455 protein-coding genes, 9 tRNA genes, 1 other RNA gene and 9 pseudogenes (1 of these 474 running past the window's edge) are annotated in these 441185 nt (G+C 70.5%); 260 read left to right on the top strand and 214 right to left on the bottom strand.

Annotated features, from left to right (window positions below):
* The 13 genes from purE to DVK06_RS02280 form a co-directional block, all read left to right on the top strand.
* Positions 1-274 carry the 3' portion of a 5-(carboxyamino)imidazole ribonucleotide mutase gene (purE, locus tag DVK06_RS02340; protein WP_121599139.1) on the top strand. Its footprint begins 335 nt before the window's first position, so 274 of the gene's 609 nt are visible here — the last part of the coding sequence; its start codon lies beyond the left edge, outside the window; its stop codon occupies positions 272-274.
* 198 nt (positions 275-472) lie between these two features.
* On the top strand, positions 473-889 hold the full coding sequence (locus tag DVK06_RS02335; RefSeq protein ID WP_053771959.1) for an NADH-quinone oxidoreductase subunit A: 417 nt from the start codon (positions 473-475) through the stop codon (positions 887-889).
* A complete protein-coding gene (locus tag DVK06_RS02330; protein WP_053771566.1) occupies positions 889-1587 on the top strand; it encodes an NADH-quinone oxidoreductase subunit B in 699 nt (232 codons plus the stop codon). The genes DVK06_RS02335 and DVK06_RS02330 overlap by 1 nt, the downstream gene beginning before the upstream one ends.
* Positions 1584-3248, top strand: coding sequence for an NADH-quinone oxidoreductase subunit D (locus DVK06_RS02325; protein WP_053771565.1), 1665 nt, complete (start codon positions 1584-1586; stop codon positions 3246-3248). The genes DVK06_RS02330 and DVK06_RS02325 overlap by 4 nt, the downstream gene beginning before the upstream one ends.
* The gene (locus tag DVK06_RS02320; protein WP_053771564.1) at positions 3248-4321 is read left to right on the top strand and encodes a complex I subunit 1 family protein; all 1074 of its coding nucleotides are present in this window, start codon (positions 3248-3250) and stop codon (positions 4319-4321) included. The genes DVK06_RS02325 and DVK06_RS02320 overlap by 1 nt, the downstream gene beginning before the upstream one ends.
* Position 4322: 1 nt before the next feature.
* Positions 4323-4784, top strand: a complete 462-nt coding sequence (locus tag DVK06_RS02315) for an NADH-quinone oxidoreductase subunit I (protein WP_049984193.1) — start codon at positions 4323-4325, stop codon at positions 4782-4784.
* Between the two features lie 49 nt (positions 4785-4833).
* Positions 4834-5100 (top strand): NADH-quinone oxidoreductase subunit J, encoded by a 267-nt coding sequence (locus DVK06_RS02310; protein ID WP_017342604.1) that lies wholly within the window; start codon positions 4834-4836, stop codon positions 5098-5100.
* Entirely contained in the window at positions 5097-5456 is a 360-nt protein-coding gene (locus DVK06_RS02305) for a hypothetical protein (RefSeq protein WP_053771563.1), read from the top strand. The genes DVK06_RS02310 and DVK06_RS02305 overlap by 4 nt, the downstream gene beginning before the upstream one ends.
* Positions 5453-5773 carry an NADH-quinone oxidoreductase subunit NuoK gene (gene nuoK, locus DVK06_RS02300; protein ID WP_053771562.1) on the top strand — a complete coding sequence of 107 codons (321 nt, stop codon included), beginning with the start codon at positions 5453-5455 and terminating at the stop codon, positions 5771-5773. Before DVK06_RS02305 ends, nuoK begins: the two co-directional genes overlap by 4 nt.
* A 1-nt stretch (position 5774) precedes the next feature.
* A complete protein-coding gene (gene nuoL / locus DVK06_RS02295) occupies positions 5775-7823 on the top strand; it encodes an NADH-quinone oxidoreductase subunit L (RefSeq protein ID WP_121599138.1) in 2049 nt (682 codons plus the stop codon).
* 14 nt (positions 7824-7837) lie between these two features.
* Positions 7838-9352: a NuoM family protein gene (locus DVK06_RS02290; RefSeq protein WP_121599304.1), complete on the top strand. Its 1515-nt coding sequence runs from the start codon at positions 7838-7840 to the stop codon at positions 9350-9352.
* Positions 9345-10847 (top strand): NADH-quinone oxidoreductase subunit N, encoded by a 1503-nt coding sequence (locus DVK06_RS02285; protein WP_121599137.1) that lies wholly within the window; start codon positions 9345-9347, stop codon positions 10845-10847. Before DVK06_RS02290 ends, DVK06_RS02285 begins: the two co-directional genes overlap by 8 nt.
* Positions 10848-10999: 152 nt before the next feature.
* Complete coding sequence (locus tag DVK06_RS02280) at positions 11000-11284, top strand: hypothetical protein (protein WP_121599136.1); 285 nt, start codon at positions 11000-11002, stop codon at positions 11282-11284.
* Positions 11285-11298: 14 nt separating this feature from the next.
* On the opposite strand, the gene DVK06_RS02275 is transcribed toward DVK06_RS02280, so the two are convergent.
* Genes DVK06_RS02275 through DVK06_RS02265 form a run of 3 tightly spaced genes read right to left on the bottom strand, consistent with a single transcriptional unit; the run spans position 11299 to position 13792 of the window.
* The gene (locus DVK06_RS02275; RefSeq protein ID WP_121599135.1) at positions 11299-11529 is read right to left on the bottom strand and encodes an H/ACA ribonucleoprotein complex subunit GAR1; all 231 of its coding nucleotides are present in this window, start codon (positions 11527-11529) and stop codon (positions 11299-11301) included.
* 2 nt (positions 11530-11531) lie between these two features.
* Positions 11532-11810, bottom strand: coding sequence for a signal recognition particle subunit SRP19 (gene srp19 / locus DVK06_RS02270; RefSeq protein WP_053771557.1), 279 nt, complete (start codon positions 11808-11810; stop codon positions 11532-11534).
* A 59-nt stretch (positions 11811-11869) separates the two neighbouring features.
* Positions 11870-13792 carry a PAS domain-containing sensor histidine kinase gene (locus DVK06_RS02265; RefSeq protein WP_121599134.1) on the bottom strand — a complete coding sequence of 641 codons (1923 nt, stop codon included), beginning with the start codon at positions 13790-13792 and terminating at the stop codon, positions 11870-11872.
* A 201-nt stretch (positions 13793-13993) separates the two neighbouring features.
* Here DVK06_RS02265 and alaS point away from each other — a divergent pair, with 201 nt between their 5' ends.
* The 5 genes from alaS (at position 13994) to citZ (ending at position 21676) form a co-directional block, all read left to right on the top strand.
* Complete coding sequence (gene alaS / locus DVK06_RS02260) at positions 13994-16774, top strand: alanine--tRNA ligase (protein ID WP_121599133.1); 2781 nt, start codon at positions 13994-13996, stop codon at positions 16772-16774.
* Between the two features lie 21 nt (positions 16775-16795).
* Positions 16796-17599, top strand: a complete 804-nt coding sequence (locus tag DVK06_RS02255; protein WP_121599132.1) for an alpha/beta fold hydrolase — start codon at positions 16796-16798, stop codon at positions 17597-17599.
* A 95-nt stretch (positions 17600-17694) separates the two neighbouring features.
* Entirely contained in the window at positions 17695-18411 is a 717-nt protein-coding gene (locus DVK06_RS02250; RefSeq protein ID WP_053771553.1) for a type 1 glutamine amidotransferase, read from the top strand.
* A gap of 94 nt (positions 18412-18505) precedes the next feature.
* Positions 18506-20386, top strand: coding sequence for a PINc/VapC family ATPase (locus DVK06_RS02245; protein WP_053771552.1), 1881 nt, complete (start codon positions 18506-18508; stop codon positions 20384-20386).
* 147 nt (positions 20387-20533) lie between these two features.
* Positions 20534-21676 carry a citrate synthase gene (citZ, locus tag DVK06_RS02240; RefSeq protein ID WP_121599131.1) on the top strand — a complete coding sequence of 381 codons (1143 nt, stop codon included), beginning with the start codon at positions 20534-20536 and terminating at the stop codon, positions 21674-21676.
* 71 nt (positions 21677-21747) lie between these two features.
* Here the strand turns inward: citZ and DVK06_RS02235 are convergent, their stop codons facing one another.
* The 3 genes from DVK06_RS02235 to DVK06_RS02225 form a co-directional block, all read right to left on the bottom strand.
* Positions 21748-22983, bottom strand: coding sequence for a digeranylgeranylglycerophospholipid reductase (locus tag DVK06_RS02235; RefSeq protein WP_121599130.1), 1236 nt, complete (start codon positions 22981-22983; stop codon positions 21748-21750).
* Positions 22984-23200: 217 nt separating this feature from the next.
* Positions 23201-24064 (bottom strand): 2-oxoacid:ferredoxin oxidoreductase subunit beta, encoded by an 864-nt coding sequence (locus DVK06_RS02230; RefSeq protein ID WP_121599129.1) that lies wholly within the window; start codon positions 24062-24064, stop codon positions 23201-23203.
* Positions 24065-24067: 3 nt separating this feature from the next.
* Entirely contained in the window at positions 24068-25825 is a 1758-nt protein-coding gene (locus DVK06_RS02225) for a 2-oxoacid:acceptor oxidoreductase subunit alpha (protein ID WP_121599128.1), read from the bottom strand.
* Between the two features lie 382 nt (positions 25826-26207).
* Between DVK06_RS02225 and DVK06_RS02220 the strand changes: the two genes are divergently transcribed.
* Positions 26208-26852 carry a ferredoxin--NADP reductase gene (locus DVK06_RS02220; protein ID WP_053771547.1) on the top strand — a complete coding sequence of 215 codons (645 nt, stop codon included), beginning with the start codon at positions 26208-26210 and terminating at the stop codon, positions 26850-26852.
* Positions 26853-26934: 82 nt separating this feature from the next.
* Here the strand turns inward: DVK06_RS02220 and DVK06_RS02215 are convergent, their stop codons facing one another.
* Positions 26935-27393 (bottom strand): hypothetical protein, encoded by a 459-nt coding sequence (locus DVK06_RS02215; RefSeq protein WP_121599127.1) that lies wholly within the window; start codon positions 27391-27393, stop codon positions 26935-26937.
* A gap of 148 nt (positions 27394-27541) precedes the next feature.
* On the opposite strand from DVK06_RS02215, the gene DVK06_RS02210 reads away from it, so the two are divergent.
* Positions 27542-27955 (top strand): hypothetical protein, encoded by a 414-nt coding sequence (locus tag DVK06_RS02210; protein ID WP_053771545.1) that lies wholly within the window; start codon positions 27542-27544, stop codon positions 27953-27955.
* A 100-nt stretch (positions 27956-28055) separates the two neighbouring features.
* An RNA gene (gene ffs / locus DVK06_RS02205) (signal recognition particle sRNA) lies at positions 28056-28367 on the top strand.
* A 406-nt stretch (positions 28368-28773) separates the two neighbouring features.
* Here ffs and DVK06_RS02200 read toward each other — a convergent pair.
* Complete coding sequence (locus DVK06_RS02200) at positions 28774-29358, bottom strand: GNAT family N-acetyltransferase (protein WP_053771544.1); 585 nt, start codon at positions 29356-29358, stop codon at positions 28774-28776.
* A 153-nt stretch (positions 29359-29511) separates the two neighbouring features.
* Here DVK06_RS02200 and ligA point away from each other — a divergent pair, with 153 nt between their 5' ends.
* The 7 genes from ligA to DVK06_RS02165 all read left to right on the top strand — a co-directional run bounded on the left by ligA (position 29512) and on the right by DVK06_RS02165 (position 37404).
* Positions 29512-31380 carry an ATP-dependent DNA ligase LigA gene (gene ligA / locus DVK06_RS02195; RefSeq protein ID WP_121599126.1) on the top strand — a complete coding sequence of 623 codons (1869 nt, stop codon included), beginning with the start codon at positions 29512-29514 and terminating at the stop codon, positions 31378-31380.
* 88 nt (positions 31381-31468) lie between these two features.
* Complete coding sequence (locus tag DVK06_RS02190) at positions 31469-32335, top strand: hypothetical protein (RefSeq protein ID WP_121599125.1); 867 nt, start codon at positions 31469-31471, stop codon at positions 32333-32335.
* Between the two features lie 35 nt (positions 32336-32370).
* Positions 32371-33105, top strand: coding sequence for an MBL fold metallo-hydrolase (locus DVK06_RS02185; RefSeq protein ID WP_053771541.1), 735 nt, complete (start codon positions 32371-32373; stop codon positions 33103-33105).
* 93 nt (positions 33106-33198) lie between these two features.
* Positions 33199-34794 carry a hypothetical protein gene (locus DVK06_RS02180; protein WP_053771540.1) on the top strand — a complete coding sequence of 532 codons (1596 nt, stop codon included), beginning with the start codon at positions 33199-33201 and terminating at the stop codon, positions 34792-34794.
* A 67-nt stretch (positions 34795-34861) separates the two neighbouring features.
* The gene (gene cdd / locus DVK06_RS02175) at positions 34862-35266 is read left to right on the top strand and encodes a cytidine deaminase (RefSeq protein WP_053771539.1); all 405 of its coding nucleotides are present in this window, start codon (positions 34862-34864) and stop codon (positions 35264-35266) included.
* 57 nt (positions 35267-35323) lie between these two features.
* The gene (locus tag DVK06_RS02170) at positions 35324-36142 is read left to right on the top strand and encodes a nucleoside phosphorylase (RefSeq protein WP_121599124.1); all 819 of its coding nucleotides are present in this window, start codon (positions 35324-35326) and stop codon (positions 36140-36142) included.
* An 80-nt stretch (positions 36143-36222) separates the two neighbouring features.
* Positions 36223-37404, top strand: a complete 1182-nt coding sequence (locus DVK06_RS02165) for an NAD(P)/FAD-dependent oxidoreductase (protein WP_053771537.1) — start codon at positions 36223-36225, stop codon at positions 37402-37404.
* A 120-nt stretch (positions 37405-37524) separates the two neighbouring features.
* Here DVK06_RS02165 and DVK06_RS02160 read toward each other — a convergent pair whose 3' ends face one another.
* Together DVK06_RS02160 and DVK06_RS02155 are read right to left on the bottom strand one after the other, a co-directional pair.
* Positions 37525-38058, bottom strand: coding sequence for an Rrf2 family transcriptional regulator (locus tag DVK06_RS02160; protein ID WP_053771536.1), 534 nt, complete (start codon positions 38056-38058; stop codon positions 37525-37527).
* A 108-nt stretch (positions 38059-38166) separates the two neighbouring features.
* Positions 38167-38385 carry a hypothetical protein gene (locus DVK06_RS02155; protein ID WP_053771957.1) on the bottom strand — a complete coding sequence of 73 codons (219 nt, stop codon included), beginning with the start codon at positions 38383-38385 and terminating at the stop codon, positions 38167-38169.
* 133 nt (positions 38386-38518) lie between these two features.
* On the opposite strand from DVK06_RS02155, the gene rocF reads away from it, so the two are divergent.
* Positions 38519-39424, top strand: coding sequence for an arginase (gene rocF, locus DVK06_RS02150; protein WP_121599123.1), 906 nt, complete (start codon positions 38519-38521; stop codon positions 39422-39424).
* Between the two features lie 21 nt (positions 39425-39445).
* On the opposite strand, the gene DVK06_RS02145 is transcribed toward rocF, so the two are convergent.
* Positions 39446-39745, bottom strand: coding sequence for a hypothetical protein (locus tag DVK06_RS02145; protein ID WP_053771534.1), 300 nt, complete (start codon positions 39743-39745; stop codon positions 39446-39448).
* 120 nt (positions 39746-39865) lie between these two features.
* On the opposite strand from DVK06_RS02145, the gene DVK06_RS02140 reads away from it, so the two are divergent.
* The gene (locus DVK06_RS02140; protein WP_053771533.1) at positions 39866-40657 is read left to right on the top strand and encodes a PHP domain-containing protein; all 792 of its coding nucleotides are present in this window, start codon (positions 39866-39868) and stop codon (positions 40655-40657) included.
* A gap of 10 nt (positions 40658-40667) precedes the next feature.
* Here the strand turns inward: DVK06_RS02140 and DVK06_RS02135 are convergent, their stop codons facing one another.
* Positions 40668-41168, bottom strand: a complete 501-nt coding sequence (locus DVK06_RS02135) for a metal-dependent hydrolase (RefSeq protein ID WP_053771532.1) — start codon at positions 41166-41168, stop codon at positions 40668-40670.
* A 131-nt stretch (positions 41169-41299) separates the two neighbouring features.
* Between DVK06_RS02135 and DVK06_RS02130 the strand changes: the two genes are divergently transcribed.
* Positions 41300-42421 (top strand): pyridoxal phosphate-dependent aminotransferase, encoded by a 1122-nt coding sequence (locus DVK06_RS02130; protein WP_121599122.1) that lies wholly within the window; start codon positions 41300-41302, stop codon positions 42419-42421.
* Between the two features lie 63 nt (positions 42422-42484).
* On the opposite strand, the gene DVK06_RS02125 is transcribed toward DVK06_RS02130, so the two are convergent.
* Positions 42485-43744 (bottom strand): carboxypeptidase regulatory-like domain-containing protein, encoded by a 1260-nt coding sequence (locus DVK06_RS02125; RefSeq protein ID WP_121599121.1) that lies wholly within the window; start codon positions 43742-43744, stop codon positions 42485-42487.
* A gap of 115 nt (positions 43745-43859) precedes the next feature.
* Positions 43860-44156, bottom strand: a complete 297-nt coding sequence (locus DVK06_RS02120; protein ID WP_121599120.1) for a hypothetical protein — start codon at positions 44154-44156, stop codon at positions 43860-43862.
* A gap of 107 nt (positions 44157-44263) precedes the next feature.
* Here DVK06_RS02120 and ileS point away from each other — a divergent pair, with 107 nt between their 5' ends.
* Together ileS and DVK06_RS02110 are read left to right on the top strand one after the other, a co-directional pair.
* Complete coding sequence (ileS, locus tag DVK06_RS02115; RefSeq protein WP_121599119.1) at positions 44264-47416, top strand: isoleucine--tRNA ligase; 3153 nt, start codon at positions 44264-44266, stop codon at positions 47414-47416.
* A 186-nt stretch (positions 47417-47602) separates the two neighbouring features.
* Complete coding sequence (locus tag DVK06_RS02110; protein WP_053771527.1) at positions 47603-48076, top strand: N-acetyltransferase; 474 nt, start codon at positions 47603-47605, stop codon at positions 48074-48076.
* Between the two features lie 10 nt (positions 48077-48086).
* Here DVK06_RS02110 and lrpA1 read toward each other — a convergent pair whose 3' ends face one another.
* The 3 genes from lrpA1 to DVK06_RS02095 form a co-directional block, all read right to left on the bottom strand.
* Positions 48087-48515, bottom strand: a complete 429-nt coding sequence (gene lrpA1 / locus DVK06_RS02105) for an HTH-type transcriptional regulator LrpA1 (RefSeq protein ID WP_053771526.1) — start codon at positions 48513-48515, stop codon at positions 48087-48089.
* A gap of 83 nt (positions 48516-48598) precedes the next feature.
* Positions 48599-49537, bottom strand: a complete 939-nt coding sequence (locus DVK06_RS02100) for a thiamine pyrophosphate-dependent enzyme (protein WP_121599118.1) — start codon at positions 49535-49537, stop codon at positions 48599-48601.
* Between the two features lie 3 nt (positions 49538-49540).
* Positions 49541-51436 (bottom strand): 2-oxoacid:acceptor oxidoreductase subunit alpha, encoded by a 1896-nt coding sequence (locus tag DVK06_RS02095; protein WP_053771524.1) that lies wholly within the window; start codon positions 51434-51436, stop codon positions 49541-49543.
* Positions 51437-51651: 215 nt separating this feature from the next.
* Between DVK06_RS02095 and dph5 the strand changes: the two genes are divergently transcribed.
* The 3 genes from dph5 to DVK06_RS02080 all read left to right on the top strand — a co-directional run bounded on the left by dph5 (position 51652) and on the right by DVK06_RS02080 (position 53443).
* Complete coding sequence (gene dph5, locus DVK06_RS02090; protein WP_121599117.1) at positions 51652-52449, top strand: diphthine synthase; 798 nt, start codon at positions 51652-51654, stop codon at positions 52447-52449.
* Positions 52450-52565: 116 nt separating this feature from the next.
* Positions 52566-52952, top strand: coding sequence for a CBS domain-containing protein (locus tag DVK06_RS02085; protein ID WP_053771522.1), 387 nt, complete (start codon positions 52566-52568; stop codon positions 52950-52952).
* Between the two features lie 116 nt (positions 52953-53068).
* Positions 53069-53443, top strand: a complete 375-nt coding sequence (locus DVK06_RS02080) for a cyclic nucleotide-binding/CBS domain-containing protein (protein WP_053771521.1) — start codon at positions 53069-53071, stop codon at positions 53441-53443.
* Positions 53444-53485: 42 nt separating this feature from the next.
* Here DVK06_RS02080 and DVK06_RS02075 read toward each other — a convergent pair.
* From DVK06_RS02075 to DVK06_RS02035, 9 genes and pseudogenes are all read right to left on the bottom strand, one after another.
* Positions 53486-54732 (bottom strand): annotated as a pseudogene (locus tag DVK06_RS02075) (MgtC/SapB family protein).
* Positions 54733-54913: 181 nt separating this feature from the next.
* Positions 54914-55876, bottom strand: coding sequence for an archaeosortase A (gene artA / locus DVK06_RS02070; protein WP_053771519.1), 963 nt, complete (start codon positions 55874-55876; stop codon positions 54914-54916).
* Positions 55877-55997: 121 nt separating this feature from the next.
* Entirely contained in the window at positions 55998-56450 is a 453-nt protein-coding gene (locus tag DVK06_RS02065) for a transcription elongation factor Spt5 (RefSeq protein WP_004598345.1), read from the bottom strand.
* The gene (locus DVK06_RS02060; protein WP_006628863.1) at positions 56450-56626 is read right to left on the bottom strand and encodes a protein translocase SEC61 complex subunit gamma; all 177 of its coding nucleotides are present in this window, start codon (positions 56624-56626) and stop codon (positions 56450-56452) included. Before DVK06_RS02060 ends, DVK06_RS02065 begins: the two co-directional genes overlap by 1 nt.
* Before the next feature lie 107 nt (positions 56627-56733).
* Positions 56734-57891, bottom strand: coding sequence for a cell division protein FtsZ (gene ftsZ, locus DVK06_RS02055; RefSeq protein ID WP_053771518.1), 1158 nt, complete (start codon positions 57889-57891; stop codon positions 56734-56736).
* 146 nt (positions 57892-58037) lie between these two features.
* On the bottom strand, positions 58038-59489 hold the full coding sequence (locus DVK06_RS02050; protein ID WP_121599116.1) for a D-aminoacyl-tRNA deacylase: 1452 nt from the start codon (positions 59487-59489) through the stop codon (positions 58038-58040).
* Positions 59490-59585: 96 nt separating this feature from the next.
* Positions 59586-60536 carry a calcium/sodium antiporter gene (locus DVK06_RS02045; RefSeq protein WP_121599115.1) on the bottom strand — a complete coding sequence of 317 codons (951 nt, stop codon included), beginning with the start codon at positions 60534-60536 and terminating at the stop codon, positions 59586-59588.
* A gap of 96 nt (positions 60537-60632) precedes the next feature.
* Positions 60633-60827, bottom strand: coding sequence for a hypothetical protein (locus tag DVK06_RS02040; protein WP_053771515.1), 195 nt, complete (start codon positions 60825-60827; stop codon positions 60633-60635).
* A gap of 61 nt (positions 60828-60888) precedes the next feature.
* A complete protein-coding gene (locus tag DVK06_RS02035) occupies positions 60889-61797 on the bottom strand; it encodes a PhzF family phenazine biosynthesis protein (RefSeq protein ID WP_121599114.1) in 909 nt (302 codons plus the stop codon).
* A 179-nt stretch (positions 61798-61976) separates the two neighbouring features.
* On the opposite strand from DVK06_RS02035, the gene DVK06_RS02030 reads away from it, so the two are divergent.
* Both DVK06_RS02030 and DVK06_RS02025 read left to right on the top strand, forming a co-directional pair.
* Positions 61977-63323: an alkaline phosphatase family protein gene (locus DVK06_RS02030; RefSeq protein WP_121599113.1), complete on the top strand. Its 1347-nt coding sequence runs from the start codon at positions 61977-61979 to the stop codon at positions 63321-63323.
* A 92-nt stretch (positions 63324-63415) separates the two neighbouring features.
* Positions 63416-63925, top strand: a complete 510-nt coding sequence (locus DVK06_RS02025) for a hypothetical protein (RefSeq protein WP_121599112.1) — start codon at positions 63416-63418, stop codon at positions 63923-63925.
* A gap of 66 nt (positions 63926-63991) precedes the next feature.
* Here the strand turns inward: DVK06_RS02025 and DVK06_RS02020 are convergent, their stop codons facing one another.
* Positions 63992-64732 (bottom strand): hypothetical protein, encoded by a 741-nt coding sequence (locus DVK06_RS02020; protein WP_121599111.1) that lies wholly within the window; start codon positions 64730-64732, stop codon positions 63992-63994.
* Between the two features lie 140 nt (positions 64733-64872).
* On the opposite strand from DVK06_RS02020, the gene DVK06_RS02015 reads away from it, so the two are divergent.
* The 4 genes from DVK06_RS02015 (at position 64873) to gltB (ending at position 74259) form a co-directional block, all read left to right on the top strand.
* The gene (locus DVK06_RS02015) at positions 64873-65556 is read left to right on the top strand and encodes a DUF6517 family protein (protein WP_053771510.1); all 684 of its coding nucleotides are present in this window, start codon (positions 64873-64875) and stop codon (positions 65554-65556) included.
* 1960 nt (positions 65557-67516) lie between these two features.
* Positions 67517-69049: a hypothetical protein gene (locus DVK06_RS02010; protein ID WP_233561591.1), complete on the top strand. Its 1533-nt coding sequence runs from the start codon at positions 67517-67519 to the stop codon at positions 69047-69049.
* Between the two features lie 108 nt (positions 69050-69157).
* Positions 69158-69325, top strand: coding sequence for an HEWD family protein (locus tag DVK06_RS18860; RefSeq protein WP_167551913.1), 168 nt, complete (start codon positions 69158-69160; stop codon positions 69323-69325).
* A 233-nt stretch (positions 69326-69558) separates the two neighbouring features.
* The gene (gene gltB, locus DVK06_RS02005) at positions 69559-74259 is read left to right on the top strand and encodes a glutamate synthase large subunit (protein WP_121599110.1); all 4701 of its coding nucleotides are present in this window, start codon (positions 69559-69561) and stop codon (positions 74257-74259) included.
* Between the two features lie 22 nt (positions 74260-74281).
* On the opposite strand, the gene DVK06_RS02000 is transcribed toward gltB, so the two are convergent.
* Positions 74282-76384 (bottom strand): ABC transporter ATP-binding protein, encoded by a 2103-nt coding sequence (locus DVK06_RS02000; protein WP_121599109.1) that lies wholly within the window; start codon positions 76382-76384, stop codon positions 74282-74284.
* Between the two features lie 533 nt (positions 76385-76917).
* On the opposite strand from DVK06_RS02000, the gene DVK06_RS01995 reads away from it, so the two are divergent.
* Positions 76918-77478, top strand: a complete 561-nt coding sequence (locus tag DVK06_RS01995; protein ID WP_121599108.1) for an SRPBCC family protein — start codon at positions 76918-76920, stop codon at positions 77476-77478.
* An 81-nt stretch (positions 77479-77559) separates the two neighbouring features.
* Positions 77560-77631: transfer RNA gene (locus DVK06_RS01990), tRNA-Ala, on the top strand.
* 410 nt (positions 77632-78041) lie between these two features.
* On the opposite strand, the gene DVK06_RS01985 is transcribed toward DVK06_RS01990, so the two are convergent.
* From DVK06_RS01985 to DVK06_RS01975, 3 genes are all read right to left on the bottom strand, one after another.
* Complete coding sequence (locus DVK06_RS01985; protein ID WP_121599107.1) at positions 78042-78944, bottom strand: hypothetical protein; 903 nt, start codon at positions 78942-78944, stop codon at positions 78042-78044.
* A gap of 114 nt (positions 78945-79058) precedes the next feature.
* Positions 79059-80078 (bottom strand): NADP-dependent oxidoreductase, encoded by a 1020-nt coding sequence (locus DVK06_RS01980; RefSeq protein ID WP_121599106.1) that lies wholly within the window; start codon positions 80076-80078, stop codon positions 79059-79061.
* A 144-nt stretch (positions 80079-80222) separates the two neighbouring features.
* On the bottom strand, positions 80223-80423 hold the full coding sequence (locus DVK06_RS01975) for a hypothetical protein (RefSeq protein WP_053772351.1): 201 nt from the start codon (positions 80421-80423) through the stop codon (positions 80223-80225).
* Between the two features lie 179 nt (positions 80424-80602).
* Here DVK06_RS01975 and DVK06_RS01970 point away from each other — a divergent pair, with 179 nt between their 5' ends.
* Both DVK06_RS01970 and DVK06_RS01965 read left to right on the top strand, forming a co-directional pair.
* Positions 80603-81712: a GTP-binding protein gene (locus DVK06_RS01970; RefSeq protein WP_053772350.1), complete on the top strand. Its 1110-nt coding sequence runs from the start codon at positions 80603-80605 to the stop codon at positions 81710-81712.
* Positions 81713-81772: 60 nt separating this feature from the next.
* Positions 81773-82960: a redox-regulated ATPase YchF gene (locus tag DVK06_RS01965; RefSeq protein WP_121599105.1), complete on the top strand. Its 1188-nt coding sequence runs from the start codon at positions 81773-81775 to the stop codon at positions 82958-82960.
* 50 nt (positions 82961-83010) lie between these two features.
* On the opposite strand, the gene DVK06_RS01960 is transcribed toward DVK06_RS01965, so the two are convergent.
* Entirely contained in the window at positions 83011-83406 is a 396-nt protein-coding gene (locus DVK06_RS01960) for an N-acetyltransferase (protein WP_233561590.1), read from the bottom strand.
* A gap of 211 nt (positions 83407-83617) precedes the next feature.
* Here DVK06_RS01960 and DVK06_RS01955 point away from each other — a divergent pair, with 211 nt between their 5' ends.
* Together DVK06_RS01955 and DVK06_RS01950 are read left to right on the top strand one after the other, a co-directional pair.
* Positions 83618-84448 (top strand): amidohydrolase family protein, encoded by an 831-nt coding sequence (locus DVK06_RS01955; protein WP_053772347.1) that lies wholly within the window; start codon positions 83618-83620, stop codon positions 84446-84448.
* Positions 84449-84530: 82 nt separating this feature from the next.
* Positions 84531-85058 (top strand): DUF371 domain-containing protein, encoded by a 528-nt coding sequence (locus tag DVK06_RS01950; RefSeq protein WP_121599103.1) that lies wholly within the window; start codon positions 84531-84533, stop codon positions 85056-85058.
* Between the two features lie 31 nt (positions 85059-85089).
* On the opposite strand, the gene DVK06_RS01945 is transcribed toward DVK06_RS01950, so the two are convergent.
* The gene (locus DVK06_RS01945; protein ID WP_053772345.1) at positions 85090-85437 is read right to left on the bottom strand and encodes a hypothetical protein; all 348 of its coding nucleotides are present in this window, start codon (positions 85435-85437) and stop codon (positions 85090-85092) included.
* A gap of 54 nt (positions 85438-85491) precedes the next feature.
* The gene (locus tag DVK06_RS01940) at positions 85492-86091 is read right to left on the bottom strand and encodes a CoA pyrophosphatase (RefSeq protein WP_053772344.1); all 600 of its coding nucleotides are present in this window, start codon (positions 86089-86091) and stop codon (positions 85492-85494) included.
* A 369-nt stretch (positions 86092-86460) separates the two neighbouring features.
* Here DVK06_RS01940 and proS point away from each other — a divergent pair, with 369 nt between their 5' ends.
* From proS to DVK06_RS01925, 3 genes are all read left to right on the top strand, one after another.
* The gene (proS, locus tag DVK06_RS01935; protein ID WP_121599102.1) at positions 86461-87936 is read left to right on the top strand and encodes a proline--tRNA ligase; all 1476 of its coding nucleotides are present in this window, start codon (positions 86461-86463) and stop codon (positions 87934-87936) included.
* A gap of 209 nt (positions 87937-88145) precedes the next feature.
* Positions 88146-89219: a hypothetical protein gene (locus DVK06_RS01930; RefSeq protein WP_121599101.1), complete on the top strand. Its 1074-nt coding sequence runs from the start codon at positions 88146-88148 to the stop codon at positions 89217-89219.
* A gap of 96 nt (positions 89220-89315) precedes the next feature.
* The gene (locus DVK06_RS01925; protein ID WP_121599100.1) at positions 89316-90545 is read left to right on the top strand and encodes a hypothetical protein; all 1230 of its coding nucleotides are present in this window, start codon (positions 89316-89318) and stop codon (positions 90543-90545) included.
* 42 nt (positions 90546-90587) lie between these two features.
* Here the strand turns inward: DVK06_RS01925 and DVK06_RS01920 are convergent, their stop codons facing one another.
* The 7 genes from DVK06_RS01920 to btuC form a co-directional block, all read right to left on the bottom strand.
* A complete protein-coding gene (locus DVK06_RS01920) occupies positions 90588-90719 on the bottom strand; it encodes a rubrerythrin-like domain-containing protein (protein ID WP_121599099.1) in 132 nt (43 codons plus the stop codon).
* Between the two features lie 180 nt (positions 90720-90899).
* Positions 90900-90972 (bottom strand) — tRNA-Thr (locus tag DVK06_RS01915).
* Between the two features lie 581 nt (positions 90973-91553).
* On the bottom strand, positions 91554-91943 hold the full coding sequence (locus tag DVK06_RS01910; protein WP_121599098.1) for a peptide ABC transporter ATP-binding protein: 390 nt from the start codon (positions 91941-91943) through the stop codon (positions 91554-91556).
* The gene (locus DVK06_RS01905) at positions 91930-92151 is read right to left on the bottom strand and encodes a hypothetical protein (protein WP_053772339.1); all 222 of its coding nucleotides are present in this window, start codon (positions 92149-92151) and stop codon (positions 91930-91932) included. Before DVK06_RS01905 ends, DVK06_RS01910 begins: the two co-directional genes overlap by 14 nt.
* An 87-nt stretch (positions 92152-92238) precedes the next feature.
* Positions 92239-93234: a class I SAM-dependent methyltransferase family protein gene (locus DVK06_RS01900; RefSeq protein ID WP_121599097.1), complete on the bottom strand. Its 996-nt coding sequence runs from the start codon at positions 93232-93234 to the stop codon at positions 92239-92241.
* Positions 93235-93284: 50 nt separating this feature from the next.
* Positions 93285-94454 carry an ATP-binding cassette domain-containing protein gene (locus DVK06_RS01895; RefSeq protein WP_369333400.1) on the bottom strand — a complete coding sequence of 390 codons (1170 nt, stop codon included), beginning with the start codon at positions 94452-94454 and terminating at the stop codon, positions 93285-93287.
* A gap of 155 nt (positions 94455-94609) precedes the next feature.
* Positions 94610-95776, bottom strand: a complete 1167-nt coding sequence (gene btuC / locus DVK06_RS01890) for a vitamin B12 ABC transporter permease BtuC (protein ID WP_121599095.1) — start codon at positions 95774-95776, stop codon at positions 94610-94612.
* Between the two features lie 62 nt (positions 95777-95838).
* On the opposite strand from btuC, the gene DVK06_RS01885 reads away from it, so the two are divergent.
* Entirely contained in the window at positions 95839-97068 is a 1230-nt protein-coding gene (locus DVK06_RS01885) for a PGF-CTERM-anchored ABC transporter substrate-binding protein (protein ID WP_121599094.1), read from the top strand.
* A gap of 48 nt (positions 97069-97116) precedes the next feature.
* Here DVK06_RS01885 and DVK06_RS01880 read toward each other — a convergent pair whose 3' ends face one another.
* The gene (locus tag DVK06_RS01880) at positions 97117-98364 is read right to left on the bottom strand and encodes a pyridoxal-phosphate dependent enzyme (RefSeq protein WP_121599093.1); all 1248 of its coding nucleotides are present in this window, start codon (positions 98362-98364) and stop codon (positions 97117-97119) included.
* A 312-nt stretch (positions 98365-98676) separates the two neighbouring features.
* Positions 98677-99237, bottom strand: a complete 561-nt coding sequence (locus DVK06_RS01875) for a hypothetical protein (RefSeq protein ID WP_121599092.1) — start codon at positions 99235-99237, stop codon at positions 98677-98679.
* 99 nt (positions 99238-99336) lie between these two features.
* Between DVK06_RS01875 and DVK06_RS01870 the strand changes: the two genes are divergently transcribed.
* Positions 99337-100659, top strand: a complete 1323-nt coding sequence (locus DVK06_RS01870; RefSeq protein ID WP_121599091.1) for an NAD(P)/FAD-dependent oxidoreductase — start codon at positions 99337-99339, stop codon at positions 100657-100659.
* A 22-nt stretch (positions 100660-100681) separates the two neighbouring features.
* On the opposite strand, the gene DVK06_RS01865 is transcribed toward DVK06_RS01870, so the two are convergent.
* From DVK06_RS01865 to DVK06_RS01840, 6 genes are all read right to left on the bottom strand, one after another.
* A complete protein-coding gene (locus DVK06_RS01865; protein WP_121599090.1) occupies positions 100682-100864 on the bottom strand; it encodes a hypothetical protein in 183 nt (60 codons plus the stop codon).
* Between the two features lie 100 nt (positions 100865-100964).
* On the bottom strand, positions 100965-102119 hold the full coding sequence (locus DVK06_RS01860) for a thiamine pyrophosphate-dependent dehydrogenase E1 component subunit alpha (RefSeq protein WP_121599089.1): 1155 nt from the start codon (positions 102117-102119) through the stop codon (positions 100965-100967).
* Positions 102120-102289: 170 nt separating this feature from the next.
* Positions 102290-103330 carry an NAD(P)-dependent alcohol dehydrogenase gene (locus DVK06_RS01855; RefSeq protein WP_121599088.1) on the bottom strand — a complete coding sequence of 347 codons (1041 nt, stop codon included), beginning with the start codon at positions 103328-103330 and terminating at the stop codon, positions 102290-102292.
* Positions 103331-103421: 91 nt separating this feature from the next.
* On the bottom strand, positions 103422-104219 hold the full coding sequence (locus tag DVK06_RS01850; RefSeq protein WP_121599087.1) for a metallophosphoesterase: 798 nt from the start codon (positions 104217-104219) through the stop codon (positions 103422-103424).
* Positions 104216-104947 (bottom strand): J domain-containing protein, encoded by a 732-nt coding sequence (locus tag DVK06_RS01845; protein WP_053772328.1) that lies wholly within the window; start codon positions 104945-104947, stop codon positions 104216-104218. Before DVK06_RS01845 ends, DVK06_RS01850 begins: the two co-directional genes overlap by 4 nt.
* A 101-nt stretch (positions 104948-105048) precedes the next feature.
* Positions 105049-105306 carry an MTH865 family protein gene (locus tag DVK06_RS01840; protein WP_053772327.1) on the bottom strand — a complete coding sequence of 86 codons (258 nt, stop codon included), beginning with the start codon at positions 105304-105306 and terminating at the stop codon, positions 105049-105051.
* Between the two features lie 139 nt (positions 105307-105445).
* Between DVK06_RS01840 and DVK06_RS01835 the strand changes: the two genes are divergently transcribed.
* Positions 105446-106504 carry a M42 family metallopeptidase gene (locus tag DVK06_RS01835; RefSeq protein WP_121599086.1) on the top strand — a complete coding sequence of 353 codons (1059 nt, stop codon included), beginning with the start codon at positions 105446-105448 and terminating at the stop codon, positions 106502-106504.
* A 27-nt stretch (positions 106505-106531) separates the two neighbouring features.
* On the opposite strand, the gene DVK06_RS01830 is transcribed toward DVK06_RS01835, so the two are convergent.
* Complete coding sequence (locus tag DVK06_RS01830) at positions 106532-107833, bottom strand: MFS transporter (protein ID WP_121599302.1); 1302 nt, start codon at positions 107831-107833, stop codon at positions 106532-106534.
* Between the two features lie 185 nt (positions 107834-108018).
* Between DVK06_RS01830 and DVK06_RS01825 the strand changes: the two genes are divergently transcribed.
* Positions 108019-108903, top strand: a complete 885-nt coding sequence (locus tag DVK06_RS01825; protein WP_121599085.1) for a substrate-binding domain-containing protein — start codon at positions 108019-108021, stop codon at positions 108901-108903.
* 102 nt (positions 108904-109005) lie between these two features.
* The gene (locus DVK06_RS01820; RefSeq protein ID WP_121599084.1) at positions 109006-110013 is read left to right on the top strand and encodes a hypothetical protein; all 1008 of its coding nucleotides are present in this window, start codon (positions 109006-109008) and stop codon (positions 110011-110013) included.
* A 22-nt stretch (positions 110014-110035) separates the two neighbouring features.
* On the opposite strand, the gene purN is transcribed toward DVK06_RS01820, so the two are convergent.
* Positions 110036-111640 carry a phosphoribosylglycinamide formyltransferase gene (purN, locus tag DVK06_RS01815; RefSeq protein WP_121599083.1) on the bottom strand — a complete coding sequence of 535 codons (1605 nt, stop codon included), beginning with the start codon at positions 111638-111640 and terminating at the stop codon, positions 110036-110038.
* Between the two features lie 167 nt (positions 111641-111807).
* On the opposite strand from purN, the gene purB reads away from it, so the two are divergent.
* The 6 genes from purB (at position 111808) to DVK06_RS01785 (ending at position 117637) form a co-directional block, all read left to right on the top strand.
* Positions 111808-113280: an adenylosuccinate lyase gene (gene purB / locus DVK06_RS01810; RefSeq protein WP_121599082.1), complete on the top strand. Its 1473-nt coding sequence runs from the start codon at positions 111808-111810 to the stop codon at positions 113278-113280.
* Positions 113281-113324: 44 nt separating this feature from the next.
* The gene (locus DVK06_RS01805; protein ID WP_121599081.1) at positions 113325-113660 is read left to right on the top strand and encodes a zinc ribbon domain-containing protein; all 336 of its coding nucleotides are present in this window, start codon (positions 113325-113327) and stop codon (positions 113658-113660) included.
* Positions 113661-113730: 70 nt separating this feature from the next.
* Entirely contained in the window at positions 113731-114564 is an 834-nt protein-coding gene (locus DVK06_RS01800) for a sensor domain-containing protein (protein ID WP_121599080.1), read from the top strand.
* A gap of 42 nt (positions 114565-114606) precedes the next feature.
* The gene (locus DVK06_RS01795; RefSeq protein WP_121599079.1) at positions 114607-115284 is read left to right on the top strand and encodes a hypothetical protein; all 678 of its coding nucleotides are present in this window, start codon (positions 114607-114609) and stop codon (positions 115282-115284) included.
* Positions 115285-115962, top strand: a complete 678-nt coding sequence (locus DVK06_RS01790) for a metal-dependent hydrolase (RefSeq protein ID WP_121599078.1) — start codon at positions 115285-115287, stop codon at positions 115960-115962.
* 85 nt (positions 115963-116047) lie between these two features.
* Positions 116048-117637 carry an NAD(P)/FAD-dependent oxidoreductase gene (locus tag DVK06_RS01785; RefSeq protein WP_121599077.1) on the top strand — a complete coding sequence of 530 codons (1590 nt, stop codon included), beginning with the start codon at positions 116048-116050 and terminating at the stop codon, positions 117635-117637.
* A 21-nt stretch (positions 117638-117658) separates the two neighbouring features.
* Here DVK06_RS01785 and DVK06_RS01780 read toward each other — a convergent pair whose 3' ends face one another.
* The 3 genes from DVK06_RS01780 to nth (DVK06_RS01765) all read right to left on the bottom strand — a co-directional run bounded on the left by DVK06_RS01780 (position 117659) and on the right by nth (DVK06_RS01765) (position 119822).
* A complete protein-coding gene (locus DVK06_RS01780) occupies positions 117659-118195 on the bottom strand; it encodes a PAS domain-containing protein (protein ID WP_121599076.1) in 537 nt (178 codons plus the stop codon).
* A gap of 569 nt (positions 118196-118764) precedes the next feature.
* Positions 118765-118849: transfer RNA gene (locus DVK06_RS01770), tRNA-Leu, on the bottom strand.
* 274 nt (positions 118850-119123) lie between these two features.
* Positions 119124-119822, bottom strand: a complete 699-nt coding sequence (gene nth, locus DVK06_RS01765; protein ID WP_121599074.1) for an endonuclease III — start codon at positions 119820-119822, stop codon at positions 119124-119126.
* A 123-nt stretch (positions 119823-119945) separates the two neighbouring features.
* Between nth (DVK06_RS01765) and DVK06_RS01760 the strand changes: the two genes are divergently transcribed.
* The 3 genes from DVK06_RS01760 to DVK06_RS01750 all read left to right on the top strand — a co-directional run bounded on the left by DVK06_RS01760 (position 119946) and on the right by DVK06_RS01750 (position 121005).
* Entirely contained in the window at positions 119946-120254 is a 309-nt protein-coding gene (locus tag DVK06_RS01760) for a hypothetical protein (protein WP_053772314.1), read from the top strand.
* Between the two features lie 143 nt (positions 120255-120397).
* Entirely contained in the window at positions 120398-120814 is a 417-nt protein-coding gene (locus DVK06_RS01755; RefSeq protein ID WP_121599073.1) for a DUF2178 domain-containing protein, read from the top strand.
* Positions 120811-121005, top strand: a complete 195-nt coding sequence (locus tag DVK06_RS01750; RefSeq protein WP_053772312.1) for a helix-turn-helix transcriptional regulator — start codon at positions 120811-120813, stop codon at positions 121003-121005. The genes DVK06_RS01755 and DVK06_RS01750 overlap by 4 nt, the downstream gene beginning before the upstream one ends.
* Before the next feature lie 18 nt (positions 121006-121023).
* Here DVK06_RS01750 and DVK06_RS01745 read toward each other — a convergent pair whose 3' ends face one another.
* From DVK06_RS01745 to DVK06_RS01715, 7 genes are all read right to left on the bottom strand, one after another.
* On the bottom strand, positions 121024-121662 hold the full coding sequence (locus DVK06_RS01745) for a fibrillarin-like rRNA/tRNA 2'-O-methyltransferase (RefSeq protein ID WP_121599072.1): 639 nt from the start codon (positions 121660-121662) through the stop codon (positions 121024-121026).
* Positions 121655-122557 carry an NOP5/NOP56 family protein gene (locus DVK06_RS01740; protein WP_121599071.1) on the bottom strand — a complete coding sequence of 301 codons (903 nt, stop codon included), beginning with the start codon at positions 122555-122557 and terminating at the stop codon, positions 121655-121657. Before DVK06_RS01740 ends, DVK06_RS01745 begins: the two co-directional genes overlap by 8 nt.
* Before the next feature lie 73 nt (positions 122558-122630).
* Positions 122631-122873, bottom strand: a complete 243-nt coding sequence (locus DVK06_RS01735) for a hypothetical protein (RefSeq protein WP_053772309.1) — start codon at positions 122871-122873, stop codon at positions 122631-122633.
* Between the two features lie 57 nt (positions 122874-122930).
* A complete protein-coding gene (locus DVK06_RS01730; RefSeq protein WP_121599070.1) occupies positions 122931-123713 on the bottom strand; it encodes a CBS domain-containing protein in 783 nt (260 codons plus the stop codon).
* 70 nt (positions 123714-123783) lie between these two features.
* Entirely contained in the window at positions 123784-124149 is a 366-nt protein-coding gene (locus DVK06_RS01725; RefSeq protein ID WP_053772307.1) for a helix-turn-helix domain-containing protein, read from the bottom strand.
* A 222-nt stretch (positions 124150-124371) separates the two neighbouring features.
* The gene (locus DVK06_RS01720) at positions 124372-125304 is read right to left on the bottom strand and encodes a sulfurtransferase (RefSeq protein WP_121599069.1); all 933 of its coding nucleotides are present in this window, start codon (positions 125302-125304) and stop codon (positions 124372-124374) included.
* The gene (locus DVK06_RS01715; protein ID WP_053772375.1) at positions 125301-126020 is read right to left on the bottom strand and encodes a helix-turn-helix domain-containing protein; all 720 of its coding nucleotides are present in this window, start codon (positions 126018-126020) and stop codon (positions 125301-125303) included. Before DVK06_RS01715 ends, DVK06_RS01720 begins: the two co-directional genes overlap by 4 nt.
* 177 nt (positions 126021-126197) lie before the next feature.
* Here DVK06_RS01715 and DVK06_RS01710 point away from each other — a divergent pair, with 177 nt between their 5' ends.
* Positions 126198-126437 (top strand): hypothetical protein, encoded by a 240-nt coding sequence (locus DVK06_RS01710; RefSeq protein WP_053772305.1) that lies wholly within the window; start codon positions 126198-126200, stop codon positions 126435-126437.
* A gap of 20 nt (positions 126438-126457) precedes the next feature.
* On the opposite strand, the gene DVK06_RS01705 is transcribed toward DVK06_RS01710, so the two are convergent.
* Genes DVK06_RS01705 through DVK06_RS01695 form a run of 3 tightly spaced genes read right to left on the bottom strand, consistent with a single transcriptional unit; the run spans position 126458 to position 129126 of the window.
* Complete coding sequence (locus DVK06_RS01705) at positions 126458-126703, bottom strand: hypothetical protein (protein WP_053772304.1); 246 nt, start codon at positions 126701-126703, stop codon at positions 126458-126460.
* A 1-nt stretch (position 126704) separates the two neighbouring features.
* Positions 126705-127709, bottom strand: a complete 1005-nt coding sequence (gene cydB, locus DVK06_RS01700; protein WP_121599068.1) for a cytochrome d ubiquinol oxidase subunit II — start codon at positions 127707-127709, stop codon at positions 126705-126707.
* Complete coding sequence (locus tag DVK06_RS01695; protein ID WP_121599301.1) at positions 127702-129126, bottom strand: cytochrome ubiquinol oxidase subunit I; 1425 nt, start codon at positions 129124-129126, stop codon at positions 127702-127704. Before DVK06_RS01695 ends, cydB begins: the two co-directional genes overlap by 8 nt.
* A 225-nt stretch (positions 129127-129351) precedes the next feature.
* Between DVK06_RS01695 and DVK06_RS01690 the strand changes: the two genes are divergently transcribed.
* The gene (locus DVK06_RS01690; protein ID WP_053772302.1) at positions 129352-129531 is read left to right on the top strand and encodes a hypothetical protein; all 180 of its coding nucleotides are present in this window, start codon (positions 129352-129354) and stop codon (positions 129529-129531) included.
* Between the two features lie 104 nt (positions 129532-129635).
* On the opposite strand, the gene DVK06_RS01685 is transcribed toward DVK06_RS01690, so the two are convergent.
* The 5 genes from DVK06_RS01685 to lonB all read right to left on the bottom strand — a co-directional run bounded on the left by DVK06_RS01685 (position 129636) and on the right by lonB (position 135639).
* Positions 129636-129854 carry a hypothetical protein gene (locus DVK06_RS01685; protein ID WP_121599067.1) on the bottom strand — a complete coding sequence of 73 codons (219 nt, stop codon included), beginning with the start codon at positions 129852-129854 and terminating at the stop codon, positions 129636-129638.
* Complete coding sequence (gene feoB / locus DVK06_RS01680; RefSeq protein ID WP_121599066.1) at positions 129851-131746, bottom strand: ferrous iron transport protein B; 1896 nt, start codon at positions 131744-131746, stop codon at positions 129851-129853. The genes DVK06_RS01685 and feoB overlap by 4 nt, the downstream gene beginning before the upstream one ends.
* Positions 131743-131985 carry a FeoA domain-containing protein gene (locus tag DVK06_RS01675; RefSeq protein ID WP_053772299.1) on the bottom strand — a complete coding sequence of 81 codons (243 nt, stop codon included), beginning with the start codon at positions 131983-131985 and terminating at the stop codon, positions 131743-131745. The genes feoB and DVK06_RS01675 overlap by 4 nt, the downstream gene beginning before the upstream one ends.
* A gap of 105 nt (positions 131986-132090) precedes the next feature.
* Positions 132091-133011: an NAD(P)/FAD-dependent oxidoreductase gene (locus tag DVK06_RS01670; protein WP_053772298.1), complete on the bottom strand. Its 921-nt coding sequence runs from the start codon at positions 133009-133011 to the stop codon at positions 132091-132093.
* A gap of 351 nt (positions 133012-133362) precedes the next feature.
* The gene (lonB, locus tag DVK06_RS01665; protein ID WP_121599065.1) at positions 133363-135639 is read right to left on the bottom strand and encodes an ATP-dependent protease LonB; all 2277 of its coding nucleotides are present in this window, start codon (positions 135637-135639) and stop codon (positions 133363-133365) included.
* Between the two features lie 170 nt (positions 135640-135809).
* On the opposite strand from lonB, the gene DVK06_RS01660 reads away from it, so the two are divergent.
* Together DVK06_RS01660 and DVK06_RS01655 are read left to right on the top strand one after the other, a co-directional pair.
* A complete protein-coding gene (locus tag DVK06_RS01660) occupies positions 135810-136340 on the top strand; it encodes a nicotinamide-nucleotide adenylyltransferase (RefSeq protein ID WP_053772296.1) in 531 nt (176 codons plus the stop codon).
* Between the two features lie 107 nt (positions 136341-136447).
* The gene (locus DVK06_RS01655; protein WP_053772295.1) at positions 136448-137281 is read left to right on the top strand and encodes an S-adenosyl-l-methionine hydroxide adenosyltransferase family protein; all 834 of its coding nucleotides are present in this window, start codon (positions 136448-136450) and stop codon (positions 137279-137281) included.
* A 39-nt stretch (positions 137282-137320) separates the two neighbouring features.
* On the opposite strand, the gene DVK06_RS01650 is transcribed toward DVK06_RS01655, so the two are convergent.
* Positions 137321-137800 (bottom strand): DUF5793 family protein, encoded by a 480-nt coding sequence (locus tag DVK06_RS01650; protein ID WP_053772294.1) that lies wholly within the window; start codon positions 137798-137800, stop codon positions 137321-137323.
* A 171-nt stretch (positions 137801-137971) separates the two neighbouring features.
* Between DVK06_RS01650 and DVK06_RS01645 the strand changes: the two genes are divergently transcribed.
* From DVK06_RS01645 to DVK06_RS01630, 4 genes are all read left to right on the top strand, one after another.
* Entirely contained in the window at positions 137972-139669 is a 1698-nt protein-coding gene (locus tag DVK06_RS01645; protein ID WP_053772293.1) for a type II/IV secretion system ATPase subunit, read from the top strand.
* The gene (locus tag DVK06_RS01640; RefSeq protein WP_121599064.1) at positions 139666-141867 is read left to right on the top strand and encodes a type II secretion system F family protein; all 2202 of its coding nucleotides are present in this window, start codon (positions 139666-139668) and stop codon (positions 141865-141867) included. Before DVK06_RS01645 ends, DVK06_RS01640 begins: the two co-directional genes overlap by 4 nt.
* A 101-nt stretch (positions 141868-141968) precedes the next feature.
* On the top strand, positions 141969-142670 hold the full coding sequence (locus tag DVK06_RS01635; RefSeq protein ID WP_121599063.1) for a class I SAM-dependent methyltransferase: 702 nt from the start codon (positions 141969-141971) through the stop codon (positions 142668-142670).
* Positions 142671-142697: 27 nt separating this feature from the next.
* The gene (locus DVK06_RS01630) at positions 142698-145148 is read left to right on the top strand and encodes a methyl-accepting chemotaxis protein (protein WP_121599062.1); all 2451 of its coding nucleotides are present in this window, start codon (positions 142698-142700) and stop codon (positions 145146-145148) included.
* 62 nt (positions 145149-145210) lie between these two features.
* Here the strand turns inward: DVK06_RS01630 and DVK06_RS01625 are convergent, their stop codons facing one another.
* Both DVK06_RS01625 and DVK06_RS01620 read right to left on the bottom strand, forming a co-directional pair.
* On the bottom strand, positions 145211-145495 hold the full coding sequence (locus tag DVK06_RS01625) for a hypothetical protein (protein WP_121599061.1): 285 nt from the start codon (positions 145493-145495) through the stop codon (positions 145211-145213).
* Between the two features lie 14 nt (positions 145496-145509).
* Positions 145510-146034 (bottom strand): DoxX family protein, encoded by a 525-nt coding sequence (locus tag DVK06_RS01620; protein ID WP_053772373.1) that lies wholly within the window; start codon positions 146032-146034, stop codon positions 145510-145512.
* 218 nt (positions 146035-146252) lie between these two features.
* On the opposite strand from DVK06_RS01620, the gene DVK06_RS01615 reads away from it, so the two are divergent.
* A tRNA-Gly gene (locus tag DVK06_RS01615) sits at positions 146253-146323 on the top strand.
* Positions 146324-146909: 586 nt separating this feature from the next.
* Here DVK06_RS01615 and DVK06_RS01610 read toward each other — a convergent pair.
* Positions 146910-147983, bottom strand: coding sequence for an NAD(P)/FAD-dependent oxidoreductase (locus DVK06_RS01610; RefSeq protein ID WP_121599060.1), 1074 nt, complete (start codon positions 147981-147983; stop codon positions 146910-146912).
* A gap of 161 nt (positions 147984-148144) precedes the next feature.
* On the opposite strand from DVK06_RS01610, the gene DVK06_RS01605 reads away from it, so the two are divergent.
* Positions 148145-148462 (top strand): hypothetical protein, encoded by a 318-nt coding sequence (locus tag DVK06_RS01605; protein ID WP_053772287.1) that lies wholly within the window; start codon positions 148145-148147, stop codon positions 148460-148462.
* Between the two features lie 118 nt (positions 148463-148580).
* Positions 148581-150731, top strand: coding sequence for a prolyl oligopeptidase family protein (locus DVK06_RS01600; RefSeq protein ID WP_121599059.1), 2151 nt, complete (start codon positions 148581-148583; stop codon positions 150729-150731).
* A gap of 1 nt (position 150732) precedes the next feature.
* Here DVK06_RS01600 and DVK06_RS01595 read toward each other — a convergent pair whose 3' ends face one another.
* A complete protein-coding gene (locus DVK06_RS01595) occupies positions 150733-151413 on the bottom strand; it encodes a metallophosphoesterase (RefSeq protein ID WP_053772285.1) in 681 nt (226 codons plus the stop codon).
* A 390-nt stretch (positions 151414-151803) separates the two neighbouring features.
* Complete coding sequence (gene msrA / locus DVK06_RS01590; RefSeq protein WP_121599058.1) at positions 151804-152343, bottom strand: peptide-methionine (S)-S-oxide reductase MsrA; 540 nt, start codon at positions 152341-152343, stop codon at positions 151804-151806.
* 459 nt (positions 152344-152802) lie between these two features.
* On the opposite strand from msrA, the gene ribH reads away from it, so the two are divergent.
* The 17 genes from ribH to DVK06_RS01510 all read left to right on the top strand — a co-directional run bounded on the left by ribH (position 152803) and on the right by DVK06_RS01510 (position 167349).
* Positions 152803-153207: a 6,7-dimethyl-8-ribityllumazine synthase gene (ribH, locus tag DVK06_RS01585; protein ID WP_053772283.1), complete on the top strand. Its 405-nt coding sequence runs from the start codon at positions 152803-152805 to the stop codon at positions 153205-153207.
* Positions 153208-153232: 25 nt separating this feature from the next.
* Entirely contained in the window at positions 153233-154387 is a 1155-nt protein-coding gene (locus tag DVK06_RS01580) for a pyridoxal phosphate-dependent aminotransferase (protein ID WP_121599057.1), read from the top strand.
* A 130-nt stretch (positions 154388-154517) separates the two neighbouring features.
* Positions 154518-155021, top strand: coding sequence for a universal stress protein (locus tag DVK06_RS01575; RefSeq protein ID WP_121599056.1), 504 nt, complete (start codon positions 154518-154520; stop codon positions 155019-155021).
* 98 nt (positions 155022-155119) lie between these two features.
* Positions 155120-155548: a DUF5788 family protein gene (locus tag DVK06_RS01570; protein ID WP_121599055.1), complete on the top strand. Its 429-nt coding sequence runs from the start codon at positions 155120-155122 to the stop codon at positions 155546-155548.
* A 78-nt stretch (positions 155549-155626) separates the two neighbouring features.
* The gene (gene gatC / locus DVK06_RS01565) at positions 155627-155929 is read left to right on the top strand and encodes an Asp-tRNA(Asn)/Glu-tRNA(Gln) amidotransferase subunit GatC (RefSeq protein ID WP_053772279.1); all 303 of its coding nucleotides are present in this window, start codon (positions 155627-155629) and stop codon (positions 155927-155929) included.
* A complete protein-coding gene (gene gatA, locus DVK06_RS01560) occupies positions 155929-157233 on the top strand; it encodes an Asp-tRNA(Asn)/Glu-tRNA(Gln) amidotransferase subunit GatA (RefSeq protein ID WP_121599054.1) in 1305 nt (434 codons plus the stop codon). The genes gatC and gatA overlap by 1 nt, the downstream gene beginning before the upstream one ends.
* The gene (locus DVK06_RS01555) at positions 157230-157736 is read left to right on the top strand and encodes a DUF5797 family protein (RefSeq protein WP_053772277.1); all 507 of its coding nucleotides are present in this window, start codon (positions 157230-157232) and stop codon (positions 157734-157736) included. Before gatA ends, DVK06_RS01555 begins: the two co-directional genes overlap by 4 nt.
* A 77-nt stretch (positions 157737-157813) precedes the next feature.
* Positions 157814-158260 carry an SHOCT domain-containing protein gene (locus DVK06_RS01550; RefSeq protein ID WP_121599053.1) on the top strand — a complete coding sequence of 149 codons (447 nt, stop codon included), beginning with the start codon at positions 157814-157816 and terminating at the stop codon, positions 158258-158260.
* A 94-nt stretch (positions 158261-158354) separates the two neighbouring features.
* Positions 158355-158600, top strand: a complete 246-nt coding sequence (locus tag DVK06_RS01545; RefSeq protein WP_053772372.1) for a YhbY family RNA-binding protein — start codon at positions 158355-158357, stop codon at positions 158598-158600.
* A gap of 30 nt (positions 158601-158630) precedes the next feature.
* Complete coding sequence (locus tag DVK06_RS19970) at positions 158631-158759, top strand: hypothetical protein (RefSeq protein ID WP_394345479.1); 129 nt, start codon at positions 158631-158633, stop codon at positions 158757-158759.
* A 20-nt stretch (positions 158760-158779) separates the two neighbouring features.
* The gene (locus DVK06_RS01540) at positions 158780-159448 is read left to right on the top strand and encodes a mechanosensitive ion channel family protein (protein WP_394345478.1); all 669 of its coding nucleotides are present in this window, start codon (positions 158780-158782) and stop codon (positions 159446-159448) included.
* 65 nt (positions 159449-159513) lie between these two features.
* Positions 159514-160851 carry a Trk system potassium transporter TrkA gene (gene trkA / locus DVK06_RS01535; protein WP_053772275.1) on the top strand — a complete coding sequence of 446 codons (1338 nt, stop codon included), beginning with the start codon at positions 159514-159516 and terminating at the stop codon, positions 160849-160851.
* 5 nt (positions 160852-160856) lie between these two features.
* Positions 160857-162359 (top strand): TrkH family potassium uptake protein, encoded by a 1503-nt coding sequence (locus DVK06_RS01530; RefSeq protein ID WP_121599052.1) that lies wholly within the window; start codon positions 160857-160859, stop codon positions 162357-162359.
* A 114-nt stretch (positions 162360-162473) separates the two neighbouring features.
* On the top strand, positions 162474-164009 hold the full coding sequence (locus tag DVK06_RS01525) for a TrkH family potassium uptake protein (RefSeq protein WP_121599051.1): 1536 nt from the start codon (positions 162474-162476) through the stop codon (positions 164007-164009).
* Positions 164010-164183: 174 nt separating this feature from the next.
* Entirely contained in the window at positions 164184-164624 is a 441-nt protein-coding gene (locus tag DVK06_RS01520) for a universal stress protein (RefSeq protein ID WP_121599050.1), read from the top strand.
* A gap of 57 nt (positions 164625-164681) precedes the next feature.
* Positions 164682-165554 carry a universal stress protein gene (locus DVK06_RS01515; protein WP_233561589.1) on the top strand — a complete coding sequence of 291 codons (873 nt, stop codon included), beginning with the start codon at positions 164682-164684 and terminating at the stop codon, positions 165552-165554.
* A gap of 94 nt (positions 165555-165648) precedes the next feature.
* On the top strand, positions 165649-167349 hold the full coding sequence (locus DVK06_RS01510) for a methylmalonyl-CoA mutase (protein ID WP_121599049.1): 1701 nt from the start codon (positions 165649-165651) through the stop codon (positions 167347-167349).
* 62 nt (positions 167350-167411) lie between these two features.
* Here DVK06_RS01510 and DVK06_RS01505 read toward each other — a convergent pair whose 3' ends face one another.
* Positions 167412-167648, bottom strand: coding sequence for a hypothetical protein (locus tag DVK06_RS01505; protein WP_053772270.1), 237 nt, complete (start codon positions 167646-167648; stop codon positions 167412-167414).
* 151 nt (positions 167649-167799) lie between these two features.
* Between DVK06_RS01505 and DVK06_RS01500 the strand changes: the two genes are divergently transcribed.
* The 5 genes from DVK06_RS01500 (at position 167800) to DVK06_RS01480 (ending at position 170907) form a co-directional block, all read left to right on the top strand.
* Positions 167800-168564, top strand: a complete 765-nt coding sequence (locus DVK06_RS01500) for a 4-phosphopantoate--beta-alanine ligase (protein ID WP_121599048.1) — start codon at positions 167800-167802, stop codon at positions 168562-168564.
* A 55-nt stretch (positions 168565-168619) separates the two neighbouring features.
* Entirely contained in the window at positions 168620-169069 is a 450-nt protein-coding gene (locus tag DVK06_RS01495; protein ID WP_053772268.1) for an Lrp/AsnC family transcriptional regulator, read from the top strand.
* Between the two features lie 101 nt (positions 169070-169170).
* The gene (locus DVK06_RS01490; protein WP_121599047.1) at positions 169171-170328 is read left to right on the top strand and encodes a DUF63 family protein; all 1158 of its coding nucleotides are present in this window, start codon (positions 169171-169173) and stop codon (positions 170326-170328) included.
* 95 nt (positions 170329-170423) lie between these two features.
* Entirely contained in the window at positions 170424-170612 is a 189-nt protein-coding gene (locus DVK06_RS01485; protein WP_121599046.1) for a hypothetical protein, read from the top strand.
* A 112-nt stretch (positions 170613-170724) separates the two neighbouring features.
* Positions 170725-170907 carry a hypothetical protein gene (locus DVK06_RS01480; protein WP_121599045.1) on the top strand — a complete coding sequence of 61 codons (183 nt, stop codon included), beginning with the start codon at positions 170725-170727 and terminating at the stop codon, positions 170905-170907.
* A 69-nt stretch (positions 170908-170976) separates the two neighbouring features.
* Here the strand turns inward: DVK06_RS01480 and DVK06_RS01475 are convergent, their stop codons facing one another.
* Positions 170977-171195 carry a hypothetical protein gene (locus DVK06_RS01475; protein WP_121599044.1) on the bottom strand — a complete coding sequence of 73 codons (219 nt, stop codon included), beginning with the start codon at positions 171193-171195 and terminating at the stop codon, positions 170977-170979.
* 646 nt (positions 171196-171841) lie between these two features.
* On the opposite strand from DVK06_RS01475, the gene coaBC reads away from it, so the two are divergent.
* The 10 genes from coaBC (at position 171842) to DVK06_RS01425 (ending at position 182465) form a co-directional block, all read left to right on the top strand.
* The gene (gene coaBC / locus DVK06_RS01470; protein WP_121599043.1) at positions 171842-173011 is read left to right on the top strand and encodes a bifunctional phosphopantothenoylcysteine decarboxylase/phosphopantothenate--cysteine ligase CoaBC; all 1170 of its coding nucleotides are present in this window, start codon (positions 171842-171844) and stop codon (positions 173009-173011) included.
* 196 nt (positions 173012-173207) lie between these two features.
* Positions 173208-174452, top strand: coding sequence for a monovalent cation/H+ antiporter subunit E (locus DVK06_RS01465; protein WP_121599042.1), 1245 nt, complete (start codon positions 173208-173210; stop codon positions 174450-174452).
* On the top strand, positions 174449-174754 hold the full coding sequence (locus tag DVK06_RS01460) for a cation:proton antiporter (RefSeq protein ID WP_053772262.1): 306 nt from the start codon (positions 174449-174451) through the stop codon (positions 174752-174754). Before DVK06_RS01465 ends, DVK06_RS01460 begins: the two co-directional genes overlap by 4 nt.
* Positions 174751-175083 (top strand): monovalent cation/H(+) antiporter subunit G, encoded by a 333-nt coding sequence (gene mnhG, locus DVK06_RS01455; RefSeq protein ID WP_053772261.1) that lies wholly within the window; start codon positions 174751-174753, stop codon positions 175081-175083. The genes DVK06_RS01460 and mnhG overlap by 4 nt, the downstream gene beginning before the upstream one ends.
* Complete coding sequence (locus DVK06_RS01450; protein WP_121599041.1) at positions 175080-175670, top strand: DUF4040 domain-containing protein; 591 nt, start codon at positions 175080-175082, stop codon at positions 175668-175670. Before mnhG ends, DVK06_RS01450 begins: the two co-directional genes overlap by 4 nt.
* On the top strand, positions 175667-176377 hold the full coding sequence (locus DVK06_RS01445) for an MnhB domain-containing protein (RefSeq protein ID WP_121599040.1): 711 nt from the start codon (positions 175667-175669) through the stop codon (positions 176375-176377). The genes DVK06_RS01450 and DVK06_RS01445 overlap by 4 nt, the downstream gene beginning before the upstream one ends.
* Complete coding sequence (locus DVK06_RS01440; RefSeq protein ID WP_053772258.1) at positions 176377-176889, top strand: cation:proton antiporter subunit C; 513 nt, start codon at positions 176377-176379, stop codon at positions 176887-176889. Before DVK06_RS01445 ends, DVK06_RS01440 begins: the two co-directional genes overlap by 1 nt.
* Positions 176882-178510, top strand: coding sequence for a proton-conducting transporter membrane subunit (locus DVK06_RS01435; RefSeq protein WP_121599039.1), 1629 nt, complete (start codon positions 176882-176884; stop codon positions 178508-178510). The genes DVK06_RS01440 and DVK06_RS01435 overlap by 8 nt, the downstream gene beginning before the upstream one ends.
* Entirely contained in the window at positions 178507-180669 is a 2163-nt protein-coding gene (locus tag DVK06_RS01430) for a proton-conducting transporter membrane subunit (RefSeq protein WP_121599038.1), read from the top strand. The genes DVK06_RS01435 and DVK06_RS01430 overlap by 4 nt, the downstream gene beginning before the upstream one ends.
* Positions 180666-182465, top strand: a complete 1800-nt coding sequence (locus DVK06_RS01425) for a Na(+)/H(+) antiporter subunit D (protein ID WP_121599037.1) — start codon at positions 180666-180668, stop codon at positions 182463-182465. The genes DVK06_RS01430 and DVK06_RS01425 overlap by 4 nt, the downstream gene beginning before the upstream one ends.
* Positions 182466-182489: 24 nt before the next feature.
* Here the strand turns inward: DVK06_RS01425 and DVK06_RS01420 are convergent, their stop codons facing one another.
* The 3 genes from DVK06_RS01420 to DVK06_RS01410 form a co-directional block, all read right to left on the bottom strand.
* Positions 182490-182849, bottom strand: a complete 360-nt coding sequence (locus DVK06_RS01420; protein WP_053772254.1) for a hypothetical protein — start codon at positions 182847-182849, stop codon at positions 182490-182492.
* 99 nt (positions 182850-182948) lie between these two features.
* The gene (locus DVK06_RS01415; protein ID WP_121599036.1) at positions 182949-183302 is read right to left on the bottom strand and encodes a MarR family transcriptional regulator; all 354 of its coding nucleotides are present in this window, start codon (positions 183300-183302) and stop codon (positions 182949-182951) included.
* 74 nt (positions 183303-183376) lie between these two features.
* On the bottom strand, positions 183377-184210 hold the full coding sequence (locus DVK06_RS01410) for an NRDE family protein (protein ID WP_121599035.1): 834 nt from the start codon (positions 184208-184210) through the stop codon (positions 183377-183379).
* Positions 184211-184317: 107 nt separating this feature from the next.
* Between DVK06_RS01410 and DVK06_RS01405 the strand changes: the two genes are divergently transcribed.
* The 5 genes from DVK06_RS01405 to DVK06_RS01385 all read left to right on the top strand — a co-directional run bounded on the left by DVK06_RS01405 (position 184318) and on the right by DVK06_RS01385 (position 188002).
* A complete protein-coding gene (locus tag DVK06_RS01405; RefSeq protein ID WP_121599034.1) occupies positions 184318-185388 on the top strand; it encodes a glucose 1-dehydrogenase in 1071 nt (356 codons plus the stop codon).
* On the top strand, positions 185375-186007 hold the full coding sequence (gene gfcR, locus DVK06_RS01400; RefSeq protein WP_053772251.1) for a transcriptional regulator GfcR: 633 nt from the start codon (positions 185375-185377) through the stop codon (positions 186005-186007). Before DVK06_RS01405 ends, gfcR begins: the two co-directional genes overlap by 14 nt.
* 73 nt (positions 186008-186080) lie before the next feature.
* Positions 186081-186425 (top strand): glutaredoxin, encoded by a 345-nt coding sequence (locus DVK06_RS01395; RefSeq protein ID WP_053772250.1) that lies wholly within the window; start codon positions 186081-186083, stop codon positions 186423-186425.
* 198 nt (positions 186426-186623) lie between these two features.
* The gene (locus DVK06_RS01390; RefSeq protein ID WP_121599033.1) at positions 186624-187193 is read left to right on the top strand and encodes a hypothetical protein; all 570 of its coding nucleotides are present in this window, start codon (positions 186624-186626) and stop codon (positions 187191-187193) included.
* Between the two features lie 95 nt (positions 187194-187288).
* A complete protein-coding gene (locus tag DVK06_RS01385; RefSeq protein WP_121599032.1) occupies positions 187289-188002 on the top strand; it encodes a diphthine--ammonia ligase in 714 nt (237 codons plus the stop codon).
* Positions 188003-188021: 19 nt separating this feature from the next.
* Here the strand turns inward: DVK06_RS01385 and DVK06_RS01380 are convergent, their stop codons facing one another.
* Positions 188022-189275, bottom strand: coding sequence for a Glu/Leu/Phe/Val dehydrogenase (locus DVK06_RS01380; protein ID WP_121599031.1), 1254 nt, complete (start codon positions 189273-189275; stop codon positions 188022-188024).
* A gap of 70 nt (positions 189276-189345) precedes the next feature.
* Entirely contained in the window at positions 189346-190221 is an 876-nt protein-coding gene (locus DVK06_RS01375; protein WP_121599030.1) for a CoA ester lyase, read from the bottom strand.
* 87 nt (positions 190222-190308) lie between these two features.
* Between DVK06_RS01375 and DVK06_RS01370 the strand changes: the two genes are divergently transcribed.
* Complete coding sequence (locus DVK06_RS01370; protein WP_121599029.1) at positions 190309-190794, top strand: MaoC family dehydratase; 486 nt, start codon at positions 190309-190311, stop codon at positions 190792-190794.
* A 15-nt stretch (positions 190795-190809) separates the two neighbouring features.
* Here DVK06_RS01370 and cyaB read toward each other — a convergent pair whose 3' ends face one another.
* On the bottom strand, positions 190810-191376 hold the full coding sequence (gene cyaB / locus DVK06_RS01365) for a class IV adenylate cyclase (protein WP_053772244.1): 567 nt from the start codon (positions 191374-191376) through the stop codon (positions 190810-190812).
* A gap of 178 nt (positions 191377-191554) precedes the next feature.
* Here cyaB and DVK06_RS01360 point away from each other — a divergent pair, with 178 nt between their 5' ends.
* Together DVK06_RS01360 and DVK06_RS01355 are read left to right on the top strand one after the other, a co-directional pair.
* The gene (locus DVK06_RS01360) at positions 191555-192490 is read left to right on the top strand and encodes a peptidylprolyl isomerase (RefSeq protein WP_121599028.1); all 936 of its coding nucleotides are present in this window, start codon (positions 191555-191557) and stop codon (positions 192488-192490) included.
* Between the two features lie 139 nt (positions 192491-192629).
* Positions 192630-192890 (top strand): hypothetical protein, encoded by a 261-nt coding sequence (locus tag DVK06_RS01355; RefSeq protein WP_053772242.1) that lies wholly within the window; start codon positions 192630-192632, stop codon positions 192888-192890.
* A gap of 24 nt (positions 192891-192914) precedes the next feature.
* Here the strand turns inward: DVK06_RS01355 and DVK06_RS01350 are convergent, their stop codons facing one another.
* The 4 genes from DVK06_RS01350 to DVK06_RS01335 form a co-directional block, all read right to left on the bottom strand.
* Positions 192915-193535 (bottom strand): transcriptional regulator, encoded by a 621-nt coding sequence (locus DVK06_RS01350; RefSeq protein WP_053772241.1) that lies wholly within the window; start codon positions 193533-193535, stop codon positions 192915-192917.
* A gap of 104 nt (positions 193536-193639) precedes the next feature.
* The gene (locus DVK06_RS01345) at positions 193640-194338 is read right to left on the bottom strand and encodes a P-loop NTPase (RefSeq protein WP_121599027.1); all 699 of its coding nucleotides are present in this window, start codon (positions 194336-194338) and stop codon (positions 193640-193642) included.
* 99 nt (positions 194339-194437) lie between these two features.
* A complete protein-coding gene (locus DVK06_RS01340) occupies positions 194438-194812 on the bottom strand; it encodes a YlbF family regulator (protein ID WP_053772239.1) in 375 nt (124 codons plus the stop codon).
* 69 nt (positions 194813-194881) lie between these two features.
* The gene (locus DVK06_RS01335; RefSeq protein WP_121599026.1) at positions 194882-195541 is read right to left on the bottom strand and encodes an alpha/beta hydrolase; all 660 of its coding nucleotides are present in this window, start codon (positions 195539-195541) and stop codon (positions 194882-194884) included.
* A 105-nt stretch (positions 195542-195646) separates the two neighbouring features.
* Between DVK06_RS01335 and DVK06_RS01330 the strand changes: the two genes are divergently transcribed.
* Together DVK06_RS01330 and dph2 are read left to right on the top strand one after the other, a co-directional pair.
* Positions 195647-196348, top strand: coding sequence for a hypothetical protein (locus DVK06_RS01330; RefSeq protein WP_121599025.1), 702 nt, complete (start codon positions 195647-195649; stop codon positions 196346-196348).
* Between the two features lie 93 nt (positions 196349-196441).
* Complete coding sequence (gene dph2 / locus DVK06_RS01325) at positions 196442-197485, top strand: diphthamide biosynthesis enzyme Dph2 (protein WP_121599024.1); 1044 nt, start codon at positions 196442-196444, stop codon at positions 197483-197485.
* A gap of 41 nt (positions 197486-197526) precedes the next feature.
* Here dph2 and DVK06_RS01320 read toward each other — a convergent pair whose 3' ends face one another.
* From DVK06_RS01320 to DVK06_RS01310, 3 genes are all read right to left on the bottom strand, one after another.
* Entirely contained in the window at positions 197527-197742 is a 216-nt protein-coding gene (locus DVK06_RS01320; protein ID WP_121599023.1) for a hypothetical protein, read from the bottom strand.
* Positions 197739-197939 (bottom strand): hypothetical protein, encoded by a 201-nt coding sequence (locus DVK06_RS01315; protein WP_053772234.1) that lies wholly within the window; start codon positions 197937-197939, stop codon positions 197739-197741. Before DVK06_RS01315 ends, DVK06_RS01320 begins: the two co-directional genes overlap by 4 nt.
* Positions 197940-198203: 264 nt before the next feature.
* Positions 198204-198653 (bottom strand): TIGR00725 family protein, encoded by a 450-nt coding sequence (locus DVK06_RS01310; RefSeq protein ID WP_121599022.1) that lies wholly within the window; start codon positions 198651-198653, stop codon positions 198204-198206.
* 138 nt (positions 198654-198791) lie between these two features.
* Between DVK06_RS01310 and DVK06_RS01305 the strand changes: the two genes are divergently transcribed.
* The 3 genes from DVK06_RS01305 (at position 198792) to DVK06_RS18855 (ending at position 202164) form a co-directional block, all read left to right on the top strand.
* Positions 198792-199448, top strand: a complete 657-nt coding sequence (locus tag DVK06_RS01305) for an HAD family hydrolase (RefSeq protein ID WP_053772232.1) — start codon at positions 198792-198794, stop codon at positions 199446-199448.
* Between the two features lie 109 nt (positions 199449-199557).
* On the top strand, positions 199558-201924 hold the full coding sequence (locus DVK06_RS01300) for an ATP-dependent DNA helicase (protein WP_121599021.1): 2367 nt from the start codon (positions 199558-199560) through the stop codon (positions 201922-201924).
* Between the two features lie 87 nt (positions 201925-202011).
* The gene (locus DVK06_RS18855; protein WP_199718548.1) at positions 202012-202164 is read left to right on the top strand and encodes a hypothetical protein; all 153 of its coding nucleotides are present in this window, start codon (positions 202012-202014) and stop codon (positions 202162-202164) included.
* Between the two features lie 10 nt (positions 202165-202174).
* Here DVK06_RS18855 and DVK06_RS01295 read toward each other — a convergent pair whose 3' ends face one another.
* The 4 genes from DVK06_RS01295 to DVK06_RS01280 form a co-directional block, all read right to left on the bottom strand.
* Positions 202175-203350 (bottom strand): Xaa-Pro peptidase family protein, encoded by a 1176-nt coding sequence (locus DVK06_RS01295; RefSeq protein WP_121599020.1) that lies wholly within the window; start codon positions 203348-203350, stop codon positions 202175-202177.
* 92 nt (positions 203351-203442) lie between these two features.
* Positions 203443-204054: a translation initiation factor IF-2 subunit beta gene (locus DVK06_RS01290; RefSeq protein ID WP_053772229.1), complete on the bottom strand. Its 612-nt coding sequence runs from the start codon at positions 204052-204054 to the stop codon at positions 203443-203445.
* Positions 204055-204278: 224 nt separating this feature from the next.
* Positions 204279-204353, bottom strand: a tRNA-Met gene (locus DVK06_RS01285).
* 180 nt (positions 204354-204533) lie between these two features.
* Positions 204534-204770, bottom strand: coding sequence for a hypothetical protein (locus DVK06_RS01280; RefSeq protein ID WP_053772228.1), 237 nt, complete (start codon positions 204768-204770; stop codon positions 204534-204536).
* Between the two features lie 99 nt (positions 204771-204869).
* Here DVK06_RS01280 and DVK06_RS01275 point away from each other — a divergent pair, with 99 nt between their 5' ends.
* On the top strand, positions 204870-206486 hold the full coding sequence (locus DVK06_RS01275) for a long-chain-fatty-acid--CoA ligase (protein ID WP_121599019.1): 1617 nt from the start codon (positions 204870-204872) through the stop codon (positions 206484-206486).
* 38 nt (positions 206487-206524) lie between these two features.
* Here the strand turns inward: DVK06_RS01275 and DVK06_RS01270 are convergent, their stop codons facing one another.
* Positions 206525-206920 (bottom strand): DUF5779 family protein, encoded by a 396-nt coding sequence (locus DVK06_RS01270; RefSeq protein ID WP_053772226.1) that lies wholly within the window; start codon positions 206918-206920, stop codon positions 206525-206527.
* A gap of 114 nt (positions 206921-207034) precedes the next feature.
* Between DVK06_RS01270 and DVK06_RS01265 the strand changes: the two genes are divergently transcribed.
* The 5 genes from DVK06_RS01265 to DVK06_RS01245 all read left to right on the top strand — a co-directional run bounded on the left by DVK06_RS01265 (position 207035) and on the right by DVK06_RS01245 (position 212422).
* Entirely contained in the window at positions 207035-207712 is a 678-nt protein-coding gene (locus tag DVK06_RS01265; protein ID WP_121599018.1) for a thioredoxin domain-containing protein, read from the top strand.
* A 100-nt stretch (positions 207713-207812) separates the two neighbouring features.
* Positions 207813-209132: an MFS transporter gene (locus DVK06_RS01260; protein WP_121599017.1), complete on the top strand. Its 1320-nt coding sequence runs from the start codon at positions 207813-207815 to the stop codon at positions 209130-209132.
* Positions 209133-209211: 79 nt separating this feature from the next.
* Complete coding sequence (locus DVK06_RS01255) at positions 209212-209985, top strand: prephenate dehydrogenase (protein WP_053772223.1); 774 nt, start codon at positions 209212-209214, stop codon at positions 209983-209985.
* A gap of 20 nt (positions 209986-210005) precedes the next feature.
* Positions 210006-211463 (top strand): small ribosomal subunit Rsm22 family protein, encoded by a 1458-nt coding sequence (locus DVK06_RS01250; protein ID WP_121599016.1) that lies wholly within the window; start codon positions 210006-210008, stop codon positions 211461-211463.
* 104 nt (positions 211464-211567) lie between these two features.
* On the top strand, positions 211568-212422 hold the full coding sequence (locus tag DVK06_RS01245; RefSeq protein WP_121599015.1) for a ZIP family metal transporter: 855 nt from the start codon (positions 211568-211570) through the stop codon (positions 212420-212422).
* A gap of 72 nt (positions 212423-212494) precedes the next feature.
* On the opposite strand, the gene DVK06_RS01240 is transcribed toward DVK06_RS01245, so the two are convergent.
* Complete coding sequence (locus tag DVK06_RS01240; protein WP_121599014.1) at positions 212495-213214, bottom strand: SOS response-associated peptidase; 720 nt, start codon at positions 213212-213214, stop codon at positions 212495-212497.
* A gap of 24 nt (positions 213215-213238) precedes the next feature.
* Positions 213239-213952 carry a glycerophosphodiester phosphodiesterase gene (locus DVK06_RS01235; protein ID WP_121599013.1) on the bottom strand — a complete coding sequence of 238 codons (714 nt, stop codon included), beginning with the start codon at positions 213950-213952 and terminating at the stop codon, positions 213239-213241.
* Positions 213953-214098: 146 nt separating this feature from the next.
* On the opposite strand from DVK06_RS01235, the gene DVK06_RS01230 reads away from it, so the two are divergent.
* Positions 214099-214869, top strand: coding sequence for a ribonuclease H-like domain-containing protein (locus DVK06_RS01230; protein WP_121599012.1), 771 nt, complete (start codon positions 214099-214101; stop codon positions 214867-214869).
* Positions 214870-214979: 110 nt separating this feature from the next.
* On the opposite strand, the gene DVK06_RS01225 is transcribed toward DVK06_RS01230, so the two are convergent.
* Together DVK06_RS01225 and DVK06_RS01220 are read right to left on the bottom strand one after the other, a co-directional pair.
* Positions 214980-215861: a hypothetical protein gene (locus DVK06_RS01225; RefSeq protein WP_199718558.1), complete on the bottom strand. Its 882-nt coding sequence runs from the start codon at positions 215859-215861 to the stop codon at positions 214980-214982.
* 288 nt (positions 215862-216149) lie between these two features.
* Positions 216150-217139, bottom strand: a complete 990-nt coding sequence (locus DVK06_RS01220) for a polymer-forming cytoskeletal protein (RefSeq protein ID WP_121599010.1) — start codon at positions 217137-217139, stop codon at positions 216150-216152.
* Positions 217140-217282: 143 nt separating this feature from the next.
* Between DVK06_RS01220 and DVK06_RS01215 the strand changes: the two genes are divergently transcribed.
* The 7 genes from DVK06_RS01215 (at position 217283) to DVK06_RS01180 (ending at position 220002) form a co-directional block, all read left to right on the top strand.
* Positions 217283-217459: a DUF5786 family protein gene (locus DVK06_RS01215; RefSeq protein WP_121599009.1), complete on the top strand. Its 177-nt coding sequence runs from the start codon at positions 217283-217285 to the stop codon at positions 217457-217459.
* Between the two features lie 119 nt (positions 217460-217578).
* Complete coding sequence (locus DVK06_RS01210) at positions 217579-217815, top strand: hypothetical protein (protein ID WP_121599008.1); 237 nt, start codon at positions 217579-217581, stop codon at positions 217813-217815.
* 100 nt (positions 217816-217915) lie between these two features.
* Positions 217916-218113: a DUF5800 family protein gene (locus DVK06_RS01205; protein WP_004598428.1), complete on the top strand. Its 198-nt coding sequence runs from the start codon at positions 217916-217918 to the stop codon at positions 218111-218113.
* A 181-nt stretch (positions 218114-218294) separates the two neighbouring features.
* On the top strand, positions 218295-218720 hold the full coding sequence (locus tag DVK06_RS01200; protein WP_233561587.1) for a hypothetical protein: 426 nt from the start codon (positions 218295-218297) through the stop codon (positions 218718-218720).
* Between the two features lie 2 nt (positions 218721-218722).
* Positions 218723-218935 (top strand): helix-turn-helix transcriptional regulator, encoded by a 213-nt coding sequence (locus DVK06_RS01195; RefSeq protein WP_053772212.1) that lies wholly within the window; start codon positions 218723-218725, stop codon positions 218933-218935.
* A 59-nt stretch (positions 218936-218994) separates the two neighbouring features.
* Positions 218995-219195, top strand: coding sequence for a hypothetical protein (locus tag DVK06_RS01190; protein WP_053772211.1), 201 nt, complete (start codon positions 218995-218997; stop codon positions 219193-219195).
* Between the two features lie 354 nt (positions 219196-219549).
* Complete coding sequence (locus tag DVK06_RS01180) at positions 219550-220002, top strand: DUF6653 family protein (RefSeq protein ID WP_053772210.1); 453 nt, start codon at positions 219550-219552, stop codon at positions 220000-220002.
* A 54-nt stretch (positions 220003-220056) separates the two neighbouring features.
* Here DVK06_RS01180 and DVK06_RS01175 read toward each other — a convergent pair.
* The 4 genes and pseudogenes from DVK06_RS01175 to DVK06_RS01165 all read right to left on the bottom strand — a co-directional run.
* A pseudogene (locus DVK06_RS01175) lies at positions 220057-220308 on the bottom strand (hypothetical protein); the annotation flags it as partial.
* A 43-nt stretch (positions 220309-220351) separates the two neighbouring features.
* Positions 220352-220526: transfer RNA gene (locus tag DVK06_RS18605), tRNA-Trp, on the bottom strand.
* A 139-nt stretch (positions 220527-220665) separates the two neighbouring features.
* Positions 220666-220890, bottom strand: a complete 225-nt coding sequence (locus tag DVK06_RS01170) for a DUF5795 family protein (protein ID WP_053772209.1) — start codon at positions 220888-220890, stop codon at positions 220666-220668.
* Positions 220891-220997: 107 nt separating this feature from the next.
* Positions 220998-222008: a DUF5794 domain-containing protein gene (locus DVK06_RS01165; RefSeq protein WP_053772208.1), complete on the bottom strand. Its 1011-nt coding sequence runs from the start codon at positions 222006-222008 to the stop codon at positions 220998-221000.
* Between the two features lie 523 nt (positions 222009-222531).
* Between DVK06_RS01165 and guaB the strand changes: the two genes are divergently transcribed.
* From guaB to DVK06_RS01145, 3 genes are all read left to right on the top strand, one after another.
* Entirely contained in the window at positions 222532-224019 is a 1488-nt protein-coding gene (guaB, locus tag DVK06_RS01155; protein ID WP_121599007.1) for an IMP dehydrogenase, read from the top strand.
* 160 nt (positions 224020-224179) lie between these two features.
* On the top strand, positions 224180-224767 hold the full coding sequence (locus DVK06_RS01150; RefSeq protein ID WP_053772206.1) for a HalX domain-containing protein: 588 nt from the start codon (positions 224180-224182) through the stop codon (positions 224765-224767).
* A 63-nt stretch (positions 224768-224830) separates the two neighbouring features.
* On the top strand, positions 224831-226825 hold the full coding sequence (locus tag DVK06_RS01145; protein WP_121599006.1) for a DEAD/DEAH box helicase: 1995 nt from the start codon (positions 224831-224833) through the stop codon (positions 226823-226825).
* 52 nt (positions 226826-226877) lie between these two features.
* Here the strand turns inward: DVK06_RS01145 and DVK06_RS01140 are convergent, their stop codons facing one another.
* Positions 226878-227939, bottom strand: coding sequence for a phytoene/squalene synthase family protein (locus DVK06_RS01140; protein WP_053772204.1), 1062 nt, complete (start codon positions 227937-227939; stop codon positions 226878-226880).
* Positions 227940-228116: 177 nt separating this feature from the next.
* Here DVK06_RS01140 and DVK06_RS01135 point away from each other — a divergent pair, with 177 nt between their 5' ends.
* The gene (locus DVK06_RS01135) at positions 228117-229262 is read left to right on the top strand and encodes an acyl-CoA dehydrogenase family protein (protein WP_121599005.1); all 1146 of its coding nucleotides are present in this window, start codon (positions 228117-228119) and stop codon (positions 229260-229262) included.
* Between the two features lie 22 nt (positions 229263-229284).
* Here DVK06_RS01135 and DVK06_RS01130 read toward each other — a convergent pair whose 3' ends face one another.
* A complete protein-coding gene (locus tag DVK06_RS01130; RefSeq protein ID WP_121599004.1) occupies positions 229285-231291 on the bottom strand; it encodes a PH domain-containing protein in 2007 nt (668 codons plus the stop codon).
* Positions 231288-231752 carry a PH domain-containing protein gene (locus tag DVK06_RS01125; protein ID WP_053772201.1) on the bottom strand — a complete coding sequence of 155 codons (465 nt, stop codon included), beginning with the start codon at positions 231750-231752 and terminating at the stop codon, positions 231288-231290. The genes DVK06_RS01130 and DVK06_RS01125 overlap by 4 nt, the downstream gene beginning before the upstream one ends.
* A gap of 172 nt (positions 231753-231924) precedes the next feature.
* Here DVK06_RS01125 and DVK06_RS01120 point away from each other — a divergent pair, with 172 nt between their 5' ends.
* The gene (locus DVK06_RS01120) at positions 231925-233214 is read left to right on the top strand and encodes a Glu/Leu/Phe/Val dehydrogenase (RefSeq protein WP_053772200.1); all 1290 of its coding nucleotides are present in this window, start codon (positions 231925-231927) and stop codon (positions 233212-233214) included.
* A gap of 37 nt (positions 233215-233251) precedes the next feature.
* Here DVK06_RS01120 and DVK06_RS01115 read toward each other — a convergent pair whose 3' ends face one another.
* Both DVK06_RS01115 and DVK06_RS01110 read right to left on the bottom strand, forming a co-directional pair.
* Entirely contained in the window at positions 233252-233980 is a 729-nt protein-coding gene (locus DVK06_RS01115) for a YqjF family protein (protein WP_121599003.1), read from the bottom strand.
* An 84-nt stretch (positions 233981-234064) separates the two neighbouring features.
* Positions 234065-235027, bottom strand: a complete 963-nt coding sequence (locus tag DVK06_RS01110) for a cation diffusion facilitator family transporter (RefSeq protein WP_121599002.1) — start codon at positions 235025-235027, stop codon at positions 234065-234067.
* Positions 235028-235201: 174 nt separating this feature from the next.
* Here DVK06_RS01110 and DVK06_RS01105 point away from each other — a divergent pair, with 174 nt between their 5' ends.
* A complete protein-coding gene (locus DVK06_RS01105; protein WP_053772197.1) occupies positions 235202-235903 on the top strand; it encodes an HD domain-containing protein in 702 nt (233 codons plus the stop codon).
* Positions 235904-235918: 15 nt separating this feature from the next.
* Here DVK06_RS01105 and DVK06_RS01100 read toward each other — a convergent pair whose 3' ends face one another.
* Positions 235919-236668: a TetR family transcriptional regulator gene (locus DVK06_RS01100; RefSeq protein ID WP_121599001.1), complete on the bottom strand. Its 750-nt coding sequence runs from the start codon at positions 236666-236668 to the stop codon at positions 235919-235921.
* Between the two features lie 166 nt (positions 236669-236834).
* Between DVK06_RS01100 and DVK06_RS01095 the strand changes: the two genes are divergently transcribed.
* The gene (locus tag DVK06_RS01095; protein WP_121599000.1) at positions 236835-238529 is read left to right on the top strand and encodes a COG1361 S-layer family protein; all 1695 of its coding nucleotides are present in this window, start codon (positions 236835-236837) and stop codon (positions 238527-238529) included.
* 81 nt (positions 238530-238610) lie between these two features.
* Positions 238611-241103, top strand: a complete 2493-nt coding sequence (locus DVK06_RS01090; RefSeq protein ID WP_053772194.1) for an RND family transporter — start codon at positions 238611-238613, stop codon at positions 241101-241103.
* 52 nt (positions 241104-241155) lie between these two features.
* Here the strand turns inward: DVK06_RS01090 and DVK06_RS01085 are convergent, their stop codons facing one another.
* Positions 241156-241578 carry a hypothetical protein gene (locus DVK06_RS01085; RefSeq protein ID WP_053772193.1) on the bottom strand — a complete coding sequence of 141 codons (423 nt, stop codon included), beginning with the start codon at positions 241576-241578 and terminating at the stop codon, positions 241156-241158.
* A gap of 261 nt (positions 241579-241839) precedes the next feature.
* Between DVK06_RS01085 and coxB the strand changes: the two genes are divergently transcribed.
* Together coxB and DVK06_RS01075 are read left to right on the top strand one after the other, a co-directional pair.
* Positions 241840-242616, top strand: coding sequence for a cytochrome c oxidase subunit II (coxB, locus tag DVK06_RS01080; protein ID WP_053772192.1), 777 nt, complete (start codon positions 241840-241842; stop codon positions 242614-242616).
* Positions 242613-245111, top strand: a complete 2499-nt coding sequence (locus tag DVK06_RS01075) for a cbb3-type cytochrome c oxidase subunit I (RefSeq protein WP_053772191.1) — start codon at positions 242613-242615, stop codon at positions 245109-245111. Before coxB ends, DVK06_RS01075 begins: the two co-directional genes overlap by 4 nt.
* A gap of 28 nt (positions 245112-245139) precedes the next feature.
* On the opposite strand, the gene DVK06_RS01070 is transcribed toward DVK06_RS01075, so the two are convergent.
* Positions 245140-245619, bottom strand: a complete 480-nt coding sequence (locus DVK06_RS01070; RefSeq protein WP_121598999.1) for a zinc ribbon domain-containing protein — start codon at positions 245617-245619, stop codon at positions 245140-245142.
* A 77-nt stretch (positions 245620-245696) separates the two neighbouring features.
* On the opposite strand from DVK06_RS01070, the gene DVK06_RS18850 reads away from it, so the two are divergent.
* Both DVK06_RS18850 and DVK06_RS01065 read left to right on the top strand, forming a co-directional pair.
* Positions 245697-245840, top strand: coding sequence for a hypothetical protein (locus DVK06_RS18850; RefSeq protein WP_199241411.1), 144 nt, complete (start codon positions 245697-245699; stop codon positions 245838-245840).
* 60 nt (positions 245841-245900) lie between these two features.
* Entirely contained in the window at positions 245901-246893 is a 993-nt protein-coding gene (locus tag DVK06_RS01065; RefSeq protein ID WP_121598998.1) for an NAD-dependent epimerase/dehydratase family protein, read from the top strand.
* 33 nt (positions 246894-246926) lie between these two features.
* Here DVK06_RS01065 and DVK06_RS01060 read toward each other — a convergent pair whose 3' ends face one another.
* The 3 genes from DVK06_RS01060 to DVK06_RS01050 form a co-directional block, all read right to left on the bottom strand.
* Positions 246927-247676, bottom strand: a complete 750-nt coding sequence (locus DVK06_RS01060) for a GNAT family N-acetyltransferase (protein WP_121598997.1) — start codon at positions 247674-247676, stop codon at positions 246927-246929.
* A gap of 156 nt (positions 247677-247832) precedes the next feature.
* Complete coding sequence (gene tenA, locus DVK06_RS01055) at positions 247833-248492, bottom strand: thiaminase II (RefSeq protein ID WP_121598996.1); 660 nt, start codon at positions 248490-248492, stop codon at positions 247833-247835.
* Between the two features lie 155 nt (positions 248493-248647).
* Positions 248648-248923: a cytochrome C oxidase subunit IV family protein gene (locus tag DVK06_RS01050; RefSeq protein WP_053772186.1), complete on the bottom strand. Its 276-nt coding sequence runs from the start codon at positions 248921-248923 to the stop codon at positions 248648-248650.
* Between the two features lie 121 nt (positions 248924-249044).
* Here DVK06_RS01050 and DVK06_RS01045 point away from each other — a divergent pair, with 121 nt between their 5' ends.
* The gene (locus tag DVK06_RS01045; RefSeq protein WP_121598995.1) at positions 249045-249563 is read left to right on the top strand and encodes a hypothetical protein; all 519 of its coding nucleotides are present in this window, start codon (positions 249045-249047) and stop codon (positions 249561-249563) included.
* A gap of 53 nt (positions 249564-249616) precedes the next feature.
* Here DVK06_RS01045 and DVK06_RS01040 read toward each other — a convergent pair whose 3' ends face one another.
* Positions 249617-250114 (bottom strand): halocyanin domain-containing protein, encoded by a 498-nt coding sequence (locus DVK06_RS01040; protein WP_121598994.1) that lies wholly within the window; start codon positions 250112-250114, stop codon positions 249617-249619.
* A 145-nt stretch (positions 250115-250259) separates the two neighbouring features.
* Here DVK06_RS01040 and DVK06_RS01035 point away from each other — a divergent pair, with 145 nt between their 5' ends.
* Entirely contained in the window at positions 250260-250850 is a 591-nt protein-coding gene (locus DVK06_RS01035; RefSeq protein ID WP_053772183.1) for a hypothetical protein, read from the top strand.
* 38 nt (positions 250851-250888) lie between these two features.
* Here DVK06_RS01035 and DVK06_RS01030 read toward each other — a convergent pair whose 3' ends face one another.
* Entirely contained in the window at positions 250889-252037 is a 1149-nt protein-coding gene (locus tag DVK06_RS01030) for an acyl-CoA dehydrogenase family protein (protein ID WP_121598993.1), read from the bottom strand.
* Positions 252038-252148: 111 nt separating this feature from the next.
* On the opposite strand from DVK06_RS01030, the gene DVK06_RS01025 reads away from it, so the two are divergent.
* The gene (locus DVK06_RS01025) at positions 252149-252946 is read left to right on the top strand and encodes an RIO1 family regulatory kinase/ATPase (RefSeq protein WP_121598992.1); all 798 of its coding nucleotides are present in this window, start codon (positions 252149-252151) and stop codon (positions 252944-252946) included.
* Here the strand turns inward: DVK06_RS01025 and DVK06_RS01020 are convergent.
* Positions 252934-253248 (bottom strand): annotated as a pseudogene (locus DVK06_RS01020) (transcriptional regulator); the annotation flags it as partial. The gene DVK06_RS01025 and the pseudogene DVK06_RS01020 sit on opposite strands and share 13 nt — an antisense overlap.
* Positions 253249-253336: 88 nt before the next feature.
* Here DVK06_RS01020 and DVK06_RS01015 point away from each other — a divergent pair.
* Entirely contained in the window at positions 253337-254857 is a 1521-nt protein-coding gene (locus tag DVK06_RS01015) for an aldehyde dehydrogenase family protein (RefSeq protein WP_121598991.1), read from the top strand.
* Positions 254858-254899: 42 nt separating this feature from the next.
* Here the strand turns inward: DVK06_RS01015 and DVK06_RS01010 are convergent, their stop codons facing one another.
* Entirely contained in the window at positions 254900-255889 is a 990-nt protein-coding gene (locus DVK06_RS01010) for a DUF5821 family protein (RefSeq protein ID WP_121598990.1), read from the bottom strand.
* A gap of 132 nt (positions 255890-256021) precedes the next feature.
* Between DVK06_RS01010 and DVK06_RS01005 the strand changes: the two genes are divergently transcribed.
* On the top strand, positions 256022-256819 hold the full coding sequence (locus tag DVK06_RS01005; RefSeq protein WP_121598989.1) for an aldo/keto reductase: 798 nt from the start codon (positions 256022-256024) through the stop codon (positions 256817-256819).
* A gap of 26 nt (positions 256820-256845) precedes the next feature.
* On the opposite strand, the gene DVK06_RS01000 is transcribed toward DVK06_RS01005, so the two are convergent.
* Positions 256846-257883, bottom strand: a complete 1038-nt coding sequence (locus DVK06_RS01000) for a phosphotransferase family protein (protein ID WP_121598988.1) — start codon at positions 257881-257883, stop codon at positions 256846-256848.
* Positions 257884-258027: 144 nt separating this feature from the next.
* On the opposite strand from DVK06_RS01000, the gene DVK06_RS00995 reads away from it, so the two are divergent.
* Together DVK06_RS00995 and DVK06_RS18845 are read left to right on the top strand one after the other, a co-directional pair.
* Positions 258028-260148, top strand: a complete 2121-nt coding sequence (locus tag DVK06_RS00995; RefSeq protein ID WP_121598987.1) for a hypothetical protein — start codon at positions 258028-258030, stop codon at positions 260146-260148.
* 107 nt (positions 260149-260255) lie between these two features.
* Complete coding sequence (locus tag DVK06_RS18845; RefSeq protein WP_167551910.1) at positions 260256-260405, top strand: hypothetical protein; 150 nt, start codon at positions 260256-260258, stop codon at positions 260403-260405.
* Between the two features lie 34 nt (positions 260406-260439).
* On the opposite strand, the gene DVK06_RS00990 is transcribed toward DVK06_RS18845, so the two are convergent.
* The 3 genes from DVK06_RS00990 to DVK06_RS00980 all read right to left on the bottom strand — a co-directional run bounded on the left by DVK06_RS00990 (position 260440) and on the right by DVK06_RS00980 (position 263059).
* The gene (locus DVK06_RS00990; RefSeq protein ID WP_121598986.1) at positions 260440-260892 is read right to left on the bottom strand and encodes a DUF5799 family protein; all 453 of its coding nucleotides are present in this window, start codon (positions 260890-260892) and stop codon (positions 260440-260442) included.
* Positions 260893-260963: 71 nt separating this feature from the next.
* On the bottom strand, positions 260964-262133 hold the full coding sequence (locus tag DVK06_RS00985) for a mandelate racemase/muconate lactonizing enzyme family protein (protein WP_121598985.1): 1170 nt from the start codon (positions 262131-262133) through the stop codon (positions 260964-260966).
* Complete coding sequence (locus DVK06_RS00980) at positions 262130-263059, bottom strand: 1,4-dihydroxy-2-naphthoate polyprenyltransferase (RefSeq protein WP_053772174.1); 930 nt, start codon at positions 263057-263059, stop codon at positions 262130-262132. The genes DVK06_RS00985 and DVK06_RS00980 overlap by 4 nt, the downstream gene beginning before the upstream one ends.
* A 127-nt stretch (positions 263060-263186) precedes the next feature.
* Here DVK06_RS00980 and DVK06_RS00975 point away from each other — a divergent pair, with 127 nt between their 5' ends.
* The 14 genes from DVK06_RS00975 (at position 263187) to DVK06_RS00910 (ending at position 276714) form a co-directional block, all read left to right on the top strand.
* Positions 263187-263729 (top strand): carboxymuconolactone decarboxylase family protein, encoded by a 543-nt coding sequence (locus DVK06_RS00975; protein ID WP_121598984.1) that lies wholly within the window; start codon positions 263187-263189, stop codon positions 263727-263729.
* A 40-nt stretch (positions 263730-263769) separates the two neighbouring features.
* Entirely contained in the window at positions 263770-264048 is a 279-nt protein-coding gene (locus tag DVK06_RS00970) for a hypothetical protein (protein WP_121562113.1), read from the top strand.
* 289 nt (positions 264049-264337) lie between these two features.
* Positions 264338-265315 (top strand): aliphatic sulfonate ABC transporter substrate-binding protein, encoded by a 978-nt coding sequence (locus tag DVK06_RS00965; protein WP_121598983.1) that lies wholly within the window; start codon positions 264338-264340, stop codon positions 265313-265315.
* 1 nt (position 265316) lies between these two features.
* Positions 265317-266168 (top strand): ABC transporter permease, encoded by an 852-nt coding sequence (locus DVK06_RS00960; protein WP_121598982.1) that lies wholly within the window; start codon positions 265317-265319, stop codon positions 266166-266168.
* A complete protein-coding gene (locus DVK06_RS00955; protein WP_121598981.1) occupies positions 266152-266952 on the top strand; it encodes an ABC transporter ATP-binding protein in 801 nt (266 codons plus the stop codon). Before DVK06_RS00960 ends, DVK06_RS00955 begins: the two co-directional genes overlap by 17 nt.
* Before the next feature lie 414 nt (positions 266953-267366).
* Positions 267367-268527 (top strand): LeuA family protein, encoded by a 1161-nt coding sequence (locus DVK06_RS00950; protein WP_199241413.1) that lies wholly within the window; start codon positions 267367-267369, stop codon positions 268525-268527.
* 388 nt (positions 268528-268915) lie between these two features.
* Positions 268916-270715, top strand: coding sequence for a biosynthetic-type acetolactate synthase large subunit (ilvB, locus tag DVK06_RS00945; RefSeq protein ID WP_121598980.1), 1800 nt, complete (start codon positions 268916-268918; stop codon positions 270713-270715).
* Positions 270712-271395, top strand: coding sequence for an acetolactate synthase small subunit (ilvN, locus tag DVK06_RS00940; protein WP_053772166.1), 684 nt, complete (start codon positions 270712-270714; stop codon positions 271393-271395). The genes ilvB and ilvN overlap by 4 nt, the downstream gene beginning before the upstream one ends.
* Positions 271396-271428: 33 nt before the next feature.
* Positions 271429-272487, top strand: coding sequence for a ketol-acid reductoisomerase (gene ilvC / locus DVK06_RS00935; RefSeq protein ID WP_121598979.1), 1059 nt, complete (start codon positions 271429-271431; stop codon positions 272485-272487).
* On the top strand, positions 272487-273947 hold the full coding sequence (gene leuC / locus DVK06_RS00930) for a 3-isopropylmalate dehydratase large subunit (protein ID WP_121598978.1): 1461 nt from the start codon (positions 272487-272489) through the stop codon (positions 273945-273947). The genes ilvC and leuC overlap by 1 nt, the downstream gene beginning before the upstream one ends.
* A gap of 88 nt (positions 273948-274035) precedes the next feature.
* Entirely contained in the window at positions 274036-274641 is a 606-nt protein-coding gene (gene leuD / locus DVK06_RS00925; protein WP_121598977.1) for a 3-isopropylmalate dehydratase small subunit, read from the top strand.
* A 4-nt stretch (positions 274642-274645) separates the two neighbouring features.
* Positions 274646-275644 carry an isocitrate/isopropylmalate family dehydrogenase gene (locus tag DVK06_RS00920; RefSeq protein WP_121598976.1) on the top strand — a complete coding sequence of 333 codons (999 nt, stop codon included), beginning with the start codon at positions 274646-274648 and terminating at the stop codon, positions 275642-275644.
* 93 nt (positions 275645-275737) lie between these two features.
* On the top strand, positions 275738-276112 hold the full coding sequence (locus tag DVK06_RS00915) for a DUF555 domain-containing protein (RefSeq protein ID WP_121598975.1): 375 nt from the start codon (positions 275738-275740) through the stop codon (positions 276110-276112).
* Between the two features lie 62 nt (positions 276113-276174).
* Positions 276175-276714, top strand: a complete 540-nt coding sequence (locus DVK06_RS00910; RefSeq protein ID WP_121598974.1) for a CBS domain-containing protein — start codon at positions 276175-276177, stop codon at positions 276712-276714.
* 47 nt (positions 276715-276761) lie between these two features.
* Here the strand turns inward: DVK06_RS00910 and DVK06_RS00905 are convergent, their stop codons facing one another.
* The 4 genes from DVK06_RS00905 to DVK06_RS00890 all read right to left on the bottom strand — a co-directional run bounded on the left by DVK06_RS00905 (position 276762) and on the right by DVK06_RS00890 (position 280611).
* Positions 276762-276941 carry a hypothetical protein gene (locus DVK06_RS00905; protein ID WP_053772160.1) on the bottom strand — a complete coding sequence of 60 codons (180 nt, stop codon included), beginning with the start codon at positions 276939-276941 and terminating at the stop codon, positions 276762-276764.
* Between the two features lie 105 nt (positions 276942-277046).
* Entirely contained in the window at positions 277047-278087 is a 1041-nt protein-coding gene (gene purM / locus DVK06_RS00900) for a phosphoribosylformylglycinamidine cyclo-ligase (RefSeq protein ID WP_121598973.1), read from the bottom strand.
* Between the two features lie 74 nt (positions 278088-278161).
* A complete protein-coding gene (locus DVK06_RS00895; protein WP_121598972.1) occupies positions 278162-278836 on the bottom strand; it encodes a metalloprotease in 675 nt (224 codons plus the stop codon).
* The gene (locus DVK06_RS00890; protein WP_121598971.1) at positions 278833-280611 is read right to left on the bottom strand and encodes a TraB/GumN family protein; all 1779 of its coding nucleotides are present in this window, start codon (positions 280609-280611) and stop codon (positions 278833-278835) included. Before DVK06_RS00890 ends, DVK06_RS00895 begins: the two co-directional genes overlap by 4 nt.
* A 123-nt stretch (positions 280612-280734) precedes the next feature.
* Here DVK06_RS00890 and DVK06_RS00885 point away from each other — a divergent pair, with 123 nt between their 5' ends.
* The 3 genes from DVK06_RS00885 (at position 280735) to DVK06_RS00875 (ending at position 282500) form a co-directional block, all read left to right on the top strand.
* Positions 280735-281436 carry a winged helix-turn-helix domain-containing protein gene (locus tag DVK06_RS00885; RefSeq protein ID WP_121598970.1) on the top strand — a complete coding sequence of 234 codons (702 nt, stop codon included), beginning with the start codon at positions 280735-280737 and terminating at the stop codon, positions 281434-281436.
* Positions 281437-281483: 47 nt separating this feature from the next.
* Positions 281484-281939 (top strand): bifunctional nuclease family protein, encoded by a 456-nt coding sequence (locus DVK06_RS00880; protein ID WP_121598969.1) that lies wholly within the window; start codon positions 281484-281486, stop codon positions 281937-281939.
* A 78-nt stretch (positions 281940-282017) separates the two neighbouring features.
* Positions 282018-282500, top strand: a complete 483-nt coding sequence (locus tag DVK06_RS00875) for an acyl-CoA thioesterase (RefSeq protein WP_121598968.1) — start codon at positions 282018-282020, stop codon at positions 282498-282500.
* 18 nt (positions 282501-282518) lie between these two features.
* Here the strand turns inward: DVK06_RS00875 and DVK06_RS00870 are convergent, their stop codons facing one another.
* From DVK06_RS00870 to glpA, 14 genes are all read right to left on the bottom strand, one after another.
* Positions 282519-282992 (bottom strand): DUF123 domain-containing protein, encoded by a 474-nt coding sequence (locus DVK06_RS00870; protein ID WP_121598967.1) that lies wholly within the window; start codon positions 282990-282992, stop codon positions 282519-282521.
* Between the two features lie 37 nt (positions 282993-283029).
* Positions 283030-283473, bottom strand: a complete 444-nt coding sequence (locus DVK06_RS00865) for a DUF393 domain-containing protein (protein WP_121598966.1) — start codon at positions 283471-283473, stop codon at positions 283030-283032.
* Between the two features lie 78 nt (positions 283474-283551).
* Positions 283552-283836 (bottom strand): hypothetical protein, encoded by a 285-nt coding sequence (locus DVK06_RS00860; RefSeq protein ID WP_121562133.1) that lies wholly within the window; start codon positions 283834-283836, stop codon positions 283552-283554.
* 85 nt (positions 283837-283921) lie between these two features.
* Entirely contained in the window at positions 283922-284995 is a 1074-nt protein-coding gene (locus tag DVK06_RS00855) for a metal ABC transporter permease (protein ID WP_121598965.1), read from the bottom strand.
* Entirely contained in the window at positions 284995-285735 is a 741-nt protein-coding gene (locus tag DVK06_RS00850) for a metal ABC transporter ATP-binding protein (RefSeq protein ID WP_121598964.1), read from the bottom strand. Before DVK06_RS00850 ends, DVK06_RS00855 begins: the two co-directional genes overlap by 1 nt.
* Positions 285736-285835: 100 nt before the next feature.
* A complete protein-coding gene (locus DVK06_RS00845; protein WP_121598963.1) occupies positions 285836-286894 on the bottom strand; it encodes a metal ABC transporter solute-binding protein, Zn/Mn family in 1059 nt (352 codons plus the stop codon).
* A 127-nt stretch (positions 286895-287021) separates the two neighbouring features.
* Positions 287022-287507, bottom strand: coding sequence for a YbaK/EbsC family protein (locus tag DVK06_RS00840; protein WP_121598962.1), 486 nt, complete (start codon positions 287505-287507; stop codon positions 287022-287024).
* Positions 287508-287580: 73 nt separating this feature from the next.
* A complete protein-coding gene (locus tag DVK06_RS00835; protein ID WP_053772146.1) occupies positions 287581-288306 on the bottom strand; it encodes a ribosome assembly factor SBDS in 726 nt (241 codons plus the stop codon).
* Between the two features lie 116 nt (positions 288307-288422).
* Positions 288423-288623, bottom strand: a complete 201-nt coding sequence (locus tag DVK06_RS00830; protein WP_053772145.1) for a hypothetical protein — start codon at positions 288621-288623, stop codon at positions 288423-288425.
* 104 nt (positions 288624-288727) lie between these two features.
* Positions 288728-290134, bottom strand: coding sequence for a CRTAC1 family protein (locus tag DVK06_RS00825; RefSeq protein WP_121598961.1), 1407 nt, complete (start codon positions 290132-290134; stop codon positions 288728-288730).
* An 81-nt stretch (positions 290135-290215) separates the two neighbouring features.
* Positions 290216-291226 (bottom strand): hypothetical protein, encoded by a 1011-nt coding sequence (locus DVK06_RS00820; RefSeq protein ID WP_121598960.1) that lies wholly within the window; start codon positions 291224-291226, stop codon positions 290216-290218.
* Positions 291227-291373: 147 nt separating this feature from the next.
* Positions 291374-292942: an anaerobic glycerol-3-phosphate dehydrogenase subunit C gene (locus DVK06_RS00815; RefSeq protein ID WP_121598959.1), complete on the bottom strand. Its 1569-nt coding sequence runs from the start codon at positions 292940-292942 to the stop codon at positions 291374-291376.
* Positions 292939-294318, bottom strand: coding sequence for a glycerol-3-phosphate dehydrogenase subunit GlpB (gene glpB / locus DVK06_RS00810; protein WP_121598958.1), 1380 nt, complete (start codon positions 294316-294318; stop codon positions 292939-292941). Before glpB ends, DVK06_RS00815 begins: the two co-directional genes overlap by 4 nt.
* Positions 294318-296150 (bottom strand): anaerobic glycerol-3-phosphate dehydrogenase subunit GlpA, encoded by a 1833-nt coding sequence (gene glpA, locus DVK06_RS00805; protein ID WP_121598957.1) that lies wholly within the window; start codon positions 296148-296150, stop codon positions 294318-294320. The genes glpB and glpA overlap by 1 nt, the downstream gene beginning before the upstream one ends.
* A gap of 371 nt (positions 296151-296521) precedes the next feature.
* On the opposite strand from glpA, the gene glpK reads away from it, so the two are divergent.
* Both glpK and DVK06_RS00795 read left to right on the top strand, forming a co-directional pair.
* Entirely contained in the window at positions 296522-298060 is a 1539-nt protein-coding gene (gene glpK / locus DVK06_RS00800) for a glycerol kinase GlpK (protein WP_121598956.1), read from the top strand.
* Positions 298061-299227 carry a hypothetical protein gene (locus DVK06_RS00795; protein ID WP_077152306.1) on the top strand — a complete coding sequence of 389 codons (1167 nt, stop codon included), beginning with the start codon at positions 298061-298063 and terminating at the stop codon, positions 299225-299227.
* A gap of 112 nt (positions 299228-299339) precedes the next feature.
* Here the strand turns inward: DVK06_RS00795 and DVK06_RS00790 are convergent, their stop codons facing one another.
* Positions 299340-299738 carry a hypothetical protein gene (locus DVK06_RS00790; protein WP_121598955.1) on the bottom strand — a complete coding sequence of 133 codons (399 nt, stop codon included), beginning with the start codon at positions 299736-299738 and terminating at the stop codon, positions 299340-299342.
* Between the two features lie 154 nt (positions 299739-299892).
* Here DVK06_RS00790 and DVK06_RS00785 point away from each other — a divergent pair, with 154 nt between their 5' ends.
* From DVK06_RS00785 to DVK06_RS00775, 3 genes are all read left to right on the top strand, one after another.
* Positions 299893-300096 carry a hypothetical protein gene (locus DVK06_RS00785; protein WP_053772137.1) on the top strand — a complete coding sequence of 68 codons (204 nt, stop codon included), beginning with the start codon at positions 299893-299895 and terminating at the stop codon, positions 300094-300096.
* 91 nt (positions 300097-300187) lie between these two features.
* Positions 300188-301360, top strand: coding sequence for a Cdc6/Cdc18 family protein (locus tag DVK06_RS00780; protein WP_053772136.1), 1173 nt, complete (start codon positions 300188-300190; stop codon positions 301358-301360).
* A gap of 131 nt (positions 301361-301491) precedes the next feature.
* On the top strand, positions 301492-302172 hold the full coding sequence (locus tag DVK06_RS00775) for an HAD-IIB family hydrolase (protein WP_121598954.1): 681 nt from the start codon (positions 301492-301494) through the stop codon (positions 302170-302172).
* Positions 302173-302177: 5 nt separating this feature from the next.
* Here the strand turns inward: DVK06_RS00775 and DVK06_RS00770 are convergent, their stop codons facing one another.
* Positions 302178-302888, bottom strand: a complete 711-nt coding sequence (locus DVK06_RS00770) for a hypothetical protein (protein ID WP_121598953.1) — start codon at positions 302886-302888, stop codon at positions 302178-302180.
* Positions 302889-302997: 109 nt separating this feature from the next.
* Positions 302998-303282: a ribonuclease P protein component 4 gene (locus DVK06_RS00765; protein WP_121598952.1), complete on the bottom strand. Its 285-nt coding sequence runs from the start codon at positions 303280-303282 to the stop codon at positions 302998-303000.
* 149 nt (positions 303283-303431) lie between these two features.
* On the opposite strand from DVK06_RS00765, the gene DVK06_RS00760 reads away from it, so the two are divergent.
* The 5 genes from DVK06_RS00760 (at position 303432) to DVK06_RS00740 (ending at position 306602) form a co-directional block, all read left to right on the top strand.
* A complete protein-coding gene (locus DVK06_RS00760) occupies positions 303432-303626 on the top strand; it encodes a methytransferase partner Trm112 (protein ID WP_199236359.1) in 195 nt (64 codons plus the stop codon).
* A gap of 102 nt (positions 303627-303728) precedes the next feature.
* Positions 303729-304310, top strand: coding sequence for a hypothetical protein (locus tag DVK06_RS00755; RefSeq protein WP_173228113.1), 582 nt, complete (start codon positions 303729-303731; stop codon positions 304308-304310).
* A 100-nt stretch (positions 304311-304410) separates the two neighbouring features.
* Positions 304411-304599 carry a hypothetical protein gene (locus DVK06_RS00750; RefSeq protein WP_017342881.1) on the top strand — a complete coding sequence of 63 codons (189 nt, stop codon included), beginning with the start codon at positions 304411-304413 and terminating at the stop codon, positions 304597-304599.
* Positions 304600-304620: 21 nt separating this feature from the next.
* Complete coding sequence (locus DVK06_RS00745) at positions 304621-305064, top strand: RNA-binding protein (RefSeq protein WP_121598950.1); 444 nt, start codon at positions 304621-304623, stop codon at positions 305062-305064.
* Between the two features lie 92 nt (positions 305065-305156).
* Complete coding sequence (locus tag DVK06_RS00740) at positions 305157-306602, top strand: FAD-dependent oxidoreductase (protein ID WP_121598949.1); 1446 nt, start codon at positions 305157-305159, stop codon at positions 306600-306602.
* A gap of 19 nt (positions 306603-306621) precedes the next feature.
* Here the strand turns inward: DVK06_RS00740 and DVK06_RS00735 are convergent, their stop codons facing one another.
* From DVK06_RS00735 to DVK06_RS00720, 4 genes are all read right to left on the bottom strand, one after another.
* Positions 306622-307080: a hypothetical protein gene (locus DVK06_RS00735; protein ID WP_053772130.1), complete on the bottom strand. Its 459-nt coding sequence runs from the start codon at positions 307078-307080 to the stop codon at positions 306622-306624.
* On the bottom strand, positions 307077-307571 hold the full coding sequence (locus DVK06_RS00730) for a phosphopantetheine adenylyltransferase (RefSeq protein WP_053772129.1): 495 nt from the start codon (positions 307569-307571) through the stop codon (positions 307077-307079). The genes DVK06_RS00735 and DVK06_RS00730 overlap by 4 nt, the downstream gene beginning before the upstream one ends.
* Before the next feature lie 53 nt (positions 307572-307624).
* Positions 307625-308194: a winged helix-turn-helix domain-containing protein gene (locus tag DVK06_RS00725; protein WP_121598948.1), complete on the bottom strand. Its 570-nt coding sequence runs from the start codon at positions 308192-308194 to the stop codon at positions 307625-307627.
* Positions 308195-308308: 114 nt separating this feature from the next.
* Positions 308309-309388: a glutamate--cysteine ligase gene (locus tag DVK06_RS00720; protein WP_053772127.1), complete on the bottom strand. Its 1080-nt coding sequence runs from the start codon at positions 309386-309388 to the stop codon at positions 308309-308311.
* 142 nt (positions 309389-309530) lie between these two features.
* Between DVK06_RS00720 and DVK06_RS00715 the strand changes: the two genes are divergently transcribed.
* Entirely contained in the window at positions 309531-309968 is a 438-nt protein-coding gene (locus DVK06_RS00715) for a hypothetical protein (RefSeq protein ID WP_121598947.1), read from the top strand.
* A 192-nt stretch (positions 309969-310160) separates the two neighbouring features.
* On the opposite strand, the gene DVK06_RS00710 is transcribed toward DVK06_RS00715, so the two are convergent.
* A complete protein-coding gene (locus DVK06_RS00710; RefSeq protein ID WP_121598946.1) occupies positions 310161-310715 on the bottom strand; it encodes a DoxX family protein in 555 nt (184 codons plus the stop codon).
* 154 nt (positions 310716-310869) lie between these two features.
* Positions 310870-311553 (bottom strand): endonuclease III, encoded by a 684-nt coding sequence (gene nth / locus DVK06_RS00705; protein WP_121598945.1) that lies wholly within the window; start codon positions 311551-311553, stop codon positions 310870-310872.
* A gap of 130 nt (positions 311554-311683) precedes the next feature.
* Between nth (DVK06_RS00705) and DVK06_RS00700 the strand changes: the two genes are divergently transcribed.
* From DVK06_RS00700 to trpG, 6 genes are all read left to right on the top strand, one after another.
* Complete coding sequence (locus DVK06_RS00700; RefSeq protein WP_121598944.1) at positions 311684-312967, top strand: tRNA pseudouridine(54/55) synthase Pus10; 1284 nt, start codon at positions 311684-311686, stop codon at positions 312965-312967.
* Positions 312968-313081: 114 nt separating this feature from the next.
* Positions 313082-313783 carry a universal stress protein gene (locus tag DVK06_RS00695; RefSeq protein WP_121598943.1) on the top strand — a complete coding sequence of 234 codons (702 nt, stop codon included), beginning with the start codon at positions 313082-313084 and terminating at the stop codon, positions 313781-313783.
* Between the two features lie 163 nt (positions 313784-313946).
* Positions 313947-314996, top strand: coding sequence for an anthranilate phosphoribosyltransferase (gene trpD / locus DVK06_RS00690; RefSeq protein WP_121598942.1), 1050 nt, complete (start codon positions 313947-313949; stop codon positions 314994-314996).
* A complete protein-coding gene (locus tag DVK06_RS00685; RefSeq protein WP_053772120.1) occupies positions 314996-315640 on the top strand; it encodes a phosphoribosylanthranilate isomerase in 645 nt (214 codons plus the stop codon). The genes trpD and DVK06_RS00685 overlap by 1 nt, the downstream gene beginning before the upstream one ends.
* On the top strand, positions 315637-317313 hold the full coding sequence (gene trpE, locus DVK06_RS00680) for an anthranilate synthase component I (RefSeq protein WP_121598941.1): 1677 nt from the start codon (positions 315637-315639) through the stop codon (positions 317311-317313). The genes DVK06_RS00685 and trpE overlap by 4 nt, the downstream gene beginning before the upstream one ends.
* Positions 317310-317903 carry an anthranilate synthase component II gene (gene trpG, locus DVK06_RS00675; protein ID WP_121598940.1) on the top strand — a complete coding sequence of 198 codons (594 nt, stop codon included), beginning with the start codon at positions 317310-317312 and terminating at the stop codon, positions 317901-317903. The genes trpE and trpG overlap by 4 nt, the downstream gene beginning before the upstream one ends.
* A 17-nt stretch (positions 317904-317920) precedes the next feature.
* On the opposite strand, the gene DVK06_RS00670 is transcribed toward trpG, so the two are convergent.
* The 5 genes from DVK06_RS00670 to DVK06_RS00650 form a co-directional block, all read right to left on the bottom strand.
* Positions 317921-318625 carry a molybdenum cofactor biosynthesis protein B gene (locus DVK06_RS00670; protein WP_121598939.1) on the bottom strand — a complete coding sequence of 235 codons (705 nt, stop codon included), beginning with the start codon at positions 318623-318625 and terminating at the stop codon, positions 317921-317923.
* A 43-nt stretch (positions 318626-318668) separates the two neighbouring features.
* Complete coding sequence (locus DVK06_RS00665; protein WP_121598938.1) at positions 318669-319085, bottom strand: hypothetical protein; 417 nt, start codon at positions 319083-319085, stop codon at positions 318669-318671.
* A 79-nt stretch (positions 319086-319164) separates the two neighbouring features.
* Positions 319165-319380, bottom strand: coding sequence for a hypothetical protein (locus DVK06_RS00660; RefSeq protein ID WP_233561585.1), 216 nt, complete (start codon positions 319378-319380; stop codon positions 319165-319167).
* Between the two features lie 126 nt (positions 319381-319506).
* Positions 319507-320745 carry an NAD(P)/FAD-dependent oxidoreductase gene (locus DVK06_RS00655; protein WP_053772115.1) on the bottom strand — a complete coding sequence of 413 codons (1239 nt, stop codon included), beginning with the start codon at positions 320743-320745 and terminating at the stop codon, positions 319507-319509.
* 203 nt (positions 320746-320948) lie between these two features.
* Positions 320949-321524 carry a DUF1684 domain-containing protein gene (locus DVK06_RS00650; RefSeq protein WP_053772114.1) on the bottom strand — a complete coding sequence of 192 codons (576 nt, stop codon included), beginning with the start codon at positions 321522-321524 and terminating at the stop codon, positions 320949-320951.
* A gap of 106 nt (positions 321525-321630) precedes the next feature.
* On the opposite strand from DVK06_RS00650, the gene DVK06_RS00645 reads away from it, so the two are divergent.
* The 4 genes and pseudogenes from DVK06_RS00645 (at position 321631) to DVK06_RS00630 (ending at position 325186) form a co-directional block, all read left to right on the top strand.
* Positions 321631-322854: a PQQ-binding-like beta-propeller repeat protein gene (locus DVK06_RS00645; RefSeq protein WP_121598937.1), complete on the top strand. Its 1224-nt coding sequence runs from the start codon at positions 321631-321633 to the stop codon at positions 322852-322854.
* 72 nt (positions 322855-322926) lie between these two features.
* Positions 322927-323523: a DUF6149 family protein gene (locus tag DVK06_RS00640; RefSeq protein WP_053772112.1), complete on the top strand. Its 597-nt coding sequence runs from the start codon at positions 322927-322929 to the stop codon at positions 323521-323523.
* 100 nt (positions 323524-323623) lie between these two features.
* Positions 323624-324640 carry an AI-2E family transporter gene (locus DVK06_RS00635; RefSeq protein WP_053772111.1) on the top strand — a complete coding sequence of 339 codons (1017 nt, stop codon included), beginning with the start codon at positions 323624-323626 and terminating at the stop codon, positions 324638-324640.
* A 33-nt stretch (positions 324641-324673) separates the two neighbouring features.
* Positions 324674-325186: pseudogene (locus tag DVK06_RS00630) on the top strand (TspO/MBR family protein).
* On the opposite strand, the gene DVK06_RS00625 reads toward DVK06_RS00630, so the two are convergent.
* Complete coding sequence (locus DVK06_RS00625) at positions 325183-325818, bottom strand: GNAT family N-acetyltransferase (RefSeq protein WP_121598936.1); 636 nt, start codon at positions 325816-325818, stop codon at positions 325183-325185. The pseudogene DVK06_RS00630 and the gene DVK06_RS00625 overlap by 4 nt on opposite strands.
* Positions 325819-325889: 71 nt before the next feature.
* On the opposite strand from DVK06_RS00625, the gene DVK06_RS00620 reads away from it, so the two are divergent.
* Positions 325890-326465: a class I SAM-dependent methyltransferase gene (locus DVK06_RS00620; protein ID WP_121598935.1), complete on the top strand. Its 576-nt coding sequence runs from the start codon at positions 325890-325892 to the stop codon at positions 326463-326465.
* A 19-nt stretch (positions 326466-326484) separates the two neighbouring features.
* Here DVK06_RS00620 and DVK06_RS00615 read toward each other — a convergent pair whose 3' ends face one another.
* Positions 326485-326970 carry a hypothetical protein gene (locus DVK06_RS00615; RefSeq protein ID WP_121598934.1) on the bottom strand — a complete coding sequence of 162 codons (486 nt, stop codon included), beginning with the start codon at positions 326968-326970 and terminating at the stop codon, positions 326485-326487.
* Positions 326971-327044: 74 nt separating this feature from the next.
* Positions 327045-328460, bottom strand: coding sequence for an ATP-binding protein (locus tag DVK06_RS00610; RefSeq protein WP_053772106.1), 1416 nt, complete (start codon positions 328458-328460; stop codon positions 327045-327047).
* A 215-nt stretch (positions 328461-328675) separates the two neighbouring features.
* Here DVK06_RS00610 and DVK06_RS00605 point away from each other — a divergent pair, with 215 nt between their 5' ends.
* From DVK06_RS00605 to DVK06_RS00580, 6 genes are all read left to right on the top strand, one after another.
* Positions 328676-329290 carry an NUDIX domain-containing protein gene (locus DVK06_RS00605; protein ID WP_121598933.1) on the top strand — a complete coding sequence of 205 codons (615 nt, stop codon included), beginning with the start codon at positions 328676-328678 and terminating at the stop codon, positions 329288-329290.
* A 102-nt stretch (positions 329291-329392) separates the two neighbouring features.
* A complete protein-coding gene (locus DVK06_RS00600; RefSeq protein ID WP_121598932.1) occupies positions 329393-330148 on the top strand; it encodes a DUF2064 domain-containing protein in 756 nt (251 codons plus the stop codon).
* A 75-nt stretch (positions 330149-330223) separates the two neighbouring features.
* A tRNA-Ser gene (locus DVK06_RS00595) sits at positions 330224-330307 on the top strand.
* Positions 330308-330583: 276 nt separating this feature from the next.
* Positions 330584-331183, top strand: coding sequence for a superoxide dismutase (gene sod, locus DVK06_RS00590; RefSeq protein ID WP_053772103.1), 600 nt, complete (start codon positions 330584-330586; stop codon positions 331181-331183).
* 539 nt (positions 331184-331722) lie between these two features.
* Positions 331723-332052: a DUF5827 family protein gene (locus tag DVK06_RS00585; RefSeq protein WP_053772102.1), complete on the top strand. Its 330-nt coding sequence runs from the start codon at positions 331723-331725 to the stop codon at positions 332050-332052.
* Positions 332049-332963 carry an ATPase gene (locus DVK06_RS00580; protein ID WP_121598931.1) on the top strand — a complete coding sequence of 305 codons (915 nt, stop codon included), beginning with the start codon at positions 332049-332051 and terminating at the stop codon, positions 332961-332963. The genes DVK06_RS00585 and DVK06_RS00580 overlap by 4 nt, the downstream gene beginning before the upstream one ends.
* 23 nt (positions 332964-332986) lie before the next feature.
* Here the strand turns inward: DVK06_RS00580 and DVK06_RS00575 are convergent, their stop codons facing one another.
* The 3 genes from DVK06_RS00575 to DVK06_RS00565 form a co-directional block, all read right to left on the bottom strand.
* Positions 332987-333469: a hypothetical protein gene (locus DVK06_RS00575; RefSeq protein WP_121598930.1), complete on the bottom strand. Its 483-nt coding sequence runs from the start codon at positions 333467-333469 to the stop codon at positions 332987-332989.
* Positions 333470-333520: 51 nt separating this feature from the next.
* Positions 333521-333868, bottom strand: a complete 348-nt coding sequence (locus DVK06_RS00570) for a 4a-hydroxytetrahydrobiopterin dehydratase (protein ID WP_121598929.1) — start codon at positions 333866-333868, stop codon at positions 333521-333523.
* Between the two features lie 82 nt (positions 333869-333950).
* Positions 333951-334415, bottom strand: a complete 465-nt coding sequence (locus DVK06_RS00565) for a hypothetical protein (protein ID WP_053772098.1) — start codon at positions 334413-334415, stop codon at positions 333951-333953.
* Positions 334416-334491: 76 nt separating this feature from the next.
* Here DVK06_RS00565 and DVK06_RS00560 point away from each other — a divergent pair, with 76 nt between their 5' ends.
* Positions 334492-335319: a BtpA/SgcQ family protein gene (locus DVK06_RS00560; RefSeq protein WP_121598928.1), complete on the top strand. Its 828-nt coding sequence runs from the start codon at positions 334492-334494 to the stop codon at positions 335317-335319.
* A 34-nt stretch (positions 335320-335353) separates the two neighbouring features.
* Here DVK06_RS00560 and DVK06_RS00555 read toward each other — a convergent pair whose 3' ends face one another.
* Genes DVK06_RS00555 through DVK06_RS18840 form a run of 5 tightly spaced genes read right to left on the bottom strand, consistent with a single transcriptional unit; the run spans position 335354 to position 338338 of the window.
* Complete coding sequence (locus DVK06_RS00555) at positions 335354-336514, bottom strand: carbohydrate kinase family protein (protein WP_121598927.1); 1161 nt, start codon at positions 336512-336514, stop codon at positions 335354-335356.
* Complete coding sequence (locus DVK06_RS00550; protein WP_121598926.1) at positions 336511-337023, bottom strand: nucleoside deaminase; 513 nt, start codon at positions 337021-337023, stop codon at positions 336511-336513. Before DVK06_RS00550 ends, DVK06_RS00555 begins: the two co-directional genes overlap by 4 nt.
* A gap of 24 nt (positions 337024-337047) precedes the next feature.
* Complete coding sequence (locus tag DVK06_RS00545; RefSeq protein WP_121598925.1) at positions 337048-337365, bottom strand: hypothetical protein; 318 nt, start codon at positions 337363-337365, stop codon at positions 337048-337050.
* A 12-nt stretch (positions 337366-337377) separates the two neighbouring features.
* The gene (locus DVK06_RS00540) at positions 337378-338136 is read right to left on the bottom strand and encodes a Rho termination factor N-terminal domain-containing protein (RefSeq protein ID WP_121598924.1); all 759 of its coding nucleotides are present in this window, start codon (positions 338134-338136) and stop codon (positions 337378-337380) included.
* A 25-nt stretch (positions 338137-338161) separates the two neighbouring features.
* Positions 338162-338338, bottom strand: a complete 177-nt coding sequence (locus DVK06_RS18840; protein WP_199236358.1) for a hypothetical protein — start codon at positions 338336-338338, stop codon at positions 338162-338164.
* A gap of 142 nt (positions 338339-338480) precedes the next feature.
* Between DVK06_RS18840 and DVK06_RS00535 the strand changes: the two genes are divergently transcribed.
* The 4 genes from DVK06_RS00535 (at position 338481) to DVK06_RS00520 (ending at position 343841) form a co-directional block, all read left to right on the top strand.
* Positions 338481-339437 (top strand): permease, encoded by a 957-nt coding sequence (locus DVK06_RS00535; protein ID WP_121598923.1) that lies wholly within the window; start codon positions 338481-338483, stop codon positions 339435-339437.
* Positions 339438-339494: 57 nt separating this feature from the next.
* Complete coding sequence (locus tag DVK06_RS00530) at positions 339495-340439, top strand: PHP domain-containing protein (protein ID WP_121598922.1); 945 nt, start codon at positions 339495-339497, stop codon at positions 340437-340439.
* 124 nt (positions 340440-340563) lie between these two features.
* Positions 340564-341817: a gephyrin-like molybdotransferase Glp gene (glp, locus tag DVK06_RS00525; RefSeq protein WP_121598921.1), complete on the top strand. Its 1254-nt coding sequence runs from the start codon at positions 340564-340566 to the stop codon at positions 341815-341817.
* The gene (locus tag DVK06_RS00520) at positions 341814-343841 is read left to right on the top strand and encodes a molybdopterin biosynthesis protein (RefSeq protein ID WP_121598920.1); all 2028 of its coding nucleotides are present in this window, start codon (positions 341814-341816) and stop codon (positions 343839-343841) included. Before glp ends, DVK06_RS00520 begins: the two co-directional genes overlap by 4 nt.
* Here the strand turns inward: DVK06_RS00520 and DVK06_RS00515 are convergent.
* From DVK06_RS00515 to DVK06_RS00505, 3 genes are all read right to left on the bottom strand, one after another.
* Positions 343811-344308, bottom strand: coding sequence for a PaaI family thioesterase (locus DVK06_RS00515; protein WP_121598919.1), 498 nt, complete (start codon positions 344306-344308; stop codon positions 343811-343813). The genes DVK06_RS00520 and DVK06_RS00515 overlap by 31 nt on opposite strands.
* Positions 344309-344383: 75 nt before the next feature.
* Positions 344384-345367, bottom strand: a complete 984-nt coding sequence (locus DVK06_RS00510; protein WP_121598918.1) for a hypothetical protein — start codon at positions 345365-345367, stop codon at positions 344384-344386.
* Entirely contained in the window at positions 345364-347043 is a 1680-nt protein-coding gene (locus DVK06_RS00505; RefSeq protein WP_053772086.1) for a histidine kinase N-terminal 7TM domain-containing protein, read from the bottom strand. The genes DVK06_RS00510 and DVK06_RS00505 overlap by 4 nt, the downstream gene beginning before the upstream one ends.
* Positions 347044-347178: 135 nt before the next feature.
* Here DVK06_RS00505 and DVK06_RS00500 point away from each other — a divergent pair, with 135 nt between their 5' ends.
* From DVK06_RS00500 to tgtA, 8 genes are all read left to right on the top strand, one after another.
* On the top strand, positions 347179-347907 hold the full coding sequence (locus tag DVK06_RS00500) for a lipoate--protein ligase family protein (RefSeq protein ID WP_121598917.1): 729 nt from the start codon (positions 347179-347181) through the stop codon (positions 347905-347907).
* A 66-nt stretch (positions 347908-347973) separates the two neighbouring features.
* On the top strand, positions 347974-348372 hold the full coding sequence (locus DVK06_RS00495; RefSeq protein ID WP_121598916.1) for a 30S ribosomal protein S6e: 399 nt from the start codon (positions 347974-347976) through the stop codon (positions 348370-348372).
* 9 nt (positions 348373-348381) lie between these two features.
* Entirely contained in the window at positions 348382-348849 is a 468-nt protein-coding gene (locus DVK06_RS00490; protein ID WP_053772083.1) for a hypothetical protein, read from the top strand.
* Between the two features lie 64 nt (positions 348850-348913).
* Positions 348914-349999 (top strand): Lrp/AsnC family transcriptional regulator, encoded by a 1086-nt coding sequence (locus tag DVK06_RS00485; RefSeq protein ID WP_121598915.1) that lies wholly within the window; start codon positions 348914-348916, stop codon positions 349997-349999.
* The gene (locus DVK06_RS00480) at positions 349996-350676 is read left to right on the top strand and encodes a bifunctional precorrin-2 dehydrogenase/sirohydrochlorin ferrochelatase (RefSeq protein WP_121598914.1); all 681 of its coding nucleotides are present in this window, start codon (positions 349996-349998) and stop codon (positions 350674-350676) included. Before DVK06_RS00485 ends, DVK06_RS00480 begins: the two co-directional genes overlap by 4 nt.
* Positions 350673-352013 (top strand): glutamyl-tRNA reductase, encoded by a 1341-nt coding sequence (hemA, locus tag DVK06_RS00475; protein ID WP_121598913.1) that lies wholly within the window; start codon positions 350673-350675, stop codon positions 352011-352013. The genes DVK06_RS00480 and hemA overlap by 4 nt, the downstream gene beginning before the upstream one ends.
* A gap of 100 nt (positions 352014-352113) precedes the next feature.
* Positions 352114-352890, top strand: a complete 777-nt coding sequence (locus tag DVK06_RS00470) for a Nif3-like dinuclear metal center hexameric protein (protein WP_053772079.1) — start codon at positions 352114-352116, stop codon at positions 352888-352890.
* Positions 352891-352968: 78 nt separating this feature from the next.
* Entirely contained in the window at positions 352969-354447 is a 1479-nt protein-coding gene (gene tgtA / locus DVK06_RS00465) for a tRNA guanosine(15) transglycosylase TgtA (protein ID WP_121598912.1), read from the top strand.
* A gap of 86 nt (positions 354448-354533) precedes the next feature.
* On the opposite strand, the gene DVK06_RS00460 is transcribed toward tgtA, so the two are convergent.
* Both DVK06_RS00460 and DVK06_RS00455 read right to left on the bottom strand, forming a co-directional pair.
* Complete coding sequence (locus tag DVK06_RS00460) at positions 354534-354866, bottom strand: uS10/mL48 family ribosomal protein (RefSeq protein ID WP_121598911.1); 333 nt, start codon at positions 354864-354866, stop codon at positions 354534-354536.
* Between the two features lie 162 nt (positions 354867-355028).
* Positions 355029-355367 (bottom strand): hypothetical protein, encoded by a 339-nt coding sequence (locus DVK06_RS00455; RefSeq protein ID WP_121598910.1) that lies wholly within the window; start codon positions 355365-355367, stop codon positions 355029-355031.
* A gap of 201 nt (positions 355368-355568) precedes the next feature.
* On the opposite strand from DVK06_RS00455, the gene DVK06_RS00450 reads away from it, so the two are divergent.
* The 3 genes from DVK06_RS00450 to DVK06_RS00440 all read left to right on the top strand — a co-directional run bounded on the left by DVK06_RS00450 (position 355569) and on the right by DVK06_RS00440 (position 357325).
* Positions 355569-356015, top strand: coding sequence for a bis(5'-nucleosyl)-tetraphosphatase (locus tag DVK06_RS00450; protein WP_053772075.1), 447 nt, complete (start codon positions 355569-355571; stop codon positions 356013-356015).
* Between the two features lie 83 nt (positions 356016-356098).
* Entirely contained in the window at positions 356099-357094 is a 996-nt protein-coding gene (locus tag DVK06_RS00445) for a DUF5787 family protein (RefSeq protein WP_121598909.1), read from the top strand.
* Positions 357095-357115: 21 nt separating this feature from the next.
* Positions 357116-357325 (top strand): hypothetical protein, encoded by a 210-nt coding sequence (locus DVK06_RS00440; protein ID WP_121598908.1) that lies wholly within the window; start codon positions 357116-357118, stop codon positions 357323-357325.
* A gap of 31 nt (positions 357326-357356) precedes the next feature.
* On the opposite strand, the gene DVK06_RS00435 is transcribed toward DVK06_RS00440, so the two are convergent.
* Positions 357357-358295 (bottom strand): carbohydrate kinase family protein, encoded by a 939-nt coding sequence (locus DVK06_RS00435; protein ID WP_121599299.1) that lies wholly within the window; start codon positions 358293-358295, stop codon positions 357357-357359.
* A 155-nt stretch (positions 358296-358450) separates the two neighbouring features.
* Positions 358451-360124, bottom strand: coding sequence for an alpha-glucosidase (locus tag DVK06_RS00430; protein WP_121598907.1), 1674 nt, complete (start codon positions 360122-360124; stop codon positions 358451-358453).
* 220 nt (positions 360125-360344) lie between these two features.
* Here DVK06_RS00430 and DVK06_RS00425 point away from each other — a divergent pair, with 220 nt between their 5' ends.
* Both DVK06_RS00425 and DVK06_RS00420 read left to right on the top strand, forming a co-directional pair.
* Positions 360345-362471 (top strand): glycoside hydrolase family 32 protein, encoded by a 2127-nt coding sequence (locus tag DVK06_RS00425; protein WP_121598906.1) that lies wholly within the window; start codon positions 360345-360347, stop codon positions 362469-362471.
* A gap of 209 nt (positions 362472-362680) precedes the next feature.
* Complete coding sequence (locus DVK06_RS00420) at positions 362681-363160, top strand: universal stress protein (protein WP_053772070.1); 480 nt, start codon at positions 362681-362683, stop codon at positions 363158-363160.
* Positions 363161-363261: 101 nt separating this feature from the next.
* On the opposite strand, the gene DVK06_RS00415 is transcribed toward DVK06_RS00420, so the two are convergent.
* Positions 363262-364626: a glycoside hydrolase family 68 protein gene (locus DVK06_RS00415; protein WP_121598905.1), complete on the bottom strand. Its 1365-nt coding sequence runs from the start codon at positions 364624-364626 to the stop codon at positions 363262-363264.
* Positions 364627-364868: 242 nt separating this feature from the next.
* Between DVK06_RS00415 and DVK06_RS00410 the strand changes: the two genes are divergently transcribed.
* Positions 364869-365948, top strand: coding sequence for a TrmB family transcriptional regulator (locus DVK06_RS00410; protein ID WP_121598904.1), 1080 nt, complete (start codon positions 364869-364871; stop codon positions 365946-365948).
* A gap of 118 nt (positions 365949-366066) precedes the next feature.
* On the opposite strand, the gene DVK06_RS00405 is transcribed toward DVK06_RS00410, so the two are convergent.
* Genes DVK06_RS00405 through DVK06_RS00390 form a run of 4 tightly spaced genes read right to left on the bottom strand, consistent with a single transcriptional unit; the run spans position 366067 to position 370672 of the window.
* Positions 366067-367191, bottom strand: coding sequence for an ABC transporter ATP-binding protein (locus DVK06_RS00405; protein WP_199236357.1), 1125 nt, complete (start codon positions 367189-367191; stop codon positions 366067-366069).
* 2 nt (positions 367192-367193) lie between these two features.
* Positions 367194-368135 carry a carbohydrate ABC transporter permease gene (locus tag DVK06_RS00400; protein ID WP_053772366.1) on the bottom strand — a complete coding sequence of 314 codons (942 nt, stop codon included), beginning with the start codon at positions 368133-368135 and terminating at the stop codon, positions 367194-367196.
* A gap of 44 nt (positions 368136-368179) precedes the next feature.
* Positions 368180-369187 carry a carbohydrate ABC transporter permease gene (locus tag DVK06_RS00395; protein ID WP_053772066.1) on the bottom strand — a complete coding sequence of 336 codons (1008 nt, stop codon included), beginning with the start codon at positions 369185-369187 and terminating at the stop codon, positions 368180-368182.
* A gap of 12 nt (positions 369188-369199) precedes the next feature.
* Entirely contained in the window at positions 369200-370672 is a 1473-nt protein-coding gene (locus DVK06_RS00390; RefSeq protein WP_082356871.1) for an extracellular solute-binding protein, read from the bottom strand.
* 127 nt (positions 370673-370799) lie between these two features.
* Here DVK06_RS00390 and DVK06_RS00385 point away from each other — a divergent pair, with 127 nt between their 5' ends.
* The 3 genes from DVK06_RS00385 to DVK06_RS00375 all read left to right on the top strand — a co-directional run bounded on the left by DVK06_RS00385 (position 370800) and on the right by DVK06_RS00375 (position 372578).
* Positions 370800-371261: a hypothetical protein gene (locus tag DVK06_RS00385; protein ID WP_121598902.1), complete on the top strand. Its 462-nt coding sequence runs from the start codon at positions 370800-370802 to the stop codon at positions 371259-371261.
* Positions 371258-372208, top strand: a complete 951-nt coding sequence (locus DVK06_RS00380) for a hypothetical protein (RefSeq protein WP_121598901.1) — start codon at positions 371258-371260, stop codon at positions 372206-372208. The genes DVK06_RS00385 and DVK06_RS00380 overlap by 4 nt, the downstream gene beginning before the upstream one ends.
* Before the next feature lie 67 nt (positions 372209-372275).
* The gene (locus tag DVK06_RS00375) at positions 372276-372578 is read left to right on the top strand and encodes a hypothetical protein (RefSeq protein WP_053772063.1); all 303 of its coding nucleotides are present in this window, start codon (positions 372276-372278) and stop codon (positions 372576-372578) included.
* A gap of 88 nt (positions 372579-372666) precedes the next feature.
* On the opposite strand, the gene DVK06_RS00370 is transcribed toward DVK06_RS00375, so the two are convergent.
* Positions 372667-375738: an FAD-binding and (Fe-S)-binding domain-containing protein gene (locus tag DVK06_RS00370; protein WP_121598900.1), complete on the bottom strand. Its 3072-nt coding sequence runs from the start codon at positions 375736-375738 to the stop codon at positions 372667-372669.
* A gap of 154 nt (positions 375739-375892) precedes the next feature.
* Here DVK06_RS00370 and DVK06_RS00365 point away from each other — a divergent pair, with 154 nt between their 5' ends.
* The 3 genes from DVK06_RS00365 (at position 375893) to DVK06_RS00355 (ending at position 379130) form a co-directional block, all read left to right on the top strand.
* Positions 375893-376444, top strand: a complete 552-nt coding sequence (locus DVK06_RS00365; RefSeq protein WP_121598899.1) for an LUD domain-containing protein — start codon at positions 375893-375895, stop codon at positions 376442-376444.
* Positions 376441-378732 carry an LUD domain-containing protein gene (locus DVK06_RS00360; RefSeq protein ID WP_121598898.1) on the top strand — a complete coding sequence of 764 codons (2292 nt, stop codon included), beginning with the start codon at positions 376441-376443 and terminating at the stop codon, positions 378730-378732. Before DVK06_RS00365 ends, DVK06_RS00360 begins: the two co-directional genes overlap by 4 nt.
* Positions 378733-378824: 92 nt before the next feature.
* Positions 378825-379130, top strand: a complete 306-nt coding sequence (locus tag DVK06_RS00355) for a PRC-barrel domain-containing protein (RefSeq protein ID WP_053772364.1) — start codon at positions 378825-378827, stop codon at positions 379128-379130.
* 34 nt (positions 379131-379164) lie between these two features.
* On the opposite strand, the gene DVK06_RS00350 is transcribed toward DVK06_RS00355, so the two are convergent.
* From DVK06_RS00350 to DVK06_RS00335, 4 genes are all read right to left on the bottom strand, one after another.
* Positions 379165-379491 (bottom strand): hypothetical protein, encoded by a 327-nt coding sequence (locus DVK06_RS00350; RefSeq protein ID WP_121598897.1) that lies wholly within the window; start codon positions 379489-379491, stop codon positions 379165-379167.
* A gap of 46 nt (positions 379492-379537) precedes the next feature.
* Positions 379538-379954 carry a hypothetical protein gene (locus DVK06_RS00345; RefSeq protein WP_121598896.1) on the bottom strand — a complete coding sequence of 139 codons (417 nt, stop codon included), beginning with the start codon at positions 379952-379954 and terminating at the stop codon, positions 379538-379540.
* Positions 379955-380088: 134 nt separating this feature from the next.
* Positions 380089-380784 carry a hypothetical protein gene (locus DVK06_RS00340; protein WP_053772363.1) on the bottom strand — a complete coding sequence of 232 codons (696 nt, stop codon included), beginning with the start codon at positions 380782-380784 and terminating at the stop codon, positions 380089-380091.
* An 85-nt stretch (positions 380785-380869) separates the two neighbouring features.
* The gene (locus DVK06_RS00335; RefSeq protein WP_121598895.1) at positions 380870-381442 is read right to left on the bottom strand and encodes a thioredoxin family protein; all 573 of its coding nucleotides are present in this window, start codon (positions 381440-381442) and stop codon (positions 380870-380872) included.
* A gap of 179 nt (positions 381443-381621) precedes the next feature.
* On the opposite strand from DVK06_RS00335, the gene DVK06_RS00330 reads away from it, so the two are divergent.
* Complete coding sequence (locus tag DVK06_RS00330; RefSeq protein WP_121598894.1) at positions 381622-381930, top strand: AbrB/MazE/SpoVT family DNA-binding domain-containing protein; 309 nt, start codon at positions 381622-381624, stop codon at positions 381928-381930.
* A complete protein-coding gene (locus DVK06_RS00325) occupies positions 381927-382355 on the top strand; it encodes a PIN domain-containing protein (protein WP_121598893.1) in 429 nt (142 codons plus the stop codon). The genes DVK06_RS00330 and DVK06_RS00325 overlap by 4 nt, the downstream gene beginning before the upstream one ends.
* A 155-nt stretch (positions 382356-382510) precedes the next feature.
* On the opposite strand, the gene DVK06_RS00320 is transcribed toward DVK06_RS00325, so the two are convergent.
* Positions 382511-383455 (bottom strand): DUF368 domain-containing protein, encoded by a 945-nt coding sequence (locus DVK06_RS00320; protein ID WP_121598892.1) that lies wholly within the window; start codon positions 383453-383455, stop codon positions 382511-382513.
* Positions 383456-383546: 91 nt separating this feature from the next.
* Positions 383547-386687: an oligosaccharyl transferase, archaeosortase A system-associated gene (locus DVK06_RS00315; RefSeq protein ID WP_121598891.1), complete on the bottom strand. Its 3141-nt coding sequence runs from the start codon at positions 386685-386687 to the stop codon at positions 383547-383549.
* A gap of 121 nt (positions 386688-386808) precedes the next feature.
* On the opposite strand from DVK06_RS00315, the gene DVK06_RS00310 reads away from it, so the two are divergent.
* The 9 genes from DVK06_RS00310 to DVK06_RS19175 all read left to right on the top strand — a co-directional run bounded on the left by DVK06_RS00310 (position 386809) and on the right by DVK06_RS19175 (position 396081).
* Positions 386809-387951 (top strand): glycosyltransferase, encoded by a 1143-nt coding sequence (locus DVK06_RS00310; RefSeq protein WP_121598890.1) that lies wholly within the window; start codon positions 386809-386811, stop codon positions 387949-387951.
* Complete coding sequence (locus DVK06_RS00305) at positions 387948-389213, top strand: glycosyltransferase (protein ID WP_121598889.1); 1266 nt, start codon at positions 387948-387950, stop codon at positions 389211-389213. The genes DVK06_RS00310 and DVK06_RS00305 overlap by 4 nt, the downstream gene beginning before the upstream one ends.
* On the top strand, positions 389210-390175 hold the full coding sequence (locus DVK06_RS00300; RefSeq protein WP_147438042.1) for a hypothetical protein: 966 nt from the start codon (positions 389210-389212) through the stop codon (positions 390173-390175). Before DVK06_RS00305 ends, DVK06_RS00300 begins: the two co-directional genes overlap by 4 nt.
* A 150-nt stretch (positions 390176-390325) precedes the next feature.
* Positions 390326-391363, top strand: coding sequence for a hypothetical protein (locus DVK06_RS00295; protein WP_121598887.1), 1038 nt, complete (start codon positions 390326-390328; stop codon positions 391361-391363).
* Positions 391360-392316 carry a hypothetical protein gene (locus tag DVK06_RS18165; RefSeq protein WP_147438041.1) on the top strand — a complete coding sequence of 319 codons (957 nt, stop codon included), beginning with the start codon at positions 391360-391362 and terminating at the stop codon, positions 392314-392316. Before DVK06_RS00295 ends, DVK06_RS18165 begins: the two co-directional genes overlap by 4 nt.
* A 44-nt stretch (positions 392317-392360) precedes the next feature.
* Complete coding sequence (locus DVK06_RS00285; protein ID WP_121598885.1) at positions 392361-393497, top strand: sulfatase-like hydrolase/transferase; 1137 nt, start codon at positions 392361-392363, stop codon at positions 393495-393497.
* Positions 393498-393500: 3 nt separating this feature from the next.
* Positions 393501-394970 (top strand): oligosaccharide flippase family protein, encoded by a 1470-nt coding sequence (locus DVK06_RS00280; RefSeq protein WP_121598884.1) that lies wholly within the window; start codon positions 393501-393503, stop codon positions 394968-394970.
* A gap of 326 nt (positions 394971-395296) precedes the next feature.
* Positions 395297-395776, top strand: coding sequence for a hypothetical protein (locus DVK06_RS19180; protein ID WP_233561583.1), 480 nt, complete (start codon positions 395297-395299; stop codon positions 395774-395776).
* Positions 395773-396081 (top strand): hypothetical protein, encoded by a 309-nt coding sequence (locus DVK06_RS19175; protein ID WP_233561582.1) that lies wholly within the window; start codon positions 395773-395775, stop codon positions 396079-396081. Before DVK06_RS19180 ends, DVK06_RS19175 begins: the two co-directional genes overlap by 4 nt.
* A 231-nt stretch (positions 396082-396312) precedes the next feature.
* Here the strand turns inward: DVK06_RS19175 and DVK06_RS00270 are convergent, their stop codons facing one another.
* The 3 genes from DVK06_RS00270 to DVK06_RS00260 are packed head-to-tail and all read right to left on the bottom strand — an operon-like array spanning position 396313 to position 397315.
* Positions 396313-396585, bottom strand: a complete 273-nt coding sequence (locus DVK06_RS00270; RefSeq protein WP_121598883.1) for a hypothetical protein — start codon at positions 396583-396585, stop codon at positions 396313-396315.
* Entirely contained in the window at positions 396582-396962 is a 381-nt protein-coding gene (locus tag DVK06_RS00265) for a hypothetical protein (RefSeq protein ID WP_233561580.1), read from the bottom strand. The genes DVK06_RS00270 and DVK06_RS00265 overlap by 4 nt, the downstream gene beginning before the upstream one ends.
* On the bottom strand, positions 396959-397315 hold the full coding sequence (locus DVK06_RS00260) for a winged helix-turn-helix domain-containing protein (protein ID WP_121598882.1): 357 nt from the start codon (positions 397313-397315) through the stop codon (positions 396959-396961). Before DVK06_RS00260 ends, DVK06_RS00265 begins: the two co-directional genes overlap by 4 nt.
* Before the next feature lie 153 nt (positions 397316-397468).
* Here DVK06_RS00260 and DVK06_RS00255 point away from each other — a divergent pair, with 153 nt between their 5' ends.
* From DVK06_RS00255 to DVK06_RS00245, 3 genes are all read left to right on the top strand, one after another.
* Entirely contained in the window at positions 397469-398227 is a 759-nt protein-coding gene (locus tag DVK06_RS00255) for a sensor domain-containing protein (protein ID WP_121598881.1), read from the top strand.
* Positions 398228-398348: 121 nt separating this feature from the next.
* Positions 398349-399032 (top strand): sensor domain-containing protein, encoded by a 684-nt coding sequence (locus DVK06_RS00250; protein ID WP_233561578.1) that lies wholly within the window; start codon positions 398349-398351, stop codon positions 399030-399032.
* Entirely contained in the window at positions 399025-399921 is an 897-nt protein-coding gene (locus DVK06_RS00245) for a DUF4097 family beta strand repeat-containing protein (protein WP_121598880.1), read from the top strand. Before DVK06_RS00250 ends, DVK06_RS00245 begins: the two co-directional genes overlap by 8 nt.
* 296 nt (positions 399922-400217) lie before the next feature.
* Here the strand turns inward: DVK06_RS00245 and DVK06_RS00240 are convergent, their stop codons facing one another.
* The gene (locus tag DVK06_RS00240; protein ID WP_121599297.1) at positions 400218-400577 is read right to left on the bottom strand and encodes a hypothetical protein; all 360 of its coding nucleotides are present in this window, start codon (positions 400575-400577) and stop codon (positions 400218-400220) included.
* A 132-nt stretch (positions 400578-400709) separates the two neighbouring features.
* On the opposite strand from DVK06_RS00240, the gene DVK06_RS00235 reads away from it, so the two are divergent.
* A complete protein-coding gene (locus tag DVK06_RS00235; protein WP_121598879.1) occupies positions 400710-401621 on the top strand; it encodes an NAD-dependent epimerase/dehydratase family protein in 912 nt (303 codons plus the stop codon).
* A 28-nt stretch (positions 401622-401649) separates the two neighbouring features.
* Here the strand turns inward: DVK06_RS00235 and DVK06_RS00230 are convergent, their stop codons facing one another.
* Together DVK06_RS00230 and DVK06_RS00225 are read right to left on the bottom strand one after the other, a co-directional pair.
* Positions 401650-401859 (bottom strand): hypothetical protein, encoded by a 210-nt coding sequence (locus tag DVK06_RS00230; RefSeq protein ID WP_053772031.1) that lies wholly within the window; start codon positions 401857-401859, stop codon positions 401650-401652.
* Positions 401852-402115 (bottom strand): hypothetical protein, encoded by a 264-nt coding sequence (locus DVK06_RS00225; RefSeq protein WP_053772030.1) that lies wholly within the window; start codon positions 402113-402115, stop codon positions 401852-401854. The genes DVK06_RS00230 and DVK06_RS00225 overlap by 8 nt, the downstream gene beginning before the upstream one ends.
* A gap of 124 nt (positions 402116-402239) precedes the next feature.
* On the opposite strand from DVK06_RS00225, the gene DVK06_RS00220 reads away from it, so the two are divergent.
* Complete coding sequence (locus DVK06_RS00220) at positions 402240-403511, top strand: trans-acting enoyl reductase family protein (RefSeq protein WP_121598878.1); 1272 nt, start codon at positions 402240-402242, stop codon at positions 403509-403511.
* 711 nt (positions 403512-404222) lie between these two features.
* Here DVK06_RS00220 and DVK06_RS00210 read toward each other — a convergent pair.
* From DVK06_RS00210 to DVK06_RS00195, 4 genes are all read right to left on the bottom strand, one after another.
* Entirely contained in the window at positions 404223-405128 is a 906-nt protein-coding gene (locus tag DVK06_RS00210; protein ID WP_121598877.1) for a 4Fe-4S binding protein, read from the bottom strand.
* A gap of 125 nt (positions 405129-405253) precedes the next feature.
* The gene (locus tag DVK06_RS00205; RefSeq protein WP_121598876.1) at positions 405254-405982 is read right to left on the bottom strand and encodes a type 1 glutamine amidotransferase; all 729 of its coding nucleotides are present in this window, start codon (positions 405980-405982) and stop codon (positions 405254-405256) included.
* 132 nt (positions 405983-406114) lie between these two features.
* On the bottom strand, positions 406115-407119 hold the full coding sequence (locus tag DVK06_RS00200) for an arsenic resistance protein (protein ID WP_121598875.1): 1005 nt from the start codon (positions 407117-407119) through the stop codon (positions 406115-406117).
* A 451-nt stretch (positions 407120-407570) separates the two neighbouring features.
* Complete coding sequence (locus tag DVK06_RS00195) at positions 407571-408542, bottom strand: phosphoadenosine phosphosulfate reductase family protein (RefSeq protein ID WP_121598874.1); 972 nt, start codon at positions 408540-408542, stop codon at positions 407571-407573.
* Positions 408543-408678: 136 nt separating this feature from the next.
* Here DVK06_RS00195 and DVK06_RS00190 point away from each other — a divergent pair, with 136 nt between their 5' ends.
* Complete coding sequence (locus DVK06_RS00190) at positions 408679-410022, top strand: alkaline phosphatase family protein (RefSeq protein ID WP_121598873.1); 1344 nt, start codon at positions 408679-408681, stop codon at positions 410020-410022.
* A gap of 19 nt (positions 410023-410041) precedes the next feature.
* On the opposite strand, the gene DVK06_RS00185 is transcribed toward DVK06_RS00190, so the two are convergent.
* Positions 410042-410809, bottom strand: a complete 768-nt coding sequence (locus DVK06_RS00185; protein ID WP_121598872.1) for a hypothetical protein — start codon at positions 410807-410809, stop codon at positions 410042-410044.
* 24 nt (positions 410810-410833) lie between these two features.
* Positions 410834-411688 (bottom strand): hypothetical protein, encoded by an 855-nt coding sequence (locus tag DVK06_RS00180; protein ID WP_121598871.1) that lies wholly within the window; start codon positions 411686-411688, stop codon positions 410834-410836.
* 88 nt (positions 411689-411776) lie between these two features.
* On the opposite strand from DVK06_RS00180, the gene DVK06_RS00175 reads away from it, so the two are divergent.
* Entirely contained in the window at positions 411777-412346 is a 570-nt protein-coding gene (locus DVK06_RS00175; protein ID WP_121598870.1) for a TIGR04206 family protein, read from the top strand.
* Positions 412347-412416: 70 nt separating this feature from the next.
* Positions 412417-412607, top strand: a pseudogene (locus tag DVK06_RS19170) (ZIP family metal transporter); the annotation flags it as partial.
* A gap of 142 nt (positions 412608-412749) precedes the next feature.
* On the opposite strand, the gene aroC reads toward DVK06_RS19170, so the two are convergent.
* Entirely contained in the window at positions 412750-413937 is a 1188-nt protein-coding gene (aroC, locus tag DVK06_RS00165; protein WP_121598869.1) for a chorismate synthase, read from the bottom strand.
* Positions 413938-414044: 107 nt separating this feature from the next.
* Positions 414045-415166 (bottom strand): S1C family serine protease, encoded by a 1122-nt coding sequence (locus DVK06_RS00160; protein ID WP_121598868.1) that lies wholly within the window; start codon positions 415164-415166, stop codon positions 414045-414047.
* Between the two features lie 126 nt (positions 415167-415292).
* Between DVK06_RS00160 and DVK06_RS00155 the strand changes: the two genes are divergently transcribed.
* From DVK06_RS00155 to DVK06_RS00135, 5 genes and pseudogenes are all read left to right on the top strand, one after another.
* Entirely contained in the window at positions 415293-415514 is a 222-nt protein-coding gene (locus tag DVK06_RS00155; protein ID WP_121598867.1) for a hypothetical protein, read from the top strand.
* Between the two features lie 87 nt (positions 415515-415601).
* Positions 415602-416378: an enoyl-CoA hydratase/isomerase family protein gene (locus tag DVK06_RS00150; protein WP_053772015.1), complete on the top strand. Its 777-nt coding sequence runs from the start codon at positions 415602-415604 to the stop codon at positions 416376-416378.
* A gap of 150 nt (positions 416379-416528) precedes the next feature.
* The gene (gene hpt / locus DVK06_RS00145; protein ID WP_121598866.1) at positions 416529-417098 is read left to right on the top strand and encodes a hypoxanthine/guanine phosphoribosyltransferase; all 570 of its coding nucleotides are present in this window, start codon (positions 416529-416531) and stop codon (positions 417096-417098) included.
* Positions 417099-417380: 282 nt separating this feature from the next.
* Positions 417381-417494, top strand: a pseudogene (locus tag DVK06_RS00140) (IS6 family transposase); the annotation flags it as partial.
* A 209-nt stretch (positions 417495-417703) separates the two neighbouring features.
* Positions 417704-418381 carry a DJ-1/PfpI family protein gene (locus DVK06_RS00135; protein WP_121598865.1) on the top strand — a complete coding sequence of 226 codons (678 nt, stop codon included), beginning with the start codon at positions 417704-417706 and terminating at the stop codon, positions 418379-418381.
* Between the two features lie 15 nt (positions 418382-418396).
* Here the strand turns inward: DVK06_RS00135 and DVK06_RS00130 are convergent, their stop codons facing one another.
* The gene (locus tag DVK06_RS00130; protein WP_121598864.1) at positions 418397-418696 is read right to left on the bottom strand and encodes a transcriptional regulator; all 300 of its coding nucleotides are present in this window, start codon (positions 418694-418696) and stop codon (positions 418397-418399) included.
* Positions 418697-418848: 152 nt separating this feature from the next.
* Here DVK06_RS00130 and DVK06_RS00125 point away from each other — a divergent pair, with 152 nt between their 5' ends.
* Positions 418849-419823: a sugar phosphate nucleotidyltransferase gene (locus tag DVK06_RS00125; RefSeq protein WP_053772012.1), complete on the top strand. Its 975-nt coding sequence runs from the start codon at positions 418849-418851 to the stop codon at positions 419821-419823.
* Between the two features lie 111 nt (positions 419824-419934).
* Here the strand turns inward: DVK06_RS00125 and DVK06_RS00120 are convergent, their stop codons facing one another.
* Positions 419935-420144: a hypothetical protein gene (locus DVK06_RS00120; protein WP_053772011.1), complete on the bottom strand. Its 210-nt coding sequence runs from the start codon at positions 420142-420144 to the stop codon at positions 419935-419937.
* 83 nt (positions 420145-420227) lie between these two features.
* Positions 420228-421694, bottom strand: a complete 1467-nt coding sequence (locus DVK06_RS00115) for a DHH family phosphoesterase (RefSeq protein ID WP_121598863.1) — start codon at positions 421692-421694, stop codon at positions 420228-420230.
* Positions 421695-421947: 253 nt separating this feature from the next.
* Between DVK06_RS00115 and DVK06_RS00110 the strand changes: the two genes are divergently transcribed.
* The 3 genes and pseudogenes from DVK06_RS00110 (at position 421948) to DVK06_RS00100 (ending at position 423695) form a co-directional block, all read left to right on the top strand.
* Positions 421948-422021, top strand: a tRNA-Lys gene (locus DVK06_RS00110).
* A gap of 94 nt (positions 422022-422115) precedes the next feature.
* A pseudogene (locus DVK06_RS00105) lies at positions 422116-422331 on the top strand (SDR family NAD(P)-dependent oxidoreductase); the annotation flags it as partial.
* Positions 422332-422396: 65 nt separating this feature from the next.
* On the top strand, positions 422397-423695 hold the full coding sequence (locus DVK06_RS00100; protein WP_121598862.1) for an MFS transporter: 1299 nt from the start codon (positions 422397-422399) through the stop codon (positions 423693-423695).
* 36 nt (positions 423696-423731) lie between these two features.
* Here DVK06_RS00100 and DVK06_RS00095 read toward each other — a convergent pair.
* Both DVK06_RS00095 and DVK06_RS00090 read right to left on the bottom strand, forming a co-directional pair.
* Positions 423732-424450, bottom strand: a pseudogene (locus DVK06_RS00095) (class I SAM-dependent methyltransferase).
* Between the two features lie 156 nt (positions 424451-424606).
* The gene (locus tag DVK06_RS00090) at positions 424607-425779 is read right to left on the bottom strand and encodes an alanine--glyoxylate aminotransferase family protein (RefSeq protein ID WP_121598861.1); all 1173 of its coding nucleotides are present in this window, start codon (positions 425777-425779) and stop codon (positions 424607-424609) included.
* Positions 425780-425953: 174 nt separating this feature from the next.
* Between DVK06_RS00090 and DVK06_RS00085 the strand changes: the two genes are divergently transcribed.
* Entirely contained in the window at positions 425954-427489 is a 1536-nt protein-coding gene (locus tag DVK06_RS00085) for a PAS domain-containing sensor histidine kinase (RefSeq protein WP_121598860.1), read from the top strand.
* Positions 427490-427552: 63 nt separating this feature from the next.
* On the opposite strand, the gene thrS is transcribed toward DVK06_RS00085, so the two are convergent.
* Positions 427553-429502, bottom strand: coding sequence for a threonine--tRNA ligase (gene thrS, locus DVK06_RS00080; RefSeq protein WP_121598859.1), 1950 nt, complete (start codon positions 429500-429502; stop codon positions 427553-427555).
* Positions 429503-429694: 192 nt separating this feature from the next.
* Between thrS and DVK06_RS00075 the strand changes: the two genes are divergently transcribed.
* Positions 429695-430675, top strand: coding sequence for a PLP-dependent cysteine synthase family protein (locus DVK06_RS00075; protein ID WP_121598858.1), 981 nt, complete (start codon positions 429695-429697; stop codon positions 430673-430675).
* A 60-nt stretch (positions 430676-430735) separates the two neighbouring features.
* On the opposite strand, the gene DVK06_RS00070 is transcribed toward DVK06_RS00075, so the two are convergent.
* Positions 430736-431158 (bottom strand): CoA-binding protein, encoded by a 423-nt coding sequence (locus DVK06_RS00070; RefSeq protein ID WP_121598857.1) that lies wholly within the window; start codon positions 431156-431158, stop codon positions 430736-430738.
* Between the two features lie 84 nt (positions 431159-431242).
* Positions 431243-431842 (bottom strand): recombinase RecA, encoded by a 600-nt coding sequence (locus tag DVK06_RS00065; protein ID WP_053772001.1) that lies wholly within the window; start codon positions 431840-431842, stop codon positions 431243-431245.
* Between the two features lie 334 nt (positions 431843-432176).
* On the opposite strand from DVK06_RS00065, the gene DVK06_RS00060 reads away from it, so the two are divergent.
* The 5 genes from DVK06_RS00060 (at position 432177) to DVK06_RS00040 (ending at position 435024) form a co-directional block, all read left to right on the top strand.
* Positions 432177-432251, top strand: a tRNA-Arg gene (locus DVK06_RS00060).
* A gap of 177 nt (positions 432252-432428) precedes the next feature.
* Positions 432429-432674, top strand: coding sequence for a hypothetical protein (locus tag DVK06_RS00055; RefSeq protein WP_394345472.1), 246 nt, complete (start codon positions 432429-432431; stop codon positions 432672-432674).
* A gap of 112 nt (positions 432675-432786) precedes the next feature.
* Positions 432787-433002 carry a hypothetical protein gene (locus DVK06_RS00050; RefSeq protein WP_121598856.1) on the top strand — a complete coding sequence of 72 codons (216 nt, stop codon included), beginning with the start codon at positions 432787-432789 and terminating at the stop codon, positions 433000-433002.
* Positions 432999-433301, top strand: a complete 303-nt coding sequence (locus DVK06_RS00045; protein WP_199718544.1) for a hypothetical protein — start codon at positions 432999-433001, stop codon at positions 433299-433301. The genes DVK06_RS00050 and DVK06_RS00045 overlap by 4 nt, the downstream gene beginning before the upstream one ends.
* A 106-nt stretch (positions 433302-433407) precedes the next feature.
* Positions 433408-435024, top strand: a complete 1617-nt coding sequence (locus DVK06_RS00040) for a hypothetical protein (RefSeq protein ID WP_121598854.1) — start codon at positions 433408-433410, stop codon at positions 435022-435024.
* A gap of 252 nt (positions 435025-435276) precedes the next feature.
* On the opposite strand, the gene DVK06_RS18160 is transcribed toward DVK06_RS00040, so the two are convergent.
* Positions 435277-435588, bottom strand: coding sequence for a hypothetical protein (locus DVK06_RS18160; protein ID WP_137707494.1), 312 nt, complete (start codon positions 435586-435588; stop codon positions 435277-435279).
* A gap of 200 nt (positions 435589-435788) precedes the next feature.
* On the opposite strand from DVK06_RS18160, the gene DVK06_RS18155 reads away from it, so the two are divergent.
* On the top strand, positions 435789-436598 hold the full coding sequence (locus DVK06_RS18155) for a hypothetical protein (RefSeq protein ID WP_147438040.1): 810 nt from the start codon (positions 435789-435791) through the stop codon (positions 436596-436598).
* Positions 436599-436669: 71 nt separating this feature from the next.
* Here the strand turns inward: DVK06_RS18155 and DVK06_RS00035 are convergent, their stop codons facing one another.
* The 7 genes and pseudogenes from DVK06_RS00035 to DVK06_RS00005 form a co-directional block, all read right to left on the bottom strand.
* Positions 436670-437068 carry a hypothetical protein gene (locus DVK06_RS00035; protein WP_121598853.1) on the bottom strand — a complete coding sequence of 133 codons (399 nt, stop codon included), beginning with the start codon at positions 437066-437068 and terminating at the stop codon, positions 436670-436672.
* Between the two features lie 189 nt (positions 437069-437257).
* Complete coding sequence (locus DVK06_RS00030; protein WP_121598852.1) at positions 437258-438349, bottom strand: hypothetical protein; 1092 nt, start codon at positions 438347-438349, stop codon at positions 437258-437260.
* Positions 438339-439109, bottom strand: coding sequence for a hypothetical protein (locus DVK06_RS00025; RefSeq protein ID WP_121598851.1), 771 nt, complete (start codon positions 439107-439109; stop codon positions 438339-438341). The genes DVK06_RS00030 and DVK06_RS00025 overlap by 11 nt, the downstream gene beginning before the upstream one ends.
* Entirely contained in the window at positions 439106-439678 is a 573-nt protein-coding gene (locus tag DVK06_RS00020) for a hypothetical protein (protein WP_121598850.1), read from the bottom strand. The genes DVK06_RS00025 and DVK06_RS00020 overlap by 4 nt, the downstream gene beginning before the upstream one ends.
* Positions 439679-439680: 2 nt before the next feature.
* Positions 439681-439860, bottom strand: coding sequence for a hypothetical protein (locus DVK06_RS00015; RefSeq protein ID WP_121598849.1), 180 nt, complete (start codon positions 439858-439860; stop codon positions 439681-439683).
* Between the two features lies 1 nt (position 439861).
* Positions 439862-441043, bottom strand: a complete 1182-nt coding sequence (locus tag DVK06_RS18150) for a hypothetical protein (RefSeq protein ID WP_147438039.1) — start codon at positions 441041-441043, stop codon at positions 439862-439864.
* A gap of 26 nt (positions 441044-441069) precedes the next feature.
* Positions 441070-441185, bottom strand: a pseudogene (locus DVK06_RS00005) (IS630 family transposase); the annotation flags it as partial.

Genomic DNA, 441185 nt, shown 5'->3' with positions numbered 1-441185 from the left:
CGCGTCGATCGCGTACCCGGTGCCCGTCATCGGCGTGCCGGTTCAGGAGAAGTCGGTCGACTCCGTCATCGGGATGCCGACCGGCGCGCCGATCGTCGCCGTCGACGCCGGGAAGTCGTACAACGCCGCGCTGTCGGCCGCGCAGGTACTCGCGCGCGAACACGAGGTGGTCGAGGAACGACTGGTCGAACTCCACGACGAGCAGCGGGCGGACGTCGCGGACGTCTCCGCGGCCCTCCACGACCTCGGACTCGACGGGTTCCGCGAGCGGTAGCGGGAACGCGTCGCGTTCGGCCGGCTTGCCCCGGACGCGTCGCCCTTTCATTCCGCGACGAACCCGTTCGGCGGCTCTCGGTGACATTTCCGGCGCTTCGACCGCGAACGGCCGGTACCGGCCCGCACGCACGCGGACGCACAAGACTCAACGCTTATGAGGGGGCGGTCCAAACCCCAGCACGTTACGGAGACCTATATGAGCGATTGGATAGCGATTGGCGCCTTGGCGGTCGTCGGCCTGCTCATCCCGGTAGCGATGATGTCAGTGTCGGCGCTGCTCCGCCCGAGCGTGCCTGAGACCGGTAAAAGTACCACCTACGAGTCCGGCGAGACCCCGACGGGCGGGACGCGGATCCGGTTCAACATCCAGTACTACATGGTCGCGTTGTTGTTCGTCGTGTTCGACATCGAGACCGTGTTGCTGTTCCCGTGGGCGGTCATCTACCGTCCGGCCGTCCAGGCCGGCGTGCCGATGGCCGACCTGCTGTGGCCGATGTTGGCGTTCGTCGGGATCCTGGCCGTCGGGCTCGTCTGGGCGTGGCGGTCGGGGGCGATCAGCTGGGCCCGCAGCCCCCGCGCGACCAGCAGAAAGACGACGGAGGACCTCAACTAATGAGCAGCGATCAACCGTTTATCACCGACGATTCGCAAGTCGTAACCGAGACCCGAGACGCCCGGATGACCGGGCAGGGAGACCGGTTCAACTCCCGCCTGCGTGAGGCGTTCGGCTCCTCGCCGTTCATCCTCACCAAGTTCGACAAGTTCCTGAACTGGTGTCGGGGATCCTCGATGTTCATGCTGCAGTTCGGCATCGCCTGCTGCAGCATCGAGATGATGCACACCTACGCGGTGAAACACGACCTCGACCGCTTCGGGTCGGGCGTCCCCCGCGCCTCGCCGCGGCAGGCCGACGTGATGATCGTCCCCGGGACGATCGTCTCCAAGTTCGCCCCGCGGATGAAGCGCGTCTACGACCAGATGCCCGAGCCGAAGTTCGTCGTCGGCATGGGCTCGTGTACCATCTCCGGCGGCCCGTTCCAGGAGGGGTACAACGTGATCAAAGGCGCCGAGGAAGTCATCCCGATCGACATCCACGTCCCCGGCTGCCCGCCTCGCCCCGAGGCGCTCGTGTACGGCGTCGTGAAGCTACAGGAGCGCGTCGCCAACGGCGAGGCCGCGCCCGTCACGGTCAAGCCGTACGAGCTGGAGGAGTTCTCGGACCTCGAACGCGACGAACTCGTCGACAAGCTGGCCGACCAGATCGACGACGACGAGCTCGTCATGCGGTACAACTTCGCTGATTCGCCATGAGCCTCGAACGACCAGACACCGTCGACGACGGCACCGTCGAGCAGACGCCCGACGAGCTTGAGGCGCTGCTCGGTGACCTCGTCGTCGACCGCGACGACCACCTGAACGCGCCCGGCTTCGTCATCCGCCCGGACACCGTTCAGGAGACGCTTCGGACCCTGAAAGAGCAGGCGGGGTACGACCACCTCTCCGTCGTCTCCGCACAGGAGTACGAGAACCGATATGAGTCGATCTACCACCTGAAGAAGTACGACGACCCGACCCAGGAGGTCAGCGTCGTCGTCCCCGCCGACAAGGACGACCCCGTCTCCGAGTCGGGCGAGCCCGTCTTCCGCACCGCCGACTGGCACGAGCGGGAGGCGTACGACCTCATCGGGATCGAGTACGACGACCACCCCGACCTGCGCCGGATCCTCCTGCCGGAGACCTGGCAGGGCCACCCCCTGTCGATGGACTACGACAAGGACCGGCCGCAGATCGCCACGCTCCCGGAGCACGCGAACCCGTTGGAGGACCACCACAAGGACTCCGAGTCCGACACGATGTTCCTCAACATCGGGCCGCACCACCCGGCGACCCACGGGGTGCTCCACCTGAAGACGGTCCTCGACGGCGAGCAGGTCGCCGACGTCGAGCCGGACATCGGCTACCTCCACCGCAGCGAGGAGCAGATGGCGCAGTCCGGGACGTACCGCCACCAGATCATGCCGTACCCGGACCGCTGGGACTACATCTCGGCGGGGCTGCTCAACGAGTGGGCGTACGCCCGCGCGGCCGAGGACCTCGCGGACATCGAGGTGCCCGAGTACGCGCAGGTCATCCGCACGATGGGCGCCGAGATGTGTCGGATCGCCGCGCACATGCTCGCCTTGGCGACGTTCGCGCTCGACATCAACGGCGACTTCACGGCGACGTTCATGTACGCCATCAACGACCGCGAGCGCGTCCAGAACCTCTTGGAGGATCTGACGGGCCAGCGGCTGATGTTCAACTACTTCCGGCTCGGCGGCGTCGTCTGGGACCTGCCGGAGCCGCGCGAGGAGTTCTTCTCGAAGACGCGGGACTTCCTCGACCAGCTCCCCGAGTCCGTCGAGGAGTACCACAACCTCATCACCTCGAACGAGATCTTCCAGATGCGGACGATCGACACGGGGATCCTCCCGCCGGACGTCGCGAAGAACTACGGCGCCACCGGCCCGGTCGCCCGCGGCTCCGGGGTCGACTACGACCTGCGCCGCGACGACCCGTACGGCTACTACGACGAGCTCGACTGGGACGTGGTGACCGAGGACGGCTGCGACAACTTCAGCCGCCTGCTCGTCCGGATGCGCGAGGTCGAGGAGTCCGCGAAGATCATCGAGCAGTGCGTCGACCTGCTCGAAGACTGGCCCGAAGACGAGCGGAACATTCAGGCGAACGTGCCGCGCACGCTGCGCCCGGACGACGACACCGAGATCTACCGCGCCGTCGAGGGCGCCAAGGGCGAGCTCGGCATCTACATCCGGTCGGACGGGACGGACAAGCCCGCCCGGTTCAAGATCCGGTCGCCGTGCTTCTCGAACCTCCAGACGCTGCCGGAAATGGCGAACGGGGAGTACATCCCCGACGTGATCGCCGCGCTCGGTAGCCTCGACGTCGTTCTCGGGGAGGTGGACCGCTGATGGGCACGGCGCCCGCGCAGCTGTTCCCCGAGTTCATCGTCGACACGCTCGGCCTCGACAGCGTCATCGGCGAGGTGGCGGCGTCGCTCGTCGCCGCCTTCGTCGTCGGCAACATCATCCTGGCGTTCACGGGCGTCGCGGGCCCGTGGGCGAAACGGAAGATCACGGCCGCGTTCACCGACCGGATCGCGGTCGACCGGATCGGTCCCTTCGGGCTCCTCATCATCCCGGCGGCGGCGGTCCAGCTCCTCGCGAAGGAGCTCATCATCCCCGAGGGCGTCGACCGCCCCTCGTGGGACATCGCGCCGATCCTGCTGCCCGCGTCGGCGCTCCTCGGCTTCTCCGTCATCCCGATGGGCCACCTCGGCCCGATCAACCTGCATCTCGCGGACCCCGAGGTCGGGTTCGCGCTGGTGTTCGCGTTCGCCTCCATCGCCTCCGTCTCGCTGGTGATGGCCGGCTACGCGTCGAACAACAAGTACTCGCTCCTCGGCGGGCTGCGGGCCGTCGCGCAGAACCTCGCGTACGAGATCCCGCTCATCGTCACCGCGATGTCGGTCGTCATCTTCGCCGGCACGCTCCAGATGAGCGGCGTGGTCGGCGCGCAGACGCAGACGCTCGTGACGATCGGCGGGCTCGCGATCCCGTCGTGGTACGCGTTCGTCAACCCGTTCGCGTTCGTGCTGTTCCTCACCGCGAACATGGCCGAGATCGGTCGGAACCCGTTCGACATCCCCGAGGCGCCGACGGAGATCGTCGCGGGGTACCAGACGGAGTACTCCTCGGCCTACTTCGTCCTGTTCTACCTCGGGGAGTTCGTCCACATCTTCCTGGGCGGCGCGATCCTGGCCGTGACGTTCCTCGGCGGGGCGTCCGGCCCGGGCCCGGAGAGCATCGGCTTCATCTGGTTCGTGGTGAAGATCTGGGGCTTCTTCCTGTTCACGCAGTGGGCCCGCTCGGCGCTGCCGCGCGTCCGCATCGACCAGCTGATCGAGATCGGCTGGAAGGGAATGCTGGTGCTGTCGTTCGCGAACCTAGTTCTCACGGCCGTAATCGTGGGGGTGATCGCTTGATATGATCGGACTGATGAAATCCATGGCGACGACGATGAAACACGCGCTGGACGGGTCGACGTTCACGGTGGAATACCCGGAGGACGCGCCCGAGGTGAGCCCGCGGTTCCGCGGGGTCCACAAGTTCAGCCAGGAGCGGTGCATCTGGTGTCGGCAGTGCGAGAACGTCTGTCCGAACGACACGATCCAGATCGTTCAGGACGACCAGCGCAACGGCGAGCAGTACAACCTCCATATCGGGCAGTGCATCTACTGCCGGCTCTGCGAGGAGGTCTGTCCCGTCGACGCCATCCTGCTGACCCAGAACTTCGAGTTCACCGCGGACACGAAGGACGACTTCGTGTTCAACAAAGAACAGCTCAAGAACGTCCCGTGGTACAAGGGCATCGACCCGCTGGAGTCCCGCAACCCCGATCGCAGCGCGTGGATCGGGGAGGGCGACGGCGAGGTTGACTACCAGTAGCGGGCACGTCTCGAAATCTTCAAAGGGGTTCTCATAGGAGACAAACACAATGGTTTATGCTACCATCGCGTTCGGGCTGTTCGCCGCGGTCACGCTGGCGTTCGCCCTCGGGGTCGTCCTGGCGCGCGACGTGTTCCACGCCGCGCTGCTTCTGGGCGGAGCCCTCACGAGCGTCGCGGTGCACTACGTGATGCTGCGGGCGGAGTTCATCGCCGCCATGCAGATCCTCGTCTACGTCGGCGGGGTCCTCATCTTGGTCACGTTCGCCGTGATGCTCACGCGATCGGATTCGGAAACGGAGGTGAGTAGCGCGTGAGCAGCGACGAGAGCCGCGGCTCCCGGATCGCGCCCGCGATCGCCGTGGGCGGACTGTTCGCGGTGTTGGCCGCGACCGTCAACGGGGCGACGTTCGGCTTCGAGGAGGTCGGCTTCCCGGCCGACGCCTCGGTCGTCCACAACATCGGGTACGCCCTCTTCAACCTCGCCGAGTACGACCTCGGCGCGGTTCCGTCCGAGGGGTTCCTCGCGGCGTTCCTGATCGCCGCGGTCGCGCTCGACGTGGCGGTCGACGGCGCCGTCTACCTGGCCAAACGCGAGGAGGACGGCTCCGTCGTCGCGGCGGTCGGACAGGCGTTCACCGACGGCGGACGCGACGGGGGTGACCGTCGATGACGGCGCTCGCGTCCTCGATCCCGCCGTCGTGGTACCTGCTGTTGGCGTCGGCCATCTTCTGTATCGGCCTGTTCGGCGTGTTGACGCGGCGGAGCGCGCTGTACTTCCTCATGAGCGTCGAGCTCATGATGAACGCGGCCAACATCAACTTCGTCGCGTTCGCGCTGTACTACGGCGACCTCACGGGGCAGGTGTTCGCGCTGTTCGTCATCGCGCTCGCCGCCGCCGAGGTCGCGATCGGTATCGGCATCATACTCGTGTTATACCGCAACTTCGGCACGACCGACGTGACTGTTCCCGCGGAGATGAGGTGGTAAGATGGTGAACGCATTCGCATACGTTCCGGCGATCGTACTCCTCCCGTTCTTCTCGTTCCTGGTCGCGCTCGGCGCGGGCAGGTACCTCCCGAAGGGCGGCGCCTTCGGCGGCATCGCGGCGACGGCCGGCTCGTTCCTGCTGTCGATCTGGGTCGCCGCGACCGTCGCGGGCGGACGGGCGTACAACGAGACGCTGTACCACTGGGCGAGCGAGGGCGGCGCGGGCATCGGTCCGACGGACATCGAACTCACGTTCGGCGTCCTGATCGACCCGCTGTCGGCGCTCATGCTGGTCATCGTGACCCTCGTGGCGCTGCTCGTCCACGTGTTCTCGCTCGGCTACATGAACGACGAGGGCGAGACCGGGCTGCCGCGCTACTACGCCGGGCTCGGCCTCTTCACGGCGTCGATGCTCGGCTTCGTCGTCGCCGACAACCTGCTGATGGCGTTCATGTTCTTCGAGCTGGTCGGGCTCTGCTCGTACCTGCTCATCGGCTTCCACTTCCGGGAGCCGGGTCCGCCGTCGGCCGCGAAGAAGGCGTTCCTCGTCACCCGCTTCGGTGACTACTTCTTCCTCGTCGGCGTCGTCGCGGTGTTCGCCACCTTCGGCACGGCGCAGTTCGCCGGTCCCGACTCGTTCCCGGCGCTGGCCGACGCGGCGCTCAACGGCTCCGGGTCGGTCGCGTGGACTCCCGGCGGCCTCGACCTCGGCACGTGGCTGACCGTCGTCGGCCTGCTCGTCCTGGGCGGCGTCGTCGGCAAGTCCGCGCAGTTCCCGCTCCACACGTGGCTCCCCGACGCGATGGAGGGCCCGACGCCCGTCTCCGCGCTCATCCACGCCGCGACGATGGTCGCGGCCGGCGTCTACCTCGTCGCGCGGATGTACGGGTTCTACGTGCTGACGCCGACGACGATGGCGGTCATCGCCTTCGTCGGCGGCTTCACGGCCCTGTTCGCGGCGACGATGGGGCTCGTGAAAGACGAGCTGAAGCAGGTGCTCGCGTACTCGACCATCTCGCAGTACGGCTACATGATGCTCGCGCTCGGCGCGGGCGGGTACGTGGCCGCCGTCTTCCACCTGACCACCCACGCCTTCTTCAAGGCGCTGCTGTTCCTCGGCGCCGGGTCGGTAATCATCGCGATGCACCACAACGAGGACATGTGGGACATGGGCGGGCTGAAGTCGAAGCTCCCCGTCACCTACTACACGTTCCTCGCCGGCTCGCTGGCGCTAGCGGGAATCTTCCCGTTCGCCGGCTTCTGGTCGAAAGACGAGATCCTCTACGAGGCGCTCGTCCACGGGCTCAACGACCCGCTGCTGCTCGGCGGCTACCTGATGGGGCTGCTCGCGGTGCCGGTCACCGCGTTCTACACCTTCCGGATGGTGTTCCTGACGTTCCACGGCGAGCCCCGCAGCGACACCGCCCGCGACCCCGAGTCCGTCCGCTGGAACGTGAAGGGCCCGCTGACGGTCCTCGGCTCGCTCGCGGTCGTCACCGGCTTCATCAACATGGTCCCCGTGAAGAAGGTGCTCGGAATCAAGGGGATCGACGTGCTTCACCGCTGGCTCGACAACGAGTGGGGCGGCATCGAGGGGCTCTCCTCGCACCACTACGCCGACATCGGTCCGTACAGCAGCGCGTACCTCGTCGGCGGTGAGGCCGGGACCGTCCTCGTCGGCGCGGCCGTCTCGCTCGGCCTCGCGCTGCTCGGACTCGGACTCGCCTGGCGGCTGTACAACGTGCCGTCGCCGACGGAACACACCGCCAAACTCGGCGGGATCAAAGACGTGCTGTACAACAACTACTACCTCGACGAACTGCAGGTCTGGCTCGCGTATCGGACGGAAGATGTCGCGGGCGGCGCGAACACCTTCGACCAGGGAATCATCGACGGCGTCGTGAACGGCGTCTCCTCGGTGAGCCTGACCGGCGGCGGCCGGATCCGCAAGCTCCAGTCGGGGGTCGTCTCGCAGTACGCCGCGCTGCTCACCTTCGGACTCGTCGCGCTGTTGCTCGTGCTCGGCGCGACCGGGGGGTGGTTCCTGTGATACTCGAAGCGCTCATGGCGGCCGCGTTCGTCGGCGCACTGACGGTGTTCCTCGCGCCCGACGAGTGGGCCGGTCGGCTGGCGTTCGCGATCAGCCTGATCCCGTTCGTCGGCAGCCTCTACCTCTGGTCCGGCTTCGAAGCCGGCGGCAACGCGCTGCTCGGCGGCGAGATAGCGTACGCGACCCGGATGGAATGGCTCGAAGTGGGCGGCCGGAGCGTCTCGTGGTTCGTCGGGCTCGACGGGATCAGCCTCCCGCTGTTCGTGCTCACGACGTTCCTCGTGCCGTTAGCGATCCTCAGCGCGTGGACGCCCGTCGACACGCGACAGAGCCAGTTCTACGGGCTCATGTTGTTCATGGAGGCGAACCTGCTCGGCGTGTTCGCCGCGCTCGACTTCTTCCTGTGGTTCGTCTTCTGGGAGGCCGTGCTGGTCCCGATGTACTTCCTCATCGGGATCTGGGGCGGTCCGCGCCGCAAGTACGCCGCGATCAAGTTCTTCGTCTACACGAACGCGGCGTCGCTGCTGATGTTCATCGGCTTCATGAGCCTCGTGTTCGCGCTCGGCGACTCGGTGTCGTCGTTCGCCCTGCCGGAGATCGCGCAGGCGATCGCCGCGGGCGACCTGAGCGCGTGGTTCGGCATCCCGGCGGACCGCATCGCGATGGCCGCGTTCCTCGCGATGTTCCTCGGGTTCGCGGTGAAGGTCCCGATCGTGCCGTTCCACACGTGGCTGCCGGACGCCCACGTTCAGGCGCCGACCCCGGCGTCGGTGCTCCTGGCGGGCGTCCTCCTGAAGATGGGGACGTACGCGCTGCTCCGGTTCAACTTCACGATGCTCCCCGAGCAGGCGTCGATGCTCGCGGTCCCGATCGCGGCCATTGCCGTCATCAGCGTCATCTACGGCGCGATGCTGGCGCTCGCACAGAAGGACCTCAAGCGGATCGTCGCCTACTCGTCCGTCTCGTCGATGGGCTATGTCATCCTCGGGCTCATCGTGTTCACCGAGTACGGGATCGGCGGGGCGACGTTCCAGATGGTCGCGCACGGCCTCATCTCGGGGCTCATGTTCATGGCGGTCGGCGTCATCTACAACGCGACCCACACCCGGATGGTCGGCGACATGGCCGGCATGGCCGACCGGATGCCGGTCACCGTCGGCATCCTCGTCGCCGGCGCCTTCGGCTACATGGGGCTGCCGCTGATGGCCGGCTTCGCCGGCGAGTTCTTCATTTTCGTCGGCTCCCTGTCCGCGCCGGCGCTCCCGTACGCACCGGTGTTCACGGCGCTGGCGATGTTCGGTATCGTCATCGTCGCCGGCTACCTGCTGTCGGCGATGCAGAGCACGCTGTTCGGTCCCTTCGAACTGGAGACCGACTACGACGTCGGGCCCGCGGCGTTCCACGACGTCGCCCCGCTCGCGGTGCTTCTGGTGGCGATCATCGTGCTGGGCGTCGCGCCCGACATCTTCTTCGAGATGATCCGTGACGCTGCCCTGCCGGTCGTCGAGGGGGTGACGATCGATGGTTAACGGACTGCCCGCCGTGACGGCGCTGCTGCCGGCGCTGCTGTTGGCCGTCTCCGGACTCGCGCTGCTGTTGGTCGACACGGTGCGGCCGGACGCGCGCTCGAACACGTCGATGGCGGTCGTCGGTGCGGTCGGGTCGCTCGCCGCGCTGACGGCCACCGTCTGGCTCACCGCCAGCGGCGGCGTGAGCCCCGACGGCGGCGCGGTGCTGCTGTTCGCCGACGCGGTGAAGGTTGACACCCTGGCGCTGTTCTTCACCGCCATCTTCGCGTCGGTGACCGCGCTGGTGTTAGTCGCCGCGCACGACTACTTCCACGACCACGCCAACCCGGCGGCGTTCTACTCGCTCGTGACGTTCGCGGCGACCGGGATGGCGCTGCTCGCGGTCGCGAACTCGCTCGCGGTCGTGTTCGTCGCCCTGGAGATGGTGTCGCTGCCGTCGTACGTGCTCGTCGCGTACCTCAAGGAGGACCGGGGCAGCGTCGAGGCGGGGATGAAGTACTTCCTCGTCGGAGCGCTCTCGTCCGCGGTCTTCCTGTTCGGCATCTCGCTCGTGTACGCCGCGACCGGGTCGCTCATCCTCGCCGACATCGCGTCGGCGTCGATCGAGGGCCTGGCCGGCGTGCTCGGCGTCGGCGTCGTGATGATGATCGGCGGCGTCGCCTTCAAGACCGCCTCCGTCCCGTTCCACTTCTGGGCGCCGGAGGCGTACGAGGGCGCGCCCGCGCCGGTGAGCGCGTTCCTCTCGTCGGCCTCGAAGGCCGCCGGGTTCGTCGTCGCGTTCCGCGTGTTCACCGAGGCGTTCCCGCTGGAAATGGCGGTGTCCGCGAACGTCGACTGGATGCTCGCCTTCGCGGTCCTCGCGGCCGTCACGATGACGCTCGGCAACTTCGCGGCCGCGGTCCAGGAAGAGGTCAAGCGGATGCTCGCGTACTCCTCCATCGGGCACGCCGGGTACGCGCTCATCGGCGTCGCCGCGCTCACGGTCGACGGCCCCGCCAACGGCACGGTCATGGGCGCCGCGATGGCGCACCTGCTCGTCTACGGGTTCATGAACACCGGCGCGTTCCTCTTCGTCGCGATGGCGGAGCGGTGGGGCGTCGGCCGGACCTTCGCTGACTACGCGGGGCTCTGGCGGCGCGCGCCGGTCGCCTCCGTCGCGATGGCCGTGTTCATGTTCTCGCTGGCCGGGCTCCCGCCGTTCGCCGGGTTCTTCTCGAAGTACTTCCTGTTCCAGGCGGCCATCGACAACGGCTTCCTGTGGCTGGCCGGCCTCGGCGCGGTGAACAGCGTCGTGTCGCTGTACTACTACAGCCGGGTCGTGAAGGCGCTGTTCCTCGACGACCCCGAGTCGCCGAGCGCGCTCGACGCGATCGACGTGCGACCGACGGCGCTGTACGCCGCGGTCGTCTTCGCGGCGGTCGCGACGGTGCTGCTCCTGCCCGGCTTCGGCCCCGTCATCGAGACGGCCGAGGCGGCGGCCTCCGCGCTGTTTTAGAGCGGCCGCGGAACCGCTCTTCTTTCCACGCGTCTCACGCCCCCAGCGACGGCGCCGACCGTCGCGGCGTCGGACCGACGCGGCGGCTTTCGGTCGGCGACCCCCGCGCCGGCGCCCACAGATATTCGTCCGTTCGGCCCCTCGGTACGGTCGTGTCCCGGACTCGCACCTACCGGTGTCTGAACTGCCTCGACGAGACCGTCACGCGCTCGTTCGACACCTCTCACCTCTCGATGACCTGTCCGAGCTGCGAGTCGTTCGAGCGGTTCGCGAACGAGGCGGTGATCGAGCAGTTCGAGTCGCTCGAGGCGTCGCCGCCGTCGGAGTTCGACTGGGACCGGCTGGAACGCCGGGAGAAGCTGCTGGTCGCGGAGCGGATCGCTCGCACGGACAAGACGCTCGCGGACTTCGACGTGACCGACGCGACGGAGGCGTAGCGCCGCTCGGGGCGCTACCGCGCGTACAGCTTGCCGCCGAGGAGGTCCGCGAGCCCGACGCCGTCGCCGGGCGTGACGGCCACGTAGGGGCGATCGACCGGCCCGAACACGTCGACGACGCGGCCGACCGTCGAGAGCGACTCGTCGACGACGCTCGCGCCGATCCGCGGGGGCTCGGCGCCCGGATCGCCGCGGGCGATCGCGAGCCCGCCGGCGGTGCGGACGACGGTACCGACGCGCCGCACGGTTACTCCCGGAGCACGCCGAGGTAGGCGGCGATCGCCTGGACGAGGTCGTTCTTCGCGGTGTCGTCGGTGCCCTGGACCGCCACGTACCCGCGGGCCTCGAACTCCCGGGAGTACGTCGCGTCGCGCTCGACGACCGCGTCGTAGCCGACCTGCTGGACGGCCTTCGCTATCTCGTCGACGGTCGGCGCTTCGACCGCCAGATCCGTCGGGACGCGGCGCCCCTCCGAGCGGGACAGCTCGGCGTCGAAGTAGGCGGGGTAGACGACGTTCTCGACCATACCGGATCCCCTCGCGCGCGGCGTAAGGTCGTTTCGGACCGCCGCGCGCTCGGCGCCGCTCAGTCGGTTCGGAACTCGAACCGGGCGCCGCCGTCCTCGCCGGTCGTCGCCTCGACGGTCCAGCCGTGCGCCTCGGCGATGCGCTCGCTGATTGCGAGCCCGAGTCCCGTGCCCGACTCGTCGGTCGTGAACCCGCTCTCGAACACGCGCTCGCGGTCCGCCTCCGGGAGCCCGACGCCGTCGTCCTCGACGTAGAAGCCGCTCGCGGGGCTCCCGTCGTCCCCCTCGAAGGTACCCGCCCCGACCCGGACCGAGAGCGGCTCGTCGGGGGCGTCGCGACCGTGTTCGACGCTGTCGTCGGGCTCTGCCCGACTGCTCGCGGACCCGTGTTCCACACTGTTCCGGAAGACGTTCTCGAACAGTTCGCGCAGCCGCGTGCGGTTCGCCTTCAGGGTCGCGTCGGACCCGACCGTCAGCGTCGCGACGTCCGTGTCGACGCCCTCCCACGCCTCGCGCGCGACCGCGGCCAGCGAGACCGGCTCCGTCTCGCCCACCGACCGCCCCTCCCTGGCCAGCGACAGGAGGTCCTCGACGAGCTCGTCCATGCGTCCGATGGCGTCGGCGACCCTGTCGAGGTGGTCAACGTCGCCCGTCTCGCGGGCGAGGTCGACGTACCCGTCCGCGACCGACAGCGGGTTCCGGAGGTCGTGGGAGACGATGGAGGCGAACTCGTCGAGCCGCTCGTTCTGTCGCCGCAGCGTCTCCTCGCGCTCGCGCCGGTCGGTGACGTCGGTGTAGATGGCGTACCCGGCCGCGTTCGCGGCGTCGAGGTGGATCGGGATGACGTGGAGGATGAAGTGTCGCGGCCCGTCAGCGGTGACCCGCGTGACCTCCCGTCGGACGTTCTCGCCGCGCTGGAGCTGCTCGTTGAGCTCTTCCGCCTCCGCGTCGGCCTCTGGGGGAACGATGTAGTCGTCGATGGACTCGCCCATCACCGTCTCTGGGTCGTACCCGAACGTCGCCTCGAACGCCTCGTTCACCTGTCGGACGACCGGGTCGCCGTCGGTGTAGTCGTAAGCGATGGCGGGGTCAGGTACGTTCGTGAACAGCGCGAGCAGGCGGTCTCGCTCGGCCCTGAGCGTCTCGGTGACGTCGATCCGGTCGAGGGTCTCTTCGAGGTGGGAGCCGAGCAGCTCCGCCAGCCGGCGGTCGGCGTCGTCGAACGCGTCGGCGTCGTCGCTCGCGTCGGCCGCGAGCTGGAAGACCACGTCCTCGCCAACGGGGACGGTGAGCAGCGCGTCGTACCGGCTCTCGGGGGTCGGGTTCGGCGCGACGGAGACGTCGCCGGTCTGGACCGCCTGCCCCGCCACGCCGGTCCCCACCCGGACCCGGTTACAGTCCTCGACGGGCGTCCCGCTGGAGGTGACCACGGGCTCGACCCACTCGCCGTCGCGAACCGCGACCACGGCCCGGTACTCCGGGAACACCAGCTCGGCGACGGCGATGGCGGCCCGGTACGCCTCGTCGACCGACCTGACGGCCGCGAGCTCCGTCATCCCGGCGTTGAGCTGTTCGATCCGTGACGGGGTCCGCGTCGGGTCCGTCCGGACGACGGACCGCCGCTCCCGGGCGAGCAGCCACGATACCGTCTCCGAGAGCGACTCCGGCGTCCGCGCGACCGCGTCCACGAGCGGGTCGGTCGCGACTCGGCCGGCCGGGTCGTCGACGAAGGCGACCACGGAACCGACGCGGTCGGCGGACCGGACCCGTCCGAGCCCCGCCTCGTCGGCGACGACCGTCACGTCGGCCCCGGCGAGGCGCGAACCGTCGGTGGCGGCCGCGTCGGCGGCGTGCGTCTCGACCGCCTCACCGTCCTCGCCGCCGGGGGCGTCGGCGCCGAGGCGGGCCTCGAGGTCGTCGGCGAGTCCAGACGCACCGCCGAGGACGAGAACCGACGCGCGCTCGCCCAGCGCAGAAGTCACAATTGTACGTGATACGCACCGCCGAGAGTATAAATCTTCTTACCGATCGACGAATCCCGACGCGGTCGGCCATTTCCGACCGGTCAGCGGCGTTCCCCCTGAGGACCGTCGGTCGGCGCCGGCTCGCGGCGGCGAACGGCGCGTCGCGGCCGACGAGCGACCCCGGAACCCTTTTGGAGCAACACGGGCCACGTTCGTGTAATGAGCGATCTCGAAGCGGAGTACCGTCTCGATTACTTCGAGGAGGAGGGGTTCGAGCGCAAGGAGTGTCCCTCCTGTGGCGCGCACTTCTGGACCCGCGACGCGGAGCGAGAACTCTGCGGCGAGCCGCCCTGTGAGGACTACAGCTTCATCGACGATCCCGGCTTCCCGGAGGCCCGGTCGCTGTCGGAGATGCGCGAGGCGTTCCTCTCCTTCTTCGAGGAGCACGGCCACGAGCGGATCGACCCGTACCCGGTCGCCGCCAACCGCTGGCGCGACGACGTCCTCCTGACCCAGGCGTCCATCTACGACTTCCAGCCGCTCGTCACCTCCGGGCAGACGCCGCCGCCGGCGAACCCCCTCACCATCTCACAGCCCTGTATCCGGATGCAGGACATCGACAACGTCGGCAAGACGGGCCGGCACACGATGGCGTTCGAGATGATGGCCCACCACGCGTTCAACACGCGCGAGGAGGTCGGAGAGGACGAGTACGCCTACCACGGCGAGGTGTACTGGAAAGACGAGACGGTCCGGTACTGCGACGAGCTGTTCGAGAGCCTCGGGGCGGACCTCTCGGAGATCACCTACATCGAGGACCCGTGGGTCGGCGGCGGCAACGCCGGCCCCGCCATCGAGGTCATCTACAAGGGCGCCGAGCTGGCGACGCTCGTCTTCATGTGTATGGAACAGGACCCCGAGGGCGACTACGAGATGAAAGACGGGAACTCGTACTCGTTCATGGACACCTACATCGTCGACACCGGGTACGGGTTAGAGCGGTGGACCTGGATGAGCCAGGGGACCGCGACGGTGTACGAGGCGGTGTACCCCGACGCCATCGACTTTTTGAAGGACAACGCCGGGATCGAACACACTGAGGCGGAGCGAGAGATCGTCCACCGCGCCGCGAAGCTCGCCGGCCGGCTCGACATCGACGACGTCGACGACGTGGAGGCCGCCCGCGGCGAGATCGCCGACCGGCTCGACGTCGACGTCGACCGGCTGCGCGAGCTGGTGGAGCCGCTCGAATCGATCTACGCCATCGCCGACCACTCGCGGACGCTCGCGTACATGTTCGGCGACGAGATCGTCCCCTCGAACGTCGGCACTGGCTACCTCGCCCGCATGGTGTTGCGGCGGATGAAGCGGCTCGTCGACGAGGTGGGCGTCGACGCGCCCCTCGACGAGCTGGTCGACATGCAGGCCGACCGCCTCGGCTACGAGAACCGCGACACCATCCGCGAGATCGTCCGCAGCGAGGAGCGGAAGTACGAGCGGACCTTGGAGCGCGGCGCCCGGAAGGTCGAGCAGCTCGCCGACGAGTACGCCGGCACCGGCGAGCCGATCCCGACCGAGGAGCTGCTGGAGCTGTACGACTCCCACGGGATCCAGCCCGACATGGTCGCCGACATCGCCGACGAGCGCGGCGCGACCGTCGACGTGCCCGACGACTTCTACGCCCTCGTCGCCGACCGGCACGAGGAGGGCGTCGCCGCGGCGGCGGCCGACGAGCGCGACGAGCGGCTCGCCGACCTCCCCGAGACGGAAAAGCTGTTCTACGACGACCAGGGCCGCACCGAGTTCGAGGCGGTCGTCCTCGACGTGCTCGACGCCGAGGACGGGTACGACGTGGTCTTGGACCAGACGATGTTCTACCCCGAGGGCGGCGGCCAGCCGGCCGACAGGGGCCAGCTGACGGTCGGCGAGACCACCGTCGACGTCACCGACGTCCAGGAGGTCGACGGGGTCGTCCTCCACCGCGCGGACGCGGACCCCGGCAAGGGCGAGTTCGTCACGGGACAGGTCGACGGCGACCGCCGCGAGCGGCTCCGCGCGCACCACACCGCGACGCACCTCATCGGCCACGCCGCCCGGCAGGTGCTCGGCGACCACGTCCGACAGGCGGGCGCCCAGAAGGGCACGGACTCCGCGCGGCTCGACGTGCGCCACTTCGAGCGCGTCACCCGCGAGGACGTGAAGGCGATCGAGCGCGTCGCGAACGAGCTGATCCGGGACGACGTGCCCGTCCGGCAGGAGTGGCCCGACCGCAACGAGGCGGAGGCCGAGCACGGCTTCGACCTGTACCAAGGCGGCGTCCCGCCGGGAACGAACGTCCGCCTGATCCACGTCGGCGACGCGGACGTCCAGGCCTGCGCCGGCACCCACGTCGACCGGACCGGCGAGATCGGCGCCGTGAAGGTGCTGAAGACGGAGCCCGTCCAGGACGGCGTCGAGCGGATCGCCTTCGCGGCCGGCGCCGCGGCGGTCGAGGCGACCCAGCGCACCGAGGACGCGCTGTACGACGCGGCCGAGGTGTTGGACGTCGACCCCCTCGACGTGCCCGACACCGCCGAGCGCTTCTTCGAGGAGTGGAAGGCGCGGGGGAAGGAGATCGAGTCGCTCAAAGAGGAGCTGGCGACCGCGCGCGCGTCGGGCGGCGCCGACGCCGAGGAGGTCGAGGTCGCCGGGACGACGGCGGTGATCCAGCGGCTCGACGGCGACGCCGACGAGCTGCGCGCGACCGCGAACGCCCACGTCGACGGCGGGAAGGTCGCGGTGATCGGCAGCGGCGCCGACGGCTCCGCGAGCTTCGTCGTCGGCGTCCCGGACGGCGTCGACGTGAACGCCGGGCAGGTCGTCTCGGAGCTCGCCGGCCGCGTGGGCGGCGGGGGCGGCGGCCCGCCGGACTTCGCGCAGGGCGGCGGTCCGGACGCGGACGCGCTGGACGACGCGCTCGACGCGGCGCCAGACGTCCTCCGCAGCCTCCAGGAGGCCTGACGGCCCCACACGGACTCCGCCATGCCCCACGCGACCAACGCCGGCGTCGAGATCCGCTACGAGGTCGACGCGCCCGACGCGGGCGACTCCGGCGAGGCGGTCGTGTTCTGCGGCGACGTCGGCCTCGGCGCGTGGCAGTTCGGCTGGCAACACGCCGCGCTGACGGGCCCGCACACGGTCGTCACGCCGGAGACGCGCGGCGTCGGCCGGTCGGACGCCCCGCCCGCCCCCTACGGGGTCGAGGCGCTCGCGGCCGACCTCGACGCGGTCTGTGCGGCCGAGGGGATCCGCAACGCCCACCTCGTCGGTTACGGCCTCGGCGGGATGGTCGCGCTGACGGCGGCGCTGGCCTCCTCGCGGCCGGCGAGCCTCGCCCTGATCGGGACGCCGCCCGCGGGCGACGCGTACAACCCCGCCGGCGTCTGGGCCGACCCGAGCGACCCGGCCGCGGTCGAGGGGTCGCTCTCCGGGCTGCTCTCGCCCGACTTCCGGGAGGCGCACCCGGACGCGCTCTCGCGGATCGCGGAGTGGCGCCTCGCCGAGGACGCCGACCGCGAGACGTACGCGGCGCACCGCGCCGCGGTCGAGGGGTTCGACCTGACCGACGACCTCTTCGAGGTCACGACCCCAGCCTTGGTCGTCCACGGGACCGACGACACCGCCTGCCCGGTCACGGCCGGCGAGACGCTCGCCGAGGGGCTCCCGCGCGGGGAGTTCCACTCGATCGAGGGCGCCCGACACCTCGTCGGCGTCGAGGCGTCGGCCGCGGTCAACGACCTGCTCGTCGGGTGGCTCGCCGAACACGCGGGCGACCCGTTCGCGTAGGGCCGCGCGTCGACGAGCGAGCGCGGCGTCCGCGTCGGCGGCCGGCACGTCCGGCGCCGCAACCGTTTTGTGACTCTCGGATCTCCGTTCGGTCGATGACCCGCCTCCGGTTCGCCCTGTTGAACGCCGCCCACGACGGCGCGAACACCCGTCGGAACTTCCGCCGCGAGATCGACGCCGACCTCGTCGAGTTCGACGCCGTCGACGGCGACCTCCCCGACCACACCGAGTTCGACGGCGTCGTCGTGACCGGATCGCGCTCGTCGGTCTACTGGGACGAGGCGTGGATCCCCCCGCTCGTCGACTACGTCGCCGAGGCGGCCGACGCCGGCGTCCCGGTCCTCGGCGTCTGCTACGGCCATCAGGTGCTCGCGGAGGCGCTCGGCGGCCGCGTCGCCGGGATGGACGGCTTCGAGATCGGCTACAACGAGATCCGGCAGGTGCGCGACGACCCGCTGTTCGAGGGGATCGGCGAGTCGTTCACGGCCTTCACGACCCACGGCGACGCGGTGGTCGAACTGCCGCCGTCCGCCACGCTGCTGGCCGAGAACGACCGCGGCGTCCACGCGTTCCGCGACGGGCACTGCTGGGGCGTCCAGTTCCACCCCGAGTACGACGTCGAGACCGCCCGCGACGTGACGGACGGCAAGCGGGACCAGATCGGCGACGCCCGCGTGGACGCCGTCCTGGAAGCGATCACCCCCGAGGCGTACGACGCCGCCTGCGAGGCGAAGGCGCTGTTCGAGAACTTCACCGCCTCCGCCGAGCGGCTGGCGGCCGAGCGCGCGGACGCCGCCGCCGCGGACGACTGACCGGGACGGGCGGCCGCGGTCGGTCTCTTCCTCCCCGTCGCCGACGCGGCCCCCGGTCGAACACGCTTATACGGTTCCCGTCCCGAACCTCGGTATGAACGTAGTACCGGACACGAGCGCGGTCGTCGACGGCCGCGTGTCCGAACGCGTCGCGGACGGGACCTACGAGTCGGTCGCCGTGTTCGTCCCGGAGGCGGTCGTCGGCGAGCTCGAGTCGCAGGCGAACGACGGGCTCGAATCGGGCTGGGACGGGCTGAGCGAGCTGAAGCGGCTCGCCGACTACGCCGACGACGGGCGGATCGAGCTGCGGTACGTCGGCGAGCGCGCGAGCGGCGACGCCCGCTCGAACGCCCACGAGGGCGACGTGGACGCGCTGATCCGCGACCTGGCCGCCGACCACGACGCGACGCTGCTGTCGAGCGACGTGGTCCAGGCCGAGGTCGCCCGCGCGAAGGGGCTCGACGTCGAGTACGTCGAGCCGGTCGCCCGCGGCGTCGTCGACGAGCTCCCGATACAGGACTTCTTCACCGACGAGACGATGTCGGTACACCTCAAGACGGGGACCGTCCCGAAGGCGAAGCGCGGGAGCCTCGGCGAGATGCGCTACGTCGAGATCGCCGACGAGCCGAGCGAGGAGGCCCAGATGCGCGAGTGGGCCAACTCGATCGTCGACCTGGCCCGCCAGTCGAACGAGGGCTTCATCGAGCTCTCGGACGACGGGATGGACATCGTCCAGTTCCGCAACTACCGGATCGCGGTCGCCCGGCCGCCGTTCGCGGACGGCATCGAGATCACGGCGGTCAGGCCCATCGCGAAGACGAGCCTCGACGACTACGAGTTCGCCGACGAGCTCCGCGAGCGGTTCAAAGAGCGCAAGCGCGGCGTGCTCATCTCCGGGTCGCCCGGGGCCGGGAAGTCGACGTTCGCGCAGGCGGTCGCCGAGTTCCTGAACGACAGCGACTACGCGGTGAAGACGATGGAGAAGCCGCGCGACCTCCAGGTCGGCCCGGAGATCACGCAGTACGGCGCGCTCGGCGGCGCGATGGAGAACACCGCCGACTCGCTCCTCTTGGTCCGCCCCGACTACACCATCTACGACGAGGTCCGGAAGACGAACGACTTCGAGGTGTTCTCGGACATGCGGATGGCCGGCGTCGGGATGGTCGGCGTCGTCCACGCCTCCCGCGCCATCGACGCGCTCCAGCGGCTCGTCGGCCGCGTCGAGCTCGGGATGATACCTCAGATCGTCGACACCGTCGTCTACATCGAGGCCGGCGAGGTCCACACCGTCTACGACGTGACCACCGAGGTGAAGGTGCCGGCCGGACTCACGGCCGAAGACCTCGCCCGCCCGGTCATCCAGGTGTCGAACTTCGAGACGGGCCGGCCCGAGTACGAGATCTACACGTTCAACCGCCAGGTCGTCACGGTGCCGCTGAACGAGGACGGCGGCGAGGCGAACGGCGACTCCGGCGTCGGCCGCATCGCGAAAAAGGAGATCGAACGCGAGATCAAGTCGGTCGCGCACGGCCACGTCGACGTGGAGCTCAACGGTGACGACGAGGCGGTCGTCTACGTCACCGAGGGCGACATCGGCACGGTGATCGGGAAGGGCGGCGGCCGCATCGCCGACATCGAGAACCGCCTCGGGATCGACATCGACGTCCGGACGCACGACGAGAAGCCCGGTGGGTCGGGCCCGGGCGGCGCCGCCGACAACGGCCGCGGCGACGGGCAGGTCGGCGCCGAGCGCGGCACGGTGGTCGCGCCGGAGATCACCTCGCGTCACGTCGTCATCGACGTCGACGACGGCGTCGGCGAGACGGTGGAGGTGCGCGCCGACGGCGAGTACCTCTTCACCGCCACCGTCGGCCGCGGCGGCGAGGTCCAGGTCTCCCGCGGCTCCGCCATCGCCGAGGAACTGGAGGACGCGATCGATCGGAACCGCACGGTGACGGTCGTTCCGGCGCGGTAAGCGAGGCCGTCCCCGGTCGGTCGCGCCGCGAGCCGGACGTTTCCGAACGCTGTCACGTCGTCGGACGACGCGGCGGTGTACCACGATCGTCGTATCGTATCCCTCCTGAAAGATAACGCTTTTTTGACGGCCTTGACAACTCGGGGTATGGCAGATGAGTTAAAACGCGGGCTCGAGGGCGTCCTCGTCGCGGAGTCGGATCTGAGCTACGTCGACGGCGAGGTCGGAAAGCTCGTGTATCGGGGGTACGACATCGAGGACCTCGCGCGCGGCGCGAGCTACGAGGAGGTGCTGTACCTGCTGTGGCACGGTTCGCTCCCCGGCGCCGCTGAGCTCGACTCGTTCGCCGCCGACCTCGCGGCGGAGCGCGAGGTCGACGACGACGTCATCGAGACGGTCCGCGCGCTCGCGGACGCCGGCGAGCGGCCGATGGCCGCGCTCCGGACCGCGACGTCGATGTTGTCGGCGTACGACCCCGACGCCGAGGGCGACGGCGGCGAGGCCACCCTCCGTCAGGGCCGCCGGATCACGGCGAAGATCCCGACGGTCCTCGCCGCGTTCGAGCGCGTCCGTCAGGGCGAGGAGCCGGTCGCCCCCGACCCCGACCTCTCGCACGCCGGGAACTTCCTCTACATGCTTACCGGTACCGAGCCCGACGCGGTGAGCGAGGAGACGTTCGACATGGCGCTCACGCTTCACGCCGACCACGGGCTCAACGCCTCCACGTTCACCGCGATGGTGATCGGCTCGACGATGGCCGACGTCTACTCCGGCGTCACCGGCGGCATCGGCGCGCTCTCCGGCCCCCTCCACGGCGGGGCCAATCAGGACGTGATGGAGGTGCTCCACGAGATCGACGCCTCCGCGAAGGACCCCGTCCAGTGGGTGAGAGACCGGCAGGACGACGGCGGCCGTATCCCCGGGTTCGGGCACCGCGTCTACAAGGTGAAAGACCCCCGCGCGAAGATCCTCGAAGAGAAGCTCCGCGACCTCGCCGAGTCGTCCGGCGACACGAAGTGGCTCGACTACACCACCGCCATCGAGGAGTACCTCACCGACCAGGGGCTCGTCGAGAAGGGGATCGCCCCGAACGTCGACTTCTACTCCGGCTCCGTCTACGACTCGCTCGGCATCCCGCTCGACATGTACACGCCCATCTTCGCGATGAGCCGCGTCGGCGGGTGGGTCGCTCACGTCGCCGAGTACCAGGAGGACAACCGCCTCATTCGCCCGCGCGCGCGGTACACCGGCCCCGAGGACGCCGAGTTCGTCCCCGTCGACGAGCGATAGCGACCGCGCCCGACGCGGTCCGTCGCCCGACGCACTTTTCGCCTTCGGCGTCGCGGACTCTCCGACGCGTCTCAGACGTCGAGTCGCTCGCGGGCGAACTTCGTGAGCAGCGGGATGTCGTCGAGGTGAAGCAGCTTCGCCATCGCGCGCTTGTCGCCCTGGTTCGCCCGTTCGAGGGTGTTCTCCTCCGCCTCCTTGAGGTCGCGCATGAACCGGTCGTAGCGCTCGTTGGGCGCCAGGTACAGCAGCCGCGTGAGCATCAGCCGCGCCTTCATCCGCGGGGCCACGTCGCGGTGCCACAGCCGCTCGTACACCGCGAGGCTCTCGGCGTCGAGGCGACGCTCCGAGTCCGTGAGGCATCGGTCGACGGTGGCCGCCGCGGCGCGGGCGGACTTCATGCCCTTGTGGATCCCCTCGCCCCACAGCGGGTCGATGGTCGGCACGGTGTCGCCGATCGCGAGGAAGCGGTCCGTGTGCATCTCGTCGGGCATCTGGATGTGTGCGGAGCCGCGGTGGACCTTCCCGTCGATGCGCTCGGCGTCGGCGAACCGCGGGTCGCGGCTCACCCAGTCGTCGAGGTAGCCGTCGACGGTCTTGCCCGCCTCGGCGAACTCGCGGTGGCGGTCGTTCTGGATGTAACAGATGCCCACCTTCGCGGTGTCCTCGCCGGTCGCGAAGATCCACGAGTAGCCGCCCGGCGCGATGTCGTGGTCCAGGCGGAGCATCATCGCCCGTCGGAGGTCCGCGTACTCCGGGTGGTTCATCTCGACGCCCTCCATCTCGTACTCGATGCCGATCGCCTGGTTCTCGCGTTCGAGGTCGACGACGTCGAGCGCGCTCGCGAGGGGCGCGGCCGGGCCGGTCGCGTCGATCACCACGTCGGCGTACAGCTCCTCGTCGCCGTTGTACCGCACCCCCTCGATGACGCCGTCGTCGTCGAGGATCGGTCGGGAGACGCGCGCGTCGAATCGGTACTCGGCGCCGTTCTCGCGGCCGTCCTCGACGAGGAACCGCTTGAACTCCGCGAACTCCAACACCGCTCCGGGCTGGTAGCTCTCGTAGTACTCGTTTGGCGACTCCAGCACCACGTCGTCGGTGTAGGACATCACGACGTCGTCGGGGATCCCGAACGAGGACATCATCGACGGGAACGTGCCGGCGGTCGACTTGTTGCTCTGTCGCGGGAACTCGTCTTCCGACTCCGTCTCTAAGACGACGACGTCGTAGTCGCGCGTCGCCAGGTCGCGGGCGCACTGCGCGCCCGCCGGCCCGGCGCCGGCGATAGCGACGTCGTAGCGATCAACCATACACGCCAGTTGCGGACCCTCCTAATTAGGCTTGCTGAAACCCGACGGAAAATACGTGCGAACCCGCTCGTTCGCCCGGTTTTGGCCGTCGAGAGAGGTCGGAATGCGGGCGGGTTCGACGGGCGTTCGAAGTCGGCTCCGACCCTCCGATCGCGGGGGGAGGCGGACCCGTTCGCGAGGGTCGGTCCGTGGCCCGGCGGCGGGCCCGCGACCCGGCTCAGTAGAACTCGCGGACGAGGTCGGTCGCGCCCTCGGGGGCGCCGTCCGGGAGCACGGACATGTCCTCGTCGACGCCGTGCTGCTCGTGGTACGGCACCGACGACTCGTCCCTGTAGATGACGCCCTGGTGTTCCTTCTCGTTGTCGAGGATCACGTCCTTCGCGGCCTCGCGGTCGGTCGGGTCGTGGTCCGCCTCCTTCAGGTCGACCAGCGAGTCGCGGAAGTAGTCGTAGGTATCGACGTCGTTGAACGTGACGCACGGCGAGTAGACGTTCACGAAGCCGAACCCGTCGTGTTCGATCGCCTCCTGGATGATCTCCTGATGGCGGAGCGCGTCGGAGGAGAACGACTGCGCGATGAACGTCGCGCCGGAGGCCAGCGCCAGCGCGTGCGGGTTCACCGGCGGCTGCTTCGGTCCCTCCGGACTCGTCGAGGTCTCGAAGTCCTCGCGGGAGGTGGGCGAGGCCTGCCCCTTCGTCAGCCCGTAGATGCGGTTGTCCATCACGACGTACGTCATGTCGACGTTGCGCCGGACGGCGTGGACGAAGTGGCCCGCGCCGATGGAGTAGCCGTCGCCGTCGCCGCCGGCGACCATCACTTCGATGTCGGGCCGCGCCAGCTTGACGCCGGTCCCGACCGGCAGCGCGCGGCCGTGGACGCCGTGGAGCGCGTAGCTGTGCATGTACGTGCCGATCTTTCCGGAACAGCCGATGCCCGCGACGACGAAGGTGTTGTCCGGGTCGTTCCCGGTCTCCGCCAGCGCCTTCATCATCCCGTTCATCGTGCCGAAGTCGCCGCATCCCGGACACCAGGTCGGCTGCTTGTCCGACTTGAAGTCGGTGAATCGAATGTCTGAGCTCATTGGTTACGCCTCCACCCCCGCTTCGAGGGTCGCTTTGATCTCGGCTGCGAGTTCGTCGGCCTTGAACCGCACGCCGTTGTACTTGTTCACGCGGTCGACCCGTTCGAGCACGTCGTGCTCGACGAGGTCCGCGAACTGTCCCTGCTCGTTACACTCCACGACGATGACGTCGTCCGCCGCCGCCACGTCCTCGGTCAGGTCCGGCCGGGGGAACACGTACGGGACCGAGAGCACCCGCACGTCGAGGCCGTCCTCGTCGAGGAACTCGACGGCCTCGGCGAGCGCGCCCTCGTTCGACCCCCACGTGATCACGAGGGTGTCGGCGTCCGCGTCGCCGAACTCGCGCGGGCTCCAGGCCTCGCGCTCGCGGGCGGTCTCGACCTTCCGGTTGCGCTTGTCGACCTGCGCGACGCGCATCTCCGTGTCTTCGGTCCGCCGGCCCTGCTCGTCGTGTTCGAGGCCCGTCGACATGTGCGCGCCGTCGGCCGTGCCGGGGAACGCCCGCGGGGAGACGCCGTCGTCGGTGATCTCGTGGGGCTGGAAGCCGCCGGACTCGCTCATGTGGTCGTCGATGTCGGCCTCGTCGACCACGAACCCGCGGTCGACCTCGACCGCGTCCATGTCGAAGGTGTCGGGGGTGAACGTCTGCTCCGTGACCGCCATCGAGAGGTCGGCGGTGAGGTAGACGGGGACCTGGTACTTCTCGGCGAGGTTGAACGCCTCGACCGTCTTCCAGAAGCACTCGTCGATGGTCGTCGGCGCCAGGACGAACCGCGGCACCTCGCCGTGGCCGCCGTACAGCATGCTGTTCAAGTCGCCCTGCTCCTGTTTCGTCGGCATCCCCGTCGAGGGGCCCGAGCGCATCACGTTACAGATGACGAGGGGCGTCTCCGAGGTCGCGATGAGCCCGAACGTCTCGGTCATGAGGTCGATCCCCGGCCCGGAGGTCGCCGTCATCGCGCGGGCGCCGCCGCGGGCCGCGCCGAGCGCCATGTTGATCGCCGACAGCTCGTCTTCCGCCTGGACGACGTGGCCGCCGTACCGCTCGATGCGGCCGGTGAGGTACGTCATCACGTCGGTCGCGGGCGTGATCGGGTAGCCGGCGTAGAAGCGGCAGCCGGCCGCGATGGCGCCCATGCCGATCGCCTCGTCGCCGTTGAGGAGGACGTAGTCCTCGTCGGTGGTCTCCAGCGAGTAGTCGAACTCGTGGTCGTACTCCTCGGCGACGTACGACTGCCCCGCGCGGGCGGCCTCCTTGTTGTTGTCGACAAGCTTCTGTCCCTTGTCCTTGAACCGCTTCTCCAGCGCCGAGTCGAGGTTCTCGATGGGGAACTCCGCAACCTCGCAGGCGGCGCCGAGCGCGACGACGTTCCGCATGATCGCCCCGCCGGCCTCCTCGGCCAGGCTCTTGAGCGGCACGTCGAGGCCGATCATCCCCTCGGGAATCTCGACGTCCTGCATCGTCGTCCGCTCGCCGTCGTAGATGATCACCGACCCCTCGTGGAGCTCGTCGAGGTTCTCCTCGATCGTCCGGGGCGTCAACGCGATGAGCACGTCGAGTCGGTCAACGACGCTCTGTACCTTGTCGACGGAGGTCCGCACCTTGTAGGCGGTGTACCCGCCTCGGATCCGCGATGCGAAGTCCTTCGACGTGAACACGTGCCGACCCGCGCGGGAAAGCGCCTGTGCGAAGATCTTCCCCGTCGAGTCGATGCCGTCGCCGGCCTCCCCGCCGACAGCCCAGTTGAAATCCGCAGCCATGTGCTATGGGGAAGGTTCCGGCGGACTCATGAAAAGGCTTCTGGAAGGAGCCACCGAGGCGTTTCTGGACGAACGTGTCCACTCTCGCGAATATTGTCGCCTCTAAGCTGCTATATCGGATTTAACTGGGGTATAATCAAACATACGTTCACCATATTCCTCACGATCGACCCTTCGCGTCGGACCGGTTTTCGACGACCGTCGAATACTCTCGGTCGGGCCGGGCCCCGCGACGCCGCGACGGGCGCGTCGACTCGGACGGACGAGCGCGTCCGCGCTGCCCCGGACGCGTCGGTTGAGGCGCCCCGCCGGAACCGGTTTCGACACGGGCAGGACCGACGCCGACGGGAAGGCGTTTGTGTCTCCCCCGCCGATCCGAAGTATGGACACGACAGCGACGGTCGAGTCGGTCGAGTCGGTCGGGCCCGACACGTACGCCCTCCGCTTCACCGCGCCCGAGGGGTTCGCGGCCGAACCCGGACAGTTCGTGAAGCTCGGCACCGAGATCGACGGCGAGTCGGTCGCCCGCTTCTACACCCTCTCGTCGCCCCGCGTCGGCGAGGCGTTCGAGGTCACGGTCGGGATCGACCCCGACGAGGGCGGCGACTTCTCGGCGTTCCTCTCGGACGCCGAGGCCGGCACCGAGATGACCCTCTCCGGCCCGTTCGGCGACCAGCACTACGACGGCGAGCCCCGCGCCGTCGTGATCGCGGGGGGTCCCGGGGTCGGCCCCGCGGTCGCCATCGCGGAGCGCGCGCTCGACGAGGGCGCCGAGGCCGCGGTCGTCTACCGCGACGACGATGTCGCCCACGCCGACCGGATCGACGCGCTCCGCGAGCGCGGCGCCGCGGTCCGCCTCCTCGACGCGGACGAGCCCCTGACCGACGCCGTCGCCGACGTGCTCACCGGGACGACCGGGGAGACGGTGTTCGTCTACGGGTTTGCCGACCTCGTCGCGGACGCGGAGACCGCGGTCGACGCGGCCGGCGGCGACGCCGACGCCGCGAAGGTCGAGAACTTCGGGTAGTCGCGGCTGCCCGGACGGCGCCCTCCCGCGTACGCTCCCCGCCGGTGCTGCCACGCTTTAGCCACCCCGCGCGAGCCGCCGGCTACGTCTCGAAGTCGGGCAGGTCGTCCGGCGCCTCGAAGTCGGCCTCCCAGTCGATGTACTCCTCTTTGAGCGTCTCGCAGACGATCTGTCCCAGCTCCGTGAGCCCGGCGTTGATTGCGGAGACGGTGCCCCAAGAGTCGAGCTCGGGGTGGAGGTCGCGCTCCTTCCAGTCCTCGGGGAGCCCCGGCGCGTGGTAGCCGACGCGGTCGGCGAAGTCGTCCCAGAAGAAGTCGAACCGGGAGACTAGACCGAGGTCGACGGCGATCCGCCAGTCGTCTTCGTCCATGTCGCTGCCGGCGGCCCACTCCCCGAACGCCTCCTCCCACGCGCCCTCGCGCAGGAACGCCTCGAGCTCGTCGCGGCGGTACTCGCCGCCCGCCACCTCGGCGTCCTCGTACTCGTTCGGGTCGACGGCGGCGAGTTCGGGGGGATCCGGCGGGTCGACGTCGAGTGTCATGCCACACGATGGGCGCCGATGAGGCAAAACCCTACGGGAACGGGGCGCACCGAGCCGCCCTCCTCTATCGCGCGTCGCGTCGGCCCGCCCCGCCGGCCCGCCGCGACCGATCCGGTCCTTTTACCGCGGCGCCGTCCCGAGGGTCGGTATGGACCTCCGCGCCGTCTCGCGTCGCGTCGGGATCGCCGCCGCCGTGGTCACCGTCGTCGCGCTCGTCGCGCCGTACGCGCTCATCACGGGGCCGGAGTACACGTCGCAGCTGGCGACGTACTACGCCTCCGGCGTCGTCGGCTGGGGCGGGATCGCGCTGTTCGCGCTGCTGTCCGCGGTCGTCATCGCCTCCGTCGAACGCGGGAACGTCGACCCCGGAACGCTCGCGGGCGTGGCGGTCGTCCTCGGCGTCGCCACGACCGCGAGCGCCGCGAGCTGGGCGCTGGCCGTCGAGCCGAGCCCGGTGTTCCGCGACCACCTCTGGCTCGTGTGGCACGCGCGCGCCGTCGTCGCGCTCTCCGTCCCCGTCCCGCTCGCCGCCGCGGCGTACGCTCGTGGCCTGCTGACGTAGTCGCGCCCCCGGCTCCGCGACGGCTCGCCCCGCCCCGCCCTGACCCGCCTCGACGGCGCCCGCCGAACGAAAGGCCCTTATGCCGCACCCGAATATCGTCGAACGGACTAGGTCGGGCGGTTAGGCCCCGCTCGTAACCCGTGAGGCAGTCTTCAGCGGGGACCGAACAGCGGGCACGTCCGGTCAGACCGGCACGGGCCCCGAGAGCCAACGTGGAAGCCTCGTCCGCCGGGGACAGCGGTCCGTGGCGCCCGCTCGCAGGAGCGGTCCGTCGCGGTTCGTCGGCGACACCGGGTCAGGCGCGGAAGCGAGCAGCCCACCGCCGGACGCCCGTCGCTCGTCGGGTCGCGGGGTGGAGGAGGCAATCGGGATACCCCGTGACGGAACGTCGGGCTACCCCGCCTGTCCGCCATTCATACTTCGTTTCGTTCGAGGAGTGGCGACGCTGCGGCGTTCCGTTCGTCGGTGTGAGCGCCGATACCACGACCGCGAACACCGCCGAAGCCCCAGTCGCTCGGCGATGCGGACCCGACACTACCGGACCGAACCACTCCGAAGCCCCGGTCGCGAGGCCGGCGCACGCTCGCTGTGCTCCTCAGTCGTTCGCTTCGCTCACTCCTTGCGGTGCTTGCGTCGCGTGCGCCGGCCTCGCGACTGCCCCTTCGAGTCCCGCCCCCGCACCGCACGGCACCTCACGCCTCCCCAGCCTCGCGGCTCCCTACGGTCGCCGCGTCCCTCGCGCGTGCTCCTCGCGGTCGCCGAGGGCGGCCGCTCGCCGGCACGCGCCACCGCGACCTCAAAAGCAGTTGTATCGCGACTCAGCGACCGGTGTCGTACTTGTACGTCGCCGAGTCCGGGTCGATGCCGAAGTCCTCGGCGGACTCCTCGGGCTCGTCGTCGCCGGTCGGCTCGGCGTCTTTGAACGCCTTCCGGAGGGCGCTCGGCATCTCGAAGGCGTCGACGGCCAGTTCGAGGCCGACGACCCCGCCCCCGAGGAACTCCCGCTTCTCCGTCAGGCGGTCCGAGAGCGCGGGCGGGAGGTCGTCGGTGTCGACGCGCTCGAACCCGAACTGCGCGAGGTAGTCGGGCTGGTCGGTGAGGACGTACACCGTCTCGAACCCGTCCGCGGCCGCGGTGTCGACGAGGCGCTCGACGACGTGCGCCCCGACGCCGCGCCGGCGCCACTCCGGGAGGACGCCGATGCCGGTGAGCTCGATCCGGTTGGCCTCGTCCTCGTCGCCGCGGTGGAGGCGGAGGCGGCCGAACCCCGCCCGGTCGCCGGACTCCTCGTCGACCGCGATCACGTAGTCCCGCGACCGGAAGGCGACGTCGTCGAGCCCCAGCTGCTCGATGGCGTCCAACAACCACGCCTCGTCACGGTTTTTGGCGTCGCGGACGTACATGAACGCCTGTACGAGACCGGAGGTGAAAAGCGGTTCCCCGCCGCTCCCGTCCGCCGGCGTCCCCCGCCGCGACGCGGATCCGCTCGCCCACCGCGCCCCGCCGCGCACGGCGCATCGGGCCGCTTTTGCCCCCCGACCACCGACCGGACGCGTATGGAGTTCGCCGCGCTGGCCGAACGGGCGGAACGGGTGGCCGCGAACGACGGCGACATCGAGACCACGCTCGCGGTCGCCGACCTGCTCGCGGACGCCGACGGCGCCGCGGACGACGGCTCGACCGACGACCTCCCGGTCGTCGTCCGCTTCCTCCTCGGTCGCGTCTTCCCCGCCCACGACACGCGGACCCTCGACGTCGGGCCCGCGCTCTGTCGCGAGGCGATCGCCCGCGCCGCGGGGCAGAACGTCTCGGCCGCCGACGTGGAGGGCCGGCTCGCGGAGCGCGGCGAGATCGGCGCCGTCGCGGCCGAGTACGACCTCGGCGACCAGCGGGGGCTCGCCGCGTTCGGGAGCGGCCGCGACGCGCTCACGGTGGCCGCGCTCGACGAGGAGCTGCGCGACCTCGCGGCCGCGAGCGGGGAGGGAAGCGAGTCGCGCAAGCGGGACGCCCTGTTCGGCCTGTTCACGCGTTGCTCGCCGAGCGAGGCGGCGTTCCTCGCGCGCCTCGTCCTCGGCGAGATGCGGCTCGGCGTCGGCGAGGGGACGGTCCGCGACGCGGTCGCCGAGGCGTTTCTCGCGTCGCCCGCGACCGCCGAGGAGTCGTCGAACGAGGCGGGTTCGGAACTCGCCGCGCCCGACGACGCGGTCGCGGCCGTCGAGCGGGCGCTCCAGGTGACGAACGACTACGGCCGGGTCGCGGTCCGCGCCCGCGACGAGGGGGTCGCGGGGCTCCGCGAGGAGTCGCTGCGCGTCGGCCGACCGGTCCAGGCGATGCTCGCGCAGGCGGGCACCGCGACCGACGCGCTCGACGCCTTCGGCGAGGTCGCCGTCGAGACGAAGTTCGACGGCGCCCGCGTTCAGGTCCACTACGACCCCGGAGGCGACGACGGAGCGGGCGGCGGCGACGCCGCGGCCGGCGGCGACGAGGCGCTCGGCCCGAGGCTCTACTCGCGGAACATGGACGACGTGACCGAGGCGCTCCCCGAGATCGTCGAGTACGTCGCCGAGCGCGTCGACGTCCCGGTCATCCTCGACGGTGAAGTCGTCGCGGTCGACGACGACGGCGACCCGCTCCCGTTCCAGGAGGTGCTGCGCCGCTTCCGTCGGAAACACGACGTCGACCGCATGCGCGAGGCGGTCTCGCTGCGGCTCCACGCGTTCGACTGCCTCCACGCCGCCGGCGACGACCTGCTCGACCGCCCGCTCCGCGAGCGGCACGACCGGCTCCGCGGGGTCCTCCCGGACGCGGCCGCGGAGCTCACGCTCGCGGACGACCCCGACGCGATCGCGGCCGCGGAGCGGACCGCCCTCGACGCGGGCCACGAGGGCGTGATGCTGAAGAACCCGGAGGCGGCGTACACGCCCGGCGACCGCGGCCGCGACTGGCTGAAGCGCAAGCCCGACGTGGAGACGCTCGACGCCGTCGTCGTCGGCGCCGAGTGGGGCGAGGGGCGCCGAGCGGAGCTGTTCGGCACGTTCCTCCTCGCCGTCCGCGACGACGAGGGGGACGCGAGCGACGCAGCGGGCCGTGACACGGCGGCTCGTGACGCGGCCGACCGCGACGCCGACGCCCCCGTGCCCGCGGGGTACGCGACGGTCGGCAAGGTGGCCACGGGGATCACCGACGAGACGCTGGCGGACCTCACCGAGCGGCTGGCGCCGCACGTCGTCGAGGAGACGGGGACGACGGTCGCGTTCGACCCCGAACTGGTAGTCGAGGTCGGCTACGAGGAGATCCAGACATCGCCGACGTACTCGGCCGGCTACGCCCTCCGGTTCCCGCGGTTCGTCGGCGTGCGCGAGGACAAGGGGGTCGGCGACGCCGATTCGCTCGCGCGGGTCCGCCGGCTCGCCGGCGACGAGTGAGCCGCGGTCGGCGGGCCGGCGGCGACGCGACCGCGCCCGGCGTTCCGCCACGCGAAACCCCTTGACCCCTCGGCGCGTAGTGACGCCCATGCCAGGCCCGCTCGGGGACGCGACGCGGCGCGACCTCACCGACGCGGCCGCCGCCCGGCTCGCCGGCGACGGGTTCGCGGTCGACCGCCCGGAGAGCGGCGTCGAGCCCCCGGCGGTCGCGACCCGCGGCGACGAGCGGATCGCGGTCGAGCCGCTCGCGCCCGACGACGCGACGCCGACCGTGATCGTCTCGCGGCTCGGCCACGCGCTCGACCGCGACCGCAGCGTCCTGTTCGTCGCTCGCGACGACGCCACCGCGGCCGCCGTGCGCGACCTCCTTGCCGACCCGCCGCTGCTGGCCGCGCGCCGCGACGGCCGGCGGACCTTCCACCTCGGTCCGGACCGGATCCCGGTCGCCGGCGGCGGCTACGCCTGCGTTCGCGCCGAGGGGCTCGGCGACCCGACGTTCGCGTGGCGCGAGACGGACACCCCGGTCGGCCCGGTGACGGCGGACTCGGGAGTCGACGCCGCCGCGGTCGACGAGGCGGGCCGCCCGGTCGTCCCGCGGCTCGTCTGCGAGGTCGACGGGACTCCCGTCGCGGTCCTCGCCGGCGCCGAGAGCCTCCGGACGCCGCCGGACGCGGCGTTCCCGTTCGCGTACCGCCGCGACCCGGACGACAAGCGGTTCCGGGTCCGGCGGGGCGACGACGGGGCCGTCGTCGAGACGCTCGGCGGCTTCGGGGCGATGCGCGACGCCGGATACGTCCCGGTCCCGATGCCGCTCGTCCCCGAGCACGCGCTGGGGCGCTCGCTCGGCGACGACGCGCTCGCCGCGGCGTGGGACCTGGTCGTGATCGACGACGGGCCCGACGCGGCCGGCGGGACGCGCGGTGCGGGCGACGACGCCGGCGACCGCGACCGATAGCCACCCTCAAGGCGCCCGCGGCCGGACCCCGTGACATGACGGTCCGATTCGAGGAGCTCACCGTGGAGTGGCTCGGCTACGCGACGGCGCGGCTGGAGACGGACGGGGGGCCGGTCGCCTACACCGACCCCGGTCGGTACGGCGTCCTCGACGACTACTGGGCGCGCGACGGCGACCTCGTCGTCGTCACCCACGACCACCACTACGACAGCGACGGCATCCGGTCGGTCGCGAGCGAGGACGCGACGGTGGTCATCTACGAGGCGGTCGACCCCGCGGGCATCGACCGCGACGTGGAGCCGATCGACGCGCTCGCGGCCGACTACGACGTGGTCCGCGTCGGCGAGGAGGACCGCGTCGACGTCGACACGCCGGCCGGCGAGGTCACGGTGTGGTCCGTGCCCGCCCACAACGACTCCGAGGGACCGAACGCCGACGCCGACGGCTCGGTCGCGCACCCGCCCGGCTTCGGCTGCGGCTACCTGCTGTCGCTCGGGGGCCGCACCGTCTTCTGGCCCGGCGACTCGGACGCGCTCGACGGGTTCGCCGAGCTGGACGTCTCCGTCTTCCTCGCGAACATCGGCGGGGGCGGCATCGTCGCCGACCGGCGCGCGGCGGCCGACCTCGCCGAGGCGATGGCCCCGGACCTCGTCGTCCCGGTCCACTACGACACCTTCGACCTGCTGGAAGCGGACGGCGAGGCGTTCGCGGGCGACGTGGCGAGCCGCTCGATCCCCGTCGCGCTCGACGCGCGCTCGGCGAACCAGTAGGCGCGCGGGCCGGGCGGAGCCGTCGTGGGAACTCGACCCGTACGCTCTCGCGGCCGGTGACCTTTTTACCTCGCCGACTCCTTCCCCGGTCGCATGACCACCGAGTCCGCGCTCGCCGACGGGGTCCGGGAGGCGCTTTCGGTCGACGCCGAGGCGTTCGCCGAGCGCGCGGCCGAGGAGGCCGAGATCGTCAAACAGGAGCTCCGCGACGGCTCCTTCGACAACCACCAGTCGATCGTCGGCTTCGAGTACGAGTTCTACGCGGTCGGCGACGGGCGGTGGAGCGAGGAGTCGCGGGCGGGCGAGTACGCGCTGATGCGCGTGCCGCGCCGCCTGCTGGAGCTGATGGGCTTCGAGAAGGAGCTCGGGCTCCACAACGCCGAGATGTGTACGAGCCCGCAGCCGCTCTCCGACCACGGGCTCCGAGCGCAGCTCGCCGAGGTCCGCGCGCGCCTGGAGGCCGCGGAGAACACCGCCGGCGTCGAGGGGATGCGGCTCGTCTCCGACGGCCTCTGGACCATCCCGCCCGCGGGCGAGACCGCGGAGGGGTACCTCACCGACAGCGTCGAGGTCGACGGCGTCGTCGTCGCGGTCAACATGAGCGACGCGGTCCGCTACCACGCGATGGCGAACGCGGACCCCGACGCGGCGGACGGGGACGGACCCGACGACGCGCGGTCGGCGGGCAGCCGCGTCGAGCTCTCCGCCCCCGGCGTGTCGCTGGCGGCGGACACGGTGATGCCCGAGAGCCTCATCACGTCGATCCAGCCGCACTATCAGGTGGCGCACGCAGAAACGCTACCGCGGCACTTCCGGTACGCGCTCCGGATCGCCGGCCCCCTGCTCGCGCTCGGCGTCAACTCCCCGTTCTTCCCGCCGGACCTGTACGACGACGGCTGGGACGGCGAGCGGATCCTCGCGGAGGGGGCGACCGAGAACCGCGTCCACGTGTTCGAGTCCGTCCTCAACGCCCGCACCGACGCGGACAAGGTGCGGTTCCCGCGGGACTTCCGCGACGTCGAGACCGCGGTCGACCGCATCGCGGCCGACGAGACGCTGATCCCGATGCCCGACCCGGGCGGCAGCGACCGGTTCGACGACGACTTCGCGACGTTCCGGACCAAACACGGCAGCTACTGGCGGTGGGTGCGGCCCGTCTTCGAGGGGGCGAGCCGCTCGGCGGCGAACGCGCGCATCGAGTTCCGCCCGATCCCCGGCCAGCCCACGGTCCGCGACTCCATCGCGTTCCAGGGGGCGTTCGCGGGCCTGCTGCAGTCGCTCGCCCAGCGCGAACACCCGGTCATCGGGCTCGACTGGGAGACCGCCCGCGACAACTTCTACGCGGCGGTCGCCGACGGGCTCGACGCCGAGATGGAGTGGATCGGTCCGGACGGCCAGCACACCACGGACACGGACGCGCTGTACGAGGACCTCCTCGACCACGCGGAGGCCGGGCTCCGGACCGCCGGCTGCGCCGCCGACGAGGCCGCCGAGTGGGTCGCGCCGCTCCGGTGGCGCGTGGCCAACCGGACGACCCCGGCCAGCTGGAAGCGCGACCGCGTCCGCGCCCGCCTCGACGACGGCGACGACTTCGAGACGGCCGTGGTCGACACCCAGCGCGAGTACATCCGCCAGCAGGCCGACACGCTCATCGACGGCGGCTTCTCGGCGTGGGTGGACCGCGCCTGACCGGACCGCGGGCCCGCCCCCGACCGCGACACAGTACAGTTATCGGCCCGCCGCGTCACGCGCCGGTATGGACGACCTGATCGCCGCGGCGCGCGAGGCCTTGGACGCCGCCCACGTCCCGTACTCCGAGTACCGCGTCGGCGCCGCGCTGCGGACCGCTGACGGCACCGTGTTCACCGGCTGTAACATCGAGAACGCCAACTACTCCAACAGCCTCCACGCCGAGGAGGTCGCGCTCGCGGAGGCGGTGAAGAACGGCCACCGCGAGTTCGACCGGATCGCGGTCTCGTCGGGCGTCCGCGACGGCGTCACGCCCTGCGGGATGTGCCGGCAGACGCTCGCCGAGTTCGCGGCCGACGACCTCGTCGTCGCCTGCGACGAGGGCGGCGACGCCGTGACCGAGTACACGCTGGGCGAACTCCTCCCGAACACGATCAGCGAGGGGACGCTCGACGACGCCAGCCGGGAGTGACGCCGGCGGGCGACCGAGACGGAACTACTTTTAAACGGCTCGACGAAGGGCGGAGACATGACCGACGACAGCGAGGACCCGAACGACGAGGCCGGTTACCACGTCGAGGCCGCGCCCGAGGACGTCGCGGACGCCGTCCTCCTCCCCGGCAACCCCGAGCGAGTCGACAAGATCACCGCGCTGTGGGACGGCCACGAGGAGGTCGCGCGCCACCGCGAGTACCGCACCGCGACCGGCACCTACGACGGCGCGCCCATCTCGGTGACCTCCACCGGCATCGGCTCGCCGTCGGCCGCCATCGCCGTCGAGGAGCTGGCGCGCGTCGGCGTCGACACGTTCATCCGGGTCGGCTCCTGCGGCGCGATCCAGCCGGAGATGGACGTGGGCGACCTCGTCATCACGACCGGGGCCGTCCGACAGGAGGGGACGAGCGACGAGTACGTGCGCGAGGACTACCCCGCTGCCGCGGACGGCGAGGTCGTCTCCGCGCTCGTCGCGGCCGCCGAGCGGCTGGGCCACGACTACCACACCGGCGTGACGATGAGCGCCGACTCCTTCTACGCCGGGCAGGGGCGCCCGGGATTCGACGGGTTCGAGGCCGCCGGCTCGGACGAACTCGTCGCGGAGCTCCGGGACGCGAACGTGAAGAACATCGAGATGGAAGCGTCGGCGATCCTGACGATCGCGAACGTGTACGGGCTCCGTGCGGGCGCGGTCTGCTCCGTCTACGCCAACCGCGTCACCGGCGAGTTCCGGACGGAGGGCGAGTCGCGCGCGGCTGAGACGGCGAGCCTCGCGGTGAAGCTGCTCGCGCGCATGGACGAGGTCAAGCGGGAGGCGGGCGCCGACCGCTGGCACGCCGGGCTCTCGCTGTAACGCGCCGTCCCGCCGCGGGCCGGACCGCCGATCGCGACCGTTCCAAAGCGACTTTACCCGCGCGCCGCGGAGCGGCAGACATGAGTACACAGGTCGTGGTCGTCGGCTCGGGATACGCCGGCGCAGGGGCGGTCAAGGCGTTCGAAGACGAGGTCGGCGAGGGCGAGGCCGATCTCACGTGGATCTCGGAACACGACTACCACCTCGTTTTACACGAGGTCCACCGCGCGATCCGCAACCCCGCCGTCGAGGACAAGATCACGATCCCCGTCGACGAGATCAAGTCGCCCGAGTCCGACTTCGTTCAGGGCCGGGTCGTCGACGTCGACACCGACGAGCGCGTCGTCGAGACCGACGACGGCACGACCGTCGACTACGACTACCTCCTCCTCGCGGTCGGCTCCACGACCGCGTTCTTCGGCATCGAGGGCCTGAAGGAGAACGCCCGCCAGCTGAAGGGACTCGACGACGCGAAGGCGATCCACGAGGACGTGCGCGAGGCGGCCGCGGACGCGACCCGCTCCGACCCCGCGCAGGTCATCGTCGGCGGCGCCGGCCTCTCCGGCATCCAGACGGCCGGCGAGATCGCCGAGTACCGCGACAAGCACCGCGCGCCGCTCGATATCAAGCTCGTCGAGGGGCTCGACGAGGTCTTCCCCGGTAACGACCCGCAGATCCAGGGCGCGCTCCGCCAGCGGCTCGAGGACGCCGACATCGACATCCTCACCGGCGACTTCATCTCGGAGGCCGACGAGGAGGCTGTCTACCTCGGCGGCGGCGAGGACGAAGAGCCCGAGGAGCTGGGCTACGACGTGCTGATCTGGACCGGCGGAATTACGGGCCAGCCCGAGCTGGAGCACGTCGAGGTCGACAAGGACGACCGCTCGAACCGCGTCCACGCCGGTTCCGACTTCGCCACCAGCGACGACCGCGTGTTCGCCATCGGCGACACCGCCCTCGTCGAGCAGGGCGAGGACGACGTGGCGCCGCCGACCGCGCAGGCCGCCTGGCAGGCCGCCGAGGTCGCCGGTGCCAACCTCGCGCGCGCCGCCCGGGGCGCGCCGCTCCGCTCGTGGACCCACGAGGACAAGGGCACCGTCGTCTCCGTCGGCGAGGAGGCGGTCGCCCACGACGTGGTGGGCATGCCGATCAAGACGTTCGGCGGCAAGCCCGCGAAGCTGCTGAAGAAGGCCATCGCCACGCGCTGGATCGCCAAGGTCTCCTCCGCGAGCCGCGGCGTCAGCGCGTTCGGCGACATGTAAGCGCGGGCGACGCCTTTCGTCGACGTGCCTTCGGCCTCCGACGCTCGACTCCGGCCGTCGACAAATCAGTCCGCGCTCTCCGAGGATTTCTCGAACCGGTAGACGAGTCCCGCTTCTAGATCAGTGTTCGGCCGGCTCGTCGGGCGCCCGCATGTCGTCGATCCGCAGGATGAGAATGTTCGCGGTGTCGTCTTTGCCGTCGACGGTGCCGTCGATGACGAGCTTCGAGAGCGGCGTCGGGCCGACGGTGACGCTGTCCCCCTCGTGGAAGTCGCGGACCGAGCCCTGGACGTGGATCTCGGCGCGGCACAGCTCGGGGTGGTGGACGCTGGAGAGGTCGATCCCGTCGACGTTGGTCCCCTCGACCTGCTCGCCCTCGTGGGAGATCGGGACGTCGGCCGGCTCGTCCATGCGCTGGATGTCGAGCGCCTCGTAGGCGTTCGAGGTGGGCTTGTAGCCGCCCTTCGGACCGGGGACGCCCTCGACGAGCTGGAGGGCCTTGAGGCTCTGCATCTGGTTCCGGATCGTCCCGGGATTGCGGTCGACTTCCTCGGCGATCGCCTCGCCTTTGACGGCGTCTTCCTGTTCCCCGTACAGGTTGATGAGGGCCGTGAGGATGCTCTTCTGGCTCGACGTGAGCTCGATCGATGACATGGTCTCGAATACACGACGCCCCCGCTTAAATGCGATGGAATTCGCTTATAAATGATCGTGTGAAACCGCCTCGACGGCCGGGTACAGCCGGCGCTGCGCGTTCCGGGGCTACTCCCCGCGCAGCCGCTTCATGCGCACGTACGCGAGCGGGCTCGACAGCGCGACGACCACGCCGACGCCGATCAGCGCAAGCCCGAAGTCGACGGCGACGAACGACACCGCGGCGCCGACGAGCCCGATCGCCGCGCCGGTGAACGCGACCGCGATGGTCGCGCCGATCGGCTCGATGTCGCCGGGCTCGACCGAGTAGGGATCGGAACTGCCCATGACCGCCCCGTGGCGGCCCGGGCGCAAAACGGTGTCCGATCCGGCGAGGCGAATCGGGCGCTCTCCGCCGCCCTCGCGGGCCGCGGCCGCGTCGATCCCCACCATTCAAGCGCCGCGGCGTCGCGTACCCGGTATGACCACGGTCAGGATTATCGGCGCGCCGACCGACTACGGGGCGAACCGACGCGGGGTCGACATGGGACCGTCGGCGATCCGGTACGGCGGGCTCGCGGACCAGCTCGCCGGCGCCGGCGTCGAGGCGGTCGACGCGGGCGACCTCCCCGTCCCGCGGGCGGAGGAGCGCGACCCGGACGCGGACGCGCCCAGCGTCGGGGAGGCGAAGTTCCTCCGCGAGACCGCCGACGTGTGCCGGGAGCTCGGCGACGAGGTCGCCGCGACGCTCGACGCCGGCGACGTGCCGCTCGCGCTCGGTGGCGACCACTCGATCGCCATCGGGAGCCTCGCCGGCTCCGCGCGCGACGCGGACATCGGCGCCGTGTGGTTCGACGCGCACGCCGACCTCAACACGCCCGCGACGACGCCGTCGGGCAACGTCCACGGGATGCCGCTGGCGGCCGCCCTCGGGATCGGCGAGTTCGCGGACGCCGAGTGGGCGACCGCGCCGGGGCTCTCGCCGGAGAACGTCGCCCTCGTCGGGCTGCGGTCGGTCGACGGCGCGGAGGCGGAGCTCATCCGCGAGCGCGACTTCGCCGCGTACACGATGTCCGACATCGACGAGCGGGGGATAACCGAGGTCACGGAGGAGGCGCTCGACGTCGCCTCGGCCGGCGTCGACGGGATCCACGTCAGCCTCGATCTCGACTGGCTCGACCCGAACGCCGCGCCCGGCGTCGGGACGCCCGTCCGCGGGGGCGTCACCTACCGCGAGGCGCACAGCGCGATGGAGATCGTCGACGAGACGGACGCGCTCCGCTCGATGGAGATCGTCGAGGTGAACCCGACGCTGGACCAGCACAACGAGACGGCGGAGCTGGCGACGGAGCTCGCGGCGAGCGCGTTCGGGAAGCGGGTGCTGTAGCTCGGGGACGACAGATCCGCCTCAGACGTTCCGGTCGAGTTCCTCGACGACGCGCTGGAGGTCCGCGGCGGCCTCGATCTCGCCTTTGATCTCCTCGCGGCGCCGGACCGCCGCGGAGTCGGCGTCGTACGCGCGGACGAACTCGGCGCGGGTGTGCTCGTCGAACGCGTGGCGGATCGCGAAGTAGCCGTCCGGAACGATCGTGCCGCACACCTTGCACTCGTGGCGCTGGTGGTCGTTCGTCTGGTGGACGATCGCCGCCTCCACGTCGTCAAAGGCGGCGTCGCAGTCGCCGATGCCGCACGTCCAGCGAGGAGCCATACCGGGAACACTCGCCCGAGGGGGATTAACGGTTTCCCAACTCGGCGAGACGCCGGGACGGGCCGCCGCCGCGCGGTCCGACCCGCGGCCGCGGCACCGTCGTCGTCGAACGATACGCCTTTGCGCGGGCGCGACGACCGTGCGACCGTGACCCGATCGCAAACGCGCGTCGACGCCCACGTCAAGGTGCTCGACGACGAGGTCGTCGCCCGCGCGAAGGCCCGCGGGATCGACGCGCTCGTGTACGCGCCGCACTTCACGCGGCTCCCGACGGTCCGCGAGCGCGCGGCCCGCTACAGCGACGACGAGCTGACCGTCGTCCCCGCCCGCGAGGTGTTCACCGGCGACTGGGGGAACCGGCGGCACCTCCTCGCGCTCGGGCTCTCCGACCCGGTCCCCGACTACATCACCTTCGAGGGCGCCATGGCCGAGTTCGAGCGCCAGGACGCGGCCGTCCTCGTCCCGCACCCCGGGTTCGCCACCATCTCGCTCACGCGGCCCGAGGTGGACGCGCACGCCGCCCGGATCGACGCCGTCGAGACGTACAACACGAAGCTCCTCCCCCACCAGAACGCCCGCGCCCGCCGGACCGCGTCGGAGACCGGCTGCGCCGGCTTCGGCTCGTCGTACGCCCACCTCCCCGGCACGGTCGGCGAGGCGTGGACCGCCTTCGGGGGCGACCTCGACGACGCCGCGGCGGTCGCCGAGGCGTTCCGCGAGCGCCGCCCGCGGACGGTGATCCACCGCGGCGGCGTCGGCCACCGACTCCGGGGGCTCGTCGAGTTCGCACACCTCGGCTACGAGAACACGTGGGCGAAGCTCGACCGGATGTTCCTCTCCGGAAACGAGCCTACCCTGCCGTCGAACGTCGCCTACGAGGGGCGGTTCGACGACGTGAGCGTCTACGAGTAGCGCGTCGCGCTCACAGTCCGAATCCGGCCGCGGCTTCCGACGCGGCGGACAGGTCCAGATCGAGGCTGACGACGTAGGTGTGGATCGCCCAGAAGCCCGCCAGCTCGATCGCGGTGATGACCACCGTGACGAGGTCGGCGTACTTGCTGCTCGTCGTCACGCCGCTCGGGAATCCGAACTCCCGGTCCGAGAGGGGGTGGAACAGCGCGATACCCCGGCGGCTCCCGACCACGTCGAGGACGTAGTGAGTCAACACGCCGATCCAGACGTACTGGAGGTTCCCGAAGAAGATCGGGTACGCGAGGAACACCGCCAGCACGGGGAGGCTGTGGAGCGTCTTCCGGTGGCGCCCGAAGGCGGTGTCGACGTCGGGGAACAGCGCCCCCAACACGACGGGAACGGTGATCTCGGCGACGGTCGTCGCGGTCGCCGCGTCGAGCCCCGGTTCGAGGATGAAGCCGAGCCCGAGGGCGAGCAGCAGGCCGTTGAGCACGTGGCCGCGTTTGTTCATGTCTCCCCGTGTGCGGGTCGGCAGGTCAAACCACCGGATCGCGGTGACTCGGTGGGACGCCGCGCCTCCCCCGTCGGCGGCCCCGGCGTTCGGGTCGAAAGAGCCACGGCGACCGCGTCCGACCCGACCGTATGGAGTACGAGGAGCCGAAGTTCTTCCACGTGATGCGGTACGCCGCGGCCGCCGACGGCGACGTCATCGACATGGTGAGCGGTAACCCCGACTGGGAGCCGCCCGCCGCGCTCCGGGAGGCGCTCCGCGAGTACGCCGACCTGCCGCCCGCCGACTTCCAGTACCCGCCGAGCGACGGGCTCCGCGAGCTCCGCGAGGCGATCGCCGAGCGCCGCGACGTGGACCCCGAGCGCGTGGTCGTCACCAACGGCACCGGCGAGGCGAACTACCTCGCGATGGCGCGCGCGCTCGACCGCGGCGCCGGCGACGAGGCGCTCCTGATGGACCCGGTGTACCCGTACTACCCGGGGAAGACCCACCTCCTCGGCGGCGAGCCGACGCTCGTGCCCACCGCCCGCGACGGGAGCCTCGACGTCGACGCGGTCCGTGAGGCCGCGAGCGGGGACACCGCGCTGATCGTCTTGAACACCCCGAACAACCCGACCGGCGCCGTCTACGACCTCGACGCGGTCCGCGAGGTCGTCGCGGTCGCCGAGGCGGTCGACGCCGTGGTCGTCGTCGACGAGGTGTACGGTCAGTTCGACCTCGCCGGCTCCTTCGAGTCGGCCCTAACCCTCGACTCCGAGCGCGTGATCGTCACCAGCGGCTTCTCGAAGTCGATGGCGATCACGGGGCTCCGGGTCGGCTACGGCGTGTTCCCCGAGGCGCACGTCGGCGACGCGAAGACCCGTCACATGCTCGTGAACGTCACCGGGGCCCGTCCCTCCCAGTACGCGGTCTACCACGCGCTCGCCGAGACCCCGGACGACTACTACGCCGAGTCGCGCGAGCTGCTCGCCGACCGTGTCGCGGCCTTCACCGACGCCCTCGACGCGGCCGGCGCCGAGTACAGCCGCCCGGAGGGTGCCTTCTACGTCCTCGCGCGCTTCGAGGGATTCCCCGGCACGATGGCGAACGTCAAGCGCCTGATCGACGAGGCGGGCGTCGCCGGCATGCCGGGCGAGGCGTTCGGCACCGCCCGCGACGAGTGGATCCGGTTCGCGCTGGTGACGCCGCGCGCGACCGAGGCGGCCGAGCGGCTCGCGGACTACTTCGCGGACGTGGCCCCGGACTCCCGCTGAGGAACCCCGGCGGGCCGGCGGGCGCTCGTCAGCCGGTCGCTCCCGACGGCCGCCGCGACGCCCTCACCGGCCGCGGGTCCGGCCCGCGACGGACAGCGCGAGGAGAGCGACCGCGGCCGCGACGACGCCGAATCCGGGGTTCTCGTCGTCGGTGGTCCCGTCGCCGCTCGACGAGTCGCCGTCGGACGCGTCGCCGTCCGCGTCGTCGGCGCTCCCGTCGTCGCGGTCCGTCGCCGACTCGTCGACGCCCACGACCGTCACCGGTTCGGAGACGGTGTCGCCGTCCCGCGCGACGAGCGTCCGGTCACCGGCGGTCCGGATCGTCACTTCGAACTCGCCGCGGTCGTCGGTCTCCCCGACGGCCTCGCCGTCGAGTTCGACGGTCGCACCACCGACCGGCTCGTCGTAGGCGTTCCGCACGGTCACGCGCGTCGTCTCCCCGACGAGGACGCGGTCGTTCGCGGGCTCGGCGACGAGTGCGGCGCTGCGCTGCGCGGTGGCGTTCACGCTCACCGCCGACTCCTCCACCCTGACCCGCTCGGACGTGGCGTCGTATCCGTTCTTGACGACCGCGACCGTGTAGACGGCATTCACCGGTACGGTGAGCGATGCGGTCCCGTCGGTCACGCTCACCCGCCCGTCGAACACCGAGGAGGAGGCCCGCACCGCCCCCGTCTCGATCGGGACCGGCGGGTCGAAGTGGTCGTCGAAGACCCGCACGTCGAGCGTCGTGGCGCCTCGCTCGACGGCGACCCGGGCCTCGCCGCCGTCCCCCACGGTCACGGGGACGGACGCCTCCAGGTACCCGGGCTTCACGACGACGACCTCGTAGTCGCCGCGTTCGAGGCGCGCCGTCTCGTACCGCCCGTCCGCCTCGGTCTCGCCCCGGTCGATCGTCCGCCCGCCTTCGCGGACCCGGACGGTCGCGTCCGGCTGCGACCGGTTCTCCCCGTCGACGACGGTCACGGTCGCGGTGCCGCTCCGTGAGACCCCGAGGTCCACGGTCGTCTCGCTGGCGTTCTCGACCCGGAGCGGACGGTTCCGGACGTAAGCGTCGTCGTCGACGTCCAACTCGACGCCGGCGCCCTCCGGGACGTCGAGGAGGACGTTCCCGTTGCTCGCCGTCGTCCCGGACGCGGTCCCCGTCTCACCGGCGTCGGTCTCCCACGTCGCCTCGACTGTCGCACCGGCGACGGCGTCGCCGTCCCGATCGGTCACGGAGACGGTGAGCGTCACCGGGTCGGCGGCGAACGCGCCGCCGGTCGCGGTCACCGCGACGAACAGTATTGCCGCGGTGACCAGCGTCGAACGTGCGACGTTCATACGCGGCGTACGCGGTCGGTCAGTATAGGTATGACCCGATTACTTGCCGTAAGCGGGCCTGAATCTCGCTTTCCCGGCCGATCTGACGGTCAGTGGGGCCGGGAAACCGCCTCCGCTACCCGCCGCCGCCACCGCCGCCGTAGCCGCTCTTCCCCGCCTCGGCCTCCCGCTCGCGCCGGTCCGAGCCGTCGTCCGCGTTCGCGGTCGATCGCTCGGACGTCGACCGCTCCGACGCCGACCCGGACCCCCGCGCCGCGAGCGCCCAGCCGAGGGCGTACGCCGCGACTGCGGCGGCGACGCCGGCGCCGGTGCCGGCGAGCCACGCGCCGGCCAGGTACGCGGCGGCGGCCAGTGCCGGGCCGCCGAGGAGCGCGTACCCGAGGTTCTCGCGGGCGAGTCGCGGCGTCTCCATGTTCGCTGCGTCCGCCTCCCGGGAGAAGTGTCTTGTCCCGCCTCGCCGCCGCTGAACCGTTCCCACGACTCCGCCGTATTCAAATACGCGCGCGCAGACCAACGCGTATGGAGCAGATCGACGACCAGTACGCGCCCGCGGACGTCGAGTCCGCGGTCGACGAGTACTGGGACGACCACGACGCCTACGAGGCGGCGAAGGAGGCGCACGCCGACGACCCGCCGTTCTTCTTCGTGGACGGCCCGCCGTACACCTCCGGGCAGATGCACCTCGGGACGGCCTGGAACAAGACGCTGAAGGACGCCGTCATCCGGTACAAGCGGATGACCGGCCACCGCGTCACCGACCGCCCCGGCTACGACATGCACGGGCTCCCGATCGAGGTCAAAGTCGAGGAGGAGCTCGGCTTCGAGAACAAGCGGGACATCGAGGAGTACGGGATGGAGGCGTTCATCGAGAAGTGTAAGCAGTTCGCCTTGGAGAACCGGGCGGCGATGGACGAGGACTTCAAATCCATCGGCGCGTGGATGGACTGGGACAACCCGTACGAGACCATCTCGCCGGAGTACATGGAGGCCGCCTGGTGGGCGTTCTCCGAGGTCGCCGACAACGGCCTCGTCGAGCAGGGGAAGCGGTCCATCTCGCAGTGCCCGCGCTGCGAGACCGGCCTCGCAAACAACGAGGTGGAGTACGAGGACGTCGAGGACCCCTCCGTCTACGTGAAGTTCCCGCTCGCCGACCGCGAGGGGAGCCTCGTCATCTGGACGACGACGCCGTGGACCATCCCCGCGAACACCTTCGTCGCCGTCGACGAGGATCTCACCTACAACGCCGTCCGCGCGGAGAAGGACGGCGAGAGCGAGCTCATCTACGTCGCCGCCGACTGCGTCGAGGACGTGCTCGGCGAAGGGCGCTACGAGGACTACGAGGTCGAGGCCGAGCTGACGGGCGACGAGCTCGTCGGCTGGGCGTACGACCACCCGCTCGCCGACCGCGTCGCCGAGTACCCCGACTTCGAGGGCGCCGGTCGGGTGTACGCCGCCGACTACGTGGAGGCCGACCGGACCGGACTGGTCCACTCCGCGCCCGGCCACGGGGAGGAGGACTTCCAGCGCGGCACGGAGCTCGGGCTCGACATCCACTGCCCCGTGAAGCCGAACGGCGAGTTCACCGAGGCGGCCGGCGAGTACGCCGGCCAGTTCGTGCGCGACGCCAACGACGACATCGTCGACGACCTCGTCGCCGACGGACACATGCTCGCGCACGGCACTGTCGACCACAGCTACGGCCACTGCTGGCGGTGTGACACCGGGATCGTTCAGCTGGTCACCGACCAGTGGTTCATCTCGATCACGGACGTCAAAGACGACCTCCTCGACAACATGGAGGACTCGGAGTGGCACCCCGACTGGGCCCGCGACAACCGGTTCCGCGACTTCATCGAGGACGCGCCCGACTGGAACGTCTCCCGCCAGCGCTACTGGGGGATCCCGATCCCCATCTGGGTGCCGGAGGACGCCGACGCCGGCGACCTCGACGAGGACATGATCGTGATCGGCACCCGCGAGGAGCTCGCCGAGCGCGTCGAGGAGGACGTCGACCCCGAGTCGATCGACCTCCACCGCCCCTCCGTCGACGACCTCACTATCGTCGAGGACGGGACGACGTACCGCCGCGTCGAGGACGTGTTCGACGTGTGGCTCGACTCCTCCGTCGCCTCGTGGGGGACGCTGGGCTACCCGAGCGACGAGGCCGCGCACGACGAGCTGTGGCCCGCCGACCTCATCATCGAGGCGCACGACCAGACCCGCGGCTGGTTCTGGTCGCAGCTCGGCATGGGTACCGCCGCGGTCGGCGAGATCCCGTACGACGAGGTGCTGATGCACGGCTTCGCCAACGACGAGGACGGCCGGAAGATGTCGAAGTCGGTCGGCAACATCGTCACGCCGGAGGAGGCGATCGACCGGGCCGGACGCGACCCGCTCCGGACCTACCTGCTCAGCCACGACCAGCAGGGGGTCGACCTCGCGTTCGAGTGGGACGGGCTCGGCGAGATTCAGGGCAAGCTCAACATCCTCTGGAACGTGTTCCGGTTCCCGCTGGAGTACATGGAGCTCGACGGCTACGACCCCGCCGACGCGGACCTCTCCGACGGCGAGCTCGAGCTCGTCGACGAGTGGGTGCTCTCGCGGCTCCAGTCCGTGGAGGCCGAGGTCGCCGAGGCCTGGGACGACTACCAGGTCAGCGACGCGGTCAACGCCGTCATCGAGTTCGTCACGCAGGACGTGTCGCGGTTCTACGTGAAGGCGGTCCGCGACCGCATGTGGGAGGAGGCCGACTCCGCCTCGAAGCGCGGCGCCTACGCCACGCTCGCGACCGTCCTCGACGAGGTGATCCGCCTGCTCGCGCCGATCGCGCCGTACCTGACCGAGCGGATGTACCAGCGGCTCGACGGCGCGGCGACGACCGTCCACGCGCTGTCGTACCCCGAGCCGGACGCCGACCTGCGCGACCCTGACCTCGAACGCGACGTGGCGGTCTTCCGCGACGTGGAGGAGGCGGCGGCGAACGCGCGTCAGCAGGCCGGCCGGAAGCTCCGCTGGCCCGTCCCGCGCGTCGTCGTCGAGACGGCCGACGAGACCGTCGCGGCCGCGGTCGACCGGCTCGAAGCGCTGATCGCCGACCGCGTCAACGCCCGCGAGGTGCTCGTCACGGACGCCTTCGACGAGCTCGTCGAGACCGCGGAGCCGCAGATGGCGGCCATCGGACCCGCGTTCGGCGGCGACGCCCAGAAGGTGATGGAGGCGGTTCAGGGCGCCGACCGCGCGGCGGTCGAGAGCGGCGAGGTGACCGTCGACGGCCAGCCCGTCGACCTCGACGACGAGATGGTCGAGTACGTCGCTGAGCCCCCGGAGCACGTCTCCGGCGCCGACTTCGAGGGCGGCACCGTCTACGTCGACACCTCGCTGACCCCCGACATCGAGTCCGAGGGGTACGCCCGCGACGTGATCCGCCGGATCCAGGAGATGCGCAAGGAGCTCGACTTGGACGTGGAGGCGCGGATCCGCGTCGGCGTCGGCGTCGACGACGACCGCGTGGCCGGCTTCGTGGACGACCACGCCGACCTCATCGCCGGCGAAGTGCGCGCCGACGCTTGGTTCGACGACCCGACCGACGCGGCGGACGCCGAGGACGGCCTCGTCGAGGAGTGGGAGGTCGAGGACGTCACGCTCACCATCGGCGTCGACCCGGTCGCGTAGGCCTCCCCGACCGAAGACGCCGCTTCGAGCGTCCGAGTGCTCGGTTTCGAAGCCCTCAGCGCCCGCGCTCGCTGGCTCGAACCGACGACAACGGCACCGCCGGGGCGTCGCCTCCGCGACGCGAATTACTGTGGGAACAATTCGCACCCCGAAACCTATAGGTGCGTTCTTTACTCACAGTTGAACATGGATGTTCGGGCGGCTCGGGCCGACGACGCCGAGGCCCTTCGCACCGCGGTCTCGCGGGCCCGGGAGGAGACGGTGTTCGACGACATCGGCGCACCGCTGCTCGACGTCTCCGCCGCCGGCGTCCGCGAGGCCGCCGCCGAGGCCGAGTGGTCGTTCCTGATGGAACACGACGAGGAGGGCCCCGTCGGCCTCGCCATCGCGCACCCGGACCCGGACGGCGCCGAAGCGGAGCTACTGGCGCTGTGGGTCCACCCGAACCGCGCGGGGGAGGGGATCGCCGGGGAGCTGCTGTCGCGCGTCGGCGGCGCGCTCGCCGACCGCGGCGTCGAGACGCTCCGGGCAACGGTGCCGGCGGACAGACCGAGCGCGACGGAGTTCTTCGTCGCACACGGCTTCGAGGCGCGCGGGACCCGCCGGAGCCCCGTCGGCGACGAGGACGTGGTGGTCGCGGCCCCGCGGACGCTCGTCTGAGGCCGCCGGCCTACTTCAGTCGCTCCTGCAGGAAGGAGGGGTGGGCCGCGGTGACGCCCTCGACGCCGAGCAGCTTCTCGGAGATGACCTCGCCGAGCTCGTCGCCGTCGCCGGCGCGGACCTCGGCCATCAGCATGTGGTCGCCCGAGGAGGTGTACAGCGCCTGGACCTCGTCGAGCGACTTCAGTTCGCGCGTCGCCTCCACGTACTGTCCGGAGTCGACGTCCATCCCGACCATGGCGATCGACTGCGACGAGAGCTTCTTCGGGTCGACCTCCGCGGAGTAGCCGACGATCACGCCCCGCTCTTCGAGGCGGTCGATGTACTTCCGCACCGTCGGCTTCGAGACGTCGGCCCGTTCGGCGATCTCCCCGCAGGACGCCTGCGCGTCCTCCTCTAACACGGAGAGGATCCGCTCTTCCGTCGATACCGTACTCATATCACTCCGTTTGTCACCAATGAAAAAATACCTTGCGAATCAAAAAACGGATTCACCGCGCCGTCAACGACCGACGGCCCCGCTCAGGCGTGTTTGTCGAGGAACATGTCGTGGGAGCGCTCCCACTCGTAGTCGTCGTCCCAGTAGCGCTCGGCGAGCGGCTCCTCGGGCATCTCGCCGATTTCGCGCTTCTCCTGGCCGTAGGACGGACGGTCCTCGTCGACGTAGAAGCGGCCGGTGAGGACCTCGCCGTCGTAGAGGGCCTCCTCGGTCGTGCGCATCATCTCCTGGGCCTCGACGCGGTCCGTCTTGTCGAACTCGTAGTCGTCGGAGTCGTTGACGTCGATGTACGGGACGTACTGGCGCGCGTCCTTGTTCCAGGTCGGACACTGGGTGAGGAAGTCGACGTGCGCGAACCCGTCGTGTTCGATCGCCTCGATGAGGATCTCCTTCGCCTGGTTCGGGTTGACCGCGGCCGTCCGGGCGACGTAGGAGGCGCCGGCGTTGAGCGACATCGAGAGCGGCTTGATCGGTTCCTTGGCGCTCCCGTGGGGCTGCGTCTTCGACTTGTGGCCCTTCGGGCTGGTCGGGGAGGTCTGCCCCTTCGTGAGCCCGAAGATCTCGTTGTTGAACACGATGTACGTCATGTCGTGGTTCTCCCGGGCCGTGTGGACGAAGTGGTTCCCGCCGATCCCGTAGCCGTCGCCGTCGCCGCCGGCGGCGATCACTTCGAGGTCGGGGTTCGCGAGCTTCGCGGCGCGGGCCACGGGCAGCGAGCGCCCGTGGATCGTGTGGAACCCGTACGTGTCGAGGTAGCTGTTCAGCTTGCCCGAACAGCCGATCCCGGTACACAGCAGGGTCTCCTCGGGCGTGCGCCCGACCTCCGGCAGCGCCTGCTTGAGCGCCTTCAGGACGCTGAAGTCACCGCAGCCCGGACACCACGTCGGCTGCGGCTCCACGCCGGGGGTGTACTCGTCGCGGTCGATCTCCCGCTCCTCTCCGATCGCTGAAAACGTGCTCATTGGTTAGTCACCTGCGGCTGGGACGAACGTGGTCTGGTGGCCGGACGCGTCGCCGTCGCCCTCGACGATCGCGGCCTCGAACCCGTCGACGACCTCCGCCGGCTCGAACGGGTTCCCGTTGTACTTCAACAGGCTCGACAGCTTCTCGCCGTAGCGGCCGAGGTTCTTCTGGACGAGCCCGCGGAACTGTCCGGACGCCGTCATCTCGACGACGAGGACCTCGTCGACGCTCTCGACGAACGCCTCGACCTGCTCGGTCGGGAACGGGAGCATGTCGGAGACCCCGTACGACTTCACGGAGTGGCCGGCCTCGTTGAGCCGACCGACGGCCTCCTCGACGGTGCCCTGCTGGCTGCCGAACGTGAGGATGCCGTACTCGGCGTCCTCGGGCCCGGCGTACGAGCCGGTGTCCTCCCCGTCGAGGTCGGCGCGGATCGCCTCCAGCTTCTGGGTCCGCCGGTCGATCTGCGCGACCCGGTTGTCCGGGGACTCGCTGATGTGGCCGGTCGGGTCGTGCTCGTTGCCCGTCGCGAGGAAGCGACCGCCCTTCTGCCCGGGCACCGACCGCGGCGAGACGCCGTCGTCGACGTCGTGCTGGAAGCGGTGGAACTTCCCGTCGCCGGAGTGCGGCTCGTCCGCGAGCGCGTCCTCCGAGAGCGTCTTCCCGAGGTCCGGGTTCGGATCGCGGTCGAAGTGGCTCTTGGGGACGTTCGTCAGCTCGCCGCCGAGCTTCTGGTCGTACAGCAGGATCGTCGGGATCTGGTACTCGTAGGCGAGCCGGAAGGCGATGCGCGACTGCTCGTACGCCTCCTCGACGGTCCCCGGGGCCAGGACGACGCGCTGGGAGTCGCCCTGCGAGGTGTAGAGGACGTGTTCGAGGTCGGACTGCTCCGGCTTCGTCGGCATCCCGGTCGAGGGGCCGGCGCGCATGGCCTCGACGAGGACGACGGGCGTCTCCGTCATCTCCGCCAGCCCGAGCGGCTCGGACATCAGCGCGAACCCGCCGCCGGAGGAGCCGGACATCGCCTTGACGCCGGCGTGCGAGGCCCCGACCGCGAGCGCGGCCGCGGCGATCTCGTCTTCCACCTGCTCGGAGATCCCGCCGAGCTTCGGCAGGTTCTGCGTCATGATGGTGAACACCTCGGTCCACGGCGTCATCGGGTAGCCGGCGATGAACCGGCAGCCCTCGTCGATGGCGCCGTAGGAGATGGCGTCCGACCCGGACATGAGCAGCTGGGTCTCGTCGTGTTCGCCCGTCGGCACCGACACGTCCGGGGCGTCCACGTCGTACTCCTCGCGGACCTGGTCGTACGCGGTCTCGAGGATCTCCAGGTTCGGTTCGAGGATCTTCTCCGGCATCGCGTCGCGCATCAGGTCCTCGACGTGGTCGAGTTCCATGCCGGTCAGCGCGCAGGTCGCGCCGACGCCGGCGGTGTTGCGCATGACCTCGCGACCCATGTCGCGGGCGAGCCCGCGGAGGTCGAGCGGGTACACGTGCCAGTCGTTCTCCTCGGCGCGCTCCTCGAAGTTCGGGATCTCGGAGGCGTCCAACAGCCCCTCGTCGTAGACGATGACCCCGCCCTCGCGGAGCTCGTCTAGGTTCTCCGAGAGCGGCTTGATCTCTTCGTTGCCGTAGACGGCCTCCTCCTGCGGGTTACGGGCGAAGGAGTCGCCGAGTGCCAGCAGGAAGTTGTAGCCGTCGCCCCGGGATTCGACGGGGTCCGCCGACGCGCGGACCTCGGTATAGGTGTGGCCGCCGCGGATCCGCGACGGGTAGTGCCGATGCGTGAAGACGTTGAGCCCCGATCGCATCAAGGCCTTCGCGAAGTTCTGGCTGGTGGAAGCGATCCCGTCACCGGATCCCCCCGATATCCGCCAGATGAGTTCGTCGTCAGTCATAGTGGTATGTGAGCCCGATTGGGCCTCGTAGCGGAACGTTGTGCTGGTTCCCTCTTAGGGCTTGCTATGGAATCCCAAGGGACTATCATGAAGGTCTATAAGGGGCGCTCGGGCGCTCGTCGCCCGTCCGCCGGGCCGATCCGAGCGCCCGCCCTCGGTTTCGTCGCTGCCGACCCTTCCGCGTCTTTTTAGGCCGCCGCGCGCCGAACGCACCCATGCTCACCTTCATCGGGCTCGGCCTCTACGACGAGCGCTCCGTCACCGTCGAGGGGCGCGAGGCGCTGCGGGCGGCCGACCGGGTCTTCGCGGAGTTCTACACCAGTCGGCTGATCGGCGCCGACGTCGCCGACCTGGAGGCGTACCACGACGTCGACATCGCCGTCCGCGACCGCGCCGGCGTGGAACGGGATCCGGAGCCGATCCTGGAGGCGGCCGCGGACGGCGACGCCGCCTTCCTCACGGCCGGCGACACGATGATCTCGACCACCCACACCGACCTCCGGCTCCGCGCCGAGGAGCGCGGCATCGACACGCGGGTGGTCCACGGCGTCACCGCCCAGTCCGCGGCGTCGAGCCTGACGGGGCTCCAGAACTACCGGTTCGGGAAGGCGACGACGCTGCCGTTCCCGTACGCGCACGGCGGCGACGACGTGCCCGCGAGCGTGGTCGAGACCGTCGAGGCGAACCGCGAGCGCGGGCTCCACACCGTCGTCTACCTCGACATCAAGGTCGGGACCGGCCCGAGCGGCCCCGACCCGGACCACGAGGAGTACATGACGGCCGACGCGGCCGCGGAACTGCTCGCCGAGGGGTGGGCCGACGAGCTCGCTGTCGCCGTCGCCCGCGCCGGGTCGCCGGACGCGGTCGTCGCCGCCGACCGCCTGAGCGCGCTCGCCGACCGCCAGTTCGGCGACCCGCTCCACCTGCTCGTGATCCCGGGCGACCTCCACCACGTCGAAGCGGACGCGCTGGTCGGCCTCGCGGACGCTCCGGACGCCCTCGTCGAGGAGTGAGCCGTCGGGCGGTCCGGGACGTCTCCGTCCCTCGCCGGGCCCGAACCCGTGTCGCTCGACGCGAACAGGCCCTCCGACCGGATAATTGATAACCGTGCCCAGCGTTACCACGAGACATGAACGACGTACTCGTCGATCGGCTCATGTCGACCGACCTCACCACGATCGAACGCGGCGCCCCAGCGGCCGACGCGGCGAAGCGGATGCGCGACACCGGCGTCAGTTCGATCCTCGTCGTGGAGCCCGACGGACGGCTGGCCGGGCTGATCACCGCGACGGACTTCGTGGGGCTCGTCCGCGACAACGACCCGAAAGACCGGACGCCGGTCGAAGCGTTCATGACGACCGACGTCGTCACGGTGGGCCGCGAGGACACCGTCGCGGAGCTGGCGGCGCCGACCGCGCACGGATACACCCACCTCCCGGTGACCGACGGGGACGGCAGACCGATAGGGATGGTGTCGACGACGGACCTCACGGCGCACCTCTCGAAGGCGCGCTGACGGCCCCCCTCAGAGCGTCGCGTTCCGCCGCTCTTCTGCCGTCCCGAACGGGATCGCGCCCGCCCCGCGTTGTGGGTTCCGGAAGAGTAATGACACGCGGTATCACACGTCGTGGCATGGATCTCGACGACAGAACTCGCGTCGCGGACGTGATGTCGACGCCGCTGGAGACGATCGGAGCGAACGTTCCGATTCGAGAGGCGGCTCAGCGGATGCGCGACGGCGGCATCAGCGCCCTCGTCGTGACCACCGGCGGCGGTTGTATCGTCACGCAGAGCGACGTCGTCGGGGCGGTCGCCGACGGGCGCGACCCCGAGGCGACGACGGTCCGCGACGTGATGACCGAGGACGTCGAGACGGTGACGCCCGACCTCATGATGCAGGAGGTGGCCGCGATGATGACGATGTACGGCGTCAAACACCTCCCGGTCGTCGACGACGACTACGTCGGCATGGTCTCGTCGACGGACATCGCCGAACACCTCTCGTGAGGCGCGCCCCGACCCGCGCCGGAGCGGGTCCGCCGAGGCGTTTTAAAACAGCAACACCGGGATTCCGGCGAGTACCCCCACGGCGATCAGCAGGAGGTTCCAGAAGAACACCGGACGGACGAGTTCCCGAGCGATGCTCGCCGCGAAGACGGTCTTGATCAGGACGCTGGCGGCGGTGCCGGCGATCACGCCCGCGATCGCGGTCTCGACCCCGATCTGTCCGGTCCCGAGCAGCGAGACCGCCGTGGCCGTCGAGGTCCCCGACGACACCAGGCCGGCGAGGAAGGAGGTGACGATGAAGCCGCTCGCGCCGAACGACTCCTCGGCGACAGCGGAGACGAGCAGCACGGTCAGGAAGAGCGCGCCGAACGTGAGCGCGTTCCCGAGGCTGAACGGCGAGGCCAGCTCGGCCTCCATCGTCGTCCGCCAGTCGCTCCGCCGCACGGCGACGCCGACCCCGCGACGGTGATCGCGCCGAGCGGGACGCCGACGACGAGCGCCGCCTCGGGGACGAAGACTGCCACTACGGCGGCGTTCCGGAACGCCATCGCCGCGTTCGCGAGGAGGATGGAGCCCACCGCGACGTCGCCGATGGCCGCGCGCCCCTTCGCCCGCTCGGCCATCTCGGCGACGACCGCCGTCGAGTTGACGAGCCCGCCGAAGAAGCCCGTCACCGCGTAGCCGCGGCCTTGGTACCGCTTGACGAGGACGTAGTTGACGAACCCGATGGCGCTGACCGCGACCACCAGCGACCAGACCAGCCGCGGCTGGACCGCCCCCCACGGGTCGACCGTCTCCGCGGGGAGGAGCGGGAAGACGACGAACGCGAGGATGGTGAACTCCACGGCGCTGCGCACCTCCTCTCTGGAGAGTCCCCACGCGAACGCGTGGAGCTCGCGTTTCAACACCAGGAGTAGCGACGACAGCACCGCTACCGTCACCGACTCGATGAACAGCCCCGCCGCGACGAGGACGCCGACGCCGTACGCGACGAGCATCGACGCCGACGTGGTCAGCGAGAGCCCGTCGACGTCGGCCTCGACGAAGCTTCGCACCGCCAGCAGCACCGCGCTGGCGACCACCAGCACCCCGCCGACGGCGAGGAGCCCCGGTTCGCCGACGAGCGAGAACACCGCCGCCGCGAGGCTGATCAGCGCGAACGTCCGGATCCCCGCCGACTTCTGTGACCACTCTCGCTCCAACCCGAGGAACATGCCGAGCGCGGTCGCCAACACCAGCTTCGCGACGTTCGTCTCCAGGTAGACGAACGGGTCGACGCCGCCGATCACCGCCGATCACCCCGTGGCGACCGCGTCCCTCGACGCGGACCGGGGGATCCGCCGCGCGTCGCCGCAGTCATGCTCGCCCGTACCCGTCGCCAACGTCTATAGCTTGCTATATAGTCCTATTTATTCTTGGCAGTTCTCCGGGACGCGACCGCCCCACCGGGACCGTCGAGAGGCCGCCGGGCTACCGGTTCGTCGGCTCTCGCGGGAGGTCGAGCGCCTCCGTCAGGTCGTGTTCCTCGCCGGTGATGAGGTAGAGCACGTCCTCTAGGATGACCGCCAGCTCGGGCAGCTCGCGCACCGCGAGGAAGGTGATCGCGATGAGCGCCACGACCGCCAACAGCTGGCTCATGATCCGGTCGGAGATGAGGAAGGAGACCCGGTACGGGTCGGTCGCGCCGAACATCGTCATCACGAGGTCCGGGTACCAGTGCATGTACTGGTTGCCGGACACGACCGAGATGAACGTCGTCCGGAGGATGTTCAGCCCGTAGATGAGCGGGATAGACACCGCGAGCGCGCGGAGCTTCCTCGTGAGCGGCGCCTCGACGGCGGCCACGAGCCCGCCGAAGATGGCCATGCTCCCGAGCCCCGTACACGCCAGCACGATGTGGATGACGACCGTGTGGCCGTCGTCGAGCGTCCACGAGTACGCCGCGTCGTACCCCTCGTTGCTCGCCACCGCCTCCGGCGCGTAGCCGAGGAGGTCGATGAGCGCGCCGGTCTGTGACGCCACGACCTCGATGAGGACCCGACGGGGCTCCGGGACCGCGACCCCGGCGACGGTGAACGCCGGGATGGTCTCGAAGGGGAGGTAGATGAACAACATGATCGCGATGGCCCGGGTGAGGGTGAAAAGCGACGCCCGCCCGTCGTAGAGGAGGTACCCCGCGTACACGCTGGCGGGGAAGCCGACCAGGGCGAGGATCGACTCGACGTAGCTCTGGTGCTCGAACGCGAAGTACGGCACCGTCGACAGCCAGAAGAGCCCGAACAGCGCCCACGTCGCGGCCGCGAGGACGCGCCCCGCGGCGAGTCCGCGGCTGTCGAGCGCCCACGAGGTCGCGAAGAGGATCGCGACGACCCACGCGAACGTGAACGTGTCGGGGATCACGCTCAACACCGCCGGCACGCCGTGGCCGAGCATATCCGTCCGGTCGGTCGTCGTCGAATAAAGCCCTTGTCGTTGCGCGCGAGATCGCCGTCAGACCGACGCCGTCACGCGCACCGCGTCGCCCCGTTTCCGCGCCGCCGGCGCGAGGAGGGAGCTACCGCTCCTCGCTGTCGAGCACGCGGATCTGGTCGCCGCGGACCGTCACCGGAATCGGCACGGTCGCCTCGTACAGCTCGACGGTCACCTGGTCTTTCCCCTCGTCGATCCGCTGGACGCGCGCCTTCTCTCCCTTGAACGGGCCCGCGATCAGCTCGACGATGTCGCCCTCGCCGATCCCCTCCACGTCCGGGGTCGGCGAGAGGAAGTGCTCGACCTCGGAGAAGGGGCTCTCGGCGGGGCCGTCGCCGCCCTGAATGACGCCGCGGGCGTGCGGGATCTCGTCGAGGATCCGCCCGAAGGCGGTCCCGTCGGTCGCCTCGACCATCACGTAGCTCGTGAGCTGGTCGGGGGCGATGACGGCCTGGATCTCCGGCGCCTCCTTCTCGGCGATCATGTCGGCGACCGTCCGCTCTTGGCTCGCCGTGGTCTTGACCGAGTAGATCGGCATTACGCGCCGACCCCCGGGAGGAGGCTCATGATCGCGAACATCAGGAAGCCGATGAACCCGATGAGCAGGATCCCGGCGCCGGCGATCTTCGACACCTGGAGGAACTCGTCGGTGCTCGGCGTGCTCGCCAGCTTCAGCACCCGAATGTAGCTGTTGAGGTCGTACGGAACGTCCATGTTACCTGCGGATTCGAGACGAGACGGTTTTTACCTTTTGATGCGCCCCCGAAGCGGCGACGGCGCCGTCCCGGCGCGCGGCCACCGACCCGCCCGCTCGGCGTCCGTCACTCCACGTAGTCGATGTCCTCGACGTCGCTCGGCGCGCCGCCCTCCGGCGGCTCGCCGTTGCTGCCGTAGATCTGCGGCGACTCGACGCCGGTGACGACGATCATCGTCCGCATCTCGCCCTCAAGCTCGTCGTCGACCGAGGTCCCCCAGATGATCCGCGCGTCGGGGTCGATCCGGTCGTAGATCTCCTCGACGACCCCCTCGGCCTCCTCGATGGACATGTCGGTGCCCCCGGTGACGTTCACGAGCGCGGAGTTCGCGCCGGAGATGTCCACGTCCAAGAGCGGCGAGCGCAGCGCGGACTTCACCGAGTCCTGCGCCTTCGAGTCGGAGTCGGACTCGCCGAGGCCGATCATCGCGACGCCGCCCTTCTCCATCACGGTGCGGACGTCGGCGAAGTCGAGGTTGACGAGCCCGGGCATCGTGATGAGCTCCGTGATCCCCTTCACCGAGCGCATCAGCACCTCGTCGGACACCTTGAACGCCTGCCGGACGGGGAGCTTCCCGACCGCGTCGAGCAGGCGGTCGTTGGGGACGACGATGACCGTGTCGCTCACGTCGCGGAGGCGTTCGAGGCCGGCCTCGGCGTTCGTCCGGCGGACCTCGCCCTCGGCGGTGAACGGCGTCGTGACGATGGCGATGGTGAGCGCCCCGGACTCGCGGGCCGCCTTCGCGACGACCGGCGCCGAGCCGGTCCCGGTGCCGCCGCCGAGCCCGGCGGTGACGAACACCATGTCGGAGCCGTCGATGGCGTCCTGGATCTCCTCTTGGGACTCGATGGCCGCCTCCTCGCCCACCTGCGGGAGGGAGCCGGCGCCGCGGCCCTGCGTCTTCTGCTGGCCCATCAGGATCTTCGTGTCGGCCTCGATGTTGACGAGGTGCTGGACGTCGGTGTTGGCGGCGACCAGCTTCGCGCCGTGGATCCCCTCCTCGGTCATGCGGTTGACCGTGTTGCCGCCGGCCCCCCCGCAGCCGACGACCGTGATGTTCGTCTGGAGATCCTGGAGGACGTCCTGTAGCTCGTCGTCGGTCATCGTCCCCGTCTGCGGCGGCGCGCCGGCGCTCCCCCCGGCGGCGCTCTCGCCGGCTCCCCCGGCGTCGTCTGCGGGGGCCTCTTCGGCTTCGTCGATGGCGTCCTCAACGATGGAGTCCATTATGTGGTGAGGTTGCGACCCGGACGTATTTATTTTTGCCCGTTCGTCTGACGCGAGTCGGACGCCGAAATCACCGGCGTCCGCCGTCGACCGGCGAAAGTACGGGCGCCGTGCCCGCGCCCGCCGAACGCGACGATTCTTATAAATCAGTCGAGCGCGTCGCCGTCGATCGGGAACCGGTCCGCGCGCGTCCGCGACACCTCGTCCGGCCCGACGGTCTCCCCGTCGACCTCGACGGCCTCTCCGTCGGCCAACCGCCCGAACGCCGGTCCCTCCGGGACGCCTCGCTCGGCTGCCAGCGCCGGGTCGAACGCCGTCTCCCGGGCGACCACCGCGCCCCCCTCCGGCGACACCTCGACCGCGTCGTACCCCGTTTCAAGCACGTCGACCAGCCCCTCGATCAGGTCCGCGTAGCCCGGCGCCTCCGGGGCCGTCGCGAACGCGACGCGCCCGGCCGCCCGCGTGCCGCCCTGCTCCGTGTCGAACGCGACGGCGGCGCGCTCGACCGTCGCGCGCGCCGCGTCCGCGTCGAGCCCCTGGGCCCGCGCGAGCAGGTCCGCCGGGAGGTCCCGGACGCGGACCGCGTCGCTATCGCCGTCGACCGCTTCCGAGTCGGGGTCGAGCGCGCCGTCGCCGAGCGCGACCGCGCCGAACCGCAGGCCGTCGTCGACGGACCCCATCTCGGCCTCCAGCCGTTCGACGAGCGCGAGCGGCGCGTCGCCGACCTCGCGGACCCACGTCTCGCTCACCACCCCGTACCCGAGGTCCTCGATCACCGCCGCGAGGGCGGGGCGGTCGCCGTCGATCACGGCCCGCTCGGCGCGGCTCCGCTCGAACGCGGCCTCGATCACGCGGCGGTTGGCGTCGGGCGCGCCGAGCTCTCCGAGCGCCCAGTCGGCGCCGACGTGCCCCACGGCCCACTCGGTCTCGCGAACGATCCGGGTGAACCGCGGCGCGTAGTGGCCCCCGCCGAAGCCGACGACGTGGCGGGGTCGGTTCCCGGCGTCGCCCGCGTCGGTCGCCGCGGGGTCGCCGTCCGCAGTCAGGTCCGCGCCGGTCCCCCGCAGGTCGAGGACCGCCCGCGCGACCGCCCGGGCCGCGTCCGGGTCCTCCCACTGCGGCCCGTCGGACCCCAGTTCGACGAACAGCGACGGGACGGCGACGTCGGTCGGGCCGTGGTGGGTACACTCGATGCCGACCTCGTACCCGTCGGGCGCGCGCCGGGCGAGCGCCTCCACGACGCGCTTCTCGGCGCCCGGCGCGGCCCGCGCCAGCGACTCCGGCTCGCCGCCGTACTCGGCGCCGCCGAAGTTCCCGGTGACGTGCGCGGTGAGGAGTCGCCCGGTCTCGCCCGAGTGCCTGGAGACAAACGCGAGGAACGCGGGGTCGCAGTCGAAGGCCGCGGTCGGGTCGGACAGCCGGATGTGGAGGTCGTCGAACTCGCGGAGCTCGAACCCCTCCGTCCGGTAGTAGGTCCCGCCCCCGTCGGCGTCGGGGCGCGAGCCGTCCTCGCGCGCCGTCCAGTCGCCGACCTCCAGCAGCCGCTCCCCGATGTGCGCCGAGGCGCTGTCGGCCCGGCTGACGACGATCGCTATCACGGCATCGGCTCGGCCGCCCGCGACCGAATACCCGTCGGTTCCGACCCCAGAAGCCGCCCCGCCGCGGACGCCCCGACCGGAACCGGGCACGCCGTGCTACGGAAGTAACAGGTACACGAAGACCCCGTACCCGACGGTGAGAACGGCGCCGTCGAGTCGGGTGATCCGCTCGCGGTACGCCATTATCGCGACGATTCCGGCCGTGAACGCGAGCAGCGCGGGGAACTCGAAGCCGCGGACGCCGGGGGCGACGCCGACGGGCGTCACCACCGCGACGATCCCGATGACCGCGAGGATGTTGTAGATGTTCGACCCGACGACGTTGCCGACGCTGAACTCCGCCTGGCCGCGCACCGCGGCCACGACGCTGGCGGCCAGCTCCGGCAGCGACGTCCCCAGCGCCAGCACCGTGAGCCCGATGAAGATGTCGGAGAACCCGGCGGCCGCCAGCAGCGACTCGCTCCCGTCGATCAGCCACCGGGAGCCGAGGACGAGCGCGGTGATCCCTCCGACGACCGCCGCGGCGTCGCGCACCTCCGCGTCCGGCATGCCGTCGCGCTCGCTGTCGGAGATCGCCGACTGGTTCGCCTGAACGCGCCGCAGGACCGCGGCCGTGAACGCGGCGAGCGTTGCGAGCAGCACCGAGCCGTCGACCAGACCGATCCGGCCGTCCCAGCCGAGCGCGACGAGCAGCAGCGCTGCCAACACCATGAACGGAACGTCTCGGCGGAACACGGTGTCGGAGACGTCGAGCGGGCGGATGAGCGCGGAGACGCCCAGTACGAGCCCGATGTTCGCGATGTTCGAGCCGACGATGGCGCCGAGCCCGATGTCGGTCGACACCGTGACGGCGCCGAGCAGCGAGACGAACAGCTCCGGGGCGGTCGTCGCGAACGCCACGACCGTGACGCCGACGGTCGACGCCTTCAGCCCCACGGCGAGCGCGAGGTCCCGCGCGCCGGTGACGAGCAGTTCGGCGCCGGCGTACAGGAGGGCGACGCCGCCGACGATCAACAGCAGTTCGAGGAGTGGCGACCCGGGCAGCACGGCTCCCGGTTCGCAACGGCGTTTCAAAAGGGTCGTGATCCCCGGTCGCTCGGGGGCGTCGTCACCGGTCGATCGCCGCTCGCCGCCCGCCCCGGGTCAGGCGTGTCCGGCCCGGAACTCGCCGTGTTTCACGCCGATCGCGAACGCGAGCGCCCCGAAGACGAGCATCGACGGGACGACCATCATCAGCGTCGTCCGGAGCGGCATCATGTTCGCGCCGATGAGGCCGCCGGCGCCGACCGCGACGATCAGTACGAGGACCGCTGCCGCGCGTGGAAGGTCGAACTTCATACCCGCCGTACGTCGCGAGCGATCCTAAACGTTCTGTCTCGGACGCCCGCGTTCCGGCGCATCAGGCCTCGATGATCTCGTCGTCCTCGTCGTCGGGGATCCGGATCTCCCCGTCGAGCGCGACAGTCGCCCGCCCGCCGACGCGGACCCCGTCCGCCTCCACGCGAACGCGGACGTGCCCGGGCCGGTCGAGGAAGTGCCCCTGTTCGAACCGGAGCTCGTCGGGCTCGTCCCCGTCGAAGGCGTCGACGTGGCGGAGGTACCCCCCGACCGCGCCGCTCGCGGTCCCCGTGACCGGGTCCTCCGGGATGCCGAGCGACGGGACGAACGCCCGGCCGTGGAGCGTCGAGTCCGCGTCGAGCGCGTCGAAGGAGAACGCGTACACGCCCGCGACGTCGAACGCCTCCGAGAGCGCTTCGACCGCGTCGTCGTCCGGATCCGCCTCGCCCAGCCGCTCCAAGAAGTTCACCGGGACGACGAGGAACGGCAGGCCGGTCGACGCGACCGCGACGGGGAGGTCCGCGCCGACGTCGCGCAGCGCGGCGGGGTCGACGCCGAGCGCGGCCGCCACCCGGTCGAGGTCGACGTCGACGACCTCGACGCTCGGCGCCTGCTGTCGCATCCAGACGGTGCCGTCGTCGTCGACCGAGACGGTGAGGTCGCCGACGTTCGTGCGGAGCGTACGCTCGCCGCCGTCGATCGCCCCCTCGGCGAACAGGGCGCCGTAGGTCGCTATCGTGGCGTGGCCGCAGAGGTCGACCTCCGTGGTCGGCGAGAAGTAGCGGAGCCGGTCGTCGGCCGCGTCGTCGCCGTCGGTCAGGAACGCGGTCTCCGAAGCGCCGAGCTCGGCGGCGACCGCGGCCAGTTGGCCGTCGCTCAGCCCCTCGGCGTCGGGGACGACGCCGGCGGCGTTCCCGGCCAGCGGCTCCGCGGCGAACGCGTCGACGAGCATCGCGCGTCTGTGTTCCATGCCGGCCCCTCCGCGAGTCACGGACAAAAACCCTCCCGAGCCGGTCGGCGGTCCGGGCCTCGCGAACAGACGAGCCGCCCCTCGGGCGCCGACGACCCCCGCCTCTCGCGGGCGGCGACCCGGAGTTTCGCGGCGCGTCCGATGTCAATCCTTTTGCCCTCGACCGCGGATGAGTGTGTATGGGTCTCTTCGACCGGCTGCGAGGGAGCGACACGCCGCGGGTGGCGTTCATCGGGATCGACGGCCTCTCGTACCGGCTCGTCGCCGACAACCCGGAGACGTTCCCGGCGCTGTCGGCGATCGCGGACGAGGGCGGTGGGGGACGGATCGACAGCATCGTGCCGGCGGAGTCGAGCGCGTGCTGGCCGAGCCTGACGACGGGGAAAAACCCCGGCGAGACGGGCGTGTACGGCTTTCAGGACCGCGAGGTGGGGTCTTACGACACCTACGTGCCGATGGGGCGCGACGTCCAGGCACCCCGGGTGTGGGACCGAGCGACCGAGGCGGACCTCGACGCGACCGTGATGAACGTCCCCGTCACGTTCCCGCCGCAGCGGACCGTCCAGCGGATGGTCTCCGGCTACCTCTCGCCCGACCTCGACGCGGCGGCCACCCCCGAGGAGCTCCGCGAGTACCTGACCGGCAGCGACTATCGACTGTCGGTCAACGCGAAGCTCGGCCACAAGCCGGACAAGACGGCGTTCATAGAGCACGCCCGCGAGACCCTCGACGCGCGCGCCGCGGCCTTCGAGCGCTACGTCGAGCGGGACGACTGGGACCTCTTCGTCGGCGTCTTCACCGCCCCCGACCGCGTCAACCACTTCCTCTGGGGCGACTACGAGGACAGCGGGACGTACCGCGAGGAGCTGCTTGCCTTCCACGCCGCGCTCGACGAGCACGTCGGCTCGATCCGCGAGGCGCTCCCGGACGACGTCACCCTCGTCGTCGGCTCCACGCACGGGTTCCGCCGCCTCCGGTACGACGTCTACTGTAACGAGTGGCTCGAACGCGAGGGGTGGCTCTCCTACGACGGCGACGACCACGAGGCGCTCGGCGACGTCACCGACGACACCCGCGCGTACTCGCTCGTCCCCGGCCGCTTCTACCTCAACGTGGAGGGCCGCGAGCCGAACGGCGTCGTCCCCGAGTCCGAGTACGAGGAGACGCGCGCCGAGCTGCGCGAGGCGCTGGAGTCGTGGACCGGCCCCGACGGCGATCCCGTCGCCGACCGCGTCGTCGACCGCGAGACGGTGTTCCGCGGCGATCACGCCGCCATCGCGCCCGACCTCGTCGTCCTCCCGAACGACGGGTTCGACCTCAAGTCCGGGTTCCGCCCGCACGACGAGGTGTTCGATCCCGACGGTCCACGGTCCGGGATGCACGCCTTCGACGACGCCGCGCTGTTCGTCGACCACCCGGACGCGACGGTCGAGGACGCGGACCTCCTCGACGTCGCCCCGACCCTCCTCCGACTCCTCGACGTGGAATACGGCCGCACCGACTTCGACGGCGCCAGCCTCGTCTGAGCCGTCGGCACCCCGGCCGCCGCGTCTCCCTCGCTGCTCCGTTCCCGCCTTCAGGCGACCGAATTGAAGTGAGTCCGCCCCTACCTGCCGGTATGGAGCGCACCCCCGACGGGACTCCTGTCGGCGTCGACGACCCCTACGCGGTCGCCGGCGTCTGCGACCACCTCACCGACGACGGTCGGTGTCGCTTCGCGCTGACGCGGTCCGGAGACGACCCCGAGTTCGCGGCGGCCCGCCGCGCCGACGGCTACGACTGCCACGTCGGCGCCGACGGCGCGTGGCGCGCGTGCCCGCACTACCGGTCGACGACCGACGCGAAGACCTGCGCCCGGTGCGGGCTGGCGGACGTGCGCCTGGCCCACGACGACTCCCGGCCGCTCGTCGAGGAACACCACCTCTCGTACGGCGGCGACGGCTCCCACGAGATCACGGTCGGCCTGTGTCGCTGGTGTCACGCCAAGGTCCACAACTCGATCGCTCGGATCGACGACGACGCGAGACCGGACCCCGAGGCGATCGCCGAGCGCGAGCGACGCCGGGAGACCGAGCGCTCGGCGTCGTCGTTCGAGGCGGCCAGCGAGGGATACGAACCCGAGAACTGATCGATCGACGACCGATCCGGTTCAGCCGACTGACGGTCGCTCCGATTCAGGCGACCCCCGACCCGATCAGGCGTCGTCGGCCGGCCGGATCAGGTTCGCCAGCGCGACGAGCAGGCCGAGGAACCACCCGAGCGGCACCGAGATCCCGATCCACATCAGCACGTAGCCCAGCCCGGGGAGCCCCCACTGCTCGCCGAACGTCTCCAGGTCGAACGCGCCTCGAAGCATCTCGTTTATGCCGCCCACCGAGAGGAACGTGTCGAGGATCCACCGCGCGAGGTCGTAGCTCGGCGGTAAGATCAGTTCCTCCAGCGTCGGCGTGACGAGCGCGGCGACGACCGGCGGCAGGAACAGCGTCGTCATGGCGAACGGGTACGCAAGCAGGACGCTGACGAACCGTCCGCCCAGCTTCGAGAAGCCGGCGGCGAGCGCGGCCGAGACGACCGCTACCGCGCTCGCGGCGCCGACCGCGATCACCGCGTCGAACGGGAGTTGGAGGTGGGTGATGACGGTCAGCGTCCCCCAGACGACGGCGGCGACGAGCACCGCACCGGCGACGCCGATCCGGGTGACCGCCGAGTCGAGCTTCGCCGCGTAGTAGCGCGTGGCGAACCCGACGAGCAACAGCGGGTACGCGACCGCGACGAGCGGCGCGCCGAGCACCGCCCAGAGGTAGTAGCCGACCGACTGAACCGTCGTCTCGGGCTTCCACTTTCCCAGGACGGCGCTCGGGTCGAGCTGTCGGGGGAAGACCACCTCCATCCACGTCTCGTGGAGGCGAACAACGTCTAAGAAGAGCGCTTCCACCAGCCCGGTTTGTCCTCGGCGTTCCATTTGCCTCACGTCGCGCACGCCCCGACGTGAACTTTGTGCCTTCGACCCCGACGTTCTCGCGGCCGATACCCTCGCCGATAGTGTTAAAGAACTGTGTGGACCTACCCGTACGTATGAAACGACGTGGACTGCTCGCCGCGATGGCTGCCTCGGCGTCGGTCGCGGTCGCGGGATGCGCCGGCGAGGACGGGAGCTACGAGTTCGACGCGGAACCGGCGCGCGTCCCGGAGAGCGCGTACAGTGACTCCGGATACAACGGTCAGGAGCCGGAGTCGTTCAGCATCGACCGCGAGTTCAACGTCACGGGCGTGAACGCGCGGGTGACGGCGACGACGTGGGTCGCCCGGTACGTCAACCCGACGACCCAGTCGGCGTTGTTCGTGGCGAGCACCCCGAACGCGTCGGTCGCCGGCCAGTCGGTCAATCCGCTCGTCCGAGTGGAGGGCGCCGAGCTCATCCGCCGGCTCCTCAACCAGGTCAACCAGCAGGACGTCGGCGGCGGCAACGCCGACATCCAGACGGACGACATCGAGGCGCGGGGCGAGGAGACGCGGACGATCCTCGATCAGGAGGCGACCATCTCCGTCTTCGAAACGACCGTTAGCGCGGACGTCGAGGGCTCGAACGGCCAGAGCGGGTCGGTCGAGGACATCCCCGTCCTCCTCTACCTCACGACGATCCAACACCAGGCGGCCGACGCGGACAGCGAGGACGTGATCGCGCTGGTGGGGCTCCACCCGGTCGAGGTCGAGCAGTCCGAACAGCTGCTCGCGATGATGGAAGCGGTCGAACACTGACCCGCTTCGGCGACCACCCAGTCCTCGTTTCCCGTTCTGTCTGGCCCTGGATACATCGCCCGTGAATTTCTACGAAGCAGCCCTCTCGCGACGCCGCTTTCTTGCGATTATTTCTTCGAGCGGAAGCTTTCACCTTCGTAAGCCACTTATAACCGATCGGTTCGAGTAAGAGATCCCGCGGTGCGACAAGAGCCGCTTCGCGGAGGCTGGGCGACCACTGACGCCGTGCTGCCCCGGGAGCGACAGCTCTGGCATCCGCGGTTCGTTGGCTATGATCCGGACGCGATCGCTTCGATGGCTGTGGACCGGTATTGTCGTTTGCTTCGTGATCGGTTCTGTTATCGTACTACTGGGAACGAGCATCGTTGATGCTCAAGCAAATAATCATAAACCCACTTTAAACAGCACTGGTGACCCGGAATCTATCCGAATAGGTCAGTCTGGGCAAAAAATAAATAATGTTGAAATTCTAGTTTTGAATACATCAGACACTCACGGAAAAATAAGACTGTATGTGGATTTAGCTAGTATTGAGTCAAATGGAGTAGACACTTCTTCAGTTTCAATGTCAATCAATGGTATCCAAAACGGATCCGTAATTAATACCTCACAATTAGATACTGAAGATACGACTCTCCTAGCCGCTACGATACGGCCGAATAGATCGAGTCGCTCAATACATATTGACTCTGTCCAAATATCTGGAATTAACACAGATGAGGCACAACTTTCGAGAAACATAAGATATCCAATCACAGTCACTAACAAGACTGATTTCTCATCTACCAACCTTACCGAACGAAAGAGTACAAGCTCATTTCAAATAATAGATGGTAATATCCGAATTCACAATCAAGCGACCGGGTCAACACAACTCCATCGGGACTTCCGGACGGCTGTCGGTGTAACTGTTGATAATCTCAGCGGGAACACAAATTCAACCCTATTCATCACAAAACGAGAACATAACGAAATAATCGGTGTTCAAAATCTTCGTAAAGAGGTTCTTATGAGCGAAGATTCTATTTCTGTTGATCTGTCCAACCCTGGTGGAAATGTCACTGGATATCTCATAGCTAACTCTTCGATTGATACTTCAGATTATGACATTGGAGATTATTTACCCACTAAGGTAACCGAATTAGCTCTTTCATCCGCTAGTGGTCGAGTAGTTAATTCCTATATAAATTTCAATAATTCGTCATATAATAAACCACAAACAGAGACCATCGTTATCTCCAGAGCTAAGGTCTCAGACACGATCAACGATGAGACTCCATACATAATTTCACTACACCCTGTCAATTCAACTGGTCATATCCTACATGATCAAGTTATTGCTCGCTCAAGAGTTCTAACGGGATGGAGTGAGGATATCCCTCTCAATTTCAATACCACAGCCTCACAAAGTGGAATTTTCCGTAGCAACCGATATGCTGCGTCCATTCAATTAGCACTAGGACATAGTGCTGGTAACTGGGTATCTGTAAAAAAGGCGGAACCGCTTCGGAACTCTGATCTTAATCAACAGTTTGTCTCTGATGGCGTCGCCGATGGGGGAGTAATTATCATTGAGTCTGTTCACACAACTGGGTCAAATACAGATACCGTCCAAATCAACCGCAATCAGTCTATAAACACGCCCGTATACTCCGGACAAACAGTTCTGTTTAATTCCACATCAAATCCGAGGTCTGTTGAGCTTCATAAAGTAGGGAAGGACGGAAACTCTCGGATTGTATCCATAGGAACACAGTTGAACAATTCCCAACAAGTCGGATATAATACGTCAACGCTCTCTACTGGCACATACTACGTCCACTCAGATAGAGGGAATTCAGAGAAGTTTGAAATTATTGGAGAGGACAGAAAACGCGTTACTCTGAAGAATATTACTGAAGAGTCAAACTATGGAAGTCCAATGCGGATCTCTCTGTCTCATAGTGTACCAAAATTAGATATGACATTTTCTAGTACGGATGGTAATTCTTCTACAACACTCAACCTGACAACCAACAAGACAGGCCCGACACCCGTCACGATTAACACATACGCGTCGACTGAATCCCGGTCGGACTTCGTCACGGCAGGCACCGGTATCGGCGTCGAGTCGGTCAACGGGGACTCCGGGTCGCTCACTCCCGGGACCTACGACCTCACACTCCGGTCGGAACACGGCACCGAGGTTGCCAACGACACCGCCACGGTCACCGTGGAACCCCGATCGACGAACAATCTAACCGCGTACACGACGCAAGCAATTGGTCCCGACGACTTCGAGCACGCGACCGCGGTCCGGGAGGCGATCGCCGACGGAACGCTCACCGAGGCGACGACCGCGACTGCGAACGACACCGTCGTGTACGCGGTGAACGCGACGGGGCTCACGGGCCTCGCGGCGACCGCGAACGGATCACTGGAGCGTGGCGCGGATCTCGACCGACTCGACGGCCTCGAATTCGGGGTCCAACCGACGGCCACGGACGCAAGTAACGGGTCTGACGGGGGCGGGATCGGTCACACGCCGAACGAGTCCGCAGTCCACCTCGACCGGAACGGCCTGTACCTCGTCGTCGCCGGCGACCGCGCGTTCGGAACCGAGACGATCCCCGACCCCGGGGAGACGTTCGAGGCCGCCTTTCGGGTGGACGACGATCGACTCCGCCGGACCGCGGCGGACGACAGGCACCGCGTGACGACCGGGCTGACCTACGTCGCAGATCCGGCTGCGGAGGAAACGAGCGCCGAATCGACCGCCGATTCCACCCAGACGACCGCGTCGGTCGCGACGGGGTCGTCGGGTCAGCCCGGTGCGCCGACCACCTCAGACACGAGCGGCGCCTCGACCGATGGTGGCTCGGCCGGCGGCGGTTCGGCAGGTAGCGGTTCGACCGATGGTGGCTCAACCGGTGGCGGATCGGCCGGTAGCAGTTCGATTACGGGTGGGTCCCCCGACACTGGTTCGGCTGACGGTCCGGACGGCTCCGTCGGGCCCGACGACGCTGCCGCCACCGATGCCGGCGGTAACAACGGACCCGACGGACCGACCGGCTCGGATCTCGGCCGGCCGTCGCGGCCGCCGGGCGTCGGCGTATCGATCGCCCCCGGAGCGTCCGAGATCCCGCCGGCCGCGGGACCGGCGGAGCTTTCCGGACCTGGCGGGCTCGAACCCGGGCCAGACGGTTCCGCGGCGGCGAACTCCCGCCCCGAGAACGGACGGCCGGGCGACGGCGAGAACGGACCGTCGAGCGACACCGAGACCGGTGATGGCGGCGGTGCGACGTCGGCCGCCCCCGGCGACTCGGGCGAGTTCCGGGAATCGTCTGTGTCCGGCGAACCGCCTTCGGACGAGGCCGATGCGAGCGATCTGGGCTACGACGACGCGCCGATCCGATCGACCGCGTACGACCTCCCCGGGTTCGGGCCCGCCGCGTCGCTCGCGGCGGTGGCCGGGGCGTCGCTGCTCGCCCGGCGCCGCGGGAGCGGGGCGTGAGCGCGGGCGTCGCCGTCGTTCGGACGAGCCGTCGGATCGCGTCGCGATACAGTTCCGTGGTGGCCGACCGTCGGTACGTTTTTCGTCGCTGATGCCTTCCGTTCGGTCATGGGCGTGACCATCACACCGCCGAAGGAGCGCGCGTGCGAACTCTGCGGGCGCGAGGAGCGATGGGACGACGAGGTGGAGGGGTGGCGGATCGCGGACGACCCCGGTAACGTCTACTGTATCCACGAGTGGGACATCAACGGCTCGTTCGTCCCTCTTCGAGAGTAATTTCGAGCTGGACGTTTCACCACTCTACTCGGATAGATTGAAACGTTCGCGGTGTGTTATGGGGTATTCCGTCAATTATCGGACTGAAAATCCGATAGTTCTGTCTGGTTTTGGTGGTGTGTCATCTGTTCACCACCCGTGATGAATAATTACCTTATATTCCCTAATGTGTGTACGATGGATCCTACCCCTATCAGGGTCATACCTTTAACTGTTCATCCGTAGGGAGGTGTATGACCAAGTCACGTAGTACCACCCGGGGCGTACGCGACTCGGAGTCCTCGGGTCAGGAGGGGGGGCTCGCGGCACCGACGGACGACCGGTCGAACTGCGGCATCGGCGGTGTCGTTGACCTCGACGGCGCGCCGTCGCACGACACCGTCGCGGACGCGGTCGAACTGCTCGAAAACCTCGAACACCGCGGGACGACCGGCGCCGAGGAGAACACCGGCGACGGCGCGGGGATCATGGTCGCGCGGCCGGACGAGTTCTTCCGCGACGTCGTCGACGCCGACCTCCCCGAGGAGTACGCTGTCGGCTCCGTGTTCATGCCGCCGGAGCCGGGCGTCCAGGCGGAGATCCACGACGTCATCGCCGAGGTGTGCGCCGTCTACGGGCTGGAGGTGCTCGCGTGGCGCTCGGTGCCCACCGACAACGCCGACCTCGGCGCCACGGCGCTCGACTCCGAGCCCGAGGTGTCGCAGGTGTTCGTCGCGCCCGTCGAGGGCGCGGGGCTCGCCCAGCGGTTCACTAGCGAGGGGAACCGCCCCGACGACGCCGACCCGGACCTGCTCGGGTTCGACCGCGCGCTGTACGCGGCCCGCCGCGAGATCGAGAACGCCGTCTCGGAGGTCGACGGCGCGGGGCGCTTCTACGTCTGCTCGCTCGACCGCCAGCGCGTCGTCTACAAGGGCCTGCTGAAGGGCTCGCAGCTCGCTGACTACTACCCCGACTTGGCGGACGAGCGCTTCGCGAGCCACGTCGCCTTGGTCCACGCGCGGTTCTCGACGAACACGCTCGGCGCGTGGCACCTCGCGCACCCGTACCGCAACATCGTCCACAACGGCGAGTTCAACACGATCCGCGGCAACGTCAACTGGATGCGGGCCCGCGAGAACGACCTCGAACACCCGGCGTTCGGGGCCGAACTCGACACGATCAAGCCGGTGATCGACGACCCGAACCAGTCGGACACCGCGAGCGTCGACAACGCGCTCGAACTGCTCCTCCATACCGACCGCGACCTTCCGCACGCGCTCCGGATGCTGATCCCGGAGGCGTTCCGCGGCGACGACCTGATGGACGACGACCGCGCGGACTTCTACGACTACCACGCCTCCCTCGTCGAGCCGTGGGACGGTCCCGCCCTCGTCATCGGCTTCGACGGCGAACGCGTCGCCGGCGTCTTGGACCGCAACGGGCTCCGCCCGTGTCGCTACGAGGTGACGACGGACGACCGCCTCGTCGTCGGCAGCGAGGTCGGCGCGCTCCCGACCGAGCCCGCGGACGTGCGCCGTCGGGGCCGCCTCCAGCCCGGTGAAATCTTCGTCGCCGACCCCGAGGCGGGCCGGATCGTCCCCGACGACGAGGTGTTCGAGGCGCTCACCGACGAGAAGTACGGCGAGTGGGTCGAGGACGGCCAAGTCGACCTCGACGCGCTCACCGAGGAGGACGACGCCGCGGCCGGGATCGGCGCGGACTCGGTCGACGAGGGCGACGACGCCGACGACGTGGACGCGGAACCCACCGTCCGCGCCCACCAGGCCGCGTTCGGCTACACGACCGACTCGCTGAACCACCTCGTCGAGCCGATGGCGAAGGACGGGAAGGACCCGGTCGGCTCCATGGGCGACGACACGCCGCTCTCGGTGCTGGCCGACGTGGACCGCCCGCTGTTCACCTACTTCAAGCAACTGTTCGCGCAGGTGTCGAACCCGCCGATCGACTACATCCGCGAGGAGCTCGTCACCTCGCTTGAGACGCGCATCGGCAACCAGCGCAACCTCCTCGACGAGACGCCGGAGCACGCAGAGCAGATCGTCGCCGACTCCCCGGTCCTGACGGACGCCGAGACGACCGCCCTCCGGGACCTGCCCGGACCGGGCGAGCGGAGCCCGGGCGACGCGGACGGGGCCGCCGACCGCCCCGGCTTCACCTCCGTCGTCGTCGACGTCACCTACGACCGCGACGGGTCGCTCGTCGACGCCGTCAACCGGGTCCGCGAGGACGCCGCGGCCGCCATCGAGGACGGCGCCGATGTGGTCGTCCTCTCGGACCGCGCGGTGGGCCCGGACCGCCTGGCGGTGCCGAGCCTGCTCGCGACCGGCGCGGTCCATCACCACCTCGTCCGCAAGGGGCTCCGCAACCGCGCGGGCGTGGTCGTCGAGTCCGCCGAGCCCCACGAGGTCCACCACCTCGCGACGCTCGTCGGCTACGGCGCCGACGCCGTCGACCCGTACCTCGCGTACGCCTCCATCGCCGACGTGGTCGCCGGGCCGGACGGCGCCGACGAGGACGAGGCGCTCGCCGCGTACCGCCACGCGCTGGAGGACGGCCTCCTCAAGACGATGGCGAAGATGGGCATCTCGACGATGGAGTCGTACCAGGGCGCCCAGATCTTCGAGGCGGTCGGGCTCGACTCCGAGTTCGTCGCCGAGTACTTCGAGGGGACCGAGATCCGCACCGAGGGGATCGGGATCGAGCAGATCGAAGACGACCTGCGCACGCGCCACGTGATGGCGTTCGGCGCCGACCCCGAACTGGAGACGATCGGCGAGTACGAGCACCGCTCGTCCGGCGTGAAACACGGCTGGAACCCCCAGACGGTCGGCACCCTCCAGCAGGCCGTCCGCGGCGGCGACTACGAGCAGTACCAAGAGTTCGCGGAGCTGGTGAACGACCAGACCGAGGAGCTCCAGTCGCTGCGCGGGCTCTTGGAGTTCGACTCCGACCGCGACCCCGTCCCGGTCGAGGAGGTCGAGCCCGTCGAGTCGATCGTCGAGCGCTTCTCGACGGCCGCGATGAGCCTCGGGAGCATCTCGCCGGAGGCCCACGAGAACAACGCCATCGCGATGAACCGGCTGGGCGCGAAGTCGAACACCGGCGAGGGCGGCGAGCCGCCCGAGCGGTTCGACACCGAGAAGGAGTGTACCGTCAAGCAGGTCGCCTCCGGCCGCTTCGGCGTCACCTCCGAGTACCTCGCGAGCGCCGATGAGCTCCAGATCAAGATGGCGCAGGGCTCGAAGCCCGGCGAGGGCGGCCACCTCCCGGGCAAGAAGGTAAACGAGATGATCGCGCACGTCCGGTGTTCCACGCCGGGCGTCGGGCTCATCTCGCCGCCGCCCCAGCACGACATCTACTCGATCGAGGACCTCAAGCAGCTCATCTTCGACCTGAAGGCCGCGAGCCCCGAGGCCGACGTCAACGTGAAGCTGGTCTCGGAGGCCGGCATCGGGACCATCGCGGCCGGCGTCGCGAAGGCGAACGCCGACGTGGTCCACGTCTCCGGCCACGACGGCGGCACCGGCGCCTCGCCGAAGACCTCGATCAAGAACGCCGGCCTGCCGTGGGAGCTCGGGCTCGCGGAGGCGAACCAGATGCTCCGCGCCACCGGGCTCCGTGACCGCATTCGCGTCTCCGCGGACGGCGGGCTGCGGACCGGCCGCGACGTCGCGGTCGCGGCCGCCCTCGGCGCCGAGGAGTACGTCTTCGGCACCGCGTCGCTCGTCACCGCGGGCTGCGTGATGGCCCGGCAGTGCCACGAGAACACCTGTCCGGTCGGCGTCGCCACCCAGCGGGAGGACCTCCGCCAGCGGTTCCCCGGCCAGCCGGACCACGTCATCAACTACATGACGTTCATCGCGCAGGAGCTGCGCGAGATCATGGCCGAGCAGGGGTACACGGAGCTTGAGGAGTTCATCGGCCGCCCCGAGCTGCTCGCCCAGCGCGACACCGACCACGAGAAGGCGAAGCACCTCGACCTCTCGGCGGTCATCGCCGAGCCCGCGGGCGAGTCCCGCACCAAGGTCCGCGAGCAGGCCCACGGCGGTATCGACGACCTGCTCGACTGGGACCTCATCGAGGAGGCCGCGCCCGCCATCGAGGACGGCGCGCCGGTCGCGCTCACCCGCGACGTGCGCAACGTCGACCGCGCGGTCGGCGCCACGCTCTCGAACCGCGTCGTCTCCGAACACGGCGGCGAGGGGCTCCCGGACGACACTATCTCCTGCCGGTTCGACGGCGAGGCCGGGCAGAGCTTCGGCGCGTTCCTCGCGCCGGGGATCACGATGGAACTGTCGGGCGCCGCCAACGACTACGTCGGCAAGGGGCTCTCCGGCGGGCGGCTCGTGATCGACACGCCCGCCGAGGCGGCGTACGACCCGACCGAGAACGTCGTCGCCGGCAACGTCTGTCTGTACGGCGCCACCGACGGCGAGATGTACGTCAACGGCGTCGCCGGCGAGCGCTTCGGCGTCCGCAACTCGGGCGTGAAAGCGGTCGTCGAGGGCGTGGGCGACCACGGCTGCGAGTACATGACCGGCGGCGTCGTCGCCGTCCTCGGCGACACGGGCCGCAACTTCGCGGCCGGGATGTCCGGCGGCATCGCCTACGTGTACGACCCCGACGACCGCCTCGACGACCGCGTCAACCGCGGGATGGTGTCGGTCTCCGAGACGCTGGAGGGGTCGGACGAGCGTATGCTCCGCCGGCTCGTCGAGAACCACCGCGCGTACACCGACAGCGAGCGCGCGGCCGACCTCCTCGACGACTGGGAGGCCGCGCTCGACGACTTCGTCCGCGTCTTCCCCGACGCGTACGCGGAGGTCATCGCGGAGGGCACGGGCGTCGACGTGCGCGACGAGCCGCCCGCGCCCGCCGCCGCCGTGCCGGGCGCCGACGCCGACGCGACCGGCCAGGTGTCGAGCGACGACTGAGCCGCGAAACGAGCGCCGCCCGCTACTCCAGCGTCTCCGGGTCGACCTCGCTCTCGGTCGCCCGCTCGACCGCGCGGTCGACGTGGCGCTCGCGGGCGCGCTCGACGAACTCCTCCGGCAGTTCGTCTATCTCGCCGGCCTGAACGCCCCAGAGCTTCGCGTAGAGCCCGTCCGCGGCGAGCAGTTCGTCGTGGGTGCCGCGCTCGACGACCCCGCCGTCCTCCAACACGAGCGCGGTGTCGGCGTCGGTGACCGTCGAGAGGCGGTGCGCGATGACGAAGGTGGTGCGGTCGGCGGCGAGCCGGTCGAGCGAGCGCTGGATCAGCATCTCGGTCTCGGTGTCGACGGCGGAGGTCGCCTCGTCGAGGATGAGTATCGCGGGGTCTTGGAGGACGACCCGCGCGATGGCGAGTCGCTGGCGCTGGCCGCCGGAGAGCTTCACGCCGCGCTCGCCGATCCGCGTCTCGTAGCCGTTCGGCAGCGACGAGATGAACTCGTGGGCCTCCGCGGCCTTCGCGGCCTCGACCACGCGCTCTCGGACCTCGTCCTCGTCGAGGCCCTCGGCGCCCGCCTCCTCGATCCGCGTGAACCGGCCGTAGCGGATGTTCTCGGCGATGGTGCCGTCGAACAGCGTGGTGTCCTGCGCGACGTAGCCCACGGACGAGCGGAGGCTCTCGGCGGTCACGTCGCGCACGTCGTGGCCGTCGACGCGGATCGCGCCGTCGGTCACGTCGTACAGCCGGAGGAGGAGCTTGAGCAGCGTCGACTTCCCGGCGCCGGTCGGGCCGACGAGGGCGACGGTGTCGCCCGGGTCGGCGGCGAAGGAGACGCCGCTGAGGACCTCCTCCTCGGCGTCCGCGGGGTCGACGAGGGCGTTCTCGGGGTACGCGAAGGAGACGTCGTCGTACTCGACCGCGCCCGCGACGCCGCCGCGGTCGGTGTCGCCGGCCGGCGTCACGCCGCCGTCGTTTCGGGCCCCGCCGTCGCTTTCGGCACCGCCGTCGCTTTCGGCACCGCCGCCGAGTTCGACCGCGTCGTCGGCGTCCTCGATGCGGACCGGGATGTCGCGCAGCCCGAACACGCGCTCGCAGGAGGCCTTCGCGTTCTCGTACTGGTCGATGATGTTCGAGACCTCGGCGAGCGGGGCGACGAACTGCTGGGTGAGGAGGACGAAAGTGACGAACGTCCCGACGGTCAGCTCCGTGGAGAACGGGCCCGGCGGGCCGTTCGCGAGCCAGTAGCCGCCGACCGCGAAGGTGGCGGCGAAGGCGAGCCCGGCGAGCAGTTCCATCCCGGGGCGGTAGACGTAGTTGAGCCGGAGGATCGACATCGTCCGCTGAAAGTACGAGAACGAGGCGTCCTCCACGCGATCGCTCTCGTGGGCCTCCGTGTTGGAGGTCTTCACCAGCTCGACGCCCGACAGCGCGTTCTCGAGGGCGGTGTTGAGGTCGCCGACGACGGACCGTTGGGCGGTGTACCGCGGCTCGACAGCGCGCATGAACCACACCGTGAAGAGGAGCATGAGCGGGATCGCGGCGAGGGTGACGACCGCTAGCTCGTAGTTGTAGTAGACGAGGACGCCCGCGATCCCGACCAGCATCACGCCGAGGCGGGCGGAGTTCTGGAGGGCGTTGTCCAGGAAGACTTCCAGGTTCGAGGCGTCGTTGTTGAGGACGGACATGACCTCGCCGGTCTGTTTGTCGTCGAAGAAGGTCATGTCGAGCCGCTGCATCTGGTCGAAGGAGTCGGTGCGGACCGCGTGCATCACGCGGTGCGCGAAGTTGTTCGCCGCGATGCCGTAGACGTACGTGAACACGCCCGTCACGACGAACGACCCGAAGATGAGCAGCACGGAGAGGCGGAACTGCGCGCCGTCTTTGGTGGGGAGCCACGCGTCCGGAACGATCGGGAGCGTGTAGGGGCCAGTGCCGGTGAAGACGGCGTCGATCGCGACGCCGAGGACGACCGGCGGGATCAGCCCCGCCACCCGGGCGACGATGTTGGCGACCATCCCGACCGCGAGCCAGTGGGCCTCGGAGGCCCCGTACTCGCGGAACAGCCGTCCGAGGGGGCGATCAACCCGGTCGCGGTACACTTCGAAGGCGTTGCGCTCGTCGGCAGCCATGGGCGTACGAGCGCCGCGACCCGCATGTATCCGGCGGCTTCGGCGGCCCGTTCCGGGTTCCGCTGATCGCGCCCTTTCGCCTCCTCGCGGTTCAGGAATTCCTTTCTGGGAGCGGTGGCGCGTGCCTCCGAGCGTCCGACGGACGCGAGGAGCACGCGCGAGGGAGTCGGGCGCCGAGCGAAGCGATGGCGCCCGACGAGGCTGGGGAGGCGTGAGGTGCGGTCGCGGTGCGGGGTGGGACTCAAAGGGGCAGCCGCGAGGACGAAGCACGGCGCAGTAAGCACCACAGCGAACGGAGTGAGCGAGGAGCGCAGCAAGCCGCGCGAGTCCTCGCGGCTGGGGCTTTGGCGGTGTTCGCCGCAGGGAAGCCAAATCCGTACGAGCGAGAGACTGGGGCTTTGGAGGAGTACTCCGTCATCCCGAGGTCGCTCGAGTACCACCGAGCGGGTGAGGATCCGACACCGATCACTGCGGAAACGCCGAACACGTACCGTCGCCGGTCCGTTTAATAAGCGCCGCGCGAACCCGGGTACGTGGACGAACTCGTCGTGCGAACGGAGGTGTACGCCGATCCCGAGGAGGTGTACGAGTTCCTGCTGGACTTCCCGCAGTACGCGAACTACTCGGAGTACCTCCGCGAGGTCCGCACGGTCACCGGCGACGGCGGGCCCGGGACCCGGTACGCGCTCACGTTCGCGTGGTGGAAGATCTCCTACACCGCTCGTTCGGAGGTGACCGGCGTCGACCCGCCCGCCCGCATCGACTGGGAGATCACGAAAGACATCGACGCCGGCGGCTGCTGGCGGGTGACGCCCGCGACGAGCGACGACGCGGGCGACGACACGAGCGACGACGCCGATCGAAGCGACGACGCCCCCTGCGAGGTCGCGCTCGAAGTCGAGTTCGATCCGGGCTCCGCCAGCTCCGACGCGCTCGACCTGCCGCGGCTCGTCTCGTTCGACTGGGTGTTGAAGAAGGCGATCCCGCTGATCAGAGACGAGGCCGAGCGCGTCGTCGAACGCGCCGTTCAGGACTTGGAGGGGTCGAGACGGAACGTGGACCTCGACGTGTACGTCGACTCCGACCGGATCTGACGCGCTCCGGATCGGGTCCGCCTCGCGTCGGCGAGTCGAAGGCCTTAATATATCCAGCGGGGAACGAACGGATGCGTTCGCGGGCTCGTAGATCAGTGGTAGATCATCCCCCTGGCACGGGGAAGGCCCGGGGTTCAAATCCCCGCGAGTCCACTCCTGCGCTCACTTCGTTCGCTTAGTCGTTCCCTCGCGTGGCCCCACTCGCTCACTGCGTTCGCTCGCGGGACCCCCGCGAGTCCATGTTTTTGCGCCGCGAGCAACGTCGCGAGCGGCGCGAACATGTGCCGAGCGGAGGATTTGAACACTACCAGTCGCGCGCAGCGAGCGACGCGAGCGAGCACGTCTGGTTCTGGTTCAAATCCCCGCGAGTCCACTCCTGCGCTCACTTCGTTCGCTTAGTCGTTCCCTCGCGTGGCCCCACTCGCTCACTGCGTTCGCTCGCGGGACCCCCGCGAGTCCATGTTTTTGCGCCGCGAGCAACGTCGCGAGCGGCGCGAATATGTACCGGGCAGGGATCTGAACCTACCAGTCGCACGTACTGAACGAAGCAGGCGCCTTCTCGTTCACCACACGCTCCCCCGGTACTCCAGCCGTAGGTGGTCGGCCGTTTCCGGCGGGATCCCCATCTCCTCGAACATCCGTCGGAAGGTCGCGCGAACGTCGGCTTCCTCGAATGACCGGGAGGCGCGCGTCTGCGCGTCGACCTCGATCCCGCCGTGGTAATCGAGGTGGACCCGGTAGGTGTACCCGTCGACCTCGTGCGTGACGGTCGCCCGCGAGAGGACGAAGTCGATCGCTCCCAACCGCGCTCCGCCCGCGTAGTACTCGCGGGTGTGCTGACCGGAGCCCGGGACGGAACGCTCGGTGACCGTCGTCGCGCGAGCGGTCAGCTCGTCGTACGTCGCGCGGAACGCGACCGGCTCCTCGATCCTGATCTCCGGGGCGCCCGCCCCGAGCTCGTCGGGCTCGGCGTCACGGACGTTCGCTTGTAGTTCCTCGACGTCCCCCGCCGCGGTCGCCTCGTCCATCTCGAACAGGGTCGTGAGCCGATCGACGAGCCACTCCTCCGGCGGGAGGTCGTCGACGGTGAACTCGCCGCGGTTGCCGTCCGCGAAGACGGTCACGACGGTGACGCCCTCGTCGGCGTAGAAGGTGGCCCACAGCCGCGTCGCCTCCGAGTGGTCGAACGTGACCCTGAACGCCTCGTACTCCGGGCCGAGGTCGGCGTCGAGCTCGGCGATCCCCGCCGGGTGGAAGCCGCTCGATCCGACGCGCTCGACCTCGTACCCGACCGCGTCGGCTCGGTCCAAGGCGTCCTCGTACGCGAGGTCCGACACGGTGACGCCGTCCGAGGAGTACGACGCCACGTCGGACCCGATCAGGACGCCCGCGAAGACCGCGTACGCGGCGGCGACGACGACGACGGCCCCGACGAGCGCGACCGCGGCCCAGCGGAGTAATTTCATACGCGCCGATACATCTCAGCGTCGTATAGCCCTGCCGACGGTTCCTTCGCGGCGGTGACGACCGCCGCGGGGCCGGGCCGCGTTTCCCGCGTAACGGGGTCGAGCGGGCCGCGACTACTGCTCCGCCGCCGACACCCGCACCACCTGCTTCCCGATGTTCTCGCCGGAGAACAGGCCGAGGAAGGCGTCGGGCGCGTTCTCCAAGCCCTCCACGACCGTCTCGCGGTGTTCGAGGTCGCCGCTCGCGACCCACCCCGCGAGGCGCTCGCTCGCCTCGCCGAACCGGGTCGCGAAGTCGCCGACGAGCAGGCCCCGGACCGTCGCGCGCACGGAGATGAGCTGCGGGAGCTTCCGCGGCCCGGTCGGGACCGTCTCGTCGTTGTAGTGGGCGATCTGACCGCAGACAGCGACGCGCGCGTCGAGGTTCAGCTTCGTGAACACGGCGTCGGTGATGGGCCCGCCGACGTTGTCGAAGTACACGTCGACGCCGTCCGGCGCCGCCTCGTCGAGCGCGGCCCGGTAGTCGTCCGTCGCCTTGTAGTTGATCGCGGCGTCGAAGTCGAGGTCGTCGGTGAGCCAGTCGGTCTTCTCGTCGCTGCCGGCGAAGCCGACCACCCGACAGCCGTTCAGCTTCGCGATCTGGCCGACGACGGAGCCGACGGCGCCGGCCGCGCCGGAGACGACGACGGTGTCGCCGGGCTTCGGCTCGCCCACGTCGAGGAGGCCGAAGTAGCCGGTCCGGCCGGGCATCCCGAGAACGCCGAGGTACGCCTCCGGGTCGGCGACGGTCGGGTCGACCGGCGCGACGTCGTCGGCGTCGAGCGTCGCGTAGTCGGCCCAGCGCCCCTCGCCGGTCACGAGGTCGCCCGCGTCGTACGCGTCGCTCTCGGTCTCGACCACTTCGCCGACGACGCCGCCCTTGAGCGCGTCGCCCACGTCCCACGGCTCGGCGTACGACTCGGCGTCGCGCATCCGGCCGCGCATGTACGGGTCGACGGAGAGGAACCGGACCCGGACGAGGAGCTCGCCCGGGTCGGGGTCGGGAACGTCGGTCTCGCGCAGTTCGAAGCTGTCCTCGTCGGGCTCGCCGGTCGGCCGCTCGGCGAGAAGCCACTCGCGGTTGGTGTCCATCACGGTCCTCGTTGGCGGATGGAACGCAATAGGGTTTGGACCCCAGCAGCGGTCGGGGGGATCCGGAACTCGCAGCCGGCGCGGCAGTCGAAGGGGCGCGGCGGCGGGCCGTCGCTCAAGAATATCCGCGAGCGACCGCCGGGTGATTCACGCGACCGCGACGCCGTTGCGCGCGAGGTAGTTGCTGGCGGCCTTGATCTCGACCGGGCTCCCGATGATCCGGTACTGGTCGGAGCCCTCCACGACGGTGACGGTGAAGCGGGATTCGAGACACTCCCGGTGCCCGTCGAGCGCGCGGCGCGGGAGGACGATCTGCGTACTGTCGCGAAGGCTCGACGGATCTGGCATTCGGCGTGTGAGTGGGTTACTCGTCTCCGATATAACCGTGTCGAAGTATCGGCGGGCCAACCACTCGTTCGGCGGCGAACCGGCGGTTCGCGCGGCGTTCGCGGTCGATCCGATCCTCGGTCGGGGACCGGCGATCCGAAGGAACACCTTTAACGAGCCGACCGGCCGAGGAACGGGTAATGGGACTGGAGGAGGAGATCGAAGACCTCCGCGAGGAGATCGCCAACACGCCCTACAACAAGGCCACGGAGGCCCACATCGGGCGGCTGAAGGCGAAGCTCGCGGAGAAGAAAGAGAAGCTGGAGAACCAGTCCTCCGCCGGCGGCGGCCACGGCTACGCGGTCGAGAAGCACGGCGACGCCACCGTCGCCCTGGTCGGGTTCCCGAGCGTCGGCAAGTCCACCCTCATCAACGCCCTCACCAACGCCGACAGCGAGGTCGGCTCGTACGAGTTCACGACCCTCGACGTCAACCCCGGCATGCTGCAGTACCGCGGCGCGAACATCCAGATCCTCGACGTGCCGGGCCTGATCGAGGGCGCCGCCGGCGGCCGCGGCGGCGGGAAGGAGGTGCTCTCGGTCGTCCGGACCGCGGACCTGGTCGTGTTCATGCTCTCGGTCTTCGAGATCGAGCAGTACGACCGGCTCCGCGAGGAACTGTACAACACGAACATCCGACTCGACACCGAGCCCCCGAACATCAACATCCGGAAGACGCACAAGGACGGGCTCGGCGTGACGATGAGCGACGAGGTGAGCCTCGACGAGGAGACGGTCAAGCAGGTCCTCCGCGAGTACGGCTACGTCAACGCGAAGGTGACGATCCCCCACGACCTCACCATCGACGAGCTGGTCGACGCCGTGATGGACAACCGCGAGTACCTCCCCTCGATGGTCTCGGTCAACAAGGCGGACCTCATCGACAAGAGCTACCTCCCGACCGTGAAAGAGGAGCTGCGCGAGCGCGACCTCGACCCCGACGACGTGGTGTTCATCTCCGCGCAGGAGGGGCTCGGCCTCGACGGGCTGAAGGAGCGCCTCTGGGAGGAGCTGGGCGTCATCCGGATCTACATGGACAAGCCGGGCCGCGGCGTCGACTACGAGGAGCCGCTCATCCTGTTCGAGGGCGACACCGTCGGCGACGCCTGCGAGAAGCTCGGCGGCGAGTTCGACGAGCGGTTCAAGTTCGCGCGCGTGACCGGCGAGAGCGCGAAACACGACGACCAGCAGGTCGGGAAGGGGCACGAACTGGCCGACGAGGACGTGCTCCGGATCGTCGCGCGGAAGTAGCCCCGCGCGCTCGCCCCGCCCGACCGAAAGGCGCTTTTCGCGGGGCCGCGACCGTCGGGTATGCTCACGGTCGCGCTCGCGGGCAAGCCGAACGCCGGCAAGTCCACCTTCTACACCGCCGCCACGATGGCCGACGTCGACGTCGCGAACTACCCGTTCACGACGGTCGACCCGAACCGAGGCGTGACCTACGTCCGCACCGAGTGTCCCTGCCTCGACCGCGAGGAGCGCTGCGGGGCGGAGAACTGCCGCGACGGGAAGCGGTACGTCCCGGTCGAACTCCTCGACGTCGCGGGGCTCGTTCCCGGCGCCCACGAGGGCAAGGGGCTCGGCAACCAGTTCCTCGACGAGCTGACGAACGCGGACGTGGTGTTGAACGTCGTCGACGCCTCCGGCGCGACGAACGCCGAGGGCGAGCCGGTCGAGGTCGGGAGCCACGACCCCCTCGACGACGTGGACTTCATCGAGGAGGAGATGGACCTGTGGCTCGCGGGCATCGTCGACCGCAACTGGGAGGGCGTCGAGCGGCAGTCCCGCGCCCCGGACTTCGACCTCGAAGCGGCGCTGTCGGACATGCTCACGGGGTTCGGCGCGACCGAGCGCGACGTGACCGCGGTCCTGCGCGGGCTGGAGTACCCGGACGACCCGAAGGCGTGGACCGACGACGACCGCGAGGCGCTCGCGCGGGCGGTCCGCCGCCGCACCAAGCCCATCGTCGTCGTCGCGAACAAGGTCGACGCGGCGCCCGACGGCGCCGTCGAGCGCATCCGCGAGGGGACCGACAAGCCCGTGATCCCGGCGACCGCCGACGGCGAACTGGCCCTGCGCCGCGCCGCGGAGGCCGGGGTCGTCGACTACGATCCGGGCGACGAGGGGTTCGCCATCATCGGCGACGTCTCCGACGACCAGCGCGCCGGCCTCGACGCGCTCCGCGAGTCGATGGCGGCCCATGGCGGGACGGGGGTCCAGACCGCCCTGAACGCGGCCGTCTACGACCTGCTCGACCGGATCACGGCCTACCCGGTCCAGGACGCCGGCAAGTGGACGGACGGGACGGGCAACGTCCTCCCCGACGCCTTCCTCCTGCCCGCGGGCTCGACGCCGCGCGACCTCGCGTACGCGGTCCACTCCGACATCGGCGAGGGGTACCTCCACGCGGTCGACGCGCGCGCCTCGCGCCGGATCGGCGAGGACCACGAGCTGACCGAGGGCGACGTGGTGAAGATCGTCTCGACGGCCGGCCCCTGATCGGTCGGAGCGACGCCTCCGGGGGCGCCTTTTCGCGGGCTGCCCGCGTCTCAGTCGAGCGAGCGCGCGTAGGTCACCTGTTTGGGCTCGAAGCCCGCGTCCCGGTAGAACCGTCGCGCGCCGTCGTTGTCCCACTCGCAGGAGACGGTGAGGTAGTCGCGGTCGTCGTCGCGAGCCGTCTCCGTCACTCGGTCGAGGACCGCGCTCCCGTACCCCTCGTTTCGGTGTTCCGGGTCGATTTCGAGGTTCACCACGTCGAGGTACCGCCCCCGCTCCCGAGAGGGGCGCTCGCCCGCTTCGAGGGTGACGAACCCGACCGTCTCGTCGTCGTCGACGACGAGGTAGTCGGTTATCGCGCCGTCGTCGAGGTGCGCCCGGAAGCCGTCGTCCGCGACCGCCGCCGCGTCTTCGTGGGTGATCTCGTTCAGCGGCGAGTGCGACTCCATCGCCGTCGCGAGGTCGTACCACCGCTCGACGAGGGCGTCGAGGTCGTCCTCGCCCGCCGCCGCGAGTTCCGTGTCGATCCGCGACGGCGGACGGTCACTTCAGCGTTCGTCCGGCGTGGGTCGCCGTCGCGTCCGGGAACGCGAGGGGGCGTCCGCCGTGCGACCGACAGGCACATGCGGGTCGCCCGAGACGAACCGATAGAGAGCGGCTATGCTCGGGCTCGAACACGACTTCCGGATCGTCGACACCCGCGCGACCCTCGACCCCGACGAGTCGTCGGTCGCCACCCACGGGCGGGACATCTCGCCGGAGCGGCTGGAACGCGAGATGCTCCAGGCCGGGATCGTCCGCGCGGTCGCGAGCCCCGGGCAACGCGCCGCCGGGCGGAGCTACCTCCGCGCGAACAACGCCGTCGCCCGCCTCTCCATCGACCGCCCGTTCGTCGCGTTCGCCCGCCTCAACGGCCCCCGCGACCCCGGGACCGGGCCGGTGTCGGCCGTCCGGAACCTGCGCGCCGAGCGCGACGACCACCACACCCGCCCCGACGACGTCGAGCAGTATTCCTACGACGACCGCTTCCACGGCTTCACGCTGGCGCCCCACGTCGACGGTCTCCCCAACGAGGACGTGCTGACCCGCCTCGAGGACGCCGACCTCCCCCTGTTCGTCCACGCGGGCCGGGAGTTCCCGCCCGAGGCGGTCGAGACGGAGCTGCTCGGCTACGACCTCCCCGTCGTGCTGGGCAGCTTCGGCGGGTACCCGCTGGACGCCGACCTGATGAACGAGACGCTCGACCTGCTCGACGAGTACGACCGCCTCCACGTCGACACGAGCGCGGTCCGGTACCGCGAGGTGCTCGAACGCGGCGTCTTGGAACACCCCGACCGCGTCCTCTTCGGCTCCGGCGCGCCGGACGTCCACCCGAACGTCGGCGTGATGGAAGTGCTCACCCTCGACGTCTCCGAAGACCTGATGGCCCGCGTGCTGGCGAAGAACCCGGCCCGCCTCGTCCCGGCGCTCGCCGAGGGCGCCGACGTGTGACCCGGAGCGCCGCCGCCGCCCGCGGGTCGATCCCCGCCGACGAAGCGACGCGCACTTGTCGCGCCGCCGCCGACCGACGGACATGAGCGACGCAGACGCCCGGAGCGAGCCCGTCGCGCGCGACGCCGACGCGGCCGCCGACGACCCGTACGTCGAGGTCGTGCGCGCGGTCGGCCACGAGCACGTCACCGCCGAGCACGCGAGCACGTTCGAGTTCACGACCGACGACTGGCTCACGCCGGCGGGCGACTGTATCGTCGGCGTCGAGGCGGACCGGGCCCCGCGGGACTTCTCGGCCGAGTTCCGCGAGGCCTGCCGGGACGCGGACGCAACGATCACGGCCACCGTCGCGGTCGGGGAGCCGGGCGCCGAGGCGGTCGACCTCGCCGACCCCGCCCACGTCGACCGGATCGTCGGTCGCGGCGACCCCGGGCTCGCCCTGCTCGACGAGCGCTCCATGGTCGGACGCACGAGCGATTACACCGACGACGAGCGGACGGTCCTCGTCGACGGGGACGGCGCCGCGGCCGACCTCGACCGCGACCTGGTCGCCGCGCTCGCCGACGGCGCGCCCGCGGCGCTGCGGCTGGCGGTCGAGCCGACGGAGTAAGCGGCCGGTACGAGTCGGGCGCCGCGGGGGGTCAGGACTGATCGGCGGCGTCGATGATGTCGAGGACGGGGAACGGCTCGGTCCGGTCGAACGAGGCGAAGACGGCCTCGTAGCGGGCCGAGGGGAACACGAACACGACGACCTTCTCGAAGAACAGCGTCTGGGCCTCGAACGACTCGTCGATCAGTTCCTTGAAGTCGTCGCCGGTGACCTGGTTCGCCATTATCAGCCGGTACGCGGACTCCAAGTCCTGATCGGTGTACCGGGACGCGAGGTCGTCCCTGACGTATTCGACGGTGAAATCGAGGGACCCGAGGTGAGCTATCACCCGGGCCTCCGCGCCGTCGACCGCGCGGAGGCGTTCGGCGAGGTCGGACATAGCAGTAGATTTTGCGCTAACCTGGTAAAACTGCCCATACGGGTCCGTCGGACCTCATATCGGCAGCTCTGCGTCCGCGCCGACGACCCGGTCGGGCTCCGCTGGCGCGCGCCAGTCGGTCGTCCGTTCGAGCAGTTGGACGACCATCCGGCCCGTCACGCCCCAGACGGTGTAGCCGTCGACGTGGAAGAAGTGGACGCGGTGGTCGCCGTACTCCGGGTGGCCGACGCGGCGCTCCGACTCGTAGTTCGCCGGGTCGGTGAGCGCGTCGACCGGGAGGACCGCCACCTCGGCGACCTCCGACTCGTCCGGGACGTACTGGCGATCGGGGGCGACGCCGACGAACGGGCGGACCGCGTACTTGCTCGACGTGCGGGTGTCGTCGAGGCGCCCGACGACGTCGACCTCCGTCGGTCGCATGCCGACCTCCTCGTCGGCCTCGCGCAGCGCGGTGTCGGTCAGCGTCCGGTCGATCGGCTCGCGGCCGCCCCCGGGGAAGCTCATCTGCCCGGGGTGTTCGCCGAGGTGCGCGGCGCGCTTGGTAAAGAGGAGGTTGGCGTCGCCGTCCCGCGCGATCACCGGCGCCAGCACCGCCGCCTCCCGCCGGCCGGCGAGCGACTGCGGCGTGTGTCGGCGCAGCCCCGACAGGTCCATGGGAGTGATAGGCCACGCGAGGCGGATAACGTTTCCGCGGATTCCGACCGTACCGGACGGAACGGCGGACTGGAGCGGGCCGGAGCGGGCGCGAGCGCGGCTCAGACCGCCGAGATCTGACTGACGAGCGTCGCCGCGAACGCCGACAGCACGACGATCAGCGCCGCGAGCAGGACGGTCCGCTTCGTCGGGAACATCGTACCCGTGGGAGGGGCGGAGCGACCATGTACCCCGACGACTCTCGTCCCGAGTTTACCCGAATTTGGCGACGCGCCGGGACGAAAGGCCTCCGTACCGACGCGCCGCGAGGGCGGGCGACGGCGGTCGGGTTCGGACCTTTTAAGCCCGAGACACCCGCTTTCGAGAGTAATGAGCGACGACGACCAAGAGCTCGGGATCACCGAGTCCAAGACGCACAACACCGGCGAGTGGTACGCCGAGGTCGTACGGAAGGCGGGGCTCGCGGACTACGGCCCCGAGGGGATGAGCGGGTTCATCGTCACCCGCCCGCGAGCGTACGCCGTCTGGGAGCGCCTCCAGGGCTTCCTCGACGCGAAGTTCAAGGAGACGGGCGTTCAGAACGCCTACTTCCCGCTGTTCATCCCCGAGTCGTACCTCGAACGCGAGAAGGACATCGTCGAGGGGTTCGACCCCGAGGTGGCGTGGGTCGACGAGGCGGGGAACAAAGAGCTCGAAGAGCGGCTGGCGGTCCGCCCCACCTCCGAGTCGATCATCACGCCGTACATCAGCCAGTGGGTCCGGAGCCACCGCGACCTCCCGCTGCGCGTGAACCAGTGGTGCTCGGTCGTGCGGTGGGAGGCGACAGAGACGAAGCCGTTCTTCCGCACGAAGGAGTTCCTCTGGCAGGAGGGTCACACCGCGCACGCGACCCGCGAGGACGCGTGGGACGAGACGATGACGCGGCTGGACCAGTACGAGTCCGTCTACGAGGACCTGCTCGCGCTGCCGGTCCTGAAGGGACAGAAGCCGGACCACGACAAGTTCCCCGGCGCCGACACGACGACGACCGTCGAGGCGCTGATGCCCGACGGGAAGTCGGTCCAGGCGGGCACCTCCCACCACCTCGGGCAGTCGTTCGCGGAGGCGTTCGACATCACCTACTCGGACGAGGACGAGGAGGAGCGCACCGCCCACACCACCTCGTGGGGGCTCTCGTGGCGCGCGCTGGGCGCGCTGATCATGACCCACTCCGACGAGCAGGGGCTCGTCCTGCCCCACACCGTCGCCCCCACGCAGGTCGTCGTCGTCCCCATCTGGCAGGAGGACACGAAAGACGACGTGCTGGCGTACGCGGAGGGCGTGGCCGACGACCTCGACGACGCGGGGATCCGGGTCGAACTCGACGACCGCGACGAGCGCAACCCCGGGTTCAAGTTCAACGAACACGAGCTCAACGGGATCCCGCTCCGGATCGAGATCGGCCCCCACGAGGTCGACGACGAGGAGCTCACCCTGGTCCACCGGCCCGACGGCGAGAGCGTCGAGGTCGACCGCGACGGGGTCGCCGAGACCGTCCGCGACCAGTTCGACGAGGTATACGCCAAGCTGTACGCGACCGCCGAGGAGACCCTCGACGACGGCGTGCGCGAGGCCGACGACCGCGCCGACATCCTCGGCACGCTCGGCCAGCACGGCGGCTACGTGAAGGCCCCGTGGTGCGGCGACGAGGCCTGTGAGGAGCCGATCAAGGAGCCGATGGCCGCCGAGATCGTGATGGTGCCGTTCGAGGACGACGACCCCCTCGCCGACGAGGGGCACGACGAGACGTGCGCGATGTGCGACGCCGACGCCGAGCGGACCGCCTACTTCGCAAAGACGTACTGAGCCGCGGCGGTGCCGACGCCGCCTGCGCTACCGGGTTCGCGCGGTGACGGCGATCGGTCCGGACCGCGCGCCCCCTGCGGGATCGCTCCCTCGGCGACGCGACTGTTCCCCTGGACCGCACTGCCTCCCTCACGTCGGGCGATTAATCCGCGTTGATCCGACTTAACGGAGTTCCGGGTATATACGGACGGAGTGCGTACCCGCTGGTGATGAACCGATGGATTGCCGCCCTCGTCGTCGCGGCCGTCGCCGCCGCGGTGATCGCGGGGGCCGCCGCCGCCGCCGCGCCGGCGGGAGCGGTGACCGCACAGACCGACGCGCCGAACGGGAGCGGTGCGGACTCGGGCGCCGAGAACGCGACGCTCGACCTGAGTCCCGGCGAGCAGCTCGCCGGCGTCGTCGGCGTTCAGGGCGCCGAGATCGAGGGCGAGGTGGAGTCGCGCGCCTTCGCGGTCGGGCTCCGCGAGGCGGCGAGCAACGAGAGCCGCGCCGCCGTCGTGGCGGAGCGACTGAACCGGACCGAAGCGCGCCTCGCGGAGCTGGAGCAGCGGCAGGAGGCGCTGCGCGAGCGCCGCGCGGCCGGCGAGTTGAGTCAGGGGGAGTACGCCGCGCGGATGGCGACGACGACCGCGCGGATCGAGACGCTCTCTCGCGGGCTGAACCGGAGCGCGAGCGCGGCCGCCGAGCTCCCGGCCGCCGTCCGCAGCGAGGCGGGCGTGGACGGCGATCGACTGACGGCGCTGCGCGAGCGCGCGAGCGAGCTCAGCGGCCCCGAGGTCGCCGCCATCGCCCGCGGCGTGGCCGGCGACGGCGTTGGCGGACCGGTCGCGTCCGGACGCGGGCCGCCCGGAAACGGGACCGGACGCGGGCCGCCGGAGGACCGCGGGCCCGAAGCCGGGGGCCCGCCGGACGACAGGGGGCCCGGCGAGGGCGACGAAGCCGGACCCCCGGACGAGGAGGACCGCGAGGACGGCGAGTCGGACGCGGACGACGGAAGCGAACGCCGAGGACCGCCGGGCGGGAACGGCGAGGACGGCGCCCCGAACGGGTCCGACCCCAGAGACGGGGACGAGGCCGACGACGAGCCGGGGGCAGCCCCCGGCGGCCCCCCGGACGAGTCCGACGGAAACGGGTCCGGCGGCGGACCTGGGGCGGGCGGGTCCGACGACCGCGGATCCGAAGGAGACGAGTCGAGCGACGACGAATCCGAGCAGGACGGCGACGAACCGTCGGTGACGTCCCCGCGAGGCGTCGTCGACGCCCACCCGGGCCGCGATGCGTGAGCGGGGCGCAGCGCGACGGGTGAGAGCGCTCGGTTCTGGGAACGTCGTCGGTCGGGGATGAGAAGGAATTTATTCACACGGTCTGTCGCTCACGGCGTGCAGCGAGCGCCGATCCTCCTCGCAGTCATCGCCCTCCTCGGAGCCGTCGGCCTCGCGCTCGGCGCGGGCGGCGCCGGCGCGGTCCCGTTCGAGGGCGGGTTCGCTCAGATGGACGTCGAACCGGACGACGTGTCGCTGGCGGTCGACGTCCGGCCGGACGGCGACGCGGAGTGGACCGTCGAGTACCGGATCCGGCTCGGCACCGACGAGGAGGAGCGGGCGTTCGAACAGCTCCGCGCGGACGTCGAGAACGACACGGCGGCGTACACGACCAGGTTCCGCGACCGGATGGCCTCGACCGCGGAGACCGCCGAGACGGCGACGGGCCGCAACATGACCGTGTCGAACGCGACCGTGACCGCCGAGCGGCGCGAGCTCCCGCAGGCGTACGGCGTGTTGACCTACCGGTTCGAGTGGACGAACTTCGCGGCCGTCGACGGCGACCGGCTCCGCGTCGGCGACGCCGTCGACGGGCTGTTCCTCGACGACGCCTCCTCGCTGATCGTCTCGTGGCCGGAGGGGTACCGCCTCGGCGAGACGACGCCCGAGCCGAGCGAGGTGCGGGAGCGGTCCGTGGTCTGGAACGGGCCGGTCGACTTCTCCGCCGGCCAGCCGCGGATCTCCGTCGCGCCCGCGGGGCCGCTCTCGGGGGTCCCGACCGCCGGTGTCGCCGCGCTCTTCGGGGCGCTCGTCGTCGCCGGCGCCGCCGTCGCCTACCGTCGTCGAGACGCCGAGCCCGCGGCGCCCGCGGGGGGCGGAGACGCCGAGACCGAGGCGACCGGCGACGCGCCGGCGGACGGCTCGGGCGCGGCGACCGCGGCGGCCGCGAGCGACTCGACGGCGGAGCCGACGGCCGGCGACGACGACGGCGACGCGTCGGAGCCGGACTCGGACGAGCCGCGGCCCGTCGACGGCGACCTGTTGAGCAACGAGGAGCAGGTGCTCCGGCTGATCGAGTCGGAGGGGGGCCGGATGAAACAGAAGCAGGTGGCCGAGCGGTTGGACTGGACCGCCGCGAAGACGAGCCAGGTGGTGACGGGGCTGCGCGACGAGGGCGACCTCGACGGCTTCCGTCTGGGCCGCGAGAACGTGCTCTCGCTGCCGGACTACGATCCGGAGGGAGACGCGGGCGGAGTCGACGAGGACGGCGGGAACCGCGGCGAGGGAGAGGACGCGGGCGGCGAGGGAGAGGACGCGGGCGGCGAGGGCGACGCTACCGGCGACTGACCGCGCCGTCGACGGCCCGGAGACGGCCCGGTTCGGCCACGCTCACAGGTCCCGCGAGCGACCGATGTGAAGCAGTTCGCCCCCGCACTCGCACTCGCCGGGCGAGCCGGTCCGCCGGCCGCATTTGAAACACTCGTACATTTCTTCGCCGTCGCAGTCGTATTCTGGTCGCATATACGCCGATAGGACTCCGTGATAAATAACCACACACCTAATATTATTTTTAGAATATAAATAGTTCTCCGGGAGCCGGTGACCGAACGATCGGAACGGCTCGATCGGCTCCGAGAACCGCGCTCACGTCAGCGGTCGGGAGTCCCGTCGCTCACCGGTTCGGCGTCGCACCGTCAGAAGAGCCGGAGGAGGGATTTGAACCCTCGACCTATTCCTTACGAAGGAATCGCTCTGCCAGCTGAGCTACTCCGGCACGCATTCGACAATTCCCGGACGGAAAAATAAGGGTTCCGAAACGGGGACGGGGCGGCGATCCGACGCGCCGACTCCCGCGACGGAATCGGCGAATTGTTCCGGTAGTAATCTGACAATCGTCTCGTGTTGGGCCGTATTCTGTCTCGATACTCATAAGAAAGCGAAATTGTTCACAAGCGTATAAGGAAAAAGACTAAATATGTGTTCGGGTTTGAATTCAGACGTGATGACACCGCCCGCGTGCCGAGACGGCGGGGATCGAATCCCTCGGCGGTGCGTGCCCGGTCGAAGCCCGTACCGGGCGGCGATAGTCACGTCGGTCGCCGGCCCCACGGCGACTCGACGCGGCCGTCATCCCCAGCAGCGTCCCGTCGCGGCTACCGTGTGAAACGCGTCTCCGACGCGCCAAGCGCAGAATCGCCTCTGGTCCGCCGACCGCCGCCGCGACCGCTTGTCATGTGACGGGCCCCGGCCGCGTCGCCCCGACCCCCCTCGGGGCGACGCGGCGTTCTCGCTGTCTCGACGCTCCCTCGCGAGCGACGGGACCGCCCGACGCGCTCGCGCGGGTGCTGATTCGCGTTACGCGAACAGCCGCCGCGCGCGACGGACCTCCGCGGAGAGCCCGGCGTACCCGGCGCCGACGACGCCAGCGAGCCGCAGTTCCGCGGGCGCGACGTCGAGGCGGTGCGAGAGCGGCCCCGGCCGCGCGTCGGCGCCCGCGACCGCGACCGTCCGCCCGCGGACCCTGACCTCGGCGGTGAGACCGCCCCGGACCAGCTCCGCGGTCGCGAGGGTCGAGACGGACTCCGCCGGGAGCCGCCGGGCGATGCGGAGGGCGTCGCCGACGCTGTCGACCTCGACGAACAGCCGGCGGCCGGTCGCGCGGACCGCGGCGTCGACCCCGTCGACCGAGAGCGTCAGGTCCTCGGTCTCGACCGAGAGGCGCCGCCCGGACTCACTCCCGCTCACGCGTGGTGACCCGGACGCCGCCGTCGACGCGCCACTCGGCGTGCTCGGCGTCGTCGCCGGTCCCGCTCGGCACCTCGACGGTCATATCCTCGAACTGATAGTGTATTTCGGCGTTTCGGCCCGTGAGCCGGTCGTACAGCCCGATCGCTAAGTCCGGCCAGGTAGTCGTCTCGTCGATGCGCTCCGCGGGGTCTTCGGCGTCGCTCATACACGTTCATGGTAGTGAGTGGCACGCATAAGTGAGCGGCCTGACGTGTCTGTGCCGTCGGTACCGGGGCGGGACCGACCGGCGCGGTCAGCCGTCGACGCGGGTCAGCCGGACGTCGAGACAGACGTTGTGTTCGTGTGGCGCGTACGACCGGACGACCCGTTCGGTCTCGACGTCGACGGCGTAGGCGTCGCCGGCGGCCGCCTCGATCGCGCGCCGGCCCGGGCCGAACGGGTCGTCCTCGTGTTGGATGTCGTAGTAGTGGATCACGCAGTCGTCGCCCGCGAGCGCGACGGCGGTGTCGAGGAACTCGTCCGCGGAGTGCGGGAGGTTCATCACGAGCCGGTCGGCGGTGTCGGCGCACGACTCGGCGATCTCGCGGACGTCGCCCGCGACGGCCGTCACCCGGTCGGCGACGCCGTTGCGTTCGGCGTTCTCCCGGAGGTACTCGACGGCGCGCTCGTTGAGGTCGCACGCGACCACGTCGGCGCCGCGGGCGGCCATGGGGACGGCGTACGGTCCCACGCCGGCGAACATGTCGACCGCCGACTCGCCGGACTCCACCTGCTCGACCACGCGGTGCCGCTCGGTCGCGAGCCGCGGCGAGAAGTACACTTCCGCGACGTCGAGCGCGAACTCGTGGCCGTACTCGCGGTGGACCGTCTCGGTGCCGTTCCCGGCCAGCACGTCCCACTGACGGACCCGCAGTTCGCCCTCGATCGGCGACGCGCGGTTGAGGACCGTGTCGCAGGGGAGGTCGGCGGCCATGACCGCGTCCGCGATCTCGCGGGCGCGGTCGTCGTCGTCCTCGTCGACGATGACGATGTCGCCCAGCCGCTCGATCGAGGGCTCGTAGCCGAGGATCTCCGCGGGCGTCGTGGGCCGGTCCCGGGCCGCCGCGTCGCGCTCCACGACGTTGGCGGCGAGGTCGGCCGGGACCCGATCGCGGTCCGCGACGGGGATGTAGATCGTGTCGCCGTCGACGGCGATCTGGTGGTCGCCGTCGAGGGCGTCGGCGTCGGCGAGCCGGCTCCGGACGGTCTCGCCGCGCTCGCGGTCGACGGCGACGCAGGGGACGCTCATCGTCGGCGAGACGCGGGCGAGCGAATAAACGGTGACGCTTCGCGGACGGCTCACTCCTCGTCCGCGGTCGCGGCCGCGACCGCGTCGAGCAGTTCCGCGCCGTCGGCGTCGGCCGCGACCGTGGCGACCCGGTCGGCGGCCGCGGCCACCTCGGCGTTCGGGCCGCGCGGCGCGTCGGGGGCGCCCAGGCCCTCCGACCCGACGACGAGCGTCGCGTCCGCGTCGGCCGCGAGACTCCGCGCCGCCGCGACCGCCGCCGCGGACGGGGCCTCGAACGGCGGCGCCGTCACGGCGGTCGCGCCCGCGTCCGCGGCGGCGCCGGCGGCGGCGTCCCCCGCCGGAACGACGCCGACGGAGGCTTCGTGGCCCGCGGCCGCCAGCCGGGCGACGGCGCGCGCCGCCGGGCGCCCCGTGCCGATCACGTGGACGCGCCGGGGCTCGACGTCGCTGTGGGGGAACGCCGTCACCGCGGGCGCGCCGGTCGCCGGGTCGCGGCCGACGAACGCCTCGGCGTCGAAGGCGGCGCCGACGGTCGACGCCGAGAGCACGTCCTCAGGCGGGCCGGCGGCGCGGACCCCGCCGTTCGCGAGGACGACGACCTCGTCGCAGTACCGGGCCGCGGCGTCGAGGTCGTGGATCGCGGCGATCGCCCCCCGGTCGCCGTCGTCGACGAACGCGCGGACCAGTTCCAGCGTCTCGACCGCGTGGTTCACGTCGAGGCTGGCGGTCGGCTCGTCCAGGAGGAGGAGCGGGGCCGCCTGTGCCAGGGCCCTGGCGAGCAGGACGCGCTGGCGCTCGCCGCCGGAGACCTCGGTGATCGAGCGGTCCGCGAACCGCTCGACGTCGGCCGCGGCCATCGCGGCGTCGACCGCCTCGTCGTCCGCGACGCCGTGCGCGTCGAAGCGCCCGAGGTGCGGGGTCCGCCCCATCTCGACGACGTGGCGCACGCGGAAGTCGAACGCGAGGTTCGTCGCCTGCGGGACGCTCGCGACCCGGCGCCCGACCGCCTTGGCCGACAGCGACGCCGCCGGGTCGCCGCCGATCTCGACGGTCCCGGCGTCCGGCTCGACGGCCCCGGTCACCGCGCGCAACACCGTCGTCTTGCCGGCGCCGTTGGGGCCGACGAGGCCGACGAGCGACCCCGGCTCGACGCGGAGGTCGACCCCGGAGACGACGTCGAGGTCGCCGAACGAGACGGCAACGTCCGCGACCGACAGCAGCGGGTCGTCGCCGAACGACCGAGCGGTGTCCGGGAGCGACCCCGGTCCCGCGAGCGACGCCGACCCGTCGCGCGCGGCGGCGGGTCGGGCCTCGGCCGTCTCGGCGACGGATTCCTCGCCGTCCGCCGCCTCGGCGTCCGCGTGGCGGTCCGCGCTCACAGCTCCGTCACCTCACGGGTCACGAGCAGGTAGACGAAGAAGGGCGCGCCGACCGCGGCGGTGATGATCCCGACCGGGTACTCGGCGGGGGCGGAGCGCGCGAGCGTGTCGGCCGCGACGAGGAAGGTGCCGCCGGAAAGCGCCGCGGTCGGGAGCAGCACCCGGTGGTCGGGGCCGACGACGAGCCGGAGCATGTGCGGGACGATGAGGCCGACGAACCCGATCACGCCGGCGAACGCGACGCCCGCGGCCGTGACCAGCGCCGACGCCGCGAGCAGCACGCGCTTGGTCCGCTCGACGGCGATGCCGAGCCCTCGGGCCTCCTCCTCGCCGAGCAGGAGGACGTTGAGGTCGCGGGCGTACGCGAGCAGCACGGCGAACAGCGGCGGCACGACGACGGCGGTGACGGCGACCTCGCTCCACGCCGCGCCGGAGAGGTGGCCCATCAGCCACGCGACGATCTGGCGGAGCGACTCGCCGGCCTGGAGCTGGAGGTACGAGACGACCGCGCCGAGGAACGTCTGGACCGCGACGCCGGCCAGGAGGAGGGTGGCGACGGGCGTCCGGCCGCCCCGGGTCGCGATGGCGTACACGCCGAAGGCGGCGGCGAGCGCGCCGACGAACGCGAAGAGGCTCGTCCCGGCGCCGCGCGAGAGCGCGACCTCGACCGGCCCGAAGAGGGGGACGGCGATCGTCGCCGAGAGCGCGGCGGGGAAGACGATGTACGCGACCGCGCCGACCGCCGCGCCCGAGGAGACGCCGATTATCGAGGGGTCGGCCATCGGGTTGCGGAAGAAGCCCTGCATCACCGTGCCGGCGGCCGCGAGCGCGAACCCGACGAGCGCGGCCAGCAGGATCCGCGGCAGCCGCACGCCCACCACGATCTGCTGGTGGACCGAGTCGACGGGGAACGCGAACGGGGACGCGAACGCGAGGTCGACGCCCGGGAGCGTCAGCGGTCCGACGCCGGGGACCGGCAGCGGGCCGACGCCGCTGGCGCTCGTCTCGATCCCCGCGGGCACCGCGAGCGCGTTCAGCACCGACTTCACGACGGTCTCGGGCGGGACGGAGACGGGACCGATCGCGGCGCTGACCACGACGGCGACCGCGAGGAGCGCGGCTACCGCCGCCGACCAGTACGCCGACCGAACCCATGGTCGCATGCGTACTCCAACACAACTTGTAGTAGGTAAATACTTATTGGACGAGTCCGGTCATGGACGCGATGCGAGACAGCTTCGCGATCGCGATAGCCGTGCTGGTGACGACCGCCCTGATCGGCGGCGTCGCCGGGACGGCGGCGGGCGCACAGTCGACGATATCGACCGACGGGCCCACCGCGGGCGCGCAGCCGGCGGTCGGCGCGGCGGCGACGGGCGCGGGGGCCGCGCAGACCGACGGCGCCTGCGGCTTCCCGTACAACGCGACCGACGCCACCGGCGAGACGATAGCCTTAGAGGAGCGCCCCGACCGGATCACGACGATCTCACCGTCGGCGGCGCAGACGCTGTGGGAGCTCGGCGCGCAGGACCGCGTCGTCGGCGTGAGCCAGTTCGCCTTCTACCTCGACGGCGCCGAGGAGCGAGCCAACGTCTCCGCCGAGTTCGGCGCGAGCGTCGAGCGCGTCGTCGACACCGAGCCCGACCTCGTGCTGGCGCCGAACTCCTCGGCTGCCGACGTCGAGCCGCTCCGCGAGCAGGGGCTGACCGTGTATCACCTCCCGGCGGCGACGAGCATCGGCGACATCGCCGAGAAGACGGAGACGATCGGTCGACTCGTGGGCGCGTGCGAGGCCGCGAGCGAGACCAACGCGGAGATGTACGACGCGGTGGAGGCGGCCGAGGAGCGGACCAGCGGCGTCGACCGGCCGACCGCCCTCTACCCCCTCGGCGGCGGCTACGTGGCGGCGAACAACACCTTCATCGACGCGATCATGACCGCGGGCGGGACCGACAACGCCGCCGCGGAGTACGAGGCGTACCCGCAGCTCTCCGACGAGGTAATCCTAGAGACGGACCCCGAGCTGATCATCGTCACCGACTCCGAGGCCGCGATCCTCGACCAGGAGCCGTACGCCAGCACGACCGCGGGCGCCGAGGACAGCTACGTGGTGATGAACGTGAACCACCTCAACCAGCCGGCGCCGCGCAGCGTGATCGAGTCGACGACGACGCTGTCGAACGCCGTGGTCGAGCTACGGAGCGACGGCAGCGAGTCGACGGACGGCGCCGAGGGCGGCTCGTCTGACGGGGACGGCTCCGACGGCGGCGATTCCTCGGGCGACGGCTCCGGGGACGGCGACGCGTCGGACGGCTCGACGACCGGAGATTCGGACGGGACCGACGGCGGCGACGGGGAGAGCGCCGGCGACACGGGCGCGGAGTCGCCCGGGTTCGGCGCCGTCGCGGCCGCGCTCGCGCTGCTCGCGACCGGCCTGCTCGCGCGGGGCGAGTGACGGGCGAGGAGCGCGCGAGCCGCACCGAGCGCTGACCGACGGGTCCGTCTAGACCCCCTGTCCCATCAGGTGGCTGCGGAGCACGTCGGGCGTCTTCAGCCCGGCGTCGCTGTTGAGCAGCACGACGGTCTCGTCGCCGTCGAAGAAGCCCTCCTCGGCGAGCGCCCACGCGCCGGCGGGGGCCGCGCCGCCCGTGGCGCCCATCTCGACGACCTCGTTCTGCGCCACGGCGACCGCGCTCGCGAGGATGTCGTCGTCGTCGACGCCGACCGCGGTCCCGCCGCTCTCGGTGACCGCCGCGACGGCCGCGGCGCCGCCGGCGGGGTCCGCGATCTCCAGTTCACCGCAGATGGTGTCGGGCCTCCCCCACGGCTCGGGCTCGTCGAGGCCCCGCTCGACGGCGGCCGCGATCGGGGCGCAGCCCGCCGCCTGCGCCGCGACGACCTTCGGCGTCCCGTCGATCGCGCCGATCCGGTCGAGCTCGTCGAACCCCTTGTACACGCCGGCGACGACCTCGCCGGAGCCGGTCGGGACGACGACGACGTCGGGGGCGTCGCCGAGGTCGGCGACGAGCTCGAACGCGACCGTCTTGGCGCCCTCGTGGCGGTAGGGGGTGACGAACTCGCCGAGGTCGGTGTACTCGGTCTCCAGCTGCTCGTCGACCGCCTCGGCGGCGTCCGGGAAGCGCCCGCCGACCACGCGCATCTCGCCGCCGTGGACGTTCGTCATCGACTTGTTCGAGAACGCGCAGCGCGAGGGGACGAACGCGTACGAGCGCAGGTCCGCCCGGCCCGCGTACGCCGCCATCGACTGCCCGGCGTTGCCGGGACTCGCGCAGACGAGCGGCTCCACGTCGGCGCCGTCGGCCGCCCGCCTCGCGACCGCCGTCATCGCGAGCGAGAGCCCGCGGTCGAGGACGGTCCCCGTCGGGTTCCGCCCCTCGTCTTTGACGTACACCGCGTCGACGTCGAGCTCGCCGGCGAGCCGGTCGGTCGCCACGAGCGGCGTGGCGCCCTCGCCCGCGGTGAGCGCGTCCGCGGCCGGGAACGGGAGCAGCGCGTCGAAGCGCCAGTGGCCCCTCGCGGTCGCGGGCGCGGCCCGGGCGTCGCCGCTGCCGCCCCGCGCCGCGGGGTCGAACAGGTCGTCCGGGTCGACCGCGTCGTAGTCGTAGACGGGGTCGAGGCCGCGCGCCCGCTCGTCGTCGTCGATCGCGGCCGCGTCGGCGGTCTCGTGGACGCGCCCCGACGCCCGACTCTCCAGCCCGCGAAACGCCGGCGTGGTCTCGAAGTCAGCCATAGCGAACCTTGCGGCGGCGGCGACTAATCGCTTCGCACTCGGGACTGGACCGCAGTTCGACTGACGCATCGAACACGCGGTGGCGCGTGCCGACGAGCGGCCGTAGGGCGCGAGTCGCACGCGCGAGGGACGCGGTGAGTGAGGGGCGACCGCAGGGAGCCCCGACCGAGCCGCGAGGCTGGGTAGGCGTGAGGTGCGGTGCTGTGCGGGGCGCGGGGCTTCGTGGGCGCTCGCGTCGGCCGTCGGGTTATGATCTCCTGAGTCCGACGCCGCGACACGGTCGAATCCGGACCGCTCACCGGCTCCGGAGTGTCACCACTGCGAGGAGGGCGGCAGTCGGAAGAGCGCGATCAACCGACTGAGCGCGTACACCGCGGCGTACAGGAACGCAGCCGAGGGCGCCGCGACGAGGAGCGCGAGGTAGGTCCCGAACGTGGCGGCACCGCCGATCGCTCGGAACCGACCCGTCTGACTCACGGCTCGAAGCCGGCCCCACCGGTGCGTCAGAGCCGCCAGCCCGCCGCCGAGAAACGTCCCGGCGACGATGGCGACGAGCGCGAGCGGCCCCGGAGACCGGAGCGAAGCGATAACGGCCGAGGGAGATTCGAATCGTCCCAAGACGACGGTGAGAAACGCAAACGCCAGGAGCGCGGCGCCGACCTGGAAGAGGTCCGCGGCCCGCCCGTCGATGGCACTCCTCGACGGAGCGGCGTCCGGGTCGAACAGCCGGCCCGACAGCCCGAACCCGACCAGCCCGAACAGGGCGACCGGCGCGCCGAGCGCGCCGCTCGCGCCCGGACCGCCGACCGACAGCCAGACGCCGAGCGGGACGAGGGCGAGGGACAGCCACCGACCGACCGCGACGCGGTCCACGCGTGGGACTCGCGCGCCCCCGACAAAAAGCGTGGTCACCGCGACGTCCGCGATCCGATCCCGCCGCCGCTTATAAACCCGCGACCCGATACTCGAAGCATGAACGGAGACGCCACGGTCGTCGGCGGCGGATTGGCGGGGCTGGTCGCGGCGAGGCGGCTCGCCGAGGCGGGCGCGGACGTGACGCTGTACGAGCGACGGCCCGGGGTCGGCGGCCGAGTCCGAACCGAGACGGTCGACGGGTTCACGCTCGACCGCGGCTTTCAGGTGCTCTTCTCCAGCTATCCCGGCGTCGACCGCGAACTCGGCGCGGACGGGCTCGACGCCCTCGACTTACGCACCTTCGCGCCCGGCGCGACGATCTGTCGGCCCGGCTCGCGCTCGGTCCTCGGCGACCCGCTCCGCGACCCGCGGTCCGCGGTCCCCTCCCTGTTGAACGACGAGGTCTCGTTCTCCGACAAGCTCCGGACGCTCGCGCTCCGGTACGACCTCGCGAACCGCGACGAGGCCGAGTTCTTCGCCGGCCCGGACGCGCCGATCCGCGAGTACCTCCGGGACTGGGGGTTCGCCGACGACTACGTCGAGAACTTCGTCGAGCCGTTCTACGGCGGGATCACCCTCGACCGCGCGCTGTCGACCTCGAAGCACGTCTTCGAGTACACGTTCCGCGCGATGGGCCGCGGGTCGATCGGCGTCCCCGCAGAGGGGATGGCCGCGCTCCCCGCCGCGCTCGCCGACCGCGCCCGCGAGGCGGGCGTCGAGATCCGGACCGGCGAGGACGTGGAGGCGGTCCGGACCGCCGGACAGGGCCGGATCCCGTTCCGGAGCGGTGCGGCCGACGCCGAGGGCGCCACCGTCGAGCTCGCGGACGGATCGACCCGCGAGACGGACGCGGTCGTCGTCGCGACCTCGCCGCCCGAGGCGCGGCGGCTCACCGACGTCGAGTCGGTCCCGACCGAAGGTGTGCCGAACACGACCGGCTGGTACGCGCTCCCCGCGGGCGAGTCGTTCGAGACGGGGAAACGGATCCTGCTCAACGCCGCGGGCGAGTCGCCGAACGCCGTGGTCCCGATGTCGGAGGTCGCGCCCGAGTACGCCCCGGGCGACCGCGCGCTGGTCGCCGCGACGTTCCTCGGCGAGGAGTCCTTGGAGCGCGACGACCGGGCCCTCCGCGCGGACGTCCGCGACGCGCTGGAGGCGTGGTTCCCGGACCGCGAGTTCGAGGGGGTAGAGACGCTCGACGTCCACCGGATCCGGTTCGCGCAGTTCGCGCAGCCGCCGGGCGTCCACGCCGACCTCCCCAGCGTCGACGACCCCGAGGGGCCGGTGACGCTCGCCGGCGACTACACAGAGTGGTCGTCGATCCAGGGCGCGCTCGAAAGCGGTCGGAAGGCGGCGAGCGCGGCGACCGAGTACCTGTAGGCCGGCGAACCCCGTCGAGAGGTTACGAGCCGTCGCCGGCGTCGTCGCCCGCGCGACGCCCGAGGCCGACGATCGCCGCGAGCACGGCCACGCCGATCGTCCACCGGGTGTTGTTCCGGAGTCCGATCCCGAACAGCAGCAGCGCGTTCGCCGCCAACAGGAGGAGGACGGCGTTCAGGCGGCGCCGGAGGGTCGAGTCGTCCATGCCGACTCGCAGGGGGCGAGGGCCCGATAGCGGTGGCGATCGCGGGACCCAGCCGACCGACCGCGCGCCCCTCGTCGAAGCGACCGGGTCGCCGCCGGCGTCACTCCTCGCGCGAGAACGCCCCCTCGCCGTGCTCCTCGACGGCGGCGAGCAGCCCGTCGCGCTGGCGGCGGACCTCGGGCGGGAGCTCGGCGGACGCGTGGTCGAACATGTCGCGCGGGTCGGCCTCGATCGACTCCGCGAAGTCGATGGCGTCGGCGACGACCTCGTCGGCCTCGTCGCGTATCGCCGCGACCCCCTCGTCGCCGATCCGCCCGGTCTCGCGCAGGAACGCCTCCGTGCGGTCGAGCGGGTCGAGCGCGCGCCACGGGTCCACGTCGTCGGGGTCGCGGTATGCGCCCGGGTCGTCGGCGGTCGTGTGCGCGCCGAAGCGGTACTCGACGAATTCGATGAGGACGGGGCGCGGCTCGTCCCCGCCGGCGCCGTCCGTCTCGCCTCGCGCGCGCTCGACGGCCTCCCGCGTGACCGCGTAGCTCGCGAGCGGGTCCATCCCGTCGACGCGGACGCCGTCGAAGCCGTAGGCGGTCGCCTTCGCCGCGAACGTGTCGCTCGCGGTCTGTCGCGACTCGGGGATCGAGATGGCCCAGCCGTTGTTGTGACAGCAGAACAGCGTCGGCGTGTCGAACACGCCCGCGAAGTTCAGCGCCTCGTGGAAGTCGCCCTCGCTGGTCGCGCCGTCGCCGAAGTGGCAGGCGACGACGCGGTCCTCGCCGCGGTGGTCGAACGCCCACGCGGCGCCGACCGCGTGCGGGAGGTGCGCCGCGATGCCGATGTTCAGCGGGAAGACGTTGCCCGCCGCGATCGCTTCCGTCCCGGACTCGTGGCCCATCCAGTAGGGGAGGTACTCGGCGAGGAGGTCGCGGACGACGACCGCGCCGTGCTCGCGGTACTGGTAGCTGATCAGGTCGTCGGCCGCGAGCGCGTGCGTCGAGCCGACCGCCGATCCCTCCTGGCCCGCGCAGGGCGCGTACGTCCCGATGCGGCCCTGACGCTGGAGGCTCACCGCGCGCTCGTCGAAGCGGCGCGTGACCACCAGGTCGCGGTAGATCTCGCGGAACCGCTCGTCCGACAGGTCCGGGACCGACGCGTCGGGGAGTGGACTCCCGTCCGGCCCGAGCACGCGGTAGAGGTCCTCGCCTGCGAGGGGGTCGGTCGCGTCGCCCCCGTCCGACGCGCCGGCGCCGTTCTCGTCCATGCGCGATCGGTGTGGCCCGTGGTCACAAGGAGTTAGCGGTCGCGGCGGCGCATTACCCGCCCGCGTGCCGCCGACGGACGAAGATCACCGGCGGACCGATCAGCGTTCCCGCGAGCGTCGGCAGCGCGAACACGAGGGCGACGATGAGCGGCGTGGGACCGCCGACCGGCTCAGGGCGTGATGACGGCGCGCCCGTCGATCTCCCGGTGTTCGAGCTTCTCGGCGACCGCGTTGATCTCGCCGAGGTCGTACCGGCTGGTGTGGAGGTCGACGTCGCCCTGCTCGACGAGCGCGACGAGCTCCTGGAGCTCGGCGTACCGGCCGACGATGTTGCCGACGAAGGAGAACTCGCCGTTCACCAGCGCCTGCGCCGGCTCGTGGACGTGGCCGCCGTACCCGATGATGTGGTGGTCGCCGCCGGCGGCGGTGATCTCGGGGGCGTAGGCGGTCGTCACGTCCTCGCCGACGAAGTCGAGCACCTGCGCCGCGCCGGTGCCGTCGGTAATTCCCTCGATTTCGGCCGCCACGTCCTCCTCGCTCGGGTTGATCAGGTGGTCGGCGCCGTAGCTGTCCGCGAGGTTCAGCGCCGACTCCTTGAGGTCGACCGCGGTGATCCGGGCCGCGCTCATCGCGTCGAGGCACTGGAGGCCGATGTGGCCGAGCCCGCCGACGCCGATGACGACGGCGTGGTCGCCGGGATTGAGGGCCGCGACGGCCTTCTTCGCGGCGTGGTACGCGGTGATCCCCGCGTCGGCGTGCGGGGCGATGTCGATCGGTTCGACGCCCGACGGCAGCGGGATCACCGAGCGCTCGCTGGTGTGGAGGTACTCGGCGAAGCCGCCGTCGGTCGTGAGCCCGTTGAACGCGTCGTTCTCGCAGTACATCGTCTCGCCGAGCCGGCAGGGCCGACACGTGCCGCAGGTCTGGACCGGGTGGCAGATCACCGGGTCGCCCGGCGAGACGAGGTCGACGTTGTCCCCCGTCTCGACCACGGTGCCGGCGTTCTCGTGTCCGAGGGTCATGGGCAGCTCCTGCGGGACGTACTCGGCCCACATCCCCTCGATGATGTGGTTGTCAGTCTGACACCACCCCGCCCCCTCGACCTCGACGATCACGTCGTCCGGACCGCTCGCAGTCGGGCAGTCGACCTCGTCGATCGTCAGTCCCTCGCTCATGTCGTCCGTGTACTCGTGGAGTCTCGCGGCTTCCATGCGTGAGAAACTCACGCGGAATTCACATAAACGTTCGTCGCAGACCTCGCGGGCGCGGCGGTGCCGCGCGTCGACCCACCCGGCAGGGCGGTCACAACAACCGGTCGAACTCGCCCAGCGGCGGGAACCGAAGCGCGCTCTCTGCGCCGTCGGCGGCGCCGGCGTCGGGGTCGTACACGACCGGCGCGAGCGCGGCCGCGTCGGTGACGAGCGGGGAGTCGAGCCCGGTCCGGACCGCGTCGTTGACCGGGACGCCCGCCGCCAGGCGCGTGAACGCGGGCAACACGAGGAGGTCGGCGCCGCGGTAGGTCCCGGCGCCGCTGAGGAAACAGGGGCGCCGGTCGCCCTCGATCTCGATCGTCGGGTGGACGTGGCCGATCACGTAGCGGTCGGCGGGCGCCGACGCGCGCCCGGCCGCGGGCGCCTCGTGGCCGTGCCGGACGACGGTCCGCGGCGCCCCGGCGGCCCCGCTGTCGGAGTCGTCGCCGTTCAGGACCGACTCCTCGCTGACCGGCCCGTCCCAGGCGTCGGCGAGCGCGACGTCGTGGTTGCCGGCGACGAGTTCGAAGGTCGCACCGCTCGCCTCGCAGCGGTCGCGGAGCGCGTTCAGGGTCCCGCGGGCCCTGTCGGTCACCCGGTCGAAGGTGTGGACCGCGTCGCCCGCGACGACGACCGTCTCGGGGTCGAACCGGTCGAGGAGCGCGTCGAGGCGGTCGGCGAGGTCCGCTCGCTCGCCCAGCGGGAGCGAGACGGCCGAGGCCTCGCCGCGGCCGACGTGGAGGTCGGCGAGGACGAGCGCGTCGTGGGCGCGGAGGTAGACCGCTCGCTCCGCGAACGCGGCGTCGGCGAACGCGGTCGGGCCCGCGGCGTCGGGGCGGCGGTCGGTCACCGGCCGTACCCGGCCGAGGGCTCGCGGCGCGCGCCGCCGCGGTCCGCCGGCCCGCCGTCGGCGTGGTTGCGGGCGGTCGCGTACGCCTCGCGGACGCGGCGGAACGACTCCTCGTCGCCGCCCTGGTCGGGATGGGTCTCCTTGACGCGCTCGCGGTAGGCGCCCTTCACCGCGTCGAGGTCGGCGTCGCGGTCGAGGCCCAGCTCGTCGAAGGCGTCGCCGACGGGGTCGGGCCGGCCGGCGGTCCCGGTCGCGGGACCGAACCGGTCGCCGCCGAAGCGCCCGGCGTGCCCCGCGCTCGACCCGGCGGACTCGCCGGTCGCCCAGTCGGGCTCGTCGACGTCGAACGGGAGCCGGCGACCGAGCCCGCGGCCCGGCATCTCGTGCTCGCAGAGGACTGTGTAGACGCCCTCGCCCTCCAGCCGGAAGTAGTCGTGCGCGTCGAAGGTGATGGCGACGCCGCGCTCGGGCAGGTAGAAGGGGACCGTCACCTCGTCGATCGCGTGATCCTCGGCGAAGCGCTCGCCCGCCGCCTCCAGGTACGTCCGGATCTCGCGGCGGCGGCGCTCGTCGCCCGCGGCGCCGCGGCGACCCGTCGCCGCGGCCGGGGCCGGCACGAACCGGTCCCCGAGGTAGAACGCGAGCGCGACGAGCGCGGTGGCGACGGCCCCGAGGCCGACCCCCCAGAGGACCCACCGCGGCACCAGCGTCGTGAGATCGGCGAACACACCCGTCGTAGCGGCTCCGCGGTAATCAACCTCCCGCCGGAGCGGGGGCTACGGGACGGGAGCGGTGCGGCGAGAAGAGGCGTTTCGCGGGACCGGCCGACTCAGATCATCCCCTTCGACTCGAGCCCGTCGAGGATGTCGTCGACGAGCTCCTCGGCGGTGTCGTAGGGGAACTCCTGTTCGCTGCCGAGCTTCGCGGCCATCTCCATCGCGGTGAAGCTCACGTCGCCGGCCTCGAACTTCGTCGCCGGGCCGTCCGGCAGCGCCGGGACGAGGTCCATCTGGTTCTGGACGGGGAAGTCGGCGCCGCCGAAGGCCTCTAAGAACTGTTCGCGGAGTTCCGCTTTCACGTCGCTCATACACGTCCAATCCCGCGAGCGCCCGCAAAAGGGTTGCGGAACAACGATAAACATATTTACGGTTGAATACTCGCCCCCGAAGGGCGACGGTCGTGCCGGATCCTGCGGACCTTTGTCGCTGGCGCGGCCACGTGCCGACATGCCACGCGAGTTCGACTTCGACTTCGACCTGCTCCGAGAGCTGACCGAGGCCCGCGGCGTCCCCGGCTACGAGGACGACGTCCGCGAGGTCGTCCGCCGCGAGTTCGCCGAGAGCGTCGACCGCGTCCGGACGGACGCGATGGGCAACGTCGTCGGCACGGTCGAGGGCGACTCGGACTACTCGGTCGCCGTCGCCGCCCACATGGACGAGATCGGGTTCATGGTCCGCCACGTCACCGACGAGGGGTTCGTCCAGGTGGACCCGCTCGGCGGGTTCGACGCCCGCGTCCTGCGCGCCCAGCGCGTCACCGTCCACGGCGACGAGGACCTGACGGGCGTCATCGGCTCGGTCCCGCCGCACACGCTCACGGAGGAGCAGAAGGAGAAGGACGACGAAGTGAAGGACGTGTTCATCGACCTCGGGCGCGAGGCCGAGGCGGTGGAGGAAGCGGTGAGCGTCGGCGACCTCGTCACCCTCGACCAGACCACGACGCGGATGGGCGACCGGGTCACGGGGAAGGCGCTCGACGACCGGATCTGTGTGTTCGCGATGCTGGAGGCCGCCCGGCGCATCGAGGACCCCGACGTGACGATCCACTTCGCGGCGACGGTCCAGGAGGAGGTCGGCCTCCGGGGGGCGCGGGCGCTCGGCGTCGACATCGACCCGGACCTCGCGGTCGCCCTGGACGTGACCGTCGCCAACGACGTGCCGCAGGTCGGCGACCCCGCTGACGCCGTCACGGAACTCGGCGAGGGGACGGCGGTGAAGCTGAAGGACTCCTCGGTGATCACCAGCCCGAAGGTCCACGCCCGGCTCACCGAGGTGGCCGAAGGCGAGGGGATCGACCACCAGCACGAGGTGCTGCCCGCGGGCGGCACCGACACCGCGGGGTTCCAGAACACGGCGGGCGCGAAGCCCGTCGGGGCCCTCTCGATCCCGACGCGGTACCTCCACACCGTCACCGAGACCGCGGACGGCGGCGACGTCGAGGCGACGATAGACCTGCTGACGGCTTTCTTAGAGACCGAGACCGGCGAACACGACTACACGCTGTAAGCGCGTCGTGCGCCGCGCCGGCGCGGGTCAGTCGTCGCTCGGGACGGCCGGGCCCGGGTCGCTGGCCGCGCGGTGGGCGCCCCGCGCCTGCCACGCGAAGCCGACCGTCGCGAACGCGATGAACCCGGCCGCGAGGAGGAACCCGGCTTCCGTGCTCGTCCCGTCCATCGTGACGCCGACCAGCACCGGCCCGACGACCTGGCCGACCTTCCACGAGACGGACCGGAGGCTCATCGCGCTGGCGACGGAGTCGTACGCCTCGCCCTCGCTGACGAACAGCGACATGCTGGCCGGGAGGCGTATCGAGTCGGCGATCCCGAGGAGCGAGTAGGCGCCGAACAGCGCGAAGAAGGCCCCGCCGAGCGTCTGCGAGTCGCCGAGGTACGAGACGGTGACGGGCGAGAGGGTCCCCTCGAAGTACGCCGCGAGCGGGATGGTCGCGGTGCCGACGCCGTACAGGAGCGCGCCGACGGCGACGAACAGGTACGTGCGCTCGTAGCGGTCGGTGAGGTCGCCGACGAACCCCTGCGTGAGCGCCTTCGTCAGCTTCCCGCCCGCCATGATCCAGCCGATGGCGAACGCCGAGATGCCGAACGTCGTCCGCGCGTAGATGGGGAGGAAGATGATCACCGCCATCTTCCCGACGCTGAACGTGAACCGGAAGAAGACGAGCGCGCGCAGCATCGGGAGCCCGAGCAGCGACCGGAACGTCTCGATCCCCCCCGCGTCCTCGGGGTCCTTCTGCCCGCCGGGGTTGTCGCGCAGGAACGCGAACACCAGGGCGAACGCCGCGAGCGTGACGAGCGTCAAGACGAGGTACGTCTCGGAGAACCCGTAGGCGTACAGGAGGTAGCCGCCGACGAGGTCGCCCGCGAGCGACGAGAAGGAGGCGAACTGGTTGTACGAGCCCAGCCACCGCCCCTGCTCGTCGTCCGGGCTGATCTCGCCGATCACCGTCGCGCCCGTGATCCAGAGGACGCTCGCGCCGAGGCCCTGGACCATCCGCACGAGGACGATGTGGACGGAGCTGTCGACCAGCGCGAAGCCGACGAAGACGGCGACGTTGATCAGGAAGCCCCCGAGCAGCCACCGCTTCGCGTTCCCGGTGTCGACCTTCCGCCCCAGCGGGAGGACGATGACCAGCTGAACGATCGCGAACGCGGTCCCGAACAGCCCCTCGATGAACCCGGTGGTCCCGAAGAGGTCGGCGTACAGCGCGAGGGCGATGAGGATCGTCGAGTACGCCTGACTGCGCGCGAACGCGGTCCCGGCGAGCGCCGCGAACTCGCGGTCCCCGAGCAGCCGTACCGAGTTGCCGAACTTCGCCACGGTCGTCTCCGATCCGAGCCAAGGGGATCCCGAGAAAAAAGCGCCGTCGATCCGGCGGTCCGCGTGGGGTTGTCGGTTCGACGGGACGACGGAGGTCGACCGCATCTGGGCGAACCGCGTTCCCGAATAGAAACAACGACCGATTACTTCTTACCGAAGTGTGTACGATTCTGACTACATTACGCATGCGCCGTCGACAGTACCTGCGGGCGCTCGGCCTCGGCGGTGCCGCCTCGCTGGCCGGCTGTACGACCCGGGCCGAGGAGCGCCCCGCCGACCGCGGCACGGTGACGCTCGCGGCCGCCACGACGGCGTACGACAGCGGGCTGCTCCCCGTCCTGAACCGGGGGTACGCCGACCGGTTCGGGGCGCGGGTGGAGTCGGTCGTGCGCGGGACGGGCGCATCGCTGCGGACCGCCCGGGACGGCGACTGCGACGCCGTGCTCGTCCACGCTCGCCCGCTGGAAGACGAGTTCCTCCGGGGGGGACACGGGATCAACCGACGGCGGGTGATGGTCAACGACTTCCTGGTCGTCGGGCCGCCCGACGACCCCGCGGGCGCCGCGGGAGGCGATCCGGTGGCGGCGTTCGAGGCCGTCGCCGACGCGGGAGCGACGTTCCTCTCGCGCGGCGACCGCTCGGGGACCCACATCCGCGAGCGACGGATCTGGGACGAGGCGGGCGTCGACCCCGGCGGCGAGTGGTACCTCGAAACCGGTCAGGGGATGGGCGACACGCTGATCGCCGCCCGGCAGTCGGGCGCGTACACGCTCGTCGACCGCGGCACCTTCCTCGCCGTGGGCGGCGACGGCGCCCTGGCGCGGCACGTCGACCGCGGCATCGACGACCCGCCGCCGCTCCTCCGGAACGAGTACGCCGTCATCCCGGTCAACCCCGCGCGACACGACGCGGCGTACGCGCTCGCCATGTCCTACGTCGGCTACCTCACCGGCCCCGGACAGTCGCGGATCGCGGAGTTCCGGGTCGACGGCGAGCGGGCGTTCCGCCCGCTCGCCCGCTCGGCCGACCCCGAGTTCGACCAGTACGTGCCGAGCGACTGGTCGGAGTAGCGTGGAGCCAGAGGATTGAGGTGCCACGGCGGAGTACACGAGCGCGCATGTCTCCCCGCTCGCGTCGCTCCCTCCTCGCGACGGTCGCGACCGGACTCGCCGGTGGCGTCGCCGGTTGTAACGCCCGTCTCGACGACGCGCTCGTCGGCGCCCCCGCCGGTCCGACTCGCCGACCTCGACCCGCTCTACGTCGCCGACGGCGTGTCGCTGCCCGACGGCGCGGAGCCACTCACCGTCGGGGACCCGACGGGCGGCCGGCTCGCCCTGTTTCCGGCGACGGACCCGGACCGAGACGAGGCGCTTGCCGCGTTGCGAGGGGCCACGCCGGTCGCGGTCGTCGGCCGCGACGCGCAGGCGACGCTGGCGGCGCTCTGCGCGGAAGACGGACGAGCGTACGGCCTCGCCGGCGAGAGTTGGGAGCCGACGACGCGCGTCGCTGCCGTAGTCCCGTACGGTGAGGTCCTCGCCACGCATGTCTTCGAGGGCGTCGGCGTGCCGGGCGGTCTCCCGGACGCGCTCGACCGCATCTTGAACCCGCCCCACGCAGCCTGCGAGGTAGATCCGGAGCTTCCGGGGTACCCGAACGGGTTCGACGACCGGGGGCGGGCGCTCGGCACCGCGTACGTCCACGGCCGCAACGAGGCGGGACGCTTCACCCGCCGGGACGCCCTTCGGATCGCCCCCGGGCCGGACCGCACGCGGGTGGTACTCTCGATGCGGGGAACAATTCAGGACCGCGGGGGCGTCGACAGCAGTGGTGACCGCTACGACGCCGACCGAATTCGGCTGGTCGCGTCGTTCGACGACCCGCTCCACTCGACCGCGCCGCCGACGGGCGAGACCGACGGGCTGACGGTTCGACGCGAGGAGGACGGGAGCGACGACGCGGTCGACCACAGGTTCGAGTCCACCAGCGACCGCACGCGCCGCGGCTTCACCGCCTGCCAGCGCTCGCTTTTGACTCCGACCGGGACGCCCGACCCGTTCTCGTACGTCGCCAACGCTCGGTTCGGGTGGCGCGACGCGCGGCTCCTCCGCGAGGACGACCACTGGCATCACCACACGCCGGGGCAGGCCGTTTGGTACCCCGACGGCGGTCCACAGAGTTGAGACGGCGCAGCGTCGGCGAAGCCTAGTCGTGCCGGAAGCAGCGCGACCCGGTGAACGCCATCGCCATGTCGCGCTCGTCGGCTGCGGCGATCACGTCCTCGTCGTTGACCGAGCCGCCGGGCTGGATGACGGCCTCGACGCCCGCGTCGGCCGCCTCCTCGATAGCGTCCGGGAACGGGAAGAAGGCGTCCGAGGCCATCACGGCCCCCTCGGCGGACTTGCCCTCGGCGTCCTTCTCGGCCTTCATCGCCGCGAGCGTCACGGCGTCGACACGGGAGACCTGCCCCATGCCGACGCCGACCGTCTCGGTGCCGGTCGCGAAGAGGATGCCGTTCGACTTCACGTGTTTCAGCGTCTTCCACGCGAACAGCATCGTCTCGACCTGCTCGTCGGTCGGCTCGCGCTCGGTGACGACCTCAAGGTCCGCGGCCGTCGGGGACTGCCGGTCCCGCTCCTGGACGAGCCGGCCGCCGACGATCGGTTTCTCCGTGAACCGCTCCGAGAAGCGGTCGTCGCCGTCGCCGAGCGGCCCCACGTCGAGCACGCGCAGGTTCCCTTTGTCGCGGAGCACGTCGAGCGCGCTGTCGGTGTAGCCGGGCGCGACGACGACCTCCTTGAACGAGTCGGCGACCGCGGTGGCGGTGTCGGCGTCGCACTCGCGGTTCAGCGCGACGATGCCGCCGAAGGCCGACTTCGCGTCGGTGCGCAGCGCGCGGTCGTAGGCGTCGGCGAGGTCCGAGCCGACCGCACAGCCCGCGGGGTTCGTGTGCTTGATCACCGCGGCCGCCGGCTCGTCGAACTCCTTGACGAGGTCGAGCGCGGCGTCGGCGTCGTTGTAGTTGTTGTACCCCATCCCCTTCGCGCCGGGGTTCAGCTGGTCGGCCTTGACGACGCTCGCCTCCTCGCAGCCGTCGTCGACGTAGAGGGCGGCGTCCTGGTGCGGGTTCTCGCCGTAGCGCAGCGACGCGGACCGCTCCTCGGAGACGAACCGCCGCTCCGGGAAGTCGCCGCCCACGTCGCCGTCGACCGCGACGCCGACCGGCTCGCCGTCGGCGTCCCGCTCGACGGTCACGCGGTCCTCGGCGAACCAGCGGACCGCCCGCGGGTACGCCGTGAACTCGGCCTCGCGGAGGACGCGCGCCTTCAGCGAGTCGGCGTCGTCGTCCTCGTACACCGGGATCGGCTCCTGAGTGACGACGGGGCCGGCGTCGACCTCCTCGGTGACGACGTGGACCGTACAGCCGGTCGTCCGGACGCCGGCGTCGAGGACCTGCTCGTGGGCGTCCGTCCCGGGGAACGACGGGAGCAGCGACGGGTGGACGTTCAGCGTCGTCGGGAGGGCGTCGAGGAACTCGTCGGTGAGCACGCGCATGTAGCCGTCCAGGCAGACGAGGTCCACGTCGTAGTCCGAGAGCCGCTCGACGATCCGGCGCTCGTGTGATGCGCGCGACTCCCCCTCCTCGCGCTCGACGACCTCGGTCGGGATCCGGCGCTCGGTCGCGGCGCCCAACACGGGCGCCTGCTCGCGGTTCGTCAGGACGACCGACAGCTCCGCCCCGCCGGGCGCGGCGTCGGCGATGTGTCTGAGGTTCCGTCCCCGGTTGCTCGCGAGTCCCGCGATCTTCATACGCGAACGTCCGACCGATCGGGTATATCGATTGCGGTCCGCGCCGCGTGTGTGTACACGATCGGGGATCGGAGAGTGGTTTTGGGGCGGTTCGAGGCGGATTCGGATCCACGTCCGTGCGACACCCTATCGACACGCTTTTGCTGGCTCCGGGGGCAGTCGCGGGCATGACCGACGATGCCATCTCGGGGCTGTCACGGTCGGACCCGCTCGCGGCCGTCTCACCGCTCGACGGCCGCTACGCCGGCCGAACGGCGCCGCTGTCTCCGTACGCGAGCGAGGCCGCGCTGATGCGCGCCCGGACCCGCGTCGAGGTCGAGTACCTGGTCGCGCTGGGCGCGCTCTCGGCGACGCCGATCGGCTTCGACGAGGCGACCGAGGCGGCGCTCCGGGAGCTGTACGAGGGGTTTTCGGCGGAGGACGCGCGCCTGATCAAGGCCCTAGAGACCGAGGGCGCCGAGGGGTACGACGCGACCAACCACGACGTGAAGGCGGTCGAGTACTTCCTCCGCGTCCGGCTGGCCGAGGTCGCGGAGGCCCCCGACGCGCCCCTCGACGACGCCGAGCCGCTGTACCCGTGGATCCACTTCGGGCTCACCAGCGAGGACGTGAACAACCTCGCGCACCGGCTCCTCGTCGAGGACGCGGTGAGCGAGGTGATCGTCCCCGCCGTCCGCGAGGTGCGCGACGCCCTCGCCGAACTGGCCCGCGAGCACCGCGACACCCCGATGCTGGCGCGCACCCACGGCCAGCCCGCGACGCCGACCACCTTCGGCAAGGAGATGGCCGTGTACGCGGCGCGGCTGGGCCGCGCGCTCGGGCGGGTCGTCGTCGCGAACGGCGACCTCTCGGGGAAGCTCGCCGGCGCCTCGGGCACCTTCGCGGCCCACGACGCCGCCTACCCCGACGTCGACTGGCGGGCGTTCTCCGCGTCGTTCGTGCGCGGGCTCGACTTGGAGCACACCGCGCTCGCGACGCAGGTGAACCCCTGCGACGACCTCGCGGCGCTGTTCGACGCGCTCCGTGGCGTCAACAACGTCCTCCTCGATTTAGACCTCGACGCCTGGCTGTACGTCTCCGACCGCTACCTCGGCCAGGAGGCCGTCGAGGGCGAGACGGGCTCGTCGACGATGCCGCACAAGGTGAACCCGATCGACTTCGAGAACAGCGAGGGGAACCTCTCGAAGGCGAACTCGGACCTCACCTTCCTCGCCGACTACGTGACCGCCTCCCGGCTCCAGCGCGACCTCTCCGACTCCACCGTCAAGCGCAACGTCGGCGCCGCGCTCGCGCACTGCCTGATCGGCTACTCGAAGGCGGCCGACGGGCTCGGGAAGGTCGTCCCGAACGAGGCTGTCATGCGCGAGGAGCTGGACGCGACCCCCGAAGTGATCGGCGAGGCGGTCCAGACGATCCTCCGCCGCGAGGGCGACACCGAGGCCTACGAGCGCGTGAAGGCGCTCTCGCGCGGCCGGTCGGTGACGCTCGACGACTTCCGCGAGCTGTTCGACGACCTCGACGTCGACGAGTCGGTCCGCGCGGAGCTGAACGCGCTCACGCCGGCCGGCTACACGGGCGTCGCCGACGCGCTCGCGGACGAACTCGGCGACGGAGAGGACGATGACGACGGGTCCGCTTAGCGACGGCACAAGACGTTTACTCCTCGGCCGAGCAGGAGGGACCGATGCCCTCCGAAACCGACAACACGGAGTACTCCGTCTTCGGCGGCGACGAATCGACGGACGAGAGCGAGCGCGATGACGGCGGGTCGCCCGCCGGCCGCGGCGAGGCGGCGACCGACGACCGGCCGCAGTCACTCGGCGGCGGCGAGGACGGCTGCCCGAAGTGCGGCGGCACCGAGACCGAGACGGACGAGATAGCCACCAGCGGCACGGGACTCACCAAGATGTTCGACGTCCAGAACCGACGGTTCGTGGTCGTCTCCTGCGCGGAGTGCGGCTACTCCGAGCTGTACAAGGGCCAGTCGTCCGGCAACGCGATCGACTTCTTCCTCGGCTGAGTCGGCTCCCCGCGGCGGGCCGACCGCCGTCGAGCGATCGATTTTTGTCGGGCGGCGAACCAGTCGGGATATGGTCTCCCTCCGACCGCTGGCAGCCCTCCCGGTCGTCGGCGTCGTCGCCGACGGCCGCACGTATCGCCGCCTGCTGTACCTGCTGATCGCGGTCCCGCTTTGGGTCGTCTACTCGGGGTTCGTCACGTTCGCGCTCGCGTTCGGGCTCGTCTTCTCTGTCGTCCTCGTCGGGGTCGGCGTCCTGATCGGGGCCGTCGTCGCCTCGCGGATCGCCGCCGGGCTCGAACGGTGGCTGGCGAACAGCCTGCTCGGCACCGACCTGGTCGCGCCGGACGACCTCCAGGCCCCGGCGACCGACGGCTCCGCCGGTGCGGTCGCGACCGTCGGGGCGTACCTGTCGGCGCCGTCGACCTGGCGGGGGCTCGGGTTCGTCTCGCTGAAGTTCTGGGTCACGGTGCTGGCGCTCGCGCCGCTCGCCGTCCTCGCGCGGTCGCTCGCGCTCGTCGGCGCCCCGGTTCGATACCCCTACGCGCCGCAGTTCGGCGAGGTGAACGGCGAGCCGGCGGTGTGGGCGATCGACACGGCCCCGGAGGCCGCCCTCGCGACGGGCGTCGGGGTCGTCGGCCTGCTCGTCGGCCTCCACCTGACGAACCTGATCGCGGGCGGCGCCCGGCTGATGGCCGTCGCGCTGCTCGGGGAGAGCGACGAGTCGGACGGCGGGGACGACGGCGACCGGGTCACGGTCGAGCGCGACGGCGACCGCGAGGTGGCTGACGACCCCGACGGGAGCGACGACCGCGGCGCCGACAGCGACGGCGAGCCGGACGCCGACGGCTTCCAGTTCGACGCCGACCCGGCCGACCCCGACCCGGACCCGGACGACCGCGGCTGACCCGCCCGGAGCGCTTATTCGCCTCCGAGCGTCAGGACGGGTATGGCTCCGACGCTCGTGAGCGCGGCCGTCGGGGCGCTGCTCGCGGCCGCGCTGCTGGGCGGCGCGTTCGACCGGCGGACGGTCGCGGTCGTCGTCGCGGCCGCGCTCGTCCCCTCCCTCGACGCGGCCGCGAGCCTCGTCGTCCCGGGCGCGACGAACGCCCTCCTCCACGCCGTCTGGGCGCCGCTGCTCGTCGGCGCGGCGGTCTACTGGGACGCGTCGCTGCGCCCGGCGTCGGCGCTCCGCGACCGGTTCGGTCGCCGCGGCGTGCGGGTCGCGTGGGTCGCGCTCGCGTCGCTCGTCGTCGCCGGCATCGGGTCCGCGCTGTTCGCCGGCGAGGGGGCGGCGCTCCTGTACCCGCTGGAGGACGCGCGATACGTCGTCCGCGGGCGGCTCGTGTTCTCGACGCAGGAGGGGGTCGTCCAGACGTTCCTCGCGCTCGGCGGCGACGGGTCCGGCGTCCTGCCGCTCCGGACCGCCGGCGGCGCGGTCGCGGACCCGGTCGCCTCGTGGGTCAACCCCGACGGGCGCCCCGGCCTCGACCCGGCCGCGGACCGCGAGTTCCGGTTCGTCGACGGCGGGTGGCAGTTGGTCGTCGCCGCCGCGGCGGCCGCGACGCTCGCGGTCCGCTTCCGGCGTGGCGGCGAGGCGACGGACGCCCCGGAGGTGCCCCGCTGAATGCCCTCGACGGTCGTCCACGCCGGGCTCGCGCTGCTGCTCGCGGCCGGGCTGCTCGGCGCGTACTACGACCGGCGGGCGCTCGCGGTCCTGCTGGTCGTCCTCGTCCTCCCGGAGGCGGACAGCTTCCTCGGCGTCGTCATGGAGGGCGCGCACCGCACCGTCGGGCACAACTTCGTCCTCCCCAGTGTCGGCGCACTGGCGCTGTACTACGACACGCGCGTCCGAGAGCGGTCGCTGGTTCGCGAGCGGCTCTCGCCGCGGTGGGTCGCCGTCGCGTGGGTCGCCCTCTTCGTCCACGTCTTCGCGCACGTCGCGATCGACTGGACCCACCTCGACGGGGTCAACGCCCTCTGGCCGCTCCGCGACCGCTTCTTCCAGCTGGACGGCCAGATCCTCTACTCGACGGCCGACGGGGTCGTCCAGACGTTCGTCGACGTGCGGATCGACCCGGAGACGGGGAGCCGGACCGTCGACGCGGGCGCGGGCGGCACCAGCGAGTCGGTCCACGTCGACAACCCGGTCCAGCCGCGCGACCCCGACCTCGACGTCGCGGAGCCGGTCGACCGCCGGTTCCCGGTCGCGAACAGCGGGTGGCGGCTCTACCTGATCGGGCTGGGTCTGTTCGCGCTCGGCGCTCGGCGCCTCCAGGGCGACGGCGTCGGCGACGACCCCTGACGGACGCGCGAAATCCGACCGACGGCGACGCCCCTAACATGGTATGACCGCAGGGTAAACGTGGTCGGCCGCCTATCACGACGTAATGTCACCCCAACCGGACGCGGGGCGGTCGGACGCGGGCGAGCCGCTCGCCGGCGAGTCCATCGCGGTCGTCGGCGCCGGCTTCGGCGGCCTCGCTGCGGCCAGCCACCTCGCCGACGCGGGTGCGGACGTGACGCTCTTCGAGCGGAACGACCACCCCGGCGGGTACGCCGGACGGATCGAGCGCGACGGGTTCCGGATCGACACCGGGCCCTCGTGGTACCTCATGCCGGAGGTGTTCGACCGCTTCTTCGAGCACTTCGGGCGCTCGACCGGCGACTACTACGAACTGATCGAACTCGATCCGCTGTACGAGGTGATCTGGAAGGACGGCGACCGCGCGTCGATGCCCGCCGACCGCGAGGGGCAGAAGGCGCTGTTCGAGTCCTACGAGTCGGGCGCGGGGGAGGTCCTGGACGACTACCTCGCGGACGCGGCGGAGGCGTACGAGCTGGGCATGGACCGGTTCGTCTACCCGAGCCGCTCGCGGCTCCGCGACATGGTCGACGCCGACGTGCTCCGGTCCGGCCGCGCGCTCCCGAAGCTCCGGGGGATGGACGACTACGTCGGCGACTACTTCGACAGCGAGAAGCTCCGCCAAATCGCGGAGTACAAGCTCGTCTTCCTCGGCGGCTCGCCGTACAACACGCCGGCGATCTACACGCTGATGAGCCACGTCGACATGAACCTCGGCGTCTACCACCCGGTCGGGGGGATCGCGAGCGTCGTGGACGCGATGGCCGACCTCGCCGGGGAGCTCGGCGTCTCGATCCGGACGAGCGAGCCGGTGACCGCGATCGAGCCGTCGGTCCCGGCGTCGGTCCCGAAGTTCACCGTGGAGTCGGCGCCCCGCGAATCGGGCGCGTCGCCCCGCTCGGCCCGCTTCGACCGCGTCGTGGCGAACGCCGCCCCGCCCCACGTCGAGCGCGAGCTCCTCCCCGCCGGGACCGTCGACCGCGAGTCGTACTGGGAGTCGCGGACGTACGCGCCCTCGGCGTACCTCTCGTACATCGGCGTCGAGGGCGAGGTGGACTTAGACCACCACACGCTCGTGTTCCCGACCGACTGGCGGCCGCACTTCGACGCCATCTTCGACGAGCCGGGGTGGCCGGACGACCCCGCGTACTACGTCCACGTCCCCTCGAAGACGGACCCGGAGGCGGCGCCCGAGGGCCACGAGGCCGTCTTCCTGCTCGTGCCGCTGGCCGCCGGGCTGGAGGACGGCCCGGAGACGCGCGAGCGGTTCCGCGACCTGGTGTTCGACGACCTCGCCGAGCACGCCGGCGTCGACTTCCGCGACCGGATCGTCTTCGAGGAGACGGCCTGCGTCTCCGACTTCCGGCGGCGGTTCAACGCGCCCCGCGGCACCGCGCTGGCGCTGTCGCACACGCTCGGCCAGACCGGCCCGCTCCGGCCGGCGCACCGCGCGCCCGGCGTCGACGGCCTCTACTACGTCGGCGCGTACACGAACCCCGGCATCGGGATGCCGATGTGCCTCCTCAGCGGCGAACACGTCGCCGAGGCGGTCGTCGAGGACGCGACCGGGAGCGGCGCGTTCCCGTCGGTCGTCCCCACGTCGACGCTGCGGTGAGCGGCGAGGACGAGCGCTCGCTCACTCGACGCCCGCGTCCGACCCCTCGATCGGCCGCGGCTCCTGCGCGGCGACCCAGTGCGTGACGGTTCCCGCGTCGCCGAACAGCGGCCGCAGCGTGACCCGGTTCGCGAACGGGGCGCCGTCCCGGCGGCGGTTGCGGAGCTCGACGGTGACCGCCGACCACGTCGACAGCGCCTCGCGGAAGTCCGCGCGGGCGCCCTCGTCGGCGTCGGGGCCCTGAAACAGTCGTGGGTTCCGGCCGCGGAGCGCGTCGAGCGGGTACCCGGTCCGCTCGCGGAACCAGCGGTTGACGTAGACGATCGGGGTGTCACGGTACGCCGGACCGGTGAGCGTGAGTCCGATCGGCGCGTCGTCGAGCGCCCCGAGTCGGTCGACGAAGCGCGCCTCGCGCTCCGTCCGGTCGTCGGGGTGATCGACCGGCGTCGGGGCCCTCCCGAGCGCGAGGTCGTACTCGTCGAGAAGCGCCGCGAGCGCGGGCCGGAACGAGCCGCGGTCGGCGTCGACCGCCGCGAGCACGTCGCGTCGGAGCGTCACGGATCCGGTTCGCGACCGATCGACAAGGCGGTGTCGTTTCGGCGACGAGCGGCCCGCACGCGGAATCCACGTCGGGGCGCGCCGCGGCGAGGCGAGCCCGTCCGACCGCTCATCTGGTCGCCGGCTGAAACGACGGTTATGTGTCTCCGGTTCCGAGGTCCAGTAACGATGCGTCACGCCAGCGCCGCACTCGTCGCCGCGCCCGCGTCGCTCGGTCACGACGAGCGCGGCGAGGTCTGCTTCGCCGACGGCGGCGGGTCCTGTACGGTCGACGGCGAGTACTATGTGCAACAGGAGGTGCGGTCGGAGGACGTGGCCGGAATAGTCTCCGAGCGGCGAGCTACTCGCGATAGCGCGCTTCGAGCGCCGCGGTCAAGTAGACGTACCGACCTTACTGACACGGATTCAGACAGCGAAAGAGTCCGAACCTGTGCGCATACTACCTCTCACGTTCGTTCGAGGTAGTATGCGCGGGACCGGATTCGAACCGCGAGGATTCGCTTCGCTCGTCTTCTGGGTTACAAATCCGCTCCCGCTCCTTCGCTCAGTCGCTACGCTCCTTCGCTCAGTGCGCGGGACCGGATTTGAACCGGCGGACCCCTACGGGATAGCGTCCTAAGCGCTACGCCTTTGGCCTGGCTCGGCAACCCGCGCGCAAACCATCGTACGCGGAACCGAGTCAAGAACCTGACGAACCGACAGCGGCGATACGATTCGTCAATATCGTGCGGTGGCGCGTGCCCGCGAGCGGCCGGAGCGAAGCGGAGGCCGCGAGGAGCACGCGCGAGGGAGTCGCTGGCGCCGCCGGAGCCAGCAACGAGGCTGGGGAGGCGTGAGGCCGCTGTGCGGGGCTTCGGGAAGCGGTCGCCGCCGAGCGACCAGCAGAATTCACTTCGAACCGGTCACGAATCGCTCCCTACTCGACGTATCAGCAGTACTTGCAGTCGCAGTAGACTTCACACACCGGGTTGTCGCAGTCCGCGCCCCGAGCCGAACAGTGCTCGCGACCGTGCCGAATCAACAACACGTGAAGCGGGTAGATCAGCTCGTCGGGCACCTGCGCGTCCAGTTCCTCGTGGGCGCGCTCGTTCGAGGCCGACTCCGAGACGAGCCCGAACCGCTTCGAGACGCGCTCGACGTGGGTGTCGACCGCCATCGTCGGCTTCCCGAAGTGGAAGTTCAACACGACGCTGGCGGTCTTCGGCCCGACGCCTTTGATCTCCGTCAGCCACGCCTTCGCGTCGTCGGTCGCCATCGCGTCGAGGAACGCGAGCGAGTACGCGCCGCCGGTCTCCTCGCGGATCGCGGTCAGCGCACGCTGGATGCGCGCGGCCTTCTGGTCCGGCAGCCCGGCCACTCGGATCGTCTCGCGCAGCTCCTCGTGGTCGGCGGCCTCGATCGCCGCGAAGTCGTCGTACCGCTCGAACAGCGCCTCGGCGGCCCGTCGCGTGTTCTCGTCGGCGACGTTCTGCGAGAGGATCGTCGTCACCAGTTGCCGGACGCCCTCGCCCGGCTCCGCGGTCGGGTCCGCGCCGTGTTCGGCGACTCGGTCGACCGGGTCGTACAGCTCGACGAGGTCGTCGTGAAGCGCGCGGACCCGCGTCTCGTCCCACGTCTGCGTCGACATACGCGCGCTACGTGCGCGTGCGACTTGAGACCGGCGACCGCGGGGAACTCAACGGCGGCGACCGCGGGCGACTCCGGGGCGCCGACGCGGACGTTTATATCCCTCCCTCGACTACCTCGCCGCGTGTACCGGGCGAGCGACCGAGTCGACAACGAGGCGTGGATCGAACTGCTCGACGAGGCGTGCGCCTCGCTCGACCTCGACGACGAGACGCGCTCGACCGCGGTCGACCTGTTCCTCTCGCGCGCCCCCGACGACGACCGCGGGAAGCGCGTCGCGGCCGCCGCCAGCCTCTACGCCGCCGGACTGATCCGCGGCGAGGAGCGCTCGCAGTCGGCGGTCGCCGACGCGATGGACGTCTCCCGGCTCTCGGTCCAGAAGCGCTGGAAGCCCATCCTCGAAGACGCCGGCTTCTCGCCTCCGTCGTGGTGAAACGGCGGTGAATTGCGGTTTAGAACCCCCTCGACGCGTTTCCTATCAGAACCTTCACCGGCGACAGTTTTATTAGCAAACGTAAAGTGTCTTTTACTGTAAAGCGAGTTTTACATGCGGTTCTCGCTCGCTTTACTCCCACCATGAGCGAACACACCGCCTCCGCGACGACTCGGCCCTCCACCAGAAAACGGTACAAGCGCATCGCCTACGGACTGCTCGGCGCCGGTATTCTCGCCCTGTGGATCGGCATCGCGGTCGACCGCTTCGTCCTCGGCGTCGCTCTGTACTGGGCCGGCGGCCTCGGTATGGGGCTGGTCCAGCGGTTCAGCCCGGTCGAACTGTACGACGAGCGCGACAACGCTATCGAGCGCAAAGCCAGCCAGAACACGCTGAACGTCTTCGCGTACCTCTTCGTCCTCGGCGCGCCGGGCGGACTCGCCTTACACGAGAGCGGCGTCGTCACGCTCTCGGGCGAGTTCTACGGCGCGATGCTGACGCTCTTTGGAGTGTACGTCGTGTTCGGCGTGTCTATCTTCTACTACAAGCGGACCGCATGAGAAACGACATCCCCGAGCGGCGCGAGGAGACCGGCGAGAGCCAGGCCGACCTAGCCGCCGCCGTCGACGTCACTCGCCAGACGATCAACGCCATCGAACGCGAGCGCTACGACCCGTCGCTGGAGCTCGCCTTCGAGCTCGCCGACCACTTCGGCTGTCGGATCGAGGACATCTTCGAACCGGCGGAGTGACCGACTGCCGCGGCGCGGCTACTTCGGCGTCGCCACCACGCCGAGGTGGTCCTCGTGGAACCGGTCGAGCCGCCGCGTCTCCAGGACCTCGTACGCGTCCCGAAGGCGGTCGAGCGCGCCCTCGAACACCTCCTCCGGCGCCGCGGTCACGTCCTCGCTGCGCGCCTTGACCGCGAGCAGCAGCCGGCCGTCGTCGGCGAGGAACCGCGCGTTGCGGACGGCCACGTCGGCCTGCCCGCGCGTGGCAACGTCCTGGACGACCGCGTCGACGTCGGCCTCGACCACGTGCGCGTACGTCTCGGGCCGCCGGGCGTCCTTGAGCAGCGGGAAGAGTCGGTCGCGCGGTTCGGCGGCGTCGAGCAGGTCCCGCGCCGGCCGCGGTGCGAATTCGACCGCGTACGTCGGCCCGGCGAAGTCGGCGACGTGGCTGACGGTCGTCCCGCTCGCGGCGCCGAGGTAGAGGACCGTCTCCCCGCCCGCGAGCCCGGTCTCCAGTCCCAACTCCAGCATCCCGCCGAGCTTCGACCGCTCGGGCTCCCACGCGCGCCAGCCGTCCGCCGTCGGCTCGCCGTACACCGGCTCGCCGCGGGTCGCGAGCCGCTTCTCGCCGGCTATCTCGCGGCGCTCGACGCCGTCGGGAAGAGACGGCTCACTCATGGTCGGCCTCCCCCTCGCTCGCCGCTCCGTTGCCGTCGCTCTCGGCGCCCTCGTCTGCCCGGGCTCGGATCGTCGCCATGCGCTCTCGGAGGTCCTCGTGAAGCTGCGCCCGTCGCTCGCCGGCGTAGTGGTCGGCCCGCGCCGCGAGCGACAGCTTCCCGGCGAGCGCGCGCGCCGCGGAGCCGCGGTCCGCCGGGCGCGTGCCGCGGACGAACTCGTGCGTGTAGATGATCCCGTGTTTCGGCGAGGGGGCCCGCCCCGAGAGGTGCGCGAACAGCGCGTCCTCGGCGCCGAGCACCTGGACCGTCCCCGACGGCTTCTTCGCGAGCGACTCCAGCCCGCCCGCGAGCGCGATCAGCCGCGCGGCGAGCTCCGGCCCGGCCATCTCGGTGAGGTTCGGCGCGACCGCGGGCGCGATCCGACCGATCGTCGCCGCGAGTTCGGCCCGCTCGTCGTCCAGGTCGGCGGCGCGCGCCGCGAGCGACACCGCCCGCCGCTCGACCTCGCTCTCCGGCTCGCGGGCCGCGATCGCTCGGGCGCCCTCGACGCCGGACCCCACGTCGTCGAAGAGGCTCCCGGCCCACTCGACGGCGCGTTCGGCGAGCTCGTTGGCCACGCGCTCCGCGTCGTCCATCGCCCGGACCGCGTGGATCAGCTGCGCGTCGTCGGCGCGCTCCCGCTCGCGGACCGCCTCGCGGGCCGCCGCGACGCTCGCCTCGTGGAGCCGGTCGTAGTAGTCGTCGGTCGAGTCGGCGAACCCCGACTCGACGGCGAGGGCCGGCCAGTCCCGGGGCCGGTCGGCCTCGCCGTTCGCGAGCCGGTCGCGGGCGGCGTCGGCCGCGTCGCCCGCGTCGGACCGCGAGAACCACCCCGCGTCGGCGTCGGTGTCGGTCATCGGCCGTCGCTACTCGTTCCCGTCGTATAGGCGTTCCCGAACGCCGACGCGCGGCGGCGCGGCGGAGAGCGACTCAGCCGGCGGTCGCCGCGCCGTCTGCGTCGTCGAGCGCCTCGTCCTCGTCGGAGCGGAGCGCGTCGAGGAAGCCGCCCGGGTCCGAGCGCACGTCCGCGATCGTCGCGCCCGCGAGCGCGCCGAGGGCGCCGCCGCTGGAGGCCGCCTGTCTGCTGATCAGTCCGCCGACCGCGGCGCCGGCGGCCGCGCCGACCGCGGCGAACGCCGCCCGAGAGAGTGCGCGTCGAATGCGTGATCCCATGCGCGGAACGTCTACGTCAACTTACAAAAGCCTACGGACGGGGTTCCGCGCGACGCCTCACTGGAGCCGCTTCGTCGTCTCCACGAGGGGGTGGCGCGCGTAGTCGACGACCTCGATGTCGTCGACGACCCGGAGCCCCTCCTTCTCCGCCGTCTTCGCCATTCCGAGGTCGATCGTCGTCCGCGGGACGATCACGTACGCGTCCATCGCCTCGATGCCGCCCTCGCGGGCGGCCATGGCCCGGTGGTGGCCGTCGGCGAGGTAGAGCGTGCCGCCGTTGTCGATGACGACGAGCGGCTCCGCGAGCCCGTGTTCGAGCTCGTACTGTCGGCCCTCTAACTCGTCGGCGTACACGCGCGCCTGCGTCGGCGTCAGGTCGGCGATCGCAACCTCGCGGCGCTCCTCGTCGAGCTCGACGCCGTGGATCTGCGAGAGGGTCCGCATCAGCTTCCCGACCTTGCCGGGCGTGGCGCGCTCGATCTGCGAGCGGACCACGTCGGTGTTCGAGATGATTCCGACGAGGTTGTCGGCATCGTCGACGACCGGGAGCCGCTGGATCCCCGAGCGAAGGATCACCCGCGCGGCGTCGGTCACCTTCATGTCCGGGTGCGCGACGATCAGGTCCTCCGTCATCACCGTGAACACGGGGGCGTCGTCGTCGGCGAGCAGCAGGTCCCCGGCCGAGACGAACCCCTCCACGGTGCGGCCCTGGGTGACCGGGAACCCGTTGTGGCCGTCGCTGTCGGCCATGCGACGCGCGACGGTCGCCACCGTCTCGTCCGGGCTCACCGTCTCCACCTCGCGGGTCATGTACTCCCCGACCGTCGGTTTCCCGCTCATCGTCCGCCGTAGGCGCTCCCGGAATAAAAGATGGCGGGGCGACGGTCCCCCGGCCGTCGCCGTACGTCCGTCACTCTCCGTCCGGCCGCCACGTCACCGTCTCGTCGGGGTTCCCCGCCGGCCGCTCGACCCGCGTCCCGAGCCGTCCGTCGTCGTCGACGGTGATCGTGACGCGGCGTACGTTGCGCTCGTACAGTCGATATCGCCCCTTCTCGGCGTCGATCGCGACGTGCTCGGTCACTAGGTCCATCTCCTCGAGCGTATCCAAGCGCCGGTACACCGTCGACATCGGGATGTCGCACGCGTCGACGAGTTCGGCGACCGAGGTCGGCTCGTCGAGTTCCGACAGGATCGTCCGGTTCGTCTCCTCGCTCAGTGCGTCCAGGAGCCGCCGGACGGTCCCCGACTCGTCGCGCTTCGAGCCGGCGTCACTCATCGTGACCGACCGGCGGTACGAGTTCGCTTCGCCGGCCGCCCCACCGGCTTCCTGTGCGCCTCGCCATCGGTTCGGCGTGAGAACCAGTCATCGCCGAAGATTGTGTGTACAGGAGCTAATGTGTCCGTTTGTCGTAGGACAACGACTCTCTCCTCGGCCGGGGGCGGTGACTTGCCGCGCCCCGGTGGCGGCGGCTGACGGCCGCCGAGGACGGGGAGCCGGCTAACCGTCGTCCGGTTCGCCGACGTCTATCGGGACGCCGATCATGTTTCCCCACTCGGTCCACGACCCGTCGTAGTGCCGCACGCGTTCGTAGCCGAGCAGTTCCTCGAGCACGAACCACGTCACCGACGATCGCTCCCCGATCCGACAGTAGACGATGACGTCGTCGTCGGGGAAGATCCCCCGGGATTCGTACACGTCCGAAAGCCGCTCGCGAGACTTGAACAGGCCGTCTGGGCGGACGTTCTCGGCCCAGAACACGTTCGTCGCCCCGGGGATGTGGCCGCCCCGCATCGCCCCCTCGTTGCTGCCGGGCGGCTTCGTGATTTCCCCCCGAAACTCCTCGGGTAGTCGCACGTCGACGAACTCCGTGTCGGTGTCGAGCGCTGCCCGCACGTCCGTTCGCGTGGCACGCACCCCCGGTCTGGCCGGCGCTTCGGGGGCGTCGCCGTACGTCACGGCGGGCGGGTCGGCCGGCTCCGTCGTGGTCGGGTAGCCGTGTTCCGTCCAGTACTCGCGGCCGCCGTCCATGATCCGGACATCCGGGTGGCCGTAGTAGGTGAGCTGCCAGTACAGGTGGGCCGCGAACCAGTTCCGGTTGTCGCCGTAAATGACGACGGTCGTCTCCTCGTCGATCCCGTTCGATTCGAGGAAGGCGGTCATCTCTGCCGGGGAGAGGATGTCGTGCGCCGTCGCCGACCGGAGCTCGGTGCGCCAGTCGACGCCGACGGCGCCGGGCGCGTGTCCCTCCCCGTAGAACGAGGCGTTGACGTCGACTTCGAGCAGCCGCAGGTCGGGGTCGGCCGCGGCGAACCGGTCGATCCGGGCGTCGACCCAGTCGGGGCTGACGAGCACGTCCGTCGGGTACCGGCCCTCTAGCGACGCGGCTGCCGGTCTCCGCTGATCGTCGTCGGGTGGGGTGTCTGCGGTCATGACTGTTGGTCGGCGAACCGCTTTGCCAGCTCCGCGGTCGCGCGTCGAAGCCGGTACGACACCGTCGAACGCGGCTCGTCGAGCTCCGCCGCGAGCTCGTCGAGCGTCACGTCTCGCGGCGTCTCGAAGTACCCGCGTTCGACGGCGAGCAGCAGGGTCTCGCGCTGTTCGGCCGCGATATCGGGCCGAGAGAGCAGTTCGCTCTCCCAGTGGTCGACCTCGGTCAGGTGTTCGAACGAGAACGACAGCCCGTCGCCGAGCTTCGCGGACAGCGTGTCGTACAACAGCCCGATATTCGAGTCGTCCTGGACCAGCACGCGCCAACGGACCGTGTCGCCGGACCGCGTCTGCTCGAAGAGGACGCCCCCGTCGACGTACTTCGCCGTGATGAGGGGAACGGACTCGCAGTAGTCCACGTCGGAGACGTACGTGTACGCCACACGCCGCCGCTGCTCTTCGGTCAGCAGGCTCGTCGCACGGGTCGAGCGACACGCCCGACCGCTGATCGACTCGCGGTCGACGGACTCGTCCAAGAGCAGTTCGTCGACGGCGGCGAGGTCGGCCGCTTCGCCGGTCACCGATTCGAGCTTCCACAGCTCCGCGGGGTCGAGACACGAGTAGGTCGCCTTCGACTGGAGGGAGCCGCGGTCGATGAACAGGTCGACGTACTCGTCGGCGCCGGGCTCGTACGTTATTTCGAAGCTGAAGTCGTGCATCTGTCGGTGAACTGGTCCGGTCGTGCGGGCGCGGTTCGCGGCGACGGTCCTGCGGTCGTCGAGGGTCTCACCGCCGGCGGTATCGCGGTCGCCGGTCAGCGAGCGCCCGCGCCTCGGCGGGGAGTTGTCCCTCGACAACGCGTGTGATATGGGCTCGACGTACTTACGTTGTCTCGTATGGCGCAGTCACCCTCGGGTCGCGAGACGCCGACCGCGCTCCGGAACCGTCTCCTGATCCCGGCCCTCGTCGCGCTCGTCGCCGGGATCGGCGGGTTCGGCCTCGGACTGACCCACGACGACACCGTCACTGCGCTGGGCGCACTGCTCTTCCTCCCCAGCGCCGCGCTGCTGTTCGGCATCGTCGCCAAGCGTCACGGCGTCGGACCGCTCAGGCGGTCGAACCGTCGGTCGGACTGACGTCGGACGCGGCGGTCCGATCACGTCGCCTCCCGGACGCGCGCCGCAACGAGCCTGTCGACGTTGAACATGACCACGGCGACTGCGGCGAGGACCGTCGCGAAGTAGACGACGAGCTGCGGCGGGCCGGACGCGGCGCCGCCCGCGACGGCCCCGCCGAACCCGACGACGAGGAGCTCCGCCCACGTGATGAGCACGCGCGAGAGCAGTAGCGTTCCGACAGGCGAGCGACGTGTCGTCGCGGGCGCCTCCGATCCGTCGCTCATTTCAGTACGCCTCCTCGGCCGTGATCGGGCCGCTGAACGCCGAGTACAGGACGACGAAGTACGCGGCGACCAGCGGCAACAGCAGGGCCGCGCCGATCGACATGAGGTTCAGCGGTAACGTCGAGACGACGGCGTCCCCGACCGTCGCCCCGGTCGCCGGGTCGATGCGCGGATACATGAGGACCGCGACCACCGCGATCAGCCCGTACGTCAGTCCCGCGGCCGCCGCGAGCGCGGCGAGGTTCGCTCCGCGCCGAAGGGCGACGCCGTAGCCGACGCCGAGTGCGACGGAGGCGACGACCAGCGCGACCACCGGCGGCGACAGCACCGCGTCGACGCCGGTCGGGAGCCGAGTCGCCAAGACGCCGAGGGTCGCGACGACCGCGAGGAGGTACGTCGCGACGGCCCCGACGCCGATATCTGTAACCCTCTCGGGCAGCGCGTTTCGCGCTTTCAGCCGGAGGAACGCGGCGCCGGAGACGACGGTCAGCGCCGTGACGGCGACCCCGGTGACGACGCCGATGAGCGTGAGCGACCGGGGGGTTCCGACGAGCCAGTTCCCCGCGAACGCGCCGAGGAGGAACGGCGCGAGGACGCTGCCGGCGACGAACGACCGCCCCCACCACCGCCGCCACCGCGCGTCGTGGCGTTGCTCGTACATCTCCGGCGCCAGTCCCCGAAAGATGAGAGCGCCGAGGATGCCGAACATCAGCAGGTAGTGGCGGCTGAAAAGCCCCGCGTACACCGACGGAAAGGCGGCGAACAGCGCGCCGCCGAACACGACGAGCCACACCTCGTTACCGTCCCAGAACGGCCCGATCGCCGACAGCACCGCCTCGCGTGCCTCGTCGTCGGAGAGCGTCGCGAAGATCGCGCCGGCGCCGAAGTCGAAGCCGTCGAGGAACAGGAACGTCCCGAGCAGGGCGAACACGAGCGAGAACCACAGCTCCGGGAGCGGCAGGCCGAACACCGGCCCCCCCGCGAGCGCGTCGACGGCGCTAGTCATCACCGGGCACCTCCGCGGTCCCCGCGTCGCGCTCCGCGGTGGACCGCAGTTCGCGCGCGCTCGGGGGTCCGTCGCGGATAACCCCCGCGACGACGTACGTGTACAGCGCGAGGATGCCGGTGTAGACCCCGACGAACCCCACGAGCGTGAGCAGCGCCTCCCCGCCGGTAAGACCGGGCGACACCCCCTCGCTCGTCTTCAACACGCCCTGGATCACCCACGGCTGGCGGCCGACCTCCGTGACGACCCACCCGAGTTCGACCGCGACGATGCCGAGCAGGCTGGACGCCATCAGCGCCTTGTGGAGCAGTCCGTCTTCGAACAGTTCGCCGGTGAACCACCGGTAGCCGCCCCAGAACGCCAGCAGGATGAACCAGAAGCCCATCCCGACCATCGCGCGGAACGACCAGAACACGATCGCGACGGGGGGCGCCTCCGTCTCGAACGTGTTCAGCCCGCGTATCTCCGCAGTCGCGTCGCCTCCGCTGGCGAGCCACGACGCCCCGCCCGGAATGCCGAGGCCGAACAGCTCCTTCGCGCGCGGATCCGTGAACTGGCTCAGGTCAGTCGGGATCGCGAAGATATACTCCGGGACGTACGCCTCGGTGTCCCAGACCGCCTCCATGGCAGCGAACTTCTGCGGCTGCGTCTCATAGACGTGCCTCGCGTACAGGTCGCCCTGAAGCACCTGTAGCGGGGCCGTGATCAGTAGCGCGACCAGCGCGATCTTGAGCGTCTTGTGCCAGAATTCGATGTGTTCCGTCTTCGTTCCCCAGACGTGGTGTCGATAGACGTAGTACGCGGAGACGCCGGCCATGAACAGCGCGACCGACTCGACGGCGGCGTTTTGCATGTGGACGTACATGTAGCCGAACCGCGGAGTCAGGTACGCCGCGAGCGGGTCGACGAGGTGGACGACCTCCCGCCCGTTCTCGGTCACGAGCTCGTAGCCGCGCGGCATCTGCATCCACGAGTTCGCGATGAGGATCCAGACCGCGGACAGCCACGTGCCGACGCCGACGGCGAGGCTGGACACCAAGTACAACCGGTCGGAGACCCGCTCGCGACCGAACACGAAGATGCCGAGGAACGTCGCCTCCAGCATGAACGCCATCATCCCCTCGACGGCGAGCGGGCCGCCGAACAGCTCGCCCGCTGTCGTCGAGAACGCCGCGAAGTTGGTCCCGAACTCGAACTCCAAGACGATCCCAGTGACCGTCCCGACGACGAACGAGATGGCGAATATCTTCGTCCAGAAGCGACGCAACTGCTCGTACACCGGGTCGCCGCCCCGAACGTCCTTCCAGGTGAAGTATATCAGGAACGGCGCCAGTCCCATGCTCATCACCGGGAAGATGATGTGGACGATCGTCGTCAGGGCGAACTGGAATCGGCTTGCGAGTACTGGGTCGATCATGTCGTAGTGGATACGGATTGGAGGGTCGCTCCGACGCGCGCCGCGGTCGGTCTCTCCGTGTGACACTGATCGCTCCGCCTCCATAACCCCGGAGTTGGCACAGGACAACCGACCGCGGAGCGCCCGCCGCCGCGCCCTCGGCTGCGACGCGGGGCCCGCCCGCGGGTCCGAAAGTTGTCCTGCGCCAAGCCATCGCTTTGGGTGGCGAGGCGACTGCGCTTAGGCATGAAGACACGGCACGCGGTGCTGGCACTCGTCGCCCTCGTCACGCTGGTGATGACCGTCAGAGCGGTCGTCGCCGGCCTGGACGGCGACTTCGGGACGGTCGGCAGACAGGTCGGGGTCGGCGGGATCGTCTTCGCGTTCGGCGTGGCGCTGTACCGGAGCTGGGAGTCGGTCGGTTGACTCGGCGGCCCGCTCCGCGACGGGGGCGGCAGAGCGTCCGGCGCGGTCGACGGCGGCCCCCGGAGCGCCCGGCTGCCACCCGCGCCGCCTCGCACCGACCCTCGTCAGGACTCGTTCGCGGGCTCGTCGCCGGCGGAACCGTCGTCGGATCGCCGCGCGTCGGCCAGCCGCTCCGCGATCTGTCGCCGGAGGCGCTCGAAGGGCGACGAACACGCGCCGCACTCGGCACACGAGACACCCGCGCAGGAGGCGGGGGCGCCACAGCGCGGACACGAGAGCCCGTTCGCCGGTTCGAACTCGTACCCGCAGCGCGGGCAGATCACGTGATCACCCCCAAGGCGGCCGAGACAGCGCCTCCGACGACGAACGCGGTGACCCAGGAGCCGACCCATACGAGGATCGCGCTCCGCGCGTCGCGCTCTCTGAGGACCATCGCCATCGTGAGGATACACGGGACGAACAGCGTGACGACCACCAGCCCGACGAAGGTCTGTGACGCCGTCAGCTGTAGATCCGTCATCCCGGCGGCGGCGAAGTCGCGGCGGATCAGCCCCAACACGAGCACCTCTCCGAACGACGCGGGAAGGCCCAGAGCCGCAGTCAGCGGCCGGAGCGCACCGACTATCGCGTCGAGCGCGCCGAGGTAATCGAGCGTCGATACCGCCGCCGCGGTGACCCCAAACAGCGGGGCCGCCTCCCGGAGGAACGCGCCGGCCCGGTTCGCCGTCTTCCGGGCGACGTTCGTCGGGCGGGGGACGCGCAGCCGCGGTAGGTGCTCGATCAGCGCGTCCTGTCGACCGGGCAACGTTCGGTCGAGAACGACGCCGACGGTCCCGAGGACCCCGAGCAGCAGCGTCAGGTAACCGATCCACCAGACGGGCCCGAGTTCGGCGAGCAACCCCGCGACGACGCCGATCTGTGCCGAACAGGGAATTGCGAGCCCCAGAAGCGCCGTCGTGATGAGCCGCTCTCGGCGCGACCCGACCACTCGGGTGGAGACGACCGCCATCGTCACGCACCCCACGCCGACGATCAGCGGGACGACCGCGCGGCCGTTGAGCCCGATCCGGTCGAGTCCCCTGTCCGTCACCACGGCAAGTCGCGGGAGGACGCCGGCGTCTTCGAGCGTTCCGATCACGAGGTAGAACGCGACCACGAGCGGGAGCAAGACGCCGAGCGTGTACCGGACGGTGACCGTCAACAGCCCGAGGCTGTCGTTGACCAGCAGGAACTCGACGGGTCGGGCCCACCCGCTCGCCGGGAGCAGGTCCGCGACGGCCGCCTCGACCGCCGGGGCGTAGTACCGCCCGAATAACACAGTCTCCGCGTAGTCCACGACCCGCTGCGCGACGAGCACCCCCATGACGTAGAACACAGCGAAAAGGAGCGCGAGCGCGATCGGGACCCCCGTCACCGGCCGCATCAACAGGTCTCCGAGCCGTTCCCCGAGACGACGCCGAGAACCCCGTTCGACCGTCTCGACGATGGACCTGACGCGCGTCCGGCGCTCGCGGTACACCGCCTCCCGTTCTCCGACGGCGGCGAGCGGTGCGGCGCCGCCGTCGGCCGCGAGGTCGCGAGCCCCGACGCGGCGAGCCGTCGGTTCGTCGCCCTCGACGAGGAGGGTCTTCTCCGCCCGACTGGCGTCGATCCCGTCGGGGAGCGCGCCGTAGTACGAGGCGACCGGCGTCGACTCCGGGGCGGACGCCTCGGGGAGTCGATCGCGCAGTTCGTCGACGCCCGCGCCCGTGACGGCGACGGTCGGGACGACGGGCACGCCGAGGGACCGCTCCAGCGCGTCGGCGTCGATCTCGAGGCCCTCGGCCTCGACCTCGTCCATCATGTTCAGCGCGACGACGGTCGGGACCCCCATGTCCAACAGCTGTAGTGTCACGAACAGGTCTCGGTCGAGCTGCGTGGCGTCGACGACGTTCACGACCGCGTCGGCCCGGAGGACGATCCGCCTCGTGACCCGCTCCTCCTCTGAGAACGACGAGATTCCGTGGACCCCGGGCGTGTCGATCAGGCGGGTCGAGCCGAGGGGCGCCGCGGTCGTCTCGACCGTGGTGCCGGGATAGTTCGAGACCTCGACGTACTCGGGTGTGAGACGCCCGAACAGCACGCTCTTGCCCGTGTTGGGTGCGCCGACCAGCGCCGTGGACGTCTCGACGTCGCCCGCCGTGGGCCCGCGGGCCGCGTCCCCGCTCGCCGTCATCGCGGTGCGTCGTCGGGCTCCGCCCGCTCTACGGTGATCTCCCGGGCCAGTGACCGCCCGAGCGCCACCTCCGTCCCGCGACGTCGAACGACGACGGGGCCGTTGCGGATCCGGCGGCGACACTCGACGCGACCGTCTAGGAGGCCGAGCCGCAGCAAACGAGCGCGGCGCTCGCCGTCCGGCACGTCGACCAGTTCGACCCACTCCCCCGATGGAACGTCGGCCAGCGCGACTACCATTTAGGCTTACCTAAAACAACGGGCGTGTTGGGCGGCACTGCTCATTATGTAGTCTTATATAATACCCTCCGCGTCCGCCGCGAGCCGAGTCGACGGGCGGACCGGTCAGGCCGGCTGCGAGTCCAGCTTCTTGTAATCGATGTAGTCCGCCCCGCGGAGCTCTTCGAGTAGGTTGATGGCCGCGCGGGCGCCCTCGCCGACGGAGGTCGCGATCTGCTGGTGGCCGCCGGTGACGTCGCCCGCGGCGTACACCCGGTCGACCGGCGTCGACTGGTCGGGGTCGGTGACGATGTCGTCGCCCTCGACGGGCACGCCGAGCATCTCCGCGAGGTCGGTTCCGCCGGCGGTACCGAGCGCGACGAACAACCCGTCGACCGGTATCTCGTCGCCCTCTCGGGTGACGACGGCTTCGAGGACCTCCTCGCCGGCGAGCCGATCGAGATCGTCGGTGACCACCCGGATCCCGGCGTCGTCGACCCGCTCTCTCAGCTCCTCGTCGGCCTCGAACGCCGACCCGTTGGTGAGGATCCGGACGTCGTCGGTGTAGTCGAGCAGCATGAGCGCCTCGGTCGCGGCGTAGTTGTCGGTGCCGACGACCGCGACGGGGCTGTCGCGGTAGAAGTAGGCGTCGCACTCGACGCAGTAGGAGACGCCGTGGCCCTCGTACGCCTCGACGTCCGCGACGGCCGGCCGCTCGTAGTCCGCGCCCGTCGCGATGATGACCCCGTCGACGACGTACTCGTCGACCGTCGTCTCGACGCGGTACCGGTCGCCGTCAGGCTCGATCCGAACGACCTCCTCCTCGACGATTTCGGCCCCGTACTTCCGCGCGTGTTCCCGTCCCAGGTCGACGAGCTCCGGCCCCGTGACCCCGTCCGGGAACCCGTAGACGTTCTCCATCGTGTCCACGTCCCGGGTCGTCCCGCCCCCGTCGTCGAACACGAGCGTTCGCCTGTCCGCCCGGGCCGTGTAGATGGCGGCGTTCAGTCCGGTCGGTCCGCCGCCGATGATCGCTACTCCTGACATCTGTATTGTTTAGTACGCACTATACTAACTTATGAGTTCCGCACTTGGCGTCGGTCGAGCGGTTCGTTCTCATCCGCGACGCTGACAACGATGAGTGCTTTCGGGCCTCTAAATCGAGAATACGCAGTTACTGGCGCACGCACGTTTCCGCGCGCTTGCGAGGTCTCAGTTGTATCGGGCGCATTAGTTATGCGTTAATAGCGAAATACTCCCGCGAGTACGGCGTCGCTCGGCGAGCGATCGAGACCGGACCCGAGGAGACGACGCCCGGGGAACTGCGGGCGACGCCCGCGGTACGGCAGTTCGACGGAACGAGAACGAAAGCGGTCGGACCGCGAGGCCCGAGTCCGTCTACTGCGGGCTCGGGTTCGAGGGCCCGGAGACGTTGCCGTCCTTCAGCGCGGAGCCCGTGATCGACTTCAGCCGGGAGACGAGCGAGTCCTTCTCGGCCTCGCCCTCCAGCGCGATGTCGAGGACCTCGCTGATGTGCGAGACCGGGATGACCTCGATCATCTCCTCGTACTCGTCTTCGATCATCACGTCCTGCTCGTTGGCCGCGGGGATGATCACTCGGTCGCAGCCGGCCTTCGCGGCCGCCTCGATCTTGTGTGTGACCCCGCCGACGGGGAGCACGTCGCCGCGGACCGACAGCGAGCCGGTCATCGCGAGCGACTGGTCGACGCCGACGTCCTCCAGCGCGGAGATGACGGCGGTCGCGACCGTGATGGACGCGGAGTCGCCGTCGACGCCCTGCTGGCCCGTCTGGATGAACTGGATGTGGATGTCCTTCTCGGAGATGTTCTCGTCGGAGAACTTCTTGATGATCGCCGAGACGTTCTGGACCGACTCCTCGGCCATCTCCTTGAGCTGGCCGGTGGCGATCACCTGCCCGCCGCTCTGGGTCGGGGTCACCTCGGCCATCACCGGGAGCATGATCCCGGAGTCCTCGCCCATCACGGCGAGGCCGTTGACGCGCCCGGTGACGTAGCCGTCGGAGACCTGGAGCTCGTAGTCCTTCCGGCGCTCGATGTAGTCGTCGGCGAGCTGCTGTTCGATGGACCGCGAGCGCCCCTTCGCCTGGAGCACGTGGTCGCGGGTCGTGTAGTCGGCGTCCTCGCCCCGGGCGATGTCGCCCGCGACGCGGACCATCCCGCCGAGGTTCCGCATCTTCAGCGTGAGGTGACCCTTCCGGCCGGAGCGGCGCTTGGCCTCGAGGATGATCTCCTCGACGGCCTCCGCGGAGAACTCCGGCAGGCGGCCGTCCTTCGCGACCTCCTGGGCGATGAACCGCACGTACTTGCGGCGCATCTCCGGGGTGTCCTCGATGGTGTCCTCCATGTACACCTCGTAGCCGTACCCCTTGATACGGCTGCGCAGCGCCGGGTGCATGTTCTCCATCGCGTCGAGGTTCCCGGCCGCGATCATGACGAAGTCCGTCGGGACGGGCTCGGTCTGGACCATCGCGCCCGAGGAGCGCTCGGACTGGCCCGTGATCGAGAACTCACCCTCCTGGATCGCCGTCATGAGGTGCTGCTGGCTGCGGATGTCGAGCGTGTTGATCTCGTCGATGAACAGCACGCCCTTGTTCGCCTTGTGGATGGCCCCCGCCTCGACGCGGTCGTGGCTGGGCGTCTCCATCCCGCCGGACTGGAACGGGTCGTGCCGCACGTCGCCGAGCAGCGCGCCGGCGTGCGCGCCGGTCGCGTCGCGGAACGGCGCGGTCTTCGTGTCGCCGTTGTTCACCAGCAGGTTCGGGATCATCGCGTCCGACCCGCGGTTGAGGTAGCGGAAGACGAGGTACACCACGCCGGCCGCGATGATGCCGACGAGGATCTGGCCGACGATGATGAGCGCGTAGCCCAGCACGACGGCGATGATGATCCACATCAGCAGCGACCGCATCTGGTTGCGCTTGCGCGCCTCCTCGCGGTGCGCCTCGACGATCTGGTCGCCCTTGCCGGCCGGCACCGTCCGGACCTTCGGCTTGTTGCCGTCGTCGGGGTTGTGATACACCAAAACGTCCTGAAGCTCCTCCTTCGGGAGGAGTTCGGACATCGCCTTCGCGAGCATCGACTTCCCGGTCCCGGGCGAGCCGATCATCATCACGTGGCGGCGCTGCTTCGCCGCCTTGATGATCACGTCGCGGGCGTGCTCCTGCCCGATGACCTGGTCGACGAGCCGGTCGGGGATCTCGATCTCGGCCGTCGTGTCGATCTTGAGCCCGCCGAGGAGGTCGTCCTCGTCCGGGTCGTCCTCGATCTCGGCGCCCTCGACCTCGACGGTGCTACCGAGCTCGTCGATGTCGCCGTCGTCGGCCGGCTCCGCGGCGTCGCCGTTCCGGCCGCCGTCGGGACCCTCCCCGACGACGTCGGTCCCCTCGAACCCGTCGTCGTCGACGACGACCCCGTCGTCCCAGGGGTCCTCGCCGTCGGGGCCCGCGGCCGACTCGCCGTCGGAGTCCGCGGCCTCGTCGACGCCGGGCTCGTCCGCCGGACCGTCGTCGGGCTCGGGGTCGCCGCGCGTGGCGTCCTCGCCGTTCCCCGCCGGACTCGAGTCGTCGACGCCGCCGCGAGGCGGTTCGTCGGGGTCGTCGGCCGTCGGGTCGTTCGTGTCCTTCTCGTTGCTCATAGAATCGGGTAACGCTACCGAAAACGAAGGGGCGGCTACTGATATACTTTCTCCCCCCAGCCGTGTCGCCCCGGGGGCAATAAACCCCGCTTTGAAGCCGTATATCTCCCGATCTGGGGGCTCGACCGTTCCCACGGGGTTTATAAATGACGCCGACGGTACGTAGATTCATGCGGGGGTTCTACATCGGCCGGTATCAGCCGTTCCACGACGGCCACCAGCACATGGTGGAAGAGATCGCGGAGGAGGTCGACGAACTCGTCTTGGGTATCGGCTCCGCCGGCGACTCCCACACCACTCGGAACCCCTTCACCGCCGGCGAGCGCGTGATGATGGTGACGAAGGCGGTCGAGGAACTGGACGCCACCACCTACGTCGTCCCCATCGAGGACCTCGACCGGAACTCCGTGTGGGTGAGCCACGTCCAGAGCATGACACCCCGGTTCGACGTCGCGTACTCGAACAACCCGCTCGTGGTCCGCCTGTTCGAGGAGGCCGGCGTCGAGGTGCGCCAGTCCCCCATGTTCCGGCGCGACGTCCTGGAGGGGACCGAGCTCCGCGAACGCATGATCCGCGGCCGCGACTGGGAAGACCTGGTCCCCGACGCCGTCGTCGACGTGATCCGCGAGGTGGACGGCGTCGACCGCATCCGGCGGATCGCCGAGACCGACTCCAACGGCGACGAGCCCTCGGACCAGTAGCCGGGGAGACGGCGGCTCCGGTTCGCCGGCGTTCGACCGGCCGCGACGTGCGCCCGTCGAGACCGGCGCCCGTTCCTTTTAACAGCCCGCCGCACGCGGTCTCCGGTATGATCACGCTCACCTCGGACTTCGGCTCGCCGTACCCCGCCGCGATGAAGGGAGTGATCCGCCGGCACACGGCCGCGGAACTGATCGACGTGGCCCACGACCTGCCGCGCGGGGACCCGCGCGCCGCGGCCTTCTGGCTCCGGTTCGTCCTCCCGGAGTTCCCGCCGGCGGTCCACTGCGCCGTGGTCGATCCCGGGGTCGGCACCGACCGCGACGCCCTCGTCGTCCGCGCCGGCGCGCACGTCCTCGTGGCCCCGGACAACGGGCTGGCGATGCCGCCGGCCCGGGCGCTGGCGGCCGACGAGTCCGACGTCGAGGCGTGGACGGTCGCGGTCGACGACCCCGCGAGCGAGACGTTCCACGGCCGCGACGTGTTCGCCCCGACCGCGGCGCGGATCCGGGCGGCGCTCGACCAGGCGGCGGACGGCGAGTCGACCGACGCCGACGCGGTCGGGGAGACGCTGGCGGGCATGGACGACCTGTCGCCCGCGAGCGACCCCGCGGACATCCGCTTCCCGGAGCCGACGGTCGAGCGCGACGAGGGAGGCGACGTGACCGCCGTCGACGGCGAGGTGCTCGCGATCGACCGGTTCGGCAACGTGATCACCAACGTCCCCGGCGACCTGGTCCGCGGCCGCGACTGGATCCGCGTCGACGGCGACCTCACGCCGGTCGCGGAGACGTTCGGCGCCGTCGAGCCCGGCGAGCGCCTCGTCACGGTCGGGAGCCACGGCTACGCGGAGTGCGACGTCAACGACGGCCGCGGCGACGGCGCGTTCGACCTCCGGCCGGGGGACTCGGTGCGGTTCGTCCCGGACAGCGTCAGCCTGTGAGCGCCGGGTGACTCGCCCGGCGTCGGCCGGTCGCGGCCGCTACAGTTCGACGCCCGAGGGGATCAGGCTCTCGCTGCGGAGCAGGTTCCCGTCAGGGTCGTACACGAGGAAGGTGTCCTTGTCGTAGGCGACGAGCCGATCGCCGTCCACGTCGATCTCGACGCGGTACCGGGCGTCGCCGTCGTCCGTCGCGTCGCGCGCGGCGTGGATGAACGGGAGGACGTCCGTCGCCGTCTCGTTGAGTTCGAGGATGAAGTCGCCGGTGTACCGGTTGGTGACGCCGACGACGCCCTCCGGGTCGTCCGCCTCGCCCAGCGGCTCGCGGAGCCGGAAGGCGACGTCGATCTGGTCGGCCGTGAGCAGGTCGCCGTCGGCGGCGTCCCCGCTCTCGCCGCCGGAGAGCCGCTCGCGGAGCAGTTCCTCCGGCCCGTGGAAGTCGATCCGCACCAGCGGGGGCGACCGAGAGCCGGCGCCGCCGTCGACGCCCTCGACGGTCAGATCGAAGTAGTCACGCCGCATTTCCTATTGGTTGCTTTGCGGTCCGGCCGTATCAACGTAACGGGCGGCCGGGCGGCCCCGAGCCCCGGCGCCGCCGGAATCCGGAGCCGACCCGGGGCCGCGCCCCCGATGTCGGTCGTGATAATTGTCGGGGGTAGTTTAACTTCCCCCCGACTCTATGGCCCCGTATCCATGGCGAGTGACGCCGGCGGGAGCGACCTCGGCGACCGGATCGAGGACCTCCAGCGGCGCCTCTCGCACGCGTGGGAACTGCTCCAGGGGTCGACGCTCGACGTCCGCCCGTTCCGCCCGGGCGAGGACGGCCCGCTCGCCTCGTTCGTCGTCCCCGAGGACGAGCGCGAGGTCGACCGGTACTGGGTGAACGCCCCCTACGCGTACGTCGTGATCACCTACGACGAGGCGGAGAGCGAACACCGCTACTACGCGGTCGAGCCCGAACTCGACGCCTTCGAGCGCGACCTGCTCGACCGCGTCGTCGACGACATCCGCGACCCGCTCCTCTACCGCGAGGGGACCGGCAAGACCGACGAGGAGACGCTTAAATCCGAGCTGGAGGCGCTCCTCGAGGGGTACGGGGTCGAGGTGGGGATGGACTCCTTCCACGCGCTCGCGTACTACCTCTACCGCGACTTCCGCGGCTACGGGAAGGTCGACCCCCTCCTCAACGACCGCCACATCGAGGACGTCTCCTGTGACGGGTACGACCTCCCCATCTTCGTCTACCACGACGAGTACACGGACGTCGAGACGAACGTCTCGTTCGGCCAGGAGGCGCTCGACAGCTACGTGATCCGGCTCGCCCAGCAGTCGGGGCGCCACGTCTCCGTCGGCGACCCCATCGTCGAGACGACGCTGCCCGACGGGTCGCGGGCGGAGCTCGCGCTCGGCGAGGAGGTGACGCCGCGGGGGTCGGCGTTCACCATCCGCCAGTACGCGGAGGACCCGTTCACGCCCGTCGACCTCGTGGAGTACGGGACCTTCTCGATCGAGCAGATGGCGTACTTCTGGCTCTGTATCGAGCACAACAAGAGCCTCATCTTCGCGGGCGGCACGGCATCCGGGAAGACCACCTCGATGAACGCGGTGTCGATGTTCGTCCCCCCGCGCGCGAAGGTGCTCACCATCGAGGACACCCGAGAGCTCTCCCTGTACCACGACAACTGGCTCTCGGCGGTCACCCGCGAGCGCCGGTACGAGGGGACCGACATCGACATGTACGACCTGCTGCGCTCGGCGCTGCGTCACCGCCCCGAGTACATCGTCGTCGGCGAGGTCCGCGGCGAGGAGGCGATCACGCTGTTCCAGGCGATGAACACCGGCCACACCACGTTCTCGACGATGCACGCCGACTCGATCGAGACGGTGATCAACCGGCTGGAGAACGAGCCGATCAACGTCCCGCGGGCGATGGTCCAGTCGCTCGACATGCTCTCGGTCCAGACGCTCACGCGCTCCGACGACGAGCGCGTGCGCCGCGCGAAGACGATCGGCGAGATCGGCGGCATCGACCAGCGGACGGGCGAGCTGGACTACTCCTCGGCGTTCGAGTGGGTGCCCGACGCCGACACGTTCCGCCGGAACGACTCCTCGCTGTTAGAGGAGATCGCCGACGAGCGCGGCTGGTCGCGCTCGGAGCTGCTGCGCGAGGTCCGGCGGCGCGAGCGCTTCCTCGAACTGCTCTCCGCGCTCGGCATCGACGACTACCGGACGTTCACCGCCCTCGTCAACGAGTACTACGCCGACCCCGACCGCGTGATGGAGCGGCTCGACGATCGCGCCGCCGCGGCCGACGGCGTCGACGCCGACGACCTCGCGGCCGAGGAGGGCCGCGCCGCCGGCGACCCGACGGCGGACCCCGCGGACGGATGATCGCGTACCTCCCCCTGGCCGCCGCGGTCGCGGCCTGTCTCGCGCTCGCGCTCCCGCTCGTCGACGACCGGGCGGACCTGTTCGTCACCCGCGTCGCGCTGACGGCGTTCGGCGACTACGTCGGCGAGAACGAGGCGCGGCGGCGGGCCCAACGCGACCGGATGCGCGCGGCCCACGTCGCCGGCACGACCCACCGCGTCTACGCCTCGCGGACCCTGTTGTACGCCGCCGTCCTCGGGGTCGCCGGCAGCGTGATCGGGGTGTACGCGGCCGCGGGGCTGCTCGCCGCGCTCGACGTCGGCGAGGCGGCGATCCGCGAGGCGCTCCCGGCCGCGGTCGAGTTCGTCGCCGTCGTCGCGCGCCTCGCCGACCTCGGGCTCGGGCGGCTGTTCGTCCTGCTCGCGGTCGTCTCCGCGACGGTGGGGTCCGGGCTCGCGCTCGGCGCGTACGTCGCCCGGTGGCAGCTGCTCGACCAGCGGGCCGCGGCGCGCGCCGCCGAGATAGACGCCACCCTGCCGCGGACGGTCGCGTTCATGTACGCGCTCTCGCGCTCGGGGATGGCGTTCCCGCGGGTGATGGACACGCTGGCGCAGAACGAGGCGGTGTACGGCGAGGCCGCCACGGAGCTGTCGGTCGCGGTGCGCGACATGAACGCCTTCGGGACCGACGCGCTCACCGCGCTCCAGCGCATCTCGCGGCGGACGCCCAGCGACGACCTGGCGGACTTCTCGGAGAACCTCGCCTCCGTCCTCGGCACCGGGCAGTCGGTGTCGTCGTTCCTCGACGACCAGTACGAGCGCTACCAGGCGGAGGCGGAGGCCAAACAGGAACAGTACCTGGAGCTGCTCTCGACGTTCGCCGAGGCGTACGTGACCGCGCTCGTCGCCGGCCCGCTCTTTTTCATCACCATCCTCGTCGTCATCGGGCTGGTCTTGCAGGACACGCTCCCGCTCCTCCGCGTCGTCGTCTACTTCGGCGTGCCGCTCGCCACCTTCGGCTTCGTCGTCTACGTCGACAGCGTGACGCAGGGCGTCGGCGGCACCGAGACCGTCGCGGCGTCGTCGCTCGACGACCCCGACACCCCGTCGGTCACCGGGGTGCGCCACGCGACGGACGAACCGGGCGACCGCGGCGGCTCCCCCCGGTTCGACGGCGGCGCGGCGGCCGGCCGGGAGGCGAGCGCCCCGGGCGACGGGCCGAGGGCGACCGACGCGGGCGCCGGCCGCCGGGCCGAGAACCGCGAGCGGCTCCGGGTCTACGACCGACTCCGCTGGGTGCGGCGGCTGGCCGCCTCGCCGGTCGAGACGGTGCTGGACTCGCCGCGGACGGTGCCGCTCGCCGCGGTCCCGGTCGCGGTGGTCGGCCTGCTCGTCTTCGCGTTCCCGGTCACGCTCGGGACCCCCGTGGAGATGGTCGACCAGATCGACGGACCGATCGTCGTCGCGACGGCGCTCGTCCTCGCGGCGTACGCGGTGGCCTACGAGTCCGGCAAGCGCCGGGTCCGGCGCGTCGAGTCCGCGGTGCCGGACTTCCTCGACCGCCTCGCCAGCGTCAACGAGGCGGGGACCGCCGTGGTCGGCAGCGTCCGCCGCGTCGCCGACTCGAACCTGGAGGCGCTGACCGAGGACCTGCGCCGGACCCGCCGCGACATCGACTGGGGGGCGGACGTCTCGACCGCGCTGCGCCGGCTGGAGCGCCGGGTCCGGTCTCCGATGACTTCCCGGGCGGTCGCGCTCGTCACCAACGCGATCCGGGCGAGCGGCGACGTCGGGCCCGTCCTCCGGATCGCGGCCGACGAGTCGCGCGCGACCTGGTCCCTCCGCCGCGAGCGCCGGCAGGTGATGCTCACCTACCTCATCGTCATCTACATCTCCTTCCTCGTGTTCCTCGGCATCATCGCGGCGCTGTCGGTCTCGTTCATCCCCGCCATCGAGGCGGCGGGCGTCCCGGGGACCGGCGGGCTCCCGGACGCCGGGACCGGGGTGCCGAGCGGCCCGGGCGGGATCACGGACGGGATCGGCGACATCGACGTGGCGGTCTACGAACAGCTGTTCTTCCACGCCGCGTCGATTCAGGCGGTCTGCTCCGGGCTGGTCGCCGGCCAGCTCGGGGAGGGGTCGGTCCGCGACGGCGTGAAACACGTCGTGGTGCTGCTCGCGCTCACGCTCGTCGCGTTCGCCGCGATAGGCGCGGCGTGACGCCGCGGTCCCGGTCGGGCCGGTCGCGCCGACGCGCCGTCGCTCGGGACGGACTCCGCCGCGGCCGCACGAGCTAAACCGGTCGCGGTCGACGGGGGCGTATGGACTCGGATCCGGGGGGCGACGCGGGGTCGATCGGCGACCCGCGGGCGACGTACGACCGCATCGCGGCGCACTTCTCGAAGACGCGGGAGTACGCCTGGCCGGAGGTCGAGTCGTTCCTCGACGGCCGGTCGGGGGCGGTCGCGCTCGACGTCGGCTGCGGGAACGGGCGGCACACGGAGGCGCTCGCGGCGCGCGCCGAGACCGCCGTCGGCGTCGACCTCAGCGGCGGGCTGCTCGACGAGGCGGTCGCCCGCGCCCGAGAGCGAGGGTACGCGGACGCGACCGCGTTCGTCCACGGGGACGCGGCCGCGCTGCCGGTCCGCGACGGCGCGGTCGACCTCGCGGTCTACGTCGCCACGCTCCACCACCTCTCGCCCCGCGACGCCCGCGTCGAGAGCCTGAACGAACTGGCCCGGGTCCTCGCGCCGGACGGGGTCGCGCTCGTCAGCGCGTGGAGCACGGCGCACGACCGCTTCGACCGCGAGGAGGGGTTCGACACGACCGTCGACTGGACGCTGCCGGGCGGCGAGACGGTCCCCCGGTACTATCACATCTACTCGCCGTCCGAGTTCGAGTCCGACCTCGCGGAAAGCGACCTCGAACCGCACCACGTGACGGTTTCGAGCGGGAACTGCTACGCGGAGGCGTCCCCGCCGGACCGCTGGTTATCACGAGAGATACCGCAGGGGGTGGATTAAAGAGTCCCTGTCGACCGCTTGATGGTAATGGCTGACACTTTCCTCGAACGGGTCCTGCGTCGGGTCGCGCCCGACGCGGTCGCCCGGAGTTACCTCGCGAAGTTCCTCGTCGCCCTCGTCGTCGTCGTCCTCGCCATCGGGGCCGTCGGGGCCGTCACGTACGCCGAGACGACGGACCAGCTCGAATCGAACGCGCAGGGGGACTACACGGCCGTCGCGGAGCTGAGCGCCACGGAGCTCGACGGCTGGGCGAGCGACCGCCGCTCGGCGGTCACGGAGCTCGCCGACAACCACGCGTTCTCCCAGGACCCCGCCAAGGTCGACAGCTACCTCTCCACGCACCTCTTGCGGACCGCCGAGTCGGTCACCGCCCTCCACTTCGTCGACCGCGACGAGAGCGCCGTCCTCGCCAGCACCGACCGAGAGGCCGGCGAGTCGGTCACCTCGCAGGCGTGGTTCGACGACGACCTCCTGTTCGCGGACGACGTGTTCACGAGCCCCACCTACATGGTCGACGGCGAGCGCCGGATCGCGTACGTCGCGTCGACCCCGCTGCGGGAGTACCTCGTGATGGAGATCTCGCTCGCCCCCGTCACCGAGGACTTCCGTCAGCCCACCGAGAGCGCGTTCACGACCATCGTCCAGCCCGACGGCCGGATCGCGGCGAGCAACGCCGACTACGTCTCCGGGATCCGCTACGACACCGACGTTCGCTCGGCGATGCTCGACGACACGCGGGCCGTCGGGTTCCTCCCGTCGGCCACGTTCAGCTTCGCCGACGGCGGCGAGTACCTCGTCGCGTACGCGCCCTTGGAGACCGAGGAATGGTACGTCGCGGTCCACGTCCCGCTCTCCGAGGCGTACGCCCTCTCGGGGATGATCGGTCGGAACCTGCTCCTCATCGTCGGCGTCGCGATCGTCGGGCTCGGGCTGCTCGGCCTGACGCTCGGCCGCGGCACCGTCGCAGAGCTGAACCAGCTCCGGGCGCGGGCGACGGCGCTGGCCGACGGCGACCTCGACGTCGACTTCCACACGGAGCGGCGCGACGAGTTCGGCGACCTCTCCGCGGCGTTCGCCACGATGCGCGACTCGCTGCGCGACCAGATCCAGTCGGCGGAGACGCAGCGGGAGCGCGCCGAGGCAGCGAAGGCGGAGAGCGAGGCGTTCGCGGAGCGTCTGGAGTCGCGGGCGAGCGACTTCGGCGCGACCATGGCGGCCTGCGCCGACGGCGACCTCACCGCGCGGCTGGAGGCCGACCCCGAGGACCCCGAGGCCCTCCGCGACATCGCCGCGGAGTTCAACGACGCGATGGACGAACTGGAGGCCGCGATCGCGGAGGTCGACGCCTTCGCCGTCGAGGTGGCCGACCGCAGCGAGGCGGTGACCGACGGCACCGACGAGGCCGCGGCCGCCGGCCGGGAGACGAGCGACGCGGTCGACGAGATATCCGCCGGCGCGGAGCGGCAGAGTCGGCGGCTGGCCGAGGTGGCCGGCGAGATGGAGGACATGTCGGCGACCGTCGAGGAGGTCGCGGCCTCCGCCGACGAGGTGGCGACCACCTCCCGGCAGGCCGACGCGCTCACCGAGGAGGGCCGCGAGGCGGCGGCCGACGCGGTCGAGGAACTCCACGGCATCGAGGCGCGCTCGGAGTCGGCCGCGGAGACGATCGAGCGGCTCGAGTCCGAGATGGCGGAGGTCGACGAGATCGTCGAGACGATCTCGGAGATCGCCGACCAGACGAACCTGCTCGCGCTCAACGCCTCGATCGAGGCGGCCCGCGCGGGCGAGGCCGGCTCCGGCTTCGCGGTCGTCGCCGAGGAGGTGAAGTCGCTCGCCGAGGAGACCCAGGAGTCCGCCGCCGAGGTCGAGGCCCTGATCGAGAGCCTCCGCGAGCGCACCGACGAGAGCGTCGACGAGATGGCCGCGATCCGCGACGGGGTCGACGACGGGGTCGACGTCGTCGAGGACGCCGAGGACGCGCTCGAAGAGGTCTCCGAACGGGTGAGCGAGGCCGACGACGGCGTCCAGGAGATCTCCGGGGCGATGGACGCGCAGGCGGCGTCGGTCAACGAGGTGACCGGCGCGGTCGACGAGCTCGCGGGCGTGAGCGAGCAGACTACCGCCGAGGCGACCACGGTCGCGTCCGCCGCCGAGGAGCAGGCGGCCACGCTCGGCGAGGTCTCAGAGCAGGCGCACGACCTCCACGAGCGCGCCCGCGACCTGCGGGAGATGACCGAGGACTTCGAAGTCGACGCCGACGAGGCCGCCGCCGGCGACGCGGCGGCGTCAGCCGACGCCGGGGCCGTGGCGCTCGACGCCGACACCGCGTTCTCGTTCGGCGCCGACGAGGAGGCGTCGGACGCCGCGGCCGCGAGCACGGACGGCGGCACCGACACCGACGCGAGCGGCTCGGAGACAGAGACTGGAGCCGGATCGGAGCAGTCGCTCGACGAGCGCGCGCGTTCAACAGAAGAGTGACCGTCGTCGTCCGCGACGGCGCGTTCCGCCGGTGTCGTCGCGGTCGGCGGTTCCCGCGCGATTCAGTCCGCCATCGACTCGTGGCTGACGCCCCGGTCGTCCGGGAGCGGCGCCACGAGCCGGTACGCCGCGTAGAGGCCGAGCACCGCGATGCCGGCCAGCACAAAGCCGGTGCGGATCTCCGGCGCGATCAGCGGCGTCGCGACCACGTCGCCCGCCTCGTTCTTCATCGGGACCGGGGCGAACGGCTGCCCGGCCAGCGTCTCGACCAGTCCGAGGACCGCGATGCCGAACAGCATCAGTCCCGCGCTCAACGCCTGTGCCGCCTTGTCGATGATGTCTGTCATTTTCGGTCACCTCGTTAGCCGAGCAGGTACCGCAGCTTGGGGTTCTGTTTGACGAGCTCCGTGTCCTCGATGATCGCGTCGAGGCCGTAGTACCGACCGGCCGCGAGCACGATCACCGTCATGAACAGCAGCAGGCCCATCAGGTCGCTGTTGACGACGCCGTGGCCGAACCCGGCGTTGCCGACCCAGAACAGGATCATGAAGATGACCCCGCCGAAGGCGGCGAAGCGGGTGAGCGCCCCGGCCATCAGCGCGAGGCCGATGAGCGTCTCGAAGAGGGGCACACCGGGCTCGATGAGCCACGCGAGGTTGTTCCCCATCCAGACCGGGATGCCGCCGAGGACCGTCCCGCTCATCTGTTGCATGTACGCCGGGCCGTAGCTGTACGCGAACCCGTCCGTGATGATCTTCGTCACGCCGGCGTGGAAGAACCACCAGCCGGTGACGACGCGGAGGAACGCGATCCAGTACGTCGCCCAGGGTCCCTCCAGCGCGAACTCGACCTCGCCGACCAGCGGATTGCTCGATTGGTATGACATCGGTGTCACCTCACGGGTGTACGTTGGGTGGCTACCCACATAGGTGCCGAACAGATTTCTAAGCCGCTGAAAAGCGTTCTAACGCGCTGGGAGGGGTCCACAGTATCATGGATCTTTAAGTGCTACTGCCAGTCACGGCCGCGGCTCGTCCCGTCAGAACACGGAACGCTTATGAAAGCCGTTCCGCCTACGTGTAGGTGCGTCATCGACCGACGCGAGCGCCGGTGGTCTAGTGGTAGGACCTGAGCCTTCCAAGCTCATGGCCCGGGTTCAAATCCCGGCCGGCGCACTCACTTCGGTCGTGCGCCGCCCGTACTCCCACTCGCTCGCTTCGCTCGCTCGCGGGAGTCCCGGCCGGCGCAGTTCTCGGACACAACGAACCGGAAACGACTGCGACGAGTGAGTCCGTGCGTCAGGATGCGCAGAGGGATTTGAATCAGAGAGCGAGCGGAGCGAGCGACCGTGGTTCAAATCCCGGCCGGCGCACTCACTTCGGTCGTGCGCCGCCCGTACTCCCACTCGCTCGCTTCGCTCGCTCGCGGGAGTCCCGGCCGGCGCATCTCTCGAACGTAGTGAGAGAAACTGCCGCGGGACTTGAACCGTATCAGTCGCGCGCAGCGAGCGAGCACGTCTGGTTCCGGTTCAAATCCCGACTGGCGTACGAAGGAGTGAGTGCGCCCCCCGACCTCTCGCTCGCAATCGGGGTGCTCGCGTCCCTCGCACCTCGCACCGCCCGCGAGAGCCCCGGCCAGCGCAGCTCTCGGACAAACCGAGAGACGCCTCCGTGAGATTTGGATCCCATCGGCCGCGCGCAGTGCGCTCTGCGAGAGGTCCGGAGTCTCTCTCGACGAGTTCCGCTGAAAAGTCGGCGGCGATCAGTCGTCGGTGGCCGGCGCCTCGGCCCCCTCGGCCTCGGCGGACTCGCGCGGCCCGCCCGCGTGCCCCTCGTGGGCGACGGCGGTCGCCATGAGGTGGGGCGGGATGGCGGGCACCTCGTCCTCGCCGACGGGGCCGTCGCGCGCGATCTCCTCGGTCGAGCGCGGGAACTCCCGGATCTCCTTGTGGATCGCGAGGCCGGCCTTCGCCCCCTGGCCCATCGCGACCGGCACCTGGTTGTGGCCCGGCGTGATGTCGCCGACCGCAAACACGCCGTCCTCGCTGGTGCGGCCGTGGTCGTCGACGGCGATGGTGCCGTCGTCGTTGAGGTCGCAGCCCAGCCCCTCGGCGAGGACGGTGTTGTAGTCGGAGCCGTACATCGCGAAGCCGCCGCGGTACTCGCGGCGCGTGCCGTCCGCGAACTCCAGCGCCTCCAGCCAGCCGGTGTCGGGGTCGTTCTCGACGCCCTCGACCTCCTCGGTGACGATGTCGACGGGGTGCGCCTCCAGCTGCGCGGCGGTCTCCTCGCTCCACGTCGGCTCCGCGCCGCGGGTCAGCACGTCCACGTCGTCGGTGACGTTGAGCATGATCATCGCGACGTGCGCGGCGGCCTCGCCGTGGCCCATCACGTACACCGGCTCGTCGGCGAACATGTAGGCGTCGCAGTGGAGGCAGTAGTGGAGCCCCTTGCCCGTCCGCGGGAGCGGCGGGTCCGGGCGCTCGTCGGAGAACCCGGTCGCGAGGACGACGCGGTCCGCGACCAGTTCGGCGTCGTTCGTCTCCAGTCGGAACCGGTCGTCGCCGGTGCGCTCGACCTCGGTGACGAAGCCGCGCTCGAAGGTGCCGCCGTACGACTCCACCTGCTCGCGCCCGGTCGCGAGGAACTCGTTGCCGGAGACGTCCTCGGTGACGCCGATCACGTTGTGCGTGTCGGCCATCATCGCCGCGCGGCCGCCGCCGCGGTCGATCAGCACCGTCTCGTGGCCCAGTCGGGCCCCGTACAGCGCCGTCGTCAGCCCGGCCGGCCCGCCGCCGACCACCGCGATCTCGTACTCGTCGTCGGACGAACTCATTACCGCTCGTAGGCGACCCACCGGGTTAAATACCGTCTTGTTGTGCGCGTCCCGCGGCCAACCCCGTTCGCTCCGCGCCGGAAGGTGGATCGACGCCCGACCGCGACGGCTTCCGCCCCCCGTCCGGAGGTTTATTGGTGCGTACCGCGTTCGCTCGGTCAGTGGTCACTCGCCTCGCCCTCGCCGTGTGCCTCCTCCTCGTCGGGATCGCCGCCGACGTGGGCACGACCTACGTCGCGCTCTCGGGCAGCGAGTACGTCGAGGGGTCGCCCGTCGGCCGCCTGTTCATCTCCCGGTTCGGCCTCCTCGGCGGGATGCTCCTCACGAAGGCCGTCGGCATGGCCGTCATCGGGCTCCCGGTCGCGGTCGCCGGCGGCACGCGACGGTTCGTCGCCACCCTGATGTGCGGCGGCGTCGGCGCGCTCTCGCTGGCCGTCGCCGCGCGGAACCTGCTGTTCGTCGCGGGCCTGTGGCCGTGAGGGACTCGGCCGTGGCTCGGCCGTAACGCGTCTGCCTCGGACCCCGCGACGCGAGCGGATCGGCGGCCTCGGCCGCCGCGACCCCAGCGGTTTTGCGTCGCCGGCGACACCGATCCGTATGCCACGCGAATCCGCTCCGGCCCGCTCTCCGCCGGAGACGCGCCGCGAGGTCGTCACGGAGACGCTCCACGGGGTCGACGTCGACGACCCGTACCGATGGCTCGAAGGCGACGGCGAGGCGGTCGACCAGTGGGTCGACGCCCAGAACGCCCACGTCGACGAGACGCTGGACGACGCGCTCCGGGACCGGCTCCGCCCGCGCTTCGAGGACCTCGTCGAGGTGGCCGACTACGGCCCGATCGCCGTCCGCGAGGGGCGCTACTTCGCGACGGTCCGCGAGCCCGGGGCCGACCACGCCTGCCTCGTCGTCCGCGACGCTCCCGACGGCGACGGCCGCCTCCTCGTCGACCCGAACGCTTGGGCCGCGAACCGCGACGCGGAGCGCCCGCCGCGGTCGATGGCGTGGTACGTCCCGTCGCACGACGGCGAGCGCGTCGCGGTCGGCGTCACCGAGGGCGGCGACGAGAACTACGACGTGCGAGTCCTGTCCGTGCCCGACCCGACTGAATCGCCGGCATCCGAGGGCTCGGGAGGCTACGGTGCGGGCGTCGAGGAGGTCGCGGTCCTCCCCGAGCGCGGCCGCGTCAACGCGGGGGGCCTCGCCTGGACGGCCGACGGCGAGGGGCTCGTCTACGTCGCGACCGGCGGCGCGGCCGACGGCGCGCAGATGGACAAAGAGATCCGCCGGTTCCGGCTCGCGGACGGCCCCGAGGCGGAGGAACTCCTGCTCGAACACGACGACCAGCACGTCTGGCCGCGGGTCACGGTCGACCCCGACTCCGGGCTGCTCGCGGTCGCCTTCTCCGAGATGGTGGGGGGAACCGAGTGGTACGTCCACGTCGACGGCGACCTCCGCCCCGTCCTGACCGACACCGACGCCGAAACGTCGGTCCAGTTCCACGACGGGACGGCGTTCGTCTCGACCGACCACGGCGCGCCCCGGCGGCGGCTGCTCGCCTGCTCGGTCGACCGCTTCCGCGAGGGCGGCCTCTCCTTCGAGGAGTGCCGCGAGCTGCTCCCCGGCGGCGAGGGGATCATCCAGTCGGTGGCGCCGACCCCGGAGCGCCTCCTCGTCCACCGCCAGCGCGACGCCCACTCGCGGCTCTCCGTCCACGACCGCGACGGGACGCACCTGCGCGACGTGTCGCTGCCGTCGTACTGCTCCGTCACGTGGGTCTCCGGGAACCGCGACGCGCCCGAGGCGTTCTTCGGGCTCACCGGCTTCGACCGGCCGCCGGCGGTCCGGGCGCTCGACCTCGACGGCGGGGCGGACGCGAAGGCCGAACTGGCGTCGACGGAGGTCGACTCCGTCGACCTCCCCGTCCCCGACGACCTCGTCGTCGAACAGCGGTTCGTCGACTCCACCGACGGCGCCGAGGTGCCGGTGTTCGTCTGCTACCGCGAGGACGCCGCCGTCGACGGCCCGCGCCCGACGCTGCTGTACGGCTACGGCGGCTTCCGGAACAGTATCACCCCGTCGTTCGGCCGGTTCCGGCTGCCGTTCCTCGCGGACGGTGGCGCGTTCGCGGCGGTGTGCGCCCGCGGCGGGTACGAGTACGGCGAGCCGTGGCACGAGGCCGGGATGCTCGCGGAGAAACAGCACACCTTCGACGACTTCGTCGCGGCCGGGGAGGCGCTCTGCGCGTCCGGGCTGACCGACACTGACCACCTGGCGGTCGCCGGCGGGTCGAACGGCGGGCTCTCGGTGGGCGCGGTGGTCACCCAGCGCCCGGACCTGTGGGCCGCCGCGCAGTGTGCGGTCCCCCTGCTGGACATGCTGCGGTTCCACCGCTTCCTGCTCGGGGAGTCGTGGACGACGGAGTACGGCCACCCGGAGGACCCGGAGGCGTTCGAGTACCTCCGCGCGTACTCGCCGTACCACAACGTCGACGCTGACGAGTCGTATCCGCCTGTCTACTTCACCACGGCCGCAAGCGACACGCGCGTCCACCCCTCGCACGCCCGGAAGATGACCGCGCGGCTCCAGAACGAGGCCGACGGCGGGCCCTTCCTCCTCCGGACGAAGTCGGCGACCGGGCACGGCGTGGGGAAGCCGACCTCAATGGTGGTCGACGAGCAGACCGACTCGTGGGCGTTCCTGTACGAGCGGTTGGGCGTGGAGATCAGCGACCGCGACGACGACGCCTGATCTACTCGCCCTCGTAGAGGCGCTCCGCCGTCGTCTCGGGAAGGTCGGCCTCGCGCACCGCCTCCGCGACGCGGTCAACGTCGTACTCCACGCGATACGTCTCGACCGCGTCGGTTCCGTCGGCCGTCGTGTCGAGGACGGCGTAGCCCGCCCGCGGGTCGCCGTCGCGCGGCTGGCCGACGCTGCCCGGATTGCACACGAAGCCGCCGGCCACGTCGCGGCACCCCTGAACGTGGGTGTGGCCGAGGACGATCCCGTCGTACTCGCCCATGTGCCGGTCGAGGTTCGGGAACTCCTCCGGGTAGACGTAGGCGTCCTCGCGCTCGGCGGCGGGGTGCGAGTGGACGAGCAGGTACCGGTCGCCGGCGAACGTCTCCGTCCGCGGGAGGGCGTCGATCCACTCGCGCTGGTCGGCCGACAGCGACGCCTTCGCGTGCTCGAGGCCGGCCTCGGCCATCCGGTTGGCGCTGTACCGGTGCGGGCTCTCGACGGTGCGGTCGTGGTTCCCCCGGACCGTTGCGGCCGCGACCTCGCGCACGCGCTCGACGCACTCGGCCGGCCACGGGTTGTAGCCGACCACGTCGCCCGCGCAGTAGATCCGGTCGACGGCGGGCATGTCGTCGAGGACCGTCTCCAGCGCCGGGAGGTTCGCGTGAACGTCCGAGATGAGGCCGACCTTCATCGGAGATGGGTTCGGCCGGCGAGAGGGAATAGGTTGTGGCGCGACGCGAGGACTTGTACTGGGATCCCGGCGCGTGCCTGCGAGTGGCCGCCGAAGGCGGCCGCGAGGAGCACGCGCGAGGGAGTCGGCCGACCGCAGGGAGGCCGACGAGGCTGGGGAGGCGTGAGGTGCGGTCGCGGTGCGGGGTGGGACTCGAAGGGGCAGTCGCGAGGGCGAAGCACGGCGACGTAAGCACTGAACGAGGGAGCGAACGCAGTGAGCGACCGAGTGAAGCGCGCAACGAGCCGCGCGAGTCCTCGCGACTGGGGCTTCGGCGGTGTTCACCGGCGGTCCGCGTTCAGCTATTTATAAGTGTGCGACTGGATCTTCGGCGGTGTTCCGTCCCGTCACTTACGCCTTCACCTTCTCGCGGAAGCGCTCCCGGACCTTCTCCACCTTCGGCTGCGCGTGCATCGTACAGTAGGCGTCGGCCGGGTTCTTCTCGAAGTAGTCCTGGTGTTTCTCCTCGGCGCGGTAGAACGTCTCCAGCCGCTCGACCTCGGTCACCACGTCGTCGTCGTAGCCGCCCTCCTCGTCGAGCGCGGCCACGTAGTTCTCCGCGATCTGGCGCTGCTCGTCGTCGTGGTAGAGGACGATCGACCGGTACTGGGTACCCACGTCCGGCCCCTGTCGGTTCAGCTGGGTCGGGTCGTGGACGGTGAAGAAGATCTCCAGGATCTCCTCGTAAGAGAGCGCCTCGGGGTCGTACTCTACCTGAACGACCTCGGCGTGGCCGGTGTTGCCGGTACACACCTCCCGATAGCTCGGGTCCTCGACGTGGCCGCCGGCGTAGCCGGAGGTGACGCGCTCGACGCCGTCGAGTTCCTTGAACGCCGCCTCGACGCACCAGAAGCAGCCGCCGCCGACCGTCGCGGTCTCGGTGTCGGTCATGGACTCGTGTTGGCGTCGGAGACGTATTAATGGCGCGTGGCCGGAAAGCCGAGACTCGACTCGTTCGTTTATTCATAACCGATCGCTGCTAACTCGTCGGGGAACACCTCGAAGCCCCAGTCGGGAGGCGGACGCACGCTCGCTGCGCTCCTCGGTCGCTCACTCTGTTCGCTCCCTGTGGTGCTTGCGTCGCCTGCGCCCGCCTCTCGACTGCCCCTTCGAGCCCCACCCGACCGCACCGCAACCGCACCTCACACCTCCCCAGCCTCGTCGGCCTCCCTGCGGTCGGCCGACTCCCTCGCGCGTGCTGCTCGGCCGCGGTGCGACCTCGCAGGCACGCGCCACCGCAGGTCGATTCATGACCGATCAGTCGACCGCCCCAGTCCGTCCCGAACAGGTTCGCCCGGCAACCCTGCGGTCGAACGGTAGACCTTTGCCGTCGCCCGCTCCACGTCGCGTATGGTCTCGCTGGGACTGGTGGTGGCGCGGTTCAACGACTCCGTCACGGAGCCGATGGCCGAGGCCGCCCGCGAGGCGGCCGCCGACCGCGACGCCGTCGTCGTCGACGAACTGAGCGTGCCGGGCGCGTACGACAGCCCGCTGGCCGCCGACCGGCTGGCGCGCCGAGACGACGTCGACGCCGTCGCGGTCGTCGGCGCCATCGTCACCGGCGACACGGACCACGACCGCGTCATCGCGAACGCGACCGCCGAGAAGCTCACCGACGTGAGCCTCGACCGGGACACGCCGGTCACCTTCGGCGTGAGCGGCCCGGGGATGTCCGGCGCGGAGGCGCGCGAGCGGATCGACAAGGGGGCGGACGCGGCCGCGGCCGCGATCGACCTCGCGACGGAACTCGACTGACGGACACGACGATCACACACGACACATGAGCGACGCATACGACTTCTCGGAGCGGATCGGACGCGTAGAGCCCAGCGCGACGCTGGCGATATCGAACCTGGCGGCGGAGAAGGAGGCCGAGGGCGCGGACATCGTCGACCTCTCGGTCGGCGAGCCCGACTTCGACACCCCGGCGAACGTCGTCGCGGCCGGGAAGGCGGCCCTCGACGCGGGCCACACGGGGTACACCTCCTCGAACGGCGTGCCCGAGCTGAAGTCGGCGATCGCGGAGAAGCTCCGCGGCAACGGGATCGAGGCCGACGCCGACGAGGTGATCGTCACCCCCGGCGGCAAGCAGGCGCTGTACGAGACGTTCCAGACGCTGATCGACGAGGGCGACGAGGTCGTCCTGCTCGACCCGGCGTGGGTCTCCTACGAGGCGATGGCGAAGCTCGCCGGCGCCGACCTCTCGCGCGTCGACCTCGCGCCGCACGGCTTCCAGCTGGAGCCCGCCCTCGACGAGCTCGCCGAGACAGTCTCGGACGACACCGAGCTGCTCGTCGTCAACACCCCGTCGAACCCCACGGGCGCGGTGTTCTCGGAGGCGGCCCTGGAGGGCGTCCGCGACCTCGCCGTGGAGCACGACGTGGCCGTCATCTCGGACGAGATCTACGAGCGCATCGTCTACGACGCCGACCACGTCTCGCTCGCGAGTCTCGACGGGATGGCCGACCGCACGGTGACGATCAACGGCTTCTCGAAGGCGTACTCGATGACCGGCTGGCGGCTCGGCTACCTCCACGCCACCGACGAGTTCGTCGGCGAGGCGGGGAAGCTCCACTCCCACTCCGTCTCCTGTGCCACGAACTTCGTCCAGCGCGCGGGGATCGAGGCCTTGGAGAACACCGAGGCGTCGGTCGAGGAGATGCGCGACGCCTTCGCCGACCGCCGGGACCTCCTCGTGGACCTGTTCGACGAGCACGGCGTCGACGTCGACGTCGGCGACGGCGCGTTCTACATGATGATCCCCGTCGCGGACGACGACCAGGAGTGGTGCGAGGCGGCGATCGAGCGCGCGGCCGTCGCCTGCGTCCCCGGCAGCGCGTTCAACGCCCCCGGCTACGCCCGCATCTCTTACGCCGCGAGCGAGGAGCGACTGCGCGAGGCGGTCGACCGCCTCGTCTCGAACGACCTGCTGTAACCCCGCCAGCCCGCCCGCGGACGCCGCGGTCTCACCCGCTTGCCGACCGGACGAACTCGCGGATCGGCCGCGAACGGGGGCTGCGATGCGTTTTTCACCCCGCTCCTCGAAGTTTCAACTTGGTGGTACGATGTACGACAGGATACTGTACCCGACCGACGGGAGCGCCGGATCGGAGGCGGCGGCGGCGCACGTGGGGGCGCTCGCGTCGCAGTTCGGCGCGAGCGTGGACGTGTTACACGTGATCGACACCCGCGAGGGCGGGCTTGGCCTGAGCGGGGCGTTCCTCGACGACGACCCGCAGGCGATGAGCGGGCGGTCGCCCGACGAGGGCTACATCGGGCGGCACGGGGACGGGCCCGACCCCGAGGAGGTCGAGGCCGGGCTCACCGACCACGCCGAGGCGCTCATCCAGGCCTCGACCGGCGAGGTCGACCTGACGACTGCGGTCGAGTCGGGGACGCCCCACTCGGTGATACTGCGCTACGCCGACGAGGCCGACGCCGACCTCGTGGTGATGGGGACGCACGGCCGGACCGGCGTCGAGCGGTACCTGCTCGGCAGCGTCGCGGAGAAGGTCGTCCGGCTCTCGGACGTGCCGGTGATGACGGTGCGGGCGGACGAGGACGAGTGAGGCGGCGGACCGGACGACCGAAGCGGACGCGGGACGCCGGCGGACCGATCCGACCGGCGGCCGATGATTTTTCCCGGCTCCGTCGCCCACGCGGACCCATGAGCGACCCGGAGCGAACGGCGATCGACGACGGCGTTCGCGAGGCCCTCCTCGACCGCGTGAACAGCCCCAGCGCGACCGTCGGCGCGAGCGTGCCCGACGAGGTCGAGATAGACGGGAGCGCCGTCGACCTGTCGGCGTTCATCGTCGAGACCCGGAAGGTCGACGCGGTCCCGCCCGCGCTCGACCGGAAGGTGACTGCGGCGCGCGAGTCGCTCAGGGCCGAGCGGGCGCGGCGCGTCGAGCGGCTGGAGAGCGACCCCCTCGGCCGCGAGACCGCCGAGGCGCTCGCCGACGAGGTCGTCGGCATCGACCGCGCGCTCAACGCCTTGGAGGGCATCCGCCGGCCGGGGTTCGCCGACGAGCACCACGCCGACACGCTGGCGGGCCACGAGCGCTGGCTCGCGTTCGTCGATCAGGTCCGGTGATTCCGGGTCCCGCCCCGACCCGGCGTCGCCGGCCCCCTTCCGAAACCCTTACTCGCCGCCCGCGTGGTACGTTCGGGTATGAGCGACACCGCAGCGTCGGACGACGGCGAGGCCGCCGTCGACGCCGAGGAGGTCAGACACGTCGCCGATCTCGCGCGGGTGCGGCTCGCCGACGAGGAGGTCGACGAGTTCGCGGCGCAGTTCGGCGACATCTTGGAGTACTTCGCCGCGCTCGACGAGGTCCCGGAGACGGAGCGCGAGGAGGAGCTCGTCAACGTGATGCGCCCGGACGAGGTCCGCGAGGGGCTCTCCCAGGAGGAGGCGCTCGCGAACGCCGAGGAGACGGAGGACGGCTTCTTCGTCGGGCCGAAGGTGTCGTAATGGCGGCCGATATCAACGCCTTCGTCACGGAGGCGACGATCGAGGGCGACGCGGACGCCGACGGCCCGCTGGCGGGCAAAACCGTCGCCGTGAAGGACAACATCTCCACCGAAGGGATCCGGACGACCTGCGGCTCGGAGATGCTGGCGGACTACGTCCCGCCCTACTCCGCGACCGTCGTCGACCGCCTGACCGAGGCGGGCGCGACGGTCGTCGGCAAGACGAACATGGACGAGTTCGGGATGGGGACGACGACCGAGACCTCCGCGTTCGGCCCCACTCGGAACCCGGTAGACACCGGCCGCGTCCCGGGCGGCTCCTCCGGCGGCTCGGCGGCCGCGGTCGCGGCGGGCGAGGCCGACGTGGCCCTCGGCTCCGACACCGGCGGCTCGGTGCGCTGTCCGGCCGCCTTCTGCGGCGTCGTCGGGATCAAGCCCACCTACGGGCTCGTCTCCCGGTACGGCCTGATCGCGTACGCGAACTCCCTCGAACAGATCGGCCCGATCGCGGACACCGTCGAGGAGGCGGCCGCCGCGCTCGACGTCATCGCGGGCGACGACCCCAACGACGGGACGACCCGCGACCTGCGCGAGGTCGAGGGCGCCGACCCCGACGCGAGCTACGCCGCGGCCGCGGACGGCGACGTGGCGGGCCTGACGGTCGGCGTGCCCACGGAGCTGTTCGAGGGCGCCGACGAGCGCGTCGTCGAGACGGTCGAGGCCGCGATCGACGACCTAGAGGCGCAGGGCGCGGAGACGACCGAGATCTCGCTCCCCTCCGTCGAGCACGCGGTCCAGGCCTACTACGTGATCGCGATGGCGGAGGCCTCCTCGAACCTCGCGCGCTTCGACGGCGTCCGGTACGGCCACCGGAGCGACGCGGACGGCAACTGGAACGAGTCGTTCGCGGAGACCCGCGAGGAGGGGTTCGGCGCGGAGGTCAAACGCCGGATCCTGCTCGGCACGTACGCGCTCTCGGCCGGCTACCACGACAAGTACTACGAGAAGGCGCAGGACGCCCGCGCGTGGGTCCGTCGGGACTTCGAGGACGCCTTCGACGACGTCGACGTGGTCGCGTCGCCGACGATGCCGGTCCTCCCCTTCGAGCTCGGCGAGAGCCTCGACGACCCGCTGCGGATGTACCTCGCGGACGCGAACACGACGCCGGTCAACCTCGCGAACCTCCCCGCTATCTCCGTGCCCGCGGGCGAGGCGGACGGGCTCCCGGTTGGGCTCCAGCTCGTCGGCCCGAAGTTCGGCGAGGAGACCATCGTCCGCGCCGCGAGCGCGGTCGAGGTGCGATGAGCCTCACCGACGAGGAACGCGACCGGCTCGCCGACGTGGTCCGCCTCCAGCCGACGAAGAACGGCGAGCTCCAGGACGCGTGGGAGATGGAGAGCGGCAGCGAGGTCCACGGCTACCTGGAGACCCACCTGAAGGAGTACTACTACCGCGACGACGACAGCCTGATCCGCGCCACGGCGGAGGCCAACGACCTCGTCGACGTCGAGCCGGGCGTCGAGCCCGACGCGGTCGCTCGCGGCGGCGTGCCGGAGACGATCCGCGTCCCCGAACTGGAGTCGCGGGTGGTCGACGTGCTCGCCGGCCCGGACGAGCGCTCGCAGTCCGTCGTCAGCGTGCTCAACGCGCTCCGAGAGGCGTACGACGCCGACCCCGAGGTCGACGCGGTGCGGCGCGCGCTCCGCAGCCTCGAACGCAAGAACGTCGTCGAGGTCGTCTACCGCACCGTGCCGACGTTCCGGCTGGCGGTCGACCGCGACGAGATAACCGTCGAAATCGAGTCGTAGGCGTTCCGTCCCCCAGGCGGTCCGGTCGTCGCCGGTCGGCGATACGACTTTGTACCGCGACGGAGACCGTCACGGCGATGGCCGACGACGAGACCCTCCGCGACCGGCTCCGCCGCAACGCGAGCGGCATCGCCGCCACGACGGTCACCGGGACGTGGCTCGCCGCCCTCCTGCTCGGGTTCGACTGGTGGCTCGGGTTCATGCTGTTCGGCTATATCGTGATCGTTCCGGTCGTCTCGATGCTGTTCGACGAGGAGGCCGAGGAGTCCGAGTTCGAGGAGTACGACCCCGATCCGCTGTGGGGTAGACACGGGGAGACGGCGGAGAGCGACGACGAGTCAGCCGACACCGTGGACGCCCTCGAACGGCTGCGGACCCGCTACGCGAACGGCGACCTCACCGACGAGCAGTTCGAGCGGAAGCTCGACCGGCTGTTAGAGACCGAGACCCCCGAAGACGCCGCCGAGTGGGCCGAGCGGAACCGGGCCGCCGACCGGGAGCGCGACGTCGAACGCGAGCGGTGATCGGGGCGACGGCGTCGCGGCGGGCGGTGTCGCGGCGGCGAGCCCGGCGCGACCGAACCTCAAGCTTCAATGCGCGCGACCGACTCGACCGCGTATGAGCGACCAGGAACTGCGGAAGGAGGCGCACGACCTCGACGTCACCGTCTGGGTCGGGAAGCACGGCATCGACTCGGTCGTCGACGAGCTGGCCGACCAGCTGGACGACCGGAAGCTGGTGAAGGTGAAGTTCCTCCGCGCGGCCCGCGGGGGTACCACGACCGACGAGCTCGCCGAGGAGCTCGCCGACGCGGTCGGCGCCGACCTGATCGAGACGCGCGGGAACACGGCGGTGCTCCACTGACGAGCGCCGCCGCGGGGCCCTCCGGCGTCGTTGCGGTCGCGGGGACGCTCCGGCGTCGTCGCGGTCGCGGGGACGCTCCGACCGTACCTCGGACCGGTGACGGAACTCGTCGTCGACGCCGCCATCTTCCTCGTCGTCGTCGCGACGTACCTGCTCTAGGAGGCGGCCGTCACCCCCCCGTGAAGCGGGTCTTCGACAGGCGGGGGCTCGACGAGCACGCCAGGCGCCCGCTCCAGAAGATCCTGGCGTTCCTCGTGTTGTTCGCCGGCGTCACGCTCGCGATCGGCTTCGCGCTCCGGGACGTGATCAAGAACGTCGTCGCTGGCGTGTTCAGCTACACCGACAAGCCGTTCCGCATCGGCGACCGGACCGAGCGGAACGGCAACTCGGGCGTCGTCGAGGACATCTCCTTCCGCGTCGCCCGCGTCCGCACGTTCGACAACGAGCTGCTCACGGTGCCGAACCACGCCCTGACGAGCGACGTGGTGAAGAACCCGGTCGCGAAGAAGGCGCTGCGCCTGAAGTGCGTCTTCGGGATCGCCCACGAGGACGACGTCGAGAAGGCGGCCGACATCATCGTCGAGGAGGCCGAGGAGAGCGACGCCATCCTCGAAGACCCGGCGCCGTCGGTCCGGCTCACCGAGCTGGCCGACTCCTACGTGGGCCTCCAGTCGCGGACCTGGATCGAGGACCCCTCGCGGGCGGACTTCGTCAAGGCGCGCGCCGACTACGTGAAGGTCCTCAAGGCGCGCTCCGACGAGGAGGAGATCTCGATCCCCTTCCCGCAGCGGACCGTCTCTGGGCGCAACGAGTGGACGGACCCCGCGTCGTTCGGCGGGGACGACTGACGAAGCGGCCGCGCCCGGCCGGGCCGATAGTAACGAACTTGAGGGTCCGGTAACTGGGTGTGCCCATGTACGTGGTCGTCATCGGGGCCGGCGAGGTCGGGACGAGCATCGCCGCGAGTCTCGCGTCGGACCACGAGGTGGTCGTCGTGGACGTCGACCCGGACCGCGCGGAACAGCTCAAGTACGAACTCGACGTCCTCACCATCGCGGGCGACGGCACGTCCTCGGAGATCCAGTCGACCGCCGAGGTCCACCGCGCGGACATGGTCATCGCCTGTACCGACGACGACCAGACGAACCTCGTCGCCTGCGGCACCGCCAAGACGCTCGGGGACGGGTTCACGATCGCCCGCGTCAAGAGCACCGACTTCCTCCGCACGTGGGAGGGTAGCGAGGGGGCGTTCGGCGTCGACTTCATGGTGTGTACGGACCTGCTGACCGCGGAGAACATCGTCCGCGTCATCGGGCTCCCGGCGGCCGTCGACGTCGACCCGTTCGCCGGCGGCCTCGTCCAGATGGCCGAGTTCGAGATCGCCGAGGGGAGCCCCGTCGCCGGACAGACCGTCTCGGAGGCGGACCGCTTCGAGTCGCTCACGTTCGTCGGCCTGTTCCGGAACGGCGACATGGTCATCCCCCGCGGGGACACCGACATCGCCGTCGGCGACCGCGCGGTGGTGATCGGGAGCCCCGAGAGCGTCCAGTCGTTCGCGACCGACGTGGCGCCGGAGGCGACGCCCGACCGCGCCGACGAGATCGTGGTCGTCGGCGGCAGCGAGATCGGCTACCAGACCGCCCGGCTCTTGGAGGAGCGCGACTTCAGCCCGCGGCTGATAGAGCAGGACCCCGACCGCGCGCGGTGGCTCGCGGAGAACCTCCCGGAAACCGTCGTCATGGAGCACGACGCGACGGACACGGAGTTCCTCACCCGCGAGCACGTCGACGAGGCCGACATCGTCGTCACGGCGCTCCGCTCGGACGAGAAGAACCTGCTCATCTCCGTGCTCGCCAAGCGCCTCGGCGTCGACCGCGTGATCGCCGTCGTCGACAGCCCCGATTACGTCACCGTCTTCGAGGAGATCGGCATCGACATCGCCGTCAACCCCCGCACGGTGACCGCCGAGGAGATCACGCGGTTCACCTACGAGAGCGTCGCGGAGAACATCGCCGTGCTGGAGAACGACCAGGCGGAGGTCCTCGAACTCGAACTCACCGAGGGGTGCGGGCTCGTCGGCCGGCCGATCTCGGAGATCGTCGCCGACAGCGACGCGCGGTTCGTCATCGGCGCGATCACCCGGGACCGCCGGCTGGTCACGCCCCGCGGTGACACGGTGCTTCAGGCCGGCGACCACGTCATCCTCCTCGTGGAGGCCGACTCCGTGAGCGACATCGCCTCGATGGCCTGAGTCCCGTGAGCACCAGCATCCGCGTCGGGTGGCGGGCCAGCGTGGGACTCACCGGCGACGTCCTCGCCGCCCTCCCCGTCCCGCTCGCGTTCCCCCTCCTCATCGCGTTCTACTACGGCGAGTCGCCCGTCCCGTTCCTCGCGGCGATCGCGGTCTCGCTCGCGCTCGGCGCGGCGTTCCGGTCGACGCGGGACCCGGCGGCGGACCTCGGGCCGCGGGAGGCGTTCCTCGCGGTGGCGCTGATCTGGTTCCTCGTCGCCGCGGTCGGCGCGATCCCATTCGTCGTGGCCGGGGTCGGCACGGTCGCGCACCCGGTAAACGCCATGTTCGAGTCGATGAGCGGGCTGACGACGACGGGCGCGACCGTGCTGCGCGACTTCTCACTCCACTCGCGGTCCGTCATGATGTGGCGGCAGGTGATCCAGTGGCTCGGGGGGCTCGGCATCCTCATCCTCGCGACCGCGGTGCTCTCGGAGATCGGCGTCGGCGGGGCCCAGCTGATGGAGTCGGAGTCACAGACCCAAGACGTCAACAAGCTCACGCCGAAGATCTCCCGGACGGCGCAGCTGATCTGGGGGATCTACTTCGGGCTCACGGGGCTGGCGATAGTCGTCTACTTCCTGCTCGGCCTCGCCGTCGATCCGCAGATGGACCTGTACAACGCCGTCGCGCACGCGTTCACCTCGGTCGCCACGGCCGGCTTCTCGCCGGAGCCGCTCTCGGTCGGGGCGTTTCACCCCCTGATCCAGTGGGCGGTCGTCCCGTTCATGGTGATCGGCTCGACGAGCTTCGTCCTCATCTACTTCGCAATCAACGGCGAGCCGATGCGCCTCCTCCGCAACGAGGAGTTCCACTTCTACATCGGCGCGATGGGCACGCTCGCGTCGATCGTCGCCGTGGGTCTGTTCCTCGATCCTGGCACCACGTTCGGCGCCGAGGCGACGATACGCCACGCCGTCTTCAACGTCGCCTCCATCGTGACGACGACGGGGTACGCCAGCACCGACTACGTGCAGTGGGCGCCCGCGGCGAAGCACATGCTGTTCATGGGGATGTTCATCGGCGGCATGGTCGGATCGACGACGTGTTCGATCAAGTCGCTGCGATGGCTGGTGGCGCTGAAGTCGTTCCGGCGGAACCTCTACACCGCGATCCATCCCGAGTCCGTCCGGCCGGTCCGGATCTCGGGGAAGGCGATCGACGAGGCCGCGATCCGCGACATCTACGCGTACCTCCTCCTCAGTATCGTGCTGTTCTTCCTGCTCGCCGTGGTCATCGTCGTCGACGCCGAGCGAGGAAACGTCCGAGTCACCGAGTTCGAGGCGCTCGGCGCCGCGGCGACGACGTTCCTCAACATCGGGCCGGCGTTCGGCGACGCGGGGCCGTACGGCACCTTCGCGACGTTCCCGCTGAGCACGCGGGCCGTGATGGTCGTGCTGATGTGGATCGGCCGGATCGAGATCATCCCCGTCCTCGTGCTGTTCACGAAGGCGTTCTGGACCTCCTGACCGGCGCTGACCCGCTGCGGTCCGCCGTTCGCCGCCCGCGGCGGGTCCGCCCATCGACGGCTTCTTGTCGCGCCGGCCTGCTACGACGGGTATCGGAACCCCCGAGGAACACTCGTGACACGGACCATCGACGCGCGGGCGACGCTCAGCTACACCGGGAGCATCGTGAAACTGCTCTCGGCGTCCATGGCCGTCCCCCTCGTCGTCGCGCTGATTTACGGCGAGGACGCGCTCGCGTTCGCGGCGTCGATGACGGTCGCTGTCGCGGTCGGGGCCGGGCTCGAACGGCTCGACGACGAGCCGGAGCTCGGCCCGCGGGACGCGCTGGCGGTCGTCTCGCTCGCGTGGCTCACTGCCGCGGTCGTCGGCGCGATCCCGTACGTGATCGCCGGCTACGGGACCCCCTCCGCGCTCGCGCACCCCGTGAACGCGCTGTTCGAGTCGATGAGCGGCTTCACGACGACGGGCGCGACCGCGACGGCGGAGATCAGCTTCGAGCGGCACTCCCACGCGGTGCTGATGTGGCGGCAGCTCACGCAGTGGCTCGGCGGGATGGGGATCATCGTGCTGATGATCGCGATCCTGCCGCAGCTGGCGGTCAACGGCGCCCAGCTGATGGAGTCGGAGGCGCCGGGGCCGGGGCTCCAGAAGCTCACCCCCCGGATCGTCGAGACGGCCCGCGCGCTCTGGCTCATCTACCTCGCGTTCACCGTGGCGCTGATCGCGATACTGGCGCTGCTCGGTCGCACCGGGTACGCGCCGGAGATGGACCTGTACAACGCATTCGCCCACGGGTTCTCTACGCTCCCGACCGGCGGGTTCTCGCCGGAGGCGGAGAGCATCGGCGCGTTCTCGCCGGTGGTGCAGTGGGCGTTCGTCCCGTTCATGGTGATCGCCGGGGTGAACTTCGCGCTGTTCTGGTACGTGCTCAGGGACGACCCGCGGGAGATGTTCGAGAACACGGAGTTCCGGATCTACCTCGGGCTGGTGACCGCGTTCGCGGCCGTGCTCGCGGTCGGGCTGTTCTACGGCGGCGCGCCGGCCACCGACATCGGCGGCGTCACGGAGGGTGTCCCGGAGAACGCGCTCCGGCAGGGGGTGTTCCAGGTCGCGTCGCTGATGAACTCGACCGGCTTCGCGACCGCGGACTTCGCGGAGTGGGACACCCAGACCCAGTTCCTCCTGCTGTTCGCGATGTTCATCGGCGGCTCCGCCGGGTCGACCGGCGGCGGGATCAAGGTGATCCGCTGGCTCATCCTGCTGAAGACGCTCCGTCGCGAGCTGTACACGACGGCGAACCCGGACGTGGTCCGGCCGGTCCGGCTCGGCGGCGAGGTCGTCGACGAGGACGTGATCCGCGGGGTCCTCGTGTTCACCCTGCTGTACTTCCTCGTGTTCGCGCTCTCGGCCGTCTTCATCGAGCTCGACACGGCGCGGATCGGCGAGCGGCTCACCGGCACGGAGGCGCTTGCGGCGTCGCTCGCGACGATCGGCAACATCGGGCCGGGGCTCGGCCCGCTCGGTCCGTTCGGGAGCTACGAGTTCCTGCCGAACACGACGAAGCTGCTGATGATCGGGCTGATGTGGATCGGGCGGCTGGAGATCGTCCCCGTGCTCGCGCTGTTCGTCGCCGGCGTCGACGAGCAGTAGACTCTCGGGGCGTCCGGGTGGACCGCGCGGTGTGTAGCCGGCGTACCTCGTGAACCGCGCTGCGGTCCCCGGCGCGCCTCCATGGGTGCGCGGTGCGTCACCGGCGAGCCGCACGACGCGACGCCCGAGGACGCGAGGTCACCTTCTTAAGCGCCGCCGGCCGTACTACCTCGCATGGACGGACCCGACGACACCGGCGGCCAGGACCTGCTCGGGCACGTGCTCCTCCCGGTCGCGAACGAGGAGGACGCGCTGCGAACGGCGCGGGCGCTCGACCCCTACGACCCCGCGCGGGTGACGGCGCTTCACGTCGTCGAGAAGGGGGACGGCGTCCCGGACAAGACCCCCGTCGAGCAGTCGGAGGAGCTCGCGGCCGAGTCGTACGCGGCGGTCAGAACGGTGTTCCCCGACGCCGCCGAGCACACGGCCTACGCCCGGGACGTGGTCGAGGCGATCTTCGACGCCGCGGACGAGGTGGACGCGAGCGCGATCGCCTACCAGCCGCGCGGGGGGAACCGCTTGGTCCAGCTCCTCTCCGGGGACCTGTCGGCCGAGATCGCGACCGACGCGCCGGTGCCCGTGATCGCGCTCCCCCGCGCCGACGCGGACGAATGAGCCGCCGTCGCGCCCGCGAGAGCGGGTCGTCGGCGCGCTGACGCGGGGGATCGACCGATGCCGCACAGCGACGACCGGCCGACGGGGAGCGGCGACGACCGCCCCGTCGTCATGGTCGCCCTCTCGAACCCGCGCACCGAGGCGGCGCTCGTCGCGCTCGCCGGCGCCGTGGCCGACCGCCGGGACGCCCGCCTCCTCGAGGTCCACGTCGTCACCGTCCCCGACCAGACCTCGCTGGAGAACGCGGCCGCGAACCGGGAGCGGCTCGACCGGTCCTCCGCCGAGCTGCTCTCGGCGGCCGTCGCCGACGCGGCGCCGTTCGACGCGTCGGTCGAAACGAAGACGATCCTCTCGCACCGCGGGATCGAGGAGGTGTTCGACGCCGCGCGGGCGACCGGCGCCGACGCCGTAGTGATGGGCTACGGCGGGGCGCGGTTCGCGGGCGGGCGCGTCGAGGGCTCGCTGGACGAGCTGGCCCGCGACCTCCCCTGCGACTTCCTCGTCTTCGACGGGCGGCGACTCGACCCCGCCGACGTGCTCGTGCCGACCGCCGGCGGCCCGTCGTCGGACCTCTCCGCCGAGGTCGCGCTCGCGCTCCGGGAGGCGGTCGGCGCCGAGGTCTCGCTGTTACACGTCGTCGAGGAGGGCGACGAGGCGGCGGGCCGCGAGTTCCTCGCCGGCTGGGCCGAGGGGCACGGCCTCGGGGACGCCGACCTGCGCGTCGAGACCGGCGACGTGGAGGCGGCGATCGGCCGCGTCGGCGAGGGGTACGACCTCGTGATCGTCGGCGCCACGGAGCGCGGCCTCCTCTCCCGGATCGTCCGCGGGTCGCTCGCGTTCGCGGCCGTCGAGGCCCTCGAGGTGCCGGTGCTGCTCGCGGAGCGTCCCACGCCGCGGTCGCTCCGCGACCGGCTGTTCGGGGGTGGCTGAGCGCGGTGAGGCAGTCGTCTCCGGGGTCGCTCGCGCCGCCGGCCCCTCCAAAATATAATGAATATTTATACCCGACCGGCGGGTAACGGGCGGTATGTACGACGACGAGGAGCTCTCCGCGATCCGCGAGGCGAAGGAGTCGTGGGAGGCGGAGACGCTCGGCCCCACCCTCGACCGCCACGGGGAGCGGAAGTCGCGGTTCGCGACCGTCTCGAACCGCGAGGTCGACCGCCTGTACACCCCCGAGGACGTCGCCGACCTCGACTACGACGAGGACCTCGGGTTCCCCGGCGAGGAGCCGTACACCCGCGGCGTCTACCCGACGATGTACCGCGGCCGGACGTGGACGATGCGCCAGTTCGCGGGGTTCGGCACCGCCGAGGAGACGAACGAGCGGTTCCGCTACCTGATCGACGAGGGGCAGACCGGCCTCTCGACCGCGTTCGACATGCCCTCGCTGATGGGGATCGACTCCGACGACAAGATGTCGCTCGGCGAGGTCGGCAAGGAGGGCGTCGCGGTCGACACGCTCCGCGACATGGAGGTGCTGTTCGACGGCATCGACCTCGCGGAGGTGTCGACCTCGTTCACGATCAACCCGAGCGCGCCGGTGATCTACGCGATGTACGTCGCGCTCGCCGACCGCCGCGGCGTCCCGCGCGAGGAGCTCCGCGGGACCCTCCAGAACGACATGCTCAAGGAGTTCATCGCGCAGAAGGAGTGGGTGATCCCGCCGGAGCCCTCCCTCGACCTGGTGACCGACACCATCGAGTTCGCGGTCGCGGAGACGCCCAAGTTCAAGCCCATCTCCGTGTCGGGCTACCACATCCGCGAGGCGGGGTCGACGGCGGTCCAGGAGCTGGCGTTCACGCTCGCCGACGGGTTCGCGTACGTCGAGGCGTGCCTCGACCGCGGGCTCGACGTCGACGAGTTCGCCCCGCAGCTCTCCTTCTTCTTCAATTCGCACAACTCGCTGTTCGAGGAGGTCGCGAAGTTCCGCGCCGCGCGCCGCATCTACGCGACCGTGATGGACGAGTGGTACGGCGCGGAGGCGGACGCCTCGAAGCAGCTGAAGTTCCACACCCAGACCGCGGGGCAGTCGCTGACGGCCCAGCAGCCGCTGAACAACGTCGCGCGCGTCACGATTCAGGCGCTGGCGGGCGTGCTGGGCGGCACCCAGAGCCTCCACACCAACTCCTTCGACGAGGCGCTCGCGCTCCCCTCCGAGCAGGCGGTCCGCGTCGCGCTCCGGACCCAGCAGATCATCGCCGAGGAGTCGGGCGCGGCCGACATCGTCGACCCGCTCGGCGGCTCCTTCGCGGTCGAGAGCCTCACCGACGAGACGGAAGCTGAGGCGATGGCTTACATCGAGGAGATCCGGGAGATGGGCGACGGCACCGTGCGCGACGGCGTCCTCCGCGGCATCGATCAGGGGTACTTCCACCGCGAGATCCAGGAGTCGGCCTACGAGTATCAGGAGCGCGTCGACGACGGCGAGGAGACGGTCGTCGGCGTCAACGCCTACGAGATCGACGAGGACACTCGCCCGGACCTGCTGAAGGTCGACGAGACGACCCGCGAGCGGCAGCTCGACCGGCTGGAGTCGGTGAAGGCCGAACGCGACGACGACGCGGTCGCGGCCGCGCTCGACGACCTCCGCGACGCGGTCGCGGCCGGCGAGAACGTCATGCCCGAGATCGTCACGGCCGTCAAGGCGTACGCGACGATGGGCGAGATCATGGAGGTGTTCGAGGCGGAACACGGCGCGTACCGCGAGCGGATCGGCGTCGCCTGACGGCGGAACTGGAGAACGAAACCGGACGGGTCGGTCGGCCGCGCGGCTCCGCGAACTGCGAACTACGCCGTCTCGACCGGACGCGCGGACTCCGCGCACCACGCGTTCCCTCGGCGCCCCGCCCGTCGGAGGTCGAGCTCGACGACCGAGCCGGCGTCGAGCGACGACAGCTCGGCCTCCACGTCGGGGTCGTCGTACTCGACGACGTACAGCGTCCCGTTGCGCGGGTATTCACGGAGCGTGATCGCCCCGTGGTCGTTACACGCTCTGACGACCGTGTACTTCCCAGTCCGATTCATCACGCGCGGCGTTTCGGTTTCCAGAAACTTAGTTGTGCCATCCGTTCGGCGCGGCGGGGGCGAGCGAGGCCGGCGAGCGGGCGAGTAGCAGCGGCCCGGCGGCGTCGACCGCGAACGGTCCATTTTAATCGACCCGTCGCCTCCCTCGGGTATGACGGAGACGGAGGTCCCCGAGGACCACCCGCGGTACGCGTCGCTCGTGACGCGCCACCGGATCGAAGCGGGCGTCGAGGAGGGGATCACCTCGAAGCAGGGGCTGATCGCGCAGGGGCGCGGCGAGGCGTTCGACTACCTCCTCGGCGAGCGCACGCTCCCGAGCGCCGACGCCGCGGCGCGCGCCGCGGCCGCGACGCTCCTGCTCGCCGAGCGTCCCGTGATCTCGGTGAACGGCAACGTCGCCGCCCTCGCGCCGAGCGAGACGGTCGACCTGGCCGCGGCGGTCGACGCCGACCTCGAGGTGAACCTGTTCAACCACACCGACGAGCGGGTCCGGCGGATCGCCGACCACCTGCGCGAGCACGGCGCCGACGAGGTGAAGGGGCTCGCCGGCGACGGCGAGATCCCCGGGCTCGACCACGCGCGCGGCGTCGTCGACGCCGACGGGATCGAGGCGGCCGACGTCGTCGTGGTGCCCTTGGAGGACGGCGACCGCGCCGCCGCGCTCGACGCGATGGGGAAGACGGAGATCGTGATCGACCTCAACCCCGGAAGCCGCTCGCCGCGCACGGCCGACGTGCCGATAATCGACAACCTGATTCGGGCCGTGCCGAACGTCGCGGCACACGCGCGCGACCTCGCGGACGCGACGCCCGAGGCGCTCCGCGGGATCGTCGACGAGTTCGACGCCGCCGCCGCGCTCGACGCGGCGGAGGCGGCGATCCGCGAGGGGTCGTTCGCGGACGCGGACGGCTCGTAGGCGGCGCGTTCCTCCCGCCGGAAAGCAAAAGCCTCCGCCCCCCGTACGCTCTCGCATGGAACTCGACGAGACGGACCGGGCGATCCTGCGAATCCTCCAGGAGGACGCGCGGACCCCGTTCTCGGAGGTCGCGCGGCGGATCGACATGTCGAGCGCGACCGTCCACGACCGGGTCAGCCGCCTCGAGGAGGCGGGCGTCATCCGCGGGTACCACGCCGACATCGACCCGAAGGCGGTCGGGTACGGCGTCGGCGCGTTCGTCGGCCTGCGCGTCGAGCAGGGCCGCGAGGAGGACGCGCTCGAACGCCTCCGCGGTATCGACGGCGTCCGCGAGATCCACCTCACCACCGGCGAGTGGGACGTCATCCTCCGCGTCGTCGCGGCCGACACCGACCGGCTCCGGGAGCTGATGTTCGAGCGGATCGCGGAGACCGAGGGGTTCTCGCGCTCGCAGACGATGGTCATCCTCGGCACCGACTACGAGCGGGCCGGGCCGCCGCTGTAGACCGGCGCGGCGGGGCGCCCCGCGGCGCCCCGCGGCGCGACCGCTCGACCGCGTCGCCCGCGACCGGAACGCTCAACTCGGGACCTCCCCGAACGGTGACCATGAGCACAGGCCTCGCGGACGGGTTCGACCCGTCGCCGGAGCGCGCGTGGGCGGCTGTCGTCGGCGGCGTCACGGCGCTGTTGGCGGTCGGATCCGTCGTCTTCCCCCGCGTCGTCTACGACCGGTTCCTCTGGCGTTACTTCTGGGGGCCGGTGGTCGCGGACGGCGAGGGTGCGCAGTGTGCGGTCCGGGAGGCCGGCGGCACCACGGAGCTGCTCGGCAGCAGCGCGGCGTGCGAGGCGGCGCGGAGCGCCGGCGAGGTCGTCGCGGCGCCGGGGTACACGACCTTCTCGACGGTGAGCTACGTGGTGATCCTGCTTGCGATGCTGATCGGCGTCGTCTTCCTCCTCCGCCGGCTCGACATCGCGACGGAGCTCCGCTTCTTCTACGCGCTGTTCCCGTTCATGCTGTTCGGCGGGGCGATGCGAACGGTCGAGGACGCGGGCGTCGCCGCGACCGCCGCCGGCGTCGACCCGCTGATCGCGTTCCCGGCGAGCGCGGTGCTGATCAGCCCGTTCATCTACTTCACGGTGTTCCTGTTCACGCTCGCGTGCGTGCTGACGGCGTACGGCCTCGAACGCCGCGGCGTCGTCGACGACTACGCGCGGCCGCTGTTCGCGCTGGGGACTACGGGGCTCACGCTCGCGGTCGGCTACCTCGCGTACCTGGCGGCCACGACCGGCTACGTCACCTTCTACCCGCAGGTGCTCGTGCCCACGCTCGTCATCGCCACGGTCGCGACCGCGGTGACGTGGGCGCTGGCGACGCGTCGGATCGCGACGATCCGCCAGGGCACCGGCGCGGCGGGGATCGTGATCATCTGGGGGCACGCGATCGACGGCGTCGCAAACGTGATCGGGCTCAACTGGATGCCGGCGCTCACCGGCACCGCGAACCTCGTCCCGAAGCACGTCGTCAACGCCCTGATCGTCGACTGGACCGGGCGGCTGCTGCCGGAGTCGATCGTCTCCGTCACCGGCGACGCGTGGCCGTTCCTCCTTGTGAAGCTCGTCGCCGCGACGTTCGTCGTCTGGGTGTTCAACGGCGAGATGTACGAGGAGTCGCCGCGGTACACCCTGCTGCTGTTGATCACGGTGCTGGCCGTGGGGCTCGGCCCCGGCACCCGGGACATGCTGCGCGCGACGTTCGGCGTGTAACGAGAGCGGCTAACTCGCCGTCATTCAGGCTGTCCGTTGGAACGCTCGTCGTCTCAAAACCAGACTGACAACGGTCGGAAACTGAAATTGACACGATGAACGAGCACGTCAAAATTGTCCTTCTGGGAAGTCTCGGCTTGATCATTAGCGTCCCGATCTGGTATACGCTGCTATCCTCCGAGGAGTTCTCACCAGACGTTTTCTTGAATCCGAGCTTGCTGTTCTGGCTGATCTTCGGGTTCGTCGTTTTTCTATTCGGGTATTACAACACCGACTTGGAATAAGTCGACGCTGCTCACGGGCCTAGCTCCCGAAACCGCTACTACAGCGGTCACCGCGAGAGTCTCGCCTCTGACGACCAGAAGAAATTCGTCTGTTCTGGCAGAATCGTTACCCATGCCCTCCGAGATCGGCGGTCACCCCGCTCGCGTATACGCGGTCCAGACCGGCTTCTGGATCTTCGTCCCTGCTGCGGTCGCGAGCGCCGTCGGATACGGGAACTCCGTCACGTTGGCCGGTATCGGCATCGGTGGCGCGATTCTGATTAGCGCGGTCGCCTTGGAACTCGCCGAGCGGTAGGCGCGCAGCGATTACGGGTTGACCGAGACGGGCCACACGTGGCGGATTTCGGCGGTGCGCGCGCTCCGGTCACTTCATCTCTTGTCGGATGTGCTTATCGACCTGTCTGATGAGGAGGAGCGCCGTGATCAGTCCGGTTGACGCCGTGCTGACGACCCCGGAGAGTCCGCCGGTGCCGAGAACCGCTAGTAGAACGACTCCGACGAGCGCACTCTGTACGAACCAGATCACGCCCCGGACGTACCAGTCCACGTACCCGTGGAACCAGGTGGGACTCGTGGAGGGCATAGATAATAATGGAAATATGTCTGTGTAAATAATTTTCTCTACACCGTACGATTCGTGAATTCAGCAGTCGATCGCGACGGGGCGCGACCACCTCTTCCGTCGTGGATCTCAACGGCGGCATTACCGTGATACCCAGCCACTCAGCTATACACGGCGGTGCGTGGGACGACGGGCGACCGTCCCTGTAGCCCCGGAAGCTCGGCCTACTGCTGATTCTATTTATATACTAGCGGTCGACACAAACGCCGCCGAAGCCCCAGTCGCGAGGCGGGCGCACGCTCGTTGCGCTCCTCCGTCGCTCGTTGCACTCGCTCCTTGCGGTGCTTACATCGCCTGCGCCCGCCTCGCGACTGCCCCTTCGAGTCCCGCCCAACCGCACCCGCACTGCGCCTCGCGCCTCCCCAGCCTCGTCGGCCTCCCTCCGGTCGGCCGACTCCAGCAGGGGACCGAAGGTCCCTCTGGCAGTCGGGCGAAGCCCGACGGCCTCGCGCGTGCTGACTCGCGGGCGCCGGTGGCGGCCGCTCACAGGCACGCGCCATCGCCGACCATTTATAAACAGTTTTCAGGAGAACGCGCCGGGGTTGGTCGTTCGACGCCGTTCCGCAACGGCATCATATAAGCCGTCGCGGGGGGAACGGTCTCGATAATGCTGGACGGGGTCAACGTCGCGCTCGGCGTCTCGGGGAGCATCGCGGCGGTGAAGGTCGTCGAACTCGCGCACGAACTGCGCCGACACGGCGCGAGCGTCCGCGCCGTCATGTCCCCGGCGGCGACGGACATCGTCCACCCGTGGGCGGTCGACTTCGCCACCGACGAGCCCGTCGTCACCGAGATCACCGGCGACGTGGAACACGTCGAGCTGTGCGGTCGCGAGGGGTGGGCCGACGTGCTGCTGCTCGCGCCCGCGACCGCCAACACCGCGGGGAAGGTCGCGGCCGCGGTCGACGACACGCCCGTGACGACCTGCGCGACGACCGCCCTGGGCGCCGACGTGCCGGTCGTGATGGCGCCCGCGATGCACGAGCCGATGTACGACCACCCCGGGGTGTTGGACGCCCTGGACCGCTTGGAGTCGTGGGGCGTCCGCTTCGCCGACCCGCGGATCGAGGAGGGGAAGGCGAAGATCGCGGCCGAGGCGGACATCGTCACCGAGGTCGCGCGGGCGACGACGCCGCAGACGCTCGGCGGGACGCACGTCGTCGTCACCGCGGGCGCGACGAAGGAGCGGATCGACCCGATCCGCATCCTGACGAACCGCGCGTCGGGGAAGACCGGCCGGGCGGTCGCGCGGGCGCTGTACGTCCGCGGCGCGCGGGTGACGCTCGTCCAGGACGGGCCCGAGGTCCCGTACGCCGACGTGGTCGCGGTCGAGACGGCAGACGAGATGATGGCCGCCTGCCGGCGGACGGCGGCGACCGCGGACGCGCTGGTCTCCGCGGCCGCCATCTCCGACTTCACCGCCGACGCGGTCGGCGAGAAGATCCGGTCCGGGTCGCCGCTGTCGCTGGACCTAGAGCCCACCCCGAAGCTCATCGACTCGGTGCGCGAGGCGTACCCGGACCTCCCCATCGTCGGGTTCAAGGCCGAGACGTCGGGCGACGACGCGGCGATGGTCGCGGAGGCCGAGCGCATCCGGGACCGCGTCGGACTGGCGTTCGTCGTCGCGAACGACGCGAGCGTGATGGGCGACGACGAGACGCGCGTCCTGCTGGTCGGCGAGGCGGGCACCGAGCCCGCGGAGGCGGCGGGGTCGAAGGACGCGGTCGCCGGGCGCATCGCCGACCGGCTCGCGGCGACGCTCGACGCGTCGGCGTGAGCGGCGGCCGGCCCGGTTGCTCGCGTGAGCGCTCGCGACGCCCTCGCGCGGGCCGCGGGCCGTGCGGACCGGATCGCCCGCCTCCGGCAGGGTCACCGCGGATACAAACTGTTTTGGGGCGGTAGGGTAACCACACGGATAGAGTAACCCATGTGTAACGAGACGGTCACGCACGGCTCCGTGGGAGGTGTGGTGGGTGGCTGACGGCGACCCTCCGACCGGCCAGGTCACCGACGACGACGCGCCGACGGCCGACGCCACGGCCGCGGCGGCGGAGTCGGCGTCGGCCGGCGCGGTCATCGTTCCGGTCGAGCCGAGTTCCACGCTCCGCTCGACGGTCGCTCACGTCGCGGAGGCGGCCGCGGCCGACGGCGCCTCGGCGGTCCACTTCGTCGAGCTCGCCTCGTGGCGGAACGGCGACCCGGAGAGCGACGAGCGCGCCGCCGCGGCCGAGCGCGTGCTCGAACGGGTCACGTCGTGGGCGACCGCCGACCTCGACGACTCGGAGGCGGCAGCCGCCTCGGAGGTCGAAGTCGTCTCGGCGGTGCTCGGCGACGACGACTACCTGTTCGGCGCCGACGACTACGTCCGGGTCCTCGCGGAGTACGCCGAGGCCAACGGGGCCGACCGCGTCGTCTTGGACCCCGAGTACACACCGGTCGGGAACACGACGCTGCTCCAGCCGCTGGAGTTCGCGCTCTCGAACACCCCGCTGTCGGTCGAGACAGCCCCCGTCGACCGGCCGACGCGCCGCGAGCGGTTCCGAACCGAGGCCACGACCGGGCGGTTCGTGGCGCTGTTCGGCCTGTCGCTGGCGTTTTACCTCCTCCTCGGAGACCCGACCTACTGGTTCGACTTAGTGACCGGCCTCGCCACCGCCGCGGTCGTCTCGATCACCCTCTCGCGGGTGAGCCTCGACTCGAACCCGGCGATCCCGCGGACCCCGATGCGGATCGTCCGCGGGCTGATATACGTCCCCGTGCTGCTGTTCGAAATCGTGAAGGCGAACCTCGTCGTCGCCCGGGTCATCCTCGACCCGCGGCTCCCGATCGACCCGACGCTCAACCGGATGCGCGTGATCGTCGGGAGCGGGCTCCCGCTGATGACGCTCGCGAACTCGATCACGCTGACGCCCGGGACGCTCACCGTCCGGGCCCGCGACAGCGACCTCTACGTCCACTCGCTCCTCCCGTGGGCCCGCGAGGGGCTGTTCGACGGCTCCCTCGAACGGTGGACGCGGTTCGTCTACTACGGGCGCCGGTCGGCGCGGCTCCCGACGCCGCGCGAGCGCGACGACGTGGCGATCCTCCAGGGCGACGAGGCGACCGAGGAGCTGCCTATCGCCGCCGCGGACGGCGGCGCGGTCGACGCGAGCGACGCGAGTGATGAGGCCGAGTCGACGGCCGACGCGGGCGACGCCGACGAGGTGACCGTTCGATGAGCCTCGTCGACGCGCCGCTCGCGGCCGGCTACACGCTCGGCGACTTCCTGCTCGTCGCGGCCGCCGGCTTCGCCGTCCTCGCGGTCGGCATGCTCTACCGCGCGGTCGTCGGGCCGACGATGCAAGACCGCGTGCTGGCGGTGAACGTCCTCGGGACGAACACCGTCGTCATCCTCGCCATCCTCGGCGCGGCGCTCGGCGAGCCGACGTTCCTCGACATCGCCTTAGTGTACGCGCTGCTCAACTTCCTGATGGCCATCGCCATCTCGAAGTTCACCGTCGAGCGGGGTGGTGTGCTGTGACCGCCGCGACGCTGGAGACGGCCCGCGTCTGGCTGATCGTGGCCCTCACCCTGTTCGGGCTGTTCTTCTCGTTCGTCTCGATGGTGGGCGTGCTCCGGCTGCCGGACGTCTACTCGCGGGCGCACACCGCTTCGCAGGCCGACACGCTGGGCGCGGGCTTCGGGCTCGCGGCCGTCGCGCTCACCGTCGGGCTGGCTGGGGCCGGCTTCAAGTCGGTGCTCCTGCTGTTCTTCATCTTCGTGACGAACCCGACCGCGGCCCACGCCATCGCCCGGGCCGCCTTCGAGGAGGGAATCGTGCCGTGGGTCGAGGGGGACGACCGCCGATGACGGGGGCGCTCGCGGCGGCCGGCCCCCTCGGCGCGCCCGTCGTCGCGCAGGTCACCGCCGTCGAGGCGAGCCTGTTCGTCTTCGTCGTGTTGACCGCGCTGTTCACCGCGCTGGCGCGCGACGTGCTCGCGGCGGTGATCATCTTCGGGGCGTACAGCCTCGGGATGGCCGCGCTGTACACGTTCTACCGCGCGCCCGACGTGGCGATGACGGAGGCCGCCATCTCCGCCGGCGTCACGACCGTGCTGCTGCTGCTCACGCTGGCGAAGACCACCCGAATCGACCACGAGGCGGCCTTCGAGTCCGTGAACCTGCCCGCGGCCGGCGCGGCCGGCCTGCTGTTCGCCGGGCTGATGCTCACGATGGCCGACATCCCGGCGGTCGGGTCCGCGGACGCGCCGATCTGGTCGAACCCGGACGTGACCCAGTGGTACATCGCGGAGACGTACGCGGAGACGCACGTCGAGAACGCGGTGATGGCCGTGCTGGCGGCCTTCCGCGGGTTCGACACGTTCGGCGAGGCCGTCGTCGTGTTCGCGGCCGGGATCGCCGCCCTCATCGTCCTCCACCGGGAGGTGTTCGCATGAGCGGCACAGACGCGGGTCCCGACGGGGACGCCGAGACCAACTCCGACGGCGGGTTCGGCCGCGACCGCCCGCCCCGAGAGGACGGCCGCCTCGACTCGGACAGCCGGCAGGGCACCCCGTACACGGAGAGCCAGGTGATCATGCCGACGGTGAAGATCGTCGCGCCGTTCGCGTTCACCTACGGCCTGTTCGTCACCTTCCACGGCGCCGGCTCGCCCGGCGGCGGGTTCCAGGGCGGCGCCATCGTGGCCGCCGTCGTGTTCATGATCGCGTTCGCGTTCGGCATCGAGGCCACCCGGCAGTGGCTCGCGAACACCGTCGTCGTCGCGCTCGCGGTCGGCGGCGCGCTCGTGTTCGCCGGCATCGGGCTGGTCCCGGTCGCGCTCGGCGGCGCGTTCCTCCAGTACGAGCTGCTCCCGATCCCGGACCCGGTCAAGTACGGGATGGAGGGCGTCGAGATCCTCGGGATCGGCACCATCGTCGCCGGCGTCCTCATGGGCCTGTTCTTCGTCCTCGCGAAGGGGTTCAGCGACGCCGGCGGGTTCGCCGACGCGGACGCCTTCGACGACGAGGTCGGCGGCGACGCGGCGGCCGAGGCGTCGCCCGACGCGGAGGGCGAGAGCCCCGGCTCGACCGCCCCGACAGACGACGGGGGGTCGGACCCGGGCGCCCCGGGGTCGGCCGTGACCGACGGGGGTGAGCGCTAGTGTCGCCCCCGCTCGGCGCCGGCGCTGCCGCCTCGACGCTCGCCTCGGCAACCGGCGCGGTCGAGGTGCTCGCGACGAGACACGCGTACGTCGCGTTCGCGGTGCTGCTGTGTATCGGGCTCTACATGATGATCGCGAACCCGAACCTGGTGAAGAAGATCATCGGTCTCAACCTGTTCCAAACGGCGATCTTCCTGCTGTTCATCGCCTCGGCGTACGTCGACGGCGGGTCGATCCCGATCGTCCCGACCGGCGGGCCGGAGGGCGGCCTCTACGTCAGCCCGCTCCCGCACGTCCTCGTGCTCACCGCCATCGTCGTGGGCGTGAGCCTCACCGCCGTCGGGCTCGCGCTGTGTATCCGGATCTACGACGAGTACGGGACGCTGCGGACCGACACGCTCCGCGGACTGCTCCGCGAGGAGGGGTCGATCCCGTCGCGGCGGTCGCCCGGTGCGTCGGGGGCGGACGGCGCGGTCGAGTCGCCCGAGACGGGGGGTGAGACGGATGACTGACGTCCTCCTCCCGCTCGCGATCGTCGTCCCCATCGTGGCGGCGACGCTGCCGCTGGCGCTCGGCCTGCGGTACGACCGCGTCGGCTGGCCGGTCGCCGCGGTCGGGACGACCGCCGTGGCGGGAATCTCGGCCGCGATCGCCGCGGAAGTGGTGCTGAACGGTCCGTTCGACCACGCGCTCGGCGGCTTCCTCCCGCCGGTCGGGATCGAGCTCGTCGCCGACCGGCTGTCGGTCGCGGTGCTGCTGCTCGTGGCCGCGGTCTCCGTCGCGACGCTCGCGTTCGCGCGGGCCGCCGGCCCCCACGGGAACCCCTTCTACAGCGCCTACCTCCTGCTGGTCGGGGGCCTCGCCGGGATGACGCTCACCGGGGACCTGTTCAACCTGTTCGTCTTCCTGGAGATCACCGGGCTGACGACGTACGCGCTCATCGCCTCCGACCGCACGGGGGCGAGCGCGTACGCCTCGCTGAAGTACCTCGTCGTCGGCACCGTCGGCGCCTCGCTGTACCTGCTCGGCGTCGGCTACGTCTTCCTCGCGACGGGGACGCTCAACATGCTCGACGTCCAGGCGCAGATCGTCGCGCAGGCCGGCTACGGCGACCCGCTGGTCCGCGCGAGCTACGCGTTCATCGCCACGGGGCTGGCGCTGAAGATCGCCATCTTCCCGGTCCACTCCTGGCAGCCGGACGCCTACCAGCGGGCGCCGGACTCGGTCACGACGATCGTCGCCGCGCTGGTCTCGACGACGAGCGCGTACGCGCTCGTCCGCGTGACGTACACCGTGTTCACGGTCGACTTCCTCGCGGCCAACCGGGGTATTGCGACCGCGCTGCTCGTCGTCTCGACGGTCTCGATCGTCGCGGGCTCCGCGCTCGCCGCGATGCAGTCGAACCTCAAGCGGATGTTCGCGTACTCCTCGGTCGCGCAGTTCGGCATGATCGGCGCGGCGGTCGCGCTGGCGAACGAGACGGCCCTGCTCGGCGGGATCGTCCACCTGATCGGCCACGCGATCATGAAGTTCGGCCTGTTCCTCGGGATCGGGCTGCTCGCGCTCGGCTACGGCACCCGGCGGATCGAGGACCTCGCGAGCGCCGCGCGCGCCGCCCCGTACACGTCCGGCGCGCTCGCCGTGCTCGGCCTCGCGCTCGTCGGCATCCCGCCGTCGATCGGCTTCCTCGGCAAGTGGTACATCGGCGTTGGTGCGGTCGACGCCGGCCTCGCCGGCGGCGGCGCGGTCGGGATCGCGGTCGCGGCGGCGATATTCGTCAGCACGCTGCTCACGCTGTCGTACGTCGCGCGGCTGCTCGAACGGTTCTACTTCGCCGGCGCCGGCCTCCCGGGCGACCACGGCGAGGTGCCCGGTGACGGCGCGGCCGCCGGCGGTGGCCGCGCGGGCGACTCCGCCGCGACAGACGGCGGCGAGGGCTCCGTCGCGAAGACCGCCGACGGCCTCCCGGCGCCCGTCGAGGGCGCGCCGCGGTCGTCGCTCGTCCCCGACCGGGTGCCGACGGCGCCGCTGCTCGCGCTCGCGCTGGCGGTCGTGGCGGCGGTCGGCCTCGGCTTCGGCGGCTTCTCGCTCGCGGAGTGGTTCGGCCCGTTCATCACGGAGGTGTTCGCATGACTGACGTTGTACTTCAGGACCCACGACCCCTGCTGGCGGTTCTCGTCTCGTTCGTCGCGGCGTTCCTCATCGTCGCGTCGCACCGCTCGCCGAACGTCCGCGAGGGGTGGACGCTCGTCGCGTCGCTCGCGAAGTTCGGCATCGTCGCCTCGATGCTGCCGGCGGTCCTCGACGGTCGGACCTTCGAGTGGTCGGCCGGCGCGTTCCTGCCCGGCGTCGGTGCGCCGATCGAGTTCGCCCTCCGGGCGGACGCGCTCGGCATGCTGTTCGCGTTCCTCGCCAGCGGGCTGTGGATAATCACCTCCTTCTATAGCATCGGCTACATGCGCGGCCTCGACGAGCCGAACCAGACCCGGTACTTCGCGGCGTTCGCGGTGTCGCTCGCCGCGACGATGGGCATCGCGTTCGCGGGCAACCTCGTGACGATATTCGTCTTCTACGAGCTGCTGTCGATCGCGACGTACCCGCTCGTCGCGCACGACGAGACGGCCGAGGCGCGCTCGGCCGGCCGCAAGTACCTCGCGTACACGATGTTCGGCGGCGGCGTGCTCGTCTTAGCCGGGACCGCGCTCGTCTACCTGCTCGCGGGCAGCGTCGACTTCACCGCGGGCGGCATCGCGGAGCTCGCGAACGCCGACCCCGGGCTGGCGATGCTCGCCTTCTTCCTGCTCGCGATCGGGTTCGGCGTGAAGGCCGGGATCATGCCGCTCCACCAGTGGCTCCCCGAGGCGATGGTGGCGCCGACGCCCGTCTCCGGGCTCCTCCACGCGGTCGCGGTCGTCAAGTCCGGCGCGTTCGGCGTCTCGCGCGTCGTCCTCGACGTGTTCGGCCCGGAGCTCGTCTTCGACCTCTCGCTGCCGCTCGGCTTCACGGCCGGGCTCGTGCTCTCGACTATCGGCGCGATCACGCTCACCGCGGCCTCGCTGATCGCCTTACGCAAGGACCACCTGAAGCGCCGGCTCGCCTACTCGACTATCAGCCAGCTGAGCTACATCATCCTCGGGCTCGGCCTCTTCGGGTGGTACGGGCTCGTGGGCGCGCTCCTCCACATCCCGGCGCACGCGTTCATGAAGCTCACCCTGTTCTTCTGTGCGGGCAACATCCACGTGTCCACCCACACGGACTACATCTCGCAGATGGCTGGGATCGGCAAGCGGATGCCCCTGACGATGGGGGCGTTCACGGTTGCCTCGCTCGGGATGGCGGGGATCCCGCTGCTCGCCGGCTTCGTCAGCAAGTACTACATGCTCATCGGCGGGGTGCGGATGGGGATGAACTTCACCCCGGTCGCGTACTACCTCGCCGGCGCGCTGCTGCTCTCCGGCGTGCTCAACGTCGCGTACTTCTGGCCCGTGATCTACACCGCCTTCTTCGAGGCGGAGGACGCCCACGACGCGAAGCCCCTCGTGGACTTCCCGCTCGGCGGCGAGTCGCGGTCGATCGTCGCGGCGACGGACGGCGGCCGCGCGGGTGACGACGCGGACGATGGAAGCGACGAGGCGGACGAGGAGCACGACGACGCGGAGCCCGCCGGCGACGTGGACGACATCGTCGCGGACGCCGGGGGACCGGCGCCGGAGGACGCAGACGAACCCTCGTCCGCGCCCGACGGCGTCGACGACTCCGAGGTTCCGGACGCCGACCTCGACGACCTCCCGACCGACGAGGACGGGGTCGTCCGGCCGGACTTCGCGGCGACCGAGCGCGACTTCTCGGAGCCGGCCGAGCGCGTCGACACCGGCGACTACGCGGTCGACCAGCGGCCGTCCGACGCCGACGTGCCGTTCGGTCCCGGTCGGGGCGACGCGAGCCCGGCGGACGCGGACGTGGCGGACGTCGATGACGCGGACCGGGTCAACGACGAGGGGCGCGGCCCCGACGACCCGCACGGCGACCACGACGACGAGCCGCACGGCGGGCACGACGCCGACACGCACGACGACGGCCACCACGGCGGGCCGCCGCCGGGCGGCTGGGAGCACATCGCGGGGCTCGACGCGCTCCGCGGACGCGAGTCGACGTGGTTCACGCTCGGGCCGATCCTCGCCGCGATGACGCTCGCGGTGCTGCTCGGCGTGATCCCCTACGAGACGGGCTTCCTGGAGCTGATCGAGCTCATCGTCGACGCGCGGCTCCCCGAGGGGGTGGTCCGCCCGTGACCGCGCCCGTCGGCCTCCTGACCTCGATTCCGCCGTACGTCCTCGTCGCGTTCGCGGCGCTCGCGGTGCTGGCGCTGCCGCGGCGGGCGGGGCACGCGGTCGCGGCGCTGGCGACGGCGTTCACCTTCGTCCAGGCGGTGCTGCTGGGCGACGGCGGCACCGGCGCGCACCTCGCGACGCAGTTCCTCGGCTTCGAGGTCGTGTTCTTCAACGTCGACCAGTTCTCGCTGCTGATGGGCGTCGTCGTCGGCTTCCTCGCGACGGCGGCGGTGCTGTACGCCTACGGCAGCGAGGCGCCGACGTGGGTGACCGCGTTCGCGCTGACGTACGTCGCCTCGACGGTGGGGACGATCTACGCCGGCGACTGGCTCACGCTCATCTTCTTCTGGGAGCTGATGGCCGTCACCTCGACGCTGCTCGTCTGGCAGCACGGCGGGAAGGCGGTGCGGGCCGGCTACCGCTACGCGCTGTTCCACGGGACCGGCGGGACGATCCTGCTCGCGGCGGTGGTGGTTCACGGCGTGTCGATGCTCGGGAGCGTGCCGGCCGGTGAGATCTTCCTGTTCTCGGCGACGGCCGGGATCCACCCGGCCGCGACGGTGCTCGCCGCGGTCGGCATCGGGATCAACTGCGGGTTCATCTTCCTCCACAGCTGGCTGCCGGACACCTACCCGCGCCCGCACGTCGCGGCGTCGGTGTTCCTCTCGGTGTTCACGACCAAGACCGCCGCCTACGTGATGTACCGCGCGTTCCCTGAGGGCGGCATGTGGCTCGCCTACCTCGGCGGGTTCATGGCCGTCTACGGCGCGTTCTTCGCGCTGCTCCAGTACGACCCGCGCCGCCTGCTGTCGTACCACATTCAGGCGCAGCTCGGGTACATGCTCGCCGGCTTCGGGCTCGCGACCGCCGTCGGCGAGTTCGCGGTCGTCGGCGGCTTCGCGCACCTGTTCAACAACGTCCTCTACAAGAGCCTCCTGTTCATGGCGGTCGGCGTCGTGGTGTACCGGACCGGGGTCGAGGACATCCGCGAGATGGGCGGGCTCTGGCGGGTGATGCCCGTCACCTTCGTCGTCTACCTCGTCGGCGCCGCCTCGATTACGGCGGTGCCGGGGTTCAACGGCTTCATCTCGAAGGGGATGGTGCTCGACTCCGCCCACGAGGTCCACGAGTACGTCCTGCTCTTAGACAGCGGGCTGCTCTGGTGGCTGCTCGTCCTCGGCGGCGTGGGGACGTTCATGTCGTTCATCAAGCTGGGCTACTACGTGTTCTTCCACGGCTCGGCGACGCTGACCCCCGACGACGCCACGCCGTTCCAGACGGTCGGCATGGTGCTTGCCGCCGGGGCGTGCGTCTTCTTCGGCGTCTTCTACACCCAGCTGATCGAGGTGATGCCGTTCACCGACCTCATCCTCAGCGACGAGGTGTACTTCAAGCCGTACAGTCAGAGCCACCTGACCGAGAGCGCGGCGCTGCTGGTCGCCGGGTTCGTCGGCTTCTTCGCGCTGAAGCGCCCGCTCGGCTGGCTCGCCCACCGGATGCCGGACGTCGACCGCGTGCTGTTCCCGGCGGCGTTCTACCTCGGGCGCGGCTCGGTGTGGGGGGTCACCGAGCTGTGGGCCGCCGTCGACCGCGCGACGATGGCGCTCGCGGGCGCGACGATGCGGACCGCGACACGCCCGCGGGAGACGCTCGCGCGGGCGGGGATCGACACCGAGATCCGCGCCGGCATCGGTCGGAGCGTGCTGTTCCTGACGCTCGCGGCCGGAATCGCGCTGTTCGCCTTCCTGCTGGGCTGAGCCGGGGCGCGCCGCCCCGGCCGCTCACGTCGCCTCGTCGTCGAGCCGCCGCGCCTGCTCGCTGAGCGTGAGGAAGGCGACCGCGCCGAGGAACGCGACGACGAGTCCGACGACCGCGGCGTCGTCGCCGCCGGCGTAGTGACTGAAAAGGATCGGACTGGCGCTCAGGCCGAAGAGGCCGAGGCCGTACCCCGCTCGGTCCGCGCGGTCGTCGAACCGCGGCGCGGCCGCGAGCAGCGAGAGGTCGAACGCGACGTAGAAGTAGGCGGCGCCGGCGTAGACCGCCGCGGTCGCGAGCGACGCGGCGACGTCGGGCGCGATCTGGTACACGCCGGCCCCGACCAGGAGGCCGACGACGAGCGCAGGGAGGAGGGCGCGTCTCATCGAGTGACCGGTTAACGCGGGACATTAAAAAGGTCGGCGCAGCGGAGAGACAGAGAGAAGGGGGCCGCGGCGCGGCGAACGACGCGCCGGGAGTCGGCCTCAGTACTCCTCGTACGCGAGGTTCATCATCCACTGCGAGAAGGCGTCGGCCTGCGCGTCGACCTCCTCCTCGCCGATGAACGGGGAGAGCATGTCGTCAGCCATCAGTAGCGAAAAGTCGAGGTCGCGCGGCGCGGGCTCTAAGTAGTAGGTGTTGTGGCCGTCGTAGACGGTGTCTTCTCGCTGGATGACCCCGGCCTCCTCCAAGGACTCGGCGATGCGGCTCCCCTTCCGCGAGGAGACGTCGAGCTCCTTCCAGAAGTCGCTCTGGTGGATGCCGCCGGTCTCGCGGATGAGTTCGAGGCCGGCGCGCTCGTCCGCCGACAGGTCGGACTCGATTTCGGACGGGCTCATACTCTCTCACGCCCCCCGAATCACTTAAAACTGGCTTTCCGATCGTCACGTCCCGCGGCCGCACAGGGGCCGTCTCACCGGCGGCCGGTCGCGAAGTCGGCCGGGAGCGGCACCGGTTCCGCTGCCGTCTCGCAGGGCGGTCCGTCGGCGTACGCCATCTCGGGTTCGTCGCCGGTCCGGATCCGGGTGAACGACCGAGTGCCGAACCCGTCGCCGTGGAGGCAGGCGCCGTACTCGTGGTCGGCGAGGACGCCGCTCGCGCGGTCGAGCCACGACGCGCCCGCCTCGCCCGGCTCCGGGACCAGGGCGGCCGCGATTCGTCTCGCGCTGTCGGCGCGCTCATCGCCGAACGCCCGCCGCCGCTCGGGGACCGCGAACCGCTCCGCGCCGTTGACCACGCCGCCGACGTTGCCGACGACGTGGACGCCCGGATCGAGTCTGGTCACCGCGAGGGCGCCGTCGTACGCCAGCAGGAACGCCGCCCGCTCGTCCGCGAGGACGAGGTTGAAGCCGTCGTAGTCGCGCTCGTCGAGCTCGCGCTCGACCGCTCGCACCGCCGCCTCGGCCGAGGGGGCCGTCAGGCAGTCGCTGACGAGCAGCCCGCGCGAGCGGTCGCCCTCGCGGTCGGCGTCGAGCCACCGGTTCGTGACGGCGACGACGAGGCCGCCCTCGGAGACCCCGATCCACGTCCCGCCGGCCTCCGCGTCGCGCGGAGCGACGTACCGGACGCGCCCGTCGGCGTCGCCGTTCGTTCCGCGGCCGCCGTCGCCCGCCTGGCCGCCGTCACCGCTCGTTCGGCCGCGAACCGCGGGGGGATCGCTCGGGCGACCGAGCGCCTCGTCGCGGGTGGCGGCGAGCGCGACGGGGGCGTCGCCGAACGTCCGCCACGCCAGGGTCAGGGTACACACGGCGATCCGTACGCCGGACCGACTGAAAACTCTCTCGGGGGGACTCGGAGCGCAGGTTTACTCGCAACAAAAGAAATCTTTTGGTGGCTGACCGCCTTGGTCGTGACATGAACGCGATAGCCGTCTACGAGGGAGCCGACGAACCGGTCGTGACAGAGAAGCCGCGACCGGAGCCCGCGCCCGGTGAGGCGCTCGTCCGGACCCTGCGGGTCGGCGTCGACGGGACGGACCACGAGGTCATCGCCGGCGGGCACGGCGGGGCGCCCGCGGGCGAGGACCACCTCGTGCTGGGGCACGAGGCCGTCGGCGTGGTCGAGGACCCCAACGACACGCCGTTCGAGGTCGGAGATGTCGTCGTTCCGACGGTCCGCCGGCCGCCGAACGGCGCCAACGAGTACTTCGCGCGCGGCGAGCCGGACATGGCGCCGGAGGGTGAGTACCACGAGCGCGGCATCGTCGGCGCGCACGGGTTCATGGCCGAGTACTTCACCAGCCCCGCGGAGTTCTTAGTCGAGATCCCGCCCGCGCTCGCCGAGTGGGGGTTCCTCGTCGAGCCGGTCTCGATCGCGGAGAAGGCGATCGACCACGCGTACGCCAGCCGGTCGGCGTTCCGCTGGGAGCCCGAGTCCGCGCTCGTCCTCGGCAACGGGTCGCTCGGCCTCCTGACCGTCGCGACCCTCGACGAGGAGTTCGAGCGGATCTACTGTCTCGGGCGGCGCGAGCGCCCGGACCCGACGATCGATATCATCGAGTCGCTGGGGGCGACGTATGTGAACTCCAACGAGACGCCGATCCCCGAGGTGCCCGGCGCGTACGAGCCCATGGACCTCGTCTTCGAGGCGACGGGGTACGCCCCGCACGCGTTCGAGACCATCGAGGCGCTCGCGCCCAACGGCGTCGGCGCGCTGCTCGGCGTCCCTGGCGACTGGGAGTTCGAGATCGACGGCGGGCGGCTCCACCGCGAGTTCGTCCTCCACAACAAGGCGCTCGTCGGCAGCGTCAACTCCGGATACGGTCACTTCGAGTCCGCCGTCGAGTCGCTCTCGGACCTCTCGGACGAGTTCTTGGGCGATCTCGTGACCGGCGTCCACGGGCTCGACGACTTCGAGGCCGCGTTCGCGGATGACGACACGACTATTAAAACGGCGGTCGAATTCGCCGTGTATGAAGAACGTTGACGACCTGATAGACAGCGCGGCCGAGCTCGCGGAGCGGGGGCTCTCGAAGGGCGAGATCGCTGACGAGCTGAACGTCTCCCGCGAGACGGCGAGCTGGCTCGTCGAGCGCGGCGGCGGCGCCGAGAGCGCGGAAGCGGCCGACGCGACCGCCTCCGCCGACATCCACGTCGACTGGTCGGCGCTCGGGCGCGACTCGACCCGCCTCGGCTACGCGGCGAGCGCGATGGCGGACCTCCTCGTCAAGCAGGGCGAGGCGGTCGACCTGACGGTCGGCATCGAGAAGGCGGGCGCGCCGCTCGCCACCGCGGTCGCGGACCGGCTCGACACCGACCTCGGCACGTACGCCCCCGCGAAACACCAGTGGGAGGAGGGGGACATCGACGAGCACGGCGGCGGCTTCTCGCGGAACTTCGCCGCGATCCGGAACCGCGACTGCTACGTCGTCGACGACATCATCACCTCGGGGACGACGATGCGGGAGTCGATCGACGCGATCCGCGAGCAGGGCGGCGAGCCCGTCGCGTGCGTCGTCTTGGTCGACAAGATGGGGTACGACGAGATAGACGGCGTCCCCGTGTACTCGCTCGTCGACGTGGTCCGCGTCGACCGCGACGAGTAGGCGCGCCGCCCGCGGCCCGCGCGCGGACGCCCCGTGCGGAACCCATTTGCCTCGCCGACGCGTACGAGATGTCATGACCTTCAGCCCCGGAACGGACGCCGACCCGGAAGCGATCGAGGAGCGCGTCGAGGCGACCATCGCCGACAACGACGTTGTGCTTTTCATGAAGGGGAACCGCCTGATGCCGCAGTGCGGCTACTCGCAGCGCGCCGTCGAACTGATCTCCCAGCACGTCGAGGAGTTCGAGACCGTCGACGTGCTGCCCGCGCTGCCGCAGTACCGCGAGGCGCTCGAGTCCCACAGCGGCTGGGAGACGATCCCGCAGACGTTCGTCGACGGCGAGTTCGTCGGCGGGAGCGACGTGCTCGCCGAGCTGGACGAGCGCGGCGAGCTCGCCGCGGAGCTGGGCGCCGAGTGAGCCGGGTTCCGCGTAACATTCGACTCGGTCCCGCGGCGATACCGGTGGGCCCGTCGCGGTGACCCCGTCCGATCGCCGCGCCGATCCGCACATCTCGAAGGGCAGTCCATATAAACCTACGGTGCCTACATAGGGCAGGTGCAGCCGTTGCCGCTGCCGCCGTGACCACCGGTTCGACCCCACTGCATCCCACAAACAATGACAGGCCGCGTGTTCCGACTTCATTCGACGCTCGAACTGCCCCTCGAAGACGTAGAGACGTACTTCGACGAAGACCCCGATCTGCCGGAGGAGATCGACGACATCGACATCACGCGTCGAAACAACACACTCATCATCAAGGCCCTGTCCGACGACGAGTCGATCAGCAAGTACACCCCCACGGCGCAGCTGAAGGCGTCGGTCACGGAGACCCGCGTCTGGGAGGAGGAGCCGCCCCGCGCCGGCGGCCCGCAGTGGATGGACGACGAGGAAGAGGAGATCCCCTCCGAGCTCGTCGAGTTCGCCTGCTTCAAGGGCGACCGCGAGACCGTCCTCCAGAACTCCGCGCTCCAGTACCCGATGTTCCTCGTGCTCCGCAAGATCGCGACCCTCTCAGAGAAGGGAACGCTGACCGCGATCACCGAAGAGGACGACGACCTGGAGGCGACGCGGATCGTCGAGGGCGAGCCGCGCCCCGCCAGCATTGAGGTCGTCGAGAGCCCGCAGGGCACCGGCGAGGGGGACGGCGGCGTCAACTGGCGCGACAACGAGTTCATCTCGGACTGACGGCGCGTCAGACCCGCGAGACGCGGCCTCGCGGCGGCGCGTCCCAGCGCGGACCGACCGCCGACCCTTTATCCGCGCGACTCCCTCCCGGAGTCATGAGCAACTGGGTGAGCCTCTTCTCCGGCGGGAAGGACTCCTCGTGGGCGCTGTACCGCGCGCTGGAGGAGGGACTCGACGTCTCGCGGCTGCTGACCGTCCACCCCGCCGGCGACTCGTACATGTACCACACGCCGGCGACGGAGCTCGCGGCGCTCGCGGCCGAGAGCGTCGGGATCGACCTCGTCGAGGTGTCGCCCGACGACTTCGGCGCGGACGACGTCGACGACGCGGGCGCGCAAGGCGACGCCGAGCTGGAGCCGATGGAGGCGGCGCTCCGCGAGCTCGCGGCCGACGACGACATCGACCTCGCGGGCGTCACCGCGGGCGCGGTCGAGAGCGAGTTCCAGACGAACCGGATCCAGGCGATGTGCGACCGGCTCGGAATCGAGCTGTTCGCGCCGCTGTGGCAGCGGGACCCGATCGAGCTCGCGGAGGCGATGTTCGACGCCGGCTTCGAGATCCGGATCGTCCAGGTGGCGGCGTACGGGCTCGACGAGTCGTGGCTCGGGCGGCGCTTCGACGCCGACGCGCTCGACGACCTGCTCGCGCTCCGCGAGGAGTACGGGGTCCACCCGCTGGGCGAGGGCGGCGAGTTCGAGACGTACGTCGTCGACGGGCCGCACATGGACCGCCGCATCGACCTCACCTACGACGCGGTGTGGGAGGGCGATCGGGGGCACATCGAGATCCGGGACGCGCGGCTGGAGTGAGAGCGGGGAGCGGCGACCGCTACGGCCAGCTACCGGCTTGGTCGTACGCGTCCACGATCCGACCGATGCCGACGACGTACGCCGCGGTCCGGAGGGTGTCGACCTCGTTCGACTCGTAGGTGTCGACCAGAGTGTCGAACGCGTCCGTGATCACCCGTTCGAGCTCGTCGTTAACGCGCTCCTCGGTCCAGCTGAACCGCTGGCGGTTCTGGACCCACTCGAAGTAAGAGACGGTGACGCCGCCCGCGTTCGCGAGGATGTCGGGGACGACGTGGACATCGCGCCCGGCGAGCACGTCGTCGGCCCTGGGCGTGAGCGGCCCGTTCGCCGCCTCGACGATCAGGTCGGCGGCGACGTCCGTCGCGAGGTCCTCGTCGACCGCGTTCTCCAGCGCGGCCGGGACGAGGCAGTCGACGTCGAGCGTGAGCAGCTCGTCGTTCGTGAGCGCGTCGGTACCCGGGTAGCCGGTGACCGACCCGGTCTCGGACTTGTGCGCCTTCACGTCGCGGGGGTCGAACCCGTCGGGATCCGAGACCGCGCCCGAGGAGTCGGAGACCGCGACCACGCTCGCGCCGAGGTCGTCGATCAGCGCGGCGGCGACGGAGCCGGCGTTGCCGTACCCCTGAACGGCGACGGTCGCGCCGTCGAGGTCCCGACCGAGCCAGTCGAACGCCTCGCGGACCGACAGCGCGACGGAGCGGCCGGTCGCCTCGACGCGGCCCTCGCTGCCGCCGGAGTCGAGCGCCTTCCCGGTGATGACGCCGGGCGCGGTGGTGTTCTCTAAGGTCTCGTAGGTGTCTTTGATCCAGTTCATCTCCCGCTGGCCGGTGTTGACGTCCGGCGCCGGGATGTCGCGGTCCTCGCCGATCAGGAGACGCAGCTCGGTCGCGAACGCCCGGGTGATGCGCTCTAACTCCCCTTCGGAGTAGTCGGCCGGATCGATGGCGATCCCGCCCTTCCCGCCGCCGTAGGGCACGTCGACGACCGCGCACTTGTACGCCATCCAGCCGGACAGCGCCTTCACCTCGTCGCGGGTGACGCCCGGGTGATAGCGGATGCCGCCCTTGTACGGGCCGCGGTCGCCGTTGAACTGCGAGCGGTAGGCGCGCACCGTCTCCAGCGAGCCGTCGTCGCGCTCGAACGTGAGGTTCGTCTCCAGCACTCGCTCCGGATTCTTCAGGCGCTCGATGACGCCCGGGGCGGCGTCGACGACCGCCGCGGCGTCGTCCACCTGCTCTCGCAGACTCTCGAACGGGTTCGCCTCAGAAGACATACCTGTACGTGCTGATGGACGGGGGTTAATTGTGACGGACGGCCCGGAAAATCCCCGCAGCGGGCGGACGCTACCGGTCGGCGTCGGGCGCGCGGTCCAGGATCCGCTCCGCCTGCGCGATGAGCGGCGCGTCGATCATCTCGCCGTCGACCTGGAAGACGGCCCTCCCCTCCCGCTCCGCCTCGTCGCGCGCGTCGAGGACCCGTTCGGCCCACTCCACGTCCTCGGGGTCCGGGGAGAACGCCTCGGTGATCGGGCCCACCTGCGCGGGATGGATGGCGAGCTTCCCGTCGTAGCCGAGTCGCCGCGCGAACGCCGCGTCCTCGCGGAGCCCCGCCTCGTCGGAGAAGTCCGTGAACACCGTGTCGAGCGCGTCGACGCCCGCCGCGCTCGCGGCGAGGACGACATGTTCCCGGGCGTACAACACCTCGGTCCCCTCGTCGGTCCGGGTCGCGCCCACGTCTGCGGCGAGGTCCTCGGCGCCGAAGACGAGCGCGTCGGTCGCGTTCGCGGCCGCGACCGACTGCGCCGAGAGCACGCCGCCGGCGGTCTCGACGAGCGCGAACACGGCGGGGTCGCGCCCGCGCTCGGCGCACAGCGCGGCGACGCGTTCGACCCGGTCGGCGGCCTCGACCTTCGGGAGCATCACCGCGTCGAGGCGGACGCCGTCCGGTCCGCTCTCCCTCGACTCGCCCTCGCCGGTCCCCAGCACCCCGTCGAGGTCGGCCGCGGGCGACTCGGCGGTCAGCCGGACGCAGACCTCGGCGTCCGGGTCGAACGCGGGGTCCGCGAGCACGTCGCGGACCGCCGCCCTCGCCTCGTCCTTCCGACCGGGAGCGACGGCGTCTTCGAGGTCGAAGCAGATCACGTCGGCGCCGGCCCCGGGCGCCTTCCGCATGAGGTCGGGGCTGTCGCCGGGCGAGAACAGCAGGCTTCGGCGTGGCATGTGCGGAGGTCCGTGGGCGCACGGCTAAAAGCCGCCGGCCGAGCCGAGAGCGGTACCGATTTCACTGCGCCGGCCGAGCGGGCGGCCATGCCCGGACTGTACTACGAGGAGTTCGCGGTCGGCGAGACGATAGACCACGCGAAGCGGCGGACCATCAGCGAGGCGGACAACCAGCGCTTTTGCGACATGACGATGAACCAGCAGCCGCTCCACCTCGACGCCGACTTCGCCGCCGAGACGCAGTTCGGCGAGCGCCTGGTGAACGGCCTGTACACCATGTCGCTCGCGGTCGGCCTCTCCATCCCGGAGACGACCGACGGGACCATCGTCGCGAACCTGTCGTACGACGAGGTGGAACACCCGAACCCCGTCTTCCACGGCGACACGATCCGCGCGCGGTCGACGGTCACCGACAAGCGGGAGACGAGCGACGGCGAGCGCGGCGTCGTCACGATGCGCGTGGAGGCGTTCAAGGTCGTCGACGGGGACGACGACGTCCTCGTCTGCGAGTTCGAGCGGACCGTCCTCTCGGAGAAGCGGCCGGCGGACGACGGGAGAAACGGGGACGACTGACGCGGTCCTTCGGCCTCAGTCGTCCGCCGCGGCCAACAGCAGCCCGAGGTACGAGGTCCGGACCTGCTCGGCCGCGTCGAGGCCGAGCCGGTCGAGCGCCGCGACCGCCGCCTCGCGCGCCGCGTCGACCTCGGCCTCCGTCTCTACTGCCCGCTCGATCTCGACGTACTCGTCGAGGCCCGTCACGGCGTCGAGCGTCACGGTGAAGCCGTCGTACGACCAGAACTCGCGCCGCTTCTCGACGGTCGCCGCCGGCTCGAACCCGACCCCCGAGAGGACCGCGTCGAGGGCCTCGCCGTCGTCGACGCCGGTCTCGTGTTCGGCGCGCGTCTTCGAGGCGTCGTCGAGGAGCGGCCCCTTGTAGGTGACCGTCGCCGTCTCCTCGTCGGTCGCCGCGCCGTCCGAGAGCGGGACCTCGCGGCGGATCCGGAGCGCCTCGTCGGTCTCGGCGAACTCGCGGTGCGGCGCGTCGTAGTAGGTGTCCCGCTGCCGGCGGGCGTCGACGCGCTCGGCGCCGGCCTCCCGGAGGCGCTCCCGCGTCGCGTCCAGGTCGGCCGGGACCTTGATCTCGACCTCGTACATGCCCGAGGGTGCGGCCGGGGCGTTCATAAGCGGCGCGGGACTCCGCGGCGGTCCGGGACGGCACCGCCGGCCGTTGGGGGGGGGGCGCGTCGTCCGCCGAACCGCCGCTGTCTCCCGTTCGCCGGCGGGCTTCGGGCCGAACCGTGCTTCTTAAGGGTGTAACAGGTGACCTTCAGGTATGAGCGATCAGGAGCAAGCGGACGCGGCCGAGGAGGCCGAGGAGACCGAGACCGAGACTGACGCCGACGGACTCGAAGACGGCGACTTCGTCCGCGTCGCGTACACGATCCGCACGGCCGACGACGACCGCGTCATCGACACGACCGACAAGGAGACGGCCGAGGACGCCGAGATCGACGTCGACGAGTACGAGTTCGAGCCCCGCATCATCGCGCTCGGCGCCGGCCACGTGTTCCCCTCCGTCGAGGAGGCGTTCATCGGCGGCACCGTCGGCGACGAAGGCACGGTCGACGTCCCCGCCGAGGACGCCTTCGGCGAGTACGACCCCAACGAGGTCGAGACGGTCAAGGCCGACAAGATCCCGGAGGACAGCCGCTACCCCGGCGCGCAGGTCCAGATCGACAACCAGCAGGGCCACCTCGAGACGATCATCGGCGGCCGCGCCCGCGTCGACTTCAACCACCCGCTGGCCGGCGAGGACCTCGAGTACGAGTACGAGATCATCGAAGTTATCGACGACCGCGAGGAGCAGGCGTCCGGCATGCTCGGCATGTACCTCCAGGAGGCGCCCGAGGTCCGCATCGAGACGGAGACCGAGGAGGAGGAGACCGTCACCGAGGACGACGACGGCGAGGAGACCGTCGAGACCGAGGAGGTCGAGAAGGACGTCCTCTACGTCACGGCGACGCAGGCGATGCAGATGAACCAGCAGTGGATGTTCCAGAAACAGCAGATCGCGCAGGACCTCATGGACCGCCTCGACCTCGACCGCGTGGTCATCGAGGAGGTCATCGAGGGCGGCGGCATGGGCGGTCTCGGCGGCATGATGGGCGGCATGGGCGGCGCCGGCGCCGGCGACGTCGACATCGAGGAGGCGCTCGAGGACGTCGACGTCGACGCCGACGAGATCGTCGACGAGATCGACGAGGAGTAACGCGCTTCTGCCGGCCTCGGTTCGGCCGTTTTTTCTCTCGCCGAGCCGCGGCTCCGGCGCGCACGAGTCGCACGACCCGGCGGAGAGCGGGCGTCCGGCGAACGGATCCCTTTTGGCCGCCGCCGCGTCCACACCGAGTATGGAGATCGAACGGGCGCGCGAGGACGCGGTCGTCGCCGGGGTCGCGGGCGCGGCGACGGTCGCGGTCGCGCTGCTGTCGAGTTTCACCGGCGTCGTCTCCGTGGCGACGCTGCCGACGCTGGCGCCGCTCGCCGTCTACGCGCTGTACCTCTTCTCGCGGAAGGGCGGGCCGTACGGCGCGTTCGACACCGCGCGGAACTGGGCGGTCGCGGCGGCCCTCGCGGGCGTCCTCGTGGTCCTCGCGTCCGCGGCGCCGTAATCCGCGTCGGGGCGGCCGAGCGCGTCAGGCGATGTCGCGGCTCGTGTCGACCGCGACCGTGTCCGTGAGCTTCAGCTTCAGCGGCTCTTCGAGGGCCGCGCCGCCCCGGAACTTGGGGACGACGAGGCGGTTCGCGATCTCGGTCCCGGCGACGGTCGTGCGCAGGTCGAACACCACGTCCGCGACCTGCTCCGTGACCCGCCGCGTCCGCGGGTCCTCGCCGCCGCGGAGCGCGTGGAGCAGCGCGACACCGCCGGCGTCGTCGACCCGGGACCGCAGGTCGCCGAGGAACTCGGCGTACGCCGCCGGCGCCGCGCCGTCCTCCAGCGGCTCCACGGAGTCGACGATCAGCGTGCCGGCCTCGGGGAGGTCGCCGGTCAGCGCCGCGGCCTCGTCGAGGTCGCCGGCCTCCGTCGGGGCCTCGACGGTCGTCTCCTCGTCGCCGTCGCCGCTCAGCGACGCCTCCACCGCGTCGGCGGAGCGGACGGTGGTCAGGTAGCGGCACCGGCGGACCCTGGCGAACCGGTCCAGGATGAGCTCGGACTGGCTGTCCGGGTTCGCCTTCAACACGACGACGCTACCGCTCGGGAGCCCCCCGCCGAACTGTCGGTCCAGCACCGAGATCCCAGTCGGAAGCGTCTCCATACGATCGCTGCCGCCCGTGGAGGCTTGGGTCTGTCGATGGCGGCCCTCTCGGCCGGTCGCGACCCCGTCGTCCGCCGTTCCGGCGTCGCCGGTGGGCGCGATCCTCACGCGACCTGCCATCCGCTCGCCGCCGCGGTCTCGCAGAGCCGCGAGGCGAGGTCGTCGTACGCGCTCCGGACGGCCGGGTCGGACAGCAGGGCGCCGCCGCCGTCCGGGACCGTCCCGAGGACGGGACAGCCGAGCAGGCTCGCCACTCGGTCGGGCACGCTCGCCTCCCCGATCACGACCGCGCCGACCGCCGGGCAGCCGAGCCGCCGGGCGATCGCCGCCGTCTTCGCGGCGTCGCGGAGCGCGGCGCGCCTGAGCGGCGTCGCGATCAGCGCGCGGTCCGCCGCCCGCAGGGGCGCGGCCACGTCCGGCGACGCGCCCGCGGGACTGTCGAGCAGTACCGGCGCCCCGTCGGGCGTCGCCCCCGCGAGGGCGTCGAACGTCGCGCCGGCGTCGACCGACCGCGGCGCGTCCGGCGCCGCGAGGACCGTCGGGCCCGAGCGGTCCGGACGGAGCGGAGCCGCGTCGCGGACCGCGCCGAGAACGGTCCGTGCCCCCGTCCCGTCGACGTGGCCGCCGGCGTCGGCCGCCGGCGACTCCGTGCCGGTCTCCGCGGCCAACCGCGCGAGGTTCGGCAGGTCCCAGTCGGCGTCGGCCGCGACCACCGGCGCGCCGCGCCGCGAGAGCGCGCGGGCGAGCCCAAGGGTAGTTGTCGTCTTTCCGCTTCCGCCCTTCCCGCCGGCGACGGCTATCACGGCGATTGTGGGTCGGGATCCGGGATAAGGAGTCGGTCGGCGACGCGCCGCGGTGCGGTGAGTTCTCCGCCGCAGTCGCCGACGGGATCGATCCGCGTGTCAGTCCTGACAGCAGCCGCCGGCCTCGCCGCCGAAGTCGACCGCGAGCGGTTCCGAGATGGCCTCGTTGACCGCTTCCAGCGTGTCCTCCAGGTCGTCCTGCGCGTCGAGGTACTCGCTCATCACCGGCATCGAGTGGAGCTCGTCTTGCGCCTCCTGGACGCGCTGGAGCTCGGCGTTCGTCGCCTGCCCGGTCTGCCGGGCCTGCATGAACTCCGCGCGGAGCTGCTCGAACTCGTCGATTCGCTGCTGGACCTCCTCGTCGCGCTGGACCGCGGCTCTCGCCTCTTCGAAGCGCTCGTACTCCGGGGTTTCGGCGATCCGCTCGCCGAGCTCTCGGCCGAGGTCCTCGATGGAGACCTGTTCGACGCTCATACCGGAACGTCGTGGGCGAGCGGTTTGAACCTGCCGGAGCCGGGGCTCCGAGTCGGTTTCCCGCGTGCCCTACGCCGTCTGCGACCCGACGAACTCGACGACCGCTTCGAGCTCCTGCGGGCCGATGCCGTGCCCGCCCGGGAAGCTCCCGTGAGCGACGTCGGCGCCGACGGCTTCGAGCCGGTCGACCGCCGCCTGCGTCCGCGACTCGGGGATCACGCGGTCGCCGGCGCCCGCGCCGACGAAGACCGGCTTGCCGTCGATCCCCGCCGGATCGAGGTCGGCGTGCGACTCCGCGAGGTAGCCGTGGAGCGCGACGACCCAGGCGTAGCGGTCGGGCGCTTCGAGGAGGAGCGAGAGGCTCGTGATCGCGCCTTGGCTGAACCCGACCAGGCCGATCCGGTCGGCGTCGAGCCCGTACGCGTCCACGGCGCCCTCGACGCTCTCGACGATCAGATCGAGGCTCCGGCGGAAGTCCTCTGCGTCCGGCTGGCTCGACTCCAGGCCGCCCGCCGAGAGGTCGAGCTCGTACCACGTGTACCCGCCCTGGAGCGGGTCGGGCGCGCGGAGGCTGACGACGTGGCGGTCGCCCGGCAGCTCGGCGGCGACGGGGAGCAAGTCCTCCTCGTCGGCGCCGCGGCCGTGGAGGACGAAGACGGCGGGCGCGGGCTCGCCGTCGGCCTCGTCGTCCGGCGCGACGTGAACGTGTTCGAGCGGAACGTCGGTCATCGGTGCGTGGTTGGTGAGGGCGGCGGTTAGGTCCGTCGGCCGCGGCAGCGCGGCCCCCTCGGGCGCCACAGGATACTTGCCGGCTCCCGGAGTAGCTCCGGTCGCATGCGTCCCCGCGCCCTCCCACTGCTGGTCGCACTGCTCCTGTGCGCGACCGCGGCGGTCGCCGTCCCGGCCGTCGACGCCCGCGCCCCGCCGACGCCGGTGTGCGGCGTCTGCGACCTCGACCGGACCGCGCCGAGCGGCGAGCGCGTGGTCGCCGGCGAGAGCGAACTGACCGTCACGATTCACGCGAACGGCTCGACCACCTGGCGGGCTCGCGCCGACCTCGCGGCCGGCGCGGACGCGCTCGCGGCGAACGACAGCCTCCGTCGCGCGGTCGCGGCCGAGGCGGCCCGTGACGGCGTCGCGGAGCCGAGGGACCTCAGCGCCCGGCTCGACGGCAAGACGCTCGTCGTCGACTACCGCGACCCGAACGCGACGGAGCGACACCTCGGCGTCACGGTCTTCACCCCCTTGACGCCCGCCTCGCCCTCGACTCCGTTCGTCGTGGGCGGCGAGGGCGCGCGGTACCTCGCCGCCGACCGCCTCACCGTCCGCGGCGAGCCCGGGTGGACGGTCCGCGGCGACGCGCCCGAGCGCGAGTCCGACACCGAGTTAGTCTGGTCCCCTCGGGACGCCGCACGCGACGACGCCGGGCGCGCGCCGTTCGATGTCGACCGGGATCCGGTCGCGGTCAAGGCGGGCGCGGTCCTCCCCGGCCCGAGGGCGTGGATCGCCCGACTGCTCGCCGGCGACGGCCCCTGAACTCCCGGCGGGGCAGCGACGGTCGCGACCGCCCGGAACGACGCTCGGGGTCGAACGCGCCGTTTAACCGTCCTGCCGCACAATTCGCTCGACATGAGCGGCTCCACGGAGGGCGACCTGACGAAGACGGGGATGGCCCTCAAACACGACCGCGAGTGGGACTACGAACTCGACCGGATCCTCGAGGCCATCGAGGAACGCGACGCCTCGAAGGTCGGGCTACAGTTCCCCGAGGGACTGAAGCGCCGCGGCCCGAAGGTCGCCGACGACCTCCGCGAGGTCGCGCCCGACGACGTGACGTTCATGCTCTCCGGGCAGCCCTGCTACGGCGCCTGCGACCTCGACACGTACCTGATGCGGCGGACGGACGTGTTCGTCCACTTCGGCCACACGCCGATGAAGGAGTCCGACAGCATCGTTTACGTCCCCCTCTTCTCGAACGTCGACCCGTTCCCGATCATGGAGGACGCGCTGGCCGAGGAGCTGGCGCCGCCGGAGGAGGACGCCGACGTGGGGCTCGTCACGACGGCCCAGCACATGAACCGCTTCGAGGAGATGACCGACTGGTTAGAGGAGCGCGGCTACGAGGTCCACACCCGCCGGGGCGACGACCGCCTCACCAAGGAGGGGCAGGTGCTCGGCTGTAACTACGCCTCCGCGGACATCGACGCCGAGCAGGTGCTGTACGTCGGCGGCGGGAAGTTCCACCCGGTCGGGCTCGCGATGGAGCACCCGGACAAGCGCGTGATCATCGCCGACCCCGTCAACAACGCGGTGTCGATCGCCGAGCACGACCAGTTCCTCAAGCAGCGATATGCCGCGGTCCACAAGGCGATGGACGCCGAGAAGTGGGGCGTCATCTTCTGTACGAAGATCGGCCAGGGCCGCTGGGAGAAGGCCCAAGAGATCGTCGACAACAACGAGAACGCCTACCTGATCACCATGGACGAGGTGACGCCGGACCGCCTGCGCAACTTCGACATGGACGCGTTCGTCAACACCGGCTGTCCGCGGATCACGACCGACGACGGCCCGCGCTTCCACAAGCCGATGCTGACGCCCGGCGAGTACGAGGCCGCCATCGGCGAGAAGCCGCTCGACTCGATCGAGTTCGACACGTTCCACAACACCTGGTAGGCCGGCTCGCAAGCGTCTTTCGGCCTTTTTGGCAGCCCGGACTACGCCTCGTCCGGCGGGTTCACGAAGAGCCCGTCGACCACGAGGGCGCCGGCCGCGAGCGAGCCGCCGGCGACGGGGACCGTGTACCCGCGGGCGACGAGCGACGCGGCCGCGTACGCGGCGCAGAACGCGAGCGGGATGGCGAGCAGGAGGAGGTCGGCGCGCTCGATTTCGTCGAGAGCGCTCGACTCGGCCGACCGGTGCCGCCCGCTCATTCCATGTACCCCAGCTCGCGGAGCTTTTGCGCGATCTGTTTCGCCTCCGCCTCGGAGACGCCCTCGTCGGACTCCATCTCCTGGACGACGACGTGTTTCACGAACTCCTTGACCGAGCCGAACGGCTCGTCCTCGATGTACGCCTCCACGTCCGCGACGAACTCCTTCCGCAGCGAGATCGTGGTGTAGTCGCTCATTGCCGGATCCGTTTCGCCGCGGCCTGATAAATCTTAATTACATCTAATTACGAGAGTACGTGCCCGGAGTCGACTCCGCAGCCACGTTCGGTGACGGCTGAGACGGGTCCGACGTCGCCGAGCGCCGGTGCGCTCGTCGAGGCGTGGCGAACTGCGAGCGGTTCGGTCGGAGCCACCGGCGGTGCCGGAGCTGTACACCGCGGTTCCGCCCCGGACGTCTCTGATAACACACCCGACCGGCGGCCAGGCGTCGACCCTACCCCGTCAGTCCGTCCGCGCGGCCCGCTCGACGTACTCGACCGCCGCCGCGGCCGAGTCGACGGCTTCGACCCCGTCGACCGCGTGCGTGTCGAGCCCGGCCACGGGGCGCCCCTGCGCGAGCGCGAGCCCGATCTCGGAGAGCGTGCCGCCCGCGCCGTCGACCGCGACCGCGGCGTCGCCGTTCATCACGACGAGCGCGTTGCGAGCGTGGCCCATCCCCGTCGCGATCGGGGTCGTGACGTGCCGGTTCGCGTCCGCGCGGTCGTCCGTCGGGAGGATCCCGATCGTCTCGCCGCCGGCCGCGCGGGCCCCGCGGCAGACCGCCTCCATGACGCCGCCCAGCCCGCCGCAGACGACGACGTGGCCGCGCTCCGCGAGCCGTTCGCCGAGGGCCTCCGCGACCGCCGCGGTCTCCGGACCGACCGAGCTCCCGCCGATGACGCTGACGCGCATGCGGGGACCCACGCCCCGCGATCGGGTAAAACCGACCGGAGGACCCGTTCGATCGGCGCAGAGCGACCGCCTCGCGTCGATTCTCGCCGGTGAGACCGCCACTGAAACCCTTATCCCGCCTCACCGTGAATGGATGCTATGACGTACGATACCGTCGTGTTCGACAACGACGGTGTCCTCGTGGGCCGCACGCGCTTCGACGTGCTCCGGGACGCGACCCGGGACGCGTTCGAAGAGTGCGGCGTCGAGGAGCCCGATCCGGACGACGTAGAGCAGATGACCATCGGTGCGACCCCCGGTAGCGTCGGCACTGTCTGTCAGACGTACGACCTCGATCCGGGGTCGTTCTGGCGGACGCGCGACGACGTGGTGTCGCGGGCCCAACAGCAGGAGGCCCGCGAGGGGCGCAAGACCCCGTACGACGACCTCGACGAGCTCCAGGACCTCGACGTCCAGATGGGGATCGTCTCGTCGAACCAGCAGGCGACCGTCGACTTCCTCGTCGACCACTTCGACGGCTTCGACCGCATGGGGGCCGCGTACGGCCGCGAGCCGACGATCCACTCGCTCCAACTCCGCAAGCCGAATCCCCACTACATCGACCAGGCGCTCGGCGACCTCGACGCCGACAACGCCCTGTTCGTCGGCGACAACGAGTCGGACGTGCGCGCCGCCGAGAACGCCGGCATCGACTCGGCGTTCATCCGCCGTCCCCACCGCCGCGACTGGGAGCTGAACGTCTGGCCGACCTGGGAGATAGAGCGGCTCTCCGACCTCCACGACATCGTGGAGTGAGGCCGCCCCGCCCCCGCGCCACCCTCACCCTCGACAGCGACGCGTCGCGGACCGCGCGCGCCGTGCCGCCGATGAAGCGTTTAACTCGGATGGCGCGTAACTCGCCCTCGTGACCGATTCGCCCCCGTGGGCCGACCTCTTCGGCCACCCCGAACCGTACCCCGAACAGGCCGACGGCATCGACGCCGCCGTTGAGGCCGCCGCCGACGGCGGCTTCCTCGCCCTCGAGGGCGCCTGCGGGACGGGGAAGACGATGCTCGCGCTCACCGCGGGCCTCGACCGCGTCCGCGACCCGGACTCCGACTTCGAGCGCGTCTTCGTCCTCACCAGCGTCAAACAGCAGCTGCGCCAGTTCGAGACGGACCTGCGGACGATAAACGACGACCTCCCCGACGGGTACGACCCGGTCTCCGGGCTCACCCTCGTCGGCAAGGCGGACGTCTGCCCGTACGCGAGAGAGAACCGCGGCGGGATCGACCGGGAGAACGTCTACGAGCGCTGCGAGGGGCTCCGCGAGCGAACCCGCAACCTCGTCGGCGACGGCGGCGCGACGACGACCTCGAACCTCGTGAGCGAGGCGCGCAGCCAGCAGGTCGGGCTCGTGGACTCGGGGGCCGACGCCGGCTCGCCCGCCGACGGGACCGCCGCCGACTACCTCTCCGTCGACGGCGAGCCCACCCCGTACCGCCCGGACACCGAGGAGTACGACGACGTCGAGTTCTGTCCGTTCTACGCCGGCTTCCTCGAGGACCTCCCCGACGACGGCGACCCCGCCGAGGCGGTCCCGTTCGACGTCACCGAACTCGGCCACGTCGACGCCGACGAGCTGGTCCGGCTCGCCGCGGGACACGGCTCCTGTCCCCACTCGGTGATGGGCGCGCTCGTCCCGGAGGTCGAGGTCGTGATAGGCAACTACTACCACGCGTTCGACCCCGTGACCACCGGGACGTTCACCGGCGCGCTCCTCGACGACTCCACCTTCGTCGTCTGCGACGAGGCCCACATGCTCGAACCGCGCGTCCGCGACCTCGTCAGCGACGCCGTCGCGGACGCGAGCCTCCGCGACGCCGAGAACGAGCTCACCCGCGTCGTCCAGCCGCTCTCGTTCGAGTCGGCGGGCGCGGAGTCCGAGGACGCGGCGCTCGTCCGAGGGGAACTGGCGGACGCGGACGTGACCGTCGAGGAGATCGAGGCCGTCCGCGAGTTCTACGCCGACCTCCGCGGCGAACTCGACCGCCGCGTGACCGCGCACCTCGACCGCGAGCGCCCGGACTGGCGGGCGTCGATACGCGACCTCGACGACGAGGCGATCCCGCTCCGCGACCCCGAGGAGCCGGGCGAAGACGAGATCACGGCGTGGGCGGACCGCGAGGGGTACGGCGAGCAGGTCTGGGCGCGCGCCGAGCAGGTGGGGGCTGTCGTCAAGCGCGTCCTCGACTCGCTGGAGGAGGAGGACAAGCAGCGCGCGGCCCCGGGCGTCGGCCGCACCCTCAACGCCTGGTACCGCGAGGGCCACACCGACTTCTTCCGGGCTATCGAGCTCGAACGGACGTTCGACGAGACGGAGCCGCCCGACTCGTGGCGCCGGGCGTACAACGCGCGGCTCGCGCTCCACAACTGCCTGCCGAGCGAGCCGATCGGCGACCGCCTCGCGGAGTTCGGCGGCGGCGTCCTCATGAGCGCGACGCTGGAGCCGATGGACCTCTTCCGGGAGGTGACCGGGGTCAACCATCTCGCGGAGCGCGGTCGCCCGGTCGTCGAGCGGACGTACGGCCTCTCGTTCCCCGCGGAGAACCGCGCGAGCCTCGCGGTCGACGCGCCGAAGTTCACCCACCAGAACCGCGGCGCGCCGGGCGAGGAGAACCCGACGCGGCTCGCCCACCTCGACGCGACGGCCGCGGTCGCGCGCCGCGACGGGAACGTCCTCGTGGGCACCCCGAGCTACGCCGAGGCGACGTGGATGGCCGAGTCGCTCTCGGCGCGGCTCGACAAGCCGGTCCTGCTCGACGAGTCCTCCGGCGACCGCGAGACGGAGTCGCTGAAGGACGACTTCTTCGCCGGCGAGGGGAAGGTGCTGGTGACGAGCCTCCGCGGCACGCTCACCGAGGGCGTCGACTACCGCGGCGACCGCCTCGCGGCCGCCGTCGTCTGCGGCGTCCCGATCATCAACACGGCGCGGCCGCAGACGCGAGCGGTCATCACCGCCTACGACCGCCGGTTCGAGTCCGGGTTCGAGACGGCGCTCACGGTCCCCGCCGTCCGGAAGGCCCGGCAAGCTGTCGGTCGCGTCATCCGCGGGCCCGACGAGCGGGGCGTCCGCGTCCTGCTCGACGCGCGCTACGCCCGCGACTCGTGGAACGGCGTCAGGGAGTTCCTCCCGGAACACGAGCGCGAGGAGTATCAGCCCGTCAGCCCGGACATGCTGGAGGTCGCCCTCGACCGGTTCGAGTCGCGTTCCTCGGCGACGCCCGAGTGACGCGGGCGCCCCTCGCCGCGTGGTAGGGACTTGCTATCGGGGTGGTACGCTGCTCGTAACTATGCTCCGGGGGAGAGTATATAGGGTATGTACTCCCCGTTCAAAGCCGAGCGCTACCACGTCGTCTGCCGCGAGTGTCCCCTCGAACGCCTCTGTGACGCCTCGACGGACGCGGAGGCGCTCGGTCGGGACCACGTCGCCGACACCGGCCACCGGGTCGCCGTCGAGCGGATCGCCTGAGCGCCCGCGCTCAGACGACGTTCGAGTCGATGTCGCGCGGGTAGTTGGTGAGCCGCTCCGTTCCCGACTCGGTGATCGCGACCGTGTCCGAGTGCCGGTAGCCGTACTCGTCCGTGTAGAGCCCGGGCTCGATGGTGTAGACGTGTCCGGGCGCCATCACCGCGTCGTCGCCGTCGTACCGCTCGCCCCAGCCGCGGTCGATGTACGGCGGCTCGTGGGCGCCGAGGCCGATGTTGTGGCCGACGTGGTGCTGCGCGAGGTCGGTCACGCCCTGCTCCTCGAAGTACTCCCGGACGACCCGGTCGACCTCGGCGACCGGCACGCCCGGGCCCAACGCGTCGATGGCGAGCGTCTGCGCCTCCAACATCAGCTCGAAGTAGTGCTCCTGCTCGTCGTCGTAGTCGCCGACGAACATCGTCCGCTCCAGCTCGGAGCAGTAGCCGTCGACGTTCGCCGTCGCGCCGGTGACGAGCACGTCCCCCTCGGCGAGCCGCTCGTTCGGCGTGTGGCCGTGCGGGAGCGCGGTCTCCTCGCCGGAGATGTAGCCGGCGTGGACCGGGCCGTCGCCGCGGACGCGGACGGCGTAGTTGTCCCCGAGCGCGTCGAGCATGGCGCGCGAGGCGTCGGTCGACGCCCGCTGCGAGACGGTCGCCGGGTGCGCGCCCGGCTCGGAGTAGTCGGCGAGGTAGCGGTGGCCGAGGTTCGCCCACTTCGCGGACTCGCGGATCAGGTCGACCTCGGCGTCGGACTTCGCCCAGCGCATCCGGTCGACCCACGACTGCGTCTCGACGTCGAGCGACTCGGAGAAGGCGGGGCCCTCGTACCCCATCACGCCCGGCGGCCCGTCCGCGTCCGCGGCGACGGCGTCCGCGCCCAGCCCGTCCAGCATCTCGACGGCGACCGAGACCGGTTCGCCGCCGGGGTAATCGAAGTAGTGATGGACGGCGTCGATCCGCGGGTTGGGCTCGACGCGCTCGACCTCCAGCCGCGGCACGGTGATCTCGACGCGGTCGTCGGTGACCGCGAGGACCACCGGCCGCTCCGTCTGGATGTGGTGGAAGCCGGTGAGGTACTCGATCGCCGTCGCGCCCACCCACGTCGCGGCGTCGGCGTCGGTCGCCGCGAGGCGGTCTCGGACCGCGGCGAGCCGGTCGTCGAAGGCCGACTCGGGGAGTTTCGTGGCCATGCCTCAAGATGTGCGAACGGGCCGATAAACGGTCGGGTAGCGGAACGGCGGCCCCGCGGGGACGCCCCCGGTGCGGCGGCCGAGCCGGCGGTTCAGTCCTCGCGGCGGGCGAACGCGAGGTTGCCGGAGACGTTCTTAATGTAGGCGGTCACGGTCTCGCCCTCCTGCGCGCCGGGGACGAAGATGGTGTACTCCCCGCGCTCGGCGACGCCGTCGCCCTTGCGGCCGGTGCCGACGATCTCGAGCTCGTACGTGTTGCCCGACTCGACGGCGTCCTCCTGCCGCTGGGTGTTGGAGGTGTTCTGCTTCGCCACCGGCCGGAAGGCCCCGCAGGCCTCACAGCGGAGCATCGGCGTCCGGTTCTCGGTCTCCAGTCGCGTGTCCGGGAGGCCGCACTCCGAGCAGGTGACGAACGACTCGATGTACGAGTCGATCGCGGCCTGGAAGTCGCGCTCGCGGAAGTTCCCGCTGTAGCGGGCGCGGCCGTCCTCGTACTGTCCGGCGGTGCCCAGCTCCTGCTGGATCTTCGAGTGGACGTGCTCGGGCTCGCGGCTCAGCGCGTCGGCGATCGCGGAGAGGTTCGTCAGGCGGGTGAACGCCCCGTCCTTCTGCCATTCCGGGTCCGGAACCGACAGCCGCTCGTCGGAGCCGCCCAGATCCGGTACCTCATCCATCGCGCGGTCGAGGCTCGATTCGTAATCCATACGCGTGAAAACGACAGCGCGACGGAAATCGCTTCCGGGTTCGGTGGCCGCGACTCCGAAGGGCGGAGCCAGCAGTAGGATGCCGACAGTCGGCCAGAAGTAACGGGAGGTAGATTTGAACCACGGCCACTCCGTTCCCTGGTTCAAGCCTTCTCCGAGGCTATCTCGTCGACGACGGCGCTCGCGCCTCGCTACGCTCGGCGTTCACGGTCGTCGACAGAAGATAGCGGGAGGTAGATTTGAACTACCGATCTCCGGGTTATGAGCCCGGCGGAATCTCCTGGCTATCCCATCCCGCTACCGTAGCAAAATCGCGTGCGACTGTTAAGGGTTCTGATCCCGCCGCCGGTGTGCGATTCGTCCACGCGTCCACGGCGGTCGCGCGCCCTCGCGCCGGCCGCCGTGATCGATGCCCATCCCCGCTCCTGTCCCGCCCCTGTCCCACGCTTGCCCTGCTTGTTTCACTCATCTCCCGCCCGTCACGCCTCGGTCTCCTCCGCGTCGCCCTCCCGCGCCGCGACGGCCTTCGTGCGGATCCGGAGCGCGAGGACCGCGACGAGCGCCAGGCCGACGGTCACCCCGACGTCGGCGGGGTCGCCCGAGAGCGCCCGCTGCGCGGTGAGCCCCGCCATCAGCGCGAACGCGAACGCCAGCAGCCCGGCGATCGGAATCACGTACCCTTCGCCGAGCGGCGATCCGCCGGTCTCGTCGGTCATCTCCACACGCTGCGCGGCCGACCGTGAAAAGCCTCCCGCGACCGTCGCTCCCTTGCGGCGGCCGCAAATGATTTCACACATCATCGATAGTGATAGACGATGAACAAGCCGCTGTTGACGACGGACTTCCTAGACCGGGCGCGCCGACACTACGCCGACGAGGAAGCGATCCTGGCGGTCGACGGGACGCGGTACACGTACGCGGAGCTCGGCGACCGCGCCGACCGATTCTCCGCCGCGCTTCAGGCTCGCGGCATCGAGAAGGGCGACCGGGTCGCCGTGCTGGACCCGAACACGCACTACCACCTGGAGGCCGCCTACGGCGCGATGCAGGTCGGCGCGATCCACGCGCCGCTGAACTACCGCCTCACGCCGGGCGACTTCTCGTACATGCTCTCGGACGCGGGCGTCGACGCCATCTACGCCGACGCCGAGTACGCCGCGAACGTCGAGGCGATCCGCGACGAGGTGCCGACCGAGACGTTCCTCACGAACGACGCCGACGCGGTCGAGGGCGACTGGGAGTCGTTCGACGCGGCGCTCGACAACGCCGACCCCGACGCCTACGACCGCCCGGAGATGGACGAGGACGACGTGATCACGATCAACTACACCTCGGGGACCACCGGCGACCCGAAGGGCGTCTGTCGCACGCACCGCGCCGAGACGCTCCACGCGTACCTCATCTCGATCCACCAGGAGATCACCGACGACGACGTCTACCTCTGGACGCTGCCGATGTTCCACGTCAACGGCTGGGGCCACATCTACGCGATCACGGGGATGGGCGCCCGGCACGTCTGTACCCGCGGCGTCGACGTCGCGGAGACGTTCGAGCGGATCCGCGAGGAGGACGTGTCGTACTTCTGTGCCGCGCCGACCGTCCTCAACATGCTCGGCGACCACTACGCCGAACACGGCGGCGAGACGACCGGCGACAACGACGTGCGGGTCGCCACCGCGGGCGCGGCGCCGCCGGAGGCGACGATCCGTACCGTCGAGGAGGAGTTCGGGTGGGATCTCAAACACGTGTACGGCGCCACCGAGACGGGCCCGCTCATCACCACCTCCGACGCGAAGCGCCACTTCGACGAGGGCGCCGACGACCGCTTCGCGGTGAAGAAGACCCAGGGGATCGGCTACCTCGGCACGGACGTGCGCGTCGTCGACGAGGACGGCGAGGACGTCGCCGCCGACGGCGAGACGATCGGCGAGATCGTCGTCCGCGGTAACCAGGTGATGGACCGCTACTGGAACAAGCCCGAGGCCACCGAGCAGGCGTTCTCCGAGCGGTTAGAGGGGTACTACCACATGGGCGACCTCGCCGTCGTCGACGAGGACGGGTTCGTCTCGATCCAGGACCGCAAGAAGGACATCATCATCTCCGGCGGGGAGAACATCTCCTCGATCGAGTTGGAGGACACCCTCTTCGAACACGACGTCGTCTCCGACGTGGCCGTCATCCCCGCCCCGGACGAGCGCTGGGGCGAGACCCCGAAGGCGTTCGTCGTCCCGGAGGGCGGCGACCCGAACGACGCGGCCGCGACGCCCGAGGCGCTCAAGGCGTTCGTCCGCGAGCGCGTCGCGGACTACAAGACGCCCGGCGAGGTGGAGTTCGTCGCGGAGCTCCCGACGACCGCGACCGGGAAGATCCAGAAGTACGAGCTGCGCGAGCGCGAGTGGGACGAGGAGGAGCGGATGGTCGGCGAGGGGTAGCGGTCGCTCGCCGCGGTCGGGAGGCGTTCGGCCCGGACTCAGTCCTCGCCTTCGTCGATTTCGTCCGTGTCGCCCGCCTCGGCGTCGTCCGCTCCGCTCGCCTCGGCGTCGTCCGCTCCGCTCGCCTCCTCGCCGCCGGAGTCGCTCAGGCGGTCGGTGTCGATGCTCACGCCCGGCGGCGTGACGACGAGGAAGCCCCGGAAGTGCATCAGCTCCCCGTCCATGTCCTTCACGTCGCGCGCGAAGGGGGCGGCGAGCTCGTTGAGGTCGCCGTCTATCGACAACACCAGGGTGTTCCCGTAGTCGACGCTGCGGACCCATTCCTCCGGGTCGGTCGTGCCGTCCAAGACGCCGAGGACGACGTCGCCCGCCGCCGCGAACGCCTCGTCCATCTTCGCCTCGGCGTCCCGCAGGTCGAGGTCCCAGTCGCTCATACGTGGGGGTCGACAGGCGGCGGCAAAAGCGTTCGGGAGCGGGGCGGCCTCGCCCCACACCGACCGCCGCCCGGTCGCGGAGCGGTTAAGTGCGCGCCGATCCCAGCAGACGATATGAAACGCACGCGGCGGTCCCTGCTCGCGAGCGCGGCGTCGGTCGGCGTCGTCGGCGCGGCGGGGTGTCTCGGCGGCGGGGGGACGACCCTCGACCTCAGCGGCGTGGAACTCGACACCGGCGAGTACGACTGCGACTTGACGGAGCCGTCGGACCCGGACCTCGACTACCGGCCGACCCTCGGAGACACGGACGCCGACGTGGTCGTTCAGGCGTTCGAGGACTTCACCTGCGGGCACTGCGCGAGCTACAAGCTCGACCACTTCCCGGTCATCCGCGACGAGTACATCGACCCCGGCGACATCCGGTACGAGCACTGGGACTTCCCGATCCCGGTCGACGAGACGTGGGCGGTCCCCGTCGCGAGCGCGGCCCGCGGCGTCGGCGCCCGGAACGGTGACGAGGCGTTCTTCGAGTTCGCCACGGCGGCCTACGAGTCGCAGCGGAGCTACAGCGGGGAGACGCTCGGCGCCGCCGCGGAGGCCGCCGGCGCGGACCCCTGTGCGGTGCTGTCCGACGCCCGGTTCGCGGCGTTCGGCCAGGCGTCGGCCGACGACCGGGCGGAGGGCGCGTCGATGGGCGTCGAGGGGACGCCGAGCATCTTCGTGAACGGCAGTCCCGTCGAAGAGGGCTACGGGGCCCAGTCGATCGCCGCCGCGATCGAGTCCGAACTCTGAGGTGCAGCCGACCGGCCGGAGAGCGCCGCGAGCGGCCCGTCTCCGAGTAGATCTTCCCAGAGCGTCGGTCTTTTGCCAGTTCGACCCGTTTTATACGTAAATGAGCGACCCCGACTCCTCCCCCGCGACCGAGGCCGCCGCCGGCGACCGCTCGGTCGACGCGAACGCCGTCGGGGGCGACGCGGACGCCGCCGACCGCCGGCGGCTCGGCGCGGTCGTCCTCGCGGTGCTGATCTCGCAGGTCCTCCTCTACCCGGGCGTGCCCGACCTCGTCGTCGCGCTCGGCGCGCCCGCCGGCATCGACGCCGGGATGTGGTTCCTGGTCGCCGAGTGCGGCGCGTTCGTGTCGTTCGCGGTCGTCTGGGGCGCGCTCTCGGACGCGCTCGGGCGGCGGGTCCCGCTGATCGTCGTCGGGGCGCTCGGCGGCGCGGGGTCGTACGTCGCGCTCGCGTCGCTGCCGGCCCTGGGGCTCGGCTTCGGTGCCGCGCTCCTCGTCCGCGTCGTCGGGGGGGCCCTGACGATCGGGGCGTTCTCGCTGTCTATCACCCTCCTGATGGACTTACGGGGCGGCAACGGGCGCAACATGGGCGCCGCCGGGCTCGCGATCGGCCTCGGCGCGGCGGTCGGCTCGGTCGTCGGCGGTTGGCTCGCCGACCTCGGCGCGCTCTACCCGGTGTACGCCGGCGGGGCCGTGCTGGCCGCGGCGGGGCTGCTGTCGGCGACGGTCGACGACCGGGCCCCGACCGGCCGCGGCAGCGACGCGGGCGCGGCCGGCGACGGCGGGGATACGGCGGGCTTCGCCGACGTGCTCGCGCGCGCTCGCCGGACCCCGGGGCTCCTCGTCCCCCTCGCGTTCGGGTTCGTCGACCGGCTCACGGCCGGGTTCTTCGCGCTCGTCGGCGTGTACTACTTCCAGGACCCGGCGACGTTCGGCCTGTCGGCGACCGGCGCGGGCGCGACGCTCGCGCTCTTTTTCGTGCCGTTCGCCCTGCTACAGTCGCCGTTCGGCGCGCTCTCCGACCGGATCGGGCGGTTCCTACCCGTGGTCGCCGGGTCGCTCGCGTACGGCGTCGTCACCGTCGGCGTCGGCGTCGCTCCGGTTTACCCGGTCGCGGCCGCGCTGATGATCCTCGTCGGCGTCTGCGGGGCGCTGATGGCGCCGGCGACGATGGCGCTCGTCACGGACCTCGTCGAGCCGGAGGTCCGCGGCGCCGCCATGGGCCTGTTCAACGTCTTCGGGTCCCTCGGGTTCCTCGCGGGCTTTTTGATCGGCGGGAGCGCGACCGACGCGTTCGGGTACACCCCCGCGTTCCTGGCCGTCGGCGGCCTCGAACTCCTGATCGCGCTCGCGCTGCTCCCGGCCGTCCGGTCGATCGCGCCCGGCGCCGGAGCCCTCGGGCGCGTCGGCGCGGAGGGGTGAGCGACGACCGAGGGGCCGCGCCCTCGCCGCGGCGAGCCGAGTCCTTTTAACCGACTCGCCGCCTGCGTGTTCGTAACCGATGGACCTCCTCGTTGTCGGCGCCGGTGAGATCGGGCGCTGGGCGGCCGACACCGTCGCGGCCGACGCCGCGCCCGTCGACGCGAGCGTCGCGTTCGCCGACCGCGACCCGACCGTCGCGGCCGACGCCGCGGCCGGGCGCGACGCCCGGACGGTCGAGGCCGACGGGGACTCCGTCCACGACGCCGTCTGCCTCGCGGTGCCGATGTCGGCGGTGCCGGCGGCGGTCGAGGCGTACGCGCCGCGCGCCGAGCGGGCGATCGTCGACGTCTCCGGCGAGATGACCGACGCGCTCGCGGCGATGCGCGAGCACGCTCCCGGCCTCGAACGCGCGAGCTACCACCCGCTGTTCGCGCCGCCGCGCGTCCCGGGCAACGTCGCGGTCGCCGTCGACGAGGCCGGCCCGGCGGTCGAGGCGTTCACCGCGTCGATCGAGGCCGGCGGCAACGAGGTCTTCGAGACGACCGCTGCGGAGCACGACGGCGCGATGGAGACCGTTCAGGCGGGCGCGCACGCGGCGGTGCTCGCGTGGCGGCTCGCCGCGGAGCCGGTCCGCGAGGAGTTCCACACCCCAGTGTCGGCCGCGCTCGACGACGTGGCCGACACCGTCACCGAGGGGTCGCCCGCGGTGTACGCCGAGATACAGCGCGCCTTCGACGGCGCCGAGGACGTGGCCGACGCGGCGGCGGCGATCGCGGACGCGGACGACGAGGCGTTCGCCGCCCTGTACGAGCGCGCCCGCGGCGACCGCGAGGGGAGAGAGCGGCTGGAGTGAGACGACGCGACGAGACACCAATGATCGACAGAACCGCGGTCCGGAACAACGCGAACTACCTGCGCAACGTCAGACCGATCGACCCCGAGGAGATCGCGGAGTACATCGAAGGGACGCCGCACCCGGCGGTCGTCCGCGAGACGCTCCGCGAGGAGGCGTTCGACCTCCGGCTCCGCGAGCGCGAGGACGGGGCGTTCGTCCCCGTCGAGGAGGCGCCCGTCGACCCGCCGGGCTGGGCGCCCGAATCGCTCCCGGACGAGTACTCGTTCGCCTTGGAGGACCTGCTGGTCCGCGAGTACGGCGCGAACTGGCACCGCGGGGAGTCGGGCGCCGAGCTCCGCGAGCGCGTCCGCCGGATGAAGACGGACTACCTCTACGAGAACGAGGTCGAGTACGACCGCGTCGCGGCGCTCGGCTACGCCGTTTACCACCTCCCGGCGTACTACGCGACGGTCGGGTACGTCCTCGACGACCTGACCGAGAACGGCCTGCTCGACCGCACGCTCCGCGTCCTCGACGTGGGCGCCGGCGTCGGCGGGCCCGCGCTCGGGCTCCACGACTACCTCCCGGACGACGCCGTCGTCGACTACCACGCGGTCGAGCCGAGCGCGGCGACGGAGGTCCTCGACCGGCTGCTGGAGGAGACCGGCCGGAACTTCCGCGCGACGGTCCACGAGACGACCGCCGAGTCGTTCCTCGGGCTCGAGGGGGGCGAAGAGCCCGCCCCGGCGACCGACGAGCCGTTCGACCTCGTGCTGTTCGGCAACGTCCTCTCGGAGCTCGCCGACCCCGCTGCGGTCGCGGGCGCCGCGGTCGACGCGCTCGCGCCCGAGGGCAGCGTCGTCGCGTTCGCGCCGGCCGACCGGAACACCGCGACCGGGCTCCGCCGGGTCGAGCGCGAGGTCGTCGCGTCCGGCGGCGACCCCGGTCGGGACGCCGAGATATACTCGCCGGCGCTCCGCCTGTGGCCCGACGCGGTCCCGACCGACCCGGGCTGGTCGTTCGACGTGGCCCCCGACCTCGCTGTCCCGCCGTTCCAGCGCCGGCTCGACGAGGCGGCGGCGCGCGGCGAGACCGACGAGCCGGGCGAGTTCGTCAACGTCGACGTACAGTTCGCTTACTCGATCCTCCGCCCCGACGGCCGTCGGCGCGTCGACGTCGAGGCGAGCGCGGAGCGGTGCGCGCGCATGGCCGAGTCGGAGCGGCACGTCACCGACCGGGTGAACCTGCTCGCGGTGAAGCTCAGCCACGACCTGAGCGAGGGAGACAACGCCGTCTACCGCGTCGGCGACGGCTCCCAGGCGACCGACCACTACCTCGTCTGTACCCGCGAGACCGCGCTGAACCGCGACCTCCGCGAGGCCGGCTACGGGTCCGTCGTCTTCGTCGAGAACGGGCTCGTCCTCTGGAACGAGGACGAGGGCGCGTACAACGTCGTCGTCGACGACGAGACGGTCGTGGACCTGGTCGCCCGCTGAGCCGGCGGAGGGCGTGGGGAACGGGCGCGCAGCTTCGTCACCGGGCGCCACGGGCGACCGTCTCCGGTGTAGACTTATCAACCCCCCCGTGTTATCGGTGTCAGATGGCGGTCGAAATCACCGAGGCGTTCGTCCGTATCGCCGGTACCTCCTCGGTAGCACAGGCGTTCGTCGGCGGCGTCATCATCGCGCTGCTGAACCTCGCCGGAGCGTCGCTGGTCCTCGTCTGGCGGAGCCCGTCCGAGCGAGCCCTCAACGGGATGCTCGGCTTCGCCGCCGGCGTCATGCTCGCCGCCGCGTTCACCAGCCTGATCATCCCCGGCGTCGAGGAGTACTCCGGCGGTAACCCGATCCCGACGCTTATCGGCGTCGGGGTCGGCGCTCTGTTTCTGGATCGGGCGGACGCGCTGATTCCCCACGCCCACTTCCTGCTGACCGGTTCTCGTCGCACGGACGCGGCGAACCCCGGAGAGACGCTACCGGTCAGCGACGAGCGGGTAACCGGGGTGGTCCTGTTCGTCCTGGCCATCACGCTACACAACATGCCCGAGGGGCTCGCGGTCGGCGTCGGGTTCGGCGCGGCCGCCGGCGATCCGGCGCAACTCGGGAGCGCGCTGTCGCTGATGCTCGCGATCGGTATCCAGAACATCCCCGAGGGGCTCGCCGTCTCCGTCGCGGCGATTAACGCCGGCCTCGACCGCCGAATCTACGCCGCGTTCGCGGGGATACGCGCCGGTGTCGTCGAGATTCCGCTGGCGGTGCTCGGAGCCGTCGCCGTCGCGGCGGTCGCGCCCCTGTTGCCGTACGCGATGGGGTTCGCCGCGGGGGCGATGCTGTTCGTCATCTCCGACGAGATCATCCCCGAGACGCACCGAAGCGGCCACGAGCGTGTGGCGACCCTCGGACTCATGGTCGGCGTCATCACCATGTTGTACCTGGACATCTCGTTGGCGGCCTGACCGCGCCTCCGTGGAGGCCGTCCCCCCGGACGGCGCGTCCGTACCCGACGGGCCGACTCCGGCGGACGCGACTCACCCGACCGGCTCGATCAACTCCGGCGCGTCGACCGCGGGGGAGTTCACCCGCGTCGACACCGGGTGCGCGGTCAGTTCGTCGCTCGGGTAGGGGTCGAGCAGGGCGGCGGCCTCGTCCGGATCCCCCCGGAGCCACGCCTCCTCCTCGCCCGGCTCCAGCACCACCGCCATCCGGTGGTGGAGGTCGGCGACGAGGTCGTTCGGCTCCGTCGTCACGATCGCGAACGTCTCAATCGGTCCGTCGTCGCTCTTCTCGTTCTCCCCTCCACCCGACCCCCCGCCGAACGCGCCGAGCCCGGTCTGGGTCGTCTCCGGCGTCGGCGGCTCCCACCGCTCGTAGATGCCGGCCATCGCGAACGGCCGGTCGTCCTCGAAGGCGACGCGGTAGGGGGTCTTGCCCGACCCTCGGTCGCCGCCGACCCACTCGTAGAAGCCGTCCGCGGGGACGAGGCAGCGCCGGCGCTCGAAGGCGTCCGCGAAGCTCCGCTTCTCCCGCACCGTCTCCGCGCGGGCGTTGATGAGGTCGAACGACTCGTCGGCCCACGAGGGCGTCAGCCCCCACTCCATCCGCGTCGCCGCCGACGGGTCCGCGTCGCGGATGACGGGGAGCGACTGCCCGGGCGCGCAGTTGTAGCTGGGTTCGTGGTCGCCGAACGCCGCGCCGAACCTGTCTTCGAGGTCGGCGGCGGGGGTGAAGAGGGTGTAGCGGCCGCACATACGGATCGCTTGCCGCGAGACCACTTAATTCCGCGACGACCGGTCGGCCTCCGGCAGCAGGTCCCACCGGTCGGCGATGACCCCGTCGACGCCGGCCGCGACCAGTCGCTCGGCGTCCTCCCGATCGGCCGCGGTCCACCCGTTCACGGCCAGCTCCGCCTCGTGCGCCCTCTCGACGAAGCCCGGTTCGGTCGCGAGGTCGATCGGCGGGTGGACCGCGACGCACCCGAGTTCCGTCGCCCGCTCGACCGCGCGCTCGGGGGCCGCGTCCGCGACGAGCAGCGCGCGGTCCGTCGCCGGGTCGCGGTCGCGCAGCGACGCCAGCGCCTCCGGGCGAAACGACGAGAACAGCACCTCGGTGTCGGCCCGCCGCGTGACGACGAGCGCGTCGAGCGCGGTCTCCGGCTCCTTGATTTCGACGTTGACGCCAATCCCCTCGGGGACGGCCGCGAGCGCCTCGCCGAGCCGCGGGATCGGTTCGCCGGAGTCGAGCACCGTCAGTTCGCGCAGCGCCTTCCAGTCCGTGTCCGCGACGCGCCCGGACGCGCCGGTCAGCCGGTCGAGGTCCGCGTCGTGGAAGACGACGAGCTCGCCGCTGGCGCACCGGCGCACGTCGACCTCGACGGCGTCGACGTGCGGCGCCGCGCGCTCGACGGCCGCGACCGTGTTCTCCGGGTACTGGCCGGCGCAGCCACGGTGGCCGATCAGCGCGACGCCGTCGGGGCCCGCCCGCTTCATCGGGCCCCCCTCGGCGTATCGGTCGCCTCGTTCGATCGGTCGTTCACGGGCTCGCATCGGTACCGCGGCGTGTTAGCTCTTCGCTCGCGGTCGGCCGCGCGGCCGCTCCCGTCGGCTTTTTGCCCGCGCGCCGCTCGGGGTCGGACATGCGCATCGAGAACAGCTTCATCCCCGTCGAGGGGGTGGGCGAGACGACCGAACGGCGCCTCTGGGAGCGAGGGGTCACGACGTGGGACGAGTTCGACCCCGCGGTCGACGTGGCGGGCGTGGGCGCGACGACCGCCGACCGGATCGAGTCGTTCATCGCGGAGGCGCTCGCGCGGCTCGACGACGGGGACGCCGCCTACTTCGACCGGGCGTTCCCCTCGGGCGAGCGCTGGCGGCTCTACGAGAACTTCCGCGAGGAGACCTGCTTCTTCGACATCGAGACGACCGGGCTCGACGAGCGGCGCGACCGCGTGACGACCGTCAGCTTCCATCAGGGGGGCGAGACGACGACGCTCGTCGCGGGCGAGGACCTCACCGCGCGGCGCCTTCGCGAGCAGTTCGCGGACGCCAGCCTGCTCGCGACGTTCAACGGCGCGCGCTTCGACGTGCCCTTCCTGGAGACCTCCTTCGACGTCGAGATCGACACCCCCCACCTCGACCTGATGTACCCCGCGAAGCGGATCGGCCTCTCGGGCGGGCTGAAGCCCATCGAGAGGGAGATCGGGATCGACCGCGACCGCCCGGACATCTCCGGCCGGGACGCGGTCCGGCTCTGGCGCGAGTACGAGCGAGGGAGCGACCAGGCGCTGGAGACGCTCGTCTCGTACAACCGCGAGGACACCGTGAACCTTCGGACGCTCGCCGACACGGTCTGCGACCGCCTGGACGACGAGGTGTTCGTCACCGCCCCGGACGGAGACCGCGACTGAGAGGGACCCGATAGGTCGCGAACGGCGGGTATGGACCGTCGCGATGGGAGCCGCCGCCTCGGTCGACGCCGGCGGGGTCGACGCCGGCGGGGTCGGAGCCGCCGAAGCGGTTACCGGCGCAGGACGATCCCGCCGTTGCCGACGACGACGGCGTCGCCGTCCACGTCGACCGCGTTCAGGTTCTCGCCGGTCGGCGTGTCGAGCGCGAACCGATCGTCGGCGGTGAGCTCCTGGACGACGCCGCCGCTCCCGACGACGTAGCCGACCTCGCCGTCCGTCTCGACATCGACGAGATCGGCGTCGCCGAGCGCGTCGGGCGTCCAGTTCGCGCCGTCGTACGTCAGCACGGCGCCGTTACCGCCGGAGACGGCGACGTCGTCGGGCGCGTCGCTGTCGAGGCCGTAGAACGTCACGTCGGCGTCCTCGATCCCGATGGCGTTCCAGGTGACGCCGTCGTCGGTGACGAACACGCGGCCGTTCGTGTCGACCGCGTGCCCGCTTCGGGGGCCGTGGAAGTCGATCGCGGGGAGCGCGGAGCCGCTGCCCGGCGTGACGTAGTCCCAGGTCCCCGCCGCGCCGTTCTCGAAGCTGTAGTAGATCTTCCCGGAGTCGCCGGCGACGTAGACGTTCGCCTCGCCGGCCCGCCCGGTGACGGTGACGGCGTTGTAGTTGTTCGTGTTGTCCATCGGCGCCGAGTGGTCCACGAGGGTGTCCGTCGCGGGGATGTACTCGCCGATGGCGCCGCTCGCGCCGACGAACCAGACGCGCTCGCCGTCGTCGGTGACGGCGGCCCCGTAGAGGTTGCTGCCGTTCCCGGTCGGGCCGCCGGCGCGAAGCGTCCGCCAGCCATCGGCCGCCGGCGCGGTGAGGACGCCGCCGCCGCCGACCGCGAAGCGGCCGGCGCTCGCCGACACCACGTCGTGGAGCGTGCTGTCGGTCTCGGTCGCCTCGACGGTCCAGTCGCTCTCCGCGGCCGCGGCGACACCCGTCACGCATCCCGATGCGACGATCGCACCCAGTCCCGCCAGCGTCGCGCGGCGGGTCGCCGTCAGAGGTCGGCTCATGACGCACCCGAGGCTTTCGGTGCCTGTTGTAAGTGCCTTGTGTCAGTTTAGAACTGGCGTGAAATTAAATCGGATAAAACCGCGTTAAACGTCGATCGCCGCGGGGGTTCCGGCATAAACTGTCCGAAAAATACCTGCGTGAAACGCCGTTTTAGTCGTTAAGAACCGCATTCTGAATTGCGTCCCCGGCGGCCGAAACACGTCCGGCGCAACGGGTCAGGAGTCGTCTGACTCGACCGTCTCGGGCGCCGCGCCGGCGTCGGTGGTCACCGTCGCGGCCTCCTCGGCGTCCGCGGCGTCGGTCTGGGCTTCGGCGGCCGCCTCGTCCGGTACATCGGACTCGACCCCGTCGTCTTCGCTCGCCCGCTCCGCTTCTTGGATCAGCTTCATTTCGCCGCGCGCCCGGAGGGTGCCCTGGATCTCCGCGCCGTCGTACACCACGAGATCGCCCGCGGAGACGTCGCCGAGGACGCGCGCGCCGCTCTCGACGGTCACGGTCCCGCCGCGGGTCGTCACGTCGCCGTGGATGATCGTGTCGGCGCCGACGGTGACGTCCTCGCGGGCGCGCAGCGAGCCGAACACCTCGTTGCGCTCGCCGACGCGGATCGACGCCGCGCGGAGGTTGCCGTGGAGGCGGCAGTCGTCGCCGACGGTGGCCGGCGTCGACACGCGCCACGCGTCGTCGGATATCTCGGCGTTCCGCGGGACCAACAGCGGGTCCCGCACGTCGTCGCCGTCGGCGAGCGCCTCCGCCAGTTCGTCGGCGGCGTCGGTCTCGCCGACGCGCAGCAGCTGCGAGAGGACGATGAAGTAGAAGACGATCGTCGGCACCGGGTTGCGGATGACGATCCAGCCGTTGGCCTCGAACCCCTCCTCGACCGTCACGTCGTCGCCGATGTCGAGGTCGCCCGACACCATCAACCGGCCGGTGACGGTGACCCGCTCGCCGAGGTACGCGTCCTCGCCGACGAGCACGTTGCCGTCGACGGAACACCAGGTGTCGAGCCGGCAGTCGCCCTCGGCCTCGATGTCGTCGCCCACGCGCACGCGCTCGCCGATCGCGACGTTGCGGCCGCGGACGCCGAGCTCGACGGTCGACTGCCCGCCCACGAGCACGTCGCCGTCGACGACGACGTCGTGCTCCTCGACGGTCGTCTCAGAGGGGATCGCGAGCTCCTCGATCGGGCCGTCTCCTCGCAGCGACACACCGGGAGCAGTCGCCCCGAGCGTATAAACGGTGCGGGGCGTCGGACACGCGTCGGACGACGCGAGCGCCGCGCGGAACGTGAACGCCTCCCGCGGCGGCCCCCTGTCGCCGCGCTTTTCAGTGCGCCGTCGGTATCTCGCCCATGGGATTCGGATCGTACGACGAGAGCGAACAGAAGGATCAGGACGTCGACACCGACGAGGACGACGCGGTGAACGTCCACGAGAACGACCACGACGGCGACGTCACCATCGAGGGCGACGCCGACACCGACGACCTCGTCGGCCGCCTCTCCGAGATGCGCGACGACGACGACTGAGTCCCCACGCTCTCCTCCGCAGCGCTCCTTGGGCCGCGGGCGCGGGTCGTCGTCGCGGGTGTGCGTGTCGTTCGCACGCCCAGTTCGGATTTATGATCCTCCAGCTGCTTCGGTACCATATGGCACGGAACCGCAACCGAGTGGGTCGGGTCGGCCGCCGGACGCGCCGCGGTCGCCGGAACCGACGGCGACGCGGGGACCGGTCCGAGACCGCCGACACCGACCACGGCGACGAGGCCCCCGCCGCGACGGTCGCGCTCGCGCGTCGACTCTGCGCGAGCGGGAACGGACAGGCGTGTGAGATGCTCGAACGACTCTGCGAGGCAGGCCACGACGCAGCCTGCGACGCCACCTGAGATCCGCGCGGCGCGCGGTCGATACCGGTGTCCCCGACGTGCGACGACCGCCTCCGGCGGTGCGCGTTCCTTATCACCTCGCGCGGAGTACTCTGAACCGATGAGCACGGACCTGACGTTCACGGACCGCGGGGTCGACGTCGTCTACGAGGGCACCGAGTTCGAGTTAGAGAAGACGCTGATCGAGGAGGCGACCGGGAAGTCGTACCGCGACGTCACGGACCACGAGGTGCTGACGATCGTCGCCGAGGATCCGGACCTGGACGGCGAGCCGGTCCGGATCGGCGACGTGCTGTAGCGGAGGCCGGCTGCTCGTTCGCCGGGCCTTCCTCTGACGACACCGAGTCGGTACCGCTTCGTCGAATCCGCTCTCGTTGTGTGATCTGACCTGCCCCTCGCGAGCGACGGTGCCAGTCTCGCCGATCGGAGTAAGAAATATATAACGTTAGATCGAACTAACACATAGAGGTGACAACCGAATGCGACCTCGCACGAAGTACCGCATCGGACGGGCCGTTCACATGCTCGTCACGGTGCTGACGCTCAACCTCGGACTGGCCCGGGAATCTGCTCCGATCATCGCCAGCGGCGCGGTGCTGTTCGTCGCGTTCTTCCCGGTGAGCCGGACGGTCGCCGACCGCGTCGGGTACACGCCGACCGACGAGCGCACCCGAGCGATCACGCGGACCGCCGCGAGCCGCGCCGCGATGCTGCTGTTCGGGGCCTCGCTCGCCGTCTTCCTCGTCGGGTCCGCGCTACAGGCGACGGGCGGGCTCGACGGTATCGCACAGACCGCCTACGCGCAGGCCCGCGTCGTGGTCGTCTGGGCCGCCGTCGCGATCTGCGTCTCCTCCGTCGCTCACGGGACACGGGCCTGGGTGCGGCGGCGGGGCGTGGAGGCGTAACCGTGGAGTTCGACACCCGCGTCCGCGAGCTCCGCGAGGAGGCCGGCCTGACGCAGGCCGAGCTGGCCGACCGCGTCGACGTGACTCGGCAGACGGTCCTCTACGTCGAGAAGGGCGAGTACAACCCCTCGCTGGAGCTGGCCTGGCGCATCGCACGCGAGTTCGACGCGCGCGTGGAAGACGTGTTCGACCTGCCCGACGAGCCGCGCTCGTAGCGCCGCCGTCGCGCGGTCCGACCGGACGACTTTTTCCGACGCCCGCCGAAGCGAACGACATGGACATCGGATTCGATCTCGGAGTGAACGTCCCGTCCGGCGTGTTCGCGCTCCACGCCGTCATCGCCGTCGTGTTCCTGGGCCTCGCGGGCGTGAACGGCGCGAACGGCGAACTGATCGGGCTGGGACTCTACCTCGCGATGGCGGGTATGATCGGGCTCGTCGGCCTCATGGCCGGGCGGATCGTGGCGCGTCGCTGACCCGGGTCGACTCGCTTTCGTCGTCGGTGTCGGTCGCCTCGCCGGACGCGGCAGCAGAGTTTGGGGCCACAGGGACCTGAACCGCGGTCGTCGTCATGAGTCGGCGTCCTCCTCGCCGGTCCCGGCGATATCGAGGTCCGCGGTGTACTCCTCTCTACGTTCTGCGACTTCCGGTGCCGGTCCGCCTTGTGGTAGTAGCGCTTGAACGTGTCCGGGTCCGCGTCGGCGCGCTCGCTGACCACGCCGATCGGGAGCCCGCGGTCGCAGTGCCACGTGAGCGATCCCGTCCGGATGTGGTGAGACGCCCTCTGCCTCGAAGGAAACTATTTGATCGCTCGGAGAGAAATCCCGACCATGGCCCCCACTCTGCCGGACGATTTTGAAGAACGGTTCTGGCGTCGTCACTCCAATCCGAAGAGCGGCTGGAGTCGAACGGTCCTGCTGCCGGCGCTCCTCTTCGCTGTCTATCACCGAAAGTGGCGACTCGCGGGCGCCGCACTCCTGTTCACTGTGGCGAATCCGATCCTCTTCCCGCCGCCGGACGACGACGACGCGTGGATGACCCGCGTGGTGTTAGCCGAACGTTGGTGGACGCGCGAACAGAAGGCGGGCGTCTTCGACATCACGTACCCGAACTGGCTCAACCTGCTCAACGTCCCCGTCTCGGTGTACGCGTTCGTCGCCGCGTACCGCCGGCGCCCCTTCCGGGCCGGCCTCGCCGGCGCGCTCTCGATGGCGCTGAAGTTATGGTATGTTGGCGCGCTGGTCCGGCGGTACGACGCCCGTGACCGACCGGAGGAGCGATAGCGGTCGTTGGTCAGCGTCGACGACCGCGAGCGAGTAGCATCTGCTGCCCCTCGGTCACTCCTGCCGGTACGGGTCGGCCGCGACGTCGAGGCGGTACACGTCCTCGGCGGCGTCGAAGTCGCCGTCGAACGCGTAGCGGTAGCCCAGCCCCTCGACCTGCATGTACGCGACGATACAGGCGTCGACGAACGAGGATCGCTCGTGCTGCCGGAAGATGTCCTTCGCGGTCGCGAACGCGTCCGCCGTCAGCGATTCGACGTGGAGGCGCGTGCTCTCCTCCCCGGCTACGGACCTGTGTTTCCTCGAATACCTATTACTAAGAAGTGATACGTTAGGGTGGAGACCGCTATGGGGCCGGAGGGATTTGAACCCCCGATCGACTGATATCTCCGGTGCGCCTCGGAACTCCAGAGGGTCGTCAACACGACCGGTGATCAGTCGGCCGCTCGGTATATCAGTCTGGAGTGTCGTCCCGGGCGCAAGCCTCTGGAGTCAGTCGCCATGCCTGGCTTGGCCACAGCCCCGCGTGATCTCGCATCAACAGTTTGCTGAAACGCAGATAAAGGGGTTTCGATCGAGAGCGATCGAGGGACGGCGGGGAGCTTCCGCTCCGGACGCCCTCGGCCCGTCCCGCCGCTCGTCGGGTGGGTCGGGTCGAGCGTTTCAGTCGCGGTCGTCGGCGCTCCAGTCGCAGTCCTGGCACTTGTAGCCGGTGACGAACTCCGTCACGCTCGGCATGTATCCGACCGAGATGACGTCGCCGCCGCAGTCCGGGCAGTCGCGGTCGGCGTCGGTGATCGACTCGGCCTCCAGCACCGGCTCCCCTTCGACCAGCTCTGCGAGCTTTTCGGGCGTCACCATCCGCCCCTGAACGACGCGGTTCGACATACCGGTCGTTCGGGGCCGAGTGCCTAAACCCCGGCGACACGCGCGGCGATCGGAGCGACGGGAGAAGCGCTCAGGCGGGCGGCCGTCCGCGGGCGGCTACCCGCCGGTCACAGCCACGGCGCGCGGGAGTCGTCGTCCGCGAACGGGTCCGCGCCGTCGTCGTCGGTCTCTCGCCCGTCGCCCCCGTTCGCGAGGACGGCGACGTCGTCGTCGACGATGGTCGATGGGCCCTCCGGCGGGGCGTCGAGCGGCGGATCGCTCGGGGCCTCCGCGTCCGACTCCCCGCCGACGTCGGCCGCGTCGCCCTCGTCCGACTCGGAGGGGTCGCTCGTCGGCGCGTCGTCGTCGGGCGCGTCGTCGCCGGCGACGCTCGCCTCGCCGTCCGCACTCGGGTCGTACGCGAACAGGGTCGTCACCGCCAGCACCGCGAGCGCGATGGGCGCGTCCGTCTGCATGAGGTCGAACGGGCCGAGCAGGATCGGTAGGGCGAGCACGCCCAGCGCGACCGCGGAGCCGAACCGGAACCGGTCGATGTCGACGCGGCCGCGGAGGTGCGGCGAGAGCAGCGCGATCGACAGCGCGAACGCCACGCCCACGGCGGCGGCCGCGGTGCCGTTGACCACGTACTCGGTCGAGGTCTCGACGGCGAATCCGGACGGGTCGAAGCTCGCGACGAGGCCCAGACCGATGATGACGCCGGGGCTCGGCAGGAACTCGCCGACCTCCGAACTGGCGGTCTTGGCGGCGATGGTCAGGATGACGAGCCCCGCGAACCGCTCGAAGACGGACAGGTCGAGGAGCCCCTGCAGGGTCGGCGCGAGGGCGGCCTCGACGGCTGCGACCGGGATGATGACCGCGCCGATCAGCAGCACGGAGGTCGCCATCTCCCGCCGCGAGCCGTCCATCTCGGCGAGGATCACCGCGGCGGTCGCGGAGCCGCCGAAGATGAGGATGCCGGTCTCGACGACGCCGGTGGCAGATCCGAGGACGCCGGCGACGACGAGCGCGGGGAAGATGCCGTCGACGAGCGGCAGGGCCATGACCGTCGCGAGCAGCTTCGTCGCGCTCCCGACCTGCTGTTCGAGCCGCAGGGCGACCGGGTGACGTGAGGTGCTCATTTAGGGACGATAGCCCTGACCGACGGGGTGGCGGTGGGACGCGTGCGACTCGCGATGGTCTGAGGACCAGCACGCGGAGTCCACGCCGCGAAGGGTCCGACGAGCCCATGTAAAGGATTTGCGCGGATTGCCGGCTGTAAAGCGGGCGCCGAGAGCGGCGTTCGGCTGGCCGGCGATGCGCGCGTTCACGGGACTGTCGGAGTCCATACCTAATATATGAGTTTTGGTCGCGTTAAAGGTTGTGTGAGACGTGTCCGCACGACACGATGATTCGACGGCGATGGTAGCGCTTCGATGACGATACGTCGACGTTCCCCGATCATCACCGATCATCTCTCGGTTCCCGAACCGCGGCTGTCGGGCGGACCGAACGATCGGGGTCACCGCCTCCGATCCGACCGCGGTCGCAGCCGAATCCGCCGAAATAGGCACGATTCTGTATATAACGCGGGTTCGATTGTGAGCAACCACCACGTCCGTGCCGTCTCGCAACGCTTTTCATCGGGCGCTTGTGACGGATTATATGGCGACAGATTCTGGCCGGTTCTCGGCGAAGCTCGATGTTCCGGAAGCGCTGACGTTCGACGACGTGCTGCTCCGACCGAAGGAGAGCCGCGTCGAGCCCGACGACGCGGACCTCTCCACCCGCGTGTCGAAAAACGTCGAACTCACCGTTCCCGTCCTGTCTGCGGCGATGGACACCGTCACGGAGAGCGACCTCGCCATCGCGATGGCCCGCGAGGGGGGGCTCGGCGTCCTCCACCGCAACATGACCGTCGAGGAGACCGCCGCGGAGGTCGAGCGCGTCAAGCGCGCCCACGAGCTCGTCATCCGCCGTGAGAACGTCGTCACCGTCTCGCCCGACGACACCGTCCGCGAGGCCGACGCGGTGATGGAGCGGCAGGGCGTCTCGGGCGCGCCCGTCGTCGCCGAGGACGACACCGTCCTCGGGATCATCTCCGGCACCGACATCCGCCCGTACCTGGAGGTCGGCGAGGACGACGCCGTCCGCGAGGCGATGACCGACGAAGTCATCACCGCGCCGGAGGACGTGGACGCGCGAGAGGCGCTCGAACTGATGTACGACCACAAGATCGAGCGCGTCCCCATCGTCGACGGCGACGAGCGGCTCGTCGGCCTGGTGACGATGCAGGGAATCTTACAGCGCCGCGAACACGAGGAGGCCGCCCGCGACGAGCGCGGCCGCCTGCTCGCCGGCGTCGCCGTCGGCCCCTTCGAGGAGGAGCGCGCCGTCGCGGCCGACGAGGCCGGCGTCGACGTCATCTTCATCGACTGCGCCCACGCGCACAACCTCAACGTCTTGGACTCCGCGGAGGCGATCAAATCGACCGTCGACGCCGACGTGGTCGTCGGCAACGTCGGGACGCGCGAGGCCGCCGAGGCGGCGGTCGACTTCGCCGACGGCCTGAAGGTGGGAATCGGCCCCGGGTCGATCTGTACCACGCGCGTCGTCAGCGGCGCGGGGATGCCGCAGATGACCGCGGTCGCGGAGGTCGCGGACGTCGCGGCCGAGCACGACGTGCCCGTCATCGCGGACGGGGGCATCCGCTACTCCGGCGACGCGATCAAGGCCATCGCGGCGGGCGCGGACGCGGTGATGCTCGGCTCGTACTTCGCCGGCACCGACGAGGCGCCCGGCCGCGTCATCACGATGCAGGGGAAGAAGTACAAGCAGTACCGCGGGATGGGCTCCGTCGGCGCCATGAAGTCGGGCGGCGGCGACCGCTACCTCAAGGAGGAGGACGAGGACGAGGAGTTCGTCCCGGAGGGCGTCGAGGCCGCGACGCCGTACAAGGGGAGCCTCGCCTCCGAGCTCCACCAGCTCACCGGCGGGATGCGCTCCGGGATGGGGTACGTCGGCGCCGCGACCGTCCCCGACCTCCACGAGCGCGCGGAGTTCGTCCGCGTCTCCTCGGCGGGACAGAGCGAGAGCCATCCGCACGACGTGATGATCACCGACGAGGCGCCCAACTACAGCCCGGGCGAGTAACCGCGGAGGCCGCGCGGCGGGCGAGACCGGCTCCGAGGCCGGACCGGACGGAGTCGCGACCGGCCGCGCCGCCGATCGACCCCAGCGTCGAAGAGGTATTTTAATATAGCCAGCGGCGAGACGAAACGTGTGAGCGAACACCCCCTCGCTCCCGTCACCCATGAGTGAGCAACCGCCGCTGGTCCTCGTGGTCGAGGACGAACCCGACTTGGCCGACCTGTACGCCGCCTGGCTCGGCGACGAGTACCGCGTCCGAACCGCGTACGGCGGCCGCGAGGCGCTCGATCAGCTCGACGAGGCCGACAACGAGGTCGACGCGATCCTCCTCGACCGCCGGATGCCCGGCCTCTCGGGCGACGAGGTCCTCACCGCCGTCCGCGACCGCGGCATCGACTGCCGGGTCGCGATGGTCACCGCCGTCGAGCCCGACTTCGACATCTTGGAGATGGGGTTCGACGACTACCTCGTCAAGCCCGTCACGAGCGACACGCTCCGCGAGACCGTCGAGGGGCTCCTGCGGCGCGGAGAGTACGACTCGGAGGTCCAGGAGCTGTTCTCGTTGACCTCGAAGAAAGCGATGCTGGAGTCCGAGAAGAGCGCCAACGACCTCGCCGACAACGAGGAGTACCAGCGCCTCACCGACCGGATCGAGGAGCTGCGCGAGCGGGCCGACGAGTCGCGCGACGCGGTCGCGAGCGACGACGAGGACTACGAGAAGCTCTTTCAGGACTTCGACGCCGACGCGTAACCCGCGGCGGCCGAGGGGGATTCCGCCGACTCTTTATCACCGGTCCCGCCGAACGAGCGGTACATGCGCGTCCGGGACCTGCCGCTGTCTCAGCCCGTCGTCGACCACTTCACCGAGCGGGGCGTCCGCGAGCTGTACCCGCCGCAGCGCGCGGCGGTCGACGCAGGCGTCTGCGAGGGGACCGACGTCGTCGCGGCGGTGCCGACCGCGTCGGGCAAGACGTTCATCGCCCAGCTCGCGCTGTTGACGGCCGGCGGCCCCGGCCTGTACGTCTGTCCGCTCCGCGCGCTCGCCCGCGAGAAGTACGAGACGTTCGCGGCGCTGCCGGGCGTCGACGTTGGCATCTCCACCGGCGACTTCGACGCGACGGGCGAGGCGCTCGCCGGCAACGACGTGGTGGTCGCCACGAGCGAGAAGGTCGACTCCGCGATCCGCAACGGCGCCTCGTGGGTCGACGAGCTCGCCTGCGTCGTCGTCGACGAGGTCCACCTCCTCGGCGCGAAGCGGCGCGGCCCGACGCTCGAAGTGACGCTGGCGACGCTCCGGCGCCGGAACCCCGACCTCCAGACGGTGGCGCTGTCGGCGACCGTCGACAACCCAGACGCCATCGCGGACTGGCTCGACGCCGCCCTCGTCGAGTCCGAGTGGCGCCCGGTCGACCTGCGGACCGGCGTCGCGGTCGGCGGCGAGGTCGGGTTCGACGACGGCACGAGCCTCTCGGTCGACGTCGGCCCCGACGAGACCGCCGGCGACGGTGACGGCGGCGAGGCCCGGGACGGGGATGCCGACGACACCGACGACCCCGACGCGACCGAGGTCACCGCCGCGCTCGTCGCCGACGCGGTCGCGGACGGGGGCCAGTGCCTCGCGTTCGTCCGCTCCCGGCGCGAGGCGGCCGACCTCGCGGAGCGGCTCGCGGAGGAGGGCCTCGCCGCGGCGCTGGGCGTCGAGGACGCGGCCGCGGCGGCGGCCGAAGAGGCGATCGGCGTGGACGGCACCATGACCGGCCGACAGCTCGCGGACTGCCTGCGCGCCGGCGTCGCGTTCCACCACGCCGGGCTCCGCTCGGGCCACCGCGCGGTCGTCGAGTCGGCGTTCCGCGAGCGGGACGTGGCCTGTATCTGCGCCACGCCCACGCTGGCGGCCGGGGTCAACGTCCCCGCCCGCCGCGTCGTCGTCCGCGACCAGCGCCGCTACGGGGAGGGCGGCATGTCGTGGATCCCGACGCTCGAGGTCCACCAGATGTGCGGCCGCGCGGGCCGGCCGGGGCTCGACCCTCACGGCGAGGCGGTCCTCGTCGCCGACGCCGACACGCGCGAGGCGGTCCGCGAGCGCTACGTCGAGGGCGATCCCGAGGCCGTCGAGTCGCAGCTCGCCGACCCCGGCGCGCTCCGCACGCACGTCCTCGCCGCGGTAGCGACGGACTTCGCGGCGACCGAGACGGAGATCCTCGACGTGTTCGAGGGGACGTTCTACGCGCGGGAGACCGGGGCGGGCGGCCTCGCCGACGCGGTCGCCGTCGCGGTCGACGACCTCGTCGCGGCCGGGATGGTCGCCCGAGAGACGGGCGGCGTCGAGGACTACCGGCTCGTCGCGACGGCCGTCGGGGAGACGACCTCGAAGCAGTACGTCCGCCCTGAGACCGGCGAGCGGATCGTCGCCGGGCTCCGCGCCGCCGCCGACCTCCCGGAGGCGACCACGCTCACCGCCTTCGAGGTGATCTGCGACACGCCCGACATGCAGGACACCTACCTCGGCAACGCCGAGCGCGCCGACGTCTACCGGTTCGCGCGGCGGAACGCCGCCCGCCTCACCACGGACATGACCGACCCGGACGACTTCGAGGGCTGGCTGGAGTCGGTGAAGACGGCGCGGATCCTCGACGAGTGGATCGGCGGCGCGACGGTCGAGGAGCTCGTCGACCGCTACCGGATCGGTCCCGGCGACCTCGACTCGCGCGTCGAGCGCGCGGAGTGGCTGCTGAGCGCGGCCGAGGCCCTCGGAGAGACCATCGGGGTTCGCGTCCCGGCGGTGTCGCGGGCGCGGTCGCGCCTGTGAGTGCGGGACGATACGAGACGACGACCCCCGTCCGGCGACGGCCCGGGGGAGTTCAGTCCGCCGACCCGACCGCGCGGTGGAAGGGAGTCCGCGCGATGGTCTGTCGCAGCTCCGCCAGCGAGTCGCGACCGACGCCGCTCGCGGCCGACATCACCGCGAACACCTCCTGTCTGGACACCTTCACGCCGGTCTCGGTGAGCGCGTCCTCCGGGCGGCTCCCCAGCTCGCGGAGGGTGCCGACCGCGAGCAGGTACGGGACGGTCCACGCCTCCATCGTGTTGCCGTTCGAGAGGGGCATCGTCTCCAAGTACGCCTGCGCGTCGTCGAGGAACGAGCGGGCGTAGTCGGCGGTGCGGTCGACGACGCGCGCGGACGACTCGCGGTTCTCGGGGTGGACGACCCGCTCCTGGTCGACGCCCTCCGCCTCCAGCCACTCAGCGGGGAGGTAGACGTTGTTCTCCTCGGTGTAGTCGTCGTACACGTCCTTCGAGACGTTCACTAACTGGAGGAGGAGGCCGAACTCCTCGGCGGTCTCCCGCAGCCGCTTCGCGCGCTCCTCGGCGACGTCGCCGCGGGTGAGCAGGTTCGTGATGAGGTTGCCGACCGTGCCGGCCGCGTAGTAGCAGTACTGCTCTAGCTCGTCGCGGTCGTCGATGCGGAGCCCGCCCTCGGTGGCGTGGCGGTCGACGAACATCGCCATCCCATCGACCATCTCCAGCACCGGCGGGACGATGGCCGCCTGCGCCTCCGGGTCGAGCTCCTCGAACGTCGCGGCGATCGTGGGCGCCTCGGCGACGACGGTCCAGTCGTCGTCGCGCTCCGCGGGCAGCCACTCGTCGACCGTCTCGCGGAACTCGGCGATGTCGGTCTCGTCGTCCGGGTCGATCGCTCGCCGGTACGTCCGCAGCACGTGGCTCTGGGCGTCCGGCGGGATGTGCCCGGCGTCCTCGACCGTGTCGGCGACGCGACAGAGGAGGTATCCGACGCAGATCTGCGACGCCATCGGTTCCTCTAACACGTCGACCGTCAGCGCGAAGGTCCGCGAGACCCCCTGGACCGCCTCGTGACACCACGCGAGGTCGGCCTCGGCGGGGGCGTGTTCTCGTCCGCTCATTCAGTTGCCAGTGTTTACGGCACAACGCATAAAAACCCTCGTGGAACGGCGGCCGTGCGCCGATCGCCGCTCGGGGCGCCGAAACCGCACGACTCGGTCCCCGTCCGCGCCGACGAACCGCCGACCCGTGTACAACCGTGTGGAAACGGCTAAGTCCGCCCGGCCGAACGCTCCGACATGGAGTTCACGCTCACCGAAGAGCAGCGTCAGATCCGCGACACCGTCGCGGAGTTCGTCGACGAGGAGGTCGTCCCGCGCGCGGCCGAGATCGACGAGACAGACGAGTTCCCCGCGGACCTGGTCGAGGAGATGGCCGACCTCGGGCTGATGGGCATGCCGTTCCCCGTCGAGTACGAGGGCGCCGGCCTCGACTACCACAGCTACGCCATCGGGCTCGAAGAGATCTCCCGCGGCTCCGGCGGGCTCGGCACCGTCGTCGCGGCCCACACGTCGCTGGCCGGGAACATGCTCTACGAGTTCGGCGACGAGGCCCAGAAGGAGGAGTACCTCACCGCCCTGAACACCGCCGAGGACATCGGCGCGTTCGCGCTCTCGGAGGCCGAGGCCGGGTCGGACGTGCCCGCGATGTCGACGACCGCGGAGCGCGACGGGGACGGCTACCTCGTCAACGGCGGGAAGCTCTGGATCTCGAACGGCTCCGTCGCCGACACGGTCACGCTGTTCGCCAAGACCGATCCCGACGCGGGTCGGAAGGGCATCTCGTCGTTCATCGTGCGTCCGGAGGAGGACGACGGGTTCGTCGTCGAGGGGACGGAAGACAAGCTCGGCGACAAGGGGTGTCCGACCGCGGAGCTGCGGTTCGACGACATGTGGATCCCGGAGGAGCGCCGGCTCGGCGAGGAGGGCGAGGGGTTCGTCCACGCGCTGAAGACGCTCAACGGCGGGCGGATCACCATCGCCGCTCGGTCGGTCGGGATCGCGCGCGCCGCGCTCGACGAAGCGAAGTCGTACGCCCAGCAGCGCGAGCAGTTCGACCGCCCGATCAGCGACTTCCAGGCCATCCAGCACAAGCTCGCGGACATGGACACGAAGGCCCGCGCCGCGGAGCTGCTGATGCACGAGGCGGCCGACCTGAAGATGCGCGACGACGACTACATCAAGGAGGCCGCGCAGGCGAAGCTGTACGCCTCGGAGATCGCCCGCGAGGTCGCCAACGAGGGGATCCAGATCCACGGCGGCTACGGCTACACCAAGGACTTCCCCGCCGAGCGCTTCTACCGCGACGCGAAGCTCTCGGAGATCTACGAGGGGACGAGCGAAGTGCTGCGCAACACGATCGCCCAGCAGCTGCTCGACGAGTAGGACCGCGAATCGGTCCCGTCGGTCAGGTCCGCGAATCGGCGCCGTCGCCCTCGGGGTCGTCCCCATCACCCTCAGGATCGTCGCCGTTGGCGTCCCTCCGACCGACCTCCGTGTCGTCGCGGTCTCTTTTCCCATCCCCGTCGCGGTCGTCGTCCGCCTTCGTCCCGTCGCGACCGCCGTCCGCGTTCGGCCCGTGAGCCACGTCGGCGTCCGACGGGTTCTGGTCGACCGCGTACTCGCCGGTGTCGATGCGCTCCGCGGGCTCCGAGTAGTCGCGGTCGCTCGGCGAGAAGTCCGGGCGGACGACGCCGTCTTCGGGGACGTCGTGCGCGTCGTCGTCCGTCGTCTCGTCGGCGTCCGGTACCGCCGTCGTCGGGTCGGACGCCGCCTCGTCGACGTCCGCGCCGGGCCCGTCGGCGCCGGGCTCGGCGGGGCCGTCGATGCCCGCGTTGCGCTCGCCGGCGTCCCCGTCGAGGCCGCCGTCGCCGTCGCCGCTCTCGTCGGCGTCGACGTTTCCGTCGACCCACTCGAAGCGGTCGGTCCCGGCGCCGCGCCGCTCCGCGACGGCGGTCGCGAGGCGCTCGGTGAGCGTCTCCTCTAACGCCTCGGCCTCGGCCACCTCGAAGTCGACAGCGGCAGCGTCGCTGCCGGTCAGCGAACCGGTCCCCGCCGTGTCGGCGACGACCGTCGCGACGCCCCACCGGCGCTGGAACACGGTCCGGCTGTCGATCACGTTCTGGATCCGGTAGTACGGGACGACGGCGACGGTCCGGCTCCAGAAGCCGTTCCGCGTGAGCAGGTGGTCCTCGCCGACCCAGTAGCCGCGGTGCTTCCACTTCAGGTGCGCCGCGGGGGGCGCGACGAGGAGCAGCGCGGCGACCGCGTACCACGGCAGCGCCGCCGAGGCGTACCAGTTCACGCCGTACGCGATCCCCGTGAGGACGCCGACGATCAGCGCGTACCGGATGACGTACCGCCACCGGATCCGCTTCGGCGGCCGCTCAAACTCGGGGGTGCCGAACGACTCGATCTCGTGTGCGAGCCGGTAGACGCGGTCGGTCGCGGCGATCGGCACCGCGGACTGGTTGCCGGACTCCGCGCTCTGTCCGGGGGCGTACCCCGCGGTCTCGATCGAGAGGCTCGCGTAGCCGAGCGCGCGCTTGGCGGGGTTGTCCGTGATCCGCAGCGTCTGGACCTTCTCGGTCGGGATCGACCCGCTGTACCGCCGGAACAGTCCGCGCTCGTACCGGAGTTCGTCGCCGGCGCGCGAGAGCCGGAAGCCGTAGTAGTTCGAGAAGGCGACGCCCGCGCCGATGAGCCACGACGCGACGAACAGCGCCGCCACGCCGACGAACGCCGTCGCGGTGAGCGCGGCGGCCGACGCCTCCGGCAGGAAGCTCGACAGCACCGGGAACGACCCGGAGCTCAGGAACGCCAGGAGCCCGATCAGGCGCCCGTCGAACGAGAGCGCCCCGACAAGGGCCAGCTCGCCCGGCGTGATGGCGAACAGCTCCTCCTCGTCGGGCGCGAACGCGTCCTCGCGGCCGGCCTCGACCGCGTCGACGTCGGCCGCCGCTTCCTCGCCGGCCTCCTCGGGTCGCGCGCCTCCGGCCTTCCGGCGCTGGACCTCGCGCCGGAGCCGGGTCGCCTCGTCGGGCGTGACGAACCGGATCGACCCCTCGGTGCTGGAGCCGCCGGCGGTCTCTAAGTCGACCGCGGCGACGCCGATTGCGCGCTGGATCACGCTCCGGCTCACGTCGACGTTCTGGATCCGTCGGTACGGGATCTCTCGCTCGCGGCGGGAGATGACGCCGGAGGAGATGTCGAGCGTGTCCTCGGTGAGGACGTACTCGAACCGGCGGTAGTACGCGACCTCGTAGGCGAACATCGCGAGGAGGATGGCGGCCCCGCCGCCGACCGCGAGCGGGAGGCCGAACCCGCCGCTGTTCACGATCACGAACAGCGCGACGGCGGTTCCGGCCGCCTTCTGGAGCGCGCGGTACGGGACCGACTGCGGCGCCAGCTTCACACCGCGTCCTCCCCGTCGGCGCGGATGGCCAGCCGCTTCAGCTCCTCGCGGAGGTCGCTCGCGCCGTCCGGCGTCAGCCCGGGGATCCGCACGTCGGCGCCGCGCGACCCGGCGGTGTACACCACGCAGGAGGCGAGCCCGACGGTCCGCTCGATCGGACCGCGACGCGAGTCGACGTGTTGGATGCGCACCAGCGGCACCGTCGTCCGTACCTGCGTGAGCACGCCGCGGTCGAGGTAGATGGCGTCCTCGCGGATCTCGTAGCTCCAGCGACGGTACCGGAGCAGCGCGTGTCCGACGGTCAGCGTCAGGACGACGGCGCCGACGGCGACCGGCGCCCATCGCGGGAGGTACTCGAGGTACGCGCCGCCGGCGAACGGGGCGGTCACGAGCGCCGAGAGCAGCACCGCGCGGAGGACCCACACGATCTGGATTCGGGGGTGGAGCGTCTGTGCCGTCATCGACGGTCCCCCGTCGCACGTCCGTGTGTCATGGGAGGCGATTGCGGGGCCCGACGTATAAGTCCGGTCGGAACCGACCGGTGGAACTCGGCCCGACGACCATGCGAGAGGATCTCTTTCGAAGGCGATACTTGCCGAAACCGGTATCACGGGCGACGGAGTCGTGCCGGCCATGGCCGACGACCCGTTCCAGAACATGCTCGCCCAGATGGACCGCGCCGAGGAGTACGCAGACGTGGACCACGGGGTGTTCGAGCGGCTCAAGCACCCGGAGCGCACGCTGAAGGTGACGCTCCCCGTGGAGCTGGAGTCCGGCGAAGTCGAGGTGTTCGAGGGGTACCGCTGTCAGTTCGACAGCGCCCGCGGCCCGTTCAAGGGCGGCGTCCGGTTCCACCCGTCGGTCACCCAGCGCGAGGTCGAGGCGCTCGCCGGCTGGATGACGTGGAAGACGGCGCTCGTCGACCTCCCCTACGGCGGCGCGAAGGGCGGCGTGATCTGCGAGCCGAAGGACCTGACCGACCGCGACCTCGAACGGCTCACCCGGCGGTACACCGAGGGGATCCGCCGGATGATCGGCCCCGAGATCGACGTGCCCGCGCCCGACATGAACACGAACCCGCAGACGATGGCGTGGATGATGGACACCTACTCGATGTACGAGGGGTACTCCGTCCCCCAGGTCGTCACCGGGAAGCCGCTGGAGATCGGCGGGACGCCGGGCCGCGTGGAGGCGACCGGCCGCGGCGTCTCGCTCGTCACCGAGCGGCTCTTCGAGTACCTCGACCGCGACCTCTCCGACGCCTCCGTCGCCATCCAGGGGTTCGGCAACGTCGGGTCGAACGCGGCCCGACTCCTCGACGAGGCCGGCGCCAACGTGGTCGCGACCTCGGACGTCTCCGCCGCGGCCTACGACCCGGACGGCCTCGACGTGGCGGCGCTCGGCGCGCACGTCGACGCCGGCGGCCTGATCGAGGAGTACGTCGCGGGCGAGTACCGGGGGAACGCGGACGGGTCGAGCTGGGACGACCCCGACCGGATCACCAACGCGGAGCTGCTCACCCTCGACGTCGACGTGCTCATCCCGGCCGCCGTCGAGGGCGTGATCACCGCCGACAACGTCGACGACCTCCGGGCCTCGGCGGTCGTCGAGGCCGCGAACGGGCCGACGACGGTCGCCGCCGACGAGGTCCTCACCGAGCGCGACATCCAGGTCGTCCCGGACATCCTCGCGAACGCGGGCGGCGTCATCGTCTCGTACCTGGAGTGGGTCCAGAACGCCCAGGAGTTCTCGTGGCCGCTCGAGACCGTCAACGCCGAGCTCGAGCGCCGCATCGGGAGCGCGTTCGACAAGACGATCGACCAGTACGACGAGAAGGATCTGCCCGACCTGCGGACCGCGGCGTACACGCTCGCCTTGGAGCGCACGGCGAAGGCGCACGAGTACCGCGGGCTCTTCCCGTAGCGAGTCGCGCGCGGCCGAGGCGGACGCCCCGCGACCCTCAGACCCGGCGGATCCGGTCCGCGGCGACCGCGATCGGCTCGGCGTAGTGGAGCAGCGGCTCGCCGTCCGGTTCGTCGAACCCGTTGGCCGCGAACAGCGTGTTCGCTCGTATCTCCGCCGCGGCCGGGCGCAGCGTCCACGGCTCGTGTTCGATCTCGCCGACGTACAGCCGCCCGCCGGAGCCGGCGGTGTAGAAGCGGTAGTTCTCCGTGAGGAACGCCGGCAGCGACCCCGGTTCCGGCGTGAACGCCTCGCCGGCCGGCGCGTACGTCGCGTCGAACCGCGCGTGCGGGGCGCCGTCGTGGACGCGCCGGCTCGCGAACCGCACGGCGCGGTCCGCGTCCGCGCCCCCGCCGCCGACCCCGTCCCACGCCCCCGGGCATCGAACGTCCGTCTCGGCGCGGTAGTAGGGGAGCCGGAACAGCCCGCGGGCGACCGCCACGCCGAGCCGGTCGTCCGCGTCGAGGCTGTGGAAGTAGACGCCGGGCCCGTTCGGGCCCTCCACGTAGGTCCGGAGGTTGAGTTCGGGGAACGACAGGCCGACCGGCACCCCCCGCGGGCGGATGTCGTCCATCACGAACGGGACGACCCCGAGGTAGGCGTCGCCGTCGCGGGTCGCGACCGACAGCCCGTCGGGCAGCGCCGCGGCGACGGTCGACGGGTCGACGGCCCAGTGCGCGAACAGTCCGTCCCGCCACGTCATCTCCAGCCAGCGGCGTTCCAGCATATCCGATCGTAGGGGACGAACGTGCAAAACCCGCACGCCCCCGGCGGCCCCGGGGCTCCAGACCGACCACGCGGTCGCCCCGCGTCACTCCGCCGGCGCGTCCGGCTCCCCCGACGCGTGCGACCCGTCCGCCGCGTCCTCCCACTCCGGCGCGTCCTTCCACTCCCCGAGCCCGGACGGGTCGAGGTGGACGTGGACGTCCCCGACGTCCTCCAGCGCGCGGAGGCTCGTGACGAGCTCCGTCTCCACGTCGTGGGCCGCCCGGAGCGTCATCTCCCCGTCGACCTCCACGTGGACCTCGACCTCCAGGTCGGTCCCGTCGTAGTAGACGGTGAGGTCGTGGACCCCCTCGACGGCCGGGTGGTCGCGGAGCGCGGCGACGACGCGCTCGCGGTCGCCGGAGGGCGGCGCCGCCCCGACGAGGTACGTGACGTTTTCGCGGCCGATCTCGACACCCTGATACACGACGAGGAGGCTGACGAGCGCGCCGGCGACCGGGTCGAGGATCGGGACGTTCAGGAACACGCCGAACACGCCGACGAGCGCCGCGATCGTCGTGTAGATGTCGTTGAGGCAGTCGACGGCGAGCGCGTCGAGCGCGGTCGAGCCCAGGTCGGCGTTCACCAGCTCCGTGTACCGGTACAGGAGGTACATGTCGGCCATCGCGAACAGCAGCGCGCCGACGAGGAGCGGGCTCGTCGTCACCTCGGCCGACCCGACCAGCCCGCGGACCGACTCGCGCAGCAGGAGCAGCCCGAGGATCGCGACCGTCGCGCCGACGAAAAGCGCCGTCAGCGGCTCGATCCGCTGGTGGCCGTGCGGGTGCGTCTCGTCCGCGCTCTCGTACCGCGAGCCCCCCCAGACGAACACGACCGCGCTCGCGACGAGGTCGGCGACCGAGTGGGCGGCGTCGGCGACCAGCGCGACGCTGCCGAACGCGAGCCCCGCCGCACCCTCGACCGCGATCTTCACGGCGTTGCCGGCGACGTTCACCGCCGCCGCCCGCTGGAACCGAGCGCGGTCGTCGTTCCCGAAGGGACTCAGCATAGACGCCGGTGCGCCCCCGACCCTGTTAAGCGTCCCGCGTCGCGCCGCCGCCGCCCGCCCGGGGCGCCGCCGCGACCGATCGGTCGTCGCGTCAGCGGCCGGATACTCCGTCGTAACGCCTAAGACCGAAACGCTCCTCGGTGTCGGTAATGAATCACGAGTTTTTCGCCCGAGGTGGTCCCGGTGGGCGTCGAAATTAAGGAAACGGAGGTGAGCGACGAGGACTTCGAGGAGATGAAGGGGTTCGTTCGCGACTACCTCGCGGCCAGCGTCGAGAGCGAGGACGACGGCGGACGGATGCGCTGGTACCCCTGGCACTCCGCGTCGTACCGCTTCAACCACATCCTCAACGTCGTCGACCTCGCGACCGAGATCGCCGAGGCCGAGGGCGCCGACGTGGACGTCGTGCGGGTCGCGGCCGTCTTCCACGACGTCGCGAAGCTGGAGGCCGAACAGGACGTCCACGCGGAGGCCGGCGCGCGCGTCACCCGAGAGTACCTCCAGAGCCGCGGCAACTACCCCGAGTCGTTCATCGAAGAGGTGTGCGGCGCGGTCGTCGACCACTCGTACACGGGCGACCTCGACGACGTCCCCCTAGAGAGCCGGTGCCTGATCGAGGCCGACGTGCTCGACAAGGTCGGGGCCAACGGCGCCGTCCTCATGCTGTTGCGCATGGGGTACGAGTCGCGGACGCACATGGACGCCGCGAAGATGGTCGACCGCGTGCTCCAGCGCGCCCGCGACCACACCGACCGCGTCGTCTCCGACACCGCCGAGAGCATCGCGCACCAGCGGATCAAGCGCGTGAAGTGGCTCCGCGAGTGGCTCGAAGAGGAGGTCTCGCGGATGGACGCCGAGGGCGTTACGGACCGCTGAGAGCGGCTCCGGCCGCTATTCTCCCGCACCGCTCGCGTCGACGAGCGGGAGCATCGCCTCCAGGTAGCGGTCGATCCCGGCGCGCGAGCCCGCGACCCAGGAGCCGCCGTTCGCCGTCGCCCAGCGGAACATCCCGCCCGTCGCGAACGTCTGGAGCGTCACGGCCACCTCGGCGGCGTCGACGCGGTCGGGATCGCGCCCGGGTGAGTCGTCCGCGGTGCCCGGTGACCCGTCGTCGTCGGTCTCGGCCGCGGCCTCGCGGACGAGTTGTTCGAGATACTCGCCGAAGACGCGGTCGCTGCGGTCGAAGTGGTCGCGGTACGCCTCGTCGCTCGCGGCCTGCGCGCGGAGCTCCGTCATCACCGTGACGAACCGCTCGTCGGGGGCGTACGGGTCGTCGAGCGACGCGGGGTCGACGACCGCCGTGAGGTAGTCGTCGAGCTGGTCCCGGGCCGAGCGATCGAAGGCCTCGGGGGGCATCTCCGGCACCTCGTCGGCCGCGGCCGCCGCGGCGTCGTCCGCCGGCTCCGCGAGGGACCCGTCCGCGACGGACGCCTCGAACTGGTCGAGCAGGAAGCCGAGGAGGTCGAGCAGCAGGTCGTCTTTCCCGTCGTAGTGGTGGTACACGAGCGACGGGCTCTTGTCGAACTCGTCGCCGATCCGCTGGATCGTGACGTTCGCGTACCCGTGTTCGCAGAGCGCGCGGAACGCCGCGCCGAGGATGGCCTGCCGGGTGTTCGAGGGCTCCGCGAACGGGTCGTCCATACCCGACGTATTCGCCCCCGGTATATACAGCTCTTGATTGAACGTTCATTCAACACGCTTATGTCGCGGGGCTCGCTCGGGGACGTATGACTCGTTCCGACGCGTCACGGTACAACCGGCCGCTCCGCGCGGCCAGACCCTCGCGCGGCCCCGCCGGAGGGGACCGATGAGCCGACCGGCGCGACTCGCCACCGCCGCGCTCGCCCTCGCCGCGGCGAGCGCCCTCCTGGTCGGCGTCTCGCTCGCCGGCGCCGCGGCGCCGAGCGGGGGCGGATCGCCGGCGGACTCGGCCGCCCTGTCCGGGGCCCCGACCGCCGACGGCGTCGTCGCGCAGACGAGCGATCCGACCCCGCGACAGGTCCGCGGGTCGCCGGTGCTGGAGGTCTTCGCGTCGCAGCGAACGGTGCCGGCGGGCACGGAGTCCTCAATCACGCTCGACATCGTCAACACCGGCGAGATGGAGATCGGTAACCAGCTCGACTCCCGGGTGACGACCGCGCGCGGGCTCACCGTCGAGGTCGACGACGGCGGCGTGCCGATCGACGTCGAGGACGGCAAGATCCCGGTCGGCGACGTCTCGACCGCCGCGAGCCCGGTCGCCGTGCCGCTCGACGTGACCGTGCCCGAGGACGTGCCGGACGGGCGATACGAGGTGGAGGCGACCCTCCGTTACCGCTACACCTTCGAGATCATCCCAGAGTTCAACGACCACAAGGACCGCCGCGGCATCGACGACTTCGACGTCACCATCGTCGTCGACGACGGCGCGCGGTTCGCGGTCCTAGAGACCGACACCGACGCGCAGGTCGGCGGGAGCGGCGACGTGACCGTCACGCTGGCGAACGTCGGCGACGAGACCGCCCGCGACGCGGTCGTCTCCGGGAGCACGACCGCGCCCGGCGTCACCCTCGGGCAGGGCGGCGGACAGTCGTTCGTCGGCGACTGGGCGCCCGGCGAGAACCGGACGGTGGCCTTCGACTCGACCGTCGGGCAGTCGTTCGCCGGCGGCGCCTACGCGCTCTCCTCGACAGTCGACTACCGCGACCCGAACGGCCTCGACGAGACGGCGGCGCCCGCCCGTGCCGGGGTCGTCCCGCTCCGCGAGCAGTCGTTCTCCTTAGACGACGTCTCCGGCACGCTCGAAGTCGGCTACTCCGGGACGGTCACCGGCACGATCACGAACGAGGGGCCGCGTACCGTCGAGAACGCGGTCTTGGTCGCCGACTCCGGGAGCAACCGCGTGAGCCTCGGCGAGAGCCGGTACGCGCTCCCGCGGATCCCGCCCGGGGAGTCGGCGGAGTTCACCTTCGACGCGGACGTGAGCGGGAGCGCCGACCCCGGGCCGCGGCAGTTCCGGTTCACCACGGAGTACGAGAGCGGCGACGCGACCCTCACGGCCGAGCAGACCCGGCGCGTCGAGGTCGCGCCGCGACAGCCTGAGTTCGAGTTAGCCGTCGAGAACGCGACCGTCCAGGCGGGCGACACCCGCCGGATCAACGCCACGATCACGAACCAGCGGCCGGAGACCCTCTCGTCGATCAACGCCGGACTCTACGCCGACAGCCCGTTGACGGCCGTCAACGACGAGGCGTTCGTCGACGAGCTCGAACCCGGCGAGTCCGCGCGGATCTGGTTCGAGGTGGCCGCCGCGGGGAGCGCGAGCGTCGAGGACCACCCGGTCGAGCTCGACTTCCGCTACGAGGACGCCCGCGGGAACGACCGCATCTCGGACATCACCCAGGTCCCGGTGACCGTGACCGAATCGGTCGACGACGGCGGGCCGCCGCTCGGCCTCGTCGCCGTCGCCGCCCTGCTCGTCGCCGCCGCGGTCGGCGGCGCCGTCTGGTACCGACGACGGTGATCGGATGAGCGGACGCACCACCGCGCCGGGTCGCCCGCCGAGGGGCCGCCCGCCGACCGACCGTGGGACAGCGGGGCACCGGTGACCGCGGCCGACCGGCTGATCGAGGAGATCGACCGCGTCGTCACGCAGCGGCCGCTGGCGGTCGTCGCGGTGTTCCTCGTCGTGACGGCCGGCTTTGCCGGCGGGCTGACGGGCATCGAGACCAGCGCCGGCGCGGACCAGTTCACGCAGGACATTCCCGCCCAGCGCGCGCTCGACGACATCGACGAGGAGTTCGAGACCTCGATCGGCGGCTCCGCGACGTCGGCGCAGGTGATCGTCTCAGACGACAACGTCCTCTCCCGCGACGCGCTCGTGCGGACCTTGGAGACGCAACACCGGCTGGAGTCGCGCTCGACGCTCCGGGTCGCGTCGACGTCGAGCCACGCGGACGCGGTCGCGCGGCGGTTGGACCCGAGCGCTTCGACCGCGGCCGAGCGGCGCGACGCCGTGACCGAGGCGACGCCCGCCGAACTGCGGACGGCCATCGCCGACGCCGACGCGACGGGCGCGATCGCGGCCCAGGTGTCGGTCGACTACAACCCCACCGCGCAGGCGGCCGACACCGCCATCGTCGGGATCACCTACGACCTGCCCGACGCGGCGACGACGGCGCGGGTGACCGAGCTACAGACCCGAAGCGTCGAGGTCGTCGACTCCGTTCCGGGTAACGAGGCGGGCGAGAACGTCATCCTCTTCGGGGACGGCGTCCTCCAGTCGGAGATCACGGCGCTGTTGACCGACACCGCGATCATCGTCTTCCCGGCGGCGCTGATCCTGATCGTCGGGTTCCTGATCTTCTCGTACCGCGACCCGTTCGACATGGCGATCGGGATCGCCGCGCTGCTCCTGTCGCTCCTCTGGACGTTCGGCTTCATGGGGTACGCCGGGATCCCGTTCTCGGACTCGCTCGTGACGGTGTTCCCGCTGTTGCTCGCCGTCGGGATCGACTTCGGGATCCACATCGTCAACCGCTACCGCGAGGAGCGGGCGACCGGGACCGGCATCGAGGCGTCGATGCGGACCACCACCGACCAGCTGCTCATCGCCTTCCTGCTGGTGACGATCACCACGGTGTTCGGGCTCGTCTCCAACGTCGTGAGCCCGTTCGATCCGAACCGCGACTTCGGGATCGTGGCGGCCGCGGGGATCACGTTCACGCTCGTGATATTCGGCGTCTTCCTCCCCGCGGCGAAGGTGCTCGTCGACCGGCTGCGCGAGCGGTTCCCGATCCCGACGTTCGGGACGAGCGCCCTCGGCGCCGGCGGCTCGCGGCTCGCGCGCGTCCTCCACGTCGGCGTCGACCTCTCGCGGATCGCCCCGGTCGCGGTCGTCGCGCTCCTCCTCGTCGGCGGCGCGGTCGGCGGCGCCTACGGGACCGGCGTGAACACGGAGTTTTCCGAGGAGGCGTTCTTCCCGGACCAGGACCGGCTGGAGACGTACGCGGACCTCCCGGAGCCGTTCGCGCCGACGGAGTACACGTTCCTCGACGTGTTGACCCTCTTCGAGGAGGAGTTCGAGCAGGACTTCGTGGGGTCGGTGACGCTGTACATCGACCAGTCGATCAGGGACGACGACTCCCTGGAGCTGATCCACCGCACGACGCGGAACCCCCCGGACACCTTCGCGACGACCGACGAGCGCCGCGCGCAGGCGACGAGCGTCGTCACCGTGATCGGGGACCGCGCGTCGCGCGATCCCGAGTTCGCGGCGCTCGTCGAGCGCAACGACCGCCTCGGCAACGGCGTGCCCGACCGCAACGTCGACGAGGTGTACGACGCGCTCCTCGACTCCTCCGCGGACGGCCGAGCCCGCGGGTACGTCGCCGCCGACCGCGGCAGCGCGCGGATCGACTACACGATCCGACCCGGCGTCGACAACTCCGAGGCGGTCGCCGACGTGCGCGAGCTCGCCGAGCGCACGCCGCTCAACGCGGTTCCGACCGGATCCCTCGTGGTCAACGAGGCGGTGATCGACCTGCTGACGGAGTCGGCGATCCGCAGCCTGTTCGCCGCCTTCGGGCTCACGGCGCTGTTCTTAGCGCTCTCGTACGCCTACCTCGAAGGGAAGGCGGTCTACGGCTTCCTCAATCTGGTCCCCGTGCTCGTCACCGTCGGCCTGCTCGTCGGGTCGATGCGGCTGTTCGACATCCCGCTGACGCCGATCAACGCGCCGATCCTCTCCGTCTCCATCGGGCTCGGCGTCGACTACACCGTCCACTTCGTCCACCGGTTCGTCGACGAGTACAAGGCGGGCCTGCCGATAGACGAGGCGCTCGACGTCACCATCGCGGGGACGGGCGGCGCGCTCACCGGCAGCATGCTCACCACGGTCTCCGGGCTCGGCGTGCTGTGGCTCGCGGTCATCCCCCTGTTGCGCGACTTCGGCGTCCTGCTCGCGCTCGGCGTGTTCTACGCCTACCTCTGCTCGATCCTGCTCGTCCCCTCGCTCGTCGTCGTGTGGGACCGGTACGGATCGCTCGTCGGCCTCGGGCTCGACGACGGGCTCCGCGGCGCCGGCGCCGAGCGCTGACGCTGCGTACCACGCGACTTTCGACCGGACGGCAGAGACAGAAGAGACCGAGTCAGCCGACCACGCCGACGACCAGCTGGACCGTGACGAGGACGAGGAACGCGGCGCCGGTGGCCAGGGTGCCCGCGGCGACGCCGTGCGCGTTCCCGAGTCCGCGGCTCCGGGTCGCGAAGTAGGCGCCGAGGAAGACGAAGCCGACGAGCAGCAGCCCGACGGCCAGGAAGGCGACGTTCACCAGCGTCCCGGCGAGGCCCTCGGGGATCCCGAAGCTCCCGACGCCGAGGAGGATGCTCCCGCCGACGAGGACGGTGATGCCGACGAACGAGACCGCCCACACGACCGGCGTCCGGACCACGTCGCCGAGCGTCTCGACGACGGCCTCGTAGCGTCCGCCCGTCTCGTCGCGGCCGGGAGCGACTCGCTTCGCCCCGATTTCGGCGACCGCGACGAACGTGGCGACGACGAGGAGGCCCATCAGCCCCGTACTCAAGAGGGTGAGTGATGTCATGGATTTCCGTTGTTAGGGGCTCCGTTCGCGCGTACAAATACCCTTCGACGCGCCTTTGACGCGGGGTCTCCGCACCGATCGGTCCCCTCGACCGCGGCACCGTTCGACCGGCCGGCGGGGTCCCGCTCGGGGGGCGAAACGGACCCGTTCACTCCCCGATGGCCCGCCCCGCTACACAAGAGATAAGTGTACCATCGCTAAGGGTGGTACAAGAGCAGACAGACGAACATGATAGATCCAGTTATCCTACAACAAGGGGGCGACTGGCGCGCACAGGCGGAGGTCTTCGACGAGATCTTCTTCGTCTTCCTCGCGCTCGGCACCCTCGTCGGTACCATCGTCGTGGCGTACACGCTGTGGAACGTGTACAAGTACCGCGACGACGGGAACCGGTCGGACGAGGAGTTCGACGCGCCGGTCGTCGGCGAGCTCCCGACGGGACAGGGCGGTCCGAAAGCCAAGAAGCTCTTCCTCTCGTTCGGGTTGAGCGCGATCGTGGTCATCAGCCTCGTCGTGTACTCGTACGGGCTCCTCCTCTACGTTGAGGAAGGGCCGGACACCGATGAGGAAGGCGACATCGAGATCATGGTCGAAGGCTACCAGTACGGTTGGGAGTACGAGTATCCGAACGGGCACACCGAACGGGGTGAGCTGATCGTGCCCGCCGACCAGCGGATCGACATCAACGTGACGTCGAGGGACGTCTGGCACAACTTCGGATCGTCGGACTTACGCATAAAGACAGACGCCATTCCCGGGGACTACAACGATAACTGGTTCTCCGTGAGCTCGGCGGAGGTCGAGGCGCAAGGCGGCGAGGCGACGTACCCCGTCGAGTGCTTCGAACTGTGCGGCCCCGGTCACTCGCAGATGAAGGGTCAGATCACGGTCATTCCGCAAGACGAGTGGGAGGAGTGGTACGCTAACACCGGAAACAGCTCGGAGAGCGCCAGTATCGAGACCTCCGCGCACGAGTCCGGAGTACTCAGCGGGGTGAACGCATGAGCGAACTCCCGCCGACGACCTCGGTCAAGCGCTGGTTGGTCACGACCAATCACAAGGACATCGGTATCCTGTACACGATCACCGCGCTGTTCTTCCTGCTGTTCGGCGGCGTGATGGCGCTGCTCATCCGCCTCCAGCTGTGGGACCCGACGAGCCAGATCCTCTCGGGGTTGGCGTACAACGAGGCCGTCACCGCGCACGGGCTGATAATGGTGTTCTGGTTCCTCTCGCCGTTCGCGTTCGGGTTCGCGAACTACTTCGTGCCGCTCCAGATCGGCGCGGACGACCTCGCGTTCCCGCGGCTGAACGCCCTATCGTACTGGATGTACCTGTTCTCGGGCGTGCTGCTCGGGATCAGCTTCTTCCAGGGCGGCACGCTCACAGCCGGCTGGACGATGTACGCGCCGCTCAACGTGCCGATGTACACGCCCGGCATCGGGTCGACCGGCGCGATTCTCGCGCTCACGATGTTCATTATCGGCGTCACCGCGTCGACCGTGAACTTCCTCACGTCCATTCATCACTCCCGGGCCGAGGGGATGGGTATCATGGATATGCCGCTGTTCTCGTGGTCGATCCTCGCGACGGTGTGGATGATGCTGTTCGCGTTCGCGGCGCTGCTCGGTGCGCTGTTGATTCTCGGTTCCGATCGGGTGCTCGGGAGCGTCTACTTCTCCGCTACTGAGGGCGGTGCCCTGCTGTGGAGCCATCTTTGGTGGTTCTTCGGCCACCCGGAGGTGTATATCGTCTTCTTCCCGGCGCTCGGGGTCATGCTGGAACTGTTCCAGACGTTCTCCGGCCGCCGCCTCGTCGGTCGCAAGTGGGTCATCATCTCCATCTGCTTGATCGCCGTCCAGTCGTTCCTCGTGTGGATGCACCACATGTTCCTCACGACGATTAACCTGGAGATCAAGACGCTGATGATGGCGACGACGATCGGTATATCCCTCCCCTTCGACCTGATCGTCTTCTCGCTGATCTACACGCTGATCAAGGGGCGGATCCAGTTCACGACGCCGTTCCTGTTCGCGTTCGGGGCGCTGCTCCTGTTCATCCTCGGCGGTATCACCGGGGTCTTCCTCGGCGCAATCGTGCTCGACTACGAGTTCCGCGGCACCTACTGGGTGGTCGCGCACTTCCACTACGTGATGTTCGGCGGGGCGACGGCGCTCGTTGGCGCGATCTACTACTGGTTCCCGAAGGTGACCGGGAAGATGTACAACGAGTTCCTCGGGAAACTCCACTTCGTCACGTTCTTCCTCGGCTTCAACGCCGTCTACTTCTCGATGTTCCTCGCTTGGGAGACCCCGCGCCGGGTGTTCGAGTACAACCCCGAGTTCCAGATCTACCACCAGTTCGGGACGATCGGCGCGTTCGTGCTCGGACTCTCCTTCTTCATCATGTTCTACAACCTGGCGCAGTCCTACGTCTCCGGCGAGCCGGCCGGTGCCAACCCGTGGGACTACTCGCGGACGGCGGAGTGGGCGGTCTCCTCGCCCCCGCCGCTGGAGAACTGGCCGAACAGGCCGTCGTACGCCTCCGGAAAGCTGGAGTTCGTGAAAGACTACGTGCCGGACGGCGGGCCCGCGGTGAAGACGGACGAGGACGGTAACGTCGCCACCGACGGCGGCGACACCCACTCGTCGCACATCTCGAGCTACGCTCACTGGGACAAACATCCGAGTCACGCGAGCATCTGGCCGTTAGCACTGTCGCTCGCCCTCGGCGTCCTGCTGTTCGGCCTCTCCGGCTTCGCCAACTCCGTGACCGTCGAACTGGGCGAGACGGCGCTCCAGAGCGACGTCGTCATCTCCAACCTGCTTTACCCGACCGCGATCCTGGCCGGGATCGGCGGACTCCTATACACCGGCGTGAAGTGGGGGACGGAGGACTTCTACGCTCCGCCGACCGAGTTCGCCGAGCGGTGGCCGTTCAACGGCGTCGAGAAGGTGAAGCTGGGGATGTGGTTCTTCCTGGCGTCCGACGTGCTCGTCTTCGGCGCGCTGCTGTCTGCGGCCATCTTCATCCGGTACAACGCCGGCTGGATGACGTGGGAGCCGCTGACCGACCCGCTACCCGGACTGATCAACACCTTCGTGCTACTCACGTCCTCGTTCACCGTGATCTTAGCGCTGGTCGCGGCCCGCCGGAAGAGCCGGCAGGGCCTGCTGGCGTCGCTGGGGTCGACCATCCTGCTCGGGTTCGTCTTCATGGCGATCAAGATGTGGGAGTGGAACCACGAGGTCTTCGACAAGGGCGTGACCATCTCCGCGAACGCCCACGGCGACCCGATCCAGGCGTCGATCTACTACGTCACGACCGGGCTCCACGGGATCCACGTGCTGCTCGGTCTCGTGGTCGCAATCTTCCTGTTCGTCAGGGCGTACCAGGGTCACTACCTCGACGACGAGCGGCCGATTGAGTACTTCGGCCTCTACTGGCACTTCGTGGACATCGTCTGGGTGTTCGTCTTCCCGCTGTTCTACCTCTTCTGAGGCGGTTCGCGGCCCCGTTTTTTCGCCGTCACGCGTCGCTCTCACCGACCGGTTCGGCGCACCACTGACAGAAGTCGAACGTCGGGTCGGTCTCCCTTCCGCACTCGGGACAGCGGATCGTCTCGCCGGACTCCGGTTCCGCCTCGCCGTCCGCAACCTCCGCGGACGCGGCGCCGGGACCGGGTACCGTGTCCGGCGAGCCCGTCCCTCGGGACGCGTCGGAGTCCCGCTCTGACGTCCGGTTGTGTCGGACCGCCACGACGTACGCGTCGACCACGCTGGCGACCACGACCGCGGCGGCGGGCGCGATCTCCGAGACCGCCGGCGGGTCGCCCGCGAGCGCGCCCGAGATCGCTGACTCCGGGACGAACACGAACACCGCCGCGGCGACCGTCAGGTACCAGCCGAGCCCGCGGGCCCACCGGCGGAGGTACGCGTGACCCAGTCCCGAGACGACGAGCGCGAGCAATGCGGCGAGCCAGGGCCGCCGACGAGTGCGTTCCGACATGGGCGCCCGTACGACCTCCCGCCCCGAGAACCTACCTCTCTCGGAGCGTTTATGTTGCGGACGCGCCGAACTACGGTATGTTCGGCGTTCCGCTCGGCGAGTTCCTCTCCGGGGCCGCGGTCGCGGTGTTCGGCGTCGGCACCTGGGGGATCGGCCTCGGCGTCGTGTACCTCCTCTACCGTCGCTGGCGCGGCGACGGCCCCCGCGGCGACGACGACTGAGCCGGACGGCTCGAATTCCGGTTCGGCCACGCTTTTCACGTCCCTCGTCCGATCTAGCGTATGACAGACACGGCGCTCGTCGTCGGCGGCACGCGGTTCATCGGCCGACACACCGTCGCGGAGCTGCTCGCGCACGACTACGAGGTCGCGATATTCAACCGCGGGAACCACGAGAACCCCTTCGCGGACGACGACCGGGTGACCCACGTCGAGGGCGACCGGAAAGACGAGACCGCGCTCCGGGCCGCGAAGCTGTCGGTCGAACCGGACGTCGTGATCGACTGCGTCGCGTACCACCCGGCCGACGTGGCGAGCGCGACCGACGTCTTCGCCGACGTCGACGGCTACGTCTACATCTCCTCGGGCTCCAGCTACGCCGCCGAGGAGATTCCCAAGCGGGAGGGCGAGACGCCGCTGGAGCCGTGTACCGACGCGCAGGCGGTCGACGACGGCCACGAGACGTACGGCAACCGGAAGGCCGAGGGCGACCGCGAGGTGTTCGCGGCCGCCGAGGCGGGCGTCAACGCGATGGCCGTCCGCCCGTGTATCGTCTACGGCCCGTACGACTACACCGAGCGGCTCGACTACTGGATCGACCGCGTGCTCACCCACGACCGCGTCGTCGTCCCCGGGGACGGACAGAACCTCTGGCACCGGGCGTACGTCGAGGACGTCGCGAGCGCGCTGCGGATCGTCGCCGAGCGCGGCGAACCGGGCGCGGCGTACAACGTCGGCGACCGGCGGGCGCTCACCCTACGGGAGACGCTGGAGACCATCGCCGACGCGGCGGACACCGAGGTCGACGTCGTTCCCGCGAGCGCGGACGCGCTGGCGGCCGGCGGGCTCGACCCGGAGGAGTTCACCCTCTACCGCGAGTACCCGCACCTGCTCGACACGTGCGCGCTCGCCGACTTGGGCTGGGAGTCAACGCCGGTCGACGAGGCGATGTCGCGGACCGTCGAAGAGCACCGCGAGTCGGACCGCGACGGGAGCGAGTGGGACCCCGGCCGCGAGGCCGAGGAGCGCGTCATCGGCGTGAAGCAGACGCTCTGAGGCGGTCGCGCCGCTCCGGGCGGCGACGCCCCCTCAGTACGCCGCGTCCCACCGCGCGGGCTTCCGCCGGTTCCCGCAGTCGCGGCACTCCATCCGGTCCATCGTGTCGATGGCGATGTCCGTCCCCTCGCAGTTGCCACAGAGGTAGCCGTAGCGGCGCTCGTGGTCCGGGTCGACGTACGCGACGTAGAACGGGGCCTGTGAGCCGCGGTCGCTCTCGTCGAACGCGACGTGGACGGTCTCTCCGTCCTCCGTCTGGTACGTCGCCTCGGAGATGCCCCTGAGCCGCCCGACCTGCTTCCGGAACTCCCGTTCCGCGAACAGTTCGCCGCCGATGTCCACCTCGCGCTCGCCGGCGAGCTCGTACCCCTCGCGCTCGTAGAACTCCGTGCCCGCCTCGTTGTCGGCGAGGACGCGCGCCTCGATACGGTCGACGTCGGCCGAGCGGAGCGCCGACTCGACCCGCTCTAGCAGCGCCGAGCCGATGCCCGAGCCACGGTGGTCGGGGTGGACGTGGAGCCAGTCTATCTCGCCGACCCGCTCGCGGCGCCCGACGACGTAGCTCTCCGCGAACCCGACGACGACCCCGTCCACCACGGCGACCGGGAACACCGCGTCGTCGTCCTCGACGTCGTCGCCGAGGTCTCCGGCGTCGTACCACTCCTCGACGGCTTCGTCCAACAGCGCTTCGTCGACGGCGTGCCCGTACGACGCCACGAGCGACTCGCGGGCGACCGACCGGACCGCGTCGACGTCTTCGGCAGTTGCTTCGCGTAGGTCCATGGGTGTAGATACCACCCCGACTACAAAAAACTCGGTCGGGATTTCCGTCGCACGCAACGGGTCCCTCTATCCGGCGCGAGCCGCGCGAGTACCCGTTCTGCGCCGACCGCGCCGTCGGCGCGGCCGCTGACCGGCGCGCTCCGTCGACACGCCGCGTCAGACGCGCCACTCCTCTTCGGTGTAACACATCTCCCAGAAGACGTGTTCGAGCCGGGCGCTCCGCAGGAACGCCGCCCGCATCGCGTCGCGCTCGCCGGGGTACGCCTCGGCGTGCCGGTCCACGAGGTCGCGCATCCAGGCGACCGTCTCGCGGAAGGCGTCGCTCGTGTACTTCTCGATGAACGGGGTGTAGCGGTGCTCCTCGGTCGCGCGGTCGGCCATGTGGTCGGCGACGTCGAGGTAGCCCTGCCCGCACGGGTAGACGGCGGCGACGGTCTCCGCGATCGACCCCTCGTGGGCCGTCCGGACGAGGAAGTCGGTGTAGGCCGCGCAGGTCGGCGCCTTCTCGACCGCCTCCAGATCCGCGGCCGAGAGGCCGTAGTCTGCGGCGAACGAGCGGTGGAGGTCCATCTCGTCGTCGAGCGTGGCGTGCGCGGCCGCCGTCAGCCGCCGGGTCGTCTCCTCGTCGTCCGCCTTCGTCCCCGCGATCGCGAAGACGCGCGCGTAGTCGAGCAGGTACCGGTAGTCCTGTCTCACCCAGTGTCTGAACGCCGCCTCGTCCAGTTCCCCGTCCGCCAGTTCGACGACGAACGGGTGCTCCTTCTGTGCGTCCCAGATGTCCGATCCGGCCTCAAGGAGTCGATCGCTGAACGCCATCTCGTCCGAGGGTCCGTTTCGGACTGTGTTATAACTAACTAATATTAGCAAGTAATATCGTGCGGCGGCAACGAGAACGGCGGCATCGCTCCGCGGAAAGCGAGAGGTGTCGAGAGGAGGTTCGGGAAGGAGAGTCCGCGGCCGTCGCGGGGACGTTACGAGATGGAGTACGTCGCGGCCGCCATCAGCAGCATGGTGAGCGCGAGCGCGAGGCCCATCAGGTAGGTCAGCGAGCGGTTCTCCCACCGGAGGTGCTGGAAGTACGCGACGATGAGCAGCGTCTTGACCGTCGCGATCACCAGCGTCCCGGCGATCGCCGTCGTGTACGAGAACTCGATGAACGACGTCTCGAAGAGCGCGAAATTCAGCGTCGCCGCGACGAGGAGGGCGACGTATATCGCCGAATACAGTTTCACGGAGTCGTGCGCCATCTTACGTCTCACTTCGTCCCTGCGCTTAAAGAATTAACCATCCGGGGGTCCCGGATCCCGAAACGCCTATCCGCGCGACGACCGGACCTGCGGTCGGTCGCAGCATACGACCGGTGCTCCCGTGACTCCGCTGGAACCGACGGACGACCTGCTCGAATCGCTGTACGTCGTCAACAAGGTCGCAAAGCAGTTCGCCGACGAGGCCACCGCGGCCTACGAGCGCGGCGACGTCACCGAGAGCAACGTCCGCTCGGCCCGCAAGGACGCCCTCTACCGGCTCAAGACCGCCGTGCTCTCCCGTGTGGTCGCGTACGACGCCGACGGGGTCACCGGCGAGTACCACGCCATCAACGGCGACGTGTGGCTGTTCCTCACGGTCGGCGACTGGCACTTCCACCAGCCGCCGCACGCGATCGGCGGCGACCTCACCGACGCGATCGCGGTCTCGAACTCCCGGGCGAACCCGATCGACGCCCCCTACGAGCGCGACGCCGCCGTGCGGCGCTCGGACCGCACGCTCGAAGAGGCGCTGTCGCGGCTCGCCGAGGTCGGCGCCAACGCCAACGACCACCTCGCGCGGCCGACGGTCACCAGCGAGCACGACCGGATCGTCGACGTCCGGTGGTCGTTCCTCTCTTGAGTTCCGCACCCCGCAGAAAAACCGCGTCTCTTCGGACCGCCTACCGGGCCCGCTTAGGCCTCGACGACTTCGATCGCGCCGAGCATCCCGTTCGCTTTGTGGGGCGTACACTGGTACAGCTGGATACCCGTGTTGTCGAACGACTGCTCGAACGTGTATCCCTCCTCGGCGATGGTCTCCCCGTTGTCGAAGTCAGACTCGGACCCCTCGACCGAGGCCACGTTGTGTCCCCCACCGACGCCGGTCCACTCCCAGACGACGGTCGTGCTCGAGTCGATCCGGACCGCGGCGGGCGCGAAGGCGAACCCCACGTCGCCGGCGCCGACCTCGATGGTAATCTCGTCTTGGCCCGTGAGATCCGCCATGGTCCCGTCGTACATGCGGGCCTCCGACAGGTAGTCGTCGATCTCGCTCGGGACGTCTTCGATGACGTTCCCGCCGTCGCCGCCGTCGCCGCCGTCACCGCCGCCGGAACAGCCGGCGAGCGTTCCGATTGTCAGCGCTGCGCCGGTTCCGGCGAGATACCGCCGTCTGGACAAGTTATCAGACATCACCTAACGTAGGGTTTCGAGCCATACAAACCCCGCGATACGTTTCGATTTTCGGGAACGCACGACGGTGTGAGGCTCACGTATTCCCCCGCCGAATCGGGTCACGAAGCCCGGCTTTATCGCGCTCCGACGCTTCCCGAGAGACATGCGCGAAGACGCGCTGGCGACGCGGCTCGTCGAACACTACGAGGCGACGGGCGACGACCCGGCGATCCGCCTCGAAGAGCCGTACGACGCCGACGGGCGCGAGGGCGTCGTCGACCTGTTCGTCCGGACGCGGACGCCGGAGCCGGTCGACCGCGTGATCGAGCTCAAGGCGGACGCCGCGGTCCGCCGCGCCACCGGCGCGAACGAGGTCCTCCGACAGTACCGGCGGATGGAGCGGTACTTCCACGCCGACGAGCGCCACGCGCTGCGTCCCAAGCTCGGGCGGACCGAGCCGGGCGCCCGCTACCTGCTCTGCTTCGCGCCGACGCCCACCTGCGTCCATCACGTCGCGACGAACCGCACGCTGTACGGCTCCGTCGACCGGGACGCGTACGCCGGCGACGTGCCGGCGGTCCGCACCGTCGCGTTCCTGACGGGGCTGGAGGGCGACCCGGCCGACCTCGGCCTCGTGTCGGTCAATGGCGACGCGGCGTTCGGGTCGGCGCCGTTCGTGCGAGCGGTGCCGGACGGGTCGCGGCTCGCCGAGAGCTTACGCGGCGTCGACGACGACCTGATCGAGTTCCCCTGAGACGGCCGGCGGGCGGCTGAGGGCGGGAGACGGTCCCTTCAGAGGCCGAGTTCGCGCCCGATGACGACGTGTTGGATCTCGCTCGTCCCCTCGCCGATCTCCATCAGCTTCGCGTCGCGGTAGAAGCGCTGCGGCGCGAAGTCGGTGGTGTAGCCGTAGCCGCCGAGCGTCTGGACCGCCTCCTCGGCCACCTCGCGGGCGGCCTCGCTGGCGTCGAGCTTGGCGAGCGCCGACTCGCGCGTGACCGACTCGCCGGCGTCGTACTTCGACGCGGCGCGGTGGGTCAGCAGGCGGGCGCGCTCGATCTGCCGGTGCATGTGGACCACCTTGTCGCGGACGGCGTCGAACTTCGATATCGGCTTGCCGAACTGCTCGCGCTCGCCCGCGTACCCCTTCGCGGCCTCGTAGGCGCCCTGCGCGAGCCCGACCGAGAGCGCGGCGATGGAGATCCGCCCGCCGTCGAGCGTCTTCATCGTCTGCGTCCAGCCGTCGCCCTCCTCGCCGAGCAGCCGGTCCGCCGGGATCCGTACGTCGTCGAAGGCTATCTCGCAGGTCGGCGAGCTGTTCAGGCCCATCTTGTCCCAGACGGTCGTCACCTCGAACCCGTCGTCGGCGTCGGGGTCGACGATGAACGTCGAGATGCCGTCGTACCCGGCCTCGGGGTCCGTCACCGCCTTCACGAGGATCGAGTCGGCGACGTTCGCGTTCGTGATGAACTGCTTGGTACCGTTCAGCACGTACTCGTCCGCGTCGGCGTCGTACTCGGCGGTCGTGTCCATGTCGGAGGCGTCCGAGCCGCTGCCGGGCTCGGTGAGCGCCCACGCGCCGAGCCCCTCCCCCTCCGCGAGCGGGCGGAGCCACCGCTCCTTCTGTTCGTCGGTCCCGAACAGGTCGATCGGCTTCGCGCCCAGCGAGGTGTGGGCCGCGTACGAGAGCCCGATCCCGCCGGAGACGCGGCCGAGCTCCTCCGTGACCAGCGCGTACATCAGCTGATCCCCGCCGAGACCGCCGTACTCCTCCGAGACCGGGACGCCCATCATGTCCAGGTCCGCGAGCGACTCGAACACCTCCTCGGGGAAGCGGTGTTCGGCCTCGATCTCCTGTGCGATGGGCGCGATCTCCTCCTCGCAGAACTCCCGGACGGTGTCGCGTATCATCCGGTGCTCGCCGGGTACCTCGAAGTCCATGGGCAAGGATTGCGACCCGCGGGCATAAACGATGCGAACGACCGTGATAAACCGCGGCGCCGGACGGTCCGCGAGCCGACGACTTATGACGCGTCGCCGCGTTCCGACGGTATGGAGTTTCGGCAGCTCGTCCGCGGTCGCGTCGACTGGCCCGACATCGAGCGGGTCGCGCGCGAGCTGGCGGCCCGGTACGACCGCGACGAGATGCGGGTGCGCTTCCTCGACGCCGACAACTGGCTGTCGACGCCGATGGTCGTCGACGAGGACCTCTTCGTGAAGGTGATCACGCGACAGAACACGCTCGTCCACGCGCTGTTCACCACCGGGCGGAATCTCGGCGCGTTCTCGGCCGGCACCGAGGGGTTCTTCGAGCGCCACGAGACGCCCTACGAGATGGCGCGCCACGAGCTGGAGGCGACCCGGCGCGTCCGCGAGCTCGGCGTCAACGCGCCCGAGCCGGTCGAGGCGTTCGAGGTCGGCGACCTCGGCGTGCTCGTGTTGGAGTACCTGCCCGAGTTCCGCACCTTAGGCGAACTCGACGCGGCGGCCGTCGCCGAGCTCGCCCCCGAGCTGTTCGAGACGCTCCGGACCATCCACGACGCCGGCCTCGCGCACGGCGACCTCCGCGCCGAGAACGTCCTCGTCGCCGACGGCGAGCTCCACGTCATCGACGCGACCCGCGTGAGCGAGGACGGCCGCGAGGCGGCGCGCGCCTACGACCTCGCGAGCGCGCTGGCGGCGCTGGAGCCGCTGGTCGGCGCCGCCGAGACGGTCTCGGCCGCGCTGACGAGCTACTCGACGGACGAGCTCCTCGCGGCGCGGCGGTTCCTCGACTTCGTCGCGATCCGGCCGGACCACGACTTCGACGCCGCGGAGCTGACCGGCGAACTCGAAAAGCGGACGACGTGACCCGGAGCCGCGCGACCGGACCGCTCCTGTAGCTCCAGGAGGTTGCCGGCGCGGTCGGAGTCGCGGATCGCGTCGAGGAGCGCCTCGACTTCGTCCGTGGTCTCCGCGAAGGCGGTGAACAGCCCGTTCACCGAGTCGGGCGCGTCGGCGTCGGTCCGCGGCGAGTTGTAGATGGCGTGCGCGAGCACCCCGCCGTCCGTCCTGCCCGTCGCCTCGATGGCCCAGCAGTTCGGATGCCACAGGTCGAGCGTCAGCCTGGTCCCGCCCCAGTCCTCCCGCCCCTCCGCGTCGGTCGTCGCCATTATCCGACACAGTTGGTAGCGCACCACAAAGACCCGGCCGCCCATGGTAGGGTGGGTTATTTGGACGTGCCGACGGTAACCGCCACACATGGCGCAGCCCTACCAGCACTACATCGACGGCGAGTGGGTCGACGGCGACGGGTCCGAGACCTTCGAGAGCGCGAACCCCGCGACGGACGAGTCCTTAGGCGAGTTCCGACGCGGGACTCCCGAGGACGTCGAGCGCGCGGTCGACGCCGCGGACGCGGCGTTCGAGGAGTGGCGGGAGCTCTCGCGGATCCAGCGCGCGGAGTACCTGTGGGACGTCTACCACGAGCTCCGCGACCGGACGGACGAGCTCGGCGCGATCGTCTCGAAGGAGTGCGGCAAGGAGATCAGCGAGGGGAAAGCCGACGTGGTCGAGGCCGCGCACATGGTCGAGTGGGCCGCGGGCGACGCCCGCCACCCGAAGGGCGACATCGTCCCCTCGGAGATCCCCTCGAAGGACGCGTACATGCGCCGGAAGCCGCGCGGCGTCACCGGCTGTATCACGCCGTGGAACTTCCCGGTCGCGATCCCGTACTGGCACATGGCCATCGCGCTGGTCGAGGGGAACACCGTCGTGTTCAAGCCCGCCGAACAGACCCCGTGGTGCGCGCAGATCATCGCGGAGATGTTCGACGACGCCGGGATCCCGGACGGCGTGTTCAACATGGTCCAGGGGTTCGGCGACGCCGGTAACGCGATCGTCGAACACGAGGACGTCTCCACGGTGCTCTTCACCGGCTCCGCGGAGGTCGGCCACCACATCCAAGAGAAGCTCGGCGGCGTCGCCGGCAAGCGCGCGGCCTGCGAGATGGGCGGCAAGAACGCCGTCGTGGTCACCGAGGAGGCGGACCTCGACGTCGCGGTCCACTCCGCGGTGATGTCCTCGTTCAAGACGACGGGCCAGCGCTGCGTCTCCTCCGAGCGCCTGATCGTCCACACCGACGTGTACGACGAGTTCAAAGAGCGGTTCGTCGAGGTCGCGGAGTCGGTCGCGGTCGGCGACCCGCTCGACGAGGACACGTTCATGGGCCCGCTGATCGAGCCGGAGCACTTGGAGAAGGTCACCGAGTACAACGAGCTCGCCCGCGAGGAGGACGTGAACGTCCTCGTCGACCGGACGGAACTCGACGCCGACGAGGTCCCCGACGGCCACGCGGACGGCAACTGGATCGGCCCGTTCGTCTACGAGGCGGACCCCGACGCCGACCTGCGGTGTACTCACGAGGAGGTGTTCGGGCCCCACGTCGCCCTGCTGGAGTACGAGGGCGGCGTCGAGCGCGCCGTGGAGATCCAGAACGACGTGGACTACGGGCTGGCCGGCGCGATCATCTCCGAAGACTACCGACAGATCAACTACTACCGCGACCGGGCCGAGCTGGGGCTGGCGTACGGGAACCTCCCGTGTATCGGCGCCGAGGTCCAGCTCCCCTTCGGCGGCGTGAAGAAGTCCGGTAACGGCTACCCCTCCGCCCGCGAGGCCATCGAGGCCGTCACCGACCGCACCGCGTGGACCCTGAACAACTCGAAGGAGATCGAGATGGCGCAGGGGCTCTCCGCGGACATCAAGACGACCGACGACTGACGAGCCGCGATCGGTTCCGCGGCCTCGTCGCTCGCACCGTTCTCATTCCGTCACGTCGCGGACCGCCGCGACCGTCTCTTCGGGGGTCTCGGCCGCGGCGAGCGCGCCGCGGGGCGCCAGCCGCTCCCGCGGTCGCCCGACCGGCTGCGGCTCGGCGACCGTCTCGATCAGGTCGGCCGCCCGCAGGAGCCGCTTTATCCGCGTGAACGTCGAGGGGCTCCCGAGCCCCGCGTCCTCGCAGGCCCGCCGGAGGGTGCGGTCGAGGACGCCCTCTCGCGCGCCGACCGCGTAGGCGCGGACGCGGGCCGCTTCCGGGTCGGGACCGTCCGCGCTCGCGTCGCCCGAACCCCCCGGCGTGTCGCCCGCGCTGTCTACCGTATCGCCGGCGTCGTCCCCCGTGTCGCCGGCGTCGTCCCCCGTGTCGCCCGCGCCGTCCGTCACGTCGAGCGCGCCGAGGACCGCCGCCGCGACCGACTCGTCGCACCGCGCGGCGATCCCCTCGTACACCCGCCGCCGACTGGGCGTCCGGAGCCCGTACGGCTCCGCCTCGGCGAACCGCGACCCGTACCGCTCGCGGAGCGAGGCGTCGTCGCCGACCGGGTACCACCCACCCGGTTCCGCGGCCGCCCCGGCGCGCTCGCTGCCGATCAGGGCGAATCCGGTCTCCTCGCCCGCCAGCACCGGGTTGGGCTGCGGCGCGTCGAGGACGCGGAGCTCGACGGCGTCGGCGTCGACGAGCGCCGCGAGCCGGCTCGCCGACCGGAACCCCGCCGTCGCGTCGTCGACCGCGCTCTCGCCCGCGAGCACCTTCAGCGTCGGGATCTCCGACGGGTCGGGGTCGTCCGCGCCCGTGTCGCCCGCGCCGCCCGACAGGTCCGCGACGCTCGGCTCGACGAGCGCCGGCGCGGCCTCGCGGTACCCCGCGACGACGGCGCGGAGCAGCCGCGGTCCCGGGTCGACGAGGACCGGGTCGGCGAACGCGCCGAGCCGGAGCGGCTCGGGGGTCGAGGGGAGCGCCGGGTTGGTCGGCATCAGGCCACCCTACGGCCGCGACGGATTAAGCGTGCGGGACGGAACGCTGGACGCGGCGGCACCGGCGGGGGCGTCGGATCGCCGCGTGCCGGCTCGGGCGCCTTTTTCACTCCGCGCCCGGAACCGTCTCGCGTGCCACCGCTCGACCTGTCGATCGGGCTCGGAACGTCCGGGCTCGACGACCCCGAGACCTGTACCGACACCGTCGCCGCGGCGCTGGACGCCGGCTACCGCCACGTCGACACCGCGCAGATGTACGACAACGAGGCCGCGGTCGGCGCGGGGATCGCCGCGAGCGACGTCGACCGCGACGACGTGGTCGTCGCCACGAAGGTCCACCCCGAGAACCTCGCCCCCGACGACGTGCGGGAGACGGCGCGCGAGAGCCTCGACCGCCTCGGACTCGACCGCGTCGACCTCCTGTACGTCCACTGGCCGATCCGCGCGTACGACGCCGAGGCGACGCTGCCGGCGTTCGACGACCTCCGCGACGCCGGCGTGACCGACCACGTCGGCGTCTCGAACTTCACCCCCGACCTGCTGCGCGAGGCGCGCGAGATCCTCGACGCGCCGATCGCGGCCCACCAAGTTGAGTGCCACCCGCGGTTCCGCCAGCCGGAGCTGCGCGGGCTCGCTGCCGAGTTCGACCACCGCCTCGTCGGCTACTCCCCGCTCGGTCGGGGCGAGATCCTCGACGACCCGGAGGTCGCCGCGATCGCGGAGCGGAACGACTGCTCGCCCGCGGTCGTCGCGCTCGCGTGGGCGCTCGACCGCGGCGTCGCCCCGATCCCGAAGGCGCGCGGCGACCACGTGCGCGAGAACCTGCGCGCGCTCGACGTCGACCTGCCCGACGCCGACCTCGACGCCATCGACGCGCTTGACCCGGGCGATCGACGGATCGACCCGGACGACGCGGCGTGGAACCGCTGAGGCGGGCGGCCGAACCCCCGCCGCGGTCAGACGGCGTCGAGCCGCGCCCGTAACTCGGCGTCCGCGCGCTCGATCAGGGCGTCGACCGGCTCGTCGAGGTACGTCGCCCACTGGTCGACGAACCCCGACCGCCCGAGCATCCTGACGACCTCGTAGACGGGGCGGCGCCGCTCGAACCCCGCCGGGAGCCCCCCGGCCCGCTCGCGATACCCCTCGCGGAGGGCGGCGGCGAACCGCTCCGGGCCGGTCGAGTCGAAGCCGTTGAGCAGTTGGTCCTCGGCGCGGACGAGGTCCCGCGCCGGGTCGCCCACGTGAGACAGCTCCCAGTCGATCGCCGCCACCGCGTCGGCGTCGACGAAGAGGTTCGGCTTCGTGACGTCGCCGTGGAGCAGCGCGGCCGGCGCCTCGTCGAGCGTCTCCCGGTTCGCGCGGACGCAGTCGATCACCGCGTCGTAGTGGCTCGCGAGCCGCTCGCTGGTGCCGATCTCGCGTGTCCGCTCGACCGTCGCGAGCAGCACGTCGGACCACGGCGCGAACGCTATCGAGAGCCCGGTCGGCCCGTCGGGTCCCGCGGACGTTTCTTTCTCCGCGGTCGCCGCGCGCTCCGCCGCGCTCCCGCGCTCCGTCCCCGCGCCGACGATCTCCCCGTGGTCCGGGAACCGGTCGGCGTGGAGCGCGGCGAGCGCGGCCCCGACGCGGCGGAGCAGTCGCTCGCGCTCGTCGTCGCTCGCCGCCTCGTAGGCGTCCAACAGCCCGCGACCGGGCGCCGGCGCCGTCGCGAGGTACGCCGGGTCGCCGTCGGGCTCGGCCGCCAGCACCTCGGGAACCGCGAGTGGCCCGTGTTCGGCGACGTAGCGGAGCACGGCGCGCTCGCGGGCGAGTCGGCGGCTCTCGTCGGCCAGCGCGATCTTGAGGAACGCCCGGCCGCCGTCGGCGAAGACGACGCCAACCGTCTCGTTGGCGCCGTTCCACGAGGGGCCGACGCCCGTCAATCGGTCCACGGCCCGGTCCGGAAACGCCGCCGCGAGTGCCCGTTCGATCGGCTCTGACCCGGCACCGTTCATACCCTTTTTCCGTGCGGGGGCGTGTTAATATTTTTGTCAGGACGGCATTTGCCGTGGTGCGTGAGCGCTCGGAATACGTTTCAGAATCCTGTTACCGCGTGATTATCGACACGCTCATACGTGTTGGCAAACCAGAATAAGCTCGTGAAAGACGGGGTTTCGGGCGAGCGCATCGGGTTCGAGGTCGACGGGACGACGCTCACGGTCCGCGACGTGATCGAGGGCGAAGAGATGGAGTTCCGCGCCGACCGCGAGCCGGAGCTCTCGCCGGCGCTTCCGGCCCTGTTCCCCTCCCCGGTCGACAACGCCGTCAGCTTCGAGGCGACGTCGCTCGCCGTCCCGGCGTACACGTCGATCGTCGTTCGCGACGCCGAGGGCGAGTTCGTCGAGCGCCCGAACGATCCAACGGAATTCCCGCGGGGATCGTACTGTGTCGAGACCACGGGCGCAGTGAAGTCGACCCTCAGGGTCGAAGACGCGGAGGTGTCGGTCAGCGGCGTCGAGGGACCGGAATCGGTCGAGATATCGCTGGACCGTCCGGCGACCGTCTCCCTCGGCGTCCGCTCGCTCCATACCCGGCCGGAGGCGACGATCACCGTCCCGGACGACCCGGAAGCCCTCGCGGAGGCGGTGTCGGTGCTGGGATCGTCCATCAGGGAGTTTTCGGCGGAGCGGTCCTGGCCGACGCTTCGCGGGTACCCGCCCCGCATCCGGCGAGGGGAGTCGCTCGAAATCCCGAGCCCGCTGACCGTCCCCGACACCGGCGTCGAGGTGGTCGTCCGACCGACGTACGCCGACGTGTACCGCCTCTCGACGCTCGCCTACTACCTCGGGGCCCGGATGACGATCGGCGAGGCGCCGGCCGTCCGGCTCGACAACGGGTACACCGAGCGGCTTCCCACCGACGGCCACCGGCTCGAAGAGCGGGCAGCGGACCTGCTTCGCACGTGGTTCTTCCTCGACACGCTCGTGCGGACCGACGGCTACACGATCTCCGACAGGGCGGAGTACGACCTGGTCGGCCCGCAACTGCCGTTTTACCCGCCGAACCTAGCCGATCTCCCGCTGAGCGAACGGCTGATAGAGTTCCTCGAGGTCGACGCGGAAACCGTTGAGCCGTACGCTCCCGAGTGGGCGGCGGAAGCGGTGCTTCGTCCCGGCCCCGAAGGGGCCGAGCTCCTGCCGCACCTGGCCAACATTCTCGCGCCGATTCGAGTCCGTGGCTCCGCCGAGGGGGTTCGCTCGGGGGATCCGGTCGGAGTCACGGCGGCGGACCGGCCGACCGGCAGCCGATCGCTCTCCTCCCGCGAGGGCGACTCGGTTCCCGTCCCGGACTCGATACCGGAGTGGACCGCCGCGGCGCTCCCGGCGGCGTACGAACACGAGCTTCGGCGGACGCCCCCGGACGCCGGAGGCGCGAACGTCACCCTCCTCGTTCGGTCCGAAGAGCGAGCGCGGCGACTGCGCGAGGCGCTCACGAGCCCGTCGACGCCGGCCGGCGTCGGGTCGCTCTCGATTCTCGAAACGCCGACGACGGACTCAGTCGCGGACGCGCTGTCGGACCCGTCGATCGACCTGTTGTACTCCGATCTCCCCGTTCGCGAAGGCCTGCCGGTCGCGGACGACCTCCCTCGTTACCCGGCGGCCGACGACCGATCGGCTCCGGCCGTCAGCGTCTTCGAGGGAAGCTCACGTCCCGCCGTCGCCGTCGACACGGTCCGCCGCGGCGGCACCGGGGCCGCGGTGATCGACGGTCACATCCCGGCGGACCAGATTCGAACCGCGATCGAACTGCTCGCCGCGGAAGGCCTCCCGCTCGACACGGCCCTCGCGACGCTACGGCTTCCCAGTCACCCTCCGGTCCGCTTCGCGGGCAACTGCTCGACCAACGTGATGCCTCCGAACCCTCCGACGCCGAGGTTCATCTCCGTCGAGTCGGTCTCGGAGTCGCAACACCGAGTCACCTGGCGAACGGTGCTTTCCCCGGCTTCGTGGCTCGGGGCGGAGTATCAGATCGTCTACGACTGTTTCGACGAGAAGACCCGGCTCGTGGGACGCGACCCGACGGAGCAGCCGATTCTCTCCTCGGAAGTGGTGGCAGACTGGTCGACCGAGCCCGACACCACGCTGTTCCTCAACGGTCAGTTCGTGCCTCCGACCGTCGATCTCACCGTCGAGGACGTCGAAGCATCGGCTCGGAAGGCGCTCGCGACCGACGAGTCCGGCGCCGGCGACCCGACCGAACTCCGCAGCGAGTCCGAGTGACGCGACTGACGCTGCGCCGAGCGCCGCGAACCGAGTCCGCCTCGGCGACGCCGTCGCGGATCACGCCCGGCGACATTTTTTATTCCCCCGCCGACCAACCCTCGCATATGCCCCAGATCCACCTCGACGAGGAGACGGTCGAGCGGCTCGACGCGCTCCGGGTCGACGACGAGGAGTACGACGAGATCGTGAGCGAACTGATCAACATCTACGAGGCGGAGGAGCTGACGCTGTTCCGCGGCAGCGACCTGAAGTAAGTCCGGCGTCGGCCCCGCGTCCCGGGCCGCCCCGCTACTCCTGATACGCGACGCGGACCTGTTCCCACTTCCCGACTTCCTCCAAGTGCGCCTGTAGCTCGTCGGCGTACTCCTGGACGAGCCGCTCGGCGGCCTCCAGTTCCTCGTCGGACGGCCCGCCGCCGCCACCGCCGAGCCCGAGCGCGCCCTTGATCGAGTCGACGACGCCGCCGCCGCCGGAGCCGCCCGAGTCGCCCCCGGGGGCGCCGCCCATCCCCGCCATCTGCGACCGGAGGTTCTCCAGTTCGGGCATGATCGCGGGCAGGCTCGACGTGTCCGCGACGACGCGGGCGGCCTCCGGGTCGTCGGCGTTCTCGATCTCGAACTCCGTGGCCGTCATGATCAGTCCCCACTCCTGGCTGGAGAAGCGCGACGCCGCGACGCGCTCGTTGAACTGGTTGTCGACGGTCATCCGCTCGCCGACGATGGCGTCGGTCCACTCGCTCATACCCCTCCGTTCGCCGGTCGCGGTGAAAAGTCCGTCCCCCCGCGGCGAGCGCCGGGTCCGCCCCCGTCCCGCTACCGCCGCAGGTCGTCGAACGCGCCCCCGGCGAGACCGGGACCCGTCGGGACCGCGATCCGGCCGCCCTCGACCGGGCAGGGGTCCGGCGCCAGGTCACCGTCGAGCAGCGACGCGGTCGCGAGGCCGCAGGGCGACACGTCTGGGACCGCGGCCGCGACGTGGACGGCGGCCGTCCGGGCGACCACCGCGTCGATCGTGGTGGTGACGACCGGGTCGACGCCGGACTCTCGCGCCCGCAGCGCGGCCGCGAGCGCGCGGTCCGGCCCGCCGAGCGCCATCGGCTTGAGCACGACCGCGTCGGCCGCGCCCGCGTCGAGCACCGCGCCGATCCCGCGGGCCGCGACCGACTCGTCGGCGGCGATCGGGACGCCGCCGCCGTCGTCTCTCCCGTCGTCGCCCTCGCCTCCGCCGTCGCTCCCGTCGCCGTCGGCCGGGTCGCCCCGGCGAAGCGCCGCCAGGCCGTCGAGGTCGTCCGCCGGGAGCGGCTGTTCGACGTACGCGAGGTCGAAGGCGGCCAGCGCGTCCAGCGCGCGGGACGCCGTCTCGCGGTCCCACGCGCCGTTCGCGTCGGCGCGGAGCGCGACCGCGTCGCCGACGGCCTCTCGGACGGCGCGGACGCGCTCGATGTCGGCGCCGACGCCGCGGGCGCCGACCTTCACCTTCAGGCAGTCGAACCCCGCCTCGACCGCGCGCCTCGCGTCGGCGGCGGTCTCCACCGGAGAGCCGTCTCCGACGGTCGCGTTGACCGGGACCGCGTCCGCGGGGGCGACCCCGGCGCCGGCCGTGTCCGCGAGGTGAGCGGCGAGGCGCCGTCCGCGCTCGCGGGCCGCGGCGTCGGCGACCGCGAGGGAGACGCCGTGGCGCGCGGCCGGCGTCGACGCCGCGTCCAGCGCCTCCGCGGGCGAGTCGACTTCGCTCCGGTCGCCGAGGTCGTCGAGCGCGGCCTCGCAGGCCTCCCGCGACTCCGTCCAGCCCGGGAGCGGCGTCGCCTCGCCGAGGCCGGCTGCGCCGTCCTCTGCCGTCTCTCGTTCAACGGTGACCACGAACCCCTCCCGGCGGCCGATCTCCCCGCGGGCGGTGCCGAGCGGTCCGGTCAGGTCGAGCGCGAACGGCCGGTGTCGAACGGTCCGGGCCGGCCCCCCGCCGCGCGGGTCGTCGTCGGTCACACCGCCAGTCCGACCGCGAACGCGACGGCGTACGCGGCGAGCAGTTTGCCGGTCGATTCGAGCGCGGGGTTGAGGGCCTCGCCGGAGGTCTCGGTCAACACGGTCCGCGCGACGGTCGCCGCCAGCGGGAGCGTGACGAGCGGGAGCAGCGTCGCGAGGCCGTCCCCGCGCGCGACGAACCACAGCGGGGCGAGGTACGCGAGGGCGAGCATCGCGAGGTACTCGCCGCGGGCGAACCGGTAGCCGAAGCGGACGGCGAGCGTGCGCTTGCCGGTCGAGGCGTCCTCCTCGCGGTCGCGGAGGTTGTTGACGACGAGGATGTTCGTCGACAGCGCGGCGATCGGGAGGCTCGCGACCGCGGCCCCGACGGTGACGGCCTCACCGGGCACCCCGACCGGGAACCACCCGGCGAGGAGCGCCGCGGCCTGGACGTAGTACGTCCCCGTCACGGCGATCACGCCGAAGAAGACGAACACGAAGAGGTCGCCGAGCCCGTGGTAGCCGAGCGGGTACGGGCCGCCGGTGTACGCGATCCCGGCCGCGACGGAGGCGAGTCCGATCACGAGGATCGGGACGCCGCCGACGGCGACGAGGTAGGTGCCGACGCCGATGGCGGCCGCGAAGGTGAGCCACATCGCCCGCTTCACCTCGGCCGGTTCGATGAGGCCGCTGGCGACGACGCGGGTGAACCCCTCGCGGTCGTCGGTGTCGGCGCCCTGGATCGCGTCGTAGTAGTCGTTCGCGAAGTTCGTCCCGACCTGGATCAGCGCCGCGCCGACGAGCGCCGCCAGCGCGGGCAGCGGGGCGAACACCCCGTCCGCGAGCGCCAAGCCGACGCCGACGATCACCGGCGCGGCCGCGGCCGGGAGCGTCTGCGGCCGGGCGGCGATCAGCCACGCCCGCCGGCGGGTGACCTCGGTGCTCATTACCCTCGGTTGGTGCGTGGCGTCCCTTAAGCTTGCCATCGCGGATCGCCGCCGCGCCCCCGCGGCCGCTCGCGGCGAGCGATACCGAGTGGCACACACCTATGCTCCCCGAGCGCGACCAGGCGCCATGGCCCGCGTTCCCTACGCCGAGGCGTCGGACGTGCCGGACGAGCACGAGGACCTCCTGGAGTCGTCGCTTCAGGGAAAACCGCTCCGCGTGTACCAGTCGGTCGGCAACAACTCCGAGGTGTTGGCGGGGCTGCGGTCGTTCCTCGGGTCGCTGTGGACCGACAGCGGCCTCACGGAGCGGGAGCGCGAGCTCGTCATCCTGGCGGTCGCGAGCGAGGTCGGCAACCGCTACGAGTGGCACCAACACGTCAACATCGCCCGTGGGGCTGGGGTCGACGACGACGCGATCGCAGCGCTCGGGCGCGGTGACACCGGTCCCTTCGGCGACGGCGAGACGACCCTGGTCGAGTACGCCCTCGCGGTCGTCCGCGGCGAGGTCGACGCGGTGGCGCACGACGAGGTCGCGGCGCTGTACGACGACGAGGCGATCGTCGGTATCGCCGCGACCGCGCGGGGGTACGACGCGCTCGGCGGCATGATCGACGCGTTCGACCTCGAACTGGAGCCCGGAACCGAGTTCCACGGGTGGGACCCCCGGTAACGACCGACAGGTTCGACAGGGTCCGGCCCGTATCGCGGGTATGACCGACACGGAGGCCGCGTCGGCGAACGGGATCGAGGCGCGGTACGAGGAGACGGACGGCGAACGACGGCTCACCTTCTCGCGGGACGGCCGCGAGGCGACCGTCGCGCAGAACGTCGAGGGGTACGCCATGCTGAAGGTCCGGCCCGGCCCCGACGGCGACGAGTTGGAGCGGTACTACGGGTTCGACATGGCGCTCGACCACGCCGCCGAACTCCTCGGCGTCGCCGTCCCCGACCTCCCGGTGCCGGACGCCGCCGCCGACATGGGGATGTAATCGCGGAGGAACTCGTTTCCTCAGTGGATGCTCTTCGCGGCCGAGACCGGACGCCGCGAGGACTCCGCAACATGATCCGGTACCCGGAACGCGAGCCGAACGCCTTCGAGCGTTCGAGCGACCGCGAACGAACCGCGCGTCCGGGCGACAGCGCGAGCGACGCCGCGGTCTGTTCGCGTGTGAACCGTCGCCACTGATGAAAATAAATAACCATAGAGCATCATAGACGTGGCTGAATATTCTCAATAGCCATATCGGTTTATGAGCGGCACCGGTACGAGGAGTCACGATGGAGCGAAGACAGTTCTTGCGCGGTACCGGCGCAGCGATCGGCGGCTCGCTCGCCGCGGGCTGTGTCGGGGGCGGGAGCGGCTCGGGTACGGTGACGGTCGACTACGCGTACTACAACCCGGTCAGCCTCGTGTTGCGCGAGAAGGGCTGGCTCGAGGCGACGTTCGCGGACTCCGGCACCGACGTCGAGTGGGTGTTGAGCCTCGGCAGCAACCAGGCGAACGAGTACGCGCAGAGCGGCGAGGCCGACGTCTCCTCGACCGCCGGCATCGCGGCGCTGATGGCGCGCACGAACGGCGTGCCGATCACGACGCCGTACGTCTACTCGGAGCCCGAGTGGACGGCGCTCGTCACCTTCGAGGAGACCGGTATCGAGTCGGTCGCAGACCTGGAGGGGAAGCGGGTCGCCGCGACCCGCGGGACGGACCCGTACTTCTTCCTGCTCCAGGCGCTCGGTGACGCCGGGCTGAGCGAGGACGACGTCGAGGTCGTCAACCTCCAGCACCCGGAGGGGCAGTCCGCGCTGGTCCGGGGCGACGTGGACGCGTGGGCCGGGCTCGACCCGCACATGGCCGAGCTCGAGCTCGAACACGAGGGGGCCGAGCTGTTCTTCCGCGAGCCGCGGTACAACACCTACGGCTTCCTGAACTTCCTCGACGGGTTCCTCGCGGACCGCACGGAGCAGGCGCGCCGCGTCCTGGAAGCCTACGAGCGCGGCCGCCAGTGGGCGGTCGAGAACCCCGAGGCGACCGCGGGGATCCTCGCGGACGCCTCCGAGATGTCCGCGCCGGTCGCGGAGCGCGTGTTCACTCGGCGGACCGACCTCTCCGAGCCGATCCCGGGCGAACCGCACCGCGAACTGCTCTCTGACCTCTCGCCGGTCCTCGAACGCGAGGGGCTCGTGACCGACGACGCCGACCCGGCCGGGGCCGTCGACGAGCTGATCGACTCCGAGTTCGCGACCGAGGTCGCCTGAGATGGCCGCGGACACCCCTCACGAGTCCGAGGCCCGCCGCGGGTCGGACGGCGACGGGTCGGCCCGGAGCGCCGAGTCGCGCGGTCTCAGGCCGGTCCCGCTCTCCGCCGCGAGCCGGCTTCGGCCGCTGCTCGGCCTGCTCGTCCCCGCCGCGCTGGTCGTCGGCTGGCACGTCGCGGTCGCGACCGGGGTCTTCGCGGCCCACCAGCTGCCGGCGCCGCTGCGGGTGGCGGAGACGCTCCGGGGGATGGCCGCCTCCGGCGAGCTGTGGGGCCACGTCGCGATCACGGTTCAGCGCGTCGTTCTCGGCGCCGGCCTCGGAATCGCCGTCGGAATTCTGTTCGGAACCGCGACCGGGCTCTCGCGGACCGCGAGCGACCTCCTCGACCCGCTCTTACAGAGCCTCAAGAACATCCCGTCGCTGGCGTGGGTGCCGCTGTTCCTCCTCTGGTTCGGCATCGGAGAGACCGCGAAGGTGCTGCTCATCGCCGTCGGCGCGTTCTTCCCGGTGTACCTCAACCTCTCGACCGGTATCGCCGCGGTCGACGAGGAGCTGCTGGAAGTCGCCGAGGTGTACGACCTCGGCCGCGTCGAGTCGCTGCGGCGGGTCGTGTTCCCGGCCGCGCTCCCGGACCTGCTCGTCGGGGTCCGCGGCGGCGTCGGGCTGGCGTGGATGTTCGTGGTCGCCGCGGAGCTGATCGCGGCGAGCCAGGGGATCGGGTTCCTGCTGAGCGACGGGCGGACCCTCGCGCGGCCCGACATCATCGTCGGGTCGATCCTGCTCTTCGCGTTCCTCGGCAACTGCTCGGACCTCGCGGTGAAGGGGGTGAGAGACCGTGTCGTCGGACGCTGACGCCGACCTCGCGCCGCCGACCGCCGACGCCGCGCCCCCGGACGCGGACCCCGTCCTCGCGGTCGACGGCCTCCGGGTGCGGTACGACGACACCGTCGCGCTCGACGGCGTCGACCTCGCGGTCGCGGGCGGCGAGTTCGTCGCCGTCGTCGGCCCGTCGGGCTGCGGCAAGTCGACGCTGCTCCGCGTGCTCTCGGGGCTCGAAGCCGAGTTCGGCGGGCGCGTCACGGTCGACGGGACGGACGTGCGCGACGGCGGCAGCGACGCGGTCGGCATGGTGTTTCAGGAGCCGCGGCTGCTCGACTGGGCGGACGTGCGCGAGAACGTCGCGGTCGGGCTCCCGGCGGACGTGAACCCGGATACCGAGGCGGCCCGCGAGCGCGTCGACGACCTGATCGAGACGGTCGGGCTCGACGGGTTCGCCGAGAGCCGCCCGGGCGAACTCTCCGGCGGCATGGCCCAGCGCGTCGCGCTCGCGCGCGGCCTCGCCTACGACCCGTCCGTGCTGCTGCTCGACGAGCCCTTCTCCGCGCTCGACCGCCTGACGAAGGCCGACCAGCAGGACCACCTGCTCGACGTGTGGGCGGAGCGGGGAACGACCGTCGTCCTCGTCACCCACGACGTCGAGGAGGCCGTCTACCTCGCGGACCGCGTCGCCGTCCTCGGCGGCCAGCCCGGCACGGTCGAGTCGGTCGTCGACGTGGACATCGACCGCCCCCGCGACCGGGCGGACGCCGACTTGGTCGCGCTCCGGCGCGGGGTGACGGCGGCGCTCGGTCGGTGAGGGCGCACCGCAGCGATCCCTGACGCGCACCGGCGGCGCCGCACGCCGATCCGCGGCGCCGCGCGCTGCCCGCCGCCTTCCGTCGCCCCGTGCCACCGCGTGTCGCGACGCGCGTTCCCACCGCGCGCCGGTTGCGGAGCGAAAGAAACGAACGTCGATCCGGCTTATTAATCGGCTTCCGGATCGGAATACGTCCCCGATCACCGGTGTGTGTATAATCTCCTTAAGGTGTAATGATGCCGGCGCTGTCCTGCGGTTCTCTCGGTTTCCCTCGCGGCGCGCCGAACTGCCGGTCCGCTCCGATTTTGCGATCGTCCAAACCGTTAAGTACCCGACCGTCTTGTCGTGAGTCGATGACAGACATCACGGAGGCTTCGTCGGACACCCCGGCGGATCGAGTTCTTCCAGGGCACGATAGCTTCTAACGTCGACATAGGTCCGGTACGGATCTTCGACACGACCCTGCGAGACGGAGAACAGTCACCACGGACGTCGTTCAGCTACGACGAGAAACGCCGCATAGCGGCGACGCTGGACGACATGAACACCCACGTCATCGAGGCGGGGTTCCCGGTCAACTCGGACGCGGAGTTCGAGGCCGTCAGCGACATCGCCGCCGCGACGGACACCACCGTCTGCGGGCTGGCGCGGGTCGTCGAGGGCGACATCGACGCCGCGCTCGACTCCGGCGTCGAGATGGTCCACGTGTTCGTCTCCACCAGCGACGTCCAGCTGGAGGACTCGATGCACGCGACCCGCGAGGAGGCGAAGGGGCGCGCGGTCGACGCCGTCGAGCAGGTGAAAGACGCCGGCGTCGAGTGTATGTTCTCGCCGATGGACGCCACTCGGACGGACCCGGAGTACCTGATCGACATCGTCGAGGCCGTCTCCGACGCCGGCACCGACTGGATCAACATCCCCGACACCTGCGGCGTCGGGATGCCGACCAGCTTCGGCGAGACGGTGAAGGCCGTCGTGGAGGCGACCGACGCCCGCGTCGACGTCCACACCCACGACGACTTCGGGATGGCGGCGGCGAACGCCGTGGCGGGCTTCGAGAACGGCGCCGAGCAGGCGCAGGTGTCGGTCAACGGGATCGGCGAGCGCGCCGGCAACGCCGCCTACGAGGAAGTCGTCATGGCCGTCGAGTCGGTGTACGGCGTCGACACGGGCATCGACACGACCCAGATCACCAAGCTGGCCCGGATCGTCGAGGAGGCCTCGGACATCCCGGTGCCGGCGAACAAGCCGATCACCGGGCGGAACGCGTTCGCCCACGAGTCCGGCATCCACGCCGCGGGCGTCATCGAGAACGCCGACACGTTCGAGACCGGCGTGATGACCCCGGAGATGGTGGGCGCGGAGCGCGAGTTCGTGCTGGGCAAACACACCGGCACGCACAGCGTGCGCAAGCACTTGGTGGAGGCCGGCTTCGACCCGACGGACAGCGAGGTCCGGAAGATAACCAAGCGGGTCAAGGAGTACGGCGCCGGCAAGCGGCAGGTGACCGCCGGCGACGTCGAGCGGTTCGCCGAGGAGGCGGGCGTCGCGCGCGAGGAGGAGGTCCGGGTCTGATGGACCCCGCCCCGACCGGAGCGCCCCCCGAGCGACCGCGAGGACGGTCGCGGGAGCACCCGACCGAGGGGCCGCGCGCCGCCCGGCGCCGCGTCCCCCGACAGGAATTTATACCCCGGCCGCGTTGCCTCGGGCGAGATGCGACGGCGTTCCACGGCCGCGGCGCGCGCGAGCGTCCCGGGAGCCATCGCGCCGATCATCGTAGGGGTCTGACCCCCTACACTACCCCTTCCTCACCGACGCGACGCACCGCCGAACGCCGGCGGCCGGACCGTTCCCGAACCCCGGAGTGCCGCGCTCGACGGGTCGAGGCCGCCCCCGGCCGCCCCGCGTTCGCAGCGACCGACACGACAACCCGCCAGATGCAACACCGCACACCACCACGACAATGAGCGACACAGCAGCACAGCCGCGATCCGACGCCGACGAGTCGGACGACGGCGCGACCGAGGAACCGACCGACCCAGACGACGGACCGGCCGCGGGCGCCGTCTCGACCGGCGCCGAGTCGGTCGTCGCCGCCCTCGAGGCCGCGGGCGCGAAGACCGCCTTCGGCGTTCAGGGCGGCGCGATCATGCCCGTCTACGACGCCCTGTACGACTCGTCGATCCGGCACGTGACGATGGCCCACGAGCAGGGCGCGGCCCACGCCGCCGACGCGTACGGCGTCGTCGCCGGCGAGCCGGGCCTCTGTATGGCCACGTCCGGCCCGGGCGCGACGAACCTCGTCACGGGCATCGCCGACGCCGACATGGACTCCGACGCGATGGTCGCGCTGACCGGCCAGGTCCCGACGGAGTTCGTCGGGAACGACGCGTTCCAGGAGACGGACACGATCGGGGTCACCCGCCCCATCACGAAGCACAACTACTTCGCGGGAGGGGCCGACACCGTCGGCGACACCGTCGGCGAGGCGTTCGAGCTGTCGCGGGCCGGACGCCCGGGGCCGACCCTCGTCGACCTCCCGAAGGACGTGACGCAGGACGAGACCGATCGGACGCCCGGGCCGGCGACGCCGCCCGCGGGGACCGACCCCGACCCGAACGCCGACACCGACGCGGTCGAGGCGGCCGCGCGCGCCATCGAGGCCGCCGAGCGTCCCCTCTGTCTGTTCGGCGGCGGCGTCATCAAGGCCGACGCGAGCGACGAGGCGCGGACGTTCGCCCGGAGCTACGGGATCCCCGTGACCACGACGATGCCGGGGATCGGGTCGTTCCCCGAGGACGACGACCTCTCGCTCTCGTGGGCGGGGATGCACGGCACCGGCTACGCGAACCTCGCGATCACCCACACCGACTGCCTGATCGCGGTCGGGACGCGGTTCGACGACCGCCTCACGGGCGGCATCGACACGTTCGCGCCCGAGGCCGAGGTGATCCACGTCGACATCGACCCCGCGGAGATCAGCAAGAACGTCCACGCCGACTACCCGCTGATCGGCGACGCCGGGCGCGTGTTGGACCAGCTGACGGCGGCGGTCCGCGAGGCGCCCGACGCCGCCGCGTGGCGCGAGCGCTGCGAGGAGTGGAAGGAGACGTACCCGCTCACGTACGCGACGCCGGACGACGAGCCGCTGAAGCCGCAGTTCGTCGTCGAGGCGTTCGACGAGGCGACCGACGACGACACCATCGTGACGACCGGCGTCGGGCAACACCAGATGTGGGCCTCGCAGTTCTGGACGTACACGGAGCCCCGCACGTGGGTCTCCTCGCACGGGCTCGGCACGATGGGGTACGGCGTGCCCGCCGCGGTCGGCGCGCGCGTCGCCGCCGACACGATGGGCGAGGAAGACCGCGACGTGGTGTGTTTCGACGGCGACGGCTCCTTCCTGATGACGATGCAGGAGCTGTCGGTCGCGGTCCGCGAGGAGTTAGACGTCACCATCGCCGTGCTGAACAACGAGTACATCGGCATGGTGCGGCAGTGGCAGGACGCCTTCTACGAGGGGCGCCACATGGCGTCCGACTACACGTGGATGCCCGAGTTCGACAAGCTCGCGGAGGCGTTCGGCGCCCTCGGGCTGCGCGTCGACGACTACGACGAGGTCGCGCCCGCGGTCGAGGAAGCGCTCGACTACGAGGGGCCGGCCGTGGTCGACTTCCACGTCGACCCCGGGGAGAACGTCCTGCCGATGGTGCCGAGCGGCGGCGCGAACGGGAAGTTCGCGGCCGCGGAGGACCAGCTATGAGCGGCGACTCCCCGTCCGCCGGCGCGCCGGAGGCCGACTCGCGGCCCCTCCCCGACGAGCAGCCCGGGCCGGACGAGCGCGACCACCCCGAGGGGCGCCGAAACCTGGAGGGGATCCGGATCGACCCGGTCGTCGAGGCCGAACACGAGTCGCGGCGCGCGGTCATCTCGGCGCTCGTCGAGGACGAGCCCGGCGTGCTCGCGCGCGTCTCCGGACTCGTCTCCCGCCGGCAGTTCAACATCGAGAGCCTGACGGTCGGGCCGACGACCGTCGACGGCCACTCGCGGATCACGATGGTCGTCGAGGAGACGGACCCCGGCATCGACCAGATCGAAAAGCAGATGGCGAAGCTGAAGCCGGTCATCTCGGTCGGCGAGGTCGCGGGCGACGCGGTCACCTCGGAGCTCGTCCTGCTGAAGGTCGAGGCCGACGACCCCGCCGCGGTCCACGCCGTCTCCGAGATGTACGACGGCCGGACGGTCGACGCCGGCCCGGACACGATCACGGTCGAGCTCACCGGCGACAAGGCGAGCGTCGACAGCGCGATAAGCGCCTTCGACCGGTTCGGCATCGTCGAGATCGCGCGGACGGGCCCGACCGCCCTCGCGCGCGGCGACACCCCCACGGCGCCAGGAGAGAAACCCGGAACGGCCGGCGAGCCGACGACGCACGACGACTGACACGCGGACCCACGCGGACACAACACGATACACATGACCGAAGACGACACGCAGACGTTCGACTCGACAGTATACTACGACGACGACGCGGACGAGGAGGCCATCGCGCACAAGACGGTGGCCGTCCTCGGCTACGGCTCGCAGGGCCACGCCCACGCGCAGAACCTCGCCGACAGCGGGGTCGACGTGATCGTCGGCCTCCGGGAGGACAGCTCCTCGCGGGCCGCCGCCGAGAGCGACGGGCTCCGCGTCGAGACCCCCGCCGACGCGGCCGCCGAGGCCGACGTGGTGAGCGTCCTCGTCCCCGACACCGTCCAGCCGGACGTGTACGAGAACGCGATCGAACCGAACCTCGACGCGGGCGACACGCTGCAGTTCGCGCACGGGTTCAACATCCACTACAACCAGATCCAGCCGCCGGAGGACGTCGACGTGACGATGGTCGCGCCCAAGTCGCCCGGCCACCTCGTGCGCCGGAACTACGAGAACGACCAGGGGACGCCCGGCCTGCTCGCGGTGTATCAGGACGCGACCGGCGACGCCCGCGACGAGGGGCTCGCGTACGCGGCCGCCATCGGCTGTACGCGCGCCGGCGTCGTCGAGACGACGTTCCGCGAGGAGACCGAGACCGACCTGTTCGGCGAGCAGGCCGTCCTCTGTGGCGGCGTCACCTCGCTCGTCAAGCAGGGGTACGAGACGCTCGTCGACGCGGGGTACTCCCCCGAGATGGCGTACTTCGAGTGCCTCAACGAGCTGAAGCTCATCGTCGACCTGATGTACGAGGGCGGGCTCGGCGAGATGTGGGACTCCGTCTCCGACACGGCGGAGTACGGCGGGCTCACGCAGGGCGACGTGGTCGTCGACGAGCACGCCCGCGAGAACATGGAGGCGGTCTTAGAGAAGGTCCAGAACGGGCAGTTCGCCCGCGAGTGGATCGCCGAGAACCAGGCCGGACGGCCCTCCTACACGCAGCTCCGGACCGCGGAGAAGAACCACGACATCGAGGCCGTCGGCGACGAGCTGCGCGGCCTGTTCGCGTGGGAGGAGTCGGCCGACGAGGACGAGGAGGAGTCGGCAGAGGTGACCGCCTGATGAGCGAGGGGACGCTGTACGACAAGGTGTGGGACCGACACAAGGTCACCGAACTCCCGAACGGGCAGGACCAGCTGTTCATCGGGCTCCACCTCGTCCACGAGGTGACGAGCCCGCAGGCGTTCGGCATGCTGCGCGAGCGCGATCTCGACGTCGCGTATCCCGACCGGACGTTCGCGACGACGGACCACATCGCGCCCACCGAGGCCGACAAGCGCGAGCGTCCCCTCGCCGACGACCAGGCCGAGGAGATGCTCTCCGCGCTCGAACGCAACGTGAGCGACAGCGGGATCACGTTCTTCGGCTTCGAGTCCGGCAAGCAGGGGATCACTCACGTCGTCGCCCCGGAACTCGGGCTCTCCCAGCCCGGGATGACCGTCGCCTGCGGCGACAGCCACACCGCGACCCACGGCGCGTTCGGCTCCATCGGCGTCGGCATCGGGACGAGCCAGATCCGCGACGTGCTCGCGACCGGCTGTATCGCCGCGGACAAGCAGAAGGTCCGCCGGGTCGACGTCGAGGGCGAGCTCGGCGAGGGCGTCTACGCGAAGGACGTGATCCTGAAAGTGATCCAGGACCTCGGCGTCGACGGCGGCGTCGGGCACGTGTACGAGTACGGCGGCCCCGCCATCGAGGCGCTCGACATGGAGGGCCGGCTCGCGGTGTGTAACATGTCCATCGAGGGCGGCGCCCGCGCCGGCTACATCAACCCGGACGAGACCACCTACGAGTACCTGAAGGGCCGCGAGTACGTCCCCGAGGGCGAGGCGTTCGAGGAGCGCAAGGCGTACTGGGAGTCGATCGCCTCCGACGACGACGCCGAGTACGACGACGCGGTCACCGTCGACGCCGACGGGCTCGACCCGCTCGTCACCTGGGGGATCAACCCCGGACAGGTGATCGAGATCTCGGAGCCGGTCCCGCACCCGGACGACTTCGAGGCCCGGACCGACCGCGAGGCCGCGGCGCAGGCGCTCGACCACATGGAGATCGAGCCCGGCCAGTCGATGCTCGGCTACGATGTCGACGTGGCGTTCCTCGGCACCTGTACCAACGGCCGCCTCTCCGACTTCGAGGAGGCGGCGAAGATCTTGGAGGGGAACACGGTCGACGAGGACGTCCGCGCGCTGGCCGTCCCCGGCTCCGAGACCGTCCGCCAGCAGTGCGAGGAGCGCGGCATCGACCAGACGTTCATCGAGGCCGGCTTCCAGTGGCGCCGCGCCGGCTGTTCGATGTGCCTGGCGATGAACGACGACGCCCTGGAGGGCGACGAGGTGTGCGCCTCCTCGTCGAACCGGAACTTCATCGGGCGGCAGGGGTCGAAGGACGGCCGCACCGTCCTGATGAGCCCCGCGATGGTCGCCGCCGCGGCCGTCGAGGGCAAGGTCGCCGACGCGCGCGAGTACCTCGACGACGGGCCGACCGGGGGCGCCGGCGGCGTCGAGGAGGTGGCCGACTGATGAGCGCGAACGACGCAGACGACTTCCGTCGCACGACGGAGTCGCGCGACGACGCCTTCGCCATCGGTCTCACCGGGGGTGAGACGCGATGAGCGAAGACCAGCACATCACCGAGGTGTCCGGCACGGGGGTCCCGATCCCCGGCGACGACGTCGACACCGACCAGATCCTGCCGGCGAAGTTCATGAAGGAGGTCACGTTCGACAACATGGCGGACTACCTCTTCTACGACGCCCGGCGGGACGACGACGGTGAGTTCAACGACCACCCCCTCAACCGCTTCGAGGGGGCGTCGATCGCGGTCGTCAACTCCAACTTCGGCTGCGGCTCCTCCCGGGAGCACGCGCCGCAGGCGATGATGCGGTGGGGGATCGACGGCGTCGTCGGCGAGTCGTACGCGGAGATCTTCCGCGACAACTGCAAGTCGCTGGGCATCCCGGCGGTCACGACGGACCACGAGACGGTCGTCGAACTCCAGGAGTGGATCGAGGCGAACCCCGACGGCGACATCGACGTGGACGTCGAGAACGAGACCGTCACCTACGGCGACACCGTCATCGACGTCGACGTCGACGACGCGATGCGCGAGGCCTTGGTCGAGGGGATCTGGGACACGACCGCGCTGATGTACTCGAACCGGAGCAAGGTCGACGAGACGGTCACCGACCTGCCGTACGTCGAGGGGGACGACTGACCGGATGCCCGACGAGATAGTCGTCATCGAGGGCGACGGCATCGGCCGCGAGGTCGTGCCGGCCGCCGTCGAGGTGCTGGAGTCGCTCGACGTCGAGTTCGAGTTCGTCGCCGCCGACGCGGGCGACGCGACGAAGGCGGCGACCGGCGAGGCGCTCCCCGCCGAGACGTACGACCGCGTCGCCGGCGCGGACGCGACGCTGTTCGGCGCGGCCGGCGAGACGGCCGCCGACGTCATCCTCCCGCTGCGCGAGGCGGTCGACTCGTTCGTCAACGTCCGGCCCGCGAAGGCGTTCCCGGGCGTCGACGCCCTCCGCCCGGAGACGGACGTGGTGTTCCTCCGCGAGAACACCGAGGGCGTGTACTCGGGCCACGAGGACCGGCTCTCCGACGACCTCTCGACGCTGACGCGGGTCGTCACCTCGTCGGCGTCCCGGGAGCTGGCCGAGTACGCCTGCGAGTTCGTCCGCGACGGGCGCGGCCCCGCGGGCGACCCCGACGAGGGGTTCACGGTCGCGCACAAGGCGAACGTGATGCGCGAGACCGACGGCCGGTTCCGCGAGGAGGTGCTTGACGTGGCCGCCGAGCGCGGCGTCGACGCGGACGAGGAGCTGATGGACGCGTTCGCGACGAAGCTCCCGCTCGACCCGAGCGGGTACGGCGTGGTCGTCTGTCCGAACCTCGCGGGCGACGTGCTCTCCGACTTGGCCGCGGGCCTCGTCGGCGGGCTGGGCCTGCTCCCCTCGGCGAACGTCGGCCACGACAACGCGCTGTTCGAGCCGGTCCACGGGACCGCGCCCGACATCGCCGGCGAGGGGGTCGCGAACCCCACGGCGGCGATCCTCTCGGCGGCCATGCTCATGGAGTACCTCGGGCACGTCGAGGAGGGCCGGCGGGTGCGCGACGCGGTGGAGGGCGTCCTCTCCGACGGGCCTCGAACCGGCGACCTCGGCGGGTCGGCGACGACGGACGAGGTCACCGCGGCGGTCGTCGACCGCCTGTAAGGCGCGTTTCGCCGCCGATCAGTCCGGCTTCAGCGCTCGCGCCGCCGCGGGCGAACCACAAGACAAGAAACCCTGCGGCCCATCCGGCCGGATATGAGCAACTACGAAGTCGCGATGGAAGCCGCCTGGTTGGTCCGTGACGTCGAGGAGACCGACGACGCCATCGGCGTCGCGGTCAGCGAGGCCGGTAAGCGACTCAACGAGACGGACAAGCAGTACGTCGAGGTCGAGCCCGGCGTCACCGGCTGTCCGGCCTGCGGCGAGCCGTTCGACGCCGCGTTCCTCGCGGCCAACACGGCCCTCGTGGGACTCCTCTTGGAGATCGACATCTTCAACGCCGACAGCGAGGAGCACGCCGAGCGGATCGCGAAAAGCGAGGTCGGCGGCGCGCTCCGCGACGTGCCACTCGAAGTCATCGACGTCTTCGAGACGGAGGCGGACGAGGACGAGGAGGCGCCGGAGCGGTAGGCGCGAGCGCGAGATCGGTCGGTGCCGAAAGCTTTTCTAATAACCTCGGGTAATTTGCGGGTATGGAACTGCCGACGCCCCAAGACCTCCGCGAGCGCCGAACCGCGCTGGAGCTGACCCAGAGCGAGCTCGCCGACACCGCGGACGTCTCCCAGCCCCTCATCGCGCGGATCGAAGGCGGCGACGTCGACCCGCGGCTCTCGACGCTGCGCCGGATCGTCAACGCCCTCCAGGAGGCGGAAGGCGAGGTCGTCCGCGCGGCCGACCTGATGAACGAGACGGTGATCAGCGTCGCGCCGGACGACGCGGTGAGCGGGGCGGTCGAGCTGATGGAGGCGGAGGCGTACTCGCAGCTCCCCGTCCTCCAGAACGGCGTGCCCGTCGGGTCGATCAGCCAGGGCGACGTCGTCCACGCCGGCGAGAACGTCGGCGACCACCCCGTCAGCGAAGTGATGAGCGAGTCGTTCCCGACGGTCGCGCCGTCGGCGACCGTCGACGAGGTCCGGAACCTCCTCGACCACTACAAGGCCGTGATGGTCACCGACGGCGGCGAGACCGTCGGGATCATCACCGAGGCCGACATCGCCGCGCAGCTGTCGTAAGGCCCCGACCCGCGGCCGCGTTCACGACTCCAGACGCGGGGCCGCGCTCACTCCTCCCGGCGCTCGGAGAGCCGCTCCCAGATCTCCGTACAGCCCGCGCCGTCTTCCACGTCGTCGAGGTGTCCCCGGTCCGGTTCCTCCTCGTCGCCGTCGCGCTCGTCGTCCCGTCGGGAGCCGCCGCTTCCGTCTCCTCCCGTCTCGTCGTCCGCGGCGCCCCCGTCGGTCATCGTCATGAACTACGCCGACGGCGGTGATAAGGCGTCATTCGGCGGCACGCGACGCCGCCGCTCCGGGGCGGCCGCAACGCTCGCCGGTACCTCGGACGCGACCGTTCAGAGCTCCAGCCCGCGGATCGCGACCGTCGCGTCGCCGTCCGGGGCGTCGACTCCGGCCTCGACGCGGCCGATCACGCGGCCGTCCGTCTCCGCCGCCAGCGACTCCGCCGCGTCCGGCTCGACGGCGGCGACGAAGCCGGTCCCCATGTTGAACGTGCGGTGCATCTCCTCGTCGGAGACGTTTCCCTCGCGCCGAACGAACTCGAAGACGGGTTGGGGGTCGAACGCGTCCTCGACGACGTAGCGGCGGTCGCCGAGGCGTTCGAGGTTCGTCCAGCCGCCGCCGGTCACGTGGGCCGCGCCGCGCACCCCGTGGGCGCGCATCGGGTCGAGGAGGTCGGTGTAGACGGCGGTCGGTTCGAGCAGCGCCTCGCCCAGCGTCTCGTAGCCGTCGAACGGGCAGGGGTCGGCGTACTCGTGGTCGCGCGTCACGGCTTCTCGGGCGAGCGTGAGCCCGTTCGAGTGGATCCCCGACGAGCGCCAGCCGACCAGGGCGTCGCCCGGCTCCGCTCGCCCGTCGAACACGCCGTCCTTCGCGGCGAGGCCGGCGCAGGTGCCCGCCAGGTCGAGCCCGCTGACCACCTCCGGCATCACGGCCGTCTCGCCGCCGACGAGTTCGATGTCGGCGAGGTCGGCGCCGCGGGCGAGCCCCTCGCCGACCTGCTCGGCGAAGCGCTCGTCAGGCTCGTCGACCGCGAGGTAGTCGACGAACGCGACGGGGCGGACGCCGGCCGCGACGAGGTCGTTGACGTTCATCGCGACGCAGTCGATGCCGACCGTCGAGTAGTCGCCGAGCGCCTCCGCGACGAGCAGCTTGGTCCCGACGCCGTCGGTCGCGAGCGCGAGGTAGCGGTCGCCGATGTCGAGCAGGCCGGCGTACTCGCTCCCGGAGCCCTCCGCCTCGGTGTCCGCGCCGACCGCGCCGATCAGCGCCGCGGTCGCGGCCTCGCTCGCGTCGATGTCGACGCCCGCGTCCGCGTAGGTGAGTTCGTCGTCGGCGTCCGGTCCCCCGTCGTCGCTCCCGTCGCCCTCGGTCATGTCTGTGGGGGCACGCCCGCGGAGCAAAAACGCACCGTTCCGCTGGGCCCGTCGCGGGCCGGCCGCGTCGCCCGTCAGAACGGCCCGCCGAACCCGAGGCCGAGGACGAAGACGAGCCCGAACGCGAGCAGCGCGGAGGGGACGAAGACGGCGGCCCACACCGGCTTGCTCCACGACAGCACCGTTTTCCCGTCGAGCGGGCCGTACGGGACGAGGTTGAACGCCGCGAGGAACGCGTTGATCGCGATGCCGCGCGCGCCGAGGACCGTGACGGTCTCGCTCCCGACGATCCCGCCGAGCGCGAACAGCGGGAAGAAGACGGCCATGAGCCCGAGGTTCACGACCGGCCCGGCCAGCGCGATGTGGCCGTGCTCGCGGGGCGTCAGCCGGCCGCGGTGGTGGACGGCGCCCGGCGCGGCGAAGATGAACCCGAGGAGCGAGCTCATCACGGCGAGGAACAGCATGCTGTTGTCCGCGCGGAACTCCGCGACCTGGTCGTAGTGGACGGCGACGACCTTGTGCGCGACCTCGTGGAGGAGGAAGGCGACCCCGGCCGTCGAGAGGGCGACGAACAGCGGCGGGACCACGCCCGCCGCGAGGATGCGACCGATCCCGCCCGAGCCGCCGACGAAGAACAGCGTGAACGCCACGCCGAGGGCGAGCCACGCGACGAGCAGGTCGCGGAGTTCGGTCCCGCTGAAGTACAGGCCGGCGATCCGGCGCCCGGAGACCGCGCTCCCGCCGCTCATGCGATCCCCCCCACGGCGCCGCGGACGAGGTCCGCGCCGTTTATCGCCCCTTCGACGAGCAGCCGGCCGACGTCTTCGACGCCGCCGACCTCGGCGCCGAACATCGCCGGGATGACGTACGCCGCGAACAGGAAGCTGGCGACGATGCTCCCGACGTTCGTCATCGCGACGACGACGATGAGCCGGAACAGCGGCACGTCGAGCATCGCGGAGACCAGCTCGGCGGCCGACCGCGTCTCGTCGGCGAGCAGGTCGTTGAGCGCGCCGATGTCGGCGACGTTGACCGTCAGGCTGCGCAGCTCGACGTAGCCGGTGAACCAGCCGGGCGCGAGCAGCGGATTGATCGAGGTCAGCCACGCGACCGCGCCGCCGACGCCGGCCGAGAGCCAGCGCGCGCCCGCGACCTTCGCGAACGCGAACGCGAAGACGCCGTTGATCAGGAACCACGCGCCGAACAGGCGGAGCAGGAAGGCGTTCCCGGCCCCGCCCAGCGCGAGCAGGAGGAAGAAGCCGACGAAGCCGACGGTGATCGCGTAGCCGATCGCCTTCTTCCACGGGAGCCCGCGCCCGGAATCCTGGCCGACCAGACTTTCCATCGGCGGGAGCGTCGCGGGATCGGCGAGGTAGCCCTCGATCCCCGCCCGGTGGCCGGCGCCGACGACGGCCACCACGTCGTGGCCGGCCTCGCGGAGCGCAACGAGCCGGTGGGCGATGAACGCGTCGCGCTCGTCGATGAGCGCCTCCGCGCCGCCCGGGGAGAACTGCCGGAACTCCTCCATCATCATCGTCACCACGTCCGTGTCGGTGAGGTCGGCCTCGTCGAGCTCCTCGATCCCCCCGGCCTCGGGGTCGACCTCGCCGCCGGCGAACGCGCCGACCGCGAGCGCGAGGACGGCCCCGACGACGAGCCCGAGGCCGATCCCGATCCCGAAGCCGCCGATGGCGGCCACGGGGAACCCGCCGAGGTACGTCGAGACGAGGCCGTTCGCGACGCCGGTGACCCCGGCCGCGACGCCGGCGGCCAGCCCGGTGCCGGCCGCGGCGTAGAGCCGCTGGTCCGGCGAGAGCGCGAGCGTACCGACCTGATCGACGGCGATGCCGACGACGAGCGCGACGAGGACGCCCGCGGCGACGCTCGTCAGCACCCCGGTCGTGATCCCGACGGCGCCGCCGAAGAGCCCGATCGCCGGGCCCGCGAGGATCCCGACCATGAGCCCGCCGATCACCCCGGCGACGCGGGGGTCGCTGACGCCGAACGCCAGCCCGCCCACGAGCCGGAGCTTCTCCGGTATCGTCATGCGCGCCCAGAACCGTTGGATCGTCGTCTGGATGTCGCGGTCGACCAAGGCGACGTCGATGCCGAGCGACTCGGCGACGTCGACGGCGGCCTTCATGTCTGCGCCCGGCTCGATGTCGAACCGCTCGCCCAGCTGCGTCTGGACGTACGAGAGCATCCAGTACGCCAGGAACTGGAACACGGTGTTCCCTTTGAGCAGGTCGCCGGCGTCGAGGTCGTCCGGGGTCTCGCCGTTGAGCTGCCGGTAGCGCCCCTCGTCGAGTTCGACGGCGACGACGTCGGGCCGCTCCCGCTCTATCGTCTCCTCGACCTCGTCGACGGAGCGCTCCGACACGTGCGCGGTCCCGACGACCGTGACGCTCCCCTCGCCGCCGGAGCGCGCGCGTCGCGTCGCCCCCTCCACGTCGCCGCCGTCGGCCCGCGGGGACCGGTCGGTCGACGGGGGCGCGTCGCCGCTCCCCCGTGACGTCTCTGTCATCACCCGTCGTACTCGGTCGCCGCGTTTAGGGTTTGTGAGTCGATCGCGGGATCCGCCCCGCGAGCGCCGACTCGTCCCCGACGATCCAACAAGTTTGTATCCTCACGCGCCCCATGAGAGCGTATGTCTCGGCTGTTGCCCTCCCTGCCGGACGCGACTCCCGAGGAGCGCGAACCCCGGGTCGTCGGCGTCGACGACGACGAGGCCGACGACCTCATCGCCGCTCTCGGCTCCGAGACGGCGCGGGCCATCCTCTCGACGCTCCACGACCGCCCGGCGACGAAGTCGGAGATCGCCGACGAGGTCGACACCTCGCTCCAGAACGTCCAGTACCACCTCTCGCGGCTCGACGAGGCCGACCTCGTCGACGTGGTCGACACCGCCTACTCGGAGAAGGGCCGCGAGATGGACGTGTACGCCGCCGCGGACGAGCCGCTCGTGCTGTTCGCGGGGGGGTCCGAGGAGTCGACCGGGATCAAGACCGCGCTCATGCGCCTGCTCGGCGGCTACGGGGTCATCGGGCTCGCGGCGGTCGCGGTCCAGCGCCTGCTCGCGGTCGGGTCGCTCGGCGGCTCCACCGCCCGCTCCGGCGGCGGCGACGTGGGAACCGCCACCGCGGACGGCGGCGACGGCGGCGGTCCGACGGTCGAGAGCGTCCCGGACCAGAACACCGCCGCGGAGGGGGCCGACGGCGCGGTCGAGCTCGTCGGCGACCCGGTCGCGCAGTACGCCGTCTCGCTCGTCGAGCCGGGGGCCGTGTTCTTCCTCGGGGCCGCGCTCGTGTTCACGCTCGCGTGGGCGTACTGGTACCGCGCGTCGAACTGAGGCCGCGCGTGGGACAGCTATTCAAGCCGCCGCCACCACGTTCCCGTATGGAACACGAAGCCGAGGTCGTCGGGGTCGGTGCGGGCTCGGCGCCGAGCGGCGACGTCCCGGCGGTGATCCTCTCGGCGCGCGGCGAGTACATCCCGATATTCGTCAGCGGCGACCAGGCGCGGTCGATCGGAATGGCGCTGGAGGGCGAACCGTTCGACCGACCGCTCACGCACGACCTCCTCGTGGACATCCTCACTGAGTTCGGCGGCGCGATCGACCGCGTCCGCGTCGACGACCTCCGCGACGGCACCTTCTACGCGAAGGTCGACGCCGAGCGCTACGACGACGGCGAGCCGGAGCGGTTCGTCTTCGACGCCCGCCCGTCGGACGCGCTCGCGCTGGCGGTCCGCGTCGACTGTCCGATCGTCGTCACCGACGAGGTGATAGACGAGGCCGGTCGGCCGCCGGACTCGATCCGGTTCGACGACGACGGACCCTCCGAGGAGCGGTAGCGTACTCGCGCCGCGTCCGCCGGCCGCCGCCCGTGCCGGAAGCCGGCCGTTCAAGTCGCCGGCCCTCCCACGACTGGCATGGACGAGACGGCCACGCTCGCCTCTTCGCACACCGAGATGACGGAGATGCTGCTCCCGAACGACACGAACAACCTCGGCCGTGCGCTCGGGGGCGCCGTGTTGCACTGGATGGACATCTGCGGCGCCATCGCCGGCATGCGCTTCGCGAACCGGCAGGTGGTCACCGCCTCGATGGACCACGTCGACTTCATCGCGCCCATCGAGATGGGCGAGGTCGCCATCGTCGAGGGGTACGTGTTCAACACCGGCCGGACGAGCGTCGACGTGAAGGTCGACGTGCGCGCCGAGAATCCCCGCACGGACGAGACGCGACGGACGACGACCTCATACTTCACGTTCGTCGCGCTCGACGACGACGGGCGCCCCACGCCGGTCCCAGACCTGTACTGTCCCACCGAAGACGAGGCGGCCCTCCGCGACGACGCCATGGAGGGGCGCGAGGAGCAGCTCCGGCAGGTGGTCGACCGGTACGACCTCTGAGGGGAGCCGCCCGGCGCCTCACTCCGCGGAGCCGTCGACCACGTCGACGGTCGCGTCCGGGTCCCCGGACGACGCGACCGCGGCCTCGTGCGCCGTCAGCGCGCGCTCCGCGAGGGCGCCGAGCGCCTCGGGGCCGGCCAGGTGAGCCCCGCAGCCGCAGTCGGAGGCGCCGAACCCGTCGATCGGCCCGGGCGGCAGGCGCTCGGCGACCGCGCACTCGACGTCGACGCCGACGCTCCGCACGACGCGGTCGATCCGCGCCGCCGGGTGACTGAGAAGGTAGTCGACGTGCCAGTGTTGGGTCTCGCTGTCGCCGCGCGCGGTCCGGCGGTGCCTGTCGACCCGCGAGAACCCGCCAGGGCCCAGCGCGCTCCCCGTGTAGGCGTACGCGCCCGCCGGGAGCCGGTGGTCGCCGAGCGCCCCCGCCGTCACCGTCGCGTCCGCAGCGAGGCCGACGACGAGCGTGTAGCTGCCGCCGGTCGCGTCGCTCATCGGTCGCTCCCCGTCGCGGCCGCTGTCGGTGCCCCGGTCACGACAGCGCGGCCGGCGCCTCCGAGGCGGCCGTCCGGAGCGATCCCACCAGGTCGCCCGCCTCCTCGTCGAGGCGGTAGGTGTCGTGGAAGTCGTCCGGGTCGCGGGCGCGCCCAGACAGGGTCCCGACCACGTCGGCGATGCGGTCGTAGTTGTCGCGGACCAGCCCGCCGACGATCCCGGGGGTGCCCGCGCGGTCGGCCAGCTCCTCCGCGGCCGAGCGGCCGGCGTACACGCGGCGCTCTGCGGGGTCGACGAGCACCATCGCGAACGGCCGGGAGCCGAACTGCGCGTCGAGGAACGGCCCGACTGGGTCGGCCTCCCACGGGACCGCGACCACGCCGTCGAGCCGGCGCAGCGCGACCGCCGCGACCGAGCAGTACGGGCAGTCGCCGTCGAAGATCAACACCGGCGCGTCCGCGCCGGCCAGGTCGGTAGACATACGAAAACGTAGGGACTCGACCGGCTTAAGCGGCCGGTCGGGCGAACTCGTTCGGGCGCCGAGCGGCGCCGACTCCGCTCAGTGCGAGTGGCCGAGCGCGTCTTCGAGCGACTGCCCGAAGCGCTCCTCGAACAGCTCCGCGGCGGTCTCCTCCATCTCCGCGATGTCCTCGGGCACGTCGCCCTCGCTGTGGTGGACGATGACGTGCGCCTGCTGGGCCATCGCCTGGACGACCACGTCGGAGACGACGGCGGTCGAGGGCTCGCCCTGCTCGCTGAGCACGTCGACGAGGCCGGCGGGCAGTTCGAACGACTCTTCGTCACCGTCGGGGCCGGTGACCGTGTAGGTCTCGGTGTCTCCCATGGACGTGCCTGGCGGCCGGGACATAAGGGTCTGTGGAAACCGGACGCGAACCCGCTCACGCGACGGGAACGTCGGCCGCTCGCCGTCAGCCGTGCGCCGACACGGGCGTTCCGGAGGTCCCGGCGACGAGGACGCTCGCGAGGTACACCGCGATGGCCGTGACGACGATCGACCCCCCGGAGGGGAGCCCGAAGCCGATCGAGACCGCGAAGCCGCCGAGCACCGACAGCTGTCCGAAGATCACGCCGAGGTACATCGTCTCGCGGAAGCTCCGCGCGACCTGCGAGGCGGCCGCGACGGGGACGACCAGCATCGCGGCGACGAGGATGACGCCGAGCACCTGCATCGCGCCGACGACGACGACCGCGGTCAGCACCACCAGCAGGGTGTTGTAGCCGGTGACGTTCAGCTGGGCGACCCGCGCGGCCTGCTCGTCGAAGGTGATGAAGAGGAGCTGTTTGTACGCCAGCGCCACGCCCGCGACGACCGCGAGCGAGAGCGCGCCCATCAGGCGCGCGCCCTCCGGCGTGACGACCGCGAGGTTCCCGAACAGGTACCCCTGAATGTTGACGCCCGTGAGCCCGTCGCCGTAGCTGATGATCAGCGTGCCGACCGCGAAGCTCCCGCTGAGCATGATCGCGATGGGCACGTCGCCGTAGGCGTCGGTGCGCTCCGTGAGCCACTGGACCGCGAGCGCGCCGAGGACGCCGACCGCGAGCGCGACGAGCAGCAGCGACCCGTTCCACCCGGTCGAGGAGGTGACGAGGATGCCGACCGCGACGCCCGCGAACGCGGTGTGCGCGAGCGTCTCGCCGATCAGCGCCATCTCGCGGTGGACGAGGAACGACCCGACGAGCGGGGCGACGATCCCGACGAGCACCCCCACCGCCATCGACTGCCACATGACCGGGTGCCGGAACACGTTGGTGCCGAGCGCGGCGTCCATCCCCCGACCGACCGAGCGGAACGCGGCGTACAGCTCGCTCGCGACCGGGAGGTCCTGCGCCCAGTAGAGCAGGAGGAACCCGAGCATCCCGACCGCGACGACGGCCGTGATCCCGACGCCCGCGAGCTCGGCGGTCCGGCGTCGGCCCCGACCGCGGGAGGCCGCGTCGCGCGCGGAGCTCTCGCCGTCCGCCGCCGCGGACTCTCCGCTCATCAGTGGTGGTGGTGGACGACCTGTCCGGTCGTGCCGTACGCCTCGGCGAGGGCGTCGCTCTCGACGAACGACTCGGTGTCACCGTGGTGGTACAGCTCGGTGTTGACGCAGGCGATGCGGTTCGCGCGGTCGGTGACGACGCCGATGTCGTGCTCGATGAGGATGATCGTTATCCCGTCGCCGTTGAGCTCGTCGAGGAGCGCGTAGAAGGCGTCGCGCGACTCGGCGTCGACGCCGACGGTCGGCTCGTCGAGCGCGAGCAGGTCCGCGTCGCTCGCCAGGGCGCGAGCGATGTACGCCCGCTGCTTCTGGCCGCCGGACAGCTCCGAGACGAGCCGGTCCGTCAGGTCATCGATGCCGACCGTCTCGATGGCGTCCGCGACGGCGGCGCGGTCGGCCGCGGAGAGCCGCCCCCGCCCGGCGTGCGCGAACCGGCCCATGGTGACGCACTCGCGGACGGTGACCGGCATCGCGCCGCCCCGGCTGGTCGCCTTCTGAGAGACGTAGCCGATCCGGCCGCCGTCGTCGAACTCCTCGACGGGGCGACCGAACAGCTCGACCGACCCCGCGTCGGGCTCGTGGAGCCCGAGCATGAGGTGGAGGAGCGTGGTCTTCCCGGAGCCGTTCGGCCCGACGAGCCCGAGGAACTCCCCCTCTTCGACGGTGAGAGAGACGTCTCTCACGGCGACGGTGTCGCCGTAGGCGAACGTCACGCCGTCGAGGTCGACGATTGCGCTCACTGCGTGTGCCGGACCTGGGTCGGCCGCACGTTTATCTCTTTTACTCCGCCGCCGGCGCCGTCGGCGGGCCGCGCCGCGGGCGGAGCGAGCGGCGACCGGGTCACTGCGCGCCGAACGCCCGCTCGAAGGCGGGGACGTTGATCTCGGTCATCTGGTCGACGTACCCGTAGCCGGCGTCGTTCCACTCCCGCGTCGTCCCCCCGGCGGGCGTGACGGGGACCGCCTCCGTCGCGTCGCTGTTCTCCACGATCGACTCGGCGAGCCGGGGCGACTGGAAGCGGTCGTACAGCACGACCTCGATCCCCTCGCTGTCGACGATGTCGATCGTGTCGGCGATCTCGGACTGCGTCGGCTCGTTCTGCGGCGAGACCCCGACCGGCGAGTGGAGCCGGAAGCCGTAGCGCGCCTCCAGGTACTGGAAGGAGTTGTGGCCCGCCAACACCGCCACGTCGCGCTCGGCGCGCTCGGCGATCGACTCGAACGCGTCGTCGATCGCGCCGAGTTCCTCGGCGTACGCCTCGGCGTTGGCGGCGTACGCCTCGGCGTGCTCCGGGTCCGCCTCGCCGAGCCCCGCGGCGATCGTCTCGACCATCTCGGCCGCGAGGACCGGGTCGACCCAGACGTGCGGGTCGTGCCGGGTCTCGCCGCCGTGGTCGTGGCCCTCGTGGTCGTCGCCCTCGTGGTCGTCGCCCTCGTGGGTGCCGCCTTCCCCGTCGTGGTCCTCGCCGTCGTGATTGCCGCCCTCTCCGCCGTGGCTGTGGTCCCATTCGAGCAGATCGCCCTCCAGTCCGTCGAGCACGTCGACCACGGCGACGGAGTCGTAGTCGCTCTCCAGCGTCGCCGCGAGGTCCTGCGCCCACGAGAACTCCGGGCTGTCGAGGTAGACGAAGGCGTCCGTCGCGGCGACCTCGGCGGCGAGCGTTCCGTCCGGCGTCCACCCGTGGCCGAGCTGACCCACGTCGACCGGGTCCTCGAAGCTCGCGTGCTCGCCCGCGACCTCGTTGGCCCAGTCGTTGAGGGTGAAGAAGGCGGCGTAGCCCGAGTCGAACCCCTCGGAGCCGCCGGTTCCCCCGCCCGAGCATCCCGCCAGCGACGCCGCCGAGCCCGCGACCGCGAGCCCGGCGCCGCGCCGCAGCACCGACCGCCGTGAGTGAGTCATACCGATCCGTATCGCAGATTAATAGAAAAAGGTTATTATTTCACAAGACATAGTTAATAACTCAGTCGCCGAGAGCGCGCTCGCTTAACAACGCGCCGGCGGCTCCGCGCGCCGGGAACGTCGCTACTCACTCCGTGAGGTCGACGACGGTCGCGTCCGCGAGGTCGGCGAGCGCGTCCGGACCGATCGCGAACACAGCGCTGGGCGTCCCGGCGGCGGCGTAGACGGTGTCGTACTCGGCCAACGTCGGGTCGAAGACGGTCGGGAGCGCGGCGTCGTGCCCGATGGGCGGGACGCCGCCGATGCTCCACCCGACGACCTCGCGGACCCGCTCCGGGTCGCCCATCTCGGCGGCGTCGGCCTCGAAGAAGTCGGCGACCGCGTCGAGGTCCAGTCGGTTCGCGCCGCTCGTGATCGCCGCGACGAGCGCCCCCTCTCGGTCGCCGCCGACGAGGGAGACGACGATGGTCGACGCGACGGCGCCCGTCTCGCAGCCGACGGCGTCGGCCGCGGCGGCCGCCGTCTCCGTGCCCGCGTCGAACTCCAGCACGTCGACGTCGACGCCGTGCCGCTCCGCCGCCCGTTCCTCGAACTCCGCCGCGCGTGGATGCATGCGATCCGAGCCGCGGCCCGCCCGTATCAACCCCGCGGAGGCGGTGAAGTTACGTCGCGGGCCGGCGGTCCGGTCAGCGGGTCCGCAGCTCGTCTTTGTCCTTGATCACGCGGGCGTCGCCCTCGCCCGATGTGACCTCGTTGACGAGGTCGTAGAGGTCGTTCTGGAGGCCGGCCGGGAAGGTGAGCACGCCGACCCACGATCCGTCGTTCTGCCACTCCTCGCGTTCGAGGTCGCCGAACTCGCGGATCTGCGCCTGGCCGGACCCGGCGTAGTCGGCCGGGAGCTGGACCGCCATCGTCACCTCCTCGAACCGGATCGGGATCACCGGCCGCAGCGCGTCGAGCGCGTCGTCGACCTGGTTCTCTACGGGCTCCATCGGGTCGATCTGGAACCCGGCCTCCTCCAGGGCGCGCTCGATCCGCTCGGGCGGGTGCGGGGAGTCGTCCATCTGCGGGTTCACGGCGTTGCGCGTGATGGTGGTCACCAGCTGGTTGTGCTTGCGCTCCTGCATCTCCGCGCGCTGCTCGGCGGTGATCTGGATCTCGCCGCGCTCGACGACCTCCGGGATGATCTCCAGCGGATCCGTGGTGCCGAAGACGGTCTCCAAGTCCTCCTCGGCCGGGCGGTCGCCCCGCGAGGCGTTCTCGAAGACGTCCTCCGCGGCGATGACCTCCTCTAAGTCGTCGTCGAACTCGCCGCGCTTGATCGCGAGGGCGGCGTCGGGGTCGATCAGGACCTCGAACCGCTCCCCGTGTGACTCCAGTCGGGCCGTCACGGCCTCGTCGAGCGATATCATACCGAACGCTACCACCCCCGCGGGGAAAAAGCCTCCCGCCGTCGCCGACCGCCGCGCCGCGTCGTCGCGTCCGCCCTCCGGTCACCGCCCCGGTCGTCGCGTCGTCGCTCCCCCGACTACCCGCCCGCGGAGGGCCGCTCGTCGTCCCAGTCCGCGCGGCACGACGCCGAACAGAAGTGTCGGTGGACGGCGTCGCCGCCGTCGACCCACGTGACCGTTCGGTGTCCGGTCCCCAGCGCCGGCTCGCCGCACGTCGCGCAGGTCGGCGCGGACTCCTCGTCGACGTCCTCCTCGAGCTCCGAGGTCGGATCCACCATACCTCCCCGTACGCCCGGGGACACTTGAACCCGCGAAGGGCGGCAGTTCTGGCCACGGCGGCCGCCGCCGCCCCGGCGGTCCCTCGCTCGGGGCCGCGCGATCGCTACCGCCGCGTCCGGGCGTCGCGGTCCGTCGCCCTGCGAGACGGGTGCCTGACCGTTATCTCTCGGTCGGCGCTCGGGCCGACGACGGTCCGCTCGCGCCCGTCCGGCCACCGCACGTCGACGCGCAGCGGCTCCGCGCCGCCGAGCCCGAAGTGCGCGACCGGCTCCGTCTGACAGAGGCAGCCGCCCCCGGCGTCGACCGTCCGCCGCTGGACGCCCTCGGTCGTCTCCAGGGTGGCGACGGCGCCGCGCGCGGGGGCGCCGTGTCGCGTCGTCGGGCGCACGCGCAGCCACCCGGCGTCGGGCGCCTCGGGGACGCCGTAGGCGGTCACGGGCTGGGCGGCGACCTCGCCGTGGACGACGAGCAGTTCCAGCGCGCCGTCGCCGTCGATGTCGGCCGCCACCGCGCCGGTGCCGAACCCGTCCGGCTCCGCGGCGGCCCCGAGGTCCGCAGGCTCCCACCGGGGCGGCCCGCCGGACCGGTCCACGCGCTCGAACAGCCGGTTCTCCGCGCCGCAGACGTTGAAGAAGAGCTCCTCGCGGCCGTCGTTGTCGAAGTCCGCGGCGACGACCGTCCGGACGGGGCCCACGTCGCGGAGGGCGTCGGGGGCCACGTCGTCGTAGCCGCCGTCGGGCGAACAGCGGAGCAGCCGGCTCGGCGCCGACTCGTTGCCGACCGCGAGCGCGAACGTCCCGCCCTCGTCGACGACCGCCGCGCCCCGCGTGTCGCCGCCGGGGTCCGAGAGGTCGGGCCCGCCGTCCGTCCGGTCGTAGTGCCCGTCCCGGTTGCTGAACAGCCGGTTCGGTCCCCCCTCGACCCCCGCGAAGAGGTCGCCCTCGCGCGAGCGGTACGGGACCGCGAGCAGCGACCGGCAGCCCCCGTCGACCTCCAGGCCGACCGCCTCGGCCATGTCGGTCACCTCGCCGTCGTCGCCGAGTTCGTAGAACGCGAGCGGGGCGGCGTACCCGGAGACGGCGACCCCGTAGCGACCGGTCCCCAGCCGGTCGAGCGCCGCGACGGACCGCCCGGCGCGCACGTCGATGCGGTCGGCGTTCACCTCGCGCGCGAACACGTCCGTCCAGCGGTACCTGTCGGCCTCCAGGCGACTCAAGAGCAGGTCGGGGTCGCCGCCGTCGACGCCGCGCGCGCAGTTGTGGACGTACACCTCCTCGCACCCGTCGGCGTCGAGGTCGGACGCGCACACCCCCATCCCGTGGCGGGTCCCGTCGGCGACGATGCCGCAGGCGGTGTCGGAAAAGCGGCCGCCCTCGCGGGCGTACAGCCGGTTCGGCTCGCCGTAGCCGGCCACGAAGACGAGCGGCCCGTCGCGGCCGGGCGTCACCGCGACGCCGTACCCGCGCATCGGGCGCCCGTCGTCGACGAGCGCGGACCGCTCCGTGAACATGGCCGCCCGTCACCGCTCCGAGAATATGAACGCACGGGTTGGATACGACCGGTCGCCGGCGGGAGGAAATCCTCGATCGCCCTACAGGTTCCGCTCGATGTACCGGTTTATCCGCGAGACGCAGTCCGCGTCGAACGTCCAGAGGCCGCGCCAGACGCGCGGCTCCGTCTCGACCGCGAGCAGCCCGACGCCCCCCTCGACCCCTCGAACGAGGTCGCTTTCCGGATCGCTCCGCGCGGGGTGCGGTCCCTCCGGGGGCCGGTACACCACGAACCAGCTGTCGGTGAAGTCGGGGTCGTTCCCGGCGTGGATCACCGCGGCGAGGTCCTGCGGGAGTTCGTCGGGCACGCCGTAGAGGTGCGTGTCGACGCCGGTGTCGGCGACGCGCTCGTACACGTCCCGCGTGCCGACCTCGTCGTCGATGCGCGAGAGCCGCTGGAACGACGACCGGAGGGTCCCGTCGCCCGCGGTCCAGGCGACCCGCTCGATGAACCGCGAGATGGTGATGAGCAGCAGCTTCTGTCTGTTCGACTCGGGGTACCCGCGGAGCGTGAACGTCGCGTCGTCGAGGCCGCTTATCACCGAGGGAAGCTCCACGTCGGCGAGCGACCGGCTGCCGGTGATGTACAGGTCGGAGTTGACGAACAGCACGGCGTCGCCGAGCTCGCCGAGCGTCGAGCCGGCGACCACCTCGTCGCCCTCCATGAGCAGCACGAGGTTCTCGATGTCGGAGGGGTCGCCGCCGTCGAACGGCACGTCCTCGTGGCGGCGGAGCACCTCGACGTCGAGCGACGGGACGGCGTCGCCCTCCCCGTCGACGACGGCGTTCGTCGCCAGTTCTCGCGCCGTGAGACCGCCCGTCCGATCGAGCCGCGGGGCTCCGGCGCCGTCGGTCAGCCGGTCGTCGTCCCCGGCGCCGCCCGCGTCGGGGTCGTCCGGACCTTCGACCACACGGCCCTCCACGACCCGCACTGCGTCGTCGCCGAACGTGTCCACGAGCATGTTCAAGATGGGATCCGGGTCGGTTCGGTTGACGACGACCACGGACCGCTCGGGACCGTCGAAGCGATCGAGAAACTGTTCGAGCGTCACGTACCCCCTCTGAGGGGGTTCCGCATAAGGATTCCCACGGGGTTATCGGCGCTGAGAACGCGCGCGCCGGCGACGAGACGCGGCGCGAGCGCGGTCCGCGGAGGCGCCGTCTCGGCGGCGTTTACCCCCGGTCATGGACGGCCCCGCCTACGCGCCGAGCGCGTCCTCGAGCAGCTGCAGGGGGTGCTCGATCTCGTAGCCGGTGCCGTGCTCCATCTGCATCGCGCAGGTCGGACACTCCGTCATGCCGACCTCGCCCTCGGCGTCCTCCATGTGCTCGAACATCTCCGCGCCGATCTCCATCGACTTCTCGTACTTCTCTTCCTTCCAGCCGTACGTCCCGGAGATCCCCGAACAGGAGTCGCCCACGTCCTCCATCCGAACGCCGTCGACGTCGCGGAACGTCTCTACTGCCTGCCGGGAGAGCCCCTGATTGCGGGCGTGACACGGCGCGTGGTACGCGAACGCGCGCTCGTCGTCGAGCCCGCCGGCCGCGTCGAGTTCGCCTTCCAGGTCCTCGTGGATCCGGAGGTACTCCAGCGCCTCGAAGGTGTGCTCGGCGAGGTCCTCGATCCCGTGGAGGTCGAACAGCTCCGGGTACTCCTGGCGCAGCGACAATGAACAGGAGGTACACGAGGCGATCACGTCCGCGCCCTCGCCGATGGCCGCGACGAGGTTCTCGACGTTCGTCTCGGCGTGGCGTCGGGCGTCCTTCAGCATCCCGTTCGCGAACATCGGCGTGCCCGAGCACTTCTGTGGCGGCACCATGACCTCGTAGCCGAAGTGCTCGTAGACGCGGACCATCGCCTTCCCGACCTCGGGGGTGTTGTAGTTGGAGTAGCAGCCGTGGAAGTAGGCCACCCGCTTGTCGGGGTTCTCCACCTGCGCGCCGCCGCGCGCCTTCCACCACTCGCGGAACGTCTCCGTGGCGAACTCGGGGAAGTCGCGCTCCTTGGGAATTCCCAGCACCTTCTCCATCGCCCACCGGGCGGGCCCGAAGTTCATCGCGAACGACGCCGTCCGCGGGAACATGCTCGCGAGGCTCGCCGACGTGCGGTAGTTGGCCAGGATCCGGTTCCGCACGTACTCCACCGAGAGCTTCTCCATCTGTCGCTCGACGAACTGCCCGCGCGCCTCGTTGTGCATCTGCGAGAGCGGCACTCCGGAGGGACAGGCGTCGTCGCAGCGCATGCAGTTCGAACAGGAGGTGATCGACTCGTCGATGTCGTGGTCGTCCTTCCGCTTGAGCCGCCACTGCTCCGGGCCCTGGAACTTCGGCCCGGGGAACTCGTCGTCGACCTCCGCGACCGGGCAGGAGGTGTCGCAGCTCGTGCACTTGTAACAGGAGTCGGCCCCCTCGCGGAGGTCGAGGTCGCCGCCGGGGAACACGTCGACCGGGTCGTACGCGTCCGGGTCGAGCTCGGTCGAGTCGCTGCCGCCCGACGCGCTCTCGACGCCGCCGTCGGTGGCGGCGCGCTCCGCGGCGCCGGCCGCGTCCGCGGCCGCCCCCGCGCCGTCGTCCGCGACCTCCCCCTCGTCAGGGACGAATACCGACGGCTGCTCGTCGCGGCCCGCCTCGGGGACGCCCGGGCTCGGCTCCCCACAGCCGCAGTCCCCGCACCCGTCGCGACCGCGCCCCCCGTCGCGTCCGCCGCTCGGTTCGGTCGTCCCGTTCGCGTCCCCCCCGTCGCCGTCGTCCGCCGTGTCTCGTGTCATTGGGTCGCCTCCGTCGCCGCCTGCCGCCCGGCCGCGAGGCCGGTCGCGAGCGACACCCCGCTCGCGGACTTCTCCCGCGCCGCGTCCGCGCCGCCGACGACGCCGCCGGCCGCGAACACGTTCTCGTACTGCGCCTCCCCGTCGGCGCCCGTGGGCCGACACCGCTCGTCGGGCCGGACGCCGAACCGCGCGTACGGCTGGTCGCCGAACGCGTCGTCGACGAACCACTCGTACCGGTCGTCGGGCTGTGCGACGTGGAGGTCGAAGACGGGCTCGCGGACGCCCTCGCGGTCGGAGTCGAGCCCCTTCCCGACGAGCCCGCCCGTCGCCAGCACGAACGCGTCCGCGCCGTACGGCGCCGTCCGGCCCTTCCGGTCGACCGCGACCGCCTCGACCCGCCCGTCGCTCGCGGACTCGACGCCGACGACTGGGTTGCCGGTCTCGAACCGCACGCCCTCGGCGTCGAGCGCGTCGAACAGGCGGTCCTCCAAGCGGAGTCCGGGGAGGCTGGGCGGCCCCATCGGGACCTCGAACACGTCGGCGCCGAGCCGGTCGGCGAGCTCCGCGCGCACCTCGTCGCCCCGGTCGTCGCCGAGGAACGCCGGGAAGCCGACGCGCTCGACGCGGTCCACGCCGCCGTCCGCGTCGACCACGTCGTGGAGGTGCGGCGCGACCGCCTTCGCCAGCGCCTCGCGGGCCGGGACGCCGTCGATGTCCTCGTCGTGGTCGAGCGCCTTCGCGAGCCGGGTGATCTTCGCGTCGGCGCGGAACGCCTCCGCGAACTCGACCTCCGCGCCGGCCGCGTCGAACGGGACGCCCGCCGCCTCCAAGCGCCCGGCGAAGGCGCGCGCGTCGTACTCGGTCAGCGACCGGAACCCGACGATCAGCATCGGCCGCTCGTCGCTCGCGAGCCCGGCCTCGGCCGCGGCCGGGTACCGCGCGGTCGGCTTCACCGCGCCGCCGAACGTCGGGACGAGCGCGTTGCGGTCGGTGTGGCCCCCGCGGTACGCGTCGCCCGCGAGGTCGTCGAACAGGGCGAGCCCGTCGCGGAGCGCGTCCGCGCCGACGACCCGGTACGGGTGCGACTCCGGCAGCCGCTCGATCCCCTCGAACGGGTCGGCGAGCGGCCCCTCCGGGTCCGGCCACTCGTCGCGGTCGAGCTCGCGGCCCGCGGTCGGCGGCCCGTCGCGGAGCGGCTTCGCCGGCTCGGTCGCCGGGACGTAGCCGAGCGCGTCGATCAGCCCGGAGGCCTGCCGCAGCGTGCTCGCCTTGTGGGAGACGAGCCGCACGTCCGCGCCCTCGCGGGCGGCCGACACCGCCGCCGTGACCGCGGCGAGCCCGCCGCCGATCACGAGCACGTCGCTGTTGATCGCCATCAGCGACCTCCGTCGGTGGCCGCGTCGTCGCTCGCGCGGCCGCCATCGGTCGCCGCGTCGTCATCTGCGCGGCCGCCATCGGTCGCCGCGTCGTCGCTCGCGCGGCCACCGTCCGCCGCGGCGGTTCCGGTCTCCCCGTCGGAATCGCCCGGGCTCGGCGCCCCCGCGCCCGCGTCGAACGCGCCGAAGTCGACCTCCTCGTCGAGGTTCGCGGGATCGCCGTCGCGGTTCATCGTGGTCGCGTGGAGCATGTGGTTCAACATCGCCTGCGAGAGCTGCTCGCCCCACAGCGCGTGGCGCTGGCCCTTCCAGCGCTCCTGGTACAGCTCGTCCTCGGCGTCCCGCACGACCGGCTCGGGGTACTCCTCGGCGAGCTCCGCGGCGATCCGGTGGGTACAGAAGCCGCCCTGGCAGTTCCCCATCGAGGCGCGGGTGCGGAGGCGGACCGCGTTGAGGTCGGAGCCGGCCTCGCCGATCGCGTCCCGGACCTCCGCGCGGGTGACGCTCTCGCAGTTACAGACGATCGGGTTCGGGTCGTACTCGTCGAGCACGTCGTCGGCCCGGGAGCCGAGCCGCTGGCCCGAGCGGCGCGCGACCGGCGAGCGCAGGCCGAACTCGTCCATCAGCTCCTCCATGCGGGCCTCGCTCTCCGAGCCCGGGAGCGGCGCGTCGGCGGTGTCGCAGGTCGCCTCGTGGCCGAGCGTCTCGCACACGTGGTCGGAGATGGACTCGGCCATCATCCGGTAGGTGGTGAGCTTCCCGCCGACGATGGTCGTCATGCCGGGGAGGTCGTCGCGGTCGCCGTGGTCCAAGAGGAAGTAGTCGCGCGTGATGTCGGTCGGGTCCTCGGTGCCCGTTCCCGGAGGCTCGTAGAGCGGGCGAACGCCCCAGAAGGAGCGGAGCGTCCGCGCGTCCCTGAGCTCCGGCACCAGCTCCGAGAGCGTCTCGATCATCAGGTCGACCTCCCACTCCTCCTCGGGGTAGTCCTCCGGATCGTCCACCTCCTCGTCGGTCGTGCCGAGGATACAGGCGGTCTCGTGGGGGACGATGATGTCGGCGTCGCCCTTCGGCCGGCAGCGGTTGATCACGGTGTCGACCTGCCGGGTGTTCATCACGGTCATCACGCCCTTCGAGGGGCGGACCTCCACGTCGACGCCGGCCATCTCGCCGACGTTGCCCGCCCACGCGCCCGTGGCGTTAACGACGTGGCGCGCGCGGATCTCCTCGGTCGTCCCCGGCTCGCGGTGGACGCGCTTGCCCGGCCCGGTCTCGTGTTCGATCTCGACGCCGACGACTTCCCCGTCTTCGACGAGCACGTCCGTCACCGGGGCGTGGGTCTCGATCCGCGCGCCGTGCTCGCGGGCGTCCGCGGCGTTCGACACGCACAGCCGGAAGGGGTCGACCGCGCCGTCCGGCAGGGCGATCGCCTTCTCCACGTCGCGCGCGAGGTACGGCTCGCGGCGCCGCGCCTCCTCTCCGTCGATCACCTCGACCGGGATGTCACACGCCTTACACCCCTCCAGCTTCTCCTGGAAGTACTCCTCGGAGTCCTCGGGCCGCTTGACGAACATCCCGCCCGTCTCCTCGACGCAGTGGGCCGCGATGTCGCGGAGGACCCTGTTCTCCTCGATACACTCCTTCGCGCTCTTCTGGTCGGAGACCGCGTACCGGCCCCCGCTGTGAAGGAGTCCGTGCATCCGTCCGGTCGTGCCGTGCGTCAGGTTCCCCTTCTCGACGAGGACTGTGTCGAGTCCGCGCCGCGCCAGGTCCCTGACGACGCCGCACCCCGTCGAGCCCCCACCGACGACCACGACGTCCACTTGTGTGTCCATGCGAGGCCCTTGGACCACGTCCACTTTACTTTACCTCCCGGTGGGCCCTAACAGTAACTATCAGGGTCATTCAAGTACCGTAGTCGCTGACGCAGTCGACGGATTTATGTGTTGAACTTTTTCACTCGCGTCGGAACCGGGATTCCAACAGGAAGATTATTATGGTAGTACATTATGTTCACGATCGGCGTGGTAGCTTCCGTGAAGATATGCCGCGGCGCGTCTCGCGACCGTCTCGGGTCGGCTCCGGACGGGCCTGACCGATCGGTCGCGCGCCGCGGCGGCGGACGCGGGCCCGAACTCTCCCTCGACGGCGAGGGAGAGCGGGTCATCGCCGCGCACGGACCAGCGCCACAGGAGGGATCCACAACATGACACAGTACGTCGGTGCGATAGACCAGGGGACGACCGGAACTCGATTCATGGTGTTCGACCACGAGGGCCAGGTCGTCGCGAACGCCTACGAACAGCACGAACAGATCTACCCGAACCCGGGCTGGGTCGAACACGACCCGATAGAGATCTGGGAGAACACCCAGCAGGTCGTCCTCGACGGCCTCGCGGACGCGGGCCTCGACGCCGACCAGCTCGACGCCATCGGCATCACCAACCAGCGCGAGACGACGATTGTCTGGGACAAGGACTCCGGGAAGCCGGTCCACAACGCCCTCGTCTGGCAGGACCGCCGGACGACCGACCGCGTCGAGGAGCTCCAAGAGGCGGACAAGGTCGAGGAGATCCGCGAGAAGACCGGCCTCGAGGCCGACGCGTACTTCTCCGCGACGAAGACGGAGTGGATCCTCGACAACGCCGAGCCGCTGAAGATGCAGAGCTCGCGCGGCGGCGACCTGCGCGACCGCGCCCGCGCCGGCGAACTCGTGATGGGCACCATCGACTCGTGGCTCATCTACAACCTGACGGGCAACCACATCACTGACGTCACCAACGCCTCCCGGACGATGCTGTACAACATCCGGGACCTGGAGTGGGACGACGAGCTGCTCGACGAGTTCGGCGTGCCGAAGGAGATGGTGCCCGAGGTGCGGCCGTCCTCCGACGAGGACTACTACGGCCACACCGACCCGGACGGCTTCCTCGGCGAGGAGGTCCCGGTCGCGGGGGCGCTGGGCGACCAGCAGGCCGCGTTGTTCGGGCAGACCTGCTTCGACGAGGGCGACGCGAAGAACACCTACGGCACCGGCTCGTTCTACCTGATGAACACCGGCACCGACGCCGTCGAGTCCGACCACGGGCTGCTGACGACGATCGGGTTCCAGATGTCCGGCGAGCCCGTCCAGTACGCGCTCGAAGGGTCCATCTTCATCACCGGCGCCGCCATCGAGTGGCTCGAGGACGTCGACCTGATCAACAACGCGGCCCAGACCGCGGAGCTGGCACGGTCGGTCGACTCGACCGACGGCGTCTACATGGTCCCGGCGTTCACGGGGCTCGGCGCCCCGCACTGGGACGGTCGCGCTCGCGGCACCATCGTCGGAATGACGCGCGGGACGAGCAAGGAGCACATCGTGCGGGCGACGCTCGAATCGATCGCCTACCAGACCCGCGACATCGCCGAGGCCATGGAGGCCGACTCCGGCGTGGAGACGACGAGCCTCCGCGTCGACGGCGGCGCGGTCAAGAACAACTTCCTCTGTCAGCTCCAGTCCGACATCATCCAGACGGAGATCGCGCGACCGGAGGTCGACGAGACCACCGCGCTCGGCTCGGCGTACGCCGCCGGGCTCGCGGTCGGCTACTGGGACACCGTCGACGAGCTCCGCGACAACTGGCAGATCGACCGCGAGTTCACCCCGGAGAAGTCGCAGGACGAGGTCGACAAGCTGTACAGCCGCTGGGACGACGCGGTCGAACGCTCGAAGAACTGGGCGATAGACGAGGAGGACGAGTAGATGGGCGTCGAACTGCTCCCGGAGTTGGCCGTCGCGGCCGACACCGTGCTACAGGTCGGCTACGAGCCGGGCGCGCCGACCGACGTGATCGAGAGCCTCACCGACCCGACCATCCTGCTCGGCGCGCTCGCCGGCGGGGCGTTCGGCGCGGCGCTGGGCGCGCTGCCGGCGTTCATCTTCACCGGGTTCCTCGTCATCGGCGGCTCGCTCGGGGGTGGCGGATTCGGCGTCGACGTCGGTTTCGGCCCGGTGTTCGGCCCGCACATCTCGTTCGCGGGCGGCGCCGCCGCGGCCGCGTACGCGGCCGACAAGGGCTACATGGAGTCCGGGTTCGACTACCACAACGCGAAGGACATCGGCTTCGCGCTGGGGAGTAAGCCGGACGTCCTCGCCGTGGGGGCCGTCTTCGGCGTCTTCGGCGTCCTCATCGAACAGATCTCCCGACAGCTCGCGCTCCCGGTCGACCCGATCCCGGTGAGCATCGTCATCAGCGCGCTCGTGGTCCGCGCCGTCTTCGGCTACAGCATCGTCGGCAAGGTCAGCGACAAGGCCGACGGCTACTTCGACATGGGGCCGTTCGAGCGCGAGGAGATGCGCGAGCCCGGCGAGGTCAAAGGCGACGGCGGGAAGGCCAGCGAGGACCGCCTCGCCGTCGAGCCGTGGCTGCCGAACATGTACAAGTGGTCGCACGTCGCCGCGATCGGCTTCTTCACCGGACTCGGCGCGGGCGTTATCACGTACAACATGATCAGCGGCGGGCACGGCCTCATCGCCGTGTTCGCCGGCTTCGGGATCAGCGCGGCGTCGCTGCTGTTCCTGAACCTCGGCGTCGACCGCATCCCGGTCACCCACCACATGACGCTCGCGGGGGCGACCGCGTTCCTCGCGACGTGGCAGGAGGGAATCCTGATGCTCACGGACCTGTCGGCCGGAGACCTGACCGCGCCCCTGGCGTTCGGCGCCGCGCCCGCGCTGCTCTTCGGCGCCCTGTTCGGCGTGTTCGCGGCGCTCGCCGGCGAGGCGTCACAGCGGGTGTTCTACGCGCACGGCGACACCCACCTCGACCCGCCGGCGGCCGCCATCGTCGTCTGGACGCTGACGATCGGCCTGCTGGTCATCGCGGGGCTGCTCAACTGGGGCGTCTGGATCCCCGGCACGGGAATCTAACGCGACCTCACACCCGGCAGCACTTTTTAACATGGAACCTCGCTCACCCGCGGTCGCTCGGAACCGGTCGACGAGCGGCACGCACGATACCACGGCCGAGCGCGCACGTCACTCAGTCGGGGAGCAGCACCGAGAGCCCGAGGAACCCGACGACGCCGACGGCCGCCGCGGCGACGGCGATCGGGACGACCTCGACGCCGAGGGAACGGCCCACGAGCGCGGTCGCGCCGGCCGCGGCGAGCGCGACGCCGGTCGCGCCGTGGTGGAAGCTCCCCGCGGAGGGCTGGTCGGCGATCGTCACCGCGTCGTCGTCGACGAAGGCGCGGACGCCCGCCCAGACGGACGCGAAGCGGACGCCGATCCCGAACGCGGCCGCGGCGATCGAGACGAACTCGATGTCGCCGATCGCGAGCATCCCGGCCCCGAACGCGGCTGCCGTCGACAGGACCGCGACGATCTTGCTCCTGTCGTCGACCGTGTGCAGCGTCTCGACGGCCGCCTCGTTCGACATACCCGTCGTAGTTCGCCCGACGGTCGTATAGGTTTCCATCGCCCCGACTTCGACCGTCGCCCGCGGAGGACCGCGGCGCCGCCCGCCCGCCCGACGGGACGCGGTCGCGAGCCGAACGCGGGGCGTTTAACTGCCCCGGCCGAGACGACGTGGTATGCTAGACCGGATCGGGCTGGACCGGCGGGACCGACGGAACCTCCTCGTCGTGATGGGAGCCGTGGCAGTCGTGACGGCGCTCGTCTCCGAGGGGACGCCCGCGGTCCGGCTGGCGGTCGGCGCGATCGCCGGCGTCATCAGCGGGGTCGTCTTCGTCGTCTCGACGGTCGTCATCAACCGGTACAAGCCCGCCCACTGGTAGGCGGCTCAGGCGAGCGAAGCGGTCCGCCCCGAGGGCCGTCGTCCGGTCCCGATTCGGGGCCGTTTTGTTCGACTATCCCGGAGGGTCGACCGTGAACATCGACGACCGGATCGAGCGGCGGCTCGGCTACGACGCCGGCATGAGCGTCCTCGCCGACTTCGAAGCCGTGTCTCCGGTCAGACACGTCGACTCGCCGGTCGGCCGCGGGCCGGCCATAGAGCGGCTCCTCGACGTGTTCGAACCCGCCTTCTCCGGGTCGCTCCCGCCGAGCGTCTACGTGTACGGACCGAAGGGGAGCGGCAAGTCGGCGGTCGTCTCCGCGCTGTTCGACCGGCTCGCGAGCCACAGCGGCCCGCGCCGGGCGATCCAGACGACTACGCGGGCGGTCGAGCCGACGATTCCCGGGTTCGTGTACGTCGACGCGCGGAACGCCTCGACCCGGTTCCGACTGTACCACGCGATGCTGGCCGCGATGAGCGACGAACACGTCCCCGACCACGGGATCGGTACCGAGGACCTGGCCGACTCGCTGCGCGACGCGATGCGCACCGGGCCCGACCTGGTCGTCGCGGTCGACCACACGAACGAGGCCGAGACGCCGACCGCGGCGACGCTCGTCGACTGGCTCACCGACGTGGGCGAGCAGCTCACGCCGGCCTGTATCGGCCGCGACCCGCCGGACGCGGTCGACTGGGAGCCGGAGACCACCGTCGAGTTCGCGAAGTACCGCCGGCACGTGCTCGTCGAGCTGCTGACGAGCCGGTGTTCGACCGGGCTCGGCCGCGACGCGCTCAGCCACGACCAGATCCGCGAGATAGTCGAGTGGGCCGCGGGCGACGCCCACGACGCGCTCGCCGCCGTGATGGGCGCGGCGGTCAACGCGGAGCGGGCCGGCGCGTCCACGGTCAGAGCGGGCGACGTCGACGCCGGCACCGACGGGGTCCCGCGCCCCTGCGTGGCGCTGGGTCGCGTCCTCGCGCTGCCCGAGAGCCGCCAGCGGCTCCTCTACGCGCTCGCCGGGCTCACGGAGGAGGAGCGGTCGACCGTGGGGATGGCGACGGAGGCCATCGCGGGGCGCCCCGGGGTCGACCTGTCGGCGTCGACGGTGCGGCGCGTCCTCTACGAGCTGGCCGACGCCGGCCTGCTCGAACGGGTCACCGTCCACCGGAGTGACGGCAAGGGCCGGCCGCCGAGCCGGCTCGTGCCGCTGTTCCCGACGGTCGTCTTCCGCGAGCTGTTCGACCGCCCCGTCCGGACCGGGTAGCGCCGCGCGACCCCTCGACCGCGCTCCGCGCTCGCCTCGGGCGGGCGCCCCGCGTGCGGACGGCGCGCGGCCGACCCGACCGCGCTTCGTTCGAACGGAAGACAGTTGTCGCCGAGCCGCCGACTCGGGGTATGGTCCCGCCACTCGCGCTCGACATCGACGGCACGCTGACGACGCCGGACCACCGGATCGACCCGCGGGCCTTCGAACTGCTGCCCGACTGGGACGCCCCGATAGTCTTCGCCACCGGGAAGGCGTTCCCGTACCCGGTCGCGCTCGCGCACTTCCTCGGCCGGGAGGAGACGGTGATCGCGGAGAACGGCGGCGTCGCGTACGTCGACGGCGAGACGACGGTCGTCGGCGACCCGGACGCGGCGCGGGCCGTCGTCGAGGCGTTCCGCGAGCGCGGCGGCGAGGTCGGGTGGGGGGACGGCGACACGGTGAACCGCTGGCGCGAGACGGAGGTGGCGTGCTCGCCCGACGCCGACGAGGCGCTCCTGCGGGAGGTCGCCGCGGCCGTCGACGACGTGGAGGTCGTCGACACCGGCTACGCCTATCACGTGAAGTCGACGGGCGTGAGCAAGGGGCGGGCGCTCGGCGTCGTCACCGACGCGCTCGGGCTCGCCGCCGACGAGTTCGTCGCGGTCGGCGACAGCGAGAACGACGTCTCGACGTTCGAGGTCGCCGGCGAGTCGTACGCCGTCGCCAACGCGGACGACGCGGCCCGCGAGGCCGCCGACGAGGTGGTCTCGGAGGGGTTCATGGACGGGACGGCCTCGGTGCTCGACCGGCTGCGCGAGCGGGAGGCCTGAGTCGATCAGAGCAGGTTGACGACGACCACTCTGAGGTACCCCAGTTCGACGAAACCGGCGTACAGTGCGGCTATTACCCATCGTCCGAGCCGCGCCGCCGTGACGACGCCGTACATCTCGAGATAGGGCGCGACGAGCGAGAGGGCGCCGAGGGTCGCCCCGCTGGCGACGGACGCTCCGAGGACGCGGTCGGCCGCGGTCGTCCCGATGATACGATTCGCACCGACCACGAACGCGAGGAAGAGGGCGGTGGGGATCAGCGTGACGAACGAGACGATGCCGCCGGTGTCGAAGTATATGGCCTGGACCGAGCCCTGTCCCGTCTTGAGCACGTAGCGCTCGTCGCCTTCTTCGACGATCACGTGCGACTCTGACGGCGACAGGTACGCTCCGTAGGCGAACTCGTCCGGGAGCTCGTCCTCGTAGTACCCGTCACAGACGAGCATGAACTCCGCACAGACGTCGGGGCTGTACGAGCCTCCAGCACTTCTGGTCCGATCAAACAGGTCCTGTGCTGCCGGCGAGAGCTCGTCGTACTGGTAGACGGGGATCTCGCCGTCTCCTTCCCATTCGGACTCCAGCGTATGTGAGAACTGATCGAGGTTTGGGTCCACGTACGGGGAGGAAAACGTCCCCGGATAAAACAGGAGCACGACCAGCAGTACGGCGGTCACGATGCCGAGGATCTGGAGAGTACGGCCGGACGGCGACACCATTCTTGTCTCTCAACTCCGTCGGAGCGGTAAGTGCCTTTGGTGGTGAGCGGGATACCGCGGATGTCGACCTCGCGAAGTCAACCGAGAGACGCGCTCGACCTACGTCCCACTAGCTGTCGCCATACGGGTACCGCGCCGTCGCCCCGCACTCGGTACACCGGACGACCACGCGCCCGGGTCGCGTCCGGACGCGGCTCGTCTTCCCGGGGCGGAGGTAGACGGCGCAGTCGTCGCAGGCGCGCCTAGAGAGTTCGCTGGGAACGCCGCAGCGGTTCCGCTCGGCGATCCGGCGGGCGCGGGCGACGTACTCGCGGGCGCGGTCGTACTCGTCGTCGACGACCGCCTCGCGGGCGAGGGCGAACAGCCGCTCGATACGCTCCGCCGGGATGCCCATGTCACGGAGGGCGGCGCGCGGCGGCAAAGAGGTTGTTATCCGGAGCGACCGCGGCGCCGCGGCGCCGCGACGCCCCGGTCGGCCGGTCCGAGACGGCGCGACGGTCGCGACCCGCACGCTTTTTTATCGGTCCACCCCAACCGAGCGGTATGAAGGAATCCCTGATGGACGTGATCTGCTGTCCGCTCGACAAGGCGACCCTCGAACTCGACGCCGACGAGGCGGACGACGAGGAGGTGCTCGCGGGGACGCTCACCTGTACGGAGTGCGGCGAGACGTACCCCATCGAGGACGGGATCCCGAACCTCCTGCCGCCGGACATGCGCGAAGAGGCGGCGGCGTAGCGGACCCGACCGTCCGCCCGCGCTCCGGCGATCGGCCGCCGCGTCTCCGGGAACATCTCGGTCGTGTGAATCTTTTTTTAGTGCGGGGTCGTGGTCCCACTCGTGCCGACACTCGACGTCGAACTGAACGGGGAGGCGGTCCACGACATCGACGCGCCGGACTCGTTCGTCACCGACGGACCGTTCCCGGTCGTGCTCGAGAACAGCGGGCGCTCGACGCACGTCCACCTCCACTTCGACGACGACCTCGACCGGGCGGCCGCGCTCGACGACGGCAACCACTTCGTCGCCGACGAGGCCACCCGCCGCGTCCACGTCTCGACGGCCGACGTCGACGAACCGGTCCGCGGCAAACTGAAGATCGTCACCGGCTACGGCTCGAACACGGCGTACGTCGACGTTCGGATCGACCCGTCGCCCGAGACCCCGAGCGAGTCGGTCGCGGTCGACGAGACCTTCTCGGCGCCCCCGGAGCGGCCCCCGGAGATTCCGCCCGGGCAGCGCGCGGTGAACGCGCTCGACCGCCTCGTCAGGAGCGGCGGGGTCGCGGGCGCGGTCTTCGGGCTCGTCGCGGTCGGCGCCGCGGTCGCGGTCGCGGTCGCCGTCGACAGCGCCCTCGTCTGGCTCGCGGTCGGGCTCGCGCTGATGATCGCGTTCGGCGCGGCGCTGCTCGCCGTGACGTGAGGCGACGGGGAGCGGTTCCCCGAGACCGCCGCCGCCGACTCGCACCTCCGTCTCGGTCGGGATCCGCGCGCTTTTAACCGTCCCGGCGGAACGAATCGCCATGAGCTTCGAGAAGGAGGACGAGGTCGTGCTCCACGACAAACACAGCGAGTACGACGGCGAGACGGGGAAGATCACGCAGGTGATGGAGACGATGTTCGGCGACGCGACGTACACGGTCAGCTTCGAGGACGGCCAGGAGACGGGCGTCCCGGAGGACGCGCTCGACGCCGTCGAGAGCGAGGAGTAACGCCGCCTCCACCCGTACCGCATGCCGAAAGTCCCCTTCCATTACGTCGACCTCCGCGCGTTCTCGTACGCCACGGAGGACGTCAAACGCGTCGAGCAGGCGCTCCGCTCGCTCCTGCCCGAGGACGTCGAACTCGACCGCGTCGAGAACGCGGGCCACCACGGGGACCGGATCGTCGTGCTCTCGGCCCGGGTCGAGCGGGCCGACGAGATGCGCCACGTCCTCGACCGGCTCTCCGAGCTGGAGGACCTCGACCGCGTCCTCGACGAGCTCGACGAGCGGGTCGACGACAACTGCGCGCTGTTCCTCCGCGTCGACAAGCAGGCGGCGTTCCGCGGCGACGTCAGGCTCGGCCCGGGGGTCACCGTCCGGACGAAGGTCGAAGCGTACCCGGCGAAAAAGGAGAAGGCGGTCGCGAACGCCCGCGAGACCCTCTCGCGGCTGGCGGACGACGACGGCGACTGACCGCTCCGCACCCCGCGCCCGCACCCATCCGGTCGCGTGCCCGGCCCGCACCCGCGGCGTGACTTTTTCACCTGCCCCGTCGATATCCGGCCATGAGCGATCCGTTCGTGGTCGTCGGGGCCGACGCGGCGGGGTTGAGTGCGGCCAGTAAGTTCCGACGCGAGGCGCCCGACCGCGAGGTCGTCGTCTTCGAGAAGGGCCGGTGGATATCGTACGCCTACTGCGGGATGCCGTACTTCATCGCGGGCTACGTCGACCGCATGTCGGACCTCCTGTCGCTGTCGCCGAGCGAGGTCGACGAGCGGGGGATCGACCTCCGGCGAGGCCGCGAGGTCGTCGCCGTCGACCCGGACGCGAAGCGCGTGACGGTCGAGACGTCCGATGGCGACCGCTTCGAGCGGGCGTACGGCGACCTGCTCGTCGCCACCGGCGCGCGCGCGACCACCGGTCCCTTCGACGTACGCGGCGTCGACGGCGCGTTCACGTTACACAACATGGACGCGGCCGCCGCCATCGACGCCTACGTCTCCGAGCCGGACGCCTACGACGCGGCCCGCGCAGACGTGAGCGCCGTCGACCGCGAGCGCGTCGACCGCAACGCCGCGATGCCGGCCCCCGAGACCGCCGCGGTCGTCGGCGGCGGGTACGTCGGCGTCGAGGTCGCCGAGGCCCTCACCGAGCGCGGGCTGGACGTCCACGTGTTCCACCGCTCGGGCCACCTCCTCTCGCCGTTCGGGGAGACCGTCGGGAACCGCGTCGAGGCGGCGCTCGAAGCCGAGGGCGTGACCGTCCACACCGACGCCCCGGTCGACGCGCTCGTCGGCGACGGCCGGATCGAGGCGATCGAGGTCGGACGCGGCGGCGGCGAGGCCTCCGAGCGAGTCCCCGTCGACATGGCGGTCGTCGGCGTCGGGATCCGGCCGAACACCGACCTGCTCGCCGGCACCGGGGTCGACCTCGGGCCCGGCGAAGCGGTCCGCGTCGACGATCACGGCCGCACCAGCCTTCCGGACGTGTACGCCGCGGGCGACTGCGCGACCGCGCGCCACGCGGTGACCGGCGAGCCGGACTGGGTCCCGCTCGGCCTCACCGCGAACCGCGCCGGGCGCGCGATCGGGGCGACGGTCGCCGGCGACCCGACGCCGGTCGGCGACATCGCGGGTACGGCGGCGGTGAAGGCGTTCGACGCCGAGGCCGCTCGCGTCGGAATCTTGGACCGCGACGAGGCCGAGGCCGCCGGGTTCGACCCGGTGAGCGAGACGGTGACCGCGGGGTCGCGCTCCGGCTACTATCCCGGCGCGGCCGAGACGGACGTGACGCTCGTCGCCGACCGCGACACGGGACGGCTGCTCGGCGGGAGCATCGTCGGTACCGACCGCGCGGCGGTCCGGATCGACACGCTCGCGACCGCCATCGAGGCGGACATGACGGTCCCGGAGATCGAGCGGCTCGACCTCGCGTACGCGCCGCCGTTCAGCCCGGTGTGGGACCCGATACTCGTCGCCGCGAAGGTGTTGAACGGGACGCTCGACGACTGAGACGGGGGGATTCCGTCCCCTACCGCGACGCGGCGATGCGCGAGAAGACGTACCCGACGACCGTCGACGCGGCGCCGACCGCGACCGCGACCGCGACGGCGAGCGCGAGCGGGGCGGTGAACGCGGCGGCGGCCGGGCCGCCGGCGGTGAACGGGAGGACGTACGGCTCCGGGCCGAGTCCCCGGAGGAACGTCCCCGCGAACGGGCCGTACGTCAGCAGGATCGCCGGGAACGCGCCGCCCCCGGTCGCCGCGAACGCGACCGCGGCGACCGCCGTCACCGCGGCCAGGGCCCCGACGACCGCCGGGTCGCCGACGCCGACCGCGGCCGTCGCGTCGAAGGCCGCGTACGACAGCGCGAAGCCGACCGCGCTCCACACCGTCGCCCGCTCGAAGCCGGTCTCGCCGAGGGCGATCCGGCGCAGCGCCGCGCGTCGGGACGCGGCCGCGTCCGCCTCGCTCGCGTCGCTGTCGGTCATTCCGGACGCGTCGCGCCCCGCCCCTCTCGGTCGGGGGTGAGGTTGCCGTGTTCGTCGATCTCGCCCGCGACGACCCGCGTCGAGGAGATGCGCTCGCCGTCCTCCGCCGCCACGTGATCGACGACGACCAGGTCGAGCGGGTCGCGGCCGTGCTCGGCGCGGATCTCGTTGATCCGCTCGCCGCCCGCCTTCGTCTCGGGGGAGACGATCAACGCGTCGAACTCCGGTTCGACCGCGATGCCGGTCGGCTCCGTCAGCTCGCGGATCTCGTAGTCGCGGCCGTGCGCCTCGGCGCGCGGGGCCAGCTCCGCTTCGAGGTCGCGCTCGCGCCGGTCGTAGGGGCGGACGTACCGCTCGACGTGTCGGGTCTCGGGCGCCAGCTCGTCGGAGGTGAGCCCGACGGTGACGTCACCCAGCTCGAACGCCCGTTCGAACAGCTTGCGGTGGCCGTCGTGAACGGGATCGAACGTACCCCCCAGCGCGACGTTCATGCCTCTCCGTTACGCGGGTCGAACTTAAATGGTCCCGAACTGCCGTCGGCGGCTCAGTTCGACGGCTCGTCGCCGCCGTCGTCCGCGTCCGCTTCGCCGTCGCCGACGGGCTCGCCGTCGCCGTCCACGGATATCTGGACGGGCTCGGTGTCGCCGTCGGGCGACTCGCCGCCGAGCCGCCGGTCGAGGTTGAAGACGGCGTTCAGCTCCGCCTGGACGTCGCCGACGACCCCGCGGACGAGGTCGCTCGGCGCGATGGCCTCGTACTCGTAGGGGTTGTTGCCCGCGCCCTCGGCCTTCCGCTTGTCGCGCTCGACGGTGCCCTCGTCGTGGAGCTCGGCGAGCGCCTCGCGGACGGTGCTCGGGTACAGGCCGGTGCCGTCGGCGACCTCGTCGCTCGTGCTGTGCGGGTTGTCGCGGAGGTAGACGTAGATGCGCGCCCGCGTCTCGGTGTCGAGCAGCCACGCGAGCAGGTCGACCACGTTGTCGTCGAACCCCTTCACCGCCCTGTCGGCGCCCTCGCCGAGGCGCTCTTTCGTCTTCCGCAGCTCCTCCCGGGTCCGCTCCGTCGGAGACTCCTCCACGTCGTCTCCCGGTTCGGAGGGTGAATCGTTCGCGGTCATGACAGAGAGTGGGAGCTACGCGGGCAAAAGGGTTTCTCGTCGCTTTCGTTCCGACGGAACGCCGAGAACGCGCCTCGGGGCTTTCGGCCTCGGTGTCAGGGGTTGAGGACGGTGTCAGGGGGCGACGACGAGGTCCGCGCGCAGCGCGTCGGCGCCCGACTCCTCGCGGATCCGGCGCTGGCGCGCGGCGCCGCTCTCGGCCTCGTACACTTCCCGGATGCCGTCGATCCCGAGCCGGTCGCACTCGGCGTCGACCACCTCGCCCAGCGGGGTCGTCCCCTCGCCGTCGCGGTCGACGAACGCGGCGTCGTGTCCGTGCCGGATGGCGCGCCACTTGTTCTCGTCGAGCAGTTCCCTGCGCAGCGACGGGGGCGACTCGCCGTCCTCGTATCGCTCGGCGTAGTCGACGACCAGCGCCCGGACGTACTCGGCGAGCGCGAGGGTCACCTCGGGGTCGCGCTGGGCGTCCGGCGCCCGCACCTCGACCGTGCCGTGGCCGGTGTGGGGGCGCACGTCGAACCACAGCTCGCCGCGGTCCGCGATGGAGTCGGTCTCGACCATCCGGCGCTCGTACCGCCGGAACGCGTCGAAGTCGTCGAACGCCGACGGGATGCCGGTGTTCGGGAGGTTCTCGAACACCTTCGCGCGGGCCGAGGCCAGCCCGGTGTCGAATCCGTTCCAGAACGGGGAGTTCGCCGACAGCGCGAGCAGCACGGGACAGTGCCACCGCAGGCGGTTCGCGACCCAGACGGCCTTGTCCGCGTCGTCGACGCCGACGTGGACGTGGAGCCCCGCGGTCGTGTTCCGGTGTTGCGGGTACTGAATGCGGTCCAGTTGGGCCTGGTACCGGGGCTTCTTCACGTGGTCGAGCTCGCGCCACTTCGCCGCCGGGTGGAGGCCGGCGGCCGCGATCCGATACCCGTCGGCGGCGGCGTGGTCGACGAGCGCCTCGCGGACGGTCGCGAGCGCGTCCGCGGCGTCCGCGGGGTCCGCCATCGTCTCGGTCTGGGCCTCTATCGTGCACTCGAACAGCTCGTGGTCGAACCCCTCCGGCACCGCAGCCGGCGGGTCGCGACCGTACACGAGGTCGTCGGTCCCGGACGTCGGGCGGCCCTCGGCATCGACGATGTAGAACTCCTCCTCGATGCCGAGCGTCCCCATCCGGGAGAACGCGTCCCGCGAACCGAGTTCCATTACCGCCTCGTACCGGTCGCGCGCTCTTATAAGGATTGGAAGACGGAAGACGCGGCGGCGGTCCGGACGCGCGCTCAGAAGCGACCGCACAGTCCGGACGCGCCCCACAAGACACTTGCTGCGTCGAGCGCCGTTCACAGACATGAGCCGACGCCGGTTCGTCGCCGGACTCCTCTCCGCCGGCGCGGCCGCGCTGGCCGGCTGTGCCGGCGACCGCGACGGCGAGTGGGACCCGACGATCGACGGCGAAGAGCCGACGATCCCGCGCGGGGGCGAGGCGACCGTCACGGTCGAGGCCACCGACGTGGGCGGCTTCTCTTTTCGCCCCCCGCCGGACGGCATCACCCTCGGGCTGAGCGCCTCGGAGCGGGAGGTCACCCCGTCGCCGGACTCGGGGGCGGACTCCTATCCGCCACGGTGGTTCTGGTCCGGACGTACCAGCGTGACTGTCAGGGTCCCGATCGCTGTCGGCGAGTCCGCCGAGCCGGGCGAGTATCAGTACGGAGTAACCGTTTACCCGGACGCGGACTCCGAGCGAAGCGTCCGCGAATCCTTCCCGATCACCGTCGCCGACGGGTGATCCGGCGTCTCCCCCGGCCTCGTCGATCGGTGGCGGCATCGGCAGGGCCGGCCGTACCGCTCCCTGCGAACCGGTGTCGAAAAAGCGGCCCGACAGCACCCCGACTCGATCGAAAACGAGTCGGCGGCGCGCCGTCACGCGCCCGGTTCCCCCACCGCGCTCGACACCGTCCCGCGCTCGACACCGTCCCGCTCAGCCGAGGACGTAGCGGAGCTTCGGGAACCGCTCGACGAGCGCCTGCCCCCCGACCTCGATCCGCTCGATGTAGGCGTCCAGTCCGAGGACGCGACCCGCGCCGAACGCGGCGACGGTGAGGAACACCATCGCGTACACCAGCGTCGAGTCGAACAGCGCGAGCGCCTCGCCGCTCCACCCGCCGAGGTAGAACAGCAGCATCTGGATCGCGCCGCCGAGCGCGGCCAGGCGGACGAACGCGCCCGCGATGAGCGCCGCGCCGATGAGCACCTGCGTGACCGGAACGATCACGTTGACGACCTCCATGAGCGCCGGACTCGACGCCATCGCGGCGTACAGCCCGCTGACCGGGCTCGCCGGGTTGACGTTCGCGAGGTAGCCCGCGGCGTCGAACGGCCACTCGGAGACCTTCCCGAGGCCGGCGAACAGGATCATCCCGCCGATGGTCGCCCGGAGCAGGACGATGAACAGCGCCGACAGCGAGTGCGCCTTCCCCGACAGGGTGATGCCGCCGATCTCGCCGCCGAACTCGTTCGTGGTTTTGGTGGACATAGTGTCTCTCCTCGGTTACCGATACGCCGAATTCCCGTATAAATCGGCGAGCGCGTTCCCTCGCGGCGAGACGGATCCGTGGTGTCCCCCGCATCGGTGGGGTATTTAAATACCCGTGCCGAACGTTATCGGTCCCGGGCGCTCTCCGACCCGCTCACCACGCCTCGCCGCTCGCGAGATCCAGGTCGCCGTCGCCCTTCTCCGAGGGACAGACGTCGGCGAGCACGCAGTCGGCGCAGTCGGGGTTGATCGCGGTACACGTCGCGCGGCCGTGGTCGATCATGAGGTGCGTGAACTGCTGCCAGTCGCTCTCGGGGACCACGTCGAGCAGGTCCTGTTCGATCGCTTCCGGACGCTCCTCCTCGGTGATCCCCAGCCGCCGCGTGAGCCGCTGGACGTGGGTGTCGACGACGATGCCCTCGACGACGTCGTGGCCGTGTTGGAGGACGACGTTGGCGGTCTTGCGGCCCACCCCCGCGAGATCGGTCAGCTCCGACATCGTGTCCGGCACCTCGCCGCCGTGCTCCTCGGCGATGTCCGCGCACGCCGAGCGGATGTACTTCGCCTTGTTGTTGTAGTAGGTGATCGAGTTTATCGCCTCCGCGAGTTCCTCCTGGGGCGCGCTCGCGTACTCCTCGGGCGTCTCGTACGTCTCGAACAGGTCGGCGCACACCGAGTTCACGCGCTCGTCGGTACACTGGGCGGAGAGGATCACGGCGATGAGCAGCTCCAGCCGGTTCGAGTAGTTGAGCGAGATGGTCGAGTCCGGGTACTCCTCGTAGAGCCGGTCGAGGACTTCCGCGACCTGCTCCTCCCGCGGGTCGAGTGGCGTTCCCATACCGATCCCCTCCGCCCGGGCGACATTGAACGATCCGACTCCGCCCCCCGTTCGCGGGGGGAGGCGTCGCTCGGCCGCCCCGTCTCGACCGAGTAGTAAGACAGTTACCACCCGGCGCGCTGGTTGGCGTATGGACGTACTCGACGTCGCGGCGCGCGCGACCGAGACGGGGCCCGTGTGCGACGCCTGTCTCGGCCGGCTCGTCGCCGACCGGAGCTTCGGGCTGTCGAACGCCGACCGCGGCTCGGCGCTCCGGGTGTCGCTCGCGCTGCGCGACGACGAGGACCACGAGGCGGTCGACACCGCGGACTGCTGGGTGTGCGAGGGGCGCTGCGCGGAGTTCGACGACTGGGCCGCCCGCGCCGCCGAGGCGGTCGAGGGGATCGAGTTCGACACGTACAACGTGGGCACGCGCCCGCCGCCGCTGATCGAGGAGAACGAGGCCCTGCTCCGCGCCGACGCCGGCCTCGACGAGGACGCGGGCGAGCCGTTCAAGTCGGAGTTCAACCGCGAGGTCGGCAAGCGGGTCGGGCGGACCACGGGCGCCGAGGTCTCCTTTGACCGCCCGGACGTCCAGTTCACGATCGACCTGGCCGAGGACGCCATCGACGCGAAGGTCAACTCCACGTTCGTCTACGGCCGGTACCGGAAGCTAGAGCGCGACATCCCCCAGACCGAGTGGCCCTGCCGCGAGTGTAAGGGGTCCGGGCGACAGGGCGCCGACCCCTGCGACCACTGCGGCGGCTCCGGCTACCTCTACGACGACAGCGTCGAGGAGTACACCGCGCCGATCGTCGAGGACGTGATGGACGGGACCGAGGCGACGTTCCACGGCGCGGGCCGCGAGGACGTCGACGCCCTCATGCTCGGCACCGGCCGCCCGTTCGTGATCGAGGTCGAGGAGCCGCGCCGGCGCCGGGTCGACACCGACCGCCTCCAGTCGGACATCAACGCGTTCGCCGACGGCGCGGTCGAGGTCGAGGGCCTCCGGCTCGCGACCTACGAGATGGTCGAGCGCGTGAAGGAGCACGACGCCGGGAAGCGGTACCGCGCGCAGGTGGCGTTCGACGTCGACGTCGACGCCGACGCGCTCGCCGACGCGGTCGCGGAGCTGGAGGGAGCGACCGTCGAGCAGTACACGCCGAACCGCGTCGACCACCGCCGCGCGAGCATCACCCGCGAGCGCGACGTGTACGAGGCGACCGCCGAACTCGGCGGCCCGCGGCGCGCGACCGTCGAGATCGGCGGCGAGGGCGGGCTCTACATCAAGGAGCTGATCTCCGGCGACGAGGGACGCACCGAGCCGAGCCTCGCCGGCCTGCTCGGCGTCGGGGCCGAGGTGACGGCGCTCGACGTGCTCGCGGTGGAGGGTGAAGACGAGCCGTTCGAGGACGAGGCGTTCTTCCGGGAGTAGCGCGCCCGCATCCAGGGTCTCCTCGTCCCGGGTCCGGCCCCGCAGCGCACCGCCTCGGACCGCGACGGTCTCGGAACCAACGGGATTTATCTGACGAGCGTCAGACGTTCGCACATGAACGGGAGCGACGCCGACGGCGGAAACGCCCGCGAGGGCGGGACGCGAAACGGCGGGGCCCGCGGCGGGTCGGGCGGTTCGGCCGGGACCGGGGGCGCCGGCCACGCGGGCGAGCCCGCGGTCGGCGACCCCGTCATCCGGCCCGCGGTCGAGGAGGGCGGCGGAGTCCCGGCCGCCGCCGCCGTGTCGCTGAACGGCGCCGACCGCGCGGACCGCCCCGACCGGGTCTCCTCGGTCCTCGTCGCCGTCGGCCCCGGCCCGCACTCGGGCGCGACCGTCGACGTGGCGCGGGAGATCGCCGCCGCGACCGACGCGTGGCTCGAACTGTTCCACGTCGTCCCCTCGGACGCGGCGCTGGCCGACGCCGGCCCGGACGAGGACGCCTCCGGAACGGTCGTCGACGCAGGCGACGCGGACGACACCGACTACGCCGCGGCCGGCGAGCGGCTCCTCGACGCTGCCGAGGACAGGCTCGGCGGGTTCGACCGCGCGGACCGATGGCTCGTCGAGGACCGGACCGCGGCGGGCGCCATCGTCGAGCAGTCCGCGTACTACGACCTCGTCGTCGTCGGCGCGCCGACCACCGGGACGGTCGGCCGCTTCGTCTTCGGCTCCACGACCGACACCGTCATCGGCGACGCGGAGGTCCCCGTCGTCGTCGTCGAAGCCGACGGGTCGCGGGCGCTCGACCCGGCGTAGGAGCCGGTTCCGCGCTGCCGCCGTCGCTTCTCCGCTCTCGGCCGCCGCTCCCCGCGTTCTTCCGCGTTCTCGAACCACGGTACCGCTTCCCGTCGCGGCGACAGCGTTAAATTAGTGTACATACTTGTACATCACAACGCGGAATACTACATCGGTGGACACAATGAATCTCAACGACACGGTCGAGCGCGTGACGGACGGGGAGGATCTGACCGTAGCCGAGGCGCGCGAGGCCGCGCGGCTGGTCTTCGAGGAGGCGACGGACGCCCAGATCGGGGCGCTGCTGGCCGCGCTCCGGACGAAGGGCGAGACCGAGGCCGAGATCGCCGGCTTCGCGCGGGGGATGCGCGACGCGGCGCGCACGATCGAGCCCGACCGCGACCCGCTCGTCGACACCTGCGGCACCGGCGGCGACGACTACGACACGATCAACGTGTCGACGACCGCCGCCATCGTCGCCGCGGGGGCCGGGGTGCCGATCGCGAAGCACGGCAACTACTCCGTCTCTTCCTCGTCGGGAAGCGCGGACGTGCTGGAGGTCGCGGGCGCCGACGTGGAAGCCGAGCCGCCCGCCGTCGAGGCGGCGATCGAGGCGGACGGGATCGGCTTCATGCTCGCGCCGGTCTTCCACCCGGCGATGAAGGCAGTCATCGGCCCGCGCAAGGAGCTGGGCATGCGGACGATCTTCAACGTCCTCGGGCCGCTCACAAACCCCGCCGGCGCCGACGCGCAGGTGCTCGGCGTCTACGATCCCGACCTCGTGCCCGTCATCGCGCGCTCGCTCGCACACATGCCCGTCGAGCGCGCCCTCGTCGTCCACGGCGCCGGCATGGACGAGATCGGGATCCACGACGAGACCGTCGCCGCCGAGGTAGACGGCGAGGCGGTGACCGAGTTCACCATCGCGCCGGAGGACCTCGGGCTCGACCGCGCCCCGATCGACGCGGTCGCGGGCGGAAGCCCCGAAGAGAACGCCGCGGACCTGCGCGGGATCGTCGACGGCTCCGTCACGGGCCCGAAGCGCGACCTGATACTGGCGAACGCGGGCGCGGCGATCTACGTCGCCGGCGAGGCCGACACGCTCGCGGCGGGCGTCGAGCGGGCGGCCGAGGCGATCGACTCCGGCGCGGCCGCCGAGAAGTTCGCGGCGCTCTGCGGCGACGGCGAGCCGGCCGACGGCGGGCTCGGGGCGACCGCGGAGGACGACGACTGATGGCCCGGGTGAAGATCTGCGGGCTGACCGACGAGGCCGACCTCCGCGCCGCGGTCGACGCGGGCGCCGACGCGGTCGGCGTGATCACGGAGGTGCCGGTCGACTCGCCGCGCGAGGTCGACCCGGCGACGGCGGCCGAGCTGCTCGCCGCCGTGCCCCCGTTCGTCACCGCGACGCTCGTGACGATGCCCGACTCCGCCGAGCGCGCGGTCGAGCTCGCCCGGACGGTCGCCCCCGACGCGATCCAGCTCCACGGCGAGTGGACGCTCGACGAGCTGCGGTACGTCCGCGCGGAGACGGAACGGAAGGTGCTGCTCACGGTCGACGCCGACGAGCCGGCCCGCGCTGAGGAGCTGGACGGCGCGGTCGACGCGCTGGTCGTCGACTCCACCGACGACTCGGGCGCGGGCGGCACCGGCGAGACGCACGACTGGCGCGCGACCGGCGACCTCGCCGCCCGGCTCACGACCCCGGTCGTGCTGGCGGGCGGGCTCACGGCCGACAACGTCGCCGAGGCGGTCCGCGTCGCCGACCCCTTCGCGGTCGACGTCGCCTCCGGCGTCGAGATCGAGGGCGGACGGAAGGACCACAACGCGGTGGCCCGCTTCGTCGCGAACGCGGGCCGGGAGATGGAGCTGGCATGAGCGACGCGCCCCCGCTTGACCGGACGAAAGCCGAGTTCGTCGACCTCGCGGCCGACGCCCAGCGGCCGGTCGTGGTCCGCGCGTCGGCCGCGCTCGACGCGGACGTGACCCCGGTGGGCGCGTACGCGACCCTCGTCGGCGAGGGGCCGTACGGCTTCCTCTTAGAGTCCGGGGAGAAGGTCGCCTCCAGCGACCCGGACGGCGCGTTTACCGCGGACGGCAAGGCGGACCGTCACGCCCGGTACTCGTTCGTCGGTTACGACCCGGAGGCGATCGTCTCGGTCCACCCGGACCGCACCGAGGTGACCGAGCTGGGGCCGGCCGCCGACTTCGTCGGCGCGGACGGGGACGCGGCCGACGGCGACCTCGGGCCCGCCGCGGGCGACGCGGTCGACCGCGTCCGCGCGGCGTTCCCGGACGCGAGCCTGCGCGGCTTCCCGGACACCGACCGGCAGATCCTCTCGGGCGGCTTCGTCGGGTTCCTCGCGTACGAGGCGGTGTACGACCTCTGGCTGGAGGAGGTCGGCGTCGAGCGCCCCGAGACGGAGTTCCCCGACGCCGAGTTCGCGCTCACGACGCGGACCGTGGTCTTCGACGAGCGGGAGGGCGGCGCCGAGCTGGTGTTCACGCCGGTGATCGGCGTCGACGACGACCCCGCCGCCGTCTACGACGACCTGGTCGACGAGGCCGAGCGGGTCGCGGCCGAACTGCGCGAGGCCGCGCCGCCCGACCCGGACGGGGTCCGCGTGCGCGAGGAGTCGGCGGACCCGCGCGAGGAGTACGAGGAGGCGGTTCGGACCGCCAAGCGCCACGTCCTCGACGGCGACATCTACCAGGGCGTGATCTCGCGGAGCCGCGAGCTCCGAGGCGAGGTCGACTCGCTCGGGCTGTACGCGGCGCTCCGGGACGTGAACCCCTCGCCGTACATGTACGTGCTCCGGCACGACGACCGGACCGTCGTCGGCGCGAGCCCCGAGACGCTCGTGTCGGTCCAGGGCGATCGCGTCGTCTCGAACCCCATCGCCGGCACCTGTCCACGCGGGACCAGCCCGGTCGAGGACCGCCGGCTCGCGGGCGAGATGCTCGCCGACGGGAAGGAGCGCGCCGAGCACACGATGCTCGTCGACCTCGCGCGCAACGACGTGCGGCGCGTCTCCGAGCCGGGATCCGTCCGCGTCGAGGAGTTCATGAACGTGCTGAAGTACAGCCACGTCCAGCACATCGAGTCGACCGTGACGGGGACGCTCGCGGCCGACGCCGACGCGTTCGACGCGACGCGCGCGACGTTCCCGGCCGGGACGCTCACCGGCGCGCCGAAGGTGCGCGCGATGGAGATCATCGACGACCTGGAGACGACCCCGCGGGAGGCGTACGGCGGCGGCGTCGGCTACTACTCGTGGACCGGCGACGCCGACTTCGCGATCGTCATCCGGACCGCGACGCTCGACGAGTCGGGCGACGAGTCCGTCGTCGGCGTGCGCGCCGGCGCTGGCCTCGTCGCCGACTCCGACCCCGCCGCCGAGTACGAGGAGACCGAACAGAAGATGGACGGCGTGTTGACCGCGATCGACCGCATCCGCGAGGGCGAAGCGCGGGACGGCGACGCCGACTCGGCGGCGCCCGCCGAGGACGACGACGGGGCGCTCGCCACCGGCACGGAGGCGGAGCGATGAAGGTCGCCGTCGTCGACAACTTCGACTCGTTCACCTACAACCTCGTCGAGTACGTCTCCGACCAGACGGTCGGCGGGGAGCCGGTCGCGGTCGACGTGTTCAAGAACACGGCGTCGCTCGACGAGATCGAATCCGCCAAGCCCGACGCCGTGATCATCAGCCCGGGGCCCGGCCACCCGAAGAACGACCGCGACGTGGGCGTGACGATGTCCGTGCTCCGCGACCTGTCGCCGTCGGTGCCGACGCTCGGCGTCTGTCTCGGCTTAGAGGCCGCGGTCTACGAGTACGGCGGGACCGTCGGGCACGCCCCCGAGCCCGTCCACGGCAAGGCGTTCCCCGTCGACCACGACGGGGAGGGCGTGTTCCGCGGGCTCGACCAGGGGTTCCGCGCCGGCCGCTACCACTCGCTGGCGGCGACCGAGGTCCCCGAGGCGTTCGACGTCACGGCCACCACGGACCACGGCGGCGAGTCGATCGTGATGGGGATCCGCCACCGCGAGCACCCGATCGAGGCGGTCCAGTTCCACCCGGAGAGCGTGTTGACCGGGTCGGGCCACGACCTCATCCGGAACTTCCTCACCGCCGTCTGAGCCCCCCCCCCCCTGGGTCAGGCGTCCCCGCCTTCTTCGCCGCCTTCGCTGCCGTCGCCGTCGTCGCCCGGCCCTCCCTCTCCGTTCTCGTCCTCGGCCGGTTCGCCGTCGTCGTCGAGCCCGCGGCCGGCGAGCCCGACGAGGTGGCCGACCTCGGGGAGGACGACCTCGTCGACGCCGAGCCGGACCGCGTTCTCCGAGCCCGGGAGACAGAACACCGGCGTGGCGGAGACGACGCCGGCGACGGCGCGCGAGCCGATGGTCCGCGTGCCGACCTCCTCGTAGGAGAGCCGGCGGAACAGCTCGCCGAACCCGGGGAGCCGCTTCGCGAACAGGCCGCGGACCGCCTCCGGCGTCACGTCGTCGGGCGTGACGCCCGTCCCGCCGGTCGTCACCACCACGTCGGTGTCCCTCCGGCGAGCGAGTCGGTCGACGGTGCCCTGGACGCTGTCGTAGTCGTCCGGGATCAGTTCGCGGACCGACACCTCGTGGCCCGCCTCCTCGAACGCCGCCGCGACGTAGTCGCCGGCCGGATCCTCGTCCGCGCCCCGCGACGAGGAGACCGTGACGACCGCGGCCGCGACGGAGTCCGCGTCGTGGTGGTGATGGTCGTGGTCACCATGGTCGTGATCGTGGTCATCGTGGCCGTGGTCGTGACCGTGGCCATCATAGCCGTCTCCAGAACGGTCGCCGTCGTGGCTATCGTCGCCGTGGTCGGTCATACGTCCGCCTTCGGCGCCCGCGTCAAAACACCTCCCGGTCTCTTCAGGGCCAGTCGTCGCGCGCCTGCTCCTCGGGCGCGTCGTCGTCCGGCTCGCCCGTCGCGAGCGTCCACCCCGCGGCCTCGGCGGCGTCCTCGACCTGGAGGAACTCCCAGCCGGTCGCCTCGGCGACGGCCTCGTCCTCGTCGTCGACGCCGACGAAGACGTGCCGGTCCGTATCGAACTGCCCGCCGATGTTCTCTAAGCTCTCCTCGACGCCGCGCGGGCCGGAGAAGAAGTCCTGTCGCACGCGGTGTTTCCGCGTGAAGTTCGTGACGACGTAGGTGGGCTTCTCGCTGACGACCCCAACGTACTCCGTCCACTGCCGGGCGTTGTTGAACACCGCGTTGGGGTCCGCGAGCGCTTTCAGCGCCTCCAACTCGAACGCCAGCGTCATGTCTGTAGATCCGCCGCTGTCCATGCGCCCCGCTTACCGCCCGCCGGCGAAAACAACTTCGCTTCCGCGTAGCCCGCCGGTCGCCCGGGGTGGGCGGCCGCCGTCACCGCGACCGGACCAGGTAGTAATCGGTGAACTTCACCACGTCGCCGTCGTCGAGGTCGCCTGTCTCGGGCGCCGTCCACGGCTCGCCCGCCAGCTCCCGCACGACGCCCTGCTCGTCGTCGTCCAGTTCGTCGTAGTGGCGGACGCGCGCGTCCGACGGGACGCGGCCGGTGCGGCGAAGCCGCAGCCGTCGCCCGGTGTCTCTGAGCGGCATGTGTTATCATATAACACGATTAATCATAAGCGTTTCGCGGCGGACGTGACGCCGGTCGCCACGAGGGCGACACCCGCGGCTCGATTGCCGAGAAGCGAACGGACGAAGGGTGGCCGCTGTCCGGAGCTACTGCTCGGTCGTCGCCGCGAGGTCGTCGACGGAGAACCCGGGCTCCATGAGGCGGTCCGTCTGTCCGCTCACGTCGCGGCCCTCGCGCATCAGCTCTTTGAACGCAGACTGCGGCGAGAGGTCGCCGATGAGCACGCCGCCGACGACCTTTCCGTCCTTCAGCGCGACGCGGCGCCACTCGTTTTCGCCCGTGGTCGCCTCGACCGAGTCGTCGCCGAGCGTCGGGTGCCCGAACGAGAGGAACGGGAAGTCGAAGTGGGTGATCGAGTACGAGGAGACCCACCGGAACTCGTCGCTGCCGTAGTCGACCATGTTGCGGGCAGCGATGGTGCCCTGCTCCTTCGCGGAGCCCCACGAGCCGTTCTTCGCGTGCTCGCCGAGGATGAGGTCGTTGAACGTGGTGATGTCGCCCGCGGCGAACACGTTGTCGACGTTGGTGCGCATGAACTCGTCGACGACGATGCCGTCGTCGAGTTCCAGCGGCGTGTCCTCGACGAGTTCGGTGTTGAAGTTCAGGCCGATGGCGACGCCGGCGAAGTCGCACTCGTAGCGCTCGCCGTTCGGGTCGACCGCGGCCTCGACGTGGCCCTCGTCGTCGACCTCGAAGCGGTCGACGCCGGAGTCGAAGACCGGCTCGACGCCGCGCTCGCGCATCGCCTCGTGCATGATCTCCGCGCCCTCCTCGGAGAGCGCGTAGCGCCACCAGCAGTCGCCGCGCATGAGGTACTTCGCCTCGACGCCCTGCGCGCCGCAGATGGCCGCGAAGTCGATGCCGAGCAGCCCGGCGCCGACGATGACGCCCTTCTCGGCGCCCTCCACGCTCTCTTTGATGTTGCGGGCGTCCTGGAACGTCCAGAAGTGGTGGATACCGTCGGCGTCGGCGTTCTCGACCGGGAGCTGCTGGGGCGTGCCGCCGATGGCGAGCAGGAGGGAGTCGTACTCGAACGTCTCGCCCTCGTGGGTGCGGACCGCGTCCTCGTCCACGTCGATGTCGACGACGACCGTGTTCAGCCGGAGGTCGACGTCGTGCTCGTCGTACCAGTCTTCTTGGTGGATCGAGATCGGGGCCTCGGGGAGCTTCCCCTTCGCGTACTCCTTGATCAGAATCCGGTTGTAGAGGGACTCACCCTCGTCCGTGAGAACCGTGATCTCGGCGTCGGGCGCTTCCTCGCGGAGCGTCTCGGCCGCGGACGCGCCCGCGATACCGTCACCGATGATCACGTACGAATCGCTCATGTCCGGCCGTTCGGATTCATGGTTAATGTGGGTTGTCATCCGCGTCCGGGGGCGTGCGACGGACACGCACGGCCGGAAAAAACGGCCGAAGTGACGCGTTTCCGTCGGAAGCTCTCACGCCGGCCGGCGCTCGGGGTCGTCGTCCTGCGCCCCGCCGTGCCGATCGGCGGCTCCGACCGACGACCGGCGGCCCTCGCCCCCGGTCAGTGGTCGGCTCCGGCCGGCTCCGCGGGGAAGTCCTTTTCGCCGGCCTCGACGGCGACGTCGAGCCAGTTCTCCGTCGGGACGAGCGGACACTCGTAGGCGTGGTTGTACGCGCACGTGGGGTTGTACGCGAGATTGAAGTCCACGACCCACTCGCCGTCGACGCGGTCGCGGTCGGGATCCAAGTCGAGGTACCGACCCGCGCCGTACGTCTCGTCGCCGCTCGTCGCGTCGCGGAACGGTACCCAGAACCGGTCCGCGCCGTCTGCCGGCCGATACGCCTGGAGCGTCGCCGCCTCGCCGTCGACCTCGAAGCGGAACTCCCCCCACCGGCTGTACGTCTGTTCGCCCTCGGCGGTCGTCTCGACGGTCACCGTCTCCTTCTCGTCGTGCTCGTGAAGCGGCAGGACGAACCGGTACGCCGGGTCCGGATCGTAGTACGCCAGCCCGGGGAAGCCGTCGCCCCGCATCGAGACCGGCAGCGGCGACCGCGCCGACTCGCGGAACCGCTCGATTTTCGCCTCCCGCTGCGCCTCCACCTGCGCCGCCCAGTCGTCCGCGGTCTCGGCGTCCATGATTACCTTAGTATTGCACCGCGCGCACAATAACAATTCCGACCGCGGAACTCTCGACCGCGCGGACGACAGAAGGCACTTATGGCGTTCTCGGAGATGTTGAGCCGTGAACAGACGAACTGCCCTCTCCACCTTGGCGGTCGGTGGGTTCGTCGGAGTTGCTGGCTGCCTCGGCAACATACGCATCGGCGGGGACGACGAACAGGCGGCCCGAGACCGACCGGATCCCGAACTGAACCGGGAGGTCGAGACGGAGGGCGTTGAGGACGGGTCCCGCTCGCAGTTCCAGTGGGGACCGACGCACGCGGGATGCCGTGAGGACGCGGGACCGACAGACGATGTCGACGTGTTCTGGCGGCGGACGCCGTACCGGTACGATCATTCACAGCCGGTCGTCGTGGGCGATCGGGTGTACGTCTCTTTCTCGGGGACCTTGTTTCGTCTTGACCTCGCGACCGGCGAGGTACGGTGGTCGACGGAGGTCGGTCACGACGGGTCGTCGACGCCGGCGGTTCGCGACGGCATCGCATACGTGACGGTTTGGAACGGCGGCGGCGAGACCGACCGCGGACTGGCGGCCGTCGACGCCGAGAGCGGCGAGGTGCGGTGGCGGCGGCTGACCGACACGGAGATCACGACGGCGCCGACCGTGACCGACGACGGCGTGTTCGTGGGAGGCGGCTACGAGACGCAGACCGTCGCGGCGTTCGACTACGACGGAGCCGAACGGTGGCGCAACGACCTCGGAGAGTACGCCTCCGCGCCCGCCGTCGCCGACGGAACCGTCGTCTACGGCGCGGGCGGTCCCCGTGTCGTCGCCTACGACGCCGCCTCGGGCGAGGAACTGTGGACGGCCGACGTCGACGGCGACGCGACCGCGACGCCGACCGTCGCCGACGGCCGCGTCCTGATCGGCACGCGGGCCAGCACCCTGTACGCGCTCGACCTCGCAGACGGAACCGTCGAATGGACTGAGGACCTCGCGGGACCCGTCCGACGGTCGGTCGCCGTCGCGGGCGACACGGCGGTGGTTCCGACCGAGCTCGGGCTCGTCGCCGTCGGCGACGGCGGAGAGCGGCTGTGGAGCGACGACGAGGTCACCGGCGCGACCGCGCCGATGGTCGCGGACGGGGTCGCGTACCTCGGCGATGGTCGGACCGTCCGCGCGATCGCGGTCGAAGACGGGACGGAGCGGTGGTCCTTTCGGACTCGCGAGCGCACTTACACCGACGTCTTGCTTCAGGGCGTCCGCGCCGCTCCGACGGTCGTCGACGGCGTCGTCCTCGCGGCGACCCATGCGGGTGACGTGTACGCGCTCGGCGAGACCTGAAACGGTTGCCGGACCGCGTTTCGAACCGGTTCGACGCCACACATTCAAGAGCGTCCCGACCCAACGACGCGTATGAAAATCCGGCAGAACATCCGCCACTGGGCCGCCAAGAAGGCGTTGACCACGCCGGTCGTCGGCGACGTCGCCAACGACAAGCTCGTCGACCTCCACACGAGCATCTTCCTCAACAAGGCCGACGAGGACCGCCGCGAGGAGCGCCGCGACCACCTCGACAGCTTCTTCGACGCGACGATGGACACCTACGTCGCCGCGTTGGAGGCCGACTTCCCGGAGGCCGAGGCCCGGGAGATCACTCACGTCCAGGCGAACTTCGACTTCTTCAACCACGGCTGGACGGAGATGATGGAGATCCCCGGCGACGAGCTGGAGGCCCACTACCGCCGGTACGAGTCCTTCTTCACCGACTACGGGATCACGATCGACGACCCGCTCGGCGACTTCCGCCCCCCGGATGGAATCGTCGACGCGCCGGAGACCCCGGAGAAGCTCGCCTCGCCGGAGTACGAGAACGCCCTGGCCGGCTTCGCGGACGACGTGTACGTCGAGACCGACGACGGCGAGACGGTCGTCGGCGGCGACACGGAGGAGCCGGACGAGGTCGACGCCGCGGCCGCGCCCGGGCTCGACGAGGACGAGGCCAGCGCCTGAGCGGCGTCGGGTCGACCGCCCCTCGGCTCCGCCGCCGCGGTCGTTCGATCCCTTTCGACTCGCCGACCACGTTTATAGTTCGCCGGACAGAGGGAGGGGTATGAACCGCGGGCAATCGTTCCTGCTTCTCCTCATGGGGTCGGTCGCGCTGCTGACCCTCTTCGTCATTCTCCCGTTCGTCGAGTACGTCATCGCCGCGGCGATCCTCGCGTTCGTCCTCTACCCGTTCCACCGCCGGCTCTCGCGGTGGCTCCGGGCCCGCGTCTCGAAGCGCTTCGGACAGATGCTCTCGGCGCTGACGCTCATCTTCTCCGCCATCGTCGCGGTGATCCTCCCGCTCGCGTACATCTCGTGGGTGTTCGTGCGCGACCTCACGGCCATCGCCGCGGGCGACACCGCGATCAACGTCGCGGCGATCGAAGCGGAGATCGCGGCGCTCACCGGGCAGGACCCCGAGGTCGCCGACCTGCTCCAGACCGCCGGCGAACTGCTCGTCGAGGTCCTGTTCGGCGGGTTCAGCGGCGTCGTCACCACGGGGCTCCGGGCCTCGGTCGGGCTGTCGCTCGCGCTGTTCCTGCTCTACTACACGCTCATCGACGGGCCGGCGTTCGTGCGGTGGATCCGGGACACGAGCCCGCTGCCGCCCGACGTCACGGCGGACCTCGTCGACCGGATCGACGCGATGACGCGCGGGGTGGTGATCGGCCACATCTCCGTCTCGCTGCTTCAGGCCGTCATCGCCGGGCTCGGGCTCTGGGTCGCCGGGATCCCCAACGTGGTGTTCTGGACGTTCGTGATGGCGGTGCTGGCGCTTTTACCGCTCATCGGCGCCTTCTTCGTGTGGGGGCCCGCCGCGGCCTACCTCGTGATCATCGACCAGGTCACGGCCGGGATCTTCCTCGCGGTGTACGGCGTCGCGGTGATCGCGATGGTCGACAACTACGCCCGGCCGCTCGTCATCGACCAGCGGGCGCACCTCAACCCCGGGATCATCCTCCTCGGCGTGTTCGGCGGCATCTACTCCGTGGGCTTCACCGGGCTGTTCGTCGGGCCGATCGTGATCGGCGTGCTCGCGGCGACGCTGGAGACGTTCCGCGAGGACTACGACGCGATCTGACGGATTTAACCGCTCAGCCCGCGAAGGTCGCCCATGGCGACGACCGCGACCTCTCGGCTCCCGGACCGCCGCGACGCCCTCCTCATCGCCGCCGCGGCGGTCGCGGTCAACCTGATCGGCGCGCTCGGCGTCCCCTTCACGGCGACGCAGAGCGCGTGGTTCACGTCGCTGGAGCTCCCCGCCTTCTACCCGCCGGGCTGGGCGTTCGGCGTCGTCTGGCCGGTCCTGTACGCGCTGTGCGGCGCCGCCGCGGCCCTCGTCTACCTGGCCGGGCGCGACGGCGCGGCGCCGGCGGGGCGCGTCCGGACGGCGCTCGCGCTGTTCGGCGTCCAACTCGCCGTCAACGTCGCGTGATCGCCGACCTTCTGGGGGCTCGAACGCCCCGACCTCGGCCTCGCCGTCCTCGCCGTCCTCCTCCCGCTCGTCGCCGCGACGATCCGGCTGTTCGACCGCGTCGACCGCCGGGCCGCGGCGCTGCTCGTCCCCTACCTCGCGTGGGTCTGCTTCGCGACCGCGCTCAACTACGCCATCTGGGCGCTCAACTAGGGATCTCCCCCGGCGTTCGTCGCGCCCGTCACCGGCGGCGGCCCGCGCTCCAGTCGCTCCGCGACGAACCGGCGCTCGGCCCGGTTCAGTTCGCCGTCCGTCTCACGGAACGCCGACAGCCCCCCGCGGTACCGCTCGGGGTCGACGTCGGCGGGCGCCCCGGCCGGGCGCTCGAGTTCCAGCTCGGCGATCCCGGTCCGCTCGCCCGTGTAGGCGAAGCCGCACTTGTGGCACGCCTCGTAGGCGAACGGGTTGTTCACGGCGATCTTCACGCGGTCGAAGCCGGCGACGGCAAGGTCGGCGACGGTCTCGCCGATCAGCTCCGGACCGATCCCCTCTCCGCGGCGCGCGGCGTGGACCGTGACGTACCGCAGCCGGCAGCAGTCGGGGTCGGTCCGGTCGGCCGAGAAGGAGACGGCCGCGATCACCTCGTCGTCGAACGCCTCGGGGTCGACCGTGTCCGGCAGCGGTTCGTCCGGCTCCCACCCCGGCGCCGCCGGGGACCCGTCCGGCGTCCGGACCACCGCCTTCCCCGGCCCGCCGACGACGAACTTGCCGGCGTACGCGAACGCTCGGTAGTCGAGCCGGAGGGTCTCCCCATCGCCGGGCGGACACACGAGCGCGTACTCCATGGGGACCGTACGGCGGCGGACGGGTAAATAGGGTCGGTGGCTCTTTGTCCGTCGCGGCGGTCGGATCGCCCATGTACGGCCTCGGCGACGTGGACTTCTTCGACCGGATAGCCCCGCTGTACGACCTCGCGATGCCGCCGGCGGACGGCGAGGCGCTCGCGGCCGGCCTCGACCACGCGACGCGGCCGATCGAGCGCCTCCTCGACGTCGGCGGGGGGTCGGGCCGCGCGGCGGCCGCGCTGACGGGGCCCGATATCACGGTCGTCGACGCCTCCGTCGAGATGCTCTCGCGGGCGCGCCGCGGCCGCGGCCTCGACGGGCTCGCCGCCGACGCCGGGCGCCTGCCGTTCCGCGACGCGAGCGTCGACGCCGTCACGGTCGTCGACGCCCTCCACCACCTTCCCGACCACGACGCCGCGCTCGCGGAGGCGGCCCGCGCGCTCGCGCCCGGCGGCGCGCTCGTGATCCGCGAGTTCGACCCGAGCCACCCGCTCGGGCGACTGCTCGTCGCCGGCGAGCACGCGATCGGCATGAACTCGCGGTTCAGGACCCCGGCCGACCTCGCGGCCGCGATGGACGGCGTCGGTCTCGACCCCCGGATCGTCGACCGCGGCTTCGGCTACACGGTGGTCGGCGTTCGGCGGTGAGTCGTCGCGCCCGAATTCACTACGCGGGGACACAGGCCACGAGCTCGCCGTCAACGGGGTCCTCGTCCGGGTCGCTCGTCCGTCTCACGACCCGTTCGTCGAGGTAATACCGCGCGGACTCCACCGCGTCTCTCACACCCTCGCCGTTCTCCGTCTCGACCGTGACCGACCACACGGTCTCGACGCCGACCACGATCCGGTCGTCGCCGGCGTCGACCACCCGGACGGTCGTGGACGGCTCCGCGCCGACCGACGCTCGTTCGCCGTCGGCGTCGACGAGCCGATCGGAGACGTACTTCGGCTCATAGCCCGCGACGAACGACCGCGCTTCGGTCACGGACACCCCGTCCGGGAGCGGCACGCCGTAGTCCCGCGAAACGGGGCACTCCCCGAGGCGTGAGCCGGTAAACTGCCGGCCCGGTTCACCGGTCGCGTCCGAATTACCCAGACAGCCGGCGAGGGGGACCCCGGCTCCGAGCAGCGCGACGAGCGCCCGACGCTTCACGCCGAGCGTTTAGCATTCGCTGGATAAGTGCTTTCCCCGGCGGTTCCGACGAGGAGCGGTTCCGTCGCCGCGAGTCAGTCGTGCGAGGCGCCGTGGGCGGCGTGGTCGTGGTCGTGCGACCCGTCGCCGTCGCCGGACTCGTCGTGGGTGTGATCCTGGTCGCCGGAGCTCGTCTCGCCGAGCACCTCGGCGCCCTCGCCGTCGATCATGTCCATGTTCTTCAGGTTGTCGCGCTCCTCGAAGTCCTGGACCGCCTCCATCACGTCCGCCTGCGTGATCGTCATCCGGTCCTCGGTGAGCGCGCCGAGGACGGCCTCGCGGAGCACCATCCGGAGGTCGGAGCCCGTGAGCCCGCTGGTCCGGTCGGCCACCTCCTCGGGGTCGAAGTCGGCGATCTGCATCTCCTTCGTCACCACCCGGAGGATGTCCGCGCGCATGTCGCGGTCCGGCTTGGGGAAGTTGACGATCTCGTCGAAGCGGCGCCAGGCGGCGGCATCGAGCTGGTCCGGGTGGTTGGTCGCGCCGATCAGCAGCACCTCGTCGCGCACGAGCGACACCTCGTCGATCGACTTGAGGAGGGTGTTGACCGCGCGCTTCAGGGCGGCGTGCTCGTCCGAGCGGCGGGTCTTCGCCACCGAGTCGAACTCGTCGATGAAGAGGATACACGGCGAGAGCCGCTTGGCGACCTCGAAGCTCTTCTCGACGTTCTTCGAGGTCTCGCCGAGGTACTGGCTCGTGATCATCGAGAGCTTCACCTCGACGAACGGGAGCCCGAGCTCGTGGGCGAGCGCCCGCGAGACGGTCGTCTTCCCGGTTCCCGGCGGGCCGACGAACAGCAGCTTGCCGATCTCGCGGAGGCCGATCTCCGCGAGGTACTCGCGGTGTTCGATCGCCTTGACGATCTTCTGGATCTCGCCCTCCTGGTCGCCGGTCAACACGAGGTCGGCCAGCGTCGTCTCGATCTCCTCGGGCGCCCGGACGTTGACGAGGTCGAGCATCTCGCCGTCCTCGTCCTCGTCGAAGTACTCCGCGAGCAGCGCGTCGATCCAGACGCGGTCGGCTTGGACCGGCCGCACGTCCGCTCGGGCCTCCTCGCGGGTCACGGGCGGTTCGAGGTCCTCGGCGGCCGCCATCGCGGCGACGACCGTCGGGTTCCCGGCGATCCGGTCGTCGTCCGCGCGGTCGCGGTACCACTCCAGCCCCATCGCGGGCTGGGTCAGCGAAATCTCGCCGGAGAACTCCGTGCGCTGGGTGAAGAGGAGGTCGGAGACCGCCTCCCACGGCCGCTCGACCCCGGTCGCGGTGCGCGTGGTCTCGTCGGTCGCCTTCAGCGGTCGCTCCACGCCGCCGGGGGCGTCGTCGACGGCGTCGGCCGACCAGAACACCTGCCGGAAGCGCGGGGGCAGGTCGTTCTCGTCGAGGTCGCGGTCCTGCGTGTAGAAGTGCGTCGTCAACACGAACTCGACGACGTCGAGCGCCGGGTCACTCATCCGCGCGAAGTAGCGCCGGGACGCGGTTAAGAGCGTCGAAGCACCGCCGCTCGCGGGCGGCCCCGCGGCGGACGCGACCGGACGCCGGAGCAGAGAGCGGGTAGCGCGGGTGCGGGCGTCCGGAAGCACCGACGGCCGGGAGAGAGGCGACACTGGGGCGCGCGAGCGGCCGCGGTATCGAACCCTTATTAGCCCTGGTCCGCGACGTACCGCGCATGAGTTCCGAAGACGCGGCCGCATCGGGAGACCCCGCCGGCGACGGCGCGAGCGAGCCCGAGGACACGAGCGACGCAGACCACGAGAACGCGCTTCAGGACGTCATCGCCGTCGACCCCGACGACGTCGCGCAGGGGACGGTGAACCGGCTCGACGCGCACACCGGCGACGGGATCCGCCACCGTGCGTTCACCTGCCTCGTCTTCGACGGGGACGGACACGTCCTGTTGGCCCAGCGCGCGCCGACCAAGCGCCTGTGGGACGGCCACTGGGACGGCACGGTCGCCTCCCACCCCGTCGAGGGGCAGTCGCAGGAGGAGGCCACTGAACAGCGGCTCGGAGAGGAGCTCGGCATCTCGCCCGACCAGTACGACGACCTGCGAGTGACGGACAAGTTCGAGTACAAGCGCTACTACCCCAACGAGGGCGTCGAGTGGGAGGTCTGTGCGGTGCTGAAGGTCACCCTCGACGACACGACCCTCGACCCGGACGAGGAGGAGATCGGCGGCATGCTGTGGGCCGACTACGACCACCTCCACGAGCACCCCGAGCTGTACCGTCAGCTCCGCCTCTGCCCGTGGTTCGAGATCGCGATGCGGCGCGACTTCTCCTGAGCGGGCCGACCGGCGGGCGCCGGTCCCGCGGTTCCGCGCCGCGGTCGAACTCCCGCCGGATCGAAGCGGCGAGTTGAAGGCGCTCCCGCGCCGCGTTCCGATATGACCGTCGTCGCCCTGCTGGCGAACCCGCCCCGCGAGGGGCTCGTCGGAACCGCGATCGCCGAGTCGACGCCGCTGTCGCCCGCCGAGGCGGCCGACCTCTACGAGGCGCAGTTCCGCGACGCCGTCCTCGCGGTCGAGCGCTCGGGCGGCGAACTCCTCGTCAACTACCCCGACGAGGACGACCTCCCCGCCGAGTGCCGGACCGAGACGAGCCCCGAGGCGGAGCTCCGGACGCTCGTCGCGGACACCCTCGGCGGCACCGACGGGGTCCGCTTCGAGCGGCAGGTGGGCTCCTCGTTCGGCGCGCGCGCCGGCAACACCGTCACGCACCTGCTGCGCGAGGAGGGCGCCGACTCCGTCGCGGTCGTCACTCCGACGGCGCCGCTGCTCTCGCGGACCGTCGTCGACTCGGCGGCGATGAAGCTGCGGACGACCGAGGTCGTCCTCGGCCCCTCGTCGAACGGCCGCGCGTACTACGCGGGGTTCACCGAACCGATCGACTTCGACGGCGCGTTCGAGGCGCCGGCGCTGCCGACGCTCGCGGGGCGCGGCCGCGACGCAGACCGCTCGGTGGACTTCGTCGAGCCGTCGCCCTCGCTGGAGACCGGCGACGACCTGCTCGACGTGGTGCCGATGCTCCGCGCGCGGTTCGCCGCGGAGCGCGTGGTGCCCGACTACACGGCCGCGTTCGTCCACGAGAAGGGGCTCGACGTGGTCGCCGAGGACGGCGAGGGGCGGTTGGTGCGAGACTGAGCGGTCGGGGCGGCGCGTCGATCGGTCCCTCGGATCCGACACCACTTAGTCGCCCGACGCCGAGCGGTCACGTGTGGTGGGATGGCAGAGTGGCCCATTGCGCCTGCCTTGAAAGCAGGTAGCCTCACGGCTTCCTGGGTTCGAATCCCAGTCCCACCGTAAGCGCGCAGCGCACACCGCGCGGCGCGCGCCACGTGTTGGACTCGAATCGGAGAGCGGTCGTCTTCCGGTGCGAAACTGAATATGGTTACGTCACCGTCCGGTCGGCCGATCGAGACTCGATGTCCGCTCGCGCGGTCCTAACTCCCGGAACCGCAACGACACCGTTGCTGACCCGGACCTCCCGATAACACTCGCGTCCGGTGTCGCGTGGTAGCGCGTGGCGCATTATCTTTAACAGGTTTCCGGTACATGTTCGTGATAGGTGATACAAGCATGAGCTACGAACTCGATCCGCTCCCGTACGAGTACGACGCGCTTGAGCCCCACATCTCCGAGCAGGTGCTCGAATGGCACCACGACACCCACCATCAGGGGTACGTCAACGGCTGGAACGCCGCCGAAGAGACGCTCGAAGAGAACCGTGAGTCCCACGACTTCTCTTCGTCTAGCGGAGCCATCCGCGACGTGACCCACAACTCCTCGGGTCACATCCTCCACGACCTGTTCTGGCAGAACATGTCGCCGGAGGGCGGCGACGAGCCCGAGGGTGAGCTGGCCGACCGCATCGAGGAGGACTTCGGCTCGTACGAGGCCTGGAAGGGCGAGTTCGAGGCGGCGGCCTCCGCGGCCAGCGGCTGGGCGCTTCTGGTGTACGACACGTTCTCGAACCAGCTCCGCAACGTCGTGGTCGACAAGCACGACCAGGGCGCGATCTGGGGCGGTCACCCGATCCTCGCGCTGGACGTGTGGGAGCACTCCTACTACCACGACTACGGCCCGGCCCGCGGCGAGTTCGTCGACAACTTCTTCGAGGTCGTCGACTGGGAGGAGCCGTCGGACCGCTACGAGCAGGCCGTCGAGCTGTTCGAGTAAGCGCGTCCAAGAGGACGCGTTACGCGCGTCGAGATCCGCATTTTTTCGCAGTACGTCGCCCGATCAGTGACCTCTCTCCGTACAGTGGTTGGTAGGTAGACGACCGGGAGAAACACCTCCGAAGCCCCAGCCGCTCGGCGATACGCGATCAACGAGTGTGCGGTGAACGCTTCCAAAGCCCCAGCCGCGAGGGCTCGGTGCGCTCGTTGTCGTTCGAAAGGCGCGAAGCGCCTTTCGTGATGACGAGACGCCGCAGGCGTCTCGAACCACGGTCCTCAGCCGCTCGCGCTGCTCGCTCCTTGCGGTCCTTACGTCGTGCGCCGTCGCCCTCGCGGCTGCCCCTTTGAGTTCCACCGACCGCGACCGCACAGCACCTCACACCTCCCCAGCCTCGTCAGTCGCCGTCGCTTCGCTCCGGCGACTGACTCCCTCGCGCGTGCTCCTCGCGGCCGCCTTCGGCGGCCACTCGGAGGCACGCGCCACCGCACCGTCGAAATCGTATCGGCAGCGTTTACGGACGCGGTCGCGTATCGCCGCGCATGCCCGAACCGAAGTCGGCGTTCGACGCCACCTACCCGTGCGACTTCTACGAGCCCGCGGAGCTGTTCGAGCCGGACCAGATGTACACCGTCCCCGAGATCGGTCGCCTGCTTCAGGGGTTAGAGCCGGACGCCGAGGTCGACCCGGACACCGAGGCCGTGCTGGTCGACTGGGCGGTCCCGTGGGTGATGGTCCACGCGGAGGAGATGGTCGTCGCCGAGCCGCTGACCGAGGACGGCCCGGGGTACTACGGGCTCGCGACCGACGCGGACCCCGAGCCCGATCCGGACGCCGACGCTGAGGCTGACGACGGCGACGGGTCGGCCTGACCGGGGATCGCTCCGACCCGCCGACCTACCTCGTCGCCGGGGGCTCGCGCGTCGACGCCGGGAAGACCACCTTCTCGGCGGGGCTGGTCGCCCACCTCGCCGAGCGCGCGGGCGACGCGGTCGGCGTCAAGCCCCGCGCCGGCAACGACTACTGGTTCGACCACGACGACTACCGGGTCGCGACCGACGCGGGCCGCCTGTACGGGAAGGACGCCCGCACGCTCGCGGCCGCGAACACTCGCCCGCTGGCGGCGCCCGACGACGCGTCGCCGTCGGCGTCGGCCGTCACGCCAGAGTCGATCAACCCGGTCCATCGGCTCTGGAAGCCGACTCCGGGCCGGACCGGGATGCTCGGCGACGCCGACCGCACCTTCCTCTGCGACCGCGTGACGACCGACGCCGGGACGCGGTTCGTCGTCAACGGCGCGGCCGCGGAGGCGGGGCTGCTCCCCGACGGACTGACCGACCGCCTGCCGCTGGCGGAGGCGACCCGCGTGCGCGACGTGCCCGAGTTCAACGAGGTGATGGCCGCGGCGCACCTACCGGCGATCGAGCGCCTCGCCGACCGCGTCGCCCGCACGCCGGTCCCGGTCGTCGTCGAGTCGTACGCCGACGTGGCCGGGACGCTGCCTCGCGACGGCCCGGTCGCGCCCGACGCGGTCGCGGTCGTCGACCCCGGCCGCGCCCGGATCTACGCGGGCGACCGCTACGCGAAGGCCCGCGCGGTCGCCGCCGGCAGCCCGCGCGAGGGGACCCGCGAGGAGCACGTCGACGCGGTGACCGAGATGATCGAACCGCTCGCGACCGAGCCGCTCCCGGCGCTGTCCGGCGAGGTCCGCGGCGACCCCGACCGCGTGGCGGCGGCGTACGAGCCGGCGTACGCGACGCTGGTCGATGCGGTCGAGAACTGAGAACCCGCCTGCGCGGTCCGCGCTCAGGCGTTCCGCTTCGTGTAGTGTTCCAGCGCGGACTCGATCGAAGAGAGCTCGGTCGTCACGCGGCCGTCCGCGACGCGCATGAAGCCGGGCGTGTACGACGACGAGTAGTCGAAGATGCGGTTGACGGCGCGCTTGGGGGCGGAGACGGCGCCGAAGTCGGTGACCGTGTACACGCGGGTGGTGGGGAAGGCGGTCCAGAACGTCCCGCTCGCCCAGCGGTCCTCGTCCGCGAACGCCTCGCCGACGCGGCCGGTCGCGACGTACTCGTCGTCCGCGTAGAACAGCAGGAGGTCGCCCGACTCCATCTTCTCGAACGTCGACCCGTTGCCGCTGTCGTCGTCGACGGCCCACAGGCGGGCCTCGTCGAGGTCGGCGAGGGGTTCGGGGCGATCCGGGTAGTCGGTGAGATCGACCGGCGTCCGGACCGTTCGGTCGAAGTTCTCCGGGTCGATCGGGACCAGGAAGACGTTCTCGCTCATTATCCGACGTTTCGCCGGCAGAGGTTTAAAGCCGTTCGTTGATGCGTCGGGTCACTCCCCGTAGTCGGCGTACAGGCGGTCCATCCGCGCCGCCATCACGAAGTCGGCGCGCGTCAGTCCGCCGACCTCGTGGCTCCACATCTCGATCCCGACCTCGCCCCACGACAGCGCGATGTCGGGGTGGTGCCACTCCGCCTCGGCGAGTTCGCCCACGTCGTTCGTGAACGAAAGCGCCGTCTCGAAGTCTGGGAACTCGTAGCCCGCCTCCAGGTGGTGCCCGTCGACGACCTCCCAGGCGTCGCCGAGTTCGTCGGCGTAGTCGGCGTACTCGTCTTCGGCGAGCGGCTCTCCGTCGTCGCCGGCCGGCTCGACCGGCTCGTCCGCGAGCGGTGAGGACATACCCCACGTTGGGCGACGGGGGGTTTGTACCTTCCGCGGGCGGAGGGCCGGCGCCCCCGACCGCCGAACGGGCGCGTGTCACTCACCGGAACCGCGAGAGCGCGTTCCGGAGCGCGCGCCGGGCCCGCGCGAGCCGACCGGCGCGCCCCTCCTCGGCGGCGTCCGGCGCCCCCGGCTCGGAGAGTTCCCAGCCGGCCTTCTCGGCGGCCTCGTCGACCCGGAGGAACTCGTAGCCCGTCTCGGTCGCGACGCGCTCGTCCGCGCGGGTGGTGCCGACGAACACGTACCGCGGGGCGGCGCTCTCGTCCCGGACGTCGGCGAGCGTGCCCCACTTGTCCCAGCTCCGGAGCGCGTAGTCGTTCTCGACGCCGTGTTCGCGGGCGAACGCCGCCACCCGGTCCGCCTCGTTCGCGACGACGCCGACGTGGCGGCTCCACCGGCGCGCGTCGGCGAACGCCGCGGCCGGGTCGGCGAGCGAGCGCGCGGCCCCGAGCGAGAAGACGAGCGTCACGTCGCCGTCGCCGGGCTCCGTCGCGTCGATTCCCATCTCGGTCGGACTCAGGCGGGCGCCGACCTAAACGCTGTGGGGAGGCTTTTGTCGGGGCGCCGCGTCGCTCCCGACGATGGAGTTCGAATCCACCTTCGGCACGGCCGCGCCGCTCCTCGGCATGGTGCATCTCCCGCCCCTCCCCGGAGCCCCCCGGGCGCCGGAAGACGGGCGCGCGGCGATGCGCGCGGCGATCGATCGGGCCGCGAGCGACGCGCGGGCGCTCGACCGCGGCGGCGTCGACGGCGTCGTGATCGAGAACTTCGGCGACGCGCCGTTCTACCCCGACGAGGTCCCGCCGCACGTCGTCGCGGGCGTGACCCGCGCCGCGACCGCGGTCGCGGCCGAGACCGACCTCCCGCTCGGGGTCAACGTCCTCCGGAACGACGCCGAGGCCGCCCTCTCCGTCGCCGCCGCGGTCGACGCCGACTTCGTCCGCGCGAACGTCCACACCGGCGCCCGCGTGACCGACCAGGGGATCCTCCAGGGGCGCGCCCACGAGACGCTCCGGCTCAGGGAGCGCCTCGGCGTCGACGTCGGCGTCTTCGCCGACACCGACGTGAAACACTCCGCGCCGCTGACGCCCGAGGGGTACACCGCCGAGTCGTTCGCCGACACCGCCGAGCGCGGCCTCGCCGACGCCGTCATCGCCTCCGGCTCGGGGACCGGCGAAGCGGTCGACGCCGGCGCGCTGGAGTCGGTCGTCGCGGAGCGCGAGCGCCACGGCCTCGACACGCCCGTCCTCGTCGGTAGCGGGGTCACCCCGGAGACCGTCGCGGACCTGCTCTCGATCGCCGACGGCGCGATCGTCGGCACCGCGCTCAAGGCGGGCGGCGAGACGACCGCCCCGGTCGACGCCGACCGCGTCGCGGACCTCGTCGCGGCCGCCGACGAGGCGCGGTAGCTCCCGCCGGCCGCCCCGCGCGCCCGCCCGGCCGCTACGGGTTCCCGTCGGGCCCGAACCCGCGCTCGGCGAGGAACGCCTCGACCTCGTCGCGGGTCGGGAGCCCGGGCTGCGTGAACCGGCTCGTGCAGTTGATCGCGGCGACGGCGGCCGCGAACCGGACGCCGGAAGCGACGGCCTCGCGGTCGGCCGAGGGCTCCCCCGGCTCGGCCGCTCCCCGCGGTTCCCCCGCGAGCCACCGGTCGATCAGCCCCGCGGTGAAGGCGTCGCCGGCGCCGGTCGCGTCGACCGTCTCGACGTCGAACGCGTCGAACCGGGACGCCTCGCCGCCGGCGACGGCCGTCATCCCGTCCGCCCCGCGCGTGAGGACGGCGCGGGGCCACGTCGGGGCGCGGCGCGACAGGGTCCCGGGCCCGGCCTCGGAGTCGGCCGCCCGACGCTGCGCGGCCGCGACCCGCTCGACCGCGGCCGCCGCCGAGCCGAAGAACGCCCGGGCGGCGACGCCGTCCGCGACGAACAGGTCGGCGCGGTGGAGGAACCGGTGGATCGTCGTCGGCTCGGTGCCGCGCCCGACCAGCTCTTCGACGGCCCCGGAGAGGTCGAAGACGAGCGCTGGCGGGGCGTCGCCCGAGTCGGGCGAGGGCGCGCCGTCGGCCCCCGAGGCAGAGCGCTCCCGGAGCGACTCCACCCGGTCGAGGATCCGCCGCGCCGCGCGGTCGGGCGCGTAGGCGGTGAGGAAGACGACGTCGGCGTCCGCCATCGCCGCGAGCGCGTCCGCGCCCGGACGGAGCCCGCGGAAGCTCTCGCCCGCGGTGACGATGGCGCGCTCCCCGTCGGGGTCGCGGAGGATGAGCGAGCGCGTGTGGGCGGCGTCGCCGACGGCGACGTGGGTCCCGTCGACGCCGGTCTCGTCGAGGTACGCCAGCGCGCGGCGCCCGTACTCGTCGTCGCCGACGCGGCTGACGAGGCCGGCGTCGCGGCCGAGGCGGTCCAGCGCGACCGCGACGTTGGCGCCGACGCCCCCGAACGCGGAGGTGACCTCGTCGGCGAACGCGCCGCCGTCCGGCTCCGGGAGGTTGCTGACCGCGTACCACTCGTCGATGGCCGCGGCGCCGACGGAGAGGACGGCGGGGGTCTCGTCGGCCGCGCGGTCGTCGGCATCGCCCCCGCCGCCCGCGTGCGGTCCCGTCGTCACGACTCGCGGAAGAAGTCGTCGTGGACCGCCATCGCGGACTCGACGGCGACCGGTCCCTCGACGGTCGTGTCGCCGTCGGCGCGCCGGATCACCTCCTCGAGGGGGATCGGCACCACGTCGCCGGAGAGCTCGCCGAGGGTCTCGCCGTCGACGCCGAAGACGACCCGCCCGACGACCGCGTAGTGGATCGCCGTCGCGCACATCGGGCACGGCTCCGTGCTGGCGTACATCGTACAGGCCGCCAGCTCGTCGGCGTCGAGCTCGCGAGCCGCCCAGCGCGCGAGGGTCAACTCGGGGTGGGCCGCCACGTCGCCCTCGGTCCGCGTCTCGTTGTGGGCCTCGCCGACGACCTCGCCGTCGACGACGAGCAGCGCGCCGAACGGCGTGTTGCCGGCCTCGACCGCCTCCTCTGAGAGCCTGATCGCTCGCTCGACGTACTCCCGGTCGGTCGGATCCTCGGGGAGGTCGTCAGGGGACCGGAACTCGCCGTCGCCGGACGCGTCTGTCATACGCCCCTGTTCGCCCCCGGGTACCTAACGGTTGGTACCGCCCCCGTCGGACGGCTTCGTGCGGTCGTCGTCCGGGGCGCGCCCGCCGCCGTCCGCGTCGTCCGGAGTCCCCGCGTCCTGTGACCGCCGCACGTCGCGGAGGGCGTCGACCGCGTCGTCGGTGGCGCTCGCGGTGCGCGTCTCGGTCGCTCCGGCGGGGTCGAGCCCGTCCGGCTCGTCGCCGTCGCTCGCGTCTCCGTCGTCGTCGCCGCTCGCTCCCGCCTCGTCGTCCGATTCGCCCGCGTCGGTCGCGTCGTCGTCCGCGCCGAAGAGCCACGCGCGGAGCGCGTCGATGAATCCCATGTGTGGTCCTCGTCAGTAGTTCCGGAACAGCAGCGCGCGCACGTCGTCTTTCGTGCGCGCCGTCTCGACGCTCCCGTCCGGGAGGTCGACCTCGTACCGCGCGTCGCCGTCCGCCTCGCGCCACTTGTCCGCGTGGGTGTCGAGGAGGCTCATCATCGCGTCCAGCTGGCCGGCGCCGCCGTCGTCGCTCCCGCCCGCCGGGTCCTCGCTCGCGTCGCCGTCGTCGTCAGCCTCAGTCCTGTCGCCGCCGTCGTCGTCCGCATCAGCTCCGTCGTCGTCTTCGGTCGCTCCGCTTCCGTCGACGGCGTCGTCCGCGCCGTCCGCGGCGTCGTCGATGTCGACGTCCACGCGCGAGAACGGGTCCGCGGCGAGGGCGGCCGCCGCGTCGAGGATAGCGTCGATCAGCTCGTCTTTCGTCATCTCGCTGCGGCCGGTGACCTCGAAGGCGGCGGCGATGTCGGACAGGTCCATCGGGTCGTCCGGGTCCGGGTCGCCGCGGCGGCGGTTCCGCGCCGCCAGCAGCTCCCGGGCGCGGGCGCGGTCGAATGGCGCGGCGTCGCCCGCGGCCGCCGGCCGCTCGCTGCCGTCGTCGTCGGTCGCCGGCGCCGCGACGCGGTCCGGGTCGTCGACGGCGTCCGCGAGGTCGAGCAGGTACGCGAGCGCGTCCTCGCGGTCGACGGAGGCGTACGGGCCGGCGTGGGCCGCGGCCAGCTCCGCGCGGAGCGCTTCGATCCGGTCGGCGTGGTCCTCGGAAATGTCGAGCGTGGGCATGGTGTGGGTGGGGTCCTGTCGACCGCTACTGGTCCTCCTCGAAGCGCGCGAGCGCGTCCGCCCAGCTCTCGGCGAACCGCGGATCGCCGGAGTGGTCGGCCTCGACGTCGGCGTAGCCGCACTCCTCGCAGGCGACGGCGGTGGCGGCACCAAGCGACAGCGACGACAGCGCGGCGCCGCAGCGGGGGCACTCGGGCGTCACGGATTCTCGCGTGGAACCTCGTCGCCCGCGGTGAAAAACGCACGGGTCGGCGGGGTCGACCGCCGACCGCTCCGGTCGAGCGCCGCCGCCCGGCCGGGACCGCCGGGGTAACAGTCATTACACTCGGCGGAAACGTTCGCGTATGAGCGAAGCGGACGCAGAGAACGTCCTCATCGAGTACTACCGCCGATACGTCGGCGACCCGGACCGGACGATCGACGTGTACGCGGGGTTCGGGCTGTTCTCCGCCGGAATCTCCCTCGGGGTGATCGGAGTCGTCGTGTTCCTCTACAGCGCGACGCTGGACCCGACCGCGCTCTCGACGTACGCGGTCCGCGAGGTCGCAGCCGTCGCCGCCGCGGCCGGGCTCCCCGCCCTGCTGTTCGGCATCGTCGTCCTCCTCCCGGTCGACCGCCGAATGCTGTACCTGGCGGGCGTCGGCGTCGCGATCACCCTCGTCGGCACCGCCGCGTTCACCTGGGCGTACCCGCGCAACTGGAACGTCGTCGCAAACCCCGACTACAGCGCGCAGATCGTCGCGGGCTACACTCTCGGGCTGGTCGCGGTCATCGGCGCGACGGGCGGTGCCTTGGTCGCTCACCGCGTCGAGCGCGCCGCGGGCGGCGCGGTCGAGGGCGGCGCGGTCGAGGGCGGCGCGTCCGAGGCCGGGAGCGGCGCCGCGGAGGCGGGCGGCGGGTCCGGCTCGGACGCCGGCGGCGACGGCGAGGCGGTCACCGAGGAGTCGGTCCGCGCCGACATCGAGCGCGAGCTGTCGGACGCGGAGCTGACGTGGGGCGGCGTCGAGCGCTCCGAGACGCGCCGGCTCGAACTGAACACGAGCGCGGTCGACGACGCGGACGTCGACGCCGAGAAGCTGGCGGGTTCCGCGACCGAGACGCGGACGACCTCCGGCGCGGTCAACGACGCGGTCTCGGAGCTGAAGGGGCTCCAGGGCGGCGACGTGAAGACCGACAGCGGGCAGGGGACCGACGACCAGGCCGCGAAGCTCCGCGAGCTGCGCGAACAGCAGCGGAAGGAGGCCGAGGAGGCCGACGAGGACGAATCGGTCGTCGACAGGATCAAGGGGCTGTTCGGGTGAGCGCGTCGGCCCGCCGTCGTTCCTCCATTTTTATACCTCCCGCCGCGTAGGACGGGCGTGTCCAGCGTCACCGTCAGCATCGACCCGCACGTCCACTCGGAGGGGAGCTACGACGGCCACGAGCCCGTCGAGCTAATCTTAGAACACGCGGCCGAGATCGGCCTCGACGCGGTCGTCGTCACCGACCACGACGTGATCCGGGAGTCGAAGCGCGCGGCCGAGATCGCCCCCGAGTACGGGCTGATCGGGATCCCCGGCGTGGAGGTGTCGACCGCGCACGGCCACCTGCTCGCGGTCGGCGTCGACCGGATGCCGCCCCGCGGGCGCCCCTACGCCGAGACGGTCCGCTGGGTCCGCGACCGTGGCGGCGTCGCGATCGTCCCCCACCCGTTCCAGCGCTCGCGCCACGGCGTCCGCCAGCGCAACATCCCGACGCCCGGCCCGGCCGACGAGGCGGCGGCGACCCCCGACCCGGCCGGCGAGGCGCCGGGCGAGGCGGCCGGGTCGGAGGCTCCCCAACTGAGGCCGAACGGCGGGGCGACCTCCGAACCGGGGGCGGCCACCGAGGTCGACGCCATCGAGGTGTTCAACGCGTGGCTGTTCACCGGGTACCGGAACCGCCGCGCGCGGCGGTTCGCGGCGGAACACGGCTACCCCGGCGTTGCCGCGAGCGACGCGCACCACCTCCAGTACGTCGGGCGGGCGTACACCGACCTGACGATCGAGGGCGCCGAGTCGGTCCGCGAGGTCACTGCCGACGACGTGCTGACGGCGATCCGCCGCGGCACGACGACGGTCGAGGGGCGACGCGCGCCGATCCGGATGGCGGCGAAACACTACGTCGGCGCGGCCGGGCGGCGGTCGGCCTACTATGCGCGGACCGGCGCCGCGCGGGGCGCGCGCGCCACCAAGCGGACCGCGGTCGACGGCGCCGTCGCCGCGAAGGTGGCCGCGCTCCAGTCGGCCCACCGCACCCGGCGCCTCCTCTCCTGGTTCGCCTGACGGACGGCGCGGAGCGACGGAGCGGCACAGCGTCGGAGCGGCGCGAAGCGGTCGGCGGCCGGAGACGACGGCGCCCGCGCCCGCGGAGAACGGGGTTTTTGCCCGCGGCCGCGAATGTGATCCCATGAGCCACGACAGACGCGAGTCCGGGTTCAAGCGGCGGACCCGGGTCGCGGACGCGAGGGCGACGCTGCTCGACGCCGTCACGCCCCACGACCGGACGGAGTCGGTCCCGGTCGGAGCGGCGGACGGCCGCGTCGTCGCCGAACCGATCGACGCGCCCGCGCCGGTGCCGGGGTACGACCGGGCCGCGATGGACGGGTACGCGGTCCGCGCGAGCGACACCTTCGGCGCCGGCGACCGCTCGCCCGCGGTCCTCGCGGCCAAGCCCGCCGAGGCCGACGCCGTCGCGCCCGGCGAAGCCGCGCGCGTCCACACCGGCAGCGCGGTCCCCGAGGGCGCGGACGCGGTGGTGATGGTCGAACAGGTCGAGTCGGTCGGCGACGAGGTCGAGGTGTTCGACGCGGTCGCGACCGGCGAGAACGTCGGCGAGGCCGGCGAGGACGTCGCGGACGGGCAGCGCCTCTACGAGCCCGGCCACGTCCTGCGCCCCTCCGACCTCGGCCTGTTGCGCTCGGTCGGCCTCGACGAGGTGACGGTCCGGGAACCGCCCGAAGTCGCCGTCATTCCGACCGGCGAGGAGCTCGTCGAGTCCGACCCCGGCCCCGGCGAGGTGATCGAGACGAACGGCCTCACCGTCTCCCGGCTCGTCGAGCGCTGGGGCGGCGAGGCCCGGTACCGCGACGTGGTCACCGACGACCCGGACGCGCTCCGCGAGGCGGTCGCGGCCGACCTCGACGCCGACGTGGTCGTCACCACCGGCGGCTCCTCGGTCGGCGAACGGGACCTGATCCCCGAGGTCGTCGACGGCCTCGGCGAGGTGCTCGTCCACGGCGTCGCCCTGAAGCCGGGCCACCCGGTCTGCCTCGGGGTGGCCGAGGGGACGCCGATCGTCTCGCTGCCCGGCTACCCGGTCGCGTGCATCGTCAACGCGGCGCAGTTCCTCCGGCCCGCGCTGAAGCGGGCGGGCGGGACCGACGCCGACCCGTTCCCGACGCGCCGCGCGACGCTCGACCGGAAGGTCGCGAGCGAGCCCGGCGTGCGGACGTTCGCGCGGGTGTCGCTCTCCGAGCCCGACGAGGCCGAGGCGACTGACGGCGACGACGCTCTCCCGACCGCGACGCCGACGCGCGCGAGCGGCTCGGGGATCCTCTCCAGCGTCGCGCTCGCCGAGGGGTGGGTCGTCGTCCCCGAGCCGCGGGAGGGGCTCGACGCCGGCGAGCCCGTCGACGTCGAGCTCTGGGAGGTGACCGAATGAGCGACCGCAAGGAGTTCCGCGACCTCGCGACCCCCGAGGCCGCCCGCGAGGCGATCGCGTCGCTCGACCTCTCGCCCGCGCCGGAGACGGTCCCGCTGCGGGAGGCGCGCGGGCGCGTCCTCGCCGAGCGCGTCGACGCCGCCGTCGACGTGCCGGGGTTCGACCGCGCCTCGATGGACGGGTACGCGGTGCGGGCGCGCGACACCTTCGGCGCCGACGAGGCCGACCCGGCAGAGCTCGACCTGGTCGGCGCGGTCCACGCGGGCGCGGAGCCGGACGTGACCGTCGAACCGGGGACCTGCGCCGAGATATCCACGGGCGCGGTGATGCCCGACGGCGCCGACGCGGTCGTGATGGTCGAGCGGACGGACGAGGTCGGCGGGGACGATGCCGGCGACGGGGACGGCTCCGCCCGAATCGCGGTCCGCACGTCGGTCGCGCCGGGCGACCACGTGATGCCCGCGGGGACCGACATCGCCGCCGGCGCTAGGGCGCTCGGCCCCGGGACGCGGCTGACGCCCCGCGAGATCGGGCTGCTGTCGGCGCTCGGCGTCGACGAGGTCCCGGTCGAGGGGCGCCCGCGCGTCGGCATCGTCTCGACCGGCGACGAGCTCGTCCGCCCGGGCGAGGAGCTCGACCCCGAGCGCGGCGAGATATACGACGTGAACTCGACGACGATCGCGGCGGGCGTCGAGGAGGCCGGCGGCGAGCCCGTCCTCTACCCGCACGCCGGCGACGACTACGCGGAGATGGAACGGCTGCTCCGCCGCGCGGCCGACGAGTGCGACCTGGTGCTCTCCTCGGGGTCGACCTCCGCGAGCGCGGTCGACGTCATCTACCGCGTGATCGAGGCGCGCGGCGAGCTCCTCCTCCACGGCGTCGCGGTCAAGCCCGGCAAGCCGATGCTCGTCGGGCGGCTCGACCGCACCGACGAGGCGGACGACTCACGGGGCGCCGAGTCGGCGTACATCGGGCTCCCGGGGTACCCGGTCTCGGCGCTCACCATCTTCCGGACGTTCGTCGCGCCCGCGATCCGCGAGGCGGCCGGGCGGGACGAGCCCGCGACCGCGACCGTCGAGGGCCGGATGGGCGTCGGGGAGCGGTACGGCGAGGGGCGCCTGCGGCTGATGCCCGTCGGCCTGCTCGACCTGGACGACGGCAATCGCCCGCTCGTCTACCCGGTCGACAAGGGGTCGGGGGCGACGACGAGCCTCGTCGAGGCGGACGGCGTCGTCGCGGTCGACCCCGACACGGAGTACCTCGACGCCGGCGAGACGGTCTCGGTCGACCTGTTCTCGCCCGACGTGCGCCCGCCGACGCTGCTCGGCGTCGGCGAGGACGACCCCGCGCTCAACCGCCTGCTCGACCGGCTCGCGAACCCGCGGTACCTCGCCGTCGGCTCTCGCGAGGGGCTCCGCCGGCTCCGGGACGGCGTCCCCGACGTGGCCGTGACCGCGGGCCCGACCGACCGCGACGTCGACGCCGCGGTCCTCGGCGGCTGGACCCGTGAGTGGGGGCTCGTCGTCCCCGAGGGCAACCCGGACGACGTGAGCGGGCTCGCGGACCTCGTCGACCGCGACCTCCGCCTCCGCAACCGCCCGACCGTCTCGGGGCTCCGGCGCAGCCTCGACGCGGCGCTCGACGACCTCGCGAACGACCGCGACGCCGACCGCCGCGACCTCGCCGAGCGGATCGACGGCTACGAGCGGACCGCGAAGGCGTTCGAGAGCCCGGTCCGCGCCGTCGTCGCCGGCGACGCGGACGCCGGGCTGGGCCTGCGCGAGACGGCGGAGCGGCTCGGCTGTGACTTCGTCTCGCTCGGCGAGCAGTCGGTCGCCGTGCGGGCCGCCCCCGACCGCGCGGACCGCGAGCCGGTCGCGGCGCTGGCGGCGGCGCTCGGCACGGGCGCCGGAGACGGCGCGGACGCCGACGACGACGCGGCCGTCGACGAGGCCGGGCCGGCCCTCGACGCGATCCTGGCCGACCGCCCGGGCTACTCGCGGAACAGCCGGAACGAGCCCTGACCGACGACGACCTCCGACCGGTCCCCGTCGTTCGCGTCGTCGTCCGCGGCCGCCTCGCCCCCGTTTCCGGCGGTGGTGACCGTCATCTCGCTGACGCCGATCGAGCCGCCCGCCCGCACCACCTCGGCCTCCGCGCGGAGGTCGCCGTTCGCGGGGCGGAGGTAGTTCGCGTTGAGGTTCACCGTCGCCACGCCGCCGTCGAGCGGGTCATCGAACGTCGTGCGCTGAGCCACGCCGCCGGCCGTGTCGATCAGCGTCGCCGCCACGCCGCCGTGGATCGTCCGCCCGTCCGCGTTGGTGAGCTTGTCGTCGAAGGGGACCGAGAGGACGACGCGGCCGCGTTCGATCGTCTCGACCGACGTGTTCAGCCACGAGAGGTAGCCGTGCTCGTCCTCCAACTTCCGCTCGACGAACTCGATCGCCGCGTCGGGCAGCGGGTCCATCTCGGCGATGTCCGTGCGGTCCATGTTCCCGGGCAGACGCCGGGCCGGCTTGTACCCCCCGGAAACGCGAGACAACCGGCCGGCGATTCCCGCCGCCGCTCACCCGACGCCGAGGCGGATCGGGTCGCCGCTCGGGACGACCTCGACCGTCACCGGCTCGCCGACGGCGAACTCGCGGTCCGGACAGACCACCTTGACGCCGAACCGGTCGGTCCGCGACGCGAGCAGTGACAGTCCGACGACGCGCTCGCCGTTCGCGAGGACGTCGACGGCGTCCCACTCGACGCGCGGCGCGCCGCCCGCCGCCTCGTGGTCGGCCGCGGTACCGATCCGCGTGCCGAGCAGCGACACCGCGTCGCCCGGTCCGAGCGAGCCGCCGCCCGCGCCGTCCGCCGGCCTCGGGGCGTGCGCGAACGTTCCGCCGCCCGCGTAGTGCGTCAGCCCGCCGTCGAGCGGGACGCCCTCGTCGCTCGCGAGCGCGGCGAACGCCGGCCCGGCCCCGGAGCGGCGCGGCCCGTCGAGGACGACGTGGGCCGGCCCGCGCTCGACGACGGCGCCCGTCCCGTCCCAGGCGACCGGCTCGACCGGGGCGTCGACGGCGACCGGGAGGGATCCGCTGGCCCGGAGGGGGTCCGCGCCCGGGGCCCGGAAGCCGAGGTGGACGTGGTCGTCGACCCACTGGCCGAAGAAGCCGGAGCGCGTCGTCGGGCCGAGCGCGTCCCCGACGGCGACCCGGTCTCCGGGTTCCACCTCGGGGATCACGTGGAGGATCCGCGCGACGGTTCCCGGGGGCACGCCCGCCCGCGCGCACCACCCCTCGTCGAGGTCGACGACGATCAGGTGGTCCTCCGCGGCCGCGTACGGGCGGTCCGGACAGCCGACGGTACGGACGTGACTCACGACCCCGGCGACCGGCGAGCGGCCGACGCCGTCGCCCGGATAGAGGTCGACGGCGCGGCCGCGGTCGTGGGCCGGGTACGGGGAGTTGAACCGCGAGAACTTCTCGTACCGGCGGACGACCTCGCCGGGGAGCGCGACGGTCGTCCCGGCCGGGTCGGCTCCTTCGGTCTGCGGTCCGGTCACGCGTCCGCCGCCTCCATCCCCTCGACGAGGAACTCCGCCCCGCCGGCGTCGGACTCGGCGACCGAGAGCGACCACCCGTGCGCCTCGACGATGTCGCCGACGATGGCCAGCCCCAGGCCGGTCCCGCCGCCGAGCGACACGCCGCGCTCGGTGACGCGCTCGCGCTCGGCCGCGGGGACCCCGGGACCGTCGTCGCCGACCGCCAGCGCGACCCGGTCGCCGTCGGCCTCGATCGAGACGGTGACGGCGACGTCCTCGCCCGCGTGGTCGACGGCGTTGCGGAACAGGTTCGAGACCAGCTGTTCGAGGCGGTCGCGGTCCGCCAGCACCGTCGCGTCGCCGCCCTCGACGGTCAGGGTCGCCTCGGCGGTCTCCAACCGCGACCAGACGCGCCGCACCGTCCCGTCGAGCGAGACGCGGTCGAGCTCGTCGACCGTCTCGCCGGCGGTCGCCAGCGCGAGCAGCCCCTCGATCATGTCGTCCATCCGCTCGTGGGCGTTCGCCGCCCGCTCCAAGGCGCCGTCGGGATCGTCGCCGCGCTGGCGGGCCAGTTCGACGCCCGCCGACGCGGCGGCGAGCGGGTTGCGCAGGTCGTGGGAGACGACGCCGGCGAACTCCTCTAAGCGCTCGTTCTGCCGTTCGAGCTCGGCCTCTCGGCGCTCCAGCTCGGCCTGGCGCTCCTCGCGGGCGGTCACGTCGCGCAGCAGGAAGACGTGGCCGCGGTCGGTCCCCCGGGGGTCGGTGATCGGGTTCTCCTGGATGTCGAACTGCCGGCCGTCGATGGCGATCGGGTGTTCGACGCCGACCTCCAGGCGCGGGAACACCTCCGACAGCGAGGACCCGACCGCGTCCGGCGGGAGGATCGCCTCGGCGGCGGGGTTCAGGTCGCGGATGCGCCCGTCGGAGCCGGAGACGATCACGGGGTCCTGCATCACCTCGACGGCGGTGTCGCGCGCGACGACCGCCGCGTCGAGGGTGCCGAGCCAGAAGACGGTCCCGTAGAGGAACACGCCGTGGATCACGAACGCCGTCGGCAGCCACGAGAGGTTCGCGTAGCTCCCCACGTCGACGAACGTCGCGATGCCGGCCAGGAACGGGAACAGCGTGCCGAGCAGGACGACGAACGTCTGGAGCCGGTACCGGTTCCCCGTCCGTTCGTAGAGGTCGACGACGAGGAACGCGCCGGCGACGCACAGCCCGTACGCGAGGAGGACGAACAGGCCCCCGGCGGGACCGAGCCCGTAGCCGAGCAGCGTGAACGGACCCTCCGTCACCGGCGCCACGGAGCGGCGGGCGAGGCCGTGGGTGGCGCTCGACCACGCGAGCAGAACCCAGACGAACGCGGGGGTCGCGAGCGCGACGATCCGGTTCTCCGTCCGCCAGCGGTCGTGGCCGGTGAACGCCAGGGCGAAGAGAGTCCAGAGCACGGGGAGCGCGCCCATGAGCGGCGTCGACAGGTTGAGCGCGACCCTCATCGCGACCTCGCCGGGCGCGGCGACCCGGAGGGCGTACAGGAGCGAGGCGCCGCCGCCGCACAGGAGGTAGAGCGCGACCTCGATCCCGCCGGGCTCGTCGCGCTCCCGCCACGCGACCCGGCCGAGCCAGAGCCCGATGCCCCCCGCCAGCAGGCAGGCGGTCAGGTACGCTTGGACCGGAAGCGCGCCCAGATCGCTCATCGATACCTGTACCACTTCCAGGGCCGACAAAACTGTTGTGTCACGCGGTCGCCCCCGCGCCGCCCGAGACTTCGCCGTCGTCGCGCGGTCCCGCCCGGCGCAAGGGACTTGTGCGCCGCCCCCGTTCGGTCCGTTATGCGCGTCTTCAGAGGGGAGTTCGCGACGCCGGCCGCGGACCGGGAGCCGACGGCCGCCCTGCTCGCGTCGGCCGCGGACGGCGTCCCCGCGGTCCGCGTCACCGCGCCGCCGCGACAGGTCGCGTTCGGCCGGCGCGACGCCCGCGAGCCCGGGTTCGAGGCCGCGAAACGGGCGGCCGAGGCGGCGGGGTTCCCGCCGGTCGAGCGCGACGTCGGCGGCCGCGCGGTCGCGTACACGGGGGCGACGCTGTCGTTCGGCGTCGCGGTGCCGACCGGGGACGGCCGCGGGTCGATCGACGCGCGGTACGAGACGGCGACCGAGGCGCTCCGCGACGCGCTCCGCGACCTCGGCGCCGACGTGGTCCGCGGGGAGCCGCCGAACGCGTTCTGCCCCGGCGACCACTCCCTTCGGGTCGCCGACGGCGCCGGCGCCGCCAACGGGGGGAAGATCGCGGGGCTCGCCCAGCGCGTGCGCGCCGACGCGGCGCTCGTCGCGGGCGTCCTCGTCGTCTCCGCGGCGGACCCCGACCCGATCGCGCGGGCCACCGACCGCGTCTACGGCGCGCTCGACGTGCCGTTCGACCCCGCATCGGTCGGGAGCGTCGCGGACGCGGGCGGCCCGGACGACCCCGACGCCGTCGCTCGCGCCGTCGAGGCCGCGTTCGTCGAGGGCGCGTGGGGGGACGGCGCACGCGAGATCGTCCGCGTCGACGGGGCAGACGCCTGAGCGCGCCGCGGCCCGCGGTTCCGACGTTTCGACGTGCTTTTTATGCGCGGGCATCTGGGTTCGCGCATGGCCGAATTCAAAGTCGTCGTCGCCGACCCCGAGACCGGCGAGACGTTCCAGCGAGAGGTCGACGGACAGGACGCCAACCGATTCCTCGGTCGCGAACTCGGCGACGAGATCGGCGGCGACGCGGTCGGACTCCCCGAACACACCATCGAACTCACCGGCGGCTCCGACGAGACCGGACGCCCGATGCGCGAGGACGTCTCCGGCACCCGCCTGAAGGAGCTCCTCTTGGAGGGCGGCGTCGGCTTCGAGCCGTCCCGCGAGGGCGAGCGCAAGCGGATCACCGTCCGCGGCCGCGAGGTCGACGACGACATCGCGCAGATCAACGCCAGCGTCGTCGACGGCGACGGCGACGTGGCCGCCGCGCTCGGCGAGGGCGACGACGACGCCGACGAGTAAGGCGCCCCGATGCCTCGCGTTCCCTCCGACGGCGAGGACGTTTCCTCGATTCGCGTCTCGCTCGCCCGCAGCGGCGGCACTCGCCGCCCCTGCGTCAGGCTCCCGGACGACGACGCCCTCGACGGGCGCGTCGAGTCCGGCGCTTGCGACGCGCTCGGCGTGGGCGCGGGGGACGTGATCCGCGTCGTGATCGACCGCGAGGAGCGCCACGCGCGGGTCGCGGCCGACTCGAACGGGCGGCTGCTGCGCGGCGCGTACGACAACCGACGGCTCGCGCGCGAGGCCGGCGAGGGGACGAACCGCCTGGTCGAGTGGCTCGACGCGAACGGTCGGGAGCCCGGGGACAGCGTCGTCCTCGACGTGGTGGTGCCCGGCGAGCTGTACGGGCTGCGGATCCCGGGCGAGCGGACCCTGTACGACGCGAACCGGGGGCCGCGGTCGTCGCTCGCGGACATCGCCCGCGACCTCGACGGGTAGGACCACGGCGGCGTCGCGGCGACGGGTCGAATCGCTTATTCTCGCTCGGGTCCGAGATCGGTCCATGCAGGAGGTCGACGCGGATCTGACGGCGCTCGACCGCGCGATCATCAACGCGTTCCAGGGCGGCTTCCCGGTCGCGGAGCGCCCCTTCGACGCGGCGGCGGCCGCGCTCAGGGAGCGCGGCGTCGAGGTCACGGGGCCGGCGCTCTGCGAGCGCGTCCGCGAACTCGACGAGGAGGGGATCTTATCGCGGTTCGGCGCGCTCGTCAACGCCGAGGAGATCGGCGGGGCGGCGTCGCTCGTCGCCATGCACGCGCCCGAGGACCGCTACGACGAGATCGCGGAGACGGTGAACGAGTTCACCGCGGTCGCGCACAACTACGAGCGGGAGCACCCGCACCTCAACATGTGGTTCGTGGTGAGCGTCGCGGACCACCCCGACCCGGACAAGGACGGCCACGACCGCGTCGAGGAGGTGCTCGCGGAGATCGAGTCCGCGACGGGCCAGGAGACGTACAACCTCCCGAAGCTCCGGGAGTTCCACGTCGGCGCGAAGTTCCTCGTCGACGGGCCGGTGCCCGACGGCGACGTGGACCTCTCAGACCTGGGCCCGGAGGTCGCGCCGAGCGGCCGCGGGACGCTCACGCCCGACGAGCGCGACCTCGTGGTCGAGATCCAGGGCGGGCTCCCGATCACGGAGACGCCGTACGCCGACGTGGCGGCCGCCATCGGGGCCGACGTCGACTGGGTGATCGAGACGATCAAGCGGTTCGAGCGGGAGGGGAAGGTGCGCCGCGTCGGCGTCATCCCAAACCACTACGCGCTCGGCTACACGGAGAACGGGATGACGGTCTGGGACGTGCCCGAGGAGGTCTTAGACGAGGTCGGGCCCGCCGTCGCGTCGCTGGACTTCGTCACGCACTGCTACGAGCGCCCGCGCCACGCCGGCGTCTGGGAGTACAACTTCTTCGCGATGACGCACGGCCGCACGGAGGCGGAGAGCGAGCGCCGGATCGCGGAGGTGCGCGACCTGATGGCCGACCACTGGGACGTGGGCGCCGACGACTGGGACACGCTGTTCTCGACGCGCATCCTCAAGAAGACCGGCATCCGCATCGCGGACCGGGCGGACAGCAACACGGCGTGACCCCGCTGTACCACGACCTCGCGGGCGAGACGGTCGCCGTCTTCGGCGGCGGTGCCGTCGGCGCGCGCAAGGCGCGGGGGTTCGACGAGGCGGCCCGAGTCGTCATCGTCAGCCCCGAGTTCGACGAGCGGTTGCGATCGCTCGCGGACGGGCGCGACTCGGAGTCCGCGGACGGGCCGGCCGTCGAACTGATACGCGCCGCCCCGGACCCGGAGGCGGTGCCCGACTGGCTCGACCGGCTCGCCCCGGCGCTCGCGGTCGCCGCGACCGACGACGCCGCGGTCAACGCCGCCGTCGAGTCGGCCGCGCTGGACCGGGGGCTCCTCGTCAACCGAACGGACGTGTCGGGCGGCCGCGACCCCGGGAGCGTCGTCGTCCCCGCGACGGTGGAGGACGACCCCGTGACCGTGGCGCTCTCGACGGGGGGCACGAGCCCCGCGCTCGCGAAGGCGCTGCGCGAGCGGATCGAGGCCGAGATCGAGGGAGCGGGCGCGATGGCGGCGCTCTCGGGCGAGATCCGTGAGGAGCTGAAAGCGGCGGGCGTACCGCCCGCGAAACGCCGGGAAGCGGTCCGGCGCGTTGTCAGATCCCGGGGGGTTTGGAAGGGTTTACAAAAGGGGAGATCCAACGGACGGCAAGAGGCCGACACCGTGATCGAGGAGGTACTCGACCGATGAGAGAGACGGGTGCGATCGCCGGCGTGAGCGTCGCCCACGCCGACGCGACCGTCGACGAGATCGAGGCCGCCGGCGGCGACGGCGTCCGCGCGACCGTCTCCGACCTGCTCGCGCGCGAGGGAGTCGAAGAGGCGTTCGCGGTACAGACGTGTAACCGCTCGGAGGCGTACGTCGTCACCGACCGGACCGTCGACGGGGCGACGGCGCTGTCGACGTTCGCCCCCGACGTGCGCGCCGGGGCGGTCCGCCGCCTCGACCACGAGGAGAGCCTGGAACACCTGATGCGCGTCGCCTCCGGGCTGGAGTCGCTCGTGCTCGGCGAGGACCAGATCATCGGCCAGCTGCGCGAGGCCTACGAGGAGTCGAAGTCGGCGGGCGGCATCGGACCGGTGCTCAAAGACGCCGTGACGAAGGCGCTCCACGTCGGCGAGCGCGCGCGGACGGAGACCGAGATCAACGAGGGCGTCGTCTCGCTCGGCTCCGCGGCCGTCAGGCTGGCGGCGGGCGAGATCGACCTCACCGACGGGACGGCCGTCGTCGTCGGCGCCGGCGAGATGGGGACGCTCGCGGCCCGGACCCTCGACGACACCGCCGTCTCCGAGATCGTCGTCGCGAACCGCACCGTGCCCCACGCGGAGTTCGTCGTCGAGGAGGTCGACACCCGGGCGGAGGCGGTGTCGCTCGCCGACCTCCCCGCGATCATCCCCGAGGCCGACCTCGTCGTCACCGCGACCGGGAGCCCCGACCTCGTCGTCCACCCGTCGTACGTCGACGGCGCCGGTCGCGTCGTCTGTATCGACATCGCGCAGCCCCGCGACGTCGACCCCGCGGCCGGCGCCCGCGAGGGCGTCACCGTCTACGATATCGACGACCTCGAGGACGTCACCCAGCGGACTCGGGAGAGACGCGCCGAGGAGGCCCGGAAGGTCGAGTCGATCATCGACGACGAGCTCGACCGCATCCTGGAGGCGTACAAGCGCAAGCGCGCCGACGACGCCATCTCGGCGATGTACGCCGGCGCGGACCGGGTGAAGGCGCGCGAGCTCGACCGCGCGATGTCGAAGCTGGAGGCGCAGGGCGCCCTGAACGACGAGCAGCGCGAGACGGTCGAGGACCTGGCGGACGCGCTCGTCGGGCAGCTGCTCGCCGCCCCCACCCGGTCGCTCCGGGACGCCGCCGGCGAGGACGACTGGGAGACGATCCGGACCGCCCTCCAGCTGTTCGACCCCGAGTTCACCGCGCAGGCGGAGGGGCCGGACGGGGCGGACCTCACCGAGGCGGGGGCCGGCGGCCCGGACACGATCCCGGAGTCCGTCGCCGAGGAGCTGGACGACTAATCCTCGCGTCCGCTGCGGCGCCCCGGACCGCTCGCGATTTCGCCCGGACCGGTCCCCGCGGACCGCCGCGCTTTATTTCCCGGCCGGTCCACGGGTCGGTATGAAGCTCTCCGAGTACGTCGACCGACTCGACGACCGACTCGACACGGCCGCGTACGCCGACGTCGACGCGAGCGCGAACGGGCTCCAGGTGGGGCCGGAGGAGGCCGAGATCGAGCGCGTCGCGTTCGCGGTCGACGCCGCGCGGGCGACGATCGAGACCGCCGCCGACGCGGACGCCGACGCCCTCGTCGTCCACCACGGGCTCTCGTGGGGCGGGATCGAGCGCGTCACCGGACGGGTCCACGACCGGATCGCGGCCTTAGTCGAGCACGACATCGCACTGTACGTCTCGCACCTCCCGCTCGACGGCCACCGGGAACTAGGCAACGCCGCCGGCGTCGCGGACGCGGTGGGGCTCGCGGACCGCGATCCGTTCGGCGAGATGGGGCCGGTGACGGTCGGGACGATCGGCGAAGCGGCGGAACCGCGGTCGGCGGCGGCGATCCGGGAGACGCTCGACGGCTTCGAGGGGCAGCCGGAGGGCGAGTCGTCGCCCACGCGGGTGCTCGACTTCGGCCCCGACGAGATCGAACGGGTCGCGGTCGTCACCGGCTCCGGGGTCGACTGGCTCGACGAGGCGGTCGCCGCCGGCGCCGACGCGCTGATCACCGGCGAGGGGAAACAGCAGGTCTACCACGACGCGCGGGAGGCGGGCGTCACGGTGTTCCTCGCCGGCCACTACGCCACGGAGACGTTCGGCGTCCGCGCGCTCCAGTCGCTGACCGACGACTGGGGCGTCGAGACGACGTACCTCTCGCACCCGACCGGGCTGTAACGGGGGCGCGACCGCGCTCCCGGCGGCGCGCTCGCCGCCGAACGCAACCCTTACCGCTCGCGTCCGCGCAGTCGGGGTATGCGCGATCACTTCGAGATCCGGGACCACGACGCGGCCGGCCGGATCGGGCGGCTGGAGGTCCCGCGCGCCGACGTCACGGTCGAGACGCCGGCGCTCCTGCCCGTGGTCAACCCCAACGTGCTCACGATCGAGCCCGAGCGGCTCCGCGAGGAGTTCGGCGCGGAGATGCTTATCACGAACTCCTACATCATCCGCAGCACGGACCGCATCCGCGACCGCGTGGTCGACGAGGGGCTCCACGAGTTCCTCGGGTTCGACGGCGCGATCATGACCGACTCCGGCTCCTTCCAGCTGGCCGAGTACGGCGACATCGACGTGACGACCGCGGAGATAATCGAGTTCCAGCGGCGGATCGGCAGCGACGTGGCGACCCCCGTCGACGTCCCGACGCCGCCCGACGCGGACCGCGAGCGGGCGGAGCGGGAGTTAGAGACGACGAAGCGGGCGCTCGCGGACGCCGAGGACGCCGACACGGGCGAGATGCTGGTCAACGCGCCGGTCCAGGGCGCGACGTACGCCGACCTCCGCGAGGCGGCGGGTCGGCACGCGGCCGCGACCGACCTCGACGTGTTCCCGGTCGGGGCGATGGTCCCCCTCCTGAACTCGTACCGCTACGCCGAGGTCGTCGAGGCGGTCCGCGCGGCGAAGCGCGGCCTCGGCCCGGGCGTTCCGGTCCACCTGTTCGGCGCCGGCCACCCCATGATGTTGGCCCTCGCGGTCGCGGCCGGCTGCGACCTGTTCGACTCGGCCGCCTACGCGCTGATGGCCCGCGACGGCCGCTACCTCACGGTGTCGGGGACGGAACACCTGGAGGACCTCGACTACTTCCCCTGCTCGTGTCCCGTCTGCGCGGACCACGCCCCGGCCGACCTCCGTGGCTTCGGCGACGGTGAGACGGAGCGCCTGCTCGCCGAGCACAACCTCCACGTCACCTTCGAGGAGCTGCGCCGGGTGAAGGAGGCGATCCGGTCCGGGAACCTGCTCGACCTGGTCGACCGCCGCGCCCGCGGCCACCCGGCGATGCTCGACGGCTACCGCGCGCTGCTCGACCGCGCCGAGGAGCTGGAGCGCACCGACCCCGGCTCGAAGGACGCGTTCTTCTACACCTCCCACGAGGCGGCGCGCCGGCCCGAGGTGCGACGGCACCGGGACCGCCTCGGCCGGCTGACGGCGCCGGACGACCTGTTGCTCACCGAGTCGAAGGCGCCCTCCGACCACGCCTACGACGCGGTGTGGCGCGTGACGCCGCCGTTCGGCCCCTACCCGCCCGCGCTCTCGGAGACGTACCCGCTCACCGCCGAGGTGCCCGAGCGGACCGACGACGCGGCGCAGGTCGCGGCCGCGGCGGGCGTGGCCGCGCTCGCGGACGCCAACCCCGAGACGGCGCTCACGCTCGGCCACGACGCGTGGTGCGACGCGGCGCTGGAACGGCTCCCGGACCGCGTCGAAACGGAGAACCTGCGGACGCTCGGCTGACGGATCGGCGGCTCGCGAGGGAGCGTCGTCGCGGCGAAAAGCGCAGCCGTGACCGCGTCGCCCGCCCGTTCCGGACGCCGACCGCCTCAGTCGCGTCGGTGTCCGAGCGGCTTCTTCTGGTCGACCTCGACCTCGACGTGGATCGAGTCCGGGAAGTCGCGGCCGACCACGTCGCGTGCGATGTCGTCGGCGCCGTGGATCTCCATCGAGCGGCGGTACACGTCGTAGCGCCACGGCGAGAACTCGTCGCCCGGCACGAGGTCCTTGTACAGCGGGACGGTGACCGTCTCGGAGGGGCTCGCGTGCGGGCCCTTACACTCGGCGCCCTTGCGTTCGAGGGTCTCCTTGAGCTCTTGGACGGTCTCGACGAGCACGTCGCGGTCGCCGGACGCGAAGTCGAGTTTCGTGACGAAGGTCATGGCTGGGGGTCGTCCGCCAATGGCCGCCCGAGCGGTAAAAACGCATCTACCCGCGATTCCGGGCCCCGACTTCCCCCCGGACGTGACGGTCGCTGGAGCCGAGCGCACCCGCGGTATCTACACCGCCGCGCGCCGCGGCCGCGTTCGGGCTCGAACCCCGTGTTACGGGTTCGCGTTTAGCCGGCCCGCGGAGTCGTCGCGCTCGCCGGACGGTCGGCGCTGCGTCGGACCAGTTCCCTGAAGATGGCCGGCCGGACCGTCCCCTCGGTCGACCCTGCGCAACCGAGTGATCCGCCAGCCGTCGCCCCGACAGCGGACGGGTTCGAGGACGACTTCGACCGCGTCCCCGAGGCGTAGGTCCGCCAAGCGGTCGCGGGCGTCCTCGGTCGCGTCGATGGCGTGATACGTCCGGCCGTCGACGCCGTGGAGCGTCACGCCCCTGTCGCGGTGCGGTTCCGTCGCGAGTCGACACCGCCGCCGAACCTCGGCAGTCGCTCCCATTATTCCGGGCCACGTGCGACGCAATGATAAAACGAACTATGAGACCGACCGAGTGCTATTGACCGGTACCGAGAGCGGTGTGGCGCCGTTTCGACCGTCCGGCGATGCTCGGAACCCCGCCGTGTCGTCTTTCAGTCCGCACTGACGCGACCGTTCGGAAGTCCGACACGCTCTTTAGGGGTGATCGCTTACCTGCGGCCAATGACGGTCGAAGCGACCAGTGCCGGAGCCATCCTCTTCCGCGATACCCGCGGCGAACGGGAGTACCTGCTCCTGAAGAGCCGACCGGGGGACTGGGAGTTCCCCAAAGGCGGGGTCGAGGGGGACGAGGAGCTCCAGCAGACGGCGATACGAGAAGTCGGCGAGGAGGCCGGAATCGAAGACTTCCGGCTGATCGACGGGTTCCGCAGGGAGTACGACTACGTGTTCGAGGCGAACGGGGAGACCATCCACAAGACGGTCCACCTCTTCATCGCCCGCTCGTTCGAGGCGAGCGCGGAGCTCTCGAAGGAGCACCGCGACCTCCAGTGGCGCGACTACGACCAGGCGATCAACACGATCACGCAGGACGGCCCGCGCGACATCCTAGAGGAGGCCCACGAGTACCTCGACGAGCGGAAGGACGAGGAAGACGGCAAGTACGTCTGATCGGGACGGGGCCGCACGCGGTCGACGGCGGCCGCACCCCCCGAGCGGTTCGCTTTTGTCCGCCCCGCTCGACGGGTCGACCAGTGACGCCCGACGCCGAGTTCGGCTACGAGCTGTTGGTCTGCCGGTTCGCCGAGCTGGCCTGGCACCCGAGCGAGGGGCCGCGTCCGGCGATCGTCGCCCGCCAGCTCGGTACCAAGGAGCGCCGCTGGGACACGGTCGTGATCGAGGTCGACCCGGCGGCGTTCGCGCGGCGGCGCGCGTTCGGCGACCGGACCATCGACTCCGACCTCCTCCACGTGGTCCGCGGCGCGCCCGCCGAGTGGGCGTGGTACCGCGACGCCCTGCCGGACCCCGGCTACCCGTGGCGCTACGTGCGGCGGGCGGTCCACCGCGCCGCGGGCCGGGACCTGATCGAGACGCGCCGCGACGGGAACCGGATCGAGATCCGCCGGGTGCGGCCCTACCCGGACTGGGTCGAGCGGATCGTCGCGGTCGAAAACAAGCCGGACCTTGACCGCTCGGCGGCCGACCGGCTCGCCGACCAGCTCGACCACGACGTCGAGACCGGGCTCGCCGACGAGGCGTGGCTCGCGACGGAGACGACCGGCGAGCGCGTCGAGCCCGCCCTCCTCCGCGAGCTGCCCGTCGAGGCCGGCATCCTCGCGACCGACTTCTCCGCGGGCGTCGACGCCGACGCGGCCGACGTGGCGTGGCACCCGAGCGACCTCGCGCCGGGCGAAGGCGAACGCCGCGACCCCGAGACGGAGACGCTCCGGCTTGAGATCGCGGAGCGCGCCTACGGGAAGGGGTGGCGGTCGTTCCACGAGACGATGCGTCCCGACTGTCGGCACTTCGAACTCAGGCGCGAGGGGCGCGCGCTTCTTCCGCACTGCGCCGCGAAGGGGAAGGTCCCGACCGCGCGGGAGTGCTCGGGGTCCTGTCCGAAGTTCTCGCCGGAGCCGCCGCAGTGGCGCACGCGCGGGTGGCCCATCGAGGGCGGCCCGGGGAAGGGGTACAAGCGAGTGTTGGACCGACGGCGGGAACGCGAGCGGGACCGGCCCGAAAGCGTTGAGTGAGTGGGAGAGCCAGCCCGCCGTATGCGGTCCCCGAACCAATCGCTCGCAGAGTACGCCGCGCGAATGGTGGTCGTGGTGCTCACGCTGGCGGTCCTCCAGTACACCGGGCTTCTCCTCGACGGTCCCGCGGGGATCGATCCCGGACACCTCGCCGCGGTCGCCGTGCTGTTCCCGGCGTTCTCGTACCTGATCGCCCTCGTCGGGACGAACGTGCGGTCGGGCGCCGAGTGAGACTCGCCGCGAGCGACCTCCGGAGCGGCGGTCAGGAGTCTTCCCGGACACGCCGGACGGCCTCCCTGTCCGGGAGCGCCGTCATCGCCCCCTCGGAGCGGGTCGACGCCGCGGCGACGGCGTTCGCGAACCCGAGGACCTCCTCGGGCGCGGCCTCGTCGACCAGTCCCGCGACGACGCCCGCGGTGAACGCGTCGCCCGCGCCCGTCGTGTCGACGACGTCGTCGACGCGGTAGCCGCCGTGGCGCCACTCGCCGCACTCCCACGGGGAGTCCTCGCCGGCGACCAGGCGCGCCCCCGCCTCGCCCTCGGTCAGGAAGACGGCGTCCGGTCCGGCGTCGAGTAGCTCGTCGGGGGCCGCCGGGAGCGCGTCGCCGCCGAGGTCCTCCCGCGAGGCCTTGAGAACGTCCGTCGCCGAGAGCATCCGCCGCAGCGTCGGTTCGGGGTCGACCTCCCAGAGCTCCGGCCGGACGTTCGGGTCGAAACAGACCAGCGAGTCCGCCGCCCGCGCGCGCTCGACGAGGTCGAACGTCGCCGAGCGGGCCGGTTCGACGGTCAGCGTCACTCCGCCGACGACCACGACGTCGACCGACTGGAGGACCCCGTCCGGGACGCCGCTCGCGTCGAACCGCCTGTCGGCCGTCCCCTCTCGGTAAAAGGTGAACTCTCGGTCGGCGTCCTCGCCGTGCGAGACGAACGCCAGCGCGGTCCGCGCGTCCGGAACGTGGCGCACGAACCGGTCCGAGATCCCCTCGCGGTCGAGGACGGACGCGAGGTGCTCGCCGAAGGCGTCGGTCGCGAGCGCCGTACAGAACCACGGCGTCCGGTCGAGCCTGGCGAGCCCGACCGCGACGTTGGCCGGCGCGCCGCCAGCGCGTCGGGAGAAGGACTCGACCGCCGCGAGCGGGCCGTGCCTGTCGGGGATGAAGTCGATCAGCGCCTCGCCGGCGACGAGCGCCTCACGCGTCATGCCGCGCTCGGACGGGTCCGCTGTGCTGGCCGCGCCGTTGCTCCGCGGTCGCCTCGCCTCGGTGCCGACGGGACATCTCTCGACCCGCACCTCGCGCGTGCCGGTATTAAATTCACGGGACCCCGGCGGCGTCCGCAGACGGCGCCGGCCGGACCTCAGCCGGACTCGGCGTACAGCCGAGCCTCGTACGGGCGCAGGTCGAACGGCTCGCCGGGCGCCTCGGGCACCGACTCGTAGTTCCCGAGGAGCAGCGCGGCGGACGCCCCGACCGGGGTGACGTCGGCCGTCCGGGGTTCGCCCGAGAGGTTGAGCACGACCACGACCCGCTCGCCGTCGAGGCGCCGCTCGTAGACGTACAGCTGCTCGTCGTCGGGGTAGCGGAGCTCGTAGGAGCCGTACCGGAGCGGCTCCGAGTCGCCCCGCACGCCGATCAGCGTCCGGTAGTACGACAGCACGGACGGCGTCCGTTCACGCTCGCGGGCGGCGTTGACGGCCTCGTAGTCGTCGTTGACCGGGAGCCACGGGTCGCCGTCGGTGAAGCCCGCGTGTCGGCCGTCGGTCCACTGCATCGGCGTCCGAGCGTTGTCGCGCGACCGGGCCTCGACGACGCCCCTGACCTCCCCGTACCCGCCGTACACGCCGTCCGCGATCAGCTCGCGGACGTTCCGGACGGTGTCGACGTCGGCGACGTCGTCGAGGCTCTCGAAGGTGGTATTCGTCATGCCGAGCTCCTGGCCCTGGTAGACGAACGGCGTTCCACGCAGCGTTAGGAGGGCCGTCGCGAGCGCCGTCGCGGACTCGTAGCGGTACCGCTCGTCGTCGCCGAACCGGGAGACGCTGCGCGGCTGGTCGTGGTTCTCGAAGAAGAGGGTCGTCCACCACTCGTCGTCGAGGCCGCGCTGCCACGTATCGAGGACCGACTTGAGCTCCGGCAGCGTCCACTCGCCGACGTCCCACCGGCCGTTCGGCCCGAAGTCGACCTGGACGTGTTCGAAGGGGAAGACTAAGTCGAGCGGGCCGTCCTCGCCGGTGTACTCGCGGGCGGACTCCAGGGTTAGCTCCGGCATCTCGCCGACGGTGACGATGTCCCGCCCGGCGAACACCGCGTCGTGCATCTCGGCCAAGTACTCGTGGATCCGGGGGCCGTCGACGAAGTGTTCGCTCCCGACGAGGTCTCGACTGGGGTCGCCGTCGGGCAGCCCCTCGGGCTTCGAGATGAGGTTGAGCACGTCGAGCCGGAACCCGTCGATGCCCTTGTCGAGCCACCAGTTCATCACCTCGTACATCTCCGCTCGAACGTCCGGGTTGCGCCAGTTGAGGTCGGGCTGCGTCGTGTCGAAGAGGCTGAGGTACCACGCCTCGCGCTCCTCGTCGTACGTCCAGGCGGAGCCGCCGAAGAACGACTTCCAGTTGTTCGGCGGCTCGTCGGCGTCCCCCTCGCGCCAGACGTAGTAGTCGCCGTACTCCCCGTCCGGGTCCGCGCGGGACCGCCGGAACCACTCGTGTTCGGACGAGGTGTGGTTCGCGACCATGTCCATCACCAGGCGGATGTCGCGGTCGTGGAGGCCGGCCAGCAGCGACTCCCAGTCGTCCATCGTCCCGTACTCCGAGTGGATCGAGCGGTAGTCGCTGACGTCGTACCCGTTGTCGTGCTGGGGCGACTCGTACACCGGGCTCAGCCAGACCGCGTCGACGCCGAGCTCGTCGACGTAGTCGAGCTTCTCGACGATGCCCGGGATGTCGCCGACCCCGTCGCCGTCGGAGTCGTTGAAGCTCCGCGGGTAGATCTGATACACCACCGCCTCCTTCCACCATGCGCGCTCTGTCATTTTTGGTGCGATCCGGCCGACGCGGCGCGCGGTCCGCCGCGGCTCTCCGCCGGTCCGACCGGTACTGCGTCGATAGTAGTCCCTCGTCTGTTAGCACTATCGAAACGGTCCAGTCCGCCCGCAATCGCCCGGTTCGATCGGCGGGCGGCGACGGCAGACGACCGCCGTCCCGCGCCGCGAGATGGATCGCGTTTTTATCCCGGGAGGCGATGACCGACGCATGACAGCCGGACCGGTTCGCGTCGGGCTCCTCGTCGAGGGGGACCCGAGCGACCGACAGGCGGCGGCGCGCGAGTGGGCGGACGCCAGGTACGACGTCGACCTCGTCGACCCGGCGCGGGTCACGCAGACGACGGCGCACGACGTCCTCTGGTGGCACCGCGCGGAGGCGCCGGCGGTCGAGGACCGGACCGCGTCGGCGCTCGCGGCGTTCGTCCGCGACGGCGGCGGACTCCTCCTGAGCCTCCGCGCCGTGGGGGCGGCGACGTCGCTCGGCTTCGAGTCCGTCGCGCCCGACGCCGTCGGGACGCGGACCGTCACGGCCCCGACCGGGCCCCTCTGGCGGTCGGTGTACGACGACCACCCCGCGGTCGACGCGTTCGAGGGGCTCCGGACGCCCGTCGCGGACCGCGGGACGGTTCCCTACGCCCGCTACGAGGACCGGCTCCCCGCCGATGGCGAAGTCCTCGCGTCGACCGTCGAGGGCGAGCACGACCGGCCGACCCAGACCAGCGTGGTCTCATGGCACCCGGGGGAGGGTGCGGTGCTGGGCGTCGGCGAACTGGCGCTCGCGCCGGCGGTCTCGGAGCCGTACGGCACGAACCGAGACCGGCTCGTCGAGGGGCTTGTCGAGTCGCTGGCGGCCGGCCCGAACCCGAGGTTCGACCGCCCGGTCGACGGGGAGGGGTTCCGACGCCTCAGAGCGCGGCTCGACGGCGACGAGCAACGGCCCCGGTACCACCTCACGCCGCCGGCGAACTGGCTCAACGACCCGAACGGGCTGATCGAGCGCGACGGGACGTATCACGTGTTCTACCAGTACAACCCGGGCGGCCCGTACCACAACTCGATCCACTGGGGCCACGCCACGAGCGATGACCTCGTAACCTGGCGCGACGAGCCGGTCGCGCTGTCACCGTCGCCCGACGGCCCGGACCGCGACGGCTGCTGGTCGGGCTGTGCGGTCGAGTTCGACGGCGAGCCGACGATACTGTACACCGGCGGGCGCGGCCGCCGACAGCTCCCCTGCCTGGCGACCGCCGCGGATCCGATGCTGCGGTCGTGGACCAAGGAGCGGTCGAACCCGGTGATCGAGGCGCCGCCGGACGACGTCGACGTGCTGGAGACGGAACACTGGCAGGCGGAGTTCCGGGACCACTGCGTCTGGCGGGAGGACGGCCGGTGGCACCAGCTCATCGGCTCCGGCCTCACCGACGTCGGCGGGACGGTCTTCCGGTACAGCTCCGAGAACCTCCGCGACTGGCGCTACGAGGGGCGGTTCCTGACCGCCGACCGCCCGGACGCCGGGGCGGTCTGGGAGTGCCCCGAGCTGCTCCGGTTCGGGGAGTGGGACCTCCTCCACGTCTCCGACTACGAGACGGTCCCGTACTTCGTCGGCACGCGTCGCGACGGGGCGTTCGAGGTCGCCTCCCGGGGCGTCCTCGACCGCGGCGACTTCTACGCGCCGCAGTCGATGGCCGTCGACGACGGCTACCTGACGTGGGGGTGGCTCCCCGAGGCCCGCGACGCCGAGGCACAGTGGGACGCGGGCTGGTCCGGCTCGCTGTCGGTGCCGCGGCGGATCGAGGTGGACGAGTCGGGCGAGCTGACCCAGCGGCCGGCGCCGCAGCTGACCGCGCTCAGGGAGGCGAAGCAGGTCGACGGGGCGTCGGTCTCACTCGACGACGAGCGGTGGACCGCTCCCGCCGGCGGCCGCGCGCTCGAACTGGCGGCGACGGTCGCGCTCGACGACGCCGACGCCGTGACGCTCTCCGTCTTCGAGTCGCCGGACCGGCGAGAGCGCACCGAGATCCGCTACAACGCGACGAACGAGCTCGTCGTCGACCGCTCGGCCGCGAGCGAGGACCCGCGCGCGCGGAGCGACGAACAGCGGATGCCGGTGACGCCGTACGACGAACCCCTCACCCTCCGGGCCTTCCTCGACGGCTCCACGGTCGAGCTGTTCGCCAACGAGCGCCACTGCCTGACGAGCCGCGTCTACCCGACGCGGACGGACAGCACCGGAATCTCGTTCGCGGCGTCCGGCGGCCGCGCAGAGGTCGAGGACCTCTTTATCTGGGAACTCGACGGCGGGTTCCCGGACACGCCGTCGGGCCGGACGGACTGAGCCGGCGGCGCCGAGGCGACAGCCGGTCGTCGCCCGCGAGGCCGCTCGTTCTCTCGTCGCTCAGACGGATTGCAACCGATCCGCGGAGACGCGTCGATCGACCGGCACGACCGCCGAGCGCGCGATCCGCCCAACTTCATGAATATTAACTCAACTCCGAATTAATATTCCGAAGATATAAGTATCGGCGTCCCCAATCAGTAATCGAGATGAGCATGAACACAGTCCTCCTCGCCGTCGGATCGAAAGACGAGAGCCGCCTCGAAGAACTCGCGGAGACCGCGGCGTCCGTCGTCGACCCGGACGGCCGCGTCGTCTTACTCCACGTGTTCGACCGCGAGCGATACGACACGATCGAGACGCAGCTGAACATCGACGAAGACTCCGAGGTCACGCCCGACGACGTCTCGGAGCGGTCGCGGATCGTCAGCGACGTCGCCGAGCGACTCGAACGCGCGGGCGTCGACTACGAGATTCGCGGCGCGCTCGGCGAAACGGCCGAGAGCATCCTCGACAAGAGCGAGAGCCTCGACGCCGACCTCGTCGTCGTGGGCGGGCGCTCCCGCTCGGCGACCGGGAAGGCGCTGTTCGGCTCGACCGCGCAGCGCGTGCTGCTCGAAGCGGACTGCCCGGTGACGTTCGTCAAGGACCGGTCCGAGGAGCAGACGGAAGCGACCGTCCCCGCGTAACTCGGCGTTTTTTCTCCCGTCCGGCGCACCGGTCGCGGAGTCGCCGGCCTCTCACCTCCCGCCCGCACCCACTGCGGACGGCACGAGAACGGTCGCGTAGGCTACGGGACCGGCTCGTCGTACCCCGACCCGAACGGGCGGTCGGCGCCGTAATCGCCGCCGACGGCGCCTTCGCGGGTCACCCCGTCGAAGTCGTCGTCGGGCACTTCGGACTCGTCGACCGGCGGGAGCGGCTCGTCCGGCGCGGGGATCCGCCAGGCGTCGAGCGCCCCGAGCAGCCGCGTCTCGTCGCCGTCGACCGCGAGCCGGAGCGTCGGCGCGAGCGTGCCGCCGAACCGCGCGCGCTGCTCGGCCTCCGGGAGCTCCGCGACCGCGTCCAGCGAGTCGCCCGCGAAGTCGTGGTAGTTGAGGAAGCTCTGGAGCAGCACCTCCTCGCCGTGGGCGAACGCCATCCACGAGTACGCCTGGAACCGCGCGCCTGACGGGTTCGTCGCCACGAGCCCGCTCCCGTTCAGGGGGCGGTACGGGCCCTCGAACCGGTCCGCGACGAAGCCGTACAGCCCGTCCGGGCCGGTCACCCCCGGCGCGAACGTGTGGACGTGGCTGCAGACGAACAGGTAGTAGCGGCCGTCCGCGACGACGACGTGCGGGCGTTCGAGCTCTTGGTTCACCTCGACGGCGTCGAGGAGCGGCGGGCGGAGCTCCCACGAGAGCGGGTCGCCCGTGGGGGAGGCGGCGACGCCGACGCAGCCGTTGAACTCGCGCCGCTCGCTCGTCGCGGCGTCGTCCCCGTCGCGCTCGGGCGCCGGGACGTTGGCCTCGAAGAGGAGGTGGGTCTCGCCGGACGCGGGGTCTTCGAAGAACCACGGGTCGCGGAAGGTGTACGTCATCCCGCGCGACTGCGCCTCCGTCTCGTACCGGTCGCCGTCGGGCTCCAACAGCGTCTCGTGGGTCCACGGGCCCGCGATCTCGACCCCGTCCGCGTCGGCGGTCACGGAGCCGCCGTGCGCGACCGCGATCCGCTGGGTGTACGTCAGTTCGTCGGCGTCCTCGCGGCCGGCCGCGGTGTAGAAGAGGTAGACGTCGCCGTCGTCGTACAGCGCCGAGCCGGCCCACTGGCGCTGACCGAGCGCGCCGCCGTCGAAGACCGGGCCGGCGTCGCGCCACTCGCTCCCGTCGCGCGAGCAGAAGCAGCGGATCTCGGCCACGTCGTGACGCGTCCCGGGGAGGAGGTCCGCCGACGCGGTCAGCGAGAACGCCAGCCGCCAGCCGTCCACCTCCGCGATCCCCCCGTGGCGGTCCCGCAGCAGCCACGTGTCCCAGATGTGGAGGTCCGGGAACGGGTCGACGGTCGGCGGACCCGCGACCGGGGCGACGTTCCCCCCGCGCCGCCCGATCCCCGCGGCCTGCTCGCGCGTCCACCGTGACCGGGGCCGACCGTCGGCTCCGGGGAGCGAATCGTCCATACGATCTCTCCACAACGGACCGAATAAAGCCTTTTCAGTCGGGACGACTCGCGAGGGACGGAACCCGCCGAGACGGAAATAAAACGTTTTATTACAGCCGTGGTAGTTCAACGCATGGAACCACGACGTCCCGGACGAGGTCGAGCGGTCCGCGCCCGCTTCGAACGCGCGCATTCCGCCGATCCGACAGTCGGCCGTGCGGTGGCTTCTGTCGGGACGGAGCGACCGATCGGGGACGGTGGATGAGAGTGGACCGCGCAGAACTCACGGAGACGCTGGAGGACGCCGGCCTCTCGCCGTACCAGGCCGACGCGTACGTCACGGTGCTTGAGCTGGGCGCCGCCCCGGTCACGCGGGTCGCCGACGTCAGCGGGGTGCCCGACCCGCGGATCTACGACGTGTTGCGTGACCTGGAGAGCGCCGGCTACATCGAGACGTACGAGCAGGAGTCGCTGTACGCCCGCGCGAACGACCTCGACGAGATCACCGACGACTTGGAGTCGCGGGCGAAGCGGCTCACGGCCGCGACCGAAGAGATCGAGCGCCGCTGGAACGAGCCCTCCGTCGAGCGGTCGACGGTGAGCATCGTCACTCGGTTCGAGACGGTGATCAAGAACGCCGACGAGTTCATCCGCGAGGCCGAGACGCAAGTGAACCTATCGCTCGGTGTCGACCACTTCGAGCGGCTGCGGCCGGCGCTCCGGGCGGCCACCGACCGCGGCGTCCGCGTCAACCTCTCGATACACACCCCGGACGGTGACGGCGAGGTGCTCCCGGATGCCGAGGACCTCGCCGGGATCTGCTCCGAGGCCCGCCACCGCCGCGTCCCGTCTCCGTTCGTTGTGATCGTCGATCGGACGAAGACCTGCTTCGCGCCCCACGCGGGGTCGACCAACGAGTACGGCGTGCTCGTCGACGACCGCACGCACACGTACGTGTTCTACTGGTACTTTCTGACGACCCAGTGGGACGCGTGGAAGTCGATCTACACGACTCGCGACGACGATCCGCCGATCGACTACATCGACATTCGGTACTGCGTCCGCGACGTCGCGCCGCTCCTCCGCGACGGGGCGACCGTCCGGCTCCGGATCGAGGGAACCGACACCGAGAGCGGCGACGACCGTGTCGTCGAGGGCGTCCTCTCGGACGTCGTGGTCGCTGGCGACGATGACGCGGTCGACGCCGACACCGTCGCCAGCTACGGCGGCCGGGTCGGGCTCGTCGTCGAGACCGACGACGGGCCCGTCGAGGTCGGCGGTTGGGGCGCGATGGTCGAGGCTGTCGAGGCCCACCGGATCACGCTCGTCAGCGTGGCATAGCGGTCGCGAACGGTTCTCTGCGTCAGTCGGAAGCGGGCCTCGAACGCCGCGAGCTCGCGCCGGGGCGCCGGCGGCGGGACAGCGAGGAGAGGCCGCGGAGCGGACCGCGGGTCGCCGACTACAGCGAGTGGCTGATCGCGTCGCCGCTCGCCCGGTCGAATAGGTGGACGTTGTCGCGGTCCAACACGACCTGAACGTCGTCGCCCTCGGAGATCGTCGTGTCGGGTTCGAGGTTGATCAGCAACTGCCCCTCGCCGCGGCCCTCGGCGCTCGCCTCCACGTCGCGGTCGAACAGGAGGTACGCGTTCACCTCCTTCCCGACCGGTTCGATCACGTCGACGACGGCGTCGAACGCCTTGGTCGGCGCGCCCGCCTCCCCGGCGTTTCGTTCGAGGTGAACGTCCTCCGGCCGGACGCCGACGGTGACGTTCTGGCCCGGCGAAACACCCTGTGCGTCGGGGTCGAACTCGATGTCGGTGTAAGTCGACTCGAACCCGTCTGCGACCGCCTCGCCCTCGATGAAGTTCATCGACGGCGATCCGATGAAGCCCGCGACGAAGCGGTTTGCGGGCTCGTTGTAGCACTCCAACGGCGGCGCCACCTGCTGGAGCACGCCGCTGTTGATCACCGCGATCCGGTCGGACATCGTCATCGCCTGTGCTTGGTCGTGTGTGACGTATATGATGGTCGTGTCCAGCTCGCGGTGGAGCCGCTGGAGCTGTGTGCGCATGTGGACGCGTAGCTCCGCGTCGAGGTTCGCCAGCGGCTCGTCCATCAGGAATGCGCCCGGGTTGCGGACGATGGCGCGAGCGATGGCGACGCGCTGGCGCTGCCCGCCGGACATCTCGCTCGGCATCCGTTCCATCATCCCCTCCAACTGGACGATGTCGGCCGCCTCCTCGACGCGCCGCTCGACTTCCTCCTGGTCGTACTTCCGGAGGCGGAGCCCGAAGGAGATGTTGTCGTACACGTCCATGTGCGGGAACAGCGCGATGTTCTGGAACACCATGGAGATCCCCCGGTCCTTCGGCGGCAGGTCCGTGACGTCGCGCCCACCGATCTCGATGCTCCCCTCCGTGGGGAGCGTGAGTCCGGCGATCGTCTCCATCGTGGTCGACTTGCCGCATCCGGAGGGGCCGACGAAGGTGACGAACTCGCCGTCCTCGATCTCCAGGTTCATGTCGTCGACTGCCGTTACGTCCTCGTATCGTTTCGTGATGCCCGATAGTTTGACTGATGCCATGGTTACTCCTTGACCGCCCCCGAGGTGAGTCCGCTCACGATCTTCTCCTGTGCGACGACGACGAGGATGGCCACCGGCAGGACCGCGACGATGCTGGCGGCCGCCATGAGGTTGTACAGCACCTCGAACTCGCCCTGGAACCGGAGGATGCCCTCCAGCATCGGCGCCCAGCTACCGGGGCGCCCGTCGGTCATCAGCGAGCTGAAGAAGTACTCGTTGTACACCGAGATGAACGTCAGCACGCCCGCGGTCGCGACGCCCGGCGCCGAGAGCGGCACGATCACGCGGAACAGCGCGCCGAGCCGCGTCGTCCCCTCGACCCGCGCGGCGTCCTCTAGCCCGTCCGGGATCTGCGAGTAGAACGTCATGAGGATGAATATCGACAGCGGCAAGAAGATCGCCGACAGCGGGATGAAGATCGCGTACGGCGTGTTGTACAGCGACCCGGCCGAGAGCAACGGCCGTAACACGTCGACGTTGGTGTTGAACAGCCGGTTCAGCGGGATGAAGAAGGCTGCCGGCGGGAAGAAGGACGTCACCAGCACCAGAAGCAGCATCGGCCGCCGGCCGCGGAACCGCAGGCGGCCGAACACGTAGCCGGCGAGGCTCCCGACGAGCAGCACCGCCACGGTCGCGATAGTGGCGATGAGGAAGCTGTTGAACACGTATCGGTGGAACGGGAGCGTGGTGAAGATTTCGATGAACGCCCCCGGGTTGAACCCCGCCGGGAGGAACACGCCGACCTCTGAGAGGTTGTTCCGCGGCGTCAGCGCGACGACCAGCAGCCAGTAGAACGGGAACAGCGTCGTGACGAGGAAAAAGAACGTCGCCACGTAGAACGCCATCCGATACGCCCGCTGCGGGTTCGAGATCATCTTCGCGGCCCAGGCCTCGATCGGGCCGCGGTCGAGGTCGGGCTCCTCGCGGTCGGCCTGGTTCGCCATCTCGACGGTCGGGTCGTCGTCGCCCGTCGCGGGATCGGTCGCGCTCATGCGACACCCCCGCTGCTCCGACGGAGCGCGACCAGGTACGCGACCACGAACGCGCTGATGACGATCGCGGTCAGGAACGCGACCGCGGACGCGGTGGCCCAGCGGCGGCTCTCTTGGAGCGCAATGATCACGAGACAGGTCAGCGACGGCACCGTCTCACAGCCCGCGGTCGCGTCGATGAGCCCGTAGATCCGCATCGCGTCTAGCGTCCGGAACAGCATCGCGACTAGGAGTGCGGGCGCTACGAGCGGCAGCGTGATGTACTTGAACCGCTGCCACGGCGACGCGCCCGAGACCTTCGCGACGTCGTAGAGCCCGCGGTCGATGCTCTGAAGCCCCGCGAGGATGAGCAGCGCCATGAACGCGGTCGTCTTCCAGATGTCCGCGACGAGCACGATGAAGAACGAGTCCGTGCTGCTTGACAGCGGGTTGTCGCCGAACACGCCGAGCCACCTCATGAACTCGGTTCCCCAGCCGATGGTCGGGTTGAAAATGAGGAAGAAAATCATCCCCTGAATGACGATTGGGATGGCCCACGGAATGATGATCGCCACCCGGACCCACCGCCGCCCGTAGAAGTCTTGATCGATCACGAGCGCCTGTCCGAACCCGATCACCGTCTCGAAGACCACGCTCGCGATCGCGAACGCCAGCGTCGCCAAGAGCGCCTGTTGTAGGAACGGGGCGCCGAACTCCACGAACGGGAATCCGTCGGCGAGCGTCACCGAGATGAACTGCTGGGTGAACGGCGTCTCGCCCGTGAGCAGGTCCACGTAGTTACCGAGACCGATGAATTCCCCGAACGGCTCCGCGCCGGAGAGGGAGTTCGCGAGGAGCGAGAACCGGAACGTCGCGATGAGCGGGTAGAACGCGACGACCGCGAGCAGCAGAAACGCGGGAGCTAACAGCACGTACGCGTACACCTCCTCGGACTGCGTCTCCAGCCAGTTGAGCGGCCGGGCGAACACCGAACCGCCGTCGTCCGCCCGCGCGTCGGTTGCCATCTCGATCCCCCGTTACTCGGCCAGGTCTTCCTCGAGCGATTCGAGGGAACTTTCGAGGTCGGACATGGCCTGTTCGGGCGACTTCTCGCCCGCGTACGCGTCCGAGACCTGCGAAGCCACCTGGCTCTCCTGGTCGGGCCACGCGACGGTCACCGGCCGCGGAACCGTGTTCTGGCCGGAGACGGCCAGCGTGTCGAGGAAGTCGCCGAGCGCGCCGACCTCTTCGGGGTCGACGTTCTCGGTCACGGACGGGTCCGGGGGGAGGTACCCGCCCTCCGAGAAGTTGTTCACCATCACGTCCTCGTTGGCGAACGCCTCCAACACCTGGACCGCCTCGTCGAGCCGCTGGGTGTTCGGGTTGATGGTGAGGTGCCAGCCGCCGAGCGCGGCGGCGGGACCGCCCGTGCCCTCGTACATCCCCTCGCCGGACTCGACGCCGTACGGCAGCGGCATCACGTCGTAGTCCTCGGCGTCGAACTCCTCGGAGTCGAGGTTGAGCGGGATCGCGTACGGCCAGTTGCGGTGGAAGATCGCGTTCCCGGACGTGAACGGCTCGCGGGACGGCTCCTCGGTGAACGCCCGTAGGTCGCTGTTGGAGATCTGCGGGAAGTCCGGGTGCGCGTACTCGGCGTCCGGGCCCTCCATGAACGACCGCATCATGCGGATCGTGTTCAGGACCGGCTCGTCGGTCACGGTGATCGGGCGGTCGCCGATCGGTCCGAAGAGGTTCTCGTGGTCGCCGAAGTAGGCGCCGCCGAACGACGTTATCGTCTCGCTGAACGTACAGCAGGCCAGCCCCACGTAGTTGTCGGCCTGCGTGGTGTACCCGTAGTCGATCTCGTCCCCGTCGGGGCCGCCGTTCTGCTCCCACACGTCGGCGGCCACCTCGGCGAACTCCTCCCAGCTCAGGGGCTCGGTTGCCCAGTTGTCGCCCTCCGGGTCGTAGCCCGCCTCCTCGACGAGGTCCTTCCGGTAGTGCATCACCGGGTAGTCGGGGAACAGCGGCAGTCCGTACAGGTCGCCCGTCTCGGGGTCGCTGGCCGTGCTCACCGCGCTCTCGAGGTAGTTACCGTCGACATAATCGAGGGTGTCCGACGAGAGCTCCTCGCTCAGGTTCACCAGCTGGTCGCGCGCGATGAACGGGATCGTCCACCCCGAATCCATCATGAAGATGTCGGGGCTCGCGCGCCCGGCGTCGAGCGCCGACGTGAACTCGGAGCGCCGAGCGCCCGACTCGAAGTCGCCGGGGAGGATCTCGACTTCGATCGACTCGTCGAGCCCCGCCTCGTACAGGCTCTCGGTCACCGAGTCGGAGATTCCCTCCCACTCGCCGTCCATGGTGATCTGGATCGGCCCGTCGCCGCCACCGCCGCCGCCGCAGCCGGCGAGACCGACCGTCGCGCCCGTCGCGCCGGCCGCCTGTATGAACCGCCGCCGCGATACCCCCACACGCCCGCCGTCCTGACCGGAACTATTGTCTACCATTACAGCTGTTGTTATAAAATACACCCGTATATAACTATTGATGGCAATAGTAAGAGAAGTGATGTTTCGACGGTCGGTGGCGAGCCGCCGGAACGGCTTTGGGCCCCGAGCGTCGACTAGCGCGACGATGGGAACCACCGGGACGGTCGTGGGTCGACTCCGGGAGAGCGTGGCAAAGTGGCTCGAACAGGTGTTCTACGGCGGCGCGGAGCTGGCGGTGCTGTCGACGCCGGCGTTCGTCGTCGCGCTCGTCACGCAGAACCGGTACCCCGACGCGATCCCGATCGCCGGGCTCTTCGCGCTCGCCGCGGGGAGCCTCGGCCTCGCCGGGTTCCGGGCGGGCGTCGTCGACATCGGCGCCTGGCCCCGCCGGGGAGAACTGGTGACGCTGCCGCTCCGGACGCTGTACTTCAGTCTCGTCTTCTTCCTCGCGTCGATCGCGACGGGCGTGCTCGCAGTCGAGGCCGTCGGGTCGCTGTGGGTGGCGCCCCTCGGCGGGGTCGTCCAACTGTCCGGACTCGCCGCGTTCCCGACGGTCTACCGCGCGATCCACGGCGAGCCGGTCACCCGACCGGTGGTGAAGCGATGACCGACGCCGACGGCGACGAACGGGCCGCCGCTCGCCGCGTCCGGGAGGCGGTCGACGCCGTCTCGCGCCCCGAACACACCGGTGAGAATCGGTGTCTCCCCTGTGCGGCGGTCAACGCGCTCGGCGTGGCGGTCGTCGCGCTGCTCCTCGGACGGCGCCGGCGCGCGCTGGGGCTGCTCGCCGCGGTGATCGGCGGCGCGGCGATCTGGCTTCGGGGGTACGCCGTCCCCGGTACGCCGCGGTTCGCGCCGCGGCTCGTCGAGCCGCTCCCCGTCGAGTTCGGCCCCGACCACGACGCGGTCGTCGACTCCGGTTCGGTCGCCGGGGTGACGAGCGGGCTGGCCGCGGCCGACGACGCGGACGGCGCCGGCGCTGACGAGGCGGCCGCGAACGACGAGCGCCCGGACGATCCGGCGGTCGACCCGGCGGATCCAGGCGGGATCGACGACGGCGACGGTCCGAGCCCGGAGGCGACGATGGAGGCGCTACTCGATTCCGGAGCCCTCGTCGAAGAGGGCGAGACCCTCCGGCTGACGGACGACTTCCGAACCGCTCTCCGCGAGCGGATCGAGACGCTTCGGGCGTGTGGAGACGGGGAACTGGCCGAGCGCGCGGCCGCCGTCGCGGGCGAGGACGTCGAGGGATCGGTCCACGACGACCGGATCCTCCTCGACGGTCGGCGCGACGCGTGGCTCAGCCGGCCGATCGCGCTCGCGGAGACGGCCGTGGGGGAACTACTCCGCGAGCGCGGCGTCGACCCGGCGGTCGCGCGGAGCGCCGCCCGACCGCTCCGCGCGTTCCTGGAAACCTGTCCCGACTGCGGCGGCCCGATCCGCGACACGACCCTCCGGAACTGCTGTGGCGGGCCCGGCGGCGTCAGCGGGAACCCGGAGCGATCGGTCCGGGCCTGCGCGGACTGCGACGCCGTGGTGTTCACGGAGCGATGACCGGCTGACCGGCGCTCGGCCCGTCGCGCGGCGACACTGATACGGTTCCTCCGTGCGAACCCTACGCATGGACACTATGGGGGCGGCTGCGCTCGGGTGGCGCCTCGCTGTGGCGGTGGTCGCGATCGCAGGCCCGACGGTGCTTTACCTCGGTCTCTGGCGGTTCTTGGAGCGGCTCCGCGACGACGCGCTGATCGAGCGACTCGTCGCGCGCGGGGCGGTCGACCGGCCGCGGCCCGCGGCCGCGGACGTCCTCGCGGCCGCGATGTCGGGGGTCGACGGCCGGCGCTGCCCGGCGTGCGGCACCGTCGCGGTCGCCGGTGAGGCCGAGTGCCGGGGGTGCCGGCGGCCGATCGAGGGCGGCGAGTGAGCCGCGAACGGTCGAACGGTTCGGCCGCCCCGACCCTCGCTCGGGGTCGCGGCCGAGCGGCCCGTCCCGCGGTCGCCTGGGCCACCGCTTACGCCAGCGCGGCCGCCAGTTTCTCGATCGGGTGCGTCGGCTCCGGCACCTCGCCGGGGCCCTCCTCTAACTGCGTCCGACAGGAGGTGCCGGGCGCGACGAGGGCGTCGCCGCCGCTGGCGTCCACCTGTTCGAACAGCGCTTCGCCGATGGCCTTGCTCATCGAGTAGTGCTCGGCCTCGTAGCCGAACGAGCCCGCCATCCCGCAACACGACGAGTCGAGCGGGTCGACGCCGTAGCCGGCGCGCCGGAGGACGCCGACCGCGTGGTGGTCCTTCTTCGTCGCCTTCTGGTGGCAGTGACCGTGGTAGGTGAGCGACTCGGTGGGGGCGTCGAGGGCGAGTTCCTCGTCGAGCCGGTGGGCGTCGACGTACTCCATGACGCCGTAGGCGCTCTCGGAGACGGCGGCCACGTCGGCGTCGGGCACGTCGCTGGCGTCGCCGTCGAGCAGGTCGTGGTAGTCGGACTGGAGCATCACGGCGTCGGAGGGCTCGACGACGACCACGTCCCAGCCGTCGCGCACGTCCGGCGCGAGCGTCTCGACGGCGTCCCTCGCGGTCGCCCGCGACACGTCGAGCAGCCCCTTCGAGTGGGGCGGCCGCCCGCTGCCGTCCACGTCGGGAATCCGCACGTGGCAGTCGGCGGCCTCCAGCACGCGCACCGCGGCCTTCCCGGCGCCGGGGTTCGTGTAGGTGGTGTACACGTCGGGGAAGAGGAGGACCTCGCGGGCGGCCTCGTCGCGGGGAACGCCCGCGCCGCCGCGCGCCTCGAACCAGTCGACGAGCGTCTCCGAGCGGAAGGTGGGCAGGTCGCGCTCCCTGGCGATGCCGAGCGCCTTCTCCGCGAGGAGGCCGCTCCCGGGAATCTTGTTCGGGAGGTTCGAGAGGGGGGCGAACCGCGAGGCGAGCGGCGCGAGCGACTCGAAGCGGCCGAGGAGTCGCGTGCGGAGGTCGACTCCGTGTTCCTGGTGGTGGGCGTGCTCGACCTCTGCCTTCAGCTTCGCCATGTCGACGCCGCTCGGGCAGTCCACCTTACAGCCCTTACAGCCGACGCAGAGGTCCATCACCTCGGTGACGAACTCGTCGTCCGTCGGGTCGTCGGGGAGCTCGCCGGAGATGGCCCCCCGGAGCATGTTCGCCCGCCCGCGAGTCGACTGGATCTCCTCGTCGGCGGCGCGGTAGGTGGGACACATCACGCCGCCGGTGGTGTCTTGGGGCCCGCGGCAGCCGCCGCAGCCGTGACAGAGCTCGACCATCCCCTGCATCCCGTTGTCCACCGCCCACTCCATCGCGGGGTCGAAGCCGGCGTTGTACTCGTAGTCGGCGTCGAACCGCAGGTTCTCGCGCATGTCGACCTCTCCGCAGACGTTCCCCGGATTGAGCAGCCAGTCGGGGTCGAACGCGGTCTTCAGGTCGCGGAACGCCTCCCAGAGGTCGTCGCCGTACAGCTTCCGGTTCCACTGGGTCCTGGCGCGCCCGTCGCCGTGCTCGCCGGACACCGAGCCGCCGAGCCGGACCACGGCGTCGGTGACGCGGTCGGCGATGTCAAGCATCGCCTCCACGTCATCGACCTCCTTCGTGTTTATGAGCGGGCGGACGTGGAGGACGCCCGGGCCGGCGTGCGCGTAGAACGTCGCGAAGGTGTCGTTGTCCGCGAGGATCTCCTGGAACTCGCGGGTGTACTCGGGGAGGTGCTCCGGCGGGATGGCGCAGTCCTCGATGAAGGAGATGTGCTTCTCGTCGGTGGTCCGCGAGAGGAGGATCGGGAGGCCGGCCTTGCGCATCTTCCAGAAGCGGTCGCGCTTCTCCGGGTCGTGCGCCTCCATCGCGTGAGCCGCGCGGCGGGGGTGGCTCGTCGTCTCCGCGGCGCCCGCGCCCGGCTCGACCGCGGTGTCGACGCCCCCGTCCCCGTCGGCGGCGCCCACGCGGTCGGCGATGAGGTCCGCGACCTTCCGCTTCCCCTCGGCGTCGCTGTCGGCGTAGAACTCGACGAGGAGCGCGGAGTCGGTGCCGTCCGGGAGCATCGCGACCACGTCCTCGAACTCGGGCGTGTCGGCCGCGAGGCCGAGCAGCACGTCGTCCATCACCTCGACGGCGGCGGGGTCGTGTTCGAGACACGCCGCCACGTCTTCCATCGCGTCCAGCAGGTCGTCGTAGGTGAGCAGCGCCACCGCCTTCGTCTCGGGGACCTCGACGAGCGAGACGGTCGCCTCGGTGACCGTCGCGAGCGTCCCCTCGCTGCCGGCCATGAGCCGGGCGAGGTTGACGACGCCTTCCTCGCCGTACTCGCCGCGGTACTCGGCGAGCAGGCGGTCGAGGTTGTAGCCCGAGACGTTCCGCTTCAGCTCCGGGTAGCGCTCGTCGATCCGGTCGGCCTCCTCGTCGAGGACGCGGACGACCTCGGCGTGGATCCGGGGGAGCAGCTCGTCGGCGTCGGCGTCGGCGGACGCGCGGAGCTCCTCGACCGCGACCTCGCCGAACGTCGCCACGGTCCCGTCGGCGAGGACGACCTCGACCTCCTCGACGTAGTGGTCCGTCTTGCCGTACTTCAGCGAGTGCGAGCCGGTGGAGTTGTTGCCGATGGCGCCGCCGACCGCCGACTTGTCGCGCCACGCCGGGTCCGGCGCGAACTTCAGGCCGTCGCCCTCGACGGCGGCGTTGAGGTCGCCCACGTACGCGCCGGCCTGGACGCGGGCCGTCTCCGCGTCGGCGTCGGTCTCGATCACCGCGTCCATCTCGCCCGTGAGGTCGAGGACGACCGCCTCGTTGACGGTCTGGCCGGCGAGGGAGGTGCCGCCGCCGCGCGGGAGGACGGGGACCCCCTCCGCGAAGCAGTACTCGTGGACCGCCGCGACGTCCGCGGTCGACTCCGGGATCACGACGCCGATCGGGGTGACCTCGTACGCCGAGGCGTCGGTCGCGTACAGCCGCTTCGAGTAGTCGTCGAACCGCACGTCGCCGTCGACGCGGGCGTCGAGCGCGTCGACGAGCCCCGGTCGCGCCACGGAGCCGCCGGTGTAGTCGAAGTCGCCGCCGTCCGTCGGATCCGGCTCCGGCGTGTTTGTCGCCATGCGAGACTCTCACGGTCGAACCATGAAAAACCTCCTGCCGCCCGCGCGTGGCCGGAACTCGATGCGCCCGCGCGGCCGCGCCTGCTCCCGCGGACCGGTTCGCGTCTCCGAGAAGCGCCGCAACACCCTTATGTCGACCGGCGAAGTGACCACCATGTCGCTCGCAGACACGTCGACGTTCACGGGTCGACTCGACGACCTCGGCGTCGCGGTCTCGGCGGGGCCGTCCGCGGAGTGCGCGGCCATGGTCGAGGCGGCCGCGGGCGAGCCCGCGGTCGGGGTCCCGCTCGACCGGTCCGGGCCGGCCGCGTTCGCTGACTCGCCCGCGACCCTCCCGGAGCGGATCGAGACGGAGCCGACCACCGCCGACCTGCGCGGGGCGCACACCGGCGTCACGGCGGCGTCGCTGGGCGTCGCCGAGTACGGGAGCGTCGCGTTGGAGGCGGACGCGGCCGGCACGGAGCCGGTGAGCCTGTTCGTCGACCGCCACGTCGTCGTCCTCCGCGAGGCGGACCTGGTCCCCGACATGCCCGACGCCTTCGAGTGGCTCGGGCCGCGGGCGCGCGACGAGTCGGTCGACGTGGTGTTCGCGACCGGCCCGAGCGCGACGGCGGACATGGGCGGGCTCGTCCACGGCGCGCACGGGCCGAAGGAGGTCCACGTGGTGCTGCTCCGCGAGGACGACCCCGCGGAGGGGGAGCGATGAGCAGCGACGCCGACCCCGGCACTGCGGACGGGGTGCGCGCCGCCGAGGCGCCGGGCGACCTCGACCGGGAGGCGAAGGCCGACCGGATCCGCGAGCTGCTGGCGACCGAGGGCGACGCGGTCGCGGCGAACACCCGCGGCTTCAACGAGGGACGCTACGAGTCGACCGCCCGCCTCGACGGCTACGAGGCGCTGAAAGACGAGGCGCGGGCGATCAAGGAGGACGCGATCGAGCGCCTCCCGGCCCTCATCGACGAGGTGACGGAGACGGTGGAGGCCAACGGCGGGACGGTCTACCTCGCCGACGACGCGGCCGACGCGAACCGGTACGTCCGGGAGGTGGCGGCCGAGCGCGGCGCCGAGCGCGCGGTGAAGTCGAAGTCGATGACCTCCGAGGAGATCGAGGTGAACGACGCGCTCGCGGAGGACGGCGTCGAGGTCGTCGAGACGGACCTCGGCGAGTGGGTGCTCCAGCTGGCCGAGGAGGAGCCGTCGCACATCGTGGCGCCGGCGATCCACAAGTCCCGCGAGGCCATCGCCGAGCTGTTCGCGGAGCGGTTCGACCCCGACGACCCGCCCGAGACCGCCGAGGAGCTCACGATGTTCGCCCGCGAGCGGCTCGGCGAGCTGATCGAGGACGCCGACCTCGGGATGACCGGTGCGAACTTCATCGCGGCCGACTCGGGTACCATGCTCCTCGTGACGAGCGAGGGCAACGCCCGGAAGACGGTGACCGCGACCGACACGCACGTCGCGGTCGCGGGCGTCGAGAAGCTCGTCCCGACCGTCGAGGACTTCTCGCCGTTCGTCGAGCTGATCGGGCGCTCGGGGACCGGCCAGGACGTGACCTCCTACATCTCGACGCTGACGCCGCCGGTGGACTCGCCCGTGCCGGACTTCGCGGCCGACGAGGAACCCCTGGCCGACGGCTCGGAGTCCGACCGCGAGTTCCACCTCGTGCTCATCGACAACGGGCGCCTGGCGATGCGCGACGACGAGACGCTGAAGGAGACGCTGTACTGCATCCGCTGTTCGGCCTGCTCGAACGCCTGCGGTAACTTCCAGAGCGTCGGCGGCCACGCGTTCGGCGGCGAGACCTACTCCGGCGGCATCGCGACGGGTTGGGAGGCGGGCATCGAGGGGCTCGACACCGCCGCCGAGTTCAACGACCTCTGTACCGGCTGCTCGCGCTGCGTCCCGGCCTGTCCGGTCGGCATCGACATCCCGTGGATCAACACCGCGGTCCGCGACCGGATCAACCGCGGCGAGGCCGACCCGAGCCAGCTCGACTGGGCGTTCGAGGAGCTCGTCCCCGACGAGGAGCCCGGCGGCCTCGACCTCGGCACGCGGCTCGTCGGCAACTACGCGACGCTCGCGAAGTGGGGGCACAAGACGGCGCCGGTCGCCAACCGGCTCGCGAACGTCGGCCCGCTGCGCGCGGTCGCCGAGCGGGTCGCCGGCATCGACCGCCGCCGCGACCTCCCCGCGTTCGCGCGCGAGTCGCTCGTGGAGTGGTTCGAGACCCGCGGCGGCCCCGCGGTCCCGGCCGACGAGGCGACCCGCGAAGCGGTCGTCTACCCCGACACCGCGACGAACTACGTCGACGTCGCGCGCGGCAAGGCGACCGTCAGGGCGCTGGAGGCGCTCGGCGTCCGCGTGCTGGTGCCCGACCTGCCCGGCAGCGGTCGCCCGCCGCTCTCGCAGGGGATGGTCGCGACCGCCGAGGCGGCCGCCGAGGACCTGTACGCCGGGCTCGCGCCCCACCTCGACGCCGGCCGCGACGTGATCGTGATCGAGCCGAGCGACCTCGCGACGTTCCGCCGCGAGTACGAGCGCTTCCTCCCGGCCGACTCCCACGAGCGCCTCGCGGCCGCGAGCTACGACGCCATGGAGTACGTGTTCGGCCTGCTGGAGCACGGCGCCGACCCCGCGGCGCTGCGCGCGCCGAGCGAGGGGACCGGCCCGGTCGCGTCCGGGAAGCGGCTCGCCTACCACCCGCACTGTCAGGCGCGCACGGTCGAGGTGGGCGAGTACGCGACCGCGACCTTCGAGCGGCTCGGCTACGACGTGCGCGTCTCCGACACCGAGTGTTGCGGGATGGCGGGCTCGTTCGGTTACAAGACGGACTACTACGAGCTGAGCGTGGACGTGGGCGAACCCCTCGTCGAGCAGTTCGGCGGCACCGACCGCACCGTCGTCGCGGCCGGCACCTCCTGTACCGAACAGCTCGACGACCTCCTCGAGGCGTCGCCGCTCCACCCGATCGAAGTGATCGCGCCGCGGGAGTGACCTCCGCCACGGCCGCGCGGCTCCTCCCCCGCGTCCGACGCGCGTCGTTCGACAACGAACGCTTATTAGGCGCGCTCGTGACCGTATCGAGTATGAACGCAGCCCCCGAAGAGATCACGTCGCTCGTCGGCCGCGAGGTGTACTCCAGCAACGGCGTCTTCGTCGGCGAAATCGAGGACATCCAGCTCGACTTGGACGCCCGCGCCGTGACCGGCCTCGCGCTCGCCGAACTCAACCACGAGCTGTTCGCCGGGCAGGTGAGCGGCTCGACGGGCGTCATCGTCCCGTACCGCTGGGTCCGCGCGGTCGGCGACGTCGTCCTGATCAACGACGTCATCGAGCGCTACGACGCCGGCGAGTCCGACGAGGAAGCGAGCGAGATCGCCGAGTCGCGGTAACCGGGTCGCGCCCGGGGAGCCCCGCCCGCCCGGCTCAGAACGGTAACGCGTCGCGCAGACTGGCGATCACGCCGCGCTCCTCGCGGCGCGCCTCGTCGAACACCGGGTAGAGCGCGTCGAGGAACGCCGTCTCGTTTTCGAACCGCTGTTTCGGCACGCGGTCCAGCGCGTCCGCGAGCGCGATCGACCGCCCCTGTGCGTCGTAGGGCACCTCCTGGTCGCCGAGCGCGTCGCGGAGCTCCGCGGCCGTCGCGGGGAACGACACGTCCGCCTCGTCGAGCCGGGCGTCGAGCGCGGCGATGCCGAACTCGATCGCCTCCGGTTCCTTCGTATCGCCGCCACCGGGTGGCCGTGCTGCCATTGCGACGGGATACTCCCTCCGACGGCTTGAAACCCCTGCTCTCGGCTCACTCCGGCACGGACTCCGTCGGCGGGACGGCGTCGACGACGGCGAGTTCGACCCCGTCCCCGGCCCGGTTGAAGGCGGCGACCGAGTCCGCGTCGTACGGCGGGACCGCGACGATCACCACGCCCGCGAGGTCGTCGGTGCGGGAGACGCCGAGGAACCCGTCCGGGTGCGAGAGGAACCGCGCGCCGCCCTCGCCCGCCGGCGTGCCGAGGTCGACGCCGAACACGGAGCTGACCGAGCTGCCCACCGACGGGAGCGTGAAGTGCGTCACCACCGGCGTCGCCGGGTCGAGCCCGAGGTCCGCCTCGAACTCCCCGGCGGGCGTCGCCGAGAGCCGGACGTTCACCTCCTCGGGGTCCTCGCTCGCGGCGCGCTCGCGCAGCACGGTCAACAGGTCGCGGGTGACGTAGATCACTGGGCGCCCGCCGCTACGGGACGCATTGGCAAAAGGTCACGCACCGCTCGGCCGACGTCGCAGCCCCGGAAAGCCGCCGCGCCGCCGCGGGGCCCCTGAAAACCGCACCGGCGCCGCGGCACGGCCGTCCCCGCTCAGAACGGTAGCGCCGACGCGAGCGTCTTCGCGTACAGGCCGGGCGCCTTCGACCGGGAGTCCGAGAGGGCGTCCTCGACGGCGACGGCCGCGCGCTCGTGGACGCCGACGCCGTGCCCGGTCAGGACGCGTTCGGGGTCGAGCCCCGAGAGGGCGGTCGTCGGCGGCGTGAGCCGCAGCATCGGGTGGACGCCGAGTCGCTCGCGGTCGCCCCGGAAGTACGACGCGGTGCCGAGCGACTCGGGGACGATGAGCGTCTCGCCGTCGAAGAGCCCGACCTCCTGCCACGGCGGCAGCGAGGAGTCGCGGATCCGGAACGCCTCGAAGCCCGTGTCGGCGAGCCGCGAGCCGAACCGCTCGACCTCGACGTCGGGGCCCAGCTCCTCGGCGACGCCCGTCATCCACTCGGGGACGTACACGGGAACGCCGTGGCGCGCGGCGACCTCGCCGCTGTCGCGCACGTGGCGGTCGAGCCCGACCACGACGCCGGCCACCTCGCCGAGGTCGTCGAGCAGCTCGTCGACGCCGGGCGCGTCGACCGGGTCGACCACCCACACGTCGGCCGCGCCCGTCTCCTCGTTGTCGACCGCGAACGCGTGGCTCGCGCGCTCCATCGTCTCGTCGGGGTACGCGATCCAGCCGACGCCGCCGTCGTAGCGATCAATCTCGTGGAGGTCCGGCTCGCCGCCTTTCATGCCCATACCCTCCGTTCGGTCCGGACCCTTGTTAAGCCGTCTCCGTCGGAACGCCGTTCCGGCAACGGATCGCGCGTCCGAGATCCTACTCGGCGGCGGCCTCCTCCGGCCACTTGATCGAACAGCCGCGCGAGGGCCGGTCGGGAACTTCGACCTCCTCGCCCGCGAGCACGGCGTCGACCGCGTCGCGGACGTAGCACTCGGTCGGCTCGTCGTCGGGGTTGAGCGCGTCGTCGAGGCGCCCGTGATACCGGAGCCGCCACGCGCCGTCCTCGCGGCCGAAGAGGAACGGGTCGGGCGTACAGACCGCGTCGTAGGCGGCCGCGACGTCGCCGGTCTCGTCGCGGAGGTACGCGTCGTACGCGACCGTGCCGTCCGCGACGGCCTCGCGCATCGCCTCGAAGGAGTCCTCGGGGTACTCGTCGGCGTCGTTGGGGTTGATCCCGACGACCGAGAGGTCGTCGTACTCGGCCGCGAGCTCGTTCAAGAGATCGATCTTCGCCTTCGCGTACGGGCAGTGGTTACACGTGAAGACGACGAGCAGCGCGTCCGTCTCGAAGTCGTCGAGCGCGTGCGTCTCCCCGTCCGTGCCGGGCAGTTCGAAGTCGGGCGCGGCGTCGCCGCGGTCGAGTGCCGAGTCGGATTCCATCTGAACCATACGTGACCGTACGCGCGGCAGCCGAAAAGGCGTTGCGAGCTACTTCAAGCGTCGAGTCAGAGATCCACGACGAGCCGTACACTCGAGAGCGGGGAATCAAAGACTTATCTGATCTATTACTCACTTAATCCAACGCTAGTATTTTATATTGGTGAACAAAAGTAATAATAGAAAATAGTATGAGTGAGACAGAGTCTGAAAAAGTGGTGTCCGTATCGTCGCGCGGACAAGCCACAATCCCGAAGGAGTTCCGCGAGGAGTTGGGTATCGACACGCCCGGCCGTGTGAAGTTCATTCGGACTGAAGAGGGCGACATCGTTGTTCGCCCCATCCACTCGGTTACAGACCTGCGTGGGATTCTGGAAGGGAAAACCGACGAACAGGGGCGTTCAGCAACCGAGCGCCTCCAAGCGGAACGGACAGCGGACAACGCCAGTGAAGAAGAGTTGCGGCAGCGCTACGCCAGTGACGACGAGGCTGACGCATGACGGACGGGGCTGGGATTCCCGAAACGATCGTCTTCGACGCCGAACCACTCATCGCCTATTTTTGTAACGAACCGGGGAGCGACACCGTCGAAACGTACGTTGACGCCATCGAAGGCGCAGCAGACGGCTACATCTCGGCGGCCAATCTTGCCGAGGTCCACTATATTGTGCGGGCGATCGACGGTGAAGAGCGCGCTGATGCCGTCGTCGACGTCCTCGAGGAAAGTGGCATCCGCCGCATCGACACCGAACAGACATGGGCGCTAGCAGCCGATTTCAAATTCCGCCACTCGCCGGCACTCGGTGATGCTTTTGCGCTCGGGACAGCAGCGCACGTCGACGGGGCGCTCTTGGTCGGTGCCGACGGCGACTACGACGACGTCACCGATGTTCCGATCACTCGGTTCCGGACCGAACCGGCTTGACTTCCTCCCACGACCGTCGTGGACTCTCTCCTCTGTTCACTGTGGGGTTGGCCAGAACCGGGGCCACCGACAATGCCACGCAATTGGGGGTGGGTTGGTGACGACGGACAGACTGTGACCTGCTTTCCCTTCTTAACCACGACCGGACCCGCTGCTCAGTACTCGATGGTCGCCGAGTAGCGGTTCAGAACGGCCACGAGCCCGGCGCCGAGAAGCGCCGCGAGCGCGAACCGCGGCGCGGCCGCCCGCCACGACTCGCCGCTCTCGGCTAACCGCGCGGACACCTCCACGAGCGGCGCGCGCAGCGCGCCCACGACCAAGCTCACGAGGAACGCGATCGTGGCGGCCCGCGCCCGCGACAGCGCGTAGCGGACGGCGTGCGCGATGGTGAAGAGGCCGCCGACGCCGCCGAGGAGGAACGCCGCCACCGGCGGCAGCGTCTCGACGACCGCGTCCGCGCCGTTCCCGAGCGCGGCCGCGCCGACGCCGTCGACGAACCGCGCGACGACGCCGGACATGTACTCGTACTGGCCGAGGACGATGAGCAGCAGCGACCCCGAGACGCCCGGCAGCACCATCGCGCTGACGGCGACGCCCCCGGCGAGGAAGACGACCGGGAGCGGGCTGCCGAGCGCGGTCGCGGCGACGCCGGACGCGAGGAAGGCGAGCGCGAAGCCGGCGACTGCGGCGGCCTTCCGGCGCGCCGTCGAGAGGTCGACGTCGCCGAGCAGCACGGCCGCGCTCGCCGCGATCAGCCCGAAGAAGAACCCGTACGTCGCGACCGGCTGCGTCTCCAGCAGTCGGTTCACCGCGCTCAACACCGTCACCACCGCAGTCCCGATCCCGGCGCCTAACACGAGGAGGAAGCCGCCGTCGACCTCGCGGAAGGCGGCCCGCGCGTCGGCGCGGCCGCCCGGTCGCACCCCGCCGAGCACGCGGCGCGCCCGGTCGGGGTCGACGGCGGTGACCGCCGCGATCAGCCGCTCGTAGATCCCGACGATCAGCGCGATGGTGCCGCCGGAGACGCCCGGGACGGCGTCGGCGCTCCCCATCGCGACGCCCTTCAGGTACAGCGTCGCCCAGTCGCGGAGGTCGGCCATCTGCTCGCCACAAACGGGGCCGCGGTAAAGAAGCGTGTGATCGGACGGCCGCGTCGACCGCGGGCGCCGAGATCGCGGTCGGGTTCCGTGGTCAGTTCGGTACGGTCGCCGCCGTCGCGGTCGTCGCCGCCACCGGTTCGACGCCGGTCAGCGATCCGGCGTCGGTGGAGTTCGTCGAGTCGCCGCCGTCGCTCCCGCTGTCGCCGTCGACCGGACACTCGGGGTCGCCGCTGGGACAGTCGATGATCCGCTCTTCGAGCTCGACCGTCGCCGTCGCGTCGTCGGCGCCGACGACCTGCCCCTCGGTCACCTCGACCTGTCCGAACCGCTCGGTGGTATAGAGGTCGTCGTCGGTCGTCGCCGCCGTGGTGACGTTGTACGGCCCGGTCGCGCGGACGCTCGTGTTCGTGTACCCGTTCTCGGGACCGAACTCGTCGTACCCGGTCGTGGAGTACGGGAGCGTGAACGCGAAGTTCCCGTCGTCGTCCGCGGTCGCGTACTGCGTGTACTCGAACGTCTGCCCGTTCGGCTTCCGCAGCTCGACGGTCGCCTGGACCTCTTGGCCGGGCGCCGCGCCCGACCCCTCGACGGTCGCGCCCGGCACGCGCTCGAACGTCTTGACGAAGTCGTCGCGGAACGCGCCGAACAGCGACTCGCCGAAGGTCGCCTGAAGATCGACGCCGAACCGCTGTGAGAGGATCTGCGCCTGCTGGGCGTACGGCGACCGCCCCGGCGCCTCCGTGGCGTGGACGAGGCGGTAGTGTTCGAGGGCGTCCAGCCGCTCGGAGGGCACGCCCATCACACCGCCGACCTGCGCGGAGCCGTCCGCCTCGACGTACGACCGCGCGGCCGAGAGGTTGTCGAACCGTCGGATCGCCTGCCCCTCGCTGGGTAGGACCTTGATATCGACCTGTTCGCCCGACTGGGTCTGTGCCGTCTGCGGCTGCCAGTCGACGACGACCGGCTGCGGCTCGACCGCGCTGCCGTAGTGCTGGTAGAGCCGGATCATCTGGCTCTCGTGGTAGCGCTGCGTGCGCGTCTGGAGCGCGCCGCGGAGCCCGCCCTGCTGGCCCTGTGGCCCTTGGACGCGCTGATAGAGCAGCTCGTTGAAGTCGCGGGCCGTCTCGTTGCCCGAGTAGAACGTGACCGGCGCGTTGAACTTGGAGTTCGGCGATGCCATCTGCCAGTCGACCATCACGTAGCGGGTGTTGTTCCCCTCCGTGCTCTGGCTCGCGAGCACCTCCGCGGCTTCTTCCTCGCTCGGCGCGAGGAGGTAGTCGGCCGCTTCGCCCGCGTTCTGCTGGAACGGGTTGGCGTTCGGAATGCGTTCGGCGCGGGTGGTTATCCAGTGGCCGTAGTCCCACCACGACTGGACGCCGTAGGCGCCCTCCGGGTACTCGAAGTCGCCGTCCGCGGGTCGCTCGTAGGTGCCGTACAGCTCCATCGGGTTGTTCGCGCCCTCGAGTTCGCCCGGCTGGGGCGTCTCGTCGTTCATCCACTGGAGGCTCTCGTCCCACTGGACGACGCTGCCCGGCTGGCTGGAGTTGCCCGCCTGCCACACCGGCGTGGCGACGCCGACCAGCGGGACGATGAGGATCGCGATGACGGCGGCGACGGTGAGCACCTGCCACCCTTCGATCTCGCGGACGGCGTCGAGCGAGGTGAGATCGAGAGCGTCGAGCGCGACTTGGAGGAAGTACGCCGTGCCGACCGCGACGACGACGGCGAGGTAGTAGTTGAACCGGACCTGTGTGAACGCGGCGCTGCCGATGAACGCCGCCCACACGACGAAGTACAGTTCCTCGGCGTCGTACTCGACGAGCAGCGTCGCGCCGACGAGGAAGGCGGCGGCGATGAGGAGGCCGATCACCTGCCAGTCGACGCCGATGACGCCGCCGATCGCGCCGTACGCCTGTGGGACGGCGTAGACGGAGCCGACGACCGCGAGCGCGGCCGGAATATACAGCGTGTGGTTGGTGTCGTTGGAGCGGTACAGCGGCCGCGCGACGACGTAGAGGACTGCGGCAAGCGCGAGGAAGAAGGCGAGCCCGTACTGCGAGAGAACAAAGTTCGAGAACGAGGCCTCTTGGAGGGGTGGCTGTGCCTCGCCGATGGTTCGGAACTGTGCGGTGGCGCTGAACCCGACGAAGTTTAAGAGGTTTTGTGTCAGCGTCGACCAGAGCGATGGAACCGCGAGCCAGACGAAGCCCGCGGACGCGAGGATGAGTCCACCCACCGCAAGCGGGTAGGTTGTTGCGTCGATGTCGCGCGACTCCCACTGCCGCGCGAGCCAGCCGAGGAATACGGAACCGAGCGCGACGCTAAGTGGGAGGACTACTTGAAGGAGTGAGTACTGGGTCGGAGTGAACGACAACGTGTCAAGTGGGACCAATTGCATTGTCCCGGCGACGGTCATGGCGACCGTCCCGACGAACGCGACCGGTTCGGGGCTCTTCTCGTGGTAGACGTCGCTCGTGATCTTCACTGCGAGGAAGACCCCCGTGATACCGACCAAGAGGACGCCCGGTTGCCATGTCCACATGTACAGGCCGAGCGCGACGCCGGCGGCGGCCGCGAAGGCCAGCGGGCCCCTCAGAGCGTCCCAATCTTGGTCGGCGATGAGTTCCCACACCGGCTTCTCGCGCTCCGCGATGCCGAAGGCGACGAGGAACGCGAGGACGGCGGTGCTCTGGAAGAGCACCTCGGCCGCGCTGTGGTCGGGGAACCCGACGAGTGAGTACCGTAGGAAGGTGCCGGAGAACAGCGCGAGCGTCGCCGCTCCGACGAGCGCGGGAACGCGGTTGACGAACCGCCGCGCTATGAAGTACGTCGGTACCGCGACGAGCGCGCCGACGATGGGGGCCATGACGAGCATGGCCTCCTCTGTGCTGCCCATGATCGGCCGGGCGATCCAGACGCCGACCGCCATGATGTGGTCCCAGAGCGTGCCGAACTGCCCCGCGTTATACCCGAACGGGAAGCCGGTCCACGGGTCGTACGACATCGTGTTCGGCCAGTTTTCTAGGAGGTACGTCGTTTCGCGTAGGTGATACCACGCGTCGTTACCGCGGAAGTACACGTCGCCGTCGCGGACGAAGTTCCCGTATGACCGGATCCGCGTCCACAGCATGACGGCGAACACGCCGACGAGAACTGGGACGTGGAACCAGCGTTCGAGGAGGTCGAGCGGGGACGATCCCGAACCCTCGGACGAGTCCTGTTTCTGGCTCATTACAAAATGCCACTGTGAAAACGCGCTTAAGACTTGTTATATACGCGAGCGGAGCGGCGGATCGGTCTCCGGTTTCGGTCATCCGCGTGGGTTTTTATTCTCAAGGCGTCAAGCGCGGTCTATGAGTCTACTCGTTGGCGTCGCCGGCACGCTGCTCGCGGTCGCGGCGACACCGTACCTCGCCTTTCTCGGGCTGTACGCATGGTTGCGACCGACCGGGTCGCCGGCAGAAAAATCCGAGGCAGAGCCCCCGGTCAGCATCGTCCTCCCGACGTACAACGAGTCGCGGATCGTCAAAGCGAAGCTCGACGATCTGCTGGCGCTGGACTACCCCATGGAGAAGGTCGAAATCGTCGTCGTCGATTCGTCTACCGACGACACGCGTGAAATCATTCGCGAGTACTTCTCGGAGCTCGGAGCGCCGGAGCTCACCTTGATCGAAGAAGACGAGCGTCGCGGCCTCGCGCCCGCGCTCAACGAGGCGTACGAGGCGGCCGAGCGCGAGATGGTGGTGAAGACCGACTGCGACTCCAAGCTCCCGCCGGACGTCCTCCGCGAAGCGGCCGCGAACCTCGCCGATCCGGATGTAGACGCCGTCACGGGACGCAACGTCGAGGTTCTCGGTGGAAGCCGCGTAGAGTCCGGGTACCGTGGGGTCCAGTCGCACATTCAACAGCTGGAATCCCATCTCGACTCGACGCTGATATTCCACGGGCCGTTTTCGGCGTTCGAGAACGACGCGTTGCTCCCGATCGACCCGAATTCCTTGGCCGACGACACGGAGTTAGCGTTGAAGATCCGCCGCCAGGGCGGACGCGTGATCTTCGACCCCGCGGTCCAGTACAAGGAGGCTAGTCACTCGGAGTTCGTCAAGCGGCGTAAACAGAAGGATCGACGCGCGATGGGGCTGATCCGACTACTGGTCCAGCACCGCGACGCGATTGGAAGGCACGGAAAATACGGAAAGTTGGTGTTGCCATTCAACTGGTGGTTCATGATCGTGTCACCGTGGCTGCTGACGGTGACGATGATCTTGGGAACGATCGGCGTAATTACGCAGTTTGGGGCCCTCGGACTGGCGTTGCCAGGTGGAGTGGGGCTGTTCACGTACCTTGGACAGCGGGACCTGCTCGGGCCCGTACAAGTGTTGTACTCACTGTTTGATACGCAGGTATCTCTTCTCCGAGCAGGTATCGATCTACTCCGCGGAAAAGGAGACGGAACATGGGAAGCGGACGCGGAACTCAGGGAGGTTTACGAATGAACAGGAAAGAAGCGAGAGATGAGGTCGGCGTAGACGAGATCTCTGATGCGGACTCGGGACCAGGTGGCGCTGAGACCTTTGATAGCATTGCTGTCGCACACGGCAACTATCTTGAACGCGGCGGTGCTGAACGCGTCTCGAATGAACTCGCGCGACTCTTCGACGCGCCACTCTACTATGGCTTCGGGGACCCAGACTACCTACCGAAAGACGTTGAGACCATAAGCCTGTTCAACAACTCGCCTGTTTCTTTCCTGAAACGGAACGTCTTCACACGGGACCTCTACTACGCGTGGGCCGCGCAGCGACTTCCCGAACTAACCGAGTATGACACGCTCGTCCTCTCGAAAAACGAACTGTCGTGGTACGTCCCCGAAGATGAACAAACGATCGTCCACTACATCCACAGCACGCCGCGCACGCCGTACGACTTGTTCCAACAGCGCGCTGATGGTGCGATAACTCGTCTCTATGCGTTCCTCGCTCGGACGTTATTCCTACCTAACACGAACTACCCGGATCGCTTCGTTGCCAACAGCGAACTCGTCGCGCGGAGAGTCCAGCTCTATTGGGGCGTTCCAAGTGAGAAGGTGAGCGTCGTCTACCCACCGGTCCCCGTTGAGGAGTATGAGCCCCGAGAGCGCGCAGACTACTACTTGACGTATTCCAGGCTCATCCCGGAGAAACGTATCGGCGCCATCGTCGACGCCTTCTGCGAGTTGGACGCCGAACTCATCGTCGGTGGCGCAGGCGGAGAGCGCGAGAATCTGGAATCTCGAGCACCGGAGAACGTTATGTTCGTTGGTTACATGGACGAAGAAGAGAAAAAACGCCGCCTCGGCGAGGCGAAAGCCCTACTCTTCAACGCGATGAACGAAGACTTCGGGATGATTCCCGTAGAGGCATTCGCCAGCGGTACGCCCGTCCTCGGAGCTGCCGAGGGGTACACAAAATACCAAATTCAGGATGGTAAAAACGGCTATACTCATGACCCGAATCCAGCGAGTATTCGTAAGTCGATAGTGCGCTTCGAACGGGATGGGGTCACATGGTCTCCTTCGCAGATTGAGGCGTATGCCCAACGATATAGTGCCGCCGCGTTTCGAGAGGGTATGCGCAAGGCCGTTGATCAAGCGCGAGATGAATCACGCGTGAGGGTACCCGAGGCGAACGTATCTCAGGACTCAAACAGTGGTCCAGAGAGCTCACGAGACGGCGAGGCCCACTCACCTGCTCCTTCCGAAGGAGGTGACGCGGATTGACGTTCAATGAGTGGATTGAAAATAGCGTCAAGCGCTTCGAACGGGACGGTGCGGCTATGGGTATTTACGGCGCTGTCCAAGAGCTATATGAAGGGGGACTGGGAAAAATTGGTGAACACGTATACAACTATGGCACTCCGGTATGGGAGAAGGAATGGGACGTGTTGGTCGTGTTGGATACCTGTCGTCCCGACCTGTTGGCCGAAGTCAGCGGCGAATACGAATTCCTTACAGAGTACGATCCCAATCACGACCGGATCAACTCCGTCGGGTCGCGCTCACCGGAGTGGATACGCAAAACATTTGATCCTGACAACTACAGTAAGGAACTGGGCGAGACGGCATACGTAAGCGCGAACCCACACACCAGAGACATACCCGATCCTGACGCGCTGTACCTGATGGATGAAGTCTGGAAGTACGCATGGGACGAGAACTGGGGAAACGTCCCGCCAGAAAGTCTAACCGACCGCGCCGTCGCCGTCTGGCGCGAGTACGACGCAGAGCGGCTGATAGTTCACTATATGCAACCCCACGCCCCATACCGGCCCTTCGTACAGAAACATCCGGAGTGGTACTCTCTCACAGTGGGGATGGACAATCCGGCAGACCGTCCGGAGATGAACATGTGGGAACGCTTACGGACCGGACGCCTCTCGGTCGAGAACACGTGGGAGGCTTATCGGGACACCCTGCGATGGGTTCTCGATAACGGTGTGTTGCCGCTCTTGGAGAACGTTGACGGAAAGGTTGCGGTGACCAGTGACCACGGCGAGGGGTTCGGCGACTGGTGGTATTACGGCCACAGCACGCCCGCACCTATCCCACCGCTCAAGAGAGTGCCATGGGCAACGACGGAAGCGAGCGACTCAAGAGAACTCAATCCAGAGATAGAGCCTCAGGCTGTCCGACTGAGCGATAGGGAAGTCGAGGACCGCCTCGCAGCCCTAGGATACCGTTGACTGTCTTCAACGAGCGCTTGAGATCTATTGAGAGCCCTCCGAGGCACATATGGTCGATTTGTTGGTCGCTGCTGATAGGGAAGTGTTAAAAGGAGCGGGGGCAACCTTGGTAGTAACTTGTCGTGCTGCCCGGCACGACGACACCTCAATATGACGCTTCAGGACTGGATGGACGAATCCCGTGACCGCGTGGCAGAACACGGCGTTCTCACCGGTGCGCGGGGATCCGCCGAGGCACTACTCACCGGAGTCCTCGACCGAGTCGGGCGGAACGGCTACAACTACGGAACGTCGATATTTGAGCGCGAGTGGGACGTCCTAGTCGTCCTTGATACCTGTCGTCCGGACTTGCTCGCGGAGATGGCGCAAAATTACGATTATGTCCCTCGTGATGTACCAACACATACCTCCCTGGGGTCGGCTTCCATCGAGTGGGTAAAGAAGAACTTCACCGACGACGATTACTCCAAACCAACGATAGATCAGACCGTAAACGACAATTACGAGGACAAATTGGCAGACACGGCGTATGTCACTGCCAACCTCTTCGCCGAGCATATTGATGAGGGAGCCCTCCTCCACTTGGACGAGGTACACGAGTACGGCTGGAACGACGATGACTACACTACACCGCCAGAAGTCGTCACCGAGCGCGCCGTTGCCGCCGCACGGGAGCACGACCCCGAATATTTGATCGTCCACTACATGCAACCTCACGCACCTTACCGCTCGATGATCGACCGCTACGGTTGGGACGAGAAACCTGGTATTGGCAACCAGGGGGCAACACACCCAGCACGTGAGATGTGGGAAGAACTCCGCGCGGGCGCAGTGTCGGTCGAGGAAGTCTGGAACGCTTACCGCGATAACCTCCGCTGGGTGATGGAGGACGGCGTCGAACCACTTCTGAACAACGTCGACGCCGAGACAGTCGTTCTCTCCAGCGACCACGGCGAAGTGTTTGGCCGCTGGGGCCTACGGAAGTGGACAGGTAGCGGCCAAACGGGCAGGGAGTGGGGCACCTACGCCCACCCACCGTATGTTCCGATCCGGACGCTAAAGGAGGTGCCGTGGGTCGAGACGAGCGCGACAGATTCGGGCGCACTCGAGGTAGAGACCGAACCCCCCAAGTCTGAGGTCTCCGAGTCGGAGCGTCAGGATCGCCTCGAGGCCCTCGGGTATGTATGACATTCGTGGACTGGCTTGAGGAGTCTCGGTTCAAACTCGAACAATACGGGCTGCGTAAGGGTGGGCGCTCAGCCGCTTTGGACTTCTGGGGCGGAGCCCTGCGTCACGCCTCTCACACCTTTGGATTCGACCAGCGGGGTACAAGCGTCTACGAAAAAGAGTGGGATGTGCTCTTGCTCCTTGACACTTGTCGTCCTGATGTAATGTCTGACGTAGCAGACGAATACGACTTTCTCCCCAACGAAGTTCCTTCTCTCACCTCAATCGGCTCCACGTCATGGGAGTTCCTCGACCGGACGTTCGCAGGGGAAGATCCGGTCACTGTGTCTAACACTGCTTACGTCTGCGCAAACAACTTTTCACAGGAGTTCGGCAACGCGTTTGAACCCAATCCCGAAGCTTTCGGGCTGCTTGACGAGGTATGGCGTTACGGCTGGGACGACGATCTTGGCGTCGTCTCCCCTGAAACTGTCACAGACCGGGCTGTTTCGGTCGGCCGTGAAAGCGACTTCGACCGATTGATCGTCCACTATATGCAACCACATGTTCCCTACCGAACGCTCAACGTGGGCGATCGTGCGGATGCGGACGAGCGCGGCGAAGCAAAAAAGTCGGTGTGGGATCTCCTCCAGATGGGAGAAATGGATCGAGAAGAGGCGTGGGACGCTTACCGAGACAATCTCCGCTGGGTACTCGATGACGGGGTCATGCCGCTCTTGAAGAACCTTGACGCAGAGACGGTCGTCATCTCGAGCGACCACGGCGAGGCTTTCGGCGAGTGGGGCCTCTACGGCCACTACCGTCACGTTCCAGTACCCGCTCTTCGGGAAGTTCCGTGGGTGGAGACAAGTGCTACTGACGAACGGACTCTGGAACCAGAGGTAGAGCCCGAAGAGATAGAACTCGAACAGTCGACGCTGGAGGACCGCTTGACAGCACTTGGATATAGATGAGCACCGCACGAGATTTATATCGGAACGGCATCAAGGGGCGAACAATGAGCGCGCCTGCCCTTCTCGTCACCGTGGACTCCCTGCGCTACGATCACTTCCAGTATATGCCCGAGACGCGGGCGTTTCTGGGCGAGTCCCACCCGGCGACATTCGCGACGAACACGGCGACACCCTCCTGTTTCCAGTCGATTATCGGCGGGATCTACCCGGACGATGCGGGCGTGACGTCCGAAGAAAGCTTCGTGCCGAAGGTCGACGCCGGCTACAAGATAGGAGTCTCAACGAACAGGTTCCTATCCGAGCGCTACGGCTACGACGTGGGCTTCGACCGCTTTATCGAGCCCGAGCGCGACGGATCTTCACTGAAGGATCGGGTTGCGGCGAACATGACGCCACAGAGCACTATCTACGGTATTGCCTCGCGAGCGTACAATTTCTATCAGAGCCTCCGGGGCACAGTCGGAGACGCCTCCCGAGACTATCGACCCGCGGCTGAGGTCATCGACGACCTGTTGGAGAGCGTCGCGACAGAAGCACCCGACGGCGACTGGTTCGGCTGGCTTCACTTTATGGAGCCTCACCACCCGTATAACCCAGACGACGCCCCGGTCTCGCGGACGGAGGCCCAGCAGGTCACCCGTCGACTGCTTGACGGCCGTGGGAGCGAGGCAGACGCCGAATTAGGACGTGAACTCTACCGGGGCGAGGTTGAGGAGCTTGACGATCGCCTCGCGCGCCTCTGGGATACAGTGCCCGACGAAACGCGAGTACTGTTCTGTGCTGACCACGGTGAGCTGCTCGGCGAGTACGGTGAGTGGGGGCACCACGCGACGATGTGCCCCGAGATACTGCGTGTACCGGCGGCCGGGCGGAATCTTCCAGTTGAGCTTGGCGATAGCGAGGTCCGGAGCCTTGTGGACATACCATCGGTCTTTTTAGGTACTGAATACGGCGATGGGTGTCTCTCACGGGATACCGCATTTGCTGCGTCGAACGGTAGCCACGCCGCGATGAATGCTCAGCACTTCGCCAGCGTTGAGGGCGTGCGAACCCTTGATGGAGAAGGTGCGACCGACCGAGACCTCGAAATGGCGCTGGGGGAGTGGTCAACCACCGCGGCAGAGCCTGTATCGAAGGACCAACTGCCCGAAGATGACCTTGAAGCCCTAGGCTATAAGTAGCTGATGGCGGAGAACACTGCCGAGCTTGATCTGGGTAGTGAAGCCCTGTCCTCAGTCGTAGCAAAGTTCACCATGTCTGGGCTGGGGTTCGTCGGGGTGGTATTATTTGCTCGTGTTCTCGGCCCAGCGGGGACGGGGCGATATTACTTTGCGCTCGCGATAGCGTTACTTCTTGTCCGTGTCGACGCGGGCGTGGGGATTGCGCTGAAGAAGCGCGTAAGCGAGGTGGGTTCGGACCCTCGCCCGTATCTAACCGTGGGGTTAGCCTTTCACTTCGCATGGGTCATTCTCGTTGCGACTACCACGCTTGTTGTCGCGTACTACACTCCGTTCCTGCCGATGACGCCGCTCGTCGTCTCGGCTGTCATATCCGTGCTCGCCACGGTCGGACTCTTCCAGATCCTCAATCGTTTCTATGCTGGGTTAGGATATCCAAGTCGCTCGCTGTGGGCCGATACTATCCGGAGCGTGCTCACGCTCGGCTTCCAACTCCCACTGCTATTCGCGGGTTATGAAACATTCGGCTTACTTGCTGGTCTTGCTGCGGGGACGTTCATTACAGCCATCGGCGTATCTGCTGCCGCGGGTATCCGCCCTGGACTCAAAGGCTTCAGAAACACTGGCGAGGATCTCTTTGTCTTCGCGCGCTACTCTGTGCCTACCGCCGTCGTCGAAGATTTCTATAAGCGTGTCGACGTAATCTTGATCGGATTCTTTGCAGGCGACGCGGCAGTAGGATTCTACGAGACAGCGTTGCGAATCGTCACGCCGGCCCAACAACTCTCTGGAAGCATTTCGAACGCACTTGGTGTGAAAGTAAGCGGGCTTACTTCGCTTGGGCAAGAGATAAGGGGGGATATCGTAAATACCGTGGCCTATTCGGGACTGCTCATTCTTCCGATGTTCTTCGGTGCGCTGGCAATGCCAGCAGCACTAATGCGTACTTTCTTCGGGTCGAGTTTCGGCGTTGGTGGTCCAGCGCTCGTCGGTGTGGCCAGCTTCTTCATATTTTACATCTACCAAGACCCGTTTGCGACAGCTCTTGAGGGCTCTGACCGCCCGCAGTTCGTCTTCTGGCTCCGTACAGCAGCACTTCTCATTCACCTCCCGCTTGCTGTCATACTCGGTTACTACTGGGACGGCCTACTTGGTGTCATCGTGGCGACCATTTCGGTAGAAGTTTTGCTATTTATTGCCTACCAATACGTAAGCGAGAGGAACCTGGGTGGTGTTATTCTTCCTCGGCCCATCTGGGCACAACTCGGGAGTGCTGTACTGATGTATGTCGCTGTCATCGCTATCAGACCCTTAATCTCACTATCTTGGTGGCTCCCGGTCGTAGGGCTTGTTGCCTTCGGCGCTGCTACTTACTTTGCTACGTTGACTGCTCTTAGTTCGCACTTTCGAGTCACAATCGGTAATGTTCTTTTACCTGCTCTCCGACGAACTGAGCAGCGTATCGACGAATTCTGAAGCTCTTCCTCATCACATGATTCGTTTTCAGAGGATCTGGCGCAATGTGGGTGTCAGAGTCTAGGCTCAGACGGTGCGCCGTCGTTTCCATGCGCGCGACGAGGAGTTCTGTTCTAGTTGACCGCTAGTGTTTTATTTCTCTTCGACAACTCTGGAAAAACCCCTCTTCGTAGCAGATCGTTCCAGATGTTAGCTTTGGAGGATTGTACTGATATTGAATCCGGCGTATCTCTTTCCGGGCAACGTGCCGTTTGGCGTGTCGCCACCGGTCGGCACGTGGCCGCGCCGCTCGAAAGTTTTTACCGATCGGGATTTCGGTTCAGTGTATGATCCGCGACATCATATTGCTAAGCAGACGCGGCATCCTCGCGACGCTCGGCGGCGTCGCGGCGCTCGCCGGCGGCACAGCCGTCGCCGGCGCGACAGAATCGACGGCGCTGCCCGACCCCATCACAGGCGCGGCGACGAAGCACTGTTCGACGCTGCCGGAAGTCGACGCCCTCTGGCGGCCGTCGGTCGCCGAGGCGTACGCCCGGGAGGCAGTCGAGACGCTCACCGGGACGGTCGCGGAGAACTGGCGGCGGTGGGCGGAGATCGGAACGGTCGACGACGAGGGCGCGCTGATCACCACGGATTCGGGCGGCGGGCTCGAAGACCCTCGCGAGCCCCTCGACAAGGGCGACCACGACATGGCCCTGTTCCGCGCGCGGTATGACCTCCGGTTCGCGGGCGAGGCGCTGGGGTACGCCCGCGCCGAGCAGAACGCGGTCGATCCGGCGACGCTCGGCGACCACGCCGCGTCGTGACGAAGCGTGCGGGGCGGTCGCGAGGACCCGAACCCTATCCCACGAACGATCCGGCGCGGGACCTTGAGTGGTACGTCCAGATCGAGGCGATGATTCAGTCGGCGAGCGCGCTGTCGGCTCGTGCGCTCTCGGACGACGACGCCGAGCGCGGCGGCGACGGCGAGGCGCCCTCGGAGTGGGTCGACCGCCTCGTCGTTGAGCCGGACGACACCGGGGTCGAATCGGGTCACGCGCTCACCGCGAAGCGCCGGGCACAGGCGACCGACCAGTCGGTCGTCGGGAACGACCTCAGCCCGCTCTGGTGACGCAGATCGGCCGCGCAGTCGGGGACCTCCAGGTCGCGGAGGTGGGGTTCGGTGGCGGCCTCGATGGGGAGATGTGGCGCGAGCGGTCGTAGGCGTACCTCTACGCGCTGGTCGGGCGCGCCAATTTAGAGGCGTTCCCGCCGCTCCGTGACGCGATTATCCGCCCCGACTGATCGATCGCGGCGCTCCGATCGTTGAGAGAGCGACACGCCGCCGGCACGCTCGTCCGCGTCAGTCGGTCACCGACCCCGCGAGCGCCACGAGGCCGATCAAATGCGCCACCGTGACCCCGAACACCGTCGCGGCGTCGGAGAGCCCGAGGAGCGGCGTCACGCCGTACGCGATCACGTACGGGAGGACCGCGATACACGCGACGCCGACGGCCAACAGGAGCATCGTCCGGCTCCCGTTCCGGCGGCCGCCGTCGTACGCCAGGTACGCGACGTACGTCCCGAGGCAGGCGGTCGCGACCCCGCCGGCGGTCGCGACGACGGACAGCGTCACCGGTGGACCACCCCGAGGACGAGGAGCAGGCCGCAGAGCTTGCTCGCGGTCACGACCACCGTGCGCTCGGTGGCGGTCACCCACGCGACGTTGCCGAAGGCCAGCCGGAGGAACATCGGCAGCGGGGCTAAGAGCAGGAGCCCGAGCGTGAGGAACAGCAGCGGCCGCCGCCGCGTGCGGAGGTAGCCGCGCGCGAAGCGGTACGTGACGAACACCGCGAGCAGCACCGAGAGGAGGAACGCGGCGATCGTGATCGCGGCGAGCCCGCCGCCGCCGACCACGTCGACCTGCGCCGGGATGCTCGCCCGGCCGACAAGCGGGACGCTCCGTTGGCCGACCGCCGCGAGTGCCGTCGTCGCAGCGCGCATTCCGATCATCCCGAGAGCTCCTCGTAGAGCCGCGTCAGTCGGTCCGCGGCCGTCTCGTCGACATAGTCCACGCTCACTTCGAACCCGCTCGTGGTCAGGTCCACCGACACGCGGTTGAGCCGTGCGGCGTACACCTGCTGGGGGCCGCGGTCCGGGTCGACCTCCTGTACCGTCTCGACGAGGTCCTGTTCGCGGAGGCGTTCCAGGCGGCGGTAGACGGTCGCCTCGGAGGCGTCGCAGGCCTCGCTGAGCGCGCGCGCCGAGCGCGTCTCCTCGTAGGTCTCGATGAGGATCTGCCTGGCGTACTCGTCGTCGAGCAGCGAGTACACCTCCCGTTGGTCGACGGACGCCTCCGAGGCCATCCGGCTGAACGTCGCCGGCGGGAAACTTAATTTCCCCGGCGGCGTCACGCCCGCACCGAACCGATCTCCCGTTCGCGCTCCGCGGACGAACCGCTCGGGACGGTGATAGGACCGAAATTTAATACGACCGGTGGCAGACGGTCCAGACGGCAGATGGCCCTCTCAGACGCGCTCTCGGTTCCCTCCGCAGACAGCGGCGTCGTTCGCGCGGTGCTGTTGACGCCGTTCCGGCCGCGAACCTACGCCGCCGCCGCGTACCTGGCCCTCGCGTTCCCGCTCGGCATCGCCTACTTCGTCGGCACGGTGGTCGGGATCTCGCTCGGGCTCGGCCTCTCCGTCCTCGTGGTCGGCGTGCCGATACTCGCCGCGACGCTCGGCGGCGTGGTGGCGGTGTCGATCGGCGAGCGCGCGCTCGCGGAGGCCCTCCTCGGCGCCGACATCACCCCGCCGTCGTGGAAGGTCCGCGAGGCGTCGGGCGTGACCGACGGCGCCGTGGCGGTCGTGACCGACCTGGCGGTGTGGGGCGCCGTCGCGTTCGTCCTCTCGAAGCTGGTCGTCGGCGTCGCCGGCTTCACGCTCCTCACGGTCCTCCTCAGCGTCGGCGGGTCGCTGCTGGCGACGCCGCTGTACTACGACGCCCCGGGCGCGTCGGTCGGGCTCATTCTTCCGGAGCCGATCCGGCGAGAGCTGTCGCTCGTCGTCCCGTGGGAGCAGTTCGAGGTCGGCGTCTCGTTCATCGTGCGGCTCACGTCGTGGGAGGTGTCGACGCTGCCGGGCGCGCTGGCGATGTCGCTCCTCGGCGTCCTGGCGCTCCTCGTGGGGCTCAACGTGCTCTACGCCGCCGGTTGGCTCTGTGCCCGGTGGGCCGAGCTCACCCTTGGGCAGGGCGCGCTGTCGATCGGAACGGACTGAGCTCGGGGCCGGCGTTCAGGACGGTCGGCACGAAACTCTTACTTATACTTTGGGTGGCGTTGCCGGATCAGCAGCGCTCGATTCTTTATATGTCGACGGGGCGGCAAGCCGTAAGCGCAGTATGAGCGACCACAGTTGGTCTCCGCGCTCGCCGGGCGAGGCGCTCGCGCGCTTCGTCGGTGTGCCCTTCGACGGACAGACGTATCGCAACCTCGCGTACCTCCTGTTGGCGTTCCCGCTCGGGATCGCCTACTTCACGGTCGTCACCACCGGTCTCTCGACCGGCCTCGGCCTGCTCGTCACGTTCGCGGGCGTTCCGGTCGTCCTCCTGACGCTGCTCGTGACGCTCGGAATTGGGTCGTTCGAGCGCCGGCTCGCGGACTGGCTCCTTGACGTCGACGTCGCGGCCGCGCCCGCCGACGTCGACCTCGAGTTCGGGTCGGTCGAGGAGGCGCTCGGGACGACGAAGCGGATCCTCACGGCCCCGACAACCTGGACCGGCCTCGTGCTCGTCGGCCTCAAGTTCGTCTACGGCGTCGTGGCGTTCACCGCGCTCGTCACCGCGGTCGCGCTCTCGGCCACGCTGATCAGCATGCCCGTCTTCTACGACGCCCCCGGGGTGACGTACACGTTCGGCCCCTACGTGGTCGACACGCTGCGCGAGGCGGCCGCGGGCGCCGGCCTCGGCGTCCTCCTCGCGCTGGTGTCGCTCCACGTGCTCAACGGGGTCGCCAGGTTCGGCGGGTTCCTCACCGACGCGCTGCTCGGCGGCGCGGCGCGGACCGCGGAGGACGCCGATGCCTGACGGGTCGCCCGACGGCGCGTCGGCCACGCGCCGGGGCCTGCTCGGCGCCGTCGGCGTCGGCCTCGGAACCGCCCTGGCCGGCTGCGCCGGCGTCGTCGATGTCGATCGACGGACGGAGACGGAGCGACGGACCGTCGACCCCACGGCGGTCTCGACGCTGGCCGTGACCGACGTTGCCGGCGACGTCTCGTTTAGCGCCGAGCCCCGCGACGACATCGAGGTCGTCGCCCGCAAGCGCGCCGTCGGCGGCGTCTCGCTCGACGAGTTCGAGGTGACGGCCCGGGTGACCGGTGACCGACTTGAGGTGACCACCGACGAGCCGCGCATCGTCGGGTTCGGCGGCGGGAGCGTCGACGTCGAGGTCACCGCGCCGCCGGACGTCGACGTCGATAGGTTCCGGTCCGCCGACGGCGACGTCCACGCGGCGTCCGTTCCCGACGGTGCGGCGCTGGTCGCGGTCGACGGCGACGTGTCGGTGACCGACGCCCGGGGCGCCGTGCGCCTCGAGTCCCGTGACGGCGACGTCCGCGTCGACGGGGCCGCCGGGGCCGTCACGGCGACGACCGCGGACGGCGCGGTCCGCGTCCGCGACCCCGAGAGCGTCGAGACCCTCCGGACCCGCGACGGCGACGTCGTCGCCGACGTCCCCGAGGTCGCGGCGGACGCGACGGTCGAATCGTCGGACGGCGACCTGCTGCTCCGGCTCGGTGACGACCTCGAGGCGGCGCTCACCGCTCGCACGTACGACGGTGACTTCGCACTCTCGGGAGGCGGCCCCGGGTTCCGCGTCCGCGAGCGCACCGAGAACCGACTGCGAGCGTCCGTCAACGGCGGCGACGGCGCGCTGACGGCGCGGACCAACGACGGCGACATCACGATCCGAGCGTGAGCGCCCCGGACCGTCCCCGCTGACGCCGCGTTTCCGCCCGGACCTGCCTCGCTTTTCGGCCCTCCTCGCTTTTCGGCCCTCCTCGCTCGACCCGGACCGCTGAAACCACGCCCGTCACCGCCCCCAGGGGCCTCCGCGCCTCGTCCTCCCGTCGAGCGCCCACCGGCGCGAAACGAGGCGTCGATCGGCACAGGTTCGGAGACGGACCAGTCGAGTGCGCCGCCCCCGACCGGTCGGTATCGATCGTGGGCCACTACGAGCCGGTGGCGCCGGTGCGCTGGCCCCACGAGGCCCGCCTACAGCCGGTCGAGCGCCTCGTCGAGGTCGAACTGCTCCGTCGTCTCCTCGAACGACTCCCCGCCGCCGCGCGCCTCGGTCTCGTCGTCGGTCTCGCCTTCCGCGGGCGCGGGGCGGACGCTGACGAGGGCGTCGTCGACCGCGTCCGTCGTCACCGTCGCCGCGAACCGCTCGCGCTCGCTCGCGGGGCCCTCGAACGGTTCGATCCGATCGACGCCGTCGACAGCGCACTCGACCGCGAGGCAGACCGCCGCGCGGAGGCGGTCGACGGTTCCCCACCCGGCCGGCGGGACCCGCGGGAGGTCTCGCTCGTGGAGGCGCCACGTCTCGATCACCAGTTCCGCCTCGCGGGTCGACATCTCTGATCCCTCTTCCGGCGCCGCGAGCAAGTCGCTTTCGCCGCGTGCGGAGCCGCGAGTCTGCCCGCCCGCCGCCTCGGTCATCCTCGCGAAACCGAAGCGCTGAACCGTCGGCTCTGAGGACACTCGTTCATGAAGGACAAACGAGTCCTCGTCACGGGCGGCGCGGGATTCATCGGCTCGAACCTCGCGAACCGCCTCGCCGCCGACAACGACGTGATCGCGGTCGACGACACCTACCTCGGCACGCCCGAGAACCTCGACGACGACGTCGAGTTCGTCGAGGCCTCCGTCGTCGACGGCGAGTTCCCGGTCGACGTCGACGCCGTCTTCCACCTCGCCGCGCTCTCCTCGCGGAACATGCACGAGAGCGACCCTCAGCGCGGCTGCCGCGTTAACGTCGAGGGGTTCGTCAACACGGTCGAACGCGCTCGAAAGGAGGGCTGTGACACCGTCGTCTACGCCTCGACCTCCTCGATCTACGGCAGCCGCACCGAGCCCTCGCCGGTCGACATGGACGTGGAGGCGCGCACCGCCTACGAGGCCTCGAAGCTCGCCCGCGAGCGCTACGCCGAGTACTACGCCAACCACCACGACATGGCGATGGCCGGGTTGCGGTTCTTCTCGGTGTACCAGGGCTTCGGCGGCAACGAGGAGCACAAAGGCGAGTACGCGAACACGGTCGCGCAGTTCGCGGACGCGATCGCCGCAGGCGAGTCCCCCGAGCTGTTCGGCGACGGCACCCAGACCCGCGACTTCACGCACGTCTCGGACGTGGCCCGCGCGTGTGAGCTGGCGGCCGACAACGAGCTCACCGGCGTGTACAACGTCGGTACCCAGGAGGCGTACACGTTCAACGAGATGGTCGCGATGATCAACGACGCGCTCGGCACCGACGTCGACCCCGAGTACATCGAGTGTCCGTTCGACGGCTACGTCCACGACACGATGGCGGACTACTCGCAGTTCCACGAAGCGACCGGCTGGGAGCCCGAAATTAGCTTCGAGGAGGGCGTCGAACTCGTCTGCGAACCGTACCAGTAGTTTCGAACGGGGACGAAGACGGCGGCGGTCAGGACGCGTCGACCGCGCTGCCGGCAGCGACGAGGAAGCCGATGATGGCGGTGATCAGCCCCACCATCCCGATGGCGACGGCGCCGATCTGGAACGCGTCACCGGACAGTCGCTGCGCTGTGAGGAACAGGAAGACGGTCGTGACGAAGCCGACGAGCGCCAGGATCCGCCCGAAGCGGGCGGTGTCGATCCCGGGTTCGCTAGACACGGTTTAGGATCTCCTTGAGGACGCCCTGGTACTCGTCGTCGGTCGCGGCGTTGCCGAGCGAGTGGATCGACTGCGAGATCCACAGCCCCGCCGTGAAGTTGATGAACGCCGCCATCGAGACGGTACCGACCTGTCCCTCGACGAACAGCCCCGTGTACACCGCCCCGATGAACCCCAACACCATCAGGCTGTGCGTGACGAGCGAGCGGGTACCGAAGTCGGCGAGCTGTAGTGACAACCGAGTGCCAACGGCCATACCATTGTGTACGGCCCCGGCGTTAAAGAGGTAGCGCGTGTCGGGGCCTCGTGACGCCCTGATCGCCGGCGGTCGCCACGCGGTACCGCACCAGTTTACCGACGCCGCCCCCTAGCGCCACCGAATGACTGACGCCGAGCCGACGCACGACGTCGTGGTGTGGGGCGCGACCGGGGTCGCCGGGCGGTTCACGGCCGAGTACCTCGCCGAGCGGTACGGTCCCGACGAGCTCTCGCTGGCCGTCGGCGGCCGGGACCGAGCGAAGCTCGACGCGGTCGCCGACGACCTCGCCCGTCGCAGCGACGCGCGGGACGACGTGGCCGTCGTCGTGGGCGACGCCACCGACCCCGAGAGCCTGCGCGCGGTCGCCCGAGACGTGGAGGTGGTGTGTACGACGGTCGGCCCGTACACCCGGCTGGGGACGCCGTTGGTCGAGGCCTGCGTCGAGACCGGCACGGACTACTGCGACCTCACCGGCGAGGTGAACTGGGTGCGCGAGACCGTGGACCGCTTCCACGAGGCGGCGGTCGACGCCGACGCCAGGATCGTCCACAGCTGCGGGTTCGACTCGGTCCCGGCGGACCTCGGTACCCTGCTCGCGCAGTCGTGTGCGCGAGAGGCGCACGGCGCGCCCTGCGAGACGGTCCGGATCTACCTCGACGGCGGCAGCGGGAGCGTCAGCGGCGGCACGCTCGCGAGCGCGGGCGAGCTGTTCGAGGCGGCCGCGACCGACCCGCTCGCGCGGGAGACGCTCCGGAACCCCTACTCGCTGGCGCCGCGCGGCGAGCGGAGCGGCGTCGACCCGGGCGCACAGCGGTGGCCGCGGCGGGACGCGCTTCGCGGCGAGTGGACGGCGCCGTCGCCGATGGCCGCGGTGAACGAGCGGGTGGTGCGCCGGAGCAACGCGCTCCTCGGGTACCCGTGGGGGCGCGAGTTCCGGTGTTCGGAGGTGGTCCCGACCGGCGAAGGGGTGCGGGGCGCGGCGACCGCGGGCGCCGTCGCCGGCGGGCTCGGCCTGTTCACGGCCGCGATGTCGGTCGGGCCGCTGCGCTCAGCGCTCCGGCGGCACGTCTTCCCAGACCCGGGCGAGGGGCCAACGCGGGAGGAGGCCGAGGCGGGCCACTTCCGGATCCGCGTCCTCGGACGCGGGACGGCCTCGGACGGTCCCTTCACTGTGGAGGCCGAGTTCGGCGCCGACCGCGACCCGGGGTACGGCGCCACAGCGCGGATGCTCGGCGAGTCGGCCGTCTGCCTGGCGCGCGGCGATGTCGACTCGCCCTTCGACGGCGGCGTGTTGACCCCGGCGTCGGGGATCGGTCGCCCGCTCGCGGACCGGCTGCGCGAGGGCGAGTTCACGGTCTCGGTCGACCCGGCCGGACCGACCGTCGGCGAGTGAGCCGCTCAGGCCGACCGCGAGTCCCGCTTCTTGTAGTCGGTGGAGTCGGCGCCGCGGAGCTCTTCGAGTAAGTGGTGGCCGCGCGAGCGCCCTCGCCCACGGAGGTCGCGATCCGCCGGCGGCCGCCGGTGACGTCGCTCGCGGCGTACACCCGGTCGACCGGCGTCGACTGGTCGAGGTCGGTGACGAGGTCCTCGCCCTCGACGGGCACGCCGAGCGTCCCCGCGAGGTCGGTGTAGATGACTGTGGCGGGGTTGTCGCGGTGGCAGTAGGCTTGACATCCTCTCCGCCCTGAAGGGCGAAGATTCCCACGGCCCCGCACCGCTGGTTTGGGGTGTTTATGATTTGTAGCTGTCTCGGTGACGGCTACTGGCTGTGCCAATCAGCCGTTACTCCTATCCCGGCATGGGATTCAGAGGTACTTCTTATTGTACCCGAACACTACAACAGAAAGGGGTACTTTCTGTGTGTGTGGTCGGGAATCCCGATATTGTCCGATTAAGTGGGCGGATGGGCCGCCTCGGATAATTATTAATATGACGACCACTCAGTTAAAACACCCGGCTAGAAGTTCGTGGTTGCTGTAGAGAATTGTCGGATTCATCCCCGCGCTGAAGCGCGAGGCTTTCTCCTTGATTCTCCGTAACACTACGCAGGTGTGTTGTGTATTTCGGACACGTGACGGCCCGTGAGACGAGGGCTCGCGGTCGGCTACTCCTCGTCGAGCGACAGCGCGTCCGTCGGGCACTCCTCGACGCAGGCGGCACACTGGAGGCAGTCGGCGTGGTCCACGACGCCGTCGACCTCGCGGGTCGACCCCTCGAGACCGCCCGGCGAGAACACGTTCCCGTGGTCCGTGACCTCCCCGTCGGCGTACTGCCCCGGACGGATCTCCTGTCGGCAGACCGTCCCGCAGCGGCCGCAGCTCACGCAGGCGTCCGCGTCGACCTCGACGCGCGGTGCCGGATCGCGACCGAGCCCCTCCGCGACGCGGTGGACGGCGTGGGAGAGCGTCCCGGCCGGGCAGATCTGACACCAGGCCCGCTGGTGGTACACGACGCCGAGAACCACCGCGACGAGCGTGCTGACGCCGAGCATCGTGAGGAAGGGCACGCCGAGCGACCCGCCCTGCCGCCACGCGGCGTACAGTCCCGTCCCCAAGAGTCCGGCCGCGGTCAGGCCCACGGCCGCGCGGGTCAGCGGATGCTTGAACCAGTCCGGCGTCCGCTTTCCACGGCTGAACAGGCGGACGTAGCCGTCGAGCAGGCCGCCGCGCGGACAGAGGTGATTACAGTAGAACCGGCCGCGAACGGCGCCGACTCCGACCGCCGCGGCGGCGCAGCCGACGACGCCGACCCCTGCGACGAGCGGGTACCAGAGCGCCGCCGCCAGCAGCCCGACGAAGGCGACGCCGAGGTAGCGCTGCGCGCGTCGCCGTCGTTCGATCGAGCCGTCGTCGACCGGCCGGCGACGGATCGCGTCCAGCCCCCGCTTGTCGAACCACGGGTCCCCGTCGCGTACCCGACGGAACGCCTCGACGAGTCGCTTCGTCCGGTCGCCGGTCGCCGCCGACCGCGCTCGATCCGCGAGTTCGCTCGCTCGGGTTCGCAGGCTCATCTTCGACGCGGACGATCCTGTCCGGCGCGTCGAACTTAGTAATTTGGAAAGCACACAATACTACACAAATCAATATGCCGCACCGCCCGTTCGTCGCGACTCCGGCCCGTCGCGAGGCTCGGCGGTCACCTCGTCCGAGGTGGGATCGAGCCCGGCCGGCGGACCGGCTGGTGGCGTTCGGCGAGGCGCCGGAAGTTCCCGAATATCTGCTTGCTCGTCCGCGCCGCCTCGACGGACTCGTCGGTGATCCCCTCCAGCACGGAACGCTTCCGCTCGTCCGGGAGGTCTTTCCCCTCAGTCACCCAGACCGCGGTCTCGCGGTCGTACTCCGGGTGGAACTGTACTCCGTAGGTGCTCCCGAGGCGGAAGGCCTGAACGCCGAAGCCGTTGCGTGCGAGCGTCGCCGCGCCCGGGGGAAGCTCGGCGACGCGGTCGGAGTGCGTCTCGAAGCTGGTGAACCGCTCCGGGAGTCCCTCGAACAGCGGGTCCTCGCCGAGCCGCACCACCCGCTCGTATCCGAGCTCGTACTCCCCCATGTCGACGACGCGGCCGCCCAGCGCCTGCGCGAGGAACTGGTGGCCCCAACAGATGCCGAGCGTCGGGACGTCCGCCAGGTGGACCCGACGGATCCACTCCGTCAGCTCGTGGATCCAGTCGCGATCGTCATACACCGAGGTCTGCGACCCGCTGATGACGACGCCGTCGAACCGCCAGCCGGACGCCGACACCGAGGGCGGGAACTCCCCTTCGCTCGGCTTGTAGACGGCGACGGCCGCGTCGAGCTCTCGTCGGAGGTTCGACTCCGCAGGGGTCTCGCCGACCGACGCGTCGATCGCTGCGAAGGTTGCGCTCATGCGTCTACCGAGGCGCGCTGCGGCCAAATCACTTTGTAGGTAATGTGCTATACACACACTACCGATATCCGCCCGACGAGAGCCGGCAGCGCCCGTTCGGTGCCGAACCGAGGCAGCGAGGCGTCCACCCGGTCAGACGATCTCCGAGATCGCTTCGCGGAGGGACAGCCCTTCGCCGACGACGTCGCGTCGGTAATGCATGTAGACCGCGCCGAGCGGCGGCTGGATGACGTACGCCAGCGCGATCGGTAGCACCGCCCCGGATGGCACCGCGTCCGCGGCGACGACGATCGCCAGCGCGATCGACAGGTTTCGCATGCTGGTCGCGTACACGAGCGCGACGCCGCGCCGCGGGTCGAGCAGCGTCCGTCCGACGGCCGCGGCGACGCCGAGGACCGCCGCGTAAAACACCACCAGCGGGACGACCGTCACTACCGACGCGGCCGGATCCGCGAGGATCTGACCGGACCGCATCGTCATCGCGACGAACACGATCAGCATCACGCCTAACGACGACAGTCCGCCGAATAACGGCTTTAGGCGCTTGAAAACCGCTTTTGAATACCGCCGAAGCAACAGCCACCGAGTGGCCGTCCCGGCGGCCATCGGGACGACCACCACCTGCGCGAGCTGTCGGTACAGCGCCGAGGGGTCGAACCCGACGTCAGCTGGCACGAGCACCGACAGGTACGCCGGGAGGATCACGATCGCCGCCAACAGGTTGACCGCCATCGCGACCAGGGCCGCCTCGAGGTCGCCGTCGGCGAGGCCCGTCCACGCGGCGGTCATTCCCGAGGTCGGTATGAGCGCGATGAAATACAGTCCGACGGCGTACTCGACGTCGCCGCCGAAGAAGCCCCGCGAGAGGGCGACCGCGAACAGCGGCGCCGCGCCGAAGTTGATCAGCAGGCTTAATCCCACGGGACCGGCGTGGTCGCGGACGTTGAGCACCTCCCGGAGATCGATGTTGATCATCATCGGGTAGATCATCAGGAACAGGATCGGGACGACCGCGGCCCGGAGGACCGACGTCGTCTCCGAGCCCGCGACCTGGCCGACGGCCAGCCCGGCGACCAGCGAGGCGACGACGACGTAGATGAGGTTCTCCTTGAGTCCGGTGAGGAACGGGCGTATCATCTGCTGGACGTGGACGGGGTGTGATGCGCGCGCTTGCCGTGCCGATGCGTTCTCTTCCGTGGGGCGGGCGTTCGATCTGTCATCTCTCGACTGTCCGATCGGCCGGCCGTCGACGTCGCCGACCGGCTTCGGGACGCTATACGCGATATCGTGCGACGCAACCAAAAATGTATGGTCTATACAATAATGTGGCTCACCCTGAGGCCCTCGGTCGCGGTTCCGGCCGCACACTTCGCGGACGAAGGCCACTGAGACTTGTTCGTGGCGTGTTCGGGACGCCGATATCCGAGATTACGGACGGCGAGAGCAGTGCCTAGTGTATACAATCACACGTCGGTGACCGCTCGGCGGAACCGTATACGGGTCAGTCCGGCTTCAGGATGGGATCGACCCCGAAGTCGCGGCCGAGGAAGGAGTCGTGCGTCGGTCTCCCGCGCGTCGCCCGCTCGCCCTACATGTAACCGAGGTCGCGCAGGCGCTCCATCAGGTCCTCCTTGTCCTGGGCGCGGCCGGCGCGCTCGGTCGTGTCCTCGAGGTTCTGGAGCCACGCGGGCTCCTCGGTCGTCTTCTCGGTCGAGACCTCGCTGCCCAGCGAGCGGAACCCGGCGAAGTACTTCGGCGAGATCGGGATGTCCTCCTGGGTGACGCCCTCGGGGAGGTCGTCGTCGGCCTGCGGGATGTATCCCTCGTCGGGGAACGCCTCGACCGTGTCCGGCACGACGAAGTTCCAGAAGGCGTCCCACACGTCGGCCTCGGCGAACTGGAGGATGGGTTGGATGCGGTCGTGCGGCGGGAAGAGATCAGGATCGTGCCGCGGCGAGAAGAACGTCTCGTCGGCGCGGGCCTCCTGTTCGTCCCAGCGGACGCCGGAGATGACGCCGTCGATGTCGTGCTCCTCTAAGGCGTCGTTGAGCGCGACCGTCTTCAGGAGGTGGTTGCCAACGTAGGTGTCGAGCAGGAAGGGGAACGAGTCCTCCTCGAACTCCAGGATCTCCCGGATGTGGTGCTGGTTGTGCTCCGAGAGCGCGTCGACGGGGATGTCGTCGCCCGGCTCCAACCCGTGCTCGTCGACGTAGGCGCCCACGTCCTCGTTGCGGGCGTACACGAGGTCGATATCCCACTGGTCGGCCCAGTGTTCGACGAAGTCGGTGATGTCGTCGAAGTGCTGGAAGTGGTCGATGAACACCGCGGTCGGCTTCTCGTAGCCGTACTCCTCGGCGACCTGGTTGATGAAGTACAGCGTCAGCGTGGAGTCCTTCCCGCCCGTCCACATCACCGCGGGGTTGTCGTACTGTTCGAGCCCGCGGCGGGTGACCTCGACCGCCTTCTCGATCTTGTGCTGGATCGACGGGTAGTCGCCCGGGCTCTCGCCCTCGCCGTCGGTGTAGTCGACGTCGACGCTCGCCGGGAAGTCGTCGCTCATACGCCGTAGCAGTCGCCGCCGAGACCAATATGCTTTCTGAATCGGGGTCGCCCGCGAGTCGGTCCCGCGGTCGGCGGCCGCCGCTGCGGTCCCGCGGAACACAAGGGATATGCCGGCCGCCCCGGAACCGTCGCCCATGGGTCTGTTCGACCGGCTCCGCGGCGACGACGACGAGCGCGTCGTCTTCCTCGGGATCGACGGCGTACCGCTCGACCTCGTCGCGGACCACCCCGACGTCTTCGAGAACCTGACCGACATCGCCGAGACCGGTTCCGGGGGGCGCTTGGAGAGCATCGTCCCGCCGGAGTCGAGCGCGTGCTGGCCGAGCCTCACGACCGGGAAGAACCCCGGCGCGACGGGGGTCTACGGCTTTCAGGACCGCGAGGTCGACTCCTACGAGACGTACGTCCCGCTCGGGCGCCACGTGAAGGCGACCCGGCTGTGGGACCGCGTCACGGACGCCGGGCGCGACGCGACCGTCCTCAACGTCCCGGTCACGTTCCCGCCGTCGACGCGGGTCCAGCGGATGGTCTCCGGGTTCCTCTCGCCCGACCTGGAGTCGGCCGCGAGCGACGACGAGGTGCGCGAGACGCTCGACGGGTTCGACTACCGGATCGACGTGAACGCCAAGCTCGGCCACGACGACGACAAGACCGAGTTCATCGAGAACGCGCACGCGACGCTCGACGCCCGCTACGACGCCTTCTCCCACTACCTCGACCAGGACGACTGGGACCTCTTCTTCGGCGTGTTCATGAGCACGGACCGCGTGAACCACTTCCTGTTCGGCGACTACGCCACCGACGGCGAGTACAAAGAGGAGTTCCTGGCGTTCTACCGCGAGCTCGACGGCTACATCGGCGAGATCCGCGACTCGCTCGACGACGACACCACCCTGATCGTCGCCTCCGACCACGGGTTCACCCGACTGGAGTGGGAGGTGAACTGTAACCAGTTCCTCGCCGACGAGGGGTGGCTCTCGTACGCCGCCGACGACCACGACGCGCTCACCGACATCGACGACGAGACGCGAGCGTACTCGCTCATCCCCGGGCGCTTCTACCTCAACCTGGAGGGCCGCGAGCCCAACGGCGTCGTCCCCGAGTCCGAGTACGAGGCGACCCGCGAGGAGCTCATCGACGACCTCGAATCGCTCACCGGCCCCGACGGCCGACAGGTGTGCCGCCGGATCGTGAAAGGCGAGACCGTCTTCGACGGCGACCACGACGGCATCGCGCCCGACCTCGTCGTCATCCCCGCGGACGGGTTCGACCTCAAGTCCGGCTTCTCCGGCAAGGAGGCCGTCTTCACCGAAGGCCCGCGCAACGGGATGCACAAGTTCGAGAACTCGCTGCTGTACTCGACCGACCCCGACCTCGACCTGTCCGACGCGAACCTCTTCGACGTGACGCCGACCGTCCTCGACCTGCTGGACGTCGAGGCCGACGCCGAGTTCGACGGCGAGAGCCTGCTGAGCTGACGGCGCTCGCTGCCGCGCGTTACTTCTCCGCCGTCGGCCGCGAACAGCGCAGACAGAGGATCCCGGTCCCCGCCCAGTTCACGTGGGTCGACCCGCAGTGCGGGCACTGGTGGGTGTCGTTGTTGTACTCGGTCGTCCCCCGCGGGGCGGCGAGGTGACCGTCGTCGACCGCGCGCTCGACCAGTCCGGGGAACCGCTGCTTCTTGAACCGGGCGCGGTGCGCGAGGAACTCGCCCGGTCGGCTCGGGTCGCTCCCGTGAAGGTCCTCCCACTTGATCGCTATCTCGCCGTCCGCCTGCCCCCGCGCGACCTGTTTGACCGTCGCGGCCGCGGCCTCGAAGAGCGGGGTCGTCGCGAGCGCCTGCGGGGAGTCGACCGCGTCGCCCGCGGCCGCGTACCGCTCGGCCGCGTCGTCGTAGGCCGCTTCGGCGCCGTCGAGGCCGCCCGCGACCCGGAAGTCGGCCACGAACTCCGCGAGGCAGGCCGTCTGTCCCGGCTCGTCGAGGACCGTCTCGAAGTCGCGGGCCGCGGCGAGCCCCTCGACCGCGCGCTGGGTCGCGCGCCCGTCGCGGCCCGCGACGCGGTACGCGACCGTCGCCGCGAGCAGCTGCTGGAGCCCCTGCCCGATCCATCCCTTCTCGTCCGGTTCGAACGGGTCGCGATCGGGGCGCGGGTCCGCGAGCACGCGCCGTCCCCCTCGCGTGTAGCGGTTCCCGGCGCGCTCGTACTCGCGGCCCGCCAGCGCGTCGACCGCCGCGTCGTGGTGTCCGCCGTCGTTCGTGTTCACACGCGCGATACGGGCGGGGACGGGTTACGCCTGACGCCCCGGCGCGGGCGCCCGCTCCGCGAGGGCCCGGTAGAACGCCACGGAGTAGGTCGTCCACAGCGCGCCGAGGAGGCCGGTGACCGCGACCACGCCGACTCCGACGCCGACGGTCCCCAGCGTGCCGAGTTCGACGCTCGGCAGCCACGCCGGGGCCGTGTCTATCGCGGGCGGCGCGAGCGTCAGCGCCGCGGCGGCGACGAGGAGGCCGAACGGCGCGCCGACGGCGGCGAGGATGACCGTGTACGGGATCGCGGCCCCGAGGTTCGACCGCACGAGCCGGACGCTACGGCGGAACGCGGCGACGAGTTCGGCGTCCTCGACGACGACCGCGTGCGCGTAGAACTGGAGGAAGAACGTGACGAGCAGGTACGCGCCGAACAGGCCGACGACGATTATTCCGAGCACCGCGACCAGCGTGACGTCCTCGGCGGGGATCCGAACGAACCCGGCGGGCCCGCCCACGACGCTCCCTGCGACGCCGAGGACGATCCCGACGACGAATAGGAACCCGAACGCGAGGCTCACGCCCACCAGCGCGAGGTACGCGACGAGCAGCGGCAGGTAGTGGTCGCGGCCCGCGGCGACGAGCGTCGCGACGCCCGTCCGACCGTCGAGCGCCTCGTCCGCCATGGCGAGCAGGCCGCCCTGGAAGAAGGGGACGACGAGGATCAGCACGCCGAACGTCATCGCGGAGACCGCGGCCGCGAGCCCGGGGCTCGCGGTCGGCCGCACGATGAGGTCGGGGAACTGCGCGAGCGCGAACAGCGCCGAGACGGCGACGAGGACGGGATTCCTCGCGACGCCGCCGACGGCCGGTCGGATCGCGCGGAGGGCTGGCATTGACGCTCTTTGTCGCGGAGGACGCTAAAAGCCTCTCGGCGCCCGCGAGGTCCCGACCATACTTACTCCCGGGCGCCGAACCCGTCGTATGGAGAGCCCGGACGGCGCTACCCGCTCGGCGTCGGACTCGATGTCGGGGACCGCCTCGCGACCGGAGCCAGAGTCGTCGTCGCCGCAGACCAGCGGTCTGGTCGAGTGGCTCCTCGTCGCCGCGCTGCTCGCGGTCCCGATGGCGGTCGTCCCCGGCGGCGACGGCGGCCCGACGCTGGTGAGCCTCTGGGGGTTCGTCACGCTCGGCGGCGACGGCGGCGGGATCGGCGGCTACCCGGTGTGGGCGTACTTCCTCGACCAGCCGCGCCCGTTCGCGACGCTCCCCCCGTCGATCCGGGCGTGGCCGCTCGCGATCGGCTTCCACCTGCTCGCGGCCGGGAGCGCCACGAGCGGGGTCGCGCTCGGCCGCGAGGACCGCCGGGTCACGGGGGGCCTCCTCGTGCTCGCGGCGACCGCGACGCTGTGGGTCGCGGCGGGGCTGGGCGTGCGCTTCGGCGTCGGGACGACCGCCGGGTGGTTCTCGGTCCTCCCCGCGAGCGCGGTGGCGACGCTTCTCGCCGCGGGCTGGGCGTACGGCGGCGACCTCCGCGGGATCGTAGTCCGATAGCGGGTCGGGCCGACAGGGCGCGTCGGCTCGGCCGCCCATTCCTGTTTCTCCGAGCGCGGAACCGACGCCTATGACGACGCTGCCGCCCCTCGTGAGCCGTCAGCACCGCCGCGGGGCTCGCGACGGGACTGGGCGCGCTGGCCCGTCTTCTTCCGGTCCCGCGTCACGAATCGGGTGTACGACGCGGCGCTCGGCCTCGCCGCGGGGCCGATGGTCGCCGCCAGCGCCTTCGGACCGGTCATTCACGGGGTAGAGGTGGGGCACGCTCCGCGGTGAGGATCGTTTCTGTAACTACGCGTGCCTCTGCGAGCACATCGACGAGGACGACCTGGTCGCGGGGGACGACCGCGAGTGGTCGCCGGGGGAATAGGCGGGCCGGTCCGCGGAGCGGGCCGATCGCTCGTTATTCGTTGCGCGGACTGCTCGGGTGGTAGTCGGTGTCGTACTGTCCCGGGTTCCCGTCGACGCGGTCGGGGTTGATCCGACCGCCGAGCAGCATGAAGTCGAGGACGGTACAGTACAGCATCGCCTCGACGACGGGGACCGCCCGCGGCGGGAGGACCGGGTCGTGGCGGCCGACGACCTGGATCTCCTTCTCCTCGCCCGTCTCCCAGTCGGCGGAGCGCTGCTTCTTCGGGATCGAGGTGGGCGCGTGCCACGTCGCCTCGCCGTAGATCGGCTCGCCGGTCGTGATCCCGCCCTGGAGGCCGCCGTGGTCGTTCCCCTCGGGGACGGGGTCGCCCTCGTCGCTCTCGACGTGATCGAACGACTCGCCGTCGTCGAACGTCCAGTCCTCGTTGCGCTCGCTGCCGGCGACGTGGTTCGCGTCCTTCCCGAGCCCGTACTCGACGCCGGTCGTGGCGGGAATGGAGAACATCGCCTGCCCGAGCCGCGCGGGGAAGCTGTCGAACCGCGGGGCGCCGAGCCCGCGCGGGACGCCGCGGCACTCGAAGTAGATCGACCCGCCGATCGAGTCGCCCTGCTCTTGGTACTCCTCGATCAGCTCCTGCATCTCGGCGGCCGCCTCGGGGTCGGCACAGCGCACGTCGTTCTCCTCGCTGCGTTCGAGCAACTGTTCGAAGCTCACCGGGTCGGCCTCCACGTCGCCGATGCGGTTGACGTGGGCCTTGATCTCCACCTCGTGCTCCGAGGCGTCGAGGACCTGCTCCGCGACGGCGCCGGCCGCGACCCAGTTCACCGTCTCCCGGGCCGAGGAACGCCCGCCGCCGCCCCAGTTGCGCGTGCCGAACTTCGCCGAGTAGGTGTAGTCGCCGTGCGAGGGCCGGGGGGCCGTGACGTACGGCTCGTACTTCCCCGAGCGCGCGTCCTTGTTCTGGATCACCATGCCGATCGGCGTGCCGGTCGTGTACCCGTCCTGAACGCCGGAGTTGACGACGACCTCGTCGGGCTCGCCGCGCGAGGTGGTGATCATCGACTGGCCCGGCTTGCGCCGGTCGAGCTGCGCCTGGATGGCCTCCTCGTCGAGTTCAACGCCCGCCGGCACGCCGGAGACGGTGACGCCCATCGCGTCGCCGTGGCTCTCGCCGTAGGTCGTCAGCTGGAAGAGTCGACCGAACCGGTTCCCGTTCATACCGGTACGTGTGTCCGGGGGCATATAGGGGTTGCAATCCGCGCAACGGGTGACGACCGGGCGCACGCACCCAAATTCAGCTTTCCGCTGAGGTTGCTCGCCGAGCGTCACGGCTCGGGCCGCTCGCCGAGCGTCACGTCGAGGGTCTCCTCGCTACCGTCGCGCACCACGGTGACGGCGACCGTGTCGCCGGGGTCCGTCTCCAGGGCGAGGTACCGCGAGAGGTCGGGGTTGTCCGCGATCTCGGTCCCGTCGAGCGCGACGATCACGTCGCCGCCGGTCGGCACCGTCGCGCCGTCGACAGTCGCCTCCCCGTCCGTGCCGCGGAGGACGCCGTCGGCGGGGCCGTCGGCGACGACGCCGGCGACGTAGACGCCGCTGGCGTCCGGGAGGTCGTTGCCGGCCGCGAGCAGCGGATCGACCCGAACGACGCTCACGCCCATGAACGAGTGGTCGTAGCTCCCGGTCTCGATGAGCGCCGGGACCACCTCGTTCACGAGCCGCGCGGAGACGCCGAAGCCGATGTTATCGCCCCGCGTCGCGGTCGCGACGCCGACGACCGTGCCGTCGAGAGTGACGATCGGCCCCCCGCTGTTGCCGGGGTTCAGCGCGGCGTCGGTCTGGATCGCGTCCGCGATCGAGAAGCGGCCGGGCGCCGTCGACGCCGGAATCGTCCGGTTACGCCCGCTGACGATTCCCTGGGTCGCCGACCCCGACAGGCCGAGCGGCGCGCCGACGACGAGGACCCGGGTGCCGACCGGCGGGAGGTCGGTCGCGACCGGGAGCGGGTCCCCGGGAAGCCCCGCGTCGAGTTCGACGACCGCGAGGTCGCTGTACGGGTCGCGACCGACGACGGTCGCGTTCACCCACGTCTCGTCGGTCGCCTGAACGCGGATCGTGTCGGGATCGCCGATCACGTGGTCGTTCGTCACTAGGTGCGTCTCGTCGTAGAGAAACCCGGAGCCCTGTCCCGCGGCGCCGCCCTCCCCCGGCCCGAAGACGGTCTCCCGGCTCTCGACGTACGTCTGGACGCGCGCGACCGACGGGACGACGGCCTCGTACACGTCGGCGTAGTCGGGGTCGTCGGCGGTCACCGGCGGCTCGATCTGCTGTTTCCCTCGCGGAGCGTCGTCGTCGGTCGCCCCGCCGATCGCGCCGAGACAGCCGGCGGTCGACGCGCCGGCGATCGCCGCCCCGACCCCGAGGACCTCGCGTCGGGTTCGTTTCATACCATTCGATAGGAGCCGCGCTCGATTAAGCGATCGGCCGCCGAGGCCCCGACGCCGCGACCGAGTCCCCCCGCGGTCCGGTCCGGGACCGATGGGGGTATGTAACGGGATCCCGTTGGTGAGAGCGTGCGCGACCGCCTCACCTCCGACCTCGGCGTGTACGCCCTCTCCGGGCTGTTCTCGCTCGTCGTCTTCGTGCTCGCGCTCGGCGTCCTCTCGCGGACGCTCCCCGGCGGGCTCGCGAGCCGCCAGCTCGGGGGGCTGATCGTCGGCTACCTCCTGTTCGTCGGCGTGTACACGACGGCGTGGTTCATCTACACCGGGATCGACAGCCGCGAAGAGGTCTAACGGGGGGTCGTCGGTCGCAAACGCCGGTTCCGGAACCGCGGATCCGGCTGCCGAACCGTTTTCACGCCGCCCCGCGACGGGGGCCGTATGAGCCGGGACACCATCTCCTTCGACGTCGACGACCGCGGGGTCGCGACGGTCACCGTCGACCGACCGGAACAGCTCAACGCGCTCACCGTCGAGACGCTCGAAGCAATCGAGGACGCGCTGGACGAGGCGGCCGACCGCGACGCGCGCGCCCTCGTGATCGCCGGCGCGGGCGACGAGGCGTTCGTCGCGGGCGCCGACATCTCCTACATGGTCGAGATGTCGACGCCGGAGGCGCAGGCGTACGCCGAGCTCGGCCACCGCGTCGCGGACGCGATCGAGTCGTTCCCGGCGCCGACGGTCGCCGCGGTCGACGGATACGCCTTCGGCGGCGGCTGCGAGCTCGCGCTCGCCTGCGACCTCCGGGTCGCGGCCGAGAGCGCGGTCCTCGGGCAGACGGAGATCGACCTCGGGATCATCCCGGGCTGGGGCGGCACGCAGCGCCTCCCGGCTCTCGTCGGCGACGAGGTCGCGCGGCGGCTGATCTTCCTCGGCGAGCGCATCGACGCGGCCGAGGCGGCCGAGGTCGGCTTCGTCGGCGAGGTCGTCGCCGACGAGGACTTCGACGACCGGATCGACGAGCTGACCGGCGAGCTGGCGGCGAAGCCCGCGACCGCGCTGCGCGCCGCGAAGGAGGCGCTGAACGCGGCCGGGGACGGCGCCGCGGCGACCGGCCACGCCCTCGAACGCCGGGCGTGGGCCGGCCTGTTCGGCACCCACGACCAGCGCGAGGGGATGCGGGCGTTCCTGGAGAAACGGGAGCCGGAGTTCGAGTAGACAGTTCCGGCGGACGCGAGTCTGTTGCGGCGACGTTCATGTCGATCGACAGTTCGCGTACGAACGTTCGGGCGCCGCACTCCGTGGCATCGTCTCCCACCGCGATCCCGTAACCGCCACGCTTTATTAATCCGCCCGAGTACCCGCGACATGGACCAGTTGCGGCAGTCGCTCCTCGACGCGCCGATCATCGAGAAAGGCGAGTACCAGTACTTCGTCCACCCGATCAGCGACGGCGTCCCGATGCTCGAACCGGAGCTGCTCCGGGAGATCGTCATCCGGATCATCCGGAAGGCTGAGCTCGAGAACGTCGACAAGATCGTCACCCCCGCGGCGATGGGGATCCACATCTCGACCGCGCTCTCGCTGATGACCGACATCCCCCTCGTGGTCATCCGGAAGCGCCAGTACGGCCTCGACGGCGAGGTCCCGCTGTTCCAGGAGACCGGCTACTCCGAGTCGGAGATGTACATCAACGACGTCGAGGAGGGCGACCGCGTGCTCGTGCTCGACGACGTGCTCTCGACGGGCGGCACGATGAAGGCCATCCTCGACGCGCTCACCGACGAGGTCGGCGCCGACGTCGTCGACGTGGTCGCCGTGATCAAGAAGGCCGGCCCGAACGAACTCGACGACACCGACTACAACGTGAAGACGCTGATCAACGTGACCGTCGAGGACGGCGAGGTCGTGATCGTCGACGCGCAGGGCGACGAATAAGCCGTCCGCAGCGGAACCGCGGTGAAACCCGCAAATTTTCTGGTTAGCCGCTTATAGATAGTCGACTACGCAGCGGCGACCAACTCCTCTAAAGCCCCAGCCGTGAGGACTCGCGCGGCTTGTTGCGCGCCTCGCTTGGTCGCTCGCGTTGCTCGCTCCGTCGCTGCGGTGCTTACTGCGCCGTCCTTCGTCCCATGGCTGCCCCTTTGAGTCCCGCCCCGTACCGCACGGCGGTGTTGAGATAAGGTCGAAGGATGAGGCGGTCAAAAGATCGAGTGGTTCATGCTCAGTTTCGACCGCCTCAGCGGCGATAGCGGTTGTATCGAGTTAGATTTTCTGGAGCGAGAGGCGACACCCGAGTCGGCGATGAAGTTCGGTATCCGACTCCATTTGGCTGTACCGCACCCTCACGCCTCCCCAGCCTCGCGGCTCCCGTCGCTTCGCTCCGGTCGCCGCGTACCTCGCACGCGCACCTCGCGCCCTACCGGGCGCTCGGCGGCGCGCGCCGACCGCACCGCTGCGGCCGTTTATAAACTCGGCGCCGTCCCTCATCGCTGCCGGGCGCGGGCGCCTTTTGTGTCGGGGGCGTGAATGGGGGCGTACACATGACCAGCGCGCTGTTCGTCGTGAGCGAAGAAGGGTACTGGGCCGAGGAGTGCATCGAACCGCTGACGACGCTCGAAAGCGAGGGCGTCGACGTGACCGTCGCGACGCCCTCGGGGTCGCCCCCGGTCGTCGACGAGCGGTCGCTCGACCCGGAGGCAGCTGGCGGCGAGGAACGCGTCGCGGAGCTTCGCGAGGTCGACGAGAGCCACCCCGAACTCAACGATCCGGAGCCGATCGCGACGGTCGAGGTCGACGGCTACGACGCGGTCGTCTTCCCCGGCGGGCACGGCACCGTCTGGGACGTGAACCAGGACCGCCACGCCCGGCAGCTCCTGCTCGACGCGGTCGCGGGCGACGACGGCGTCGCCCTCGTCGTCTGTCACGCGGTCGGCATCCTCGGATTCACCCGCGAGGCCGACGGGACGCCGCTCGTCGAGGGGCGCTCGGTGACCGGCTTCCCGAACGCGTGGGAGGAGGACATCGTCGACGAGGCCGACGTGTTGCCGGACGGCCGGAAGCTCCCGTACTGGGTCGAAGACGAGGTCGTCCTCGCCGGCGCCGACTGGGACGCCGAACTCGACGCCGACGCGAGCGTCACGGTCGACGGCGACCTGATCACCGCGCGCGGCCCGGGCTCTTCGGCCGACGCGGCGACGACGCTGCTGGACGAGCTGTAAGCCGCGCGAGCCTCCCTACCGGATCACGAACGCCGGCTCCTCGATCCGCTCGCTCCTACACTCGGGACACCGCGACGGCTCGTTCACCGGGTCGTCGAAGCCGTCGAACCCGCACTCGCTACAGGTCGGCGGCGCGACGAGGAACTCCTCGTCCGCGTCGCCGCCGCCGGCGTTCCCCTCTCGGACCGACCGCGAGACGTGGTCGAGGTGTTCGTACACGGTCGGCGTCGGCAGCGACAGCGCCTCGGCGAGGTCGCTCGCCGTCCGCGGCCCCTCCCGGAGCGCGTCGGCGATCCGCTGGCGGGTCGTCTCCATGGGCGAGCGTCGAGGGCGACGCGCAAAACGGTCCGGGATCGGAGCGCGAGCGCTCGGAGGCGAGTCAGCGGGCGCACGGCGTCGACACCCCCGGGCGAATCGGAGACGACTCGGGCACAAGAGGTATGTCACCGGGGTGAGACGGAGCGGGTATGAAAGCCGTCGTACTCGCGGGTGGCTACGCGACCAGGCTCTGGCCGATCACCGAACACCGGCCGAAGATGTTCCTGCCGGTGGGCGAGAACACCGTCATCGACGAGATATTCGAGGACTTAGAGGCCGACGATAGGGTCGACGAGGTGTTCGTCTCGACCAACGAGCGCTTCGCCGACACCTTCGCCGAGTACCTCGCCGACAGCCCGTTTGAGAAGCCGACGCTGTCGGTCGAAGAGACCGTCGAGGAAGACGAGAAGTTCGGCGTGGTGGGGGCGCTCGAACAGCTCGTCGACCGCGAGGGCGTCGACGACGACCTAATCGTCGTCGCCGGCGACAACATGATCAGCTTCGACATCGCCGACTTCGCCGACTTCTTCGAGGACAAGGGGACGCCGACGCTCGCGGCCTACGACGTGGGCGACCGCGAGCGCGCGAAGTCGTACGGGCTCGTCCAGCTGGACGGCGACGAGGTGGTCGACTTCCAGGAGAAGCCAGCGGACCCGCAGTCGACGCTGGTCTCCATCGCCTGCTACGCGTTCCCCGCGGAGACGCTCCCGAAGCTCACCACCTACCTCGACGACGACAACAACCCGGACGAGCCGGGGTGGTTCCTCCAGTGGCTCCAGCGGCGCGGCGCGGTCCACGCGTTCACCTTCGACGGCGCGTGGTTCGACATCGGCACCGCCGACTCCTACCTCGACGCGGTCGAGTACGCGCTCGACGGCGGAACGCTCGTCGCCGACGACGCGACCGTCGAGGGGAGCGACCTCGGCGGCGTAGTCCACGTCATGTCGGGCGCGACGGTGACCGACTCGACGCTCGACCGCGCGGTCGTCTTCGAGGACGCGACGATCGCCGACTCCGAGGTCCGCAACTCCGTGATCGACACGGGCGCCACCTTGGAGGGCGTCGCCCTCTCGGGCGCGCTGATCGGTTCGTACACCTCGATCACGGAAGGCGACGACTTCTGAGCGCGTCGCGACCGCCGGGGGCGCCCTGCGCCCTCGCGGTCAGTCGCCGTCAGCCGGTGTCAGCCGCCGTTCGTTCCCCTCTCAGCTAGCCATCGCCCTGCTCACTCGCGGTCAATCGCCGTCCGTCCCGGCCTGCGCGTGCGTGTGGTGATAGCAGTCGAACGCGGGCTCGTCGCCGTCGGTCGCGGGGTAGAAACAGACCCGCTGGTAGCGCTCGTTGTCGAGCAGGTTCGCCACGAACCCGCCGGTGTGACGGGAGACCGAGTCGTACTGGTCGCCGCAGGCGGGACAGTCCGGCGGCGGGTCCTCGGGAACGTACATGCGGCGTAGCGTTCGTAGGTACGGGGCCGAGCCGGAAAACGACCCCGCCGAGGCGCGGGTGCGATCCGCCCTGAGTCGGCAGGTCAGGACCCGTTCGAGCCGTCGCCGCTGCCGCCCTCGACGCCGAGCGCGTCGAACAGCTTCCGGCGGACCGCCTCCTCGGTGAGGTGGAGGAGCGTGTCGCGGTTCTCGCCGCTCGCCTCGATGCCGGTGAAGATGCCGAGCGGGATCTCTAACGAGCCCTGCGTCGAGTGGCCCGCTGCGTCGCCCATCTCCGAGAACGCCTCGTCGAGAACGTTGCCGATGTTCAGCCGGATGTCCTTCGAGCGGGCCGCGAGGTAGATCTTCTCGTCGGCGATGCCCAGCACGGCCGTCGTCGTGATCCCCTCCAAGTTGAGGAGGTGCTGGGCCGCCTGCGCGAGCGCCTCGCGGTCGCGGATGAACCCGGCCGTCGAGAAGAGGTGGCTCCCCTGGACCTCGCGGTTCTGGATCGCCTCCGCGAGCACGTCCAGCGTCTCCGGGCTCATCGACGGCGACTCCACCTGTTCGAGGGTGTCGTGGTTCGCGAACGGGTGGAGGTACGCGGCCGCGGTCAGGTCGGCCGGCGTCGTGTCGCGCTTGAAGTCGAGCGTCTCGGCGCGGATCCCGTACAGCAGCGCGGTCGCGACCGCCTCCGAGGGCGACTGGTCGAACTCCTGGAGGTACTTCGTGAGGATCGTCGACGTCGAGGAGACGTTGGTGCGCACGTCGACGAACCGCGCGTCGAACGGCACCTCCGACTCCAGGTGGTCGAGGTAGATGTCGACGGACACGTCGAGGTCGAGGTCCTCGGCCGCGGCCTTCGCGAGGTCGACGGCCGCGACGGTCGCGTACTCCGAGAGCGCCGGCGCCTCGCCGCGGGCGAGCAGGTCGATGCCGAGGAGGTTGACGAACGCGCGGTTCTCCTGGTGGCCCACGTCGCCGGAGTAGATGATGTCGGCGTCGACGCCGAACGCCTCGGCGACGGCTTGGAGCGCGGTGGCGGACGCGATCGAGTCCGGCTCGGGGTTGTCGTGGGTGAGGATCGCCATGCGGTCGCCCCCGTCCTCGATGATCTCCGCGAGCTGACGCGCCATGTACTCCAGCTCGCCGGTCTCCAGCGACTGGAGCGCGCTGTCGGCGATCACCGTCGAGGGGTTGATCACCACGTCCGCGCCGCGCTCGCGCAGCTCGTCCTCGCTGACGGGGTCCGACGCCCGGACGACGACGTAGTGGTCGCCGCCGGTCTCCCTGACCGCGGAGACCGCGGCCTTGTTCGCCTCCACGTCGCTCGCGAGGATCAGGACGATGTCCCGGTCGTCGAGCTCGTCGACGACGTCCGGCTCGACGATGTCTTGGACGCGCGCGTTGAGGTCCTGATCCCGGAGCGCCTCGACGCGGCTCTCGTCGCGGTCGAGGATGAGGACGTCCTTCCCGCGCTCGGTCAGTTCCTCAGCGACTGCGTGACCGACGCTTCCACAGCCGAGGATGGCGTATCGGGTCCGCGCGGATCCGGATGCCCCACTACTCATTGGAGGGATTTCCGCGGCACGACACTTAACGAGTGCGCTCTCACCGTCCGCGCGGGGTTCGTCGGTGCGCCCCGAACGTGTGACCGACCGGGCTCCCCGCGCCGTCGTCTCCGTCGAGTCGACCGCCCTCGGCATTCCGATCGGTCGGCCCGAGCGCACGCGAGTCGACGCCGCTCTCGCCTTCCGGATCCGAGCCGTCCGACCGTCGTCGAATGAAAAGGTCTTTTAACTCGACAGCGGTACAATTCGGTGAGGGCCGGTAGCTCAGTTAGGGAGAGCGACGGACTCTTAATCCGTCGGTCGCGTGTTCAAATCGCGCCCGGCCCGTATCCTGAACCGCAGAGCGACGGCGACGCGGTGACTCGCCTCGACGCGGCGTTGTATGTCCGCGCTCTCCGATCGCAGACCCATGACGGACCTTGACGGCGCGGCGGCGGTCTCGGTGGTCAACCCCTCCGCGGTGCGGACCGAGTTCGGCAGCGAGGAGGGCGAGCCGTTCGAAGAGCGCTTCGAGCCCGGCAGCGTCACCGAACCCGAGGAGGCTGCGGAGGCCATCGCGTTCGCGGCGTCGCGGCCGGGCTCGTCGGCCCACGAGATCGACCTCTACCGCCGGGACAAGTACGCCGACACGATGTGAGCGGAGCGGTCCGGCACGGCGTTTCGAATCGTAATTCCTTTTGAACCGGTCGGCGCGGATCCGGTGTGAGCAACGCGGGCGCGAACGACGGGGCGAAGCGATCGCAGTTCTGGGCGCTCTACCTCACCCGGTTCGCCGAGGGGTTCGGGTTCATCACGCTGCTGACGCTGCTGCCGACGTACATCAACGCTCTGGACCCGCAGGCGACGACGGTGTTGGGGGTCACGCTCTCCGCCGGCTTCGTCATCGGGATGTACACCACCGGGTTCACGCTCGCGCAGACGGTCGCCGTGGTGCCGCTCGCGTGGGCGGGCGACCGGTTCGACAAGCGGCTCGTGCTGCTCGGCGTCCTCGGCGTCGGCGCTGGCGTGTACGCCCTCTTCCCGCTCGTCGACACCTCGGGCACGTTCATCCTCGTCCGCGCGCTCCAAGGGCTCGTCGTCACCGGCGCGGGGCTGATGACGCTCTCGCTCGTCGGCCAGATCGCCGGCGCCGGGACGCGGGCCGACAAGATCGGCAAGGCGAACGCCGCCTCGTTCGGGGCCTCGATATTGGGCTCGCTCGGCGCGGGCGCCGTCTACGACGCCGTCGGCTTCGGGCCGGTGTTCGCGATCATCGCGGCGCTGATGGTCGCCGCGTGGCTCGTCACGTGGGGGGTCCTCGACCCGGACCCCACGCGGGTCGGGGGGTTCCCGTTCAGCGACCTCGCGGTGAACCGGAGGATCCTGACCATCTCGACGTTCCGCGCGCAGTACGCCTTCGCCGTGACGATGGTGCGGACGTGGGTGCCGATCTACGCCGGGACCGAACTGGCTGCCGGCGGGCTCGCGGTCGGCGCGACCGCGGTCGCGGTGACCGTCACCGCCGAGAAGGCGACCAACATGGTCGGCCAGCTGTTCACCGGCCGGCTCTCCGACGCCTACGGGCGGTCGCTGTTCGTCTTCGCCGGCGGCGGGGCCTACGGCGCGGTCGCGGTCGCGATCCCCTTCTCCGCGGCCGTCGGGAGCGCGCTCGGCGCGGGCGTGACGGTGCCGATCCTCGGCGAGCTTCCGCCGGCGTACCTCCCGCTGGTCGCCTTCTCCGGGCTGCTCGGCGTCGCGGACTCCTTCCGCGAGCCCGCCAGCATGGCGCTGTTCGCCGACGAGGGGACCGACGACGGCGGCGTCGCCTCCAGCTTCGGCATCCGCGAACTGGTGTGGCGGCCGGGCTCCGTGGCCGGGCCGCTCATCGCCGGCTGGCTGATGGTCGAGGTGAGCATGAGGTCGGTCTTCTACGTCGGCGGCGCCTTCGCGATCACCGGCGTCGTAGCGTTCCTCGGGATCCTCGCCGCCGATCACGGCCGCGCGGCGCTGACCGCGTGGTAGCGGCCGCGCTCGCGAGGCGAGCGCGACGCCGGTCGACTACCGCTTCCGGAGCGCGGCGCGATAGCGGGCCCCTCGCCCGATCCCGAGCGGTCGACCGCCTCGACCGCCCACCCGGTCCCGATCGCCGCCTCGCGGAGTCGGTCCGGCGAGAAGAGGGTGAAGCGGAGCGCCGGGTCCCGCTCGCCGTCGTACGCGAACCACATGACGCGGCCCGCGAGCCCGGGCGTCGGGTCCTCGCGGTAGCCGAGGAGGTCGGCGGCGCCCGGATGGTCGGGGTCGTAGCAGTCGACGACCGCGGTCGCGTCAGGCGTCGTCACGAACGCGAGGTCGCCGAGGAACGCGGAGGGCCCGCGCATCGACCCCGCCAGTCCGATCTGTGTCCCTATCGCGATCGCCGAGGCGAACCGGTCGCGCTCGAACGCCTCCCGGAGGGCAAACATGTCGGCCTCACGGGCGTCGACGACGCCGCGCTCGCGCATCGTCTCGACGAGCGCCGGGCTGGACTCGACGGCGACGGTCTCGAACCGCTCCTGAAACCGCAGCGCGTGGCGGCCCGCCCCGGCGCCGAGGTCGACCAGCGGCCCGCTGAGCCGCGACGCGGGCCACGGCCCCGCGTCGCTCTCCCGGTCGAACCCGGTGAGGTAGAACGCCTCGATCGGGTGCTCGCGCGTCTCCTCGCCGTCTCCCTGCCGGAGCGGCTCAGTCCGCTCGCCTCGGTGGTGGTCCCGGATCGCGCGTCCGAAGGCGTCGGTCACGGCGGCACGGTCGGCTCCCCGGAAAAAAAGCGAGCGGGAACGGCGGTATCGGTTCGCACGGGGGCGACCGGGTCCGTCTCGACTGGGTCGGCCGCTCGCCCAGATTCGTCCCGACGGGGTCGGCTGCGCGGCCGGGCCGCGCGCCCGGACCGCGGTTCAGGCCTCGTGTCCCTGCGCCGCCAGCGCGTCCTCTAACGCGGCGAGGACGTACTCGACGTTCTTCGGGCGAGCGGAGTAGCCCATACAGCCGATCCGCCAGATGTCGCCCTCCAAGTCGCCGAGGCCCGAGGCGATCTCCAGGTCGTACTCGTCGAGGAGGTGGTCGATGACCGCGCCGTCGTCGACGCCGTCCGGCACCCGCACCGCGTTGAGGCTCGGGAGCCAGTACTCGTCGGGGGCGTTCATCTCCAGGCCGAGGTCCTGGAGGCCCGCCTTCAGGTCGCCGGCGACCTCGCGGTGGCGGGCCCACCGCGACTCGATCCCCTCCTCGGCGACGAGGCGCAGCGCCTCGCGGAGCGCGTACACGTTCGTGATCGGCGCGGTGTGGTGGTACGAGCGGTCGTCGCCCCAGTACCCCTCCAGGAGGGAGAGGTCGAGGTACCACGAGCGAGGGCGCTCGTCGCGGTCGAGCACCTTGTCCATCGCGCGGTCGTTGAGCGTGAGCGGGCTCGCGCCGGGCGGACACGAGAGGCACTTCTGCGGCCCGGAGTAGGCCGCGTCGACGCCCCACTCGTCGACGCGCATCTCCACGCCGCCGAGCGACGTGACGCAGTCGGCGATCACCAGGGCGTCGTGGGCGTGCGCGATGTCGGTCAGCTCGGGGACGCTCGGCTGGAGGACGCCCGTCGAGGTCTCCGCGTGGACGAAGCCGAACACGTCCGGCTGGTGCTCGTCGAACGCGCGCTCGACGTCGACGGGGTCGAGCGGCTCGCCCCAGGGAGCCGACACCTCGACGACCTCGCCGCCCGCGCGCTCGGCCATCGACTTCATCCGGCCGCCGAAGTAGCCGTTGGTCGGGACGAGCATGGTGTCGCCCGGCTCGACGAGGTTGCCGACCGCGGCCTCCATCGACGCCGACCCCGTCCCCGAGACGGGGATCGTCCACTGGTTGTCCGTCCGGAACGTGTAGCGCAACAGCTCTTGGACCTCGTCCATTATCTCGACGAACGAGGGGTCGAGGTGGCCGACCAGCGGCGTGCTCATGGCGTTCAGGACGCGCGGGTGGACGTCGCTCGGTCCGGGCCCCATCAGCGTGCGGTCCGGCGGCGTCAGCTCTCCGACTTCGGGCGCTCGGTCGTCGACGCCGGGCTCGGCTTGCTGGTTCGACATACGTCACCCCCGGACGAGCGAACCCAAAAAGCCGACGGAAGGGGCGACCCCGTGCCTCGTCACACGCTCTGTGCGCCGCCGCGCGCCGCCGCGTCGACGGGTCGGAACGGCGCCCAGCCGCGTCCTGTCCGGAATCCACCCTAACTTAACCGTCCGCGACACGTGCGCCGTGACATGAGCGACGGCGCGGGCGAGTCAGCGTCGAACAAGGACCTCCGGACGGTCCTCGACCGGATGTCGGACGGGTTCTTCACCCTCGACGACGACTGGCGGATCGTGTTCGCGAACGGCCGGGGCAGGGAGGTCCTCCGGTCCGCGATGAGCGACGACGCCGTCGGCCCGGACGGCTCCGTCGAGGGCGCGCACCTCTGGGACTCGATCCCCGAGTCGAGGGAGACCGTGTTCTACGACCAGTACCGCCGCGCCATGGAGACACAGGAGCCGGTCTCGTTCGACTCCTACTACGAGCCGCTCGACACGTGGTTCAACGCGCGTGCGTTCCCGTCGGACGAGGGGCTCTCCGTCTACCTCCACGACGTCACCGAGCGACGCGAACTGGAGCGGCGCCAGGAGGAGAGCCTCCGCGCGATGCAGCGGCTGTACGCGGTGTCCTCCGACCAGGACCGCACGTTCGAGGAGAAGGTCGCGGAGATACTGACGATCGGCCGCGAGTACCTCGACGTGCCGAACGGCTTTCTCACGCGTATCGAGGACGACACCCAGCACGTCGAAGTCTCGCACGCCACTCACCCCCTGTTACAGCCCGGCGAGACGTGTCCGCTCGACGAGGCGTACTGTAAGCGGACGCTCGAACGCGACCGGCTCCTGACGATCGTCGACGCCTCGGCGGAGGGATGGGCCGGCGACCCCGCGTACGAAACGTTCGGGCTGGAGACGTACGTCGGCGGCCGCGTCGAGGTCGAGAACGAGCGGTTCGGCACGCTCTGCTTTGCCGACACGAACGCGCGCGAAGAGCCGTTCACCGACTCCCAGCGGACGTTCGTGGAGCTGCTGACGCGGTGGGTGAGCTACGAGCTGGAGCGGCGGCGCGCGGCCGAGCGGCTGGCGAGCGAGCGCGACCGGCTCGACGAGTTCGCGAGCGTCGTGAGCCACGACCTGCGGAACCCGCTGACGACCGCCCGCGGGCGGATGGAGCTCCTCGCCGACGACTGCGAGAGCGAACACGTCGAGCCCGTTCGGCGCGCCCTCTCGCGGATGGACACGCTTATCGAGAACGTCCTCACCCTGTCGCGCGAGGGCGGCGGCGTCGACGAGCTGACCCGCGTGGACCTCGCCGCCCTCGCCGCGGACGCCTGGGAGACGGCCGACACCCGGGGCGGGACGCTCCGCGTCGCGAGCGACGGCTACGCCCTCCGCGCCGACGAGCAGCGGCTCAGGCAACTCCTCGAGAACCTGTTTCGGAACGCCGCGGAGCACGGGGCCGCGGCGCGGGAGTCCGGCGCTGTCGCGGTTGAGGTCGGCCCCCTCTCCGACGGCGACGGGTTCTACGTGGCCGACGACGGCCCGGGGATCCCGGCGGGGGACCGGGACCGCGTGTTCGAGTCCGGGTACACGACGACGAGCGACGGCACCGGGTTCGGGCTCGACATCGTCTCGCAGATCGCGGACGGACACGGCTGGACGGTCAGCGTGACCGAGTCGGCCGACGGCGGGGCGCGGTTCGAGTTCGCCGGCGTCGACCTGATCTGACGGTCGGCGCGCCGCGAGGGGCGCGCGGCGTCGCCCGTCACCGACCGACGCTCGGCTCCGCCGTCACTCGTCGTCGACGAAGTCGGGTTCCGTCCGCTTCTCGTCGCGCTCGGCGACGAGGTGGTCGACGAAGTCGTCGAGGTCGACGTCGCCGCGCTGATTCTCGAAGCGGTCGCGCACCGACACCGTCCCCGCCTCTCGCTCGTCGTCGCCGACGATGACCATGTACGGGAGCCGGTCGTCGTGGCCCGCGCGGATCTTCCGGCCGACCGTCCAGTCGCGGTCCTCGACCTCGACGCGGAAGCCGGCGTCCTCCAGCTCGTTCTTCACGCGGTGGGCGTAGCCGAGCGTCTCGTCGGAGACGGGGAGGATCCGGACCTGCTCGGGCGCCAGCCACAGCGGGAAGTTCCCGTCGAAGTGCTCGATGAGGACCATGAAGAAGCGCTCGTAGCTGCCGTACAGCGCGCGGTGGATCATCACGGGCTGGTGGTCCTCGTTGTCTTCGCCCGTGTAGGTGAGGTCGAAGCGGTCGGGCATGTTGAAGTCGAGCTGGACGGTCGGGCCGTCCCAGACGCGGCCGAGGGCGTCCTCGAAGCCGAAGTCGATCTTCGGGCCGTAGAAGGCGCCGTCGCCGGGCTCGACGTCGTAGTCGTACCCGCCCGATTCGAGCACGTCGCGGAGCTGCTCCTCGGCGGACTCCCAGATCTCGTCGCTGCCGACCGACTTGTCGGGGCGGGTCGCCAGCGCGACCTCGACCTCCAGGTCGAGCGTCTCGACGACCTCGAAGATCATCTCGATCACCGACTCGATCTCCCCCCGGATCTGGTCCGGCCGGACGAACAGGTGGCCGTCGTCGATGGTGAACGACCAGACGCGCGAGAGCCCCGACAGCTCGCCGCGCTGCTCTTTCCGATACACCTTCCCGTTCTCGAAGTAGCGCTGCGGGAGGTCGCGGTACGACCAGTTCTGCTGGTCGAAGATGGTCGCGTGGCCCGGGCAGTTCATCGGCTTCAGGCCGTACTCCTCGTCGTTGACGTCGAGGAGGAACATGTCGTCCTTGTAGTTCTCGTAGTGGCCCGACTGCTTCCACAGCTCCGTCCGGAACACGTGCGGGGTCTCGACCTCCTCGTAGCCGTGGTCGCGGTTGAGCTCGTTCGCGAAGTCCGACAGCTCGCGGAGCACGGTCTTCCCCGGCGGGTGGTACAGCGGGAGGCCCGGCCCGGTCACCGTCGGGATCGAGAAGAGGTTCATCTCCTGGCCGATCTTCCGGTGGTCGCGCTCCTGGGCCTGCTCGCGGAGCTCGAGGTACTCCTCGAGGTCGGACTCGCTCGCGAAGGCGGTGCCGTACACGCGCGTCAGCGAGTCGTTCTCCTCGTCGCCGCGCCAGTAGGCCGCCGACACCTCCAACAGCGTCGCGGCGCCGATCTCGCCGGTCGACTCGACGTGGGGGCCCTGACAGAGATCCTCCCAGTCGTCCTGGACGTAGAAGGTGACCTCCTCGCCGTCGGCCTCCTCGTCTAAGATCTGTCGCTTGTACTCGTTGTCGGCGTAGGTCTCCTTCGCCGCCTCGCGCGACCGGACCTCGCGTTCGATGTCGTAGTCCGCCGCGATTATCTCCTCCATCTCCTCTTCGATGGCGGCCAGGTCGTCCTCGTCGACGTCGACGTCGGTCACGTCGTAGTAGAAGCCGTCGTCGGTCGGCGGGCCGATCGTCAGCGTCGCCTCCGGGTGGAGCCGCTGGAGCGCCTGCGCGAACACGTGGGCCGCGGAGTGGCGCAACACCGTGAGGTACTCGTCCGACTGGTCGGTGACGATCTCGATCCGCGCGCCGTCGTGGACCTCCGCGTACTTTTCGACGAGTTCGCCGTCGATCTTCCCCGCGACGGTGTCGCGACCGAGCCCGGGGCCGATCTCGAAGGCGACGTCCTCGACTGTCGACCCCGCCGGAACGGTCAGCTCTGATCCGTCCGGCAGGACGACCGTCACCTCGGCCTCCGCATCGGTCTCGCTCATACAGGTCGGAGCCGGACGACCGGCATAAGTGTGTTCGATCCGCGGCGGGGCGTCGCACGGTCGCGGGCCGCGACGCGCGAACCCGTTCGGTCGCGCCGCGCCGCTCTCGGCAAAGACTGCCCTCGCCGCGGAGCCCCGGAACCGGACGGACCGATGGCAACACACAAATCCCGCGGCAACGTTTGCCGGGCTATGACGGACCATCGGGAGCCCCTGTCGTCGGTGCTGGAGACGATCGGGGAGACGCCGCTCGTCGACGTCCACGACGCGCCGGACGCGGTTCCGGTGTACGCCAAGCTGGAGTCGTTCAACCCCGGCGCGAGCGTCAAGGACCGCATCGGGAAGTACATGCTCGAACGCATGCTGGAGCGCGGCGACGTGGGCGAGGGCGGCACCGTCGTCGAGCCGACCGCCGGCAACACCGGCATCGGGCTCGCCGTCGCGGCCGGACAGCTCGACCTGAACGCCGTCTTCGTCGTCCCCGAGCGCTTCTCGGTCGAGAAGCAGCAGCTCATGCGCGCGCTCGGCGCCGAGGTCGTAAACACGCCGAGCGATGAGGGGATGGGCCTGGCGATCGACCGCGCCCACCAGATCGCCGAGGAGCTCGACGACGCCGTCGTCCCCCAGCAGTTCTCGAACCCGCTCAACGTCGAGGCCCACTACGAGACGACCGCGCCGGAGATCGACGCGGCGCTCGACGGCGAGGTCGGCGCCGTCGTCGCCGGCTGCGGCACCGGCGGGACGCTGATGGGCCTCGCCGAGTACTTCCGCGAGCGCGACCCGGACACCTACGTCGTCGCCGTCGAGCCCGCCGGGTCCGCCTACCGCGAGTTCCTCGGCGAGGATGTCGAACACGAGGAGTACAAGACCGAGGGGATCGGCACCCACGACATCGACCGCAACGAGCTGTTCGACCCGGAGATCGTCGACGACATCGTCGCGGTCCCCGACCGCGAGGTCCACGAGGAGATGGCCCGGCTCGCGGCCGAGGAGGGACAGCTCGTCGCCTCGTCGGCCGCCGCGAACGCGATCGCGGCGAAGCGGGTCGCCCGCGACATCCGCGACGGCGCGATCGACGCCCCGCACGACGCGGTCGCCACGATATTCTGCGACTCCTCCGAGCGCTACCTCTCGAAGGGCGTCTACCGGTCGTTCGAGGAGTGGGAGGGGTGAGCGGCGCGGCGCCGCCCGCGCGACGCGCTCCGGAGGCAGAGGCTATCCGCGCAGGCGCCCCTATCCGCGCAGGCGGCCGTGTTCGACCTTGAGACAGCGGTCTTGGACCACGTCGATCCCGTCCGACTCGGCGGCCGCGGCCGCTTCGTCGTGGCTGATCCCGAGTTGGAGCCACAGCGCGCCGGCGTCGCCGCGGCCCGCGTGGCGTTCGCGGACGGCCTCGACGATGTCCGGCACCTCCTCGCTCGGGCGGAACACGTCCACGAGGTCGATCGACTTCTCGACCTCGCCGACCGCGTCGTACGCGCGCTCGCCGAGCACCTCGTCGGCGAACGGGTTCACTGGGATCACCTCGTACCCCTGCCGCTGGAGGTACGCCGGCACGTCGTGGGCGGCCTTCCCCGGCGTCGTCGAGCAGCCGACGACCGCTATCGTCTCGGCGTCGAGCAGGCGGTCGAGTCCCGCGTCGTCGGTGATGGGCATGGCTCGCCGTTGGGTCGCGACGCGATTAAGCGGATCCCTCGGTCGGCGCGTCGGGGCAGGGGAGGCGGCCGGCGCCGACCCCGCTCAGGGCAGCCGGATGTCGGGCTCGCCGTCCTCGGGGACGGTGATGATCCCGTCGAACAACTGTTTGAGCGTGTTCATCGCCTGGTCGTCGTGGGCCGTCGAGTCGATGCTGAACAGCCCGAACCCGTCGACGCTCTGGACCCGCCCCGTGAACACGTGGAGGAAGCGGAACACCGTCTGGAGGTCGGAGTACATCAGCAGCGTCGACAGCGAGTGGACCATCACGCGGTTCCGCTCGATGCCGCGGTCGCCGAACGCCTGGAGGAACTCGGAGAGCTTGATCCCGATCCCCGTCATGTCCACCGGTGAGGAGGCGTACTTGATCCGGTCGGACTCGCGGGTCTCGCCGCCCTGCTGGCGGGTGACGCAGTCGACGACCGCGACCGGCTTCCCCTCGTAGGGCGTCCGCTTCTCGTAGTCGCGGAGCACCCGGTCGGCGCCGTCCTTCGTGGTGACGACGATCGCGCCCTCGTCGCGGTCGGTCCCCGCGGCGAGAATGTCCATCATTATCGACCGCTTCCCGCTGAGCGGCGGGCCGGTCAACAGGATGTTGGTCCCGGGCTCGACCTCGGCGTCGAAATGCGGCGTCAGCTCATACATGGACGCACCTCGGAGGCGACGTCGACGGCGCGAGCCACTCGTTCGGCCGAGAGGCCGTACGACCAGGACACATCTACTACCGAAACATGCCCGCTCCGAATAATATTCTTTTTGATCGCCCCTTGCCAGGCGCCGCCCGACTTCGACGCCGCGGTACACCCCGTTCGATCGCGAAATTCGCGGCCGAGCGCGGATCCGCACGCGGCCGGATCGCGGGAACGTATCACGGAGCCGAATCGATTTCTCGGTCGACGAGACCCGCGGACCGACCGACTGCGCGGCGGCGCGTTCGGATCGCGGGACTTAACACGCTCTCAGCAGTAACACAGAGTGAGGGCGCTTAGCTCAGTTTGGACAGAGTGCTTGGCTTCGGACCAAGTTGCCACGGGTTCAAATCCTGTAGCGCCCACTTCCTCACCGACCGTTTCGCGACTAATGCCAATTCTACCGTAGCGACTCTCTACGCTACGGAATCGGCCGAAGCGGTTCCTTCCGAACCCGTCGTCAAAATCGGGTTGAATACGTCACCGATCGCGACCCCGTCGCGTCGGTCGATCGACCCGACAAACTACGGGGTGATCTCCGGATGATAGAGCTCCGGGTCGAGCCCAACGAGTCCGGAGTCTGTCTGGAGTGCGGGTCGCACCTCCCGCCGCGGTTCGGTCGGGTTCACGGCGACGACGACGACCGCGCTCACCGCTGCCCAAAGTGCGACTCGTGGGTACGGATCTGCGAGGGAAGCGCGGCCGGGAAAGACGTCGACACCCCCGACCCGCAACACCACCCCGCCCGCAACGGCGGCGAGCCGTGGAACGGAGGGCTGTCGGGATGAGCCCGTTCGTCCGCGCGAGTCGGCTGTACGACCCGGCACAGGGACTCCGGCCGCACGTCCGCGACGCCGCCCGACTCCGCTGGGAGCGCGACGCCGAACGGGGGCGGTCCGCGTGAGCGATTCATCTTCCCGCCGGCAGCGGCCGCGGTCGGAGTCGCCCTGGTACTGTCCCGGGTGCGAGCTGTGGGTCGGGTGGAAGCTCGACGAGTGCGCGACCGGCAGCCACGCCCGCCCGCGCCTCCCGCTCCGGTGGGACGACGTGCGAAAACCGGCGTTCCGGGTGACGCGCCGCGATCGGGTCCTCGCGAAACTGAGGTGGTTCCGGTGAGCGATCGCGGCGGCGAGGTCGCCGCGATCTTCACGTCGCACGGCGTGCTCGACGCGGCGACGACGATCCTTGCGGCGCGAGCGGTCGGTCCGCACGCTGAAGCGAACCCGATTGTCCGCGAGCTGCTCGCGATGGGCGAGCTGCCCGCGGCGGTCGCGATGCTCGCGGTCGTCGGCTTGTGTTGCGGTGCGTGGCCGGTCGCGGCCGACGCCCTGAAGGCGCCCGAGTGGGTCGGCTTCGGGATCGCGACGATCGGCGCCGTCGTCGCCGCGGTGAACCTGGTGGTGGTGTTCGCGTGAAGCGTCGCTGCGAGACGTGTGGCAGCGAACGCCCCTCGGTCCGTGTCCGGATCGACGGCCGGACGGAGTGCGCCGGCTGCTACCTCAACCTGGCGGGGCGCTCGCGATGAAGGCCGTCGAGACGGCCCCGCACGAGTACATGGCGAACTACGTGTACTCGGGGCTCGGGGCGTGGTTCGGCGCCGCGCGGCTTGTCGACGCGACCGGGAGCCGGCGCGGGAGCTTCACGCTCGACGGCGAGAAGTGGCGGGTCACCCTCTCCTATCAGGAGTCCGGGCTCGCGCCGCCCGACGGAGGCGAGACGCCGGACGGGACGCGCGTCGACTTCGACACGCTCCGAGAGTTTCGGCTGAACGCGGTCGCCGACGACGAGGTCGGCGAGCGGAAGGTGAAGGCGCTCATTCAGCCGCGGTGGTACGGGCTCGAATCCACCGAGGGAAAGTCGGTCGCGCGGCCGATGTGGGACCTCGGCGACGCCGTGAACGTCCGGGTGAACGCGTCGAACGTCGAGTTTGACCGGGTGGAGTCGGTCATCCAGCGCGCGGCGGGTGCGGTGACGCTCGACCCGATGTACTTCGAGAGCCGGAACGACGAGTACAGCGTCGTGATCGACGCGGCGCGGTACGTCCGGATCGACCGGGATGTCTGCGGTGCGATCCACTCCCGCGAGGGACCGCTCGCGCGGATGGGCCACCTGCTCGAAAGCGACCGTTCGGGGTACCGGAAGCTCGTTCAGGACGACACCGAGCGAGCCGGCTACTACCACACGGTGACGCTCGGGCCGAAGCGGATCCGCGAGGCGTTCCCGGACCACCGGATCCCGAAGGAGTTCAAGCACTACTACGCGCGAAACGCCGAGTCGCTCCCGGACAATCACCCCCTCGCGCACCCGAAGGTTGAAGCGTCGTATCAGTCGAGCCGGTGGGACGAGACGCTCCGCCCGGTTAACCACGCGGAGATCGCCGACGAGCTCGAAGAGGCGATCCTCGCGACGCTCAACGAGTCGGGGCTCCCCACGCAGCCGCTCGACGACGACGGCCCGAGCGGCGGTCGCACGTTCGTCGAAGATGCGTACTTCGAGGCGGAGACGGTCGACCGGTCGCGCGTGCTCCCGCTGAACCTCGAACGCGTCGAGAGCGACCAGCGGAACGTGGTCGTCCGGCAGCTCGCCGACGGGCTCTCGCCGGTCGAGTGGGACTCGCTGAAGACGCTCGTCGCGGACGGCGGCGACGTGTCGCCGGCGGAGATCGCGGACGAACACGACTGGCATCCTGATAGCGTCCGTCGGGGACTCCGGCGGATCGAGGACATGGTCGTTCGCGAGAAGGGATCCGTCGCGTTGCGGTCGCACCACGTCGCAGAGCAGGTCGTTGAGGCGCTCGACGCGGCGCGTGAGGGCGTCCGGAACGCGATGGGGGCCGCGGCGAACGCGGTTCAAAACGCCGAGCGTGCGTCTCTCGACGAGCGTACGGACGAACTGATCGCGTTCTGCCAAGCGAATGGGATTCACATCGACGAGCGTGAGGCGCACCTCCGGGTACGGATGGGGAACCTCGCGGGCGAGTCGTGGTCGGAGCTGGTGACACGGCTCAAGCGATACTGGGTCGGTGCGGGTCGCGATCCGGAGCGACTGAAAGAAGCGGTCTCGCACTACCGCGACGCATCTGGTCCGAAGATCCGGCCGGTGCGGAGTGCGTGGGGGAAGGGTCAGACGCTCCGGTAGCGCGGCCCCTCGTGAGTGGCAACACTACCCTGACCCTCTTTTCGCGGCCGTTTTCGCCTCAATCGACCCCTCCGACTGGTGAGTTCGCGACGATCTCGACCGCAACACAAGCGCGATCTCGGTCTCGACGAGCTGCTCGTCGACGCCGAACCGACACCGGGGGGTCGGTTGGCGGTTAGAGGTGTGGCTAAGGCCACAGATTCTAAGGTACCCCACAGCTGCCGTCTATTCAACTGCCGATCAGCTGCTATCTCATGTAATGATCTTATAGAAGAACCATCCATAAACGAGAAAAAATGCGGCAAGACAAAAGACAGCAAAAAATGCTATTGTTGGCTTCAAACTGAAATCTAGTATTGCTACGGTTGACAGGAATCCGGTCGCAGTAAGTAAGAATATCATTACAACAAGACGCTTTGCGGACCGTTCTATTTCCTTGGCTGGCACCTCTCCTTTAGCATCATCCAAATAAAAGCGAAAGCTAAGGAAGACGACCGGAAGCAGTAGTGCTGTCGCCTGAATGAGCGTGAGCGCGATGGTGTCAACTTCAGAGTAATCGGACATTCACAGAAAACACAAGCATATGATCACAAAATTGTATTGGACGGTCCCCGGTAGGTATCTATCGGCTGCTAGACTCCAATGAGGTCACGAATCAATTGGATATATCTGATTTATACCGTAGTACTTTATTATAAACATGTTCAGCCAATAGGCGCTAATATTAACACCCATACTACATCTAATTGCCACAGAAGAAATCTATGTACTGGGATAACGAGTACCTAGATAAGCTAATCCGGTTTCCGATTGAGGGTAACGCAGCAGAGTTGGGTTCACCAATTCATTTTGTAGCAAAAACAGACCTGAACTCTACCGAAGTGATGGAAGAAATAAACGAGGAACTTCGCGCAAATGGGTTCGATTATGCCCCTATCAGACCGTATAGAGAACGCACTTATTACGATGTCCAGTCAGAAGAAGTGCTATCTATCGCAGATGAACAGTATGTCAGATACAAAGAGGTAATGCTCTATTGTATAAATATATTAACAGAATTTCCATTTGCGATGATAGTCCATCCGGACAAAGCTAGTTGGAAGATCGCTACGCGAGCTGATCTGAACACTCGGACTGCCAAAGAATATCTATATTCGTATTATTCGGAGACTGCTCGTGCTGTCTCTGGACTGATTGAGTCTGAGTATAAGACAGATGAAATCCAAGAAATATACTCTGACGTGCGCAGCGGCGGTCATGCTATAGATTACTGGGAAAAAGCATCTGCTGGAGATGTTGATCTACACCCTGTTGAATTCATGTCTATGGCAGATCTTAAGGAAGTGGTCGCCGGTGTGAAGTCCCTTCGCGACGAGCTAGAATTCCCTTCAAAAACCAAATGTAGGGAGGCTTTTGATTTGGTCGAGAAGTACAGAAACAAGACAATGCATGGATACCGGACCATGATTCTGAATAAGAATGACGTTATAGAGCTTGCCGAATCTCTAGAAATAGCAAGTGAAATGACAGTCCAAGCAGGCGGTGACGAACCCGGATTCGAGATACCTCCGTAAGTTTTGTCGACCAACAGAGATATCCCCTGAGCAGTAGACCGACTTCTAAATTATATAAATACCAATATGTCTCAGTCCCTTAAGACTGAGGCAGGAAGTTGTGCTTCCTGAGCATGACTTCGGTGGTGTGTCTCTCCCGGATTGGTCCAGTTTGTGATCTTTAACCCCCGAGCATGGACCGTGCGCGACGACACGACCGTTATTTCTTTTCCTTCCGCTCGGTACCACACGAGCGCATACCCACCGTCAGCGTCCGCGAGCGTCTCGTGCTGGTCCTCCCAGAACTTGAACGTCGGTCGGACGCCGTTAACCATCGAGCCCTTCACGTCCCACGGGCGGCCGTCCTCGTCGCTCGCGTCGAACTTGAGTCCGTCCACGACCGGATAGTCGAGCGTGAGCGGGTAGCGGTCCGTCGCCCACAGCTCGACGAGCTTCCCGTATCGACCGACGATCGCCGGGTCGTAGCTCACAGGCGCCCTCGTTTGGGTTGCGGTTGGTCGCCGCGCCGATCGACGTCGACGAACGAATTTCGACCGAACCCCGGCCGCGCGGCCCCCCGCGAATTCGGACCCTCCGCCGCGATCGCACGCGTATAAACAGAGGTATGCGCCGGGGCGGGCGGGTGAATGAACGAGCGAACCGCCGCCACGTCTATCGATTCATGCGACGACATCGTTCACTACCTCGCCGTACTCACCGTTCCTGTATTCAGCCATCCGGTCGGAGACCCACGCCGCGGAGTAGCCGACGAGATCGCCCGCGTCGGCGTACGTCATGCCGTGATTCTCCACCGCGCGGATCGCCTTGCTGATCGCTTCCTCGCGCCGGACCGAGTCGGCGTCGACGCCCTCGCTCTCATCGTCCTCGTCGACGAGTTCGATCGCGAACTCGCTCGGCTCGTGTTCCGGGTAGTTCGCGGCCGTGTCGGTCAGTCCCTTGTAGTCGCTCCCCTCTTCCCAGTCGTCCTTACCGCCCTCGCTCTCCAAGAGGCGAGCCCGACCAGGGTCCGACCGCGAGGGCTTCTCGATCGCGAGCGACGCGACCCGCCGGATCAACTTCGCCGTCTTCGTGCGCGTGTGTCCGACGAGCAGGACGCTCCCGCGCTTCGGGTGGGGCCCGTGTTTGGACTCCTTCTTGCCGATAAAGAGCAACGAGTCAGAGAACTGCTCGGCCGCCTTGTTGCCCGAGCCGAAGCCGGAGAGCTCCTGGGCGATCTCGTCGAGGACCGCCAGCACCGGCCCTTCGATCTCCGCCATCGCTTCGAGCATCTCCCGGTCGGAGCGTACCACGCGGTCGAAGCCGTCCCACGACGTGTTTCCGATGAGCGCGCCGCCGGTCCGGATCCGCCACGCCATCGCCACGTCGAGCGTCGTCGCGGTCTTGCCCGAGCCGGGCGCGCCGAAGACGAGTCCGATCGCGCCTTCGTGCGCGAGCTCGCCGGCGGCGTCGCGGTAGAGGTCGCCGCCCTCGCGCTCCTGCCCGGTGAGGCCGGTGGCGCTTTTCATCTGCGAGACGGAGCCGTGCCGCACCGCCTCGTCGATCGTCTCGGTCGCGGCGTTGGAGATGATGAGCCGGCCGATCCGCGTCTCCTCGATCGGCTCGTCGAGCAGCCCGTCGTAGTAGTTGAGGATCGCGAGCGTCCGCCGGTCGTCGACGAGCCCGGCGTACCCGCGGACGTGTTCGCCCGGGTCCTCGCCGCGGAGCGCGCTCGCTAGTTCGGCCGCCGCGTACGCGCCGGTCTTATCGCTCATCGTCCTCCTCCAGCGCCTCGGTCTCGTCGAGCAGCTCGAAGCCGATCGTGTCTCCGTGTCCGTTCCGCTCGGTGTCAATGTCGTCTCCCTTCATGCTCTCTGGTTTGAGATCGTCCGGTAGCTCCTCGTCGAGAATCGCCGAGACGGTCGCGCCCTCGTCCTCGAACGACGGCGTGAGTGTCGGGTCCAGGATCGCCTCTTGATCCTTGAGCCGACGCTTGTCGAGCGTCCGGGCGATCGACCGGAGCCGACGCTTGAGGCGCCGCGCCTCCTGGGCGTCGGGCTCGAACTCCTCGCGGAGCTCGGCGACCGCTTCGAGCGCGTCGACGACCTGGACGTTACCTGCGAGTTCGGAGCCCGCGACGGACTCCCGCCAGTTCGCGACGGCGACGTTGTCCTCGGGTCGGTACTCGCGGCACTCGTACACGCGCTTCGCGACGGGCCACTCGAAGAGGCTCCCGGCGTGGACCTCCATGTCCGCGAACTGGTCCTCGCTGAGCTCGTAGACGGCGCCGCCGGTGTCGTCGTTCGCCTCGAACGCGACGAGATAGATCCCCTCTTCCTCGGGGAGCAAGTCGACGACGTACCCGCCGGCGACGTATCCGCCGATCGCGATCGCGACCGCGGCGGTGGCGACGACGCCGGCGCCGTCGATCTCCCACGGGTAGGGATACCGACCGCTCTCCGCACCGGCGACGAACAGCAATACAATCCCGCCGGCGAGGATCGGTCGCTCGCGGGTCGCTTCGACCGGGTTCATAACACCCTCTCGACGGATTTCTCCTCCTCCTCGCGGCGGTTCTTGACCACGCGGAAGGTGAGCCCGGCGCCGCCGACGCCCGACAGGAGGATGAGGATCTGGGCTCGCTCGTAGCTGATGGGCGGCCGGTCCGGTGTCGTCTGTCCCGTCGAGACGTACGCGAACCGGTTGTTCGCGATGCTGCCCGGCGTGGTCATGGTGACGGCCGCCTGCCCAGCTCGAAGCGGGACTGAGACGAATACCTCTGTCTGCCCTTCCGGAAGGCGATGCTGGTAGATTCGCCCGGAGCCGGAACCCTCACCGAACTGGACCGCCTCGGTGAGCGTTATCCGCGTCGACTCGTCGCTCTCGAAGAGCAGCCTGAACCCGCCTCGGTCGCGGTCATACTCCCACTCGACGAGACGGGTGTCGGCGTCGATCTCCTGGGCGTAGGTCTCCGGTTCGCCGACGTCGACGGAGGTGTTCGTCTTAAGACCGGGTCCGCTTCCGTTGCTCTGCCCGGCGACGCTACCAACCGCAACACAAGCCGCGAGGCTGACCGCAACACAAAAAATCACGATACGGCGCATGGTTAGATACCCGGGATGAACGACCGAATCGTCGTTTCAATCCAGTTCACCGTGAGGCCGACCGGGTCGTAGCCGAGCGCGACCATCACGACACCGATGAGCACGGCCGCGAACCCGAGTTTTAGAAGCGGGTCGACGGCGAAACTGATGATCGACAGATACGGCGCGAGAGGATTGAACATATCAGTTCGTGCCTCCCTGTGTGAGCGCATACAGAACACCGATCCCGCCGACGACCGCTGCGACCACTCCTGTGCTTGGCCCCGATCCGGTGAAAAAGCCGGCTCCGGCTCCTCCCGTTGGTTCCTGTGATTGTTCTAAGAGCCTTCGCTGTTCCTCTCGAATGCTCTCTAACTCTTTTTCTATTGACTCCACGTCCGCCGACTGTGCCGTCTTGCTTTCCGGCGTCACTTCCTCAACGGAGTTACCCTCTGGGTCGGTCGCTTCCAGTACCGTGAACGGGTTTACCAGTTGAGTGAAGTCGGAAGTTTTCTCCCCCGTCTCCGTGTCTACGTACTCATATGAGACGTATATCGGATCCTCGAAGTTGTTGGGGTCGTATGTATTTCCAACTTTGAACCCCGCCGGATTGCCGTCGCTATCGTTCGGCTGTGCGTTAGTATAGATCTCGGCGTCTACCTCGTACTTCTCGCCGGAGTCGTTTTGTAACTCAAGCCGGAGAGAGAAACTCCCCGACGTTGGGATTCCCATCATCCCAGCCTGCGCCTCTCGAATCGACAACCCCGTATTGTTCCCGAGTTCGGTCGCGGCAGTCACCGGGTCTAGGACTTTCTCGCTGGGAATGTCCCCCGCTTCATAGTTGTTATAGAGATCATCGGCAAGCCCTGAGAGTTGCGTAGTGACATTATTATATTTAGTTTCCACTTCCGTGAACGCGGTTTTCATCCTATCAAATCCATATCCTATGTCGTCCGCTTTGAATCGCGGAACAACACTACCGTCCTTTGTTGGTGATGCTAGGTCAAAACGAAGTTCTAATTCACTACCGGAATCCGGGTCGGGATATTCCGCAAAAGCCCCATTTCGTTGTAGTTGCTGGCCGTCAATTCCGTGTACAGCCTCGGTTTCTAAGCCGAAAGGTTCATCATAAATATCTCTATATTCGCCACTTATCCATACGACAAGAAATTCTTGTGCTACCGGGTCCACTTCTGGATGGGCTAGATAAGTTTGGTACATCTCTGTGACTTTGAAATGTTGTGCCCGATAGTGACCTACGATATTTTCTTGAATAGTTAGATAATATTCTCTTATCGCCTTATCCATCTTGTTTTTTGCCTCACTTTTCGATTTTTCCTGATTTAACGCTTTTACTAGTGCGGCTTTGCCTTTAGCAATAGCCACGTTTTCACTATTTACTATAGTAGTTGCTAGAAATAATTACTCACTTTTGGAATCGAGAGTTGATCAAGAGCACTGTCGATCGCTGTTGTAAGTTCGTCGAGTGAGTCGAAAAAGCGGTTGCTGAGAGCTGCTTGGAGCTGTC

Origin of the sequence: Halorubrum sp. Atlit-28R (assembly GCF_003665955.1) — an archaeon.
GTDB classification, from domain to species: Archaea; Halobacteriota; Halobacteria; order Halobacteriales; family Haloferacaceae; genus Halorubrum; species Halorubrum tropicale.
Note: the sequence above shows the minus strand (reverse complement) of the source record. Positions and strands in the feature narration are given on the sequence as shown.

Excerpts from the sequence above, each read along its gene's own strand:
- glp (WP_121598921.1), top strand. The coding sequence starts at position 340,564 with ATGAGCCACGACAGACGCGAGTCCGGGTTCAAGCGGCGGACCCGGGTC.
- DVK06_RS00225 (WP_053772030.1), bottom strand. The coding sequence starts at position 402,115 with ATGGCCGTTGGCACTCGGTTGTCACTACAGCTCGCCGACTTCGGTACC.
- dph5 (WP_121599117.1), top strand. The coding sequence starts at position 51,652 with ATGCTCACCTTCATCGGGCTCGGCCTCTACGACGAGCGCTCCGTCACC.
- DVK06_RS00535 (WP_121598923.1), top strand. The coding sequence starts at position 338,481 with ATGAGCGAAGCGGACGCAGAGAACGTCCTCATCGAGTACTACCGCCGA.
- DVK06_RS00240 (WP_121599297.1), bottom strand. The coding sequence starts at position 400,577 with ATGTCGACCCGCGAGGCGGAACTGGTGATCGAGACGTGGCGCCTCCAC.
- DVK06_RS01690 (WP_053772302.1), top strand. The coding sequence starts at position 129,352 with ATGAAGACACGGCACGCGGTGCTGGCACTCGTCGCCCTCGTCACGCTG.
- DVK06_RS01520 (WP_121599050.1), top strand. The coding sequence starts at position 164,184 with ATGGACGGACCCGACGACACCGGCGGCCAGGACCTGCTCGGGCACGTG.
- DVK06_RS01430 (WP_121599038.1), top strand. The coding sequence starts at position 178,507 with ATGACTGACGTTGTACTTCAGGACCCACGACCCCTGCTGGCGGTTCTC.
- DVK06_RS01715 (WP_053772375.1), bottom strand. The coding sequence starts at position 126,020 with ATGCACGACTTCAGCTTCGAAATAACGTACGAGCCCGGCGCCGACGAG.
- coxB (WP_053772192.1), top strand. The coding sequence starts at position 241,840 with ATGATAGATCCAGTTATCCTACAACAAGGGGGCGACTGGCGCGCACAG.
- DVK06_RS02030 (WP_121599113.1), top strand. The coding sequence starts at position 61,977 with ATGGGTCTCTTCGACCGGCTGCGAGGGAGCGACACGCCGCGGGTGGCG.
- DVK06_RS00990 (WP_121598986.1), bottom strand. The coding sequence starts at position 260,892 with ATGAGCGAGTGGACCGACGCCATCGTCGGCGAGCGGATGACCGTCGAC.
- gltB (WP_121599110.1), top strand. The coding sequence starts at position 69,559 with ATGACCAAGTCACGTAGTACCACCCGGGGCGTACGCGACTCGGAGTCC.
- DVK06_RS00910 (WP_121598974.1), top strand. The coding sequence starts at position 276,175 with ATGGAACTGCCGACGCCCCAAGACCTCCGCGAGCGCCGAACCGCGCTG.
- DVK06_RS00695 (WP_121598943.1), top strand. The coding sequence starts at position 313,082 with ATGAACGGGAGCGACGCCGACGGCGGAAACGCCCGCGAGGGCGGGACG.
- DVK06_RS01360 (WP_121599028.1), top strand. The coding sequence starts at position 191,555 with ATGAGCGATCAGGAGCAAGCGGACGCGGCCGAGGAGGCCGAGGAGACC.
- DVK06_RS00505 (WP_053772086.1), bottom strand. The coding sequence starts at position 347,043 with ATGAGCGATCTGGGCGCGCTTCCGGTCCAAGCGTACCTGACCGCCTGC.
- DVK06_RS00115 (WP_121598863.1), bottom strand. The coding sequence starts at position 421,694 with ATGAGTAGTGGGGCATCCGGATCCGCGCGGACCCGATACGCCATCCTC.
- DVK06_RS00770 (WP_121598953.1), bottom strand. The coding sequence starts at position 302,888 with ATGGTGTCGCCGTCCGGCCGTACTCTCCAGATCCTCGGCATCGTGACC.
- hemA (WP_121598913.1), top strand. The coding sequence starts at position 350,673 with ATGAGAGAGACGGGTGCGATCGCCGGCGTGAGCGTCGCCCACGCCGAC.
- DVK06_RS02035 (WP_121599114.1), bottom strand. The coding sequence starts at position 61,797 with ATGGAACACAGACGCGCGATGCTCGTCGACGCGTTCGCCGCGGAGCCG.
- DVK06_RS01625 (WP_121599061.1), bottom strand. The coding sequence starts at position 145,495 with ATGACAGACATCATCGACAAGGCGGCACAGGCGTTGAGCGCGGGACTG.
- DVK06_RS00365 (WP_121598899.1), top strand. The coding sequence starts at position 375,893 with ATGTCGCTCGCAGACACGTCGACGTTCACGGGTCGACTCGACGACCTC.
- DVK06_RS01675 (WP_053772299.1), bottom strand. The coding sequence starts at position 131,985 with ATGGTAGTCGCGCTGGCCGACGTTCCATCGGGGGAGTGGGTCGAACTG.
- DVK06_RS00265 (WP_233561580.1), bottom strand. The coding sequence starts at position 396,962 with ATGATCGGAATGCGCGCTGCGACGACGGCACTCGCGGCGGTCGGCCAA.
- DVK06_RS02170 (WP_121599124.1), top strand. The coding sequence starts at position 35,324 with ATGACCGACGACAGCGAGGACCCGAACGACGAGGCCGGTTACCACGTC.
- DVK06_RS01650 (WP_053772294.1), bottom strand. The coding sequence starts at position 137,800 with ATGCGGCGTGACTACTTCGATCTGACCGTCGAGGGCGTCGACGGCGGC.
- DVK06_RS02085 (WP_053771522.1), top strand. The coding sequence starts at position 52,566 with ATGAACGACGTACTCGTCGATCGGCTCATGTCGACCGACCTCACCACG.
- DVK06_RS01740 (WP_121599071.1), bottom strand. The coding sequence starts at position 122,557 with ATGACCGACACCGACGCCGACGCGGGGTGGTTCTCGCGGTCCGACGCG.
- DVK06_RS00600 (WP_121598932.1), top strand. The coding sequence starts at position 329,393 with ATGACCGTCGTCGCCCTGCTGGCGAACCCGCCCCGCGAGGGGCTCGTC.
- DVK06_RS02230 (WP_121599129.1), bottom strand. The coding sequence starts at position 24,064 with ATGAGCTCAGACATTCGATTCACCGACTTCAAGTCGGACAAGCAGCCG.
- DVK06_RS00320 (WP_121598892.1), bottom strand. The coding sequence starts at position 383,455 with ATGGCCGACCTCCGCGACTGGGCGACGCTGTACCTGAAGGGCGTCGCG.
- DVK06_RS00610 (WP_053772106.1), bottom strand. The coding sequence starts at position 328,460 with ATGAGTGACCCGGCGCTCGACGTCGTCGAGTTCGTGTTGACGACGCAC.
- gatC (WP_053772279.1), top strand. The coding sequence starts at position 155,627 with ATGAGCGACACCGCAGCGTCGGACGACGGCGAGGCCGCCGTCGACGCC.
- DVK06_RS01620 (WP_053772373.1), bottom strand. The coding sequence starts at position 146,034 with ATGTCATACCAATCGAGCAATCCGCTGGTCGGCGAGGTCGAGTTCGCG.
- DVK06_RS00085 (WP_121598860.1), top strand. The coding sequence starts at position 425,954 with ATGAGCGACGGCGCGGGCGAGTCAGCGTCGAACAAGGACCTCCGGACG.
- DVK06_RS01405 (WP_121599034.1), top strand. The coding sequence starts at position 184,318 with ATGAACGCGATAGCCGTCTACGAGGGAGCCGACGAACCGGTCGTGACA.
- DVK06_RS01255 (WP_053772223.1), top strand. The coding sequence starts at position 209,212 with ATGGACCTCCTCGTTGTCGGCGCCGGTGAGATCGGGCGCTGGGCGGCC.
- DVK06_RS00260 (WP_121598882.1), bottom strand. The coding sequence starts at position 397,315 with ATGGCCTCGGAGGCGTCCGTCGACCAACGGGAGGTGTACTCGCTGCTC.
- DVK06_RS00980 (WP_053772174.1), bottom strand. The coding sequence starts at position 263,059 with ATGAGCACCGAGGTCACCCGCCGGCGGGCGTGGCTGATCGCCGCCCGG.
- DVK06_RS00160 (WP_121598868.1), bottom strand. The coding sequence starts at position 415,166 with ATGAAACGAACCCGACGCGAGGTCCTCGGGGTCGGGGCGGCGATCGCC.
- glpB (WP_121598958.1), bottom strand. The coding sequence starts at position 294,318 with ATGGCGATCAACAGCGACGTGCTCGTGATCGGCGGCGGGCTCGCCGCG.
- DVK06_RS02180 (WP_053771540.1), top strand. The coding sequence starts at position 33,199 with ATGACCACCGAGTCCGCGCTCGCCGACGGGGTCCGGGAGGCGCTTTCG.
- DVK06_RS00975 (WP_121598984.1), top strand. The coding sequence starts at position 263,187 with ATGGCCCGCGTTCCCTACGCCGAGGCGTCGGACGTGCCGGACGAGCAC.
- DVK06_RS00870 (WP_121598967.1), bottom strand. The coding sequence starts at position 282,992 with ATGAGCGACGCGACCGGCGGCAGCTACACGCTCGTCGTCGGCCTCGCT.
- DVK06_RS01670 (WP_053772298.1), bottom strand. The coding sequence starts at position 133,011 with ATGTCAGGAGTAGCGATCATCGGCGGCGGACCGACCGGACTGAACGCC.
- DVK06_RS01100 (WP_121599001.1), bottom strand. The coding sequence starts at position 236,668 with ATGGACGACCCGTTCGCGGAGCCCTCGAACACCCGGCAGGCCATCCTC.
- DVK06_RS00605 (WP_121598933.1), top strand. The coding sequence starts at position 328,676 with ATGAGTTCCGAAGACGCGGCCGCATCGGGAGACCCCGCCGGCGACGGC.
- DVK06_RS02325 (WP_053771565.1), top strand. The coding sequence starts at position 1,584 with ATGAGCCTCGAACGACCAGACACCGTCGACGACGGCACCGTCGAGCAG.
- leuC (WP_121598978.1), top strand. The coding sequence starts at position 272,487 with ATGAGCGAGGGGACGCTGTACGACAAGGTGTGGGACCGACACAAGGTC.
- DVK06_RS00500 (WP_121598917.1), top strand. The coding sequence starts at position 347,179 with ATGCGCGTCTTCAGAGGGGAGTTCGCGACGCCGGCCGCGGACCGGGAG.
- DVK06_RS00070 (WP_121598857.1), bottom strand. The coding sequence starts at position 431,158 with ATGCCCATCACCGACGACGCGGGACTCGACCGCCTGCTCGACGCCGAG.
- DVK06_RS01060 (WP_121598997.1), bottom strand. The coding sequence starts at position 247,676 with ATGGACCTACGCGAAGCAACTGCCGAAGACGTCGACGCGGTCCGGTCG.
- DVK06_RS01970 (WP_053772350.1), top strand. The coding sequence starts at position 80,603 with ATGGGACTGGAGGAGGAGATCGAAGACCTCCGCGAGGAGATCGCCAAC.
- DVK06_RS01375 (WP_121599030.1), bottom strand. The coding sequence starts at position 190,221 with ATGCCACGCCGAAGCCTGCTGTTCTCGCCCGGCGACAGCCCCGACCTC.
- trkA (WP_053772275.1), top strand. The coding sequence starts at position 159,514 with ATGTACGTGGTCGTCATCGGGGCCGGCGAGGTCGGGACGAGCATCGCC.
- DVK06_RS02220 (WP_053771547.1), top strand. The coding sequence starts at position 26,208 with ATGGACACGACAGCGACGGTCGAGTCGGTCGAGTCGGTCGGGCCCGAC.
- trpG (WP_121598940.1), top strand. The coding sequence starts at position 317,310 with ATGAAGGTCGCCGTCGTCGACAACTTCGACTCGTTCACCTACAACCTC.
- DVK06_RS00330 (WP_121598894.1), top strand. The coding sequence starts at position 381,622 with ATGAGTGAGACAGAGTCTGAAAAAGTGGTGTCCGTATCGTCGCGCGGA.
- DVK06_RS02255 (WP_121599132.1), top strand. The coding sequence starts at position 16,796 with ATGCCCCACGCGACCAACGCCGGCGTCGAGATCCGCTACGAGGTCGAC.
- DVK06_RS00795 (WP_077152306.1), top strand. The coding sequence starts at position 298,061 with ATGGGCGTCGAACTGCTCCCGGAGTTGGCCGTCGCGGCCGACACCGTG.
- DVK06_RS01900 (WP_121599097.1), bottom strand. The coding sequence starts at position 93,234 with ATGAGCGTCCCCTGCGTCGCCGTCGACCGCGAGCGCGGCGAGACCGTC.
- DVK06_RS00450 (WP_053772075.1), top strand. The coding sequence starts at position 355,569 with ATGACGGTCGAAGCGACCAGTGCCGGAGCCATCCTCTTCCGCGATACC.
- tenA (WP_121598996.1), bottom strand. The coding sequence starts at position 248,492 with ATGGCGTTCAGCGATCGACTCCTTGAGGCCGGATCGGACATCTGGGAC.
- DVK06_RS02335 (WP_053771959.1), top strand. The coding sequence starts at position 473 with ATGAGCGATTGGATAGCGATTGGCGCCTTGGCGGTCGTCGGCCTGCTC.
- DVK06_RS01940 (WP_053772344.1), bottom strand. The coding sequence starts at position 86,091 with ATGGACCTGTCGGGGCTGCGCCGACACACGCCGCAGTCGCTCGCCGGC.
- DVK06_RS00020 (WP_121598850.1), bottom strand. The coding sequence starts at position 439,678 with ATGCGCCGTATCGTGATTTTTTGTGTTGCGGTCAGCCTCGCGGCTTGT.
- DVK06_RS01555 (WP_053772277.1), top strand. The coding sequence starts at position 157,230 with ATGAGCCTCACCGACGAGGAACGCGACCGGCTCGCCGACGTGGTCCGC.
- ftsZ (WP_053771518.1), bottom strand. The coding sequence starts at position 57,891 with ATGGACTCCATCGTTGAGGACGCCATCGACGAAGCCGAAGAGGCCCCC.
- DVK06_RS00390 (WP_082356871.1), bottom strand. The coding sequence starts at position 370,672 with ATGGTAGACAATAGTTCCGGTCAGGACGGCGGGCGTGTGGGGGTATCG.
- DVK06_RS01730 (WP_121599070.1), bottom strand. The coding sequence starts at position 123,713 with ATGAGCGGGAAACCGACGGTCGGGGAGTACATGACCCGCGAGGTGGAG.
- glpK (WP_121598956.1), top strand. The coding sequence starts at position 296,522 with ATGACACAGTACGTCGGTGCGATAGACCAGGGGACGACCGGAACTCGA.
- DVK06_RS02110 (WP_053771527.1), top strand. The coding sequence starts at position 47,603 with ATGGATGTTCGGGCGGCTCGGGCCGACGACGCCGAGGCCCTTCGCACC.
- DVK06_RS01495 (WP_053772268.1), top strand. The coding sequence starts at position 168,620 with ATGGAACTCGACGAGACGGACCGGGCGATCCTGCGAATCCTCCAGGAG.
- DVK06_RS01855 (WP_121599088.1), bottom strand. The coding sequence starts at position 103,330 with ATGGAAGCCGCGAGACTCCACGAGTACACGGACGACATGAGCGAGGGA.
- DVK06_RS01165 (WP_053772208.1), bottom strand. The coding sequence starts at position 222,008 with ATGAGCACCTCACGTCACCCGGTCGCCCTGCGGCTCGAACAGCAGGTC.
- DVK06_RS02025 (WP_121599112.1), top strand. The coding sequence starts at position 63,416 with ATGGAGCGCACCCCCGACGGGACTCCTGTCGGCGTCGACGACCCCTAC.
- DVK06_RS01945 (WP_053772345.1), bottom strand. The coding sequence starts at position 85,437 with ATGTCCGACCTCGCCGAACGCCTCCGCGCGGTCGACGGCGCGGAGGCC.
- DVK06_RS00150 (WP_053772015.1), top strand. The coding sequence starts at position 415,602 with ATGAGCCGGGACACCATCTCCTTCGACGTCGACGACCGCGGGGTCGCG.
- DVK06_RS01595 (WP_053772285.1), bottom strand. The coding sequence starts at position 151,413 with ATGAAGGTCGGCCTCATCTCGGACGTTCACGCGAACCTCCCGGCGCTG.
- DVK06_RS00895 (WP_121598972.1), bottom strand. The coding sequence starts at position 278,836 with ATGAGCGGCGGGAGCGCGGTCTCCGGGCGCCGGATCGCCGGCCTGTAC.
- DVK06_RS01395 (WP_053772250.1), top strand. The coding sequence starts at position 186,081 with ATGACCTTCAGCCCCGGAACGGACGCCGACCCGGAAGCGATCGAGGAG.
- DVK06_RS00560 (WP_121598928.1), top strand. The coding sequence starts at position 334,492 with ATGGAGTTCGAATCCACCTTCGGCACGGCCGCGCCGCTCCTCGGCATG.
- proS (WP_121599102.1), top strand. The coding sequence starts at position 86,461 with ATGAGCGACGACGACCAAGAGCTCGGGATCACCGAGTCCAAGACGCAC.
- DVK06_RS00685 (WP_053772120.1), top strand. The coding sequence starts at position 314,996 with ATGGCCCGGGTGAAGATCTGCGGGCTGACCGACGAGGCCGACCTCCGC.
- DVK06_RS00405 (WP_199236357.1), bottom strand. The coding sequence starts at position 367,191 with ATGGCATCAGTCAAACTATCGGGCATCACGAAACGATACGAGGACGTA.
- DVK06_RS01210 (WP_121599008.1), top strand. The coding sequence starts at position 217,579 with ATGGCACGGAACCGCAACCGAGTGGGTCGGGTCGGCCGCCGGACGCGC.
- cydB (WP_121599068.1), bottom strand. The coding sequence starts at position 127,709 with ATGACTAGCGCCGTCGACGCGCTCGCGGGGGGGCCGGTGTTCGGCCTG.
- DVK06_RS00865 (WP_121598966.1), bottom strand. The coding sequence starts at position 283,473 with ATGTCTACCGACCTGGCCGGCGCGGACGCGCCGGTGTTGATCTTCGAC.
- DVK06_RS02015 (WP_053771510.1), top strand. The coding sequence starts at position 64,873 with ATGAAACGACGTGGACTGCTCGCCGCGATGGCTGCCTCGGCGTCGGTC.
- DVK06_RS00090 (WP_121598861.1), bottom strand. The coding sequence starts at position 425,779 with ATGTCGAACCAGCAAGCCGAGCCCGGCGTCGACGACCGAGCGCCCGAA.
- DVK06_RS01790 (WP_121599078.1), top strand. The coding sequence starts at position 115,285 with ATGCCCTCGACGGTCGTCCACGCCGGGCTCGCGCTGCTGCTCGCGGCC.
- DVK06_RS00830 (WP_053772145.1), bottom strand. The coding sequence starts at position 288,623 with ATGGTGGATCCGACCTCGGAGCTCGAGGAGGACGTCGACGAGGAGTCC.
- DVK06_RS01260 (WP_121599017.1), top strand. The coding sequence starts at position 207,813 with ATGAGCGACCCCGACTCCTCCCCCGCGACCGAGGCCGCCGCCGGCGAC.
- DVK06_RS00545 (WP_121598925.1), bottom strand. The coding sequence starts at position 337,365 with ATGGGATTCATCGACGCGCTCCGCGCGTGGCTCTTCGGCGCGGACGAC.
- DVK06_RS00030 (WP_121598852.1), bottom strand. The coding sequence starts at position 438,349 with ATGAGCGATAAGACCGGCGCGTACGCGGCGGCCGAACTAGCGAGCGCG.
- DVK06_RS02310 (WP_017342604.1), top strand. The coding sequence starts at position 4,834 with ATGGTTTATGCTACCATCGCGTTCGGGCTGTTCGCCGCGGTCACGCTG.
- DVK06_RS01275 (WP_121599019.1), top strand. The coding sequence starts at position 204,870 with ATGAACAAGCCGCTGTTGACGACGGACTTCCTAGACCGGGCGCGCCGA.
- DVK06_RS01315 (WP_053772234.1), bottom strand. The coding sequence starts at position 197,939 with ATGAGCGACTACACCACGATCTCGCTGCGGAAGGAGTTCGTCGCGGAC.
- DVK06_RS01270 (WP_053772226.1), bottom strand. The coding sequence starts at position 206,920 with ATGAGCGACTGGGACCTCGACCTGCGGGACGCCGAGGCGAAGATGGAC.
- DVK06_RS02125 (WP_121599121.1), bottom strand. The coding sequence starts at position 43,744 with ATGAACGTCGCACGTTCGACGCTGGTCACCGCGGCAATACTGTTCGTC.
- DVK06_RS01500 (WP_121599048.1), top strand. The coding sequence starts at position 167,800 with ATGACGGAGACGGAGGTCCCCGAGGACCACCCGCGGTACGCGTCGCTC.
- hpt (WP_121598866.1), top strand. The coding sequence starts at position 416,529 with ATGGACCAGTTGCGGCAGTCGCTCCTCGACGCGCCGATCATCGAGAAA.
- msrA (WP_121599058.1), bottom strand. The coding sequence starts at position 152,343 with ATGACCGACACCGAGACCGCGACGGTCGGCGGCGGCTGCTTCTGGTGC.
- DVK06_RS01290 (WP_053772229.1), bottom strand. The coding sequence starts at position 204,054 with ATGGATTACGAATCGAGCCTCGACCGCGCGATGGATGAGGTACCGGAT.
- DVK06_RS01490 (WP_121599047.1), top strand. The coding sequence starts at position 169,171 with ATGAGCACAGGCCTCGCGGACGGGTTCGACCCGTCGCCGGAGCGCGCG.
- DVK06_RS00470 (WP_053772079.1), top strand. The coding sequence starts at position 352,114 with ATGAAGCTCTCCGAGTACGTCGACCGACTCGACGACCGACTCGACACG.
- nuoL (WP_121599138.1), top strand. The coding sequence starts at position 5,775 with ATGGTGAACGCATTCGCATACGTTCCGGCGATCGTACTCCTCCCGTTC.
- DVK06_RS00815 (WP_121598959.1), bottom strand. The coding sequence starts at position 292,942 with ATGACACGAGACACGGCGGACGACGGCGACGGGGGGGACGCGAACGGG.
- DVK06_RS01330 (WP_121599025.1), top strand. The coding sequence starts at position 195,647 with ATGCGTCCCCGCGCCCTCCCACTGCTGGTCGCACTGCTCCTGTGCGCG.
- DVK06_RS01095 (WP_121599000.1), top strand. The coding sequence starts at position 236,835 with ATGAGCCGACCGGCGCGACTCGCCACCGCCGCGCTCGCCCTCGCCGCG.
- sod (WP_053772103.1), top strand. The coding sequence starts at position 330,584 with ATGAGCTACGAACTCGATCCGCTCCCGTACGAGTACGACGCGCTTGAG.
- cdd (WP_053771539.1), top strand. The coding sequence starts at position 34,862 with ATGGACGACCTGATCGCCGCGGCGCGCGAGGCCTTGGACGCCGCCCAC.
- DVK06_RS00385 (WP_121598902.1), top strand. The coding sequence starts at position 370,800 with ATGGGAACCACCGGGACGGTCGTGGGTCGACTCCGGGAGAGCGTGGCA.
- DVK06_RS00880 (WP_121598969.1), top strand. The coding sequence starts at position 281,484 with ATGGAACACGAAGCCGAGGTCGTCGGGGTCGGTGCGGGCTCGGCGCCG.
- DVK06_RS18850 (WP_199241411.1), top strand. The coding sequence starts at position 245,697 with ATGTTCGGCGTTCCGCTCGGCGAGTTCCTCTCCGGGGCCGCGGTCGCG.
- DVK06_RS01840 (WP_053772327.1), bottom strand. The coding sequence starts at position 105,306 with ATGAGCGACGTGAAAGCGGAACTCCGCGAACAGTTCTTAGAGGCCTTC.
- DVK06_RS01635 (WP_121599063.1), top strand. The coding sequence starts at position 141,969 with ATGGACTCGGATCCGGGGGGCGACGCGGGGTCGATCGGCGACCCGCGG.
- DVK06_RS01870 (WP_121599091.1), top strand. The coding sequence starts at position 99,337 with ATGAACGGAGACGCCACGGTCGTCGGCGGCGGATTGGCGGGGCTGGTC.
- DVK06_RS01070 (WP_121598999.1), bottom strand. The coding sequence starts at position 245,619 with ATGTCGGAACGCACTCGTCGGCGGCCCTGGCTCGCCGCATTGCTCGCG.
- DVK06_RS01085 (WP_053772193.1), bottom strand. The coding sequence starts at position 241,578 with ATGGGCCTCCTCGTCGTCGCCACGTTCGTCGCGGTCGCCGAAATCGGG.
- DVK06_RS01550 (WP_121599053.1), top strand. The coding sequence starts at position 157,814 with ATGGCCGACGACGAGACCCTCCGCGACCGGCTCCGCCGCAACGCGAGC.
- DVK06_RS02100 (WP_121599118.1), bottom strand. The coding sequence starts at position 49,537 with ATGAGCACGTTTTCAGCGATCGGAGAGGAGCGGGAGATCGACCGCGAC.
- DVK06_RS01920 (WP_121599099.1), bottom strand. The coding sequence starts at position 90,719 with ATGCGACCAGAATACGACTGCGACGGCGAAGAAATGTACGAGTGTTTC.
- DVK06_RS00370 (WP_121598900.1), bottom strand. The coding sequence starts at position 375,738 with ATGGCGACAAACACGCCGGAGCCGGATCCGACGGACGGCGGCGACTTC.
- DVK06_RS02285 (WP_121599137.1), top strand. The coding sequence starts at position 9,345 with ATGGTTAACGGACTGCCCGCCGTGACGGCGCTGCTGCCGGCGCTGCTG.
- DVK06_RS00540 (WP_121598924.1), bottom strand. The coding sequence starts at position 338,136 with ATGCCCACGCTCGACATTTCCGAGGACCACGCCGACCGGATCGAAGCG.
- DVK06_RS01515 (WP_233561589.1), top strand. The coding sequence starts at position 164,682 with ATGCCGCACAGCGACGACCGGCCGACGGGGAGCGGCGACGACCGCCCC.
- leuD (WP_121598977.1), top strand. The coding sequence starts at position 274,036 with ATGAGCGAAGACCAGCACATCACCGAGGTGTCCGGCACGGGGGTCCCG.
- DVK06_RS00765 (WP_121598952.1), bottom strand. The coding sequence starts at position 303,282 with ATGGGCATCCCGGCGGAGCGTATCGAGCGGCTGTTCGCCCTCGCCCGC.
- DVK06_RS01415 (WP_121599036.1), bottom strand. The coding sequence starts at position 183,302 with ATGAGCCCGTCCGAAATCGAGTCCGACCTGTCGGCGGACGAGCGCGCC.
- DVK06_RS00550 (WP_121598926.1), bottom strand. The coding sequence starts at position 337,023 with ATGACAGACGCGTCCGGCGACGGCGAGTTCCGGTCCCCTGACGACCTC.
- DVK06_RS01280 (WP_053772228.1), bottom strand. The coding sequence starts at position 204,770 with ATGACCGACGAGACCGGCGGATCGCCGCTCGGCGAAGGGTACGTGATT.
- DVK06_RS01660 (WP_053772296.1), top strand. The coding sequence starts at position 135,810 with ATGCGGGGGTTCTACATCGGCCGGTATCAGCCGTTCCACGACGGCCAC.
- ligA (WP_121599126.1), top strand. The coding sequence starts at position 29,512 with ATGGAGTTCGCCGCGCTGGCCGAACGGGCGGAACGGGTGGCCGCGAAC.
- rocF (WP_121599123.1), top strand. The coding sequence starts at position 38,519 with ATGACCACGGTCAGGATTATCGGCGCGCCGACCGACTACGGGGCGAAC.
- DVK06_RS01075 (WP_053772191.1), top strand. The coding sequence starts at position 242,613 with ATGAGCGAACTCCCGCCGACGACCTCGGTCAAGCGCTGGTTGGTCACG.
- DVK06_RS01510 (WP_121599049.1), top strand. The coding sequence starts at position 165,649 with ATGTACGACGACGAGGAGCTCTCCGCGATCCGCGAGGCGAAGGAGTCG.
- DVK06_RS00025 (WP_121598851.1), bottom strand. The coding sequence starts at position 439,109 with ATGAACCCGGTCGAAGCGACCCGCGAGCGACCGATCCTCGCCGGCGGG.
- DVK06_RS00700 (WP_121598944.1), top strand. The coding sequence starts at position 311,684 with ATGGACGTACTCGACGTCGCGGCGCGCGCGACCGAGACGGGGCCCGTG.
- DVK06_RS01460 (WP_053772262.1), top strand. The coding sequence starts at position 174,449 with ATGAGCCTCGTCGACGCGCCGCTCGCGGCCGGCTACACGCTCGGCGAC.
- DVK06_RS18160 (WP_137707494.1), bottom strand. The coding sequence starts at position 435,588 with ATGTCCGATTACTCTGAAGTTGACACCATCGCGCTCACGCTCATTCAG.
- DVK06_RS00710 (WP_121598946.1), bottom strand. The coding sequence starts at position 310,715 with ATGTCCACCAAAACCACGAACGAGTTCGGCGGCGAGATCGGCGGCATC.
- DVK06_RS00305 (WP_121598889.1), top strand. The coding sequence starts at position 387,948 with ATGAACAGGAAAGAAGCGAGAGATGAGGTCGGCGTAGACGAGATCTCT.
- DVK06_RS00195 (WP_121598874.1), bottom strand. The coding sequence starts at position 408,542 with ATGAGCGACGACTTCCCGGCGAGCGTCGACGTCGACTACACCGACGGC.
- DVK06_RS01575 (WP_121599056.1), top strand. The coding sequence starts at position 154,518 with ATGTACGACAGGATACTGTACCCGACCGACGGGAGCGCCGGATCGGAG.
- nth (WP_121599074.1), bottom strand. The coding sequence starts at position 119,822 with ATGTCGACGCAGACGTGGGACGAGACGCGGGTCCGCGCGCTTCACGAC.
- DVK06_RS01930 (WP_121599101.1), top strand. The coding sequence starts at position 88,146 with ATGAACCGATGGATTGCCGCCCTCGTCGTCGCGGCCGTCGCCGCCGCG.
- DVK06_RS00460 (WP_121598911.1), bottom strand. The coding sequence starts at position 354,866 with ATGACCTTCGTCACGAAACTCGACTTCGCGTCCGGCGACCGCGACGTG.
- DVK06_RS01310 (WP_121599022.1), bottom strand. The coding sequence starts at position 198,653 with ATGCGCGTCAGCGTCATCGGCGGGAGCTCGGTCGGTCCGGAGACCGCG.
- DVK06_RS00055 (WP_394345472.1), top strand. The coding sequence starts at position 432,429 with ATGATAGAGCTCCGGGTCGAGCCCAACGAGTCCGGAGTCTGTCTGGAG.
- DVK06_RS00735 (WP_053772130.1), bottom strand. The coding sequence starts at position 307,080 with ATGACCGACAGCGACGCGAGCGAGGCGGACGCGGCCGCGTCCCGACGC.
- DVK06_RS01630 (WP_121599062.1), top strand. The coding sequence starts at position 142,698 with ATGGCTGACACTTTCCTCGAACGGGTCCTGCGTCGGGTCGCGCCCGAC.
- DVK06_RS01120 (WP_053772200.1), top strand. The coding sequence starts at position 231,925 with ATGGCCGACGACCCGTTCCAGAACATGCTCGCCCAGATGGACCGCGCC.
- DVK06_RS00065 (WP_053772001.1), bottom strand. The coding sequence starts at position 431,842 with ATGTATGAGCTGACGCCGCATTTCGACGCCGAGGTCGAGCCCGGGACC.
- DVK06_RS01015 (WP_121598991.1), top strand. The coding sequence starts at position 253,337 with ATGGCGCAGCCCTACCAGCACTACATCGACGGCGAGTGGGTCGACGGC.
- DVK06_RS01205 (WP_004598428.1), top strand. The coding sequence starts at position 217,916 with ATGAGCACGGACCTGACGTTCACGGACCGCGGGGTCGACGTCGTCTAC.
- coaBC (WP_121599043.1), top strand. The coding sequence starts at position 171,842 with ATGCTGGACGGGGTCAACGTCGCGCTCGGCGTCTCGGGGAGCATCGCG.
- ileS (WP_121599119.1), top strand. The coding sequence starts at position 44,264 with ATGGAGCAGATCGACGACCAGTACGCGCCCGCGGACGTCGAGTCCGCG.
- DVK06_RS01435 (WP_121599039.1), top strand. The coding sequence starts at position 176,882 with ATGACTGACGTCCTCCTCCCGCTCGCGATCGTCGTCCCCATCGTGGCG.
- DVK06_RS01695 (WP_121599301.1), bottom strand. The coding sequence starts at position 129,126 with ATGATCGACCCAGTACTCGCAAGCCGATTCCAGTTCGCCCTGACGACG.
- guaB (WP_121599007.1), top strand. The coding sequence starts at position 222,532 with ATGGCGACAGATTCTGGCCGGTTCTCGGCGAAGCTCGATGTTCCGGAA.
- DVK06_RS00410 (WP_121598904.1), top strand. The coding sequence starts at position 364,869 with ATGAGAGTGGACCGCGCAGAACTCACGGAGACGCTGGAGGACGCCGGC.
- DVK06_RS00220 (WP_121598878.1), top strand. The coding sequence starts at position 402,240 with ATGACTGACGCCGAGCCGACGCACGACGTCGTGGTGTGGGGCGCGACC.
- DVK06_RS01745 (WP_121599072.1), bottom strand. The coding sequence starts at position 121,662 with ATGAGTGAGCCGTCTCTTCCCGACGGCGTCGAGCGCCGCGAGATAGCC.
- DVK06_RS00495 (WP_121598916.1), top strand. The coding sequence starts at position 347,974 with ATGGCCGAATTCAAAGTCGTCGTCGCCGACCCCGAGACCGGCGAGACG.
- alaS (WP_121599133.1), top strand. The coding sequence starts at position 13,994 with ATGAGCGATCTCGAAGCGGAGTACCGTCTCGATTACTTCGAGGAGGAG.
- cyaB (WP_053772244.1), bottom strand. The coding sequence starts at position 191,376 with ATGTACGAGGTCGAGATCAAGGTCCCGGCCGACCTGGACGCGACGCGG.
- DVK06_RS00845 (WP_121598963.1), bottom strand. The coding sequence starts at position 286,894 with ATGACTCACTCACGGCGGTCGGTGCTGCGGCGCGGCGCCGGGCTCGCG.
- DVK06_RS02130 (WP_121599122.1), top strand. The coding sequence starts at position 41,300 with ATGGAGTACGAGGAGCCGAAGTTCTTCCACGTGATGCGGTACGCCGCG.
- DVK06_RS00130 (WP_121598864.1), bottom strand. The coding sequence starts at position 418,696 with ATGGAGACGACCCGCCAGCGGATCGCCGACGCGCTCCGGGAGGGGCCG.
- DVK06_RS01835 (WP_121599086.1), top strand. The coding sequence starts at position 105,446 with ATGCCACGCGAGTTCGACTTCGACTTCGACCTGCTCCGAGAGCTGACC.
- DVK06_RS00885 (WP_121598970.1), top strand. The coding sequence starts at position 280,735 with ATGTCTCGGCTGTTGCCCTCCCTGCCGGACGCGACTCCCGAGGAGCGC.
- feoB (WP_121599066.1), bottom strand. The coding sequence starts at position 131,746 with ATGACGGCGAGCGGGGACGCGGCCCGCGGGCCCACGGCGGGCGACGTC.
- DVK06_RS01725 (WP_053772307.1), bottom strand. The coding sequence starts at position 124,149 with ATGAGTGACGCCGGCTCGAAGCGCGACGAGTCGGGGACCGTCCGGCGG.
- DVK06_RS00725 (WP_121598948.1), bottom strand. The coding sequence starts at position 308,194 with ATGACCGCGAACGATTCACCCTCCGAACCGGGAGACGACGTGGAGGAG.
- DVK06_RS00355 (WP_053772364.1), top strand. The coding sequence starts at position 378,825 with ATGAACGCAGCCCCCGAAGAGATCACGTCGCTCGTCGGCCGCGAGGTG.
- DVK06_RS00280 (WP_121598884.1), top strand. The coding sequence starts at position 393,501 with ATGGCGGAGAACACTGCCGAGCTTGATCTGGGTAGTGAAGCCCTGTCC.
- DVK06_RS01610 (WP_121599060.1), bottom strand. The coding sequence starts at position 147,983 with ATGAGTTCGTCCGACGACGAGTACGAGATCGCGGTGGTCGGCGGCGGG.
- DVK06_RS00015 (WP_121598849.1), bottom strand. The coding sequence starts at position 439,860 with ATGTTCAATCCTCTCGCGCCGTATCTGTCGATCATCAGTTTCGCCGTC.
- gatA (WP_121599054.1), top strand. The coding sequence starts at position 155,929 with ATGGCGGCCGATATCAACGCCTTCGTCACGGAGGCGACGATCGAGGGC.
- DVK06_RS00520 (WP_121598920.1), top strand. The coding sequence starts at position 341,814 with ATGAGCGACCGCAAGGAGTTCCGCGACCTCGCGACCCCCGAGGCCGCC.
- DVK06_RS01640 (WP_121599064.1), top strand. The coding sequence starts at position 139,666 with ATGATCGCGTACCTCCCCCTGGCCGCCGCGGTCGCGGCCTGTCTCGCG.
- DVK06_RS00860 (WP_121562133.1), bottom strand. The coding sequence starts at position 283,836 with ATGGGAGACACCGAGACCTACACGGTCACCGGCCCCGACGGTGACGAA.
- DVK06_RS01800 (WP_121599080.1), top strand. The coding sequence starts at position 113,731 with ATGGTCTCCCTCCGACCGCTGGCAGCCCTCCCGGTCGTCGGCGTCGTC.
- DVK06_RS00040 (WP_121598854.1), top strand. The coding sequence starts at position 433,408 with ATGAAGGCCGTCGAGACGGCCCCGCACGAGTACATGGCGAACTACGTG.
- DVK06_RS01885 (WP_121599094.1), top strand. The coding sequence starts at position 95,839 with ATGCGAGACAGCTTCGCGATCGCGATAGCCGTGCTGGTGACGACCGCC.
- DVK06_RS18855 (WP_199718548.1), top strand. The coding sequence starts at position 202,012 with ATGTACTCCCCGTTCAAAGCCGAGCGCTACCACGTCGTCTGCCGCGAG.
- DVK06_RS02225 (WP_121599128.1), bottom strand. The coding sequence starts at position 25,825 with ATGGCTGCGGATTTCAACTGGGCTGTCGGCGGGGAGGCCGGCGACGGC.
- DVK06_RS02000 (WP_121599109.1), bottom strand. The coding sequence starts at position 76,384 with ATGGCTGCCGACGAGCGCAACGCCTTCGAAGTGTACCGCGACCGGGTT.
- DVK06_RS02330 (WP_053771566.1), top strand. The coding sequence starts at position 889 with ATGAGCAGCGATCAACCGTTTATCACCGACGATTCGCAAGTCGTAACC.
- DVK06_RS01265 (WP_121599018.1), top strand. The coding sequence starts at position 207,035 with ATGAAACGCACGCGGCGGTCCCTGCTCGCGAGCGCGGCGTCGGTCGGC.
- DVK06_RS01950 (WP_121599103.1), top strand. The coding sequence starts at position 84,531 with ATGAGCGACGCAGACGCCCGGAGCGAGCCCGTCGCGCGCGACGCCGAC.
- nuoK (WP_053771562.1), top strand. The coding sequence starts at position 5,453 with ATGACGGCGCTCGCGTCCTCGATCCCGCCGTCGTGGTACCTGCTGTTG.
- DVK06_RS00315 (WP_121598891.1), bottom strand. The coding sequence starts at position 386,687 with ATGAGCCAGAAACAGGACTCGTCCGAGGGTTCGGGATCGTCCCCGCTC.
- purM (WP_121598973.1), bottom strand. The coding sequence starts at position 278,087 with ATGACCGAGGGCGACGGGAGCGACGACGGGGGACCGGACGCCGACGAC.
- DVK06_RS01150 (WP_053772206.1), top strand. The coding sequence starts at position 224,180 with ATGAGTGAGCAACCGCCGCTGGTCCTCGTGGTCGAGGACGAACCCGAC.
- DVK06_RS18860 (WP_167551913.1), top strand. The coding sequence starts at position 69,158 with ATGGGCGTGACCATCACACCGCCGAAGGAGCGCGCGTGCGAACTCTGC.
- DVK06_RS00585 (WP_053772102.1), top strand. The coding sequence starts at position 331,723 with ATGCCCGAACCGAAGTCGGCGTTCGACGCCACCTACCCGTGCGACTTC.
- DVK06_RS00400 (WP_053772366.1), bottom strand. The coding sequence starts at position 368,135 with ATGGCGAACCAGGCCGACCGCGAGGAGCCCGACCTCGACCGCGGCCCG.
- DVK06_RS01370 (WP_121599029.1), top strand. The coding sequence starts at position 190,309 with ATGCCCGGACTGTACTACGAGGAGTTCGCGGTCGGCGAGACGATAGAC.
- DVK06_RS01215 (WP_121599009.1), top strand. The coding sequence starts at position 217,283 with ATGGGATTCGGATCGTACGACGAGAGCGAACAGAAGGATCAGGACGTC.
- DVK06_RS01825 (WP_121599085.1), top strand. The coding sequence starts at position 108,019 with ATGCGCCGTCGACAGTACCTGCGGGCGCTCGGCCTCGGCGGTGCCGCC.
- DVK06_RS02250 (WP_053771553.1), top strand. The coding sequence starts at position 17,695 with ATGACCCGCCTCCGGTTCGCCCTGTTGAACGCCGCCCACGACGGCGCG.
- DVK06_RS00415 (WP_121598905.1), bottom strand. The coding sequence starts at position 364,626 with ATGGACGATTCGCTCCCCGGAGCCGACGGTCGGCCCCGGTCACGGTGG.
- DVK06_RS00375 (WP_053772063.1), top strand. The coding sequence starts at position 372,276 with ATGGACACTATGGGGGCGGCTGCGCTCGGGTGGCGCCTCGCTGTGGCG.
- DVK06_RS00295 (WP_121598887.1), top strand. The coding sequence starts at position 390,326 with ATGACGCTTCAGGACTGGATGGACGAATCCCGTGACCGCGTGGCAGAA.
- nth (WP_121598945.1), bottom strand. The coding sequence starts at position 311,553 with ATGGGAACGCCACTCGACCCGCGGGAGGAGCAGGTCGCGGAAGTCCTC.
- DVK06_RS01115 (WP_121599003.1), bottom strand. The coding sequence starts at position 233,980 with ATGCTGGAACGCCGCTGGCTGGAGATGACGTGGCGGGACGGACTGTTC.
- DVK06_RS00730 (WP_053772129.1), bottom strand. The coding sequence starts at position 307,571 with ATGAACGTCGCGCTGGGGGGTACGTTCGATCCCGTTCACGACGGCCAC.
- DVK06_RS00840 (WP_121598962.1), bottom strand. The coding sequence starts at position 287,507 with ATGCATCCACGCGCGGCGGAGTTCGAGGAACGGGCGGCGGAGCGGCAC.
- DVK06_RS00740 (WP_121598949.1), top strand. The coding sequence starts at position 305,157 with ATGAGCGATCCGTTCGTGGTCGTCGGGGCCGACGCGGCGGGGTTGAGT.
- DVK06_RS00715 (WP_121598947.1), top strand. The coding sequence starts at position 309,531 with ATGAGCCGACGCCGGTTCGTCGCCGGACTCCTCTCCGCCGGCGCGGCC.
- DVK06_RS01860 (WP_121599089.1), bottom strand. The coding sequence starts at position 102,119 with ATGGACGAGAACGGCGCCGGCGCGTCGGACGGGGGCGACGCGACCGAC.
- DVK06_RS01240 (WP_121599014.1), bottom strand. The coding sequence starts at position 213,214 with ATGTGCGGCCGCTACACCCTCTTCACCCCCGCCGCCGACCTCGAAGAC.
- DVK06_RS00210 (WP_121598877.1), bottom strand. The coding sequence starts at position 405,128 with ATGAGCCTGCGAACCCGAGCGAGCGAACTCGCGGATCGAGCGCGGTCG.
- dph2 (WP_121599024.1), top strand. The coding sequence starts at position 196,442 with ATGAGCGGCTCCACGGAGGGCGACCTGACGAAGACGGGGATGGCCCTC.
- lrpA1 (WP_053771526.1), bottom strand. The coding sequence starts at position 48,515 with ATGAGTACGGTATCGACGGAAGAGCGGATCCTCTCCGTGTTAGAGGAG.
- DVK06_RS00420 (WP_053772070.1), top strand. The coding sequence starts at position 362,681 with ATGAGCATGAACACAGTCCTCCTCGCCGTCGGATCGAAAGACGAGAGC.
- DVK06_RS01135 (WP_121599005.1), top strand. The coding sequence starts at position 228,117 with ATGGAGTTCACGCTCACCGAAGAGCAGCGTCAGATCCGCGACACCGTC.
- DVK06_RS00875 (WP_121598968.1), top strand. The coding sequence starts at position 282,018 with ATGGACGAGACGGCCACGCTCGCCTCTTCGCACACCGAGATGACGGAG.
- purN (WP_121599083.1), bottom strand. The coding sequence starts at position 111,640 with ATGAAGATCGCGGGACTCGCGAGCAACCGGGGACGGAACCTCAGACAC.
- DVK06_RS00485 (WP_121598915.1), top strand. The coding sequence starts at position 348,914 with ATGCAGGAGGTCGACGCGGATCTGACGGCGCTCGACCGCGCGATCATC.
- DVK06_RS01600 (WP_121599059.1), top strand. The coding sequence starts at position 148,581 with ATGCCACGCGAATCCGCTCCGGCCCGCTCTCCGCCGGAGACGCGCCGC.
- DVK06_RS00425 (WP_121598906.1), top strand. The coding sequence starts at position 360,345 with ATGACAGCCGGACCGGTTCGCGTCGGGCTCCTCGTCGAGGGGGACCCG.
- DVK06_RS01420 (WP_053772254.1), bottom strand. The coding sequence starts at position 182,849 with ATGAGACGCGCCCTCCTCCCTGCGCTCGTCGTCGGCCTCCTGGTCGGG.
- DVK06_RS00660 (WP_233561585.1), bottom strand. The coding sequence starts at position 319,380 with ATGCCGCTCAGAGACACCGGGCGACGGCTGCGGCTTCGCCGCACCGGC.
- DVK06_RS18165 (WP_147438041.1), top strand. The coding sequence starts at position 391,360 with ATGACATTCGTGGACTGGCTTGAGGAGTCTCGGTTCAAACTCGAACAA.
- DVK06_RS01355 (WP_053772242.1), top strand. The coding sequence starts at position 192,630 with ATGGAGATCGAACGGGCGCGCGAGGACGCGGTCGTCGCCGGGGTCGCG.
- DVK06_RS00745 (WP_121598950.1), top strand. The coding sequence starts at position 304,621 with ATGCCGAAAGTCCCCTTCCATTACGTCGACCTCCGCGCGTTCTCGTAC.
- DVK06_RS00380 (WP_121598901.1), top strand. The coding sequence starts at position 371,258 with ATGACCGACGCCGACGGCGACGAACGGGCCGCCGCTCGCCGCGTCCGG.
- DVK06_RS00625 (WP_121598936.1), bottom strand. The coding sequence starts at position 325,818 with ATGGAGTACGCGCTCGTGTGTCCGCCCGGCGATGGGGAGACCCTCCGG.
- DVK06_RS00430 (WP_121598907.1), bottom strand. The coding sequence starts at position 360,124 with ATGACAGAGCGCGCATGGTGGAAGGAGGCGGTGGTGTATCAGATCTAC.
- DVK06_RS01785 (WP_121599077.1), top strand. The coding sequence starts at position 116,048 with ATGTCACCCCAACCGGACGCGGGGCGGTCGGACGCGGGCGAGCCGCTC.
- DVK06_RS00970 (WP_121562113.1), top strand. The coding sequence starts at position 263,770 with ATGACCGACACGGAGGCCGCGTCGGCGAACGGGATCGAGGCGCGGTAC.
- thrS (WP_121598859.1), bottom strand. The coding sequence starts at position 429,502 with ATGAGCGAGACCGATGCGGAGGCCGAGGTGACGGTCGTCCTGCCGGAC.
- DVK06_RS01570 (WP_121599055.1), top strand. The coding sequence starts at position 155,120 with ATGAGCGACCCGGAGCGAACGGCGATCGACGACGGCGTTCGCGAGGCC.
- DVK06_RS01485 (WP_121599046.1), top strand. The coding sequence starts at position 170,424 with ATGAACGAGCACGTCAAAATTGTCCTTCTGGGAAGTCTCGGCTTGATC.
- DVK06_RS02185 (WP_053771541.1), top strand. The coding sequence starts at position 32,371 with ATGACGGTCCGATTCGAGGAGCTCACCGTGGAGTGGCTCGGCTACGCG.
- DVK06_RS01035 (WP_053772183.1), top strand. The coding sequence starts at position 250,260 with ATGCGCGAAGACGCGCTGGCGACGCGGCTCGTCGAACACTACGAGGCG.
- DVK06_RS00640 (WP_053772112.1), top strand. The coding sequence starts at position 322,927 with ATGAAAATCCGGCAGAACATCCGCCACTGGGCCGCCAAGAAGGCGTTG.
- DVK06_RS01545 (WP_053772372.1), top strand. The coding sequence starts at position 158,355 with ATGAGCGACCAGGAACTGCGGAAGGAGGCGCACGACCTCGACGTCACC.
- DVK06_RS00825 (WP_121598961.1), bottom strand. The coding sequence starts at position 290,134 with ATGTTCACGGAGCGGTCCGCGCTCGTCGACGACGGGCGCCCGATGCGC.
- ilvC (WP_121598979.1), top strand. The coding sequence starts at position 271,429 with ATGACCGAAGACGACACGCAGACGTTCGACTCGACAGTATACTACGAC.
- DVK06_RS02315 (WP_049984193.1), top strand. The coding sequence starts at position 4,323 with ATGATCGGACTGATGAAATCCATGGCGACGACGATGAAACACGCGCTG.
- DVK06_RS00670 (WP_121598939.1), bottom strand. The coding sequence starts at position 318,625 with ATGACCGACCACGGCGACGATAGCCACGACGGCGACCGTTCTGGAGAC.
- DVK06_RS00350 (WP_121598897.1), bottom strand. The coding sequence starts at position 379,491 with ATGGCAGCACGGCCACCCGGTGGCGGCGATACGAAGGAACCGGAGGCG.
- DVK06_RS02235 (WP_121599130.1), bottom strand. The coding sequence starts at position 22,983 with ATGGTTGATCGCTACGACGTCGCTATCGCCGGCGCCGGGCCGGCGGGC.
- DVK06_RS00720 (WP_053772127.1), bottom strand. The coding sequence starts at position 309,388 with ATGGAACTCGGTTCGCGGGACGCGTTCTCCCGGATGGGGACGCTCGGC.
- DVK06_RS00435 (WP_121599299.1), bottom strand. The coding sequence starts at position 358,295 with ATGACGCGTGAGGCGCTCGTCGCCGGCGAGGCGCTGATCGACTTCATC.
- DVK06_RS00775 (WP_121598954.1), top strand. The coding sequence starts at position 301,492 with ATGGTCCCGCCACTCGCGCTCGACATCGACGGCACGCTGACGACGCCG.
- DVK06_RS01755 (WP_121599073.1), top strand. The coding sequence starts at position 120,398 with ATGAGCGAACACACCGCCTCCGCGACGACTCGGCCCTCCACCAGAAAA.
- DVK06_RS01655 (WP_053772295.1), top strand. The coding sequence starts at position 136,448 with ATGATCACGCTCACCTCGGACTTCGGCTCGCCGTACCCCGCCGCGATG.
- DVK06_RS18155 (WP_147438040.1), top strand. The coding sequence starts at position 435,789 with ATGTACTGGGATAACGAGTACCTAGATAAGCTAATCCGGTTTCCGATT.
- purB (WP_121599082.1), top strand. The coding sequence starts at position 111,808 with ATGACCGACGATGCCATCTCGGGGCTGTCACGGTCGGACCCGCTCGCG.
- DVK06_RS00200 (WP_121598875.1), bottom strand. The coding sequence starts at position 407,119 with ATGATACGCCCGTTCCTCACCGGACTCAAGGAGAACCTCATCTACGTC.
- DVK06_RS01145 (WP_121599006.1), top strand. The coding sequence starts at position 224,831 with ATGCGCGTCCGGGACCTGCCGCTGTCTCAGCCCGTCGTCGACCACTTC.
- DVK06_RS01505 (WP_053772270.1), bottom strand. The coding sequence starts at position 167,648 with ATGAATCGGACTGGGAAGTACACGGTCGTCAGAGCGTGTAACGACCAC.
- DVK06_RS00575 (WP_121598930.1), bottom strand. The coding sequence starts at position 333,469 with ATGAGCGAGAACGTCTTCCTGGTCCCGATCGACCCGGAGAACTTCGAC.
- DVK06_RS01795 (WP_121599079.1), top strand. The coding sequence starts at position 114,607 with ATGGCTCCGACGCTCGTGAGCGCGGCCGTCGGGGCGCTGCTCGCGGCC.
- DVK06_RS01305 (WP_053772232.1), top strand. The coding sequence starts at position 198,792 with ATGACGTACGATACCGTCGTGTTCGACAACGACGGTGTCCTCGTGGGC.
- DVK06_RS00180 (WP_121598871.1), bottom strand. The coding sequence starts at position 411,688 with ATGCCAGCCCTCCGCGCGATCCGACCGGCCGTCGGCGGCGTCGCGAGG.
- DVK06_RS01475 (WP_121599044.1), bottom strand. The coding sequence starts at position 171,195 with ATGCCCTCCACGAGTCCCACCTGGTTCCACGGGTACGTGGACTGGTAC.
- DVK06_RS01065 (WP_121598998.1), top strand. The coding sequence starts at position 245,901 with ATGACAGACACGGCGCTCGTCGTCGGCGGCACGCGGTTCATCGGCCGA.
- DVK06_RS01030 (WP_121598993.1), bottom strand. The coding sequence starts at position 252,037 with ATGGACTTCGAGGTACCCGGCGAGCACCGGATGATACGCGACACCGTC.
- DVK06_RS01955 (WP_053772347.1), top strand. The coding sequence starts at position 83,618 with ATGCTCGGGCTCGAACACGACTTCCGGATCGTCGACACCCGCGCGACC.
- DVK06_RS01140 (WP_053772204.1), bottom strand. The coding sequence starts at position 227,939 with ATGAGCGGACGAGAACACGCCCCCGCCGAGGCCGACCTCGCGTGGTGT.
- DVK06_RS00205 (WP_121598876.1), bottom strand. The coding sequence starts at position 405,982 with ATGAGCGCAACCTTCGCAGCGATCGACGCGTCGGTCGGCGAGACCCCT.
- DVK06_RS00490 (WP_053772083.1), top strand. The coding sequence starts at position 348,382 with ATGCCTCGCGTTCCCTCCGACGGCGAGGACGTTTCCTCGATTCGCGTC.
- DVK06_RS00650 (WP_053772114.1), bottom strand. The coding sequence starts at position 321,524 with ATGGACGCCGAGACCGCGGACGACTGGGCGGCGCAGGTGGAGGCGCAG.
- DVK06_RS01350 (WP_053772241.1), bottom strand. The coding sequence starts at position 193,535 with ATGGAGACGCTTCCGACTGGGATCTCGGTGCTGGACCGACAGTTCGGC.
- DVK06_RS01960 (WP_233561590.1), bottom strand. The coding sequence starts at position 83,406 with ATGGAGTCGCACTCGCCGCTGAACGAGATCACCCACGAAGACGCGGCG.
- DVK06_RS00125 (WP_053772012.1), top strand. The coding sequence starts at position 418,849 with ATGAAAGCCGTCGTACTCGCGGGTGGCTACGCGACCAGGCTCTGGCCG.
- DVK06_RS00790 (WP_121598955.1), bottom strand. The coding sequence starts at position 299,738 with ATGTCGAACGAGGCGGCCGTCGAGACGCTGCACACGGTCGACGACAGG.
- btuC (WP_121599095.1), bottom strand. The coding sequence starts at position 95,776 with ATGCGACCATGGGTTCGGTCGGCGTACTGGTCGGCGGCGGTAGCCGCG.
- DVK06_RS02155 (WP_053771957.1), bottom strand. The coding sequence starts at position 38,385 with ATGGGCAGTTCCGATCCCTACTCGGTCGAGCCCGGCGACATCGAGCCG.
- DVK06_RS00905 (WP_053772160.1), bottom strand. The coding sequence starts at position 276,941 with ATGACCGACGGGGGCGCCGCGGACGACGAGACGGGAGGAGACGGAAGC.
- DVK06_RS01025 (WP_121598992.1), top strand. The coding sequence starts at position 252,149 with ATGGAGTTTCGGCAGCTCGTCCGCGGTCGCGTCGACTGGCCCGACATC.
- DVK06_RS01735 (WP_053772309.1), bottom strand. The coding sequence starts at position 122,873 with ATGGGATCACGCATTCGACGCGCACTCTCTCGGGCGGCGTTCGCCGCG.
- DVK06_RS00965 (WP_121598983.1), top strand. The coding sequence starts at position 264,338 with ATGGAGCGAAGACAGTTCTTGCGCGGTACCGGCGCAGCGATCGGCGGC.
- DVK06_RS01110 (WP_121599002.1), bottom strand. The coding sequence starts at position 235,027 with ATGCTGAGTCCCTTCGGGAACGACGACCGCGCTCGGTTCCAGCGGGCG.
- DVK06_RS00340 (WP_053772363.1), bottom strand. The coding sequence starts at position 380,784 with ATGAAAGGCGGCGAGCCGGACCTCCACGAGATTGATCGCTACGACGGC.
- DVK06_RS00835 (WP_053772146.1), bottom strand. The coding sequence starts at position 288,306 with ATGATATCGCTCGACGAGGCCGTGACGGCCCGACTGGAGTCACACGGG.
- DVK06_RS01235 (WP_121599013.1), bottom strand. The coding sequence starts at position 213,952 with ATGAAGCGGGCGGGCCCCGACGGCGTCGCGCTGATCGGCCACCGTGGC.
- DVK06_RS00440 (WP_121598908.1), top strand. The coding sequence starts at position 357,116 with ATGCGGTCCCCGAACCAATCGCTCGCAGAGTACGCCGCGCGAATGGTG.
- DVK06_RS02120 (WP_121599120.1), bottom strand. The coding sequence starts at position 44,156 with ATGGAGACGCCGCGACTCGCCCGCGAGAACCTCGGGTACGCGCTCCTC.
- DVK06_RS19180 (WP_233561583.1), top strand. The coding sequence starts at position 395,297 with ATGATCCGCGACATCATATTGCTAAGCAGACGCGGCATCCTCGCGACG.
- DVK06_RS00620 (WP_121598935.1), top strand. The coding sequence starts at position 325,890 with ATGTACGGCCTCGGCGACGTGGACTTCTTCGACCGGATAGCCCCGCTG.
- DVK06_RS00570 (WP_121598929.1), bottom strand. The coding sequence starts at position 333,868 with ATGTCCTCACCGCTCGCGGACGAGCCGGTCGAGCCGGCCGGCGACGAC.
- DVK06_RS00760 (WP_199236359.1), top strand. The coding sequence starts at position 303,432 with ATGAAGGAATCCCTGATGGACGTGATCTGCTGTCCGCTCGACAAGGCG.
- DVK06_RS00310 (WP_121598890.1), top strand. The coding sequence starts at position 386,809 with ATGAGTCTACTCGTTGGCGTCGCCGGCACGCTGCTCGCGGTCGCGGCG.
- DVK06_RS00455 (WP_121598910.1), bottom strand. The coding sequence starts at position 355,367 with ATGGGAGCGACTGCCGAGGTTCGGCGGCGGTGTCGACTCGCGACGGAA.
- trpE (WP_121598941.1), top strand. The coding sequence starts at position 315,637 with ATGAGCGACGCGCCCCCGCTTGACCGGACGAAAGCCGAGTTCGTCGAC.
- DVK06_RS01710 (WP_053772305.1), top strand. The coding sequence starts at position 126,198 with ATGGCGCAGTCACCCTCGGGTCGCGAGACGCCGACCGCGCTCCGGAAC.
- DVK06_RS01805 (WP_121599081.1), top strand. The coding sequence starts at position 113,325 with ATGCCCTCCGAAACCGACAACACGGAGTACTCCGTCTTCGGCGGCGAC.
- DVK06_RS01245 (WP_121599015.1), top strand. The coding sequence starts at position 211,568 with ATGGCGGTCGAAATCACCGAGGCGTTCGTCCGTATCGCCGGTACCTCC.
- DVK06_RS01340 (WP_053772239.1), bottom strand. The coding sequence starts at position 194,812 with ATGAGCGTCGAACAGGTCTCCATCGAGGACCTCGGCCGAGAGCTCGGC.
- DVK06_RS00235 (WP_121598879.1), top strand. The coding sequence starts at position 400,710 with ATGAAGGACAAACGAGTCCTCGTCACGGGCGGCGCGGGATTCATCGGC.
- DVK06_RS01865 (WP_121599090.1), bottom strand. The coding sequence starts at position 100,864 with ATGGACGACTCGACCCTCCGGCGCCGCCTGAACGCCGTCCTCCTCCTG.
- DVK06_RS01040 (WP_121598994.1), bottom strand. The coding sequence starts at position 250,114 with ATGTCTGATAACTTGTCCAGACGGCGGTATCTCGCCGGAACCGGCGCA.
- DVK06_RS18845 (WP_167551910.1), top strand. The coding sequence starts at position 260,256 with ATGCCCCAGATCCACCTCGACGAGGAGACGGTCGAGCGGCTCGACGCG.
- DVK06_RS02040 (WP_053771515.1), bottom strand. The coding sequence starts at position 60,827 with ATGAAGTTCGACCTTCCACGCGCGGCAGCGGTCCTCGTACTGATCGTC.
- DVK06_RS01480 (WP_121599045.1), top strand. The coding sequence starts at position 170,725 with ATGCCCTCCGAGATCGGCGGTCACCCCGCTCGCGTATACGCGGTCCAG.
- DVK06_RS00335 (WP_121598895.1), bottom strand. The coding sequence starts at position 381,442 with ATGGTTCAGATGGAATCCGACTCGGCACTCGACCGCGGCGACGCCGCG.
- DVK06_RS00915 (WP_121598975.1), top strand. The coding sequence starts at position 275,738 with ATGAGCAACTACGAAGTCGCGATGGAAGCCGCCTGGTTGGTCCGTGAC.
- DVK06_RS01295 (WP_121599020.1), bottom strand. The coding sequence starts at position 203,350 with ATGGCCACGAAACTCCCCGAGTCGGCCTTCGACGACCGGCTCGCCGCG.
- DVK06_RS00135 (WP_121598865.1), top strand. The coding sequence starts at position 417,704 with ATGACCAGCGCGCTGTTCGTCGTGAGCGAAGAAGGGTACTGGGCCGAG.
- DVK06_RS01705 (WP_053772304.1), bottom strand. The coding sequence starts at position 126,703 with ATGAGCGACGGATCGGAGGCGCCCGCGACGACACGTCGCTCGCCTGTC.
- DVK06_RS01985 (WP_121599107.1), bottom strand. The coding sequence starts at position 78,944 with ATGAAATTACTCCGCTGGGCCGCGGTCGCGCTCGTCGGGGCCGTCGTC.
- DVK06_RS02060 (WP_006628863.1), bottom strand. The coding sequence starts at position 56,626 with ATGGACGTTCCGTACGACCTCAACAGCTACATTCGGGTGCTGAAGCTG.
- DVK06_RS01720 (WP_121599069.1), bottom strand. The coding sequence starts at position 125,304 with ATGACCGCAGACACCCCACCCGACGACGATCAGCGGAGACCGGCAGCC.
- DVK06_RS01975 (WP_053772351.1), bottom strand. The coding sequence starts at position 80,423 with ATGCCAGATCCGTCGAGCCTTCGCGACAGTACGCAGATCGTCCTCCCG.
- glpA (WP_121598957.1), bottom strand. The coding sequence starts at position 296,150 with ATGGACACACAAGTGGACGTCGTGGTCGTCGGTGGGGGCTCGACGGGG.
- DVK06_RS01385 (WP_121599032.1), top strand. The coding sequence starts at position 187,289 with ATGAGCAACTGGGTGAGCCTCTTCTCCGGCGGGAAGGACTCCTCGTGG.
- DVK06_RS01580 (WP_121599057.1), top strand. The coding sequence starts at position 153,233 with ATGAGCGACGCATACGACTTCTCGGAGCGGATCGGACGCGTAGAGCCC.
- DVK06_RS02215 (WP_121599127.1), bottom strand. The coding sequence starts at position 27,393 with ATGACACTCGACGTCGACCCGCCGGATCCCCCCGAACTCGCCGCCGTC.
- DVK06_RS00855 (WP_121598965.1), bottom strand. The coding sequence starts at position 284,995 with ATGAGCGGAGAGTCCGCGGCGGCGGACGGCGAGAGCTCCGCGCGCGAC.
- DVK06_RS00255 (WP_121598881.1), top strand. The coding sequence starts at position 397,469 with ATGGCCCTCTCAGACGCGCTCTCGGTTCCCTCCGCAGACAGCGGCGTC.
- DVK06_RS01380 (WP_121599031.1), bottom strand. The coding sequence starts at position 189,275 with ATGTCTTCTGAGGCGAACCCGTTCGAGAGTCTGCGAGAGCAGGTGGAC.
- DVK06_RS02200 (WP_053771544.1), bottom strand. The coding sequence starts at position 29,358 with ATGTACGTCCGCGACGCCAAAAACCGTGACGAGGCGTGGTTGTTGGAC.
- DVK06_RS02010 (WP_233561591.1), top strand. The coding sequence starts at position 67,517 with ATGACATTTTCTAGTACGGATGGTAATTCTTCTACAACACTCAACCTG.
- DVK06_RS02145 (WP_053771534.1), bottom strand. The coding sequence starts at position 39,745 with ATGGCTCCTCGCTGGACGTGCGGCATCGGCGACTGCGACGCCGCCTTT.
- lonB (WP_121599065.1), bottom strand. The coding sequence starts at position 135,639 with ATGAGCAACGAGAAGGACACGAACGACCCGACGGCCGACGACCCCGAC.
- aroC (WP_121598869.1), bottom strand. The coding sequence starts at position 413,937 with ATGAACGGGAACCGGTTCGGTCGACTCTTCCAGCTGACGACCTACGGC.
- DVK06_RS00395 (WP_053772066.1), bottom strand. The coding sequence starts at position 369,187 with ATGGCAACCGACGCGCGGGCGGACGACGGCGGTTCGGTGTTCGCCCGG.
- DVK06_RS01450 (WP_121599041.1), top strand. The coding sequence starts at position 175,080 with ATGACGGGGGCGCTCGCGGCGGCCGGCCCCCTCGGCGCGCCCGTCGTC.
- DVK06_RS02095 (WP_053771524.1), bottom strand. The coding sequence starts at position 51,436 with ATGACTGACGACGAACTCATCTGGCGGATATCGGGGGGATCCGGTGAC.
- DVK06_RS00285 (WP_121598885.1), top strand. The coding sequence starts at position 392,361 with ATGAGCGCGCCTGCCCTTCTCGTCACCGTGGACTCCCTGCGCTACGAT.
- DVK06_RS02165 (WP_053771537.1), top strand. The coding sequence starts at position 36,223 with ATGAGTACACAGGTCGTGGTCGTCGGCTCGGGATACGCCGGCGCAGGG.
- DVK06_RS00960 (WP_121598982.1), top strand. The coding sequence starts at position 265,317 with ATGGCCGCGGACACCCCTCACGAGTCCGAGGCCCGCCGCGGGTCGGAC.
- DVK06_RS01965 (WP_121599105.1), top strand. The coding sequence starts at position 81,773 with ATGCTCACGGTCGCGCTCGCGGGCAAGCCGAACGCCGGCAAGTCCACC.
- DVK06_RS00075 (WP_121598858.1), top strand. The coding sequence starts at position 429,695 with ATGACGGACCATCGGGAGCCCCTGTCGTCGGTGCTGGAGACGATCGGG.
- citZ (WP_121599131.1), top strand. The coding sequence starts at position 20,534 with ATGGCAGATGAGTTAAAACGCGGGCTCGAGGGCGTCCTCGTCGCGGAG.
- DVK06_RS01170 (WP_053772209.1), bottom strand. The coding sequence starts at position 220,890 with ATGTCGAACCGCGTCGTTCAGGGGCGGATGGTGACGCCCGAAAAGCTC.
- DVK06_RS00890 (WP_121598971.1), bottom strand. The coding sequence starts at position 280,611 with ATGACAGAGACGTCACGGGGGAGCGGCGACGCGCCCCCGTCGACCGAC.
- tgtA (WP_121598912.1), top strand. The coding sequence starts at position 352,969 with ATGCGCGATCACTTCGAGATCCGGGACCACGACGCGGCCGGCCGGATC.
- DVK06_RS00190 (WP_121598873.1), top strand. The coding sequence starts at position 408,679 with ATGGGTCTGTTCGACCGGCTCCGCGGCGACGACGACGAGCGCGTCGTC.
- DVK06_RS01335 (WP_121599026.1), bottom strand. The coding sequence starts at position 195,541 with ATGACCGACGTTCCGCTCGAACACGTTCACGTCGCGCCGGACGACGAG.
- DVK06_RS01190 (WP_053772211.1), top strand. The coding sequence starts at position 218,995 with ATGGACATCGGATTCGATCTCGGAGTGAACGTCCCGTCCGGCGTGTTC.
- DVK06_RS01250 (WP_121599016.1), top strand. The coding sequence starts at position 210,006 with ATGATCGACAGAACCGCGGTCCGGAACAACGCGAACTACCTGCGCAAC.
- DVK06_RS02160 (WP_053771536.1), bottom strand. The coding sequence starts at position 38,058 with ATGTCATCGATCGAGCTCACGTCGAGCCAGAAGAGCATCCTCACGGCC.
- DVK06_RS01390 (WP_121599033.1), top strand. The coding sequence starts at position 186,624 with ATGACAGGCCGCGTGTTCCGACTTCATTCGACGCTCGAACTGCCCCTC.
- DVK06_RS01880 (WP_121599093.1), bottom strand. The coding sequence starts at position 98,364 with ATGGCTGACTTCGAGACCACGCCGGCGTTTCGCGGGCTGGAGAGTCGG.
- DVK06_RS02080 (WP_053771521.1), top strand. The coding sequence starts at position 53,069 with ATGGATCTCGACGACAGAACTCGCGTCGCGGACGTGATGTCGACGCCG.
- DVK06_RS01230 (WP_121599012.1), top strand. The coding sequence starts at position 214,099 with ATGCGCATCGAGAACAGCTTCATCCCCGTCGAGGGGGTGGGCGAGACG.
- DVK06_RS00515 (WP_121598919.1), bottom strand. The coding sequence starts at position 344,308 with ATGGACCGCACGGACATCGCCGAGATGGACCCGCTGCCCGACGCGGCG.
- DVK06_RS01180 (WP_053772210.1), top strand. The coding sequence starts at position 219,550 with ATGGCCCCCACTCTGCCGGACGATTTTGAAGAACGGTTCTGGCGTCGT.
- DVK06_RS00565 (WP_053772098.1), bottom strand. The coding sequence starts at position 334,415 with ATGGGAATCGACGCGACGGAGCCCGGCGACGGCGACGTGACGCTCGTC.
- DVK06_RS00325 (WP_121598893.1), top strand. The coding sequence starts at position 381,927 with ATGACGGACGGGGCTGGGATTCCCGAAACGATCGTCTTCGACGCCGAA.
- DVK06_RS02245 (WP_053771552.1), top strand. The coding sequence starts at position 18,506 with ATGAACGTAGTACCGGACACGAGCGCGGTCGTCGACGGCCGCGTGTCC.
- DVK06_RS01010 (WP_121598990.1), bottom strand. The coding sequence starts at position 255,889 with ATGCCGACCAACCCGGCGCTCCCCTCGACCCCCGAGCCGCTCCGGCTC.
- ribH (WP_053772283.1), top strand. The coding sequence starts at position 152,803 with ATGGTCTCGCTGGGACTGGTGGTGGCGCGGTTCAACGACTCCGTCACG.
- DVK06_RS00750 (WP_017342881.1), top strand. The coding sequence starts at position 304,411 with ATGAGCTTCGAGAAGGAGGACGAGGTCGTGCTCCACGACAAACACAGC.
- artA (WP_053771519.1), bottom strand. The coding sequence starts at position 55,876 with ATGCTCGGCCACGGCGTGCCGGCGGTGTTGAGCGTGATCCCCGACACG.
- DVK06_RS02135 (WP_053771532.1), bottom strand. The coding sequence starts at position 41,168 with ATGAACAAACGCGGCCACGTGCTCAACGGCCTGCTGCTCGCCCTCGGG.
- DVK06_RS01905 (WP_053772339.1), bottom strand. The coding sequence starts at position 92,151 with ATGAGCGACGCCGAAGACCCCGCGGAGCGCATCGACGAGACGACTACC.
- DVK06_RS02190 (WP_121599125.1), top strand. The coding sequence starts at position 31,469 with ATGCCAGGCCCGCTCGGGGACGCGACGCGGCGCGACCTCACCGACGCG.
- srp19 (WP_053771557.1), bottom strand. The coding sequence starts at position 11,810 with ATGGTCGAGAACGTCGTCTACCCCGCCTACTTCGACGCCGAGCTGTCC.
- DVK06_RS01050 (WP_053772186.1), bottom strand. The coding sequence starts at position 248,923 with ATGGCGCACGACTCCGTGAAACTGTATTCGGCGATATACGTCGCCCTC.
- DVK06_RS01200 (WP_233561587.1), top strand. The coding sequence starts at position 218,295 with ATGCGACCTCGCACGAAGTACCGCATCGGACGGGCCGTTCACATGCTC.
- DVK06_RS00175 (WP_121598870.1), top strand. The coding sequence starts at position 411,777 with ATGGAGAGCCCGGACGGCGCTACCCGCTCGGCGTCGGACTCGATGTCG.
- DVK06_RS00360 (WP_121598898.1), top strand. The coding sequence starts at position 376,441 with ATGAGCAGCGACGCCGACCCCGGCACTGCGGACGGGGTGCGCGCCGCC.
- DVK06_RS00245 (WP_121598880.1), top strand. The coding sequence starts at position 399,025 with ATGCCTGACGGGTCGCCCGACGGCGCGTCGGCCACGCGCCGGGGCCTG.
- DVK06_RS01645 (WP_053772293.1), top strand. The coding sequence starts at position 137,972 with ATGGCGAGTGACGCCGGCGGGAGCGACCTCGGCGACCGGATCGAGGAC.
- DVK06_RS01320 (WP_121599023.1), bottom strand. The coding sequence starts at position 197,742 with ATGAGCGGGCGGCACCGGTCGGCCGAGTCGAGCGCTCTCGACGAAATC.
- DVK06_RS02210 (WP_053771545.1), top strand. The coding sequence starts at position 27,542 with ATGGACCTCCGCGCCGTCTCGCGTCGCGTCGGGATCGCCGCCGCCGTG.
- DVK06_RS00250 (WP_233561578.1), top strand. The coding sequence starts at position 398,349 with ATGAGCGACCACAGTTGGTCTCCGCGCTCGCCGGGCGAGGCGCTCGCG.
- DVK06_RS00635 (WP_053772111.1), top strand. The coding sequence starts at position 323,624 with ATGAACCGCGGGCAATCGTTCCTGCTTCTCCTCATGGGGTCGGTCGCG.
- ilvN (WP_053772166.1), top strand. The coding sequence starts at position 270,712 with ATGAGCGGCGACTCCCCGTCCGCCGGCGCGCCGGAGGCCGACTCGCGG.
- trpD (WP_121598942.1), top strand. The coding sequence starts at position 313,947 with ATGAATCTCAACGACACGGTCGAGCGCGTGACGGACGGGGAGGATCTG.
- gfcR (WP_053772251.1), top strand. The coding sequence starts at position 185,375 with ATGAAGAACGTTGACGACCTGATAGACAGCGCGGCCGAGCTCGCGGAG.
- DVK06_RS00120 (WP_053772011.1), bottom strand. The coding sequence starts at position 420,144 with ATGTACGTTCCCGAGGACCCGCCGCCGGACTGTCCCGCCTGCGGCGAC.
- DVK06_RS01445 (WP_121599040.1), top strand. The coding sequence starts at position 175,667 with ATGAGCGGCACAGACGCGGGTCCCGACGGGGACGCCGAGACCAACTCC.
- ilvB (WP_121598980.1), top strand. The coding sequence starts at position 268,916 with ATGAGCGACACAGCAGCACAGCCGCGATCCGACGCCGACGAGTCGGAC.
- DVK06_RS00655 (WP_053772115.1), bottom strand. The coding sequence starts at position 320,745 with ATGAGCGATTCGTACGTGATCATCGGTGACGGTATCGCGGGCGCGTCC.
- DVK06_RS01125 (WP_053772201.1), bottom strand. The coding sequence starts at position 231,752 with ATGACGGCACAGACGCTCCACCCCCGAATCCAGATCGTGTGGGTCCTC.
- DVK06_RS00920 (WP_121598976.1), top strand. The coding sequence starts at position 274,646 with ATGCCCGACGAGATAGTCGTCATCGAGGGCGACGGCATCGGCCGCGAG.
- DVK06_RS02290 (WP_121599304.1), top strand. The coding sequence starts at position 7,838 with ATGGCGGCCGCGTTCGTCGGCGCACTGACGGTGTTCCTCGCGCCCGAC.
- DVK06_RS00665 (WP_121598938.1), bottom strand. The coding sequence starts at position 319,085 with ATGGACAGCGGCGGATCTACAGACATGACGCTGGCGTTCGAGTTGGAG.
- DVK06_RS01750 (WP_053772312.1), top strand. The coding sequence starts at position 120,811 with ATGAGAAACGACATCCCCGAGCGGCGCGAGGAGACCGGCGAGAGCCAG.
- DVK06_RS02320 (WP_053771564.1), top strand. The coding sequence starts at position 3,248 with ATGGGCACGGCGCCCGCGCAGCTGTTCCCCGAGTTCATCGTCGACACG.
- DVK06_RS01000 (WP_121598988.1), bottom strand. The coding sequence starts at position 257,883 with ATGAACGGTGCCGGGTCAGAGCCGATCGAACGGGCACTCGCGGCGGCG.
- DVK06_RS02065 (WP_004598345.1), bottom strand. The coding sequence starts at position 56,450 with ATGCCGATCTACTCGGTCAAGACCACGGCGAGCCAAGAGCGGACGGTC.
- DVK06_RS00785 (WP_053772137.1), top strand. The coding sequence starts at position 299,893 with ATGCTAGACCGGATCGGGCTGGACCGGCGGGACCGACGGAACCTCCTC.